The following is a 408,281-nucleotide window of genomic DNA, read 5'->3' on the forward strand; positions in this document are numbered from 1 at the left end:
CCTGGCGGGGCCGACCTTGGGCGCGGCCACGCGCCAGAACCGCCACATCATCGCCACGCCGGCAAAGCCCAATCCGACCGCAAGCCCGAGCCATATGCCCACACCGCCATATCCGAAGGTAAAGCCGAGCAGGTAACTGACCGGCACGCCGATGATCCAATAGCTCACCGCAGCGATCACCATCGGCACGCGGGTGTCGTGCAATCCACGCAGCAACCCGATCCCCATGACCTGTGCCGCATCGACCAGTTGAAAGACTGCCGCCGCGATCAAAAGCAATCCGCCCACGGCGACAACGCTGGCGCGATCCGGATCATCCGCCGACAAAAACATCCCGACGAACGTCTCACCGAAAATGACAAACAGCGCTGCGGTGATCAACGCCACGCAAATCGACATCACAATCACCACCCGCGCACCGCGTTTGAGCCCCGCGCCATCACCGCGCCCCATCGCCCGCCCCGCCCGCACCGTCGCGGCATTGGACAGCCCCAGATGCACCATAAAGGTCAGCGAGGTGATTTGCAGGGCAATCCCATGCCCCGCCAGCACGATTGTACCAAGCCAGCCAGCCATCATAGAGGTGGCTGCAAACAGCCCAACCTCGGCCAGATTGGAAACCCCGATGGGCCAGCCGAGCTTGAAAACCGCTGCAAAAGCCTCCCAATCGGGGCGCCATATCCGAGAAAAAATTTCATGCTGCGGCACATAGATCCAGATATATGCGCCCAGCGCCAGCATCGAAAACGTGGTCGCCAGAAGGCTGCCGATCGCCGCGCCCAGAACGCCCATTTCCGGCACGCCCCAGGCGCCGAAAATCAGCGGATAATTCAGCAAGGCATTCAGCGGCAAAGCAATCAGGGTGATCCACAAAACCACCTGGGTTTTCTCCAGCGCCGCAAGGTAGTTTTTAAGTACCATCACCATCAAAGCGGGTAGAATCGAAATCCCAAGAACCGACAAATATTCTCCTGCAAGCCGAGAGATTTCCGCCTCTTGCCCGATGGCGATGAAGATAGGTTCGGACAGCAAAAACAGCGGCAGGGTCAAAACCCCGAAGGCCAGCGAAATCCAAAGCCCCATGCGCGTAGCGCGGCGCACCTCGGCCTCTGCGCCGCGGCCCATGGCTTCGGCCACCATCGGCATCACGCCAAAGGCAAACCCGGAGCCCATGATGAACAACACGAAAAACAACGTGCCACCCAAAACTTCAGCGGCCAAAGCCTCGACGTCATAGCGACCGAGCATCACCGCATCGATCAGGTGGATCGCATGTTGCGCCACATGGCTGCCGATCAACGGCACCCCCAACACGCTGACCGCACGAATGTGACCGCCGACGCTCAGTTCGGGCGTCGCAGATCCGGCCATATCAGGGGGAGGCGCTTTGCGGTTCATGAGAATGACTTACAGAAGCGCCAAACCTGCCACAAGCCGGAGGTTTACGGGGGGCGTCACCCATTTTCGATGCGCGGCCCCCAAGGGGCGCACACCGGATGAGGGTAAGCCGCAATCAGATCCCGCGACAGCCGGTAGAACTAGCGCTGATGATAAACGGCTACCGCGCGCATTGCCCGACATCAGGATGTTTACCCGCCGCTCTACATCAGCCGCATCACCATTTGCAGCGCGACAGCGGCGATGAGCCCCCCTGCCAGAACCTCGGCCAGAGCCATCGCCCGCGCGACCGCGCCGCTGGCCAATGGCGCCAACGCACCTTCGCGCATCATGCCTGCGGCCACGGCAACCAATCCCGTGATGCTCGCGGTGCCCAACCCCATGATAAACGCCCCGGCAATGCCTGCGGCCAAAAGGTCCATTTTCCAGGTCAGGATCAACAAAAACACGGCGCCGGTGCAAGGCCGGATCGCCACCGCGCCGATCAACATCGCCGCATCGCGCAGGCTGCGCACCGATTGCGCCTCTTCCAATGTCGGGCCATGTTTATGCCCGCATCCGCAGACGCCCTCATCCGCATGTAGGTGATGATCATCATCGGCGCTTGCGCCATAACGGTCGTTAAACGCCTTATCCGCAGGCGCATCGCTATGATGAAGGCCGTGAAGATCGGCGTAATGCCTTTGATCTTGCGCTTGGACAGGAGCACGCCGCGCGCGCAGTTGACGCCAGATTTTGCGCGCTCCGCGTAACAACAGCCACAAACCAATCAGCGCGATCGCGCCATAGCTGACCGGTTCCAAAAACCGGTCTGCCGTCTGGGTCAATTGCGCCCGGCCCCAACCAAGGATCGCGATGCCGCCAGTGACCAAAATCACCGCCGTGGCCGCTTGGGCCAAAGATGAGGCCAGAGCCAAGGCCAGCAGACGCCGCACCGGCACCCGTTGCGCCATACCATATCCGCCGATGACCAACTTGCCGTGTCCCGGCCCTGCGGCGTGGAAAAACCCGTAGGCAAAGCACAGCGACCATAGCCCCACAAGCGCCCCGGCCTCGCCGGATTTAAGCGCGCGCAGGGCATGCGCCATCGTAGTTTGCACCTGTCGTTGCCACTCTGACGCCCAGCGCGCAATGCCGGAAAAGCCCCCCATACCCCAAAGCCAATAGCCAAGCCCGAGCGCAAAAATCAGCACCAAACCCGCCCAGAACCCGCCGCCCTTCAAGAGGCCGGATCGCATGAAATGACCAAAGTTTCTGCAAAAAAGGCTCCGACCTCGGGATAATCATCGACCTCGGCAGAGCGCCCGCCCAAGCGGCGTTCGACCTCGGCATAGGCGCGCTCGAGGTCGGGCTTGTTGACCAACCCGCGACATGGCGCCGGGGCATCGACCCGGCCTGACACTTCATAGGCGGTGTAGAAGGTCGGATCATAGGCGCGCAGCCGCAGGCCTTCGGCCGCCTGCGCGGGAACAGCGCGATAATGCACGGTCGTGATCTTGCCTTCAGAAAAGCGCGCACCGCGATTCTCGGGCGCGCCGAGCGCCAAGGCCCCGGTCTCGTCCTCGGGGGATATGTCGGCGCCCGCCGCAGGGAAAAGATAGAGATCCCCGGCAAATTCTGCGGCCCAATTGAGATCAAAACCGCTGAGCTTTTCGATCTCGTCAGGGCGCAGTGCCCCGTCGTAATCATCATCCAATTCAAGATCTTCGAGCACCAAAAGCGAATATAGCTCATCATAGGTCCAGGTGACTTCAATACCGACCACATGACCCGCGCCATCCATTTCGAGCCGCAATCCGGTTTCGACGAAAATATGCGGATGTGCCAGAGCCGGGCTGACGGCACTGCAGAGCCACACCGCCACAGCGGGTATCACAGCGCGCCGCACAGAGGGGCACAAACGAAACGGAAGCGACAAAACCATATGCAATCTCTAACGCACCGCCGTCCCATCGCAAGCGTCAATTGGGGCGCCCGATCACGGGCGGCGAGGATTCGCGCAATCTTCGGCGGCGACGGCGGCCCGCGTTGCATCTGCACATACCCGCGCATGACGCGCCCCTTTTTACCGTGATTGACCGGCCAAGGGAGTATTTTCAGCAGGGGCCAGCGCCCCCTCCACGCGCCCATGCCGGTCAGCATGGGCCAACCGCCCGAACCGATGGCCCTGCCCTGTGCTCTTCTCATCGCGCTGCTCGTCGCGCTTCAAATGCCGCCCTGCGCCCTACGCCCGGCGGATCGCCCAATCGCGCCTTTAGTGGCCGACCCTGCCTTGCATCTCCGCGCTGTTGATCGGGGACAAGAGCTCCGGTGCGGTGACCAGCGGGCGCACGCCGTGGCTGCGATATTCGTGAAAGACATTGCCGCTATCGGCCCAATCGTGGACCGACTGGATGTCGACCTTGGCGCAATTGGGGCGGACCGACCATGTGACTTGATAGGGTGAACAGGATGAGGCCGAATATTCCGTCCCCGCAGACGATCCGGCAAACACCACCGGAGCACCGGTGCCCCCCGGAATTTCCTTGGGTTGGTGAAACCCGTTCACTCGATTACCGCCGTAGGCAAAGTATTCGAAATCGAGGGCGTTGGGATCATTCACCACCAAAAAGACCTGACTTTCGACACGCAATTCAGGATTGGCACACCGCGGTGACAGGCAAGAACCGGGCGCCGGCCCTGGCGCCACATCACAAGAGGAAAACACCCAATGCACCTCAATTGTATCCCCCGGATTGACCCCCATCATACCCCGGTTTCGGCCGGGTCGTTTTTTAACCGGCGCGCGCTCGGCACGGGTGAGCGTATGGCTGTTGTTGCACAGGAAACCGCCATCTGTGTCCGCCGCTGCCGGTACCGAAAATCCCGGGCCGCGATGTTCGGCATTGGAGTGCATATGGATGTTGCACAGGTTCATGTCGCGCGCCGGCGGCGCAAGGGCAAAGACGCGGCGGCTTGCTCCCGCGTGCTGTGAGATGTCGCGCGGCGTTTGTGGGCCGTAACCTTGGCACAGCGCGCCGCTGCTGCCTTGCCCGTTGCTGCCATACCCGTTGGCGCTCCCGTGGCCCGCGCCTGCCCACCCCGGCGCCACGCTTGCCACCACCATGATCGCCGCGCAAAGCCCGCGCAGAGCATTTCTGCGGCGCGCACCGGCAGATGCAATGCCCCGCAGCGCGGCAACGGTATCAGAACAAAAAGCGCGGAAAATCGTCATCGGATGGCTCCTGTTATGGGCGGCGCAGGGCCGGTTATGCGACACGGCATTGAGGTCAAAAACGCCGTTCTTGGGCGGGGCGCGCCGCGACACCGAAATTTTGGCACAATCGACAACACGGCCATGCGCCGCCGGAATTCCTGCAACAGCTATGTTTCTTGCGTTAATAGTCGCCTAAATCCGGTTGCGCAGGCACGGTCTATTGCCTCAAACAGTCCTTAAAAGCGGCTAAAACTCGTGGCAAATGCCTTTCCACCGAAGGGCCAAGATGCCATAGTGTTTGCCAATCAAGCATAATGAGCAGCGCCCATGTCAGACGACCTTCTCGCCTCTACCGAGACCACAACCTATGACGCCTCTTCGATCGAGATTCTCGAAGGATTGGAACCGGTGCGTAAACGGCCGGGCATGTATATCGGCGGCACCGATGAACGCGCATTGCACCATTTGGTGGCCGAGGTTCTCGACAATTCGATGGATGAGGCCGTGGCCGGCCATGCCAGCCGTATCGAAGTCGAGCTGCACGCCGATTATGCCGTGACGATCCGCGACAACGGGCGCGGCATTCCGATTGATCCGCACCCGAAGTTTCCCGAGAAATCCGCGCTTGAGGTGATCCTGTGCACCCTGCACGCGGGTGGCAAATTCGGCGGCGATGCCTATCAAACCTCGGGCGGTTTGCACGGCGTCGGCGCATCGGTCGTCAATGCCCTGTCCGACAGTATGGTCGTACAGGTCGCGCGCAACAAAGAGCTCTACGAACAACGATTCTCGCGCGGCATTCCGCTTGGGCCTGTGGAGAAAATAGGTGCGGCCCCGAACCGGCGCGGCACCACGGTCACCTTTCACGCCGACGAAGAGATTTTCGGCGCGCACCGGTTCAAACCTGCGCGGATGTTCAAATCCATCCGGTCCAAGGCCTATCTGTTTTCCGGTGTCGAAATCCGTTGGAAATCCGCGATTGACGATGGCGAGACCCCGACCGAAGCGACATTTCACTTCCCCGGCGGTCTGGCCGATTACCTCAACGAGACGCTCGGTAAATCCTCGACCTACGCCGATGCGCCCTTTGCCGGCACCGTCGATTTCAACGAACGCTTCAACACGCCTGGCAAGGTCGAATGGGCAATCAATTGGACCCCGGCGCGCGACGGGTTCATCCAATCCTATTGCAATACCGTGCCCACCCCCGAAGGCGGCACCCATGTGGCCGGTTTTTGGGCCGCGATTCTCAAAGGCATCCGTGCCTATGGCGAATTGGCCAACAACAAAAAAGCCACCCAGATCACCCGCGAGGATTTGATGGCGGGGGGCTGCGCGCTTGTCTCGTGCTTTATCCGCGAGCCGGAATTCGTCGGCCAAACCAAAGACCGCCTTGCCACTGTCGAGGCGCAGCGCCTTGTCGAGAACGCCGTGCGCGATCATTTCGACAACTGGCTGGCCGCAGACACCAAAGCGGCAGGCGCGATTTTGGATTACCTTGTGCTGCGCGCCGAGGAACGTCTGCGCCGCCGTCAGGAAAAAGAGACCCAGCGTAAAACCGCAACCAAGAAGCTGCGCCTGCCCGGCAAGCTGACCGATTGTTCGACCAACGCGCGCGAGGGCACAGAGCTTTTCATCGTTGAGGGCGACAGTGCCGGCGGCAGCGCCAAGATGGCCCGCGACCGCAAAACACAGGCATTGCTGCCGCTGCGCGGTAAGATCCTCAATGTGCTCGGCGCCGCCAGTTCCAAAATCAGCACCAACCAAGAGATCGACGATCTATGCCAAGCCATCGGCGCCGGCCTTGGCACGCGGTTCAATCTGGATGATTTGCGCTATGACAAAATCATCATCATGACCGATGCCGATGTCGACGGGGCCCATATTGCGTCGCTGTTGATGACATTCTTCTTCACACAAATGCGCCCGATGATCGACGCGGGGCATCTGTATTTGGCCTGCCCGCCGCTGTTCCGGCTGACCCAAGGGGCGAAACGCGCCTATTGCATTGACGAGGCAGAGCGCGACGCGTGGTTGGCCAAGGGGTTGGGCGGCAAAGGCAAAATCGACGTGTCGCGGTTTAAAGGTCTGGGCGAAATGGATGCAAAAGACCTCAAAGAAACCACCATGAACCCCGCCACCCGCAAATTGATCCGTGTGACCATCGACGAGGATGAACCCGGAGAAACCGGCGATCTGGTTGAACGGTTGATGGGCAAGAAACCGGAATTGCGGTTCGAGTATATCCAGCAAAATGCGAAATTTGTTGAGGAGTTGGACGTTTAGGGTGCGAACCTAAACCATGTCCAAGGGCCGGCCATCCCGCCGGTGAATTTCTATCCGGTCGCGTCGCATCGTGTTTTGGAGGCCCCTCGGATCGCCTCTGGGGAAACATGCCTTTCTACAAACTCTCTGCATCCATTGAGTTGTTCGGATTGCTTCATCATGGCCGGATACGCGGCGAACCTATCTCCGCCAAAGCGCTGCCTTGGCGCAACGGGCATACGAGCTGGCGTCATTAACGCGCGCCCATCGCGCCATGCGCGGGTTTTGGGTATCGTTACGGCCACCGACCCGATACCGACAAAATACCGGCGTATTCCAAACAGAGGCTTTCGCGCCGCAAACGCTAGTCCTGCAAGGCTTCCAGATAGGCCAGAAGCGCCGCCAAGGGGCGCGGTGTAGGGGTTAAAACGCCGTCGCCGACGTCCACCGGAACGGTATCGCCGGTCAGAAGTAAACCGAACTCCGGCATGTCTTTTCCGGGCAATCCGGTACGGTCATATCCATCGATAACCGAGAGCACCCGCGCGCGCGGGAATTGTCCTTTGACCGATAGCGCCGTCAAATCCGCCACCGGCGGCGACATCCCCTCGGCCCATGGCCCGTCGCCGCGCCCCAAGGCCCCGTGACACACCGCACAGTTTTCATCGAACAATGCCTTGCCCTCAAGCGCATCGGGCATATCAAGCGTTGCGCAGGCGGCCACTATCGCACAGAGCCCCGCGCCAAAACCCCATTTCATCTGCATCCTTGCTCTCCCTCAACCATGTTGATCATGGCCTATCAAATCCCTTGGAGACTATCCAGATAGGCGATGAGATCGGCAATCGGGCGACTGGTGATCATCGGTTGCCCGCTCTGGGTTTTGAAACTTACATCCTCGCCCTCGAAGAAATCCCCGTAGACCGGCATCGTGCTGCCGTGACTGACCAAAGGGTCGCGCCCGTCGATTCGCGCGGCAATGCGCGCCACAGGCAAGACACCGCCATTGCCTGCCGCCAACTCCGTCAGGTCCGCAGGCTGCACCAACATCACCGGTGCCATCGGCCCTGCGCCGGTCCCCTCGATGCCGTGACAGACCGCACAATGATGGGAGAAAAGCTCCTGTCCCACGGCAGCGTCGCCTTGGTTTTGATCGGCCCAAACCGGCGTCGCCATCGCGGCAAAAATGATGCAAAGAACGCGGCGGCGGATCGCTTTCGATGTCTGGATCATGGGTCTTCTCCTCCAAAATATACTGACAAAATAAGCGCGGACGTGGCCAATGCGCGACGGCGCTGTTATTGATGCCATTCTAACGGCGTGCCGTTGGTGCGACATTGATCGACATCATACCGCTGCGACCGGCGCGCCGCCGCTCCTACCCCTGCTGAAGACTTTCCAGATAGCGCGCCAGTTCAAGCAAGGCCAAGGGCGTCTTCACAGATGCGCCACTTGCATCGACGTAATCCGTCACTGGCCCGTCCAAGAGCGTGCCGAATTGCGGCATGACTTCGGCGTGGAAATGATCAGGATATCCATGGATTTTCGCCATAACCTGCTCCATCGGGAACTGCCCTGCGTTGGCCGCCGCAAGCCGGGTCAGATCGGCGGGCGGTGTCGGCAACTGCGATGCAATCGGCCCGTCGCCGGTGGCCGAGCTGCCATGGCAGGTGACGCAATACTGTGCATAGATTTGGGCACCGTGCACCGTTTGTGCATCTTGGCGCCCTAGGTCCGCCGTGGCCATGCCGTCTTGCGGTGCTTGGCAGGCGACGAGGGCCAGCCCCCCGACGACGGCCGTAAGGCACGCAAACACATTGATCTTTTGGATTATCATTTGGTTTCCTGTCATCGGGGCGCGTCAATCTCAACGATAAGGCTAACACCCCCCGCAGAGGAAACCATGACATAGATCAGCCCGCCCTTAGAGGATGGCCAACCACGGACCGCGATCATCCGGCATCGGTCAAACAGGTACCAACCGCCCGCCCTCCAGGCGCAACACCCGATCCATTTTCGCAGCCAGTTCAAGGTTATGCGTGGCGATCAACGCCGACATCCCCGTGCCACGCACCAGATCAAGCAACGTGCCGAACACTTGATCAGAGGTCGCCGGATCAAGATTGCCGGTCGGCTCGTCCGCCAGCAACAATTTCGGCGCGTTGGCCAATGCCCGACAAAAAGCCACGCGCTGTTGCTCGCCGCCTGACATCGCCGATGGCCGGTGATCGGCGCGCCCCTCAACCCCCACGCGGGTCATCAAATCATAGGCGCGCAATTCGGCCTCACTGCGCGGAGTGCCATTGGCAAGCTGCGGCAAGGTGATGTTTTCAAGCGCGGTAAACTCCGGCAACAGGTGATGGAATTGATAAACGAACCCGACCGCCTCACGGCGCATTGCCGTGCGTTTGCGATCCGACCGCGCGGTCATATCCTCGCCTTCGATCTCGACCGTGCCGCTGTCCGCCGTGTCAAGCAGGCCCGCAATATGCAAAAGCGTCGATTTGCCCGCGCCCGAAGGGGCGACTAATGCGACGATTTCACCAGCGTTCAGCGCCACATCGACACCGGACAAAACCCGCACCTCATTGGGTTTGCCCGCGTTATAGGACTTTTCAATCGCGCTCAGGCGCAACACCGGATCACTCATAACGCAGCGCCTCCACCGGGTTCATCCGCGCCGCGCGACGGGCGGGAAAATAGGTCACGACAAAACTCAAGCCCAGCGACAGGCACACCGCCGACAAGACATCCGCGAGCTGTAGTTTCGCGGGCAATTGGTAAATCCCGCGCACCGCCGGATCCCATACACCGCCCCCCGACAGGTAGTTCACCGCCGAAAAGATCGGATCGATATAGAGCGCAAACAGGCACCCGAGGATCACGCCCAGCGCCGTTCCAATAAGGCCCGTAAACGCCCCGCAAATGAAAAACACCCGCAAGACAGAGGCTTCGGTCAAGCCCATCGTGCGCAAAATACCGATGTCGCGGCCTTTGTTTTTGACCAACATAATCAGGCCCGACACGATGTTCATTGCCGCGATGAGCACGAGGATCGACAAAATCACGAACATCACGTTGTCTTCGATATCAAGCGCACGCAAAAACCCGCCCGAGGCATCGCGCCATGTCCAGACCTGCGCCCGCGCGCCGCCTGCGGCCAAAAGCGCAAGCGCCATGCGGTCCGCCTCTTCGGGCTGTTCCAACATGACTTCGATCTCGTCGGCGGCCTCTTCGCGATTGAAATAGGATTGCGCCTCGGCAAAAGGCATGTAGACGCGAGTGCGGTCAATGTCATACCGCCCCGCCGTAAAAACATAGACCACCTCATAGGCCTTGACCCGCGGCGAGGTGCCAAAGGCGGTTTTGACACCATTGGGCGAAATCAACTTGATCTTTTCGCCGACCGTCACGCCCAATTCGCGCGCCACCCCCGATCCGATCGCCACCCCTTCGGCCAGACGATCAATATCACCGTAAGCCGCATCTGATGCGGCGATGCGCGGCACGGATTTCAAATCCTCCAATGCGATACCAAAGACCTCGACCCCCGCATTACGGCTGCGGGAATTGGCCATGACCTGCCCTTTCACCAGCGGCGCGGCGCGGGTGACGCCGGGCACGGCGCGCAGGGCAGCCGCCATCGCCTTGTAATCGGTGATGCTTTGGTCAATCTGCCCGGCGGCATTGACCTGCCCCGATTGGTAGACTGTCACATGGGCATTGGCGCCAAGGATCGTATCGACAAATTCGGCCCGAAACCCGGAGCGCACCGCCAATGTGGCGATCAAGGCAAAAACCGCCAATGTGATCCCGATGAGTGAAATCCATGTCATCACCGAAACGCCACCTTCGGCGCGTTTGGCGCGCAAATAGCGCCATGCGATCATCCATTCAAACGGGGCGAAAGGGGGCGGCGAGCCTGCCATATAATCTGTTCCTGTGCGGCCCTGTTTCGGGCGTGGTGATCTGTCTAAAACGGCTGCGCGCGAACCTGCGGGTTTCAAGCTATAAGGTCAAGCGCCGGCGGCATCCTTGCTCGGTTTACCGCCCAACCTGCGCTGCAAGGTAATCCGCCGGATCATTGCCATGATTGCCCGCAACCCGCCCCATCCGGCGACAAAGCCCAGCGCCGCGAAAATCGCGCCGGCCAAGGTCAAGGGCACGGCGGGGGCAAAATCATCCCATGTGCGGGCCACAATATCGCGGTCCGACAGGCGCCCCACACGATAGGCCCGCATAAAGGGACCGTGACCGCGCAGCATTTGCAAATCGCTTTGCAGCCGCTCCAACCGGAGGAAGCTGCGCTCCATATCGGCGCGGCGACGGGCGACGAATTCAGTGCCCTGCATCTGTTCCAGGGCCTGCGTGCGGGTCAACCCTTCGGCGTGGGCAGAGGCATCGAAATCATCCGCCACGCGGGATAATTCATCGACCGCGCCACCGAGGCGCTGCACATACTGTTGCGAAAACTCGGGAAATTGCGACAAGGCCGCCGCGCCGCCGATCCCTGCGGCCAATGCCAGTGTTCTGACAATCATTCTACTGCCTCGTGCCACCTGCCTCGCGCCGGCTCTGTTCCGGCCGGTTCGTGTCATTATATCACGAAGCGGCGCAGCTGCGAAGAGGGCGGGCCGTATATCCGTCGCATGCCGCCAAACCCGAAGGCCACCGATCACCATCGACCAAACACCGAAAAAGGCCGCCCCGACGTGAGGAGCGGCCTGTGCCGTGGATCATTTGCTATGTTTTTTTTGCGGCCATCGCCGTTTACAAGCGGCCTGTTACAGATGGCCAGCGTAAATCTGCACCAGCTTCTCGATCGCGGCTTCGGGCGGCATCTCTTCGCTTTCGCCGCTGCGGCGCGAGGTGAGTTCCACCACGCCGTTTTTAAGGCCGCGCGGGCCGACGGTGATCCGCCATGGCAGGCCGATCAGATCCATCGAGGCAAATTTGCCGCCTGCCCGCTCGTTGCGGTCATCATATAGCGGCTCCATCCCGTGCGCTTCCATCGCCTTATAAAGCGCCTCGCAGGCCGCATCGGCTTCGGCGTCGCCCTGTTTAAGGTTGACGATACCGGCATGGAAGGGCGTGACACCTTCGGGCCAGATGATGCCTTTGTCGTCATGGCTGGCCTCGATGATCGCGCCCAAAAGCCGGCTCACGCCGATGCCGTGGCTGCCCATATGCAGCGGCACCCGCGCGCCGTCTTCGTTTTGCACAACCGCGCCCATTTTCTCGGAATACTCGGTGCCGAAATAGAAAATCTGCCCGACTTCGATACCGCGCGCGGTGCGGCGGCGTTCTTCGGGCAGCGCATTGAAGGCGGCGGCGTCGTGGGTTTCGTCCGTGCGGGCATAGCGCGAGGTAAACTCCTCCAGAACCGCAGCGCATTGCGCCTTGTCGTCGAAATCGATCTCGCGGTCACCAAAGGTCAGATCCGTCACTTCGCTGTCATAGAACACTTCGCTTTCGCCGGTGTCCGCCAGCACAAGGAATTCATGGGTGTAATCGCCGCCAATCGGGCCACTGTCGGCGCGCATCGGGATGGCTCGCAGGCCCATGCGTTCGTAGGTGCGCAGGTAGCTGACCAGATGACGGTTATAGGCGTGCAGGGCATCCTCTTTCGTCAGGTCGAAATTATAACCATCCTTCATCAGGAATTCGCGCCCCCGCATCACGCCGAAACGGGGGCGGACCTCGTCGCGGAACTTCCATTGCACATGATAAAGCGTCAGCGGCAGCGTCTTATAGGAGGTCACGTAATTGGCGACGATATCGGTGATCATCTCCTCATTCGTGGGCCCATAAAGCATCTCGCGGTCATGCCGGTCACTGACACGCAACATCTCGGGGCCGTAAGCGTCATAGCGCCCCGATTTACGCCACAAATCCGCCGGTTGCAGCGTCGGCATCAACATCGGAATATGCCCCGCGCGGGCCTGTTCCTCATGCACGATATTTTCGATCTTGCGCAGGACTTTGAACCCCAAAGGCAACCACGAGTAAATCCCCGCAGAGGCCTGTTTGATCATACCGGCGCGCAGCATGAGACGGTGGCTGACGATCTGCGCCTCGGCAGGGGTTTCTTTCAAGACGGGCAGGAAATAGCGGGACAGGCGCATGGGCGCTCCTTGACGTGAAGTTGGGTTATCAAAGGGTTTAGGCGAGTGCGCCCGCGCGGGCAAGAGCGTGCGGGCGGCATATGGGCCGGCGCATATGGATGAGAACGCGGCGAAGCGGGCGCGCACGCGCATCCAGGCCGAGTGTACGCGACAAACAGACGGCTACCCGAGCGAGAGCATCGACGTTCGCGGCAGACCCTTCAGGAGAGACCAGTCGTCAACCGTGGGTCTTTGACCGCGGCCTGACAGGCTTACGTTTCTTGAAAACGCTTTTCGGTGTTCGACCCAGATCGCCCTGACTTTCTTAGACGATGCGAACAGGCCATCGCCTTCGGTGATCCAATTCGTAGGATCGAACTGGCCGGAGTTTCTATGTGAAAGACGACCTTGATCAGACATTTAGGTGACCTCTTAACGTGTTACATTCGCGGCACCTCGCCGACGGCAATGATGCAAAACAAACGCGCCGAACAGACTGTTCGGCAGCCAACCGTCTCAAACCGCGTCAGACCCATGGCGCGTATGCTGAGCACGGATCGATCCTCAAGACAGATGCCACGAAAAGCGTCCTCGTCGCACCGCCCCCCGAAGCCAATCCCACAGCCCCTTGAAATCCCATGCTGCACGCGCAACATTACGTAGAACCGCGTGAGAGGATGAGTGTATGGCTTTGCCCGTAAAAGATCAGATGAAATATTGGGGCATCGCGGCAGCGGTGTTTTTTGTGTTGATGTGGTTTCTGGGCGATGTGATCTTGCCTTTCGTTCTGGGCGGGGCGGTGGCCTATTTCCTCGACCCGATCGCGGACCGGTTGGAGCGCGCGGGATTATCGCGGGCGATGGCCACGGCGGTAATCACCATAGTTGCAGTGTTGATTTTCACGCTCGTGGCGCTGTTGGTGGTGCCGACGCTGATCGAACAAACCCTGTCGCTCATCGACACCGCACCCCAACTTTTCAATGACTTGCGCTCGTTTTTGACCGCGCGCTTCCCTGACATTCTGGACCAGGGATCGACGCTGCATCAATCGCTTGAGGCGATCGGCAATACCATCCAATCCAAGGGCGGTGAGGTGTTCAACACGGTGCTGACCTCGGCACTGTCGATCATCAATGTGATCATGCTGTTGGTGATCGTGCCGGTCGTGGCATTTTATTTGCTCTATGACTGGGACAATATGATGGCCAAGATCGACGAACTCTTGCCGCGCGATCACGCCCCTGTGGTGCGCAGATTGGCCCGCGATATCGACAAGACCCTGGCCGGTTTCATCCGCGGGATGGGCACGGTTTGCGTGATTTTGGGGACATATTATGCCGTAACCTTGATGCTGGTCGGGTTGCAATTCGGGCTTGTGGTCGGATCTATCGCAGGCCTCATCACCTTTATTCCCTACGTGGGCGCAGTGATCGGCGGGGCGCTGGCGATTGGTCTTGGCCTGTTCCAATTTTGGGGCGACTGGGTATCGTTGGGGTTGGTCGCGGGGATTTTCGTGCTTGGTCAGGTGATCGAGGGCAATATCCTGACACCGAAGCTGGTCGGAGATTCGGTCGGCTTGCATCCGGTCTGGCTGATTTTCGCGCTCTCGGTCTTTGGCACGCTGTTTGGCTTTGTCGGGATGTTGGTCGCGGTTCCCGTGGCTGCCGCGTTGGGCGTGATCGCGCGTTTTGCCGCTGATCAATACCGCGACAGCCTCCTCTATCAAGGCACCTCCGCGAGCACCGGCCCAAGCGCCTCTCAACGGCTGGTCGAACAGGACGCAGCCAAGAAATGACCCGCCAACTCAGCTTTGACCTGCCCAGCGTGGCCGCGCTTGGGCGGGAGGATTTTTTCGTCTCTCCGGCCAATGCCGTAGCGGTGGCAATGATTGACGCGTGGCAAACATGGGCCGGACGTAAATTGGCGCTGATCGGGCCGGAAGGGTCGGGCAAAACCCATTTGGTTCATGTCTGGGCCGAGGCGGCAGGCGCGCAGATCACCGCCGCCAGCGATTTGGCCGGGGCCGATATCCCCGCCCTCGCCCACGGCCATATTGCGATCGAAGACATCCATGAGATCGCCGGAAATGCCGGTGCCGAAGAAGCCTTGTTCCATTTGCACAATCTGGTGCTGGCCGAGGGGCACAGCCTTTTGGTCACGGCCGACCGGCCGGCCCAGCAATGGGGGTTGTCCCTGCCGGATCTGGCCAGCCGGATGCAGGGCACGCCGGCCGCAATTCTCGAACGTCCCGACGACCGGCTTTTGGCGGCTTTGGTGATGAAACTGTTCGCCGACCGGCAATTGTCGCCCTCGCCAAAAACCATTTCCTATCTGGCGACCCATATGGACCGCAGCTTTGCGGCAGCGCGCCAGATCGTGGCGGAAATCGACGCTGCCGCTCTGGCGGAAAATCGCCCGATCACGCGCGGGTTGGCCGCGCGCATATTGAGCGAGACGGGATTGTCCAGCCCGCCCGCCTCCTCGCCCGATGCGGGCACCGCCTCCGACAGCCGCCCGGATACAGACCTCGACGAGGCCGATTAGTCAAGCGCGCCGGATCGGCCCAAAGGTGGGATGCCGGGGCCGGATCGCGGATCTGCCCCCGCAGCAAGCGCGCCAAGCCTTCTCTGGACATCCCAATCAATCAAGCGCAAAATCAACGTGTTGCCGCCTCCTGTCCCCGCCGGGAACCGGCGCGCAACCGCGCCCAAAACCGTCATAAAACCGTCACCCAGCCAAGCCATAAGGCCCCTATGATACAAGCTGATTTCTTGAATGCGCCCTTCCCGGACGCGACTGCCCTTCCCGATCTTGACCCGACATCGCCGGGCCGGTTTTATAACCGCGAGCTCAGCTGGCTGGGCTTCAACTGGCGGGTTTTGGAAGAGGCCGAAAACCCCCGCGTGCCCTTGTTGGAGCGGTTGCGGTTTCTGTCGATTTCCGCGACCAATCTGGACGAATTCTATACGGTGCGCGTGGCGGGGCTGCGCGAATTGGCGCGGGCGGGCAATATGACGCCCGCCTCTGACGGATTGTCGCCTGCCGAACAATTGGTCTTGATCGACGAGGACGCCCGCGCGCTGATGGAAGCGCAGCAACGCATTTTCACCAACCTTCGTGCCGAAATGGAAGAGGCCGGTATTTCGATCCTGACCCAAGAGGATATCAGCGAGGAAGACCAAGCCTATCTGACCGAATTTTTCTTGGGCAAGGTTTTCCCGGTTCTGTCGCCTTTGGCGATTGATCCGGCGCATCCCTTCCCGTTCATTCCCAACACCGGCTATTCCTTGGCGTTGCAACTCGAGCGCGCCAGCGACAAACGCCCGCTGCAAGCATTGCTGCCGATCCCGCAGCAAATTGCGCGTTTCGTACCCATGCCATCGAACGAAGGTCAGGCCCGCTTCCTACCGCTGGAAGAACTGCTCTTGCTGCATCTGAGCAGCCTGTTCCCCGGATATAAAACCAAAGGCCATTGCACCTTTCGCGTGCTGCGTGACAGTGATCTCGAAGTCGAGGACGAGGCCGAAGATCTGGTGCGTGAATTCGAAGTCGCCCTCAAACGGCGCCGGCGCGGCGAAGTGGTGCGGATGAAAATCTCTGCCAATGCGCCCAAAGCGCTCAGCCGGGTGATCAAGGAAGAGCTGCATGTCAGCGAAGACGAGGTGGTCGATGTCGACGGGATGATCGGAATTTCCGATTTGGGCGAATTGGTGCTCGACAGCCGGCCCGATCTGTTATGGCCCAATTTCACACCGCGGGTGCCCGAACGGGTGCAAGATCACGATGGCGACATGTTCTCGGCGATCCGGCAAAAGGACATGCTGCTGCATCACCCATACGAGACATTCGATATGGTGGTGCGGTTCTTGCAACAGGCGGCGCGCGACCCGGACGTGGTGGCGATCAAGCAAACGCTTTACCGGACATCAAAACATTCGCCGATTGTCGATGCCCTGTGCGAGGCGGCCGAGGATGGCAAATCCGTCACCGCATTGGTCGAGCTGAAGGCACGCTTTGACGAGGCGGCAAATATTCGGCAATCGCGGCGGTTGGAGCGGTCCGGCGCCCATGTGGTTTACGGGTTTCTCGATCTCAAAACCCATGCGAAAATTTCCACTGTGGTCCGGCGCGAAGGCGACAACCTTGTGACCTATACCCATTATGGCACCGGCAATTACCACCCGATCACCGCGCGGATTTACACCGACCTGTCGCTGTTTACATGCAACGCCGAACTGGGCCGTGATGCGACCAAAATGTTCAATTACCTGTCCGGCTATGTGCAACCCGAGGGATTGGAAAATCTGGCGTTTTCCCCGATCACGTTGAAACCCCGGCTTTTGGAAATGATTGCCGCCGAGGCCAAATACGCCCGCAATGGCAAACCCGCAGAGATTTGGGCCAAGATGAATTCTTTGGTCGATCCCGAAGTGATTGATGCGCTTTACGCCGCCTCGCAAGCGGGGGTAAAGATCAGCCTCGTGATCCGCGGGATTTGCGGGCTGCGCCCCGGGATCAAAGGATTGTCCGAAAACATCCGCGTGAAATCCATCATCGGCCGATATCTGGAACATTCGCGCATCGTCTGTTTTGGCAATGGCCACGGATTGCCGCATAAAAAGGCCCGGGTGTTTATTTCATCTGCCGATTGGATGGGACGCAACTTGAACCGCCGCGTCGAGACATTGGTAGAGATCAAAAATGACACGGTCAAAGCCCAGATCACCGAACAGGTCATGGCGGCAAATCTTGCCGATGTGGCGCAAAGCTGGGTGATGCGGCCCGACGGGCATTTCGACCGCGCCGAAATGGTCGAGGGAACATTCGCCTTCAACTGCCACCGCTTCTTTATGGAGAACCCGTCGCTTTCCGGGCGCGGGTCGGCGGGGGCCGCAGATGTGCCAAAACTCACCCACGCGATTGATTGATCTGTCGGCGGCGGCTTTGCCCTTGGCCTTGCAGCCCCGACAAAACCCCGGTGCCCTTGCGATTGACGCCCCCGCAGAGGAGCGACATAAAGGGACCGAGGCGATCCAGAGCCAAACCGATGAGGTGTGTCATTGACCGCAAATTCCATCCCTGCTGCGGAGCAATCAGAAGCACGGTTCGGGAGACCGATATTTGATGACCCTTCGGCCCGCGCCCTACGCCGTGTCGGGGTTCTGGATGTGGGGTCAAACTCGGTGCGCTTGGTGGTTTTTGACGGCGCGGCGCGCTCGCCTGCGTATTTTTACAACGAAAAAATCATGTGCGGTCTGGGGCGCGGCTTGTCCGAAACCGGGCGCTTGAACCCCGAAGGCCGCGCCCGCGCCCTCAAGGCCATCGCACGGTTTCAGCTTCTGGCGCAAAGTATGGGCACCGGCCCCCTCACCACCGCCGCCACCGCCGCCGTGCGCGAAGCCGAGGACGGGCTCGAATTTCGCGATGAGGTTGCGCGCGAAACCGGCGTCAAAATCTGGATTATCGACGGCGAAGAAGAGGCACGATTGTCCGCGCAAGGGGTATTGCTGGGCTGGCCCGGCTCCTATGGGCTTGTCTGCGACATTGGCGGCTCCTCGATGGAATTGGCCGAAATCGCGGGCGGACGCGTCGGGAAACGCGTGACCTCGCCGCTTGGACCGTTGAAGTTATCCGATGTAAAAGGCGGCAAAAAAGGCCGCAAGGCCCATATAAAAAACGTTCTGGAGGGGCTCGCCAATCGGCTTGGTCCGCAAGAGGACCGGCTTTTTCTGGTCGGGGGATCATGGCGGGCAATTGCGCGCATTGACATGGAGCGACGTGGCTATGCGCTGCATGTGCTGCATGAATACCGGATGACGGCACGGTCGGTGCGCGCCACAGCCGAATATATTGCCCAAAGTGATCTGGACGAGTTGCGCGGGCGCTGCGGCGTATCTTCGGCGCGGATGGCCTTGGTGCCCTTGGCCATCGAAGTGCTCAAGGAGGTGGTGAAAACCTTCCGGCCCCGCGACATAGCGATTTCTTCCTACGGCATCCGCGAGGGGATGCTTTACGAACAAATGCCGCAAAAGCTGCGCGACCGGGATCCTTTGATCGAAGCCTGCCGGTTTGCCGAGGTCAAGGACGCCCGATTGCCCGGCTTTGGCAAAACCCTCTACCAATTCCTTTATCCGCTTTTCAAAGGCGCAAGTGCAGACCGCAAACGGCTGATCAAGGCGGCCTGTCTTTTGCATGATGTCAGTTGGCGCGCCCATCCCGATTACCGCGCCGAAACCTGTTTCGATTTGGCCACGCGGGCCAACCTTGGCGGCATCAGCCATCAAGAACGGGTGTTCCTTGGCCTCGCATTGCTGCACCGGTATCGTAACAGCCGTCAGGGCACACGGTTCGAGGAAATGTATGATTTGCTTCCTGAAAAGGCGCAGAACGAGGCCGAAGTGGTCGGTAAGGCGCTGCGGTTCGCGGCGATGCTCTGGTTGGAAAAGGACCACGAAATCGGAGAAATCCGCTATTTCCCGAAGAAAAAGCACCTTGAGCTGTTTTTGACGAAAGAGGCTCTGCCGTTGTTTGGCGAGGTGGCCGAAGCGCGGTTGAATTCGCTGGCATCGGCACTTGGGGCGCAAGCGCAAGTGCGGATCAAGAAAACACCGAAACCCTGATCCGCGCTCACAGATCAATATCAAGCGTGACAGGAAAATGATCCGATGCCGTGATCAGCGCATCGCGCAATTCCGGCACCGCCCAACATTTAGGGTCATCGAACGGGTGCCAAATCCGCCATTCCGGCGCGCGCGCCGCCAAATCCGGCGATACCATGATATAATCAAGCAATGCCTGCAGGTAAGATTTGGTCGTATCTATATAAAACCGCGCACTGGTTGGCGCCGCGCCCAACCGGCGCCGCAAGGCCATCCGCGCATGCGGGTCATAAAGGCAGGCGCTCTCGCCTGCTCCTGCGCTGTCTCCCATGACAATCTCGATTGAGGAACGCCCGAAGAGGTCTTCGTATTCGTCCAACCCCGGACCGTCATTGAGATCCCCAAGCAAGATAAGCGGTTCGCCGGCCTCCAGATGCCCGTTGATCCGGCGGCGCAGCCAGATCGCTTGCGCCAATTGCTTGCGCCGGTTTGCAATCGAAATCTGCATAACCTCATTGTCATTACGTGCGCCATGCGGGGCCTTGGATTTCAAATGCGCACCGATCATGCGAAAGGCAAATCCGTCTTTGGTTTGCATCGCCAATTCCAGTGGAGGTTTGGAAAACCGTACCACATCTTCGTCCGCGTCGATATCCAGATCGATATGGAACGCCCCATCAAAGCGCGGCGCGATATCCGGCACATCGCCGCCGCGCACGCCGGTTGGCGCGCTGATCGGATCATGGCGCGCCGTCAACTTATCGGGATCATAGAGCAACGCGATCTCTTGCTGTGTATCGTTTTCAAACCCCATAACCGCCTGACGGGCGCGCAGATCAAAGCGCGCGGCAAAGTTTTCAAGCGCGGACACTGTGGAACGTTTGCCGTTTTGATCCGGTGCCTCAATCACCATCACCGCATCCGCGTCCAAAGCGGTAAAGACAATGCCAAGCGCGGTGATCTGGTCGATGCGGCGCACGTTATAGCGGCTTGACCATTTGTGATCTTCGATCAGGTTACCGGCGTCATCAAACAGCGCATTGAACCATTCGATATTATAGGTGGCAATCCGCATCACCCCTCCACAAGGCTGCCCTGGGCGGCGGAAATCTCGGCCCATGCCTGATTGATGTCCACCAAACGCCGCTCGGCCATTTTAACCGCTTCGGGCGGCACGCCGCGGGCTTGCAACCGGTCGGGATGGCTTTCGCGCACCGCGCGTCGCCATGCGGCGCGGACCTGTGGCATCGGCGCATCGACCGCAACCCCCAACACCGCATAGGGATCGGGAGGAGCGTCCTTGACAAATCGCGCGCGCAGGCTGCGAAAGCTGGGATCGGGAATGCCGAAAATCTCGGCCACGCGGGCCAAAAATGCATCCTCTCCGGGGTGGTAATTGCCGTCAGCCATAGCGATGTGAAACAGCCCTTCCATCAAATCGCACAGGGTGCCGTCTTCTTGGGCAAACATGGTTTTGATCCGGCGGGCGTAGTCCTCAAACCCGGCCACGTCCTGCCGCGCAAGGTTGAAAACGCGGGCGGCGCCGGCTTCATCTTCGGCGGTGATCTGGAAGACCTCGCGAAAGGCGGTCACCTCGTCACGGGTCACCTGCCCGTCGGCCTTGGCCATTTTGGCGCCCAAGGCGACGACCGCAATGGTGAAGCCGATCGAACGCTCCGGCGGGGTGCGCAGCCGGTCAAAGACGGCAGACAGGCCTTCCCCGCCCCGCAGGGCAGCCAATGCATCACTTATACGGGTCCAAATCGACATGAGGGGATGATACAGTGCCCCCGCCGGGAAGTCAGCCGATGATCTTCTGCATCAGCACCAAATCGAGCCAACGATCGAATTTTCGTCCTGACTGCGGCAACCGCCCCACATGTTCAAAGCCGACCGCCGCATGGAAGGCCTGCGCGGCAACATTATCGCCGTCAATCGCCGCGACCATCGTATGCGCCCCCGCCGCCGAAGCATGATCATTCACCGCCGCCATAAGCGCGCGCCCTGCCCCGCCGCCGCGGCCCTCGGGGGCGAGAATAATCGTATGCTCCATCGCATGAAGATAGCCATTTCCGCTGCGAAATTGGTCATAACTGGCAAAGCCAATCACCGGAGATGCGGTTTCTGTCTCGCGTTCGGCGACGAAAAACTCCCGCCCCGCCGCACGGCGCTTTTCGATCAGATCCGCAACCATTTGCACGCTGCGCAACTCTGACGAGAAGGTGATTGTCGTGTCGCGGATCACCGGCCCCCAAATATCAACAATGCGCGGCAAATCGGCGGAAATGGCAGGGCGTATCAGCATGAAGAGGTCTTTCAAACGGGCGCGATATGTCGCGACAAGAGAGTACATGAGAAAACACTTCAATAACTGGTCCTTGCGGTATTGAAGCGCGGGCCATTGACCCCATCTTGAGTAGAATAAATTTCAAAAACAGGGAATGACAATGCTGATACGCGCGATTGATCGCTTTTTTCGCCACGACGCTGCAGGTGGCGTGCTTTTGATGCTCTCGGCAGCTGCGGCTTTGATTGTCGCGAACTCGACTTTGCGCGGCACCTATGAGGGGGCGTTGGGCAGTTACCTCGCCCTGACCCTCAACGGGGAAGGCATTGAAAAACCACTTATTTTGTGGATCAATGACGGATTGATGGCGATTTTCTTCTTCCTGATCGGGTTGGAATTAAAACGCGAAATTCTCGAAGGAAAGCTGAAGAACCCTGCGGATGTGGTTCTGCCCGGCATGGCCGCCGTCGGCGGGATGCTGGTGCCTGCGGGGATCTATGTGGTGATCAACTGGGGCAATGTGGCGACGATGGACGGATGGGCGATTCCGGCCGCGACCGATATTGCCTTTGCTTTGGGCATTCTGGCTTTGGTCGGTAAAGGCGTGCCAAGCTCTCTAAAGGTCTTCTTGTTGACGCTTGCGATTTTGGACGATCTGGGTGCGATCGTGATTATCGCGCTGTTCTACACTGCCGAATTGAAAATTGATTACCTCTATCTCGCGCTCTTCCCTCTTGCAGGATTGATCTGGCTGAACTTCAAGGGCGCACACCGCGTTGCCCCTGCGATTATCTTGGGCATGATCATGTGGGCTTTTGTTCTCAAATCCGGCGTGCATGCGACATTGGCCGGGGTGGTCACGGCCTTTCTCATTCCGCTCAAAGACAAGTGGGGCAAATCGCCATTGCACGCGCTGGAGCATGCTTTGGAACCCTACGTGCTCTACCTCATCGTGCCGATTTTTGCCTTCGCCAATGCCGGCGTGGTTTTGGCCGGGCTGTCGTTTACCGATCTGCTCGCGCCCTTGCCGCTTGGCATCGCATTGGGGTTGATTGTGGGCAAGCAATTGGGGGTTTTCGGTGTGACCTTTGCCATGGTGAAACTTGGATTGGCACGAATGCCAAGCGGTGCGACCTGGCTGCATATTTATGGCATCGCCTGTCTTGCCGGGATCGGGTTCACCATGTCGCTGTTCATCGGCTCGCTCAGCTTTGAATCGGCCGAATTGATGAACGATGTGCGTTTGGGTGTTTTGGCAGGTTCGATCGTGTCGGGGCTCTTGGGCTTTGCGGTGTTGAAATACGCCGCCCGCCTGGACGAGCCTGAAGAACTGGCCGCCCCTGCGGTAAAGACCTAAACAAAGATCAGCGTCTGCGCCCTGAAAAATCGGGGGCAGACGCTGATTTATCTGCCCATGAGAATGCACCGTCCAAGGTAACGATCCGCCGATATCAGTGGCGCGTTTCGCGGTTCGCACACCAACATCGGGGACGCGCCTTACGTCCCCGTATTGCTCTTCGTCCTGTAGGCATATCGGATATGCCAGAAATCGCTAGGACCACCCAGGCATTGGCACGCGCGTTCGATTGCAACGCCGCACGCCAGACATGTACTCAATACGAGAGCGAGCGCGCGCTCCCCTTGCGGCGGGGATCGGTCTGTTCCCCCTATCAGTGGTCGATGGTCGCCACCCCGAAAAACACATCGAGAAAACCTCCAAGGCCAATCAGAATGTTGGCCGGTTCCGTCAAAGACGGAGGTCCGAAACATTTCTCATACTTGCTGTTGCGTAGGGTAAAACGCCCGTGCATCGCCACATTGGCTTAAAACATACATTCATAAAAGCAGACGGCTACCGAGATTTCTCTCGATAGCCGTCGCAGTATCAACCCAACATCCGGAGCGCGCCGCGCTATTTCATCGGGCCTTTTCCAATTTCTTGCAGCACCGAGGTTAACCGCGCGCCGCGCGGATCAACCGCAAGATATCTTGCGCCGCTTCGGGAATATTGGTGCCGGGACCGAAGATCGCCTTCACGCCGACCTTTTTGAGGAAATCATAATCCTGCTGCGGGATCACGCCGCCACAGATCACCAAAATGTCACCTGCATCTTTGGCCTTCAACGCCTCGATCAATTGCGGTGCCAATGTCTTGTGCCCCGCCGCTTGGCTAGAGATGCCGATGACATGCACGTCGTTGTCCACCGCATCTTGCGCGGCCTCGTCCGGGGTTTGGAACAGGGGACCAACGTCAACGTCAAAGCCAATATCGGCAAAGGCCGTGGCGATCACCTTGGCGCCGCGGTCGTGACCGTCTTGGCCCATTTTCACCACCAGCATCCGCGGGCGGCGACCTTCGTCCTCGGCAAATTCCTCAACCGATTTCTGGATCGCGGCAAACCCTTCGTCGCCCTCATAGGCGGCGCCATAAACGCCCGCCAATGTTTTAACCTCGGCGCGGTGCCGGCCGAATGTTTTCTCCATTGCCATGCTGATTTCCCCCACGGATGCACGTGCGCGCGCGGCTTCCACCGCCGCTTCGAGAAGATTACCGCCCTCAACAGTGCGGCGGGTAAGCTCGTCCAAGGCTGCGGTGCAGGCCGCCTCGTCACGGGTGCTGCGCATGTTTTCCAGACGCGCCACCTGACTGACCCGCACGGCGGCATTGTCGATATCGAGAATGTCGATCGGGTCTTCTTTGTCGAGACGGTATTTGTTGACCCCGACGATCACCTCGTCGCCACGGTCAATCATCGCCTGACGCATGGCCGCGCTTTCCTCGATGCGCAATTTCGGCATGCCCGAGGCGACGGCTTTGGTCATGCCGCCCATTTCCTCGACCTCTTCGATCAAGGCCCATGCTTTTTCCGCCAATTCCGCCGTGAGGCTTTCGACATAGTAGGACCCCGCCAGCGGGTCGACCACATTGGTCACGCCGGTTTCCTCTTGCAAGATCAGCTGCGTGTTGCGGGCGATACGTGCCGAAAACTCGGTCGGCAAGGCAATCGCCTCGTCCAATGCGTTGGTGTGCAGGGATTGCGTGCCGCCCAAAGCCGCCGACATCGCCTCATAGGCGGTGCGCACGACGTTGTTATAGGGGTCTTGCTCTTGCAAGGAAACGCCCGAGGTCTGGCAGTGGGTGCGCAGCATTTTGCTGCGGTCGGATTTTGCGCCAAACTCGGTCATGATCCGGTGCCACAACATCCGCGCCGCGCGCAGTTTTGCCGACTCCATGAAGAAATTCATGCCAATCGCAAAGAAGAACGACAGACGGCCCGCGAATTTATCGACGTCCATGCCGGCATCAATGGCCGCGCGCACATATTCGCGCCCGTCTGCCAGCGTATAGGCCAATTCCTGCACGAGGTTCGCACCGGCCTCTTGCATGTGGTAGCCAGAGATCGAAATCGAATTGAATTTCGGCATCTCGTTCGACGTATATTCGATAATATCCGAAATGATCCGCATCGACGGTTCAGGCGGATAAATATAGGTGTTGCGCACCATGAATTCCTTCAGAATGTCATTCTGAATGGTGCCCGCCAGCAGGGATTTATCATGGCCCTGCTCCTCGCCCGCGACGATGAAACTCGCCAAAATGGGCACCACGGCACCGTTCATGGTCATTGAAACCGACACTTTGTCCAACGGGATACCGTCGAACAGCACCTTCATATCCTCGACCGAGTCAATCGCCACACCGGCCTTCCCGACATCGCCGACCACGCGGGGGTGGTCGCTGTCATATCCACGGTGGGTGGCCAGATCGAAGGCCACCGAGACCCCCTGCTGACCGGCGGCGAGATTGCGGCGATAGAACGCGTTGGACTCTTCGGCAGTGGAAAACCCGGCGTATTGACGGATCGTCCAGGGGCGGCCGGCATACATCGTCGCCTTGACCCCGCGCGTAAACGGCGCGGCGCCGGGGATCGTGCCCAAATGCGGCAGATCCTTGATGTCCTCGTCGGTATAGAGCGGCTTGACCTCGATCCCCTCAAGGGTCTTCCAAGTCAGGTCCTCTACGCTTTTTCCGCGCAGTTCCTTTTCAGCGATTTCCCGCCATGCGTCGTTCTTCGATACCATAGGTTTGTCCTCTTATCGGCAGACCGTCTGGCGGTGTTATCCCCGCCATGTCCGGTCCGGTTTCCTCGGTCAATGTTGCCAGACCATCCGCACCGGCACGCAGCCAGTACAGATCGTCCGCATAGGTTTCACGCAAAGCCGCCGTTTGGTTTGCGTCAAAAGGGGTCCAACGGCCATTGCCCTCGGGCAAAAGCGCCGGATCATCGCCGCGCTCGGCCAATGCGGCGCGCAGCGTGGGCAAATCGGGGCGGCGGTTCACCCATTCGCGCGAATGCAATAGCGGCGGCGTGATCTCGTGGTGGAGCATGTGGCCCAGTTTACGTTCCGGGCGACCCCCAAAGCTTTCATATGGCATCACGAGGATTTCGACACCCGGTGCCGCATCGCGCAGATCGGTGATCACATCGCGCCAGCTGCGCGGTTGTGTCACCAGACGATCAAGCGCATCGACATCCGGCACATCATATCCACGTTCTACCGAAAATGCGATTTGAGAGGCCCAAAAACTTTCCCCGCTGCGGATCGACAGAGCAATGCGGTTCACCTGCCCGCCAAAGGCCTCGAGATAGCGCGCCATGCGGTCCCCGACATCAGGATAGAGTTTGGATTTTTGCAAGTTGCGACGGGGCGAGCCCAGAATATTCTCATCCGAGACAACCAAAGACGCGCATCCTGCCTTGGCACAGATCGACGTCTGGGTTTGGATGCGGCCACGGGCAAGGCGAAACTGCCGTGCGGGCGGCACCGAGCTTGGCACCGGCATGATCCCGGAAAAGACCCCGCTGTTGCGGGTCCGGCGCGGACCCCAGAACCCAATTCCATCGCGGATCAAACGATGCGCGTTCTCGCGCATATAAATCTGAAAACTGGTCGACGCCGTTCTGTGCGCCCCGATATGCAAAATCACGTCCATAGCCATTCGCGCCTTTATCATGAGGGCCGCGACGGGCGACCAAGAGAGAACATTGGCTGTCATCATCCCCGTCACCTCCTATGAAGCGCTTAATGTTAAAATTTTCGGATCTTGCCCCGCAAAGGCCTTATGCTTGAGCGATCCACGCCCTATATGTAGCGGGTGAGGAGAGCCTATGAAACCACTCTTAGCCTTTGTACTTATGGTGCTTTGCGCCCCTGCCGTTGCAGCGCAAGACACCCCCGAACCGGCGGTGACACCGGTGATCGACGCCGGTGACGTGGACAATTTGAGTGAATTCAAATGGATAAAACGACCACTTGTGATCTTCTCGGACAGCCCGTTCAATCCTGATTTCATGCGCCAGATGACGTTATTGGCCGAGGGCGTGGCCGAATTGGCGGCGCGCGATGTGGTGGTGATCACCGACACCGACCCGGCCGCCGCCACGTCGTTGCGCGAAGAATTGCGGCCGCGCGGCTTTGCCTTGGTTTTGATTGGCAAGGATGGCGGCGTCAAGCTGCGCAAACCTGTGCCATGGGACGTGCGCGAATTGAGCCGTAGCATCGACAAGATGCCATTGCGGCAGCAGGAACTGAAACGGTAGCGGCGCATCCTCATGCCCCCCCGCTGGCAAAGATCACCAACCGCGTGCGCGGATCGAGCATAATCAAGGCCCCGAGGTCTTTGTCGAACACAATCACGCCTTCGGGATTGGACAGCGCATAGTGAAAGGCGCTGGTGATGGTTTCATCCATGCAGTTCTTACCCTCAAGCCCCGCCGCCTGAATGAGCACGCCAAGTGGGCGGTCGGCATTCATCGCGTCTAAAAAGGCTTGATCGGGGGTGATGCCCGCACGTTGCAACGCAAATGTACCGCTTTGTTTATAGCCGTAAATCGCCGCCTCGACGCTGTTTTCTGTGCGCAGGGAGGATTTCACATCAAAGCTTTGCGCCTTATACATCGCCGCCGTGCATGTGCTGTTGGATGCGAAATAGGTCGCATCACCGAGATAGAACCAACGCTCCAGCGCGGCGCGCACTTCGTCTTCGCCGTGCCGGTCGCAACCGGTTAAAACCGCGCCCCCCACACCCAACAGCCCAAGCGCAGCAAAGCGCCGGAACCATGGGCCGATATGAGGGACGCGCAGGTTCATCGGATCATTCGAATTCCATGATCACTTCGTCCACCGCGAGGCTGTCGCCGGCCACCGCGTTGATTTTGGTGACAACGGATTTCTTTTCAGCCCGCAGGATGTTTTCCATCTTCATCGCCTCGATGGTGCAGAGCGCCTGGCCCTCCTGGACCTCATCGCCGACTTCGACATCGACCTTCACCACCAAGCCCGGCATCGGGCAAAGCAAAAGTTTCGAGGTATCCGGTGCGACCTTCTCCGGCATCAACGCCGCCAATTCCGCCTGGCGCGGGCTGCGCACATGCACTTTGAGATCGGCGCCGCGGCTGCGGATGCGGAAACCACCGGAGACTTTGCCAACCTTCAACACAAGGCCCTCGCCATCCACGGTGATCGTCGCCAATTGATCCCCCGGGGTCCATGTCGAAGCGACCCGCAATGCGGTTCCGTCCTCAAAGGTCACGGTCGATCCATCGTGATCGGCCGCCACGGTCACCGGATAGCTTTGCCCTTGCACGCTCACCACCCAGTTTTCACCAACATGGCGTTCGTGGTTGTCCATCCGCCCCGATACGCGGGTGCGGCGGATTTCGGCGACGCGGTGCATGGCAGCGCATGATGCGGCGATCTTGCGCAGCGCCTCATCGGGCAACTCCACCCCTTCGAAACCTTCAGGATATTCCTCTTCGATAAAGGCGGTGGTCATTTCGCCTTTGATGAAGATCGGGTGATCCATCACAGCCGACAGGAACGGCAGGTTGTGGCCAATGCCTTCGACTTCAAACCCGTCAAGCGCATTGCGCATGGCCTCGATGGCCGCTTCGCGGGTCGGGGCCCATGTGCACAGTTTGGCGATCATCGGATCGTAATACATGCTGATCTCGCCGCCCTCGAAGACGCCGGTATCATTGCGCACGGCCACGGTCCCCGCAGGGGCATCACCTTGCCATTTGTCATTCTCCAAAAGCGGGCCGGAGGCTTGCTCCGCCGGCGGACGATAGCGCGACAAACGACCAATGGAGGGCAAGAACCCGCGATAGGGATCTTCGGCATAAAGCCGGTTTTCAATCGCCCAACCGGTGAGCTTCACATCATCCTGCGTCATGGTCAGCTTTTCGCCGTATGCAACGCGGATCATCTGCTCCACAAGGTCCACACCGGTGATCAATTCGGTGACGGGATGTTCCACCTGCAAACGGGTGTTCATTTCGAGGAAGTAGAAATTGCGCGCGCCGTCGACGATGAATTCCACCGTGCCTGCCGATGCGTAATCCACCGCTTGCGCCAAGGCCACGGCTTGCTCGCCCATGGCTTTGCGGGTGGCCTCGTCCAAGAAGGGGCTTGGCGCCTCTTCGACGACCTTCTGGTTACGGCGCTGGATCGAGCATTCGCGCTCGCCCAGATAGATGCCGTTGCCGTGGCTGTCACATAGCACCTGAATTTCGATGTGGCGGGGTTGGGTGACGAATTTTTCGATGAAAATCCGGTCATCGCCAAAGGAATTCGCCGCCTCGTTTTTCGACGATTGGAACCCTTCGCGGGCCTCGTCATCATTCCACGCGATGCGCATGCCCTTGCCGCCGCCGCCGGCAGAGGCCTTGATCATCACCGGATAACCAACCTCGTTCGAGATTTTCACCGCATGTTCGGCGTCGTCGATCAATCCCATAAAGCCCGGAACCGTGCTGACGTTGGCCTCCTGGGCCAATTTTTTCGAGGTGATTTTATCACCCATCGCCTCGATCGCGCCAACGGGTGGCCCGATAAAGGCCACGCCAGCGGCGGACAGCGCTTCGGCAAATTTGCTGTTTTCCGACAGGAAACCGTAGCCGGGGTGGACGGCTTCGGCACCGGTGGCCTTGATGGCTTCCATGATCTTGTCGATCACGATGTAGGATTGGTTCGCAGGGGGCGGGCCAATGTGATAGGCCTCGTCCGCCATCGACACATGCAGCGCGTTTTTATCCGCATCGGAATAGACCGCCACGGTCTGGATGCCCATTTTGCGCGCGGTCTTAATGACGCGGCAGGCGATCTCGCCCCGGTTAGCAATCAGGATCTTTTTGAACATCTGTCGTCCCTTCAGGTTCTTGGCCGGCGCGAGCCGCCGGCATTATTGGCAACAAAAAGACCACCGGCGCAGAAAGCACCGATGGTCATAGACGTATCGCGCGGCAAGATGCCGTGCGTATGAGTATTTATCGCGCGATCAGCAGCGCGACGGGTATTGGCGGCAATAGGCCACGTTGGCCGCAGCCCCGAGAACCGCACCCGTAGTGATGTCACCGCCCGTGGCAACGGCCGTACCGGCCCCTGCACCTGCGCCGAGAACCGCTTGCTCCCCAAAGGTGTCGCCACACGCGGTGAGCGATGCGGCGGCCAAACCGGCGAGAATCCATTTGTGTAATTGCATGTGCCTGCTCCTTCATAATTGGCTCCCGTCATGGTGTGGGATCTTGCCAACTCAACCAATGAGCACGGTTTGGGTTCCGTAAAGACTTTGTTTTCGGCGTAGTTTTTTTCGGCAAGGCTCTGCCCATGGCGGGCCGCACGGGCGGAAACGCGCCGAGGAAAAACCCGAACCGCGCCAAATATATCCGCAGAAAAAAGACGGGGCGGTTGGCATGGGGACATACCAAACCGCCCCCAAAGGGAAGGGTAACGGTTTTGACGAACGGTCAATGCACCCAATACGGGCGCAACAGTCACGCCTGTCATGGTGGCAACGACAACCCCGCCCGACAAGGGCATGCGCACACAGCCGACCACAGCGGCGTCAGGCCGCCGATGCGCGGCGATATGAGGCGATATTTCGCGCATCACTTGTCCATCACTTCGGGAAAAGAAATCGCAACAACCGCCGGATCAATCCGCAGCAAAGCCTCATAGCTTTCGGGATCGAACGGGTCTTCGGCGGGGATCACCTCACGGCCAAAAAGCCAACTGAGCCGCCCCGCATCCAGATTGCCGCGTTCGAAGGGTTCGGCCCCAAAATGATCCCACAGCGCTTGGATAAATCCGGCATCGGCGCGGCGGTCGGCCGGGCGCCGGTCCGGACGGCGTTCGAGCCGCTTGAGGGGCGTCACCCCGCGCGGATTGCCGCGACGGATCACAAATTGGAAATCAGTGCCCGGAAGGCGTCCGGGGAAGCCGCGATGCTTGATCATGCCACGCCCTTCAAGATGGGGCGCACCTGGCGCGGTTGCGGCGTTGCAGGGGCATGGTGGCCCGCCGCGGGTGTCAGGACCGGCGCAACGGCCGATCCTGATAATGCGCAGGCAAGCTTACTTGAGTTTGCCGGTGTAGGTCGGTTCCATGGAGATCGGCTCGGGATCGACCACGATATATTCTTCTTCAGCTTGCTGCGCGCAGGCTGCCGTGAAGGCAACGAGGCTGATGGCAAGCAAGGCTCTGACGCTCTTGGACATGTGAAACTCCTGTATGTGTTTACTGCTCCGCGCGCGCGTTTGCCGCGCGGCATTTTCCCCATTTCGGGTTTGGACCCCACCACGGGGCCTGCCGCAACCATAGCCGAATTTTCGTCATGTAGATATGCGAGCGCAGCAAAGCCCGCGCGCTGTGATGCGAAAGCCGCATCCGGCCCCGCACTGCCGGAGACAGCCGCAAGATGTTGTATCTGCATCAGTAGACCTCCCAGATACAGCCACCGTTTTCGACGCGGTAGGCTTCGAAAAATTGCACGGCGTCGCTGTCCAAGACGCCGAAATCCACCGCCCGGTCGGACAATGATATGATGATTTGCCGTGGCTGCGGGCCGATTTCAGCAAGCCGAGGCAAAGCGTATTCGCGGCACAGAAACTCCATATCCGCCGCCGCCGAATCAAAGCCGACCTTTTGGCCAATCTGCGGCGCGAGGAAGCGGAAACGATAGACAAGCCCACCGCCCGGTTGATCCCATATCATTTCGACGAAGGACACCGGTTGCCCCGAAGGCACAGCGAGAGGGCCCTCTTCGCCCGTCGCCGTGGCCGCCGCGCCCGGTTGGGCGTTCAAGATGGCGGCAAATGCGATGGCTTTGACCAAGGGGCTAACCATGGGCGGCGCGCCTCGCGGCGTGAGCAAGCCAGCGGGCCTGCATCTCCGGGCGTTCCAGCAGCGCAGTGATCTTTGTCTCTGCATCCCCTGCCCCGGCCTTGGTCGCCAACCGTCCGCCTGCGGTCACCCGCAATATCGCGCCGTCTTGCAGCACCCGCACAACGGGAGAAAACCCGCGCAGATTTTGCAAGGCGCGCCACATGTCTTGACGAATTTGCTGCGCCACACGGGTGCGTGACACGGGCCTGGACGCGGGCAATGGCAAACATCCCTCGACGGCCAGATCAAGCCGCACCGGCAAATGCCGTGCCACCGTCACCGACGCCCCGTCGCGCAGGATATGCCATCTGTGCCGCGCCATGCGCTATGCCCCTTATTGATCCGAAACCACGTCGACACCCCGCCTTAAAGCGGGATATTATCGTGTTTTTTCCAAGGGTTTTCCAACTTTTTGCCGCGCAGGGAGGCAAAAGCACGGCTGACCCGTTTGCGGGTGCTGTGAGGTTGGATCACCTCGTCAATGAAGCCTTTTTCCGCCGCCACAAAGGGATTGGCAAAACGGTCTTCATAATCCTTGGTGTGTGCCGCGATTTTCTCTGCATCACCAAGGTCGCCGCGATGGATGATTTCGGTGGCGCCTTTGGCGCCCATCACGGCAATCTCTGCCGTTGGCCATGCATAGTTGAAATCGCCGCGCAGGTGCTTGGAGGCCATCACATCATAAGCACCACCGTAAGCCTTGCGGGTGATGACGGTGACTTTCGGCACGGTCGCTTCGCCGTAAGCAAAGAGCAATTTCGCACCATGTTTGATAACTCCGCCATATTCTTGGCTGGTGCCGGGCAAGAATCCAGGCACATCAACAAAGGTCAGGATCGGGATTTCAAAGGCATCGCAGAACCGCACAAACCGCGCGGCTTTGCGCGAGCTGTCGATATCAAGGCAACCGGCGAGAACCATCGGTTGGTTGGCGACAACGCCGACGGTTTGACCTTCGAGACGCATGAAACCGGTGATGATGTTCTTGGCAAAATCCTCTTGGATCTCGTAGAAATCCGCCTCATCCGCGACCTTGAGGATCAATTCCTTCATGTCGTAGGGCGCATTGGCATTTTCGGGGATCAATGTATCGAGGCTTTGCTCCACACGGCCCGGCTCGTCGAAGAACGGGCGCACGGGGGGCTTTTCGCGATTGTTGAGCGGCAGAAAATCGACCAAGCGGCGCACTTCGGCGAGCGCCTCGACATCGTTTTCAAAAGCGCCATCCGCGACCGAGGATTTTTTGGTATGGGTCGACGCCCCGCCCAATTCTTCGGCCGTCACCTGTTCGTTGGTCACGGTTTTGACCACGTCAGGGCCGGTGACGAACATGTAAGAGCTGTCTTTGACCATAAAGATAAAGTCGGTCATCGCAGGGGAGTACACCGCGCCGCCCGCACATGGCCCCATGATCACGGAAATCTGCGGCACCACGCCCGAAGCCATGATATTGCGTTGGAACACTTCGGCATAACCGGCCAAGGAGGCAACCCCTTCTTGGATACGCGCGCCGCCGGAATCGTTCAAACCAATCACCGGGGCGCCATTTTGGATCGCCATGTCCTGAATTTTACAGATTTTCTGCGCGTGGGTTTCCGAGAGCGACCCGCCGAAGACAGTGAAATCCTGCGAGAAGACATAAACGAGGCGACCGTTGATCGTGCCCCATCCGGTGACCACGCCGTCTCCGGCAGGTCTTTGCTCTTCCATGCCGAAATCGGTGCAACGGTGGGCGACAAACATGTCAAATTCTTCAAAGCTGTCTTCATCGAGCAGCAGATCAATGCGTTCGCGAGCGGTCAGCTTGCCTCTGGAGTGCTGGGCATCAATACGTTTCTGGCCACCGCCCAAACGGGCGACATCGCGGCGATCTTGCAGCTCTTGCAGGATATCTTTCATGGAATTCCCCTCTTGTTTGCGCGGAGCATACACATAGCCCGCGCGGCACAAAAGCGGAATTCGGCAAATTTGCAAATTACATACGGCACTCTATTTGCAAATTGCAAATCTGCAAACACACCCCTGCGCATCCAAAGGTGGCGACGGGGCTTTTCCGACCCTCTGCGCCCGCAGATACCCCATACGATGGCACGCAACGCGGCGGCATCACATCTTTGCGATATTACGCCCTATATACAGTCCATCACTGCCGTAAAAACCGCACAGCAATGGACAATGCCGCCGCACAGGACATAATCACTGCAAATGGACAAATCGTTATCCCCGGCGCATTTCTTGCGCCGCAAGACCCCGCCCCATATCGTGACGCTTGTTCTTCTGGCCAGCCTCTCCGCCCTCGCGATCAACGTGTATCTGCCATCGCTGCCGTCGATGGCGGCGCATTTCGGCACGAGCACGGGTGTGATGGGCCTGTCGGTGGGGATTTATCTTGGGTTTTCTGCGGTCTTACAAATTTTGATCGGCCCGATTGGCGATATGATCGGGCGCAGGCCGGTGATCCTTTGCGGCACGGTGATTTTTTGTCTGGCCACAGTCGGATGCATCTATGCGCCGACGACCGGATGGTTTTTGATCTTCCGGATGCTTCAGGCCACCACGGCCGCCGCGATGGTGCTGTCGCGGGCCGTGGTGCGCGATATGGTGGACGACCCCGAAGAGGCCGGCGCGAAGATCGCCTATGTCACCATGGGCATGGCCGTGGTGCCGATGGCCGCGCCTGCGATTGGCGGTTTTTTGGACGGCATATTGGGATGGCAGGCAAACTTCTGGCTTTTACTGTTTGCCGGGCTTTTGGTGCTTGGATTGAGCTATTTGGACCTCGGCGAAACGGGCCGGCGTTCGGGCAACACCTTGGGGCAACAATTCGCCCAATACCCCGAGCTTTTGACCTCCCGGCGATTTTGGGGCTATTGCCTCGCCTCGGCCCTCGGCTCCGGCACGTTTTTCGCCTATCTCGGTGGCGCGCCCTTTGTGGGCAGCATCGTCTATGACCTCAACCCGCAGATGCTCGGCCTGTTTTTCGGCGCGCCGTCGCTGGGATATTTCGTTGGCAACTATCTGACGGCCCGCTATTCGGCGCGCTACGGGATCAACAATCTGGTCGTCCTTGGGTTGCTGTTCACGATCTCCGGCGTGGGCATGTCGTTGATCATCGACAGCACCGGCCACGATACGGTCTATACCTTCTTCGGGTTCATGTGTTTTGTCGGACTTGGCAACGGGCTCACCATCCCCAATGCCACTGCGGGGATGTTATCGGTGCGGCCGCATCTGGCAGGCACAGCCTCAGGTCTGGGCGCATCCTTCATGATCGGGGGCGGCGCGGCGCTTTCGGCAACTTCCGGCATGTTGCTTGGTCCGGGCACAGGAGCGACGCCCCTGCTGATCCTCATGGAGCTTTCTGCTGTGATAGGGCTTTGTTCGATCCTCTACGTGATCCGGCGCGAAAAGCAAATTTATCCCGGCTGAACGCCTAAACAGGACAGAGTTAGCAGCTTGTTAACCCTGCTTTGCAAAGTTAACCTTGATGAAGGTTTTCCAAAAGCAAAACAGGCGTTATCGCAGCATGACCACGCAAAAACTCTACGCAGGCACCAAACTGCGCGAAACGCGCACCCGGCTCGGATTGACCCAAAAGGCCTTTGCAGGAAAACTGGGTGTCTCCCTGCCCTATCTGAACCAGATGGAAAACAACAACCGCCCGCTGTCGACCACAGTGGTCTTGTCGTTGGCGCAAGAATTCGGCTTCGATGTCACCGAGTTGTCGACCGGCGACGCCGAGCGGCTTGTCTCGGACATGCGCGAAGCCTTGGCCGACCCTGTCTTTGCCGAAATTGCGCCGCCCTTGGCCGATCTGCGGTTAACCGCATCAAACGCCCCGGCGCTTGCCCGCGCATTTTTGGAATTGCACCGCGCGTATCGTCAAACCCATGAGCGGCTCGCCTCTCTGGACGAAGCTTTGGGCCGTGAAGACGCCCGTATCCAACCCAGCCCTTGGGACGAGGTGCGTGATTTCTTTCATTACTGCGACAATTACATTGATGCGGTGGATATCGCCGCAGAGCATTTCGCCGCCCCCGGAGGTGCCCCCACCAACATCCGCCTCGCTGCGATCAAGGCCTTGGGTCATTCCGGCGTGCGGGTTGCATTCACCGATATGGACAAGTTGCGTCAATTCGATCCCGAGGAAAACATGCTGCGCATTTCCTCCAGCGCCGCCCCACAAACCCAAACCTTTCAACTGCTATTACAAGTGGCCCTGCTGCAACAAGAGAAGCTTATCGAGGCGACGCTTGATCTGGCACGGTTTCAATCCAGCGAAGCCCGCGACATCGCCAAAATCGGACTGGCCAATTATTTTGCCGGTGCGGCGCTGATGCCTTACACGACATTTTTGACCGCAGCCAATGACATGCGACACGATCTTGAACGTCTCGCCAACCGTTTCGGCGCCTCGATCGAACAGGTCGCACATCGCCTGTCCACCCTGCAACGCCCGGGAAACAAAGGTATTCCGTTTTTCTTCGTACGCGTGGACCAAGCGGGCACCATCACCAAACGCCACTCCGCCACGCGGCTGCAATTTGCCAGGTTTGGCGGGGCATGTCCGTTATGGAACGTCCATCGCGCCTTTGAAACGCCGGGACGGTTCTTGCGGCAATTGGCCGAAACACCGGATGGGGTGCGCTATATCAGCCTTGCCCGAGACGTGTCGAAGTCAGGCGGCTCCTTCGGGGCGCCGGTGCGGCGCTATGCGATTGCTCTGGGATGCGAGGTGCGCCACGCCGACGCGCTGATCTATGCTGACGGGTTGAACATGCAGGTGCCGCAAGCCTATGAACCTATTGGTATATCTTGCAGAATTTGCGAACGCACCAATTGTCATCAACGGTCGATCCCGCCGCTTGAACGCCGCCTCAAGGTCGAAGCAGGCACGCGCGGCATCCTACCCTATGAGGTGGCCTAACGCCCAACGACATATCGCCCAAAAAGTTAAAAGGGCGCCCAACCAAAGGCGCCCCTTATCTGTCCCGCCAGTCTGATCAGGCAGACAACAGTTGGTAAATTTCGTCTTTCAAAGCCGCGCGTTTTTTGCGCAATTCCGTCTCGGCCTCGTCGGCCACCGGTTCAATTTTGGCTTCGGCACGATGAACCATACGGTTAACCTCGTGATATTCGTCCGCCAATTTGTTGAAATGTGCGTCCGAGGTTTTCAGCGCGGTCATTTTCTCGGCGTATTCGGGGAATTCTTCGTGCAATTCATGTGGGGTATGGCTCATCGCGGTATCTCCTTCTGTCGCGTTGACCCAAAGCGTATCCGCCCGCGACGCGCACCACTTTGATCCCGATCAAGCGTTCAGTCGATCTCTTCGCCATATTCCAAAACAATTGGCACGATGACCTCTTCTTCGTCGCATAGGTGGCGATTGAGGAACCGTTCGAATCCGCCCTGCACATCGCGCAGACGTGCCGCCGCCGTAATCACATCGCCATCCGATTGCGCCGCCCCGATGACTGCATTGGATGCCTCGGTCAGTGCCGTCATTTGCCCGTCAAGCGCGTGGTGATCCGCGTCCAACAATTCAAATGCCGTCTCGACCCGCGCATCAAAGGGTTTGAATTTCGGGAAAAAATGGTGGTCTTCAATGTTATGATGTTCGTGCAGTTGTTCCAAAAAGAACCCAGTATATCGTGCCATTTCCGGCACATAGCGGGGGGCGCGCCCGTCCAGAAATTCGGCGCTGCCGTCTTGCAATTTGCCCAAAATTTGCCGGAACATCAGATGCCGTTCGAGCCAGAAGGACGTCAACTCATTAAAATTCGGATGCCCCCGCCACATGTCACGCGGATATTTATCCGCCAAAACGCGCAGATGGTCGGGCAATCCCGTGCGGGTCGCGATATTTTTGTCTTCATTCATAGGGGCAGTCTACGCGGGATATCGTTTGACCCCAAGCGGCGAAAACATGCCAAAATGCACAGAGCCTGTGCGGAGGTTCTCTGCGATCGCCCGCGTATTATCTTTGCGCCGCCCGCCAATGCTCCGGCATCACCGGCGGCAGGTTCTCTGGCGGCAGGCGCCGGCCCAAAATCGCATCGGCGATCTTTTCTCCGACCATGATGCTGGGCCCGTTGAGATTGCCATTGGTGATGCGCGGGAAAATGCTGCTGTCGGCAACGCGCAATCCGTCGACGCCCACAACCCGCCCTTCGGGATCGACGACCGTATCGGGCGCATCCGCCGCGCCCATCTTGCAGGTGCCGCAGGGATGATAGGCGCTTTCGGCGTGTTCGCGGATAAAATCATCGATCTCCGCGTCGCTTTGCGCCGCCTCCCCCGGTTGGATTTCATGTTTGACAAAGGGTTTGAGCGCCTCTTGCGCGAAAATTTCGCGGGTCAGCCGGATCGCGGCGCGAAAATCGCGCCAATCGCTGTCTTCGGACATATAGTTGAAAAAGATATCCGGCGCGTCCTTGGGATCATTGGACGCCAATGTCACCGCCCCGCGCGAGGCGCTGCGCATCGGGCCGACATGGGCTTGGAACCCGTGACCTTCGGCGGCGGCCCTGCCGTCATACCGCACCGCCATCGGCAGGAAATGAAATTGGATATCGGGATAGTCCACCCCTGCCGCCGAGCGGATAAAACCCGCGGTTTCAAATTGGTTCGACGCCCCAAGGCCGCGGCGCGTGAACAGCCATTGCGCCCCGATCACCCCCTTCCACATCAGCTTCCAATATTTGAACAACGTCACCGGTTGGCTCGCCGCCATTTGCAAATAGACCTCGAGGTGGTCTTGCAGGTTTTTCCCAACGCCGGCCCGATCGGCGATCACCGCGATGCCATGCGCGCGCAGATGCGCAGCAGGACCAATCCCCGACAGCATCAACAATTTGGGCGAATTGATCGAAGACGCCGCCAAGATCACCTCCTGACGGGCGCGCAGCACCTCGCGGCGCCCTTTACGGTCCACCTCGACGCCGACGGCGCGGGTGCCGTCAAACACCACGCGGCAGGCCAACGCACGGATCACGTCGACATTGCCGGTCTTTTGCGCAGGCCGCAGATAGGCATTGGCCGCCGACCATCTCTGTCCCTTGTAAATCGTTTGCTCCATCGGGCCGAACCCCTCTTGCGCCGCGCCGTTATAATCCGGCGTTTGGGCATATCCGGCCTGCGCCGCCGAGGTGGCAAAAGCGTCGTGCAACGGATTGTCACGCGGACCGCGCGCAATATGCAGCGGGCCGGTGGTGCCGCGATAGGCCGCATCTTGGCCGTGATGGGTGCTTTCCATGCGTTTGAAATAGGGCAGCACATCGGCGTAAGACCACCCCGCCGCGCCGCTCTCGGCCCAATGGTCGAAATCCTTGGCGTGGCCGCGCACATAGACCATGCCATTGATCGAGGAAGATCCGCCGATCACTTTGCCACGCGGACACGCAAGGCGGCGGTTGCCCAAATGCGGTTCCGGCGCGGATTGGAAACCCCAATCATAAACCCCCATATTCATTGGATAAGACAGGGCCGCAGGCATTTGTATGAACGGGCCTGCGTCGCTGCCGCCGTGTTCGATCACCATGACTTTTTTGCCCGCTTCGGCCAAACGGTAAGCCACGGCGCATCCGGCGCTGCCGGCGCCAACGATAATGTAATCTGGCTGCATGGCTTATCTCTCCGCTGCGGGGCTAAAACGGGGCATCGACGGGGCCCATGGCCACGTAAACCGATTTCATCTGGCTATAATGCTCAATCGCCGCCTTGGAGTTTTCACGGCCAACGCCGGAGGCTTTGACCCCGCCAAAAGGCGCCTCGACGGGGGCGAGGTTATAGGTATTGATGAAACACGAACCGGCCTGCAATTGCCCGATCACCCGATGCGCGCGGGTCAGGTCCGCAGTAAACACCCCCGCCGAAAGGCCATAATCGGTGGCATTGGCGCGGGCGATGACCTCTGCCTCATCCTCGAAGGACAGCACGCACATGACGGGGCCGAAAATCTCTTCGCGGGCGATGGTCATGTCGTCGGTGACATCCGAAAACACCGTGGGTTCGATATAGAAACCTTGGCCCTCAATGGCCTTGCCGCCGTGGAAAAGCGTTGCGCCCCCGGCCTTGCCCTGCGCGACATAGTCCAATGTGATGGCGCGCTGCGCCTCCGACACCATCGGGCCGAAGTTCACCGCCTCGTCCAGCGGATCCCCAATCACCACACTGCCGAGGCGTTCCTTCAGCCGTGCGAGAAAGGCGTCCTTGATCGACGCATGCACGAACACCCGCGTGCCGTTGGAACACACCTGCCCCGAGGAATAGAAGTTGCCCAAAATCGCGCCGCCCACGGCATCGTCGATATTGGCATCCTCAAACACCACCATCGGGCTTTTGCCGCCGAGTTCCATCGTCACATGTTTCATCTGCGCGGCGGCGGCGGCATAGACTTTTTTGCCCGTCGGCACGGATCCCGTCAGCGACACCTTATCAACGCGCGGATCGGTCACCAAAGGCGCGCCAACCTCGCCCGCGCCTTGCAGCACTTGAAAAATCCCGTCGGGCAAACCCGCCTCGGTCAGGATTTCCGCAACCTTCAACGCACAAAGAGGCGTCACCTCGGAGGGTTTGAAAATCATCGCATTGCCGCAAGCCAAAGCCGGCGCCGCCTTCCAGCACGCGATTTGCGTCGGATAATTCCACGCGCCGATACCCACACAAAGGCCGAGCGCCTCGCGGATCGTATAGACCCAATCGCCGCCCAAAGGGATATGTTCACCGGTGAGGCTGCCCGCGAGACCACCGAAATATTCAAGCGCATCCGCGCCCGATGTGGCATCCGCGACAAGCGTTTCCTGCATCGGTTTGCCGGTGTCGTAGGTTTCCAAAACCGACAATTCATGATTGCGGGCGCGGATGATATCGGCGGCGCGGCGCAAAATGCGGCCGCGTTCGGTGCCGCTCATCGCCGCCCATGCCGGTTGCGCGGTGCGGGCGGCCTCAATCGCTTGTTCGATGAGCGCGGGCGTCGCGGCATGCACCCGCGCCACCGCCGCGCCGGTCGCCGGATAGATCACAGGGATCGCGGTGCCGGAAGTGTCTTCGACGTAAGCGCCATTAATGTAGTGGCTGGCTTCGGGTTGGATATCGATCATCAGGGCAGCTTTCGGGTTTGGAGCAGGATCAGAGCGCGCTATTCGCCGCGCGGGAAACGTTTGTTTTCTTCAAGCACGTTGAGGTCCATGTGGTTGCGCATGTAACGCTCGGACGCCTTTTGCAAAGGTTGGTAATCCCAAGGGAAATAGCCCCCCTGCCGCAAAGCTTCATAGACCACCCACCGGCGGGCTTGGCTTTGGCGCACGTCGGCATCAAAACGCGGCAAATCCCAACGCTGACCGGCGATGGATTTCAATCGCGCAAATGCCTTGGCATAGGCCGGATCACCCGCCAGATTGGTCAACTCATGCGGGTCGGCGTCGAGATCGAACAATTGCTCGGGATCAATCGCACAGGCGGTGTATTTCATCCGGCCCTGCACCAAAGCGATCATCGGCGCATAAGAGGCCTCGGCAGCATATTCCATCGCCACGGGGGTGGATCGCACGCCGCCTTGGCCAAGCGGTTTAAGGCTCTCGCCCGCCGTCCACGGCATGACCTCGTCCATGCGCACACCCGCCAGATCGCAAAGCGTCGGGCAGATGTCGATGTTGGAGACCGGATCAGCCACCAAACCTGCCGCCATATCGGGGGCGGAAATCATCAAGGGCACGCGGGAAGAGCCTTCATAAAAGCACATTTTGAACCAGAGCCCACGTTCACCAAGCATATCACCGTGATCCGAGACAAAGAGGATAATCGCTTCCTGGCGCGTGGCCTCCAATGCCTCCATCACCTCGCCTATTTTGTCATCGAGATAAGAAATATTGGCGAAATAGGCGCGGCGCGCGCGGCGGATATCCTCCTCGCCAATGTCGAAATTGCGCCAATCATTGGCGTCGAAAATCCGTTGCGCATGGGGGTCGTGATCGTCATAGGCCATGGCCGGGATTTCGGGCAAAAGATGGTCGCAGTCCTCGTAAAGGTCCCAATATTTGCGCCGCGCCACATAGGGGTCATGCGGATGGGTGAAGCTGACGGTCAAACACCATGGCCGCGCATCCAGACCACGCGCCAGATCGTAAACCTTGCGCGTGGCGTGATAGGCGACCTCATCGTCATATTCCATTTGGTTGGTGATCTCGGCAACGCCCGATCCGGTGACGCTGCTCATGTTGTGATACCACCAATCAATACGCTCACCCGGTTTGCGATAATCCGGCGTCCACCCGAAATCGGGCGGATAAATATCCGTGGTCAGGCGCTCTTCGAAGCCGTGCAATTGATCGGGGCCGACGAAATGCATCTTGCCCGACAGGCAGGTTTGATAACCCGCACGGCGCAGATGATGCGCGTATGTGGGGATCGAAGAGGCAAATTCGGCGGCATTATCGTAAACACCGGTCTGGCTGGGCAATTGGCCGGACATGAAAGACGCGCGCCCCGGAGCGCAAAGCGGGCTGGCGGTATAGGCGTTGCGAAACCGCGTCGAACGGGCGCTGAGTTTTTTGATGTTCGGCGCATGTAACCAATCGGCAGGCCCATCGGGAAACAGCGTGCCGTTCAATTGATCCACCATAAAAATCAGGATATTCGGCCGGCTCATGTCATTGCTCCATCCACCATTTCGGCGGTTTTCCTTTGATCCGCGCCCGGCAACATGTGATCGACCGTGCGGCGCAACATTGCGAGCGCGTCATCCCCGCCCATCGCCCCGGCGCGTAAAGATTGACGGATATAAACCCCATCAATCAACGCGCCGATGACTTCGGCTTTGTCTGCGGCGGCGGCGCCCACCATAGGGCGCAGCGCATAGGTCAAATTCGATTGAAGCCGGCGGCGATACACCGTCAAAAGGCGCAAGGCCTCGGGGTTGGCTTGCGCCAGAACGTAGAAATTGAGCCATGCCGCGATGACTTCGGCGGTGAAATTCGGTGAGGCGAAAGAAGCGCGCAAAATGGCGTCGAGCCGTTCGGCGGGGGTCCGCGCCGATGCAATCTGGCTACGCACCTCATCGGCGAAAAGCACAAGGATATGGCGCATCGCCGCCAGCAGGATTTGCTCCTTGCCGCCAAAATAGTGATGCGCCAGAGCGCTCGACATGCCCGCCCTGCGCGCGATTTTGCTCACCGTCACGTCCAGAGAGCCAGCCGCACCAATCTCTGTGATCGTCGCCTTTACAAGCGCTTGCCGCCTGATAGGTTCCACCCCAAGCTTAGGCATCGTTTTCACCCTTAATAACCTTGCTTTTGCTTCGATATTGCTGATTGATTGACTCGTCAATCAATAAAAATCGCCAACTTCAAGGAGCGACCCATGACATTGAAATCCACTTTATCCGCGCTGGCCCTCATCGCGGCCAGCCCCGCGCTTGCAGATTGCGGCTCGGTTACGTTTTCGGATGTCGGATGGACCGATATCACCACAACCACATCGGCAACCAAACATGTGTTGACGGCCCTTGGGTATGACGTCGAGGTGAAAATCCTGTCGGTTCCGGTGACCTTTGCGGCGCTTGAATCCGATGACGTCGATGTCTTCTTGGGCAATTGGATGCCCGCACAAGCCGGTGCGATCGGTCCCTATATCGAAAGCGGTGAAATTGAATCCGTTGGCGTCAACCTGACAGGCACGAAATACACCCTCGCGGTGCCGGCCTACACCTATGACAAAGGTTTGAAATCCTACGCCGATATCGCCAAATTCCGCGACAGCCTCGACGGCAAAATCTACGGCATCGAACCGGGCAATGAAGGCAACGGTTATCTCGTATCTCTGACAGAAGAGAACACGCACGGGCTTGAGGGGTTCGAGATTATTGAAAGTTCCGAGCAAGGCATGCTGGCGCAAGTCAAACGCGCCGTGAAGAAAAACGAAGACGTGGTTTTCCTTGGCTGGGAGCCGCATCCGATGAACGCCAATTTCGAATTGAAATACTTGCCCGGCGGCGAGGATTTCTTTGGCGGTGAAGGCGTGGTCGAAACCGTGACGCGCAAAGGCTATGCCGCCGAATGCCCGAATGTCGGCACCTTCTTGAGCAATCTGAAGTTTTCCCTGCCGATGGAAAACGCCATCATGGGCCAGATTCTGGATGACGGTATGGACCCCGACGAGGCCACGATGGCCTGGCTCAAGGCCAATGGCGATGTGCTGGACACATGGCTTGCCGGGGTGACAACCAAAGACGGCGACGAAGGGTTGCCGGCGGTCAAGGCGGCCCTCGGCCTCTAATCCACCCGATCAGGGCGCCCTTCACAACGTCGGGCGCCCTTTTCATATCACGGTATCGCGCTCGCGGTATTCAGGCCGCATAAGACGGCGTACAACGATAAGAATGACAATAGGGACGCGCGTTCATGGATTCCATTCTCGACTGGATCACCTCCAGCAAAATACCGGTCGGCAAATGGGCCGAGGGGTTTTTCGACATTTTGCAAGACAACGGCGCAGTGGTGTTTGACGGTTTGGCGGCCGGTCTGGAGGCGATGATTGATGCCTTCTTATGGGTACTGCAAACACCGCATCCTTTGATCATCATCGCGGTATTTGTCGGGCTGACCTACCTGTTGCAACGGTCATGGAAAACCGCGCTATTTGTCCTTTTGGGGTTCTTGTTCATCCTGAACCAAGGCTATTGGAAAGAAACCACGCAAAGCCTGACATTGGTGTTGTCGGGCTGCGTTGTCTGCATGGGCGTTGGCGTGCCGATCGGGATTGCAGCGGCCCATCGCCCGCGCCTTTATCGCACGCTGCGGCCCATTCTGGATTTGATGCAAACCCTGCCGACCTTCGTCTATCTTATTCCTGCCATTGTGTTTTTCGGCATCGGCATGGTGCCCGGATTGATCGCATCGGTGATCTTTGTTTTGCCCGCGCCCATCCGTTTGACCCAACTTGGCATCTCTTCAACCCCGACGCCGCTGTTGGAAGCTGCCGAAGCCTTTGGCGCAACGCCGCGGCAAAAGCTGTGGAAGGTGGAATTGCCCTATGCCTTGCCGCAAATCATGGCCGGTTTGAACCAGACGATCATGTTGTCATTGTCGATGGTGGTGATCGCCGCATTGGTCGGCGCGAACGGATTGGGCGTGCCGGTGATGCGCGCGCTGGGTCAGGTCAATACCGCGCTTGGATTTGAAAGCGGGCTGATCATTGTGGTGGTGGCAATTATGCTCGACCGGATGTTGCGGGTGGAGCGTTGATCATGGGCACAGCCGTAGAATTCGACAACGTCTCCATCGTCTTTGGCGACGCGCCGCAAAGCGCCCTGCCCTTGATGGATCTAATGCAAACCCGCGCCGAGGTCCAAGAGGCCACGGGACAGGTGTTGGGCGTGCATGATTGCTCGCTCACAGTGGAAGAAGGCGAGATCCTGGTGCTAATGGGCTTGTCTGGCTCTGGCAAATCGACGCTACTGCGGGCGGTCAACGGGCTGAACCCCGTGGCGCGCGGCGCGGTGCGGGTCAACAATGGCGACGGCATGACAGAGGTCGGCAGTTGCGATGCCAGCACCCTGCGCCACTTGCGCCAAACCCGTGTGGCGATGGTGTTCCAACAATTCGGACTGCTGCCGTGGCGCACCGTGTCCGAGAATGTCGGGCTGGGATTGGAACTCTCCGGCATGGGCAAATCCGAGCGCGCCAAAACCGTCGCCAAGCAACTTGAGCTTGTCTCTTTGTCCGATTGGGCGGACCACAAAGTCAGCGCGTTATCGGGCGGGATGCAGCAACGCGTCGGCCTGGCCCGCGCCTTCGCCACCGAGGCGCCGATCCTGTTGATGGACGAGCCGTTCTCGGCGCTTGATCCGCTCATCCGCACGCATTTGCAGGACGAATTGCTGATGCTGCAAAAGCAGCTGCAGCGCACGATCATCTTCGTCAGCCATGATCTTGATGAAGCCTTCAAAATCGGCAATCGCATCGCCATTTTGGAAGGCGGGCGGATCATCCAATGCGGCACCCCGCAAGAGATTTTCACCGCCCCTGCCAATGATTACGTTGCTGAATTTGTCGCGCATATGAACCCTCTGGGCGTGCTACGGGCGCGCGATGTGATGGTGCCCGCCGGCGCGGCAGTACCCGAGCTCACCGTCGAGGCGGATCTTGCTATTCGCGATGTCATGGCGGTAACGGATGAAGCGGAGGAACATGTCGGTGTGATGGAAAACGGCGTGCTCATTGGTGTGATCACGCGGGCGCAAATTCTGGCCAAACTGCTCGACCCGCGCGGGTAATCACGGGCGCGGGCGGCGTCATCGGCATCCGCTATGCTCCGGCGCAAGGTCGCCGTTTCCAAGACGGGTCTTGCTGGCGGGACGCCGCGATTGCGACCCGATCCGCAAACGCACCAGATGCAGCGCGGCAAATTTTTCTATGTGATAAAAGGGCTTAGGACGCCTTTTGCCTCACGCGCCCAAGGCCAGCTTGGCAGCAATTGCCCACATGACCAGACCAATCACCACCTCGAACACCCGCCATGTGCCGGCTTTGGCAAAAAGCGGCGCGAGAAGGCGCGCGCCGTATCCCAGTGCAAAAAAGAACACGAAACTCGCGGTCATCGCCCCCACGGCAAAAGCGATGCGCGGGGAATATTGCGCCGACACCGCGCCAAGCAACACCACCGTATCAAGGTAGACATGCGGATTGGCCCACGTCAGCAACAAACACGTGGACAGCGTCGCAGCCAGAGAAGACACGCCGCCCGCCCCTGCTTCAAGTCCGCCCGCATCGCCGCGCCATGCGCTGCGAAAGGCACGCAGCCCGTAAACAAAGAGGAAAACCGCACCGCCATAGCGCATCATCGGTTCAATCCACGGGGCCGCCGTGGTCAGGACGCCAAATCCCGCGACACCGGCCGCAATCAACAAAGCATCCGACAAGGCGCAGGTCAGGCACACCGCAAACACATGGGTGCGCATCAATCCTTGACGCAGGACAAAGGCGTTTTGCGCCCCGATGGCGAGGATCAACGACAGACCAAGCCAGAACCCCGCAACGCCCGAGGGAAGTAAACCAATGGTCATGCGCACCCCCCAAATGCCAAAGGCGCCCCATGCCGGTGCGCCTTTGAAATTACCATATCGGATCCGCAGATCACAACTGTGCCATGACCTCGTCGGAGGCTTCGAAATTGGCGGTGACACGTTGCACATCGTCGTCATCTTCGAGCGCATCGATCAGCTTCATCAGCTTTTCCATCCCCTCAAGGTCGAGCTCGGTGGAAATATTCGGCACCCATACCAATTTGGTCGAAGCGCTTTCGCCCAACTCGGCCTCCAAAGCCGTCGCAACCTCATTCAGGTCGGTATCGGCGCAATAAATCACATGGCCGTCTTCAGAGCTTTGCACATCTTCGGCGCCGGCCTCGATCGCGGCCATCATCACAGTGTCGGCATCGCCGGCCTCTACCGGATAGGTCACCTCGCCCTTGCGGTCGAACATGAACCCGACAGATCCGGTTTCGCCCAGATTTCCGCCGCTTTTGGTAAAGGTCGAGCGCACAGAGGACGCAGTGCGGTTGCGGTTGTCGGTCATCGCCTCGACAATCACGGCCACGCCGCCGGGGCCATAGCCTTCATAGCGGATTTCTTCGTAATCCTCGCCCTCGCCAGCCATGGATTTTTTGATCGCACGTTCGATCACATCCTTCGGCACCGAGGAGGATTTGGCCTCTTTCACTGCAAGGCGCAGGCGCGGGTTTTTCTCGGGATCAGGGTCGCCCATTTTCGCGGCGACGGTGATTTCTTTGGAAAGTTTCGAGAAAAGTTTAGCGCGCAGTTTGTCCTGACGCCCTTTACGGTGCTGGATATTTGCCCATTTGGAATGGCCGGCCATGAGGGACCCCTTAGAGATGCTGAGTTTGGCTTTCCCTATATGCTATGGGGCGCGCATCGTGCAACCCCGCGTCCGGTCTCGCGCCTGCCTGTGTCCGGCGGGTGCCCGGCGATCTTGCAGGTTTCGACCGTGTTGAGTCGATGTTTCTTGATCGCGGCCGGCGCCGCGTTCCCCCCGCGTGCGGATGAAATGCGCCGCGTGTCTTTCGCGCGCTACTATGAGGATCTACCCACCCCCGGTCCTGTGACGGCGGCCTTGGCACCGGCTTTCGGTGTCTTGCACCGAAGGTAACGGCGGTTTGACCGGCTATTGCGGCACCAATTCGATCTCGAAACGGGATTCAGGCGGGGCGCCCTCCTCCCATGCGCGGGTCAAATCCAAACGTAAATGCAGCGGCGCGCCGCCTTTAAGGCGGAACAAGAAGACCCGCTCTGAAGCGGCCCCGACACCGGCAATCACTCCGGCGCCGTCCACTGGCGCCGCGTTGCGATCTTCGATCATCTCGGTGCAGCTGTCCGGCGGTAACGTCCACCGATAGCCCGTTGTCGGGTTTTCCGGCAAACGCAATTCGACCACCCCGCCCGCAGGGACGCGGACAGATCCGCCCGCGTCCCCCATCGAGAGTAAGATATCACCGGACATGGTGTGCCTTTCTCTGTTTCACAATCCGCACCGGATCGTATCCGGCACACCCCTACCAGACATAGATCTCGGTGATCTCGTTGCTGGTGCTGATCTTCAGATTGACGGTAGAGTTCATCTGCTCGGCATGGGCGGCCATCATCACCATCGACAAAAACGCGCTGTCGTTTGCGTTGGTCAACCGGCGCCAACCCAACCCCTGCACCGAGGCAAAAGCGTTGCGATTGGACGAGTTGCACCATGTTGCGGTGATCTTTTTGCCATTGTGCCATGCGGTCACCCCATCGGCACCCGCCGCTTCGGCGGTCTCATCCCCCGGAGGGGTCATGGCAGGCGCCATCGCGCCTTCGAGTTTGGCCTCGGAGATCATCGACCCGATATCAAGGCTGGGTGCGCCGCTACCGCCTCCGGTCTGCGCGCGCAGGGTTTCAGCAGTGTCGCTCGGGGCGGCTTTATCTTTTACATTAGGCATTTGAATATTCCTTGTTCAACAATTGAGTTTGATGCGGCGCGCCACGTATCGGGCGCGCCCGCGATAAATTTTCCAGCTCAGATCACATAAATCTCTTTGACCTGCGCCCCGTCGATGAGTGCGCGCACCGTGCGATTGCCGCCTTTGGCACCGATCAGATCGGCCAACATCGCATGCTGCTGCACCGCGCTGCTGGTGGTCAGGCGTTTCCACCCGAGACCGGTAAAATGCACATAGGCATTGCGGTCTGCCTCATTGGTCCACAGACCGTTAACCTTCAGATTGTTGTTCCAGGTTTTGACCGTTACCCCATTGGTACCATATGGGCCAAGCCATGTTTCGATCTGCGCCTGACCATAGGCGATTTTGAAATATCCGCCCTCGCCCCAATTGGTGCCCCAACTGTTCTTGCAAATCCAGCAGCCAAGCGCATCATCATAGCCGATGATTTCAACGCAATGCCCACCGGCCGCATCACCCGACACATGCCGGTAGACGCCGGACCGGTAGGAAAAGAAGTCCTGATACACGATGAAACAGCCGGTGACAGAGCCGCGCGTGGCGATCCATTCCTTGATCTTGGTGCGGTTGGTCAATTTGGTTTTGCCCAAGGATTTGGCGACATTGGCCTCCCATCCCGACGGCACGGCGCAGGCTTGCTGGGATCCGGTATAGGGATAGACGCTTTCGAGCGTGACGCCTTTTGTCTTGCATTTATCAAGCGCTTGATCGGGGAACCAACCATTGGCACAGGTGCGCCCCTCTTCGCCGCCGTGGCAGTAGAACAGATGCGCCTCGGATAGGTCGAGGTTGTAGCTGTCCGAGGCGATCGAGCGACGATAGGTCGTCTCCATCACCGACACCACGCCATGCGCCACGCAAGAGCCGCAGCCGCCTTGGTTTTTCGGCGGGGTGGTGTAATTTTTGCCGCCCACATCGCGATGATCGAATTTGCTCGGCAATCCGGCGGCGGTTTCCGAGGCGATGATATCGGCCGTCACCATCGGCGCGGATTTGTCTGCGGCGACCGCTTGTTCAAAACTCATGGCGCCGGCGGGGGGGATCACGCCGAGGCGCATGCGCCGCTCGTCCTCAGTCAAAAGCGCCATTTCGGTGGATTCATCCATCTCCCATGGCGCACCGGACGCTTTGAGCTCCTTGGCGAGGGCCTTTAGGTTAAGTGCTTCAGTCATTGGAAATCTCCTGTTCGGTTAAATGCATTGATCGGCCGGGCCCGCAGGCCGCCCAAGACGGCAGCGCACGCACCTCTCCCGCTCCGGTCTGCGCGTCACAGTCCGGTTCAAAAGTGATTGCGCCATGATCGCAGGGCATGCGCCCCCCGATACCGGATGCAATCAAAAGTCGGGTCTTGGTCGTTTCATCGTCAAAGTGGTGGATGACCTTTCGGGCGCAAATGGCCCCCGCAAGATCATCGGATCAAAATAGTGCCTTCAAAATGCGGTTCGTTTTCAAAATCTCCCCGCCGCTGTCCGATTTCATCGGGTTTGGCGAAGATGACTTAAGGGTAACATGAATGCCAAATCCCGCCAACACAGGTAATTTCCTTGCAGCACAACAACTTGCCACAGGGTTAACAAAATTGCGGCAAGAATCGGCTCGAATCACCTGTAAAATAAGGAAAAACTGGGTTTCACAGGGCTGACAGGCCGGCTTCACAGGCGCCTCACAGTCCCCTCACAGAGCGTTCACACCCGGCCAATTTCCGGCTATGCTGCATTGCGCATTTGCCGCGCGCAGAGGGCCAAGCTATGTCTGCTCTATGACATATGAACAAATCACGCTTTTTGCGCTCTTCGCTGCTGTTTTCGCCCTGCTGCTCTGGGGGCGCTACCGCTATGACATTGTGGCCTTTACCGCGCTGATGGCGGGTGTTGTGCTTGGCGTGGTGCCCAAAGAAGACGCCTTCAGCGGCTTTGGCCATCCGGCGACCTTGATTGTGGCGCTGGTTTTGGTGGTGTCCGCCGGTTTGGTCCGGTCGGGCGCAGTGTTCCTGATCACCCGCACCCTTGTCGATAGCTCGCGCAGCCTTGGCGGGCATATCACCTTGATGGGTGGGATCGGTGCGGTCTTGTCCGCCTTTATGAACAATGTCGCGGCCTTGGCCCTTTTGATGCCTGTCGATATTCAGACCGCGCGCAAAGCGGGGCGCGCGCCGGCGCTGTCTTTGATGCCGCTCAGCTTTGCAACGATCCTTGGCGGCATGGCCACCTTGATCGGCACGCCGCCCAATATCATTATTGCCGCCTTCCGCGAAGAAGCCATGGGCGAGCCGTATGGTATGTTCGATTTTGCCCCCGTCGGCGGGATCACCGCGATTGCCGGGCTGATTTTTGTTGCGTTGATCGGCTGGCGGTTGATCCCGCGCCGTGATGACGCCGGATTGGCCGCCAAGGATTTCTCGCCCTATGTGGCCGAACTGAGCGTGCCCGAAGACAGCAAATTGATCGGCAAACGCCTGTCCGAACTGGACGCGGATGCCGAGAAAGCCGATGTCGCCGTGATCGGCGTGATCCGCGATGGCAAACGCCGCTATGGCCCGGCGCGCAGCACCCTTTTGCGTGCCGGTGACGCGTTGGTGATCGAGGCCAGCCCCAATGCTTTGGACGAATTCCGCGCGGCGGCCGGCCTCGCCTTTTCCGATCAGACCCGCGAAGATCTGGTCCGTGCCGAGGGCGAGGGATTGGATTTGATCGAAGTGGTCGTGCAACCGGATGCGCGCATCGAAGGGCGCACCGCCCAAGGTATCGGTCTTGCGTGGCGCCGCCGCGCGGTGCTTTTGGGTATTGCCCGCCAAGGCCGGCGGATCAGCAGCCAAGTGCGCAAAACCGAAGTGCGCGCCGGTGATATCCTGCTTATTCTCGTACCCAAAGGTCACGCTGCCGAGATCAGCGATTGGCTTGGCTGTCTGGCTCTGGCTGAACGCGGATTGACCGTCACCGATGACAGCAAAACATGGCTGGCCATTGGGCTTTTTGCCGGGGCGGTTGCGGCGGCAAGCTTTGGCTTGATCTATTTGCCGGTGGCGTTGGGATTGGTGGTTGTGGCCTATGTTCTGACCAAAATCGTCCCGATTCAGGAATTATACACGCATATTGAATGGCCTGTGGTCGTATTGCTCGGCTCAATGATCCCGCTCGGCGCGGCGCTCGAGACCTCCGGTGGCACCGAACTTTTGGCCGGATCGCTGGTCGGGATCACTGCCGGCCTGCCCTCATGGGCAATTTTGACGGTGCTGATGGTGGTGACAATGACGCTTTCGGATGTGCTCAACAATACCGCCACGACCATCGTCGCCGCCCCCGTCGCGATCCAGATGGCCAGCGCCTTGAACGTCTCGGCCGACCCGTTCCTGATGGCGGTGGCGGTGGCGGCGTCTTCAGCCTATCTGACCCCTATCGGGCATAAGAACAACACGCTGATCCTTGGCCCGGGTGGCTATCAGTTTGGCGACTACTGGCGTATGGGCCTGCCGTTGGAAGTGTTGGTCGTCTGCGTCTCGATCCCGACAATCCTTGTGTTCTGGCCAATGTAGCGCCGCCGCCGGCCACGCGGGCGAGATTGACACGCCGATCCAGAGCATCAGCGGCGGCGATCCCCATCCTGCGGGGGGACCCTATCCTGTTGGCGGCTTGTCGCGGCAAATGCGCGGGCGAGCGGCGCAGCATGATAGCAGATGTTCGCGCGGCGGCGCCTCCGCGCGGGTTGGATGGGGCACAGCCCCCCCACATCGGGCCCGATCACAGCACGGTGCACCATTTGGCGCGGCGCGCTTTGCCAAAGGTCACAATGGCCAGATCAGCGGAATGATCGCAGCGGACAAAATCCCGATGCTCAGGTTCAGCGGAATACCGACCCGCATGAAATCCGTGAACTTGTAACCACCGGGGCCATAGACCAACATATTGGTTTGATAGCCAATGGGGGTGGCGAAGCTGGCCGAAGCGGCGACCATAACCGCGACCACAAGCGGGCGCGCATCAAACCCCAAAGCATCGGCCAAACCGATGGCGATCGGCGTAAGAACCACGGCCACGGCATTGTTCGATACCAGTTCGGTAAGCACCGAGGTCAGCAGATAGATCGCCCAGATGATCACCGGTCCCGGCAAGCCGCCCAGCAAAGGCGCGACCCCTTCGACGATCAAGCTGACCGCACCCGTATGCTCCAAGGCCGCCCCGACGGCCAACATCGAAAAGATCAACGCCAACAAACGCCCGTCAACAAAAGAAAACGCTTCGTCGGCATCGATGCAGCGGGTCAGGAGCACCGCCGCCACCGCCAAGACCGTCAGCAGAAAAATCGGCGCGACCCCCATGCCCGCCATCGCAACAATCGCCACCAAAGACAGGATCGCAATCGGCGCATGACCGCGCCGGAAGGCCCGTGCCGTGGGCGTGGTCACATCGACCATATCCATTTCCGAAGCAAGGCGTTTGATATCTTCGGGCGCGCCTTCAAGCAAAAGCGTATCACCCACACGCACCACCAGATCTTCGAGTTGGCGGCCGATGTTCTGGTTCCGGCGGTGCACCGCCAAAGGATAGACCCCGAACCGGCGACGCAAGCGCATCGAGCCAAGCGAGCGGCCCACCATTTTGCACCCCGGGGTGATCAGAACCTCGACCGTATGGGTTTCCACGGCGGACACCTGATCGACGCGGCGCAAACTTTTGTTGCGTTGCAGGCTCAAAAGCTCGGTCATCTGGGTGCGCAAGACAACGCGGTCGCCAACTTGCAGCGTCACGTCCTTGAGGCTCCGGCGCAGCGAGTCGTCGCCGCGCACCACATCGATCAATCGCACGCCTTCGCGTTTGAACAATTGCACGCCGCTGACCTCGCGGCCAACAAGGTTGCTTTCCGGCGGAATCACCGCTTCGGTAAAAAACTTCATCCGGCTGCGGTCAGACAACATCGACGCCATGCTGTCACGATCGGGCAAAAGCCGCGGCGCAATAAAGCGCAGATAAATCATCCCCCAGGTGACCAGAACAATCCCCAACGGGGTGACCTCGAAAATCGTAAAGGCCTGCATCCCTTGGGCACGGGCAACACCGTCAACAAGCAGGTTGGTCGAGGTCCCGATCAAGGTCAGCGTGCCGCCAAGGATCGCCGCATAACTCAGCGGGATCAAGAATTTGCTCGCCGATTTGCCAAGGGTGCGCGAGAGCTGCACAAACACCGGGATCATCACCACCACCACCGGCGTGTTGGACACAAACGCCGATGCGATGATCACAAAGGCCAATAGCATCGCAATCGCCAGTTTCGGGTTCACCTGCGCTTGTTTGTCGGCAAGGGAGGTAAACGCATCCAGCGCGCCAGTGCGCACCAAGGCCCCCATCACGATGAACATCGCCGCAATGGTCCAAGGCGCAGGGTTGGAAAGCACGTCCAATGCCGCATCATAAGGCAACAGCCCAAGGCCGAGCATCAACGCCGCGCCGGTGATCGCCACCACTTCGGTCGGGTAATATTCCTTGACGAAGAGAATGAACATAATCACCACGACGAGCAGCGTCATAACCGCCTGACCCGTTTGGGAAAATTCCAAAAACTGCATGAATGCAAATGCCCTTTTATCGCCTGCGCGCTACTGTGCCATTATCAGGCGGGCAGGAGCAAGAGAATGTCGCACGGCGCGCAAGAATGGCCCGGATTGCGCCCAGATATTCCAATCTGTGCAAGCACATGAGGCGCGCCACTAAAGGGAGAGCATGCGGACAAAGCGCCAGATCGCTGCAAGCATACCAATGGCCGCGATGCGGGTGCCCTCGACAAACGGTCATCTTGGGGCGCTTGCGGAGATACGTGCTTGCCAACCCGCCATTGATGCCGCCTATTTTTTAAAAACAACGCCCTGTTCCAGGGAACCGGTTCAGGTTAAATCATCATCATGTCTGATTTATCTATAAAACCCGCAGCCATTGCCGACATCCTCGCAGAAGAAATCATCAGGGGTGACATCGCCCAGGGGGCTCGACTTGCGCAGGATCACATCGCCGCGCGTTTCAAGTGCAGCCACGTCCCGGCCCGAGAGGCCCTTCAACGCCTTGTGCAGATGGAACTCGCCACCTTCATTCCCAAGCGCGGCGTCCGAGCGTTTTCTTTGACGGACGCAGATCAGGACGACATTCTGGAAATGAGGCTTGCCTTGGAGCCATTGGCATTGGCGAAAGCGGTTGCCAACGTTACGCCTGCGGCCCTGCAGGAGATGGAGCGTTTTCGGCTTGCTTGCGATCACGCCAAGGATCCGATTTCTTGGGAAAAAGCCAACCGGCAGTTTCACTTGGAAATCCTGAAGCCCTGCGCACGGCCCCTTCTGCTGGGACGCATCGAACAACTTCAGCGGCTTTCTGCACAGAGGTTTCACGCCAGATGGCGCACAACATGGCAGAGCACCTCGGACAAGGATCACGTGGCGATCCTTCAGGCTATGGAGCGGCGCGAAGAAAAAACCGCGTCAGCGATCTTACGGCGACACCTCTCGCGCGGTTGATTTTAGCGACACTTGCAAACTATCTATAATTAAAATATCTCTCGATTCTCGCATGATGTTTAATAGATACTTTAAGGAAGCGCCTAAATGACCTCATCTACACCTGCAGCTGCCTACACCACTCACAAAGCATTCGATGTGCAGAACTTTACACTGCCGTGGAAAATCGCTGCCGTGTTTTTCGGCACCCTTTTCCTCGCAGTGTCGTCCTACATCGAAGTTCCGATGATTCCGGTTCCGATCACCATGCAAACCTATGCGGTCATGCTTGTCGGTGCCTTATACGGATGGCGTTTGGGCGGGGTCACAATTGTGGCTTGGCTGATGGAGGGTGCCCTTGGATTGCCGGTTCTGGCCGGTGGCGCGTCCGGACCTCAACATTTCATGGGCGCAACCGGCGGCTATCTCTTTGCCTTCCCGGTCGCGGGCATGGCTGTCGGATGGTTAACCGCACGCGGTTGGAACGGTCAGCGCGTTTGGTTTTCGTTTCTGGCGATGCTCATTGGCAACGCAATCTGCCTGACCTTGGGGGCCACATGGCTTGCAATGCTGATCGGCGCAGAACGGGCGATTATGGCTGGCGTGGTTCCCTTTATCATCGGTGCGGTCCTAAAGTCCGGTCTCGGCGCGATGACGCTTAAGCTGCTGACACGTGACGCCCGACATACCGCCGAATGACTATCCATCTGCGCGCTCACCATCTTCTTTGTATCCTTACCTATATCGGGCGAGGATACACCCCCGCCTTCACAGACAACATGACTGTGATCGCGGGGCGGATTTCAGCCGGAGAGAGCATCGAAATCGTCGAGGGGCCGGATGAAATCTGTGCTCCGCGTCTGGCGGAAGCGAATGCACACTGTTTCAACGACAGTGTGCACAATCGGGATCTTCAAGCTGCGAAAGATGTGGGCGAGGTGTTGCAAATGCCGGTGCATACCGGCGCAAAACTGTCTTTGGACAAAGATACGTTAAAACGACTTCGGACAGCGTTCGCACAAGATCAGGTTCGTTCCGCTTGTCACAATTGCCAGTGGGGAGAGCTGTGCACCAGTATTTCTAAAAACGGCTATGAAGGGGCAATCGCTTAATCACACTTGCGCTGGCAATGTTTGAATGGCGGGTGCTAGAAAGGCGGGCGAACGAGCATTCTTAAAGACATTCCGGTTTTGGACAGATGCAAATCCCCGCCATCGACGCGGCCACCAAAGCCAAGCTGGTGTTGATCGGGAGGGGGCCGCATCCGTGAGGGGGGCATCGCTGCACCGCAGCCCCCGAATTGAAAGGATACCAAAGGCACCCCTCACCTAATGGTTCACGGCCAGACGCCGTAGAGACGCCCCTATCGTTGCCGCCGCTTTGAGCCCCCGTTAGAGAGTGATCGCGAACGAATGGTCGGTCAGGCCATCACCGGTCCGGATGGCTGCAATTTACCGCCCTGGCGCACGGGGATGATCTCTTTGGGCAATCCGGTGCGGTCGTCCGTTTCGATGAACACGCCCGATAGGGTTGCCTCGCCGGTGGCGGGGGTAAACCGCGATTTGACCATGCCGGTGATGAAACGGCGCATCGGTTCGGACTTTTCCATGCCAATAACCGAATTGTAATCGCCGCACATGCCCGCATCGGTCAGATATCCGCTCCCCGAAGAAAGCAGCATCGCGTCGCCGGTGGGCACATGGGTATGGGTGCCCACGACAAGCGAGGCGCGCCCGTCGCAATAATGCCCCATGGCCATTTTTTCCGAGGTGGCTTCGCAATGCATATCAACGATGATCGCCTGCGCCTGCCCCCCCAAAGGATGCGCCTTGAGGATCGGTTCAACGGCGGAAAACGGATCATCAAAGGCGCGCTTCATGAAGACTTGGCCCAGAACCTGCACCACCAGAACCTTGCGCCCGCGCGCATCGGTAAACATCCGGTGCCCGCGCCCCGGCGCACCTTTGGCGAAATTCACAGGGCGGACAATCCGGCTTTCGCCTTCAATGAATTGCAACATGTCCTTTTGGTCAAAGGCATGATCGCCAAGGGTCAAGCAATCGACCCCGGCATCGAGCAGCCCTTTGGCATGAGCCCCAGACAGGCCCATGCCGTTCGAGGCATTCTCGCCATTGACCACGACAAAATCCAGCCGCCATTCCTTGCGCAGGCGCGGCAGATGCTCGGCAACGGCACCGCGCCCCGCGCGGCCCATCACATCCCCTAAAAACAGAATTCTCATGGGCTATGGGGTTACGCGCCGAATGGACCAAGCGCAAGACAATGCACGGCGGAAATTGTCAAAACGCCCGCGCCGGCGCAGATATGTCCGCGAGACGGGCCTAGGGCTGCGGATCCATCACGCCCGCTTCGGTGACGATCAAATCGAGCGGTTGATCGGTTGGCTCTTGGGGCACCTCGGGCAATTTTTGCGCCGCATAGGCAAACCCGATCGCCAACACCGCGCCATTTGTGCGCAACGCCTCAAGCGTGCGGTCGTAAAAACCACCGCCATATCCCAACCGGCGCCCGCACGCATCAAAGGCAACCAAAGGCACGATGACGATCTCCGGCGTGATCCATTCTTTGACCGCAGGGATCATTGCGCCAAATGGACCCTTTTCCATGGCCATGCCTTCGTCCCATCGTGCAAATTGCAACGGCAATCCGGCCCCCTTGATCACCGGAACGCAAACGGGGCCATGTGCGGCCGCCTCTGCCATGGCGGGGCGCGGGTCTATTTCGGAATGGATTGGCATATATCCGGCCACTGCCGCACCGCGATATCCGGCCAGAACCTGAGACAGAACGCCAGCGCGCCCTGCCCCGCCGATGCGATGTGCTTCGCTGCGCGCCGCCAATGCGGATTTGCGGGCGGCCGCTTTACGGGCCAGCAGATCATCAACCATCAGCGCAACTCACAGCAACATCACGCTGGCCAATCCGAGGAAGGCGAAAAAGCCCACCACATCGGTCACCGTCGTCACGAAAGCCCCCGAGGCCAGCGCCGGATCAACGCCCATTTTTTCAAGCATCACAGGGATCACCGTGCCCGCCAATCCTGCCACCACCATGTTGATCACCATAGCAATGGCGATCACCACGCCAAGCATCCCCGACCCGAACCAAACCAGCCCGACCAATCCCATCGCCACGGCAAAGATCGCGCCGTTCACGAGGCCGACCAAGACCTCGCGCCGGATCACCCGCCAGACGTTCGCGCCGGTCAAATCCTTCGTGGCAATTGAACGCACAGCAACGGTGAGCGATTGCGTGCCCGCATTGCCGCCCATTGAGGCCACGATTGGCATCAGCACCGCCAAAGCCACCATTTGCGCAATTGTCGCTTCGAATTGCGCAATCACCAACGAAGCACAGATCGCCGTCAACAGGTTCACCGCAAGCCATGGAAAGCGGCCCTTGGTGGTTTCGATCACACGGTCGGTCAAAGAGGTTTCGCCCACACCGGCGAGGCGCAAGATGTCCTCCTCGTGTTCCTCATCCAAAACCGCCATGGCGTCATCGATGGTGATCACCCCGACAAGCCGGTCATCTTCGTCCACAACGGGGGCGGAAATCAGGTGGTATTGGTTGAACGCATAGGCCACATCGCCTTCGGCCTGCATCACCGGAATGGTGCGAAAGCTGCCTTCGGTGATCTCGGCCAGAGGCATATTGCGCGGGCTCGACATCAGTTTACCCAAAGTGACATTGCCGACCGGATGCATGCGCGGATCGACCAGAATTACATGGTAAAATTGATCCGGAAGCGATTCAGTTCCGCGCAGAAAATCAATCGCTTGCCCAACATTCCAATGCTCTGGCGCGGCGACGACTTCGCGTTGCATCAACCGGCCAGCGGAATATTCCGGATAGGTCATCGCCTGTTCTACGGCGGCGCGATCTACGTCTTCGAGCGCGTCGAGAATGACCTCTTGTTGCGTGTCATCAAGATCCTCGATCAGATCGACAACATCGTCGCTGTCCAGCTCACGCACCGCATCCGCCAGCACCTGCGGGTTGAGCAGCGCAATGACCTCTTCGCGCACAGAATCGTCCAGTTCCGACAGAATTTCGCCGTCGAATTCCTGACCGTAAAGCTGGATAAACCGGCGGCGGTCAAACGCATTGATCTGCTCTAAAAGGTCAGCAATATCCGCTGCGTGCAGCGGCTCCATCGCCTCGATCAAGGCGGCGCGATCCTGAGTATCTACAGCGAAAAAAATCTCCGCCATGGTCCGTTTGCCCAAGCGGTAATTATCTTCGCCATCGCCCCGGGGTTCGGTACCTTCGGGCGCTTCGATGATCTCGTCTTTGGTCTCGAAGTCGCTCATCGCATGCCCCTCTTGCTTTGATCAAACTCTAGTCAGATCAGGCGCAAGGCACAATGGGGCCACGCGCAATTTACCTCTCGCACCGGGCCGTTTAGACTGGCTATATTTACAGCCACGCCCCGCCCGCCACACGCCGTTACCGCGCGGGCAATATGATCCCCAAAATGTCCGGCCAACCGGGCCAGTCAGGACTTTGATGAGCACGCCCACGCCGCCCCCTCCCCCCCTTTCGGCCCGCCCCTCTGCGGCGCCCCAGAGCGCTGTCACGGCCCCCAAAGCACAAAACACCGGCACCGACCCGACGTCGCGGCTGTTGCTGGGCCGGACGCTGCGGTTTGAGCACCATCCGTTTCACGATGCGCCGGAAACGGCGGCGCAGATCAATACTGCAGGCGGCGTCTTGATCCAAAGCGGGCGGATTGCGGCGGTGGGCGACGGTGCGGCGTTGCGTGCCGCGCATCCGCAGGCCGAGTTGATCGACTATGGCCAAGGCGTCATCATGGCAGGGTTTGTTGATGCGCACGTGCATTTTCCCCAAACCGCGATGATCGCCAGTTGGGGTAAACGGCTGATTGACTGGCTCAACACCTATACCTTTCCCGAGGAAATGCGGTTTGCCGATCCGGCCTATGCCAATGAGATTGCCGCGCGATACCTTGACCTGACTGCCGCGCATGGCACGACCACGGTGGCAAGCTTTTGCACCTCGCATCCGGCCTCTGCCGAGGCGCTGTTTGCACAGGCCGGCGCGCGCGGACAGGCGGTGGTTGCGGGCAAAACCGCCATGGACCGCAACGCCCCCGAAGACCTGCGCGACACGCCGCAACGCGCCTATGACGAAAGCAAGGCCTTGATCGGGAAATGGCACGGACGGGGCCGCGCGGTCTATGCCATTACCCCACGGTTTTCCCCGACCTCAACCCCCGCGCAATTGGAGGCGATGGGCGCGCTTTGGGCCGAACATCCGACATGTTTGATGCAAACCCATTTGAGCGAACAATTGGACGAAATCGCATGGGTGCGAGAGCTATACCCCTCTGCCCGCGATTATCTGGATACCTACGAAACCCATGGATTGCTTGGCGCGCGCGGGCTGTATGGACATGCGATTCATCTGGAGCCGCGTGAGCGGGCGCGATTGCGCGAAGCCGGCGGCGCATTGGTACATTGCCCGACCTCAAACACTTTTATCGGATCGGGCCTGTTCGATATGGCCGGCTTGATGGCCGAAGGACAACGCATCGGATTGGCTACGGACACCGGCGGCGGATCGTCATTTTCGATGCTGCGCACCATGGCGGCGGCCTATGAAATCGGGCAATTGCGCGGAACGCCGCTGCATGCGGCGCAATTGATGTGGCTGGCGACTTGCGGGTCGGCAGAGGTGCTGCATCTGGGCGGCGAGATCGGCAACCTCGCCGCAGGCATGGCCGCCGATCTGGTGGTGCTTGATCTGGCCTCCACCCCCGCGATTGCACAGCGGGCGGCCCAAGCCGATGAAATATGGGAAGAGATATTTGCCACGATCATGATGGGCGATGACCGCGCCGTGACGGACACATGGATCAACGGGCAACGCGTGAACGGCAACGCGGTGTGAGGCATTGCCGTTCCGGGGGTGTGGCGCGTGATCGCGAAATGCTTCAAAGCCCCACGCGGGTTAGCAACCGGGACGGCCAAGCATCATGACCCAAGTGTTATCTGCGGCACGGGCCAACGCGAATTGCGTCGCCTTTTCCGAGGACATATTGCGCGCATGCGGCGGAGAATTGGCCCAACCATCCATGACCTGCGCCAAGGTTTTTTGCCCTTTGGCGATGTTCTCGGCGATGAAGCAATAGCGATATCCGGCACGTTTCGCCCGTTTGGCCGGACCGCTGCCGGACGGGCTTTTGTGCGCGAAATAGCCGCGTTTGACCATATCCGCGCCGTGATGTTCGGCGGCAGCTTGCAATCGGGCCGATTGGGTCACCGGTGGCACTCCGCGCGCAGCGCGGTAGCGATTGAGCGCCTCTGCCGCGCCCTGAACCGGATCGGCCATGGCGGGAAACGGAAATGCCAGAAGCGCGGCAAGCATCAGCGATTTCATATCAAAGACTTTCAGCCAAACGGCGTGCGAGACGGTTTTGCGCGGCGAGGAGCGCAGGCAAGTCATAAGTTGCAAGATGACCGCCGCGCACCACAACGCGGCCTTCGACATAAAGGTCACGCACGCGGGTTGGCCCCGCAAGCAAAAGCGCGGCAGGGTCCCAGCTTCCGGCACTCTCGATGCCCTGACTGTCCCAAATCGCAATATCCGCGCGTTTGCCCACGGCAAGGCGTCCACAGTCAGGGCGGCCCAACACATCGGCACCGCCGCGCGTGGCGATCTCCAACGCTTCGCGCGCACTCATTGCATCGGCACCTTTGGAAACCCGTTGCAGCAGCATCGACTGACGCGCTTCGAGGATCAAATTACCCATGTCATTAGAGGCCGATCCATCTACCCCCAATCCGACCTTAACACCCGCATCGCGCATCGCCCGCACCGGCGCGATCCCCGATCCGAGACGGCAGTTCGAACAAGGGCAGTGGGCGACGCCCGTGCGGGATTTTGCAAAAAGATCAATCTCCTGCCCGTCGAGTTTCACGCAATGCGCATGCCAGACATCCTCACCGGTCCAGCCAAGTTCTTCGGCATATTGGCCGGGACGGCATCCGAATTTTTCCATTGAATACACAATGTCTTCGTCGTTTTCGGCCAAATGGGTGTGCATCATCACACCTTTGTCACGGGCCAGACTGGCGGCGTCGCGCATCAGCTCGCGGCTGACGGAAAATGGCGAACAGGGGGCAACACCCACGCGGCACATCGAGCCGTCCGAGGCGTCGTGAAACGCGTCGATCACCCGGATACAGTCATTCAGTATGTCGTCCTCTCGTTCAACCAACCCATCAGGCGGCAACCCGCCAAGGCTCTCCCCGATGCTCATCGCACCGCGCGTTGGATGAAACCGCAATCCGATGATGCGGGCGGCCTCGATCGTGTCCTCAAGCCGTGCCCCATTGGGGTAAAGATACAGGTGATCCGAGCTGAGGCTACACCCCGACAGCGCCAATTCGGCCAGGCCCGTCATGGCAGAGATACGCATCTCTTCCGGGCCGAACCGCGACCAAATCGGATAAAGGGTTTTGAGCCAACCAAAGAGCAGCGCATCCTGCCCGCCCGGCACCGCCCGGGTCAGCGATTGATACAAATGATGGTGGGTGTTCACCAGCCCCGGTGTCACCACACATCCGCCCGCAAGGTGGGTCTCGCCGGTGGTTTCAAGCCCGTGCCCGATCGCAACGATCACACCGTCGCGGATCAAAATATCAGCACCGCCGAGTTCGCGGCGCGCGTCATCCATGGTCAGGATGGTGTCAGCGCCTTTGATCAGGGTCTCGGTCATCGCGGGGTCCGGTTTGGGGCGCTAGGGCGCGCGGGATAAGATGGCCAAGGCTTCGGTGTGGATTTCGGCGTTGGCCGCAGCAATGGCACGGCCGCCATGATGCGCGGGGCCGCCTTTCCAATCGGTGACGATACCGCCTGCGGCCTCGATCACCGCGATCGGGGCGCAGATGTCGTAGGGGTTGAGACAAGATTCGATCACGAGATCAATCTGCCCCGCAGCCAACAGGGCATAGGCATAGCAATCCATGCCATAGCGGGTGAGTTGCGCCTTGGCGGAAACTTGGGCGAAAGCGGCGCCGTCATCCGGCGTGCCGACCTCGGGGAAGGTGGTGAACAGGATCGCTTCGGACAGGGCGCGCGGGGCGCGGGTTTTCAAAACCCCCGTCCCATGTGGACCAACCATCCGAGCACGATCAAACCCGCCTTCGAATCTTTCGCCAATATAGGGTTGATCGATGATGCCATACTGCGGACCATTGGTGTCCGAGAGCGCAATCAGCACACCCCATGTCGGCGTACCGGACAGGAATCCGCGCGTGCCGTCGATGGGGTCAAGCACCCACGTCAGCCCGCTGCGGCCCTCTTGGGTGCCGTATTCCTCGCCCAAAATTCCGTCATCAGGACGACGGGCCGCCAAAATATCGCGCATGGCACGTTCTGCGGCGCGGTCGGCTTCGGTCACCGGATCGAAACCGGCGTCGAGTTTGTTATCGGCGCTTAGACCGATGCTGCGGAAATAGGGCAGAATCGCAACACGCGCGGCATTCGCCAGCGCGTGTGCAGTATTCATAATGTCGCTCTTGTCGTCTTCGGTCACGGTCAAACTCCCCTACGCTATTGCAGGAGTAGCGCGGCCAGACCTCAGGCTCAAGCGCTTCGCTTAGGCAACGTCGCTCAATACGCGGGCCAATTCAAAGAGACGACGACGCTGATTCTCCGGGATCGCGTAATACGAGCGCACCAGATCCAGCGCTTCCTTGTCGCCCATCAGATCGGCAGGTACCGAAGAGGGCACTGCGGCCTCTGCGGTGTCCACATCGGCGGTTTCAGCCTCTGCTTCCATGCCTTCAAAGAAAAAGCTGACCGGAACATCGAGCGCATCGGAAATATCCCAAAGACGGGAGGCCGAAATGCGGTTTGCACCGGTTTCATACTTTTGAATCTGTTGGAATTTAATTCCAACCTGCTCGGCAAGCTGCTGCTGCGTCATACCAACCAACCAACGGCGGTGACGAACGCGTTTCCCGACATGCACATCTACATGGTGTGTCATAGTCTTGCTCCTTCACTAACATTTCTAAGTTTGCGCTCACACGGGTGATCTAGGACCAGCCAGCCCAAGAATCCATCCACCTCACAAACCACTACTGTCTTGCACATTACTCCCGGCGGACGGGAAAGAACACCCTAAAAACGTGTTCCTATACCTTTGAGATGCAATCTATACGGTATTGACGCAAAGAAAACACGCCTCCGTGAGTCTTGCTCCGGACTGGATTTTAAGACAAATACCTGAATGTAAACATAAACGAGGATGACATGCGCGCATATCAAGTCCACTCGCCCGGAACTCAGGCTATCTTGGCAGAGCTTCGCCCACCAAGGCCGCAAGCAGGTCAACTCGGGGTGCGAATCGGTGCCTGTGGTCTCAACTTTGCCGATCTTCTGATGCAACGCGGAGAATATCAAGACACTCCCGAGGCGCCGTTCACATTAGGTATGGAAATCGCCGGTCGGGTCGAAGATATCGGCGCGGGGGTCAGCGGGGTCTCCGTCGGGGACCGTGTGGCGGTGTTTGGTGGCAGCGGCGGTTTGGCCGAATATGGCGTGTTTGACGCCGCCCGCGCCGTACCGGTGCCCGATGCCATGTCCGATATCGACGCCGCCGCGATGCAAATCGCCTATGGCACCTCCCATGTAGCGCTGGAGCATAAGGCGCGGCTACAACCGGGAGAAACGCTTTTGGTGCTTGGCGCAGCAGGGGGCGTGGGCCTGACGGCGGTGGAGATCGGCAAATTGATGGGCGCGACAGTCATCGCCTGCGCGCGCGGACCCGAGAAGTTACAGGCGGCCAAGGCCGCCGGTGCGGATCATTTGATCGACGCGAAAACCGAAGACATCCGCGAAGCGGTCAAGGCGCTTGGCGGGGCAGATGTGGTATATGATCCGGTGGGCGGCGACCAATTCGAAGCGGCCTTTCGGGCCTGCAACCCCGAAGCGCGCATTTTGATCATCGGCTTCGCCTCCGGCGATGTCCCCCGTATCAAAGCCAATCATATGTTGGTGAAAAACATCGACGTTTTGGGGTTCTATTGGGGCGGCTACCTGAAATTCCGCCCCGAAGTGGTGACCGACAGTTTGGCCCAGATTTTTGCTTGGTATGAGGCCGGAAAGATCAAACCCCATGTCAGCAACGTCCTGCCTTTGGAGCGCGTGGAAGAGGGGCTCGAATTGCTGCGCAGCCGCGCCTCTACAGGCAAGGTGGTGATCACGCCAACCCCGTGACCGCCGCCCTCACACCGCTGCAGCGGCCAAATGCGCGGCCCCTGCAGACACCAAAGCCGGACCGTTGCGGTAAACCTGCCGGATCATATCGGCAAGCGCATCGCGCATTTTATTAGCCCCGCTCGCGGCATAGATATTGATTTGCTGCACGCCGAGATCGGGTAAGGCATTGCCACCCGCAATGGCCTCTTGGTGCGGCGGGATCGACGTTTCGAGCAAGGCACCCACCGCCAGATCCGCAGAGATCAGCGCCTCGACCGCGCGGTCATCTTCGGATTCGACCGCCATTTCCCAATCGATCCCCGCCTCATCCAATTTATCCAAAACGATAGGCCGGAAAATACAGCAAGAGCAGAACGCAAGCCGCAACGGCCGCCAACGCCACGCCTGTCCGTGCAGGGCGCCGGTCCAGCGCAGCGCCAGTTCGGTGAGCATTTCACCGCCCTCTCGTGCGCGGCTTTCCGTGGTCAGAATGATATCCGCCTCGCCCCGCGCCATGGCGTCATGCAGGCGCATGGTCGACGAGGATTTCAAATGCACCTTGACCCGTGGATAGGCCGCGTTGAAGCGTTTGAGCACCTGCGGAATTTGCGGGTAGACGATGTCATGCGGCACCCCAAGGACCAGTTCGCCCTCATATGTGGTTTCGGTCAATCGCCCGACCACTTCGTCGTTCATCGCCACCATGCGCCGCGCATAGGTCAACAACAGCTCGCCCTCACCGGTCAGCGCCACCTTGCGCCCGCTGCGGTCGAGCAGCGCCGCACCAAGGTTTTCCTCAAGACGCTTCAATTGCATGGAGACCGCCGATTGGGTCAGATTGAGCGCCCCGGCCGCGCGAGTGACACCGCCCTGATCCGCGACGGCCATAAAGCTGCGCAGGGTCGTGATATCGAGATTTCGCATTCATCACCATCCTTGATGCTAATTCGCACATTTATTCGTTTTCAATATTACTCACAGATCCGTAGACACATCAACAGAACAAATCAATCACCGCCCATTCATCACAATCACGAAAGGATGAGACAATGGCCTTCTCCCTGCCCCTCCCCCGCCGCGCGCAATTGGCGTCGACCGGACCGAAATCCGCCTTCGTGGCCCGTTTGCGCAATGCGATGGCGCTGTCTCGTCAACGCCGCAAATTGGCTGCTCTGGACAACGCTGCGCTGGACGATATGGGATTGACCCGCACCGATGTCGCGCTCGAAATCCGTCGCTCGGCTTGGAGCGCACCGGACAGCTGGCGCGGATAAGGCCCGTAGAGAAATCCTGTTTATCCAATAGGATAAGCCTCCCGACCTGCGCCCGCATCCCCGACGTCAGCTTTGCCGCCTGACGATCCCAGCGGGCGCAAGTGGCGCGGGCGGGACGCAATGCAAAATTTGCAACATCTGTTTGCCAAATTCCCTTGAAATGAAGCCGCCCTACCCCGATATTGAACACGAACGGCGCATTCTGCGTCACGGTTTTAACTTTTCGGAGGCTTTGATGGCTGAACTCAACACGATCCGGACAGCGGCAGGCACACGCGCCGCAGCGATCGACGAAGGGCTTCGCGCCCACATGAACAAGGTCTACGGGACCATGTCCGTAGGTCTGCTGCTCACCGCACTGGCATCTTGGGCCGTTGGCACCAACGAAGCGATGATGCAGACGCTCTTCACCGGCTTTACGCGCTACATCATCATGTTCGCTCCGCTGATCATGGTGTTTGCCTTTGGCGCGATGATCAACAAACTCTCGGCTGCGGGCGCACAACTGTTCTTCTACGCCTTCTCGGCGCTGATGGGCGTCTCGATCAGCTACATCTTCGTGGTCTATACCGACTTCTCGATTGTGCAGACCTTTCTCGTGACCTCGATCGCCTTCGCGGGCCTGTCGCTTTGGGGCTATACCACCAAAAAAGACATCTCCGGTTGGGGTAGCTTTTTGATCATGGGTCTGATCGGCATCATTGTGGCGTCGATTGTGAACATGTTCCTTGGCTCCGGCGCGATTGCCTTTGCAATCTCGGTGATCGGCGTTTTGATTTTTGCCGGCCTGACCGCCTATGACACGCAGAACATCAAAAACACATATCTTGCACACGCCCAACATGGCGACAGCGAATGGCTCGGCAAATCCGCGATCATGGGCGCGTTGAGCCTCTACCTGAACTTTATCAACATGTTCATGATGCTCTTGTCCCTGCTCGGCAATCGCGAGTAAACCGACATCAGATCATACACCTGAAGGGCCGGGGCAGAGATGCCACCGGCCCTTTCTCATTATGAGGTTGGAGGCCGTAGGGGCTGTCTGCCGGACCTTCATCACCTTAGGTCCACATATCCATTACAAACACCGCCCAACCTTGAGAACGCGACCCTATGGATCACCGCCAACATACCGTCCTAACGGAATCGGATGGCAGCAGTAGGAATGCGAGGCACGGCATGGCTCTTTCGCAGGCGATGCGCCCCTTGGGCCGATCCCGCTCCGGCGGAAGCGCCAGTCCCCCGCATGTTAGGGCCGTCCCCGCCCGGAACGCATCGCGCTGACAACCGCCCGTGCCGACGCGCGCCCGCCTGAACAACGCACATGTGATCGGGGATTTAGGACGCGTCCTGCTCGTTTTGCATCACCACCATCAGGTCTTTGTCGCCCTCACGGCCTTCCTGCTCGACCCATGTGGTGATCACTGCGCGGGCCATGGCCTCGTCCCGGGCCTCGATGGCGCGGCGCAACCGGGCCAGCGCCGTGGCAATGCCAAGTTGGCTCGGGCATTGCTCTTGTGCGCGTAGGATCTTTGGATGCGGCGTGGTCAACATATCCGAACCGATAAGCAGTTCTTCACGCATTTTCTCGCCGGGTCGCAGGCCGGTAATCACCAATTCAATATCGCCATCCGGCGTGTCAGCATCGCGCACGCGGTGCCCTGTGGCCTCGATCATCTGCCGTGCGATTTTCAAAATCGACACCTGTTCGCCCATATCGAGCACAAAGACATCGCCACCTCGGGCAAAGGCACCGGTGAGCAGAACCAGACGCACGGCCTCTGCGATGGTCATAAAGTAGCGTGTCACATCCTCATGGGTAACAGTGACGGGGCCGCCACGGGCGATCTGTTCCTCGAACAGCGGGATCACCGACCCCGAAGAGCCAAGTACATTGCCGAAACGAACGATAGAAAACCGCGTGGTTTCGGCACGGGAGGCCAAATCCTGCACAAGCATTTCCGCCAACCGTTTTGAAGAGCCCATGATTGACGTGGGACGCACGGCTTTATCGGTAGACACAAGAATGAATTGCTCGGCTCCGGTATCGCGCGCCGCCTCGGCAACAACCCGCGTGCCCATGACATTATTGCGCAGACCTTCGACCGGGTTATGCTCCACCATTGGAACATGTTTATAGGCGGCGGCATGAAGCACGATATCGATGTCATGCGCCCGCATCACGCTAAGGATCAACACCGCATCGGTCACCGATCCAAGCACCGGTACAAGGCGCGGACCATCGGGCATCTGTGTCATCAACTCGCGCAATTCCCGCTCGATGGTATAGAGCGCCAATTCGCTATGATCGAGGATCACCACGCATTGCGGCGCGCTGCTGAGCAATTGCCGACACAGCTCCGATCCGATCGACCCCCCCGCCCCGGTCACAAGGATCGATTTGCCGCAATAGGTTTCCGTAACAGCAGGCAAATCCAACGACAAAGAGGCGCGGCCCAAAAGCGCGGCGGAATTCACCGGCACGGTGCGGCGGCGCAATTCCGTGTCTTCCATCATGTCAGCAAAGGCCGGAACGGCATATACTTCGCATCCGATATCGCGCAATTCGCGGGCCAGTTTCGCCTGTACGGGCGCGCTGACCGAGGGCATGGCCAACACTACACGATCAAAGGCATCCGCATGGTAGAGATCGCGGATACGCGCGGGCGCATAAACCCGCAAACCGTTGAAAACGAGGCTTTGCAAGGTCGGGTTGGCATCGACAAAGCCGATCGGCAAGATGGCGTCATCGGTGCTGAGTGCGGCGGCAAGCTGGCGGCCGGTTTGCCCCGCGCCGTAAATCAGCACCCGCTTGCGATTGCCGCCATTGCGGTAAATCGCCAACACCACTTCGCGCATCACCACCCGCGAGGTGGCCAGCAAGAGCATAAGCACCATAAAGAAGACCGCCAACACTTCTTCGGGCAGCCCGCCGGACCATGCCATGCTCACCCCAACACCGCACAGCGCCGTCACGCTGGCCACAATGGCAGAGAGTTTCGCCGCGCGCATCTCATAGGCGTTGAGCTTAATCCGGTCGAGCCCCATCAAAACCGTCAAACTGACCCCGACAGGGACCAACACCGACAGATAGATCAGCGTCCCGCCAAGCCCAAAGCCCGCAGGTGCGCGCCCCACCAATTTCAGCGCGATGAAAAATGCCGAAATGACCCAAAGCATATCCAGCCCAAGGAAAATCAACCGTTTGTGCGATGGCTTCAAAGCAAGAAGTTTTTGGTACACCCAAAGCATAGAGAAAAGACCGGCATCGATCGTATTGCGATTTTGATCCAAAGTAACACCTTTTTGGCCGATCGATATCCGGCACCTTTGCCCGCCTCGGCGTCGCCGAAAACAGGCCCAAATTGATCAAGGTTCACTTCAAAGTCGCCGCGCGGCCACGAATGGCAGGCGGCACTCTGCGTATTCCCACTTGATCCATCCAGCAGGGCACAAAGTTAAAAGAGTATTAATAGCACTCGGACACAAGCGGGTTTCCGCCCGATTGGCGAAAAATGCCGCGTTGCGGCAAAAAAAGACGGTGAGGTGTATAAAATTAAGCCGAACTAACGCGATGCGCGCCTGAGCCGTGTTGGTCCGCGAAGAGGAAACCGCCGAAAAACAGTCGCAAGAATCAGCCAATGGTCCCAACAAATCGACCGGTTGCGTTGATAAATAAGATCCAGATGCGCCTTGGCGGGGATGCAGCGGCGAATATAGACTGCTTCGGTTTCATCCGCGTCGGCACAGGGCGCGAGCAAAGCTTCCTCGCGCGCATGAAACGCCAATGTCGCCAAACCGGTCACGCCAGGGCGGCTGCGCAAAACCGCCGCATACAGGTCAGGAAAAGCCTCAACATAGTGGCGCAGAGGCGGGCGCGGTCCGACAAAGCTGATGTCGCCCCGCAGGATGTTCCACAATTGCGGCAACTCGTCGAGCCGGTAGCGCCGCAAGAACACGCCGCTGCGGGTGATCCGATGGCGTTTGTCGCCACCTGACACGCCACGATCGGCCCCATCGGGGCGCATCGTACGGAATTTCCACAGATCAAAACCCTCTGTCGGGCTGCGCATGCGTTCGGATTTATAAAACACCGGTCGCCCATCAAGCAGTAGCACCCAGGCCGCCACCGCCATGATCAAGGGCCAGAGCAACAAGATCAGCAGCAGCGCCCAAATCACATCCATCACCCGTTTGCTGCGCGCGATCGGCCGCGCCGGATCGGACGTGGCAGCAATCCCACGCGGCGGGACCGCCGCTTGCGGCATCGGTGTTTGCCTTGATGCCGGCACCTGTGAGCCCGGCGAAGGCCGCGCCGCCGCATGTGCCGAAGCCCCTGCAACCTGCGCGACCAGATCCGCGCCGCTGCGCGGCTGTGCCACGTCGGGCGCAAGCCGGGCCAATCGGGTCAGGTCAAGCGCGACACAGGGCACCGCGCCCTTGGGTGCAGGGCGCCATTGCACCTGCGCACCGGCCGCGCGGGCGATATCCTCCATGGCGATGGCGCCGCCTGCGGCGCAATTGATCACCGCAGGCAAGCTGTCACCCGAAGCATTCAACAGCGCCTCCATCACATGGGCCAGATCAACCGGCGCAATATAGCTACGCAGTGGCCCCCGACCATTTTCGAATTGATCAAGGGTCATTTGCGGCACGGCAGCGGCGGCCGCGCGGCGGTTGAGAGCGGCAAAAAGACTGTCACCGCCCGCCAGATTGGCAAAGCGCAAGATGATTTGCTGCGGTACAGGATCCTGTCGCGCCGAGGTGGCAATCGCCGCCTCCATCGCATATTTCGCCGCGCCATACCCGCCCGCCGGTGCGGTATCCGGCAATCCGGCGCGGGCCTCGCCCTGTTGATGCACCCCCTGTACTCGACCTTCGGGAAAACCCACGCGCACGGCCTCTTCGGGCAGGGGAGCAGAAGATGCCACCGCAGAATAAATCGCCGAGGACGAGGCATGAAACAACCGGGCAGCGCCAACCGCACGGGCAATATCCACCGCCCGCAGGGCAAGTGCGGTGTTGCCCGCCAATGCCGCCGCATCGCCCGAGGTCACCCCCCAGAGCGCCAAAACCGCTTCGAACTGCGGCGGCCGGCCTTGGGCAATCTGCGCCTCCAGATCTTCCAAGGAAAGGACATCGCCCGATCGCTGGGCCTGCGGGTCGGGCGCCGCCGAGGACGAAGCCGCGCAAGACGGTGCGGTTGGTGGTGACATCGACGCAGATGCTGCGGAGGATCTGGTGGGCGGGAGGGGGGCAGATCCGCGCACCGCAAACGTCGGGCGCCATCCCTCCGGCGGGGCAGTGTCCCAGACCCGCGCCAACACGCGGCCCATTTTTCCAGTACCGCCCAACACCAGTACGCGCCGTCTCCCAGGTTGAATTGCCTCACTGTCTGTCACGTCATTGGCGCTCCTCATCTGTCACCATACATACCATAGGCCCGGCAGGTTACCACAGTCCCTGCCAAGCCGTGCTGGTTCATATACAATATGCTGCGTTTTATGCTATCTATCGGCAAGGCAGGTCGGTAGACAGGGCGCACCCAACCCTGCCCGACCTCTGCGCTCTGCGCGCTTGCCCCGAAGAGGATGACCGATTGACCACCCGCGCCCTTTTGACTGCCGCCCTTCTTGGGATCACGACCCTCAGCGGGTGCGATTTACCGCGCGGCGCGGCGATCAACACCCAAGTTTTGCGCGAACAAAATGCCGAAAATCCAAGCTTTGCGGTGGTGCCGGTCAGCCGCGCCAATACCACAGAGTTGGCGGAATGGCCGAGCACAGGCCGCCAGTCGCAGACCGGTTGGATTGGCGCCACGCGCGGGCCTGCCTCGCCGGTGATTCGAACCGGGGACAGCATCGAGATTGCGATTTGGGACAGTCAGGAAAATTCGCTTTTGACTGCGCCCGAGCAAAAAACCGCCCAAATGCCGCGCACGACCGTGTCGGCCAATGGCAGCGTGTTTTTGCCCTATGCGGGCGAGGTGGTGATCCGCGGATTAACGCCGGAGCGGGCCCGCGAAGCCGTACAACAGGCGTTAGGGCAGGTTTTGGCAGATGCGCAGGTGCAATTGTCCCACACCCCCGGCCGCCAGAATGCCGCTGACCTCGTCTCGGGCGTGCGTAATCCGGGCAGCATACCTCTGGCGGATCGCAACACCTCGATTCTCAGCCTGATTGCCCAAGGGGGCGGCATTGCTCCGGACCTGACGAACCCCGTGGTGCGATTGATCCGAAATGGCAAAACCTATCAGATTTCCGCCGAAAAACTCTTTGCCAATGGCGACTACAACACCTTGCTGCGTGGCGGCGACAAAGTGGTAATCGAATCGGATCGACGCCGGTTTACCGCGCTTGGCGCAACCGGCAGCGAAGAATTGGTCGCCTTTCCGCAAGAGGACCTGACCGCGATTGAAGCCTTGGCGTTGATCGGAGGGCTGCAAGACACCCGCGCCAACCCCAAGGGTGTGTTGGTCTTGCGCGAATATGCGGCCGAAGCGCTCCGCGCTGACGGATCGGGTCCGGCAATGGAAGATGTGGTGTTTACCTTTGACCTGACCACGGCGGACGGGCTTTTTGCGGCGCGCAATTTTCACATCAATCCCGATGACACGGTTTTGGCAACCGAAAGCCCCGTCACCTCGGCGCGCACGATCCTTGGCTTGCTTGGCACATCGGTTGGCGTGGCAAATACTCTCTCTCAATAGGGCGCAAATCGAAGATCCGCGCAACACAACGAAAGGCGATGGCTGGCACCGCCGCCCGAGATTCGGCGCGCATTCGCGACGGTAAAGATACCCCCCCCCCGGTCCGTTTGCGATGGCCGCGGCGCATCAAGCAGATCATCGCGGCCAAACAGGCGTTGTCCGCGCGCTATTCTACGGCCAGCACAAACGGCGCGCGCTCAATACTCCAACACCCGCGTTTGCCTCATGGCTGCGGCGACCTACGGCTTTACTTTTAACGGGCGACACGGTTCGTTCACTGTGGCAGCGTGGCAGATGCCACCTCAATTCAGTGCCGTCGCCTTACTGGTATCTACGCGTTTTGTTATTAGCCCCGCGCGATCAAAGGTCCGCCTACGCATCCTAATGCTACCGATGCCAGTCCATGTGCTGGCGCAGCTGTTGCACAGATCTCCATTTGGTCCATCCCCTTGAGGATGGGCGCGTCTAATGCGGGTGTTTCTGACAACCGGCGATGTCACCCGCCCGGTGCCCCATTCCAAATCCGCACCCGTTGGACGGCTGGCGCTTTATGTGGAGCGAGCTCCAAAGCGGGCCGGATGTCATCACCTCGGCCGCGATTACCTGTCGGCGGTGCGGGTAGGTTTCAACGTATACACCGCTCAAACTCCCGCCAGATCCATGTGCATCTCTTCGGCCGGCAACCGGATTTCGGGCGTAATCCGCATGGCAACCTCTCCCATGGCCTGCATCCCTTGAGCGCGGAAAAATCCGGCGGCGGTGCGGGTGACAAGCGCATGCAACCGAGTAATCCCCGCCAACCGCGCAGAGAGTTCGACCTGCCCAAAAATCGCGGCGCCGATGCCGCTGCCGATATGGTCGGGGTCGGTGACGATGTGGTGGACATGGCCCAGACCCGCGAAAGAGCGGGCACGAAAGGGACTAAATTCGGACCAGCCGCCACACCCCAAGATTCGCCCGCAGGGGCCCTCGGCGATGAAACACGTCGGGCTGGCCAAAAATGCAGGATAGGCGGCGCTCAACCCAGGCAAAGCGGCCGCCAGCTCGGCGCCACCATAGTCTGGCACCAAAAGCCGGCCGTAGGCTTTGCGTAGCAGGTCTTCGATCTCTGCGGCGTCCTGCGGGGCCGCGACACGCAGCGAATAAGGCAACCCATATGCAGAGGTCTCCTGCGGGGGTCTTGTGGGATCCGCGAGTGCGGGGGGCGTGCCCCCCACCAACCGCGCTCCTGCACGCCCCTGCGCCTCGGCCGGCGACTGGGAGGCACTAAGGGGCAAAGATGGATGCGGTGGACAGTGTGGGTCTATCGGGGCGGGCGGATCGCCCATATCATTCAAAGGGGGCATGTGCAGAACTCCTTGCATGCGGTGCCATTTCGGGGTCGAAACTGGCGGCGTGCGGGGCAAGGGGCGGGTTTGGTCTGCTGGTCTTAGAGCAAAGAAAAAGCCGCGTCCTTGCGGCGCGGCTTTTGATGTCTGGTCATATATAGGGCGATCTTATTTGATCTTGCCTTCCTTATACTCGACATGCTTGCGCACCACCGGGTCATACTTACGTACGACCATCTTTTCGGTCATTGTTCGTGCATTTTTCTTGGTCACATAGAAGTGGCCCGTGCCTGCGGTCGAGTTCAGGCGGATTTTGATTGTGGTCGGCTTCGCCATGATCGTTCTCCTACGGCGGGCGCTTGTGCGTCCCGTGAAATCTCTTGAAGCCTGCCTTTTAAGGAACACACTGGCAGTGTCAACATAGATTGTGAAGATAATACGCGCGGAGGGCCTATAAGCCGGATTTTGTCCCGAAGGTTGCCCTTCATGGATGATCATTCATCTTGGCCCCATGTTGCCATGACGCCTCTAGCTGCCAACCCGGACCACCGGGGCAAAACATCCCTGCGGGCGGTATCGGCTTACGCCGACGCGATCCCCGCGCGCGGTCCCTATTTGGCATTGCTCCTGGTGGGGCTTGCCGTGCCGGTCCTGTTGCCAGTCCCGCGGTGGGCTCTTACTCCACCGTTTCACCCTTACCGTTGCGTTGATCCCATACGGGCGCAACGGCGGTCTGTTCTCTGTGGCGCTTTCCCTTGGGTTGCCCCAGCCGGGCGTTACCCGGCACCATCGTTTTGTGGAGTCCGGACTTTCCTCGAACGGATCAGGCCCGCCCGCGACCATCCAGCCCTCCGCGCGACATGGCACCTAGGCGCTCGGGCCGCTTTGGTCAATGGGGAAACGCGTGGCCAGATCGTGCATCGCGGCGCAATCGGCGGGGGAAATCGGCGCGCCCTGCCCCGCCGCCCAAGGGCGAAAGCGCTGACGAAAGGCATCCAGAAGCAGGCCCTCCGGGCCGGCATCATGATCGCCGCTGACCACGGGCAAGACATAACCAAACCGCGCCGCATCGCGCAAAAACGCGTCCCAATCGGCCTTCGGCGCGCCCTGCGGATCAGGCCAGACCGACAGGCCCTGGCGCGCCAGACGGCGCCAATCGAACCGCGCGCCGGGATCAAATTTGCGCGCGGGGGCCATGTCGGAATGGCCGATGATCCGATGCGGTGCAATAGTCCAACGGGCCATGATCGCGCCAAGCAACGCTTCGAGCGCCGCCATCTGTGGCGCGGCAAAAGGTTGATCGCCGGTATTGGCCAACTCAATCCCGATCGAGCGCGAATTGACATCCGTCACATCGCCCCATGCCCCCGCCCCTGCATGCCATGCACGCATCTGTTCGGGGACCATGCGCCAGATACGTCCCTTGGGGCAGATCAGGTAATGCGCCGAAACCTCGCAAACCGGATCACACAGGCGCGTCAAAGCGGCCTCGGCGCTTTGCATCGCGGTGTAATGAAGCACGACCATATCGGGCCGCACGCCGCCACGGCGCGCGCCGAAATTCGGCGACGGATCGTGCAATATCGTCAGCGGTTCATCACCCTTAACCACATGGGTCATATCATGCCCCATCGCCCTAAACGGTCCGCCGACAGATCAACCACCGGTGGCCAATTGGAACGGGCGCGGATCCCATTGGCAGGCGAATCCATCGCCGTCCGGATCCAATCCCATGCGGTCGCGCGCAGGGCCGCCCGCCGCAAGGAAGTCTTCCTGCGCCAAATCCGGCGAAGGGTATTTCGCACAATTGCGCACGAATTTGCTTTGTCCGTTCAATGGCGAACGGGTAAAGAGTTTTTGGCCAATCGGGTGGCGGCTTTTGAGCGCGTATTCAACGATATTCGGACCGGTGCCGACGCGGCCCGGCAATGCGGTGGGCTGCACCTGTTCGTATTGCGCGCGGTTGGCGGCGATGCGGTTGGCATCATCTTGGATGCTGCGCACCTCGCCCACGGCCTCGAAGTTATTCTCGTTCGAAATGCCCGCCGCATTGACCACGGGCGGCGCAGGGTTCGATGGCGAGGCATTCACCGGCGCCACACCGGAATTGGCCTCGGCAGCAGATAAGGCGGCGCGGGTTTCGGCCGCGATCTCTTCGGCGCTGCCGCTGGACGCAGCAACCTGACCGGCGGGCGGCAGGGTCGCATTGGTCATCACCGGAGCCGCAGGCAAGCCGGTGGTTTCATCCGACACTACACCAGTGGGCACGAGGCCCGCATTTTGGGCCTGACGCTGCTGATATTCTGTATAGCTGCTGAAACCAACGCCTGAGCCACTGTCGGGCACCTGCGGATCACACCCAGCCAATGCAGTGACCGCGCCCAGCGCCACCATCGTGGCAATCGCGCGTTTACCAAATGAAATCTGCATTTTTCGTCCTGCCATATAAGCTGGCGGCGGGGCTTATCGTGCCCCGACCGCATTATGTATCGCCGATGTTTACCACCATTTCGCAGGCTTGGAAACGAAACCGGCGGCTTGTTCCAGCGCATAGGCGGTGTTCAGCAAATCGCCCTCTTCCCACGGACGCCCAATCAGTTGCAGCCCCAAAGGCAGCCCCGCCTTGTCCAGCCCGGTGGGCACCGAAATGCCGGGAAGCCCCGCGAGGTTCACCGTCACGGTAAACACATCATTGAGATACATTTGCACCGGATCGGCGTTTTTCATCTCGCCCAGACCAAAGGCCGAAGACGGCGTGGCCGGTGTCAGGATCGCATCGATTCCCGCGGCAAAGGCGTCATCGAAGTCTTTCTTGATCAACGCGCGCACGCGGCGTGCCCGGTTGTAATAGGCGTCATAGAAACCGGCCGAAAGCACATATGTCCCGATCATCACGCGGCGCTGCACCTCGTGGCCAAAACCTTCGGCGCGGGTCTTTTCATACATCTCGGTGATGCCATCCCCACCGTCCAGCTTGGCGCGGTGGCCGTAGCGCACCCCGTCATAGCGCGCCAAATTCGAAGACGCCTCGGCCGGCGCAATCACGTAATAGGCCGGCAAAGCATATTTGGTATGCGGCAATGTGATATCGACCATCACCGCGCCTGCATCCTCAAGCATCTTGCGCCCGTCGGCCCAAAGCGCCTCGATCTCGGCAGGCATCCCATCCATATGATATTCTTTGGGAATGCCGATCTTCTTGCCGCGAATATCGCCGGTGAGCATGGCCTCGAAATCGGGCACGGGCAGATCGGCGCTGGTGCTGTCCTTGGGATCGAACCCCGACATCGCCTCCAACATGATCGCGGCATCGCGCACGGTTTTGGTCATCGGTCCGGCTTGATCAAGCGAAGAGGCAAACGCCACCACGCCCCAACGCGAACACCGCCCATAGGTCGGTTTGATGCCGACAGTGCCGGTAAAGGCCGCCGGTTGGCGGATCGAGCCGCCCGTATCGGTGCCCGTCGCCGCCAAACACAGATCCGCCGCAACCGCCGCCGCCGAGCCGCCCGAAGAGCCGCCCGGTGTCAATTGGCGATCGTCGACTTTCCACGGGTTCACGGCATTGCCATACACCGAGGTTTCGTTCGACGAGCCCATGGCAAATTCATCCATGTTCAACTTGCCCAACATCACCGTGCCCGCATCAAACAGCTTGGCGGTAATGGTGCTCTCATATTCGGGCAAGAACCCTTCGAGGATACGGCTGCCCGCCTGACCCGGAACATGTTTGGTGCAAAACAGGTCCTTCACGCCAATCGGCAATCCGCACATCGACGGCGCGTCGCCGCCCGCGATCCGCGCATCAGCGGCTTTGGCCTGCGCCATCGCGACATCGGGGGTGTGATGCACAAAGGCGTTGAGCGCGCCGGAGGCTTCGGCAGCCTTCAGGCAGGCACCGGTCAATTCCTCGGAGGAGATATCTTTAGCACGCAATTTGTCGCGTGCATCGGCCAAAGTCAGCGTATTGAGATCGGTCATTATTCCACCACCTTCGGCACGGCAAAAAAGCCTTCGCGCGCATCAGGCGCAGTCTTGAGAATCTTGTCTTGCTGGTCGCCATCGGTGACCACATCGTCGCGGCGGCGCAATGCCATAGGCGTGACGGATGTCATCGGCTCGACGCCCTCGACATCAACCTCCTCAAGTTGCTCGATAAATCCAAGAATGGTATTAAATTCAGCGGCCAGCGCCGGCAGCGCCTCCTCTTCGACGCGGATGCGGGCCAATTTGGCAACGCGCGCGGCAGTCTCAAGATCGATCGACATCGTCAGGAATTCCTCGGGCTATCGGGTGGCAAACTATGTTGCCCCTGCATTTAACGCCCCCGCGCCGCGCCCGCAAGCCTCGCCGCCGCCGTTGCTGCACCTTCACAATCGCATCGACCGTGCTACTCTAACGTGTAAACGCCATAGAGGAGAACACTATGAACATCATCTGGCTTGGCCACGGCAGCTGGCGCATCGAAATCGAAGATCAAATCCTGTTGATTGACCCATGGGTAACGGACAATCCGATGATGCCCGACGACAAGGTCGATGCCGCGCTGGACGGCGCGACACATATCATCGTCACCCATGGCCATTTCGACCACAGCCATGACATCGTGGATATCTCCAAATCCCGTGACCTACCGGTCTCTGCGATCTTTGAACTTGCGGCCTATCTGCATAGCCAAGGCGCCAAAGAGGGCCACGGCTGGAACAAAGGCGGCACCATCCCATTGGGCAAGGCCACCGCCACGCTGGTGCCCGCCTCGCATAGCTCCTCGTTGGTGATCGACGGGCGCGGCGCCTATATGGGCGCGGAATGCGGCGTCATTCTCAAAGGCGAGGGTCATACGATCTACCTGTCGGGCGACACCACGATCATGGCCGATATGGAATGGATCGGCGATTATTATAAACCCGACATCGGCATCCTTTCGGCCGGTGGCTATTACACCATGGATATGGAGGCCACAGCCTATGCGGCCAAGCGTTACTTCAATTTCGACACGCTGATCCCCGGCCACTACCGCACCTTCCCCGCGCTGGAGCAATCGGCCGAAAAACTCGCTGCCGCCCTGCCCGATGTGAATGTGATCGAACCCGAGGTTCTCACCCCCATCACCTTTTAAAATCCGGCGCGGCGCGCCTTAAGGCCGGGTGCGCCGCCCGCTTGCCCCTTCCCAGCGACACCCGCACCGCAGACCCAAGCTTGCCGCACGGGGGCCGCTGCTGCCTCTTTCTGCTTTCCCTTAAATATCCCCGCCGGAGGCTCCCCAAACCCGCAACAGGCCCAGCCGCCTATGGGCGGCGCTTGGCTGCGAAAAAGGCCTTGAGCAACGCCTCGGACGCCGCCGCATCAATGCCCTCGAACACCTGCGGCACATGATGGCATTGCGCATGCGAAAACACCCGCGCGCCGGCTTCGATGCCGCCGCTTTTGGGGTCCGACGCGCCGTAATACAGCCGCGCAATACGGGCGGCAGAAATTGCCTGCGCGCACATCGCGCAGGGCTCCAACGTCACATACAGCGCGTGATTGGTCAGCCGCTCCGCCCCCAAAGCCGCGCATCCGGCGCGGATCGCCAATATCTCGGCATGGGCGGTGGGATCGTGTAATTCGCGCGTCCGGTTGCCCGCCCGCGCCACGACCGCACCCGCAGGCGATACCAACACCGCACCCACGGGAACTTCGCCGCGTTTTGCCGCCGCGCGCGCCTCGTCCAACGCCATCTGCATATGCGAATTCATCTTCATATCTCTTCTTGGCAAGGCATCACCGCTTTCGCAATGACGGATTTTCCGGTAACCGGAGGCCAACATCCGCACTCCAGCCCCCTGAAAGCTGTCCAAAATGGTCGAAAAACCCGATACATCCGACATGCCTGCGCCCCCCAAAGACGACCGCATTGCCAAGGTCATCGCCCGCGCCGGCGTCGCCTCGCGCCGCGAAGCCGAGCGGCTGATCGCCATCGGGCAGGTGCGCGTCAACGGAACCACCATCGACAGCCCCGCCCTCAACGTCACTCCCGATGACCGGATCGAAGTCAACGGCACGCCGCTTTCGCCGCCCGAACCGGCGCGGCTTTGGCTCTATCACAAACCCACCGGCCTTGTGACCACGGACAGCGACGAATTGGACCGGCCGACGATCTATCAATCCCTACCCGAGGACATGCCCCGCGTGATGAGCGTCGGGCGGCTTGACCTCAATTCGGAAGGGCTTTTGTTATTGACCAACGATGGCGGCATCAAACGGCAACTGGAATTGCCGTCAACCGGATGGCTGCGCCGTTACCGGGTGCGCGTCAATGGCCGCCCGACCGAGGACACCTTCCGCCCGCTGCGCGCGGGCATCACCGCCGATGGCGAGCATTTCCAACCGATGACCGTATCTCTTGACCGGCAACAAGGCGCGAATGCGTGGCTGACCATCGGATTGCGCGAAGGCAAAAACCGTGAAATCCGCCGCGCAATGGAGGCCATTGGCCTCAGCGTGAACCGCTTGATCCGCATTGCTTACGGCCCGTTCCAATTGGGCGATCTGAAACCCGGGGCGGTCGAAGAGGTCCGCCGCAAGACCATGCGCGACCAACTGGGGCTGTCGGTTGAAGAGATCGACCCAACCGCCACGCCGCCGGCGCGCGGCCTGCGCCGCACCAGCGGCAAGGCAAACAAACCCGCAGGCGCACGGCGCAACAGCGGTAAACCCGCCGGACCCTTAGGGAAAACCGCCCGGTCCCAAAAGACCGCCAGCGAAAAACCATGGGAGATAGGCACCGGCCGTCCCTCTGGCAAGGGCACGGATCAAGGCAAGCCGCGCGGCGCCGGTAAAGGGGGAACGCGCAAAGCAGGCGCCGGCAAGTCCGGCAAGCCGGGCGACGCGCGTGGCAGGCCGCAAGGCACACCTTCGGGGAAACCTCACCGCGGCGGAGGCGGCAAAGGCGGACCCAGAGGCCGCAGCTGACCGGCAGCGCCCACGCCCACCCGCCTTTTCTTTGACTTGGCGCTGGGCTGCGCTATCCATAACCTTGACACCAAATATATGATTAACTCCACACACGGATGACGGGAGACCTGCTAGTGTTCGATCTTTTAACCGCCGAAAATCTGGGCAATCTGGTGATGCTTTGCTTTTTGCAAGCTGTGCTCGGGTTCGACAACCTGCTCTATATTTCCATCGAATCGCAACGCGCGCCAGTGGCCCATCAACGCGCCGTACGCTATTGGGGCATCATCATTGCGGTGACCCTGCGGGTGGTGTTGCTCTTTGTGATGATCCGGCTGATCGACTCCATGGCCGAACCGTTTTTCATTATGAATTGGACCGGCGTACTTGAAGGCGGGGTGAATTTCGCCACCTGTGTCTTTGTTCTGGGGGGGGTCTTCATCATCTATACGGCAGTGAAGGAAATCTCGCATATGCTGTCCATCGAGCATCTGGGAACGGACGTGAACAGCAAGAGCGGCAAATCCGCCGCAAAGGTCGTGGCCTTGATCGTAATGATGAACCTGATCTTTTCGTTTGATTCCGTATTGTCGGCTTTGGCCATCACCGATGTCTTCCCGATCTTGGCCATTGCGATCATCCTGTCGGGTCTGGCGATGCTGCTTTTGGCCGACAGCGTGACGACATTTTTGCAAAAAAACCGGATGTATGAGGTGCTTGGCCTGTTCATCTTGCTGATTGTCGGCGTGGTGCTTTTGGGGGAATCCGGTCAGGCGGCCGCCCATGCCATGCATGACGAGACTTTGGCACTTCGGTTCTTCGGCCACGAGGTTGTGCCCATGTCGAAGACCACCTTCTATTTCTCGGTTGTGGTCCTCTTCGCAGTCGAAATCATTCAATCGGTCTATTCGCGCAAGCTCGGCCTAGAGCGACGCGCCAAGTCGCAAAGCGGCGGACATTGAACGCCGTGTATGCTTGATAGAACAACCGGATGCGGCTTGCAGGATTTGCAGGCCGCGCCCGGTCCGGCGGTGGTTCTGCATCAGCGGCGCGCCGCATTTTTATGGGCAAAACTTCGCTCATCTTCCCCCTAGCAAACCGCCCTCGCATCGCTTACCTTTTACAAGGAATTCAACGGGTCGGGGGATCCTATGTCCGGAACGGGCCTGCAAAAAATCAGCTACATCCTGCTTATCGTCATGATCTTTTTCATTGCGATCACCGGGGGCGTTTGAGATGGCGCAACGCTACGGCGGGAAATATAGCCCCGATGACGCGGCCCGAACCGCGCCGGACGATGTGCCAGAGGGTGCGCCCGTGCGAGACAGCTATCGCGGCGCCAAGCGCAGCCGCATCGGCGCGCGGGTGCGAATGTTGTTCATTGCCCCCCTGCCCTTGATGGCCTCGGCCTTCGGAGACGGCCCGCAGACCTTGGCGCTGACGCTCAGCGCGCTTGGACTTTTGTTGCTGGCGGCCTGGATGACCCGCGAAGGATTGGCCGCACAAGAAGCCTATGAGGCGCGCCGCATCGCCCGCCGCCCCACGTTTCCGCGCAAAATGGCCGGATCGGTTTTGACCGGCCTCGGGCTTGGTCTGGCCGGATATGCCGCCGGTGAAGGCGTGGCAGGGCCGCTGATCTATGTGGCCATTGGCGCGGTTCTGCATTTCCTCGCCTTTGGCCCCGACCCGATGAAAAACAAGGGTATCGATGGCATTGATGCCTTTCAATCCGACCGCGTCGCCCGCGCCGTGAGCGAGGCCGAAGCGCATTTGAGCGCCATGCAAAACGCGATCCTGCGCGCCGGAGATCGTGCGTTGGAGGCCCGCGTCGCCGGTTTTGCCACCACCGCCCGCACGATGTTTCGCACGCTGGAAGACGATCCGCGTGATTTGACCCAAGCGCGCAAATATCTGTCGGTCTACCTGCGCGGGGCGCGCGACGCGACGGTGAAATTTGCCGATCTATATAGCCACCGCCGCGACGCCAGCGCGCGCGCCGATTATGAAACCCTGCTCGGGGATCTACAGAGCAATTTCACCGCCCGCATCGCAAAAATGCGCCAAGGCGACCGTGCGGATTTAACCGTCGAAATCGAAGTCCTGCGCGACCGTTTGGCGCGCGAGGGGCTGACTGTGCCGACCGCCGAGGCGGAGCCGCAAGGCTAACCGAACTGTAATTTGTAACATGGGCGCTGCCGCCCGCAGCCAATTTGAATTGGGGACTGTCATGACCGAGAGCACACGCGCCAAAGCCGAGGCCACATTGAAACAAGTCGAAGAAATCACAGCCGTGGTCCTGCCCGAACCGGTGGATGCAAATGCGGTTGTGCCGCTAGAGCAAGCCGATGCACCGACGACCGGCGAAATCACCCGCCGCATCGCCGAATTGGATATGAGCGACACCAACTCCATCGTCTCTTTCGGGTCCGGCGCGCAGGCCGAGTTGCAAGAGATCAGCCAAGCCATGTTGGCCGATGTGCGCAACAAGGATGTTGGCCCCGCCGGCGATAGCCTGCGCAACATCGTCAGCACCATTCGCGGGTTTTCAATCTCTGAGCTGGACGTGCGCCGCGAACGTTCGTGGTGGGAAAAACTCTTGGGCCGCGCCGCGCCCTTTGCCAAATTCACCGCGAAGTTCGAAGAGGTGCAAAGCCAGATCGACCGGGTGACCGATGATCTGTTGGGACATGAGCATACGCTTCTCAAGGATATCAAATCACTTGATATGCTTTATGAGAAAACCCTCAATTTCTACGATGAACTGGCGCTCTATATCGCGGCGGGCGAGGCCAAATTGCGCAGCTTGGATGAAACCGACATCCCCGCCAAGGAGGCCGCCGCCAATGCCGCCCCCGAAGCCGAACAAGTCATGGCCGCGCAGGAATTGCGCGACCTGCGCGCCGCGCGTGATGATCTCGAACGCCGTGTGCATGATCTCAAACTTACGCGGCAAGTGACGATGCAATCGCTTCCCTCGATCCGTTTGGTGCAGGAAAACGACAAATCGCTGGTCACCAAGATCAATTCGACCCTGGTCAATACCGTGCCGCTTTGGGAAACCCAATTGGCCCAAGCCGTCACCATCCAGCGCAGCGCAGAAGCCGCCGCCGCCGTGCGCGGTGCCAATGATTTGACCAATGAATTGCTGACCTCCAATGCCAAGAACCTGCGCGATAGCAACCGCATTGTGCGCGAGGAGATGGAGCGCGGCGTCTTCGATATCGAAGCCGTCAAAACCGCCAATGCCGATTTGGTCGCCACCATCGAAGAAAGCCTCGCCATCGCGGACGAAGGCAAAGCCCGCCGCGCGGCTGCCGAGGTCGAGTTGAAGACCATGGAGGCCGAATTGCGCGATACATTGGCGTCAGCCAAGGCCCGCAAGAGCGGCACCGGCGAGACCATCGCCACCGCCGTTCCCAAAACCTGATCACGTGGCAGGGCACAGGTGATACGCAAAACACTCTTGAACAGCCCTTGCCGGCGCGCTCTTTTGGGCGCGGCGGCTCTGGCGTTTTCGGCGCTTGCCGGATGTGATCTATTGGCGAGCAAGCCCTCGGATATGGCGCCGAAATCGCGCCCAGCCGGATTGATCCAACCGCGCCCCGCCCCCCCTGCGCCAAGCGCCGCCTCGCGCAATCTGGCGCAATATTACGCGCGAGTGCAGGCCGATTTGCTGGCCCAAGGGTTGTTGCGGATGGATGGCGGCGGGCCAGACACGCCCTATACCTCCGATATGTTGATCCGGAATTTCGAACGGATTGCCTTTTACGACGAATATGCACCCGAGGCGGGATTGACCGCCTCGACCGGCGCGGTGAAATCCTTGCGACGGTGGAACGGGCCGGTGCGGATCGCCACCGAATTCGGGGCCTCGGTCGATGCCGAAACTCGCGCGACGGCCAATGGTGAAGTGCGGGATTACGCGGCACGGCTGGCGCGTCTGACCGGCCATCCCATCGATATGAATGCACGCAAGCCGAATTTCCATGTGTTCTTTTTGGGCGAAGATGACCGCGCCGCAGCCTTGCCGAAAATTCGCGCGTTGGTGCCGTCGATCTCGCCCGCCTCGATGCAGGTTCTGCGCGATCTGGAGCGGCCGATCCATTGCCTTGTCATCGCCTTTTCCGACAATGACGCCTCGGACAGCTATAACCACGCGATTGCCTTGATCCGCGCCGAACATCCTGACATTTTGCGCCGCGCATGCATCCATGAGGAGTTGGCGCAAGGGCTTGGCCTTGGCAATGACAGCCCTGCCGCGCGCCCGTCCATTTTTAATGATGACGATGAGTTCGCCTATCTGACCACCCATGACGAGATGCTGCTCAAACTGCTTTATGATCCGCGTCTCAAAACCGGTATGAGCGCCGAAGAGGCCCGCCCGATCCTGCGTATATTGGGCCGCGAAGCCATGGGCGATACGCTATGACTGCGCCTGCCGAAACGCCCTTGGCGAGCGAACCCGCCGCAACGCTTGCGCAGCCGGTCACATTGCCCTGTGGTGCCACGGTGATAAACCGGATCGTCAAATCCGCGACCTCCGAAGGACTGGCCGCCGGATCCAACCACGCCAATGCCTATCACGCGACGCTTTACGGGCTTTGGGGCCGCAGCGGCGCGGGAATGATCGTGACCGGCAATGTCATGGTCGACCGGATGCATTTGGAACATGGCGGCAATATCGCCATTGACGGCCCGCAATCCGAGGCGGCCTGCGCCGCCTTGACCGAGATGGCAACCGCCGCGCGGGCACAGGGCGCTTTGGTCGTGATGCAGCTCAACCATGCGGGCCGCCAAACCCCCGCCGCGATCAACCCCCACCCCAAAAGCGCCTCTCCGGTGGCTCTGGCGATGGGTGGCAAACGTTTTGGCCGGCCCGAAGCAATGAGCATCGAAGAGATCGAAGACACCATCGAGGCCTTTGTGCATGCGGCTTTGGTGGCGCGCGGCGCGGGTTTCGACGGCGTGCAGATCCACGCCGCACATGGCTATTTGGTGTCGCAATTCCTCTCGCCCTTGTCGAACCGGCGCTCGGATGCCTGGGGCGGCGGGTTGATGGGCCGCGCACGTTTGTTGATGGAACTCGTCCGACGGGTGCGGTCGGCTTGCGGGGTGCGGTTCATCGTCGGGGTGAAACTCAACTCCGCTGATTTCCAACGTGGCGGGTTTTCCGAGGATGACAGCGCCCAGGTCGGTGCTTGGCTTGAAGGCGCGGGGGCGGATTTCATCGAACTGTCAGGGGGCAATTACGAACAGCCCCGGATGATGGATGTCGATCGACTTGACCCGCTTGCCGCCCAACCGAAACGCGAAAGCACCAAAGCCCGCGAGGCCTATTTTCTCGATTTTGTGCCACGCCTTCGCAAGGTGACACAGCTTCCGGTGATGGTCACCGGCGGGTTCGAAAGCGCCGCCGCAATGCAGGCGGCGGTTCTTGAGGAAGGTATCGATTTCATCGGCCTTGCCCGCCCGATCATCCTCGACAGTCAAACGCCCAAGGCGCTGTTGACCGGTGCGGCGATGGTGGCCGCACGGCCGCATTTGCAGATTGGACCGGGGATTTTTGGCCCCGCCTCGCGCATCAGCGCACTGCGTGATGCCAATGCCGGCGCGGCAATGGCATGGTATAGTGAACAGATCTATACGCTTGCTGCCGGCGGCGAGATCAATCGCGACCTCAAACCACTGCGGGCGCTCTTGGCCTATCTGAAGACCGAAAAAAATGCGGCGCAGGCGCTGACGCGCGCGCCCGTTGAATTGTAACCGAAAGGAGCCTTGATCATGGGTATTCTCGATTTTCTCACTGGCGAATTTATCGACGTCATCCATTGGACCGATGACACCCGCGACACCATGGTTTGGCGGTTCGAACGCGAGGACCACGAGATCAAATACGGCGCCAAGCTGACCGTGCGCGAAGGTCAAGCCGCGGTTTTCATCCATGAAGGCCAATTGGCCGATGTCTTCACCCCCGGCCTTTATATGCTCGAAACCAACAACATGCCGGTTTTGACGACTCTGAACCATTGGGATCACGGGTTCAAATCGCCCTTCAAATCCGAGATCTATTACGTCAACACCACGCGGTTCAATGATCTCAAATGGGGCACGAAAAACCCGATCATCTGCCGCGACCCGGAATTCGGCCCTGTGCGTCTGCGCGCTTATGGGACCTATTCGATTCGCATCACCGATCCGGCGCGCTTCCTGACCGAAATCGTCGGCACGGACGGCGAATTCACCATGGACGAAATCTCGTTCCAGATCCGCAATATCATCGTGCAAGAGTTCAGCCGCGTGGTTGCCTCATCCGGTATTCCGGTTCTGGATATGGCGGCCAATACGGCGGATTTAGGCAAATTGGTCGCGGCACAGATTTCCGAAACGATCGCCGCCTATGGCCTGTCGATGCCGGAGCTTTACATCGAAAACATCTCGCTGCCCGAAGCGGTCGAGGCCGCCCTCGATAAACGCACCTCGATGGGGTTGGCCGGTGATTTGGGCCGGTTCACCCAATATAGCGCCGCCGAGGCGATGACCGCAGCGGCCGCCAATCCGAACGGTGGCGGCGGTATGGGCGCAGGGCTTGGCGCCGGAATGGGGATGGGCATGGGCATGGCGATGGCCAACGCCGGACCGTGGGGACCCCGCCCGGCACAGGCGTCAACCCCACAAGCCGCCGCGCCGGTTCCCCCGCCCCCGCCGGCCGAACATGTGTGGTACATCGCCGAAGGTGGTGAAACCAAGGGCCCGTTCTCCAAAGCTTCGATGGGCCGGATGGCCGCCGATGGCAGCCTGACCCGCTCCAGCTATGTTTGGACCGCAGGACAAGACGGGTGGAAACACGCCGAGGATGTCACCGAGTTGGCGCAATTGTTCACCGTCCTGCCGCCACCGCCGCCCGCCGAATAATCCACCCTCCCTGCGAAAGCATGCCCTCTTGGACCCGCTTGTGATGCCCACCCCCCTTCCCCTTCAGCGCGGAGCCGATATGCCTGACCGGCCTGTAGAGGCACGCGCCGAAGGCATCGCCTTGGCCTTGATGGGCATAGGTGCCATACAAGCCGAATGGATTGCGCCGGATGCCACGTGGCAACGTAGCGATGCCCCGGTCATCATCGGCCGCGCGGCGATTTTGGACGCCACCACCACCGCACCGGTTTTACACAAAATCACCGTCGAGCAGGTGACTGCGCAAGGCAAAGCCGCCACCGTATCGGGCCGTTCCATCGACACCGATGGCCGGGCACGGCTCTATTGCCATGTGATCCGCTACACGTCATCCAATGCGCAGCAAATCGCGCAGATTGTCAGCTTTGAGCACAATGTGAAGGCAGGTTAACCCATGACAGACCACGCCGCCGCCCCCGAGGAACACCGCTTTCCCTGCCCGCAATGCGGTGCGGACTACCGGTTCGATCCGGCTGCGGCGCAATTGATTTGTGACCATTGCGGCCATGCAGAACCGATGGAGATCGCACATGCGCCTGCGCGCGCCACGAAGCAGACCGGTCACATTGCCGAATTGGATTTTCGCGCCGCTTTGGACGGTGCATTGCCCGAAGCCGAAACCCAAGACATCCGCGCGCTGCATTGCCCCAATTGCGCCGCCGAAATCGAACTCGGGCCAGATGAGCACGCCGCCGAATGCCCGTTTTGCGCCACGCCCGTGGTCACCGACACCGGCGCGCACCGGCAAATCAAACCGCGTGCGGTGCTGCCCTTTGCCTTGGACGAGCCCGCCGCGCGCGATGCAATGAGCCATTGGTTGGGGCAGCTGTGGTTCGCGCCAAACGGGGTCAAGGATTATGCGCGTAAGGGGCGGAAGATGCAGGGCATATATGTCCCCTACTGGACCTTCGATGCCGACACCGCATCGCGATACAGCGGTGAGCGCGGCACGGTTTATCATGAAACCCGCACCGTGATGCGCGACGGGAAACGCCAAAAAGTGCAGGTTGCCAAAGTCCGCTGGATGCCAAAATCAGGCCGCGTCAAACGTTTCTTTGATGATGTTCTGGTGCTGGCCGCGACGGCCCTGCCGAAACGCTATACCGATGCTTTGGAGCCGTGGGATTTGAGCGCGCTTGTGCCATACGCCCCCGAATATCTTGCCGGTTTTCGCGCCCAAGCCTATTCCGTCCCCATCGAGGACGGCTATGCCGAAGCGCGGCACATCATGGACCGCACCATCGAACGCGACGTGCGTTTTGACATAGGCGGCGACCGCCAACGCATCCACGGCATCGACACAGATGTACGCGATGTGACCTTCAAACATATCCTGCTGCCGGTGTGGATGGCGGCCTATAAGTATCGCGGCAAAAGCTATCGCTTTGTGGTCAATGGCCGCACTGGCAAAGTTCAAGGCGCGCGGCCCTACAGCGCGTGGAAAATTGCCACTGCGGTGGTCCTTGGGCTGCTGATTGCCGCTGCAATCGGATTTGTCGCCGCAACACAACAATAACCCATTGGAGGTTCCCCCATGTCTACCCCTATCCAGCCGGATGATTTCGACGCGCTCTCGCGCATTTTGGATACACGCTACAGCTGCCGCGCCTATCGCCCCGATCCGGTGCCGCGCGAGGTGATCCAAACGATCACCGCCGCCGCCGGTCGCGCGCCCTCGTGGTGCAATGCACAGCCGTGGCAATTGATCGTCACGGCGGGGGATGAAACCGAAGCCTTTCGCGCACGGTTGATGCAAGCGGCGCAGGAAGAAGATGGCAAAGCCGATTTCGACTTCCCAGCGAGCTATTCCGGTGCCCTGCAAGAACGGCGGCGCACCTGCGGTTGGCAGCTTTACGAAGCGGTTGGCGTCGAGAAGGGCGACCGCGCCGGATCGGCCAAACAAACGATGGAAAACTTCCGCTTGTTCGGGGCGCCGCATGTGGCGATCTTGACCACTGCGCGCGAACTTGGCCCCTATGGCGCGATGGATTGCGGCGGCTTTGTCACGGCCTTTACGCTGGCGGCGACAGCGGCGGGTGTGGCCACCATCGCCCAAGCGGCCGTGGCCGGATATTCCGATCAGGTGCGCGCGCATTTCGACATCCCCGAGGACCGCATGATCGCCTGTGCAATTTCGTTTGGATATGCCGATACCGACCATCCGGCCAACAGCTTCCGCACCGCCCGCGCCCCGCTTGGTGAGGTGCTCGACCTGCGAGGGGCATAAAAGATGCGCGCGCTGGTGCAACGGGTCAGCCGCGCCTCGGTCCGCTCGGATGGAGCGGTGTTGGGCGAAATCGGCGGCGGCCTGTTGATCCTCGTCTGCGCTATGGAAGGCGACGGGCCGCAAGCGCCCGAGAAGATGGCGGCAAAAATCGCCAAGATGCGGATCTTCAAGGATGAGGCCGGTAAGATGAACCATGCGCTGCTTGATACCGGCGGCAGCGCCTTGGTGGTGTCGCAATTCACATTGGCAGGCGACACATCACGCGGCAACCGTCCGGGGTTTTCATCCGCCGCAAGGCCCGAGATCAGCGCGCCCGCCTATGAGGCGTTTTGCAGCGCCCTGCGCGCGCAAGGCGTGCCGGTCGAAACGGGACGTTTTGGCGCGGATATGCAAGTCGAATTGATCAATGACGGGCCGGTGACCTTATGGGTCGATCTTTGACCCGAAGCCGGCCCCTCACCACACCGGAAGAGATCTTGCGCCCCGCCGCACACAGTTGGACATAGACAGACACCAACGCCCCTCAATGACGATGGACCTCAGCTTTTCTTCACAAACTCGGTCAGGATCACGATGCGCTGCCCTTCGACGCGGCCCTCGATATGGCCCGCGTTATCGGCGACCAAGGAAATGCCGCGCACCGATGTGCCGCGTTTGGCGGTGAAGCCCGCGCCTTTGACGGGCAAGTCTTTGATCAAGACGACCGTATCGCCTGCCGACAGGACCGCGCCATTGGTATCGCGGTGGATGATCTCCGGCTCGTCCGAACCGGCGGTGATACCTGCCTCGGCCCAGTCCAGATTTTCAGGCTCCAGATAGGCAATGTCGAGCAAATCGCGCGCCCATGGCGATTGTGGCAACGCCTTGAGCAAGCGGTAGGCCAGAACCTGCACCGGAGCCTCTGTGCTCCAGATCGCGTCATGTAAACATTGCCAATGTGGCCCGTCCGAGATCGTGCCCTGCGCCGCCTCAAGGCACATCGCACATAGCGCGATCACGTCCTCCTTGGGGGCAACGGTGTATTCTGTGGTGCCTTCGGCGTTGCAAATTTGGCAATTGGGCATCGGATTCTTCCTTCACATATGCCGCCCTTATGCGGCGCAGCACCCCACATATTCAAGGACAATTGCCCGCAGGTCTTTGATGCAAAATACGCACCCCGCAAAAGAGGGATGCGCATGATGAGGCCATCGGTACGAGGGACAGACCGGCCGGCCCTTAGGGTTCGCGGAACGCTTCTTTGGATTTATAAAGCGGCTTCAACAGATATTGTAAAATCGTCTTTTCGCCGGTGTGCAGTTCGACCGTGGCCTGCATGCCGGGGCGGATTTCGACCTCTGCCTGACGGTCGGTCAGCGCATCCATATCAACCTTGAGCGTGACTTTATAATGCGCGTCTTTATCTGCCTCGCGGGCGCGATCGTTTTTGAACGTATCGGCCGAAATCACATCGACCTTGCCCTTCAAAGTGCCAAAAATCGTGTAATCATAAGCCGAAAGCTTGATCGTCGCCTCTTGCCCATGACGGACGTTGGCGATGTCTTCGGGGGCGACGCGTGCCTCGACAAACAACTCCTCGCCCATCGGGATGATCTGTAAAATCTCCTCACCGGGGCGCACCACCCCGCCGATGGTTGTCACTGACAGGCCGTTCACAATCCCGCGCATCGGGCTGCGCAACACCGTACGCGACAATTGGTCTTGCGATCCTTTGAGGTTTTGGTTGAGCGTCGCCAGCTCCTTGAGCGTTTCGGAATATTCCTGCGCACGGTCGAGTTCGGTTTGCGTGACGATCTCGTCATAGCGGATTTTCGCATCGGCATAGGTTTTGCGCGCGCGCGTCACTTCGATCAACGACACGATTTTTCGCGCCAACATGTTTTCCATCAACGCCTTTTCCTTGGCGGCTTGATCAAGCACCCGCTGCGCGCCCTGACGGCGGCTGTCGTAATCCGATTGCCGCGCTTGCAGCAACGCGCGCTCCGAGGCAACAATATCGGGCGAGCGCGCGCTCAGGCTTTGCGGCACCGCAAAATCAAACTGTCCCGCCAATTCCGCCTCAAGCCGCAACCGGCGAATGTCATCTGCGTTGATTTGATCTTGCAAATCATCAACCGACGAGCGGAATTGCATCCCGTGCAGCCGTGCCAACACATCACCGCGTTCAACCACATCGCCCTCTTTGACCAGAAGTTCGGCCAAAATACCGCCCTCAAGGTTTTGAATAATCTGCGGGCGCGACGATGAAATGATCTCTCCATCCGAACGTACAATTTCGTCTACCCACGCAAAGGCCGCCCATCCGATAAACAGCAACACTGTCAGGATAGAGAGCCAGATCACCGCGCTCGGGCCGCGCAATTCGCGGTCCATTTGTGCGCCCAAATTGGTCGTCGCTGTCGCCATGATCCTAGGCTCCCTTTGCTTTGGGCTTGCGCCCCAGATGCGCCAAGACATCATCGCGTGGGCCGTCGACCGTCAATCGGCCGCCCTGCATGATCAAGGTGCGTTCGGTCAATTTCAGGATCGGCACACGATGGGTGGCGATGATCGCCGTGCGCCCTTCGAGCCAATCTTCCAAACGGCTGACCAATGTATTTTCCAAGGTTTGATCCAAGGCCGCCGTCGGTTCATCCAACAAGCATACTTTCGGATCTTGCAACCACAGGCGCGCCCAACCGATCGATTGGCGTTGCCCGACCGACAAACCTTCGCCGCCATCGCGGATCACCAAATCGAGCCCCTTGTGGTGCGCCTTCACAAACGGGCCAAGACCGGCGAAATCAAGCGCCTCCATCAAGCGATCATCGTCGCGTTCCATCATCGTCAGGTTCAGGTTCTCGCGCAGCGTGCCGGAAAACAACCGCACGTCTTGGCCCAGATACCCAATGCCGCGGCGCAAATCGCGCGGGGCGATCTGATTCATGCCCGTACCATCCAAAAGAATGCGACCCTCGGAGGGCTCATAAAGCCCGCTCATCAATTTGAGCAGCGTCGATTTACCCGACCCATTGGCGCCTAATATCGCCAGATGCTCGCCCGAAGAAATCTTGAGTTGCGGCACATCCAGATCGATGCCGCCGTCCTCATCATAACGAAACATCACCTTGCGCAATTCATACTGCCCGCGCAGAGCCTCGCGGCGCAGATAGCGGCGCGCCTCTTCCTCATCCTGTTCGGAATGGGCAATCGCATCCAGCCCGTCGAGCGCCGCTTTGACATTGCCCCAACGCGCCATCGTGCCCGACAATTGTGTGAGCGGCCCCAATGTGCGACCGGTCAAAATCCCGACGGCGATGATCGAGCCAACGGTGAATTGTCCGGCAAACACAAGGTAGGTACCGAAAATCACGGCGCTGACATAGGTGGCTTGTTGAACGCCCTGGCTCCAGAAGCTCAACGCCGCCGCGATTTTGCGTTGGTCCGAGGACTTTACTGCCGAGAGCGTTGTCAGTTCGGCCCAAAGACGGCGGAAACGGTCTTCGCCGCGCTGGGTCTTTACCGTGTCCAATTCGAAAATCGCCTCGTGAAGCAACCGCGAAGACTTCGCGCTGGCGCCTTGGGTCTCATGGGTCAGGCGGATCATTTTCTTTTGCAAGAAGAACCCCGGCAGCACCATCAAAATCCCCCCTGCGATCAAGACCCAAACCACCGGTCCGGCGATCGAGGCGACCAGCGCAAGGAACACAAAGATGAATGGAATATCGGCCAATGTGCCGATGGTGGAGGCGGTGAAAAACTCGCGCACGGATCCAAATTCACGCATCGAAGAGAACAGCGAGGCAGGCGACTTGCCCGCCGCCGCCGACCGCATGCCAAGGATGCGGTCCATAAGAATGCTTTGCACCGACAATTCAATTTGACGCCCCGCCCCATCCATCAGGCGCGCGCGGGCGATTTTCATGCAGGCTTCCAAAAGCAAGGCAATCCCCGCCCCCGCCGCCAAGACCCAAAGCGTCGCTTCGGATTGATGGGGGATGACGCGGTCGTAAACCTGCAACGAGAACAATGCGACCGCCACGGCGAGCATATTGGCAATAAGCGATCCAAGCGCGATCTCAACAAAATAACGGCGGAAGCGGCCGAATTGGCTCCAAAACCAATGGCCGGAGTTTTCCTTGGGGCTGTGGGCGCGCGACAGATGTTCGAGCGTCGCTTCGGCATGCAGTAAGGTGCCGGAAAAGAACTCTTTGAATTCAGAAAGATCCACATGGGCGCGTTTGTCGGTGCAGGTTGCATCATACACGATCAATTCGCCGCCGCGCTGGCGCAGCACCAGCACGATTTGGCCATTGGTCATCGCCGCCATGGCCGGCCACAAATCGGGGGTGATGGTGGCAGTCGAGGCGATCTCGGCCACCAAACCTGCGCTTTGCAAACTGCGGGCCAAGGCGCGCAGCGGATCATTTTCGTGCGCGGTGGTCAACACGTCGCGCAGATCGACGGCTGGGGTATCGGCCCCCAACAGCCCGGCATAAACCGACGCCATTTCGGCACGGGTGCGGATTTGCTCGGGCGTCATACGCGGTGCATCAACGGGGTGCGATGCGTCTTCCAAGGCGGCGACAGGGGTCTTTGCGGGAGATTTCCCAACGCCCGGCACAAAGCGGGCGACCATATCGGGTAAGGCATTCGCGGCGCGCACCGCGTCAACGGCGGCCCCCAGATGCACAATCGCGGCCGAGGGTTTGGCGACCGGCGGCGCGGGGGGCCTTGCAGGCGAAACCGCTTTCGGCGCAGCGCCTTGCGGTTTGGGCGAGGCGATTTTTAGAACCGGTCTTTTTGCTGCAGATGTCATCGGCGTGGCAATCGACACCGGAGCGGATTGCGCACGCGGCTCTTGGGGGTGAGCTGCAATCTGCGGCGTGGCCTCGGGCGCAGCGGATCGCGCCGGAGTCACAGATTTACGGGCGCGGTGCAACACCCGCGACGCGCCGGATTTTGCATCCGGCATTACGGCCTGTGCGCGTTGCGCAGCGTGGCGCAGCGCCGCACGCATTTGAGCGGCGCGGCTACGGTTTTGCGCGCGATTGGCCGCCGGCGCCTCTTGCAATTGCGGCGCCTGTGGCTGCGGCTTGGGCGTCAGCACCCGCACCGATTTGACAGGGGCCGCCACAGATTTTGCCCTTGGCGTGGCAAAGGGTTCGGGCTTGCGATCGGCAAAAATATCCGGCGCCGGCAAATGCGACATCGGCCCTTTGGCAGGTTCGGGTTTCACTGCTGGATCGGCAGTGGGGGCGGTGGCTTCGGCCATGCTTTTGACGGTCTTGCCGCCTGCGGTGACTGAAAAGGCAATAGGCGTCTTGTTCAAATCTCTTCCCCATTCGCCAATAGTCCCAGTTCTTTGGCGATCTCAAGCCGCGTCAGGGCGGCCTTATATTTCAACACAACCTCGGATCGTTGTTGGGCCGCGAAGGTTTCAAACACGCCGACCACATCCATGACCTGCCGTTGGCCGGCTTCGTATTGTTCTTGGAAAATGTCGAGATTGGCCTTGGCTTGCGCGGTCATCGTGGCGGCTTCGGCTGCTTGGCGATCCTGGGCTGCCAGACGTTGTTCGAGCGCACGCAGGCGGCGGTTGGCATCTTCTTGGGCCTGCGCGACCCGGCGCGCGGCGGCTTCTTTTTCTGCGGCGATGGCTTTGAGAGACGCGCCAGTGCCAAGACCGAGCAAATTGTCCGATCCGACGGAGATATTGGGTTTTACGGAACTGCCACCGGTGCCTGCCGTCGCGGTCAACTTCGCGCCGGGCAAATGGCCCGCGCGGGAAATCTTGGCCTCCGCGATGGCGCGCGCGCGCTCGGCTTCGGCTTTGAGAACCGAAAGGGGTTTGGCGTCTTTGGCGGTCACCGCGACCTCGGAAAGGCCGGTCAACCCGCCCAAGGGACGCGCCGACATGGCGTTGAGTTCCGCCAATGCGGCACTGACGCTTTCGGCGGCAGCGCTGTGTTCGCTTTTGATGTGCGACAATTTCTGGCGCAGGATCTGTAAGTCAGACATATCCGACACGCCGCCGGTAACGCGCTCGTTCATGATCCATTCGAAATGCTTCATATCGTCGTAAATGCGCGAGGAGAGCGTGGCTTTGGCCCGCCCCTCTTCGGCAGAAATATAGAGCGAGAGCGCCTCATAAACGCGATCATTGGTGTCAATCGACAAGGTTGCGGCGGCAACTTCGACATCAGCTTTGGCAAAATCGCGTTCGGCCTTCTTGCGGCCATTGTCAAAGAGGACCTGCTCGACCAGCAATCCGGCGACCACTGCGCCGAGCGAAGACAGCGAGATGCTTGGGCCGATCGAGGGCAGCCAGTTTTTCGATTGGGCTTCGGCGCGCAAACGGGCCGAGCGCAATTCTGCTTCAGCACTGCGCGACGACGCGGCAAGAACATTCGCCGCGACCTGATCATAGCTGCTGCCCGAGGGCAAAGCCGAGCGGCGGGCCTGCAGCGCGGCAATCACCGCGCTTTCGGCGCTTTCTTTCGCGCGCGCGCTCTTTTCAGGTTTGTGAGTGTCGGGTTTGTGCATGGCCATCATCGTGGCCGTCCCGTTTGCCCCGCCGTCCTGCATCACACAGCCGGAAAGTAACAATGCGTAAAGCGCACCGCTAACGGTGCTTTTAACTGCCCTGTGCCTCATCAATCGCCCCTGTTCCGGTGCTTGTATTGATTATTTAAAGAGACGCGGTCGTTGCCGCGCCCCTGCTACTCGTCACTTTAGATAACGACGGTAATGTCGTCGTCGATAATGAGAACCCCGGTGTCACCGAGGGTGTAAACCGTGTGGCTTTCGCCATCGACATCCCGGGTTTGGCCGGTATTGACCGCGCCAGAGATAGATACTGTATCATCGGCGCCGCCTTTGATCAGCACCGCATCGGAATTCGACGACAGCGCCAAAAGCTGCGTTTCGGAAAGCGTCACTTGGCTATCTTCGGCGAATTGCAGATCGATGGTTTCGATCTGGTAATTGCCAAGGTTGCCGGAGCCGAGATCAACGATCGAGGTGCTCGGATCATCGACAGCAAGGAATGTGCCGGTGGCGTTGCCTGCCTCGTCCTCGGTGGTCAATACAAGATGCGAGCCATCGGGCACCGTAGTATCGAAGGCATATGTTGTCTCATTTAGCACGGGGATGTCGTAAGAAGACGAAGCGACATCGCTGATGTTTCCGGCATCATCGATATGCGCGATGGACACGCTGTCGTCGGTGCTTTCGATCGAGATGGCGCGCAATCCGGTATGGTCGCGGGTGTAGCTGGCCACATCTGCGGCACCGGGAAGCTCGGTGTCGATGTGGATGTTTTCAACCAATTCCGAAGTATTGCCCGCTGCATCGGTGGCGCGGATGGTGAAGGCGCTATCATAGGTGCCCGCCGGAATATCCGTGGCCGGAATGGCCAAGGTCCATGCACCCGAAGCGGCCACTTGCGCGTCGTAGGTTTTACCCTCGAAGGCGATCTCGACGGTCGATCCCGCTTCGACCTGCCCGCCCAGAGAGAAGCCACCCCGCGCCTCGGCGGCGTTGACCGATCCGTCGCCGGATGTAACGTCTTGGGTGCTCGACAGGGCGTTGACCAATGTGTCGACCTCAACCGTATCGGTCGCGGTGGCAGTGTTGCCCGCGCGATCCGTGACATTGACGGTGATATCCGCAGTATATTCACCAGCCGAAATATCCCCCGAAAGGAAATGCGCGGTCCAATTGCCGTTTGCATCCACGGTGGCGGGGCGGGTGACCGTGCCAATCGTGACATTAACCGTCGAGCCGGCCTCGACCGTGCCTTCAACATCAAAACCTGCGGCCGCTTCGGCCTCGTTGATCACACCCTCGCCCGCGATCGGGGCCAGAGAGATGGTCAGATTGTCGACTGCGGTATCAATATGAACGGTGTCGGTGACGGTGCGGCTGTTGCCTGCGGCATCGGTGGTCGATGCCGTGATACTCGCATCATAGGTGCCTTGGGGGATTTCGCTATTTGCGAAGACCGAGGACCATGTGCCATTTGACGCTGTGACAACCGAATGGGTGACACCGCCAAGGCTAACCTGCACAACATTGCCCGCATCCGAGGTGCCGTTGATGGTCACGCCGTCGGAGGCTTCGACAAAATTGATCACATCATCGGCTTCGATCGGAACCGTGCTCAAGGCCAGCGATCCGGCATCGGTATCGACGCGTACCATGTCCGATGTCGTGGCAACGTTGCCTGCCGCATCGGTGGCCGTGGCGGTCATGGTGGTGGTGTATTCGCCCGACCCCAATTGTGCCGCGGTAAAATGCGCCTCCCATGTGCCATTTGCGGCGACCGTGGCATGAACGCTATGGGCGCCCAGTTGCACAACAACCGAGGACCCTTCTTCGGTCACACCGGTCAGCACGAGACCCTGCGCCGCTTCTTCCGCGTTGAGCACACCGTCGCTGCCGCCGGGCGTTGAGGTGACCTGAAAATCGCGCACCAATGTGTCGATCTCGATGGTGTTGGCGGCGGTCGATACATTGCCGGACGCATCGACCGCTGTGGCGGTGATGGTGGTTGTATGTTCGCCGGCCGGAATATCGGTGGCGGCGAATTGCACCGTCCAGTTGCCGGCGCCATCGACCGTGGCCGTGCGCGTCACCGTACCCAGCATGATGGTCACGCTCGACCCCGGTTCGGTGGTGCCCGAAAGGACCACACCATCGGAGGCTTCGACATGGTTGATCACATCGTCGCCTTCAACCGGCGCATCGGCAAAGGCCACGAAACCGGTGGTATCCACTGTCAACGAGGATGTATCCGTTGCCGTGTTCCCCGCCGGATCTGTCGCGGTTGCGGTGACTGTCGCAACATAAGCCCCTTCGGGAATTTCGGCGGCGGTAAAGGTACTGCTCCATGTGCCGCCATCGCCCGCGACAACGGTATGCGACACCGTGCCTAGAGTGACGACAACCGATGCGCCCGGTTGCGCCGCACCGGAGAGGGTCACACCGTTGGGCGCTTCGACAGCGTTGAGCAAATCATCGCCGCCCGCGAGACCGCCATCAATCGAAACCGCCGTTTCAGTATCTATGGTGATGGTGCGCGTTGCCGACGCGGTATTGCCCGCCAGATCGGTGGCGGTCACGGTCATATCAACATCGTATTCGCCCGCAACAAAGGTGCCCGCAGGAATGGAGAGCGTCCAGCTGCCGTCCGGGGCCACCTGCGCGGGGAAGGATGTGCCACCAAAAGACACAGCCACGGTCGCGCCGGATTGCGCGGTGCCGGAGACAGACACGCTGCCCGCAGCTTCGCTTTGATTGACGACATCATCGCCCGCAATCGGGGTGCCATCAAAGGCCACGGAGGTCGCGGTATCCACATGCACCCTGCCGGTGGTGGTGGTGCTATTGCCCGCCGCATCGGTGGTGGTCGCGGTGACGGTGGCGTCATATTCGCCCTCCGGCAAGGTGGCGGCATCAAAGGTCGCCTCCCAAGTGCCGTCGTCGCCGGTCACAACCTGCTGTTCGGCACCGCCAAGCGCCACAGTGACCGTTACACCGGGGGTCGACGTGCCGGTGACCTGAATGCCGTCATCCATTTCCGCAAGATTCAGCGTGCCGTCGCCTTCGAAGCCATCTGTGTTGATGGTCACCGGATCGGCAACCGTATCGACGGTCAACGTATCGGTGTATGTGGCGGAATTGCCGAGGCTATCCGTTGCCACAACGCTAACGTCGACCACATATTCGCCGGTTGCAATCTCGTCGGCACCAAAAGTCACCGACCATGTGCCATCGTCGCCCACAGTGACGGTATGGGTGACATTCTCCACCGTCACGTCAAGGCTCGACCCGGCCTCGCCATTGCCGCCAATGACTGTACCTGCTTGATGCTCTTCAGCATTGATCACTTCACCGGTCGAGGTGGTGCCAATGGTAAATTCCAGATCCGGCGGGGTCATATCGATGACGACCACCGGACCACCCAAATCGGTTTCCGTCCCGTCAGGTTCGATCACCACCACACCAACGTCATAGGTGCCATCATCAGGGAATGTGTCATCCTCGAAGACGACGCCCCATGTGCCGTCAGAGCCGGAGGCCGTGGTGACCTCTTCCTCGCCAATGGTGACAATCACTTCCGAACCGGGTTCTGCCGTGCCGGTAATTTCAATGGACGGGTCTTCAACACCATCGCCGCCAATCGCGGGCAGCTCGCCCTGCTGGTCTACGGTGGGTTCGATCCGTGCCGGGGTATCCGTCCCGTCGCTGCCGCCGCCGATGACCGCCGCACCAACACCGGCCGCCGCCGCAGCCGCCGCCCCGCCCCAAAGACCCGGCGCGGCCAGAAGGCCCGCCCCAAGCATGGAGACATCATTGCCCTCGGGCGCGATCACTTCGCCCTCATTGCCCGACAGGAAAATCAGATCGTCAGAGGGGCTCCATTTGCCCCACATTTCAGTCGGGCCATATTGCGCATAGAAAACATCATCGGCCCCCTCGACGAGGTTGACCTCGTTCAGGTAGCCGTCAGCACTGATAAAGAGGCGCGCAGTGGGGGCGCCGTCTGTGCCGAAATAATTGTCGAGAACGATCGTCCGACCGTCTGCCAGCGTGATATGAAGATTTGACCCTTCGCGCACATACCCTTGCAGATCCATCTGCCTGACATTGAGCGATATTTCTTTATCAAGCCCCGCATCTATTCGGGTAACCGAACCGCCCTCTTGAATTTCACCACGCTGAACTGCGCCCATACTATTACGGACGACGAAATCGATCGCCTTCATATTACCACCGCTACCTCTGTGACAACGTCATATGCCGCGTTGTCTTGTTTCCCTAAGGTAGATCTACCTTATTCCTGCCACAATCGCTAGTGTCCTTTTTCCGATTCGCCGCAAAATCATGGAAACATGGGCACATTTAGAAGCCGACTGTTTGGCCCGGAATGCCCCCGGCGCAAGCTTACCTTTGGGAAAACGTTAACTTTCCTACCTTTTCTTGCCGATTGCCAAGGCGCGCCACGCCGGATCGAGCGGAGTTGCGCCGAGAGACTGCGACAAACCGCCGCTCCCCTTAAGGGCGAGCATTTACCGCCTCACTCCGCCTGTGGACACCGATCAAAGCACCGTAGTGCTGCGGACTTGCGCATTCGAGGGGCGGCGTGCACTCTGCGCGCTGGGAGCTAGGGATTTGCATCCGCAGCAGGGCAATCATATCGGCGCCTTCAACGCCGAAGAGGCCATGCCGCAGCCGCAGATCATGGCGGGAGCATAACGGAGGATCACCATGACAGATTTCACACGCCGCCACGCGCTTGGCTTGATGGCCGCTGCGGGGGCCGGATTGGCCGCGCCGGCTCTGGCGTCAAATCGCAAAATTACCATCGGGGCGTTGCGCTTTACCAGCCACGCCGCCAGCTTTGTCGCGCTCGAGCGCGGATATTTCAAAGACGCCGGTTTGGACGTCGAATTGAAATTCTTCCAAGCCGCGCAGCCAATGGCCGTGGCGATTGCCTCGGGGGATGTGGATTACGCCGTCACTGCCGTATCGGGCGGCCTTGTGTCGCTGGCCGATAAAGGCGCGGTCAAAGTGATCGGCGGGGCCCTCAGCGAAGAGGCCGGCATCGACGGGCAGAAAATCCTTGTATCCGACGCGGCCTTCCAATCGGGCATCACCAGCCCCGCGATGCTGGACGGGAAGAGTTTCGGCATGAGCACCGCCGGATCGTCGTTCCATTACATGGGGTCGAAAATCGCCGCCAAGGAAGGCATCACCCTGCGCTTCAAGCCGCTGCAAAAGGTCGGCGCGATCATCGGCGCTTTGAAATCGGGGCAAATCGACGCTTGGTCCATTGTGCCGCATATTGCCAAACCACTCGCCGGATCGGGCGCGGTGCATATCATCGGCAATGTCTCCGATTATATTCCCGATTATCAGGTCACGACGACATTCACCTCGGCCAAAAACGCCAAGGACGAACGCGACATGACTGCGGCTTTCCTTGCCGGATTTGCCAAGGGCGGCGCAGATTTCAATGCCGCCCTCGTGGATAAAACCAGCGGCGAGAGCGATGCGATGATCGACCTGATCCACAAATATGTCTATGCCGACAAACCCCGCGAAGCCGCCGCGAAATCCATCGCCAATGGCGCGATGCGCGTCAATGAAGGCGCGGCTTTGAATGTCGCCTCGATCCAGGATCAACTCGAGTGGTTTAAATCCGAGAACCTCGTGCCGGATGTGGCGCTCGAGACATTGATCGACACCAGCTACGTCAAAACCATCTGATCCCTCGAACGGATCTCTTGCGCGCGCCGGCCTTATACCGGCGCGCGTTTCTTGTTCACGTTTCACGCAAAGGCAGGCCGCAACATGGACCTCCGCCTCGACGGCATTCACCATTCATACGGATCGACCGAGGTGCTTTCGGGCATCTCATTGGACATTCCGGCCGGACAGATCGTTTGTCTTGTCGGGCCGTCGGGGTGCGGAAAATCCACGCTCCTGCGCTTTGTCGGCGGGTTGGAGCAACCCACGGGCGGCGCAGTTCTACAGGTCGGCACCCCGCCCGCAGGGTGCCTTAATCCGCTGACCTATGTGTTTCAGGATTTCGCCTTGCTGCCGTGGCGCTCGGTGCGCGGCAATATCGCCTTTGCGCTTGCGCCGCACCGCCTGCCCCGCGCCGAGGAAGAGGCGATCATCACCGATGTTCTGGCCCGCACCAAGTTGAGCGATTTTGCCGATGCCTTGCCCAAACAGATTTCCGGCGGAATGAAACAAAGGGTCGCCATCGCCCGCGCCCTCGCGGTGCGCCCTGCGGTGATGTTGATGGACGAGCCGCTTTCTGCCCTCGACAGCCAGACCCGTGAATTGCTGATGGATGATCTTGTCACCCTATGGACGCGGGCGCCGTTCACCGCCGTTTACGTCACCCATAACCTGTCGGAGGCGGTGCGCTTGGGCCATAAAATCGTCGTGCTCTCTCGCCGTCCCGGCAAAATCCGCGAGGTGGTCGACATCGACACGCCCCTGTCCGAACGTCGTCACGGCGATCCGGCGCTAGAAGCGGCCGAGGCCCGTCTGTGGGGCCTCATGCGCGACGAAGCCGCCGCCGCCGATGCGGAGCTTTTGCATGTCTGATCCCGAAAAAAATGATCCCCCCATCAACCGGCAGATCACCCCACAGAGTGCGGCGAACACCCCCTCTTCCCCCGCCATGACCCCCGTACGGTTTCGCGGTGGCGGTTTCGCCCCCGCGCCGGTACGCGGCGTTGGTATTTTGGTATTTGTGCTGCTGATCGGCGGTGCGGAATGGGGGACACGCGCGGGGTTCATCACCGCGCTCACCCTGCCGCGCCCCTCGGATGTCTTTGCCACGCTGGTCGAGCTTTACCGCTCGGGCCTCTTGGCCGAACATATGATCCCATCGCTCACGCGGCTGATTGTCGGATCACTCATGGGCATTTCCATCGGCGTCAGCGTCGGCGTGCTCATCGGCCTGTCTTCATGGTTTCGCGCCGGATTGGTGCCCTTGGTCGCGGCGTTGTTCCCGATCCCGAAAATCGCTTTGCTGCCGCTGTTTGTGATCTGGTTCGGCATTGACGAGGGGTCGAAATATGCGCTGATCGCCTTTGGCACGTTTACGCCCACGGTGGTGGCGACCTATGGGGCGGTGGATAACGTCGATCGCACATGGGTGCGCATGGCGCAAAGTTTCGATCATCGCTGGTGGTCGATTGTGCGCGGCGTGATTTTACCCGCCGCCCTGCCCGGCATCCTGTCGGGGCTGCGCATTTCCTTGGCCATCGGGATTATCCTCTTGGTCGCCGCCGAAATGCTCGGCGCAGAATATGGCATCGGCGCCTATATCCTCGAGGCCGGTTCGCTCTATGATCTGGAGCGACTGTTCGCCGGTGTGGTGATCCTTTCCGCGCTTGGCGTCACGGTCAGCTTCGCCATCGGCCTGATCGAACGGCGGGTGCTACGGTGGCGCAGCTAGCGCCGTCCAGCCTTACTTGGCGCGGCGCTCTGCGCCCGCATCCACAGATGCATCCCCCGCCGCACCCGAAGCGCGGCGCAGGAAAATGATCGCCGGATTGGGCAGGTCGGCCTCACGGATCGTGCGCGCCAAATCCTGCGCGGCGCAGGTGACAGCGCGTTGTTCGGCATAGCCGGCTTTGCTGACGATCTGCGCTTCAACCTCATCGGCAAACCCACAGGTATCAAGCGCGGCTTGTATCCGCTGCGCCGCCCCTACACCCATGTAAATGCCGATCTGCGTTCCGGCGGTCAAATGCGCTATCCAATCGGGCAACTCCGCCCCATCGCGCATCGCGCCGGTGCTCAAGACCAATGTATCCGTCTTGCCGCGTTCAGTCAGGAATGTGCCGGTGCAAGCCGCTGCGGCGCTGGCTGCGGTCACGCCGGGGACGATTTCAAAGGCAATGCCCGCCGCGCTGAGCGCTTGCGCCTCTTCGGCGCCGCGCGCAAACACACCCGGATCGCCACATTTAAGGCGCACCACGCGTTTGCCCTGTTTGGCCGCCGCGACCAACACGCCGTTGATCCGGTCCTGTGGCCAACTGTGCGCACCGGGGGCCTTGCCGACAAACACCCGTTCGGCATCGCGGCGCGCCAACTCCAACAACTCGGGGTCAACCAACCGATCATAAAAGATAATATCGGCCTCTTGCAGGCGCTGCACCCCGCGCAGCGTGATCAAATCGCGGCTGCCCGGCCCGGCGCCCACCAATGACACGGGCGCGGCTTGCGGCGCGGCAAATTCGCCGGTGTTGATCGCCGCTTTGATCAATTCCGCCGCCTCGCGTTCGGCCCCGCGCGCATGGGCATCGCGCGGTGCGCCGGAAAACACCCAACGCCACAAATCGCGCCGTTGACGCGGGCCAAGCCGCTGCGCCGCAGCGCCGCGCAAACGCCCCACCAAGGCCGCCAAATCCCCAAGGCGCGGCTCAAGCATTTCTTCCATACGCGTCTTGATCTGACGCGCCAGAACCGGCGCGGTGCCCTCGGTGCCAATGGCAACGACAACCGGATCACGGTCCACAATCGAGGGGGTGATCGCATCGCACAGGTCCGGCCTGTCCACCACATTGGTCAGCGCGCCCGCCTCTTGCGACAGGGCGTGCAATGCCGCGTCCATGCCGGGGCAACCGGTGGCGATGAACACCAATGCTGCGCCGCGAAAATGATCCGGCGTGACCGGCGTGCGGTCCAAACGGATGCGGCCCCCGTCAATCAAACCCCGCAATTCCTCGTCGATCTCACCCTGCGCGAGCAAGACGATCTCGGCCTCGGTCTTGAGGATCAAACGGCTTTTTTGTGCGGCCTGTTCGCCGCCGCCTGCGATCACCACGCGGCGCCCCGCCATTTGCAAAAACATAGGAAAGGTCTTCATGCGTCTTCTCCTGCCGAAACCGGCGTCTTGCTGCGAGTGGCCCAAAGATCTGCGGCCATTTTATCCCCTGCGGCCACATCCGGCACAGCGCCCAGCGTATAAAGCGCAAGCCCCGCCGTGCCAATCACCGTGGCGGTGGCAAAATCATCCTCTGCCGTCCCGTTCCACAGCGCGGCGCAGGTAATGCCCGCGCCGTCCGCCTCGTGCAAACGGCGGGTTTCATCCAAGAGCGGCGGCGCGGAGACTTCGGATTTCACCCCGCCGCGCAGCCCATAAGCCAACACGGATTTTGATGGGTGCCGTTCAAATTCGCCGCCACCGCCTTTGATCACACTGAGCGTTTCGCGGCCCAGCAACAGCGCCGCATCCGATTGCAAATCGCGATACGACGGGTGAAACACGCCTTGAACAGCGGCAGGAGCCGCCGACGGGTTGAGCATCCGCGCGACCGTGTTGATACAGGATCGAAGATTGAATTTTGATCGCAATTTCAAAAGGTTGAAGACATCCGGCGAGAGGGCCTCAAGCGGGGTATAAGCGATATTGTCCGCAACCAGCGCCGATGTCGCCGCCTCCGGCGTTTCGCAAATTTTGATCCCCAAGGGACCCAGCGCATCGCGCACCGAGGCATTGGTGCCTTGATGGGAATTGTAGCCATGCAGATGCACGCGGTATCCGGCCTGCGCGACCAAAAGGGCCGACAACACAAACAATGGCGCGCCGCGCGTGCGTCCAGCGGCGAAGCTGGGCCAATCGAGCGCCGCGCCAATGCCGCGCCACCCCTGCCCGGCCGAAGTTTCGCCAATGGCTTCGACAAAACCGGCAATCTCGCCGGCGCTCTCGCCGCGATAGCGCATCAACATCAGCAGCGCGCCAAGGGATTCAGGATCGGCCTGTCCTGCCATGATGATGCGCATGGCCTCGGCGGCCTCCGCGCGGTCCAGCGGGCGGGCACGGCCCGGACCGCGACCCAGAATTCGTACATATGGCGCAAGGCTCATTCAGCGGCGACTTTCGGCAAATGGTTGGTCAAAAGCGCGGCCAGTTCCGGTTTGCAAGATCCGCAATTGGTACCCGCGCAGGTTTTCGCGCCCAAAGCATCGACCGTATCGGCACCCTCGGCTATGGCTGATTTTAGCGTATTCACGCCGACATTGAAACACGAACATACCACCGCACCAGGATCGGGGCGATCCGCGCCGGGGCGACCTGCAAGCGCTTCGAAGGCCGGTGTTTGCGTGCCGATCAAAGACACCGCAAAGGCACGGGCCACGGCGACCGGATCAGGCGCGGCAAAGAACAGGGCCACAATCTCCCCCGCCACGTCGGTCAAGGCCACGCGGACGATACCGCTGGCGGCATCCTCGATCACCGTGGCCGATGCGGCGTCCAAACCGGTGATGTCGCGCAGATCTTGCTCCCAATCCTCGGGCGGTTTGAAACCGGCGATTTCGGCCTGCCAACCCGTGGTGGTGCGGGCCTTTGCAACATAGGGGCGCTTGCACTCTATTGCGGCGCTGGTGGCGAGGAAAGCATACCATCGGGCGCCGAAGGCTTCGGCCTTGACCGCGCCGCCTTTGGTGGCGGGTTGGCCGGATACGGGATCGACGGCCGGTGCCATAAGCGTATTGATCCGCCCCGAAGGCGCAAATTGCGCGGTCCAATGCATCGGCACAAAGATCTCGCCGCGCGCCACCTTGGACGAGATCAGCGCCCGCAACGTGGCGGTGCCATATCGCGATGACAGCTTGACCAATCCGGCGTCGCGCAGACCAAGTGCAAAGGCATCCTCGGGGTGAATTTCGGCAAAAGGTTCGGCCAAATGCTGACTGAGCCGCGCGGATTTTCCGGTGCGGGTCATGGTGTGCCAATGGTCGCGCACACGGCCAGAGTTGAGCACAAAGGTATTCTCGGCCTCGGGGGAAACACATTGCGGCGCGGTGATCGCAAGCATCTTTGCGCGCCCGTCCGCGTGGTAAAACCCGCCTTCGGCAAAGAAACGCCCGCCGGGGGTCTCGCCCTTGCGGACTGGCCATTGCACGGGAGCCAATGCGTCATATTCTGCCTCCGTCAGGTCACCCAAACCGGAAATATCAAAGTCGCGGCCAAACCGTGTGCCAAGGTTGGAAAGCGCAGCGTATTCGCGGAACACATCGGCGGCGCTTTGATAATCGAAGGCATCCGCCCAGCCCATCCGCGCCGCTACATCACATAGGATTTTCCAATCAGGCCGTGCCGCGCCGGGCGCCTCAAGGAAAGGGCGCTGGCGCGATATGCGCCGCTCGGAGTTGGTGACTGTACCGGATTTTTCGCCCCACCCCGTCGCCGGCAACAAGACATCAACCAAATCACCGGTATCGGTGCGGGCCATGATATCGGTGACCACGGTGAAGGGCACATTTGCGATAGCCTCGGCGACATTTCCCGCGTCGGGCAGGGACACGGCAGGGTTGGTCGATATAATCCACAGCGCCTTGATCTTGCCCGAGGCACAGGCCTCGAACAGGTCCACGGCCTTGAGACCGGCATGGGTGCAGATTGTCGGGCTATCCCAAGCTTCTTGCACCGCCGCGCGGTGATCGGCATTCTCGATATCAAGATGCCAGCCAAGCATATTGGCCAACCCCCCCACCTCGCGCCCGCCCATGGCATTGGGTTGGCCAGTGACAGAAAACGGCCCCATCCCGGCGCGACCAATCCGGCCGGTGGCAAGGTGGCAATTGATGATCGCATTGACCTTATCGGTGCCGCAAATCGATTGATTGACGCCCTGACTATAGACGGTAACCACCTTGGGTGTGCCGATCCACATGTCGCAAAAGGCATTAATTTGCTCGGCGTTCAAACCGCTGAGCGCGGGATCGCAGGCCTGCGCGGCCTCTATTGCGGCATCAAATCCGTTTACATGGGCGCTGATATAGTCCTTGTCCACTGCGCCGCGTCGGGAGATCTCGGCCAAGAGCGCATTAAACAATGCCGCATCCCCATCGGGGGCGATGGGCAGATGCAGATCGGCAATATCGCATGTCGCGGTGCGCCGCGGGTCGATATTGACAACGCGCATATCAGGGCGGGCCTGCTTCGCCGCGACGAGGCGTTGATATAAAACCGGATGGCACCATGCGAGGTTCGAGCCCACCAGCACAACCAAATCCGCCTCATCCAGATCTTCGTAGGTGCCGGGCACGGTGTCGGTGCCAAAAGCGCGTTTGTGCCCCGCCACTGACGACGCCATGCAAAGCCGCGAATTGGTGTCGATATTGGCCGAACCCATGTAGCCTTTCATCAACTTGTTAGCGACATAATAGTCTTCGGTCAGGAGCTGACCCGAGACATAAAACGCAACGCTGTCAGGGCCATGATCGCGGATCGCCCGCGAAAACTGACCTGCGATCAAATCAAGGGTGCTGTCCCAATCGGCTTGTTTGCCATGCACCATCGGGTGCAACAAACGCCCCTCAAGGTCGATGGTCTCGCCCAAGGCCGAACCTTTGGAGCAGAGCCGCCCGAAGTTCGCCGGATGGTCGGGATCGCCCTTGATCGTGCCATCCTGCCCGGCCAATACACCGCAACCCACGCCGCAATAGGGACATGTGGTGCAGGTGATCTCTGCGCGGTTTTGCGATGTCTTGCCCGCCATGTTGCTGCCTCTTGTGACTTGGGGTTGCTGGGGTTTGGGGTGGGGTGCGCGGCCAGATTACCCGGTCAGGCTGCACCGCCCGCCATAGGGTTCAAGGGGGATTGCCCCCTCATGTGAAGGGCCAAAAAGCAATTGCTCGCGCATGTTGCTAACATCGGCGCCGCTGCGGATCAGACCATAAAACCAACTGCTATCAGCCGTATCGCCATACATCACCGCACCGACAAGGCGGCTGTTTTCGAGGACCAGGCGTTTGTAATTGCCGCCTTCAGGGTCGCGCAGCGTGATGTCCTCGCGCCCCTCGCCTCCGGCAAAATCACCAGCAGAGAACAGATCGCATCCGGTAACTTTAAGCTTTGTTGAAACCTCTTTTGGGGCAAACGCCGCCTGCCCGCCCGTCAGATGCGTCGCCAGAACTTCGGCCTGATCATACAGCGGCGCAACGAGACCAAAGAGAGCGCCGTTGTGCTCAACGCATTCGCCAAGGGCATAGACATCCGGCGTGGCGGTTTGCATCTGGTCATTCACCGGAATGCCGCGCGCGACCGCAATGCCGGCGTCTTTTGCCACACCGGTATTGGGGCGAATGCCCACGGCCATCACCAACAGATCACAGGGCAATTTACGCCCATCCTCAAGCACAAGGGCGCACACGCGGCCATCGTGGCCCAGAATTTCATGCGAATTGGCGCCGCAGATCACCTTGATACCGCGATCAATGAGCGCCTTACGGAGCAAAAATCCCGCTGCTTCGTCCAATTGCCGTTCCATCAGGTGGCCCATGAGGTGCACCACCGTGACCTCCATACCGCGCGCCGCAAGGCCGGCGGCGGCCTCAAGGCCCAAGAGACCGCCGCCAATAACAACCGCGCGAGCACCGGGGTTGGCGGCGGCTTGGATCATCATGTCGGTGTCTTCAAGATCGCGATAGGCAATCACACCGCTCAAATCACTGCCCGGCAAGGGGATGATAAAGGGCGCAGATCCTGTCGCGATCACCAAGCGATCATAGGCAACCGTGCCGTTTTCGCCGGTGACGGTTTTCGCGTCCGTATCAATGCCGGTCACCTTTTCGCCAAACCGGCAGGTCACGCCATGAGCAGCATACCATGCGTCATCATGGGTCACGATTTCGGCATAGGTTTTTTCGCCCGACAGAACCGGCGAAAGCATGATCCGGTTATAGGTGCCGCGCGGCTCGGCGTTGAAAAGCGTGATCTCATAGGCGCCGGCATGATCCACGCACAGCCGTTCAACCAACCGCCCGGCCGCCATACCGGCCCCGATGATGACCAATCGTTCGGCCATTACGCCGCGTCCTCATTCGCAGCGGCCTGCTTTGGCGCGGGTTTCGCACCGTGCTCGTATTCCTCAAGGAAATCAAGAACCTCTTGGCGATAGTTGTAGTAATCCGGATGCTCCAGAAGGGCCTTACGGGTGCGCGGGCGCGGCAGGTCCACGTCGACGATTTTGCCGATCGTGGCTTGCGGGCCGTTGGTCATCATCACCACGCGGTCCGCCAAAAGGATCGCTTCGTCCACGTCATGGGTGACGCAAACGGCGGTGACCTTGGTGCGGCTCCAGACCTCCATCAAAACCTCTTGAAGCTCCCAACGGGTGAGACTGTCGAGCATGCCGAACGGCTCATCCAAAAGCAGTAGTTTCGGCGACAAGGCAAAGGCGCGGGCGATACCGACCCGTTGCTTCATGCCGTTGGACATATCAGAGGCAGGACGGTCCATCGCATCCGCCAATCCGACGCGCTCAAGGTAGTATTCGACCACATCTTGACGCTCGGCGCGGCTGGCGGTCGGATAAACACGGTCCACCCCGATCGAGCAGTTCTCGCGCGCCGTCAGCCACGGAAACAAGGAAGGCGATTGGAACACCACCGCGCGTTCGGGGTCGGCACCCATCACGGCACGGCCATCCAAGCGGATCACCCCTTTTGAGATCGAATTGAGCCCCGCCGCCATGGTCAAAACCGTGGATTTACCGCAACCGGAATGGCCAATCAGCGAGACAAACTCGCCGCGGTTGAGTTTAAGGTTGAAATCCTCGACCACCGTCAACGGACCTTTGGGCGTCGGATAGATTTTGTGCAACTGCGAAAAATCGAGGAAATTGCTATCGATCATCCCCTCTTGGGCCTTGGCCACCGCTGCCGGCACCCCATGAATTGGCGTGACATTGGGCAAGGCGCGACTTTCTTCGGCTTTGGCATCGATCCCCACATCCATCAGATGGGTCGTTACCTGCGCGCGCAGTTTTTTGAACCCTTCGTCGTGGTTCATCGCCATGCGGTCACGCGGGCGTGGAATATCCACCTTGAACGCCTCGCCCAAAGTGCCATCGGGATTGAGCGGAATGATCCGATCGGCCAAAATAATGGCTTCATCTACGTCATTGGTGATGAGAATGACGGTCTTTTTATCGGTTTCCCAGATTTGCAAAATCTCATCGGCAAGGTTTGCGCGGGTCAGAGCATCCAGCGCCGAAAGCGGCTCGTCGAGCAGCAATAATTCCGGCGACAAGGCCAATGCACGCGCCACGGCGACCCGTTGGCGCATACCGCCCGACAGCTCCGCAGGGCGGCGGTGCGCAGCATGGGTCAAGCCCACCATCTTGATGTAATGGTCGATCTTGGCCTGCTTTTCCTTTTTGGAAATTTTTGGCGCAACCGCATCCACGGCAAGACCAATATTGCCCGACACCGTCAGCCACGGCATCAGCGAGTAGCTTTGAAACACCAACCCGCGTTCGGGGCCGGGCCCGTCGATCTCTTTGCCTTTGAACGTCACGGTGCCTTTGGTGGGTTTTTCCAAACCCGCCACCATGTTCATCAGCGTCGACTTGCCGGTTCCGGAGAACCCGAGGATGGCAAGAAATTCGCCCTCCGGCACTTCGAGGTTAATGTTCGACAGCACCTGTTTATATTGCGTGCCTTCGCCGAAGCCTTTGGAGACGTTGTCAAATTTAAGAAAGCTCATGTCAGGCCTCACCGGTTTGCGCTAAAGGTAAACAGCTGTTGCAAGGCGAACATCACACGGTCCAACAAGAAGCCAATGATGCCGATGGTGAAGACCGCGACCATGATTTTGGCCAGCGATTGCGACGACCCGTTTTGGAATTCATCCCAAACAAATTTGCCCAAACCGGGGTTCTGAGCGAGCATTTCAGCCGCAATCAAAACCATCCATCCAACACCCAGTGACAGGCGCAGACCGGTAAAGATCAACGGCAGAGCCGAAGGCAAAACCAATTTGGTGATCTTGGTCCAGGTGCCCATTTTGAGGACCTTGGACACGCTCACAAGATCTTTGTCGATCGAGGCCACGCCGAGCGATGTGTTGATCAAAGTTGGCCAAAGCGAGCAGAGCGTCACAGTGATCGCCGAGACGAGGAAGGATTTCGAGAACATCCCGTCATTGGTGGCATAAACCGCCGATACGACCATGGTCACGATGGGCAGCCAAGCCAGCGGCGAGACCGGTTTGAAAATTTGCACAATCGGGTTGATCGCAGCATTGGCAGTCTTTGACAGACCGGCGGCGATGCCGAGCGGCACGGCGACGATCGTCGCAATCAAAAAGCCGAAGAAAACGGTTTTGATCGAGGTCCAGATTTGCTGGTAATAGGTCGGCTTGCCAGTGTAGCTGCGGAATTTGACTTTGTCTTCCTTGCCGGCGGCGATCAATTTGTCGTTGCGCACGTCCTGGCGCTCGTAAAACTGCGCCTCTTTGTCTTTCTCACGCAGGTGATCGGCATGCAAATTGCCGACCTGCTCCCATACCGCCATCGGGCCGGGGATCGCACCAAGCGAGGTTTGCACCCTCGGCGCAAGGCTCGACCACATAAACAAGAACACGAGAATGGCGAGCAAAGGCACGCCAAGCTGCTGCCATATTTCCTTGGCCTGCGTGCGCGGGTTGTCGCCGGCAATGGCTTTGAGGATCGGTGTCACCCACGGCAAGCCCACAACCTTAAGCCATCCATCGGCCTTGTTGATGCGGGTAAATGTCCGCGCGCGGCGCGCGTCTTTCGCGGCGCTGGCTGCGAGGGTATCGGGGTCAATGACGGTCATAAAGCTGGTCCTTGGACGGGCGTGGTATGGAATTGGGGCGGAGCGAAAGTGCCGTGATAAAGCATGTCCGCCGCCCTGCCCCATGCGAGGCGGGCGGCGGGCAAAGGGATCATCCCTTGACTTGATTGCCTTCGACGGTCTGGCTGGATTTCAAACCGATCGGCAGGCTGTCGATGTAGGCGTTGGGGGTTTTGCCATCATAACCGATGCCATCAATGATATCGCCCGACGGGGTCGGCGCTTTGTAACCGTCGCTGTCCCATGGGAAATCACCTTCATTGGCAAGGCCTTCGTCAACCAGATGACGCGCCGCTTCGAGGTAAATCTCGGGCTTGTAGACCGATTTGGCGATCTCGTCATACCAGCTGTCAGGTTTGGTTTCGGCGATTTGGCCCCAACGGCGCATTTGGGTCAGGTACCAAATCGCATCCGAATAATAGGGGTATGTGGCATTGTGGCGGAAGAAGGTATTGAAGTCAGGCACATCGCGTTTGTCGCCTTTTTCATATTCAAATGTGCCGGTCATCGAATTGGCAATGACCTCTGCATCGGCGCCAACGTATTCAGACCGCGACAGGATCTCGACCGCCTCTTCACGGTTGGCGTTGTCATTTTCATCCAGCCAAATCGCCGCACGGATCAAGGCTTTGGTCACGGCAATCGCGGTTTGCGGATTTTCCTGCTGGAAGGAGGCAGACATGCCGAAGACTTTCTCGGGATTATTTTTCCACAATTCGTAATCGGTGATCACCGGAACGCCGATACCTTTGAAAACAGCGGCTTGGTTCCACGGCTCGCCGACGCAATAGCCATAGATCGTGCCGGCTTCCATTGTGGCGGGCATCTGCGGTGGCGGCGTCACAGAAAGCAGGACATCGGCGCCGATTTGCCCTGACACATCCTCGGGGGAATAATACCCCGGCTGCAAACCACCGGCGGCAAGCCAGTAGCGCAATTCATAGTTATGCGTCGAAACGGGGAAGACCATCCCCATGTTGAAAGCCTTGCCGTCGTCTTTGTATTTCTCGACGACCGGCTTCAAAGAAGAGGCCGAAATCGGGTGCACGGGCTTGCCGTTCTCCTCGGGCACAAACTCTTTCATCTGCTCCCATATTTCGTTCGAGACGGTGATCGCATTGCCGTTCAAGTCCATCGAAAATGGCGTGATGATATGGGCTTCGGTGCCGTAACCGATCGTGGCGGCCAAAGGTTGACCGGCGAGCATATGCGCCCCGTCCAAGGTGCCAGAAATCACACCATCGAGCAGCACTTTCCAATTGGCTTGCGCTTCCAGCGTAACGAACAGGCCCTCATCCTCGAAATAACCTTTTTCATAGGCGACGGCGAGCGGCGCCATATCGGTCAGTTTGATAAAGCCGAATTTCAGCTCATCTTTTTCAACATCGAGCAGTTCGGCCATGGCGGGCGAAGCGATGAGAGCAGTGGTGGTCAAAGCCCATTTCAAAACGGTTTTCATACGTTGGCAATCCTTGTGCTACGTGGCCCAAAGGGGCGGGTCCAATGACGCCCAAGCGGGCCAGTCAACGGAATTGGGAAATTAAAAAAGCCGCGCGATAGGATCAGCTCGAAGCAGGAGCGGAGATCGTATCGAGCGGCATTGCTCTTCGTGGCAAACCCCGGCGGCGGGGATCTCGGGGGCGGCGATGCTACGTTGCATCCGCCCTATGGGTTCGAAGTTACAGGAGCCCCTTGGCGCTTGGCGAGAGAGAGTCTTTGCATTTGCAGAAAGATTGTGGCGAGGTTGCTGCATCTGCACAAAAAATCATCACGAAACCGCAGATGGGTCGAAAATTTGACCGTCAAAAAACGCATCCGGGCCAAGAATCATCTCGCCACGCGTCGAGGATACGGCTTCGGGGGACTGCATTGCGCCTTCCAATTTTTCGGACGCCCCCGGCATATCCGCACCGATCGGCGAGAGGTTTGCACGATACAGATCCGCGCGAAAACAAGCCTTGGCCCTACGGATCGCCGCAGCGGGGTCAAGCCCGTGACGGCGTGCAATACCGTTGGCAATCCAAGCGGCCTGACTGCGCCATGGGAAATTCGTGGCACCGCGATGCAGGCAGAGAAATTGCGGCACATGCACCCCCAAAGCGCGAGGACGGGTGATGATTTGTCCTGCAAGGGCGCGGTCAATCACTGTCGCCGGCAAATCCAGATGTTCAGAACGCGCCAGCACCTCGGAAGCCAGGGGCAGGTTGCCCTCTTGGCCAAGCCAATGCGAGGCGCGATACACCGCGCGCATCAAGGCTGCGGTCAACTCCGGGTTGGCTTCGGCCCATTCATGGCGCACGCCAAGCACTTTTTCCGGCGCGAAGGACCAGATAGACGCCCCCGGCAGGATCAATTCACCTGCCTGCGCCTCGACCGCCATCGACCCCCACGGCTCCCCGACACAAAAAGCGTCGATCTCGCCATCGGCCAGAGTTTCGGCCATCAAGGGCGGCGGCACGATCCGCACATCAAGGCAGCGGTCTGTGTCCACGCCCAGCGCACCCAACCAATAGTGGAGCAATTCCACGTGCATCGAAAAGGGAAAGGGCACGCCGACGCGCAAAGGCGATCCTGCCGCTTCGATCAGGGCGCGGCCGGTCTCTTCGGGTGCCGTGAACCGCCCGCTCCAGCCTGCCGCGCGCATCTTATCCGCCAATTCCGTTGAAACCCCAATGGCATTGCCATTGACCGACAGCACCATCAATGCATCGACCTGCGCCGGCAACCCGCCAAGACCCAATGACATTGCAATTGGCAAAGGCGACAGGATATGCGCCGCGTCCAGATGGCCAAGGGCCAAAAGATCCCGCAGCGCCGACCACGAGGGTTGGCGCAAAAGTTGAAGGTTGATCCCCTCCTCGGCGGCGAAATTCATCTCGCGCGCCAGAACCAAAGGCGCGCTGTCGACCAAGGGTACATAACCGCAATTCAGGGTGGTGAGGTTTTTCATTGAAGCAGTTCCGTCGCAGTAATGAGAGCTTGGGCCACATCGGTAAGCTTGCGATTCTGGTCCATCGCGGTGCGGCGCAGCAAGGAATAGGCCTCATCTTCGCCAATGCCCTTGGCTTGCATCAGCAACCCTTTGGCACGGTCGATGGTTTTGCGTTCGGCGAGGGCCAACTTTGCAGCGTCGAGTTCAGAACGCATCTGCGAGATCATCCGGAACCGCGCAATGGCGGTTTCCAAGACCGGTTTGATCCGGTCTTTCTTGAGGCCATCCACCACATAAGCGGACAGGCCCGCCTTGATCGCAGCCCCGGTCATACCGTCATCGGAGCGATCGACAAACATCGCCACGGGGCGGGTGCTGGCCCCGGATGCTGCCGACAGGTTTTCCAAAAGGTCGCGCGACGGGTTGGCCAGATCGATCAACACCAAATCGGGATCAATCTCGGACAAGCGCCGCGCGAGGGCGCGGGTCTCGCTCAAAACCACAACATCGGTCCAACCGCCATCGGCCAGACCTTGAAGGATTTCGGCGGAGCGTCCAGCGTCAGCTTCGACCACCGCAATTTTCAGATCATAACTCATAAAGCGAGCAGTGCCGCGCCCGCCGCACGCCGCCAAGATCACAGCGCAGCCAGTGCCACGAGGGGCGGGTCTCTTATAACTTACGGTGCAATTATGGGCGGTTAGCCCAAAAAAAGGGCAGCGTGAAAACCCTCTTACTTCACGGGAATAGACACGCGAAGCTGGATCGTTTCGAGGCCTGGATTGTGGCTGGCGATCTCGGCATTGGAGCGGTGGTCGTAAACCAAGCCCACACGCACCCCGGATTGGGCGCGATAGCCAAGTTCAATTCCCGACCGGAATTCGATTTCATGGCCCAAATCCGGGCCATCGCCGCGTGCATAGACCCCGGGCATCAGGGACAATGAGACGTAGCCGCGATCATTCCAGAAATTGCTTTCGTGCGTTGCGCCAAACCCGACCCACGCATCGCCGCTCTCGGTTACCGACACCCCGACAGCAGGTTGAAACGGGCCAAAGCTGTGACCAAAGGAATAGCGCAGATAGGCCTCGCGATCGATATGCGACTCTTGAAAAATCACGTCACCCGCCGACAGGCTGAAGGACGCCTGCGCGGGGGCTCGGGCCAGGCAACCGTCAGGACAATGATTGAACCCCATATCCGTCAGTCCAACCAACAAAAACAATCCCGCCAATGTGCCATCCATGTTCGCGTCCTTTCGATTCCACCCTCCCCTGATAGGGGGCGGCGCAGCTGCTGTCACCTGCAGATTTTTTGCAAGCCCGCGCGACGGAGTTCCCTGCCCCGCACGTATCACCTGCAGGACGCGCCAAACACCACGCCGTTTTGCGCCGCGCCTTTTCAACCGCTCGTGTCTTGCACCCTCGGGATATGCCGCAATGCGGTGCCGCGTTCAATTATGCGCAGCGCCTTTGGCCTGCCTCCTCTGGTGTGGGCCGCATTTCGGCCCTGACCCGTTTTCGTGGGTTTGGGGATCTGGCGGTGAACAGGAACGGACGCAGAGCGACAGGCCATCAAGGAGCCTTACAGATGTCTACCCTTCGCCGTTATGCCACACCGATCACCATCGGCAGCTTTACCCTTATGGCGGTCACCGGCCTGTTGATGTTTTTCCACCTCAACAGCGGTTTGAACAAGTTGGCCCATGAATGGATCGGCTTGGTAATGATTGCCGCTGTGATCTTGCATGTGGCGCTCAACAGGCGCGCGTTCACACTCTACTTCAAGCGACCTCTGGCTGTCACGGTCATGGCGGTTTTCGTCGCCGCGCTGTCGTTGTCCTTCGTTCCGCTGGGCGGGGGGAAAGGCGGCGGACGCCCCGACATTACCTCTATCCAGTTGTTGGCGCAGGCCCCGATCGAGGTTCTGGCACCGGTGTTGGGCACCGATGCTGCGGGTTTGATCGCTGCGCTCGGCGGGCATGGCTACGATGCGTTTGCCGGGCAATCTCTGGCTGATCTAACCGGCACAGAATTGCGAAACCAAGCAGAGTTGATCGCCACGTTAAGCCGTGATTTCGGCGCGGGCGCGCCTGATGCAGCAAATCCGAGCGCAGCGGGCACAAGACAATAGCGCCGCCGCGCGGGGGGCATGAAGGGCGGCAGCAAGAGCTGTGCGGCATCATATGTAGGACCGGTGGAACCGGCATGGCACCCCTGTTGAGGGGGGCTGCCCTCGATGGCGCGGCTTGCGCGCGACGCCTCATCGCCCCGCAATCGGTATCTGCCGATCACATCGTTTGGGTGTGGCGGACATCCTGACTTGCATCGCCCGTCTGGCGGACCTGCGCGACGTGTCCGGCGGGCGCTCGTCGCCGGTCATCCGTTTAGCGGACGGTCCTGCTCGGGTGGCTGTGCGGGATCAGCGGGCTGTGTCGGAAGGGGGTGTGCCGGCAGGAGGTATGTCATCGGGGGCACCGCCCTGCTTCAGCCTATTATAAATCTCGCTGTTGGGGCAAAAATCCGGCGCAGAGGTCGGCGGCACCGGCTGCGCCCCGAGCCAACGTTCGCATGTATCTACCTGCAAACAGCGGCGGCAACGGGTGACCATACCGCAATAAGACTGTTCGCTCAGCCGCCCGTCAAGAACGGCTTGCCCGAGAGACAGCCCCATCACCCGCCCCACCGAACGGGTCAGCCAGAAATGCCGGTTCGGATCGCCCAATCGGGCCAAAGTCGGAACGCTCATATCGGGCTCTTTTCGCGCAGGGCATTTTGCGGGTGCGCATGGACGGCCTGAAAGGCGGGCGGTGACCGGCGGTCTATGGCGCGCGGCAATGGCAATGGGGATTGGATCCGGTATTGGAACTGAGGCTGAGGTTCTGGCAGGCATCCGGCCAATTGCAACGCCTTGAGATTGGCAAATAGACCCCGGTTCAAACACGCATCGGGTGCGGTATCGGCCACGTTTTCTGCCCCCCCCGCGCGGGCCGCTGCGTCGGCCTGAGCAAGCCATCGTGCGCATCCATTCACCCATGCGCAGCCTCGGCAGGTATCAACGACCTGTGCCCAGCGCCGCGCGTCCAGATCGCCAGCTTCGAACGCAGCGATCAAATCCGTCCCGGTTGCCCTTGCCATACGTTTAACCCGCCAATAATGGCGGATAGAGGGACCAAGAGCACGGACAGGCTTGGGCGGCATCACAGAGTTTTGGGTCATCGAAGGGCTCCGAATGAAGAGGCGCGTCGAAGCTCAGACATAAAGCACGCGGGGCTATCGCACCTTGATCCGGATCAAAACGGCAACAGGTGCAACTTGCGCCATCTGGCGCGCGGGTCATAGCACGCCACATTAGGTTCGACCGGCAAACCCATTCTTGGCGCGCGTGGCACTGTGCATACAAAAAGTTGTCAGAACGCACTAAGCACATGTTATAAAACCTAATAGACGGACGTCATGCCATGCCACCCTGACACAACACCCTTGACCCAATGGCTGCTATCGGAGAGTTTTGTCTGTACCTCTGCAATGCTCTCTTGCGGCCCGCGCGCCCGGATTCTTATCGCGGCTGTGCAAAACCTCACTGCAATCGCCTGCGCTCTATCGCGAAGTTGATCGAGCAGCGCGGCAAATCTCCCCCGCTGCGACGATGCTGCTACGCGTGACATCAAAACTCTCGTCGAGCACCCCGTGCTGGGGGGGGGAAGGCAGAGGGGCCAAGGGTTTCCGCCGCCGATGCAAAGCCGCCCCCGCAGACAAACTGCGGCCACTCCGACGGCGCAACAGCTTACAGCTTTGCCGCCTCGCGCCGTACGGTTTCAATCCGCGCGGCATTGGGCGGATGGGTGCCGAGGAACCGGTTGCCCGGATCAGGAATACGGGTGAAAAATGCCGCCCCGCGCACGGGGTCATATCCGGCCCGCGCAGTGATACGTGTGCCCAGCGCATCGGCTTCCAATTCGAAATCCTTCGAATAGCTGCGCGCGCCAACCGTGGCCCCAATGTCCTGCGCCGCACGCACCTCGTTTTCGCCAGCACCGGTCAGAGCCGCCAATCCGGCAAAAATCAACGCACCGGTGGCTGCATTGGCCTGCGTGCGGGCGATGTGGCCGTTGATATGGTGCGCCGCCTCGTGACCAAGAACAAAGGCCAGTTCATCGGCGTTATGCGCCATGGCAATCAACCCGAGATTAAAGGCAATTACAGGGCGGCCGGTATCATCAAGCGTTTGAAATGCATTGGGCGGTTGGTTCGGACGGTCGTCGATCACGATGAGGAAATCGCAATTGCTGCGCGGGGCGCGGCGGCGGCATTCGGCTTCGGCGATCGGCTCGATGGTCTGCACCACGCGCACAAATTCCCGGTTGGCCTGCGAGGGGGTAAGATGCGCCGCGTTGGACGACGTTGCAGCGGGCGCGGTGGTGGAGCCACCGGGGCGCGGCGTCGTGGTCGGTTCAACACAAGCCACCAGAAGCGGTAAAGCGAGAAGAGCGAAAGCGCGCATGAATATCCTCATTCACGAAATGTCTGCTTGTTGTAGCAGGTTGTGCGCCGCGTTCCAGTCATAGGAAAGGCTTTCGCGCTCACTTCTTTGCGCGTGGGTGGCCGCGCGCCTGCCCAAACCGGTGGTGATCAAATCCATGCGGCGGCGGCGCGACCATGGCCGCCCGTCACCTGCCCCGCCGCAACGCTCCCTTGCCAAGCTCTACCGGCCGCGTCATCATGGCCATATGTTTACCATCGAGCATGAGTTCGACGCCACGGTGATCACCCTGGTTGACGACGGCCCCGCCCCACTCAAAGAAGATGTCACGGTCAATGCGTTTTCCGAATGTATCACCGTCGAGCAATATGATCCGCGCACCGATACCGTGGTGATGATCACCCTATCGATCGCACAACTGCGCGATCTTGGTGCGGCGCTCGATTTGCCTGAAGGCGCCTATTTGCTCAACGAAACCACGCGCAAATAACACTTCGGGTCAGGTGATCTCGAAAACCTTGTCGCGGCTGGTCTCACCGCGTTTGAGCCGGAGCCGCGATTTGGCCACCCCTAAGGATTTGGCCAAAAGCTTTTGCACGGCAGCGTTGGCTTTGCCGCCTTCGGGCACGGTGGTGACATAAATACGGATTGCGCCCTCCTCGACCGTGATCCGGTTGCGCGCGGCCTTGGGGGTCACACGCACCGCGATCTGCGCGCCGGTGGTGGCCAGATCCGCAAGCAGGGGCGTTTTGGACATTGGCGGTGCTCTCAAATTGGTATTATTGCAGCCTGCGCGAAACCTTATCGGGTTTGCAACGCCGGGACCAGCCGCCGCGCGGCCCGCGCGGTGCAACACGCCGCACCCTTCGATCGTCGCCTCACCAAGACCTTGACGATCGCCGCGCAAGGTCCGACATAGAGGCAGATGATTTCGTAGCTGACGCCAACATTTCAAATCCCATGGGGCCACCTTCAGGCCCATAAAGGATCCTCATGCCCCTCCCGAACCCTGCCGCTCTTGAATTTCTACTCACTCGGCGCTCGCGCCCGCAAAAGACGCTTGGTTTGCCAGTGCCGAACCGCGACGAGTTGACCCCGCTTTTGACTGCCGCCGCCCGCACCCCTGATCATGGCAAATTGGAGCCCTGGCGGTTTATCGTGTTGGAGCAACCGGCGATGCCCCGCCTTGCCGGCTTGGCGCAGGCGCGCGGCGAAGCGCTTGGCCTCGCCTCCGAACAAATCACCAAAGGCGTCGCACAATTTGCCAGCGGCAAACTCGCGGTCGTCGTCGTCGAAGTGCAAACACCGTCGGAAAAAATTCCCGCCATTGAACAAACCTATAGCGCCGGAGCGGTGTGCCTTGCCCTGCTCAACGCCGCTTTGGCCGCCGGATGGGGGGCCAATTGGCTTTCGGGTTGGCCCAGCCATGACCGGAGTTTCATCGAAGACGGCTTTGGCCTTGCGGCGCATGAACGTGTGGCCGGGATCATCCATATCGGCACCGAAGGCGCGGTGCCGCCCGACCGGCCCCGCCCGGATCTGGACACGATCACCACATGGATGGATACATGATCCTCACCGCATTTTTCCGCGCCCTCGGGCAAATCGACGATCCGCGATTTCGCAAGGTTTTGATGCTTGGCATCGGGTTGACCATCGCGCTGTTGGTGGCGGCCTGTGCCGGTGTGTTTGCCTTGGTCACCTGGGCCACCGGCGATAGCCTGACCCTGCCTTTGGTGGGCGAGGTCACTTGGGTTGGTGATTTTCTCGGCATTGGCAGCATTGTCATGATGTTGGTTCTATCGGTCTTCTTGATGGTTCCGGTGGCCTCGGCCATCACGTCGATGTTCCTGGATGAGGTCGCCGATGCCGTCGAGGCCCGCCATTACCCCGATTTGCCGCCTGCCCCGCATACGCCGTTTTTCGATGCGCTGCGCGATACGATCAACTATCTGGGCGTTTTGATCGTGGCGAATATTCTGGCGCTTTTACTCTATCTGATCCTGCCTTTCGGGGCCATTTTGATCTTTTGGGGGCTGAACGGATATCTTTTGGGGCGTGAATATTTCCAATTGGCCGCGATGCGCCGGATCGGGCCAGAGGGGGCAAATGCCCTGCGCAAGAAACACGGGATGACGATTTGGGGCGCGGGAGTTTTGATGGCGATCCCGCTCACGGTGCCTTTGGTCAATCTTTTGGTGCCGATCATCGGGGCGGCCACCTTCACCCATATTTTCCATGCTCTGCACCGGCGTAGCAATGACGGGTAGCGCCCTACAAAGCGCCCGCTATGCGCCCACCAGCGCCGGCGCATAACGGGACCGCGCAGAGACACAGTGCCGCTGCGGGCATGGCGCGGGTCTCGACTTCGACGGTTAACAATACCTTAATCCTGCCCAGATCACGCCGCATTCCATCGGTATCTTGACCAGATCACGCTCCTTCTGCCGGAGCTTTCTGCCACCGTAAAGCCCCTGTCGAAAGGAGCTTGTCATGATACGTAAATTCACCGCCACGCTGGTGCTCTCACTTGGCCTATCGACGTGTGTCCCCGCCGCATGGGCTTTGACCTATGACCCTGTCGGTGTTCAAACCAATGTCAATGAGGCCACTGTATTCGGCAGCTGGCAAACCATTTACTCCGGTCTTTATTCCGACAGCGGCATCGCCCTCGCCGATATTTATTCCGATGCCAATGATCAGGTGATGTTTGCCGCACGGCAAGTCGGATCAACCAGTTTTTCGTTGCTGGCGACGATTGACACGGCCACACTGACCACCCTGCACACCGCCCACAACGTCACGGTCGAGGCCAATGGAGCCCAATGGTATGCCAACGGGCTGTCGATGGGTTTTGCCGGTCTGGGCAGTTCGATTTTCCAGATCGACGCCGATGTGTTGTTCAGCAACGGGGCGCAGCGGTTGAGCTGGCATACCAATTCCGGTGCCAATATTGACGCCGACGCAGCCGCCACCGAAATCGGGGCGGGATGGCGCGCGGGGACTGCCTATTTCGCCTATGGTGGATGGGAGCGGTTTATCCTGACCGAAATTCCTGCGGTGCCAGTGCCGGCGGGATTGCCCTTGCTTCTGGGCGGGATGGGCTCATTTGCCTTGATGAGGCGCCGCCGCAATTAATCGCACGCGGCCTCACGACATATGCAAAACGGCGAAGGAACTCCTTCGCCGTTTTTATGTTGCGCAGCCTGCGGCCTATTGCTCTGCCGGAACGGACTGCTCCAACGTGGGGCGCGGGCCGAGACGATCAAAGAAATCAAAATCTCGCACCGTCAATATCCCTGAAAAGATCACAAAGGCGCAGATCACCCAAAGCACCGAAGCAATCGCCGTGGTGATCCAAGCTTTCTTTTTGAGATGATGATGCTCTGGCGCGCCGGCCTGCGTTCCCGGCACGATTTCTCCCAAATCGCCTTGGGTCTGGATGCGGAAGGGAATCACGACCAGAAAGGTCATGAACCATAAAACCGCAAACAGAACGATGGCTGAGGTGATCCCCATCAGACTTGCTCCAGTTCCACCAGGCAGCCGTTGAAGTCTTTGGGATGCAGGAACAGAACCGGTTTACCGTGGGCCCCGATTTTCGGCTCGCCGTTGCCAAGAACCCGCGCGCCAGTGGATTTCAAATGATCGCGAGCGGCAATGATGTCATCGACTTCGTAACATACGTGGTGCATGCCGCCCGAGGGGTTCTTTTCCAAGAAGGCGGCAATCGGGCTGTTGTCGCCCAAGGGGTAAAGCAGCTCGATCTTGGTGTTTGGCAGTTCGATAAAGACCACGGTGACGCCGTGATCCGGTTCGTCTTGCGGCGCACCGACATTTGCCCCCAAGGCATTGCGGTATTGGTCGGCTGCGGCCTCCAGATCGGGCACGGCAATGGCAACATGGTTCAATCGGCCAATCATTTCTCTCTCCTTGGCTTTCGCATCTTTGTATCACGATATGTTGGGTGCTGTTATGGGCTGCGCATCGCTGCTGTGCAAGGGGACCATTGGCGGATCTGCGCCCCACATCATAGCAAGGTTCGGGCCCGCGACGGGCACCAAAAAACACCTGCCGCCTAGGCCCGTTCCCCGTCGCGCCCCATCGGCGGCGCGCAGACATTCTGCAGATCATGGTAAATTAATTGCCCGCAGCGCCGCCTCATTAACGGCGCATTCACCATAGTTGCGTTAGCGTCTTCCAATCCTGAAGCCCAAACCCTCATATTTGCCCCTCAAGGAACCAACCCCATGGACGATCAAGACGCCTTCCTCCCCTATAGCTCTCCCACTTCCACCCGCCCTTTGTTGGGCTTGACGGTTTTGGTGGTCGAAGACAGCCGTTTTGCATGTGAAGCGCTGCGTCTTTTGTGTCTGCGGTCGGGGGCACGTATTCGCCGTGCCGATTGCCTGCGCTCGGCGCGGCGGCATTTGCAAGTTTACCGGCCCTCTGTCGTGATGATTGATCTGGGTTTGCCAGACGGATCCGGCGCCGAATTGATCGACGAACTGGCCCGCACGACACCGCGCGTCGGGGTGATCCTCGGGATGAGCGGCGATGACAATACCGAACGTATGGCCATGGCGGCGGGCGCCGACGGTTTCCTTGCCAAACCGGTCCATAGCGTTGCCAGTTTCCAAGAAATGATCCTGTCTCATCTTCCTGCCGATCGCCGCCCCAGCGGCCCGCGGATGGTCAACGACGAAGTGATCCAACCCGACCCCATCGCCTACCGCGACGATATGGCTCATGTGGCGGATCTTTTGGGCGAAGGCACTGATGAGCGCATGTTGGATTATGTCGCGCAATTTGTCGCCGGCGTGGCGCGCAGCGCCGATGATATGGCTTTGGCGATGGTGGCAGATGCCTTATCCGATGTCAGATCCGAAGGCCTTGCCTCCAATACGGTGGTCGCCCAACTGGCTGGTTTGGTGCAAGACCGTTTGAGCGAAAAAATCGCGATCTGACCGTCAGCAGCATCAACACACCGACGGAAAAACCGGCATACCACGCCGGTTTTTTTGCGCGGTACATACCGGATTTTGGCGTCCATTATTTGCCGGGCAGCAACCGCCTATAGCGCCGGATCGGACCCGGCCCGCACCAGCCGCGTCAAATCACTCAGGCGTTCTTTTTGCCGCCCTTGCGCATCGAAATTCGACGGCGCGAGCCAAAAATCAAAAGCCTCGGATAGGGCGGGCCACTCTTTATCAATCACTGCAAACCATGCGGTATCGCGGTTGCGCCCCTTGGCCACAGACGCCTGACGGAACACCCCTTCATAGGTGAAGCCGAGCCGCTGCGCCGCACGTCGCGACGCGATGTTGAGCGCATTGCATTTCCACTCATAGCGCCGATAACCCGCCTCGAATGCCCATTTCATCATCAAATACATGGTTTCGGTGGCCGCACGGGTGTTTTGCAACCTAAGGCCAAAGCAAATATTGCCGACCTCGATCGATCCTGCCTCTGGCGCAATGCGCAGGTATGATGCCACCCCGCCAAAACGCCCGGTCTCAACATCCTTGATCGCAAAAAACTGCATGTCGCTTTTGGCGGTGCTTTCGCGCACCCAGCGGTGATATTGTGCCGCAGATGCGAAAGGCCCGTCATACATATACCGGAACAACGCATCCTGTCCCTCAACCGCCTGAAACAACAACGCCGCGTGAGCATCGGCGTCCAATGGCTCGACCCGGCAATACCGCCCCTGCATCACTGCCGATTCGGGGCGGGTGGGCGCGCGCCAGTTTTTCACTTCCTCGCCAATGGATTGCTGCTCACTCATGCCGGGCTCCTATCGCTTTGGGGTACGATAGGCGGGTGCCGATGAGGGCGAAAGTCCAAAACGATGGCCTGAAAAAAATGGGAAACCCCGCGTGGCGTTTCACAGCGACAAGTGCCAGAATGTTGTCCCGGATCGCATCGCACCTCTCTATTCCTTAGATCCCGCAGCGGATCAGGAAACAGGCCCCGCGCGTTCAGCCGTATCGCGCCAGTGGGATGGGCGGCACGCACACCACCGCACCGGCGACGACACTCACCGCAACAACCGGAGGTCGCGCCCCATATCAAGCCCCGGAAAAACAGCGGTTTCCAACAGGCTGCGGTCCACCCCGAACAGCCCCCGCATCGCCCAGGCCGCAATCGCACGCACATCGCGTGTCGGCATCAAATCGCGCCGCGCATAAAGATCGCTATCCTCCAGCCCCGGCCAATCGGCCCAAACCTGTCCGCCGCGCAGCGCACCGCCCGCCAGAACCATCGCACCGCCGGTGCCATGATCGGTGCCACCCGATCCGTTGAGACGCACGGTGCGGCCAAATTCCGTCATCGCCAGAACGCAGGTTTTGCCCCACACCGGCCCCAACCCGTCCTTCAACGTGGCGATACAATCGGCCAATCGCGTCATCGGTGCCGCGATCCGGCGGGCTTGATGCGCATGGGTGTCCCAACCGCCCAATGAAAACGCCGCGATCCGGCTGGCGCCGGTCAAACGCGAGGCCGCAAAAGCGGCCAGTTCCACATGTCCCGTGCCCGCGCGCGCGCCGCGCATCTGCTCTTGCATCTGCGATAACATCGCACCCGCATCCGTTCCGCCAAATCCGGCGCCCTCATCCGCTGCGGGGCCGCCTTCCATCAACATCGTTAAATCATTGCCGGACAACTCCGCCGCCTCATAAAGCGCGTCGCGAAACAGCGGATCGTCATGCATAATCCGCTCGGCCAGATCAAAGCTCTGTGGATCCATGGTCAGGGCCGTATCCGGCGCCCAGTTGGCAACCGGCGCCGCCCCGGCAAGAACACGCAAATCCCCACGACCGATGGCAAATCCGGTCTGTGCTTCGGTGCCCGGCACGGATTGCAAAAGCCGGTTAAGCCAGCCATCGCGCACACGACCGAAGGCGTCCATATCAGTGCCCGCTTCCAGAACATCCTGCCCATCGAAATGGCTGCGCTTATCGCGGTAGGGGGTCGAAACGGCATGGGCAAATCCCAATTCTCCTGCGCTCCACAACGGCGCCAGCGGTGCCAATGCCGGATGCATCGCAAAAAAGCCGTTGCCAAGCCGCGCATCGTCTTGGCCCGCTGCGCCGCGCAGGGCCGCAAAATGCCGATCGCCCACAGGCCGCAGCACATCCACGCCGTCCATTGCACCGCGCAAGATGATCACCACCAACCGGTTTTCCCAAGGCGCCGAAGCAAATGTCACCGGCGTGACCAAAGGGCTGGCCGCCAAGGAACAGCCGATGAGACCGGCCGCGCCAAACCGCAGCAGATCACGGCGCGACATCGACTTGCCTGTTTTCGTCATAAAATCCGCAGTCATGATTTACATCCTTTGAAAGGCAGGCGAGAGCAGGACAAGCCCGACCCCGATAGCGCGGGTTTCGGCCCCCCGCGCGGCAAAGGCCAAGTCCGGCGTGACCCGGTTGCCCAACGCCATATGCATAAAGTCCTCGGGATCGGGGAGCAGTTTCATCAAGGCAAAGGGCACCGTCATCGCCCATTGCATCCGCGCCACCAAACGTTGCGGCATGATCCATGCGGCATCCTCTTCGGGCCATCCATCCGGTCCCGGCGGACGGTGCCAATTCTGCCCCATCTGCGCCAAGGGCGTGTGAAGATACCGCCGCATGCGTTGCCGGTGCTTGACCGGTATATGGCGCGGGCCTGCCCCGAGGGCGCGCAAGGCCGAGGTCACAAAATCAAAGGGTTGCTTGACCTTTCCATGATCCGGCCCCCATGCCGCCGGATGACGCAGCAGCGCTTCGGTCACCGTGGCCAGATTGCCGCCGCTGTCAACAAAGGCCGTCTCCAACGCCGCCACAAGCCCCGCATCAGGCAGGTCCGACACGAAATGCCGCGCCAGTTTTTCCGCAATATGGCGGGCCGTGGCCGGATGGGCGGAAAGATCGTCAAAGGCGGCATAAATGTCTTCGATCACGGGTTTGCCGCCGCCATATCGCTTGCCCATAACCGTCTCATACCCCGGTTCAGCATGACCCTTGCGAAAAACGAACCCTTTGGCCGGTGCGTAGGACAGGCCGGTGAGCAATTCGGCCAACTGCCGCACATCGCTTTGTTGATAGGGGCCGTCTACGCCCAGCGTGTGTAGTTCCAGCATTTCACGCGCAAGGTTTTCGTTCATCCCGCCGCGCTTGGACCCGGTTTTGGCGCTGCGGCTGTTGGGCCCGATTGATCCGGCTTGATCGAGATACAACAGCATCACCGGATGGGTCGCCGCCGCACGCAACATATCGGCAAACCGCCCCGCCACATGCGGACGGATCGCCTCCTCGACATAGGCGGCATCGGCGGGACGCAGTTGCTGGTTTTTTGAATGGGCCGTGAAATGATCCGCCCAAAACGCCGTAAGCCGTTCCCGCAGCCCGTCGCGGGTGGTTATGCGGCGTTGAATTTCATGGCCAAAGTCGCGCATTTCTCTGCGCCGCCCTTTGCGGATATGCTCGGTAATACGCAGGTGCAGCGCCTCTAGATCACGCGTCATCGCGCCGCGTGCAGGATCCTCGGCATCCAAATCGGCCAAGTCGCGCGAGAGGCCACGCTCTTGGCTGCGCATTTGCCGAAAAACGGTGTTGCGCGCAATCAAACTGTCAAATCGGCCAATGGGATAGGCGCGGGCCGCCTCGTCCGAGCCGCGCAATCGCGTCATCATCTGCTCCACAGATTGCGGCGCTTCGATCTGCGGCGCGCGCCCACAGCCAAAACGGATCTCAGCCAAGACCGGGTCAAAGACATTTGGGGTTTCGAACGACCTATCAGACACGGGAAGCAACGCCTCACACTGCGCACGGGGGGCAATGCCGCGCAACCTATTGGTCAAGCTAGGCAATGCCACCTCAAGGTTCCAGCCTTTTCGCCGGATCCGGGCCGCAGATGGGCAAGACATCGCCCAAACTATGGAACCGCTCCTCACCTGTCTGCGTTGTGACGCCATAACTTCACTGCGCCTTCAGGGCGGAAAAAGGAAAGGATATCCCATGGTTTCGATCTATGACGCCATCCGCGATGACCACAATCGCCATCGGGAGTTGCTCGAAAAAATTGCCGACACAGAAGGCGCCAGCACCGCGCGCAAAGAAGCGTGGCAAGCATTTTATCGCGAGGTGAAATCCCATTCAGCGGCGGAAGAAGAAGAGTTTTACGCCACATTGATGAACGAGACATGGGGGCAAGATGCCGCCCGGCATTCGGTGCATGAGCATGCGCAAATCGACGAAATCATGGAAGAATTAGATGAGATGGATATGACGTCCTCCGGGTGGCTGACACGTTTCAAGACGCTCAAACACGACTATGAGCATCATATAGACGAGGAAGAAGATGAGGTTTTCGCCCGCGCACGCAAGGTCGTGGGAGAAGAACAAAATGACGCCTTCGGCGCGCGCTTCACAGAGCGCAAGCAAAAGGAGCTGGAGCTTATCGAGAAGAAAAAGGCCGATCATCTGGAGGATTAAGTGCCCTCGCGCGATGGGGCGCCCGACCAACAGTCGGTAAACGCAAAACCGCCGCGCATGTGATCTGCGCGGCGGTCCTCTTTGGGCTAGAAACGGGTTTTAGTCCTGCTCGATCACGCGCAGGCTCAGTTCCATCAACTGATCACTTTGCGCCTCCGACGGTGCGTTCATCATCAGGTCTTCGGCACGTTGGTTCATCGGGAACATGATGACCTCGCGGATGTTGGCTTCATCCGCCAAAAGCATCACGATCCGGTCGATCCCTGCGGCGCAACCGCCGTGGGGCGGGGCGCCATATTGGAAGGCGTTGACCATACCACCAAAGCGTTTCTCGACCTCATCCTTGCCATATCCGGCGATCTCGAACGCCTTGAACATGATCTCGGGCCGGTGGTTCCGGATCGCGCCGGACACCAATTCATACCCGTTGCAGGCAAGGTCATATTGATATCCGAGCACCTCAAGAGGATTACCCTCCAGCGCGTCCATACCGCCTTGCGGCATCGAAAACGGATTATGTTCGAAGTCGATTTTTCCGGTCTCTTCGTCCTGCTCGTAAATCGGGAAATCCACGATCCATGCAAAGGCAAAGCGGTCCTTATCGGTCAGGCCCAATTCCTCGCCAATCACATTGCGCGCGCGTCCGGCGACGCCCTCGAACGCCTTGGGCTTGCCGCCCAAGAAGAACGCCGCATCGCCCATGCCAAGGCCCAATTGCTGGCGAATGGCCTCGGTGCGCTCTGGCCCGATGTTTTTGGCCAAAGGACCGGCCGCTTCCATACCGCCCGCCACTTCGCCGGATTTCAATTTGGCCTGCGCCTCTTTGACGGTGATGCCCAACTCCTGCGCCACCGCATCGGCGGTTTTCTCGCGCCAGAAAATATAGCCCATGCCGGGCAGACCTTCTTTCTGCGCAAAGGCATTCATCCGGTCACAGAATTTGCGGCTGCCGCCCTTGGGGGCGGGAATGGCACGCACTTCGGTGCCGTCTTGCTCCAAGAGTTTGGCAAAGATGGCGAAACCACTGTCGCGGAAATGCTCGCTCACGACCTGCATCTTGATCGGGTTGCGCAGATCAGGTTTGTCCGACCCATACCAAAGTGCCGCGTCTTTGTAAGAAATCTGCTCCCACGTCTGATCGACTTTGCGCCCGCCGCCAAATTCCTCAAAGACGCCTGTGATCACCGGTTGGATCGTGTCGAACACGTCCTGCTGCGTGACAAAGGACATCTCAAGGTCGAGCTGGTAGAAATCCGTGGGCGAGCGGTCGGCGCGCGGGTCTTCATCGCGGAAACAGGGCGCGATTTGGAAATATTTGTCATAACCCGACACCATAATCAGCTGTTTGAACTGCTGCGGGGCCTGCGGCAGGGCGTAGAATTTGCCCGGATGCAAACGCGATGGCACGAGAAAATCGCGCGCGCCTTCGGGCGACGATGCGGTGATGATCGGCGTTTGAAATTCGCGAAAGCCCTTGTCCCACATGCGGCGGCGCATCGAGGCCACAACATCCGAGCGCATCTTCATATTGTTTTGCAACTTCTCGCGGCGCAGGTCGAGATAGCGGTATTTAAGGCGTGTCTCTTCGGGATATTCCTGATCACCAAAGACCATAAGCGGCAATTCATTCGAGGGCCCCAACACCTCGATATCGCGGATGAACACTTCAATTTCGCCCGTCGGGATCTTGGAGTTCACAAGGCTCTCGTCGCGCGCCATGACATTGCCGTCAATGCGGATGCACCATTCCGAGCGCACCTTCTCGATTTGCGAGAAGACGGGGCTGTCAGGATCGGCCATGACCTGCGTGATGCCGTAATGGTCGCGCAGATCGATAAACAGCAAACCGCCATGATCACGGACACGGTGCACCCAACCGGACAAACGCACGGTCTCGCCGACGTTGGATTTGTTGAGCTCGGCGCAGGTATGGCTGCGATATGCGTGCATTTTGGCGTTCCTTCGGATCTGGCTGATGGGCACCGCCACTTACCCCGTGCGCGCCCGTTTGCGCCGATACACATGTGCGAGGGCCAAAAGTCAACCCAAACCCCGCGAAGGAAGGCCATTGCGCGCAAAAACCGCGCCCCGCTGCGATCCACAACTGAACCGCAACAGGGCGCTTTCTACTTTCACGGCCATCGGCGTCCCCGCCTGTACCGCAAACCAAGCAAAGCGCATCATGGGTACTAAATCATAAATCCGCGCGCTTTCTATTTTCAGTAAATATCCCCGCCGGAGGCTCCCGAACGCAGATCCAGCGCAACAGAGTTTTTTGCCTCCGGCGGGGATATTTGGAGAAAGCAGAAAGGCGTGGCGAAAATCGAACCCGGATTGCATGTGGATGGGGCTTGCGTCCAAGCGCCCCATGTCTATAACCCACGACAATTTGCGGGCAGGGGCGACTCTGCGGCGTGAATTTTGCTGCACCGAAACATTCGCACACTTACGAGGTCTGCCATGCCCAAAAGAACCGATATCTCCTCGATCATGATCATTGGGGCGGGACCGATTGTGATCGGGCAGGCTTGCGAGTTTGACTATTCCGGCGCGCAGGCGTGTAAGGCACTGCGAGAGGAAGGCTACCGCGTCATTTTGGTAAACTCCAACCCCGCGACGATCATGACCGACCCGGGTATGGCCGATGCGACCTATATCGAGCCGATCACCCCTGAGATTGTCGCCAAGATCATCGAAAAAGAGCGCCCCGATGCGTTGCTGCCGACCATGGGGGGGCAAACGGGCCTCAACACGTCATTGGCGCTTGAAGAAATGGGTGTTTTGGAAAAATTCGGCGTCGAAATGATTGGCGCGACGCGCGACGCGATTGAAATGGCCGAGGACCGTAAATTGTTCCGCGAAGCCATGGACCGTTTGGGGATCGAAAACCCCAAGGCGACCATCGTCACCGCACCGAAATTGCCCAATGGCCACGCGGATTTGAAAGAGGGCGTGCGCATCGCATTGGAGGCCTTGGACGAGATCGGCCTGCCCGCGATTATCCGCCCGGCCTTTACCATGGGCGGCACCGGCGGCGGCGTCGCCTATAACCGCGAGGATTACGAACATTTCTGCCGCACCGGCATGGATGCATCACCGGTGAACCAGATCCTCGTCGATGAGAGCCTTTTGGGGTGGAAAGAGTTCGAGATGGAAGTTGTCCGCGACAAGGCGGACAATGCCATCATCGTTTGTGCGATTGAGAACATCGACCCTATGGGCGTGCACACCGGCGACAGTATCACCGTGGCCCCTGCCCTGACGCTGACCGACAAAGAATACCAGATCATGCGCAACCAATCGATTGCGGTTCTGCGCGAGATTGGCGTCGAAACCGGCGGATCGAACGTGCAATGGGCGGTGAACCCCGCCGATGGCCGCATGGTTGTGATCGAGATGAACCCGCGAGTGTCACGCTCGTCCGCTTTGGCCTCCAAAGCCACCGGTTTCCCGATTGCCAAGATCGCGGCAAAATTGGCCGTGGGCTATACGCTGGACGAATTGGACAATGACATCACCAAAGTCACACCGGCATCGTTCGAGCCGACGATTGACTATGTCGTGACCAAGATCCCGAAATTTGCCTTTGAAAAGTTCCCCGGCTCCGAACCTTACCTGACCACGGCGATGAAATCTGTCGGCGAGACCATGGCGATTGGCCGCACGATCCACGAGAGCATGCAAAAAGCATTGGCATCGATGGAATCCGGCCTGACCGGATTTGACGAGGTGGTGATCGAGGGCGCACCGGATAAATCCGCCGTGATCCGCGCGATCAGCAAGCAAACCCCCGACCGGATGCGCACCATCGCCCAAGCCATGCGCCACGGGCTTAGCGATGATGAGATCCACGGCGTCACAATGTTTGACCCGTGGTTTTTGGCCCGTATCCGCGAAATCGTCGACAGCGAAGACGAGATCCGCAAAAACGGCCTGCCTGTCACCGAACAGGGCCTGCGCCATCTCAAAATGATGGGGTTCACCGACGCACGTTTGGGGACTCTGACAGGCCGCGACGAGGACAACATTCGCCGGGCGCGCCGCAACCTTGGCGTCAACGCCGTGTTCAAACGTATTGATACCTGCGCGGCCGAGTTTGAGGCGCAAACGCCCTATATGTATTCCACCTATGAGACGCCTGTCATGGGCGATGTGGAGTGCGAAAGCCGTCCGACCGACCGCAAGAAGGTCGTCATTCTGGGCGGCGGTCCGAACCGCATCGGGCAAGGGATCGAGTTTGATTACTGCTGCTGCCACGCGTGTTATGCGCTGACGGCGCAGGGCTATGAGACGATTATGATCAACTGTAACCCCGAGACGGTTTCGACCGATTACGACACCTCGGACCGGCTCTATTTTGAGCCGCTGACCTTTGAACATGTGATGGAGATCCTGCGGGTCGAGCAAGAGAACGGCGCCTTGCATGGCGTGATTGTGCAGTTCGGCGGTCAAACGCCGCTGAAGCTGGCGAATGCATTGCAGGACGAAGGCATCCCGATCCTCGGCACCTCGCCGGACGCGATTGATTTGGCCGAAGACCGCGAGCGTTTCCAAGAGCTTGTGAATAAACTGGGCCTCAAGCAACCGAACAATGGCATCGCCCATTCGGACGCCGAAGCCATGGCGATTGCCGATGACATCGGTTACCCGCTGGTTATTCGCCCCTCTTATGTTTTGGGTGGGCGCGCGATGGAAATCGTCCGCGACACGCCGCAGTTGGAGCGCTATATCTCCGAAGCCGTGGTGGTGTCCGGTGACAGCCCCGTTTTGCTCGACAGCTACCTCGCGGGCGCGATCGAAATCGATGTTGATGCCCTATGTGATGGCACGGATGTGCATGTTGCAGGCATCATGCAACATATCGAAGAGGCCGGCGTGCATTCGGGCGACAGCGCCTGTTCTTTGCCGCCTTACTCGTTGACCCAAAACATGATTGACCGCCTCAAAGAGCAAACGCATGCGCTTGCGTTGGCGCTCAATGTGGTGGGTTTGATGAACATCCAATTCGCGATCAAGGGCGATGATATTTACCTCATTGAGGTCAATCCGCGCGCCTCGCGCACCGTGCCGTTTGTGGCCAAAGCGGTGGCCTCGCCGATTGCCGCCATTGCAGCGCGGATCATGGCCGGCGAGAAGCTCGGCGCATTTGATTTGGTCGATCCACAGATCAAAACATTCGCCGTCAAAGAAGCGGTCTTGCCCTTTGCGCGGTTCCCCGGGGTCGATACGATTTTGGGGCCGGAAATGCGGTCGACCGGCGAGGTTATGGGGTCGGACAAGACCTTTGCCCGCGCCTTCCTCAAGGCACAAATGGGCGCAGGCACCGAATTGCCCGCAGGCGGCAAAGTCTTCATGTCGATCAAGGATGCGGATAAAACCGGGGCGATGATGGAGGCCGCACGCGATTTGGCCGAGATGGGGTTCACCATCGTCGCCACCCGCGGCACGGCCGCCTGGATCAAGGAAAACGGCGTCGATTGCACCATCGTCAACAAGGTCTACGAGGGCCGCCCGAACATTGTGGATATGTTGAAGAATGAGGAAATCTCGCTCGTCCTCAATACCACCGAGGGTGCGCAATCCGTGGAAGACAGCCGCGAAATTCGCTCGGTCGCGCTTTATGACAAGATCGCCTATTTCACCACCGCCGCCGGGGCGCAGGCCGCAGTGCAGGCCATCCGCGCGCGCACCGAAGGCGCCTTGAACGTGACCAGCCTGCAAGACGCATAGAGCCGGACAACACCGCAAAGAACAAGAAAACCCGCGCGGGGCATGGCCGGCGCGGGTTTTCTTTGATCACGAATGCGCCCTACGGGGGCCGGTCCCTATGGGGCAGTTGTTCAGCTGGTTTCGTCTTCCAGATGCAACTTCATTTCGATCAAAACCGTTTGCAGCGCCACGGTTTCTTTAAGCAAGCGTTTGGCTTCATTGACGGTGATTATCCCGTCCTGAATGGATTGCTGATATTCGCCCATCAACATCGCAAACCGATGGCTTAGCGCGATCACATCGGAATTAACACCGCCTTTGTCATCGCTGTTACGGCGACTTTCGTCATAGGACAGCCGCCCGCCGCCAAGCTCGGCCAGGGCGCCGGTGACATGCGGATAGGCGGATTTTGCCTCGAGGGCAGCAACACTATCAACCGGCATGAAGCGATCCGCGTGTTCGGGGCTGTCGGAATAATACCGCCCAAGGGTCGCCTTGGATTTGCCGGTCAGACTGCAGGCCACTTCAATGCCGACATCCTTAACCAAAGCTTCTGTGTGTTTTTTCAGATAGCTGCCAGTACCGTTCATATCTTGCCCTTTGAAGCCTTTGAAAACAGGCCGTTTATCGTCCTGTTTCCCTTTTAAGCCCTAACAGGGCATTTGTCATTATAATGTATGGCGACGCTGTGTCACCAACCGGAATGTGGCACATATTTTTGTCATCATCGCTCTCTTGCAACTGTCGCGCGGGCAGGCGAAAACGGCGGTATGGCCAAACTATACTTCAATTACTCCACGATGAACGCGGGCAAATCTACGGTGCTTTTGCAGGCGGCGCACAACTATGTCGAACGCGGCATGACCCCCTATTTGATCACTGCGCAACTCGACAAACGCGCAGGAGAAGGCCGCATTGCGTCGCGCATCGGGATCGGACAAGAGGCGGATACGTTCGCCGAAGAAGACGACCTTTTTGCCAAGATCAAATCGCGGCTGGCGGCCGGTAAGGTGCATTGCGTCTTTATCGACGAAGCGCAGTTTTTGAGCCCGGCACAGGTCTGGCAATTGGCGCAGGTGGTGGATGATCTGGACGTGCCGGTGATGTGCTACGGGTTGCGCGTGGACTTCATGGGGGCGCTGTTTCCCGGCTCGGCGGCGTTGCTGGCGCTGGCGGATGAAATGCGCGAAGTGCGCACGATTTGCCATTGCGGAAAGAAGGCCACGATGGTGGTACGCCTCGACGCAGATGGCCGCGCGGTCACGTCCGGGGCACAGGTCGAGGTCGGCGGCAATGAACGCTATGTCTCGCTGTGTCGGCGTCATTGGCGCGAGGCCACAGATGACCGGATCGCAGGCGGTGCCTGCGGGTAGCGGCGCGATTTTTGATTTAACTATTCACGCTATTCGGCGCGGTTTTTCCACCGAAAAACTCTGTCAGATTGTCCAAAGCCATCCGGCCCATTGCTTCGCGCACTTCCAAGGTCGCCGTGCCCATATGCGGCAGAAGCGTGGCGTTCTCCAGCCGCCGCAAAGCTTCGGGCACCTCGGGTTCGAATTCGTAAACATCCAAACCTGCGCCGCCGATCACACCGTTTTCCAAAGCAGTGATCAATGCCGCCTCCTCCACCACTTCGCCGCGCGCGATATTAATCAAATGCGCGTGCGGCGGCATCGCCGCCAATATTTCTGAGTTGATCAAATGACGCGTTTCTTGGCCACCCGGGGTGGCAACCACCAAAATATCCACCTGCGCGGCCAAAGCCTCGAGGCTTTGCACCTGCCGGGCGGGGAAATCCACAGTTTTGGCCGAACGGTTAAAATAGCGCACCTGCATGCCAAACCCGAAATGGCAGCGCCGCGCGATGGCTTGTCCAATGCGTCCCATGCCGACGATGCCGACGGTTTTTCCCGAGACATGCAAGCCAAGCATTTGCACCGGATGCCAGCCGTCCCATTGCCCGGCGCGCAGCATCCTCTCGCCCGCACCGGCGCGACGCGCACTCATTAAAATGAGCGTCATGGCGGTATCCGCCGTGGCCTCTGTCACCGCGCCGGGGGTATTGGACACGGTGATGCCGTGGGATTTTGCGGCCTCAACGTCGATGTGGTTATACCCGACACCGAAGTTGGCGATGATCTTACAGCGGATCTTTCCCTCCGCAGCTTTGGCAAAAACATCCGCAGAGAACCCGTCTCCGAGCGTGGCAAGGATACCGTCATACTGCGCCAGAGCCTGTAGCATTTCGGCGTGGGAAAGCGGCGTCGTTTCCGCCCGCACGGTGACGTCAAACGCTGCTTCAGCGGCCCTTATCACCATTTCCGGCAGTGCCCGCGTGATCAGTATTTTTGTTGCAGTCATCAGAACAACCTTCCGCCCAAAGGCACGTCCTTGTCAGGGGTGATCAACACCACATCCCCAGCCGCATCCGGAACGCCCAACACCAAAACTTCGGACATGAATTTTCCAATCTGGCGCGGCGGAAAATTCACCACGCCCATCACGGTTTTGCCGATCAAAGTCTCGGGCACGTAATGCGCGGTGACTTGCGCGGATGTTTTGCGCTCCCCGATCTCTTCGCCAAAATCCACCCATATCTTGATCGCCGGTTTGCGCGCCTCTGGAAAAGTTTCGGCACGGATCACACGGCCCACACGGATATCGAGTTTAAGAAAATCATCAAAGGTTGCCTCATCCATTGGACAGCTCCCGAGAGCGATCTGCCGCAGCCTGAACCGCGCGCTTCAACAGGGGCGCAAACCCATCCGCCGCATCCATCAACACCTCTAGCGCCGCCTGTGTCGTGCCATTGGGCGAGGTCACATTGACCCGCAGCTGCGCCGGGCTTTCATCAGATGTATCCGCCAACTCCCCCGCGCCGGCGACCGTCGCCCGTGCGAGATGCAGCGCCAATTCCGGCGGCAGGCCTTCGGCCTCGCCCGCTGCGGCCAGCGTTTCAATCAGGTGGAACACATAGGCGGGGCCAGAGCCGGACACTGCAGTCACAGCATCCATCTGGCTTTCATCCTCAAGGCGCACCACCTGCCCCACGGCGGACAGCAACCCTTCGGCCATGTCCAGATCTGCGGCACTGGCGTGGGGGTTGCCGATGATCGCGGTGATGCCGCGCGCGATGGCGGCGGGCGTGTTGGGCATGGCGCGGATGATCGGGCTTTGCGCGCCGAGCGCCTCTTCAAAGGCGGCAATTGGCGTGCCGGCGGCGACCGACACGAACAATGTGCTGCCATCGCCCAAATTTTTGAGCGCGGGTAAAGCATCGCCCATCATTTGCGGTTTTACCGCGATCAGGACGATCGCCGGATCTTGGGGCAGATCGCCATTGATCACAACGCCGGTGTCTTGCACCCATTGCGACGGGTGCGGATCCAGAACCGTCACCGAAGCGGCCGGCAATCCACCGCGCAGCCAACCGGCCAACATCGCCGACCCCATCTTACCGCAGCCCAAAAGCACCAGCCCGCGTGTGGCAATTTCGTCAAAATCCATCGTCTGTCCCCGCCGTTCAATCCGTCAGGGAGAAAGTATTAGGCGCGCCCGTAGGCCTCTGCAATGGCGATTTGAAGCGCCTCTTTCGGGCTACGCTTGCCCCAAACCGCCAATTGGAAGGCGGGATAATAGCGTTCGGCGCTCATCACGGCGGCTTTGATCATTGTATCGATCTGCTCGGCGCTGGCGATCCCGCCGCCCGCCAAGACCAGACCATAGCGGTAGACCATCATTTTTTGCTCGGCCCAAAAGGTAAAAGCGCCCGCCCAACATTGGTCGTTCACCCCGTTGAGCATTTCATAAAGCACCGGAAGACGGTCCTCGGGCGGCTCCATCTCAAAGGTACACACCATACGCAGGGTCTCGTCATAATCGGACCAGGCCAAGGTAATTGAATAGGTCCGCCATTGGCCCTCGACAGCCATAGCGATTTGATCATCGGCGATGCGGTCAAAATCCCAATCGTGATGGGCCGCGATATGTTCGACGATGTCGATGGGATGAATATCGTCCTGCATGAAGTCTTCGGACAGTGCCATTGCGCCACCTCATTTTTGTGTAGCGTCGGGACGTGGCAGCGCCCCAAGCGCTAGGTGCCTGCTCTATAGAGCGGGGCAGATTGCCCTCACCCTTACTAGATATGGTGGTGTGTCGGGAAGAACCTGTAAAGCAATAAATTGGGGATAACCCCAATAACTTGTGGAGGACGTGAAAACTTCATCAAAATACAGAAAAACTTCGCTGTCGGTGCATTTTTCTCTTGGTGCCGAATCAGTGTTGTGATTCACTGTCGTCACAACAACAGATCGGAACAACCGATCGTGCGCGCATCGACGCGAAACCGGATATGGCGGGACATACAGGCACGGGCGCTTCGAGACATCGAGGCGCCCTCGCCCGTTCCGGTCTTTGGCCTGATCCTAACCGCGCTTGTCCGTGCGGGGCGTGTCGGGGTGGGGTGTCTTCAAATGACGCTTATCCAAATGATAGCAAAGCGCCGACATCACCAGAAATCGCAATTTTTCCAAATCCGGTGCTTGCGGCGCATCGAACAAAACCGCGCGATTTCCATCATAGGAAAACGCATCTGAAAACATGTCGCGGAATTGGGGCACCACCGTGGTTTGACTATGCACATAAATCGCATAACCACCGGTTTTAGGCACGCCCAAGCGCAGGGTCGTGCCCGCGCAGCTTACTTCCGCCGAATAGGCTGGCTGCCCCCATTTGAGCGTCTCGGTGATTGCCCCGATTTCGGGCCGCTCTGCCGCGCATTCAAAAATCAGCCGCCGCAGCGCCAGAAGCCCCGCCCGCGACTCCGCCGGAAATCCGTCAAAGACCGCAGCCACAGTGCTATTTGGAAATGCTGGGTCCACATCGCCCCCAAACAATAAGAACGCGATCAGCCTATGCCAAATCGCGCTCTTTTGCATCATTTCATAGCGATCACCGCGAAGGCACCGGCGAGCGGGCGCGGCGTTGACGGAAATGGCCGGTTTACTTTGCGGCCGCCTCCAGCGCGTCAAGCCGCGCTTTGAGTGTTTCATTCTCTTCGCGGGCCTTTTGCGCCATGGCGCGCACCGCGTCGAATTCCTCACGGGTGACCAGATTGCGGTCGGCCAACCACCGGTCCATCAAGGATTTCATCGCGGTATCGGCCTCGGACTTGGCCCCTTGGGCCACGCCCATGGCATTGGTCATCAATTGGGAAATATCGTCCATGATCTTGTTGCGCGTTTGCATGATCTGTCTCCGCATCTATGCCTGTGGTTGCGTTCTATATGGGGGCTGAACCGGCGAGAGGCAAGACGGCAGGCCATCGCGCGCCTGTCCTGCCCTTGTGGCAAAGCCGGTTGCGGCAAAATCCGGTTGACGCCCCTGCCCGCTTGGCTCCAGATGTGCCCATGTTTGCAGCCATCCCCTTCCCCGACATCTCGCCCGAGATTTTCACCCTGCCGCTCGGCGGATACAGCTTTTCACTGCGCTGGTATGCGCTGGCCTATATCGTCGGCATTTTGCTTGGCTGGCGCATCGTGATCGCGGCGGTCAGCCGCGCCGATCTATGGCGCAGCGGGCATGCGCCGATGACCAAAGCCGATGTCGAGGAATTGCTCACGTGGGTGATTTTCGGGGTGATCCTTGGCGGACGGCTTGGATTTGTGCTGTTTTACAAACCCGCCTATTATCTGACACATCCGGTTGAAATCCCGATGGTCTGGCAAGGGGGCATGTCCTTTCATGGCGGTTTTCTCGGCGTCGCTATCGCCGCCGCGCTGTTTGCGCGCCGCCATAAAATTTCGGTGCTTTCGCTTGGGGATACGCTTGCGCTGGCTGCGCCTGCGGGGCTTTTACTGGGCCGGATCGCCAATTTCATCAATGCCGAACTCTGGGGCCGCCCGACCGACCTGCCGTGGGGGGTGATCTTTCCCGGCGCCTCGGCGCAAGAATGCGGCGACCTTGTCGGCCTGTGCGCGCGCCATCCCTCACAGATATACGAAGCGCTGCTCGAAGGGCTGATCCTTGGCGCGGCTGTGCTCTATCTCGCGTTCCGGCGCGGGGCGTTGAAAATTCCGGGGCAGAGCATCGGGACCTTTGTCGCCGGTTATGGGATCGCCCGGTTTATCGTCGAGTTTTTCCGCCAAGCCGATGATCAATTCATCTCGCTGGACAATCCGATGGGTCATGTGATCCGGATGACCGACACGATCGGGTTTTCGATGGGACAGCTGCTATCGCTGCCGATGATTGTCGCCGGACTGTTGTTAATCGGCTATGCGCGGCGCCGCGCGGCGGGGACGCCGGCATCATGAGCACAGCGCTGGCCGACTTGATCAAAGCCCGGATCGAAGCCGACGGCCCGATCAGCCTTGCCGATTACATGGCCGATTGCCTGATGCATCCGGTGCATGGGTATTACGCCACCCGCGACCCGTTTGGCGCGACCGGTGACTTCATTACCGCGCCGGAAATCAGCCAGATGTTTGGCGAAATGATCGGGCTTTGTCTGGCGCAAGCATGGCTTGACCAAGGCGCGCCCGCGCGCATCATTTTGGCCGAAGCCGGGCCGGGGCGCGGCACCTTGATGGCTGATATCTTGCGCGCCGCCCGCGCTGTGCCGGAGTTTGGCAAGGCCGCAGAAGTGCATTTGATCGAAACCTCCGCCGCCCTGCGCGCGGTGCAAGGCGAGACCCTGACCCAAGCGGGATACCGCGCGGAACAGGTGACATGGCACGCGCAAATCCAAGAGCTGCCCGAAAATGCGCCGCTGTACTTTGTCGCCAACGAGTTTTTCGACGCCCTGCCCATCCGTCAATTCGAGCGTGACCCGAACGGATGGTCCGAACGCCGCGTCGGGTTGCACGGCAACACCCTGACGCTGGGCCGCACGGCCCCCGCTACGCAGGAGGCTCTGGCGCCGCGCATGGCCGACACGTCCGCCGGCGACATCGTCGAGATTTGCCCCGCAGCCGCCCCCATCGCCGCCCGCATCGGCGCACAGATTGAAACCCATGGCGGCGTGGCTCTGATCGTCGATTATGGCGATTGGCGCAGCCTTGGCGACACGTTCCAAGCGGTCGAAGATCACGCGCCCACCGATCCTTTTGCGGCTCCGGGCGCTGCGGATCTGACCGCGCATGTGGATTTCGAAACCCTCGCCTCTTCCACGCCCAGCGCCCATAGCCTACTGACCCCGCAGGGGGTCTTTTTGGAACGGCTGGGCATCACCGCGCGGGCGCAGGCTTTGGCGGCCAAGCTCGGCGGCGCGGCACTGGAGGCGCATATCGCGGCACATCGGCGCTTGACCCATCCCGAGGAAATGGGGACTCTGTTCAAAGTGATTGCCTTCGCCCCCCATGGCGCGCCGATGCCCGCAGGGCTTGAACCAGCGCTGGCGCCTGACGGGTTAACAGAAAATGGACCGGCCGCATGAGCCTCGAGATTCTTACCGCTGACAGCCTCGCGCCGCTGCGCCACGGGTTTTTCACCCGTCGGGGCGGTGCCTCGTCGGGGATCTTCGAAGGGCTGAATTGCGGCAACGGTTCCACGGATCAAGCCGAAATCGTCGCTATCAACCGCGCCCGCGTGGCCGAGGCAATGCAGGTCGCACCGGATCTGTTGACCGGTGTGCATCAAGTGCATTCCGCCGATGTCGTCGTCGTTGACGGGCCGGACACCGCGCATACCAAAGCCGACGCTCTGGTGACCGATAGGCCCGGAATTGCCTTGTCGATCCTGACGGCCGATTGCCAACCGGTGTTGTTCGCCGATCCTGACGCAGGGGTGATTGGCGCGGCCCATGCCGGATGGCGCGGTGCGATGGAGGGGGTCTTGGAGGCCACTCTCGATGCTATGACCGGCCTTGGCGCGACCCGTGAAAACATTACCGCCGTGATTGGGCCAACGATTTCGCAACGCGCCTATGAGGTTGGACCGGAGTTCTTTGAAGATTTTATCGCCGACGATCCCGACAACAGTCGTTTTTTTGCCGGAGGTACCGGTGACCGGATGCAATTTGATCTGCCCGCCTTCGGGCTGCACCGGCTGCGTGCCGCAGGGGTCGGGCATGCGGAATGGATTCGTCATTGCACCTATCATGACCCTGCGCGATTCTATTCCTATCGCCGCACCACCCATGCAGGCGAGGCCGATTATGGCCGCCTGATCTCTGCAATCCGGCTATAGCTGCGAGTGAAAATGCGTCTGGAGTGCACCACATCGCGCACAGGTAGGCCGATCGACATCTACGCTTTAGCTCCGGCAAACAGATCGACCAAGGCAGAGCGACAGCAAGAGGTTCGCCCTACCTTCAAGATTGCGCAGCTTTTGAGTCCGCCTCCAGCAGCGGCCCGAAGCCTGCGGTGGACCGCCGCCGCATCGAAATCTGGCAAAATTCAGGCTTTGATATGCGCCTGATTACGCCCGCATTTGTGAACAATCAGGCCAAAGCGCCGCGATTGCCGCCCATCCGGGGCAAAAACCCTCGATTTCCTTAACCACAACGCCCGCCCCTTGGGTGGTTGGCAGGCGGACATGAATTGTGGCGCACCGCGTTGCCCTGAAATTCAAAAAACACCCTTTGCGCCCAACTGGGGCCGCATTGAAAGGCGAGAATAGAGGCATAGCGCATACAACTTTGCACATGAAATGATGCAAAGCCCACATCGCGCCGCAATAGGCGCTTAGGAGAGCAGAGATGAAGAAGCAAAGCCGGTTTATCAAATCCGTGGTCGAGACCTCCAAATCGGAGATGCCTGCCCTACCATGGGCGCGCGGTAAGGCCCGCGCGGCAATGATCGCGCGCCGCAGCGCGACACCCGATAAGGTCAAGCGCGCCTGATAGCACCCCAGATTGCAGGCGGCCCCACGAGATCCAGCAGGATCCGATGCGGGCCGATCTGCAGGGCGCGCGCCCTCTTCCCCGCCAAGGGTCCATCTTGACCTGAGGACGCCGTTTGTCCGCCGCTTCACCAAATTGGCCGCCCCGCCGGCAACGCGATTCGGCGACAAATGCGGCAATTTCGTGCGCCCCACGGAAACAAACCCCATCCGATCGACAAGATTGATAGCGCTTTCGCATCAAATTTGCGAAAGTTTTGACAGCCCCCTTTCCCCAAGGGAAGTTAGTCATGCACAACCGGCTTGTGCTGTGAATAACCAGTCCTTCTTTTGTTGTCGGTGGGGGCCGACATAGATGTGACAAACCTGTAGAAAGGTATGACACATGACCGCCCCTATACTTGCTCATTTGCGAGGGCAAAATGCGACGCTTGCCGATACGAACGCGGGCCGCGCCACATCTACGAGCCCCCGACAATCCGGCCGCCCCGACCTGCGCCCCGCGCGCAAAGTGCCCTTGATGCGCAAATACAACGTGCTCTCGATGGACGAAGGCGGCGACCTTCAGACCTCCTTTCATATGGCTCCGGCCGATGCCTTTTTCGAGGCGGCTTTCTCGGCCTTTGCCCGCGGCACCGCGCTGGACACCGCGCAAGGTCCGCGCGCGATAGAGGATCTATGCCCCGGTGATATGATCGACACCATCGAACAAGGGCCGCAGCCCGTGCAATGGATCGGCTCGATGCAGATCGTTCCCGGCGCACCGATCAGCGATCCGGCGCTGGCCCGCCTGACGCGGATCATGGCGGGCAGCTTCGGTGTGCATCGCCCGATGACCGACGTCGTTGCAGGCCCCGGCGCGCGGATTTTGCAACGCCCCACGCATTTGCGTGATCTGGCCTCGGCCGGTCCTGTCTTTGCCCCGATCCGCAATGCGGTCGACGGGATGAGCGTCTTTGAGGTGACCCCGCCCGCGCCGGTCACGGTCTATCACCTGTGTTTGCCGCAGCATGCGACGATCAAAGCCTCGGGATTGGAGTTCGAAAGCTTTCACCCCGGACAAGGCATTGAACGGATCATGGGGCAACATATGCTGACCTTGTTCCTGTCGTTATTCCCTCATATCGATGCGCCGTCCGATTTCGGGCCGCTGTGCCGCGCGCGCGTGGCAACTGACGATCCGGGTGCCGCCCGCAGCCACGTCGCCTGACACTCTCGTTTCGCCGCCCTCCAAGGCAAAACGCGCCGGTCCAAATGGCCGGCGCGTTTTTCATATCTGGCGATCAAGAAAGGGACCGGCGCGCCGAAGCAGCAGCAATTTGGCCATCCCGCCCTGTGGAGCGTGGGGTTCAGGCCTGTTGCCTGAGCCGGTTTTCAAGCACATCAAACGGAACACCCGGTTCGTCCTTGGTGCCGCGAATAACCAAAGAGGTTTTCACAGAGCCGACATTCGGAGAGGTCAACAGTTCCGCAGTCAGGAAGGTTTGGAAGGACGATAAATCCGGCGCCACGCATTTGAGGATAAAATCCACCTCGCCGTTCAGCATATGGCACTCGCGCACCAAGGGCCATTCACGGCAGCGCGCCTCAAAAGCGGACAGATCGCTTTCGGCCTGGCTTTGCAAACCGACCATGGCGAAGACCTGCACTTCGAAACCCAATTCACGCGCATCTACTTCGGCGTGATACCCGCGAATATATCCCGCCTCTTCCAAGGTGCGCACACGGCGCAGGCAAGGCGGCGCAGAGATGCCAACCCGTTTGGCCAATTCTACGTTGGTCATACGTCCATCGGCCTGTAGCTCTGCCAAAATCTTGCGGTCGATGGGATCAAGGCGCGTTGCGGACATCAAAAACCTCATTACGAATTTGCGTTTGTTATAGCACTGCCGCAGGCGCGCGCAATAATCTTTCGCACAAGCGCAATATCGTTGCCATGTTGTCTGCCGCGACGACATAGAGCCGGTTGCGATGATAATCTTAGCCACTTGGGGTTTCCGGCCCCCATCTGTGTGTCTATATCACATGGCTCAGACGCATGGGGATTCCGCTCCCTGGCTGACTGCGTCTGAAATTGCCCGCGTTATTTGCCGCCAAGGAGACTCATCATGGCCGAGACACGTCACACCAAGGTTCTCATCATTGGCTCCGGCCCTGCGGGATATACCGCCGGGGTCTATGCCAGCCGCGCCATGTTGTCGCCGCTTTTGGTCCAAGGCATCGAGCCGGGCGGTCAATTGACCACCACCACCGAGGTTGAAAACTGGCCCGGTGACACCGAAGTGCAAGGCCCCGATTTGATGGTGCGAATGGAAAGCCATGCCCGCGAAATGGGATGCGAAATCATCGGCGATATCATTTCCGATCTCGATCTTTCCAAACGCCCCTTCACCGCCAAGGGCGACAGCGGTGCCACCTATACCGCCGATGCGGTGATTTTGGCGACCGGCGCGCGGGCCAAATGGCTTGGCCTGCCCTCGGAAGAGGCCTTCAAAGGATTTGGCGTATCGGCCTGCGCGACCTGTGACGGGTTCTTCTATCGCGGGCAGGAAATCGTGGTCATCGGCGGCGGCAACACCGCCGTGGAAGAGGCGCTGTTCTTGACCAATTTCGCGTCGAAAGTCACGTTGATCCACCGCCGCGACGCATTGCGCAGCGAGAAGATCCTCGAAGAGCGTCTTTTGAAAAACCCCAAGATCGAACCGCTTTGGTTTCATGAGCTTGAAGAAGTCGTCGGCACCGATAACCCCAAGGGCGTCGAGGCCGTGCGCGTCAAACATGTGAAAACCGGCGAGATCACGGAAATCCCGTGCAAGGGCGTCTTTGTCGCCATCGGCCATGCCCCCGCCAGCGAATTGGTCAAAGATGTGCTTGAATTGCACAACGGCGGCTATGTGAAGGTCAACCCTGGCACCACCGAAACCTCGATTCCGGGCGTTTTCGCGGCGGGCGACTTGACCGATCATAAATACCGTCAGGCCGTGACCTCGGCCGGCATGGGGTGCATGGCCGCTCTGGATGCCGAACGGTTTTTGGCCGAACAAGACGGCTGATCCGCTCGAAATTTGCCGCGATCCGGCACATCCGAACTCAAAAAGCCGCCCGGCAGATATTGCGGGCGGCTTTACGATTTGCAGGCCTCGCATTTGCGCGATCACTGCGGAATGGCCTCCGTCAAAACCGGTGCCCCTAAGCGCCCGGTGCCGGTGCGGTGAGGCCGCCCTTTCAGGCGCTTTCTTCACCGTCTCCCGGCCGTGTTGTTTTGCTTGCGCCGCGCGATGCCCCGGTTTCAACCCGGCGGCGTCTAAAGAACCGGTGCCTCGCCCACCCGACCGATTCTGTCCGGCAGCCGTTTTGGCGACAATCATTCCATTGCGGCGCGATTATTCAGGAAATCCTCCACCGCCAACGCCGCACCGCGGCATTTTCGCACCTAATATGGCCGTTCCTTGCTGCGCGACTTGAATTTGACGTCAAAACCCTGCAAAGCGGCGCATATCCGCGGCGCCGCCTACCCGCCGCATTCCGAAGCTTTGCCACGCGAGTCGATTACATGCAAAATGCCCCTTTGAACCCGGTCCCCGAGCTTTATGTTTCTTATGAGAGCGCCCAAAAACTCAAGGTCGAAGCGGCCGATTTGGTCAGTTGGGATCTGACACCCCGTCAGATTTGCGACCTAGAGCTGTTGATGAATGGCGGCTTCAACCCGCTCAAAGGCTTTCTCAGCGAAGAAGACTATGACGGCGTTGTCGAAAATATGCGCCTCGCAGATGGCGGCCTGTGGCCGATGCCGATCAATCTCGACGTCAGCGAAGATTTTGCCGCCTCGATTGAAGCGGGCCAAGATATTGCCCTGCGCGACCAAGAGGGCGTAATCCTCGCAACCATGACCGTCACCGATAATTGGGTGCCGAACAAAGCGCGCGAAGCCGAAAAAGTTTTTGGCGCCGACGACGATGCGCACCCTGCTGTGAACTACCTGCACAACCACGCGGGCAAAGTGTATCTTGGCGGACCCGTCACCGGCATTCAGCAACCGGTGCATTACGATTTCCGCGCCCGTCGCGACACGCCCAATGAATTGCGTGCCTATTTCCGCAAACTCGGTTGGCGCCGCATTGTGGCCTTCCAGACCCGCAACCCGCTGCACCGCGCGCATCAGGAGTTGACCTTCCGCGCCGCCAAAGAAGCGCAGGCCAACCTGCTCATTCACCCGGTTGTCGGCATGACAAAACCGGGCGATGTGGACCACTTCACCCGCGTTCGGTGCTATGAGGCAGTTTTGGATAAGTATCCGGCCTCGACCACGACCATGTCGTTGTTGCCTCTGGCGATGCGCATGGCCGGTCCGCGCGAAGCCGTTTGGCACGGGCTGATCCGCGCCAACTATGGCTGCACCCATTTCATCGTGGGCCGCGACCACGCCGGCCCCGGCAAAAACTCCGCCGGTGAAGATTTCTATGGCCCCTATGATGCGCAGGACCTGTTCCGCGAGCATCAAGAGGAAATGGGCATCGAAATGGTCGACTTCAAACATATGGTTTGGGTCGAAGACCGCGCACAATACGAGCCCGCCGACGAAATCGAAGAAGGCACCAAGGTTCTCAATATCTCCGGTACCGAACTGCGCCGCCGTTTGGCCGAAGGCCTCGACATCCCCGAATGGTTCTCATTCCCCGAGGTGGTCAAGGAATTGCGCCGCACCAAACCGCCGCGGTCCAAGCAAGGCTTCACGGTTTTCTTCACCGGTTTCTCCGGTTCGGGAAAATCCACCATTGCCAATGCTTTGATGGTCAAACTGATGGAAATGGGCGGCCGTCCGGTCACGCTTTTGGATGGTGACATCGTGCGGAAAAACCTGTCGTCGGAATTGGGGTTCTCGAAAGAACACCGCGATCTCAACATTCGCCGCATCGGCTATGTCGCCTCGGAAATCACCAAAAACGGCGGCATCGCCATTTGCGCGCCAATCGCGCCCTATGCCACAACCCGCCGCGCCGTGCGTGAGGATATCGAAGAGTTCGGCGCCTTTATCGAAGTCCATGTCGCCACCTCGATCGAAGAATGCGAAAAGCGCGACCGCAAGGGGCTTTATAAACTCGCGCGTGAGGGAAAAATCAAGGAATTCACCGGAATCTCGGACCCCTATGATGTCCCCGCCAACCCGGAAATCCGCGTCGAAACCGAGAACGTAGATGTGGACAATTGCGCTCATCAGGTGATTTTGAAGCTCGAACAAATGGGCCTGATCGCAGGCGAGTAACGCCTTTAGGACAATGACAAAAAGACGCCCCTCGCTGCTCTCGCGGGGGGCGTTTTCGTTTGAGAGGCCATCTGCCAGCGCTGTCGGAACGGCGGCAACTTTGGATGATATTTGCCCCTAAGCTGACCGAGGCAATCAAGAGGCGGCACATCGTCAGGCACACCCGCCGCAAAGAGACCAAACCCTCACTGCCATGGTGTGCACCCTACGCGCGCCTGCGTCAGGTGCAGCCGCACGACTCCCCTTTGCCGGGGTGCATCCGTGCCATCAAATTGTCTTTTAGGACAAACTGGTGATAGAGCGCGGCGGCAATATGGCCAAGAATGAGCACAACAGCCACCTTCACAAAGACTTCATGCACCTCGGCGGCGGGCTTCACCCCGCCAAACCACGCAACCAAACCGGCGATCGGTAGCAAAAACAGCACAAAATATATCGCGCGGTGTCCCCATTTCGCTGCTGGTTCAAGAAAGGCAGGGCCGCTTTTCACTGGCGTCGGTGCGCCGGATCGCAGGCGCAAGATCACGCGCAGCACCATTAATACCAACACCGTGATGCCGCCAATGATATGCAGCTTGGCGGTAAGACTGTCGTTGGTGCCGGTTTGAGTAAAATTGCGCAGGGCGCGGCCCATGCCGTCAGAGACAAAATAATTGAAAGCGAACAGCAGCGCGATGGCCCAATGCAGTGCGATTTGCTGCCGCGAATAGCGGCTGGCGGCCTGTGTGGGGGTGATGGAAACGGACATGTCGCAACCCTTTGTTGGTGAACATATGTCCCTTAAACGCGTGGCCAACAAAATTCCGTCGGAAATAAAACAGGCGCGCGATAAATTTCGCGCGCCTCACTTGGCGAATGCCCCGCGCCCTTGCCGCAAGGCCGCCCCCCCCCGCAACATCAGATGCGCGCAGGGGAACCTGACATCAATGCACCATCACTGGCGCAAGGTCATGTTGGCGGGCCAAAACAAAGGCCAATTTGCGGTCCGCCACCAAGGCCAAGCGTTCACCGCTAACCTTGTGGACGGCATATAGTTGATCTAGGCCTTCGACCTGTTGGCGCACGTCATCGGGCAAATCGGCGGTTCTCACCGAGCGCACATAAACGATCTCGGCGTCAGAACCGCCCTGCATCAGTTTATCAAAATCAAAATTCGCATCCATCACGTCTCTCCTTCGCGTTTTTCTATAGCGGGCGCGGGTTTAACCGCCCTTGCGGATATTGATCACCTGCACCATGGTTTCCGGCTCGGCACGGCTTAAATCGACATGCAGTAACCCGTTTTCCATCACGGCTTCGCCAACTTCGACCCCATCGGCCAAAACAAAGCTACGTTGGAATTGCCGCGCGGCAATGCCCCGATGCAAGAAGACGCGCTCATCGCCATCGTCGGTTTGGCGTCCGCGTATGACCAGCTGACGGTCCTCGACGGTGATCGACAAATCACCTTCACCAAAACCGGCCACGGCCAGGGTGATGCGGTAAGAGTTTTGCGATGTTTGTTCAATGTTGAACGGCGGATAGCCTTCATTGCCGATCTTGGCATTGCGCTCCAAAAGCCGTTCCAATTGTTCGAACCCCAAAAGATAGGGGTGCGTTCCCAAAGTCAGTTTCGTCATCGACACGTCCTCAAATCAAGCGACAGTCCACAGTTTACGGTCCCGATCATCGGCAACCGCTACATCCCTAATATGGGAAGCCTGTGCGGACTGTGCAAGAGGGCGCATGCAACCCCGGCATGACGCAAAACCTTTGCGAAACGCGGGATTTTCAGTATGTTAGAGTTCATGTCAGAATAATGGAATCATGCCAATGAACGCGCAGAGCGACATTTCGATGAAAACCGACGAGGTTTTGCGAGTGGAGCTGGAAGTCTTCAAGCGCGAACACCGCGATTTGGACGAGGCGATCCAGGCGCTGGCCGATCGCGGCACGGCAGATGCTTTGACGATACAACGTTTAAAAAAACGCAAATTGCGGCTCAAGGATTTGATTGCACAGATCGAAGACCGGTTGACCCCCGATATCATCGCCTGACTCGTGCGCACGATGTTGCGCCTGCTGGGCGCACAGCTATAGTGCGCGCTTCAAATTCCGCCCCACCCGCAACGCCACCCGCAAAGGATGCGATCATGACTGAGATCAACGTCGGCATTATCATGGGCAGCCAATCCGATTGGCCCACGATGAAAGAGGCCGCCGATATTTTGGATGACCTTGGCATCGCTTATGAGACGAAAATCGTTTCGGCGCATCGCACGCCGGACCGGTTGTGGCGCTATGGCAAAGAGGCCGCAGGCCGCGGATTAAAGGTCATCATTGCCGGTGCCGGCGGTGCGGCGCATTTGCCTGGCATGATGGCATCGAAAACCCGCGTGCCGGTGGTTGGCGTACCCGTGCAAACGCGGGCGCTTTCCGGTGTCGACAGCCTTTATTCCATTGTTCAAATGCCAAAAGGGTTCCCCGTGGCGACCATGGCGATCGGGGCTGCGGGCGCGGCCAATGCGGGCCTCATGGCGGCGGGTATTTTGGCCACCTCCGATCCGGATTTGGCCGAACGGCTCGATGCATGGCGCGCGGCGCTTTCGGCATCGATCCCCGACGAACCCGTTGATCAATAAGACATAAAGGCAGCGAGATATGGCTCCGACTTTAAACGCTCCGCTGGAAACTGGCGCGGTGATTGGCATTTTGGGTGGCGGGCAACTGGGCCGGATGCTCTCTGTGGCGGCGTCGCGTTTGGGCTTCAAAACCTACGTGTTCGATCCCGGCACGGATTGCCCCGCATCTCACGTCGCCGACCAGCATATACAGGCCAACTACGACGATGCCGATGCATTGAAACGCTTTGCCGATGCGGTCGATGTGATCACCTATGAGTTTGAAAACATTCCGACATCGGCGCTCGACATGCTCGAAGGATTGCGGGTGATCCGCCCAAGCCGCGAGGCCTTGCGAATTTCGCAGGACCGGATCACCGAAAAGGATTTTCTGACTTCACTGGGCCTCAAGGTTGCACCCTACGCCAATGTGGAAAACGCCGACGATCTGGAGGCCGCCCTTCAAGTCACCGGCACACCGTCGATCCTCAAAACCCGCCGCTTTGGATATGATGGCAAGGGGCAAGCGCGACTTCAATCCCCCGAAGACGCAGCACAGGCCTGGGCGGATATGGCTGGCGCGCCTTCGGTTTTGGAAGGGTTTGTCGATTTTTCCCACGAGGTGTCCGTCATCGGCGCGCGCAGCGCGGACGGGGAAGTCGCCTGTTTCGATCCCGGCGAAAACGTCCATCTTGACGGTATATTGCACACCACTACGGTGCCCGCGACATTGACCGCCTCGCATCGGATGGATGCGGTATTGCTCACCGCCAATATCCTCAATGCGCTCGATTATGTCGGAGTTATGGGGGTGGAACTCTTCGTCACGCCGCAGGGGTTGATCGTCAACGAAATTGCGCCGCGCGTGCACAACTCCGGCCATTGGACGCAAAACGGATGCACCGTGGATCAGTTCGAACAGCACATCCGCGCCGTGGCCGGATGGCCTTTGGGCGACGGGGTGCGCCATTCGGATGTGGTGATGGAAAACCTGATCGGAGACGATATGAACCGCGTCGAAGCGATTGCGCGTGAGAGCAATGCGGCCTTGCATCTTTATGGGAAGGCCGAGGTGAAAGCCGGCCGCAAGATGGGTCATGTGAACCGCGTTGTGCCGCCACAACCCACTAAAATCAAGAGATAAATCGCGCCGCGACCTCGCCGCTCATATAGGTGGCGCGGCCCTGCGCAAAGGTCGCTCCCAATCGGCCGGTTTCGGGATCAATCACCACGAAGTCGGCGCGCAATCCTGCGGCGATGCGCCCGCGATCCGTGAGCCCCAAAAGCCGCGCAGGGCCAGCCGAGACCAAATCCCACGCTTTGGCCAATCCGATCTCTTCGGCCAGTTGCAGCGCCGCGACCCGCGCAGCAGGATAATGATAATCCGAAGCCAGCGCATCGCACAGCCCGTCGCGGATCAAATCAACCGCACTGACATTGCCGGAATGCGAACCGCCGCGCATCACATTAGGCGCGCCCAACACCACGCCGTCCCCCCCTGCCCGCGCGGCCTCTGCGGCCTCAAAAGTTTCGGGAAATTCGGCGATGCGCACGCCCATATCGCGCCATGTGGTACGGGCTTCGGCGGTGCGCTCGTCGTGGCTGCCAAGACGATATCCCTTGGCCGCGAGCCGCGCAGCGAGGCCCGCGATTGCGGCAGGCACCTCATCGCGGCGGGCATGCAGGTCTTGCATCAATTTCAAATGCACCTCGGGATTTCGTCCCGATTTCAACGCCGTGCCGACAAGTCGTGGCGGGCGTTTCCCAGCGGCGAGTTTGTCATGCGGCAGATGGTCATTGAACACGACGTAATCGCACCCCACCTGATCCGCAAAGGTTTCAAAAGCGGCGTAGTGATCCAAAAGATTCACTTCGAAGCGCAGCTGCAACCGAAGATCCGTGTCGCATGTCCCGCGTGTGGCCGCCAAAGCCGTACAGAAGCGGTCCGCCGCCTCCGGCCCGCGCATGCCACCTTCCCAAGAATAAAACTGCGCCAGAACTGCGGTGGTAAATCCGTTGGCGGCCAATTCCGCCTCGGTCGACAAAACCCCCACCCGCATGTCGCGCATGGCCCCGCGGCGCGGCGCAATATGGCGTTCGAACCCGTCGCCATGCATGTCGATCATCCCCGGCAGGATGCGAAAACCGCGCAAATCAACGGTTTTCCCACCGCTGGCGTCGGTGAATTTTCCGGCATCAACGCCGATCCGACCTTGAGCCAAGACGCCATCTTGCAATATTTCCGCACCGGTCAGATGTAGCCGCATATCGCCCCTCGCTTGGCCCTGTGCACCCGTTGGTCGAGCGCAGATAACGCGCGTCATCTACGGCATTTGCACGCGGCGGCAAAGCCCCATTGCAAGCGATCCGGCGATTGCGTGCTAAAAGCTGGTATAGGCTGCCGGAAAGGTCAAAGTGCCGCGATAGCCGGAGGTGCCCGTAGCAAAAGGATAGATCATTGTCATATCCGCCCCATGTGACACCCGCAGATTACGCGCCGCGTGGGATGAAAACCCGAAGCGTTCGTAGTAGCCCTTGTCACCCTGTACGGTGACCGCAGGTGCACCCGACTTGCGGGCTTCATCAAGCCCGTTCCGGATCAATCTCCCGCCCAAACCTGCGCTTTGGTACGCCGACGAGACCGCCACCAAGGACAACCCCCACCACCCCGACGGCCGTGGATGGCGCGTGAAGGCGATATAACCGTAAACCTTGCCGTCCTGCTGACCGAGCATCTCAAGCGCGACTTCCTGATTTTCGCGCAGCTTGGAAATCATGCGTGCCGGGTCAGGACTGTCGAACACCGTACCGAGAAGTATCGACACGGCGAGTTGGTCGTCGGCCTCGACGGGGCGCAAATTGACGCGATTGATGGTGTGCAATCCCATTACCTATACCTTTTTAAATACATCTTCAGCATACGCCCCAGAGGCGAGTTCTGGCAAGCCGTCACACGTCCCCAATTGGTATTTATACGGTATCATGGCAATTACATCCCTATGATGCGCCGCGCGGCGTATCCGGAGCCTGCGAGAAAATCCAGCGGCCACCCCCTAAGGATCGCCTAAGGAACAGAAAAAGGGCGGCCCAATCAAGAGCCGCCCTTCTTATAAATGTGCCAAGATGGCAGTGGCTTACATCATGCCGCCCATGCCGCCCATGCCGCCCATATCGGGCATGCCGCCGGCTGCGCCTGCGCCATCTTTGACGGGCAGATCCGCAATCATGGCTTCGGTGGTGATCAAGAGGCCAGCAATCGACGCCGCGTCTTCAAGTGCGGTGCGGGTCACTTTGGCCGGATCGATCACGCCGAAGGAGAACATGTCGCCATACTCTTCGGTTTGAGCGTTGAAACCGAAGGTCAGGTCGGTGCTCTCGCGGACTTTGCCCGCAACAACCGCACCGTCAACACCAGCGTTTTCCGCGATCTGGCGCAGAGGCGCTTCGAGCGCCTTGCGCACGATGGAGATGCCTGCGTCTTGATCGGAGTTCTCGCCGGTCACGCCTTCGAGCGCCTTGCCAGCCTGAACCAGAGCAACGCCGCCACCGACGATCACGCCTTCTTGCACGGCCGCGCGGGTCGCGTTCAAAGCATCATCAACGCGGTCTTTGCGTTCTTTGACTTCGGTTTCGGTCATGCCGCCGACCTTGATCACGGCAACACCGCCAGCGAGTTTCGCCAGACGTTCTTGCAGTTTCTCACGGTCGTAATCGGATGTGGTTTCGCCGATTTGGGTGTTGATCTGAGCCACGCGTGCTTCGATCTCTGCCTTTTCGCCAGCGCCGTCAACGATGGTGGTCTCGTCTTTGGTGATGGTGATTTTCTTGGCCGAACCCAGCATGTCCATGGTCACCGACTCGAGCTTCATGCCGAGATCTTCGGAGATCACCTGACCACCGGTCAAAATCGCGATGTCTTGCAACATGGCTTTGCGGCGATCGCCGAAACCGGGTGCTTTGACCGCTGCGATTTTCAGGCCGCCGCGCAGTTTGTTGACCACGAGGGTCGCCAGCGCTTCGCCTTCGACGTCTTCTGCAATGATGAGAAGCGGTTTTTGCGACTGGATGACTTGCTCCAACAGCGGAACCATTGGCTGCAGCGACGAGAGTTTTTTCTCGTGCAGCAGAACCATGCAATCTTCGAGGTCTGCGATCATTTTGTCAGGGTTGGTGACAAAGTAAGGCGACAGGTAGCCGCGATCAAACTGCATGCCTTCGACAACTGTGGTCTCGGTTTCGAGGCCTTTGTTCTCTTCGACGGTGATCACGCCTTCGTTGCCGACTTTTTGCATCGCATCGGCGATTTGACGGCCGATGGACGCTTCGCCGTTGGCCGAGATCGTGCCGACTTGGGCGACTTCGTCGCTGTCGCTTACCGGACGGGCCGCTGCTTTGATCGCGTCGACGACTTTCAGTGTCGCCAGATCGATACCGCGCTTGAGGTCCATCGGGTTCATGCCAGCGGCAACCGATTTCATGCCTTCTTTGACGATGGCTTGGGCCAGAACTGTGGCGGTGGTGGTACCATCGCCGGCTTCGTCATTGGTGCGCGAAGCCACTTCTTTGACCATCTGCGCGCCCATGTTTTCGAACTTGTCTTCAAGCTCGATCTCTTTGGCAACCGAAACACCGTCTTTGGTGATGCGCGGTGCGCCGAAGGATTTGTCCAGAACCACGTTACGCCCTTTGGGGCCGAGGGTTACTTTGACCGCATCCGCGAGAATGTTGACACCTTTGAGCATGCGGTTGCGTGCATCTGTGCCGAATTTGACGTCCTTGGCAGACATGTGTGTCTCTCCTTGACTAGAATTACTATTGTGAGGCGCGACTTAGGCGATAATGCCCATGATGTCGGATTCTTTCATGATCAGCAGCTCTTCGCCGTCGATCGTAACTTCGGTGCCGGACCATTTGCCAAACAGGATTTTGTCCCCTTCTTTGACATCCATGGCGATGCGATCTCCGTCGTCATCTTTGGCGCCTGCGCCAACCGAAACAACCAAGCCTTCGGCTGGTTTTTCTTTGGCGCTATCGGGGATGATCAATCCGCCGGCGGTTTTCTCTTCGCTTTCAACGCGACGGACAAGCACGCGGTCGTGCAGCGGTGTAAAGGCCATCTTCGAGGCTCCCTTGAACTCAAAGTTTCAATTTCGGCCCTCCCCGTGGGAAGGGTCTTATCACTCACCCATCGCGAGTGATAACGGCGTATAGCTAGGCAGGTGACGAAGACGAGTCAACAACCAAGCGTGAATAAATTTGTCCGCCGTTTTGTACCGTATGCGGCAGGACCTGATCTTGGCTCAAACTGACTTTGATCTCGCGCAGGGACGCGGCCATGCGGCGCGCCTATAATGGCCCATGCGGATCGCGACCGCAGCCTCCTCTGCCCTGCATTGCAAGCGCGGGTAGGGCAGCCTTCCGTTTCTCACGCCCCCGATTTCTCACATCCTGATTTCTCACACCAAGGAGCCTTTCGATGACACCCGCCAAACTTGCCTACACCAGTTTCTTCGCCCTGCTATGCGCCGCCCCCGCGCAAGCCATCACATTGCATTTCGATCGCGATCAAATCACCCTGACCGAAGATGAAATCCATAACGATGTGGTCAGCACGGGGCGCATCGCGCTCAATGGCGGCTCGGATTATGTGATCGACGGCATCGATGGTCTATATGTCGACGTATTCTTCGACGATTTCGCCCTCACCGCCGAAGGGGCGGGGCTTGGATCACTGCATGTGACATTGGAAAGCCGCCAAAATCTGCGCATTCAGTTTCAATATACTCTGGCGCTGCGCGGCAATGGGGACCTGTTTTCCACAGAGGTCAGCGATGACTACGAAGACCTTTGGAGCAATCAGAACTATATCGACGACGATCTGGATTTTGGCGCGGGACGCGGCGCGCTGACGGGGTTCCGGTTGCATATCGATCCGTTGCTAATGACCTCGTATGGCCCTGTCGACGGCGAAGGCTATCCCGAATTTACCGCCACCCACATCACTGTCGGGGTGGACTATGATGATTTTGACCTGCCCGAGGTGCCCCTGCCTGCGGCGGGGGGATTATTGCTTTTTGCACTTGCGGGTTTTGGTGCGCTGCGGCGCCGGTAAACGGGCAAACTATCAACACATCAAAGTGTGGCAACACGGTATGGTAACACTGTGCGGTAACGCCCGGATCTGTATCATGACCGTGGCAATGTCGGCGGAAGATGAACCAAATCGCGCCCCGCGCGTTTCGACTACATGATGATGACCCTGCTCATGATTTTCGTGGTCACCGGAGCCTTGCTGATCGGCGCGCTCTGGGGATTATATTTGCCTCTTTCCAAATCTTGGGAGGGGTTCTTGATTGCGCTCGCCGGCGGGGCATTGATTGTTTCGGTGATGTTGGAAATGGTGGAACCGGCAGGACAGGTTTTGAGCTTCGCCGCTCTCGCGGCAAGCCTCGCTGCTGGGGCGCTCTGTTTTACTCTGGCGGATTGGTTCCTTTCCGAAAAAATGCGCGCCGCCGGCGGCATCGGGCTGTTGCTGGCGATCACTCTGGACGGCGTGCCGGAAAACCTCGCTCTAGGGGTGAGCTTGATCGGGGCCGACCCCTTGTCCGTCGCGGCGCTGGCGGGATCTATCTTGCTCTCGAACCTGCCCGAAGCGGCGGGCGGCGCCAAACAAATGCATAAATCGGGCCGCAGCAAACCCGCAGTACTTGCGCTCTGGACCGGAGCGGCGGTGCTGCTCGCGGCGGCGGCACTTGCGGGCAATTTACTATTGGCCGATGCGGGCGCACCCCCGTTGGCGTATATGCGCAGCTTTGCCGCCGGCGCGGTCACCGCCTCGCTGGCCACCGAGATTTTCCCCAAAGCGTTCAAACAAGAGCATTTTGGCACCGGCATCGCCATCGCGTTGGGATTGATTGTCGCCTATGGTCTCACACAGCTTTCTGGCGGGTGACAACGGCGATTTCCCACCCTATAAGGCGGCGAAATCAATTAAAAGCCTTTGTCAAATAACCTCCGAGGATCCGACATGACCACACTCGTTTTTGGCCACAAATCCCCCGACACCGATTCCACCGGCTCGCCGCTCATCTGGGCATGGTATCTGAGCGAGGTGCGTGGCACCCCCGCCGAGGCGCGCCTTTTGGGCGAGCCAAATACAGAAGCGGCGTTCATGCTGGAAAAATGGGGTTTTGAGAAACCTGCGATCATCACAGATGTCACCGCCGAAGATGACGTTGTGATCGTCGACACCAACAATCCGGCGGAATTGCCCGCCTCGATCAATGACGCCAATGTGGTGCAAATCATCGACCACCACAAATTGGTCGGCGGCCTGGAAACCAAAGGCCCGATCGACATCACGATCAAACCTTTGGCCTGCACCGCGACGATCATGCACAACCTGATGGGCGAAAATGCAGCGAAAATGCCCGACAATATCAAAGGCGCGATGCTGTCGTGCATCTTGTCGGACACATTGGAATTCCGCAGCCCGACCACCACGGATCAGGACAAAGAACTGGCCGTGGCTCTGGCCGCCGAATTGAACATCGACCTGTCCACCTATGCGGCGGAAATGTTCGAAGCCAAATCCGACGTCTCGGCCTTTTCCGACGCCGAACTCATCCGCATGGACAGCAAGGAATTCGCCGTGGACGGCATGAAATTCCGTGTCTCTGTGTTGGAAACCACCGCGCCGAAAATCGTTCTGGACCGCAAGGCAAGCCTGCTGACCTCCATGGTCGATGTGGCCAAGGAAGACGGCGTCGATCATGTGCTGTTGTTCGTCGTGGATATCCTCAACGAAGAAGCAACATTGTTCGTGCAAAACGATGTGGTCAAAACCGTCGCAGAGAAAAGCTTTGATGCTAAGGTCACCGGCGACGCCGTTGTCTTGCCCGGTATCATGAGCCGCAAAAAGCAGATTATTCCGAACCTCAAGGTTTGATCGCACCGCATGACGACACCCAATAACGACAAAGGCCCGCCCCATCCGGCGGGCCTTTTTGTTTGAAAGGCACAGTAAGGCACCGTGATGATACGTCCTGATTTCTTGCGCGACATGCGCCGCGGCGAAGAGCCCGAAGTGGCGGCCCTGCTGGCCCAAGCCTTTGGCGGCAAGGACGAGGCGCGCTTGGTCGAGGCTTTGCGCAAATCCCGCGCCATTGCGGGGGAAATGGTGCTGCCGTCCAAAGACGGGGTTGTCGGATATCTCGCGCTCGCGGCGATGACGGCGCCCAAAGGTTGGCTTTGCCTCGCGCCTGTGGCGATCCGCCCCGATCTGCAAGGGCTTGGACACGGGCGGCGCATGGTGGGCATGATCACCGAATGGGGGCGATTGTCCGGCAATACGCTCGTGGTTCTGGGCGATCCGGCCTTTTACACCCGCTGCGGTTTCACGCCGATATCCGATGGGTTCACCTCGCCCTACCCGATTGATCATACCCTCACCGCAGGCCCCGCCAAAGCCGCGCCAAGCGCCTTGATCTACCCCAAGGCCTTCGGGGGCTGACGCGCCCCTTCGGGCTTTCCCTCTTCGGCGGGCTTTCCCTTCGGCGCGCAATGGCCTACCTCTTTGGCAAAACCAGCCCAACCCCAAAGGCCCGCCATGACCCAGATCATCCAATCACTGTCCGATATTTCCGCGCCCTATGATGCGCTTTTCGTCGATCTATGGGGCTGTGTGCATGATGGGGTGCGGGCGATTCCATCGGCTGTGGCGGCCTTGCAGGCCTATCGCAAAAGCGGAGGCACAGTGGTTTTGGTTACCAATTCGCCCAAGCCGCGCAAAGGCGTCGCAGTGCAGTTGGGCAAATTCGGCGTGGCCGAAGACGCGTGGGACGTCATCGCCACCTCTGGCGACAGCGCCCGCGCCGCGATGTTTCGCGGGGCCGTGGGATCAAAAGTGCATTTCATGGGCGAATGGGCGCGCGATGCGGAATTTTTCGAGCCGATGAGCGTGATCAAGGACCCCGTAGAGATCAAGATCGTCCCGCTGGACGAGGCCGAAGGCATTGTCTGCTGCGGCCCGGATGACCCGATGGCCGATCCCGACGTCAACCGCGCCGCCTTCCTCTATGCCAAGCAAAAGGGGCTAAAACTGCTCTGCGCCAACCCCGATATCGTTGTGGATCGCGGCGACACCCGCGAATGGTGCGCGGGCGCTTTGGCGCGGCTTTACACCGAGATGGGCGGCGAAAGCCTTTATTTCGGCAAGCCGCATCCGCCGATCTATGACCTTGCGCGCCGCCGTTTGGCGAGCCTTGGCCGCGACGTGCCAGCGGACCGCATTTTGGCCATCGGAGACGGGGCCCAAACCGATATCGCGGGGGCGATGGGCGAGGACATTGATTCTCTGTTTATCTCAGGCGGGCTTGCCGCCTCCGACACCCACACGGGTAACACAGCGGCGTCCCAGCCCGACGAAACCGCCCTAACCGCCTATCTAGATAAAGAAAAAGCATCCCCGACCTTTGCTATGGGGCAATTACGGTAGACCAAATAGGGGGTTGATTTTCTGCGCCTGCAAAGTAATAAAGTTTCACAAGATACCGCTGATGCGGTGGTTTATTACGCGCGGACCAGATGGAGGGCCCTAATGTTGGACAATATGCCCCGCGGCACGATCTGTATCGAAGACATCGAAATGGGGATGACACGTCATCTGCGCAAAGAGGTCACTGACCGCGATATCGAAATGTTTGCCGAGGTTTCCACCGACCACAACCCTGTGCATCTCGATGACGACTACGCCCGCGATACGATTTTTGAAGGCCGCATCGCCCATGGCATGTTGACCGCCGGTTTGATTTCCGCCGTCATTGGCGAACAATTGCCCGGCCATGGCACGATCTACATGGGTCAGACGTTGAAATTCCTTGGCCCGGTGCGCCCCGGCGATGTGGTTCTGGCCGAGGTCAAAGTCATCGGCGTTGATTACGCCAAACGCCGTGTGCAACTGGATTGCGTTTGCAGGGTCGATGGCAAAAAAGTGCTGGCGGGCGAAGCCACGGTTTTGGCCCCCTCGCGTAAGTTTGACTGAAACAACCGGCTGCCCCCGCGCCCTTATGGTGCGGGTTTCCACCGACAATCAAACGCATGGTCTTGCGCGCGCCGTTTCGGAGCGGTAACCCTGCCTCATGCGCATCATCCGAGATTACATATTCGTCACGGACACTGATCGCGGCGCCTCTGCCGCGATTGGTAATTTTGATGGCGTCCACTTGGGCCATCAATCCGTCATCGACATCGCCCGCCGAGAAGGCGCCAAAATCGGCGCGCCGTTGGGGGTCATGACGTTTGAACCCCACCCGCGCCAGTATTTTGCCCCTAAAGCGCCCGCCTTTCGGCTGATGGGCCGCAAGGCGCGCGCGCACCGTCTAGAAAAATTAGGGGTGGAGCGCCTCTATGAATTGAACTTCAATGCGGCGCTGTCCGCACTGAGCCCGGAAGATTTCGCGCGCAGGGTGATCCATGAGGGGCTTGGATTGCGCCATGTGGTTGTCGGTGCCGATTTTTGCTTCGGCCAGGGCCGCGCTGGCACGGTCAAAGAGCTCAAACACTTTGGCGACGCGTTGGGATTTGGCGTCAGCGTGGCGGAATTGCTTGAGGGCGACACCGGCGAAGTGTCGTCTACCGCGATCCGCAATGCTTTGACCGACGGTCGCCCGCGCGATGCGGCGGCGATGCTGGGCCATTGGCACCGTATCGAAGGCAACGTGGTTGGCGGCGAACAACGCGGCCGTGAATTGGGCTATCCCACGGCGAACATGAGCATCGATGGGCTGCATCCGCCAAAATTCGGGGTTTATGCGGTTTTGGTCGATGTCCTCGAAGGCCCGCATAAGGGCACCTATCACGGCGCGGCCTCGATTGGCGTGCGCCCGATGTTCAACGGCGAAGTGCCGAACCTTGAAACCTTTCTCTTTGATTTCAAGGGCGACCTCTACGGCGCGCCTTTGTCCATCGGTCTCGTTGATTACCTGCGCCCCGAGTTGAAATTTGACGGGTTGGATGCATTGATCGTGCAAATGGACGCCGATTGCGACAAGGCGCGGCAAATCCTGATGGCACTATGACCGATCCCATCGACCGCAGCGGATTGCGCGAACGGTATTGGGAAACCCAACGCCCCGACCGCATGACGCAAAAGGAATGGGAAGCGCTGTGCGATGGCTGCGGCAAATGCTGTCTCAACAAACTCGAAGACGAAGACAGCGGCGAGGTTGCCCTGACCCGCGTGGCCTGCCGTCTTTTGGATGACGAAAGCTGCAAATGCAGCCAATATCCGATCCGGCATCAATTCGTGCCTGAATGTATCGTGCTCAGCCCCAAGAACCTTGATCAACACGCCTATTGGATGCCGCAAACCTGCGCGTACCGGCTGATTTGGGAGGGCAAGCCTTTATATGAATGGCACCCTTTGATCACCGGTGATCCCGAAAGCGTGCACCGCGCGGGCGTATCGATGCGCGGGCGCACCGTGCCAGAATTCGAAGTCCACGAAGACGAATGGGAAAACCATATCATTGAGGAGCCTATTTGATGTTTTTTGCCTCTGACAATGCCGGCCCGGTGCATCCTTCGGTGATGGACGCCTTGGCGCGTGGCAACACCGGTTATGCCGTATCCTACGGTGCCGACACGGTTATAGATGATGTACGCACCCGTCTGCGCGACGTGTTTGAGGCGCCCGATGCGGCGGTCTATTTGGTGCCCACGGGGACGGCGGCGAACTCATTGGCCTTGGCGACATTGGCCGAGCCGTGGCAGACGGTGTTTTGTTCCTCTGTGGCGCATATCCACGAAGATGAATGCAACGCACCGGAATTTTACATGGGCGGCGCGAAGCTGACCCTTGTCGGGCAATCCGACAAGATGAGCGCCAATGAATTGCGCGCGGCGGTCGCCACGGAAGAGACCCGCGGCGTGCATGGGCCGCAACGCGGGCCGGTGTCGATCACTCAGGTCACCGAACGCGGCACGCTCTATTCACTCGACGAAATCCGCGCGCTTTGCGATGTGGCCAAAGACTATGCTTTGCCTGTGCATCTGGACGGCGCGCGCTTTGCCAATGCTCTGGTGGCTTTGGGGTGTACCCCGGCGGAGATGACATGGAAAGCCGGCGTCGATGCCGTGTCCTTTGGCGGCACCAAAAACGGGTTGATGGGCGTCGAAGCGGTGATTTTCTTCGATCCAGCAAAGGCATGGGAATTCGAGTTGCGCCGCAAACGCGGGGCACATCTGTTCTCCAAGCACCGTTATTTATCGTTGCAGATGCAGGCCTATCTGACCGATGATCTGTGGCTGACCTCGGCGCGCCAGACCAACGAAAATGCCGCCTATCTGGTGGCGGGTCTGCGCGATATCGACGGCGTCACCTTTGTGCACGAGCCACAGGCCAATATGGTCTTCTGCGCGTTTTCACGCGCCGCGCACCAGCGGCTGCATGATGCAGGGGCGGCATATTATGTCTGGTCCGGCAGTCTCGAGGGCGAGGATCCCGACGAGGCGCTCGAGGCGCGTCTGGTGTGCGATTGGGCCCTCGAACGCAGCCAGATCGACGCGTTTCTGGACATCCTGCGCACCTGCTGATCGAAGGGTGATCAAATTTTCTCAAACACGGGGGGGCAACCGCGCCTGCCCGTGCCTTTTTTATAGGGCGGGCCGCAGGAACAATTAGTCCGCGTCCATCCCCCAAAATTCCTTGAGCACTGCAATCACCCCCTCCGGATCGGTGACCGGAGCCATATGGCCGCCGGGAACGGTTTTGTTTTGCGCGCCCTTGATCCGCCGCGCGATGCCCGCATTGATCACCGCAATATGCGGCGGGCTGTCGGCACCGGCAACCAACAGCGTCGGCACGTCCAACCGTTCCAGCGCACCCGCCGCCAACATGCCGGTATTGTCTTCGTTGATCGCAGGGGACGATGCCGCGATGGTCTTGATCTGGCGGGTCATCTTGGCGCGGGCTTCTTCGGTCAGGCTGTCCCAAGGGCGCCCATCACCCCAGCGCCCGACAAAGGCCTTTGCTGCGCCCTCGTCATCGCCGCGCGCGACCGCATCCAAATAGGCTTGATCGTGTCCCTCGTTGGGATCGGCGCCGCCCGGCGTGTCGGCGCGGTAAACCGCAAAATATACCGGATCGATCATCGTCAAGCTGCGCACCAGATCGGGCCGTTCCACCGCCAGCCGCAAAGCCACTGTCCCGCCAAAGCTATGCCCGACAAGATCGACAGGTCCGGTCAGCACCGCCTCGCGTCCCGCGCCGGTGGTCCAAAAATCTGCCGCCATCGCAGTGACCAACGTTTGGTAGTCATACTGAGGCTCCCAAGGCGCACTTTTGCCGTGGCTGGGTAGGTCAAAGGCGGTGATGGTCATCGCCTGCTCAAACGGTTTGGCCACCGGCGTCCATGCGCCGGAACTGGCAAGGCTGCAATGAATGAACAACGCCTCGCGCGGCCCCTGACCGAACTGTCGCCAATAGGTTTCAATGCCGCCGCGTATATCCTTTGGCATCAGAGTTCTCCCGCCAGATGTAGATCAAGATCATCGAGGCGGTCCTGCCCCCAAAATTTCTGCCCCGTGTCGACAATATAGAACGGCGAACCAAAGACACCGTCACCCACCGCATCCTCAAGGTTGCGCGCATAGGTCTCCGCGCCGGTCAAAAGGCCACTATCGGCCAATCCGGCGTCGAAACCGGCGCTTTGCAACGCATCGCGGATCACTGCATCATCGGAAATATCCTTTTCCTCGGCCCATGTGGCGCGCAACAGGTTTTGGGTCAAAGCGCCCACATCCCCGCCGCCGGCATTCTGCGCCGCAATGATCGCATAGGAAGCGGGTGCGGCATTCACCGGCCAATAGGCCGGACGCAGGTTAAACGGGATTCCGGCTTTCTTGGCCTGACGCGGCAATTCTTGCGCCCGATACTCCATGCGCGAGGGGTGACGGTCCGCCGGCTTGGTCCCGCCGGTGCGGGCAAATCCCGTCATCAGGTCGAAAGGTTTATAGGTGATCCCTGCCCCGTGACGAGCCGCGATATCCTCAAGACGCGCGCCGGCCAGATAGGCATATGGCGAAAGCACCGAGAAATAATAGGTGATATGGGGCATTTGTCGGTCGTCCTCTGTCCGGATAGCTTTGCCACAGGTTAAGGCCGTGCTAAGCGGTGTCAACGGCGCGATTCTGCCACGGCGCCGAATTCTGAAATGCGCTTGGGACACCGTAGACATGCAAAGAACCACCGAACCAAAAATGATCTCGGGCACAGCGAATCTGCCGCTGGCCAATGCCATTACCCGTCGTATGTCAATGCACCGTGGGCGCAGCGTCGGATTGGTGGATGCGCGGGTCGAACGCTTCAATGATCAAGAAATTTTCGTCGAAGTTTATGAAAACGTGCGCAGCGAGGATATGTTTATTATCCAATCGACCTCGCGCCCGGCGAATGACAACTTGATGGAATTGCTGATTATTTCCGATGCTCTGCGCCGGTCGTCGGCGAGTCGGATCACCGCCGTGATCCCCTATTTCGGCTATGCCCGTCAGGATCGCCGAACCAAGGCACGCACGCCCATTTCTGCCAAATTGGTCGCCAATATGTTGGTTGAAGCGGGGATTGAACGGGTTTTGACGCTGGATCTACATGCCGCGCAGATCCAAGGCTTCTTCGACATTCCGGTGGACAACCTTTACGCGTCGCCGATCTTTGCACTTGATATCAAAGAGCAGTTCAAAGGCGAATTGGATGACGTGATGGTGGTGTCGCCCGATGTCGGCGGCGTGGCACGGGCCCGCGAATTGGCCAAGCGGATCAATGCCCCGCTCAGCATCGTTGACAAGCGTCGCGAAAAACCCGGCGAGATCGCGGAGATGACCGTGATCGGGAATGTGACGGGCAAGAAATGTATCATCGTGGACGACATGTGCGACACCGCCGGAACGCTGTGCAAGGCGGCCGAAGTTCTGTTGGAGAATGGAGCCAGCGAAGTGCATGCCTATATCACCCACGGCGTGATGTCCGGCCCCGCGGTTGAGCGGGTGAGTAATTCGGTGATGAAATCTTTGGTCATCACCGATTCCATCGAGCCGACCGAAGCCGTAAAGAACGCGCCGAACATTCGCATCCTGCCGACCGCACCGATGTTTGCCCAAGCGATTTTGAACATCTGGAGCGGCACCTCGGTGTCGTCCTTGTTCGAGACCGAAACGCTTGAACCCATTTACGAAGGCCTGTTCAAAGGCTGAGACCCGTGAAACACAAAACCACGCTTTCGGGGCTGCCTTCGGGCGGCCCTTATGCGTTATAGCCCGCTGATATGGGCCCGCTGAACGGCGGGCAAGCGGGATCGATTATGGAGAGCTGCGCCTCCGGCGGGGATATTTGAAGAAAGCAGAACGGGCGGCGCAAGACGCAGGCGAAGGGCGACACGCCGGGTTCTTAGCCGCGCAAGTTCAACGTATGCTCGCGCAGCCAGGCCATAAAGCCGCGCGGATCGCTGTGCAGGCGCTCCATCTGCGCATCGGTCAGCGGCGCACCGACGATGGGCGATTGCGGTTTGTTCAGCGAATGCACGATTTCATGGAGCAGCAAACCTTGGCGCAGGGTCGAGGAGATGCGGTTTGCAACCTGATACCACCGCGAGTTTGCACCGGTGAAATAGACCGGCACAACGCGCGCGCCAGAGCGGCGGATCATTTGCGCGGTGAACACGTTCCAATCGGCTTCGATCGCGGGACCGAACATGGTTTTCGACGCGGCAACAACTCCCGAAGGAAACAGGCTGATCAAGCCGCCCTCTTTGAGGTGGGCCATGGCTTTGGCGCGCATCTCGACAGATTTGCGTTGCGCATCATCCTCATGTGGGAACGGCACAGGGATCATATAGGACGAGGCCACCTCGTCGATACCGGTGAGGAGTGCGCGGGTTAGAATTTTGTAGTCGGGGCGTACCCGCCCAATCAAATCGGCCAAAATCATCCCATCGACCATGCCATGCGGGTGGTTTGCAACCACGACCACGGGCCCGTCTTTGGGAATATGCGCCAATTGTTCGGCAGGGGTGAGCAAATCAATCCCCATCGTGCCAAGTGCAGCCCGCCAGAAGGCCTGACCGGTGGGGGCCCCGTCGCGTTCGAATTGCTTGACCAAACGCAGGATCGTCAATTTCCCGGTCATCCATTCCATCGTGCGGATGGCGGTGGATTTCAGCGGGCTGTCAAAGGAATTGGCATAGGTCAGAGAACGGCGGTCGTAGGTGGTAAAGCTAACCGCTTCGGCCGCCCCATCTGTTTGCGCTGCGCTGCTCTGTTGAGAACTCTCTACCACGGTGCCCCGATTTGTTTTCACATGTCTTCGCCGAAACGGTCCGCGACAAGTGACTCCAGCGCATCGGCCAGAGCAACGGCGTCGGGGCCGGTCGTTTGGACGTCAATAGTGGTTCCCTTGGCGGCTGCCAACATCAAAAGTCCCATGATGCTATCGCCCGAGGCGCTGTCGCCATGTTGGGACACTTCGGCAGTGGCATCGAAAGCTTCGACCACTTCGACGAATTTCGCCGAGGCGCGCGCATGCAGGCCTTTGACATTCACAATCTTCATAGGGCGGGAAACGGTATCGGACATGAATATCTACTCTGTGCTTACGTTCTGGCTGTCAATATATTTACGACCCGCTTCCATTGCTGCGCGCACGGCATCGCCAACAGAAAGCTGGCGTGATTTCGCCAGTTTAATCAGCATCGGCAGATTGGCACCATAGAGAATCCGGCGTCCTTCGGGGGCACAGGCCAGAAGCGACAGATTCGAAGGCGAGCCGCCAAACATATCCGTCACGACAACCACGCCATCGCCGGTGTCGACCGCATCCGCAGCAATGCAAATTTCGGATTGCTTGTTGTCGCGGTCATGGTCGGCCTCGATGGCGATCGCCTGAATCCCCAACTGAGAGCCAACGACATGCTCAACAGCGGCCAGGTATTCCCGAGCCAACCCTCCATGCGCGACGATAACGATGCCGATCAAGCCTATTGTTCCTCAGTTGACTGCACGCGGGGCGCGCTCTGTTGCGATGCGGTGGGAGATCCCAAGCGCCGCTCTAATTCGCGGTGCCTAATTGACACTTGCCAGCCGCTGTCTGCAAGAGCCTTTGCCACGGTTTCTGTTAGGGCAACAGAGCGATGTTGACCACCCGTGCACCCAAAGCCGATAGAGAAATGTGCCTTGCCCTCTTCGATGTAGGCCGGCAAGAGCATTTGGGTAATATCCAACACTTTGGTGAAGAAATCCTCAAACCGCTTGTCGGTTTGCACATACTCCGCCACCGCCGGATCGCGCCCGTCAAGACCACGCAATTCCGCCCGCCAATAGGGATTTTGCAAGAAGCGGCAGTCAAACACCATATCCATACCGCGCGGCAGCCCGCGTTTGTAAGAGAAGGAGTTGATCGATACGGCAAGCGTTTGGCCCTTGGTGGTGGCAAAACCGCGCTCGATCTCTGCGCGCAAATCATGCGGGGTGAGGTCCGAGCTGTCGATCAATACGTCGGCGCGGGCGCGGATCGGGCCGAGCAGATCCAATTCGCGTTCGACCCCCTGAGCGGCACTTTCAGCCGGAGCCAGTGGATGGCGACGACGGGTTTCGGAAAACCGCCGGATCAACACATCGGACCGGCAGTCCAGATACAGCACTTCAAGCGGCACAGCGCCACCGCGCTCGGCAAATCCATCAATGAAAGAGATCAGCGCATTGGTCGAAAAATCGCGGTTACGCACATCAATGCCAATGGCCAAGGGCCGCCCCACCGGACCATCCAGAAGCCGCGGCATCAACGACAATGGCAAGTTGTCAATCGCCTCGTAGCCAAGGTCTTCAAGCGCACGAATGGCTGTGGTGCGACCGGCCCCGGACGGCCCCGTCACCAGCACCAATCGCTGCGCCGGATTTCCATCCGTATGTGTGTCATCGCTCTGGGCCATAGCACCGTTCTTCGCCTCAAGTTTAATCACTGCGTCCGGCTTTAAGATATTGCAGAATCGCAGCGGGAAAATGGCTTGTGTCACTATTGTGAAGCAAGGGGAGCGCAATGCCCATGAGGTTTTTGCTGCGTTGCGGCGGCAGACGGTCAATTTCGGTTTGATCCAGATCGACAATCAACCGCAGGGGGCTGGCGCCCGCTGGGCGTCCATTGAGGATCCCGACAAAGCGCGCTTCGATTCGGCCACGAATATTGGGCGGGGCATCGGCCATCACCCGCATGTCTTGGCGGGTCAACACGGTGCGATCATCCGCCACCAGCTGCGCGCCGAGTGCCATGAGCTTTAACGCCAGCGCCGATTTTCCCCGCCCCGATGCGCCAAGGATCAAAACCGCGCGCCCGTCATAGGCGACGCAGCTGGCATGGCAGGTCTGCGGTGCGGGCGCGGGGGTCACACCCCCTCCGGTGCCGTCAGACAACATGAGTGAAAAGGATCGCACCACGTGGACATATGATCACACCGGCAGGCCAACAACGAAACGTGCCCCAAGCGGATCGGAGGTCACATCCGCATCGGTCGGGCGAATGTTTTCGGCCCAAATCACGCCGCCATGGGCTTCGACAATCTGTTTGGAAATCGCAAGGCCAAGGCCGGAGTTGTTGCCGAAATCATTCTCGGGGCGGTGCGAATAAAACCGTTTGAAAATTTTTGTAAGCGCTTGTTCGGGGATGCCCGGGCCGGTGTCTTCAACCACCACAAGCACACGGTTTTCACGTTGACGGGCCCAAACGCGGATCGCATCGCCTTCATCGCAAAAGCTGGTGGCGTTGGTGATCAAGTTGACAAAGACCTGCGCCAAACGCGCCTCCAGCCCATTGATGACAATCGGTTCCTTGGGAAGATCAGAAATGAAATCAATGCCTTTGCTCTTGGCATCCTCGCCCAAAAATTGGCAAAGGTTGGTGAGCATATGCAAAAGGTCAAAGCTCTCTTCCTCTTCCTTGACCAATTCACTGTCGAGCCGCGAGGCATTTGATATGTCCGACACCAAACGGTCGAGACGGCGCACATCATGGTCAATCACATCCAGAAGTTTCTCGCGCTGGTCATCGCGTTTAGCGACCCGCAATGTCCCCACGGCAGAGCGCAGGCTGGCGAGCGGGTTCTTGATCTCGTGGCTGACATCGGCTGCAAATTGTTCATTGCCGTCGATCCGGTCATAAAGCGCCGACACCATCCCGCGCAAAGCGCCGGACAGGCGGCCAATCTCGTCGGGACGCGCAGTTAGATCCGGTATGCGAATGCGCCCGGATTGGCCACGCCCACGCTTGTCCGAACCACCGATTTCAGCGGCTGCCGCGAGATCGGAAATCGGATTGGCAATGGTCGAAGCCAGAACAAGGCTCAGCCCGACAGAGACCAGCGTGGCGATGATGAACATTTGCAACACGCGCTCGCGCTCTGCAGCAACAAGGTTATCAATCTCGCCCGACGCGCTGGCCAATGCGACGACACCCACGGGTTTGCCCGCCTGCATGATCGGGGTGGTGACGGCGAAAAACGTGCCGTCCGGTCCCTGCCCCATTTCGACATAGCTGCTGCCTTCGAGGGTAACTGGAACCAATGCGCTGATCTGATCGGCGACGCTGACGGTGCGGACCTCGGCATGTTGCGCGGCGAATGCGGAACTCACACCGGCCCACAGCTTTGCCAGAAAATCCGTGATAATCGTCGGATTGTCGGGGCCACGCGTCTCTCCCGAAACGGGGCCGCGACCGGTGCCTTTGGAGGACCCGATCAGACCCTGCGACGCGTCATACACAAACACCTCGACCGAGGAACGCATATCGAGCCCCGCAAGCGTGGCGGCGACGTCAACGCCATCACCGCTGGCAAAGGAAACCGGCGCGCCGGAGGGCAATTGCGCCTCGAACACATCGGCGACCAACTCCGCCTCAGAGACGAGACCGCTGGCGCGTTGCTGCGCAAGGCTGTCGCGCGACGAGTTGAGGTATAGTATCCCCGCCACCAAAACGTTCAACGCGATCAGGTTGAACGTGATGATCTTGCGGGTCAGCGGCGAGCTTTTCAGCGACAGAAGTCCACGCCGTTCGCGGCGCACGCGAACTTCGTCTTCCACAGTGCCGTTCGGGGCGACGAAATCATCGCCCAAAACCACATCACCGTCCCGTTTGGAAGGGGCCATGTCGCGCACGCCAATCCTTTCGGCTAGAGCCATCGTTAAAACCGGTTGTTAGTCTTCGTTATACCGATACCCGATCCCGTAAAGCGTCTCAATCGCAGAGAATTCGCTGTCGGCCGTGCGCATTTTCTTACGCAGGCGTTTGATATGGCTGTCGATGGTGCGGTCGTCAACATAGACCTGATCGTCATAAGCGACGTCCATCAATTGATCGCGCGATTTCACAAAACCGGGACGTTGAGCCAGCGCCTGCAAGAGCAAGAATTCGGTGACCGTCAGGGAAACATCATTGCCCTTCCACGACACCGCGTGGCGCAAAGGGTCCATCCGCAATTCGCCGCGTTCCATCACTTTGGTTTCTTCGGTTTCGGCAACAACTTCACCGGCGACCGCGTCTTGACGGCGCAACAGCGCGCGGATGCGTTCGACCAGAAGGCGTTGAGAAAACGGCTTTTTCACGTAATCGTCGGCGCCCATACGCAGGCCAAGCACTTCGTCGATCTCGTCATCTTTCGAGGTCAGGAAGATCACCGGCATCGCGGTTTTCTGGCGCAGACGCTGGAGAAGATCCATCCCGTCCATCCGCGGCATCTTGATGTCCAACACGGCCATATCGGGAAGCTTTTTGTTAAAAGCGTCGAGTGCCTGTTGTCCGTCATGATATGTTTCGACTTCAAAACCCTCTGCTTCGAGGGTCATCGCGACCGACGTCAGAATATTTCTGTCATCGTCCACAAGGGCGATTTTTGACATGGTAGTATTCCTTGTACTGCTCTAATTGCCTGTTTTTTTCCATCTTTATGCGCCTTTTTGCTTCGCACAGGCAATCCCAAATGCGAATCAGTCCAAGCCCGCAGCCCTATTTGGGACAAAAAGTTCTTAGGAATGGCTAAATTGCCTCACATTTCTACTGTGACCCCGGTTTGATGGGCGCGCGCAACAAACTGATTGCGCTAAACTGCAAATGTTTGCGCAAACTGCGCAAAAGCATCCTGTTCCTTTACAGAAACGTCATGTTAAGACGCTGGTTATCGGGCCATCATCGGCCCGTTCGACGTTTTGGGTGATCCGACGCCGGTAGAGGAGACCGCCGCACTCACGCGGCTACAGGAGCTTGGCAATATGACATTTGGACGGGTAAACCCGAAATTCCGGCTGGAAGATCAAGGGATCAAGGGTCTGGGCAATGTCTCTTACAATCTTATGGAGCCTGCGCTGATCGAAGCCGCGCTCAAGAACGGCGAAGGCACGCTGGGCAACGGCGGGGCATTTCTTTGCAGCACCGGCAAATTCACCGGCCGTTCGCCAAAAGACAAACATGTGGTCAAAACCGACAGCGTGGTCGACAGCATCTGGTGGGAAAACAATGCCGCCATGTCGCCCGAAGGCTTCGACGCGCTCTATGCGGATATGCTCGCGCATATGGAGGGCAAAGATTACCACGTTCAGGATTTGGTTGGTGGTGCCGATCCGGCGCATTCGATCAATGTCCGTATGGTGACCGAACTGGCATGGCATGGCCTCTTTATACGCCACATGCTGCGCCGCCCCGAACGTGCCGCACTCGACAACTTCGTCGCGGATTTTACTGTCATCAACTGCCCCAGCTTCCAAGCGGACCCTGCCAAGCATGATTGCCGCTCCGAAACCGTGATCGCGATGAACTTCGACAAGAAGATGATCTTGATCGGCGGCACTGAATATGCCGGTGAGAACAAGAAATCGGTGTTCACCCTGCTGAACTACCTGTTGCCCGAAAAAGGCATCATGCCGATGCATTGCTCGGCGAACCACGCTGTTGGCAACCCGGTTGATACGGCAATCTTCTTTGGCCTGTCGGGCACGGGTAAAACCACGCTGTCTGCCGACCCGTCGCGCACATTGATCGGCGATGACGAACATGGTTGGTCGGACCGTGGCACCTTTAACTTTGAAGGCGGCTGCTACGCCAAGACGATCAACCTCTCGCCCGAAGCCGAGCCGGAAATCTATGCCACGACCAGCAAATTCGGCACCGTGATCGAAAACATGGTCTACGATGAAGAGACCTTCGAATTGGATTTCGAAGACAGCTCTTTGACCGAAAACATGCGCTGCGCCTACCCGCTCGAATACATCTCGAACGCGTCGGAAAATGCGATGGGCGGTCATCCCAAAAATGTGATTTTGCTGACCTGCGATGCCTATGGCGTTTTGCCTCCCATCTCGCGCCTGACACCGGCGCAGGCCATGTATCACTTCTTGTCGGGCTTTACCTCGAAAACACCGGGCACCGAGCGCGGCGTTGTTGAACCGACCCCGACCTTCTCGACCTGCTTTGGTGCGCCTTTCATGCCGCGCCGTCCCGAAGCCTACGGCGATCTGTTGCGCGAAAAAATCGCGAAACACGGGGCGACCTGCTGGCTCGTTAATACCGGTTGGACCGGTGGCGCCTTTGGCACAGGATCGCGCATGCCGATCAAAGCGACCCGCGCCCTTTTGACTGCGGCTTTGGAAGGCACGCTCAACACCGCCGAATTCCGCAAGGATGAGAATTTTGGCTTTGACGTGCCTGTGGCGGTTGCCGGTGTCGATGACAAATTGCTCGACCCGCGTCAAACATGGGCCGACGGGGCCGCATATGACGCGCAGGCTGCGAAGCTGGTGCAAATGTTCGCCGATAACTTCGAGCAATATGTGCCCTTCATCGACGACGACGTGAAGGCCGCCGCGATCGGCTAAGCACCTGCAAACGATTGCACAGAGAGATACCCCGTCGCGCATTGCGGCGGGGTTTTTTAATGCGCTTCGGGCTGTCATGTGCTTATGGTTCCGTCCGCGTCGGTGACCGATGCCCCCACATGCATATTTCTGCACAACGACAACAAAACTACCCGGTTTGACAGCCCTGAGAGTGGGCAACATCGCCCTGCTGGGGTGGATATCATCAACCAGAGATCACCAAAGAATACGGCCCATTGGCCGGCGACCGCAGCAGCGGGTTTACCCAATAAGCGCCCTCACTCCATTCCGCTTTTGATTACAGCTTGAGACCCGTCCGGTACGGAGGGGCTCTGCCGTCCAAGTCAGGAAAACACAGCGCGCCGGATCAAATTGAGCCCGGCCAACAGCAGCACAATCATCGTTGCCCGGCGAAACTGCGCTTGGTCAATCCGGTCCTGAAGTCGCAGCCCGATTCCCATGCCAATCAACGCGGGCGCGACCAACATCAGTGAAAACGGCAAGGTTGTGCGGCTGATCACACCGGAGGTGATATGCGCGGCCAATAATACCACCGCCCCCAAACCGTAAATCACCCCCTGCACACGCATCTGCTCTTGCTTGGGCGTCTCCATGGCAGTCAAAAGCGCCACCGTCGGCGGCCCCCAGACACCGGAAAATCCGCCGATAAACCCCGCAAACCCGCCAATGCTGAACTCGACCCGCGCGGAGGGGTGCGCGGCGAGACGCAGCTGTCTGCCCATCATCTGCGTCACGGCGAATATGGTGATGGGAATGCCGATCGCAGCCAGCATCACCGGCACGGGCAGCACCCGCACCAATTGCGCCGACAACATGAGCATCACCGCACCCGCAACGAGAAACCGCCAAAACCGTTTGACCGACTTTCCCGCCGCGCGCGGCCCCTGACGCAACGCCTGCCAGCCATTGGTCAACAAGGTCGGCACGATCAATCCGGCCAAGGCCAGTTCCGGCGCAACCCATGCGCCCAATCCCGAAATCATCATCATCGGCATGGCAAAACCAACAAGGCCTTTGACCACCCCGGCGCCGAGCGCGACAATAAGACAAAGGAGCGCCACCTGCGGTGATAAATCCAATGCGGCGAAAGATGCGTATATGTTCATGACCACTCTTTATCAGCTTTCGCAGGCGCAGCATCTGCAAAATTCAATGCGCAATTTTCGATCAAAACAAACAACAAAGTCGCATAAATGTTGCGCTGCAACTGCTAAGTGATTAAACCGACCCGAGACAAATATGGACGTGATTCATGGCTCATGACGGACAAGGAAACGCGATGACAAATAACATCATTCTCCCCAATCTTCTGGCAGTGACCGGGGCCGCTGTGCCCCCTGTTGAGACGGTGTTGGAGCAGGCCAAAAAGATCGTGCGTTCCCGCGTTGAAGTCGACGGGCGCGTGTCTGCCCGCGAAGTCGAAAAAGAGCAAACCGCGACACATGGTCTGGCATGGCTCGCCACTTATGTGGAATCCCTGCGCCAGATGCAAAAATGGGCCGAGAAGCTTCACGCCGACGGCAAATTCGGCGAGATCGAACAATTGATCCACCAAATCGCCTTTGGGGAATACCTCATGCAGATCGGCGGCGGTATCCAGATGAGCCAAAACGAGACTGTCCGTCTGCATGACCTCGGCCTTGACGGCGAGGCGCTGGCGGCGTTGCAGACGGCCGAGATCGACGCATTGATGACCTCGGGCAACAGCCAGGCCGCGCGGATGCGTTTGGCCGAATTGATGGTCGATCAACAAGCCAACGGCATGTTCGGCGCATCTGGCCTGGATGAAGAATTGGAAATGATCCGCGATCAATTCCGCCGCTACGCCAGCGAAAAAGTTGAACCCTTCGCCCATGAATGGCACCTCAAGGACGAATTGATCCCGATGTCGGTGATCGAAGAGCTGTCCGAAATGGGCGTCTTCGGCTTGACCATCCCCGAAGAATTCGGGGGTTTTGGCCTGTCCAAGGCATCAATGGTTGTGGTGTCCGAAGAGCTGTCGCGCGGTTATATCGGCGTTGGCTCGTTGGCGACCCGCTCCGAGATTGCTGCCGAATTGATCCTTTGCGGCGGCACCGACGCACAAAAGGAAAAATGGCTGCCCGGTTTGGCCTCGGGCGAGATCCTGCCAACGGCGGTGTTCACCGAACCGAACACCGGATCGGACCTTGCCTCCCTGCGCACCCGCGCGGTGAAGGACGAGAGCGGCGATTACAAAATCACCGGCAACAAAACATGGATCACCCACGCCGCGCGCACCCATGTGATGACGGTTCTGGCACGCACCGATCCGTCAAACGATGACCACCGCGGATTGTCGATGTTCCTTGCGGAAAAGACCCCCGGCGATGATGCCAATCCTTTCCCGACCGAGGGCATGACCGGCGGCGAGATCGAAGTGCTCGGCTATCGCGGCATGAAGGAATACGAGTTGGGGTTCGACAACTTCCATGTGAAGGGCGAGAACCTTTTGGGCGGCGAAGAGGGCAAGGGGTTCAAGCAATTGATGCAGACCTTTGAAGCCGCGCGCATCCAGACTGCCGCGCGCGCCATCGGCGTGGCTCAGGCGGCGCTTGATGTGGGCTTGCAATATGCGCTCGACCGCAAGGCCTTTGACAGCCAGTTGGTCAATTTCCCGCGTGTGGCGGGCAAATTGGCGATGATGGCGGTCGAGATCACCATCGCGCGCCAGTTGACCTATTTCTCGGCCTTCCAAAAGGACCAAGACCGCCGCTGCGATGTGGAAGCGGGCATGGCGAAACTGCTCGGCGCACGGGTCGCATGGGCTTGCGCCGACAATGCGTTGCAAATCCACGGCGGCAACGGTTTTGCCCTCGAATACACCATCAGCCGGATCCTGTGCGATGCGCGCATCCTCAATATCTTCGAGGGCGCAGCAGAGATCCAAGCACAGGTGATCGCGCGCCGCTTGCTGGGCTGAACCGGTCACATAGCACGACAATCTGGACCGCCCTCTGCCCGTTGCGCAGGGGGCGGTTTTCTTTTGCTTAATGACGCAGATAGCGCGCAAATAACATGAACAACTCCTCGCTTCGGCGGCGAGATTTGCGGTGCTTGGCAGCGGCCCGCGCTACCGCTTCATTTCAAGGAGAGCGCCTTGCTGGCCCGCACTTGTGCCATCTGGCCCGCGCTCAGCTGAGCGGCCCGGCCACGTATTCGCGCCGCCACGCCCATGGTCACTGCGCCGCCATTCCGATCACCGCCGCGCCAACAATCGAATGTCCCCGATCCATCCGATGTGACAGGCGCATCATACCCCCCCCGTTGCGCAACGCTTTACCGACGATCGCGCTTTGGCTGATTGCATGCGGATGTCTATTCAGGCACACAAACTTCTCCGGCGCGCATCGCCCGCAGGGTGCGCAAAACCAAGGCCGCGATCACCACACAGAGCGCCCCTAACAACACCAGCCCGAAAAACAGGTGCGCCGCGCTTCCCGTCCCATCCGCAAAGACGAAACTGGCGATAGAGATCCCGGCGATCGGGAAGCTCAACGCCCAAAACGACATGGCAAAGGGCAGCTTTACGATGCGCGGCAATTGCACCGCGACAATCAGCGTGAAGAAATAAGCGATGTTCAGCAAAAGGCGGGCGAAAGCGTCGATCTCACCGGTCAAACGCAACCACGCGACAAAAGCCACCGCAGGCGGCGCGATCAGGATCACCAATGTCGGTTGCAATTTTCCAGGCAAAGGATCGTGGAAAATCAACCGGTTGATCACCAAGGTCAACAGCACGACATAAAATATCAAACCCACGGCCATGAAATACCAGCTCAGCTCGACATAGCCCAAGGGCGCACCTGCTATGGGCACGATGACATTGCCCACGGCTGGAATGAACCATGCAGGGGACAGGGCGCCGGTTTGAAAACTGCGGGTGCCGATCCATCCGGTAACCACCGCGATCGTCAACACCGCCTGCGCCGCCACGCCGACCAACCAAACAGCTTCTGCGAAGCTGCGGCTTTGCTCTATCGCGGCCACAGAAATCAACAGGAGCGAAATAGAACTGGCCGGAAAAAAGGCCAATCGCACCGGATGGTTCCATTCGGCACGCACCATCGCGGGATAGCGCAGAGCCTTGAGCGCATAGCACGCCGCTATGGCGATAAATGCCGCACAGGTGACATAAAACATCACCTGTGCGGGCAAATCGCTTAGCCCCAATGCGGTGCTGGCTCCGCGCAGCGCGAGGGTCAGCCCCGCCAGCCCCATCACCACAGCAAAGAAGGTCACGGGATAATGCGCCAATGCGCTGTCTGGTGCGGCGTCGGTTTGAGTTTGGGCCATATGTTATTCTCCTTGACGCGGGCGCGGGCAACGGGGCACGCCAACATATATTATAATTCGCATGTAATTTTTGACTGCGCTTTGCGCCAAGTCAATATCACGCGAAATACGAGAGGGCTCCGGTGCAGCCCAAGGGCGGGTATGGGCGCGGATTTAACCGGCAGCCCCAAAATCAAAACACGAAATAGGCAGCATCCGAACACCTCGCCCGAACGCCCAAGAGGCGGCGACCGAGATCTATGCCATCACCCGCAAGAAAAACAACGTAATGCCCGGAAACGCGACCAACAAAACCACCCGCACCATATCGGAGGCGACGAAATATACCACCGCGCGATAGGTGTCAGCGATGGGGGTTTTGCGATCCATCGAGTTGATGACAAAGAGATTCATCCCGACCGGCGGTGTGATCAACCCGACCTCCACCACAATCAACACAATGATGCCGAACCAGATCGCCAGTTCTTCGGTCGAATTCAACCCGAAATCCAATGTCGAGATGATCGGCCAGAATATCGGGATGGTCAGCAAGATCATCGACAGGCTGTCCATAATGCAACCAAAGACCAGATAAAGCACAAGGATGATGGTCAAAATCAACCATGGGCTAAACCCGGAATTGCCAATGTAATCGGACAAAGCCTGCGGCGCGCCAGAGCGGGCGAGAAAGGCATTATAGAAGGACGCGCCGAAGATGATAAAGAAAATCATCGCGGTGTTGCGCCCCGTGGCCAAAAAGCTGTTGCCCAATGTGCCCCATGACAAACCGCCGCTAAAAAGCGCAATCAACCCTGTGCCCGCCGCGCCGACCGCCGCGCCTTCGGTGGGGGAAAATACGCCGAAATTGATCCCGCCGATCACGGTCAGGAACACCATCAAAACCGGCCAAACGGCGGATAAGGCTTTGAACCGCGCGCGCATCGGGACAGGGGGGCGCACGCCTGCCGCCTTGGGGTGTAGGTGGACATAGATCGAGATGGTGATCATATATCCAATCGCGGCAAGAATGCCGGGAATGAAAGCCGCGAGGAAGAGCTTGGCGATGTTTTGCTCGGTCAGCGTGGCATAGATCACAAGGATCACCGAAGGCGGAATAAGGATCCCCAATGTGCCGCCGGCTGCCAAAGTGGCCGTCGAAAATCCGCCCGAATACCCGTAGCGCCGCAGTTCGGGCAAAGCCACCTGCCCCATCGTCGCCGCCGTGGCCAAGGACGATCCACAAATCGCGCCAAAGCCGGCACAGGCGCCGACCGCCGACATCGCAACCCCGCCGCGGCGATGGCCCAGAAATGCCTCTGCCGCTTTGAAAAGCGCCGTGGACATGCCGCCAAGGGTGGCGAAATGCCCCATCAGCAAGAACATCGGCACGATCGACAAAGAATAGCTCGAAAACTCGGAATAGGTGTGGGATTTCAATATGCTAAACGAAAGTTTCATCCCGCCCGTGAGGTAGTAATACCCTGCCAGACCGACCAGAAACATTGCCAATCCGATTGGAACCCGCAGAAATATCAGCAGCAGCAGCACCGGAAAAGACGCGACGCCCAATGCAATATCGGTCAATAGTCTGCTCCTTCGTTGCGCAGCATCACGCGGCCTGTGGCACTTTCCACGAGACGGACGGCCACGATATAGGTGCTGACCACACAGGTCACGGCAGCCGCGACAAGCGCGGCGGCATAGGCTTTCCAGATTGGAATTTGCATAAGGGTCGTGCTCTCATTGTAGCGCATTTTTGCGGCCATCCCCTCATACATCCGCCATGTGATCAGCACGAAGCAAACCGCAAAGAGCACCGCAACAATAAGGTCGATGGCGCGGTTCACCCGCGCAGGCATGCGCAGCGTGAAAAGATCGACAGAGGCATGCCCGCCGGTCAGCGCACACAGCGGCATAAAGGCCATGATGGCAAAGGGCATCGAGGTTTCGACAACCTCGTATTCGCCCAAAATCGGCCCAAGACCCCAATCCAGAAGGCTTTTGGCTAAAACAGGAAAGCTGTTCTCGATAACCGTCATATGCAGGATCGTATTCATCGTCCGCCCGGCAACAGAGATGCAGATCAACACAATCAAGCCGGTCAACACGATGCCGCCGAGAATGGCCATCAGTTGCGACAGGCGCAGCACAGCGCGATAGAGCGCATGATGCTTGCCGTTGGCATATCCTGTCATGGAAACCCTCTTCTCGACCCCATTGGCGCAAACGCTCTGGGGGACCGATGGTGGTCCGCCCCGCACAGGCGTTAAAAAAGGGCCGCAGCCTATGCCACGGCCCTATGTCAGGGGGTTTTACGGCCTATTTGCTATGCTTGGCAATCAAAGCCTTGGCTTCTTCCAGCAATGCCTTCCCGTCGAAGTCATCGGTGGAGACCTCTTCGACCCAGTCTTTCTCAACAGATGCGGCGACAGTTTTCCATTCGGCCACTTGCTCAGGCGTCAGGTTGATGATGTTGTTGCCACGGTCCACGGCGATTTTGCGCGCCGGGGCATCCGCCTCTTGCATGATTTTTCCAGCCCATGCCGACATGTCTGCGCCGGAGTTGGCGTCAATCACCGCCTTCAACTCGTCCGACATGCTGTCGTATGTGTCCTTGTTCATCGCAAAAAGGAACGTGGTGGAGTAAAGCGCATCCTCGCCAAATTCGGTATGGTTTCCGACCAATTCCGCCACTTTCAACGCCGAGGTCACTTCCCACGGAATCACAGCCGCATCGATCACGCCCTTGGACAGGGATTCAGGCACAGCAGGGACCGGCATACCAATGGGTGTTGCGCCCAATTTGCTGAACAGTTTGTTGGTCACACGCGATGGCGCACGCAGTTTGACACCGTTCAGATCCTCCACCGATGTGATCGGTTCCTTGGAATGGATCACGCCGGGGCCATGCACCCAAACCCCGATCATTTTCATATCCGCAAAGTCGGTGTCGAGCATGTTTTTCTCGGCATATTCCCAATAGGCCCGCGAGGTATCCTCGGCATTGGTCATGATAAAGGGCATCTCGAAGGCTTCGGAACGCGGGAAACGGCCGGGAGTATATCCGGTCACGGTCCAGATAATGTCGGCAATGCCATCCACCACCTGACTGGCCAATTCCGGCGGCTTGCCCCCCAATTGCATCGAAGGGTAGCGTTCGATCTTGATTTTGCCCCCGCTCTGCTGTTCGACCTTATCGGCCCAGACATCCAAAATCAGCTTTGGCGCAGCAGCCTGTGCTGGCAAAAACTGGTGCATTTTCAATGTCACCTCTTGGGCAAAAGATGCCGTCGACATCGCGGCCAGCATTGCGCCAGCGGCGACACCGCGCCGTGCGATTTTCACAAAGCTCATGTTGATTTTCTCCCTAATCGTACAACACGCACCGCCCTTTGACGGCAACTTGATAAGAACATGGGCTGTTCCGTGGTGCGCCCGATCCGCATTTCTCCTCCATGCGGTTCAATCGGGCGCGCCAAACCGTAGCCCTGTTCAGATGGTGCCATTCATCCGCCTTGCCCGAAAAAGATCAAGCCCGAATCGAGGCCCCTGAAAAATAGGGACTTTTACAGATGAAGCCATCTCAAGCTCCGGCGCAAAAAGAGCGTTGCGAAATATACCTTTATTCGCAACGCTGGCTTTCTGCTGCCCTGCTCGCCTCTGCGCGGGACATAGCATCAGGGGGCGACACAACCAGCCAAGCCGGTGGCCATGGCAAGAATCAGCGCCGGATACTGGTCCGCACCCAGAGGCAAATCGGCCCCCAGCGGATCAACGTGGACGCGGCGCACGGACGTGCCTTCAAGCACCAGATCAAGCCGCCGCATTGAAAATTGCGGCTCAGTGATGGCGCATGCCACGCCGTGCTCGGCGACCAGATCGCGCAGCGCCGCCAACCGCGCCGGGCCGGGATCGCTGGCATCCGACAGCGACACCGCTGCGGCAACCGTCAAATCAAACGCCTTTTCGAAATACTGATAGGCATCGTGAAATGCGAGCAGGGGGAGATCACGAACCGGCTCCAGCCGACGACGCGCCTCTTGCACGGCAGCAGCGATCTCGGCCTTGCCCTGTGCAGCGTTGCGCAGATAGTCGGCGGCATGCTCCGGATCGGCATCGCCCATCGCGGCGGCAATAGCATCGAGCCATATTATCGCATTCTCAGGGTCAAGCCAGACGTGCGGATCGATACCGCCCGCGTGGCTGTGGTCATGGTGGCCGTGATCATCGTGGCTCTCGTCAGCGTGGTTGTCGCCCTCGTGGTTGTCGTCATGGGTCTCGTGATTATCATGCGCTTCGGCGTCGTGATCGTGATCCGAATGGGCGCCGTCCTCATGCTCCCCGTGATCAGCCTGATCATGATCGGCGTGCTCTGCCGACTCGTGATCGTCTTTTCCATGGTCCGAATGTTCCGCATCGTGCTGCGTATCCTCGTCATGACCCGCGTGGTCCTCGTGAGCGTGCTCCGCCCCGTCCTGTTCGTGGTCATGAGCCTCGTCTTCCGTGTCCGCCGCTTCCGCAAAAATCACTTCTTCACGTCCAGGCAAAACATGTGTCCCCGGTAGCGCCGTTAACACCAAAGATTGCCCCTGTGGTGCCAGAGAGGTCAGGCTGTCGTCCAACCACGGCTCCAATTCCGGACCAACCCAAATCACGAAATCGGCTTGCTGCAGGGCCCGCGCTTGTGAGGGGCGCAATGACATCCCATGCGCCGAAGCTCCCGATTCCACCAAAACCTGCGGCGTGCCGAGATCACCCAGAACCATCGCGGCCAATGACCCGACGGGGGCAATATCCGTGACCACGCTTGGCACATCCGCCGCCGCGCGGCTGGTCGCGCCCGTGAACATTACGGCGGATATCAAGGCAATGCGCGAGACATTGCGGAACAAAGAAGACAGCATGGTAGACCTCCGGAAAGTGTGATGATATAACATTTGAGCTTCTCATAGCCGCAATGTTATATTATCACAACTCAAAAAATGCGCCTAGGTTGAATGCCTTGCATCCCTGCTCCCAAAAGGAAACGCCCATGCCCGCCCTCGGATTTGCCCCGCATGATCACGGTGCCTGCATCAACAAGGCCATGGAAGCGGCCGAAGCGCACTGTGCAGCGAATCGGTTGCAGTTCACCCCCGCCCGCCGCCGCGTTTTAGAAATTTTGCTCAAAGAACACAAAGCCATGGGCGCCTATGACATCTTACCCCATCTGGCCGAAGACGGTATGAGCGCCCAGCCCCCCGTCGCCTATCGCGCCTTGGATTTTCTGGTGTCGAACGGTTTGGCGCATAAGATAGAACGCCTCAACGCCTATGTCGCCTGCGCCCATCCCGATGCCCATCGAGGCGGTAGCCATTCCCCCGCCTTTCTAATTTGCCGTGAATGCAGTGCGGTGGAGGAAGCGCAGGCCGACGTGGACGCCACATTGGTCGATACCGCCGCGCGTGCGGCCGGATTTTCCATCGAACGCATGGTCATCGAGGCCGAAGGCCTATGCCCGCAATGCAATAAGGTCGATGCCACATGAGCCTGCTCGAAATTAAGGGGCTTGGTGTGACGCTTGGCGAACACCGTGCACTAAATCATGTCGATCTGTCGATTGATCGCGGCGAGATCGTCACCATTGTTGGCCCCAACGGGTCGGGCAAATCGACCCTGCTCAAGGCCATCATCGGTGCGGTGCCAACAGATGCGGGCACGATCACCCGCGCCAAGGGTCTACGCATCGGCTACGTGCCGCAAAAACTGCATATAGATCCGGCTCTGCCGATGACCGTGCGGCGCTTCCTGTCGCTTCCCAAACGGCGCGGGACCAATGAGGTGCGCGCGGCCTTGGCCGAAGCAGGCGCGCCCGATCTGGCCGACCGGCAAATGGCCGACCTTTCGGGCGGGCAATTCCAACGCGTGCTCTTGGCGCGCGCAGTGCTGGAGCGGCCTGACCTGCTGTTGCTTGACGAGGCCACGCAGGGATTGGATCAAATCGGGTCAGCCAATTTCTACCGTCAGATTGAAACACTCAGCGCCCAAACGGGATGCGCGGTATTGATGGTCAGCCATGAGCTGCATGTGGTGATGAGCGCCTCGGATCGGGTGGTTTGCCTGAACGGTCATGTGTGTTGCCATGGCACGCCGGAGATCGTCGCCTCGGCGCCGGAATACCGCGCGTTGTTTGGCTCTGGCACACAGGGGGCGTTGGCGCTCTACCGGCACCAACATGATCACGGGCACGATGATGGCAATGACCCGGCGCGCGCGCCGGAACTGCCACGGGGGCACGCCCATACCCCCGACTGCAATCACGCGGCTAAACACGACGACAGCATACCGGAGGCAAACCAATGACGTTGCTAGATGATTTCGCCCTGCGCGCCGCATTGGCGGGACTTGGCGTGGCTCTGGCGGCCGCGCCGTTGGGCTGCTTCGTGGTTTGGCGGCGCATGGCCTATTTCGGCGATGCCACGGCCCATGCGGCAATATTGGGGGTGGCCATATCGCTGGCCTTCTCGCTGCCGGTCTTTCCCGCCGTCTTGGCGGTGGCGTTGATCATGGCGCTGACGGTTTCGGCACTGACCGATCGTGGCCACGGGCTTGATACGATCTTGGGTGTTCTGGCGCATTCGGCGCTGGCCTTGGGGCTTGTCGCGGTGAGTTTCTTGCAAGGGGTGCGAATTGATTTGATGGCCTATCTTTTTGGCGACATTCTTGCGGTGACGCGGGGCGACCTGGCGGTGATCTGGGGCGGGGCGGCGGCGATTTGGGCGTTGCTCTATGCCCGTTGGGGCGCGCTACTGACCGCCACGATCAGCCCCGATCTCGCCTATGCCAGCGGCATCAACCCCAAGCGCGAGGCGCGCATCTTGACCCTTGCTCTGGCCTTGGTGGTCGCGGTCGCCATCAAAGTCGTCGGCGTGTTGCTGATTTCGGCCCTGCTGCTGATCCCGGCGGCCACCGCGCGCCGTTTTGCCCATACCCCCGAAGCGATGGCGGGCATCGCCGCAGGCATTGGAGCGATCTCGGCCTTTGGCGGGCTGGCGTTTTCCTTTATCTATGACACGCCGAGCGGGCCAAGCATCGTTTGCATCGCTGCCGGGCTGTTTTGCGTCGCGTCGATCTTCGGAGTTATACGCCGATCAACATGACCAAACCGGCTCGGCCCGCGCGGGTGCCACGGCATACCGGCTTCTCAACAGTTAATGCGGCAGCGCAGAAAAATCATGCTGCAACTGCATAATAATCTGGTGATTTGCCGCAAACTGACGTAAGATAGACCCTATGAAACGTAGCACACGCCTTTCAAAAGACGACTGGATGCTGGCCGGCCTCAAGGCTTTGGGTCAACATGGCCCTTCTGCGCTCAAAGCCGAACCTTTGGCGCGCGAACTGGGCACGACAAAGGGCAGCTTTTATTGGCATTTCAAAGATGTGCCGGATTTTCATAAATCCATGCTGACCTATTGGGAAGATCGCCATTCGGCGCTTCCCGAGGGGCCTGCGGATCGCATAGAAGCCACCAAAACCCTGCGCGGGTTGGCACAAAACGGTTTTGCCAAGGATGCCACCGAAGCGCGGGCGGAAAAAGCACTGCGCGGCTGGGCGCAAGTGGATACGGCGGCGGCGGAAATCCTCGCCAAGACGGATAAAATCCGGCTCGATTACCTCTCCGGCGTGCTGAACACCATTGGCGTCACCAATCCACAGATTGCGCGATTGATCCTCGCAGCGCAGGTCGGCATGTCCGGTCTTCCCGATGCGACGGATGCGGACCAAGAAACTCTTGGCACTTTGGTCGATCTGGTTCTGGCGCTGCGCTAAGCGGCGTCAATCTGCGACCAGCCCGCGTTCAAATCGCTGAATAAACCGCGCCCGCGCCTCTGGCAGCGGTTTTTGCGCAATTTGCGGCGCCAGGTTTTGCATCAAGAAATGCCCCGTCACCCGCAACCCGGCGGCAATCTCGGCATCCGGCGCGCGCCCCTGTCCCAGCATAATGGGGGGCAAGGGTAACAACCGGGCCGCCCAGTCCCCCGCCCCGGCCGCCGACACAGCGCGCCCCGTGCGCGGCGAGACATAGGCCAAATCCTCCACCGCGCCCGTCACGGCGCAGCAGCTCAAATCCAACCCGAACCCCATCTCGTCAAGCAGGGCCATTTCCCATTGCAGATAGGCCAAGGGCCATAAGGCGATCTCGGGGAGCAGATCAAGCAAGGTCTCTGTGCGGGCATAGAGCGCGGGGTAGGCTTGGCGTTCAGGCAGGCAAAACCGCAAAAGCGCGGTGACGGTATTAAGCCCCGCCAGAGACAACCGCGACGCCATGGCCGAAGCCGTGCGGGATCGCATCGGCTCGGCTTTGAACGTGCCAAGATGATCCTCCAACCGCGCCGACCAATGTAAATCGAGCTGCGCGCCGGCTTGCAAAATCGGGGCCATTTTGCGCGAGGCACCGCCGCGCATAACGCCCGCATGGCGACCATGTTCGGGGGTAAACATCTCTAGGATCGCGCCGGTTTCACCGTACGGGCGGGCAGACAAAAGGATGCCCTGATCACGCCACTCCATGAGGTTTTCCTTGCGATTTCATGAGCGGATTATGACCGCGCGCAGTGGGTTATTGCAACCCGTCCTCATCCAGCAAATGCCGCCCATCACGGTCTTCGACTTCGATCACCCAAAGGTCGGGATCAAAGTCGCGTTGCCGCGCGATGGCGGCATCCACCTCGGGCTCTGCCCCGGCGGCCAATTGCGCCCACTTGCGATCGCCGGACATGAGGTCAAAGCCGCGCGTAAAGGCCTGCGCACGCCCATCCAGCGTGGCAAGTTTGACCAAAACCGCCCCCGCAGTGTCGTCCCCATGGGCCACCACAAAAGCCGGAATATCATAAACGCGCAGCCGCGCCAAATAGGCCGAAACCCAAATCCCGCTCGCCAGACGCGCCATGAGATCAGACGTTGCCGTCTTTAAAATCGAGGCCCATTTCCGAATAGCGTTCTTTTTCCTCAAGCCAGTTCGGTCGTACTTTGACTTGCAAGAACAAATGCACGCGGCGGCCGAGGAATTCTTCGAGCTCCTCGCGCGCGGCCTTGCCAAGCGCTTTGATCGTCTCGCCCTTGTTGCCTAAAACGATGCCTTTATGACCATCGCGGACCACATAAATGATCTGATCAATCTTGCACGACCCGTCTTTGCGCTCTTCCCAATTTTCGGTCTCCACCGTCATTTGGTAAGGCAATTCTTGATGCAAGCGCAGGGTGATTTTCTCGCGGGTGATCTCTGCGGCGATATTGCGCATCGGCAGATCGGCAATTTGGTCCTCGGGGTAGAGCCACGGGCCTTCGGGCACCTCGCCCGCCAACCAATCGCGCAAAGCTTCCACACCGTGGCCCCGTTCGGCAGAAATCAAAAACGTCTCGGCGAAATCATAGCGTGCGTTAAGGTCTTGCGTCAGCGCCAACAGGGTTTCGGCCTTCACCTTGTCGATCTTGTTGATCGCCAGAGCAATTTTCCGGCCCTTGCCGATGTCGCCCAACCCTTCGAGAATCGCCTCAACGCCCTCGGTAATGCCGCGGTGCGCTTCGACCATAAGCACCACAACATCGGCATCTGCCGCACCGCTCCATGCGGCGGCCACCATGGCGCGGTCCAACCGGCGACGCGGCTTGAACAGGCCCGGCGTATCAACGAACACGATCTGCGCCTCGCCGGCCATGGCGACGCCGCGAATGCGCGCGCGGGTGGTTTGGACCTTGTGGGTGACGATCGACACTTTCGCGCCGACCATGCGGTTGAGCAATGTGGATTTGCCCGCATTGGGCTCTCCGATCAGGGCGACAAATCCGGCGCGGGTCATTTAACGTTCCAATCTTTGCAAAAGCGCCTTTGCGGCGGCTTGTTCGGCGGCGCGTTTCGAGGCCGCAGTGGCCGCTTCGCTCTCGCCGGTTTTGAGTTCGGCAGAAATAGTAAAAACAGGCGCGTGATCCGGCCCTTTGCGGGTGACCTCGCGGTAGACGGGAGGCGGTAATTTGCGCGCCTGCGCCCATTCTTGCAGGGCGGTTTTGGCGTCGCGTGCATCCTCTTCAACCTCATGGATGCGGTTACCCCAAAGGCGCAAAACCAAATCCTTGGCCGCCGCGAACCCGCCGTCGCGGTACACGGCGGCGATCACCGCCTCCATCGCGTCGCCCAAAAGCGCATTCTTGCGCCGCCCACCGGAAATCATCTCGGAGCGGCCCAGTTTCAAAACCGCACCAAGGTCAATCTGCCGCGCCACATCCGCGCAAGCTTCCTTGCGCACCAATGCATTAAACCGTGGCGCAAGTTGTCCTTCAGAGGCCTGCTTGTCCGCTTCCAAAAGCGCCTCGCACATCACAAGGCCCAGAACGCGATCGCCCAAAAATTCAAGCCGCTGATTGTCATCCCGGTTCGGCGTCGACATCGAACTGTGGGTCACGGCGCGCACCAAAAGCGCGGGTTCTTTGAAAGAATACCCGATGCGGCCCTCAAAGGCCTTCAACTCTGCCGAGATCTTCAATTGATCCCCTTGAAGAAACGGTCGCTGCGCCATGTCCAGAAAAAGAGCATCGACCGGCCCGCAGAGGAGAACATGATCCGGTCCGCACGCCCGATCAAATCTTCAAACGGCACAAATCCCACCCCGCCGACGCTTTGCGAGAACCGGCTATCGGTGGAATTGTCGCGGTTGTCACCCATGAAGAAGAAATGCCCTTCGGGGACGGTATAAACCCCGGTGTTATCGGCGCGCTGATTGCCAATATTGAGGACCGAATGCGACACGCCATTGGGCAGAGTTTCGGTGAATTTCTCTTTCTCACAGGTTCCGCCTTCGCCGACCGCGCCGTTGGCACAACGTGGCAACATCCGCTGCGGGCCTTGGGCTGCGAACTCTTCAGTAAAGGTGCCTGCGGCTTCGACTTTTACCGCTTCGCCGTTGATAATCACCACGCCCTCTTTGATCTGCACTCGATCTCCGGGCAGACCGATCAGACGTTTGATGTAATCGCTGCCGGTGACCGGATGGCGAAACACCACAACATCGCCGCGCTCTGGCTCGGACCCGAACAGACGCTTGTTGCCGCCCTTCGACCAGCCACAGAAATCCTCGGCATCCACATCCAAACCGACCGCCGGGATACGGATCGACGGGCAAGAGGCATAAGAATACCCGTAAGACATTTTATTCACAAAGAGGAAATCGCCAATGAGCAGCGTGTCTTTCATCGACCCCGACGGGATCCAAAACGGTTGAAACAACAGCGTGCGAAACAGCCCCGCAATCAACAACGCATAGACCACCGTTTTGATGGTCTCGACGATGGCATTGCCTTTTTTCTCTGCGGGTTCGGCCATTGGGGCGCTCCGGTCACTTGGGTCTATGTTTCACAGGCTTCATGAGCGCGCAGCCGCAGCCTGTCAACCCGATGCGCCCATTCCGCGCGCCTTCGCAGCTCAATTTTGCCGCGCCTTTCCACTTTCCGTAAATATCCCCGCCGGAGGCGCCTACAAGAGCCAAGCACGACATGCATCCGTTCACGCGGGCCGGGGGGCATCCCCAAACGCAACAGGCCGCGCTTCGATCACCACGAACGCCTGCGCCCAAGGATGATCATCCGTCAACGTCACATGGATGACCGCCTCATACCCCGCCGGCGTCATATCTGCCAATCGCTCTGCCGCCCATCCGGTCAGCGCCATCACCGGCTGCCCCGTGCGCAGATTGCTAACCGCCATATCCTTCCATGCAATCCCCATACGCAATCCGGTGCCAAGCGCCTTGGAGCAGGCTTCTTTCGCCGCCCAGCGTTTGGCATAGGTGCCTGCCACATCGCGGCGGCGTTCTGCTTTGGCCTGTTCGACATCGGTGAAAACGCGGTTGCGGAACCGATCGCCATGGCGCTCCAACACCCCGGCAATCCTGTCGATATTGGCCAAATCGGTGCCGATGCCAAGGATCATTGCGCCGCCTCCAATGTGGCGGAGATTTCGCCGGTCGCCTGGTTGACGATAACCTGCAATTGCCCCGCCACAGGCGCATCACCTTGCCCGTCAAAGCTTTCGACCGGCAGACGCAGACCGAGGCCTTTGAGTGGATCATAGGTGGATTGCAGGTCCTCAAAGCGCAGGCGCGCAAACCCCATCGTGGCACGATAGCTCACCACGCGGCATTGCCGTGCGCCAAGCGCGTCAAAAGGTGGCGACAGGATCATCAGGTGAAACGCACCCAACGCCGGTTCAATCCGGTCCAAAACCGCGATCCGCGTCCGCCCGCCGGAAAACGTCCGGCTGGTTTCCTCCCACGGCTCCATCAGATTGTCGGCGCGGGCAATCCCCCCCTCGCAATCCGACACCTGCTGCGCGGTCAGCGCCGTCGGCAAAACAACCGCCGCAGGTCCGGCCAAAATGCCGGACAGGCAGAGCAGAAACGCGCCTGCACGCGGTGCTATGACAGGCAGGTTCAGGATTTTCCACCTTTGGACATCTGCGCCGCGCGCTTGGTCTTTGCGGCATCGGCATTCAACGCATTGCGCGCGCCCATCGGGAAGAAAAACCGATGCGCCAAGAAATACGCGCCGAAATAGATCGCCAAAAGCCCACCGGAGAACAGATAGGCCACCGGCATGGCACCCACGGCTTGCCCGATCCCGGGGATCAAGGCAAACAATGCTCCCGCGAGCAGCGCCTCGACAAAAACCGCCAAAACCGCCGCAAGAACCGCAAACCGCCAGCAAAGCGCGCCCGAAGGTTTCACCCCGTTGGCCCGCGCGAAATACTGCCCCTCGATCATCGCGGCCAGCATCGGCGCGACGACAAAGGTGCTGGTCGTTTTTAGGTTCACGCCTGCGAACGTCAGGAGATAGAAGATCACGATCAGCGCAATTTTGATCGCAACCAAAAGTCCCAGGTAACGGATGTAATTCGGCGGGGTCAGCGGCGCGGAGGTCGGTACGTCGTTGGAAGAATCGGTCAAGTCGAATACCTTTATATTGTTCAAAAACCCATAGACCGCCGCGCCGCCTTTGTCACCTCTATGTAGGGAAACGGCGCATGTATGTGGGGCAGCGGCGCATGGCCCCGCCCCGCCGGTCACACCGAAAGGCGCGCGGTTTCCATTAACCGCCGCATCTTGGCAATCACCGGGTCCAACCCCATGAAAATTGCCTCTGCGATGATGAAATGACCGATGTTCAATTCAATCACTTCGGGCAGGGCTGCAATCGGCGCAACGGTTTCAAAGGTCAATCCATGTCCCGCATGGACCTCCAGCCCGAGGCTGTCGGCGTAGCGTGCCATTTCTGTCAACCGCGCCAATTCCGCATCGCGTGCGGTAAAACGCCCCTCGGCATGGGCATCGCAATAGGCACCGGTGTGTAATTCAATCACCTGCGCACCGATGCGAGCGGCGGCTTCGATTTGCGGCGCATCGGCAGCGATAAAAATCGACACACGGCACCCTGCCTCGCGCAATGGCGCGATGAAATGCGCCAGTTGGTTTTCCTCGCGCGCCACTTCGAGCCCGCCTTCGGTGGTGCGTTCCTCGCGCTTTTCCGGCACGAGGCAGACCGCATGGGGTTTATGGCGCAAAGCAATGGCTTGCATTTCGGAGGTTGCAGCCATCTCGAAATTCAACGGCACGCTGAGATTCTCCGCCAAAGCTTCAATATCCGCATCAGAGATGTGGCGGCGGTCTTCGCGCAAATGTGCGGTGATGCCGTCGGCGCCGGCCGCTTCGGCCAATTTCGCCGCCCGCAATGGATCGGGATACAGGCCGCCGCGCGCGTTGCGCACGGTTGCCACATGGTCAATGTTGACGCCAAGACGCAATTTGCCTTCGGGAGAGATGGTGCTCATCAGCGCGGTCCTTTTGCGCGGATTGCCCATGATGCAATGCGCGGGCGAATCCTTTGAATTTCCCGCAGATTAATCGGCTTTTTTGCGCGCGTCAGCCTTTGCGGCCGCTTTTTGTTTGATCGAGGCCAACTTGGCCTTGAGCGCCCCGAGGCGACGGTTTTGATAGGCTTGGATCAAGGGCAACGACACATAATATCCGATGATCCCGGCAATCACGCCAATGATGACACCGCCGACCAAATAGGGAAAGAACACCTCATGGTAGAAGATCGACAAGCCGGTCCAATCGGGCACCGCGTCGGTGAACATCGCAAAAAAATTGCTTTGCAGATCGCTCGCCGCATCGAGGAATTTCCCCCCCAAAGACCGATGCATATCATTGGCCTGCGGATCCATCCCGAGTAGAAAGTAGCCGGTTTTCATCGATGCGACACCAATCGGCACATAGGTCAGCGGATTGCCGAAGAACGTGGCCAGAAGCGCCGCAAGAATATTCCCCCGCAGGACAAAGGCAATCAGCGACGCGATCACAAAATGCACCCCGTAAAACGGCGTGAAAGTGGTAAATATCCCGGCCAGAATACCCCGCGCAATGCGGTGTGGCGGATCGGGCAACCGGCGCAATCGGTGCCTGATATAAAGCGCCGCGCGATACCATCCGCCACGCGGGTAGAAAAACTCTACCGCGATCTTCCAGATCGGTCTTCTGTCGCGGCGTTTAAAGACCACTCGGGGGTATCACTCTCCGTTGTGCGTGCCGTCCGGACGGCACGGTTCTGCTCGGGGCGGGGCGGCAACCATAGGCGCGGTGCCCCTGATGTGCCTGTCTGGCCCATCTCTATTTAGGCGCACTCGATGGCCGTGGTAGGGCCATATCACGCCGATCAGGCGACATCGGGTGCCAATGTGTTTGGCGCATCCAGTCCGGCAAGTCCGGCCATCTTGCGCGCCGGATCGCGCAACCGCTGCACGGCGGCCACATCGCTTTCGGCCTCAAGCGCCGATGTCACGCGGTGCAGATGTTCTGCATCGCGCAATTCCACATCCATCACCAGACGATAAAAATCAGGCTTGCGGTCGGCAAAGTTCAAATCGGAGATATTGGCCTTTTGCTCGCCAATCAACGTGCAAATCCGGCCCAATACACCGGCGTCATTGCCAATCGTCAAATCAAGCGACACATCATAGACGGACGGGTGTTTGCCCGAATGCCAATGCAGATCCATCCAGCGATCCACTTGATCCTCAAAACTCGAAAGCGTTTCACAATCGATGGCATGCACCACAACGCCATGACCGCGATAGGTGATGCCAACGATCCGCTCGCCCGGAAGCGGTTGGCAACATTTGGCGCGGGTGAAGCTTTGCCCGTCCGAGAGGCCGATCACCGCACGTTCCTCACTGATCTCGTCGGTGTCATCGTGTTGCAATTCGGGATAAACGGCGCGCACCACCTCACGGGCGGTAAGTTCGGCGCTGCCCAAACGAGCCAGAATTTCGCGGCGGCTCTCGATACGCAGGGTGCGCGCAGCCGCCTCAAGCGCCTTGTCCGTGGCCCGTTTTCCCACATGCTCAAAAGCCGAGCGCGCCAATTCACGGCCCAATTTGATAAAGCGCTCGCGGTCAAGCTCGCGCAGGGCGCGGCGAATATGGCTGCGGGCCTTGCCGGTGGTGGCAATTTCGAGCCATGTGGCCTGTGGCACCTGGCCTTCGGCGGTGATGACCTCGACCGATTGGCCGTTTTTGATCCGGGTCCAAAGCGGCACACGCATGCCGTCGATCTTTGCCCCGACACAGGCATTCCCGATCCGGGTATGGATCGAATATGCGAAATCAATCGGTGTCGCGCCTTTGGGCAATTTGACCACCTCCCCCTTGGGGGTAAAGCAGAACACCTTATCCGAATACATCTCGAGCTTCACCGCTTCGAGGAATTCGTCATGATCCTCTTCGCTGCCCATTTGTTCCGTCAGGCGCGCAATCCATTTCGCCGGATCGACCGCAAAAGGGTTCTGCGTGCGCACGCCGTCCCGATACGACCAATGCGCCGCAACACCGGTTTCGGCCACGTCATGCATTTGCCGCGTGCGGATTTGCGCCTCAACCCGTTTGCCATCGCGGCCCGACACGGTGGTGTGGATCGAACGATAGCCATTGGTTTTCGGTTGGCTGATGTAGTCTTTGAACCGCCCCGGCACCGCGCGCCAACGTTGATGGATTGCGCCCAGCACGCGGTAACAATCTTCTTCGGATCGGGTGATGATGCGAAATCCGTAGATGTCGGACAAACGCGAAAACCCCTGGTTCTTTTCCTGCATCTTGCGCCAGATCGAATATGGTTTTTTGGCCCGTCCGAACACATCGGCCTCGATCCCTTTCGCGTCCAGCTCTTTGCGCATATCGGCGGTGATCCGTTCGATCACATCGCCGCTTTCACGTTGCAAGGTCACGAACCGGCGCATAATCGACAGCCGGCCTTCGGGATTCAGAACCTTAAAGCTGAGGTCTTCAAGCTCTTCGCGCATCCATTGCATGCCCATGCGGCCGGCCAGTGGCGCGAAAATTTCCATCGTCTCGCGGGCTTTTTGTGCCTGTTTTTCGGGGCGCATGAAATCAATCGTGCGCATATTGTGCAAACGGTCCGCGAGTTTGACGAGAATGACCCGTAGGTCTTTGCTCATCGCCATGAAAAGCTTGCGAAAGTTTTCGGCCTGTTTGGTTTCCGACGAGCTGAGCTGTAGATTGGTCAACTTGGTCACGCCATCGACCAATTCGGCGACCTCGGTGCCGAAACGCGCTTCGACCTCGGCGTAGCTGGCTTTGGTGTCTTCGATCGTGTCGTGCAGCAATGCAGTGATGATCGTCGCATCATCCAAACGTTGCTGGGTCAGGATCGCGGCAACGGCAACAGGATGGATAAAATACGGATCGCCCGAATGCCGCGTTTGGCCCTCGTGCATTTCGGCGCCGTAATCATAGGCCTCGCGGATCAAGGCCTCGTTGGTTTTGGGATTATAATTGCGAACCAGCGCGATCAGGTCATCTGCGGCAATCATAGGGTCCGCGTCCTTGAGAGGTTAAAGCAGCGAGGATCAGCGCGGCGGATGTCACCGCACCAGTGGTGGGGCCGCGCCAACGCGGCCCGTCGAAAATCACCCCTGCCCTTGCGCTTCCATCAAGGCGCGCAACAATTTCTCTTCGCTCATGTCGTCTTCGGCCGGCTTGTCGGCTTCGGCCCCCATCAGAAGAGCCATCGAATCATCTTCGGGTTCATCGACTTCGATCTGGTTCTGGTTGCTTTCGATCAGGCGCTCGCGCAGCTCATCGGCAGATTGCGTTTCCTCGGCGATCTCACGCAGAGCAACAACAGGGTTTTTATCGTTGTCACGGTCCACTGTAAGCGCCCCGCCGGCGGCGATTTCGCGCGCACGGTGAGAGGCCAACATGACCAGTTCAAACCGGTTGGGAACTTTATCGACGCAATCTTCGACGGTAACGCGGGCCATGGAGCACTCCGGAGCAATAGGGCTAGAAAGCGGTTATTTAGGCGCGAACGCCCATAAAGACAAGCGCAAAATGCCCGAGCAGCCCCCAGTGCACGTGGGCGTGAACCGCCGCGCAGCTCTGCCGGCGGATAATTGCCTAAAGAGTTTGCCCAATCCGCGGGTTCTGTCAGGGCGTATCAGGATCGGGATATCATGGCCGAACCCTCCGGCCTGCACGACGACTGGGCCTAGATGAATACGGGAACTATGCGGATCACAACTAAACTATACGGATCACCACTAAGGGGTCACCATTGCTTCTGCGCCGGACGCACCTCGGCGCGCTGCGCCTCCGGCAGAGCTGCGCAAAGTTCTGCGGCTGTCTTGCCAAACACCGGGTGGCGCCATTGCGGAGCGATCTCATTCAACGGCACCAAGACAAACCCACGCTCGGTCATCCGTGGATGCGGCAAAATCAGCTGCTCTGGAGCAATCCGCATTTGCGCCTCCAACGGCAGCTCATACCACGCCTGAAATTCATCCATATTCGGGTAAATCGAGTCACCCATGGCCAACAAATCAAGATCCAACGTGCGCCCGGACCAACGTTTTGACGCCGTCCTGCGCACTCTTCCAAGAGCTGCCTCGACGTCATGTAGGACCAAAAGAAGGTCCTTTGCGCTCAATCTTGTGGCGACTAGGACAACAGCATTGACGTAATCTGGGCCGGCCCCGGCAGGGAAGCAAGGTGTGTCATAGAGGGGGCTCTTGGCGCGAATTTCTATATTGTTTTGAACTAATTGGTTTAGTGCCGCCGAAAGCGTTGCTCCGGGATCCCCTACAACCGAAGGCAGATTTCCGCCAAGTGCCACGAGAAATTCTTGCACAGTTCACGTTCCCCTCTATCGTAAAGGATATTCATGCACCCCTTGCGAGAGGGGGGCAATGCAACTAATTTCCCACTTCCGTTTTGCTTGCCACCACTCACACCCACTCACGACAACCTGAGCAAAGCGACATTTTGGAAGGATTTTTGATGTTTTACAAGGACGAACGGCTGGCGCTGTTCATTGATGGCGCGAACCTTTACGCGGCTGCCAAATCCCTCGGCTTCGACATCGACTACAAATTGCTGCGTTCGGAATTTATGCGTCGCGGCAAGCTGTTACGCGCGTTCTACTACACGGCTCTTTTGGAGAACGATGAATATTCTCCGATCCGCCCGCTTGTGGACTGGCTCAACTATAACGGTTTCACCATGGTTACCAAACCAGCCAAAGAGTATACTGACTCGATGGGGCGCCGCAAAGTCAAAGGCAATATGGATATCGAGCTGGCCGTAAATGCGATGGAACTTGCGCCACATGTCGATCATATCGTGCTGTTTTCCGGCGATGGGGATTTCCGTCCGCTGGTCGAAAGCCTGCAACGGCAGGGCGTGCGCGTATCGGTGGTCTCGACCATCCGCAGCCAACCACCGATGATCGCCGATGAATTGCGCCGTCAGGCTGACAATTTTATCGAACTTGAAGATCTCAAGGACGTGATTGGCCGCCCGCCGCGCGAACCGATGGCCGACGCGCCCGCGCGGGACTATGAGCAGAGCGACAGCTAAGCTCGCAGCATTGACGAAAAACCAGCCGGCGCGGGAAACTGCGCCGGTTTTGCTTATCTCTTCCTGAAAACCCACGCCGTCGCCCCTCCCCATCTGGACGGCACCGGCTATGTGGCCTAGGTCTGGTGCATATCTCGCACCCCTCGGAGAGCCATGATGCCGAAGCCCGCCCTAACCCTTTATCTAGCCGCGCCACGCGGATTTTGCGCCGGTGTGGACCGCGCGATTAAAATCGTCGAGATGGCGTTGCAAAAATGGGGCGCGCCGGTCTATGTGCGCCACGAAATCGTGCATAATAAATTTGTGGTCGATAGCCTGCGTGATCTGGGCGCGGTCTTCGTCGAAGAATTGGACGAATGCCCCGATGACCGGCCGGTGATTTTCTCAGCCCATGGCGTGCCCAAAGCCGTCCCTGCCGAGGCCGCGCGGCGCGAAATGGTCTATGTCGATGCCACCTGCCCCCTTGTGAGCAAGGTCCATATCGAAGCGGAACGCCACCACGCCGCCGGATTGCAAATGGTCATGATCGGCCATGAGGGCCACCCCGAAACCATCGGCACCATGGGGCAATTGCCCGATGGCGAAGTCTTGCTGGTCGAAACCCCGGACGATGTCGCGCACTTGACCGTGCGCGACCCCGAACGCCTTGCGTTCATTACGCAAACCACGCTTTCGGTGGATGACACGGTGGATATCATTGCCGCGCTCAAATCACGGTTCCCCACCATAATTGGCCCGCATAAAGAAGACATCTGCTACGCCACCACCAACCGCCAGGCCGCCGTCAAAGCCATCGCGGCGGATATCGACGCGCTTTTGGTGATCGGCGCACCGAATTCGTCCAATTCCAAACGGCTTGTCGAGGTTGGCCGCGCCAATGGATGCGCCTATGCACAATTGGTGCAACGGGCAGAGAACATTGATTGGCGCGCCCTGGGAGCGATCACATCGGTGGGCATCACGGCAGGAGCCTCCGCGCCGGAGCTATTGGTCGATGAGGTTCTCGATGCGTTCAAAGACCGGTTTGACGTGCGCATAGAACTGGTTGAAACGGCACAAGAAAACGTCGAATTCAAAGTGCCTCGCGTGCTGCGCGTGCCCGCGTAATCCCTCATCGTTTCCCCTTAGAAAGACCCGACATGACCAAGCTTTACGCCTATACCGATGGTGCCTGTTCCGGCAATCCCGGCCCCGGAGGATGGGGCGCATTGCTTCAGGCCAAGGATGGTGAGCTGGTCGTCAAGGAACGCGAACTCAAGGGCGGTGAGGCCAACACCACCAACAACCGGATGGAGCTTTTGGCCGCGATCCACGCGCTTGAAGCCTTGGAAAAGCCCAGCGTCATCACCGTGGTCACCGACAGCGCCTATGTCAAAAACGGGGTCACCGGATGGATCCACGGATGGAAGCGCAACGGGTGGAAAACCGCAAACCGCAAGCCGGTCAAAAATGTCGAACTGTGGCAACGGATCGACGAGGCGCAAGCGCGCCATACGGTGACATGGGAATGGGTCAAAGGCCATGCGGGACATCCCGAGAACGAGCGCGCCGATGAATTGGCACGCGCGGGGATGGCGCCGTTTAAATCCTGAAACACTGGCGTGTTAACGGCGCTTCCCATAGGTTTTCCATAGCCAGATCAGGGCGACCGATCCCAAGATTGCCCCTACAAGGCCGGCCAACATTCCCATCACTGTGATCAAAGCCCGCAAGACCAACCCGCCAATCAAAGCGCCTGCCATGCCGATGACGATCGTGGTGACGATATCGGTTTCCATGCGCATGATCCGCGTGGCAATGAACCCTGCGGCCGCCCCGATGATCAGGAGTAGTATTGCTCCACCCATAAGTCGTCTCCTTTAAATTCCCGGCAAACCCCGGTCACTTCCGGCCCCTGAAATGTGTTGGAACGATGATCAGCGCCCCGATGGAGGACAAGATCGCATCGACCCCCGCCGTTCCGAACGACAGGCCGAACATCAGCCGCACAAAATAGAACAAGAACGCCCCACCAATGCAGATAATGATCGATTGCAAAATACCGTTGCGGGTAAATCCGGACCGTTCGGATAGATATCCGACGATGCCCGCAATCACCACCGTGCCGATCATCGAGAGGAACATCGCCGTCTCCTTCAGGTTGGGATTGATGTCAAAGCCGTTGCCCCTTGGTCCAGGCCGTGCCGCGTAAAAACTCATCTGCATCCTGCGCGGCCTTGCCGGCCCGTTGCAAGCGCAAAACCTCGACCGCGCCACGGCCACAGGCCACAATCAGCCGCCCTTCGGTGGCGCCTTCCAACACGTCGCCCGGCGCGCTCTGCCCGGTATCAAGCCCCTCGGCAAGGCGGGACGCCAACAATTTAAACCGCGCGCCATTCACCTCACAGTAGGCACCGGGAAAAGGCGAAAGCCCGCGAATTTTTGCATCAATATCCAGCGCATCATCAGACCAATCCAGGCGTGCCTCGGATTTGTCGATCTTGGCGGCATAGGTAACACCCGCCGCCGCTTGCGGTGTGGGGGACAGACTGTCCAATGTTTTCAACGCCTCAACGATCGCCTGCGCCCCGAGTTCCGACAGCCGGTCATGCAATTGCGCGGTGGTTTCTTGGGCGCCGATCGGAGTTTCGCGGCGCAGCAGAACCGGACCCGTGTCCAATCCCGCCTCCATCTGCATGATGCACACACCGGTGGCCTCATCACGGGCCATGATCGCGCGGTGAATGGGGGCCGCGCCGCGCCACCGCGGCAAAAGCGAAGCATGGATATTCAGACACCCGCGCGCTGGCGCGTCGAGCAAGGCTTGCGGTAAAATCAACCCGTAGGCGACGACCACCGCGATATCGGCGTTCAAATCGGCAAAGGCCTCGACCTCGGCCGGATCTTTGAAATTCAACGGATGGCGCACTTCGATCCCGATTTCGGCGGCGCGGGCATGCACCGGCGTCGGGCGGTCTTTCTTGCCGCGCCCAGCGGGGCGGGGTGGCTGGCAATAAACTGCGGCGATCTGATGCTCCTCGGCGACAAGCGCGTCCAGAACCGGCACCGAAAACTCCGGTGTGCCCATGAAGATGATCCGCATATCCGCCCCCTACCCGCGCAATTTCCTGGCCCGGCGCAAAAGCATGTCACGGCGGGTTTTGGTCAACCGATCAAAATACATCTTGCCTGCCAGATGATCGATTTGATGTTGCACCGAGGTGGCCCAAAGCCCGACAAAATCGCGCTCTTCCATCTCGCCCTCGGCGTTGAGGTATTCCACCGTCACCGCGCGGGGCCGTGCGACCAAGGCAGAAACACCTTTGAGGTTCGGGCTGGCCTCTTCATGGGGACGCAATTGCACCGAAGCATGCAACACTTTGGGGTTGGCCATGCGGATCGCCTCGCCGCGCGCGTCGGATGCGTCCACAACCGCGAGCGCCAATAAATACCCGATTTGCGGCGCCGCCAAACCGACCCCCGGCATCGCCTCCATCGTGTCGATCATGTCGGTCCATATGGCGCGGATCTCGTCGGTCACACGATCAACGGGCACAGCCGGTGTACGCAGAATTTTGTTCGGATAGGGCAAGCAGGTCCGCGGCGCCATGTGGATTACTCCTCGGCTTTGGGCAGGAATGTAGGGGTCGGTGCAGCCAAAAGAGGCGCATTCGAAACCGTGTAAACCGCTTCGATCTTCTCGCGGCGGGCCGCGTCCAGCCGATCAAATGTGACCAACCCATCAAGGTGGTCCAATTCATGTTGGGCGCAGCGGGCTTCAAAGCCGGTCAACCGGCGCACCACATGCACACCATCCAGATCGGTATAGGCAAGCGTGATCTCGTCAGGACGGCTAACAGGGGCCGAAACGCCGGGGATCGACAGGCATCCTTCCTCCATCACCGACACCGCGCGGGAGGCGTCGAGCACTTCGGGATTGAGGCAAACGACGGGAGAATAAGCCCCCTCTTTCCATGTGCAATCCATCACAAAGATCCGTGTCAGCACACCGACCTGCGGCGCAGCCAATCCGCGCCCTTCGGCGGCATACATGGTATGCAGCATGCCAAGCGCCAAGGCGACAACACCGTCGGGCGCGCGTTCGCCGGCTGTCAATTCCGCCGCCTCGCAACGCTTTGACAACCTTGCATCGGGCCATTTCAACACCGGCAGCGGCGCGGTGCCGCCCTGTTTGCGCAGCCCGTCCAGCATCCGCATCACATCGGCCAGAACATGCGGGCGGGCGGCCTCGGCTTTGGCGCTTTCGGCCTCGGTGTTGTTGTCCTCGCGCATTGCTCAGGCCCGCGTGCGTTCGCGTTTGAGCTTGACCATTTTTCGGGTGATCATCTGACGCTTGAGCGGTTTGAGGTAGTCGATGAACAATTTCCCGTCGAGGTGGTCGATCTCGTGCTGGACACAGGTCGCCCATAAGCCGTCAAAATCGCGCTCTTGCGGGTTGCCATCCATGTCGATCCACCTCACGCGCACCTCTTTGGGACGGGTGACTTCGGCATATTGTTCGGGAATCGACAGGCAGCCTTCCTCGTAGACATTCGTCTCCTCCGATGCGCTGAGCACTTCGGGATTGAACATCACCATAGGTTCGGGCGCTTCGCCTTGCGCTTTGACGCAATCGAGCGTGATGAGCCGCTCCATCACGCCGACCTGCGGTGCAGCAAGGCCAATGCCCGGCGCGTCATACATGGTTTCGAGCATATCTTTGGCCAGCTTGCGCCGTGCATCGGACAAATCGTCGACGGGGGCGCAATGCTTTTTCAAGCGCGGATCGGGGTGTATCAAAATTGGCCGTATCATGCGCTTCATTTAGGCGATGCGAGCGGCGCATGCAACGGGCGCGGTATCTGCAAGACACCGGGGAAACGGCACAGATGCCGATGATACCAGGGTTTGCGCGCATAACGCGCCTGCTCAAGCCTGCGGCAAGGCGCATGCACGGCAGCAGAAAGTGCGCGCGCCGTAGTCTCCGGCCTTGCGCCTCTGTCCGGTTGCGGTAGGTTTTCGAAAGACGGCATTGGCCGCACGGCATCGAAAGGACAGATCATGAGCGCACAGATCACACCCAATGCGGCCTTTGACGAGGTAATCAATCGCTTTGGAACCCATTCCGCCAAATGGGACATGATGGAGCGGATCTATGGCGTGCCGGCCAAGGACGGGATTTCGATGTGGGTGGCAGATATGGATTTTCGCCCACCGGCCTGCGTGCAAGAGGCTCTGCAGGGGATGCTTGATCACGGGGTATACGGGTATTACGGTGACGATGCACAGTACCGCGCGGCAATCTGTTGGTGGATGCAAAACCGCCATGGGTGGCGCGTTGATCCAGAGGCCATTTTCACCACACATGGATTGGTGAATGGCACGGCGCTTTGTGTCGATACCTATACCGAGGCGGGCGATGGGGTGGTGTTGATGACGCCAGTCTATCATGCCTTTGCCAAAGTGATCCGGGCGGCCGGCCGTGACGTCATCGAATGCGAATTGTCGGTCGAGGGTGGGCGGTATGAAATGAACCTTGAGGCGTGGGATGCACAATTGGCAGCGCTCGGCGATCATGCGAAAATGATCATCCTGTGTTCGCCGCATAACCCGGGGGGCCGTGTTTGGAGCCGGGCCGAATTGGCGGGCGTGGCCGAACTGGCCCGCAAACATGATCTAATTTTGGTCTCGGATGAAATCCATCACGATATCGTTTTTGCCGGGCATACGCATACCCCGATGGCCCTGATTGACGGCATAGAGGAGCGATTGGTGATGATGACCGCGACCACCAAGACGTTCAATATCGCCGGCAGCCATTCAGGAAATGTGATCATTCCAGACGCGCACTTGCGCGCGAAATTCGCAAGCCGGATGGCCGCGCTTGGTCTTTCGGCCAATAGTTTTGGATTGGTCATGACCGAGGCGGCCTATAGCCCCGCCGGTGCGGCATGGGTCGACGAAATGGTCGCCTATATCGACGGCAACCGCGCGATCTTTGACGCAGGGATTGCCGATATTCCGGGGTTGGCGTCAATGCCGTTGGAGGCGACCTATCTGGCGTGGGTGGATTTCTCCGGCACGGGAATGCCATCAGAAGAATACACACGCCGCGTCGAGCAAGAGGCGCGGATTGCGGCAAACCACGGCCCGACATTCGGAACGGGCGGCGACGGCCACATGCGGTTCAACCTTGCGACACCGCGTGTCTTGGTTGAACAAGCGGTGGACCGTCTGGCGCAGGCCTTCAAGGATTTGCAATAAATCGCAGGGCGCAACCGGATCGGGATGGAAAAACCGCGCCGGTCCGGCGCGGATTTTACACCGGACCGCTGATCAATCCGCTGGGCGCATCGCGGTCACGTTCGAAATCCACCGGCGCAGTTTGGCGCGCCGCTGTGGCACGTTTATATTCAAACCGCATCTCGCCGCCCTCTTGTTCAGAGGCGATGATCAAGCATTGATAGATATGACGCGGGCCATCATAGAGATCAACATTGCCGCGTAAATGCGGCGCGGTATCGGCATCCAAGGCAAACCCGTTGTCCCACCGGCGCAACACCCTGTGGGTTTGCCCGTCCGCCTCCACATGCAGGCGGGTTTTGGACGCGGCGGCCAATTTACGCGCGCGTTGCACGCCTTGGCGCATTTCGTCGGTCAAATAGGTCGTCATAGCGGGTCTCCTCCGGGGACCAAGAATGCCACCTCCTCTGCCCCCGTCAAGTAAACCTTTGATGAAATACCCGAAATGACCGCGCTTAGGGCTTTTTGGCAGCCTTGGGCCGCAACACATGGGGCATCGCAGGATCATAGAGTGCCGAATCCTTGAAATCTCCGACCTCGCCCAAGACCGGACCGACGAGAATCAGCGCGGTGCGCGTGATCTTCTCGCTGCGCACCTTGGCCTGAATATCGCTCAAGGTGCCGCGAATGAACATCTGATCCGGCCAGCCGACACGGTAGGCGACAACCACGGGGCAATCGGAACCATAATGCGGGGCCAGCTGGCGCTCAATCTCGCGCAGATTGCGAATGCCAAGATGGATGGCAAGCGTCGCGCCAGTGCGGGCGAAATTTTCAAGCGTCTCCTTCGGCGGCATCGATGTGGACTTCATCGACACACGGGTCAAAACAATGGACTGCGCGATCTCCGGCACGGTCAATTCCTGCCCCAAAGCGGCGGCAGCGGCGGCATAGGCGGGCACGCCGGGGATCACCTCATAAGGGATATCATCGGCGCGCAGGCGGCGAATTTGTTCGGCAATCGCGCCATAAAGCGATGGATCGCCCGAATGCACCCGCGCCACATCTTCGCCGCGCGCATGCGCCGATTTGATTTCAGCGTGAGTGTCATTAAGCGTCATCGGCGCGGTGTCCATGACCCGCGCGCTGCCCGGTGCGCCCGCGACAACCTCTTCGGGGACCAAAGAGCCCGCATAAAGGCAAACGGGGCATGCGGCGATCAAACGCTGTGCCTTGAGGGTCAAAAGTTCGGGGTCACCGGGTCCGGCGCCAATGAAGTAAACGGTCATGTCTTTATCCTTTCGGGGCCATACGCGCCCGTATCTATCGCTGTGCCAGATCGCCGTCGATCTTGCGGGCATAGCCGCGCGGGGTGAACATACGCGGGCCTTCGCCCAATTGCGCAAGGCGGCTGTTGGAGGAACCGATCAGCACCACGGTCAGCATATCGACCTCGTCCACCTCCAGTTCGCTGAGCTTGCGGTAGCGCACATGCTCTTCGGGGCGGCCCAGCGACGAAGCCAGCATAACCGGCGTATCGGCGGGGCGATGTTTGAGCAAAATATCGCGAGCTTCGGCCAAAAGCGTGCGGCGGGTTTTCGACACCGGATTATAGAATGCGATGACGAAATCGCCCTCGGCGGCGGCTTTGAGACGGCGAATGATATCGTCGCGCGGCGTCAACAGATCGCTCAATGAGATGGCACAAAAGTCATGCCCCAAAGGCGCGCCGGCGCGCGCAGCCGCCCCTTGCAACGCCGAAACACCGGGCGAGCATTGCACCTCGACGCGGCGCGCCGCATCCGAAACGCCCATTTGATCGGGGCCGCGATCCAACAATTCGAACACCAAGGCCCCCATCGCGTAAATCCCCGCATCGCCCGAGCAAACCAACGCCACGTTATGGCCTTTGCCCGCCTGTTCAAGCGCATAGCGGCAGCGGTCCTCTTCGCCGCCCAGTGGAAAATCAGAGCGCATTTTGCCCGACGCGAGCGGGCCAAGCAGATCGATATAAAGCCCGTAACCGACCAACTCATCGGCCTGCGCCACCAATTGGCTCACCTCCGGCGTGCGCCACGCGGCTTGACCCGGCCCGATGCCAACGATGGACAGATGCCCGCGCGCCCGGCCGCGCATTTCAGTGACGGGCGCGCGCGCCTCGGCCAAAGCGCAGGTGGTGTTGGCGGTTTTGACCTTGGGCGCGCGCAATGTGGCATCCGCTCCGGCGGCGGCCAATGCCGCGCCTTCGCTGACCCCGTGGCAACCGACCTCGGCAAAGACCACGTCCGAAGGGTTTTGCAAACGCGGCGCTTCCGCCTCCAACTCGGCGGCGGTGAAAATCCGCAGCGGCACATTCAAGCGGCGCGCCAGATCATTCATCGCGGGTTCATCCGCCTTGAGATCCAATGTCGCAACGCAGGCCACCGCGCCTGCGGCAACGCCCGCCGCATCCAATGTCTCTTGCACCGATTCCCAAAGCTCTTGCGCTGCGGCGCCGCGCGCGCACCCTACGCCCAACACGTATTTTTGCGGATGGTAAACCAAAGCGGCCTCGCCGCCCTGAATCGGCCCATCGGTAACGTGCAAACATACGGAGCCGTCTTCTTCTACCCCGCTTTCAAGATCAAAGATATTGTCACCAACCGGCACCACCGGCGCCCCCGACAACATCGCCGCCATCGCACCTTTGGCATCTTCGGGGTTGGCCAAACGATACCCCGTCGGCGGCACATCCAATGCCGCACCAATGGCCAGATCACCCGCCGTCGTCACCGCCGCCAAGGCGCCCAGAACCTCGGCAATCTCGTGCGCCAACCGGTTCGCACCGCGATGCCCGCCCAACAACGGGATCACTGCCGCGCCATCATCCGACACCGACAGGACCGGCGGTTCAACGCGTTTGTCATGGAGCAAAGGCGCCACCGCGCGGATCAAAATACCCGAGGCACAAACGCCAATGATCGGCACGCCGGCTGCAAACAAATCGCGCACATGATCGAGCGCATTGTCAAAAAACGCATCGGCCTTGGCGACGCGGCCTTTGCGGCCATGCACCGGCAGGCCCAGCGCCTCGGCAAGGCGGTGCGCGACGGCTTCGCCGCTGGCGTTGAGGGCGAGAATGACGGGCGATTGCGGGGGGGTCAAAGCCATGGATCGGCTCCCTTCGTAAGCAAGATCATCGAAAAATATGGTGCGTTTTCAGGGGCCTCCGCCAAGGGGCAGACCACCTCTTCGGGCAGGCTGGCCCGTTCAACATAAACCGCGCGCCCCATCAGGCCGAGGCCCTCAATCACGCCGCGAATTTTGGCCAAATGCCGCCCGACCTTCATGATCGCGACGCTTTCTGCGCCTTCGATCCGCGCGCGCAGCTCGGCTTCGGGCAAGGGCCCCGGCAAAACCGTCAAGCGTTCATTGCGCGCCGCCAAAGGCATCCGAGCGGCCGCAGCGCAGGTCGTGATCGAGGTCACCCCCGGCACGATTTGCGTCTCGAACCGGCCCGACAGGCGGGCAAAAAGATACATGAAGGAGCCGTAGAAAAACGGATCTCCCTCGCATAAGCAGACCACATCATCGCCGCGCTCCAACGCCTCAGAAATCTGCGCGGCGCCGAGGTCATAGGCCGCTTGCGCAGGCGCGCGCTCGACGGTCATCGGCACGTCCATCACGATCTCGGTCGCGCCTTTTGCAATCACATCCGCCGCGATGGAGCGGGCAAAACTCGCGCCCCCTGCCAATGCCGGATACGCCACGACCTTTGCCGCCGCAATCAAGCGATGGGCGCGCAGGGTCATCAATTCAGGATCCCCCGGGCCAAGGCCCACACCATAAAGAATTCCGCTCATCGTTTGATCAAACTCCATTGCGTCACCGCCATGCTGGGCCGCCAACCGGAGGGGCCCGAGGCACCGCCCAATTGGCCGGCACGGCTGACCGCGATTTTCACCAATTCGCCGCCGTATGTTTTTTGCATCTGCACCAACAAGGATTCGCTCTCGATCGTGACAGCATTGGCGACCAGACGGCCAAAAGGTTTGAGCGCACCAAGCGATGCCTCAACGGTTTCGCGGCTCAACCCGCCGCCGATAAACACCGCATCCGGCACCGGCAGGTCGGCCAATGCCTCGGGGACTTTACCTGCACGCAGCTCCAATTTTGGTGCGCCCAAAACAATCGCATTGCGCGCCGCCAGATCCCGGCGATCCGCCCGCGGCTCTATGCCAATCGCCAATGCATCGCGCGCCCCGCGCATCCACTCCACCGCGACAGAGCCGCAACCGCATCCGACGTCCCACAACAATGCACCGCGCATCGGCATCAATTTTGCCATCGTCGCCGCGCGCACCTCTTGTTTGGTCATCGTCCCGTCGGAAACAAAACAATCGTCAGGCAATCCGGTCAAAGGTAGTATCGCCGCGCCCGCCGTTGGAATGCAGGCGACCGCCATGGTGTTAAAGGCCGGCACCTCATGCGCCCATGCCTCTGCCGTGCCGTCGAACCGCGCCTCATGCGCGCCGCCCATCGCCGCCAGAACCGTCACCTTCGATGCGCCATACCCGCGATCCACCAAAATATCCGCCACTTGCGCCGGCGTCTCGCTGCCCGTCGTCAGGATCAACAAGCGCGCATCGGGAGCAATGAATGGGATCACTTGTTCAACCGCGCGGCCATGGACGGTCAATTGAGCGCTATCGGCCATCGACCATCCCATGCGCGCGGCGGCATGTTGAAACGCCGACACCTGCGGATGAAAAGTAATCTCCGCTGGGTCCATCGCCCGCGCGATGCGCGCACCGACCGAATACCAAAGCGGATCTCCGGTGGCCAAAACCACCACACGCCGCCCGCGCAGCGCGCGCAATTGGTCGATCAAGGCATCAAACGGCGAAGGCCATGCGATACGCTCGGCGGTCAAATCCGGTGCCAAACTGTGATGGCGATCGCCGCCAATCACCACCTCTGCCGCCTCAAGAACCGCGCGGCTGGCGGGGGTCAATCCCGCCATGCCTTCTTCGCCGATCCCGATGATGTGAAGCCAGGGCGTAGTCATGGGCGGGCTCTTTCTGCTTTCGCAAAATATCCCCGCCGGAGGCATCCGCCCTGCCCTCCCGCGCCACGCGCGCGGCTCATCGGGCTTCCTCCGGCAGACCCGCAGCCAATGCGTTCACAGAGGCCGAGGCCATCGCCGATCCGCCGCGCCGTCCGCGCAGGGCGACAAATGCGCAACCGCGCGGATCGGCGGCCAGTTCGGCTTTGCTCTCGGCCGCGCCGACAAACCCAACCGGAAACCCGAGGATCACCGCCGGTTTTGGAAAACCGGCGTCGATCAATTCAAGCAGATGAAACAGCGCCGTCGGCGCATTTCCGATGCACACCACCGCGCCCTCGATATGGTCGCGCCAAAGCTCCACCGCAGCAGCAGAGCGGGTGTTGCCGATGTCTTGCGCCAGAGCTGGAACACGCGGATCGTTGAGGGTGACGATCACCTCGTTGTCGCCCGGAAGGTAGCGGCGGATGATACCTGCGCCTGCCATCTCGCAATCACAAAGCACAGGTTTGCCCGCCTCAAGCGCAGCGCGCCCCGCCGCGTATGCATCCGGAGAATAGGCAATCCGGTCGGCCACTTCGACCATACCGCAGGCGTGGATGAGCCGGATCGCCATCCGCTGCATCCCGGCATCGAAACGGTCCAAACGCGCTTCGCGCCGCACGGTGGCGAAGCTCTCGGCGTAGATGGCGGCGGGATCGGTGATGTAGGGGCGCACGGGCGGACCTTCGCGATTGTGGCCGGTGGCGGGGGCCTCCGGCGGGGATATTTATCAAAAAGCAGAAAGCGGCGGCGCGGTCAGACCGCAGATTTGCGGGCACTTTCGGGGCCGTGAGGATGTTTGGCGTGGGGATATTCTGCATGGACGTGATCATGGGAATGGTCGTGGCTGTGACCATGACTATGTCCATGGGAGTGCCCATCCGTGTGACTGTGGTCATGCCCGTGGTCGCCGTGGTGGTGGTGATGATGGTGCGCATGATCATGCCCAGCGCCCGTTTCCAGCCGGCACATGCCAGTGCAGAAGCGATCACAGAGTGTGCAATCTTCGACGTTCGAGCCGGGCGCAGAGGCGCCTTGGCCTTCAACATGGTGGTGGTGGCTTTCTTGCACCGCGCCGACCTCGGCTTCAAAGCCCAAGACCTGTGTGCGGTATTTACATAGAACGCAGGTGGGGGGGGGCACATCGCCAAAAGCCGGGTGGTCTTTGCCCGCCTCGGCCAATTTGACGGCGTGGGCGGCGGGGGTGATTTCTTGCGCCCCCAAGCCTTCGATTTCAAGCACTTGAGTGCGGTATCCGCAGATCCCACAATTTGGCACGGGCGTCGCGCCGGTTTGCTCCATCACCCGTTCGGCAAAGGTGGCAAGAACCTGAGGATGGTCATTCAGGTATCCGGCTTTGACGAATTGAATATCGGGATGCGCGGCGGCGACCTGATCGGTGAAGCCGTAGATGCGGTCGATCAAAATGCCGGTAAACAGGAAATAGGGGAAGACGATGATGCGTTTGTAACCCAGCTTCGCCGCATGGGTCAGGCAGGGTTCGACCAATGGGAAAGTCACGCCGGAATAGCCGACCTCGCACCAGCCAAACCCGATGCCTTCGTGCAGCATGCGCGCGATTTTGGCGACATTGCCGTTGGCGTCGGGGTCCGATGCCCCGCGCCCGATCACCACGAGGCAGGTGTCGTGCAAGGCAACCTCGCCGTGCGCGGCATTGGCCTTGGCCACGGCTTCGGTAATGCGGGCGCCGGCGGCCGCGATCATTTTCGGATCGACGCCCAATTCGCGGCCATAAGACACATCAATCCCGTGTTTTTCGGCGTAGGTATTAAGCACCGTGGGGATATCGTTTTTGGAATGCATCGCGGCAAAAAGCATACCGGGCACCGCGAGGATACGGGTGCAGCCCGCTTCGCGCAGGCGGTCAAGCCCATCGCGGATCACCGGATTGGCAAATTCCAGATAGCCGTATTCCATCATCCAGTCATCGGGCAAATAGGCGGGCAATTTATCCGCCAGCACCGAAAATTCATCCACGGCAGATTGGCTGCGCGAGCCGTGACCGCAGATCATAACACCGGTTTTGGGTGGGGTGGCTGTCTGGCTGCCCATGGCTTATGCCTCCTGCAATTCTTCGTCTGTGTTTTCCGCCTCGGCCTTTTCGTTGTCGCGGGATTTTCCGCGCAGGCCCTGGGCCAAACCGATGGCAATCGCTGTGCCGATCGCCACCCCCGCAAGCCAATGCCCGTGCCCTGCGACTTCGGCAAGATGCCCGACATGGGCCAGGGCGGCAGCAGGGGTCAACGCGGCGGCGCCGACACTGGCCAGCCCCACGAGGGCCTTGCCGGTAATGGTGTTGAATGTGTTGGTGCGCATGGCACTTTCCCCTTCTCTGTCCATTTCATCAGACCGCCAATGGGAAGGAGCGCGAAACCGGCCAAAGCCCCGTTTCGACAATGTGACGCTGCACACCATAGCCCCCTGTTTGGGTCGGCCTGCGCGTGCACTCCTCTCCGGCCCATGGCGGGCTTCGTCTCATGGCGGGGGTATATACTGCTATGCCCACGCCATGCAATCGCCCAAACCGGCATAACCGGATCAAATTGCGCCCGCATCGAAGACGCGCGCCTGTCACGCCCACGGCGCGCGGAACTTTGCCCGATTGCGCCGCGCCGCGATCCCGGCTGTGCGGTGACGCAGGGAAGATGCGCTCAAAGCCATATTGGTGCGCAGGCCAGAATGGATTAGATGTCCGGCAACAGCGTGGAAAGGAAAATGCAATGGGCCTGCTGCAAGATGGCGTCTGGAAAGACCAATGGTATGACACCAAAGACACCGGCGGATCGTTCGAACGCTCTGCCGCGTCCTTTCGCAATTGGATCACCGCAGATGGCAGCGCAGGCCCCTCGGGTGCGGGCGGGTTCGCCGGAGCAAGCGGGCGCTATCATCTTTATGTCTCGCTCGCCTGCCCTTGGGCGCACCGCACCTTGATTTTCCGCACTCTCAAAAATCTGGAAGACCATATTAGCATCTCGGTGGTGCATCCCGATATGTTGGCGGATGGCTGGACCTTTGACCAAAATTTCGATGGCGCAACCGGTGATACATTGTTCGGCCTGCAATTCCTGCGCGAGATCTACCTCAAGACCGATCCCAAACTGTCGGGCCGTGTCACCGTGCCGGTGTTATGGGACAAAGAGCGCAACACCATTGTATCGAATGAGAGTTCGGAAATCATCCGCATGTTCAATTCCGCCTTTGACGGGATCACCGGCAATACCGATGATTATTGGCCCAAAGAATTGCGAGACGAGATCGAAACCATCAACGCCCGCATCTATGACACCGTCAACAACGGCGTCTACAAAGCCGGATTCGCGACCAGCCAGGAGGCCTATGATGCCGCCATTGGACCACTATTCGACAGCCTCGATTGGATTGACGGTCTGCTCGGCGCGCGCCGTTATCTGACCGGGGATCGCATCACCGAAGCCGATTGGCGGCTGTTCACCACCTTGGTGCGCTTCGATCAGGTCTATCACACACATTTCAAATGCAATCTGCGCCAAATCACGGATTACCCGCATCTATGGCCCTATCTGCGCGCGCTTTATCAATGGGAGGGCGTGGCCAAAACCGTGGCGGCGGATCATTTCATCCGGCACTATTACTACAGCCACGATATGATCAATCCGAACCGGATCATACCGATTAGCCCCAATCCCGATTTCATGGCGCCACACGGACGCGGGTAAGGGTGCCGCCGCCCAGCGCGTGCGCGAATTTCAAATCCAGCTCTTGCCCGATGCGGGTTCCGGTCAACACCCAAGGCGCGCGGCATGGGGGCGTCTCGGGCAATCTGTGCGCCAACCGCCCTGTTTCGCGTCCTAGCCCACGCGGGCGTAATGCTCGACCATCGCCGCAAGATCTTCAGGCGGCGCATCCGATTGCACCATCGCACAGGCGTTTTGCGCGTGATGAAAGATTGATCCGTCTGAAAAAAAGCTGGTGTTGGTGACAAAAATCACCCGCGTGTCCGGATATCGGTATGATGCGAAATCGGCCACGGCAAAGGCGCTGCCTTCGGTGAGAACCAGATCCAGAACGATGATATCAAAGGCTTCTCTTTGCAGGGCGGCGATGGCCTCGGCTTGTCCGCGCACGAGACGGACGGACGAGCCGAGGCGCTCGACATGGCGTTGCCAAAGCCTGCCGAGGTCCGGTTGGCTTTCCACAATCAGAACCTTCGTGCCTAGGGCGCTATCTATCACGGCTGTCTCCCTCAAAACATCCTGCGACATGCCGCCCCGCATTGCTATGAGGCTCCCTTCCTCATTAACATTGGTTAACCATGTCTTACTCCCATTCATCGTTCGGGAATGCTAACAAATGGTTAATATGCGCGTTTACCACATAAAGAACACGTTCTGCCGCTTGCACCTTTTACGAAAATCCGTTTGAAGCGAAGCCGAACAAAGGGAGCGAAAGGCGATGACCAGCTGGATTACGATCTGTGACACCTGTAAACGTGACGATTGGGATGCAGAAAGCGGGATCACCGATGGCGAAGCGTTGGCCGCATTGATCGAAGCCGAAGTCGCCGCCCAAATCCCGACACAGGGAGCAGATGCGCCGGTCAAAACGCGCCGGGTGTCGTGTTTGATGGGCTGTTCGCATGGGTGCAACATCGCGGTGCAAAGTGCGGGAAAATTGGCCTATACATTGGGCCGGTTCGAAGCAAGCGCCGAGGATGCCAGCGCCATCGTCTCTTATGCTGTCAAACATGCCGCCACTGAAAATGGACAAGTGCCGTATCGGGAATGGCCGCAAGGGGTGAAGGGACATTTTGTCACCCGCCACCCGCCGTTGCCCGCCACCTCCGAATGAGGCCGACATGAAAGCGCCCGCCCCGCACACCACCGCACCGCCGCATCAGGACGCACAGCCCAACCGCGCGTTGCCGCGACGTGACCATGGCGGCGGGCTTGATGCGGCCGTGGCGCGGTATGGCGGGATACGGAGCGATTGGATTGATCTGTCAACGGGGATCAACCCCCTGCCCTATCCGGTGCCGCCGCTTTCGGCGCAAGATTGGACAGCCCTACCTGACGCCGCCGCGCAAGATGCGCTCGAAGCCGCCGCGCGGGCATTTTGGAAGATACCGGATGGAGTCGGCATTGTTGCCGCACCGGGGGCCAGTGCATTGATCGCGCGCCTGCCCGCGCTCTTGCCGCGCGGGCGCGCGCATATTCCCGCACCAACCTATAACGAACATGCGGCCGCCTTTATCAGCGCCGGTTGGCAAGTGGTCGGCAGCGCCGAAACCCAAGAGACATGCGCCGCAAAGGTTGTGGTGCACCCCAACAACCCGACCGGAAATTTCCACCACCTACAGACGCCCCCTGAACCGCATCCCGCCGCACTCACCGTGATCGACGAAAGCTTTTGCGACGTCGCCCCCGAGCGGAGCCTCATCGCACAGGGCTCCGCTGACGGGCGGATCATATTGAAAAGTTTCGGAAAATTCTGGGGGCTTGCAGGGCTTAGATTGGGCTTTGCAATCGGAGATCCGAAATGGATTGCAGATCTGGCGATGATGTTGGGCCCCTGGCCGGTGAGCGGCCCGGCGCTGCGCATCGGCGCGGCCGCCCTTGGCGATCCGCTTTGGGCACAACAAACCCGCAGGCGGTTGAACGAGGACGCCGCGCAGCTTGATGCGCTGATGCTGCGCGCCGGCGCGCGGCTATATGATCGCGACGGCGCGGTGGCGGGCACCTCTTTGTTCCGTCTTTATGATGTGCATAACGCCAGCGCATGGCAAGACCGTCTGGCGCGGCACCATATCTGGAGCCGGATTTTCCCCTATAGCGGCCATATGTTGCGCCTTGGCCTGCCGCATCCGGATCAATTCGGCCGGATCGAGGCGGCGCTCAACGCCGCACCGGATCAAGAAACATGAGCCACGCGGGCGTGATGTGTCTGGCGCTCCTGCTTGACGCGCTGTTTGGCGAACCACGCTGGATCTGGTCGCGGCTGCCGCATCCGGCGGTGTTGATCGGGCGGGTCATCGGACATCTGGACCGCACCCTCAACCGCGCCGCCGACAGCGCCGCGCGGCGGCGCGCCATGGGGGTATTGACCGTGGTTTCGCTCTGCATTGGCGCGGTGATCATTGGGGGGATCCTGGCGGAGCTTGGCGGGATGATCGAAGCCTTATGCGCCGCGATCCTTCTGGCACAGAAATCATTGGTGCAGCATCTGCGCGACGTGGCGCGGGGATTGCGGTTGTCCACCGGCGAAGGCCGGCACATGGTCGCCCGCATCGTCGGCCGCGACACCCGCGATATGGACGATGCCGCCGTGGCCCGCGCCGCGATTGAATCTGGCGCAGAGAATTTCTCCGATGGGGTGATTGCCCCGCTGTTTTGGGGGCTGATCGGCGGATTGCCTTTGATGTTGCTGTATAAAGCCGTGAACACGGCGGACAGTATGATCGGCTATCGCACCCCGCGGCATAGTGATTTTGGATGGGCGGCCGCGCGGCTTGATGATCTGCTCAATCTCATCCCCGCGCGACTGTCGGCCGTGATGATCGCGGCGCTGCATGGGCAAATGCACCAATGGGGTGACATCGCCCGCGAGGCGCGTCAACACCGATCGCCCAATGCCGGATGGCCCGAAGCCGCGATGGCGCGGGGGTTGGATGTGGCTTTGTCGGGGCCGCGCGCCTATCATGGAACGATGCAAGATTTTCCCTATGTCCACGCCAGCGGCGCACAGGACATCGGCCCCCGCGAGATCGAAGCCGCGATTGCAGGACTATGGCGTGTCTGGCGGCTGGCTCTTGTTGCAACGCTGGCGCTGATGGTGATCGGCGCGGCCCTCTGATGCCCCTCGCCGCCGGGCGCGTGGGATCGACCGGAGATTGATCCTCGCGCTTGTAGGACAGACCTTGCTCCGCCGCATCTGCCGGTTATGCTGCAAGAAACTGCCTTTTAATTTGGAAATTCCTATGCTTCTTCGTGACGTCTTTCGCCCGCTTAAACGCCTCTCGCTCGCGGCGGCTCTGGCCTTGCCGGCTTTAAGCCTGCCAGCGCTGGCCTCCGCCCAATGCGGCGGCAGTTTTTCTAGTTTTGTCAACGGCGTGGCCGCAGAAGCGCGGCAAATGGGATATGACCAAAACACCGTCGCCAACTTCCTCTCGGGCGTGCGCCAAGATGGGGCCGTGCTTAAGGCCGATCGCGCCCAAGGCGTGTTTCAAATGGATTTCACCAGCTTTGCGCGGCGCTTGATTTCAAACAACCGTCTGCAAACCGGCCTATCGAAAGCGCGCCAACACGAGGCGATTTTCGCCAAGATGCAACGTGACTACGGAATACCGCCCGGGGTGCTTTTGGCCTTTTGGGCGTTTGAAACCGACTACGGCGCGTTCCAGGGCGATTTCAACACCCTGAACGCCTTGGTCACGCTGGCGCATGATTGCCGCAGGCCAGAGCTGTTCCGGCCGCAAATCTTTGCTGCGCTGAAGCTTTACACCATGGGCGATTTCAACCCACGCACCACCACCGGCGCATGGGCTGGCGAAATCGGCATGGTGCAAATGCTACCGCAAGATATCTTGGACAATGGCGTCGATGGCGATGGAGACGGCCATGTGCGGCTCAAAACCTCGCCGGCCGATGCGTTGTTATCGGGGGCAAAAATGTTGCGCCATATGGGATGGCAGGCCGGACAACCTTGGTTGCAAGAAGTCCGCGTGCCTGCCGAAATGGATTGGTCCAAGGCCGGTTTGCAAACCCGATTGTCCCCTGCGGAATGGCAACGTATGGGGGTGCAGCCGCGCAGCGGCGCGTGGCAAGCCAATCTGCCGGCCAGCCTGATCCTGCCGCAGGGGCGCAAAGGGCCGGCCTTTGTCGGCTATCCAAATTTCAACGTTTATTTCGAATGGAACCAAAGCTTCACCTATGTGCTGACTGCGGCCTATTTTGCCAACCGGCTCGGCGGCGCGCCGGTGTTTGACGCGGGCAATCCCGAACCCGGCCTCAACGGCGGACAGATGAAATCCTTGCAAAAGAAGCTGCGCAGCCGCGGACATGACGTCGGAAAAATCGACGGGATCCTAGGCGCCGGCACCCGCACCGCCGTGCGCGCCGAGCAACAGCGCCTTGGTTTCCCCGCCGACGGATGGCCAACCGCAGCCTTATTGGGGAATCTATAAATTATATTATTATCAGCATCTTACCGATATCTTCAGCAACTCTTCGCACCATTTTCCTCAGTCAGCGCGGCGTAAAATTGCCAATAGATCAGAAAAAATATGGAACGCCATGGCGGGGGTAGCGGTTGTGTGAGTGACGCAAGGCGGAGGACTGCGGGACACGCCCGCCCCCTCACGACGCCCTTGCTTAACACTCAGGAGGATACACTCATGAAGACGCTTTTGACATCGACAGCTTTGGCCCTGATTACCCTCACCCCTGCTTACGGCGACAGCCAAACCGCCGCCGATCCGGCAACCAACGCCGCCCCTGAAATGGCAACAGAACGTGCCGCAAACGGCACGCCGATGCACAGCCCATTCATCGACAGCAAGACCGCAAATGCACAGGCAGCGATCATCGACCTGCGCGCCTCTGACTTGATCGGCAAACGGATCTACACCTCGGAAGAGGAATGGAGCGAACAATCCGTTGATGACGTCTCCGGCAATTGGAATGATATCGGCGAAGTAAGCGATATTGTTCTGGCCAAAGACGGCAGCAGCGAAGCCGTGCTTCTCGACATCGGCGGGTTCCTCGGCATTGGTGAACGCACTGTCGCGGTGAAAATCGACGCTCTGGAATTTGTGCGTGATGGTGATGACGCGGGCGACTACTTTGTAGTGCTGACCGCCGACCGCGCGACATTGGAAACCGCGCCGGAATTTGACGAAAGCAAAATAGGCGCTTGGACCTCCGCCGCGTTCACTGAAACCAAAGATGCGGCCAATCGCACCAAAGACAAATTGGCGGCAACTGCATCTGACGCCAAAGACAAATTGCACAACATGACCGCAAATTCGTCGGCGCCGATGGAGGGCTTTGTAATGGTCGATGCGGATAAGATCACCGCAGAGCAGCTTGACGGGCAATGGGTCTATGACGCCACCGGTGAACATATTGGCGAAGTGTCGGAAATTAATTTGAACGCCGACGGTAAAGTGAGCGATGTGATCATCGATGTGGGCGGCTTTTTGGGCATGGGCGAAAAACCTGTCGCCTTGGCCTATGACGAAATCAAATTGCAACGTGCCAAGGACGGCGATGAATTGCGCGTCAATGTCAACGCCACCAAGGAAGAGCTGGAAGCGATGCCCGAATACGGCAGCTAACCCGCCTCTCGCCTAGAACATGCGCCCCGCGCCGGACCCTTCCGGCGCGGGGTGTTTTTTTGAATCAATCGCTTAGGCCACCATCTGCGCCGCAGCGCGCAAATCAACCGAGACCAGCTGACTGACGCCTTGCTCTTGCATCGTCACACCAAACAAACGGTCCATCCGCGCCATGGTCACCGCGTGGTGGGTGATGATCAAGAACCGCGTTTCCGTGCGGCGGCACATCTCGTCCAGAAGGTCACAAAACCGCGTGACGTTGGCATCATCCAACGGCGCATCGACCTCGTCGAGCACGCAGATCGGCGCGGGATTTGCCAAGAAGACAGCAAAGATCAGCGCCAGCGCGGTCAGGGTTTGCTCCCCCCCGGACAGAAGTGACAGGGTCGACAGTTTTTTGCCCGGCGGCTGGCACATGATCTCAAGGCCCGCCTCCAAGGGATCGTCGCTTTCGATCAACTCCAACTTCGCCTCGCCGCCGCCAAAGAGGTGTTGGAACAATAGGGTAAAGTTGCTGTTCACCTGCTCAAAGGCCGTGAGCAAACGTTCGCGCCCCTCGCGGTTGAGACTGGCAATGCCATTGCGTAGGGTGCGGATCGCCTCTTCGAGGTCGGCCTTTTCCTTGACCAAAGAGCTGTGCTCTTCCTCGACCTCTTTGCTGTCTTCTTCGGCCCGCAGGTTCACGGCGCCAAGCGCATCGCGTTGGCGCTTAAGCCGGTTCACATCTGCCTCGATGGTGGGGGATGCGGGCATGTCTTCGGGCAGCATATCGAGACGTTCAAGCAGCCCCTCCGGCGCGCATTCCATTTCTTCGCGGATGCGCGCGGCGGCGGCATCGACCGTTTCGCGCGCGGCGTCGTTGCGCGCCTCGGATCGCGCGCGGGATTCGCGGGCCTCGGAGGCGGCGCGTTCGGCATCGCGTTCGGCATTGATTGCGCTGCGGGCGGTGCTTTCGCCCTCGGACAAGGCATTTTGTGCCTCGGCGCGCCGGTTTTCGGCGGTGGCAATCGCCGCGCCCAATTCGCCGCGTTTTGCGGCGATTTCATCCGGTGCGGCGGCAGCTTCGGCCAATTCCGTCAAGGATGCTTCACGGCGTTCGGTCAATTCTGCAGTGCGTTTTTCGGCCGTCTCCAACCGGTGACGCCAGCCGCTGGTTTCCTTTATAACCTCTTGGGCGCGGCGGGTGCGGGCCTCGCCTTCGCGGCGCAACTCGTCATGCACGGACCGGCGCGCCATCATTGTCATGCGCGCCGCCTCAACTGTCATTTTCACATCTTCGACCTCGGCGCGTGCCAGATCAAGATTGCCCAAATCAGCGAGCCCCTTTTCCGCCTCCGCGACCTGTTTGCGCGCGACCAACGCTTCTTCCTCGTGGCGGCGCACGGCCATGTCGAGGCTTTCCAATTTGCTCTGGGCGATAGAACGCTCGGATTCGGCGCGGTTCACGGCGCGGCTGGCTTCGGCTTGCATCCGGTCAGCGTTGCTGCGGGCGGCGCGGGCGGCTTGGTCCGCACGGCTGGCCTCAACAAGCTGCGCAGTCAGGCGCTCATGCGCCGCGCGGGCACCTTCGGCGCGCTGACCGGCATGTTCATGTTCCTGCTTAAGCACCTCAAGCCGGTTCAGTTGTTGCAACCGCAGGGCCGCCGCCGAAGGCGCATCCTCGGCCCATGCGCGAAATCCGTCCCAGCGCCACAAATCACCTTCGACCGACACCAATCGTTGTCCCGGTTTCAACGCCGCTTGCAATGCCGGGCCTTCATCTGCATCGACCAATCCGATCTGATCCATCCGGCGGGCCAGAACGTCGGGCACAGAAACATGCGCGCTTAAGGCGGTGACGCCATCGGGCAAGGGTTGCGTTTGCGCGTAATTGGGCAAGACAGACCATCCCGACGGCCCCTCGGCCTCGACTTCGGGGGCGCGCAGATCGTCGGCCAATGCTGCTCCGAGCGCCTTTTCAAACCCCTGTTCGACCTGCAAACGATCCAAAATCTGCCCGCCCTCGGCGGTGTCACGTTCCAAAAGTTTCGCCAGAGCCGTGACTTCTGCGCGCAGGGCGTTCATCTCGCCTTCCGCCTCTGAGCGTTCCCCGCGGGCATCGGCTTCGCGCGCCTGCGTTTCGGCGCGCGCCGCTTCGGCGGCGAGCAGGGCCGCGTCAGCGGCGTCGGCGGCTTGGGCGGCCTCCGCGGCGGCCGCTTTGGCCGCGTCCAGATCCGCAGAAGATTGTGCCAAAGTGGCCTTCGACGTTTCGACCGCCGCGCGGACCCGAGCGGCCTCTGCTTGGGACCGGGATTGGGTTTTGCGGCTATCCTCCAGTAAACGCGTGGCCGATTGATGACGCGCGGCCAAACGGGCGACATCTTCGGTCAATTGCGACATAGCGTTTTCACGGTCCTGCAAGACCTGCGCCGCTTCGCGTGCGGCTTCGGCAGCGGCCTCGAGCTTCGCGTCATGCCCTTCGCCGGCCTTGGCCAATTCGCGGGCTTCCCATTCGAGCCGCCCGATCGTCTCGCCGGCGTCACGGTTCAATCCGCCTTCGCGTTCGATATCTTTGGCCAATTGTTCGATCCGCCGTTCCAGCGTCTCGATTGTCTGGCGTGCTTGGGCCTCCTGATCGCTCAAGGCGTCGCGCTGCACGGTGAGCCGCTGCAAGAGCGCGGCGGCCACGGCCTCCTCTTCGCGCAGTGCCGGCAAAGCGTCATCGGCGGCGGCGCGGGCCTTTGCGGCTTCGCGCGCGGCGCTTTCGGCCTTTGATGCGGCGGTCGTGCGCGCGCGCAACTCATCTGCGGCATTCGCACGGGCCTCATCGGCCTCTTTCCAGCGACGGTATAGCCACATGCCTTCGGCGCGGCGGAGTTCTTCGCCAATGGCGCGGTAACGCGCGGCTTGGCGGGCTTGGCGCGCCAATTGGCCCAATTGCGCCGCCAGTTGTTCAATCACATCATCAACGCGCAAAAGATTGCTCTCCGCGCCCTTAAGCTTCAATTCCGCCTCGTGCCGCCGTTGATACAGGCCGGAAATCCCCGCCGCCTCCTCCAAAATCCGGCGGCGGTTTTTCGGCTTGGCGTTGATCAATTCGGAAATCTGCCCCTGACGCACCAAGGCAGGAGAATGCGCACCCGTGGAAGCATCGGCAAACAACATCTGCACATCGCGCGCCCGCACATCTTTGCCGCCAACCTTATAGGCGCTGCCGACATCGCGGGTGATCCGGCGGGTGATTTCCACCGTGTCGCTGTCGTTGAAGCCCGCCGGCGCAAGGCGTTCGGAATTGTCCATTTGCAAAACAACTTCGGCAAAATTGCGCGCCGGGCGCGTGCTTGCCCCCGCGAAAATCACGTCATCCATGCCAGAGCCGCGCATCGCCTTGGCGCGGGTTTCGCCCATGACCCAGCGCAAGGCCTCCAACAGATTGGATTTGCCACAGCCGTTTGGCCCGACGACCCCCGTCAGCCCCTCGGCGATAATCAGGTCGGTCGGGTCTACAAAGCTCTTGAAGCCGGTGAGTTTGAGCCTGTTAAAGCGCAAGGGCGGAGAATCTCCACAAGGAATGGGTCTAGGGTTGAAATCTGAAGCTTAGGCGGGCCCTCTGTCAATGACACACCCCATCATCTGGAGATTTGCGCGGAGTTATCCACAAAATATTGCGAATTACCCCCCACCACCGCGTCAATTCACAGTGATCCGGCCCCGACAAAGGGGAATCGCCTTGACCACACCGCCCTGCGCCGCGCAAATGTGGCTTCGACCCGCGGCTTTTCTAGCGACCCACACGCCCGGCGCAGCAGACCCTCACCGATGGAGACCCCAATGGCCCAAAAAATTCCCGCAACCGTTGTCACCGGCTTTCTTGGCGCGGGCAAAACCACATTGATCCGCCATATGTTGCAAAATGCAGGCGGGCGGCGCATTGCGTTGATCATCAACGAGTTTGGCGATCTGGGCGTCGATGGCGACATCCTCAAGGGCTGCGGTGATGAGACCTGCACCGAAGACGACGTGATGGAATTGTCGAACGGTTGCATTTGCTGCACCGTGGCCGAGGACTTCATCCCGACCATGCAAAAGCTGCTCGCGCGCCCTGACAAACCCGACCATATCGTGATTGAAACCTCTGGGCTTGCCCTGCCGCAACCCTTGGTGCGCGCATTCAATTGGCCCGAGATCTCGACACAAGTGACGGTCGACGGCGTTGTGACCGTGGTCGACGCAAAGGCCGTGACCGAGGGCCGTTTCGCCCATAACGTCGCCGCCGTCGATGCGCAACGTAAACTGGACGAGAACCTCGATCACGAGACGCCTTTGTCGGAATTGTTCGACGACCAAATCGCCTGTGCCGATATGATCGTGGTGAACAAATCCGACCTGTTGGGCGCAGCAGAGGCCGACACCTTGGTTTCCAAACTTAAATCGACAAGCCGCGATGGCGTGCAGGTGGTCAAATCGACCATGGGCGCTTTGCCGGTCGATGTGTTGCTCGGCCAAGGCATCGGTGCCGAAGCCGATTTGGACGCCCGCGGCGAGGTACACCATCACCACCACGATGATCATGATGACGATCACGGCGAGGAAGATCACCACCACCACCATGATCACGACCACGATGATTTCGAGAGCTTCGTTGTGACGCTGGGCGAAATCGACGACCCCGCCGCCTTTTCCGAACAAATTGCCGATGTGATCCGCGCTCATGACATTTTGCGGCTCAAAGGCTTCGCCGCCGTGACAGGCAAACCGATGCGCCTGACATTACAAGCCGTCGGGCCACGTATCGACACCTATTTCGATGCGCCATTTGGCGCGATGCCCCGCCAAACCCGCCTTGTTGTGATCGGGCAAGCGGGGCTTGACCAAGCCGCCATCGAAGCCGCGCTCAAAACCTAAGCCACAGGAGCGCCCATGCCGCTTATTGTCGAAGAAACCGACCCGCGCGAGCCACAAGCAACCGCCTTGCTCAAAGCCAGCCATGCTTTGATGCAGGCGCTGTTTAGCCCCGAGGAAAACCATTTTCTGTCGATTGACGCACTTCGCGGCAATGATGTGCATTTCTACACCGCCAGCGCCGGCGACACGCTGATTGCCACCGGAGCACTGGCCCTGCGCGGAACGGATGCGGCACCTTATGGCGAGGTCAAATCGATGTTCACCGCAGAAAATGCGCGCGGAAAAGGTGCCGCCGCCGCCATATTGCGCGCCATAGAGGATCAGGCCCGCGCCTTGAACTTGCCGGTGCTGAATCTGGAAACCGGCGATAAGCTCAATGCCGCGCATCGTCTTTATGGACGCCAAGGATTTAAAATCTGTGGCCCCTTCGGCGATTACGATGCAATGCCAACCTCGATCTTCATGACCAAGTGCCTCATGGACACGCCCGCCGCTGTTTGACATCTGTGCACCCGCACGATTTGTCTATGGTCAGGGGGCCAGCCCCGTCAAACCCGTTCTTTACCCGTTCCCTGTCTCGTGTCTGTCCCCGTCCTGTGTCTGTCCATTGTGCGCCGTGGCGCGCCCCGCCCGAAAGGCCCCTCATGCATTTACTCGCCGCCACCCCCGGATCAATTGATGACGGTAAGGAACCCGTCGATCTGGGGCAAACCCCTGCCGATCTAGTGGTGATTTCGGCGGCAGATACCGAGCTTGCGGCGCTGTCTGCAGCCCGCGCCGAAATGGAGGGTGCGCCAAGCCTGCGCCTCGCCTCGATGATGCATTTGATGCATCCGCTGTCGGTCGATCTGCATATCGAAAATTGCGCCGCCAAATCGCGCATGGTTGTCGCGCGCATCTTGGGCGGGGCGGGGTATTGGAAATACGGGTTCGAACAATATGCCGCCGCACTGCACAGCGCAGGCGTGCCGTTTTGCGCGCTGCCTGGCGACGACAAGCCCGATGAAGAACTGCGCCGCCTCTCAACGGTTTCGGATGCCGATTACGATGCGCTTTGGGCCTATCTGGTCGAGGGCGGTCCGGAAAATGCCGCCGGTTTTCTCGGCTATACCAAGGCGATGCTTGATGGCGGTGACACCCCGCCACCGCCGCGCCCGCTCTTGCGCGCAGGCGTTTATTGGCCCGGATCAGGGCAAGCCGATTTAAGCACGGCGCAAGACGCATGGACGAAGGGCGCGCCAGTTGTGCCATTGGTGTTTTACCGCGCATTGGTGCAGGGCGCGGGCTTGCACCCGATCAACCGCATGGTCAAAGCGCTGCTGAAGGCGGGGCTGAACCCGCTGCCCATTTTTGTCGCCTCATTGAAAGACCCCGTTTCGGTCGCGACATTGGAGCAATTGTTCACTCAGGCCCCGCCCGATGTGATCCTCAATTGCACCGCCTTTGCCACGGGGTCTGCCGCCGAAGGCGATCACGCCTCGGGCGCCTCAAACCCGCTGATCATGCCCGCCGCACAGGGCGCGCCGGTGTTCCAAACCGTATTGGCCGGTTCCTCGGCAGAGGTCTGGGCCGAGGGGCTGACCGGCCTGTCGGGGCGCGACATTGCGATGAATGTCGCCCTGCCGGAAGTCGACGGGCGCATATTATCCCGCGCGATCTCTTTTAAGGATGAGGCCTATTTCGACGCGGCCACCGAATGCCCGATCGCGACCTATCGCGCCGTGGGGGACCGGATCGATTTTGTCGCCGCCTTGGCCGCCAACTGGGCGCGGCTGCGCCGCACCCCTGCGGGGGATCGCAAGGCCGCGTTGATCCTCGCCAATTACCCCAACAAAGACGGTCGATTGGCCAATGGCGTTGGCCTCGACACACCCGCCGCGACGGTTTTGACATTGAAAGCCTTGGCGGGCGCAGGATACCGGATCGACGGTGCCCCAGAGGAGAGCGCCGCCTTAATGGAGATGATCATGGCGGGGCCGACCAATTGGCTCACCGACCGCGCCAACCGCGCAGGCGGGGCGACGCTGCCGCTTGAGACTTACCGACAATATTTCGATGCCCTGCCCTTCGAAGTCCGCACGCAGGTCGAAGACCGCTGGGGCCCGCCCGACGCCGATCCTTTCTACGACCCCGATGCGGGGTTCAAATTGTCGATCTTCGAGATGGGTCATGCCGCCATCGCGGTGCAACCTGCGCGCGGCTATAACATCGATCCCGAAGAGACCTACCATTCGCCGGACCTTGTGCCGCCGCATAATTATTTCGCTTTTTACGTCTACCTGCGCCATGTTTTCGGCGCACAGGCCTTGGTGCATATGGGCAAACACGGCAATCTGGAATGGCTGCCCGGTAAGGCGCTGACCCTGTCACAGGAGTGCATGCCCGAAGCCGTCATGGGGCCGATGCCGCATATTTATCCCTTTATCGTCAATGATCCGGGGGAAGGCACGCAGGCCAAGCGCCGCGCCCAAGCGGTAATCATCGACCATTTGACACCGCCGCTGACACGGGCCGAAAGTTACGGGCCCCTCAAGGATCTAGAGGCCTTGGTCGATGAATATTACGAAGCGGCGGGTGTCGATCCACGCCGGATTTCCTACCTTCGCGACGAGATCTTGAGCCTGACCGCCGCAACCGGATTGGATAAAGACGCAGGCCTTAGCGGCGATGCCGAAACCGATCTGGCCAAACTCGATGCCTATTTGTGCGAGTTGAAAGAGGCGCAGATCCGCGACGGGCTGCATATCTTTGGCATGGCGCCCTCGGGGCGCCAAGCGCGCGATTTATCCATCGCGTTGGCGCGGGTGCCGCGCGGCCAAGGCCAAGGCGGCGATGCATCGATCATCCGTGCTTTAGCAGATGATCTGGACCTTGGGTTTGATCCCTTGGACGTGGATATGGCCGCGCCTTGGGATGGCCCCTGCCCCGATGCTTTGGCAGCTCTGGATGCCGCGACATGGCGCAGTGCCGGCGACACAATCGAGCGGTTGGAATTGCTGGCGATCGCGATGATGGAGGGCGCGGCCGTGCCCGCAGGCCCCGCGAGCGCGGCGGTGATGGAGGAAATCACCGGCACCATCGCGCCGATGGTGGCCCGATGCGGCCCCGCCGAGATGGAGGGGCTTCTCACCGCCCTCAGCGGACAGTTCGTCGCCCCTGCGCCCTCGGGCGCGCCGACCCGCGGACGGTTGGATGTCTTGCCCACGGGGCGGAATTTCTATTCGGTCGACAGCCGCGCCGTGCCGACACCGACCGCATGGGCCTTGGGGTGGAAATCCGCCAATCTGCTGATTGAGAAGCACCTGCAAACCCACGGAGATTGGCCGCGCACGATGCTGCTCACCGCATGGGGCACCGCCAACATGCGCACCGGCGGCGACGATATTGCGCAGGCATTGGCCTTGATGGGGGTGAAGCCCACATGGGACGCAGCCAACCGTAGAGTGACCGGATTTGAGGTGTTGCCGCAGAGGGTCTTGGGGCGGCCACGGGTCGATGTGACCCTGCGCATTTCGGGGTTTTTCCGCGATGCCTTCCCGCAACTGATCTCTCTGGTCGATAGCGCGGCAAAGGCCGTCATGGCGATGGATGAGCCCGATGACGTGAACCCGGCCGCAGCGCGGGCCCGTGTCGAGGGCGAAACCGCGCGTGTCTTTGGCGCGAAACCCGGGGCCTATGGCGCGGGGTTGCAAGCGATGATCGACGAACGGCTTTGGGACGACAAAGCCGATTTGGCCGAAGCCTACCTTGAATGGGGCAGCTATGCTTATGGCGCGGGCGAAGAGGGCCGCAAGGCGCGCGGCGCCTTCGAGACGCGGCTGCGCCAAACCGAGGCTATCGTGCAAAACCAAGACAACCGCGAACATGATATCCTCGACAGCGATGATTACTATCAATTCGAGGGCGGCGCGGCAGCGGCCGTCAGCACATTGCAGGGCGCGGATCGCCCGATCTATCACAATGACCACTCGCGCCCCGAACGGCCCGTCATTCGCACGCTGGACGAGGAAATCGGCCGCGTCGTGCGGTCGCGCGCAGTCAATCCGAAATGGATCGAAGGGGTAAAACGCCACGGCTATAAGGGCGCGTTCGAGATTGCGGCGACGGTCGATTACCTGTTTGCCTTTGCGGCGACCACGGGGGCGGTACAAAACCACCACTTTGATCTGGTGCATGCGGCCTATCTTGAAGACGATGACACGCGCGAATTCATCGGTGACGTGAATGCCCCCGCCCTGCGCGAGATTGCGCAGCGGTTGGGCGAGGCGATTGAACGCGGACTATGGATGCCCCGGTCGAACTCGGCGCGGGCCTTGATCGAGAGCCTCTCATCAGAGCCGTGACCGCCGCGCTCTTGGATAGGGGCGGATTTGGATATTTATCGAAAGCAGAAAACAGGCGGCGCGCAGGATGGCCCGCCGGCTTAGTCGACATCGCAGATCATGGTTTTAGAATGCCGGCCCAACATCAACCCGCCATAGGTGTCACCGGCGCGGCAGCGATAGGGCGCAGGATCAAGCGGGCCGTCTTTTGAACATTTGAGGCGCGCATGTATAAGCGCCTGATCTCCGGACAAGGCGGTGACATGGCACCCGCTGACGCGTTCAATGGCCCAGACGGCGCGCGGTGCGACCCCGGCGAGACGTGGCGCATATTCCGAGTTGATCCGTATGGCTTCGGCGGCGCGGCCCCGCACACGCACGTCAAACACGCTGTCTTCCACTTCAATGCGGGTGGCGGGAACATCCCGAAAGGCAGGGGTCGGCGTATCGCATCCCGCAAGGAACAGCGCAAGAGCCACAGCCGTGCCTCCGATGCGGGGTGAAGCGAACCGAAACCGGATGAGACGAGAAGCAAGATATGTCATTCGGCGAGCCTGCGGCCGGCGTGGTTAACAAAGTATTACCGTAATCCCGACAGCAGACTGACGTGTCCAGCGCGCGACACCTGAAGCGCCCACACATTCCTCGATCCCGCCCGGGCTCATGGCCTCGCCTGCTTCGATGCGGAAGGCTTTTGCGCCAGATCTGGTGCCCGCGACAGCATTGCCGCCCGCTTTGCGGCGACAGAGGGACGGTCCGAGCATTGCCGTATGCGCGGTGATATCACCGCTGAGGAACAGCGCCGCGACGAACGCTCCAAGGCATCTCTCGGGGCATGCCTGTGGTCTGTTTCTGCCTAAACCCCGCCTCGCAAAGCGGCATATTTATCTTGCAAAAACGATTGGCTGTCGTCGATCAAAATCTCGGCGACGATGGGGAAGTGATCCGATATCTGGTTTTTACGCCACGGATGTTTGTAATACCCCAAAAGCGTCGCATCATCCCCCGCCAGGTCACGCGCGCCGGTATAGTCCGCCAGCATGTCATCACGATAGATCGCCACATCCACGTCGCGGTAAACATGATCAAAAGGATTGAACACCGCGCCGCTGTCCCCCGCCGCCGCCGTCTGTGCCATGCGGAAATAGTCGCCGGTGCGAAAGAACATCCGGTCATAGGCCTCGGTTTGCGAGGCATTGGTATCGTGCCCCTCAAGCCCGGCATTCTCACGGTATCCTGCCGCTTTGATCCGCGCCACCGTGGGATCATCATGGCGGCTGTAAAGGTTCATATCCCCCACCAGCACGAGGTTGTCCGACCACAGACCTTTGCGTTTTTCCTCTAATGCACGCAGCAAAAGCCGCATTTCTTCAGCCCGCAATGCGACATTGTCCGCCCCTTGGCCCGGATGCAAATGCAGGTTCACCATGGCAAAACGTTTCCACCCCGCGATGAACCCCGTCATATAGGGCGCGCGTTTAAGCTGCTTGAGGCCAAGCGGGCTGTCATGCGTGATCTCATCCCACATTCCGACCTCGCCCGCCAACCCCGATGGGCGCAATCGCCGCGTGTTATAAATATACCCAGAGCGCTCGGAGTTTCCTGCGGCGCCTTCGGTGATGTCATTGATCAAATAGCGCCAGTTCGGCCCCAGCAGGCGCATCAACACATCAAGATCATAAAGCCCCGATTTGATTTCCTGCACCGCAATCAAATCAAAGTGAGCGAGGATTTCCGCGATGTAGAAATAGGCTTCGGGCAGGCGTTGCTTGGTATGGCCGAACTCCTTGAGATTCCAGCTGGCGATCAGTAAATTCGTCTCGCTGCGCCGCTGCGGGATTTGCGCCGACAGCGCCGGTTTGAGCCGAAGCAGCCCTTCTATGCAACGCGCGCGCGCCGCATCGGACAGGGTGGGAAACACACGGGCATAATCGCGCTTGGCAAAATCAGCCTCGGGGCGCAGGTCGTTGTAAAACGGCATGGGATGTCCTTTGGTTCGGAAATGATTTTAAATGCAATACCCTTTTCTACCACATCCTGCGGGCTATGGCGAAATGCGCATATTGCCCTGTTTCCCCCTTGCCCCCCGCGACAGAGAAAGGCACTCTGACGCTCCAGAATGCCTCGACCCCAAGGAGCGCCACGATGAGCGAAGACACCGAACGCCACGCGATGAAAATGGCAAAGAAAAAGGCCGCGCGCGATAAAATCATGGCCACCAAGACCGACGAACAAGGTCTGATCATCGTGCATACCGGCAAGGGTAAGGGCAAAAGCTCTGCCGCCTTTGGCATGATCTTTCGCTGCATCGCCCATGATATGAAATGCGCCGTGGTGCAATTCATCAAAGGCGGCATGTCCACCGGCGAACGCGACCTGATCATGCGCAATTTTTCGGACAAATGCGCCTTTCACACCATGGGCGAAGGCTTCACTTGGGAAACCCAGGACCGCGAACGCGACATTCAAATGGCACAGGCCGCATGGGAAAAGGCCAAGGAGTTGATCCGCGATCCGGCCAATAAAATGGTGCTCTTGGACGAAATCAACATCGCCCTGCGCTACGATTATATCGACATCAACGATGTGGTCAGCTTCCTCGCCGAAGAAAAGCCCCATATGACCCATGTGGTCCTGACGGGCCGCAACGCCAAAGAAGAGCTGATCGAGATTGCCGATCTGGTCACCGAAATGGAATTGGTCAAACACCCGTTCCGGTCCGGCATCAAAGCGCAGATCGGCGTCGAATTCTAAAATATTGACCGGCCATCTTCGGCCGCATAGCGGACCCTTGCGCGCCGCCTCGCCCGGCGGTCCGTGGCTGTTGGCTTGGCGCGGGGATGGCCCTTTGATCACCCGGCACACACTCTGGTGATCGTTCCTGCCGCCCGATATTGGCCCCTCAGAGTCTGAACCATTGGGCTTTTGCCGTCGACATTGCGATCTCTTCGCTTGCGTTAACCACGTGAAAACCCGCTGTAACTCGCGCCGCAAACCCCGCCGCCCCATATGCCACGCGATGTTGCCGGCACGCGCCGCTCCTTTCTGCTTTCCCTAAATATCCCCGCCGGAGGCTTCCCCATCTGCCCCGCGCACCGCCGGTTGCGGCCCAAACCCGCGCGCCTTGCGCCGCGCGCCTTGCGGTCATATATTTTTACCACTTCGCATAAGGACGCCCCATGCCCTTCCAAAAGGTCCACCCCGAAAAACTCTCCGGCGCGGTAACACGGCAGATCGAATTGCTGATCCTGCGCGGCATCCTGCGTCCGGGCGAACGTTTGCCTGCCGAACGCGAGCTGTCCGAACGCTTCGGCGTCTCCCGGCCCTCCTTGCGTGAGGCGGTGGCCGATCTTCACGAGCGCGGGCTCCTGGACACACGGGCGGGAGCGGGTATCTATGTCGCGGATGTCTTGGGCAGCGCCTTTTCTCCTGCGCTCACCAAGCTTTTCGCCAGCCACGACGAAGCCGTATTTGATTACATCTCGTTTCGCCGCGATTTGGAAGGTTTGGCCGCCGAACGCGCCGCGCGGCTTGGCTCTGACACCGATCTGCAGGTCATCAACGCGGTGTTCGAGAAAATGGAATCCGCACATTCCAAACCCGATCCCTCGGACGAGGCCGATTTGGACGCGGCTTTTCATCTGGCAATTGTCGAAGCCTCCCATAACGTGGTGATGCTCCATATGATGCGCTCGATGTATCAATTGCTGCGCGAGGGTGTGTTTTACAACCGCTCGGTGATGTTCAAACAGCGCACCACCCGTGACGACCTTCTGAACCAACACCGCACGATCAACACTGCATTGCAAGACCGTGACCCACACCGCGCCCGCGCCGCGATTGAGGCGCATCTAGACTATGTTTCCAAGGCTTTGCGCGACCAAAAAACATCTGACGCGAATGAGGCGATCGCGCGCCAAAGGCTCGAGCACGAATCGAAACGTCAAATTTGAAAAGCATTCATCAGACAGATCAACACCTTAGTAACCTTAACCAATGCGAAACCAGTTTCGGCCTAGGCTACCCTTAGGGCAACCGAGGATCCGAAATGAACGAAACATGTCCCCATCTCGACAGTTTTTCCAATCATCTGCAGTCTCTGCCGATTGATCTTCAGCAGTCAGATTTCTTTTGCACCATTGTGACCGAGCTTGCCTCGCTGATCGAAGACACCGTCGGTTTAAAACAAGCGGAAGGTTTCATAACCACAGTGGGATTGCGGATGGGTAAAACCATCGCAAAAAAATACTCCGGCCACGCCCCCGGTCCGGGCGCAGACCTCGAGGCCCTTGCCGCCGTGCTCATTGATCTTAAACGGCGCATCCACGGTGATTTCTATGTCATTGATATCGCACAGTGTCACATCCTACTTGGCAACAGCCGATGCCCCTTTGGGGAGGGCGTCACAGGGCGCACATCGCTGTGTATGATGACCACCAACGTCTTCGGGCGGATCGCGGCCGATGCCAGCGGATACGCCCGGGTGAGCGTGATGGAATCCATCGCCGCCGGAGCCGAACACTGCCGTGTCCTTATCGATCTATCGATGGACACACCCCCAGAATTCACCACCGAAGTATCCCTCCATTCCGGAGAATTCTTCGCAACCTGACAGGAGCCGTTATGACCCGCGTGGACCTCACCACCGTAGATCTCACTACCTACGTGAATGCGACCTCTGATCCGATGATTGTAGTGGCACGGGATGGCCGTCTCGTTGCTGCCAACCTGCCGGCCCGCGAAACGTTGGGCATGCATGTCGGATCGCAGCTCGGATCCTATTGCAAATCTTGTAATGATGCGGCGCTGTTGAGCACAGAGTTTCGCGGCTCGACCGCCGAATGCCTCCGCAAGCTGAGACTTGCAAATGGTCAATCGGTGATGATCACCGGGCGGCGGCTTGGCAAAACCTTGCGCGACGGTAATTTCGTGTCCCTTCGGTTTGACGCACACACGCAGCTCTCGACGGCGTTCACGTCTCTCACGCTGCGGCTCAAAGAGAACCGCCGTCGTTTGCATGCACTTGAGGAAGAGCGCAGACAGCTCAAAGCCGAAAACGAGATGCTGAGCCATCAGGCGCTACATGACAAATTGACCGGCCTCTACAACCGATCCGGATTGGAAGAAAAGCTTGAGGCACTGGAGCAGAGCAGCACGGCAGCGCGGCCGGTGCCCTTTGCTATCTTATATTTGGATATGGACCGCCTCAAAGAAGTGAATGACGCCTATGGTCATGCGGCGGGTGACCAATTGATCCAAAGGTTCGGCCGTATTCTCACCCGATCCATTCGCGGAACCGATATAGCCGCGCGGTTGGGCGGGGATGAATTTGCCATCATTTTACGGGGGGCCGCCACCGCAACGAACGTCCAGCACGTAAGCGACCGGATCACCGCACAGCTTCGGGTGCCATATAATTTGGTTCCTGACGGTGAGGACGCCGCCAAGCCGATCGTGCAAAGCGTCAGCATTGGCGCGGCGCTCTGGCCCTATATCGACGCCTCCCCGCAAGAGTTGCTTCAATATGCGGATCGCGCGATGTACCGCGTCAAGGCACGCGGCGGCGGGCTGTGCTTTCACGAACCGGAACCTCCGGTGCCGCTGCGCCTCGCCAATTAGGCCTCTATGCACGGGGTCTTATCCCGACTTGCCGCGCCCGACCGCACCATGCCTACGAGCGCGGGCTGCTCTACGGGTAAAGGGTGCCGCACAAACAAAAACCCCGACACGCAATCGCGGTCGGGGTTTTTTAATAGATATCAAACCGATGTGTTAGTGCAGTTTGGTTTCGACCTCGGCAATCGCATCCGCGATCAGATCATTGCCAGATTTGGCCGTCATCTGAGCGGTGATCACGTCACGCGCGGCAGCGACAGCAACCGCGATTGCTTGGTCACGCACCTCTTTGATCGCGGCCGCTTCGGCCGACGCAATCTGATCCTCGGCGGCGGCCAAACGGCGCGCGATCGAGGCTTTCAGATCTTCTTTTGCTTGGTCCGCCGCAGCAGAGGCATCTTTCTTTGCGGTGGCGACGATGCGGTCGGCCTGCGCCTGCACTTCTTTTTGCTTGCGCTCGTAATCGGCAAGCAAGGATTGTGCTTCCTCGCGCAGGGCGCGGGCTTCGTCGATTTCCGATTTGATGTCATCGGCGCGCTTATCCAGCATACCGCCAATCAATCCGGGCACTTTGAAGTAAAACAGCACCAGAATGAACAGAAGGAAGGCAAGCGTCACAACAAAGTTGGTGTTGCCAAGCGAGAAGAACGGGCCGGACGCCGCAAAGGCGGGCGAGGCGGCCGTTACGGCGATGAGCGTGGTCAAAATACGCATTGACGTTATCCCTTCATGCGGGCGGTCACAGCCGCCGTCACAGTTTTGGCGTCAGCCGTCGCACCCATCGAAGTGATGAGCTCTTTGGCCACGTCCTTGGACACGGTTTTCACCGCTGCCGTTGCCGTGGCACGAATTTCTGCGATGGCTTTTTCACCCTCGGCAGATTTGGCCGCGATCTCGGTGTCAGCCTTTGCAATGGCTTGGTCAAGTTCGGCTTGAATGTCGGCCTTTGCAGCAGCAACGATATTGCTGGCTTCGACGCGGGCATCGGCGAGCGCTTGGTTATACGCGGCCTCGGCCTCAACGGCCTTCGCCTTCAGATCTTCAGCGGCGGCAATGTCATTTGTAATAGTGCCCTGACGTTCGGCCAAAACCGCCGCAATGCGGGGCAGCGCGAAACGCGACAGGATGATGTAGATCACGACAAGCGTGACCAGCAGCCAGAAGATTTGGTTGCCGAATGTGGAAAAATCCAGCTGGGGCATGCCCGGGCCGGCATCTGCGGCACCGTGTGCTGCATCCGCAGCAGCGTGTCCCGCATCATGGGTGGTAGCAGCAGCGGCCCCGTCCGTGGCGGCACTGTGGGTCGTGGCTTCGTGCGTTTCAGTCGCCATGTGGTCGTCCTCTCACAATGAGAAATCAGAAGGGGAAAGCTTGCTTACAACGGGCAGGCCCAAAGGCCTACCCGTGCGTAAGGATGTATTCCGCGTATCTTAGACGGCGAACATCAAGAGCAGAGCGACGAGGAACGAGAAGATCCCCAGAGCTTCTGCAAAGGCGATGCCGATGAAGAGTGTTGCAGTCTGCGAAGCAGCTGCCGAAGGGTTGCGCAGAGCGCCGGCCAGGTAGTTACCAGCAACATTGCCCACACCGACAGCCGCGCCGCCCATGCCCATGCATGCCAGACCTGCGCCGATGTATGCGCCCATTTGTACGATATCGCCTTCCATGAGATGTCTCCTTACGTTGGAATTGGCTTGAAATTTCTGACCCTGATTAAGTGCGCAGGATTAGTGTGCGGGATGCAACGCGTCCTTCAGATACACACAGGTCAGGATGGTGAACACGTAGGCTTGGATAAAGGACACCAGAACCTCAAGTCCGTACATCGCAGTGATTGCGACGATCGACAGCGGGGCAATGGCCGTGATGGCCGCGAAACCCGCGAAAACTTTGATAACGGCGTGGCCGGCCATCATGTTACCCGCAAGACGGATAGAGTGGCTGACGGGACGCACGAAGTAAGAGATGATTTCAATCAGCGCCAGAATGGGACGCAGGGCCAAGGGTGCGCTCGACACCCAGAAGAGGCCAAGGAAACCAGCGCCGTTTTTGACAAATCCAAGGATCGTCACAGCGAGGAAAACCGCCATCGCCATAACCGCCGTCACCGCGATGTGCGACGTGGTGGTGAAGGACATTGGCAACAGGCCGACGAAGTTGGCAAAAACGATGAACATGAACAAGGTCATGATATAGGGGAAATATTTCACCCCGTCCTTGCCGGTTACGTCTTCAACCATTTTGTAGATGAAGCCATAGGCCAATTCGCCGATCGACTGGGTGCGGGTCGGGATGACCGCGCGGCGGCGTGTGCCAAGCACCAGCAAAGCAAAGATGCCCAGAATGGTGATGCCCATCCACAGCGTCACATTGGTGATGGTGAACATGCCCACGGGACCGTCGCCAAACAGCGGCTTAACGATAAACTGGTCCATCGGGTGAAAGACCAATCCGGCCTCTTCTGTATGTGCTTCGCTTGCCATTTCAAGCTCCCTCATCATCGCCCGATTGGGCCGTGTCATCATGCGCAGTGGCCTCGGCCAACTGCTTTTCTTGGATCTCCTTCGCACTGCGCATCATGGTTTTGATGCCCGCAATGAAACCCAGCAATATAAACAGCACCAGAAAGAGTGGCATGGTCCCGAACAGGCTATCCAACCCGTATCCGATGCCGAAGCCGATCCCAAGACCGCTTACCAACTCGATCACCATCCGCCATGCGTGTTGCGCGCCGGAATAATGCTCGTCCGCAGGGGGCTTGGGGGTTTGTGCCCCCTTCGCAGCGTCGATCTTGGCCTCCAGCGCCGCCAGTCGTGCAGCTTTGTCGGGATCGGTCACGGCGTTTTGCCCCCTTTGGACAGTTGCGGCATTGCTAGTTGCGGCGGGGGTCAGAGTCAAGGCAGGCCATGCGGGTTCTCGAAATTATATCAAGCCATTGATTTAGAAAGGCATATGGCGACTCTGAAACCGCGATAGACGGGCGCGGGCGGGCTTTGGATCGGCGCCCTGCCCCGCATCTGCACCCCCGCCGCATATTCAACCGACTGGTTGACGATTGCTTGACGGCCCTTCGCGCGGCGGGCTATGGCGTGGCTATGCCAACCGCTTTTACCCCCACGCTCGACACGGTGTTTTCCGCCCTCGCCGATCCGACACGGCGGGCGATCCTGTCGATGCTGCTTGAGGACGACATGGCGGTGACCGATGTGGCCGAACCCTTCGACATATCTCTGGCGGCGATTTCAAAGCATTTGGTGATCCTGACGCGGGCTGGCCTGATTACCCAAGAAAAGCGCGGGCGGGTAAAATGGTGCAAGCTGGAACCGGATGCTCTGCGCGCCGCGAGTGTGTGGATGCAGGGCTTCGGGCAATTCGAGGCGGTAAACCTCGACGCTTTCGAGCGGTTCCTGGCGGTGGAGCTCGACCCGCCAAAGGCAGAATAGCGGCGGCGGCCCTTGCCGCCTGCCCCGCCGCTGCATCCCGCCCCCAAAAGAAAACGGCGGGCGCGCTGCGTGACTTGGCAGATGTGGCCTCACTCTTCTTTCAACAACATCGCCAAGGCCGCCACCGTCATCACCACCCCGACCACGACAATCGCCGGCGGAACGCCGTGGCCCAATGCCGCCTCAAGCAAGATAACCCATGACGGCGTCAAATAGGTATAGGCCATCACCTTGGAACTGGGCAAACGCAGCGCCGCATATTGCAACAGCGTGAAGGTCGTCGCACTGGCAATCACCGCGATATAGGCCAAGGTGAACCAGACAATCCCTGGAAGGTTTCCCCAATCGGTCGCCGCAATCGCCGTGCGCCCGTAAAATGCGATCAAAACCGCCCCCGCCGCCAATGTGCCAAAGGTGAACACCACGGGCCGCTCGCCGCGATTCAGCAGACGCACGAGCGGGGTATAGATCGCATGGGCGACGCACCCGACAAAGTAGACCGCCTCGCCGCGCCCGACCTCAAGACGCAAGAGCGCGCCAAGATCGCCGCGAAAAATCACCCAAATCGCCCCCGCCGCGCCAATGAGCAAGGCCAACAGGATGCGCCGCGTCATATATTGGCGCAGCATCACCGCGCCAAACCCCGCCGCCATCAATGGGGTCAGGGTAAACACCGCCGCCGCAGACACCGGCGCGGCGGTTTTCAGCCCCTCGAACATCAACACAAAATAGCTGCCGAAAATGCCGCCCAGCACCGCGTATCTCCACGGCGCGCGCAGGGCGCTGCGCGGGATGCCGCCCGTGGCCATGGCTGCGGCGCCAACAATCACTGCGGCGATGGCGAAACGGGCGGCATTCATCGCGGTGGGGGCGATATGCGGGGCCGCCATGACGCCAAAAGAAAAACTGCCCGCGACCAGAGCCGAAAACAGCAGCATCGCCAAATGCCCGCGCAGCGCGTCGCGCGACATCGCCGGTTTGGGCGCGGAGGAATCGGATCGGGTCATGCGAGCCGCGTCACACGTCCCATGTTTTGGCGGCGGAGCGCAGCACTTCAAGGAATGCCTGCACCTTGGCGGTGCGATGCAAATCCATATGGGTCACGATCCAGATTGGCGCGCTCCATTCATCCAAAACCGCACCAACCGGAACCAGAGTGTCGTCGTTTTGCGCATCCGTCACCGCCACAAAGCCGATCCCGACACCATGGCGGATCGCCTCACGCTGCGCGTGCATATCCGTAGCGCGAAATGCAATTTGCGCCTCGGGCACATGGGTGCGCAACCAACGGCCAAAGGGCGCGCGGTTATCCGTATCATCGTAACCGACAAACATATGGCCCGCATGATCCATCTCGTCCTTGGGCATACCATGGGCGGCGATATAGTCGTGCGAGGCAAAAAGACCGAAGCGGTGCCGGAACAGGGGGCGCACCACATTGTCAGGCTGATCGGGCGCATTGCCAGCGCGGATCGCCACATGCGCTTCGCCATATTCAAGCCGGAACAGCCGCGTCGAAGTCAGGTAGCGCACAATCAATCCGGGGTGGTCGGCTTGGAATTTGGCCAAAACCGGTACGATCAAATGGCCCATCCCGCCCAAAGACGTCACCACCAATTCGCCCGAGACGCCGCTGCCTTGCCCTTTGAGGCGGCCTTGCAATTGCGCGAATTGGTCATCGGTGGTCTGCGCCACGCGCAGCAAATCCTGCCCCGCTTCGGTCGTCGTATAGCCGCGTGCGTGACGCTGGAACAACCGAACGCCCAAGCGTTTTTCGAGCGCATCAATATGGCGGATCACAGTCGCATGATGCACCCCCAACACTTCGGCCGCGCCGGAGACCGTGCCCATTCGTGCCACTTGATACGCCGTGCGAATTTCGTCCCAATTGTCCATCTCGACCTCAATTGTTTTCCACCGCGCTGGTGCGATCGCTTGCCACCTGCAACACGGCGGGAAGTATGTGCGCAAATACACATTTGGACGTATTTGCGCCCAAATGGTTCGGATACGCAAGGCACGATGCGCTCCGCGCGCCAGATTGGCCACAGGTTCCGGGCAATCCGCGCAACGCCCTAAGGTGGCTTGCCCCGCCAAAATCGCAAGGGTAAGGCTCTGCCAACGCTGACATCCCGGGCCATCCGCCCTGTTCCTGTTGCAGATTGTTTGAAAGATGCCATGAAAATCACCCGCCACACTCCCACACAATTGATCTTGGAACATCGCCCGATCGCAGCGGCGGTGATTGTGGCGCTGTTTGCTTTGATGATCGCTCTGTTCGGCTTGGCCGTGCCCCGCACGGCGGGGGCCTTGAAGTTGACGCTCTATCTGATGGCAGGCGGTTTTGGGCTTGTCGCCGTGATGACCGTCGTGCGGGTGCAATTGGTAATGGACGCCCAGACCCAAACCGCACGGATGAGCCGCAAGACATGGCGCGGCCTCGAGGCGGCGGATTTCCCGCTTGGCGCGGTCAATACCTTTCGCATTGACCCTTTTGTGAATTCCAAAACCCCGCGTTACACGCATTTCGACGTCACCGGCGGCGAGACGGCGGGCAGCTATGTGTTTTGCATCTGGAACCCGCGCAGCGAGAAACAGGCGACCGCGCGGATCAACAAGATCAACGCATGGCTCGGGCAGCATGCCTTGGCGCAGACTGCGGCGGGCGTAGAGGATACACCGCAGGGCGAGATGGGCGCAGACGCCGCAGCCAGCAATCAAACCGCAGGCGATGGTGGTGAGGCACCAATGATTGCGGATGACCGCATCGCTTTTGACGTGGATGACGCGCGCGCCGAAACCGGCGCGGATACGGAAACGCATACGGGCGTTGAAACAGGGGGCGGCGGCGATGCGCATATCGGCGCCGACACCGGCACAGATGATACCGCCTCCGGTGATGCCGCTTCGGGCAGCGACGCGCGGGACACAGCGTCAGGCGCGGTATTGGCAGAAGCCATTCCACCGCAGGCCAATCCAAAAGAGACCTAGACCAAAGCCAAAGCTGCCGCAGGGAAATCGGCCAAGCCGCACCGCCCGCGCCACACCTTCCACCTGCACCGCGTGGCTTGCCTCTGTATGGCTTGACTCTGCACCACTACGCGCGTAATTGGGCCGTAATACTCCGGAAGTTTAGCCTTCCGGTCCCTTGGGCATGGCCCGGGATCGCCACCAGTCAGCGCGTTGCGCCCACTGGTGCTGTTTTGCTTTGTGCGCCGGTTTGGTGCAAGGAGCGATATGCGCAGATTTGGCGCAAACAGAAATCCACGCCGGTTTGGCGCGGGCGGCGATCTTTTGGAACCGGCAGGATGACGACCGCCCCCGCAAGAGCGGCGCGCCTAAAACAGGCCTATGCGCCCTCTCGCGGTTTGAACTTGAACCGCGCGGCCCCATATCGGCCCTGCAACGTGATGAAATAGACCGGCTCGGGAGGCCGACAGGCATGTTTGAAAATCTCTCCGAACGTCTTGGCGGCGTGTTTGACCGGCTCACGAAACAGGGGGCGCTGTCTGACGAAGACGTCAAAACCGCGCTGCGCGAAGTCCGCGTGGCGCTGTTGGAGGCCGACGTTTCCCTGCCCGTGGCGCGCGAATTTGTCAAAGCCGTCCAAGACAAGGCCACCGGCCAATCGGTCACCAAATCGGTCACACCCGGCCAACAGGTCGTCAAGATCGTCCATGACGAATTGGTCCATGTGCTAACCGGCGCCGAAGATCCCGGCAGCCTCAAAATCGACAACCCGCCCGCGCCGATCCTGATGGTCGGCTTGCAGGGCGGCGGTAAAACCACCACCACAGGTAAGCTCGCCAAGCGGTTGAAAGACCGCGAAGGCAAAAAGGTTCTGATGGCCTCGCTCGACGTCTATCGCCCTGCGGCGATGGAGCAATTGGCGATCCTCGGCACGCAAATCGGCGTTGACACCTTGCCGATCGTGGCGGGGCAAAAACCCGTCGACATCGCCAAACGCGCCAAGCAACAGGCGATGATGGGCGGCTATGACGTCTATATGCTCGATACCGCTGGCCGGTTGCAGATCGACGAAGTGCTCATGCAAGAGGTCGAAGACGTCCGCGATGCGGTCAACCCGCGCGAGACGCTTTTGGTCGTCGATGGTTTGACCGGTCAGGTTGCCGTCGAGGTTGCCGAAGAATTTGACGCCAAAATCGGCATCTCCGGCGTCGTTTTGACCCGTATGGATGGCGACGGGCGCGGCGGCGCGGCCCTGTCGATGCGTGCGGTCACCGGCAAACCCATCCGTTTCGTCGGGTTGGGCGAAAAAATGGACGCTCTGGAAACCTTTGAGCCAGAGCGCGTCGCGGGCCGTATCCTTGGCATGGGCGATATCGTCGCCCTCGTTGAAAAGGCACAAGACACGCTGGAGGCCGAACAGGCCGAGCGCATGATGAAGCGCTTCCAGAAGGGTCAGTTCAACATGAACGACCTGAAAATGCAGCTTGAGCAGATGATCAAGATGGGCGGCATGGAAGGCGTGATGGGCATGATGCCCGGCATGGGCAAAATGGCGAAACAGGTGCAAGAATCCGGTTTCGACGACAAGGTGTTGAAGCGCCAGATCGCGCTCATCCAATCCATGACCAAGAAAGAGCGCGCCAATCCGCAGGTCCTGCAGGCCAGCCGTAAAAAACGGATCGCCAAGGGCGCCGGTTTGGAAGTTTCCGAATTGAACAAGCTTCTCAAGATGCAGCGCCAGATGGGCGACATGATGAAGAAGATGGGCAAAATGGGCAAAGGCGGGATGCTCAAACAGGCGATGAAGGGCATGTTCGGCAAAGGCGGCGGCATGCCAGACATGGGCGGCATGGATCCGGCATCGATGGACCCAAAGGCGCTTGAAGCGGCGGCCAAGGCCATGGGCGGCAAATTGCCCGGCGGTCTGGGCGGCATGGGCGGCGGCATGGGATTGCCCGGCGGCCTGTCCGGTTTCGGGAAAAAGAAATAATGCACGCCATGCCGACATATATGCGCGCGGCCAAGGTCTGAACCATGACGCCCGCGCCCCTCACCCCCGCACCCACACTGGAAAGCCAACGGCTTGTCTTGCGCGGACCCAAACGGTCCGACGCGGAGCCGCTGATTGCATTCCTGTGCGATCTGGAGCGGTCGGCGGGCTTTGGCGGCTATGACAACCGCCATGACGCGTGGCGTTGGTTTGGCCTCAATGTCGGGCATTGGCATATTCACGGCTACGGCTACTTCACCGTAGAGGACAAAGAGACCGGCACACCCGCCGGTATCTGTGGCATCTGGAACCCCGATGGATGGCCCGAACCCGAATTGGGTTGGGTGGTGTTTGACGGCTTCGAAGGCAAAGGCGTGGCCTATGAGGCTGCCTTGCGCGCCCGCGAATGGGCCTATGCGGAGCTTGGCTTTACCACGCTGACCTCGAATATCGTGCCGGGGAATGCCCGCTCGATCGCATTGGCCGAACGCCTCGGCGCGACCTATGAGCGGACCTATCAGAATGTGAACATGGGCGAAGACATGCTTTACCGGCACCCGGCGCCCGATGCTTTGGATCGCGACGGATCGGTGGAGGCCTACGCATGACCACCTTTGCCGTGACCATCCCCGAAATCGAAACCGAGCGCCTGATCCTGCGCCCTTTGAGCTTGGATGACTTTGACGCTTTGGCCACGTTTTACGCGTCAGAGCGGTCCAAATTCGTTGGTGGCCCCGCGTCAAAAGCAGAAGCATGGCGCAAGTTGGCCTTTATAAACGGGCATTGGATGCTGCGCGGATATGGCTATTGGGCCATCCAAGCCAAAGAGGATGCCAAAGATAACGGCACCTGCCTCGGGCTATGCGGTTTCATTTTTCGCGAAGGATGGTCCGAGCCAGAGCTCGGCTGGCAACTTTTTGAAGCCGCCGAAGGCAAAGGCATCGCCCTTGAAGCGGCCACAGCGGCGCGCGCCTATGGGGCCGCGCATTTTGGTCTCGATGGGGTGATTTCGCATATCGTGCCCGATAATGCCCGCTCTGCCGCGCTTGCCACCCGCCTTGGCGCGCATGTTGAACGCCGCGGTGAACTCTTGGGTGAGATTTGTGATATATACCGCCACCCCATGATCGGCGCGGATGTTCCCGCCGAAGTGGAGGCGTAAGATGGCCCAGAACCGACGTGCAACCGATATTCCCGAGATCGAAACCCAGCGCCTTGTCCTGCGCGGACCAAAGGCCGAGGATTACCCGAACTTCAAAGCCACCTTCACCTCGTATCGCTCGCGGTTCATGGGCGGTCCGCTCAATGCCTATGAAACGTGGATGCTTTATGCGGCTGAAATCGGCCATTGGGACATTCGCGGATACGGCATGTGGATGATCCACGACAAGATCACCGATGAGCCGCTCGGCATGGCGGGGGGGTGGTTTCCCGCCGCATGGCCGGAACGCGAATTGGCTTGGATCATCTGGCCCGACAAAGCGGGCAAGGGATTCGCCTTGGAGGCGTCCAATGCGGCGCGCAATTTCCTTTATACCCAAATGGGATGGGACGGCGCGGTCAGCTATCTGGACCCGAAAAACCTCGACAGCATCAAGCTCGCCGAACGGCTTGGCGCGACGAAAGACCGCGAGGCCCGCACCATTGACGGCAATGACGCGGTCTATCGCCACCCCTCGCCTGCCGCGCTGAAATCAAGCCAGATCACCGATGGGATCAATTTGGAAATCGCGAATTTCATCAATCCGATTTTCGCCAAAACCACCGGAGGCAGTCTTGGCCTTTGATCCCGTCACAAAACCGCAAAACGGAGCAACAGACATGAGCGACACCGCCGCGCGCGCTGCCGAGATCCTCAGGGACCACCGCAAGAGCATTGACCGGCTCGACGCGATCCTTGTCTATACGCTTGGCGAGCGGTTCAAACACACGCAGGCCGTGGGCGTTTTGAAGGCAGAGCATGATTTGCCGCCCTCCGACCCCGACCGCGAAGCGCGCCAGATTGCGCGTCTAGAAGATCTTGCAAAACGGGCCGATCTCGACCCCGAATTTGCCAAGAATTTCCTGAACTTCATCATTCAGGAAGTCATCCAGCACCACAAGAAACACCAAGAATAACAGGCACCTGCCTGTCCACAGCCAACCTTTAGGAGATACACACCATGGCTATGAAAATTCGTCTCGCCCGCGGCGGTTCCAAAAAGCGCCCTTTCTACCGCATCGTTGCCGCAGATTCGCGTATGCCCCGTGATGGCCGCTTCATCGAGAAGCTGGGCACATACAACCCGCTGCTCGCCAAAGACAACGAAGAGCGCGTGAAAATGAACGTTGAGCGCATCCAATACTGGCTCGACCAAGGCGCCCAGGCCACAGACCGCGTTGCGCGTATGCTCGAAGCGGCTGGCGTCGTTGCCAAAACCGAACGTGCGAACCCGAAAAAAGGCACGCCGGGCAAAAAAGCCGTTGAGCGCGCCGAAGAAAAGGCCGCCAAAGTCGCAGCCGCAGCAGAAGCGGCGGCAGCCCCCGCCGAAGAAGCGCCTGCGGAAGAAACCGCAGAGTAAGCATCTTTGAAACCGGTCATTTCCACTTTTCCGGACTCGTTCCGGCAACAGTTTGACCAATTGATGTGGTTGCGGCGCGATGTGCGCCGCTTCCGCAGCGATCCCATTGACGAGGCGGCCTTGGCGCGCGCATTGCGCGGTTTTGCGGCCGCCCCGTCGGTCGGGTTATCGCAACCCTGGCGCATCATTCGGCTGGAGACAGCTGATGCGCGCGCCAAGTCACTGGCCAATTTCGAGGCTGCGAATGCGCAGGCGCTCGCCGGATATAGTGGCGAAAAATCAAAAATTTACGCCGGGTTGAAATTGTCGGGAATGCGTGATGCCCCCGTGCAATTCGCCGTGTTTTGCGATGATAGCACCCCTAAGGGCGCCGGGTTGGGCGCGGCGACAATGCCGGAAATGCGCCGCTATTCCGTCGTGACCGCCGTTACGCAATTCTGGCTGGCGGCGCGAGCCGAAGGCTTGGGCGTGGGATGGGTGTCGATCCTCGATCCTGCGCAGCTTTGCGCCGATTTGGACGTGCCCGAGGATTATACCCTGGTCGCATATCTGTGCGTGGGCACCCCCGAAGAGTTCACCGACAGCCCCGAATTGGAGCGCGCCGGCTGGGAAACCCGTTGCACTGACGTGCCGGTTGAGTCACGCTAGACCCGTGTTTCGCCCGATCCGCACATTGATCCTGTTGATGGTTGCCTTTATGGCAGGGCTTCTGTTTGAACGGTCAGAGCAAAGCGAAAAATGCGCGGCGATTGGCGGAACCTTCACCGCAGGCCTGTGCAGAGGAGACGCACAATGACAGATGTTTCGCGTACCGATCTGGTCTGTGTGGGCACGATTTCCGGCTCATACGGGGTCAAAGGCGAGGTGCGGTTCAAAAGCTTCACCGCCCAACCCGAAGATATCGTTCTGTATAACCCGCTAACCGACGAAAACGGCGCGCGGCAGTTTATCGTCGGCATAACGCGCGGCGTGAAAAACGGGTTTTCCGGACGCATCGAGGGCATTCAAACCAAAGAACAGGCCGACGATCTGCGCGGCACGAAACTTTATGCGCGGCGTGATCAATTGCCGTCCTTACCGGACGATGAGTTTTATCATGCCGATTTGATTGATCTTGAGGTGCTGGACACCGGCGGTGCGGTCTTGGGCCGGGTCAAACAAGTGATGAACCACGGCGCGGGCGACTTGCTCGAAATCCACGGGCCGGGGATGAGCGCGACCGTGCTGATCCCTTTCACCCGCGAAGCGGTGCCGACGGTCGATTTAACCGCAGGGCGCATCATCGTCGATCCGCCCGAGGGATCGCTTTAACCGATGCGCATGGTGCTGCATTGCGGGTTCCACAAAACCGGCACCACCAGCGTGCAAAAGATGCTCGACCGCGACCGCGCGCTTTTGGCGCCGCAGATGCAGATCGCACTCAAGGCCGAAATCCGCGCCGCCGCCCTCGCCGCGCGCGATTGGTCCGCCACCCGCAATCCGGCAAAGATGAGCGCCTATATTTACGATCTGGCTCTGTTTTTCGAAAGCCTCGACCCCGATGATCCGCGCCCGCTGTGCCTCTCATGTGAGGATTTATGCGGGTTCATGCCGGGGCGCAGGCATCTGACCGATTATCGGGCAGCCGCAGAATTGTTGCCCGCGCTTTGTGAGGTGATCCAAGAGGTGTTGCCCGCTTCGGATATCACCTTTTACTTCTCGACCCGCGCGCCGGAGCCTTGGGTCAAAAGTTGCTATGCGCAGCATTTGCGCGCCTCTGGCCTGCGCGACGATTTCCCCACCTATCGGGCGCAATATTTACCCCATGCAGATCTAGACGCCGATATCGCACGCATTGCCAAAGCCGTCGCACCGCATCGCGTTGCCTGGAGTGCCTTGGAGGATATGACCGGCAGATTGGGGCCGCTCGATCCTTTGCTCGACCTGGTCGCGATCAGCACCGAATTGCGCGCAAAAATTGCCCCCTTGCCGCCTGCCAACACCGCGTTGGATGAGGATGTGAAGGCTGCGTTGCTTGAGATCAACCGCACGCAGCCCCCTGGACAAAAGCGCAATAAGATCAAGCTCGATCTGGTGCGTGCAGCGCGCAAACGTGAACAATCCACGCGCCGCTAGAGCATGAAAAAATCGGGCACAATTTCCTGTATCCGGTCCCACACATAGGCCCGCCGTGGGCTTCTATCCGCAGGTTCATTTGGCTGTGCGGCCCATAGAGACAGCAACCTCACGCCTGCGTAAAAGCGCAAAACGGCGATGTCGATCTGCGCCTGATAGGCATCAATCCCCGGCGCGGAGACCTCCACCGGGCCCTCTGCCCCCTGCCCGAACCAGATCGCGTCGTCGACCAGAAGTCTGGCCAAATCCCGCATCGCAGGTGCAGGCGCGATGTTCTCGAAATCAATGCCGGTCACGGTATCCCCCTCCACAAGCAGGTTGCTCAACGTCATGTCGCCATGGATCACGGCAGCGGGGGTTCTCTGCCCCTCGATCGCGGCGGCCCAGTGTGACAGGGCGGCAAGGCAGCGCGCATATTGTCCGGCCTGTGGAATATCCCTTTGGCGGGCCAAACGGCGCAGACGCCGCAATGGCGGTGCGGTTTGCACCGGTTGGTCCGACTGCGGCGCAGACCGTTTCGCCCCGCCGCCTGTCAAAGCGCCGCCGGCCAAATGGAATGCCCCGAGCCATGCACCCGATGCGCGTAACACGCGGATCCGTTCCGCAGAATCTTCAGTCTGTGACAGGATTTCCCAAGCAGTCCGGCCCGGCACATGCGACAGCAAAAGCGCGCCGTGATCCGGCGCGGCGGCCAAGAGCCGCACTGTGCCACCGGGAAGGTTATGCGCCGCCAAGGCATGCGCCGCGCGGGCGGCCTCGCTCCTCGCAGCATCCACCGGCTGGCGCAGTTTTACAATCAACGGTGCAAATCCATCCCGATCAAACCGCAAAACGCCGCGCGCGCCGGTGCCTTCACGCCGCGCGCTGAGCACAACGGCCTGCCACCCTTCTGACGGAAAACCGGCGCGGGGCGCCAACGCCGAAAACGCCGCGCGGCCGGCGCTCGACACCTGTGCTTTGGGTTCTGTCATTGCCCGCCTTTGCTCTACTGCGCCTGCCATGTTTCCCCGTGCTCCGATATTCACGCCACAGGCGCGTGTAAATCGACCATACACTTCCCCGTCACCAGATATTTATGCGTCCTACATTTCTCGCAGCCCTGCAGATGACGATGATGGGCGCGACGGTGAGCCTAGGACGCGCGGAAAGGATTTTCAATCGGGCGCGGATCGCTTATCAGACGTGATATGAGCAATCCCTCCGATACACCTGCGCCGCAGCCTGCTGCACCGGCCGCCCGCTCGCACGGGCGCAAATCCATTTCTGCCACCTTGCGCCCGCGTGTTTTGATGGGCGAGGCCCCGCGTCTGGCGCGAGTCTGGACCGCGCGAATTATCACGCTCTTTCCCGAAGCTTTCCCTGGTGTGTTAGGCGAAAGCCTGACCGGCAAGGCGCTCAAGGAAGAGGCTTGGGCGCTTGAGACGATTGATCTGCGGCCCTACGGCATTGGCAAACACAAGAATGTTGATGACACGCCCGCGGGCGGCGGTGCGGGTATGGTGATCCGCGCGGATGTGCTTGGCCCCGCGATTGACGAGGCATTGGCACGCGCCAAGGGGCGGACGCGACTGATCTATCTCTCGCCGCGCGGACGCCGGTTCGATCAAGCCATGGCACGCGATTGGGCGGCGGGCGGCGGCGTCACGTTGATCTGCGGGCGCTTCGAGGGGATCGACGAGCGGGTGATCGAAGAATACCGCATCGAGGAAGTATCTTTAGGGGATTTTGTCCTCACCGGCGGCGAAATCGCGGCGCAGGCGATGTTGGATGCGACGGTGCGATTGTTGCCGGGGGTATTAGGCAACGCCGAGAGCATCGAAGACGAAAGCCATTCTGCGGGCCTGTTGGAGCATCCGCAATACACCCGCCCCGCCGAATGGAAGGGCCGCGCCATCCCGCCGGTTTTAATGTCCGGCCACCACGGCAAAATCGCGCAGTGGCGGTTGGCCACCGCCGAAGACATCACCCGCCAGCGCCGTCCCGACATGTGGGCGGACTATCAAAACCGCGAAGACTGACACGAATACCGGACAATGCGCGCGCATCGCCTGTAGAAAAAGGGCTGCGGGCACCAACAAGGCTTGATTTCGCCCCCCATCCACCGTATCAGCAGCCCGTTCGGGGCCGGAATCGGTCTACGGACCTGTTTGACGTTCCAATGCCGCATCTTCTTCGGTGCACCGCAGGGGCAAAAACAGACCTGATAAGATAACGATGACCTGATCTCTTGCGGGCGCCTTTCGGGGCGGACCCGGTGAAGACGAAGAGCTCTGAGGACACGCAAACTTCGTGGAATAAACCGCGAGCATATTTAGGAGACTGGCGATGAACCTGATCGCTCAACTCGAAGCGGAACAAGTGTCCGCTCTGGGGAAAGACATCCCCGATTTTAAGGCCGGCGACACCATTCGCGTTGGCTACAAAGTGACCGAAGGCACCCGTTCGCGCGTGCAGAACTACGAAGGCGTTTGCATCAGCCGTAAGAACGGCAAAGGCATCGCAGGCTCGTTCACGGTCCGTAAGATTTCCTTTGGTGAAGGCGTCGAACGTGTGTTCCCGCTGCACTCGACCAACATCGACCACATCGAAGTTGTGCGTCGTGGCCGTGTGCGCCGTGCGAAACTCTACTATCTGCGCTCGCGTCGCGGCAAATCCGCCCGTATCGCCGAAGTCACCAACTACAAGCCGCTCTCGGGCGCCAAAGCATAAGGATCGGCGAGATGAAAAAAGATATTCACCCCGATTACCACTTCATCAACGTCAAAATGACCGATGGAACTGTCCTGCAAATGCGCTCCACATGGGGCAAAGAGGGCGACACCATGTCCCTCGACATCGACCCGACCGTGCACCCTGCATGGACCGGCGGTGGCACACGTTTGATGGATGCCGGCGGCCGCGTGTCGAAGTTCAAAAACAAATATGCAGGTCTTGGCTTCTAAAAGCCCCGCCCTTTGCGATATACGAAACGCCGCCCTTCGGGGCGGCGTTTTTGGTTTGCAGATCGCCCTATGTGCGACTGCAAATCACATAATGGATGAGACGGCGCAGCCGCCTCATGCCGCCGGATTGCTCTTCGAATAGATCACTCATCAAACCCAACAAAGCGCGCGGTGTCCTCGACGCTACGGCGGGTGGACACCACGCCATTGGCTTCGAATGTCTCGTCCGGCCATCCCATTGCAACACAGGTCATGATGACCTGATCCTCCGGAATTTGCGCGTGTTCGCGCACCACCGGCGATTGCATGATGCCTTGACCGTTGATCACCGTGCCCAATCCGCGATCCCATGCGGCCAAAACCAAACCGTAGGTGACCGCGCCCAAATCGAAATGCCCAATGGTGCCCTGATTTTCTACAGATTTATCGAAGGTGACGACAACCGACACCGGCGCGTCGAACTGCCGAAATCCGCGCATCACCCAATCCTGACGGCGCTCTTTATCGTCGCGCGCGATCCCCATAGCCGCGAACAATTGTTTGGCGATGCCCACTTGGCGGTCGCGGTGCACGCCTTCATAGGCGCCGTGATCGGGGATCTCGCGCTGTGGCGGCACTCCGGCGAGCATCCGTTCGGAATTGCCCTTGCGCACGGCCTCTAATGGCGCGCCCGTCAGCACATGAAAATGCCACGGCTGTGTGTTCATCGATGACGGCGCGCGGCTGGCCAAGGCGATGATGTCTTCGAGCAATGCGCGCGGCACCGGATCAGGTTTATAGCCGCGAATGCTGCGCCGCCCTTGCATTGCCTGAGTCAATTCCATCTGTGGCTCTCCTTTTCCTGTGAGTTGTCAGGATCGTTAACCACAGGCCGTGAAGGGTCAAGGACGCCCCCGCATTTGGCAAAACTGCGTTGCGTCACTTTCACCCGCGCGCGAGGCGCAAGCGATGCAGAATTGCCGCCCTCGCACACGCAATCATGCTTGGCCTGCCTCAAAACTTCCCATATGAGGCGAGCATACATATAGTAGCCTTCAACAAGCTGTCCGCTATGTGTCGCATCGCATGCGGCATAGCGGACAACAGCAGGCGATCGGCAGAGGACAGAACATGGCGCATATCATTGTTGTCGGCAACGAAAAGGGCGGTGCGGGGAAATCCACCGTTTCGATCCATGTGGCGACCGCCTTGGCCCGCATGGGGCATCGCGTGGCGGTTCTGGATCTCGACCTGCGGCAAAAGACCTTTGCCCGCTATACCGAGAACCGCAAACGGTTTATGGCCGAGGCCGGGCTCGACCTGCCCTTCCCTGCCTATCACGATCTACCAGAGGTCGATCCAGCCAGCTTGCAACCCGGCGAGAACATCTATGACCATCGCCTGTCCGCAGCGGTTGCGGCGCTTGAACCGGACAATGATTTCATTTTGATCGACTGCCCGGGATCGCACACGCGGCTCAGTCAGGTTGCACATTCGCTGGCCGACACTCTGGTGACGCCGCTGAACGACAGTTTCATTGATTTTGACCTATTGGCCCGCATCGACGGCGATGGTGAAAAAATCCTCGGCCCGTCGGTCTATTCCGAAATGGTGTGGAATGCGCGGCAACTTCGGGCGCAGGCGGGATTGAAACCCATCGATTGGGTGGTGCTGCGCAACCGCCTTGGCGCCCAGAATATGGTCAACAAGGCCAAGATGGAAAAAGCGATCGAACGGCTTGCCAAGCGCATCGGCTTCCGCGTCGCTCCGGGATTTAATGAACGGGTGATCTTCCGCGAATTGTTCCCGCGTGGATTGACGCTTCTGGACCTTAAAGACATCGGCGTGAAGGGGCTCAACATCTCCAACATCGCCGCGCGACAAGAATTGCGCGACCTGATGAAATCGCTGAAACTGCCCGGCGTCGACGTCAACTTTTAGGTCCGGCATTGTGCCAGATGAGCCATGTTACAGCGCGGCCATCTAAAACCGCTGTGGGGCGCGTCCCCGGTGATACGTCGGCTTGGCTAAACGACAAAATGGTTTGGATGTGCCGACCAGAGCAGCGGCCAGCTTTTGACCGCCTCGCTTGAGCAGACCGCACCCGCGCTTCGCAGACGGGTCAATGAGCACGCCGAAGACAGCGCCGATGCGGCGGATGAAACCGGGCCGGATGCGGATTAGGTCCTGCAAAACGCCTTGCGTGTGTGCCTGCGCGCTGCCACCTTTGGCCTTTCCCACCGTGGCAAGGAGATCCCTCATGCCCGCCCCAAAAAATGAATTTAAAGCGGCGCTTGCGCGCGGCGAGGTGCAAATCGGTGCCTGGTGCGGCATGGCCAATGCCTATGCCGCCGAGATCATGGCGACAGCAGGGTTTAACTGGCTGGTGCTCGACAATGAACATGCCCCCAATGATCTGCGTTCGACCTTGGCGCAGATGCAGGCGATGCAGGGATCGGCAACCCATCCCGTGGTGCGCATTCCGGTGGGCGAGACCTGGATGGTCAAACAAATGCTCGACGCCGGCGCGCAAACCATCCTTGTGCCGATGATCGAAAGCGGCACAGAGGCCGCCGAAATGGCGCGCGCGATGCGCTATCCGCCGCATGGGGTGCGCGGTGTGGGCGCGAACATGGCACGGGCGTCGAAATTCGGCGCAATTGCCGATTACCTGCACACCGCCAATGACGAGGTATGCCTGTTGGTGCAGGTCGAAAGCCGCGCGGCGATGGCTGCGTTGGACGATATTTTGGCTGTGGAGGGGGTCGATGGTGTGTTCATCGGGCCGGCGGATCTTTCTGCCGATATGGGGCATTTGGGGAACACCACCGCGCCCGAAGTCTCTGCGGAGATCAGGGACGCCATCGCGCGGATCAATGCCGCAGGCAAATTTTCCGGTATCCTCGGGACCGATGACACCATGCCGGGGCAGTATCTGGAATGGGGCGCGACATTCGTTGCCGTGGGCGTGGATGTCACGCTTTTGGCGCGGGCTGCACGTGCCAAAGCCGCGCAATGGCGCCCATAGCACCCCCCTCGCAAATCATTACAGCAGACCAAAGGCCAGATTGGCCATACGGACACGGATCACCGCCTCAATTGACGTAGCGCGCCACGACTTTGACAAAGGCTTCGGGCACGTCGTCGATGGTATACCCGCCGGGCTTTTGCGACATCGCCCATGCGGACAGCGCCCCACCCGCGATCAAAGCAAAGGCCGCCACACGCGGCGCACGCCCATCGGAAAAGGCCGAAATCACTGCCGGAATGGAAAAAACAACAATCATCAAGCCGACAACCAAGGCCAGATCCGAATCCATATACTCATCCTCACGCTAATCTGTCGTTAACCATGGCGTCAGCTTACTCTGGATCAGAGGCGTAAATCAATCTTTCCTCACAAGGCGCAACACGCAGGATGTTGGTGGTGCCCGGCACGTTGAAGGGCACGCCGGCCATGACGACGATTTGATCGTCCTTGGTGGCAAAACCTTGGCTACGGGCGGCGCGCGCGGCATTGATCACCGCCTGTTTGAACCGGCCAAGTTCAGAGGTCATCACGCAATTGATCCCCCAAGACAACGCCAAACGCCGCGCGGTGCTGCGTTCACTGGTCATGGCGATGATGGGCACGCGGGGTTTTTCACGCGCGGTCAAAAGCGCGGTGGTGCCGCTTTGAGTAAAGCAGCAGATCACTTTGATATGGGCGGCTTCGGCGATCTCGCGCGCGGCGGCAACGATGCCGTCGGCCACGGTGACCCGCACGGGACGGCGCGAGGCTTCGATCACTTCTCGGTAGGTCTCGTCGTTCTCCACCTCGGACGCGACATTGGTCATCGTGGTCACCGCTTCGACCGGATAGGAGCCCGCTGCGGATTCTGCCGACAGCATAATCGCATCAGTGCCCTCATAGATCGCGGTGGCGACATCGGACACCTCGGCCCGGGTCGGCATCGGGCTGTCGATCATCGATTCGAGCATCTGCGTCGCCACAATCACCGGTTTGGCCGCCGCGCGACATTTGCGGATGATACGTTTTTGGATCGGCGGAACATTTTGCACCGGCAATTCAACGCCCAAATCACCGCGTGCCACCATGATGCCATCGGAAACCGCGAGGATGTCATCGATGCATTTGACCGCCGAAGGTTTTTCGATTTTCGACAAAATCGCGGCGCGGCCACCGGCCAAGGCCCGCGCTTCGGTCACGTCTTCGGGCCGCTGCACAAAGCTCAGCGCCAACCAATCAACCCCCAATTGGCAGACAAACTCCAAATCGGCGCGGTCCTTTCCGGACAGGGCTGCGAGGGGCAAGACCACATCGGGCACATTGACGCCCTTGCGATTGGAAATCGTGCCACCGTTAAGCACTTCGCAATCGGCGAAATCGGCGCCGCAAGCGGTGACTTTCAGGCTGATTTTTCCGTCATTGACCAACAAGCGTGCGCCAACCTCGAGCGCGGCAAAAATTTCCGGATGCGGCAAGCGCACACGGCTCAACGTGCCTTCGGCCTCGTCCAGATCAAGCCGGAAGGCCGCGCCTTCGATCAACTCTTCGGAGCCGTTGGCAAAGGTGCCGACCCGCAATTTCGGGCCCTGCAAATCGGCCAAAATCCCGATCGGCGTGTCGAGGTCTTTTTCGATCTGTCGGATGATCCGGTGTTTTTCACGGATTTCATCATGCTGCCCGTGGCTCATATTGAGGCGAAACACATCTGCCCCCGCTTCATGCAGGGCGCGGATCATCTCGTAGGTTTCCGAGGCTGGGCCAAGTGTGGCAACGATTTTGGTATTGCGGTGACGCCTCATCGGATGATCCTTCTTTTGTGGCCCTTCGGCCTTTTGGCCGCGCCTACTGCCACCATATCAAGGGCACAGCGGGACGCAATCGGTGCATGTGGCGGCTATTGGTCTCATATCACAGCGCCATGCGAGAGGGGCCGTGAAAACGCATGGGTGGACGCCGATAGGTTCTCACGATTAACATCAAAATCCAACCGGAGATGATAACGCTAACGCCGCTGCATCTTCTATTGCTCAATTCCAATTGCGAGACAACTCCCCTATGTCTAACAGAGCACAAATGACGCGAGGATGACATGACATACGCGCCTTACCACATTCTCGGGCCAGACCGGTCAAGCCGCTGGTTGCTGGCCTGTGACCACGCGGCGCATACGGTGCCGGAGTTTATTGCCGGCGGCAATTTGGGCCTCCCCCCCGAGGATATGGCACGTCACATCGCTTATGATCCCGGCGCGGCAGGATTAAGCCGCGCCTTGGCCGATATTCTTGATGCGCCCGCCATTTTGTCAAATTTTTCGCGCTTGGTGATCGACCCAAATCGCGGCGAAGACGATCCAACGTTGCTGATGAAACTATATGATGGCACGATCATTCCCGCCAACCGCCATGCCGGTACTGCGGAGCGCGATCTGAGGTTGAACCGCTGTTACCGCCCCTATCACACCGCCCTGTCTGAGTTGGCCGCGCGGCGGACGGATACGGCGATCATATCGGTGCACAGCTTTACGCGGCAGTTGCGCGGACGGCCGCCGCGCCCTTGGCATATCGGCGTGCTCTATGCCTCTGACCAACGGATCGCCAAACCGCTGCTGCGCATGCTCCGGGCCGAGCCGGATCTTTGCGTCGGCGCCAATGAACCTTACGCCGGACACATTCCCGGCGATACGCTTGCGCGCCATGCGATTGCCTATGAGCGACCAAACGTCCTTTTGGAATTGTGCAATGATTTGATCGAAACCGACGCACAGCAACGGGCATGGGCGGCGCGGATCGCGCCGATGCTCAACGCCGCATTGGCAGAGGCGGGATGTTAAACCGCCGCATATAACTTGCACACCTCTGCCACCGACACCCAAGCGGCACAGGCAGCCATCCCTCCAAGCGATTATTAGGACGCCCCGACGTTCGGGCCACAAGAAGGCACATATGGCGCGCCAAACACGCCGCATCTGTCGCCCTGTGTGCGCAAAACGGCCCCGGCGCGACAAATCCCCACGCGAGTGCCGATGCATGCCGGACCTGTGTGCGAAGCGCGGCGCGGCCCGCATCCCTGTCCCTTTCACGATCACCAAGCGCACCTACGACTTTTCGCCCGCTCTGGCCCGCCGCACGCCAACGCTATAACATCGGTCAAACCGCCTGTTTTGGAGACACGCCTATGGATATCGACGACCAAACCCGCATCGAAATCGAAGCCGCCGCCTTTCGCACCCTGCGCGCGCATTTGATGGAAAAACGCCCCGATGTGCAGAACATCGACCTGATGAACATGGCCGGATTTTGCCGCAACTGTCTGAGCCGCTGGTATCAGGAGGCCGCCAATGAGCGCGGCCTGGAAATGAGCAAAGAGACGGCCCGCGAAATCTATTACGGCATGCCCTATGACGATTGGAAAGCCCAAAGCCAGACCGAGGCCAGCGCCGAAAAGCAGGCGGCGTTCAAAGACGCCTTTGCCAAGAATGTCGGCGACGCAGGTTAACCGGCCGCTGTTTTAACGCATCCGCCCGCGCCGCATTAATCCCCCGCGCGCCCATCCGATTGGGCGCGCGGTAGATTATCCTTATCAGATATGCGACCGCCCCAGAGGGATCAGAGCGCCGTTTTCAAGCTCTCTTCAATGTAAATTTCGCGCAGGCGGCTGGCGACAGACCCGACCTCGCCAGATCCGATCGCCTTGCCGTCAATCTCCACCACCGGAAACACAAAGGTCGTGGCCGAAGTGACAAACGCCTCATCCGCCTCTTGCGCCTCTTCGATGCTGAAACTGCGTTCCTCGACAACCATCTGTGCTTCCTTGGCAAGGCGCAGAACAGCCGCACGGGTGATGCCCGCAAGGATATCATTGCTCAGTTTGCGCGTGATAATCTTGCCGCCCTTGACGATATAGGCGTTGTTCGAGGTGCCTTCGGTGACCTTACCATCCTCAACCATCCACGCATCATCGGCGCCTGCTTTGGCCGCCATCATCTTGCCCATCGACGGGTAGAGAAGCTGCACGGTTTTGATGTCGCGGCGGGTCCAACGCAGGTCATCGATCGAAATCACCTTGATGCCTTTTTGTGCCGCAAGCGCATTCACGAGGTTCTTCACCTGTGTGAACAACACCAAGCTCGACGGGGTTTCATCGGGATCGGGAAAGGCGAAATCGCGGTCTGCGGGGGCGCCGCGCGTGATTTGCAAATAGATGCCCCCCTCATCCAATTGGTTTTTCTCGATCAACGCGCGGTGGATCGCCAAGAGTTCGTCCATCGTCACCGGATTGGCCATATCCAATTCATTGAGCGAACGTTGCAGGCGCGCCGAATGGCCTTCGAAATCCACCAATTTACCGCCGATCACCGACGTGACCTCATAAACCCCATCCGCCATCAAAAATCCGCGATCAAAAATCGAGATCTTGGCCTCTGTTTCGGGCAAATACTCTCCGTTGACATAAACGGTACGGGTCATGGTCTTCTCCTCAAAATCCGCGTCACCCCCAAAGGCCACGCTTGGGCGGGTGCACTCCGGAAACGTCATATTGCAATGCTTCGGGTCGGTCTTCGGCCAATAACAGCGGCCCGTCAAGGTCCGTCACCAGCGCGCCTTGGGCCAAAAGTGTTGCGGGCGCCATGGCCAAGGACGATCCAACCATACATCCCACCATGATTTTGTATCCTGCGGCGACCGCCGCTTCGCGCAAGGCCAAGCCTTCGGTCAAACCGCCGGTTTTATCCAGCTTGATGTTCACCACATCATATTTTCCGGTCAACCCGGCGAGGCTGGCACGATCATGACAACTTTCATCCGCACACACAGGCACCGGTCGCGCCATGCCCAACAAGGCGTCATCCTCCCCTGCGGGCAGGGGCTGCTCGACCAATGTCACGCCCAAGCGCAGCAAATGCGGCGCAAGATCAGCATAGACCTCGGCGCTCCACCCTTCATTGGCATCGACGATAATATCCGATTTCGGCGCGCCCGCCCGCACCGCCTCCAAGCGCGGCATATCATCGGGCGTGCCGAGCTTGATTTTCAAAAGCGGGCGAAACGCATGTTTATGTGCCTGCGCGCGCATCGCCTCCGGCGCGGCCAAGGACAAAGTAAATGCGGTGATCTCCGGTTTCGGTCTGGGCAATCCCGCCAATTCCCACACCCGCTTTCCGGCGTGCTTGGCCTCCAGATCCCACAAGGCGCAATCCACCGCATTGCGCGCCGCCCCTGCCGGCAAAAGCCCCTGCAATGCGGCACGATCGAAAACTGAAGGCAGCGCCGCAATCTCTGCCTCGACGCCTTCAAGCGTCTCGCCGTAGCGCGCATAGGGCACGCATTCGCCGCGCCCGGCATGGCCGCCATCAGTCACCGTTACGGTCAAAACCTGCGCTTCTGTCCGGCTGCCACGGCTGATGGTAAACACCTCGGCCAATTGAAACACATCACGCGTCACGCTCACATCCATCGCTACACCTGCCGCACGTTCCGCGCCGCCCTTTCTGCTTTCTTTAAATATCCCCGCCGGAGGCTCCCCCATGCACGGCCCAAGCGCAAGACCCGTTCCGGCGTGGCCGGTCGGCCGGTTGCTTAATCCAGCGCATCCACCAATCGCGTCGCCCCATGGCGGAACGGATCTACCGCAGGCAATCCCATCTGGTGCTCGACCCGCGCCAGATAGGCCTCCGCCTCGGCATCGCTCATATGCTGGGTATTGACCGAAATTCCGACAGCTTTGCAATCAGGGTTTCCAACCTGCGCCAAAGGCAGCGCCACATCGCGCAGCCGCTCCAACGTCGGCACATCATAGCTGGGCAAGCCGCGCATATGCGTGCGCGTCGGCTCATGGCACAAGATCAAAGCATCGGGTTGTCCGCCATGTATTAGGGCCAAAGTCACACCGGAATAGGACACGTGAAACAGGCTGCCCTGCCCCTCGATCAAATCCCAATGATCCTCGTCATTGTCCGGCGTCAGCCATTCGATGGATCCGGCCATGAAATCCGCAACCACCGCATCCACGGGCACGCCGCCGCCGGTGATCAAAATCCCCGTCTGCCCCGTGGCGCGAAAATCGCAATTCATCCCGCGTTTGCGCATCTCGGCATCCATCGCAAGGCACGTATACATCTTGCCAACAGAGCAATCGGTCCCGACAGCCAAAAGGCGCTTACCGCTGCGCTTCACACCATTGGCAATCGGATAGGCCACGGACGGCACCCGAACGTCATGCAACAGGCGCCCCAAACCGCCCGCCGTTTGGGCCAATTCAGGGTCATCGCGCAATAGATTGTGCAAGCCAGAGGCCAAATCGAACCCGACCTCCAGCGCCGCGCGCAGCACCGCGCGCCAGCTTTCGGAGATATATCCGCCGCGGTTCGCCACCCCGATCACCAAAGTCCGCGCGCCGGCATCATAGGCCTCTTGCAACCCCATATCGGGCAAGCCCATATCGGCCTTGCACCCCTCCAGCCGGAACTGCCCCAGCGCAAATTCGGGGCGCCAGTCGCGAATACCCTGTGCCACTTTGGCAGCCAACGGATCGACGGCATCACCGAGGAACAAAAGATAAGGGGTCTGGATCATGGCAGGGCTCCGGTCTATTTCGCGCCACAGCGCGGTACATCACATTGCGCTCAGTTTCATCCGGCAAGCGGGGTATTTCCTCCGAAATTCAGCGCAAGATTGATGATTTTGAGCAAGATTCGTTCAAATATTTGATCCAAATCGGGAGAATTCACCTCCACAGGCGCCGCCCCCGCCGCAGTGCAGCACCCATGCCGCAAGCGCAGAATCGTCTTGCGCGGCAGCGCGCAATTTAATAACCCATGATGCGACATATGCGAAACTTCCTTACTCGAAAGGCCTGCCCATGAGCTTCCGTCTTCAGCCCACCGCCCCTGCCCGTCCGAACCGCTGCCAGCTGTTTGGCCCGGGATCGAACACCAAGCTTTTTGCCAAAATGGCGGCCTCTGCGGCAGATGTGATCAACCTCGATCTTGAGGATTCCGTCTCCCCTTCGGACAAAGACAGCGCCCGCGCCAACGTCATCGCCGCGATCAGCGACTATGATTGGGGCAACAAGACGCTTTCGGTCCGTATCAACGGTCTCGACACGCCCTATTGGTATCGTGATGTGGTGGATTTGATGGAACAGGCAGGCGAGCGCCTTGACCAGATCATGATCCCGAAAGTCGGCTGCGCCGCCGATATCTATGCCGTGGATGCTTTGGTCACCGCGATTGAAACCGCCAAAGGCCGCAGCAAAAAAATCAATTTCGAAGTCATCATCGAGAGCGCCGCAGGCATCGCACATGTCGAAGAAATTGCCGCTTCTTCGCCGCGCCTTGTCGCAATGAGCCTCGGCGCCGCAGATTTCGCCGCCTCAATGGGCATGCAAACCACCGGCATCGGCGGAACGCAGGAAAACTATTACATGCTGCGCGAAGGCGCAAAATACTGGTCCGATCCATGGCATTGGGCACAGACCGCGATTGTTGCGGCCTGCCGCACCCATGGCGTTTTGCCGGTCGATGGCCCGTTTGGCGATTTCTCCGATGATGAGGGCTTCCGTGCACAGGCTTTGCGTTCTGCCACGCTTGGCATGGTCGGCAAATGGGCAATCCACCCCAAGCAAATCGCATTGGCCAACGAGGTTTTCACCCCCTCCGAGGACGCTGTTGCCGAGGCGCGCGAAATTCTCGCCGCGATGGAAACCGCCAAAGCCAACGGCGAAGGCGCAACCGTCTACAAAGGCCGCCTCGTGGATATTGCCTCGATCAAACAGGCCGAAGTCATCGTGCGCCAATCCGAGATGATCGCCGCCAGCGCCTAAACCACGCGGTCCCAACACACCATCAAAGCCCGTGCGCCACAGCGTGCGGGCTTTTTCAATGTTTGATGCCCCCTATCGAAGCCCGGTTTCCTCAAGCATGCCGCGCCGCTTGGCCTCGTAATAATACCCTTGCGAATACCACTTCACCGCCGTGTCATAACTGCCGTCCGACAAAAGCCACGCCCCGCGCAGGTATTTCACCGCGTAGGTCAGGTTGGTTTCAGCGTCGAGCAATCCCTCGGCGCTGCCCTCATATCCCATGCCCCGCGCGGTGGCGGGCAGGATTTGCATCAACCCGTAATATGGCCCGTTGCGTGCCCAAGGGCGGTGCGTGCTTTCGCGCACGATCACCCGTTGCACCAAACCCACCGGAACGTCATATCGCGCGGCGGCCGCTTTGATTTGCTTGCGCAACTCGGGCGTTTCGTTGGGGTAGAGCGGCACCTCTTTGGCCGCACGGGATGCGGCCCGCGCGTCCGGCGCCTTGCCGCAACCGGCCATTGGTGCCATCGCGGCCATAAGGATCACCGCGCAAAACGACCGGGAAATCAGGGACAAATCAAAGGCTCCATCTATGATACAGCCCCTTGCTACCCGCGCGGCGCGGCCCATGACCAGCCGCAATCGGGCATATGCACCTGCCATGCGCGACCTCTTGCCGATTTTCAGGCCGATCTTTGGGGCGATCTTTGGATCGGTAGGGCGCAACTTTGCCTAGGCGCGCTCGTCTTTCGGCGACCCCATGACCACATAGGAGGTGATTGATTGCACCTGTGGCAGGGTGCCCAAAACATCGGTGTGAAACCGTTTATAGGCCGCCAAATCCGCCGCCTCGATGCGCAGCAGATATTCCCATGCGCCCGTGATATTGTGACATTCGCGCACCTCGACCGCGCGCGCGACCCCCTGCTCAAACGCCAATTGCGAGGCTTTGGTATGCGCGTTCAGCCCCACCGTGACATAGGCCGTGAACCCCACCCCCATCGCCTTAGGGGCCAGCACCGCGCGGTAGCCTTTGATCACGCCGATGCGTTCCAATTCCTGCACCCGGCGCAGACAGGCCGAGGGCGACAAACCCACCCGCTCGGCCAGCTCCAGATTGCTGATCCGGCCTTCACCGCCAAGCGTGCGCAATATATTTCGGTCAATTTGGTCTATTTTGCTCATATATTGCAAATATACCCATGAATACGGTTACATCACAATCAAATTGCGTCGATCCTTGGATAAGGTTGCGCAATGACATTTCAAGTTCTCTATGCCCTCGCGGGCTTTGCCTTTGTTTCCTCGATCACACCGGGGCCGAATAACTTGATGCTTATGGCATCGGGGGCGAATTTTGGTTTCACCCGCAGCCTGCGGCATATGTTCGGCATCAGCATCGGCTTCACGGTGATGGTGGCTTTGGTCGGCATCGGGTTGATGCAAGCCTTTGATCTTTGGCCGGCAAGCTATCAGATATTGAAAGTGTTTTCCGTGGGGTATCTGGTTTGGCTGGCGACGAAGATCTCCCGCGCCGCTGCGCCGGACACCGCCAGCCAAAGCGGCAAACCCTTCGGGTTTTTCCAAGCCGCAGCATTTCAATGGGTCAATCCCAAAGCATGGTCGATGGCGCTTTCGGCGATCACGCTTTATGCGCCGGAGCGCGATATATGGACGATTTTGATGGTGGCCGTGATCTTTGGCCTCGTCAATCTGCCCTCGGTCAGCGTCTGGACCATGATGGGCTTGCAGGTGCGGCGATTGCTCCAAAATCCGGCGCGGCTGCGCGCGTTCAATTACACGATGGCGATCCTGCTGCTGGCCACATTATACCCCGTGCTTTATCCGGCGACAGGATGAGACGCAGCCACTCCCGCCAAACCCGTGGTGCGGCGACATTGCCCTGCGCCGCCGCCCACATGTCACCCGCGCCGCGCCATCAGCCCAAGGGCAAATAGATATCTGTCGACAGATCATCCGGTGCCGTATCCGCCGGCGAATTGTGATAAACCTCGAAACACGGCTCCTCGCGTAGGGTCGCGCCAATTGCCTCAAGCCATGCTCCGAAGAGATAATCATAGGCCGCCTGAAGGCCCACATAGGGGCCTTTGAAGTGCAGCACGGCATATGCGCCGCCCGCCAGCTCCATCGGCTCCAGCGGCGCGGTGATGGCGAACCCCTCGGGCACCTCGGCTCCGGCAAAGCTGCGCAAGTCCTCGACCGGCGTGTTGCGGGTGTCATGTAGAAAAATCCCCACCATTGCCGCAGTCGGCGCGCCGCGCGCCGCCATGGTCATAGCCATGGTTTCAAACGCAGCAGAGATTTTCATATAGTCGCCTTTATGGGGCACCACGGCCAAATGGCGCGGGGCGGCGTGTTCTGTGGTCACATCATACATTTTGTTCGATCCTGTTTTCCCGATCACATAGGGAGTTAAGGCGCGCCCTGCTTGGCGGTAGGCGGCGGGCGTGCTGCCCGTGACCGCTTTGAACGCGCGCGAAAAGCTGGCCTTGCTGGGATAGCCATGCAAGGCGGCGATCTCCTCAAGGCTGGCGGGGCTTTGCACCAAAGCAATCGACGCACGGTAAATCCGGATACGCCGCACAGTTTGCGCAAGGGATTCGCCCGTGACCGCCGTATAAACGCGGTGCCAATGAAACCGGCTCATCGCCGCAACATCCGCCAACCGGTCCAAGGATAAATCCCCATCCAGATGATCATGAATATAGGCGATCACCCGCAGGACACGTTTCTCATAGGACTGGCGCATGATGCCTCACTTGCTGCTTGATACAAAACCTAGATGTCACAAGAGGGGATCGCAAATCTTGCTGACCTGCATGAATCGACCGGCCCGACGATCGGCCCCGACAAACGCAATGCAATCGGGCCATCTGCCTGCGCGGCCGGCTTGCGCATCCCTGCGCCTTTGGAGAGTTGCAAATCCCCCCTGCAAGCACCTATATCAGAGGAAACAGGCGGAGCGCGTGACATGACCAATTATCTCGATTTCGAAAAACCATTGGCCGAAATTGAAGGCAAAGCCGAAGAATTGCGTGCTTTGGCCCGTGCCAATGATGAGATGGACATCGAGGCCGAGGCCGCCGCGCTGGACAAAAAAGCCGCCGATATGTTGGTCGATCTTTATAAATCCCTGACCCCGTGGCGCAAATGCCAAGTGGCGCGCCACCCTGCTCGCCCCCATTGCAAGGATTACATCGAAGCCCTTTTCACCGAATACACGCCCTTGGCGGGCGACCGGAATTTTGCCGATGATCATGCGGTGATGGGCGGATTGGCGCGGCTGGGCGACCGGCCGGTGATGGTGATCGGCCATGAAAAAGGCCATGATACCAAATCGCGGATCGAGCGTAATTTCGGCATGGCCCGCCCCGAGGGATACCGCAAGGCCGTGCGCTTGATGGAACTGGCGCATAAATTCGGCCTGCCGGTGGTGACCTTGGTCGACACGGCCGGCGCCTATCCGGGCAAAGGTGCCGAAGAACGCGGGCAATCCGAAGCCATCGCGCGCGCCACGGAAAAATGTCTGCAGATCGGTGTGCCGCTGGTGTCAGTGATCATTGGCGAAGGCGGTTCCGGCGGAGCCGTGGCCTTTGCCACCGCCAACCGCGTGGCGATGCTGGAACACTCGATTTATTCTGTGATCTCGCCGGAAGGCTGTGCTTCGATCCTGTGGAAAGATGGTGGCAAAATGCGCGAAGCTGCCGAGGCGCTACGCCTGACCGCGCAAGACCTGCAAAAACTCGGCGTCGCAGACCGTGTCATCACCGAACCCTTGGGCGGCGCACATCGCGACCGCGAGGCCGCAATGGCTTCTGTCGCAACAACCATCGAATCCCTCTTGTCCGAACTGGACGGCAAATCGCCGCAAAAGCTGATCGAAGACCGCCGCCGCAAATTCCTCGACATCGGTGCCAAAGGCCTCGCCGCCTAAAAACCGCCGCCGCTTTCTGCTTTCTCTAAATATCCCCGCCGGAGGCCTGAACCCCTCTGGCACTACGCTGGGGCCATAGATGCCTCCGGCGGGGATATTTGCAGGAAAATAGAAAGCAGCGCTTCAAGCCACCAGCATTTTCAACCCCTGGGTCACGTCTGAGCGCACAGCAAGGCGCAATCCTGGCTCATCGCCGGCTTTGAGCGCAGCAAGGATGAGGCGGTGGAAATGCGGAGGCTCTTTGCGTTGCAGCCGCCCGTAAAGCGCCCGCATCGTCGGGCCGAGTTGCAGCCAGACCGTTTCAGCCATGGCCAGCATAGCTGGCGCTTGGGCGCGCAAATATAGCGTACGGTGAAAGTCGAGGTTGCTGCGGATATATCCGACAGCGTCCTGACGATCGATGGCTTCAGGAATACCGGCATTGATCGCCTGTAGCCGCTCGATCAAGGCCATATGCGCCCGCGGCATGGCCCGCGAAGCCAGTTCAACCTCGATCAAAGAGCGCAGGGCCGACAGCTCTTCAATACGGTCATTGCTGAGTTCCGGCGTGGCGACGCGGCCCGACGACGATAATGACAGCGCACCCTCGGCCACCAGCCGCCGGATGGCTTCGCGGGCGGGGGTCATCGAGACGCCAAAATCCGCGCCGATGCCGCGCAATGTCATGGCTTGGCCCGGAGCAATTTCTCCGTGCATGATGCGGGTGCGCAACCCGCGATACACACGGTCATGGGCAGAAGGGGACGGATCGGGCCGCGAATGAATAAGCATGAGCATGTTGTGATCACAAAGTGCCGCGCCGTCAAGTTGCACAACCAACAAAGCGTGCCTGCGCTGCGAATTTCACATCACGGCCGGGGTCCGGGCGGCATATCTAGGCTTTGAACCGATACCGGTGCAGATCGCCGCCCTCTTCGCGCAACCAACGGCGCGGGGCGCGGGTGTCCCCATAGAGCTGTTCCACCGTCTCCCAGAAGGCCTGTGAGTGGTTCATTTCCGCCAGATGCGCGACCTCATGGGCGGCGACATAATCCATCACCGCGCGGGGTGCCATCACCAATCGCCATGAATACATCAAGCCGCCTGCCGAAGAACACGACCCCCAACGCGAGCGGGTATCCCGCAGGGTAAGGCTGCTGTAGGAACGCCCCAAGGCTGCGGCATACCGATCCGAAGCGGCGGCCAATTCGGCCCGCGCTCGTTCCTTAATATACCCGCCAAGGCGCGCAGGCACGCGGTCCGGCGCGCCCGGCACGAGAAGCTGTTGTCCCTCGACGCGCGGGCTGCGACCAGTGGCGGCGGGCGCAACGCGGTGAAGCCGGCCAAGCAGCGGAATATCGGCGCCATGAGTGGCCAGAACCTCGGCCTTGCGGTCTGCCAGCTGCGCGCGCAGCCAATCGGCTTTCTCACGGGCGAAATCAAGCCCCTCGCGGTCGCGCACGCCTTTCGGCAAGGTCAGCGTCACGCGCCCATCAAGCCGCGACACCCGCAAGGAAATCCGCCGCGCCCGCGCCGAACGACGCAGGGAAATCTCCACCCTTGGGTTGCCCTCGAGAATATGCTGCGCCATATCGCCTCCTGATTGCGCCAAAAGGACGGGAAAGCCTTTGACACCTGCCCTCTCTTATGGCAGTTGGCGCAGACCGTCGACAAGACTCATGTATTTTTGAAAGGGATGACCGATGCCCAACGAAGAATGGGGCACGAAACGCGTTTGCCCGACCACCGGTAAACGGTTTTATGACCTGAACAAGAACCCGATCGTAAGCCCCTATACGGGCGAGGTCGTCGAGATTGATCTCGGCAAGAGCCGGATGATCGCCGCAGACGCCGAAGATGCCTCATCCAAAAAGGCCAAAGAGGCCGAAACCGAAGAGGATGCCGTTGTTCTGGATGACGACGAAGATGTTGATCTGGACCTTGGTGATGACGTTCTCGAAGATGACGACGACGATGATGATGTCTCGCTCGACGAGATCGCCGATGTCGCGGCAGATGACGACGACAGCTAAGCTGTAAAATAATATGCGGCAGGCGGAATTTTCCACTTGATCCTGTCTGCTGCATTGCCTACTTAGCCGCTCACGAGATCCATTCTCGCATGGCGGCAACGCTTGGATTTGGGGCCTTAGCTCAGTTGGTAGAGCGCTTGCATGGCATGCAAGAGGTCAGGGGTTCGACTCCCCTAGGCTCCACCAAATCCACCCTTCATGCCCAATAGCCCACTGCACGCGTGATATTTTGGCGTGCAATTATGATCATTCGGATTGATGCAAACGGCCGCCCGGCGGGACGCAACGGCCATGCCTCTGTCAGAATGACTGCCGATCGTCCGCGTTGGGCCACAGCCGCCAACAGTGCGCCATGCGCATCGGCTCATGACCTGTCGCTCACGGCACCATTTGCCCAATGAGCGCAGGTTAGAACGATATCCAGCACCCATGCCCCAAAACCGCCCCGAGACCAAAACAGCGGCGCGCAGCACCCCGACTTTATAGGCGGGTGAGGCGTTTGAAGATGTTTAAACGCGTGCCCGCAACCTGCGCGGCGCGTTACTCCGCCTGCGTCACCCTCAACGAAACAGGAGACAGCCCGTCGATGCCGCCGGTGATCACATCGCCGGCCACCACGGGACCGACCCCTTCCGGCGTGCCGGTCATGATCACATCGCCGGCGTCCAAATGGTAAAACCCCGAGAGATAGGCCATCACATCGGGCACCGCGTGGATCATCAGATCCAGTGTCGATGATTGTTTGCGCTGGCCATTCACGTCGAGAAAAATCCGTTGATCGCCTATCGCACCAAAATCCGCTGCCTTGGTCAGCGGGGCAAACACCGCAGAGTTTTCAACGTCCTTTCCAAAGGTCCAAGGGCGCTTGATCTCGCGCGATTTGATTTGTAGATCGCGCCGCGTCATATCCAAACCGCAACCGTAGCCATAGATGGCCTGCGCAGCTTGCGCCGGCGTTGCGCGAAACAGCGGCGCGCCAATCGCAACGGTCAATTCCATCTCGTATTGAAAATCCTCGGTGCCGGGCGGATAGGGGATCGTGCTGCCGCTGGCACAGGTCATATGCGCCGATTTGGTGAAGAAAAACGGCGCGTCGCGGTCGGCCTCATACCCCATCTCGGCCGCGTGTTTGGCATAATTGCGCCCCACGCAAAAAATCCGTCGCACCGCATATCGGGCGGTTTCCCCGATCACGGGAATCGCAGGTTGGGTGGCGACAGGAAAAATGAAATCGCTCATGATGTGCTCCGGTGGGTTTGGCGCACATAAGGAAAGGCGGCGCGCCTGACAACTTCAGAAAATCAGTAATCTTTTTCGAAGTAAATCCCGATGCCGGTGTTGCCGTCAGACGAAAGCCCGCCTTTGACGGTCAGGTTGGAGCTGACATCGAGGTTGAGGTTGATTTCGCTGGTGCCTGACGACCCGACCGTCACGTCAGTATAGATATTGTCTGAAATATAGCGCCCCGCGCGCAGACTGGCTTCGCCGTCATCCGATGTGGTCACATCCAGATCATCCAATCCGAAATTGTCGCGCAATGTGCCGATCACCCCTGCACCGCCCTGACCGGCCAAGGTGGCCACCGCTGCAGCCAGTTGCGCGGCTTGCAGCGCAGATATTTCGCTGATTGCGCGCCCAAACAGCAGCCGCGCCAAAACCTCGTCTTGCGGCAACTCGGGGCTGGAGAGAAAAGAAATCTCCGGATGCGCGGCATCCCCCTCGATGATGATACTGATTGCCGTGTCGCTGGCTTCGGTGCTGGCGCTCAGACGGATATAGGGGGTGAAATCCCCAATAAGCTGCGCATAGCCTTCGTCCAATGTGAACCGTTTGCCCAAGATATCAAGACGCCCACGCACCAGATCAAACCGCCCCGAGGGCTCGATCGCATCCGTGGTGCCACGCAAACGCAAAGAGCCGCCCAATTCCGCATCAATGCCACGCCCGCGCACGAACACCCGCCGCAGCGCCGCAATCCGCACGTCCAGAGCATAGGGCCTGCTGCCCGCGCCGCTGCCATCCGAGGCGCCACTGCTCGGTTCGGCAATCAATCCGGCACGGCTGCGCGAGGCGCGCGCGTCCGCAGGTTCACCCACATGAATCACATCGGGCAAATCACCGGTGCTGCCGAACCCGCTATCAGGAACCCGCAGATTGGTTTCGCCCATCTCCAATGCCCCCGTGATCGACGCACCGCCTGTCAGTGGTCCTGTCATCTTGATGGTCCCGCCCACCGAGGTGGTATAAAGTTGCGGGTCTTCGAGCCCGATGCTCTCAAGCGTGGCCGTCAGATCGGCACGAAACGGCGGGTTCAAATCCACCGGCCCAGACAGGCGCATTCGCCCGCCCGAACCGACCGCGCTGCTCATATCGATGCGTGCCTGACCGCCGTCCAAGGTCGCGGTGATATCCATCTGCGTCAGCGAATTGCGCAACGTAGGCGCCGACAAAGTGGCGTCGCGCGTGGTCACGCGCCCCGACAGACTCGACAGCGTGAACGGGCCATTCAACGACAGATCGAACGCGCCGGTGCCATTGATCGATCGCGGCCGCAAAAACGGGTTGGCCAAAGCCAAAGGCCCGCCGCCAGTGACATCTATGTTGGCGGTATCAAAACTTGCACCGACTGCGCCGCGCGCCGAAGCGCGTGTGCCGGAGGGCCCGTCGGCCTCAACTGACACCTGCCATGCGCCCGTGCCTGTGCGGCCCAGATCGCCGGTGACAGTCAAAGGCCCGCTTAACCCGTCAACGTAGGCGCTGACATCGGTGAGACGCGCAACGCCGGTGAGCGCGGTTTGCGTACTGTTCATGTCGCCATTGGCCGTGATCGACACGGCGGAGGTTTTCGCGTCGAGTTGGCTTAAATGCAGGCCCGTGGTGTCGCGTTTGGCCGCCACAGCAACGGTGCCGCGTCCCCGCAGCAGCTGATCGGCGGCGTCTTGCCCGATGGCGAGGTTGTCGGTCTGCCCCTGTGCGGTCAAATCAAAGGCGCCGGACAGGGGTTCGATTGTGCCCTTGATCGCCATTTGCGCCGCACCGCGCAGCTTTTGCCCCGCCATCCCCGCAAATCGCGACAGGTCATCGGCGCGTAGGGTCGTGTCCAGATTGACGTCGATTGCGCTCATATCTCCGATCACGCTGACGTCACCGCTCAGCCCGTAATTCGCACCGCTCAGGGTCAGATCCTCGATCCGCAGCGGTTCGCGTTTGACAAAGGTGATGCGCGCGCCGCCCATAATCTCTTCGCCCAAGGCGCTGGCCAAGGCTGCATCGCGCGGGGCGAGCCCCTCCGCCGCATAATTGAGCACCGCAAAGGCGCTGCCAAGATTGCCCGGTTTGCGTTCGCGAATATACCCCGACGCCGACAATGCCATCCGCCGCGCTGCAAGCGTCGGTTGGTCCAATCCGTCGACCACAAGGCTGCCTTGCCATTCCTCGCCCGTGGCACGGTCGAATTGCAAGGCAAGCTGCGCCGCATCAACCCGGGTTTCGCCCCCGCTGACCGGCAAGAGCACCGGCATGCCGCCGGCATCCTTTATCTCTGCAGTGAGCGCGAATTGTTCCGGCCAGCGATCCGCATCCAAAGCCCCGCTGCCGGAGAGGGTCATCGCCTGTGAAATCAACGTCAGCTGATCCAGCCTCAGCCCACCATCAGCGCGCTCCCCACCTGTCAGGGTCAAGGCAATATTATCGCCAAAAAACGGTCGGTATTCGGGCATGAACAGCGTCGCGATATCCCCGCCAAGCTGTGCCTCGAGGCGGCGCAGCGGCACCGGGCTCGCCCCCTGGCGGTCTGCCTCGGTGCTGCCATTTGCCGCCTCGGCGGGCACGGTCGATAGCACAACTTGCCCCGCAAGACGGGGCGTGCCATCGCTGGACAATTCGATCTGCGTGGTGAAATCATCGAGCGGGCCTTCGCCCGCCACGGCCAATTTCAATTCCGGCGCTCCGGGCAACCCCGCAAGAGTGGCGGCCAATCCGCCCGCCTCTTCCTCGGCCAGAAGGTCCAGCCCAAGGCGCTTGGTCTCATTGTCGTAACTGGCTTCAAGCCGGAATTGCCCCGCAGGACCATCGTCCAACCGTTTGAGTGCCAGATTGATGTCGCCCGCGCCGCCGGCCAGCGCTGTGCTGCCCTTGAGCGAGAAGCTAACCGGTTGGCCAAGCAGCGGCGCCCCCAAGGCAATCCGTTTGGCTTCAATCTCGTCGATTTTCACCGAAACCGGCAAATCGGGCAAGGAAAACGGCGCGGCCTCCGGTGCCGGGGATGCGGGCGACGCGGTCTCCGGCGCACGGGCGACCTCGATCAATTCGGCCTTGAGCGCCGCAATTTCCACCTGTCCGCGCAAAATCGCGGAGCGGTTCCAATCCAGCGTGACGGACTTGAGCGTGAGCCAGACGCCGCTGTCATCAGCGATGGTCAACGTGTCCAATGAGGCGCGGGCACTGAGCGAGCCTTGAAATCCGGTGATGCGGACTTGGCGGCCGGCGCCGGAAAGGTTGTCCTCAAGAAAAGCGGTCAGAAATCCGCGATCCTCTTCGGGCGTATTGTCCGCGCTCAAGGTCGGGGCCGTTTGCGCCCATACCGGCGCAGGCGCCTGAGCCAAAGGCAGCGCCAGAATTGCGGCCAGCGCCGCCGCGGGTATGTCGATCCGGCGCATCAAAAGGCTTGCCCGATACCGATGTACAGATGCATGCCGTCGCCGCCGCCCGAAGTTGGTGCCGCCACGTCCAAACGGATCGGCCCGATGCCGGTGTCATAGCGCAAACCAATGCCTGCCCCGGAATGCCATGTGCCCGAACCGTCAAAAAACGCCTCTTCGCCAACATAACCCGCATCGGCAAATCCCACGACGCTCAGCTTTTTTCCGGTGGCGACGCGCAATTCGCCCGAAAGGCCGACAAAGCTGCGGCCACCACGGCGACGCCCGTCGGGCAAATCAATGCCCAGCGCTTCGTAATCCTGACCACGCACGGTGCCGCCCCCCCCGGAATAAAACAGATAATCCGGCGGTGCCGATCCCACGTCCGGCCCGAACAGCGAACCAAATTGCAACCGGGCGGCAGCGACGGTTTTCCCCTCGGCGCCCAAGGGTTTGTAGTAGCGACCGTCTAGGGCAATGCGCCCGCCAGAGCGAACGCTGCCTTGCGCATAAAACGGGCGCAGGTTGGCCTCGACAAAAGAGCCCTCACGGGTGTTGAGCACATTATCACGCCTGTCCCATGTCAGCTTCAACGGCAAGCTAAGCAAATCATATTCGCGCTGCCCGAGGCTGTCCTCGATGCGCGACCGGCGCCATTCGAACGCCAATTCGCCGGTCAGATCTTCATTGAGGATCCGGCGCATCCCGATCGAAAGGCTCAATTGATCAGAGATGTAATCCGGTTCGTCCAGATGTTCGGCCAAAACCCCGAGCACGAGCGCCGTATCCGTGCCAAACGAGGCGGGACGTTCAAAATCAGCCGAGAGGCTGTAATCCACGCCGCCGGTCTCGCCTGTGACGCCGCTGACCTCAGCTTCGAGGCGCAGACGCTCGGCACCGCCCAACAAATTGCGGTGCATCCAATATCCCGAAACCGCCGCGCCCTCTTGGGTGGAATATTCAGCGCCGATCCCAAAGCGACGGGGTTTGGCATCGACCACCCGCGCATTCAGATCAAGCGTGTTGCCAGGGCCGATCTCTTCGGCCTCGTTGATCGCCACCGAACGGAAGGCACCGGTGCGGCGCAGACGGGTGGCAATGGTCTCCAAAACCTCCGGATCAAAGGTTTCGCCCCCCGGCAGGCCAGCGATCTTTTGCAACCGCTCTTCGCGCACCGCGCTGTCCCCGACAAAGATCAGTTTGTTAAAGCTGAGCTTTGGCCCGGTGCGCAGCTTGACCGCCACATCCAGTTCGCTGGCACGGTGATCGGCTGTGATGCGTTGCTCGGCAAGCGCGGTTTTTGCATAGCCTTCGGCGCGCCATGCCCCGACGCCAGCGCTCACCGCATCTTTGACCACGGTGCTCCGGGCTGCCCGTCCGGTGGCAAAACGCGATGGCAATTCCGCCCCCTGCGGAAGCGGCGCGACCTCGGCCTTGCCGAAATTGAACTGCGGTCCGGTGTCCACCGAAATCACAACCCGTTTGATATCGCCCAATTGCGCCAAAGGCGGCACCGACGCCGCCTCGCGTCCGTCGATATAGACATGGACAATGCCGCCATAAAATCCTTGGGCATAGAGCACGCCGGTCATGCGGGCATAATCGGCCTGTGCGGCGGCAAGCACGTCTTGCGCGGTCGTGCGCCCGTCCACCTTGGCCGCCTGACTCAAGGAGGCAGCCCGCAGATCCTCGGCGAGATCCTCGGACGCGCCGGAGAATTTGAACTCCACCGCCTCCAAAGCGCGCGCAGGCCCTGCGTCCAATGACGTCAGGCCAAGCACCAAAGACAGGCCAAGGCCGAATGTCAGTCTGTGGGAGGGAAGGCGTTTTGCCATGTGTATATGTGCTCTGCTCGCTCTTGGTGCTCTATCGCGCATCGTCCTGCATGTGCGGCGGTGCTTTACTTAGAGATAGGGCGCATCATGGGCTTCGGCCAGCAAAAACCTGCGCGGCGAACCGAAAGTCGCGCGGGTTTTCGCCGAAGACCGCGATGGCGGCACAAGGGAGGCAAACTGTCGCGCGGCCTGCGCGTGGCTACCCCATACGTTCGGAGGCATAGCTGCCGGGGCTGGCGGGGAAAACCACGGTTTTATTGCCGTTGATAAACACCCGGCGATGGATATGGGCATGCACGGCGCGGGCCAGAACCTGACTTTCCACATCCCGCCCGAGCGAGACAAAATCACCGGCGCTTTGTCCATGGGTAACCCGGACCGTTTCTTGTTCGATGATCGGACCTTCATCCAGATCTGCGGTGACGTAGTGCGACGTCGCCCCGATCAACTTCACCCCGCGTTCATAGGCCTGTTTATAGGGGTTCGCGCCCTTGAACGACGGCAAAAATGAATGGTGGATATTGATGATCCGGCCCGACATTTTTTCGCACATCTCATTTGACAGCACCTGCATATAGCGTGCCAGCACGATCAAATCGGCACCCGCGTCCTCGACGATCTCCATCTGGCGCGCCTCGGCTTGGGGTTTGTTGTCCGGCGTCACCTTAACGTGGTGAAAGGGAATGTCGTGATTGACCACAACCTTCTGGTATTCGGTATGGTTCGAAATCACCCCCACAATATCGATCGGCAGCGCGCCAATGCGCCAGCGATACAACAGATCGTTGAGGCAATGCCCAAAGCGCGAGACCATGATGATGACTTTCATCTTCACCGCCTCGTCGTGGAATTCATAATCCATGTCGAACGCCGTGCCGATCTTTGCAAATCCGGTGGACAGATCCTCAAGGCTTGCCCCGGTTTCCGACCGGAAGGACACGCGCATGAAAAAATGCCCGGTTTCCAAATCATCGTATTGTGCAGAATCGGTGATATTACATCCCAGATCAGTCAAATAGGCGGAGATCGCCGCGACGATTCCGCGTGCGGAGGGGCATTTTACCGTGAGCGCATAGCCTTGCATCGGGGTGTCCTTTTCCCGTTGTCGTATCCTGTTGCTGCTCATTACCAGCCCTTTGCCCCCGAGGCCAAGGTCGATACGGCCATTGTGGACGATTTGCCGACATCTCACCGCAATCGGCCGGACACCGGCAGCCTTGGGTGCGCTCAAACGGCCCGCCGCCCGATCTGCCGCTGTTGCCATTGGCGGCACGCGGCCCCAGCGCCGTGTTTCGCGATCCCGCACGGGGGGGGCTTATCCCGACACGCCGCCCCCACGCGGCATGCCATCACATGAGTAAACGGCGCTCTAAAACGCAGAATTGCGGGCGTTGCTGTCGAGAAAAAAGCGGTTGAGCAACGGGATCGTCGTCGCCCCGATGGCGCGGGCATTGCCGCCCACTGCGCCCTCTTCGATACGCGGCCGGTGCATGCCGCGCATATCCAGATCCTCCAAATACCGCCGGGTGCGTGCGACCAAAGATGTGCGCACCTGCGCAGGAAACCCGCCGTCGATCAAGATCGCTTCGAAATCAATCACCGCGCAGGTCGAAAGCGCGGCGCGCGCCAATTCTTGTGCCGTGCGGCCAATCCAGGGCTCGACGTAGCGCACGTAGGGTTCCCAATCTTGCGGCATCTGCCAAAGTGACACAGGATCGAGATTGGCCTCGACGAGACGGGCTTCAAGCAGGTGAATCGATGCCGTATCAATCAACTGCAAACTCTCCCCCTGCGGCCCCGACGTGCGCAACGACCCCAAGGCGCCGGCGTTGCCATGGGCGCCCTCATAGACCGAGTTATTGAGGACGATGCCACCGCCGACAAAGACGCCAACAAAGAAATAGGCATAATCGGAGAATTCCTTGCCGCGCCCGTACATATGTTCGGCGCGGCAAGCAGCGGTTGCGTCGTTTCCGACAATCACCGGCAGATCAGAAAACCGTGCCACGACAGCGGGCACATCCACCCCTTTCCACGACAAGAAATCCTCGCCCTGCGTCTCTTCGCCCTGTGCGCTGCCCGCCTGTGCGCTGCCCGCGACATCCCACCTCCAAAGTTCAAAAGGCATCGCCACGCCCAGCCCGCAAATACGCGACCGCAGTTCCGGCGCCAATCCCGCCGTCATGTCGGCCATCGCAGTTTCGAGAAAGCCAAAAACCTGCTCTGGCAGAGGATAGGGGTAGGTCATGCTGCGCCTGTCGCGGATGCTGCCGGTGAAATCGGCGAGCACGACATCACAGCTGCGCCGCCCAATCTTGAGACCAAAGGAAAACACGCCGTCAGGATCGAGCATCATCGGAATCGAAGGTTTGCCAACCTTGCCGCGTTGCGGCGCGCCGCGCTTGAGCAATCCATCGGTTTCCATCTCGCGCAAGATAATCGAAACCGTCTGCGGTGACAGGCCGGATTGCCGCGCCAGTTCGCTGCCGGCGCAGGCCCCACCCCGTTGCAACAACGTCAATAACAGCCGCTCATTGTAGTCGCGCACACCGCTTTGATTCACGCCGCCACTCAGGCCGCGAGTTGGTCCCTCACTCATTCCACCCTCTCATTCATCCAATTCCCACAGCTTACGCCAGCCTCGTTCCCGCGAAAAGATGAACCACGTCAATTAATAAATCAACTTGATTTATTAATTGACGGATGAAAAACATCCTGCCATGCATGACGCCATATATGCACCGCGATTCGCGTGCGGATCATCCGCAACAATTCCTCGCCGCGCCCCGTACCGGAGTAACGATTATGGATAAACGTTTCGATCATATGCTCGCCGCCCCCAACAGGCGGCGCAGTCCTTGGCCCGGCCAGACGCTGCAACACACTCAAACATCGGAGGTGGCTCATCATGAAAATGGGCGGTGATTTCCACATTGATGTGCTTGCTTCAAAAATTATGAATAGCCCCAAAGCAGGCCCCCGCCGGCTCGTCGCCCTTGCTGGCCCCCCTGCCAGTGGAAAATCCACGCTGGCCAAAGCGCTTTGCGAGAACTTGAATGCTTCGGATCACCGCACCCAAGTGGTGTCAATGGACGGGTTTCACCTCGATAACTCGGTGTTGGAACGGCATGGTCTTTTGCCACGCAAAGGTGCGCCCGAAACATTTGACCTTGATTGGTTCACCGAGTTGGTCAGCGGTCTTGCTGCGGGAAAAACCCTGTATTATCCCATGTTTGACCGCGATCGCGACATTTCAATCGCCTCGGCGGGATTGATTGACGAGCGGACCGAAACCATCCTCATCGAAGGCAATTACCTTGCCTATGACGTGGCGGGATGGCGCGATTTGCTGCCCCATTGGGACCTGTCGATGTTTCTCGACGTGCCCGAGCCGCAGTTGCGCAACCGGCTTTTGGCGCGGTGGAAATCCTATGGATTGGACGACGCCGAAGCCGAGGCACGGGCCGAGATGAGCGATTTCCCCAATGCCGCCCGCGTGCGCAAGCACCGCCTGCCAACCACGATGATGATCTAATATCTGGCGCACTCTCTTCGCGGCACGGCATTTTCCTGTCCGCCTATTCACGAATGGACCCTTCCGATGATCCTCTGCTGCGGGGAAGCCCTCATTGATATGATCCCGACGCCAAGCGCGGCGGACACCACCGTCATGGGCTATGTGCCCCATGCGGGCGGTGCGATTTTCAATACCGCGATTGCTTTGGGCCGCTTGGGATGCGCAACCTCGATGATCACAGGCCTGTCCAGCGATATGTTCGGCGCGCAGCTTTTGCAGGCGTTAGAGACCTCGCAAGTGGCGACCAATCTTGCGGTGATCAGCGCGCGCCCCACGACATTGGCCTTTGTCACCTTAAGCGACGGTCAGGCGCGTTACACATTTTACGACGAAAACACCGCAGGACGTGAGGTCAAACCGGCGCAGATGCCTGCCCTGCCCGACGCCGCTCGCGTGGTCTATTTCGGCGGCATCAGCCTATGCAACCTGCCCGCCGCAGAGGCCTATGTGGGCTTCGCAGAAAGCGCACAAGCAGCAGGCCGCGTCGTCATGCTCGACCCGAACATTCGCGGCAGTTTTATCCGTGATCCACAGGCCTATCGCGCGCGGCTGAAACGGGCGATTGCAACCTCGGACATCATCAAAGTATCGGATGAGGATCTGGCGTGGATCTATCCCGATGCCCCAAGCATCGAATCCGCGCTTGATCGTCTGCTGGAAACCGGGCCGGTGGTGACCGTTCTGACCAAAGGCAGCGCCGGAGCGCTGGCCCGTTGGCGCGATGGCCGCAACATCGACGTGGCCGCACCGAGCGCCACGGTGGTTGATACCGTCGGCGCCGGAGATACGTTCAACGCCGGACTTCTCGCCGCTCTCAATCGGCACGGGGGCCTCAGCCGGGCGGAGCTTGAAACGATGGAAACCGCAGCCTTCGCCGCCGCGCTCGGCTTTGGCACCAAGATCGCGGCCGTCACCGTGTCCCGCGCCGGCGCCAATCCGCCCTGGCAGCATGAACTGACCTGAGACCTATTCGGCAGGGCCGAGGGCAAAGGCGGGCTTGGCAAGAGCCCGGCCTTCGGCGCCGCTGCTTTTGCGTCGCATGACCCCCACCGGATGCCTTGGAAATCCGCTCTGATCCGAAAATGCGCCGGCGACGCCCTTGCGCGGCGCAGGGCCTCACCGTTGTGAATGTGGAACTTTAATTCAGCGCCGCAGGCACCATGCCATGCCGCCGAAAATGCGTGCGCGTCCGAGCGTCAGGTTATGTCCACCCGCACCGCGAAAGCAGCTGCCTGCCCCTACCAAGGCACACCCGTGCCGGGCAACCGGCCCGATGCCGTAAGGCTTTCACACACCCGACCGCGCCCCGAATACCGCTTGACCGCTGCGCGGCGCCTGCCTAAAGACGCGGTTTTCGTAAACCTGTCAGGAGGCACCAAAGATGGCGGCGCAGGGGCCCGTATTGGGCATTGATTTTGGCACCTCCAACTCGGCGGCGGGATATTTACACGACGGCAAAGCGCATCTGATCGAAATGTCTCCCGGTCAAACCACTCTGCCGACGACGTTTTTCTTTGACTATGAAACGCGCAAAACCCTGATCGGCGCGCCCGCCAATCAGGCATTGCTTGATGGCGAGGACGGGCGGTTCATGCGGGCGCTCAAACGGGTTTTGGGCACGACATTGATGCATGAGAAACGCCAAATTCTCAACGAGCGCGTGACCTTTGTCGAGATCATCGCGCGGTTCTTACGCCACATAAAAACCCGCGCCGAGGCCGAAACCGCGATGACCTTTGATCGCGTCCTGTCGGGCCGCCCCGTGGTGTTCCACGGCACCGGCGATCCGCGCGAGACGCAGGCCGAAGAGGACCTGCGCGCCTGCTACCTTGCCGCCGGATTCAAGACGGTCGATTTTCTACCCGAACCCGAAGCCGCCGCAATTGCCAGCGGGGCGCTCGATCATACCGGCGAGATCGGTTTGATCGTCGACATCGGCGGCGGTACCTCGGATTTTTCGGTGTTTCGCAGCGGGGTGGAGGGGATCGACATTTTGGCCAACCACGGCGTGCGGATCGGCGGAACAGATTTCGACCGCGCGATCAACATCGACCGCGTGATGCCATTATTGGGCAAGGGCACGCAGTTGCGCAAAGTCATCGGCGGCGGCGAAACTCCGGTGCCAAACGCGATCTTCAACGACCTCGCGACATGGGAGAAAATTCCCTTTCTCTATACCGCGCAAAATCGGCGCATGGCCGACGATATGGCGCGATTGGCCTATGAGCCGGAGAAACTGAACCGGTTGGTGTCGGTCTTGACCGACGAGCTGGGGCATGAATTGGCCTTTGCGGTCGAGCGTGGGAAAATCGCCGCAAACAGCGGCGCGGCAGAGGCGGCCATTGCCTTGGGCCCGCTCGAACGCGGGCTCAACGCCGCGCTTTCCGCACAGATCTTGGCCCAAATTCTTGCCCCATACGCCCAAGCGCTACAGGCAGGCGCCCAAGACACATTGCGCGCGGCGCAGATCACAGCCGCGCAAGTGGACCGCGTGGTATATGTCGGCGGGTCGAGCCTGATGATGATGGTCTCGGAGGCCATGAAGGCCGAATTTCCACAGGCGCAGCACACATTTTCCGAAGTTTTCACAGCCGTCACCGATGGGTTGGTGATCGCGTCGGGACGAACATAAGCCCCGCCCTGGCAGCGCGCCCACACGATGGCCATGTCAGCCACTGCCTTTGACCAAAATCACCATTTATATGTTGCGACCAAATTCAAACTGCGCCCTGCGCCGGGGTTTTGATCATAGCCCTCATAGGCAATATCGAAAATATTGCCGACCTCGGCCGAAAGCCGCAGACCATTGGACAATTCGGCGGTCATGGCCGCATTAAACGTGGCATAGCCGTGCCCTCGGCTGGCCACCTCCATCACGCCACTGTCGTCGCGCAGCCCCGCAGCGCTTTCGCCGCGCACAAACAGATCCCAATCGCCAAACACCGTGCCGCGCTGCCAATCGCCGCGCAGCCCGATGCGCCCTGCGGCTGCGGGGGTGCCGCTGTCGTATGTGGAATAACCATTTGCATAGGTCATCTCGCGGCGCATCAAGGTCACAGTCGCATAGGGACGAAAGGCCAACTCGGCGGGTTGGTATTCGGCCTGAAGCTCGACGCCGAAACTGCGCGCACTGTCGACGTTTTGCCATGTGCCTGTGGTGCCCGTGGCGATTTTCGCAATGTAATCTTTGCTTTCGGTGTAAAATACCGTCGCATCGAGCAACAGATCCCCACGATCAAAACGCGCGCCCAATTCGAATGTATTGGCCTTTTCGGGGCGCAGATCGGGATTGCCCTCATAGGTGACCTGCCCGCCCTTGGTGGTCAAGAACATCTGGCTGAGCGTTGGGTAACTATAGCCAGAGCTTATGTTCGCACGCAGTGTCAGATCCTCGCCGCGTCGCCATACCAAACCCGCCGCACCAAGCACGCCCTGGTCGGAATTGGCGCTGAGGGCATTGGCCACGCCATCGGTGGTCGAAGCATGCAGTTTGGCCGTCACATCATACCACCGCAGACCCATGGTCGCGGTCACGTCGGGTGTCAGATCAACCTCGTGCTGCCCGTAAATCGCCAATGTCTGGATCGAAGCGCGATCATGGCTCGTGGTTTGTGTGATGGTCGGAAATGGCAAGAACGGATTGGTGACTGTGCGCGTCGAGGTTTTATCCGTCACCAGGGCATCATCGCTATAGTCCACACCGACCAAGCTGCGGCTGCGTGGACCAAATGACAATTCGGCTTGGGCGGAAAAACCGCGCGTGCTCTGCGCATCCTCGGAAGTGGCATGGCTATCGATTTGCATCGGTCCGGCGGCGACGCTGATATTGCTGTCGAACACGCGGTCGATACTTTGATCGAAAACGCTGAAGCTGAACTTATTGACCACCGGCGACAAATCCACCCCTTCGTAAGACAGGGCAAATTTACGCAGATCACGTTTCGGCAAGGCGATGGTGAAATCATCAATCTCGGTAAAACTATTGGCCGAGAGATCAAAGGCCATCGCATCCAATGCAAAATAGTGATTGTTTTGCCGATACCCCAAGTGCAGCGTCAGGCTTTTGTCTTCGCTGTCCGACGGGTCGAGCACGCCCGTCGACGTATGACGGTTACCCTGTTCAGAGCGGCCCAAACCGATCCGGTAATCCAACGCGCCCTGCCCCGCCGCTACGGTGCCCGCCATGGCATGGGAGACACGATACCCGCGCGTGGCAGAAAAATATCCCACCGTTGTGGTCATCTCGAACGGCACCTGTGCGCCCTTTTTGAGGATGATATTGATCACGCCGCCCACCGCCGACGAGCCGGCCACAACAGAGGTCGGGCCGCGCACAACTTCGATACGCTCGATACTGGCCGGATCAATCAGGATCGGTTGGCCATAATTGGAATGATCGGTCAACATTTGCCCGTTGATCAATACGGCCGTGCGCGATGCGGTCTGGCTGCGGATCGAAATCCGCTCGATCCCGTCTTCGGAAATCTGCACCCCCGGCACGTCGCGCAACAGGCGCGCCACAGAGGTCGGCACGGCGCGTTCGATCTGATCTTCGCCCAGAACCGTGATCGAGCTTGCATTGTCCATCACCCCCACCGCAAGACCGGAGCCGGTGACGGTGATCGCATCCATCTCAAAGATTTCCTCGGCACGCCCTGCCACTGGCGCGCTCAAAACAAGGGTGGAGGCCAGTCCCATCAAGACCGCCTGCTGGCTCAATTGCTGCACAAAGATCATCTCATCCGTCCTATTGCTGAAGACCTGTCCGGCCCTGTCAACAACCTGCGCCCGATGGCCCAAGGCGGTATTGATAAATATCAATAGATTGGACCGTCACCTCATAATAATTGCAGCGCAGATGTGCATATTGTCACCGCGCCTCATGACCTATAGTTTCGCGGCAGGATTCAGACCCCTCCCCTGCGCCCGACATCGGGGCGCCCCCTGCATTCCCATTGCGAAGGCCCATCATGCGCGAAGAAATCAATCAGATCGCCCGCCGTTCTCTATTGCTGGCCAATGCGCCGCCGACTTTGGCCGATGCACTGCTGGAACGCGCGCAGGTGTCGCGCCACAAACGCGGCGAGACGATTTTTCTGCAAGACGATCCGGCAGAGGCGATTTACATCGTGGCGGACGGGTGGATCAAATTGTACCGCATCGCGGCCAACGGCGCCGAAGCGGTCGTCGGCGCCTTCACCCGCGGGCACAGTTTTGGCGAAGCTGTGGCTCTGCGTTCGGATGTCTATCCGGTTTCTGCCGAAGCGGTGACCGATTGCGAATTGATCCGTATCGATGCCGCCACCTTCTTGCAGCACCTGCAAAGCAATCCGGAAATTGCCGTCTCGATGTTGACCGCCACCTATGCGCATTTGCACAGTCTCGTGGCGCAGGTGGAGCAACTTAAATCCCGCACGGGCCCGCAACGCGTGGCTGAATTCCTGTTGGATCTCGCCAATTGCGAAACCGGCCCCTGTGAGGTCACGTTGCCCTATGATAAAGTATTGATCGCGGGCCGTTTGGGGATGAAACCCGAAAGCCTGTCACGGGCATTTTCCAAGTTGAAAGATCAGGGCGTAACAATCCGCCAGAACGCGGCGGATATCCGCGATCTAGAAGACCTGCGCGCCTTTGCAGAGGATGATCCCGCGAGCGCTTGGAGCAAATAGCCGACTCAGCCAGCCGCAAGCAACGCACAGAGCACCAATGCCCAGATCACAAAGCCCAACATGATGCCCGCCCGCACCCGCGGCGCTCGGTACAGGTCAAGATAATCGGATAGGATCACACGGGCTTTGAGTAATGCCAGCCCGATCAGCGCCGCGCCGAGCCATATGGCCGAGGGCACCCCCATCGCCAAAAACACGCTGGCGGCCGATGCCGCAACCAAAATCATCCAGGCGCGCAAAATCCGGATCATGCCGACACCAGATAGATCACCGGAAACAGCAGCACCCAGACCAGATCAACCATGTGCCAAAAGGCAACGCCCGCGTCGACTTCGGCGGGGCGGCGGCGTGCAGCAACCACGGCCAAAATCACCATCCCCGCGACCACATGCGCGGCGTGAAACCCGGTGAGCAGGTAGTAAAATGTAAAAAACGGATGGGTTTCGGTGCTGATCTGCGCGGCGGCCAAATCGCGCCATTCGTAAAATTTGACCATCAAAAACCCCGCGCCGACCAGCGCCGCACCGAGCAAATACCGGCGTTGCATGCGCAGCGCCCCGACCGCAGCCAATGCCCCGGAGCTCACCAAAATCATCGTGCCCAATCCGGCGCGCAGCGGGTGCAGATACGCCGCTGCATCGGCAAAACCCGCCCGATCGGAAATCCGCACGGCAGAAAACCCCCAAAGCCCGGCGCAAAACACCAACAACTCGGAAACGATCAACACCCAGATCATTAAATCGTGGGGCAATTGCACGTCAGCACCGACGGCCGGAGCGGTTCGATCCTGCGGCATGGTTACGCCCCGGTGATCTGCGCGTAGATGCGCGGCAAGGCCTGCGCCAAACGTTCGGGATCTGAGACCAGGGCGAAACCGCCCTGCCCGAAAATCCGCCCGAACCACGATTTGCCGTCGCGGTCCACGGTGACGCCGAACACCGCATGACCGGCGCGGCGCGCTTCGATCACGGCGCGGCGCGAATCCTCGATGCCATGGCGCCCCTCATAATGGTCCAGATCATTGGGTTTGCCGTCAGTAATCACCAATAAAAGCCGACGTTTATGCCCCTGCTCGCTGAGACCCGCGCTGGCATGACGGATCGCCGCGCCAAGGCGGGTGTAAAACCCGGGCTTGAGTGCCGCGATCCGCGCTTCAACGCTGTGGTTCATCGGCTCATCAAACCGCTTCACATCGGCCATGAACACCCGGTCCCGTTTGAGCGACGAAAACCCGTGGATCGCCACGTCATCACCGCAACTATCCAGCCCCCACGCCAAGGCGGTCAGCGCCTCGCGTTCGATTTCGATCACTTGACGCGACGGACCTTGCGCACGGTTGACCGTGCCTTCGGTCGAGCGCGATATATCGAGCAAAATCGACACGGCCAAATCACGCCGCAGCGGCCGGTTTTGCCGCCACACCCGCCCGTCGTTTTCGCCGGTGGCAAGAAAATCACCGCGCGCGCGCACCACCCGTTCACAATCCAATTCGTCACCATCCAAATGGCCGGTGGTCGAAACCAACGCCGGGCGCAGCGCCTCGAATTGTCGTTTCACATCACGTATGCGGGCTTCGGCGCGGGCATCAAAAGGCGATTTCACTTGTCCGTCCCCATCGGGCCTATAAGTCAGAACCGAACAATGATCGGGCAAGTACATCCCGCGCCGCACGTCCCATTCGGGATAAGTGCACCGCGCCGAAATCCGTTCGATATCGGCATCTTCAGGCGCCAGATCGAGGTGCAACCTGAGCCGCGTCGCAGGTGATTTCGAGATCTGCCCAAGGCCGATTTCCTCACTGTCATCGGCGGCTTTCTTGGCGCTGTCCTCCTCATCATCCTCGACACGGCGGTTGAGGTTCACAAATTGCGCGTAACTCAAGATCGCCTCGAATTTATGCAAGATGAAGCTGTCAGAGCGTTCGATCTCGTCAGATTTATAGCGCCGCGCACGCCGGGCGGCGGCGGTATCATCATCGCCTTCGCTGGCCTCCGGTGCCTCATCGGCCTCGCGGGTCTCGACCCCGCCACCCGCAGAAAGATCAATGCCGCGCGGCATCACCCAAAGTGGCACGGGACGGAACGGGCGATACCGGCGCGGGGATCGCCACGCCGACAGATCGCCGGCCTCCACGGCCGCCAGCATCCGCGCGGCTTTGGCCGGCAGGGGCGCGGGATCGCCCAATACATGCCGGATCAGAGTTTCGACCATCCGTTCGGCTTCGGGAAGATGGGCGCGCGGACGCAATTCCAGATGCGCAGCGCACAGCTCCGCATAAAGCGCCCGCAATCCGGGCGCATCGGCGCATAACCGCGCCGCACAGCTGCGCGCGGCGTGCAGATGCAGCAGATCGGCGCGCAGCAAATCCGTCTCCCTTGGCAGCTCTTGCGTATAGGCGCCCATCGCGGCCAGCCACAGATAGAGCGCGCCATTGGCCTCGGCGGCGGGAAACACTGCAAGGCTGGCCGGCAATCGCAGCGCCGCGCCGTCGAAACTGGCGCGCGGGGCGGTGTCGGCAAAGCTGCCCAACCGGCGCAGAGCCGACAGGCGGTGGTGACTCATTTCATCCGCCGCCGGTTTGATCTCGACCGAGGCGCCGCCGCCGATCCCGCGATAAAAAACGGCCAGCCGCCCGCCGATCTGGGACAGATCGACACGGGCTCCCTCATACGCCTCGGGCGCATCAAAACGGCTGGCCCATTTGTGCCATATCTTCCCGATGGTTTCTTCGGGCTCCCATGGCTCAAATTCGATCTTGCCCATCACCGGTCTCACCCGAATACAGCGGTGACAAGATCGAGGAGCCCGCGTTTCGTGTCCGCATCGTCGGTGAGCGGTTCAATCATCGCGGCCTGAATCGCACGGTCCACTTGCATACCTCCGGCAATCAGGCTGGCTGCATAGATGATCAAACGGGTGGAAACACCTTCTTCGAGATCCTGACCTTTCATATCGCGCAATTTCCCCGCCAGCCGCACAAGCGGTTGCACGCGGTCGGGCGCAAGGCCGCTTTCGCGCGCCACCACGTCGATTTCCAATGCCTGCGGCGGGAAATCGAATTCCACCGCCAAAAACCGTTGGCGGGTGGAGGGTTTGAGCGTTTTCAAAATATTCTGATAGCCCGGATTATAAGAGGCCACGAGCATGAACCCCGGCGCGGCGGCGATCTCTTCACCGGTGCGATCCAGCGGAAGCATACGGCGATCATCGGTCAAAGGGTGCAACACCACGGTGACGTCTTTGCGCGCTTCGACCACTTCGTCGAGATAGCAAATCGCCCCCTCGCGCACCGCGCGGGTCAAGGGCCCATCGACCCAAACCGTCTCGCCGCCCTTCAGCAGATACCGCCCGATAAGGTCAGCAGCCGAAAGATCGTCATGACAGGCCACCGTATAAAGCGGCCGCCCGAGCCGCGCGGCCATATGGGCCACGAACCGGGTTTTACCGCACCCTGTCGGACCTTTGAGCAAGACCGGCAGATCGTGGCTGGCGGCGGCCTCGAACACGGCAACTTCGTCGCCTTGCGGCAGGTAGAAGGGGGCTTTTGCCGCCCCCCCCGTTTGCATTGTGATCGCATCTTTCATTTGCATCACTCCGCCGCATCCTGGACGACCGGTCCGGGATTGATCACTTCACGGCGCGGCACCATAACCGCATAGATGAAGAGGATCGCCCCCAAGACCACCGCGACCCCAGAGCCGAAGCGCATGACAAAGAAGATCCACAATTGATCCTGCACATCCATGAAACCTTCGCCGTTCACCCGTTGCAGGTGGGTTTGCACCGTGCCCGCGAATGTCAGCGTGAAGGTCATGAACAGCATCCCGCCCGACATCAGCCAGAAGGACGCCATGTTCAGCACCTGGTTATAGGGATCGCGCCCGCGCAACACCGGCATGGCGTAGGTGATGATCGCAAGGTTCAGCGCCACATAAGCCCCATAGAAGGCAAGGTGCCCGTGCGCGGCAGTAATTTGCGTGCCATGGGTGTAGTAGTTGATGCCATGCAGGGTGTGCAGGAAGCCCCATACGCCCGCCCCGAAAAAGGCCAGTGTCGCACAGCCCAAAGACCACAACAGCGCCGCCTTGTTGGCGTGATCGCGCCGCCCTTTCCACACCATGACAAAGGCAAAAGCCATCATGCCAAAGAACGGAACCACCTCAAGCGCCGAGAAGATCGAACCGATCCACTGCCAATAGCCCGGCGTGCCGATCCAGTAATAGTGGTGTCCCGTGCCGAGGATGCCCGAAAACAACGCGGTGGCCACGATCACATAGAGCCATTTTTCCACCACTTCGCGGTCCACACCGGTCAGCTTCAGCATCAAGAAGCCCAAAATACCAGCCATGACCAATTCCCATGTGCCCTCGACCCAAAGGTGCACGACATACCACCAATATTGTTTGTCCAACGCCAGGTTCGACGGGTTGTAAAAGGCAAAGAGGAACAAGAGCGCAATGCCCCACAGGCCCAACAGCATGATGTTGGTGATCGCGGTTTTACGCCCCTTCAGCACCGTCATCGAGATGTTGTAGAGGAAGATCAACGCGGCGACGACGATACCGGCTTTGACCCATTTGGGTTGCTCCAGAAATTCACGCCCTTCTTTCCCCAGCAAGAAGTTGCCTTCAAACAGGTTGAAGAAATAGGTCAACACCACACCAACCGTGCCAACAACCAAAATCGCCAATTGCAGATAGGCCAGTTTGGTCGAGTGGATTTCGCGTTCGGATTCCTCGGGAATGAGGTAATAGGCCGCGCCGAAAAAGCCCACCAAAAGCCAGACGATCAGGCTGTTGGTATGTAGCATCCGTGCGATATTGAACGGCAGGATCTCGGTCAGGAAATTCCCATCCACATAGATCCATCCCATCACAAGGCCCAGCGTCACCTGAACCGCGAACAGCGCCATAGCGACCACAAAATAGGCCAGCGCAATCTTTTGAGTTTGATATTTCATGATCAGATCTCCTTAGCCCGCATCATTCGGCGGCCAGTCCTGATTGCGGATCGTATCGGTCCAGCGCAGGAAGTCGGCCAAGGCACGATATTCGTCGTCCGTAAGGTTGAAGTTTGGCATCTGGCGGCGCCCCTCGACGCCCGAAGGCATGGCGTCCATCCAGCCTTTGAGCGCGTCATAAGCACCCTCGGGATCATCCTCGACACCCCAACGGGTCATCACATTGCCAAGCTCCGGCGCGAAATACGCGCCCTCGCCCAAAATGGTATGACAGTTGACGCAGCCGTGACGCTCCCACAGATGCTTGCCCTCTTTTACCGAAGCGGTCAGCGTCTCCGGGTCGGTCGACGTGGTTACGATGTATCTGTGGCTGTGAATCGACAGCCCCAGAAAGATTAAAATGAAGAACAGTGACCCACCATAAAAGATATTGCGGGCCATGCTCTTGGTCATGACTTCGCGCATGGCGCGGTCTCCTTGACTGAGCAGTTTCGTATAGGGTGTTGATGCGCTTTGCGGCCTGCGCGGGCCTTAACCAAAGTCAATTTGTCGGATTTTGTCTTCCCTGACGGGCAGCCTGAACATGGGATTACGCCGGCGGGGCGCGCCCGACCGGAGCACGCGGCAGACGCGGGTGCCAGAACGCCGGCCATAGGCAAGCAAGAAACCCCGCATAAGCGGCGCACCACAGCGCCCCCGCACCATAGAGGCCAAGCATCGACAGATCGCCAGTCACCTGCACCGCACCCCAGCGCAACAAGGCCGCCAAGGGCAAGGCCCAATAGGCCAGAACCACGCCGCGCGGCGCTTCAAGCGGGCGTCCGGTATGGCCCAAGGTGGCCCGCGACATCACCGCCACGGTCATGCCGCCCACCCCGCCGATGGCAAGAAAATGTAACGCGGCGATCTCGGCCAGCAGATCGATTCGCGCCGCGCCAGTCAGGATCAGCCCGAAGCCAACGCTGCCATAACTCAGGTGCAGCGCCCAAAGGATCGGCTGCCCCCATTGGAACCATGTCGCCCAAAGCACCACCCGCAGCAACATCACCGCCCCTGCACAAAGCGCAATTGCGGCGGCAAACACAGTGCCCGGCAGGACAAGCGCACTCGCCGCCAGCAGGGCCGCCAAAACGATGATCAGCGGCGTGAAAAATTTCGGATCGCGTGGCCGGATGCTTTCGATCCCCGCGCGGTGCAAGGCATTGCGGGTAAAGGCCGGCGTCACCCGCCCCCCCAATATCGCGATCATCCCCGCCAGTGCCATCAAACCTGCGCGCAGCCCATCGCCCGCATCCCCCCACGCCATGCCCATCCAGTCCAGATGCACCCGCAGATTGGCAAGCCAGAACAAGATCAAAAACAACAAGAACACCATGTTTTGCGGCTTCGGACGGCGCAAAAGCTGGGTTGCGATCTTGGCTGCTAAAATCGGCGCGAAAGCCAGATCAACCAAACCCACCATCACCGGCGGCACCACCCCGGAGGCAAGAATCATCAGCCGCCCCAAAAGCCAAACGCCGGCCACCATTGCAATAAACCGGTGCGGCGCGGCTTTGGCTCCGGTCCAATTCGGCACAGCGGTCAAGAAAAATCCGCCCAATGCCGCACCGCCATAGCCGAATATCAACTCGTGCCCGTGCCAATGCTGCACCGGCATGGGCAACGCATCCAAGGCCGGAAACAGCCCGCCCAGATAGGCCAGCCACAGCGCCATAGACACCAAGGCAACCACGCCTGCACCCAAGAAGAACACGCGAAATCCTTCGCTGACCAACTGACGCCACATATCGAGTTTCCTTTGTCTAAAATCCTGTTTCGCCCGCCGTTGCCTCCCATCTCCCAAGGCCGCCGCGACAGACCGGTGGCAGGGCCGGGCAACGGCTTGCCTGCCGATCTAAGCTGTAAAACAGATGCGCCTTTCGACCGGAGTTCTCCTTAACATAAATCAAGGTGGTGCCTGCGGCGCAGCGTCATGGTCACGCTGTCTCACCAGCCAATGGAGAATTATAATGTTCACCCGAGCCACCAAAATTCGGCAAACCCTGCTTGGAACGGTTGCCCTTGTTGTCGCAGGCGGATTGACCCCCGCTCTTGCCGAGGACAACGCCCACGGGAGTGGCCCCGCGGCGGCCTATTCGCCGTCGATGACCACGCTTGGTCAGTTGCAGGTCGAAGTCCCCGGCATGCGCCCCGACGATCCGGTCATGACCGCCGAAGAATTTCAGGAAGGCACCCAGATCTATTTCGAACGTTGCGCCGGTTGCCATGGTGTGCTGCGCAAAGGGGCGACGGGCAAACCGTTGACCACAGACATCACCCGCGACTACGGGTTTGATTATCTCGAAAGCATCCTGACCTACGGCTCACCTGCGGGCATGCCCAATTGGGGCACCTCGGGGGAATTGACCGAAGACCAGATCAATTTGATGGCGCGCTACCTTTTGCTCGAACCACCCGCCCCGCCCGAATGGGGTATGCCCGACATGAAGGAAAGCTGGCAGGTCATCGTTGCGCCCAAAGATCGCCCGACCGAAAAAATGAACGACATCGACATTGAGAACCTGATGTCTGTCACCCTGCGCGATGCCGGTCAAATCGCATTGATCGACGGCGGCACCTATGAAATCCGCTCGATCATCACCACCGGATATGCCGTGCACATCAGCCGCATTTCCGCATCGGGTCGTTACCTGATGGTGATCGGCCGCGACGGGTTGGTCAATATGATCGACCTTTGGATGGAAGAACCCGACACTGTTGCCAAGATCAAGATCGGCATGGAGGCGCGTTCGGTCGAGACCTCCAAATTCGAAGGATACGAAGACAAATATGCCGTCGCCGGCGCCTATTGGCCGCCGCAATATGTCATCATGGATGGGGACACTCTGGAACCGCTGAAAATCGTGTCCACCCGTGGCAATGTCTATGACGATCAAACCTACCACCCCGAACCGCGTGTGGCCTCGATCCTCGGATCGCACTACAAGCCCGAATTCATCATCAACGTCAAGGAAACCGGCAAGATTTTGATGGTCGATTATTCCGATCTGAAGAACCTGAAAACGGTGGAAATCGAAGCCGAACGCTTCTTGCATGATGGGGGATTGGACAGCACGCACCGCTATTTCATGGTGGCCGCGAACGCGCGCAACAAAATCGCCGTGGTGGATACCAAGGACGGCAAGCTGACCGCCTTGATCGAAACCGAAGGCCAGACGCCGCATCCCGGCCGCGGGGCCAATTTCGTGCACCCGGTCTTTGGGCCGGTTTGGGCAACCTCGCACCTTGGAGATGAAAGCGTTGCCTTGATCGGCACCGATCCCGAAGGGCACCCCGATCAGGCGTGGAAACTTCTGGATAGCTTCTACGGACTTGGCGGCGGTTCTTTGTTCATCAAAACCCACCCGAATTCGGAGCACCTTTATGTTGATGCGACATTGAACCCCGATGCTGAAACATCGGCTTCGGTGGCGGTATTTAAAATCGCCGATTTTGATGACGACCGTGACACCGAAGAGGAATACACCACGCTTCCGATCGGTGAATGGGCCGGCATCACCGATGGGCAACCGCGCGTCGTGCAGCCGGAGTTCAACAAACACGGGACCGAGGTTTGGTTCTCTGTCTGGAACTCTAAAGACAAGGAAAGCGCCATCGTCGTGGTGGATGACAAGACCCTTGAGTTAAAATACGTCATCAAGGATCCGCGTTTGATCACACCGACCGGCAAATTCAACGTGCTCAACACCCAAAAGGATGTCTATTGATCGCATCTAGAATTTAACCGGTCGCGTCCCAGCTCCGGTTATGACGGCCGGCCGCAAGCCCACTGTGCTTGCGGCCGGTTTTCTTTTGTGCGGGCCGGGGCCGAGCCGATCGACATGATTTTAATCAAGGCAGCGACGTGATCTTTGCGGCAAATAGCGCGCATGAGATGTTTTGCCGCTTCTGTCTACGGTTTCTGTCTGCGCGCCGTGGGCGGCATCCCCGATACGGGATCGATGTGCCCTGCGCGCATCGGCGACCCCGTCTTTTCATTCAAATAATCGCCAAATGAGACATTGGCCCCAACCCGCATAGGAGCGCCCCGATGAGTGACGATCTTTTCCCCCATGCCAGGTGGTCGCGGCGCAAAATCGCGGTTCTGCTCTATCCATTCGCGGCCGCAGCCGTGGCGATCAATCTCTTCATGCTATCGTTGATGACGCAGGTTTTGGGCCTGACCGCGTTGCCGCCGGTTTGGGCGCTGGCACTCTCTGCACCTCTGGGCATCCCCGCCACATGGTTGTTTGCGCGCTGGGTTGACGGGCTTTTGGACGAAGCCGCGCCGCCGCCGAAACCCACAGGCACCAAGCAAAACCAACCTCTGCAGAAGCAAAGCACCCCGCGCGACCCGAAGTAAGCCCCCAAAGGCACAGGGCCGCATCGTTCTGGGCCCATGGGGCAAACGGCCGGCGTTAAACCCGCACGCCCGCCCTATCCGCCGCTTGCGCGCTTTGCTTTGGAGGCACTCTCTCGTGCGCTTATGATGTCGGTGGGGTATCCCGGAGCCGATATTCCGACCCGCCACCTGCGTCCGTAAGCGCCAGCCAATCCCCTTAAAGGCCCAAGCATCGCAGCAGGGTCATTTTGCCGCTACACACCCCCGCCCGCGCCGCTTCTGCGACAGGCTCACAATGCAAAAAGGGCCCTGTTTCCAGCGCCCCTTTCTTCGTCATTTTCGCCGTTTTATTCGGTTAACGTCGCCAGATAGGCGGCCATATCCTCGGCGCCTTTCTTATGTTTGAAAGTCATTTTCGATTTTGCTTTCTCGGCGCCGGTCGCCTCTTTGAGGAAACGATTGGGATCCGCGATAAAGGCGGCGAGGCGCTCCTCATCCCAAACCAATCCACCCTCACCCGCCTGTGCAAGCGACGCGCTGTATTTAAAGCCCTCGCTTGATCCTGCCGCACGCCCAATCACGCCATAAAGATCGGGACCTGTTCTGCCCCCCTTGACGATTTTGGTGCCGTCAGCCGCCGTGATCGCATGGCAGGCTTTGCATTTCTTGAAATCACCCTCGCCCACAGCCGCATCCCCCGCCAAAACCGCGCCGGATGACATCGGCAATACCATCACCGCCAAAACTGCAAGTTTCATCTTCATATCCATGTGTTTTCTCGCTCGAACTTTCTAGGGTCAGTGTCAGCCTTGCACCCTAAAACTCTCGAGACGCGCCTCCTTGACTTTGCTCAAGAGCGCCGCCGCCTCGCCCGCCTCCTGTGTCAGGCAAAGCGCCGTCGACAGCGCATCGGCCAAGGCCGCGCTCGGCGCGCTGACGCTGACCTGCGCCACGCGGGTGGGGGCAAACGTCCCGCTGCGCGGATCAAGGATATGGCCGACCTGCCCGGCCCCGCCAAATGCCGGCGCGTCAAATACCGTGCCAAGCGGCGCAGAGGTCGCCAAAGCGCGGCCTGCGGTCAATCTATGCGCCTGCATCTCGCCGTCGATCCGCACCGGCCATCCATCGCCCGCCGCGCCGCGCGGTGCATCCCCGATGGCGCAGATCTCGCCGGTGTCGATCAACACATCCCGCACGCCTGCGCGCCGCATCACATCCGCCACGCGGTCAGCGATATAGCCCTGTGCAATGCCGTTGAGTGTCAATGCCTGCCCCGCGCCGAGCCGCAAAACGGCGGCGTCGATCTCCACCCGGTCGAACCCGATCGCAGCCCGCGCTTGCGCCATTTGCGCGTCGCTCTGCGCCTTCGGTCCGGTGGCGCGATACTGCGCCGCCATCGCCGTCCATAGGGGCTGCACAGTGGGATCGAACCGGCCTTCGGTAATCCGGTGCACCCGCCGCGCCAAGGACAGGCAATCGAGCAATTCAAACGCGGGGACTTGCAAGACCCCCGCCGCGTTCAGTCGGCTGATCTCGGACGTCGGGCGATACAAGCTGAACACCTCTTCGAGCCGCGCAATCTCGGACAGCGCACGGGCTGTGATCGCTTCGGCCTTCGGGTGATCGAGAATGATCTGCGCCTTGGCGCCCAGCGCTTGTCCATGCCATTGATAGGCTGTTGCAGCGCGGGCGGGGCTGGTCAGGCAAGCCGCGCTTGCGAGGGTCAAAAATCGGCGTCTGGTCAGTGGCATTTCAATTGCTCCTGCGCGGGCCAGAGAGGGCTTTGAGCCGTCCGGCAATATCGTCTTTGTCGTGACCAGCCCCGGCCGCATCCGGCGGCACGGCGCCAGAGGGGGCCAAAGCATCGGCACGGCTGATCTGGGAAAAGCTACGCACCTCGCCGCCGTGAGTTCGGGCAAAGGCGCGAGCATCGTCTTGAATGGCAAAGGGCACGAATTCCGCCGCCTCCATACCGCCCGAGGCATCGCTGCCGATCACGTAATAGGCCTGCTCTGCGGGCACCCATGCCCCCGGCGCGGACCACGTCGCGGTGCCGCTCATATCTTGCACATAGCTGGCGCGCACCGCATGGCTTTGCTCGGGCATATGCAGGTAAGCGATCGCATCTTTGACCTGCGCAAAAAATAACGGCGCAGACAGGCCATCGAGATGGATTTGCCCTTTGGGCCCAATATGATCAAGCAAGGTCATCTGGCAATAATATCCTGCCGCATCGGCAGTCAGCTCAACCGGCGCGGGGGCGACGCCGCCTGGTTCCTCACGGCACCCTGCAAGCGCCATGAGGGCACAAAGGACTACGGTCAGATTGCGCCGGCAGCGCCGCGGCAAGGGAGGTTTCATGCGCCCCATCAAGGTTGCACCCGCCCGAACGCCGCGCGGGCCAAAAGCGCCGCCAAGGCGGGCCAAACCAACAGCGATGCAAGCGGTTTCCAGAGCGCGATCGCGCTCGCCGCGCCGGCCAGTCCCGCCGCCGCTCCGACCGCCTCGGAGGCGGCAAGGTTGAAGATGCGGAAAGCATCTGCGGGGTTTAAAACCAACAACCAGGGAAAGGCAGATGCGGTGAAACGGCCGCCATTGTCCGCCACCACGGCGGCCAAAAGCCCCAAATCATAAAGAACGATCGCCACCAGCCATAGACCAATGGCCATCCCCGCCGCCCCCGAAGGCCGCCGCGCAAGGCAGGACATCATATGGCCCAGAGAGACGAAAACCGCGCCCAGCAAGACCGAGGTCCAGACCAGCCGCCAAAGCGCGCCAAGCCCCGCCACAGCCGCAACACCATCCCCGACAAAGCCGACCACAGCCGCAACGCCATAGCCCAACGACACCGCCAGCGCCAAAACAGCGACCTGCGCGCCCAGCTTGCCGAGCAACAACTCACCCCGGCCAAGCGGATAGGTCAGATGCAGCGGCAAGGTACCGCGTTCGACCTCGCCCGCGATCGCATCGAAAGAAATCAACAGCGCAATCAGCGGCACCAGATAGACCGCCAAAGACGTGAGGCTCGCCACGGTCACCGACAAGCGATCCGCTGCCATGGCGCCCGAAGGTGCCGCCCCCGCCAGTGACAGAACCAAGGCAAAGAGGATCATCATCGCTGCGGCAATCCCGACCCAGCGATTGCGCAGGGCGATCAGGAATTCGAGCCGCGCAGTTGAAAATATCCGGCGTAGCATCATGCGGCCCTCCGGCTGATATGGGCATAAATGTCATCAAGACTGGGCGGATGGATGTCGAAATCCGCGACTTGATCCGCTGCGCCGCGAATGCGGTCCATCACGGCGAATTTCTCCACCTGCGGGCAATTCAACGTCAGGTGATCGCCGCCAGCATCGACACGCCGCACCCCTTCAGGGAAAGCCGCCACCAAGGCCTGCGCCTGACCGGCGGCGGCACGCAAATGCACCGTCATCGGAAGATCCGCCGCAGCGCGCAGCGCGGCCAAAGAGCCGTCGGCAACCAATTTGCCTTGCGACAAAATCGCGATGCGGTCGGTGCGCGCCTCAACCTCGGTGAGCGCATGCGACGACAGCAACACCGCCGTACCAGAGGCGGCCAGATCGGCAAGCAGCGCATAAAATTCGCGGCGCGACACCGGATCGAGACCCGAGGTCGGCTCGTCCAGAACCATCAATTTGGGAGCACCGATCAAAGCCTGTGCCAAACCCACCCTTTGCCGCATGCCTTTGGAGTAGGTGCCAATGCGGCGACGCGCAGCCTCTTTTAAACCGACCTTTGCCAAAAGCGCACCCGCCCCGCGCGGATCAAGCCCGCGCAACCGCAGGAAATGTGCGATTTGCTCGGTGCCGGTGAGGGCCGGATGAAAGGCGGCATTTTCAGGCAGATATGCAATTTGCGCCCGTGCGCCTGCCGATCCGGGGCCGTGACCGGCAATGGACACGCTGCCGGCATCTGCTTGGATCAAACCAAGCACCAGCTTCATCAGGGTCGATTTTCCCGCACCATTATGACCCAAAAGCGCCACGGTCTCGCCCGCCGCGACAGTCAGATCGACGGCGTCCAACACCGTGTGCCCATCGTAACATTTAGTCAGCTGTGAGAGGGTCAGTAAGCGCATCGCTATTGTCCTGGTGAAGTGAATCTGATGGGCCTGAATTTGGACCCCGCGACCATGCCGGGGCGGCCTGTGCCAACAGCAGAAAGTTTTGCGGCACCTCGTGGGCGGGCGGGGTTACCAACGGGTGGCTGTCCACCACCCCGCCGGTCAATGTCGCGGGGAATTGCGCCTGTGACCAACGGACCAATTGCACCGCAGGCGCGCCCAACAATAATTTCGCCGCCGGTTGCGACCACAAGATATGATCCATCACATCATTGGGCCGATAGCGGCTATCGGCACGGGCATCGCCGTTGAGATCAAAGGCCGGGTGATCGGACCAATAATTGCCGGTGCCATCATAGCTCCATTCGACATCGCGGGTGCCAACGTATTTGACCTGTGTGCGGTTGCCGATAAAGGCATTGCCGGTGATGGTATTGCGTTCCGATCCGGCGGTGAAATGCACACCGATGGCGCATCCGTCGAACCGGTTATTGGCCAAAAGGTTTTGGTGGGCGTTATACACAAAGGCACATTTTTCTGCCCCGCCGGTGACCAAATTGCCAAACACATCGGATTTGTTGGTGTAGTTCAGCATCACGCCATAATCGCGGTCATTGATCGACAGGTTATCGCGCGCCACCAGACGGTCGGAATACATCATCGCAAACCCGAGGTGATTGCCGATCGAGACATTGCCCGACACTTCGCTGTCGTTGGTGTACATGTAATGCACGGCAAAGCGCAGGTCCCGCATCAGGTTGCCGCGATAGATATTGTCGCGCGAGACATTGGAAAAAATTCCGTCACGGCCATAGCGGATCTCGTTGTTTTCAACCACCGCACCGGGGGCGTTCCATACGTAAATCCCGTTGCCGCGGGCATTCATCCGCGTCAATTGCAGCCCCTCGATCCGGTTCTCGGCCACCCGCGCATCGCGGGCCCCGTGAATGTCGATCCCGACCAGATTGCCGCGCAAATCATTGCTAACCACCTGCGCACGGCGGGCGCTTTTGGTCAGCGTGACACCGGCTTCAATCGGATCATGTCGGCGACCCGATCCGATGATCATCACATTGCGCAGGGACACATCAGGGGCATCGATGGTGACAACCGACCCCTGCCCGCCGCCGTCGATCACCGCGCCGGTTGCGCCGGTTAAGACCAACGGTTTGTCAATATACACCGGGCCGGCGTGCCGCCCCGCTGCAAGATATATCGTGTCGCCCGCCTTGGCGCGGGCAATGGCATCGGCCAAGTCTGCGCCCCCTGCGGCCACGTTGATCCGTTCGGCCACCGCAGGGACGGCCGTCAAGATTATCATGGCAACAAGGGTGCGCAGCAGGCTCATCAGGCTTTGGGCTCCACCAACATACGGCCGCGCATTTCCATGTGCAGCGCGTGGCAGAACCATTGGCAATAATACCAATAGACGCCGGGTTTCGCCGCGACAAAGGTGATAGAGGCGGTGGCTTGCGGGCCGACTTCCATCGCTGCGCCGTGGTTGCCCATGGTGAACCCGTGGGTCAGGTCATCAATGTCATCCAGATTGGTGACAATAACCGTGACCTCGTCGCCCTGTTGCACGGTGAAGCTTTCAAGCGAGAACTGCGGCGCTTGGCTGGTCATATAGACACGGACCTTGTTGCCGTCGCGGATCACGCTGTCCTGCCAATCGTCGAGATCGATCCCGTCGGCTTCGGCCTGTTTGCGGGTTTCGGCCCACATCGGGTCTTGGCGATCCCATACCGACACGGGGTTCACCACCGAATGATGGACAATGATGCTGTCGTGCGGTTCGGCGAAGGTCGGGCTATCGTGAACCAGTTCCAGATCGGTGCCATTCATCGCGAAAAGCTGCTCGTTCTCGGGTTTGAGCGGGCCGACGTTGAGATACCGGTCTTTGGAAAATTTGTTCATCGAAATGAACCATTTGCCATCCGCATCAAGCGTCTCACCCATCGAGGTGGAGTTGTGTCCCGGTTGGTAATGCACGTCCGCTTTGGACCGGATCGGATCGACGTCCGCGCCGCCATAGGCTTTGATCGCGTCTTCGATATTCCATACGACGACCTGACTGTCGAGGAACAGCGTGGTGATCGCGTTGCCCTTACCGTCAAAGGCGGTGTGGAGCGGCCCAAGTCCCAATTCGGGTTCGGCAACGATGACCGAACGCGGGTCAACATCGCTTTCGAACAGGGAATCCAGTTTGGTCACATCAATGACCGACACCGTGGGGGACAATTTGCCGGCAATGCAAAGGTGTTTGCGATCCGGTGCCATGTTACACCCGTGCGGTGAATTCGGGATCGGCACGTAGCGGGTGTAGTTTTTGTTCTGCCCCTTGCGCCCGTCAATCACCTTCACACCATTGAGTTCAATGAAATCCCCCGCCGCGATACCGGCTTCGATTTCCTTGAGGTTGAAGATCACGACATGGTCCATTTCGGCTTCCATCATCTCGGCAAGGTTCATCCCCATTTCCGAGTTGTAGGAGGTCGAGAAGGCATATTTGCCGTCATAATCGCAATCGGTGTTGTCGAGGTTGCCCGAGACCATCACCTGCCATGCGACTTGCATTTTGTCGGCATCGACGGCGGTGTAGAAGTTCACATATTTGCTTGGATCATCTAAAACCGATCCGTCATTGACCATCGGTGTTTCATCCTCGCCATTGGCAAACACATAATTGGTGCGCGGCCATTTTTGCGGGCGCAGACCGTGAATCGCCTTTGCGTTCGGGATCTCGAGGATGCTGTCACATTTCATCACATCACAGCGCACACGTGCCACGCGGGTGTTGGCCTTGTCGTTCATGAACAAAAAGCGGCCATCGTATTTGCCCTCGGTAAAGGACATGTGGACGTGGTGCAAATCGCCTTGGTCATGGATTTCCTTGCCGTTGGCGGCAAGCAATTCCTTGGTGGCGGGCAACATGCCGTCTTTGTGGATCTTGATGCTTTCGTTGGTTTGGCCCCATCCGGTGGCCGAGCACCGGTTGAACACCGGGATCCGCATGAATTCGCGCATCGAGGGCACCCCGAGAATACGCACTTCGCCGGTTTGGCCCGAGGACCAGAACCCGTAATATTCATCCAACTCGCCCGGCCCGGGGATCGCATGGGCGCCGCTGGCCGCATTGGCTTTGCCGGCGGTGCCCGCCGCAGCAACGGCCGCCGTGCCGCCCAAAAGCCCGAGCCGTCCGCCCGCACCGCCCAAAAGCGCCGCACCGGTGGCCGTGGCCCCCATAAATCCGCGCCGACTGATTGTGTTGTTACTGTCAGACATGATGTGTCCTCTCTTTCAGGTTTTCCGAATATTCGGATGGTTTTCGAGCCCCTTGAGATCGCGGTTGGACAGATCCGGCGCGCTCACGGCGGCACGGCGCTTGTCCTTGCGGATCACGACGGGGCACTTCGAATGGGATTGGTAGAGCACCTGACAATGCATACAGTTCAGGCACTCGTTGGGATTGATTTCCCCTGTTGGGTGAATGGCCTGCACCATGCATTCATTGGCACAGGTCTGGCAGGGGCTGCCGCATTCCTTGTAGCGTTTGAGCCAATCAAACATCCGCAGCCGCGCCGGGATCGCCAAAGCCGCGCCAAGCGGGCAAAGGTAACGGCAATAGAACCGTTCAACAAAAAGCCCCGCGATGAGCAACGCCGCAGCATAGGCGACAAACGGCCAGGCGCGGATGAATTTGAGGATGATCGCGGTTTTGAAAGGCTCCACTTCGGCCAGGTGTTCGGCCTGTTCGATGGAATAGAGCGAGACGCCGAACAGTCCGAGAAAGATCATATATTTGACCGCCCAGAGCCGTTCATGCAGCCCCCACGGCAGGGTCCATTGCGGGATGCCGATGCGGCGCGCCACACGGTTGGTCAATTCTTGCAATGCACCAAACGGGCAGAGCCATCCGCAATAGGCACCGCGCCCCCAGAACAGCAGCGCCGCCGCCACAGAGAACCACAAAATGAACGTCAGCGGATCAAGCAAGAATGCCTGCCAGCTAAAGCCCGACATCAGCGCACCAAACAAGGCCAACAGGTTCACCACCGACAATTGCGCATTGGCATACCACCCCAAAAACACCAGTGTCAGCAGCAAGAACCCGACCCGGAACACCCGCGTGGCCTTTTCAGAGCGGGTAAGGACCTGTTGGAAGAAGAACGCAGCGGTAAGCACAAAGAGCATCGCCCCAAGCGCAATGACTTGCAGCTGTTTTTCTTGCCAGATGCGGCGCCATAAAGCGTTCTGCGCCGCGACCTCGGATTGGTCCGCCGCACGCGGCGCGGCAGCGGCAGACGCCGCTACTTCGGTCAGGTAGGCCTGTGGCAGTTGGTAGGCCAGATCAAAGGTGGTGAAGACTTTTTCAATCGCCGCCACTTCGCGCTGCACCAAAAGCTGCAAGCGGAAAGGTTTGGCCGGATCAAATCCCACATCGGCGGGGATTTTGAACAGGTCGCGTTCGGTATATTCAGGCGCGCCTGCGGCTTCGATCAACCCCATGCGGTGATGCCCCCGGTCGCGGAACCGGACCGAAATATCGTCCTGGATCAACACGATCCGGTCAAAAATCCCGCCGCGCACGTAACCGGATCCCTTAAAGGAATACAGCCCGCGCCCCACCACCATGATCGCGTGTTCGCCCGGTTCCATCCACTCCTGCAGGTTTTGGTTTTCCGCCGCTCCGAGCAAGCTTTCACCAACGGAAGGCACGCTGACCAAAGCCACCTGCATGTCGATGAATGTGGTTTCCGGTGGACGTTTGATCGCGCGTTTTTGCGCACGCGGGTCGTCCATTTCGGCAAAGGCCGCGTTGATTTGCCCCACGTCCAAAGACAGGCGGCGCAGGGTGCCGTCCCCTTCCATCGTTGCCCAATCGGCGGGGGCGGTGGCGGCGGGATTGATCTCATAACGCGGCCCTGTGGCAACATCGGCGCGCAGCCCGCCCAATCCCAACGCCCGCGCCACTTTGAGCCCGGCGCGGATGATGCTGTCGTCGATCACCATCACGGTGACGGTGGCACCGGAGATAATATTAAGCTCATGCGAGGCGCCGCCAGATGCGGCCTCTTGCACCAGATCCAGCCCCTTATAAGCTGCAACCATTGCTTTGATTTTGCTATCGGGAATGCCAATCAAAACAATCGGTTCGGAGTGTTTGACCAGATCAACACCCAACACTCGCGCGTCCTGATCAACCGCAACCATCGTATGAATGGGCTTGCCGGAATATCCGGTTGTGCCGACAAAATCCGAGGTGACAAAAACATACCCGATCTCTTCCCCGCCGCGCAAAAGCGGCGCAACCGGCAAATCGGCGCGCAATGGACCATAGGCCTCTGCCCCCTCAACCAGATCGGCGGGAGAGACTTTGGCCAGATAGGTGGCGAGAACGGGGGGGGTGTTTGCCGCAGTTTGGGCTGTGGCGCTCTGCGCAGAGACGGTGATCAACGCCAGACCGGCAACAAAACTGATCAACGCCCAGAAAATAGCGCGGCTGGTAAAGACCTCATATAAATGCGCGCGGCATGTGCGGCGCAGGGCACGCAGTTCGCGCGCAATGAGGGCTGTGGTGGAGAGGGACACGTGCATCATAGAATCGTTTCTGTTGGCTGCACCACTGGGGGTGCGCGGGCATGCGCCAAGCGCAGGTTTTGAGCGATATAAAGCTGCTCTGGTGCGCAGGCTGCCTCCGCGCTGCGCCAGACAGGTGAGGTCAAGGCGACCCGACCAACCGGCACCGCGAAAGCAATCAACTGGCAATCCGCACAATGGTCACACCCCAGGTCGCGGGGAGACACGGGCTGGCCCTGCACATTGATGGTGATGCTTTGCGGCCCGTCGGTCCCACAGATCACTATGTCGGTGGTGCCGGTTTGGGCCAGAGCATGAGACAGGCGCACAATCGATCCTGCATAGGCCGAGGCGCTCATGCTCATGGCCAGAATCAGGCACAGGATTGGTGTGATCAAAGGTCTCATGCCCGAAGCCATAGCGCCGCCGGATATCTGCGGTCCTTGACACCGATCAATTCAATTTTCGGAATGTAACATTTCGGGCGACTTAGGGGTAGACGCCTCGCCCCCCGACTTTCGGGCGTTGCGGTGTTGGGTTTGTAGGTGACGGCGCTGTCCGGCCTGTCACGCACCGCGACAAGCCGGTTTTATGCCGCGCGACAAACGCCCTGCAAAGCGCCACACTTCAAGGCGCAAGCGTGTCCGAGGTCAATTAAAAACAACCGGCAAAGTGAAACTATAGCTGGATTTGGGCAGCCCTTTTGGGGCACGCGGCAGGCGGCCCGCGCGCTTCACCGCACCGACTGCGGCCTGATCCAGCGCACTGTGCCCAGATGAGCGCGCCACGGACACGCGGCTGAGCGCACCGCTGGACTGCACGGTCAGGCGCAACACCACCCGCCCACGCAACCGCCCCGGCGGGGAGCGTTTGGCGCGGTCAATACGGGCGCGTATCCGGCTGCCCCAAACCGAAATCATACGGGCTTCCTGCCCCTGACTCAAAGTGGCAGAGGACTGCTTGCCGCCCTGCCCCGCCTGAGCGCCGCCGCCCGCACCGGCGGCTTTTTGCGCCGCGCGCCCCGCTGATGCGCCTTGCGCCTTTGGGGCGGGGGCGGCTTTCGGGTTCGGTTTATTTTTGGCCAGCGGTTTGGCCCGCTCCTGTTTCGGCTTCGGTGTGACCGCAAGCGATTTTGGCCGCTGCACCGGACGCTTTGAGGTTGTCACCGCCGAGGCATTGACATCCTCGGGCGGCGGCGCGGACAGGGTATCGACTTGCGGCGCTTCCGGCACGACCGGAGCCGAGGGCAACGCAATCATATCCGGACGTGGCAGGATCGGCGCGCCTTCGATCATTGCAGGTGGGGGATCCGGCGGCGCGGCGGCATCCGGCCGGGCGATTTCAGGCGGCGCGATCTCTTGCGCTGTTTCGGGCGGACGCTCCCATGCCTCGACCATGGTTTCGATCTGTGGCGGGGCGGCCACCAATGTGATGACCGCCTCCCCCCCGGACCCGGCAGAATTTTCCCCCTCAGGGCGCGAGAAGGACAACGCGAATGCCAGATGAAGCAGCAACGCGAAGACCGTAAATCCGGCAATCTCCAGCACACGGATCATGATCCCTCTACAACCAAGTCGACCGAGGCCAGCCCTGCTTCGGCCAGTGTTTTGAGCAATCGTGCCACCGTCGCGGCCGGCGTTTGTTTGTCGGCGCGCAATTGCGGGGCTGGGCCGCCCTGCTGCTGCGCCGCGATGAAAGCTTTGATCGCAGCAGCTCCGCGCGTCTCCGCAAAGGCCATCTCGCCCTCTGCAGAAAGCAAGAGCGCGGGGACGGGGTCGGCGGGGCTGTCTTGGGCGGCAGCCGGTGGCGCGATCTCGAAGGGGTCCGGCCGCGCGATCTGCGAGGTCATCAGGAAAAAAATCAGCAGCAAAAACACCACGTTGATCATCGGCACGATGGATTCGGGACGTTGCTTGCGCTGCGCAGGACGGAAATCGAGGCTCATTCAAGCACCACCAATCGCGCGTATCCGGCGCGGCGCAAAATCTCGGCAACAGTGACAACACGTTGCAACACCGTGCCCTCGCCGCCGCGCAGAATAATCACATCCTCCTGCGATGCGGTCAGCGCCTTGATCTGCGCCGCCAGAGTATCTTCCGCGACCGCCTGACCGTTCAAACGCACACCCTCCGGCAGGATATCGATCAACCGTGGCGGGCCGGAATATCCGCCGCCTCCGGTTGCCAAGGGCATCGGCAACGTCACATCCATACCAAAGCGCGATGCCAGCATGAAAAACACCAATAGCAAAAACACCACGTCGATCATTGGCGTCAGGCTGGGCCGCCTGCGCTTGCGCCGGCGCCCCGGCACAGTAAAATCATACTCCGCTTCGACGCTTTGGGTCATTGGGCGACGAGGGCCGCCTGCCCTTTAGTGGCGGTGCGCCCCCCGGCCTCAGAGGCCTCTGAGCCAGAGGCGATCATCCCCGCCTCATGCACAAATATCCGCGCGGCAAAACTTTCCATATCCTCGCGCACACGGTCGATCACGGCTTCGAACCATGTCAGCGCAACAGAGGCGGGAATCGCCACCGCCATGCCTGCCGCCGTGGTCAGGAGCGCCTCCCAGATGCCGCCAGCCAAAAGCGCCGGATCGGCACGGCTGCCGGCTTCCTGCAGGGCTTGGAACGCCGCAATCATACCCAAAACCGTGCCCAACAACCCAAGCAGTGGTGCGATCGTGGCGATCAGATCCAATGCCCGAAGGCCGCCCGATGCACCGGACAGAATTTCGCGGGCAACGCGGGTGGCGTCTTCGCGGGCGGCGCCGGCGGGGCGGTTGCGCACGCCTTGCATCATCGCGGTGCAAAAGCGGCTGCGCAATCCACGGCGCGGCGTGACAAGCGCCAATGCCCCCTCTGCGTCGCCGGCCTCCCATTGGGCCACCGCCTGCGCAGAGATGCGCCGCGACCAAGCCCCCATGAGGACCAACCGCCATGTTTTCCACAAGATCAAGGCAACGGTCACAACAGACAGCATCGCAATGGCCCAAATCGCCGGGCCGCCAGTTTCAAGGGCGCCTTGCGCGCGCGACAGCGCACCGCGCAGCGGCGCGACAGGGTCCGGCGCGGGCACTATGTCTTGCGCCGCCGCATCTGCCTGTATTTCATCCTCCTGAAGACCGGACGCGCCGCCAGCGGCGGGTTCTGCCACGATATTCTCCCGCGCGCTAACCTCGGCCAATTCGTCGCTCTGTGTCCGCAGAGATTTTGACGGGGCGAGCTGCGGCGCGGCGGGCGTCTGCGGCAAGGGCGCGACCAAAGAAGCCGCAGGTGCGTCTTGCGCCGCCCCGGTTTGTGCCGCCTCTGGCACGGTCCCTGTCGCCGGTGCCTCCGGTGGGACCGGCACGTTTTGCGCCGCAACCGGCGCCGCTGTCAGAAGAAGCCCCGCCATTGCAACCCCGCTCAGTGCGAGGCAGAGTATTTTACTCAGGCCGTGTCGGGTTGTCATATCATCATCCTCTATCGTCAAATACCGCCGTCCCGGCCCCGAACGCCTCACAGGTGCGGTGCGCGATGCCGAACAACCGCCTGTCAACACGCACCCACACCATTGCAGCGCCGATCTAGAACCGCAGGTTCGTGGTCAAGGCGATGGTGCGCCCTGGTTCGGTCACCGGCACGATCGACGACGGCAAGCCAATGCCGTCACTGGTGCGGCTCGAGTATTGCTCATCGAATAGATTGCGCACATCGAGCCGAACCTCAAGGCCGCTGATCTTGCGCGGCGTATAAGAGGCATAGACATTCACCACCTCATATCCGGGCAAGGCCTCCATTCCGCCGACGCCCGCCGTGTCCTCATTCTCGAGCGCGATCTCTGCCGATCCGCCCAAAGTCCATTGTTCATTGGCCTGCCATGCGCCCGAAAGGCCGATCATATGCCCAACCGGACGCCCTGCATAATATTCTGTGGTGGTGACGGTGGCACCACCGGTTTCCACCTCGGCGTAGGTCCAATTGAGTTCGGCATGCCCCTGCCCACCAGTATACCGGATCGACACATCAATGCCCTTCGAGGTCAAATCCAAGGCGCGACGGGCCGCGCCAAGCACCTCGTCGATATCGTTGATTTCAGTATAAAACAGCGCCGCGCTGGTTTTCCACGGTCCGCCACAAATGCTCGCCGATGCCGTCGGCTTGATGTTCACCATCTCCGCGCAGGATGACAAAGACCTGCAAACGGCACGGGCTATGATTGAGGACCACCTCAAACGGTTTGCCTTCCGCGAGAATTTTACCGCGCTCGACTGGAACTGAACGCCGCACCCGCCGGACCGCCTGTTTGCGCCGCACCCGTGCGTGGGCAACGGCGTGCCGCTAACAGCGGGGCATAACGGTGCGGACCTTATTCGTTCGGAGTTCATCCCAAAGCGAGGGCATCACGACAAGTGCCATGGCCTCGCGGTTCGGCAAAGCAGGCTAAAACAGCGCGATCCATATGCCCGCAAACATGAACATCGCGCCAATATGGACCCAACTGTGCCAAATCGCATAGCGAAACGGCATGGATTTGCGGGCGTAGAATGTTGTGCCGACCACATAACACATAGACCCGCCAAGGATGCACCAAAGGGTCGCGACCGGCACATTCGTCAGGTCTGGCAAGGCACATAGCCCGATCGCCCCCAACCCAAGGTAAGAGGCCGTCGACCAGCGCGATTTGACGTTTTCATCCGTGATTTTCTTCCAAATCGCCAAACCCGTCAGCCCCCAGCACAGCCAAAGAAGCGTCAACGTCCATGTGGTATCCGCCAAGATGAAAAACGGCGTGAAGGTTCCGGAAATGCTGGGATAAATCGCCGCATGATCGATGCGCCGCAACAGCAAACGCCGCCCGTGCCATGGCGCGAAATGATAGGCCCAAGAGGCCAAGCTGGAGATCAGCGCGCACAGCACATAGACCACCACCGAAACGATTCCCTTGCCGTCCAATCCTGCCGATGCTTTGATCAGCAACACCCCCCCTGCGCTCAAAACCAAAGCGAGGCCAATGATATGAACGATCATATCCGCACGGCGATGGGACGGGTTTTGGCTTGGGTAGGTCGTGAGTGTCATTGGGTGCCCCATAAACGGATGGCAACGCCTTACGGTTGTTGCAGCGTTAAGTCCAGAACGACCCGCCCGCGAAACCCAGCGTCACCCGCCATTGAAATCCCCAGCGGGCCGGTCGAATTCCCCGCCCCTGCTGCGATTGTCTCCGGCGACGCGCGCCCATACGGTCGCGTTCCCGCTCTGCCCAAACAGACAAAACCATATCCCGCGCGCGCAAGACCATCCCCACCAACACATCGTAAAATCGGGGACAAAACCAAGCTGCCACACCCACCCGCGCGCGCCGCAGCACCGCCACCGAGGGTGCGGCATTTTCTGCGCGGGCCTATGCGCCCCCTTGGCCAGTTTAGACAATGCGCATGATGCAAGGCACCTACGTTCCCAGGATCGTAGCTGCGCGCTCATAGGGGCTTTGACGCCATATATTTTCCAATTTTTCTTGAGAACGGAGGAAGATTCTGGTCTAAGACGTGGAAACGGCGGGCTGGAACATACGATGAACACAACCACGATATCGGTATCAAAGCGCAGGTCTGTCGAACTGTTTGCTGGCGCTGGTGGCTTGGGCATCGGTCTGGCCAAATCCGGCTTTGAGCCCCAGCTTGTGGTCGAGCACAACAAATGGTGTTGCGATACGCTGCGCGACAATCATGACATTCTCACAGACAAAGACGTCACATCGCAACCATGGCACGTCCGTGAAGGCGATATCCGCCGTGTCAACTTCAGCCGTTTTGACGGCACGCTTGATTTGATATCGGGCGGCCCTCCTTGCCAACCTTTTAGCTTGGGCGGTCGCCACCGCGCCTATGATGATGCCCGCGACATGTTTCCCCAAGCGGTGCGCGCGGTGCGCGAAGCCCGCCCAAAGGCCTTTGTGTTCGAGAATGTCAAAGGTTTGATGCGCGCCTCATTTCAGAACTATTTCGAATATATCCAGTATCAAATGGAACATCCCGAGATGGTCGCCCGGCCGGACGAACATTGGGAAGACCATCTGGCCCGTCTCGAACGCCATCATACCCGCTCGAAGCGTCCGGGCCTACATTATCGCGTGGTCACGCGGCTTTTGAATGCGGCCAATTACGGCGTCCCACAGAAACGCGAACGTGTCCTGTTTGTCGGATTTCGGGACGACATCGACGCACGTTGGTCATTTGACACCGGCGATCACAGCCTTGAGGCGCTGGTTTGGGATCAAACCTACGGGACATATTGGGACCGTCACAAGATCGCCAAAAGGGACCGGCGGCTTGAGGGCCGCTCCTTGCAACTGTCTCGCAAACTTTCTGCCGACGATCGCCCGCCCTCAAAACCATGGGCAACAACACGCGATGCGATTGCCGATTTGCCAGACCCCCGCAAGGCCAAGCAATCGGCCTCTGTGTTCAATCACAAGTTTCAAGACGGCGCGCGCCCCTATCCGGGCCATACCGGATCCTATCTTGAGGAACCCGCCAAGACCCTCAAGGCCGGCGTTCACGGTGTTCCGGGCGGCGAGAACATGTTGCGGCGTGCCGACGGGACGGTCCGGTATTTCTCTACGCGCGAAGCGGCAAGATTGCAGACCTTCCCGGACAGTTACAGATTTCACGGCGCCTGGAGCGAATGCATGCGCCAACTGGGCAATGCGGTGCCTGTCAAGCTTGCGCAGGTCGTCGGGGATAGCGTCGCCAAGCAGCTTGCTGCATCCGAGAGCCGCTAATGGCGCGCCGCCCGGAATTGATCAAGGTCGAGGAAACCCGCGCCGCCATCGACGACCTTACCCATCTGGCCACCTCTACCGCCCTGACGGGGCCCTCCCGAAAATCGGTTTTGGGGGCCATTGCGGAGATGCAAGAGGCTCTCGATCGACTGACCCGCGATCTCGATCCCGTGGCGTTACCGGAAGCGTTTTTTGACCCAACGGAGCCGCGCCTGATCGGGCATTTCGTCGCCCTGGCACTTATTGCGCAGGACCGGCGGCCGCTCGCAAATGTGTCCAAGTCCTACGGGTCGGGCGTTTATGCCATCTACTACACCGGCGATGCCGACATTTACGCACCGATTTCAGGCACAGAAACCCCGATCTATGTGGGCAAGGCCGATCCACCCGCACATGCGAAATCGGTCACCGAACAATTGACAAAACTAACCGATAGATTGGCCGAACACCGCAAAAACATCGACAAGGTTGCCGGCATTGAATTGGCGGATTTCGAATGCCGCGCGCTTGCGGTGCAAAGCGGGTATCAAGCATCGGCCGAAATCCACCTCATTCGGCTTTTCGAACCCATCTGGAACAATGAAAGCCGTATCCTTTTTGGCCTTGGAAAACATGGCGACGCCTCGACGACGCGCGCCAACAACAAAAGCCCATGGGATACGATTCATCCGGGACGGGCCTGGGCGCAGCGCAGCCCAGAGGCCAAAACCATAGCCGAGATCTCTGCCGAGGTCGCAGCGCATTTCGAACGGGCCAAAATTTTCATGACGCCCGAAGATGTGTTCGAAGCCTTCGCACGCGGCATACGGCAGCAGGACCGATTGGACGCGCGTCCCTAACACTCTGCCAGATGTCGCTTCGGGCGGGGTTTGCCATTGCCGGCGCCCCATGACGCCCTCGCAACGATCTTTGCAGCGCCAGACGGGCAACCCCACCTAGACGTGTCGCGCATGTTTTATCGCGTGCAGAGGCTGCGGAACCCAGCCCGCAACGCGGCGTCTTGGGTGAAATTCGGTCGCGGACGGGGAAACCATGCGCCACGCGGCTGTTGCGTCGGGCGATGATCCTGCCGCCGACCGGGCCGTTACCCGTCCGATCAATACCGCATGTATCGGCGTACTCCTCGGGGTGATGTTCCTCACGCCGAAGCACGAAGATCGAGCCTGACACTTCGCACAGTCCGAAATCTTGCAAAAGGACCTTACCCAGCTGGCGTAGCGCGTGCTTCTGTTCCTCGCGAGACATCAGTGCCCTCGGCGACCCGTTGCTTCACGCCTTGGTCGGATGCCGTGCGGAACTTGCTCTGCGCCCTGCCTGTGATGCAGGGATGTGCCATCTTGCCACTCAACTTGTTCAATCATGAGCTCTTGCTGCGTATTGCGGCGACGCTAGTAAGCCAGTCTTCTTTCCAGCTTGCGTTCGATTGCGCGCGCCTCGCGTGTTAGAAGTTCTGCCAGCATGGGCTGACGGTCGGGTTGCATCCGGCTATCGAGCGCGGCGATGGAAACCGCCCCGATGACATCGCCCGTGGGCGCCCGAAGCGCGACACCGATCCCCCAGGAATTCGCCATAAGCTGCCCCGGATTCAAGGCCCAGCCTTGCGCCTCGGCAATGGCGACGCTTTTGTCGATCACGCCAACAGTATAGCCTGCATAGTGTCGGCGTATTTCCTGCGCCACGTCATCGCGCACGATACGACGCTCGGCTTCGGGCAGTGCAGCAAGGATCGCCATGGACCCTGCTCCAACTCCGAGAGGATGACGATCGCCGGCTTGCAATGCCTGCGTTCGGATCGGATAGGACCCCTCCTCGCGGTGCAGACAAACCGCGTAGGAGCCGCGCCGAACCGAGAGAAAGCTTGAATCACCGCTCTCGGCGGAGAGCGCGAGCAGATTGCCCATCGCCAGGCCGAGCAGATCGAACCGCCGCACCGCCATCTGCCCGACAATGTAACTCTCGGGACCGAGGTGGTAAGCGCGCGTCTGCGCATCTTGTTCGACAAAACCTGCCCTGATCAGGGCAATCATCATCCGGCGCACGGTTGGGCGGCTCAACCCGGACGCATCGGTGAGGAATGTTATCGGCACACCACGACCGTCGCCACTCGCCACCAATGACAGAAGGCCAAGCGCCCGGTCAATGCTCTGAGCGCCTCCAGAAGTGGATTTTTCTCCGGCTTGAATTTCCATATAATGGATACCTCAAATTCTGTACTAGTTACACCAACAGCCCTGCTTCCTTCTGATATCGAGTATATCGCACCAAATCAAGAATACACACTCCACTATCCGAAGTTTTGGCGCCTGCGTCATTGGTATGAATTATCCATATTGTAGATGTTATATCTCTGAAAAGGAAACTGTGCTCTGCCCATCCGACCTCATCGATCCAACGTCAGAACCGATATTTGAGAACCCAACTTGGTTTGCGTCCACTTAGCTGGTGGGGATCCCGGTGGAGGCGGGGCCGTCCAACGGCTGCGCGGCTGAGGGGGGAGTATATCGACTTTTATCCTGGTCACACCGAAAGGCCAAGACGCTCGCTGCGCCTCAGTGCAGCGACCCCCTAAGAAAGATCCATGGGATTAATCTTGCATTGAACCTTCGCAGCTTTCTCGCCACGGCCCGCTCGACTTGGTATGATGCCCCGTGAAACTCTCCCACTTCGGTTCCTGCTATGAGGAGCTGCCTGCCTCCCCCATAAACAAGATGACCTGCTGCGCCGACCGTTGATCGCCGAAAAGGTGTTCGAACGGGAATGGCCGCCCTTTTCGGTATAACGCGAGTTTGAGTGCAAACGACCCGACACCATCGTCAGTATCGGGCCGTCATAATATCCTGAAGGTGTTGTTCAGGGGGAACGTGGCATGATGTCCTTCTTCTGGAACTTCAGCATGCCACGCGTCGTGGCGCAGATAGCGGCCTCACATCGCCAGCGGCGGGCGGTTGGGCCAGGTGAAGTCGTCTTGATAAGCCTTGCCCGCGCGTAGCAACAAGCCCTCTTCGACGTGCCGTCCGACGAGTTGGCAGCCAACCGGCCGACCGTTCGCATCAAGCCCGCCGGGCAGTGTGATCGTTGGGCTGCCGGTCAGATTTTGCATGCTGCTGAAGAATGCCAGTTCAGTCAGGCCGGTCGGCTGTTCGCAAAGCTCGTTAAAGTCCTTGAGCGAAGGCGCGGCGGTGGCCATGACCGGGGCGACAAACAGATCCACGCTTTGGAAGAGTGCGGCGATCTGGCCACAGAATTCACGGCGCGTGATGGTCGCCTTGGCAAGATCGAGCGTGGTCACCGTTTTCGCGGTCTCGAGGAACTCCTTCAAGGCTTCACTATAGGCCGAGGGGCGCGCGGCGTACATGTCGGTGTGCGCCAGCAGAGCCTCGGCGTTGATGATTGCCCCCCAAGCCTGAATTGCGTCCTCGGTGGCGGGCATGGTGACGGGAACGATCTCTGCGCCGCGCTCCTTCAAAATGTCTATCATGCGCTGTGTTGCGGCTTGCACCGACGGTTCCACCCCATTGGTGCAGTACTGCTCATCGTAGCCAATGCGGATGCCCTTCACGCCTTGCCCCAGACCGCTCAGGTAGTCCGGAACCGTGTCCGAGAGGCTGGTCGGATCATTCTCGTCCCTACCTGCAATGGCCCCCAGCATTGCCGCCGCATCCTCGACCTTGCGGGTCAGGGGTCCGACATGATCCAAGGTTTCAGCGAGCGGGACAACGCCGTAGCGGCTGACGCGTCCCCATGTCGGCTTAAGCCCGACAACGCCGTTGCAATAGGCGGGGAACCGGATCGAGCCGCCGGTATCGCTTCCCAAAGAGCCAAAACACAGGCCGGCGGCGGTCGCAACGCCCGAACCGCTGGACGAGCAGCCGCACCAAGTATCCTCTCTCCAGGGATCAATTGGCGGCGCGATACCGGGGTCATAGGTGATCAGCGCAGCTTCGGTCATCTCCAATTTGCCCAGTATCACCGCGCCCGCATCGCGCAGCTTGCTGACCACGGTGGCATCGCGTTCGGGGATGCGATCCTGAAAGCCCGCAACGCCGAACGCCGTGACGACGCCTTTGGTATCGCAAAGATCCTTGACGGCAACCGGCACGCCGTGCAGCGGGCCGCGGCGCTTGCCGGCCTTCAGTTCGGTCTCGGCGCGCTTGGCATCTTCCATCGCCTGATCGGTCATGACCCGTGCGTAGCTTTTGATTGTCGGGTCGACTTGTTCAATCCGCGCCAGCATCGCTTCCGTCAGTTCGACCGGCGAAAGCGCGCCGCTCGCCATGCTCTCGCCAACTTCGACAAGCCCGGAAAAGCCCAGTTCTTCATGTTTCATTTCATTTCCCTTCTCAGTTTTATTAGAGTGTCGATTTTATTAGAGTGTCGATCGTAATCGCCCCTGCGGGACGTGTTCGGGGTGCATCCACCCAGTACAAAAACCTGCCGCGCCTTTCCGCGTGATAGGGCGCCATTCGGGCGCCAAGTCGTTTTGATCCAAAATCAACGTGCTCGCATTTTGAGCCTAGTGATTGCCATCAACTCCCAGAGCACTTTGTGATAGTGATTCCAGCGCATTGACGTCCGTCGCGTCGATTTCGCTTGCGATCCGGCCTGAGCGCACAAGATAAAGCCTGTCGGCGACCTTTCGTGACATGGCGATGTTCTGCTCGATCAGCAGGATGGTCATGTCGAATTGCGCGCGCAATTTCTCCAGCGTCGCGTAAACCTCGTTGACCACCAGAGGCGCCAATCCGAGCGAGGGTTCGTCGAGAATCAACAGGCGCGGCCGACGCACGATGGCACGCGCCAGCGCGACCATTTGCTGTTCCCCTCCAGAAAGGTTCGACACGCGCTCGCTGTGGCGCGCGCGCAAGACCGGGAAGAGCTCCAGCACTTCATCGAGCCGATCCTTATGGCGTCCATCAAGGCCAAGGATGATGTTCTCGATGACGGTCAGCTCGGGCAACATACCTCGTCCCTCAAGGACCACCGCAATGTCGCCTTGACGAAAACGCTGATAGGCCGGCGTCGCAGTGATGTCGCGCCCATCGAGGCGAATTTGACCGCTGGATCGAACCAAGCCGCTGATCACCCGCACGATGGTCGTCTTTCCGGCACCATTCACCCCGACCAGCGCCACCAACTCGCCCGGATTCACCCTGAAGGTGACGCCAAACAACGCTTGGGACGCGCCGTACCACGCCTCTACATTTTCAAGTTCAATCATGATCAACTCCGAAATAAGCTTGCTGAACCTGCTGAAGGCCGAGGACCTCATCGGTTGCTCCGTGGGCAATCAGGCGGCCCGCATCTAGGACGTGGCTGACTGGGCAGAGCCGCCTGACAAGATCCACGTCGTGCTCCACCAGCACGGCCGTGATCTTGCCTGCGGATTGGATCTCAGCCAGGATTGACACGAGTTCGTGGCGCAGGTCCGGGTCCATGCCTGCCGCCGGCTCATCAAAGAGCGCGATCTTCGGCTCCGCAGCAAGCAGTCGGGCGATCTCCACCAGCCGGCGGGTCCCGAACGTCAAGTTGGAGATCGGTTCTTCCAAAACGTCGCCCAGCAGCAACCGCTCGGCGATTTCCATGCAGGCGTCGCGGTCTCTTTTTTCATCTGCCATATACTGCGGCAGTCTCAGGATTTGCGCACCCAGGCCCGAGGACAGGAAACGGTGACGGCCCAGCATGATATTGACGAAAACTGTTTCGCCCTCCAGCAGACGCGGCATTTGAAAGCCGCGTAATATGCCCCGCTCCACCCAATTTTGAGTGGACTGACCTGTCATATTTTCGTCGCCCAGATGGATGCTGCCGCCAGTCGGCACAAGGAAGCCGGAGAGGACATTGAGAAGGGTCGTCTTGCCCGCACCATTTGGTCCGATCAGCCCGTTCCAGACATTGGGCTTCAAAGACATCGTGACGTCGTTGAGCGCCATGAGGCCGCCGAAAGAAACCGACAGGTTTTCGAGGTTCAGTGTCACATCGCCTTTGAGAGGCATCTCGAGCGTCTTCATTGCTTATCCCCTCGTGATGTCCCCAGATGTCGCAAGGCCTGTTGTAATGCTGGAACAATGCCGACAGGCAAAACCAGAACGATCAGCACCAACAGAGCACCGCTCAAAATGGGATAAAGGTTCGAGACGCCGGCCATGCCGAATAGTTCGGGAACGAAGACCAGATAGGCGGCCCCCACCCAAGCCCCCAGCGGCGTTTTCACGCCACCAATGATCACCGCGACCAGCATGTTCAACGAGGCGAACATATCAAAGAAATTGGGAGAGATTGCACCAACATGTCCGGAAAACAGCCACCCCGCGACCCCGCTAAACAGAGCACCGATAACGAAGGCGATGTATCTTGTACGCGCCACCGAGACACCGCTGGATCTTGCTGCCAGCTCTGAATCGCGCGTCGCCGCCATTGCGCGGCCAAAGCTGGAATCGCGCAGCCTGAAGCAAAGCGCCGTAGCGAGGAGGCCAAGCGCGGCAAACAGAAAATAGGCGTTTATGGGGTCGCCAAAATCAATGCCCATGACCGACAAGGGTTCGGCATAAAGACCCTGCTCGCCACCGGTAACATCGGACCACCGCACGCTGGCCCAGTAGAACAGTTCTCCGAACGAAAGCGTGATCAAGGCGAAGCGAAGCCCCGAAATACGCAGTGCGAAAATGCCGACAAATGCGCCGGCCCCAAGGCAGATGGCAAATGCGATCGGCAGGGTCACAATACCCGGTAAGCCGTAATGGACGCCGCCGATCGCGGACACATAAGCGCCAATGCCGAAGAACGAGGCGTGCGCCAGCGACAATTGTCCGGTGAAGCCAAAGAGAATGACAAGACCCAGGCCGGCGATGGCGTAAACAGCGGTAACGCCAACAAGGTAGAGCCAGTAGGTCTCTAGGATGAACGGCAGGGCGAACACCAGAAGGCAGCCGCCCGTTACCCATGCCATGTGCCGTAGATTTTCTGGTCCGCCTCTGCCGTCCGAGCGCGCAACCGATTGCATATTAAACATTTTAGGGCCTCTGCTCCAAATCTTGTAGGTACTTGCTCGGCAAGACGCCAAGCACGACGATGATGAGAAGGAATACCGCCGGAATGCGCGCGTCTGCGCCAAGCCAGTAAACGACCCAACTTTCCAAGAGGCCGAGCCCCACAGCGATCGCCATTGGCCGCACAAAGCGGTCCAGTCCGCCGACTATTCCGGCAACGAATGCCTTCACCAGGAACGGTGTCATGTAAAAGGCATTGAGAGTGACCTTGCTGGCGATGAGGATGGCCGCGACACCCGCGATGGCGCCACCCGCCGCCCACACCAGCGCACGCACAGCCTGAACGTTGACGCCTGTCGTGCGGGCGATCTCGGGGCTGATGGCGACGGCACGGATACTCAACCCCAGACCTGTCTTATTCAGGACAAGGGCAAGCAGGCCCAGAACGACGGCCAACGTCAAGATGACGGTGAGGTCGTTGGCGTTGAAGTAGACGCCAAGGAAGGTGAACTCGATCTGGGCACCCAAACTGAAGAATTTGAAACTCTTCGGGCTCGCCACCAGCTCGACGATCGCGGTCAGGAACATCATCACGCCCAAAGTGGCGATAAGATCAAAACCGGACCCGATCTTGGTCACTCGACTGATGACAAGGATGTCGACGAGATAGCTGACCAACGCGGCGACGGCCAGGCCCAGCCCTAACGCCACTGCAATCGGCAAACCGAAGTGGGGAACCAGAAAGAAGGCGCACATGGCCGCCACCATGCCGATCTGCCCGTGGGCAAAGTTTACCACACGAGACACCCGATAGATCAGGAGTATGCCGATCAACACGAGACCATAAAGAGATCCGCTGACGAGACCCCCGATGGTCAATTGAAGCGCTGTATCCAAGGTCATAATTTATCCCATCCCAAGCCTGAGTTAACGTCAGTCATTGGACAGGTACGGGGGCTGAAACCTGAATAACCACGCCGTCGTCGATACGCGCAATCCCGACGGCATTGGTGCCTTGCCGATTGTCCGGACTGAAGGTTACGGGCGGAAGAACTCCGGTTTCGAAGCCTTGCATATGTTGCAGCGCCAACTCCAGACAGTCATGCGTAAGCGCCGGAGCGCCTTGCAGTGCTTCGATTGTCACCATGGCTTGCGCAAAGCCTACAGTATTCCACATCGACGGTGCTTTGCCGGTCACCGCCGTGAAGTCCTCGACGAAAGCGCGCACTTTGGGGTCATCGCTTGTCAAGGCCGCGACCTTGGTGGGAGTTGATATCCCCTCTGCTTCCTCGGGAAACGCACTGATAAAGGTCTCGTCTGTCGCGTCGGACTGGGTGGCGACCTTTGGGTTATAACCGATCTTCGCCATAGAGCCGATTGCCTGGCCGATGCCAGTGGGCTGGACGACCATAAAGACCCAATCCGCGCCGATCTCTTTCAACTCTTGAGCGATGGGCAGGTAGTCGGTTGTGGTGGCTTCGGTACGCAGCACATTGTCGATCTTCCTCCCGTGCCGTTCGAGAGCCGTCTCCATCCCTTTTAAGGCATCGTTGCCAATGTCGCCGGACTGCATGAGCAGCGCTATACTGGCATCAGAATCCGTGCGGGCCACGTAATCCGCAATCACGTTGAATTCGGAGACGAAGTTCGGCCAGATCATATAGACGTGCGGGTTTTTCATTGTGCCGACCTTGTCGGCCGCCGGCGCATACATCCCGATCGCCGGAATCTGATTTTTTTCGATGTAGGGCAGGACCGCAACAAAATTGGGCGTGCCGATCCCGCCGGAGATCGCGAAAATTTTCTCCCGTTCGACAAGACGCCGGACCTGTTGCTGTGCGTAGGCCGCGCTGTATTGGTCGTCCAGCGCCGAAAACTTAATCTTGCGGCCATTCACGCCACCGGCGGCGTTCACTTTGTCGAAAACATATTCTTGACCCTCGACTGCGCCAATCCCGGGCCCTGCGACCGGACCAGTCAAGGGCGTAAACGCACCCAATTTGATCGTATCGTCAGACACACCCGCCGCATCGGCGTCCATGTCGCATGTGGCGTTCGAGGGGATCGTAACGCTGGTGCCGTCAGGGATCTGCACGGAGGATTGCGCATTCGCTGCCGTAGCCCCAAGCGTGAAGCTGACACCGAGGGCGCCAGCCACTGCGGCGCTTTGAAGTAACATTGAACGGATTTTCATTTTTATGTCCCTAGTTTGGTTTCCATCAACGACCACCTATCCAACAAGTGGATAGGGTTCGCGCCATCCACATGATGAACGCGTTAGATCACATTTTTGATTGAGTGCGATTTCTTGCTTTAAGCTAGGTGCTTGCAGCGCGAAGAATCAAACAAAATTCAGGCTGACGACGTAAAATATGAAGAGCGCCGTACAAATTGGCGCATTTTCAGGCTCAATATATCCATATCATGGATATCAAAGCCGCTAGAGCACGGCTAGGTTGTTTTGATGGTATGGGGTAACATTTGAGGTTGATGCGACCACTTGAGATGTTCGGAACAATTCGAGGCCGTTAGGAAAGTACGGAGTGAACCGATGCGGTCGATGCTCCCACCCGGCGGTGTCAATGAGTGTTTAAAGTTGACCCGGTTCCCGCGTTTAACTGCCTAACTCAACCGCGTAGTTGCACATGCGAACGACAATTGTCTCGGTGATGTGATTAGAGGTATGCCTCCCCACCGTTACCTGGAACGTCTTGATCGTGCACTTTTCCGTCGGAATTGAGCCAAACCATGGCGAACTCCAAATAGCCCCACTGGGCAATACTCTGTTGCGTAATGTGTCGAAGTTCGTGCGCAAGTGTATTGTAATTTCCTGCGGCAATCTCGGAAACTGCATCTCTGGACAAGCTGATCCCACCTAGTGCAATAGCGAGCGAATTATCCGTCATCGTCAGAATGCCGCCCCTGCGGATTGTGACATCGTTGATGTCGGGCATGCCAGACTTGTTTGTCGCGGCGCTCCGAGGGCCATTCGTATCTCCCAGACTCTGAGCACCCCAACTTTTTTAGTTCCGGGCAGCACACCGTCCCGCACGTTTGTCGGATCATACCGAACCCAAAAACATGATGCGAGCAGAAGACATCATGGCCCCCGCCACTAAGGCGCTTTCGAACGCATTTCCAAAGCGCGCGCCCATCAAGCGATGAAGTAGTGCCCGCCGAGAGGCCGTCGGCCACGACCTCAAGGAAGTAGTTCCCGATCGCGCTGACCACCGCATCACCTGGGATCATGGGGAGCCACCTGCCAACTGCGCCGCCCATCGCGCCGAACGCGTCGCCGACAGGGCGCCTGTCCAAACATTATCGTCACCAGAGGGCAAAGCCCCAATCCAGCGCCCATAGCCCATGGCCCATGGCCCATGGCCCATGGCGGGCCTGCAGCACCGCTTGTGGCACCGCAAGCGCAAGCCAAGCTAGACGGCGTTTGGCTTTCAGGAGCCCGCGATTTCCGACCCAATGAGGGGCTTTCCGGCCTGTCAGGTGGTGTGTCTGCGCCAAACGGCTGTTGCTGCGGGCGTTCACGCCGAGGCTGACCGCTTGATTGCGGGCATCCCCCAAGCCTGTTTCTAACGATCTTCTGAAGGGCCAATTTGGAAGCACACCGCCGTCCCTTCGGGGGCGGCCTTTTTCATTGCCCCTGATCACAAGTCCTTGATTGTTTCTTGGTTTGTTCTCACAATATATTGAGTGTTTCGAGTTAAGGAAAACGATATGCAAGGATTCTACGCCCTTTACTACACAGGGGTTTCCGGCTTCGGCCACGCCGTATTAATAATTAATGACGGTATCGTAACAGGCGCAGACGCCACGGGCGGCGTATATGATGGAAGGTACACTGTCGGAGACGGTGGCGAATTTGAAATAGAAGTAACTTTGACAGTTCCGGCAGGGGCAACGCTCGTAACGGGTCAAACGCTTACGGATGAATTTTCTAAGACAATTTCGGCAAAACTTCGCGCTGGATTCGCAGATGGTCAACCCGTCCCAGTTCAAACCCCTATGGGGCCAGTGAACGCGATCTTTAAAAAAGTGCGGGGTATGGCATGATTGACGGAGTAACCATCTTAGGCGTCGCGACGGCTGGTGCGGCAATTATCGGTCCAGCCGTCGCAGTTTGGATTACAAGAATGTCTGATGATAGGAAAGAAGTCCGCGCGCGTCGGATGGATATTTTTCGGACTCTGATGCGGACAAGAAAGATGCCGATTCATTTCGATCACGTTGGCGCTCTAAACTTGATCGAAATTGAATTTGCCAAAGACGCAAATGTCATAGCAGCATGGAAAAACTATCTGAAAAACCTTGGCAAACGACTGCCCCCCGACGCAAGCAAAGACGACGAAACTATATTCAGCAAGGCTAGAGAGACCTTGCTTACTAAGTTGATTCACGAAATCTCAAAGGTCTTGAAGTTCAAGGTCGAACAACTTGATATTCTTGAAGGTAACTACATTCCTCAGGGCTGGAATGACGACGATTGGGAGCAAAAGCTTGTTCGCAAGGCACTTATTGATGTTCTAGGAGGGCATCGTCCGCTTCTCATCAAACCTCATGCACCAAACCAAAACAACGGCCCATATCCGCCGGCACCCGAAGTCCCTAAGGCTAACGAGTAAAGCAATTTTTCCGCACGGCTAACACATAGAACATTATGGGCACCCTGAAACCATCGTGTGAAATCCGTCACCAGATCGGCAATAGAAACCCCCAATGGGAAGTTTTTCAACAATTTCAATACCATATGGCGGAGAGACAGGGATTCGAACCCTGGGAACGCTCACACGCTCAACGGTTTTCAAGACCGCCGCATTCGACCACTCTGCCACCTCTCCGATGGGGGCTTTGCTACTAAGGAACGCGGGGCGGGTAAAGATGAAATTGCACCGACCTTCAAACAGCAACCTCTGCCGCGCCTGTGGCGCGATTGCCGCGTATCAACGGTTTTACGGCAAAATCCGCCGAGGCTGCGGCGCGGACTTTTCATGTGCCTTTCAAACCGCTAAACTGCGCGCGACAGCGGTGTTGCATAGGCATCACCGAACAAAAATAACGCGCCGCAAAATCAATGGCGCAAGAGCAGGCAGGCGCGCCAAGGACATGATCCGAACCGCGCGGAAAAGTGGTAGGCGAGGGGCAGACCTATGAAATCGCAAAGAAAATCCATGTCGCGTGCGCGGCGATTGACAGGCATATCTATATTGGCTGGCAGCATGATGTTGCTCTCGGCCTGTGACGAAAATGGCCAGTTTTCGTTGAAAAATCCCGCTTCCGGCACGGGCGAGGCAGGGCAGGCAAACGCCCCCTCAAAGTCGGTAAAGCTGATCGAGCGTGATATCGAGGCGCCCGATGTCTTCCAGGTCACCGAAGCCGGGCTTTGGGACGGGCGTCCGTCGCTGGGCGGCGTTTGGGTCGCGCACCCCGATGTCAAAGACCCCGAACGGGTGATCATCCGCAACACCGCCAATGGCAAATTCGTCATCGGGGCCTTGTTCCGCCGCGAACGTGCAAACCCCGGGCCACGTCTGCAGGTCTCGTCTGATGCGGCTGCCGCCTTGGGCATGTTGGCCGGGGCGCCGAACCAATTGAACGTCACCGCATTGCGCCGCGAGGAAGTCCCAAGCACGCCCGAAACCACAGAGGCCGAACCGCTCAACGATCCTGCCACCGTCGAGGCAAGCACTCTGGACCCCGTGACCGCCAGCGCAGGCGCGGCAATTGCCAAGGCCGAAGCGACGCCTGCCGTCACGTCCAGTGGCGCGATCAAACCGCCCGTAAAACCTGCGGCCGCACCGGCGCCGAAACCCGTGACCAAAACCGCCGGATCGGCGCTTGCCAAACCCTATTTACAGATCGGGATTTTCTCGGTCGAGCAGAATGCCAAAAACACCGCCACCGCCATGCGCCAAGCCGGCATGGTCCCCACGGTGAAAAAGCAAAGCACATCCGGCAAGACATTCTGGCGCGTGCTGGTCGGGCCTGCAACCTCCAAGGGAGAGCGCGCCGCCTTGCTCAAGAAGATTAAAGCCAACGGGTTTGCCGATGCCTATGCGGTGACCAACTGATCCCTCTTCGTGGCTCTCTGCCTCTGCGATCCTGATCTGCTTATGGCAAAGACAGGCGCGCGGCGGCAGGGTTCCGCGCGCCGCACGTCATGGCGGTTTGCCCTCTTGCAGCGGGGCGCAGAAGATTGCACTTTTGGCACAGGGTCTGGCCAATAGGGCCGCCTCCCCTGCTGATCCATTGACCAAAGAGCACCAACCACCATGCACCGCCTTTCGTTTCGCCCCACCCTGTCCATGATCCGCCTCCAGATTGCGGGCCTTGCGGCGCTGCTGCTTCTGGCGCTACCGGCAAGCGGGTTTGAAACCCGCGCCAGTTCGGCCTTTATTCTCGATCAGACCACGGGCACAGTCTTGCTGGCGAAAAACGCAGATGAACCTTTGCCGCCGGCGTCGATGTCCAAACTGATGACCCTTTTGATGGCCTTTGAGGCGATCCGCGACGGGCGTTTGGATTTGACCGAACGTTTGCCGGTGTCGGAACATGCGATGAGCTATGGCGGTTCAACGATGTTTTTGGACACCACCGATCGCGTGACGGTCGAAGATCTGTTGCGCGGCATTATCGTTTTGTCGGGCAATGACGCCTGCGCCGTGATTGCCGAAGCGCTATCGCCGGATGGCACCGAGGCCGGGTTTGCCCGCGCCATGACCAAACGCGCCACGGCGCTCGGCATGACCAATTCGACCTTTGTCAATTCCAACGGTTGGCCCGCCGCCGGGCACCGCATGTCGATGCGCGATCTGGCGTTGCTGGCCAATCACCTGATCACTGATTTCCCGCAATTCTATCCGCTGTTTGCCGAAACACGGTTTGAATTCGACGGGCGCGCGCCACAAAATGTGCGCAACCGCAACCCGCTTTTGGCGCTTGGGATCGGGGCGGATGGCCTCAAAACCGGCCACACCAGCGAGGCCGGATATGGTTTGGTCGGCTCAGCAAAACAAGGTGACCGGCGAGTGATTTTCGTGGTATCGGGGCTTAGCTCCGAGCGCGCCCGCGCCGAAGAGGCCGAAGCCATTGTCAATTGGGCCTTTCGCCAGTTTTCAGAGCGCGACATCATCGCATCTGGCACGGTGATCGCGCGCGCTGATGTGTTTATGGGGGCCGCCGGCGATGTCGGATTGACCCCCGCAACCGATGTCCGCGCCTTGATGCCGGTGTTGGCCGCAGGCGCGCTACAGGGTGAAGTGGTGTTCCAAAGCCCCGTCGTTGCCCCGATCAAACAAGGCACCCCCTTGGGCGAATTGATCGTCACCCGTGACACATTGCCGGAAATCCGCATCCCTCTGGTCGCAGATGCCGATGTCGCCAAGGGCGGGTTCGCCGAGCGGCTCAAAACTGCGGCACAGCATGTCCTGAGCCGGTTGAATGACGGCCCTGCCCCGGCGCCGGCACCCGCTGCGGCCCCTGCGGAGGCCGCCTCTTGAGCGACATACAAACGGCGGCGACGACCGGCCGGTTTATTTCCTTTGAGGGGATCGACGGATCGGGCAAGTCCACGCAGGCGCGAATGCTGGCCGAAACCCTGCGCAGCGAAGGTCATGAGGTGGTTTTGACCCGAGAGCCGGGCGGATCCCCGGGGGCCGAGGACATTCGCAAATTGGTGCTCGAAGGCGATCCCGACCGCTGGTCTGCCCATAGCGAGATATTGCTGTTCACCGCCGCGCGCCGCGACCATTTGGAACGCACCATCCTGCCTGCGCTCGCCGAAGGGAAAGTGGTGATCTGCGACCGGTTCGCCGATAGCACACGGATGTATCAAGGGCTGTCGCGCGGCGACCTGCGCGCTTTGGTGGATGAATTGCACCGGTTGATGATCGGGCGCGAACCGGATCTGACGATCCTGATCGACATGGACCCCGCCAAGGGGCTGAGCCGGGCCTTGGGGCGCGGCGGCAGCGAAGAGCGGTTCGAGGAGTTTGGCGAGGCGCTCCAAGTAAAGATGCGGGCCGGGTTTTTGGCCTTGGCCGATGAATACGCGGACCGTTTCACCACAATAAACGGCGCGCGCAGCATCGATGCTGTAGCGCAAGACGTGCGCGCCATCGCCTTGGCACATCTGACCGGGGTAAAGGCCTCATGAGCGAAGACACACCTCCAGAGCCGGACCGGCTCGACGGTGCTCCGCACCCGCGCGAAACGGCGCGCCTGATTGGGCAAAGCCGCGCCGAAGCCGAGTTTCTGGACGCATATAACGCGGGCCGTTTGCACCACGCCTGGTTGATCACTGGCCCGCGCGGCACTGGCAAAGCCACGCTGGCATGGCAATTGGCGCGTTTTTTGCTGGCCACCCCGCCTACCGATGGCGGCCCTTCTCTATTTGGCGATGCCCCTACCCCGCCCGATACGCTCACGATTGATCCCGATCATCCCGTGGCGCGCCGCATCACAGCGAAATCCGAACCGGGTCTGTTTCACATCACCCGATCGCCGCACCCGCAAACCGGCAAGATGCGTGATCAAATCACCGTGGATGACGTGCGCGCTTTGGGGCATTTCTTGCAACTCTCTGCGCCTGACGGCGGGCGCCGCGTGGTGATCGTCGATGCGGTGGACGAGATGAACGTGCAAGCCTCGAACGCGCTGCTGAAAATGCTCGAAGAGCCGCCCGCGCGCACGACGCTTTTGCTGATCGCGCATCAACCCGCGCGGCTTTTACCGACCATTCGCTCGCGCTGCCGCGAATTGCGACTGACCGCGCTCTCCCCGACCGACATGGCCGAGGCGCTCGTCCTTGCCGGAGTGGATATTGAGGGCGACACCGCCGCCTTGGCCGAACTTGCGGGCGGATCGGTGGGCGAGGCGATCCGCCTGTCTCAAGGCGGGGGATTGTCGCTTTACGCTGATTTGGTCGGAATGTTTGCGACCTTCCCCGCCGGCGACCGCGGGCGGATGCTGCGGCTGGCCGATGGCGTTTCCGCCCGGACCGCAGTGCCGCGACTGGATCTGATGCTTTGGCAGGTGGATCTGATCATGGCGCGTTTGGCGCGCACCGGCGCATTGGGCGCACCACCCTCCGTCGAGGGATCCAGCGGCGAGGCCACGATGCTACTGCGGCTTTCGCCAGACCCGCAGCGCGCGCGCCATTGGGCGCAGGCCGCCGAAGAAATCGGTGCACGGGTCCGGCACGGGCGGGCGGTCAACCTTGACCCCGCCGCGCTCATCCTAGATATGTTTATCAAGATCCAGCAGACCGCTGCCACCTGATCCTTGGCGCATTTATTCCGGCCCGATCCGGCCGCTCTGCGCCGCAACCTGACCATGCCGCTCCCGCGCGCGAAAGACATTCATGACCACTGCCATTGCCATCACCGACAGCCATTGCCACCTTGATTTCTCCGATTTCGACGGCGAACGCGATGCGCTCATCGCCCGCGCCCGCGCGGCCGGTGTGACCCGAATGGTGACGATCTGCACCAAGCTGGACAATCTGCGGCAAGTGCAAGAGATCGCCGAAACCTATCCAGAGGTATTTTTTGCCGCCGGCACCCATCCGATGAGCGCCGCCGAGGTGCCCTTGGTCAGCGTTGCGGAGCTGGTGGCGCTGGCCGAGCACCCGAAATTCGTCGGCATCGGCGAAACCGGTTTGGATTACCATTACACCGCCGAAAGCGCCGATATCCAAAAGCAAAGCCTGCGCATCCATATCGAGGCCGCGCAGATCACCGGATTGCCCTTGATTATTCACGCGCGCAGTGCCGACGATGATATGGCGCGCATTTTGCGCGAAGCCTATGAAGCCGCGCCCTATTCTTGCGTCATGCATTGCTTTTCCTCCAGCCCCGAACTGGCGAAAGCGGCGCTTGATCTGGGCTTTTACCTCTCGATGTCCGGCATCGCGACATTCCCCAAAAGCCAAGAGGTCCGCGATATTTTCGCATCCGCGCCGATTGACCGGATATTGGTCGAAACCGATGCGCCCTACCTTGCGCCGCCGCCCCACCGCGGGCGCCGCAACGAACCCTCCTATGTCGCTCTGACCGCACAAAAAGGCGCCGAGGTCTTCGGCATGGATTACGCCGATTTTGCCGCCGCAACGCAGGCCAATTTCGACCGGCTGTTTGCCAAGGCGGCTGCATATGAGGGGCGTGATTGATGGCAGAGTTACGGTTTACCATATTAGGCTGCGGCTCGTCGGGGGGGGTGCCGCGTCTGGGCGGGCATTGGGGCGAGTGTGATCCCGAGAACCCTAAAAACCGCCGGCGGCGCTGCGCCTTACTGATCGAACGCGACGGGCCCGAGGGCACGACATCGGTGCTCATCGACACCGGTCCCGACCTGCGCGACCAACTTTTAAATGCCGGGGTCGGGCGCCTTGATGCCGTGGTCTATACCCATGGCCATGCCGATCATGTGCACGGCATTGATGATCTGCGTATGATCGTGTTCAACATGCGCAAACGGCTTAGGGTCTGGGCCGATGGCGATACGCAAAACGATCTCTTCTCGCGCTTTGGTTATGCGTTCATTCAACCGGACGACAGCCCCTACCCGCCGATTTTGGACATGCACACGATCAAGGGCGACATCACCGTCGAGGGACGCGGCGGTCCGGTGATCCTGACCCCGTTCAAAGTCGGTCACGGGGCGATTGATGCCTTGGGTTTCCGGATTGGCGATCTCGCCTATTTGCCTGATGTGGCCGAGATCTATGACGATGCCTGGCCGGTATTGCAGGGGTTGGACTGTTGGATCGTCGACGCGCTGCGCCGCACGCCGCATCCGACGCATTCGCATCTCGCACAAAGCCTTGAGTGGATTGAAAAAATCGCCCCAAAACGCGCAGTGCTGACCAATATGCACATTGATCTGGATTATGCGGCCGTCGAAGCAGAGACCCCCGATCACATCACCCCAGCCTATGACGGGATGGTCATCCGATACGACATTCCCGATTGACGGGGTAGGCGCATGCAAGAGCTTCTCAATGTCATCCTGCCGGTTTTCTTGGTCATTGGCTTTGGCTATGTCGCTGTATACAAAAAATATTTCACCGACGCCCATGTCCAAGGCTTGATGAAATACACTCAGAACTTCGCCATTCCCTGCCTGCTTTTTTCGGCCATTTCGACGCTGGATCTGGGGCAGAGTTTTCACTGGCGACTTTTGCTGAGCTTTTATTCTGGCGCGAGTTTAGGATTTTTCACCGGCCTGTTGGGCGCGCATTATATCTTTGGCCGTGATTGGGAAGAAAGCGTTGCGGTGGGGTTCGTCGGTCTGTTTTCCAACTCGCTGATGTTGGGTTTGCCGATCACGGAACGGGCATTCGGCAGCGATGCGCTCACTGCAAATTACGCGATTATCTCGGTGCATTCGCCTTTTTGCTATGCGCTCGGCATCACCGCGATGGAGATCGCCCGCGCCCATGCCAATGGCACGCCCGCGCGGGCTTTGGTCCCGAATGTGCTCAAGGCGATGTTCCGCAATGCATTGATATTGGGAATTTTGATGGGGTTTGCTGTGAACCTGTCGGGCGTGACACTACCGGTGCCGGTCACGGATGCGGTTGGGCTCATGGTCCAATCCGCCTTGCCCGCCGCGCTCTTCGGTCTTGGCGGGGTATTGGTGCAATACCGCCCCGAGGGCGATATAAAGGTCATTGCCTATGCCGTTTGCATCTCGTTGATGGTGCATCCGGCGGTCGTCTGGGGGATGAGCCATTGGCTCGCGTTAGAGCGGTCCGAGCTGCGCTCGGCGGTATTGACCTCTGCAGTCGCGCCGGGGATCAATTCCTATGTCTTTGCGAATATGTACGGCAAAGGGCGGCGTGTCGCGGCCTCGGCGGTGTTGATCGGTACGGTGGTCTGCCTCATAACGGTTTGGCTGTGGTTGATGGTTTTGCCCTAACGCGCGGCGCCGGCGGTTTCACAGCGTTCAGGCCGGCGGCGTGACGGCCTCCAAACCGTCTTTGTACAACGCCGATCCGCCCCATCACGGCAAACACACGCAAGGTGCGACCAACGAGATGCGCCGGCACCTGCGGGACAGCCAATTCACAGATAGCGATCACATCAACGCGGCCGTCCACCTTCACGGGGTCGCCCGCACCGCTTCATAAAATCCTATTGCGCGCCGTGGTGCATTCTTCGCCCCGATCGCCGATGCATGCGGTGCCTTCGCCATTACAAACCGGATCATGATCCCGAATACTCCAAGCGACGGCCGGACCATCATCGCGATAGAGAGTGTCGCCCGCACCGCCGTAGGGGTAGTCGCCCCCTTCACAGCCCTGCAGAACGTCATCGCGAGTGCCAACCAAAAGCACATCATTGCCGAGCCCGCCGTGCGCATCCTCATTGCACGCAAGACCGAAAACCGGATCGGCATCCCCCTCCCCGCACAGAAGATCATAGGGCGCGCCACCACAGGTGCCGTCATCGACGCCACCGGTCCAAACGGCCCCATTGCCCATGTTTTCGTACAGCGGATCATCGTGAATCTCGGGGATGCTCCCGACATCATCAATCATATTATCGCCGGCCTTGGCGCTGATATCGCCGTCGGGGCCTTGTATTGTGCCACCGGCGCCAAAAAGGATCGTGTCATTACACGGCGCGCCGTCGACGCCCTTCTGTCTGGCGAAGGCCGCAAAAGAACCGTCGTCATATCCTTGAAGAACATAGATTGTCATACTGCACCCCGCCGTCCACTGATTGCGGCGCCACCCTGCCGCAACGGGGAGTGTGCTTCCAAACGTTCAAGGCATGATTAAATCGCGCCTGCGAGCACCAGTATTCTAGATCAGGTTTTAAGCAAAAGGCGGGTTCAGGCGCGGTTTACCCGCAAAGCAACGATCCCATTCGCCGCATCGCAAGCCCGTATCCTTCGATGCCGAACCCCGCAATCACCCCATCGGCGCGCAGCGATACATAGGAATGATGGCGAAAGGCTTCGCGTTTATGAACATTAGAGATATGCACCTCCAACACCGGGCCCTCGAATGCGTTGAGCGCATCGAAGATGGCCACTGAGGTATGGGTATAGGCCGCCGGATTGATGATAATCCCAACCGCCGCCTCCCGCGCCTCATGGATCCAATCGATCAATTGCCCCTCATGGTTGGATTGCAGCAACGTACAATCAAGCCCGAAGGTTGCGGCAATCTCGTGACAGCTCGATTGCACATCGCCCAAAGTGTCGTAGCCGTAAATTTCCGGCTGGCGCTGTCCCAGAAGGTTAAGATTCGGCCCATTGAGAATGTAGATATTTCGGGGGGCGGTCTGGCTCATCGGGGTGATCTTTCACTGGACTTGGGCGGCATGCCGCACGGGTGTTGGAGTGATAATGCACTGCGGCACGCGCAAATCGCAAGCACCGCGTGCGCCGCGCCCACGTCCAGCCCGCCTTCGCGGTGCAATGTGTCCGCAAGACCACGTTAACCGGACCGGCGGCGCGCAAGGGCCGTGCGAATCCCGACGTGGCGCCTGCCACACCCTGCGCCCCCGGCTGCCGGTTTTCCATATGGCACGAAACAATCGGTCGCGCTTCATCGCACTGTCCACAATGCTTTGGTTAATCAACACTTTACGCGCCATATTTCCGCCCGATTTCTACGATACGAGTTGATCATACGAATACATGGGCGGGGGCCGCATGGAACACGAGGAGCATTCAGATGCTGCGTAAATTTATGGCACTCTCCACCGTTGCTGCTGTTGCAATGGCGACTCCGGCCTTGGCCAATGATGAAAAAGATTACGACCCGAGCGAAGAGACCGTCACTCAAACGGTTCTGATGACCGGCGAGGGATTCTTCCCAGAAGTCACCTATGCCAAACCCGGATATTCGTTGGTCTTCCACAATGACAGCGAGGGATCAATTGTCATCAAGGCGGCTGACGGATCGTGGGAAACCGATGACATCCCCGCGTCGGGAAGCGCAACGGTAAAGCTGGCGTCGGACATGAACCAGCAATTCGTCGTTGACGGAAGCGAAACCGTTGCCGGTGCATTCAGCTTCTTGCCAGCGCCTACCCGCGACTGATCAGGTTTTCCAGCCCCTTCCGGCGTCCCGGTAACAAATACCCCGTGTGTCCCCCCTCGCCCTTTGCGGCGAGGGGAAGCGCGTGTTCGCGGGCTTCGGGCTATTCCGCTTTCATGAAGCACGATATGGAGCCCATCAGCATCGCACGCGCCCCATCTCTCTCGGCATGTCACCGCCGCAAATCACCGCCGCAAAAACGCCGCCCCGATCCGGAGCGGCGTTTTGCATTTCAGATGAGCCGATCAATACGCTGTAGCAGTGCAGCTTATTTTGCGCTGATCCGTCCGTCGAGATAGGGCGTGAATGGACCCTTGGCGGCAAGAAACTCCGCCGTGACATCGGCCAGGTCAGGACCGAAATCATAGACGTTCATCGCATCCGTGGCGAACATCTTATATCCATCACCACCACCGCGCACATAATTGTTGGTCACAACGCCGTAAACCTTGGCCGGATCAAGCGGCACCATGGCACCGTCTTCCATGACCATCACGTCGCTGATCCGGCTGCCGGCTGCGGCCGTCACATCATATTTGAAGCTCAGGCCCGCAACCTGCGGAAAGCGGCCTGCACCATCTTCGTATTGGCTGACCCCGTTTTCCAAGGCGGCCAGAATGGTTTCGCCGTGGGTCTGGAAGGTCGACAGCGTGTTCTGGAATGGCAAAACCGTCAGAACCTCGCCCATGGTCACCGGACCCGCGTCGATTGAGGCGCGCAAACCGCCGCCGTTCTGGATCGCGATCGAGATACCTTGCTCTTTCACGCGATCAAGCATCGCATCGGCAACAAGGTTGCCCATGGCGCATTCGCCGGCGCGGCAATTTCCCTTGTCCCCGTCGATGGCTTCGACGGTTTCTGCCACGATCTTATTCCGGATCTCATCAAGAGGTTTGGCCAACTCCGCGATCCGTGCTTTGGCCGCCGCATCTTCGGCAACACCGGCGTCCATGATCAACGGTTCACCGTTGGCCTCGACAATCTCGCCAGCGTCATTAAACGTGACATTCAGTTCGCCCAAAAATTTTCCGTAGGCATAGGCCGAAACAATGGCCGTGCTGCCCACCATGGTCGGATATGGCCCTTCGGCGCGATCCGAAGTGTTCGACAAAAACGTGTTGGTATGCCCGCCTACGATGACGTCCACACCGGTGGTTTCGGCGGCAACGCGTTTATCAACGCCATATCCGGAGTGCGACAGAACGATGATCTTGTTCACGCCCTCGGCGGTCATTTTATCAACCTCGCTTTGCACCGCGCCCACCGGGTCGGTGAAGATAATATTGTCGCCAGGGCTGGCCAATTCGTCGGTGTCATGTGGCGTCAAACCGATAAAGCCAAGCTTTTCGCCGCCGCGTTCCAAAATCGTGGATTTCGCCAACTTGCCCGCAAGTGCTGGCTCGCCCGACACATCCGCGTTAGACATCAAAACCGGAAATTCGACCGCATCCATGAAACCGGCCAAGACTTCGGGGCCATCGTCGAATTCATGATTGCCCACGGTCATCGCGTCATAGCCCAGCTTATTCATAAACTCGGCGGCCATTTTACCTTTGTAATAGGTGTAAAACAGCGTGCCCTGGAATTGGTCGCCGCCATCCACCAGAACCGTGTTGTTTGACCGCGCGCGCGCGTCGGCCACGGCGGAAATCAACCGCGCGGTGCCGCCAAAGCATTTGCCCTCGCCATTGTCTTCGGACGAACACGCGGAATCATATTTGCTGATCGGCTCAAAACGTGCGTGAAAATCATTGGTGTGCAAAATCGTCAGCGTGTAATCGGCCGCCGCCGCACCTGCCGTGATCGCCAAAGCGCCCGCGCCGCCCAGAAGCCGCAATTTCAAACGAGACATATCCATGGAAAATCCCCCATATTGGATTGTTATGCACAGATGCTGCACGCACCTGAAGCCGCTGTCAAAGGGCAATGCCAGGGGGCGCGGGCTTTCGCCCACTTGACCGCCGGTCATGTGCAAGGCATTTGAGCAGTATGCAGATTTACAAGATATTCCGCGCCGACGAATGGGCGCAGCTTCAGGCCAAGGGCGAAACCTTTGGCGCGCCGATCGACGTGGCCGACGGCTATGTGCATTTTTCCACTGCCGCGCAGGCGGCCGAAACGGCAGCGAAACATTTCGCCGGCGAAGAGGGTTTGATGCTATTGGCGCTCGACAGCGACGAATTGGCAGCAGACCTCAAATGGGAGATCTCGCGCGGCGGGGCCAAATTCCCGCATCTTTACCGAATGCTGCGGATGGCGGATATACTTTGGGCGCGGCCCCTGCCTTTGATCGACGGGGCACATGAATTTCCGGAAGATATGCAATGAAGATGATTGAACGCGCCGGCCTCGCGGCCCTTATGCGAATTGACCCAGAGCGCGCCCACGGGCTTGCGCTGCAAGCCTTGCGAATGGGGCTTGCCCCGCTCGCGGGCGAAGTCACATCGTCGCGGTTGCAAACCACAGTGGCGGGGTTGGATCTGCCCAATCCGGTCGGGCTGGCTGCCGGGTTCGATAAAAATGCCGAAGCGCTCGGCCCGCTGACGCGTGCAGGGTTCGGGTTCATCGAGGTGGGGGCCGCCACCCCGCGCCCGCAAGGCGGCAACCCCAAACCGCGCCTCTTTCGCCTCAAGGACGACCGCGCGGTGATCAACCGGTTCGGGTTTAACAATGACGGGATGGAGGTCATCGCCCGCCGTTTGGGGGCCCGCCCGAAACGCGGCGTCATTGGCCTCAACCTTGGCGCCAACAAAGACAGCAGCGACCGCGCCGAGGACTTCGCGCGTGTTCTGTCGCGCTGCGGCGCGCATCTGGATTTCGCCACGGTCAATGTCTCGTCGCCCAACACCGAAAAGCTGCGCGATTTGCAAGGTGCGGCGGCGCTTTCGGCGCTTTTGGACGGGGTGATGGAGGCGCGGCAATGGCTGCCCAAACCGATCCCCGTGTTCCTCAAAATTGCGCCGGATTTGAACATTGATGAATTGGCTGAAATTGCCGAGGTGGCTTTGGCGTCCGGCCTGTCGGGGATCATCGCGACCAATACGACGCTATCGCGCGACGGGCTGACCTCGGCGCATAAAGACGAAAAGGGCGGCTTGTCTGGCGCACCCCTGTTTGAGAAATCCACCCGCGTTTTGGCACAATTGTCGAAACTGACCGAAGGCAAAATCCCCCTCATTGGCGTCGGCGGCATCAGCAACGCCAATGAGGCCTACGCAAAACTCCGCGCCGGCGCGAGCGCGGTGCAGCTCTACTCCGCATTGGTCTACGGCGGGTTGAGTTTGGCCGCAGAGATCGCGCGCGGTTTGGATGGGTTGCTTGAAAAAGACGGGTTTTCGTCGGTCGCAGAGGCCGTGGGCACCGACCGCGAGGCTTGGCTATGAGCGTTATTTACTGGCACAATCCGCGCTGTTCGAAATCCCGCGCGGGGTTGGCGTTTTTCACTGAACGCGGCGTGACGGTGACCGAGCGGCGCTATCTGGACGATGCGCCCAGCGCGGCAGAACTGCGTGCAGTATTGGCGATGCTCGACCTGCCTGCAATCGATATGATGCGGCGCGGCGAGACCCTGTTCAAAAAACTGGGCCTGAACCGCGAGAGCGATGAGGCGACATTGATCGCCGCCATGGCCGCGCATCCGATCTTGATCGAACGCCCCATTGCGATCAAAGGAAATGCGGCTGTGATCGGCCGCCCGACCGAAGCCTTTGAAACGCTGCTCTAAGCGTCAGCTTCGGCCTCCAGAGCCGGATATTTCAAACCCAAGGTAATCCCGCGGGCAATGAACGAGATCAGCAAACTGATCCAAAGGCCATGATTGCCGAGCGTCGGCACCAAGACCAAGACCGAAATCACGTAGATGACAAAGCTGATCGCCATCATGTTGCGCATGTCGCGGCTGCGGGTGGCCCCGATGAAAATCCCGTCCAAAATCCAACTTGCCGCGCCCACCAACGGCGCGAGGATCATATAGATCAGGTAGATGCGCGCCTCTGCGCGCACCGGTTCGGATGTGGTCATCACATCAATCAACGCCCCGCCGAAGATCAAAAACACCAAGGCCAGGACCGCCCCCGTCGCCCATCCCCACAGGCCGCAAAGCCAAGCGCTGCGCCGCAATCGGCCACGGTCACCCGCGCCCAAGGCTTGGCCGACCAGAGCCTCAACCGCAAACGCGAACCCATCAAGGCCATATGCCGTGATCATTAAAAACTGCATCAATACTTGGTTTGCGGCCAAGGGCACGTCGCCAAAATCCGCGCCGAGAAAGATGAAGGAAGTAAAAATCGCCTGAAGCAACAGCGAGCGCATCATAATATCGGCATTCACCACCGCCATATTGCGCAGCTTCACGCGGTCGAACACCCGCGCCCAATCGCGCCATGCCGGCACGCGGAACGCCGCACGGCACAGGTAAATCCCCATGGCCAGCCCGCTCCATTCGGCCAAAAATGTCGCAAAAGCCACGCCCTGAACGCCCCACCCAAGGCCGAGCACAAACAGCAAATCCAACCCGATGTTCAGCCCGTTCATCCACAGTTGGATCACCAAGACCCCGCGCGTGCGCTCTTGGGCGATCATCCATCCGGTCACGCCATATAGTGCAATCGCGGCAGGCGCTGACAGCACACGGATGCGCATGTAAGCGCGGGCAAGGGTTTCGACCTCGGGGGTGGCAGGGGACAACCCGAAGGCAGCGTAGAACAACAAAACCTGTAGCGCGATAATGACCGCGCCGGCCAACGCCGCAATCATCAATGCGCGGGTGAGCAAGGCGGCGACCTCGCCGCCGTCCCCCGCCCCCAACGCCCGCGCGGTCAATCCCGTGGTGCCCATGCGCAAGAACCCGAACAGCCAATAGAGCGACGTCAGGATGATCGCGCCCAACCCCACGGCACCGATCGGCGCCGCCAATCCCATTTGCCCGACAACGCCGGTATCGACCGCGCCAAGGATCGGCACCGTGGCGTTGGACAAAACGATCGGAATTGCAATGTGCAGGATGCGGCGATGCGTGACCTTTTGCGGTGCGGACGCCACGTTGCCGTTTTGTGCGGTCATATCGGGCGCGTGTTTTGGCATATGGCTGGACATGGGGAAGGCCACCGGCGCAGGCACTGAAAAATGCGCCCCGTCTTTCGAGCCGCGCCCCGCACCGCATAAACCGGAACTGCGGCCATCATTGCGGCCCCCAGTGCAGTTCCTGCGGCATCACTCACACCTCGCGGTCGGGCATCAGGAAATGCCCGGTGGCCTGGGCGTATTTGCGGTCGCGGTTGTCCTGCCACGCTTCAACATGAACCGAGGCATAGCGGCGGCCCGAGCGATTGATCACCGCGCGGGCATAGGCATCGCGCGGTAGCCCAGAACGCAGGTAATCAACGGTGAAATCAATGGTTTTCGGCAGCCGCGGCAACTGTCCCTCGACCAAGGACTGCGCATCAAAACGCCCATCCTCGATCTCGTCCCAAAACATGACCCAACTGAAGCTGATGATCGCGGTGACCTCAAGAAACGCCGCCGTCACCCCGCCATGAAGGGCGGGCAAAAACGGGTTTCCGATAAGTTTGTCATCATAACCCAGAACGGCGGTCAACTCATCGCCGCGCCGTTCGAATTCAATACCCAGCCACTTGATGTAGGGCACACCTTGCACCAGAGCGGTGAGCGCGGCATCGCGCCGCTGCTTGACGATTTGGACGGGCTCGGGGGGCGTTCCGGTCATACTCCGCGTCTCCCTTCAACTGTAAAGGCTCCGGTGGCCGTGGCCACGGGAAGGGTCGTATCCTCATCCGTGGTGATGGCCCGCACAAAAGCGACGGAGCGGGTGATGTGATAACAATGTGCTGTCGTGGTGAGCGTTTGCCCCGGCGTCGCGGCGCGCATGTAGTCAATGCGCAAATCAATCGTCGCCGTGCCGCCCGGGCTGGAGGGATGGCACATCACCGCCGCGCCGCAACAGGTGTCCATCAATGCCGAAACTGCGCCACCATGAATGACGCCGGTTTGCGGATCGCCGATAAAATCGGAATTATAGGGCAATGCCATCACCGCCTTACCCTCGCCGATTTCGGACACGGTCATACCAAGCGCGTTCGCGTGTGGAATATTGGCCACAAATTGTGCCGCCATTTTCGTGTGCTTGTCTGTCATCGCGGCGTTTGCCCTGCTTTAGATGAAATTGCCAACCAATAAGAACGGCATTTGCGCCCTGTGGCAAGAGGAGCATTTGCCTCTGCTACAAGAGGAGCGGTTGCACCCCCCGAAACTTCCACATAACTTTGACGCGAGGGAGATACGACATGTCTGAGATACGGCTTTCGTTCAAAGAAATGTGTGCGAAGTTCGACGTAACGCCGCGCACGCTTCGCTATTACGAGTATATCGAGCTTTTGCAGCCAGAGCGCGACGGCCGCTCACGGTATTACGGGCCCCGCGAATGTGCCCGCATGGTGTTAATCCTGCGGGGCCGCAAGTTCGGGTTTTCGCTGGAGGGCATCCGTCAATGGCTCCAGATCTATGACCAAGAAGGCACCGAGGCGCAAATGCGCCAATGGGTCGAAAACGCGACGCGGCAACTCGGCGAGTTGGAGGACCAGCGGGCGCAACTCGACGAGGCGATCAGTGAATTGCGCAAATCGCGCGACGACACCGCCGCTGCGCTTGAAAAACCCGAAACCCATTCTGCCTAGCCTGCGCGCGATCAATGTGACGCGAGATGCCGCAGGCGGCACGAATCACTTCTATGGTGCCCTCAAAACGCGGGTGTCTGCCCTACACTATGGGATAGGGAGACATCATCTTCAGGGTCTGGAATACCTTACCCTGTCTCTGCGTGCGGTTTTTTCCCCGCGAAACGTTGTTACCCGTGACCTAGGGTTACCTTGGCTGTTCTTACGTCACCCTCAAAGTGACGTGGCGTATAACTTACGTCAACCTCATGAAACGTTGTATCGACGGTTCAGGAAGTTCATTTGACCAGCCTAGCCCGGCAATCACGCCATGTGAGGATAAAATGAACGATCAAACGATGACCATCCGCGAGATGTGCGATGCCTTTGAGGTGACCCCGCGCACCTTGCGGTTTTACGAAGCGAAGGAGCTTCTGTTCCCCATTCGTGAGGGGCAAAAGCGCCTGTTCACCCGCCGCGACCGCGCGCGGCTCAAGTTGATCTTAAAGGGCAAACGCTTTGGCTTTAGCCTCGAAGAGATCCGTCAGCTTCTCGACCTATATGAGGTCGGAGATCAGCAGTTAACGCAGCTGACGAAAACCTATGAGGTGGCACAAACCCGCCTCGCCGACCTGATGAAGCAACGCGATGAGCTCAACACCGCCATCGACGAGCTTCAGGAACAAATGAAATGGGGTGAGAACATGCTCACCTCGCTGCGCCAGCCGAAGAGGGCGGCGGAGTAATACCCTAGGGAGAGAGATCGAAATGCCCAGCTATACCGCCCCGATCAAAGACATGCAGTTCATTTTGCATGATGTGCTCAAAGCCTCAGAGGCAAATATCCCCGGATATAACGAGCTTGAGCCGGATTTCACCGGCGCGGTATTGGAGGAAGCAGGCAAGATCTCTTCCGAAGTTCTGACCCCGTTGAATGTGGTGGGCGACAAAGAGGGCTGCCGTTTTGAAAATGGTGAGGTCTATACGCCCACCGGTTTCAAAGCCGCCTTTGAGAAACTCAAGGAAGGCGGTTGGACCGGCCTTGACTGCGCCCCCGAATATGGCGGTCAGGGCATGGCCTATGTGCTGGCCCTCGCGGTTGGCGAAATGATGCAATCGGCGAACCAAGCCTTCATGATGTATCCGGGCCTGACCCACGGGGCATATTCCGCGATCCACGCCCACGGGTCGGACGACCAGAAGGCTAAATTCCTGCCCAAAATGGTGTCCTGCGAATGGACCGGCACGATGAACCTGACCGAACCGCATTGCGGCACGGATCTGGGCCTGATGCGCACCAAGGCCGAACCGCAAGATGGCGGATCTTATGCGATCACCGGCCAGAAGATTTTCATCTCGGCGGGCGATCACGACATGTCCGAGAACATCATCCACCTTGTGTTGGCGAAAATCCCGGGCGGCCCCGATGGTATCAAAGGCGTGTCCCTCTTTATCGTGCCGAAATTTATCGTCGAGGACGACGGCAGCCTTGGCGCGCGCAACGGCGTGTCGGTCGGATCGATCGAAGAGAAAATGGGCATCCACGGCAACGCGACCTGCGTGCTCAATTATGACGGCGCCACCGGATATCTGGTTGGTGAAGCACATAAAGGCATGCGCGCGATGTTCACCATGATGAACGAGGCCCGCATCGGTGTCGGCATGCAAGGGTTGAGCCAAGCCGAAGCCGCCTACCAAAACGCGGTGACCTATGCCAAGGACCGTTTGCAAGGCCGCGCGGTCACCGGCGCAGAATTCCCTGACAAACCCGCCGATCCGTTGATCGTGCATCCCGACATTCGTCGTTCCTTGATGGATCAGAAAAGCTTTTGCGAGGGCGCGCGGATGCTGTGCCTTTGGGGTGCAAACCTGATCGACCGGTCGCACCGCACCGAAGACAATGCGGCGCTGGGTCTGATTTCGCTGCTGACACCGGTGATCAAAGGCTTCCTCACCGATGAGGGCTACGACATGACCGTGCAGGCGCAACAAATCTATGGCGGCCATGGTTATATCGAAGAATGGGGCATGTCCCAGTTCACCCGCGATGCCCGTATCGCAATGATCTACGAAGGCGCCAACGGCGTGCAGGCGCTTGACCTTGTGGGTCGTAAATTGGCGGCGGATGGTGGCAAACCGATGATGGCCTTCATCGAATTGGTCAAAACCTTCTGCAAGGACAACGCCGACGACGAGGCAATGGCACCGTTCATCGGGCCACTCAAAGAAGCATCCAAAGCGCTTCAGGCCGCCGTGATGTATTTCATGCAAAACGGCATGAAAAACCCCAATCACGCGCTCGCCGGCTCGTCGGATTTCATGCATCTGTTTGGACATGTCACGCTGGGTCTGATGTGGGGCTACATGGGCAAAGCCGCCAATGATGCGCTCAAGGGCGATCCGGCCGACAAAGCATTCTACGAGACCAAACTGGCGACGGGCCGCTACTATATGGCGCGCCGTTTGCCCGCCGTGGCCACGCATTTGGCGCGCATCCAGTCGGGTGCAGATACGGTCATGGCACTGGACGCAGAAAGCTTCTGAGCGCGCAAACGATTGCGCCGCAAGGCCGCATCAGGGGAGCCGGAAGGGGCGACGGCGGCGATGCCGTCTCCCCCCGCAAGGCGAAACAACCCACCCGTGATGCACCCTGCCGAGAATCGTGCTAAGCGAGCTTATCAGCCTCAACAGACCGGAGCGCCCCATGCCCAAACGCTTTCGCCTCTCCCGTCGCTTCAACGCCGCGATGACCGAAGACGGCTATCGCCGTTTAAAGAAATTCGCCGCCGAAGCCGGTTTGGACGAAGGCGAGGCATTGTCTTTCGTTTTTGAAAATTTTGACAGCATTTTGAACGAAGACACCTTTGGCCACAGGCTGCGGATATTTAACTCTGATTTAGAGGCGCGCAAAAAATAACCATGGGCCCAACGCTGCGGAATTCTGGACGCCGCAGAGCAGGCCGCGCACCATGGCGCATGAACAACACCGTCGCTCTGGAGGGAGCGGCATAAGGGGAGAGAAAGATGGCGATTGAACTGCATTGTTTTGGCGAAAGCGGTCATTCCTATAAGGCTGCGCTGACGCTGGAATTGTCCGGCCTTGAATGGAAACCGGTTTTCTTGGATTTCTTTCATGGTGCCAACCGCTCGGATGAATACCGCGCGATGAATGTCATGGCCGAAGCACCGGTGATGGTCGACGGTGATGTGACACTGAGCCAATCGGGGGTCATCCAACATTATATCGTCGAGAAAACCGGCAAAATGGGTGGCAAGACCAAGGAAGAGGAACGCGAGATCCTGCGCTGGATTTTGTGGGACAATCACAAATTGTCGTCGCAAGCCGGCATGCAGCGGTTCTTGATGAACTTCCTGCCAGAAGAAAAGCGCCCCGCAGAGGTGATCGCCTTCAACGCGGGTCGTCTCAAGGCCGCGCTTCAAACTCTGAACACGGCTTTGGAGGGCCGCGCGTGGCTCGTGGGCGATGATGTGACCATCGCGGATCTGACGTGCTGCGGCTATCTGTATTACCCCGAACCTTTCGGATTTGACCGCGCCGATTACCCGAACATCGATGCATGGCTCACCCGCATGAGCGACTTGCCCAATTGGCAACACCCCTATGATCTTATGCCCCGAAAGGCCGGTTAACAGCCGCCGGAACGGGCTCCGACATCCTCAGTTTCAAGGAGACCTGACGAATGACCGAAGCCTATATTTATGACGCCGTGCGCACCCCGCGCGGCAAAGGCCGCAAAGATGGATCGCTGCATGAGGTGACTGCTGTCGCCCTCAGCTCCAATGTCCTCAACGCGCTCAAAGAGCGCAACAACCTCGAAGGCCACGCGGTCGAAGACGTGATTTGGGGCAATGTCACCCAAGTGATGGAGCAAGGCGCCTGCCTTGCCCGCACCGCCGTTTTGGCCTCTGATCTTGATGAGCGCATTCCCGGCCTTTCGATCAACCGTTTTTGTGCCTCGGGCATGGAGGCGGTGAACCTTGCTGCCAACCAAGTCAAAGGCGGGGCCGGCATGGCCTATATCGCGGGCGGCGTGGAAATGATGAGCCGCGTGCCAATGGGATCGGACGGGGCCGCGATGGCCATCGATCCGACCGTGGCGATGGAACAGTATTTCGTCCCGCAAGGCATTTCCGCCGACATCATCGCCACCGAATATGGCTTCACCCGTGATCAAGTCGATGCATTGAGCGTTGAATCGCAGCGCCGCGCCGCAGCCGCATGGGCCGACAACCGGTTTGCCAAATCGATCGTCACCGTGCGCGATGTGAATGGCCTGCCGATCCTTGACCATGATGAATACATGCGTCCGGGCACCGATATGCAATCGCTTGGTGCGCTCAAGCCCGCGTTTAAAGACATGGGCGAAGTCATGCCCGGTTTCGACAAAGTGGCCTTGATGAAATACCCGCATCTGGAAGCGATCAACCACATCCACCACGCGGGCAACTCGTCCGGCATCGTCGATGGTTCGGCCGGCGTATTGATCGGCAACAAAGAGTTCGGCGAAAAATACGGTCTCAAGCCGCGTGCGCGCATCCGCGCCACCGCAAAGATCGGCACCGATCCGACCATCATGCTCACCGGCCCCGTGCCCGCGACGCAAAAGATTTTGGCCGACAGCGGCATGTCGATTTCCGACATCGACCTGTTTGAAGTCAACGAGGCCTTTGCTTCGGTGGTCTTGCGCTTCCAACAAGCATTTGACGTCGACCCCGCATTGGTCAACGTCAATGGCGGCTCGATCGCCATGGGCCACCCTCTTGGTGCGACCGGGGCAATCATCATCGGCACGCTTTTGGACGAGCTGGAGCGCTCGGGCAAAGAGGTCGGCCTTGCCACGCTGTGCATCGCGTCGGGCATGGGCGCCGCCACGATCATCGAGCGAGTGTAATCCCCATGCGCGCGCTTACATATCCGCCCAGAGCCTCACGGACCTGCGCAGCCATGCGGGGGCGCGCATGAAGACTTTATCCGATTTTCAAACCTGGCTCGATGAGATCACCCGCGCCTATACAACGGGGGACCGGGATGTGATCCGCCCCTACCTCGTTTTGCCGCTCACCATCGTGTCCACCAAGGGCACCGTGGTTCACAAGGACGAGGCCGGCATCAATCTCTATCTCGATTACTATCTCGAGAGCAGCAAGTTGCACGGCGTCACCGATGTCATTCGCTTGGCAAAAGAGCTTGGCCCTATGGGCGAGGGCCGTCTTTTGGGTGGCTACGAGAACCACTACCTGCGCGGGGCGAACTATATCACGCGGCCCTATATGTCCACGGTAGAGCTGCTGTTGGACGACGGGCGCTGGAAGATCGCGAAAATCAACTCGGAGGTGGAGCCGGTGCAATGGCGCTCCATCGCATCATTGCGGCAGCAAACCTAGCCGCCCTGTTATCAACCCACCCTTTGGGAGAGAGTTACATGACTGACTTTACAATGAAAAAAGAAAGCGACGGCGTCGCGATCATCACTTGGGATTGCCCAAATAAATCGATGAATGTGATGTCCACCGAAGCTTTGATGCATCTGGACGGATTGATCGACGATGCATTGGCCGACGAGGCCGTCAAAGGCATTGTCATCACCTCGGGCAAGAAAGATTTCGCCGGCGGCATGGATTTGAACGCCTTGGCCGATATGAAAAACGCGGCGGGTGACAACCCTGCCGAGGGCCTGTTCGAGGGCATTATGCAAATGCACGGCGCGCTGCGCAAAATCGAACGTGCGGGCATGGATGCCAAAACCAACAAAGGCGGCAAACCGATCGCTGCGGCCCTGCCCGGCACGGCGGCGGGCATCGGGCTTGAGCTGCCGCTCGCCACGCACCGGATTTTTGCCGCGGACAACCCCAAGGCCAAACTCGGCCTGCCGGAAATCCTTGTCGGGATTTTCCCCGGCGCGGGCGGCACCACGCGGTTGGTGCGCAAATTGGGCGTCATGGGCGCCTCGCAATATCTCTTGCAGGGCCAAATGGTCGCCCCGGCCAAGGCCAAAGCCGCAGGCATCATCGACGAGGTGGTGGCCGATCCGGTTGCCGCCGCGCGCGCATGGGTTTTGTCGGCCACCGATGCCGATATCCTCAAGCCGTGGGATGCGAAGGGCTATAAAATGCCCGGCGGCGCGCCCTATCACCCTGCCGGTTTCCAAACCATGGTCGGCGCAAACGCGATGGTCAACGGCCAGACCCAAGGCGCATTTCCTGCGGCCAAGGCGCTCTTGTCTGCGGTCTATGAAGGCGCAATGGTCCCCTTCGATACGGCCCTCAAAATCGAGGCACGCTGGTTCACCCATGTGTTGATGAACCCCTCGTCCGCCGCGATGATCCGTTCGCTTTTCCTCAACAAGGAAGCCTTGGAAAAAGGCGCGAACCGCCCCGAGGCCCCCGATCAACGGGTCAAAAAAGTGGGCGTCATGGGCGCCGGCATGATGGGTGCAGGCATTGCTCTGGTCTCGGCTTTGGCGGGTATTGAGGTCGTCCTGATCGACCAAAAACAAGAGGCCGCCGACAAGGGCAAAGCCTATTCCGAGGCCTATCTCGACAAAGGCATCGCGCGCAAGAAAGTCACCGCCGAAAAGAAAGAGGCGGTTTTGGGCCTGATCACGGCAACGACCGATTATGACGCGCTCAAAGACGCGGATTTGATCATCGAGGCGGTGTTCGAAGACCCTGCAATCAAAGCCGAAGTCACCAAGAACGTCGAAGCGGTGATCCCCGAAGATTGCATCTATGCCTCGAACACCTCGACCTTGCCGATCACCTCGCTGGCTGAAGCCTCAAAGCGCCCCGACCAATTCATCGGTATCCACTTTTTCTCGCCGGTCGAGAAAATGGCTTTGGTCGAGATCATCAAAGGCAAAGAAACCGGGCCGCGCGCCGTGGCCAAAGCGCTCGATTACGTGCGCCAGATCCGCAAAACGCCGATTGTCGTCAATGACGAGCGGTTCTTCTACGCCAACCGCTGCATCATCCCTTATCTCAACGAAGGTGTGCGGATGGTGACCGAAGGGGTCGCGCCAGCATTGGTCGACAATGCCGCGCGTCTTTTGGGCATGCCGGTCGGGCCGCTGCAATTGATGGATGAAACCTCGATCGATTTGGGCGTGAACATCGCCAAAGCAACCAAAGCCGCCTTGGGCGACGCCTATCCGGCCGATGCCAAACCGGTCGATGATTTGATGTTCGCCATGGTGGACGCGGGCCGGTCGGGCCGCAAAACCAAAGCCGGTTTCTTCAACTATGATGAAAAAGGCAAACGGTTGAACTATTGGGAAGGTCTTGCGGAACATTGCCCGCGTTTGGACGAACAACCCGATTTGATCGACGTGCAGCACCGTTTGATGTTCGCACAGGTTCTGGAGGCCGTGCGCGCCCTCGAAGAAGGTGTTCTCGAAGACATCCGCGAAGGCGATGTCGGTGCGATCCTCGGTTGGGGCTTTGCGCCTTGGTCCGGCGGTCCGTTCTCTTGGCTCGACATCATCGGCACGCCCTATGCCGCCGAACGTTGCGACCAATTGGCCGAGACATTCGGCCCGCGTTTTGCCTGCCCCGACCTGCTGCGTGAAATGGCCGATAAGGCGCAAAGCTTCTACGGACGCTTTGGCTCGAATGCCGCTGCGGCGTAACACCCCGCCACCCCCAAAACCAATAGGCGCATCCTTCGGGGTGCGCCTTTTTCGTCCTCGTTCAGAGGATATGATCGCCAGAGCACATCGCCCCCCGGGGATCCACCACCGATTGGGTGAATTCGCCGCCCGATCGCGCCTGCCGTGAGCAAACAGGCATCACCTGTGTAAAGGCACAGGCGCAAGCAAAAGGCGCGCCTCTTGCCAGACGCGCCAGATACTCGTTAACACGGCAAAACCCGATGGCCTGCCTCTATGCAGGACGCCTGATATCAAGCGGCGTGTTAGCCGACAGGCTGTGCGCGAGGCGCGCGTGCTTCGACGGCCGCGATTTCTGCCTCAATGTAACTCGCCAGCGCCAGCGCCTCTTGCATCGGCAACACATCATAAGCGGTTTTTTTCGGGGCCTCGAAGGCGTCGCGCAACAGGTCAGCCTCGGTAGGGCAAAAGAACAGCGCCCCGGAATTGGCAAAAACGATTTGATCTTCTTCAAAATGCAGGCTGATGATTTCCATTTCACGGTGGGGGAAAACCGGCGCGATATCGCGCAAGCCGACCAAGGCTTTGGCAGGGATCAACGCGAAGGGATCGCCCAACATTTCTTCGGCGGCATCGCTTTCGACCATCACGCCCTGGTTTGGCAAAAGATATGTCACCTCAACATTGCCAAGCGCATGTGCCGGCACTTCGAGCGGCCAAAACCGTTGCGGGCAGTCCATTTCACCATTCCACAATTTGCGGCGGGTGATGCCGGTCACGACCTGAAGCCCGCCATCAAAGGTCAAGACTTTGTCACCAACGGCAATGGCGTCGACACCGCGCCATCCGGATGATGTGGCGACTTTGGTTTCCGCCACGATGCCCGATTGCACGCCGACCGCGCCGCCATCATAGGCGCCGGTGGTCTCAGTCATACGTTTGCGGGTTCCCTCAAGAACCGATGACTTCCATCTAAACATTCTGTTCATCCCTTGTCCTGCCGATCTTCGCCGGCGATTTGAAAGCACGGGCCAGTGACAGCCACCCCGTCGTACGCAACATGTTTATTTGCGGTGATTCCAAAGGCTGGGCTTGGTCAATAAAATGGCGGGATTGGGGCATTTCTCCGAAATCTGGGATAAATAGCCGTATTTTTTGGGGATTGGGTCGCAAATGGACACAAAAATATGGTTAACCCGCCTTTTAGGTAAACGAGTAGTTAAACCGTGCGATGTCGGTCGCGCAGATCTCCGACAGGGTTTGCGCATCTGAGTCGGAGTAATAGCTACGGTAATCGGCGCGGCGGTCCGACGCATTGGCCTGTGGCAGCCTGAGCGCAAAACCAAGATGCGCTTCAAGGCGCGCCGCATCCTGGGCGACATGCTCCAACCGGATATAGGCATCACAGTGTTCGCTCCCGTCCGCCCCGCACATATACGAGGCGTAATGAGAGGCGCGCAGGTTGGCGGCGGTTTGCGGATGGTTCAAAAACCCGGTGAAACTCGACGCCTTGGCCAGATGCACCGCCGGATGATCAAAGTGCTGCCCTTGCAGCCAGTGGTAATAGCTGACCATCCGGTCCCACGGGTTGCGCACGAGGGTAAAGGTGAAAAACTCTGCCACCTCGGCAGGGGTGATCAACCCGTCCAAATCTGCCAAAGTCGAATGTTTCCAAATCCGCCCTGCGGCCCGTGCGTCCCGCAATTTGCCGCGCCGTTTGACGGCCTTGGGCGTATCACCTGCCATCACATCATCCTTCATCGCCCGCGCCTCAAGCGCCAAGGCCATCGCCGTGCCACCGGTTTTCGGGATGTGGATAAAAATGTAACGGCGTCCGCGCGAGATGATCATCCACCCAGAGTAGCGACAGAATACGCCGGCGCAATATCAGAGCCGCACGCCGGCGCACAACCTGCACCAAGCGGCGCATTGTGACAACATGCCGTTTTGTGATCTCATAAAATCGCGCTCCGACCCTATTACGAAGCCCCCGCGTCCGGGTGTGGCCTGCGCTCGTCCGTCGGTCTCGCCAAGGGGGTGGTTTATGGTGGCGTTGGACCAACAGCCGATCCACCCCGATCACCGTGGTTTCGGCCCCTTTTCAATCCCGGCATTCCGGCGCATTCTGCGCAGCGAAATTAGCGGAAGGAGAACGCCGATGGGCTGGCTGAAAGATGAAACCGGACTTGAAAAAACCCGCGCCAATTACACGGCGCTCACACCGCTGTCGTTTTTGCAGCGGGCAAAATTGGTCCACCCAACCCGCGAAGCAGTGGTTTACGGCAGCTTTCGCAAGACCTACGCCGAATATCATGACCGTGTGACACGGCTGGCCTCGGCGCTTGTCAAACTCGGGGTGAACCCCGGGGACGTGGTGGCCACGGTTCTGCCGAACCTGCCTGCACAGGCCGAAGCGCATTTTGCGGTGCCCGCTTGCGGCGCGGTTCTCAACGCCATCAACACGCGGCTCGAGCAAGACACCCTCACCTATATCCTGTCGCATGGTGAAGCCAAGGTGGTGCTGTGCGATCCGCAGTTCCTGCCCGTGGTTGCGGCAGCGATTGACGCGCTTGAGGGCAACAAACCCACCGTCATCGAAGTCGCCGATGATCAGGCCGGTGTTCATGCCCATGGGCATTACATGGAATATGAAGAATTGATCGCCACCGGCGACCCCGATTTTGAATGGATCATGCCAGAAGATGAATGGGAGAGCATCGCGCTCAATTATACCTCTGGCACCACGGGGCGGCCCAAAGGCGTGGTGTACCATCACCGCGGCGCATATCTAAACGCGATGGGGCAAATCCTCAGCTGGCGCATGGTGCTTTACCCGCGCTACTTGACCATCGTGCCGTTGTTCCATTGCAACGGTTGGTGTCACACATGGATGATGCCCGCACTGGGCGGCACGGTGATTTGTTGCCGCGACATCACGGCGCCGGCGATTTTCTCGGCCATTGCCGATGAGGGGGCCACGCATTTCGGCGGCGCGCCGATTGTTCTCAATATGTTGGTCAACGCGCCCGAAGATCAACGCCGCGCCTTTGATCACACGGTCGAGGTTTTCACCGCCGGCGCGCCCCCCGCCCCGGCCACGCTTGGCGCGATTGAAACCATGGGATTCAACGTCACACATGTGTATGGGTTGACCGAAACCTATGGGCCTGCCACCGAATGCACTTGGGACGAGGACCGCATGGGCCATTTGCAAGGCACGGCGCGCGCCGAGGCCAAATCACGCCAAGGCGTGCCGATGCCCGTGCATGAGGCGATCACGGTTCTCGATGAAAACCTTGAACAAACCCCGATGGATGGCAAAACCCAAGGGCAGATTTCCTTTCGCGGCAACGGTGTGATGAAAGGCTACTTCAAAAGCCCCGAGGCCACCGCCGAAGCGTTCAAAGGCGGGTGGTTCCATTCGGGCGACATCGCGGTGCAACACCCTGACAGCTACATGCAAATCTCCGACCGCGCCAAGGACATCATCATTTCCGGCGGTGAGAATATTTCATCGGTCGAAGTCGAAGCGGCGCTGATGAACCATCCTGCCGTATTGCTCTGTGCCGTGGTGGCCAAACCGGATGAAAAATGGGGCGAAGTGCCCTGTGCCTTTATCGAATTGAAGGATGGGACAACGGCAGAAGAAGCCGAAATGATCGGCTTTGCCCGCGAGCGGCTGGCCGGTTTCAAATGCCCCAAACGTGTGGTGTTTCAGGAGTTGCCGAAAACCTCGACCGGCAAGATTCAGAAATTTGAACTGCGCAGCATTGCCAAAACCTTATGAACCTGCGCGGGCGGCAGCACTTGTGTTTGCTGCCGCCCGCCACGGCGTGCTAGATTGGCGCAAACACGGCCACGACATGATGATAAGGCCAGAGCAGAAATATACATGACCGCACTGAAGAAATTTGACCGGATCGAGGCCGCTGGCCTTTGGCGCGAAAATCCGCAAGCCCAGCGCACCGAGGTGATCGTCTCGATCGGGGATGCGACCTTGGTGCTGACGGATCTGCGCGATGTGGCTCTGGCGCATTGGTCGTTGCCTGCTGTGATGCGCGCCAACCCCGGACAGGTGCCGGCGATTTTCCACCCCGATGGCGCCCCCGAAGAAACGCTTGAACTGGGCGACGACGCGATCGAAATGATCGAGGCGATCGAGATCCTGCGCAGCGCCATCGCCCGCCGCCGTCCGCGCCCAGGGCGGCTGCGGCTTATGGCAACGGTTTCGCTTTTTGCCGCAATTGGGGCACTTGGGGTATTTTGGTTGCCCGAAGCGAGCCTGCAACATGCGCTGAAGGTTGTACCGCAAGTGAAGCGCGCCGAAATTGGCGCGGCCCTGCTCAGCAATATCCGCCGTGTCGCCGGTGCGCCCTGCGCTGCGCCGCAAAGCGTCGACGCTCTCGCGCGTTTGGCGGCCCGCCTGCCCAGTCCCAACGGCAGCGGCAAACTGGTGGTTGTGCGCTCCGGCATCGAGATCAGCACCCATCTGCCGGGCGGCACGGTGATTTTGGGTCGTGGATTGGTCGAAGATTATGACCAACCGGATGTGGTCGCAGGCTATATCATCGCGGAACGCCTGCGCGGCGAAATGACCGATCCGCTGGAGCCGCTGCTTCGCGACGCGGGGCTTGTATCAACTTTCCGGCTGCTGCTGACGGGGGCGCTCAGCGATGCGGCGCTTAGTGACTATGCAGAAACGCTGCTCCGAAGCCCGCCTGTGGCTCTGCCCGATGCGACATTATTGGCAGGTTTCAAAGCGTGGTCGGTGCGCGCAACACCCTATGCGATGGCCGTTGATATCACCGGCGAGACAACGGCAGGATTGATCGAAAACGATCCCTACCGCATCGAAGCGCCTGCGCCGGTGATTACCGATGGCGATTGGCTGCGGGTGCAGGTGATCTGCGGCGGTTGAGCCGGCGGCGCCGGAAGTGGCCCGCTGCGCCCCCCTTGGGCGGGGCGCATAAGGCCCACGCCGGCTGCACGGCTCAGGCACAACGCGCGGCGCTCAGGCGTTGTTCGAGACCAATCCCCCGAACGCAGGAACCATCATCACCCAGTGTGCCATGGGTGGCACGGCCCCGGCCAATATGCGCCACCCTGTGTGTGCCGCCCCAACCGGAGTGCCCTAGCGTGAGAAGGCATCCTTGAACCCGGCTTTGCGCACGGCGAGAAGAGCCCCCTGCACATGGGAAGTGCTATCAAACGGCCCCGCCAAGACCACGGTCAACGCGTTAGATTTCCCCATCCGCACCGGAAGCCCCATCGCCGTGATTTTCGCCGCTGTGCGTGTGGCGTTGCCCCCATCACCAAAGCTGCCGACCTGCACATAGCTGTGGCCCGCAGATGCGGCGGATCGCCGTGTCGAAACCCGAGACACGGCGCTCTCACTGCGCCCCACGATGGTCGCCGAGGATTTCTTTTGTTGCGCCATTGAGGTGTAGGGATAGCGCAGAGCGGGGAATAATTTATTCACCACACGGCCATCACGCGCGTCATAAAGTTTGCGCGGCACGGTCTTGGTCCACCGCAGATCCATCGCCTGAACCCCGGCGACGGTTTGCTCGGCGCGGCGTGGGTTCAAACGATCATCGGTCCATGCGGCGCGGTATCCTTTGGGCGCCTTAATCTGCTCATGCCCCGCAGCACGGCGCATTTCATAAACATGACGCGGAATGATGCGGGTGTTGGGGTTAACGCTGTTCAACGGGATGGCGGCGGCCTCCGGTGCGGTCCGAACGGTCGCCACCCGGGATTTGGTATGCCCCGCCGTCGCGCCTGAAGCGCGCGCGACAATGCCCCGTTTTTGCGGGCCGCAGCGCACAGGCAGACCGGCACGCGAGGTGCCGACATATTGGGCGCTGATCGCCGAGGCCCCTTTGCAGGAGGGGGCGGCATTGGCGATCACAACGGGACGCGGCGCAGATTGCGGCGCAGCCAAGGCGCGCGGCGCGGGACGGACCACCTGCGGCGCGGGCGCGACAGGGCGCGGCATCGTCGAAATGGACGCCACGGTGCGCATCGGTTGCATCACCTTTTTGGTGGCGGTTTTTTGGGTTGCGGATTGCCTCACCCCCCGCTGCGCCGCAGGCTTGGGCTTGGCTGCAAACAAGGGGCGCGGCTTGGGGCGGGGCGTATCGGCCCCGCGGACGGAGGACGCCGCTTTCACCGCGCCTTCAGATGTGGATTTCACCTTGGCGGCATCCGCAGGCACGATTTGCACTGGCGCAGTGGCAGGCGCGGTGGCAATGGCGCGCCCCTGCCCGGCCGGCAAGGTGGGTTTAAATCCACATATCACCGTTCGGCTGCGCGACACGCGGGGCACCCAGGTGATATTGCCGTCCACGCCCGCGCGCATGAACACACAGCCACGGCTGTCGACATATTGATTGCCTTTGAAACTTTCTGGCGGAAACTCCGCCGGCAAAACTTCGTCTTTCAACGACAGTGATTTAGCAAATGCGCCACCCGTGCCTGCCATCATTGCGGCCACTAGGGCGGCGGTCACATATTTAGAAATCATAAGAGTGCCCCCACACATATGGAGGGCAGTCTGACGCAAAATGTGGACACAGTAAAGCGTGGATGTAGCCTATTTTGTGCCGAACATACGATCTCCGGCATCCCCAAGCCCCGGCACGATATAACCTTGATCGTCCAATTTTTCATCCACAGCAGCGGTGACAATCGGCACATCGGGGTGGGCCTCTTTCATCCGCGCCACGCCTTCGGGCGCGGCCAAAAGACACAAGAACAAGATATTCGTCGCGCCGGCCTCTTTCAATTTGTCGATCGCGGCCGCAGACGAATTGCCTGTCGCCAACATCGGATCGACTGCAATCACCAGACGCTCATCCAGATGGTCAGGGACTTTGAAGTAATATTCCACCGGTTGCAGGGTCTCTTCATCACGATACAGCCCGATAAACCCGATCCGTGCCGATGGGATCAATTCAAGCATCCCGTCGAGCAACCCGTTGCCTGCCCGCAGGATCGAAATCAACGCCAGTTTGCGCCCCGCTAAAACCGGCGCATCCATCGACTTGACCGGGGTTTCAATCGGTTTTGTCGTCATGGCCAGATCGCCGGTGACCTCATAGGCCAAAAGCTGGCTGATCTCGCGCAGCAACTGCCGGAAGACCGCCGTTGATGTCTGTTTTTCCCGCATCAAGGTCAGCTTATGTTGCACCAATGGGTGTTTGACGATTGTTAGATGGTCCATCTAATTGGTCTCCATTTGTTTTTTCAGGCGCGCACGCAACGGTTCGCTGCAAAATGCGGCTGCGATGGCGCTATGACCAAGGGCGCAGAACTCGGGAATTCCCCAACCAAAGCTTTTATTCAACTGCACGAATTCACCGGTCATGTCGGTATGGAAAAACGGCGGGTCATCGGTGCTGACCGTCACATTGACGCCGGCCTCTTGCAGGCGCTTGATCGGATGCGCCGCGATGTCGGGATAGAGGCCCAGCGCCACATTCGATCCGGGGCACACCTCGAGAACAATACCGCGTGCAGCGATTTCTTCGACCAAAGCCATATCCTCTATCGCGCGCACGCCATGACCGATGCGCACAACACGCAGGTCGCGGATGGCCTCGCGGATACTCTCTGGCCCGCCAAATTCGCCGGCATGGGTCGTCAATTTGAGATGCGCCTCGCGGGCCATGTCAAACGCATAGGCAAAATCTCCTTGATGGCCCATGGTTTCGTCGCCGCCCATGCCGAAACCGGTGATAAACTCACCCGCAGTTTCGGCGGCGCACAGCGCGCTGCGTTTGGCGGTCTCGGGGCCGAAATGGCGCACGGCGGTAACGATGCCGCGCAGGGTGATACCATGGGCCCGCTCTGCAATGCCTGCCGCATCCTCGATCGCCGCCAGATATTCGCGCCACGCCGAAACATCGCCGCCACCGCAAAAATCCGGCGACAAGAAGCTTTCACAGTAAATCACACCATGTTCCGCCGACTGCTCCAACACCGCAAGCGTCAGACGGTGGTAATCCTCCGGTGTTTTCAGAACCTGTGTGGCGGCCTCGTAAACCCGCAGAAAATCAGGGAAATCAGCATAAGCATAGCCGCCATCACGATCGAAAATGCCACTCAGGTTGACAGATTTCTCGCTGGCCAATTGCCGGATGAAATCCGGCGGTGCCGCGCCTTCATGATGCAGGTGCAGCTCACATTTCGGCATCCGGCGCACCGCATCCTCAAACAGATACTGCGCCTCTTCATCCAGTGGTGCCGCAGGATCACGCCCTGCCAAAGGATCGAATGGTTTTGGATCGCTCATAGAAAAGAGACTCCTTTGGCCTGACGCGACGGCGGGACGCCCAGATGCGCGGCAACGGTGACAGCAACATCTTCAAAGGCAATGTTACCGATAGGATGCGCGCCGCTTTCCCCAATGACCCGCGCCAGAACCGGAACGCGTTCACGGGTATGGTCCGTGCCCGACCAGGTCGGATCATTGCCATGATCGGCAGTAAAGATAAACAGGTCACCCTCGCGCGCCCCCGCAAAAATGCGCGGCAAATGCGCATCGAACCATTCCAGAGCATCCGCGTAGCCGGCCACATCACGGCGATGGCCGAAACGGCTGTCGAACTCGACGAAATTGGCAAAGGTGAGGCTGCCCTCTTCGGCCTCATGCGTCAGATCGACCAAATGTTCCATCAATTCGGCATCGGTGCCTTTTCGATTTTCGTCGATCCCTTGCATCGAGAAAATATCGCCAATTTTCCCAACCGCATAGACATGTTTTCCCGCCCCCTGCACCCAATCGCACAGGGTCGGGGCGGGCGGCGCTATGGCGTAATCATGACGGTTCTTGGTGCGGGTAAATCCGTTCTCGGGATCGCCCACAAAAGGACGCGCAATGACACGGCCCACGCGCATGTCGTGCACGATTGGCGCCATATGAGCACATAGATCGTAGAGGCGCGCCAAACCAAAGCTTTGCTCATGCGCGGCAATTTGGAGCACGCTGTCGGCCGAAGTGTAAAGGATCGGCCATCCGGTTTCCATATGCCGCGCGCCCTCGGCGGCGATGACATCGGTGCCCGAACCGTGGCGGTTATAAAGCGTGCCACCCGCCCCCGCCGCATGGGCCGCCTCGGCCATTACTGAATCCGGAAATGCGGGGTCTTTATCGGGGAAATAATGCCATTCCCATGGCACCGGAACACCGGCCAGCTCCCAATGGCCCGACGGCGTATCCTTGCCGCGCGACACCTCGGTGGCCGCGCCGAAATATCCCTGCGCCTCTGCGTTGGTCAAATCCGTGATCTTTGCGCCGCTGGCGACCTCTATCGCCTGCCCCAATCCCAATGCGGCGAGGCTCGGCAGCGTCATCGCGCCCCGCCCTGCCGTGCCATCCGCGCAGGCCCGTGCGATATGCGCCAAAGTATTCGCGCCGGTGTCGGGCAAGTCACCGTTAAAAAATTGATCCGCATCAGGCGCGCCGCCACATCCAACACTGTCCATTACGATGAAAAAGGCGCGCGGCATCTATCCGATCCTTTCATGGATCAGCGGCGGCAGATCCGGCGCCTCATCAGACAGGCAGACGGCTTTGTGCAGGGCCGCTTCGGCGGCCTGCGCCGCACCGGTACGGGCGGCATGAATACGCATGATGACCTGCCCCGCCTCGACGCGCGTGCCAAGCGGCACGATATCAGACACCCCCACGGCGGGATCAACCAGATCCGTTTCGACCTGCCGCCCACCGCCCAAAGCCACAACGGTCAACCCCATCGCCTCGCCGTCCATCGCCGCAACATATCCGGCGCGGGCGGCTTTGACCTCACGGATCACCGGAGCTTCGGGCAGGAAACGCCGCCATTGATCGGTAAACCCGCGCGGCCCGCCCATAACGGCAATCATCCGGCCCCAATGTTCGGCGGCCCGCCCCGACGACAGCGCGCGCGCCATCGCCTCGGTCCCCGCTTCGACATCTGCCGAAACACCGCAGGAGGCCAAGGCCACCCCGCCCAGCACGCAGGTGAGTTCGTGCAACGGCCCACCCGCCCCATCGCACAGCACCTCCATGCAAGCCGCGACCTCAAGCGCATTGCCGCAGGCGGGTGCCAAGGGTTGGCTCATGTCGGAAATCAACGCCGAGGTTTTGCAACCCGCAGCATTGGCGGTCTCAACCAAAGCGCACGCCAATGCGCGCGCATCCTCAGCGGTCTTCATAAACGCGCCTGATCCGGTTTTCACATCTAAAACAAGACCTTCGAGGCCCGCAGCCAGCTTTTTCGACAGGATCGAAGCGGTGATGAGATCAAGGCTTTCGACAGTGCCGGTGACATCGCGCACCGCATAAAGCCGCTTGTCAGCCGGCGCGATATCGCCACTGGCCGAGACGATGGCGCATCCGGCCTCGCCCACGACACGGCGAAACTGCGCTTCGGTCAGATCGGTGCGCACGCCGGGGATGGATTCGATTTTGTCGAGCGTGCCGCCGGTATGGCCAAGACCACGCCCGGAAATCATCGGCACATACACGCCGCAGGCCGCCAATGCCGGCGCGAGGATCAGGCTCACGCAATCGCCGACGCCGCCAGTGGAATGTTTGTCGACCACCGGCGCATCCATATCCCATGTCAACACATCACCGCTGTCACGCATCGCCAACGTCAGGCCGGTGCGCCCCGCATCGCCAAGCCCCTTGATCAAGGCCGCCATAGCAAAGGCGCCGGCTTGCGCGTCACTGACGGCGCCATCGGCAAGCCCCCGCGCGAACCAGCGCAGCGCGTCTTGGTCTAGGGGATCACCGTTGCGCAGGCGAACAAGAATCGTGCGGGCATCCATCGTGACTTAGGTCCGGTCCATATGGGTCGTGCTGAACGCACCGGGGAGCAATTCAGCCATGGTCATAACCAATTCGCGGCCCTCAAGAGTGCTCATGGTGATTTTGGCATCGCCTGTGGCAAATTCCGCCAGTTTTTGCCGGCACCCACCGCAAGGGGTCACCGGATGGGACGCATCGGCCACCACGAACATTTCGGTAAATTGCTGCGCGCCACTGGCGACCATGGCGGCGATTGCCCCGGCCTCGGCGCAGGTGCCTTCGGGATAGGCGACATTCTCGACGTTGCATCCGATGAACACTTCACCCGTAGGCGTGCGCAGGGCCGCGCCGACAGGAAAATTCGAATAAGGCGCATAGGCATGCTCACGCACCGCGAGGGCGGCTTTTTTCAGATCTTGTGTGTCGATCATGGGACTCTCCATACTTGGTCGTCGAGGTCGTGCCGAACTATCACCGGAGCCTGTCGCCTCGCGCGCAGATTTGCAAGCACCAGCCACAAGATTGCCCGCCGCACCGCCAAGATCTGCCCAATAGCAGCAGGCAGAGCGCATAATGGCAGATCCCGCCCCCATGCGCAGCACAGGGAAAACCACATTGTTTAACACTAAACTACATATGTGCAGGGCGTGACATCCGGTGTATAGACTCACCATGAATGACGGGCGGCGCGCGCGGATGCAACATCGCGTGAAACGGATGCGATTGCCCAAGGGAGAAAGACCATGACGCCATCAAACAACGACGGGCTGCGGCAGGCTGCGCTGGATTACCACGAATTCCCCAAGCCCGGAAAATTGGAGGTTCGCGCCACCAAACCCTTGGCCAACGGCCGCGATCTGGCCCGTGCCTATTCTCCCGGCGTGGCCGAAGCCTGCCTTGAAATCAAGGACGATGCGTCTCACGCCAGCCGGTTCACCGCGCGCGGCAACCTTGTGGCGGTGGTGACCAATGGCACGGCGGTTCTGGGCCTTGGCAATATTGGCGCATTGGCGTCGAAACCGGTGATGGAGGGCAAAGCGGTCCTGTTCAAAAAATTCGCCAACATCGATTGTTTCGATATTGAACTCGATGAACCGGACCCCGAAAAATTGGCCGATATCGTTTGCGCCATGGGGCCGACGTTTGGCGCGATCAATCTCGAAGACATCAAGGCGCCCGATTGTTTCGTGGTCGAAAAAATCTGCCGCGAGCGGATGAATATTCCGGTGTTTCATGACGACCAGCACGGCACCGCAATCGTCGTTGGCGCGGCCGCAACCAATGCCCTTCATGTCGCAGGAAAAACGTTTGAAGACATCAAAATCGTCTCGACCGGGGGCGGCGCGGCGGGGATTGCCTGTCTTAACATGCTGCTCAAACTGGGGGTGAAGCGCGAAAACATCTGGCTCTGTGATATTCATGGATTGGTCTATGAGGGCCGCGAGGTCGATATGAATCCACAAAAAGCCGCCTTTGCCCAAAACAGCGACCTGCGGACGTTGGACGATGTGATCGGCGGCGCGGATATGTTCCTTGGCTTGTCGGGACCGGGTGTTTTGACGCAAGAGATGGCGGCAAAGATGACCCCGCGCCCGATCATTTTTGCGCTTGCCAACCCAACGCCGGAGATTTTGCCGGACCTTGCCCGCGAAGTGCATCCAGATGCGATCATCGCCACGGGCCGCAGCGATTTCCCAAATCAGGTCAACAATGTGCTGTGTTTTCCGTTCATTTTCCGCGGCGCGCTCGACGTGGGAGCGACCGAAATCAATGACGAGATGCAAATCGCTTGCATCAATGGCATTGCCGCATTGGCCCGCGCCACCACCTCTGCCGAAGCCGCCGCCGCCTATCACGGCGAACAACTGACCTTTGGTGCCGATTACCTGATCCCGAAACCTTTTGATCCGCGCCTTGTGGGCATTGTCTCCTCTGCGGTAGCCCAAGCAGCAATGGACAGCGGCGTTGCCACCCGCCCGATCGAGGATATGAGCGCCTATAAGGCCAAGCTGAACCAATCGGTATTCAAATCCGCGCTGCTGATGCGGCCTGTGTTCGAGGCTGCCGCGACCGCCTCGCGCCGGATCGTTTTTGCCGAAGGAGAGGACGAACGCGTGCTGCGCACCGCACAGGCGGTTTTGGAAGAAACCACCGAGCAACCGATCCTGATCGGCCGCCCCGAGGTGATCCAACACCGCTGTGAACAGGCGGGGCTTTCGATCCGTCCTGGGCGGGATTTTTCCATCGTGAACCCCGAAAAAGACGAACGCTACCGCGATTATTGGGGAACCTATCATTCGATCATGGCGCGGCGCGGGGTGACGCCGGACCTGGCCAAGGCGATCATGCGCACCAATTCGACCGCGATTGCCGCCGTGATGGTCCACCGCGACGAAGCCGACAGCATGATCTGCGGCACATTCGGACAATATCTGTGGCATATGAACTATGTGACGCAGGTTTTGGGCACATCGGCGCTGCGGCCTGTCGGCGCATTGTCGTTGATGATCTTGGAAGATGGTCCGCTGTTTATTGCCGACACACATGTGCATGCCGAACCCACACCGGCGCAAATTGCCGATACGGTGATCGGTGCGGCGCGCCATGTCTTGCGCTTTGGCCGCACGCCGCGCATCGCGCTTTGCTCGCATAGCCAATTCGGCAATCTCGATTGCGATACCGGACGGCGGATGCGCGGTGCACTCGACATTCTCGACAGCGCACCGCGTGATTTCGCCTATGAAGGCGAGATGCATATCGATGCGGCACTGGACACCGACATACGGGCGCGGATTTTCCCCGACGACCGTTTGGGCGGCCCGGCGAATGTATTGGTGTTTGCCAATACCGACGCCGCCTCTGGCGTGCGCAACATCCTGAAAATGAAGGGGGGCGGGCTTGAAGTCGGGCCGATCCTGATGGGGATGGGAAACCGCGCCCATGTTGTCACCCAATCGATCACACCGCGCGGGTTGCTGAACATGGCAGCCATTGCCGGCACGCCCGTAGACCATTATGGGTAGGTAGACGCGGATTCTTAGGGGCTTTTTTATGGCCAATCTTGATGCCACGACGCCGCAGGGGCCAGCCCCCCTGCCGGTGATTGCCTGCTTCAAATGGGGCAAAGGCTACCCGACGATCTATACCAACGTGCTGTATCGGGCGCTTCGGGACATGTTGAAAACGCCGTTCCGCTTTGTCTGCATCACTGATTTCCCCGTAGGGCTCGACGATGGAATAGAAACCATCGACCTGCCGGAGTTCGCGATGGAGCGCGATAAGTGGAACCATGGCATGTGGCCCAAGCTGTGCATCTTTAAACCCGACCTGTTCGCGGCCGGCACGCCGGTTCTCATGATGGATGTAGATATTGTTGTGCTGCGGGATCTGACCCCGATCCTCGTCAAACTGCGCAACGAGGGCGGTGTGCATCTCATCGCGGATTGGCCCGATACGTTAGAGCGGTGGTTTCCCAAGATGTTTTACAAAGAGCGGCGGTCAAATTCGTCCTTTGTCGGGTTCATCGCCGGCGAGCAAACCCATATTTGGACGGCGTTTAAAGACGCCAAATCCGAGTATCTGTTTGCCCAAGCCCGCAATGATCAGGACTTCATCCATTTTCGCGCCAAAAACCGCGTGGCATGGCCGCTCGGTTGGGCTCTGAGTTTCAAGAAATCGCTGGCGTATCACGTGCCGATGAATTTCTGTCGTAAAATCCGCCGCCCCGATGACGCCTACGTTGTGGCGTTTCACGGTAAGCCCGACCCTAAAGATTTGGCGCAAGCTCCATTCAAGCGATGGGGCAGCCCCGAGAAATTCGGCTACTTTCCGGTCAAATGGGTTGAGACCTATTGGAATAAATACGCGGGCGACGATCACGCGGGTTAAACTTGCCGCCGGCGCCGCAAAGATATTTGCCGCAGACAGCATAGTGACAGCGCCTCCAAATGCGCGCAAAGTGTTAGCGCTGATTGTGTCAATCAGGCGCAGGGCGGGCGCTTGCTCTGCGCCCGGAACCGCGCATAAGAAAGGCATATGTATGCAAGTGAATACCGTGACGGAGGAGACACGCGAGATGAGCTACGCAGAGGTTTATGAAGGTTGGAAGAAAGACCCCGAAGGGTTCTGGATGCAGGCCGCCGAGGCAATTGATTGGGTCAAAAAGCCGAGCAAAGCGTTGTTTGACGAGAACGCACCGCTTTATGAATGGTTCTGCGATGGTGAGGTGAACACCTGCTACAACGCCGTTGACCGTCATGTAGAGGCTGGCAACGGCGCGCGCACCGCAATCATCTATGACAGCCCCGTCACCCATACCAAACAGGATATTTCCTACGCCGAACTGCAGACCCGCGTGGCCTCTCTGGCCGGTGCTTTGCGCGCCAAAGGCGTGGAAAAAGGCGACCGCGTCATCATTTACATGCCGATGGTCCCCGAAGCGTTGGAGGCGATGTTGGCCTGCGCGCGGATCGGCGCGGTGCATTCAGTGGTCTTTGGCGGCTTTGCCGCCTCGGAATTGGCGGTGCGGATCGATGATTGCACACCCAAAGCCATCATCGCAGCCTCCTGCGGGATCGAACCGGGGCGGGTCGTACATTACAAACCGCTGCTTGATGGGGCCATCGAGATTGCCGAGCACAAACCCGATTTTTGCGTTATTTTTCAACGTGAACAAGAGGTTGCAAAACTGGTCGACGGGCGGGATGTCGATTGGAACGCCTTTCAATATGGCGTGGAACCTGCCGAATGTGTGGCGCTCAAGGGCAATGATCCGGCCTATGTTCTTTACACCTCCGGCACCACCGGCGCGCCCAAAGGCGTGCTGCGCCCCACGGCGGGACATCTCGTGGCCCTCAATTGGTCGATGAAGAATATCTATAACGTCGATCCGGGCGACGTATTTTGGGCCGCCTCTGATGTGGGGTGGGTCGTCGGCCACAGCTATATCACCTATGGCCCTCTGGTCCATGGCAACACCACGATCATGTTCGAAGGGAAGCCCGTCGGCACCCCCGATGCTGGCACCTTCTGGCGGGTGATTTCCGAACACAAGGTGAAGAGTTTCTTCACCGCGCCGACGGCCTTCCGTGCGGTGAAACGCGAAGACCCCAAGGGCGAATTCGTCAAGAAATACGATCTCTCCTGCCTCGAAACCGTCTATTTGGCAGGCGAGCGCGCCGACCCCGATACGATCATATGGGCGCAAGACCAATTGAAGGTGCCTGTCATCGACCATTGGTGGCAAACCGAAACCGGTTGGCCAATTGCCGCAAACCCGATGGGGATCGAAGCGCTTCCGGTCAAGCTCGGCTCGCCCGCTGTGCCGATGCCCGGATATGATGTGCAGATTGTTGACGATGCAGGGCAACCATTGCCTGCGGGCGCGCTTGGCGCGATTGTGGTGAAATTGCCGCTGCCGCCGGGCACTTTGCCAAGTTTGTGGAATGCCGAAGAGCGGTTCAAGAAAAGCTACCTCGACACCTTTCCGGGATATTATGAGACCGGCGATGCAGGGATGATCGACGAAGACGGCTACCTCTATATTATGGCGCGCACCGATGACGTCATCAACGTCGCGGGGCATCGCCTGTCCACGGGCGCGATGGAAGAGGTTTTGGCCGCGCACCCTGATGTGGCCGAATGCGCGGTCATCGGGGTGGCTGATGATCTTAAGGGCCAGATGCCGGTCGGGTTCTTATGCCTGACCAACGGCGTCAACCGCCCGCACGCCGAGATCAACGCCGAGGTGGTGAAATTGGTGCGCGAGAAAATCGGCCCGGTGGCGGCGTTCAAATTATCGGTCATCGTCGACCGGTTGCCGAAAACCCGGTCGGGCAAAATTCTACGCGCCACCATGGCATCCATTGCCGATGGCAAGGAGTACAAGATGCCCGCGACGATTGATGATCCGGCGATTTTGGATGAAATCAAAACCGCATTGCAGGGCATCGGCTACGCCAAATAGCCGTCACCGCAGGTCATGATGATAGAACATGAAAAAGGGCAGCGGAATGATCCGCTGCCCTTTTTTGCCTTCGGAGTTGGAAACCGCCTTGCGCGACGAGGTCTTACACGCGCGGCATGTTCTAAACCCGCTGGCGACGTTGATCAGTGTTTCGCAGCGAAATCATCCACTTGCTTTTCGGCCTCGTCTTTAGCGATGCCGTATTTTTCCTGGATTTTGCCGACAAGCTGCTCGCGGTTGCCCTCGGCTTGGTCCAGATCATCGTCGGTCAGTTTGCCCCAGTTTTCGCGGGCTTTACCTTTGATCTGCTTCCAATTTCCTTCAATGATATTCCAGTCCATATCGAGCCTCCATTGATTGCACGGCATAAGCGCGCCGCTTCATCAAACCAACCAGACAGCCGCGAAAAGGTTCCAAGGATTAAACAAATTGTTCGCGCAAGAGCCGTTCGTCCAACCCGTGACCGGGGTCAAATAGAATGCGGTGGGTGATTTGCGGGGCAGATTGGATTTCGACCGAAACCACATCGGGCACCGAACGGCTGTCGGCATCTGCCATCACCGGACGTTTCTCCGGATCGGTCACGTCAAAGCGCACTACAGCATCCTTGGGCAAGAGCGCGCCGCGCCACCGGCGGGGTCGGAACGGCGCAATCGCGGTCAGGGCCAATACATCCGCCCCGATGGGCAGAATCGGACCATGCGCCGAGTAGTTATAGGCCGTCGATCCGGCAGGTGTTGCGACCAAAGCCCCGTCGCAGACCAGTTCTTCCATGCGCAGCCGGCCGTCAATGGTGATGCGTAGGCGGGCCGCCTGTGGACCGGCCCGCAACAGTGAGACCTCGTTGATCGCAAGCGCTTCGTGCATGGTGCCGTCCAGTGTGGTGGCCTTCATCGACAGCGGGTTGATTTCGGCCTCTTCGGCATTGGCCAATCGTTGTTGCAGATCGCTTTCACGATAGGCGTTCATCAAAAAACCGACCGTGCCGCGATTCATGCCGTAAACCGGTGCGGGCAGGTCTTGGGTGCGGTGCAGCGTGTGCAACATGAACCCGTCCCCCCCCAAAGCAACAATCACATCAGCCTCTGCTTCGGGCGTGTCGCCATAACGTGTTATTAAGACCGCCCGCGCGGTTTGCGCCGTGGCGGCATCGGATGCCACGAATGCAATCTTCATCGGCGTGCTGTGCTCTGCCATGGCGGGCCTCATAGGTTCAGGGCGGTGAAACCCGCCGTCTTTCACGCGGTTTACCATCCCGGCTCCGCGATTTCACCCGACTTTCGCCGGTTTTGGTGATTTCATAATGATTATGTCGCAAAGCACACTTTTGTATCCAAGGGCAATTGGATAAACAGCGGGCAACATTTCTGCGCTCCTTCGAATTTGGCGCGCCACTTGGGAGAGACCTGATGACTGCCACAACCCGCGATGCTGGATTTTTCACCGAAAGCCTGTCGACCCGTGACCCCGAGCTTTTTGCTTCGATCACCGATGAATTGGGCCGTCAGCGCCACGAGATCGAATTGATCGCCTCGGAAAACATCGTCTCTGCCGCCGTGATGGAAGCGCAGGGTTCGGTATTGACCAACAAATACGCCGAAGGCTATCCGGGGCGCCGGTATTATGGGGGCTGCCAATATGTGGATGTGGCCGAAAACCTTGCCATTGATCGGGCCAAGCAATTGTTTGGATGCGATTTTGCCAACGTCCAACCCAATTCAGGCAGCCAAGCCAACCAAGGCGTATTCACCGCGCTCTTGCAACCGGGCGATACAATTTTGGGCATGTCCTTGGACGCGGGGGGCCATTTGACCCACGGCGCGAAGCCGAACCAATCGGGCAAATGGTTCAATGCCGTGCAATACGGTGTGCGCAAGCAAGACAGCCTGATCGACTATGACCAGATCCAAGAATTGGCCACCGAGCATAAGCCAAAGATGCTCATCGCCGGCGGCTCGGCCATTCCGCGTCAGGTGGATTTCAAGAAGATGCGCGAGATTGCCGATTCTGTCGGCGCCTATTTGATGGTGGATATGGCGCATTTCGCCGGTCTGGTGGCCGCGGGCGAACATCCCTCGCCCTTCCCCTACGCCGATGTGGCGACCACAACGACGCATAAAACCCTGCGCGGCCCGCGCGGCGGCATGATCCTCACCAATGACGAGGCCATCGCCAAGAAAATCAATTCGGCAATTTTCCCCGGCATCCAAGGCGGCCCTTTGATGCATGTGATCGCAGCCAAAGCCGTCGCCTTTGCCGAGGCGCTGCGCCCCGAATTCAAGACCTACCAAAAGCAGGTGCGCCTCAATGCCGTGGCTTTGGCGGATCAACTGATGAAAGGCGGCCTCGACATCGTCACCGGCGGCACCGACACGCATGTGATGTTGGTCGATCTGCGCCCCAAAGGGGTCAAGGGCAACGCCACCGAAAAAGCCTTGGGCCGCGCGCATATCACGTGCAACAAGAACGGCATTCCCTTTGATCCGGAAAAACCGATGGTCACTTCGGGCGTGCGCCTTGGCACCCCTGCGGGCACGACGCGCGGGTTTGGCGAGGATGAATTCCGTTTGATCGGCGATTGGATTGTCGAGGTTGTTGACGGTTTGGCCGCCAATGGCGAAGAAGGCAACGCCGAGATTGAGGCGGCTGTGAAGGCCAAAGTCGAAGCGCTGTGCGAAAAGTTCCCGATGTATCCGAACCTGTGATGTGATCGCGCTGCGGCGCGCATGTCCTCACCACGATGGGGAAGTCCGGCATGTCGGGCTTCCCTTTTTCATTTGCAACGGGGACTTATAACACCCCGCGCCAGCGCAAAAGTGCAATCAAAATGGCAAACATCACGAAGAGGTTGACCATATTCGCCGTGGCCCAGCCGAGCAAAGCATGGATGCGCCGCGCGCGCCGGTCATAGCCTTCGAGCGCCCGGAGCAGCACGGCCATATCCTTTTGAGCGCGCGCGGTATCAATTTGCCGCCGGAGCTTAGGATGAGCGCACAAAGGCTCGATCGCGGCAAGACGCTGCCCCGCTTTGCGCGCGGGCCCCGGCAACCGTCGCCCGGCTTTGGTGATGGCACGGTCCAATGGTTGGGCGCGGATGTTCATCTGTGCCTCCATAGCGGTGTAAATCCGCCCGAATCCGTCCTCTAACTGCATGTCATCCATTGCATGCCACCTCGCATCATCACCCTACTTCGCGCCGGTGCAGCCCTCAATAGCGCTGGCCTCACGCAGAGGCAGACGGTATCACGGGCGCATGTTGAACATGATCGAACACGCGTCCCGCGCCGCCGCGCCGGATACCACGCCAGAGCTTCTTATCGTCCATGGCCTTTACGGGTCGGCGCGCAACTGGGGCGTCATCGCCAAACGTCTGTCGGACGCGCGCACCGTCGTCGCCGTGGATCAGCGCAACCATGGCGACAGCCCGTGGTGTGACACCCATTCCTACGAGGATATGGCCGACGATTTGGCCGAAGTGATCCGTACCCGCGGCGCGCCAATGGATGTTTTAGGCCACTCGATGGGCGGTAAGGCCGCAATGGTTTTGGCGCTCAAATATCCCGCATTGGTGCGGCGTTTGATCGTCGCAGACATCGCGCCGGTCGCCTACACCCACAGCCAGATCCAGTATATCGAAGCGATGCGGGGGCTGGACTTGAGCGCAATCGAAAAGCGGTCGGATGCCAAAGCGCCGCTGGAGGCATTGGTCGACGATCCGGCTTTGGTGCCGTTCTTTTTGCAATCCTTGGACGTGGCCGGAAAATCCTGGCGGCTCAATCTCGATGTTTTGGCGGACGAGATGCCGAAAATCCTGTCGTTCCCCGAGATTGACGGGCAATTCAAAGGGCCGGTATTGTTCCTGTCCGGTGCCAATTCGGACTATGTCGCCCGTGAATACCGCCCGAAGATCAAAGGATTTTTCCCCGAAGCGCGCTTTGCCAAAATCCCCGGCGCGGGGCATTGGCTACATGCTGAAAAGCCGCGCGAGTTTGAAGCGGCAGTGCGCGCCTATCTCGATCTGGCGGCCTAGTGCTGCCTTGAATAACTGGCGGCAGCGATCCCAACAGGACCCCTCCCTTGCGTCGCTGCCGCCCTCTCCCGCCGAGGCGGAAACCGGAAGATTACGCGTTGTTGATGATCGCTTTGGCGACAAAATAAGTCGCCGGAAGAGCGGCCACAAACCCGACGGCAGCCGCCACCACGATCGGTTGCAACGTGTCGTAGCCCATCGTCAACGAAGCCACCATCAGCGTGCCCGCAAGCGTGGTGCCGATCAATGAATACAGGATAGTTGCCAATCGCAGCATAGCGCGCCTCATCTGTCTCGTATGTGTTCCAAGGCAGATATTATCAGATTCGAATGTATGGCGCTTTGATCTGGGTCAGGTCGCAGAATAATCCGCGATCATTATACCCCGCCCCGACCCGTGACAGTGGTTCGGGCACTGCCGATGCCGAACTTTGGCATTCAATCGATTGTTCAGCCCGCTCATCAGACTTGAGTCATCTTCGCGAAACGGAAAAATTTCGAAAGCCGTTTTTGCTCATGAGGGTAGAGACCTCTGCCTCAGAGAGCCTACACTCTCTGCCAAGCTGAACGCTCTCAATCGCACCTGATGGATCATAGCTTCCGCTCTTGTAAACCCCGAACGGTTTTTCAACGTAATCTTTGCCAGTGATTTCAATAATTTTCTTGGGCACGCGCTTTTGCATCTTGCCTGGGTTTAGAAAAGAGGGGGCATCTGGGCGCCGAGGGTCGGAAAACTGAATGTATGAGAATCGGATTTCATCTTCGTATGACCACTTTACGGTCTTCACCGATATTATGATCAGGCAAGCAAGTCTCGCAGCCAATTGAAAAAGCGCTATCGGGTGTTGAGTGCCACTTGCCACTATTTTTGCTGAGAACCGGTCTATAACTTCGTCAACGATTTGCCGTCCCTGATACTCGTTTTTCTCGTTCAAATAAGATATTTTGGTCATTCTACCGCCATCATCGGCACTCAATTGGTTCATCGCTTTGGCTCTGAAACCTATCGAAACACCTGTGTCATTGGCGGCGTATTCCTTCCACATTTTTTCATTTTCTCGATTAGGCGTAAAACAGGTCGCATAAAATGTGTCGTGTCCGGCATAAAGACTGTTAATCTTCGCCCTCGCACTACAAGTTAATAACTTTGCCGTTTCAGTAGAAAAGTCTCTAGAGAAGGCTTCGGACATCGCGTCATAAAAAACCTCGGGCCCAATCAGTAATTCGCGGTCGTCATTGGATTTGGTGATATTGCACAGCCATAATTTCTTTGAGGCCACTATACCCAGAAACCCCGCTTCACTCGTGAAGTGATAAAGCGGAGCAGTAAATTCCAAATCAACCACTTACCATTCCTCAATGACCTATCTTGGTGACCTAATTGTCCAATTTGAGAGCGGAAATAAACGCCTCTTGCGGAATGTCGACTTTGCCGAACTGGCGCATTTTTTTCTTACCGGCTTTTTGTTTTTCCAAAAGCTTCTTCTTGCGCGTCATGTCCCCGCCGTAACATTTGGCGGTCACGTCCTTGCGCATCGCAGACAGTGTTTCGCGGGCAATGACCTTGCCGCCAATGGCGGCTTGGATCGGAATTTTGAACATATGACGCGGGATCAGATCTTTGAGCTTTTCAACCATTGCCCGTCCACGCATTTCGGCGCGGTCGCGGTGCACCATGGTGGACAAGGCGTCAACCGGTTCGTCATTCACAAGGATCGACATTTTCACAAGGTAATCCTGACGATAGCCGATCATTTGATAATCAAACGACGCATAGCCTTTGGTCACCGATTTCAAACGGTCGTAGAAATCGAACACCACCTCGTTGAGCGGCAAATCATAGACCACCATCGCGCGGCTACCGGCATAGGTCAGGTCTTCCTGTATACCACGGCGGTCTTGGCAAAGTTTCAGCACATCTCCGAGGTATTCGTCGGGCACTAGAATGGTCGCCTTGATCCGCGGCTCTTCCAGGTGATCCACATGGGTCAGATCGGGCATATCAGCCGGGTTATGCAGTTCGATCATCGACCCGTCACGCATATAGATATGGTAGATTACCGAAGGTGCCGTGGTGATCAATTCGATGTTATATTCGCGCTCGATCCGGTCGCGGATCACCTCAAGGTGCAGCAGCCCGAGGAAGCCGCAGCGAAAGCCAAAGCCCAGCGCCGCAGAGGTTTCCATCTCGTGGCTGAAAGAGGCATCATTGAGCGCCAGTTTCTCAATCGCATCGCGCAGATCTTCGAATTCGGCGCTATCGACGGGGAACAGCCCACAGAACACCACCGGTTGCGAAGGTTTGAACCCCTCCAGAGGTGTCTCGCAGGGCTTCTTTTCATGGGTGATCGTGTCGCCAACGCGGGTGTCGCGCACCTGCTTGATCGAAGCGGTCAGAAATCCGATTTCGCCCGGACCCAATTCGGTGATCATTTCCATTTGCGGACGGAAAACGCCGATGCGGTCCACATGGTGAATCGATCCGTTTTGCATCATCCGGATGCGGTCACCCTTTTTCAAAACGCCATCCATGATCCGCACCAAAACGATCACGCCAAGATAGCTGTCATACCAGCTATCGACCAACATCGCCTTGAGCGGCGCATCGAGTGTGCCGGTCGGGGCAGGCAGATGGGTCACGATCGCCTCAAGCGTCTCGTGAATGCCCTGTCCGGTTTTGGCCGACACCTGGATCGCATCGGTGGCGTCGATTCCGATCACATCTTCGATCTGTTCGGCGACGCGATCACAATCCGAGGCCGGCAGGTCGATCTTGTTGAGCACCGGCACGATCTCGTGATCCGCATCAATCGCGTGATAAACGTTGGCCAATGTCTGCGCCTCGACGCCTTGGGTGCTGTCCACCACCAAAAGCGAACCTTCGACCGCGCGCATAGAGCGTGAAACCTCATAGGCGAAATCGACGTGGCCGGGGGTGTCGATGAGGTTGAGAACATATTTCTCGCCATCATCGGCTTGATAGTCGATACGCACGGTGTTGGCCTTGATGGTGATGCCGCGCTCGCGCTCGATATCCATACTGTCGAGCAATTGCTCTTTCATATCGCGCCCTGCGACCGTGCCCGTCTCTTGGATAAGGCGGTCGGCAAGGGTGGATTTACCGTGGTCAATATGCGCCACGATGGAGAAATTGCGGATTTTGTTCAGATCGGTCATGGGCTGGATATGATCGGGATTCGAGGACCGGTCAAGATGGCATCGCCTATGCCCGCACAGCGCAGATAAAAAAGGGGCGTTTGCCCTGCTGCTCCGTCGTATATGCGGTGACTTTTATCGCGGAATGCCCCGGTTTTCCCGCGCCAAGGCGCAGGGACGCAAATCGGTCAAAACAGCGGGTGTGGTAAAACCGGATGTAAACTTAATGTGAGGCAAAGCCGGCACTTGTATGGCGCGTCGATTCTTCAACCATTTCGGGCTTCTACCAAGGGGATCGCCATGACAGCGCCCCGCGCAGACGATTGAAACGTGGCGCATTCTGGGTCATACTGAAGTTTGAGGATGCTCCATGCTGGCGAGACAAAAGGCACAAAGCCATAGCCCCGGCAAAATCAAGCGGTGTGATATGATCAAACGAACTCTTCAAGTGGCTTTGTTGGCGGTGTTTTTAACGCCTGCGCTGGCCGAGATCGCCGATGCCGGTCCGGTGGGCCGCGCCTGCCTGACCAGTCCGCGCAAAGCCAAATCGGTGCGGCTTTGCTCCTGTATCGACAGCGTGGCAAAGCGAAGCCTGAGCCGCGGCGACCAACGGCTCGCCGCCAAATTCTTCCGCAAGCCGCAGCGGGCACAGGACATCCGCCAATCGGATTCGCGCCATCACGAGAGATTTTGGCAAAAATACAAAGCCTTCGGCACCCGCGTCGAAGCCACCTGCGGTTAAGCTTGCACACCGTCCAGTGCGACCGCCGAAATCAACCCCTGCACCGCCTCTTCAATGAGGTCGAGCGCCCCGTTGAAATCACGGGTATAATAGGGATCAGGCACATGCTCGATGCCCAGATCCGGCGCAAAATCCATCAACAACCGGATGGGCGTGTCATTGCCGGCGGGGCGAAGCCGTTCCATATCCGCACGGTTTTTATCATCCATTGCAATGAGATGGCCAAATCTATCAAAATCTGCTGCCGTGAACTGACGCGCGCGCATCGATGCCAAATCATACCCCCGTGCCGCAGCGGCCGCCTGCATCGGCGCATAGGGCGGCTCACCCGCGTGCCATCCGCCGGTGCCTGCGCTGTCGATCCGCATTCCGGCGGGCGCACGCTCACGAAACACCGCTTCGGCGGCGGGCGAGCGGCAAATATTGCCAAGACAAACGAATAAAATATCGCGTTGCATAGAGGACATCCTTCGGGTGGTATTGCGGGTATGATTAAACGCGATCTGCCCAACCGCAAAGCGACAAAGGAGCCACCTATGCGAAAGATCACGATCCTCACCGGTGCAGGCATCTCGGCCGAAAGCGGTCTTGGCACCTTTCGGGATGAGGGTGGGATATGGACGCAGCACCGCATCGAAGACGTTGCCACCCCCGAAGGCTTCGTCCGCGATCCGGATTTGGTGCACGGGTTTTACAACGCGCGGCGGGCACAAGTAAAAACCGCAACCCCAAATGCCGCGCATCGTGCCTTGGCGGCGCTTGAAGCGGACTTCGACGGCGAGGTTGTGGTGGTGACGCAAAATGTTGACGAGCTGCATGAGGCCGCAGGAAGCCGGAATGTGTTGCATATGCACGGCATTCTGACCGGCGCGCTCTGCGCCGCTTGCGGTCATCGTTGGCCTGCGCCGACCGTCATGGAAACAGGCGCATGCTGCCCGGTCTGTGTCGCGCCTACCGCGCGGCCCGATGTGGTATGGTTTGGCGAAATGCCCTATTTCATGGATGAGATATGGGCGCATCTGGAAACGACGGATCTTTTCGTGTCGATTGGCACGTCGGGCAATGTCTACCCCGCCGCCGCCTTTGCGCAACACGCGCAGCGCGCAGGCGCGGATACGCTCGAACTGAACCTCGACCCTTCGGTCAATGCCCGCGATTTTGCCGCCGCGCGTCATGGCAACGCCAGCGTTATCGTGCCTCAATGGGTGTCCGAGGTCTTGAAGGCACAAGCATCGGGTTAGACGTCCCTGCGTCGGGAATTTGCTCTGCTGCGGACGTCGCCTCCACGATGAAAAAAGGGCGCAGGAATACAAGCAGAGCGGGCTCCGCGCGCCAGACAGAGCAGCGCGCGGAGCAAGGTTCACCGCAGGGCCAATAGCGCCCCGCGCCTAATGCTTATGGCTTCATTTTCGAATGGTCCATCTTGCCATGGCTCATTCCGTGCATCGGCTTACGTTCCAGATCGACAGGCACCTCCACGGTGACTTCTCCGGCGTTTTCAAACACCAACGTGACGGGGATAATTTCGCCCTGCACCATCGGCTGTTTCAGACCAAGGAACATCACATGATGACCGCCGCGCTGCATTTTCAAGGTCTCGCCCGCCGGAACGGCAAAGCCCGCCTCCACATGCAGCATCCGCATTACGCCGTTCTCATCCTCTTCATGGGTGTGCAATTCGGTGCGCTCTGCGGCCTCCGACCGCACGTCGGTCAGTTGGTCATCAGCGCCGGTCACATTTTCGATCATCATGAAGGCTGCACCCGAGGTCGACATGCTCGCCGAGGCGCGCGCATAGGGGTCTTTGACCATGATGCCATCGGCCCAGGCCGGCAGGGCAAAAACCGACAGGGACAAGGCGACAGCGCCCGCGAAAACGGAAGGTTTGAAAGACATCACGTCTCTCCTTTTTTATCAAGTATAGATCATCAGTTTATTGAGAGGTCTGCCCCCCGAAAGGGCATGTCGCCGCCTGCCCCGTCCCAGAGACGTCAAAAGACAGAGCAGGCCGGCGGATCAGCCCCGCACCGGCGGGCCGCGCGCCTGCGCCTCGGGGATGTGTGATTGCGGAACGTCAATGCGCGCCCGCATTGGTTCCGCCATTATCACGGCCTGAGGCGGCACAGGCAAAAGGTTGGGTTCGGCCAATCCGGCAAACACCGTCATCGCACAATCAGGACAAATATGTGGATGCGGGACCGGTAGGCCATCTGCATCGGTCAGAACCGTGATCGGCCCTGTTCCGGTGCAAAGTGTGATCTGACCTGCGGGGCCCGTTGCCGCACGCGCCACGGCCATGCTTTGCCCCGTCAGGGACAGCATCAAGGCCAGCAGCACGGCCAGAATCGAGCGCATCACAGATCGTCTCATACGGGTCTTATAGGCTGCGACAAAAGAAAATGTAATCGCGGCAAAACGCATCAGCGGCAAACCACCGCCGTGCCCTGCCCTTGGCAAGCCATAGCCCGCGCCCTTTCGATTCTGCTTTCTTCAAATATCCCCGCCGGAGGCATCTGGCCTCTTAACCGGTCGCGCACCCCATATTGCACCGCATGACAGTCCCGCCCGGAAAACCACCTGCCCATACGAAAAACCCCGCGACAGCACAGCTGCACGGGGCTTTTACATATCCTTCCGGCATAGCGCGCCGGATGCCGCATCAATCAGGCGCTTGCGGCCTGTGCTTTGGCGATCTCTTTTTTGACCTTCAAAGCCGTAGAGGACAATTCAACGTCCTTGGCTTTTGCGAGGAAGGCATCCAAGCCGCCGCGGTGATCCACGGTGCGCAGAGCGGCCGCCGAGATGCGCAGCTTGACGCCACGACCCAGTGTTTCCGATTGCAAGGTCACGTCGTTCAGGTTCGGCAAGAACCGGCGACGGGTTTTGTTGTTGGCGTGGCTGACATTGTTGCCAGTCATCGGGCCTTTTCCGGTCAATTCGCAGCGGCGCGACATGTCATTATCCTCGTCATTTCAGCCGGGCGCATCACGCCCCGATAAATATAAACGGGCACAGCCAGCAGCCGCGCCCCGAATTCCATTGGGGGCTAATAGGCACTTATCCCCCTGCCGTCAAGCGCCGAGCATCACTGATCGCGCGAAAAAACATCCCAAGACCGCCACCCGCTTGGCTCCCCTCATTGCGGCGGCGCCCACGCGCGCCCTCCCGATCATCGCGGCTCGTCCGGTATCGGGCCAACCGCCCAAGCAGCCCGCCGCCGCGCTGTCTTCTCCACGCTGGACAAAGACCACAGGTCTCCTCTAACCTTCTTTTTCATAAGGCTTTGCGGTCCTGCCAGCAAGATTTTCAAACAGAAATCCTAACCGGCTTTCAGGGGCCGAAATGTAACCCATCAACCGCCTGCCCCATCCATGCCACCGGAGATTCGCCGCACCATGTCCCATGACCCGACCGATCACGGCCCCGATTATCTTGCATCCCACGGCCATGACAAGGCCGCGCCGCCCCATAGCCATCTGCCCTCCGATCCGGCGTTGCGAGTCAAAACACTTGAAACGATTCTCGTCCAAAAAGGGTTGATTGACCCGGCGGCGATTGACGCGCTGATTGAAACCTATTCCACCCGCGTTGGTCCGCAAAACGGCGCAAAGGTGGTGGCGCGGGCCTGGAATGATCCGGATTTTCGCGCCGCACTGCTCTCGGACCCCACGCCGCTCTTGGCCGAGATGGGACTGATCGGGCGGCAGGGCGAACATGTGGTGGTGGTCGAAAACACGCCCGCGCAACACAATATGGTCGTGTGCACCCTGTGCAGTTGCTATCCGTGGACGCTGCTGGGCATTCCGCCGACATGGTATAAATCCGATGCTTATCGCGCCCGCGCCGTGCGCGACCCGCGCGGGGTTCTGGCTGAATTTGGCGTCACCTTACCCGACGGGCAATCGGTGCGCGTCTGGGACAGCACCGCCGAAGTGCGCTATCTGGTGTTGCCGATGCGGCCTGCAGGCACCGAGGATCTCGGCGAAGCGCAACTGGCCGCATGGGTGACGCGCAACGCCATGATCGGCACCGGACTGCCACAATCCCCCGCTCAGGGTGAGGCCGCGCCATGAGCCACATCCACGACATGGGAGGCCGGCTTGGCACGGGCGCCGTCGCGCCGGTGGCCAATGAACCGGTGTTCAAAACCGATTGGCACGCCCGCGCCATGGCGGTGACAGTTTTGGCCGCACGCCCCGGCGGATGGACCATCGATGCATCGCGCCATGCCCGCGAGCTGCTCCCCCCTGCCGATTACATGCGCTTGAGTTATTATGAAAAATGGATTGCGGCGCTGGCCAATCTATTGGCGGCACGCGGGTTGGTGACGACGGCGGAGATCGACGCGGGTCAATCTTTGGCGCCCGCACCGACCGCAGAAATCGCCAAACGGATTGCGCCCGCCGAGGTCGCACAGATGCCTGCCGGATCGCCCTATGTGCGCGGCGCGGGCCCCGCGCCGCTCTTTGCCGCCGCAGATCGCGTGCGCAGCTTGCGCCCTGCGATGAACCGCTGCGGCGTGGCGGGTGGGCATACGCGATTGCCGGCCTATGCCGCCGGGCATGTGGGGCGGGTGGTGGCGCAGCGCGGCAATCACGTCTTTCCCGACACCAATGCGCATGGATTGGGCGAAGCACCCGAGCCGCTCTACACCGTGGCGTTTGCGGCCCGCGATCTTTGGGGAACTGAGGCGCAGGCGGGTGATGAGGTCATGATCGACCTATGGCAAAGCTATCTGGAGGCGGCAGATGACTGACAGCAACGAAGAAATACCATCAACCGACCCGGCCTTTTCGGAACCATGGCACGCGCAGTTGTTCGCGATGACACTCGGGCTCAGCGCGGCGGGGTTTTTTACATGGACGCAATGGACCGAAGCCTTTGGCGCGCGGCTCAAACGCGATGGGGCCAAACGGCCGCTTGATGGCGGTGCGGATTACTACGGCGTCTGGCTGGACACGTTGGAAGATATATTGGCCTCCAGCGGCAAGATCAGCGCCGAAGAACGCGCGCAAATCAAAGCCGCCTGGGAGGCCGCCTATTTGTCGACCCCGCATGGAAAACCGGTCAAATTGCAAAGGTAATCCGCCCCTGCGACATCCCCTAAGGCCCCTGCGGGGATATCTATGCAGCACACAGCTATGCAAAACACACACGCGCGCAGAGATTAAGCAGGGATTAATCTGCGTCTGATTTGCGGGGCGAAGTTCTACCCTGCTACGCCCTAATTACGACCCAATGCGCCGCACTCAGGCTTTGTGCAACTGCGCCAAGACCTCTTTGGCGGCGAGGCTGGGGGTGATGTCTCCGGCTGCGACGCGGGCGCCGATCAGGGCCATGGTGCCCTTGAGCGGTTCGCGGTCCAGCGCCGCAAGCAGACCTTGGCGCACCTCTTGATCGAACCAATATTGCGCTTGCGCGGCGCGGCGCGTATCGAAATGCCCATGCTCCCGACGCCACGCGGTGAGGCTCTGCATGTCTTCCCATGCTTTTGCCAGCCCCTCTTCGGCGAGTGCCGAAACCGCCACGGCCTTGGGAAAACCATCAGGGTCTTGGGGACGTTTGCGCAGCAGGCGCAGCGCCCCCGAATAATCCGAACAGGTCCGCATGGCGGCGGCTTTTAAATCCCCATCGGCCTTGTTGACGAGAATCATATCGGCCATTTCCATGATGCCGCGTTTGACGCCTTGCAATTCGTCGCCGCCTGCGGGGGCAAGCAGCAGAATAAACAGATCAGAAATTTCCGCGACGACGGTTTCCGATTGTCCGACGCCCACGGTTTCAATCAGCACTACGTCAAACCCCGCCGCCTCACACAATGCCACGGCCTCGCGGGTGCGGCGCGCCACACCGCCAAGATGGGTTTGACTGGGCGAGGGCCGGATAAAGGCGCGCGGCTCGCGGCTCAGCCGGTCCATGCGGGTTTTATCGCCCAAAATCGACCCGCCGGAGCGCGCCGAGGACGGATCGACCGCCAAAACCGCGACGCGCAAGCCATGTTCGGAACTGGTTTGCAGATCCTGCATCGCCATTTTTCCGCCGGTCAGCATCATGCCAAAGCTTTCGATAAAGGTCGATTTGCCCACTCCCGGCGTGCCCGACAGGCCGATTCGAATGGCTTGGTGATCGGTGCGGTCACGTAGCAGATCAACCAATTCTGTGGCCTGTTCGCGGTGGTCGGCGCGCCCGCTTTCAACCAAAGTAATGGCACGGGCCAAAGCACGGCGATCCTGCGCGATGATTTTGTTGGCCAGATCGTTGATATCCATATCCTGCGTCCCCTTTTGCGGTCGATACCGCCCGTTGCCGGTCTTTTTGCCCTTGGCGGCGGGGAAATGTCCAGTGCCAGGTGCGGCGCGGGCGCCCCGGCGCTAGACCTTGGCGCGGGGATCGCGGATAAAGGGGCATGCACGCGCGCGCCCTACCCGAGATACAGTTGCCGGATCTGCCGATTGCCGAGGCTTTGCCATCGCTGATTGAGGCGCTGCGCCTCCGTGGCCGCGCGGTCCTGCAAGCGCCGCCGGGCGCAGGGAAAACCACGGTCGTGCCTTTGGCTTTGCTGCAATCGGGAATCGTGACGGGCCGCATATTGATGTTGGAACCACGCCGGTTGGCGGCGCGCGCGGCGGCCGAACGGATGGCGCACAGCCTTGGCGAATCTGCGGGTGAAACCGTCGGATACCGTGTGCGCGGCGCGGCGAAAGTCGGACCCAAGACGCGGATCGAAGTGGTCACCGAAGGGATTTTGACGCGGATGATCCAATCGGACGCGGAGCTGACCGGTATCGGTGCAGTCTTGTTCGACGAATTCCACGAGCGGTCCTTGAATGCAGATCTGGGGTTGGCGCTTTGTCTCGAAATTGCCGGGGCGCTGCGCGAAGATCTCGCGATTGTGGCGATGTCCGCGACGCTTGATGCCGCCCCTGTCGCCGAATTAATGGCCCAAGGCGGCGACCCGGTGCCTATGGTGACCTCGCAAGGGCGCAGTTTTCCGGTCGAAACGCGGTGGCTTGACCGGCCTGTTGGCAAACATACGCGGTTCGAAACGGCGATGGCCGATTTGATCGTGCATGCCGCCACCGAAGCGGAGGGGAGCCTTTTGGCCTTCTTGCCCGGCGAGGGTGAAATCCGGCGCGTCGAGGCGTTGCTCAAAGGCCGGCTGCCCAAGGACGTCGCGGTGCGCCCTTTGTTTGGCGCGATGGAATTTGCCGCACAGCGGGCCGCGATTGCGCCTTGTGACACGGGGCGTAAATTGGTGCTCGCCACCTCGATTGCCGAGACATCCCTAACCATCGAGGACATCCGCGTGGTCGTGGATGGCGGGCGGGCGCGGCGGGCGCGTTTCGATCCCTCATCGGGCATGTCGCGGTTGGTGACCGAACGGGTGACCCGCGCCGAAGCGACGCAAAGGACGGGCCGCGCGGGGCGGGTCAGCGCCGGCATCTGTTACCGGCTTTGGACACGCGGCGAAGAAGGCGCATTAACCGCCTTCCCGCCGGCGGAAATCGAGGCGGCAGATGTGACCGGATTGGCACTGGAATTGGCGCTTTGGGGGGCACGGCCCGAAGAACTGGCGTTTCTGACGCCGCCCAGTGAGGGCGCATACGGCGAGGCCTGCGCGCTTTTGGCGATGCTCGGGGCGCTCGACAGCAAAGGGCATATTACGGCACATGGGCGGGCTTTGGCGCGGTTGCCGCTGCATCCGCGTCTGGCGCATATGTTGGTCACGGCGGGACCACAGGCAGCACAGATAGCGGCGTTATTGGCCGAGCGCGATCCATTGGGGCGCGGCGCGCCGGTGGATATCACGCTGCGGCTGGAGGCGCTGCGCGATCCGAAACGCTTTGCCGCCGAACGCCCTTATGTGGCGCACCGTGCCGCAATTGAGCGCATCCGCAGCGAGGCCAAACGATTGGCCCGCATGGTGCAAACGCCAAAAGATGGCGCGGCTCTATCGCCCGCCGAAATGGCCGCGCTCGCCTATCCCGACCGGATCGGGCAACGGCGCAAGGGTGATGCGCCGCGCTATGTCTTGTCCGGCGGCAAGGGGGCGGTGTTGGAGGATGGCGATGCGATGGGCACCGCGCGGTTGATCGTCGCTACCGATCTGGACGGCAACCCGCGCGAGGCCCGCATCCGCCAAGCCATTGCCATCAGCGAAAGCGCGCTGCGGGGGCTATTTGACGATCAGATCACATGGCAAAACACCTGCACATGGTCGCGGCGCGAGCGGCGCGTTGTGGCCCGGCAACAAGAGCGATTGGGCGCCGCCGTATTGAATGACCGCATCTGGAAAGACGTGCCCGCCGAAGATGTGGCGCGGGCAATGTTGTATGGGGTGCGTGAATTGGGGCTATTGCCCTCTGCGGCCGCCGCGCGGTTTTTGGCCCGCGTGCGGATCGCCCGCGAAAGTGGTGCGCAACTGCCCGATATGAGCGAGGCAGGTTTGATGGAGCGGCTTGAAGACTGGCTTTTGCCGTATCTCACAGGCATAAAAACCGCCGATCACTGGAAGAAATTCGACATTCTGGAGCCGCTCAGGCAAAGCCTCGATTACGCCCAGATGCAGAGCGTCGACCGCGCGGCACCGGCCAGTTTCACCACCCCCTTGGGCCGCAAAATTCCGATTGATTATGATGCTGAGCCGCCGGAAATAGCGCTGCGCTTGCAAGAGATGTTCGGACAAACCACCCATCCCACCGTGGGCGGCACCCCCTTGCGCGTCACGCTTTTGTCGCCTGCGGGGCGGCCGGTTCAAACCACCACCGATATCCCCGGATTTTGGGACAGCTCATATGCCGACGTACGCCGCGACATGCGCGGACGCTATCCGCGCCATCCTTGGCCGGACAATCCGCGCGACGCAGCCCCGACCGTGCGCGTAAAGCCCCGCGGAACCTGACCGGCGCAGCCTTCGTGCAGCCGGCTGCGGCCAGCGGTGGCGGAAAATACATTTGCCCCCACGGCAAGATAAGATAGGTTGAGGGACCACGTTGCTTTTCCCGTTTGACGCCGAAGCAGATATGATGGCCTGCTCAAACCGAGGTTGTTATGTCTGTGTATCTAGTCTTGTCTTACGATGTGTTCGATCAAAAACGCTTTGCTCAATATCGGACCGCTGCTGCTCTCGTGGTTCCACAATTTAACGGTAAGATACTATCATCACAGCAAAATCCCGGCATTACCACCGGCGCTTCGACACCATCGCATATGTCGTTGGTCAAGTTCGACACGATTGAAGACCTGCGATCCCTACGCAACAGCAAAAGGAGCCGGTCGCTTCTGGCGCTTCGTGTTGAATCCGCCGAAACCAGTGTTCATGTGCTCTACGGAGACGATGAAAAATTGAGCTGATCCGGTGCAGGGTCCTGAAATCATGGCATGATTCTTGAAAATTAATTCGAAATACACTATATCAAGGCACATAGAGGGTGAAACCCCGCAAACGGGACGGTATTTTGTGGCCCGTTTTGAGAGCAGGATCTAGGTAAGACTCATGACAAACACATTCCGCAAGGCGTGGCGCGAGGTTGTCTCGCCCATTTGGAAGCGCCCCAAAGACGAACAAGTGGCGGCTTTGTGCTACCGCGAGGATGAAGCAGGCGACACCAAAGTTCTTTTGGTTACCAGCCGCACCAACAAACGTTGGATTTTGCCAAAGGGCTGGCCGATCGACGGGCTTGAGTATTCTCAGGCCGCGATGCAAGAAGCTTGGGAAGAAGCGGGCGTCAAAAAGGCCACCGCCGAATCCGAAGTCTTTGCGACGTTCAAGACCAAGAAAGTGCTTGCCGGTGGCCTGCCCACGCCCATCCAGATGAAAGTTTACAAGGTCGCCGTGGCCAAAACCAAATCCGACTATCCGGAAGCCGCCGAACGCGAACGCAAATGGGTCAGCCCCGAAACGGCGGCTGAAATGGTCGATGACCCTCGGCTCAGCTCGATTTTGCGCACTCTCTAGCGACGCAGTAGGCCAGAGCACGCCTGAAAGCTGCCTATGTTATCCCCTGCCACCCGGTAAGGCGACCAATCGGCATTCGCCGCGTTTAATATCGCTCCGATCGTGACACGTCCCACCACCTAAAACCGCAAAGGCGGGGTTCAGGAGGGGGGGCGTCGCAACATTCGCCAATGGCGCGTTTGCACGTCCCGTCCGTGCAGGCTTTGCTTAATCGCGCAATGCCCCTCTGACCCACATCCCCCACACCTAAACCACATGTGCCGCCGATGACGATGGATTGGGCACGATCGAAGACGGCAGAGCGGCAGCCCCCCTGTGGGCCTTCGGCGAGGACAGCCGCACGATCCGGCCAAGAGCGACACCCATCCCAAACATCCCGATGCCGCCGTTTTACATGTAACCCTATCGCCCGCTTTACCGCCCCCTTTTCACGCGCGCAGGCCGATGATGGCTTCCCCTCACTCCAGACGCACCACTCTTTCCGATACGATATCGCGACCTTGGGTCGGGCAGGCGCGTGCGCGACACAGATGACGCAAAATGACAAGAACCTGAGCACGCCCCTTGATTGCTCCGCAACGGCAGCTTAGGCGGTAACACAGTTTTTGATCTCGGAGACACGGATGACCAAGACCACTGGCCAGCAATGGAAAACGCTCGACAAGGATCTCGGGCGGATCAATCGTCTCGAAATGGCAACAATCTATGTCGCACGCCCGCTGGTCGGGACCGGCATTGCCTTGGCCTTCATCGTTTTGGCCGCCTTAAGCGCGGCAGTGATCTTTGGTGGCACAGCGGGTGATTTGATCGTTGTCGCAGCCGCAGGATTTGGCGCCTATATGGCGATCAATATCGGGGCCAATGATGTCGCCAATAACATGGGTCCCGCCGTCGGGGCCAATGCGTTGACAATGGGCGGGGCGATTGCCATTGCCGCCCTGTTTGAAAGCGCGGGCGCCCTCTTGGCGGGGGGCGATGTTGTCTCGACCATTTCCAAGGGCATCATCGATCCATCCGGTATCGCCAGCCCTGATTTGTTCATCTGGGCGATGATGGCGGCACTGATTTCTTCGGCTCTGTGGGTCAATCTGGCGACCTGGGTCGGCGCGCCGGTCTCGACCACCCACTCCGTCGTTGGCGGGGTCATGGGCGCCGGCATCGCCGCAGCGGGGATTTCGGCGGTGGATTGGCCAACAATGGGGATGATCGCCGCCTCTTGGGTGATCTCGCCGGTCTTGGGCGGCGCGATTGCCGCTGCGTGTCTGGCCTTCATCAAGGCCAACATCATCTATCAGGACGACAAGATCGCGGCGGCACGGCGGTGGGTTCCGGTATTGATTGGCCTCATGGCAGGCACATTTTCCGCCTATCTGGCGCTCAAGGGATTGAAGAGAATTATCGCCATCGACATGCAAACCGCATTGTTGATCGGCGTCGGTGTAGGCGTGTTGAGCTATGCCATCTCGGCACCGTTGATCCGCAAGCAATCCGAGGGCATGGAGAACCGCAACAAATCGCTCAAGACGCTGTTTGGCTTGCCGTTGGTGTTTTCGGCCGCTTTGCTCAGCTTTGCCCATGGGGCCAATGATGTGGCCAATGCGGTCGGCCCATTGGCCGCCATTGTTCACGTCAGCGAATTTGGCGATTTTGCCGCCAAAGTTACCATTCCCACATGGGTGATGATTATCGGCGCGTTTGGTATTTCCTTCGGTTTGTTCCTGTTTGGACCCAAGTTGATCCGCATGGTTGGCAGCCAGATCACCAAATTGAACCCGATGCGGGCCTATTGCGTGGCCCTCTCGGCGGCGGTCACCGTGATTGTCGCGAGCTGGCTTGGCCTGCCGGTCAGCTCGACCCATATCGCCGTGGGCGGGGTGTTCGGGGTTGGTTTCTTCCGTGAATGGCATGCGGAACGGCGGTTGCGGCGCAAGGCCGGTTCGGCGAATGCGCCGGCAACCATCCGCCTTGCCCCCGAAGAGCGCCGCCGCCGCAAGCTGGTGCGCCGCAGCCATTTCATGACCATCATCGCCGCATGGGTCATCACGGTTCCGGCCGCTGCGGTGATGTCGGGGGTGATATTCTTGCTACTCAATACGGTTGTCGGCGCCGGTTGATCGGGCAAGGGCAAGACCTTTTTGACAGCCCCTACTCTTTTGGATAGGCTTGCATCATCCTCATGCGGAGATCCCAAAACCCATGCCCGCACTTATGATCACGCGACTGCAAGTTCACGACCGCAGACGATTTCGCCATTTTCAAACGGCGTTCATTGCGATCAAGCCCGCCAATGCGGTGGTGCTTGCCGGGGATGGTGCGCCCAGCGTGATAGAAGGTGAAGACATCTGCAACCATGTCGGTGTGCTGTATTTCCCTGAAACCAAGGCTGCAGAAGATTTTCTCGAAAGCCCTGATTTCCAAAGCTATTCGGTCATGCGCACTGCCTGCGCCGAAGCGCAAACAATCCTCGTTGATGCGGCGGGCATTGATCTCGACGCTGTGGCAACGGCTGCAAAAATTTAAGATCCGCGCGCCATGGCCTGCTGCAAAGTTTACAGGCCCAAACACCACCGCATCACGGCTTTTTGCGCATGCAGACGATTTTCCGCCTCGTCAAAGACCACGGAATGCGGCCCGTCCATGACGTTGTTGGTGACTTCCTCGCCGCGGTGCGCGGGCAGGCAATGCATGAACAACGCATCCTCTTTGGCAAGGCCCATCAATTTGCGATCCACGCGATAGGGGCGCAAAAGATTGTGCCGCCGCTCGCGCGCGCTTTGGGCGTCATGCATCGACACCCATGTGTCCGCGACCACCAAATCCGCCCCTGCGACGGCTTTTTCTGCATCCCGTTCAATGGTGATCTCGACACCTTGGGAGCGCGCAAAATTGACGAATTCCGCTTCGGGATCCAATTTTTCCGGCCCCGTAAAGGTCAGGTCAAAGCCGAATTGCCCCGCCGCGTGCAAAAAGCTGGCACAGACGTTATTGCCGTCACCGGTCCAGACAACTTTTTTGCCTTTGATCGGGCCGCGATGTTCCTCGTAGGTGAGGATATCGGCCATGATTTGGCATGGATGCGTGCGATCGGTCAGCCCGTTGATCACCGGCACCGAGGCGTATTCCGCCATCTCATGCAGGACGCTTTCATCAAAGGTCCGGATCATGATCATATCAACGTAACGCGACAACACCCGCGCCGTGTCGGCAATGGTTTCGCCGTGCCCGAGCTGCATGTCCGAGCCGGACAGAACCATCGTTTGCCCGCCCATCTGGCGCACGCCCACATCAAAGGACACGCGGGTGCGGGTCGAAGGTTTTTCAAAGATCAACGCAACCATATGGCCCGCCAACGGTTGTTCGTCGTCCATGGCACCCTTGGGGCGCCCCGCGCGGGCGTCTTTCATGGCTTTCGCATGATCGATCATGCCGCGCAGCGCATCGGCATCGGTGGTATGGATATCAAGGAAGTGGTTCATAATATATCGCTCTTCTCGTCTTTTCGCGCGTTCATGCGGGCGTGTGTCTTACAAGGCCTCTTCCACCGCACTTGCGGCGGCATCAAGGCGGTTGACCGCCTCGGCGATCTCTTCATCGGTTAGGGTCAGCGGCGGCAAAAGCCGCAGCACATTGTCGGCGGCCGGCACGGTCAGCAATTCAACGTCATAGCCCGCTTGTACCACATCCATATTGGGTGCCACACATTTCAAGCCAAGCATCAAACCCATTCCCCGCACGCCCTCAAACACCTGCGGGTGCGAGGCCACCAGGGCTTCGAGTTTCTGGCGCAACAAACCTGCGCGGCGGTTCACATCCGCGAGAAAATCAGGATCGGCAACAATATCCATCACCGCGCACCCCACCGCACATCCCAAGGGGTTGCCGCCATAGGTCGACCCATGCGTTCCGGCGGTCATGCCGGACGCGGCCTCTTCGGTGGCCAAAACCGCCCCCAAGGGAAAACCGCCGCCGATGCCTTTGGCGACCATCATGATGTCCGGCGTGATCCCCGCCCATTCATGGGCAAAGAGTTTTCCGGTCCGTCCGACACCGCATTGCACTTCGTCGAGGATCAGCAAAATGCCCTTCTCGTCGCACAGGCTGCGCAGCTCTTTAAGATAGGCGTCCGCGACGGGGCGAATGCCGCCCTCGCCCTGCACCGGTTCGATCAGGATCGCACCAGTGGTTTCGGTAATCGCAGCAAGCAAAGCCTCGGGATCGTCCCACGGCAGGTGGACAAACCCGGGCAAAAGCGTGCCGAACCCTTTGACCATCTTTTCACTACCCGCTGCGGCGATGCCCGCCGAGGACCGGCCATGGAAGGAACCGGCGAAGGTGATGATATCGGTCTTTTCGGGATGACCTTTGTCATACCAATATTTGCGCGCCATTTTGACCGCCAATTCGCAGGCCTCGGTGCCGGAATTGGTGAAAAACACCGTATCGGCAAAGGAAGCCTCGGTCAGCTTATCGGCCAGCGCCTGTTGCTGTGGGATCTCGTAAAGGTTCGACACATGCCACAGGTTTTGCGCCTGATCGGTCAGAGCCTTGACCAATGCCGGATGCGCATGGCCCAGCGCGTTCACCGCGATCCCCGCGCCCAGATCTAAAAATCGGCGGCCGTCTTCCTCAATCAGCCATGCGCCTTCACCCTTCGTGAAATGAAGCGGTGCGCGGTTATAGGTCGGCAGAATAGAGGGGATCATTGGGATCATCCTTATCACATGAAGACTGAGAAGTGCCTCAGCAGCTTCGGTTGGTCAATAATTTTCGGATATTTTCGGGGGCGCGTGCGGATTTAGCACGCAAGAACAACAGGCGGCGTCAGGCGCGTCGGCGCGAACGTCGGTCTTTGGCCGTGGCGGCAAAAGGGGTATGCGTGTTGTTCATAGGCAAGGCGAATAGCAGGTGGCGCAAGATTTGCAAAGCCCATTTTCACAGCCGCCGGTCCCAAGCGGAGAGCGTCAAACCTCCCGCGCCGAACCGGCGGCGCAGGAGGTTCAGGACACGGTACCGCCCCCGCCCCAGCCGGCGAGGACGGGCGCGATCGTGGCTTTCACAGGGGGAACCGTCACTGCGAACGATTTACGCCTTGAGCCGATACCCCGTGCGGAACATCGCCCATGCCGTCCCCGCGATCACAAATGTCGCCGTGGCGCACACGATCAAGCCAAGCACCGGATTGCTGTCCGAGACGCCCAAAACCCCATAGCGCACCCCGTCGATCAGATAGAAAATCGGATTGAAATGGGTGATCTTCTGCATCAGCTCCGGCATCGCCTCGACCGAATAAAACGTGCCGGAAAGAAAAGCCAAGGGCGTGACAATGAAATTGGTGATCGCTGCCATTTGGTCGAATTTATTGGCAAACACCCCCGCGATCATCCCCACCGCGCTCATGAAAGCCGAACCGAGAAGCACAAAAACCAATGCCCAAAGCGGATGCGCGATCTCGACCCCGAGGAAGACCAGAACGCCCAACCCGATGGCCACTGCGACAATCACCCCGCGCGCCACACCGCCCGCCATATATCCCAAGATCAATTCAAACGCCGACAGCGGCGGCATCAATGTATCGACGATGTTGCCCTGCACCTTGGAGATCACAATCGAGGAGGACACATTGGCAAAAGCGTTCTGGATCACCGTCATCATCAAGATCCCCGGCGCGATGAAATGCACAAAAGGCCGCCCCATAATTTCGCCGCGCGACGGGCCGATGGCCAGATTGAAAATCAGCAAGAACAGCGCCGCAGTCACCAAGGGCGCAAGCAAGGTTTGCGTCCAGACCACGACAAATCGCATGACCTCGCGACGCGCCAATGTATAGAGGCCAAGCCAGTTGACCCGCCCGAACCGGCGTTCACTCATCGCGCTTGTGCCCAATTTCACCTGATTGCTCATGCCAAAACCCCTGCCATTTGATTCGATGCCTTGTAACTCGGATGCGAGTGTTTAAAATAGGGGACTATTAGGAATTTCTAGAGCGGCCCGCGCCACCTGCGCATTGGGGGCCGCTTTTCAGGTAAGGAAGACAGATGTCTTGGACCGACGATCGCGTTGAGCTTTTGAAAAAGATGTGGGGCGAGGGCCAATCGGCCAGCCAGATCGCCAAGGAATTGGGCGGTGTTACGCGCAACGCGGTGATCGGCAAAGTCCACCGGCTGGGCCTGTCCAACCGCTCGGGCGGTGGCACCTCGGCGAAAACCGAAGCGGCCAAACCGGCACCAGAAACCAAGGCGGCCAAACCCGCCGCCAAGGCCAAACCGGTCAAGCCCTCTGCGCCCAAGGCCGAACCGGAGCCCGAAAAGCCCGTTGCCGTGCATGTGCCGCACACCCGCAAGGCCATCATTCCGGCGGGGCAACCTTTGCCGCCGCAACCGTCAGCCAATGAAATCAGCCCTGAAGCCTTGGCCAAAGTCTCCGCCATCGAAAAGAAAGCCAAGCGGCTGACCTTGATGGAATTGACTGAACGCACGTGCAAATGGCCCGTGGGCGATCCGGCGACGCCCGATTTTTGGTTCTGCGGTCTGCCGGTGCAAGCGGGCAAACCTTACTGCGAGGCCCATGTCGGCGTGGCCTTCCAACCGATGTCCTCGCGCCGCGACCGCAAAAGGTAACGCGCGCCGCAGACAAATTCATGAAAAGGCCGGACCCCGCGTCCGGCCTTTTGCATTTTGCGATGCCGTTTTGCGATTGCCGTAGTCTCCCCCCTTGCCAAGTCTCCGCCAGCACCCAAATTAGAGGTCAACACCACAAAGGACGGCCCATGATCCCCTTCTCCCTGCTCGACCTCTCTCCCGTGCCTGCGGGCCATACCCCCGCCGATGCTTTGGCCAATACCGTGGATCTGGCCCGCCACGCCGAAGACCTTGGCTACACCCGCTACTGGTTGGCCGAGCATCACAACATGCGCGGCATTGCCAGCGCGGCAACCGCGGTTTTGATCGGCCAAGTGGCTGCACATACAAAGAAAATCCGCGTCGGGGCCGGCGGGATCATGTTGCCGAACCATGCGCCCTTGATGGTCGCCGAAGCCTTTGGCACGCTGGCGACGATGTATCCCGACCGGATTGACCTTGGCCTTGGGCGCGCGCCGGGGACCGATATGCTCACCGCGCGGGCGCTGCGCCATGCCCAAGACGACGCCTCCGGCTTTCCGCGTGATGTCGCCGAATTGATCAGCTATCTGGGCGATCCCGATGAGGCCGCCAAAGTGCGCGCCGTGCCGGGCGAGGGCACCCATGTGCCGGTCTGGATTCTTGGCTCGTCGCTCTTTGGGGCGCAACTGGCGGCGGCGCTTGGCCTGCCCTACGCATTCGCCTCGCATTTCGCGCCTGCAGCCTTGGAGGAGGCCTTTTATATATATCGCCGTGATTTCAGACCCTCGGCACAATTGGACAAACCCCATGCCATGATGGCGCTGAATGTCTTTGGGGCACAAACCGAGGCCGAGGCGCAATTGCTGCGCACCTCGATGCAGCAAGCCTTTCTCCACCTGCGCACCGGCCAACCCGGCCCCCTGCCCCGCCCCGATGCGAATTTTGCCAAAGGCATCGACCCGCGCATCATCGCGGGCGTCGATCAGGCATTGGCCTGCACCGCCTGCGGTACGCCGGATATGGTGCGCGACCAGCTTGGCCAGTTGATCGATACATTCCGCCCCGACGAGGTGATCATCACCGGCCAAATCCACGACCACGCGGCGCGCAAGGCCTCCTTCGCCATCGCGGCAGAGGCGATGCGCGCATAACCCCGCGCGCGGTTCAGCCCAATAATCGGTGATCTTCGCCCCGCCGAAGCCTCGCCGGACGCGCGCAGGCCCGTCGTCCGGCGCAGGATTGCCGCACGCGGCCTCTTCCCCCGCGCCGCGCCCTTGCGTATATGGATATGATGATCACCAACCCGCCCAACCTCCGCCCCGACCTTGCGCCGCGCGCCAAGATTTCCGATGCCCCGCGCAGCGGCCAACCAACCATTGGCATGGTTTCGCTCGGTTGCCCCAAAGCCTTGGTCGACAGCGAGCGGATTTTGACGCGGCTGCGCGCCGAGGGCTACGGGATCAGCGCGCAATACACCGGCGCCGATGCGGTGATCGTCAACACCTGTGGCTTTCTCGACAGCGCCAAGGCCGAAAGCCTTGAAGCAATTGGCGAGGCCTTGAATGAAAACGGTAAGGTCATTGTCACCGGATGCCTTGGCGCCGAGGAAGATTATATTCGCGGCACCCATCCACGGGTGTTGGCCGTCACCGGCCCGCATCAATACGAGCAGGTTTTGGATGCCGTGCACAGCGCGGTGCCGCCCGATCCCGATCCCTTCATTGATCTGATGCCCGCCAGCGGTGTCAAATTGACGCCCCGGCATTTCAGCTATTTGAAAATCTCCGAGGGCTGCAATCATAAGTGCAAATTCTGCATCATTCCCGATATGCGCGGCAAATTGGCCTCGCGCCCCGTGCATGCGGTTTTGCGCGAGGCCGATAAATTGGTGCAAAGCGGTGTGAAAGAATTGCTGGTGATCTCGCAAGACACCTCGGCCTACGGGTTGGATCGCAAATATTCGGCGCATGAATGGCAAGGCCGCGAGGTGCGCAGCCATATCACCGATTTAACCCGCGAGCTGGGGCAACTTGGCAATGAGAGCGATCTTTGGGTGCGGTTGCATTACGTCTATCCCTACCCGCATGTGCGCGAATTGATCCCGCTGATGGCTGATCCGGCGAATGCGGTTTTGCCCTACCTCGATATCCCGTTCCAACATAGCCACCCTGACGTTCTCAAACGCATGGCGCGGCCTGCGGCGGGGTCGAAAACCTTGACCGAGATCGCCGCATGGCGCGAGATTTGCCCTGATATCACCCTGCGCTCGACTTTTATCGTCGGATATCCGGGGGAAACAGAGGCGGAATTCCAACATCTTCTCGACTGGATGGACGAGGCGCAACTCGACCGCGTGGGGTGCTTCAAATACGAAAACGTCGATGGGGCACGATCAAACGCGTTGCCCGATCATGTGGCCGAAGCCGTCAAACAAGAGCGTTGGGACCGCTTTATGGAAAAGGCGCAGGCGATTTCCGAAGCCAAGCTGGCCGCTAAAGTCGGACGTGTGATAGATGTGATCGTCGATGATATTGACGAGGACGGCATCGCCACCTGCCGCACCAAGGCCGATGCGCCGGAAATCGACGGGAATCTGTTTATCGACGAAGACACCGAAGGATTGACCGTGGGCGCGATCGTCACCGTCGAAGTGGACGAGGCGGGCGAATATGATCTTTGGGGGCGGCGGATATAAACCACGCGCCTTTGCGCCGATCCGTTTTCGAACCGCAGTTTGCACCAAAAGCCTCTTGAAGCGCGCCGTCACAGCGTGTAATTCAGGCGCAGCACATGCGGGCGCGGCCCGATTTGCCCCGAGCGGGCGTTGTGTAATGGTAAGACCTTAGCCTTCCAAGCTAATGACGCGGGTTCGATTCCCGCCGCCCGCTCCAAAAACTTTCCTGCTTTCAAAATATTTTTTCATCTGCGGGTGCTTCCCCATGCGGCAAACGGACCGTGAGCGGCTCAATGCCCCCAGTTCGGCCAAGGCCATAAGCGGTAGCGCGGTTCTCAACGGCCGGCCGTTCCCGCTCTTTGCCCCCTACGGTTCCTGCGCTTTTCCCGTGCCTTTGTGCGCCCCATGCCGCAGCGCCCCCTCAACAAAAGAGGCCGCCGAAGCGACCTCTGATCTGTGTGGTTTCTTATTTGCTACGGCGCGGAACCGCATTGCCGCCCTTGGCAGGCGGCTTGCCCTTACCGCTTGGTTTGCCGCCGGCCTTGCCAGCGAATTTCGATCCTGCACGCGGTTTGGCAGTTTTGCCGTCAGGGCTGAAACGTTTTGACGCATCGCTGGCATCGGCGCGGGGGCGGCCCGCCGGTTTGCCACCCTCGGGCTTACCGCCAAATTTCCCCGCAGGCTTGGCGCCATATTTCGCCGGAGCCTTGCCCGCACGCGCCGGTTTTCCGTCCGGCTTGCCGCCTTTGTAATCACCTTTGGGTTTGCCGTCGCTCTTCGGTTTGGCGTCCGCCTTGGGTTTGGGATAGGGCGCGGCCTCTGTATCGTTCCACACGCGCTTGGTTTTGCCCGGTGTATTGCCTGACGCGTCCTTTGTGTGGCGCGGTTTGCGCTCGGGGGCGCCGCCATCCAGCGGATCGTAAGGTTTCGCAGCTTTGTCGCCATATGGCTTTTTATCGCCGTAGGATTTTTTATCGCCGTAAGGTTTCTTATCCCCGCGTGGCTTATCGCCGTAGGGCTTCTTGTCGCCGCGCGGTTTGTCAAAACGTTTGCCGCCCGCAGGCTTATCGCCGAACCGCTTAGGTCCGCGCTCTTGCGGCGCAAAGGTCGGGGTGCCTTGGAGACGCGTGACCTTGCCGCCCTCTTCCAATTCCATCGGATCGCCAAGCGAGGCGACAAAGCCGTCCGCGCTGGTTTCCAGTATCTCGAAATAGGTTTCGGTCGGCTGGATGCGAATCGCGCCGATGTCATCCTTGGTCAATCCGCCCATGCGGCAGATCAGCGGCAAAAGCCAGCGCGGTTCGGCATTTTTGTTGCGACCGATAGAGACCGAGAACCACACGCCGGGGCCAAATTGCGTGGCCGGACGCCGTTCGGGGCGGCTGTCGGGATCGGCCAATTCTTCGGGCGCCGATTGGCGTGTGCGATACAAACGCAAATAGGCCGCCGCGATTTCTTGCGGCTCGTGCATGGCCAAAAGCTTATCGGCAAAAGCGCTTTCTTCGGGGGTCACGGCTTCGGTCCAAACCGGATCGGACAACAGGCGCGCTTCGTCCTTTTCGGCCACTTCGGTGGCCGAGGGCGGCGAGGCCCAAGAGGCTTCGAGCTTGGCGAAATGCAACAGGCGCTCGGCCTTTTTGCGCACTTTTGGCGGCACGATCAACGCCGAAACCCCTTTGCGCCCCGCGCGGCCCGTCCGGCCAGAGCGGTGCAGCAATGTTTCGTGGTTCGACGGCAATTCGGCATGCACAACCAATTCAAGGTTGGGCAAATCAATGCCGCGCGCGGCCACATCGGTGGCCACACAAACGCGGGCGCGGCCGTCGCGCATTGCTTGCAAGGCGTTACTGCGCTCGGTCTGGGTCAATTCGCCGGACAGCGCCACAACGGAAAAGCCGCGATTCGACAGGCGCGAGGTCATCCGCGCCACCATGGCACGGGTGTTGCAAAACACGATCGCATTGGGCGCCTCATAGAAACGCAGCACATTGATAATGGCGTTTTCGGCATCCTGCGGCGCGACCTGCAAGGCGCGGTATTCAATATCAGAGTGTTGACGCGCCTCGCCTGCGGTGGTGATGCGTTGCGCGTCTTTTTGGTAGGATTTGGCCAATTGCGCGATGGTTTTCGGCACCGTGGCCGAGAACATCAACGTGCGGCGGGAGTCGGGTGATTGCGACAGGATGAATTCAAGATCCTCGCGAAAGCCCAGATCAAGCATCTCGTCGGCTTCGTCCAGAATCACCGCACGAATATCATCAAGGTCGATGCTGCCGCGTTTGACGTGGTCGACCAAACGGCCCGGCGTGGCGACAACAATATGCGCACCGCGATCCAGGGCGCGGCGCTCGTCGCGCATGTCCATACCGCCAACACAAGAGGCGACAACTGCGCCCGCTTGGGCATAGAGCCAGAGCAGCTCGCGTTTCACCTGCATCGCCAATTCGCGGGTCGGCGCGATCACCAAAGCCAAAGGCGAGGCAGCGCGGCCGAACCGGCCATCTTCTTCAAGAATCGTCGGAGCGATCGCAAGGCCAAAACCCACGGTTTTGCCTGATCCGGTCTGCGCCGACACCAAAAGGTCCGCCTCGACAAGTGCGGGGTCGATCACCGCCTCTTGCACCGGCGTCAGGCTCTCGTAGCCTTGGGCGGCCAGTGCGGCGGCAAGGGTCGGGATCACGGCAGCTTCGATCACGGGCAGGTCTCTCTTTCAAAGAAGGGTGGGTCAGGATGGGGCGGCACATCAGGCGCGCGCGGGCAAGGATGATGCCACATATGACACCAAGCGCCCGCTCATACGCGCCCCGTTGCGACTTGTATAGCTTTATTTACGCAAAAAACCACCCTATGGGGTCTCTTCATCGGGCCTTTGCGCCAAGATCCTGCATCGGCGTATGAATAGGCGCATCGCCCGCCTGCCCGCCCCATGCACCGGCGCGCACATGGGGCGCACCACGCCCATTCCGATAAAATCCCGCCCGGACAAGACAACGCCCGCCCACTCCCGGAACCGGCGCAAAACCGGCAAAACGCGCGCCTGACACCGGCGCAGCATAGAGATGATATGGGCTGCAACACAGCCCTGCACGTCCTTTGCATGCCCCAAGGTAACCGGTCAGAATACGGGTTTTGGTTGATCTTGGCGCCCTGCTGTGTTGTCATATAGGCGTGCTTTGGAGGCGCGAACCGCTCTGCTGTTTTTGCGCCATCCGAAGAAATCGCCCGTGAGGGGTGGTGACCGAAGGTGCCAAAGTGAGCGCACCAACGGCTAAGCTCACGAGAGACGAGAGATCACATGACAATCAAACACACATTCGCAGTTTCCGCGCTTGGGCTTTTTGCATCTATGGGTGCGGCGGCTGCGGCGGACTGCGGCAAAGTCACCATGGCCGAAATGAACTGGGCTTCGGCCGAAATGATGGCCAACGTCGACAAAATCATCCTCGAAGAAGGATATGGTTGCGATGTCGAATTGGTGCCCGGCGCCACCACCACAACTTTTGCCTCGATGAACGAAAAGGGCGAACCTGATGTCGCGGGTGAGCTTTGGATCAACGCCGTGCGCGATCCGCTCATGGCGGCAATTGGCGAAGGCCGCCTGCACGCGGCGAATGCCGGCCCGATCACCGATCTGGGTGAAGGCTGGTGGGTCACCCCGAAATTTGCCGCCGATCACCCCGAGCTTGACACCGTCGAGAAGCTCTTGGAGCATCCCGAATTGTTCCCCTATGTCGAAGACGAAACCAAAGGTGCCTTTGTCGGATGTCCGGCCGGTTGGGGATGCCAGTTGATCAATGCCAATCTCTACCGTGCATTCGACATGGAAGAAAAAGGGTGGGTTCTGGTTGATCCCGGTTCGGCCGCTGGCCTCGACGGGTCGATGGCAAAAGCCGTGGACCGCGACGAAAACTGGTTCGGCTACTATTGGTCGCCCACCGCAATCATCGGTAAATATGGCATGGTCATGTTGCCATTTGAGGCCGAATTTGCGGGCCGCGAAAATTGGGACGGTTGCATCGCGTTGTCCGAACAGGATTGCGCAGATCCGAAACCGACCGCATGGACGGTTTCCGAGGTCAACTCGGTGGTCACTGACCGCTTTATGAAAGCCGGTGGCCCCGCCGCAGATTACATCAAAACCCGCGTTTTCCCGGGTTCGGTCATGAACGAAATGCTGGTGTATATGACCGACAACCAAGCTGCGGGCGAAGATGCGGCCTATGAATTCCTTGAAACACATCAGGACATCTGGACCCCTTGGGTGCCTGCGGATGTTGCCGAGAAAATCAAATCGGCGCTGTAAGCTGACCGTTTAAAAAACAAGGCCCGCGTCGAAGACCTCTTCGGCGCGGGTTTTTTGCAAGAAAAACAACAATAGAACGGGGGGGCAGTGATGGACTGGACCGAATTTCCCGAAATGGGACGCGAAGAATTACGCGACCTGAAAAAGGGTATCGACGCGAGTTTTCGCGAATTTTCACGGGCCTATGGCGAAAGCCTGGAGGCCTTCTTTAATCCGCTTTTGCAATTCATGATCTGGTTCGAACGGTTGCTTTTGGCAACGCCTTGGCCGATCATTCTCGCCGTCGTCGCGGCGTTTTCCTACCTCGGATCGCGTAGCTGGAAGATCAGCATTGGCGCGGTTCTTGCCTTTCTGGCGATTGGCTATTTGGGCATGTGGGAGGACACGATGGCGACGCTTGCCATTGTCTTGGTCGCCACGATGGTCTGTATCGCGGTTGGTATTCCAATCGGGATTTTGATGGCGCGCTATAACCGCGCGCAATCCTTGATCACACCGGTCCTCGATATCATGCAAACGATCCCGTCGTTCGTGTATCTGATCCCTGTTGTGATGCTCTTGGGTATTGGCAAGGTGCCGGGTCTTTTGGCTGTCTGCATTTACGCGGTACCGCCGATTGTGCGCCTGACCAACCTTGGTATTCGCCTTGTCGATCGCGAGGTTCTGGAGGCCGCCGATGCCTTTGGCGCCAACTATCGCCAGAAACTCTTCGGCGTGCAAATTCCCCTCGCCTTGCCCAATATTTTCGCCGGTGTGAACCAGACGATCATGATGGCATTGTCGATGGTTGTGATTGCCTCGATGATTGGCGTCAAAGGTTTGGGCGTGCCGGTCTTGCGCGCAATCTCGAACCAATACCTTGCGCTTGGTCTGATGAACGGCCTTGCGATTGTGGTCCTTGCGATCATCATTGACCGGGTCACGCAAAGTTATGGCCGCCGTCTACAGGCCCATCGGAACGGAGGCGATCATGGCTGATCACGACAACATCAAGGTCAAAATCAAGAGCCTCTACAAGGTGTTTGGTGACAACCCCCAAAGCGTCATTGGCGAAGTGCAACAAGGCATGGGAAAGCCGGAGCTTTTGGAAAAGCACGGGCATGTTTTGGGGCTCAACAACATCTCTCTCGAAATCCCCGAGCGGAAAATTCAGGTGATCATGGGCCTGTCCGGTTCGGGCAAATCGACATTGATCCGACATATCAACCGTTTGATCGAACCCACGGCGGGCGAAATCTGGATTGATGGAGAGGACGTGTTGTCAATGGACGAGGCGGCGCTGCGTGATTTGCGGCGCTTCAAAACTTCGATGGTGTTCCAGAAATTCGGCCTGTTGCCGCACCGCACGGTGCAACAAAACGTCGAATATGGCCTCAAAATCCAAGGTGTCGCAGATGCCGAAGCGCATGAGCGATCGGCCCGTTGGATCGCACGTGTGGGTTTGGCCGGTTTCGAGGATCACTATCCGGGGCAGCTTTCTGGCGGCATGCAACAACGTGTCGGCCTTGCCCGCGCTTTGGCGACCGATGCGGAAATTCTGCTGATGGACGAAGCCTTTTCGGCGCTTGATCCTCTGATCCGCACGGATATGCAAAACATCCTTTTGGACCTGCAAGAAGAGCTGCATAAAACCATCATCTTCATCACCCACGATTTGGATGAAGCTTTGCGTATTGGCGATAATATCGCCATTTTGCGCGATGGGGCGGTGATACAGGAAGGCGACCCGCAAGAAATCATCATGACGCCCGCAGATGATTACATCACGGATTTCATTCGCGACATCAATCGCTCAAAGGTGATCAAAGTGCGCTCGATCATGTCGCCCGGCGGCGTGTCCGGCCAAGGCGCACAAATCCCCGCCGACACCTCGCTCGAAGCTGCGCTGGCGCCGCTGAGCAAGGCCGAGAACCAGACCTGCACCGTGGTCGACAAATCCGGCGCGCCGGTGGGGACGGTGTCATTGAACGGTGCGATTGCCGCCCTGACCCCGCCCGAAAGCGACGAACCGGTGGCGATGCAATATTGATTTGACCCGCTGGACAGGAACGATTTGAGGGCCGCCCTGCGTTGGAGCGGCCCTTTTCTGTGCCCGCTCATTGCGCTCGGACCCCATGTGCACCCAGGCGACTTTATCCGATTTTTGCGCGCCGCCCGGCAGGCGCAACAGATCGCCCCCCCAGCGCGCCAAACGCGCTCGTTTTTTTCTTGGCCCCTCTTTCTATCACGCTATGTTACGGGTCAGGGCCACCGGCATGACCAGAAAATCAGGGCCGCGCAATCAGGATCACACAATGACAAAACTGGCCTTTTTGGCACGTGTATTCAAAAACGTCTGGCTTCAAATCGACGAGCGTAACCTGAGCCTGATTGCAGCCGGCGTCGGGTTCTTTGCCATGCTTGCCGTGTTTCCGGGGTTGGCGGCGGTGATTGCGCTTTGGGGGTTGGTGTCGGACCCTGCCGTGGTCTCGGGGCAAATGGAATTGATGCGTCCGCTGTTGCCCCCCGATGTGTTCGAACTGATCAAAGAACAGGTGGACGGGTTGATCGGCCAAGGGCGCAGCACATTGGGTTGGGCCACTGTGGTGTCGGTCGGCTTTGCGCTCTGGTCGGCGCGGGCCGGTATCAGCGCGATGATGCGCGGCATGAACGAGATTTACCGCATCCGCAACCGCTCCAGCTTGCACCATTATACGGCGGCCCTGGTGATGACGGCCGGCTTGGTGGGCGTGTCCTTGGTCGCCTTGGCCGCCATCGTCGTGGTGCCGGTGGTCTTAAATTTCATCTATCTGGATGTAACCACGGCCAGCTATATCAATACCCTGCGATGGGTCGCTGCGATGGGCGCCCTCTTGGCGGGGCTCGGGATAATCTATCGGTTCGGACCGAACCGCCGCGGCGAGAGACCCACGATGATTGTGCCCGGCGCGGTGTTGTCTGTGACAATTTGGGGCGCGGTCTCGGCGGCGTTTTCTGCATATCTGACGAACTTCGGCAACTACAACGAGGTTTATGGCTCGATCGGGGCGATGATTGCCTTATTGGTCTGGCTCTATCTTAGCGCTTTTCTGATCCTGCTTGGCGCGGCATTGAATGCCGAGATCGAACGGCAAAATTGCGGCGGCGATGGAGAAAGACAAAAACCTTAGCTGTCGCCGCCGCCCGCCCTACAAGGGGTTTGCAAAGCGGCCTTCGAGGAGCTTTTGAAACGCAACGCACGGCGGCGGGGCATCACGCCCCGTGATATTCCCGATACCATGCAACAAACCGCGCCACGCCCTCGCGTACCGGGGTTTTCGGAGCATAGCCGGTCAGTGTCTTGATCAGATCGGCATTGGCCCATGTCGCAGGCACATCACCGGCCTGCATCGGCATCATGTTCTTGATCGCCTCGCGCCCGGTGGCGTCCTCGATGGCTTCGATAAAGTCCATCAAAGGCACGGCGTCGGAATTGCCGATATTGACCACACGGAACGGCGCAACCGGCGACAGGCTATCGCCCTGCGGCACATCGCCCTCGGGCCGCAGGGGCGCGGCATCGATGAGCAGACGGATGCCTTCAACCAGATCGGTGACATAGGTGAAATCACGTTTCATTTGTCCATGGTTATAGACATCGATCGGCTCTCCCGCCAAAATGGCGCGGGTGAATTTGAACAGCGCCATATCGGGCCGCCCCCATGGGCCATAGACGGTAAAAAACCGGAACATAGTGGTCGGCAATCCGTAAAGATGCGCGTAGCTGTGGGCCATGGCCTCGCCGGATTTTTTGGTCGCGGCATAAAAAGACATCTGCGTGTCGGCCTTATCGGTCTCGGCATAGGGCATTTGGGTGTTGGCACCGTAAGCCGATGAGGTCGACGCCAGAAGCATATGCTGCGGCGGATAGGCGCGGGCAGCTTCCAACACTTCGAAGGTTCCAATCAGGTTCGCTTCGAGATAGGCGCGCGGATTGTCGATGGAATAGCGCACGCCGGCTTGGGCCGCGAGATGCACCACAACGTCGGGGCGGTGGGTTTCAAACAGCCCCATGAGCAAATCGGGCGTTTCGACCTTCCCCTTGATAAATTCAAATTTCGCCTGCCCGGAAAGCCGGTCAAGACGCGCCTCTTTCAGGGCAACATCGTAGTAATCATTCATGCTATCAAGGCCGATCACCCGCATGCCACGCGCCAAGAGAGCCTCTGCAAGGTGATAGCCGATGAAGCCTGCGGCTCCGGTGATCAAAACGGTTTTGTCGGGCGCGGCGGCGGGATCGGAATGGGGCATAGGGCGGCCTTTGACTTTCGGACTGGGTTCGAACTGGGATGGTTTGGTTTTGCGGGCACGCGGCCGACTTGGCAAGCCTTGGCCGATATGCCGGTGCGAAATCCCGGCGCCTGCGGCAAATGCGCGGCAATCGCGCGCTTGACCCCATAGCCCAGCATTGCGATGAAGCGGGACCAATTGGCAAGGAACCCCGACATGGCACGCACCCCCACCCCCGCAGGCACAGACGCCGAGCGCGAGAAATCCAAACGCGTCGGCGCTTTGGGTGAACTGCGGCCGTTTCTTGTGCCTTATAAATGGATGGCGGTTCTGGCGGGTTTGGCGCTGGTGCTAACGGCAGGCGTTTCATTGACGTTGCCGCTTGCGGTCAGGCGGGTGATCGACAGCTTTGGATCGGACAGCGTTGCGATCTTGGATCAATATTTCGGCGCGGCGCTTGGTTTGGCAGCGCTTTTGGCGGTCGGAACGGGGCTGCGTTACGCATTGGTGACGCGGCTTGGCGAACGGGTCGTCGCGGACATCCGCAAGGCGGTGTTCGACCGGATCATCAGCATGAGCCCCGCCTTTTTCGAACGCATCATGACCGGAGAGGTGTTGAGCCGGATCACCACCGACACGACATTGATCTTGTCGGTGATCGGTTCTTCGATCTCTGTGGCGCTGCGCAATGTGTTGATTTTGTTCGGCGGCATGATTTTCATGCTGTTCACATCGGCAAAATTGACCGGATTGGTTTTGTTGATCGTGCCGGCGGTGATTATCCCGATCCTGACGCTTGGACGGCGTTTGCGCGCGCAAAGCCGCGAGAACCAGGATTGGATCGCGGCCTCCTCGGGGTCCGCCTCGGAAGCCTTGCTCAGCGTGCAAACCGTGCAGGCGTTTACCCATGAGAGCCAGACCCGCGCGGAGTTTTCCGACGTGACCGAGAAAAGCTATGACGTAGCGCGCCGCCGGATCACCACCCGCGCCGCCATGACGGTCATCGTGATTTTTCTCGTCTTCGCCGGCGTGGTCGGCGTTTTGTGGGTTGGCGCGCGGGATGTGCGCGGCGGCATCATGAGCCCCGGCGCATTGGTGCAATTCGTGTTCTACGCTGTGATGGTCGCCGGATCTGTCGCCGCCTTGTCGGAAATCTGGGGCGAATTGCAACGCGCGGCGGGCGCGACCGAGCGGTTGATCGAATTGCTGCGCGCCGAGGATGCGGTGCAAGATCCTGCCGATCCCGTTCCCCTGCCCGAGACGGTCAAAGGCGAGATCCGCTTTGAGGGTGTAGGCTTTTCCTATCCCTCGCGTCCGGACATCTCCGCGCTTGAACATGTGGATTTGGTGATCAACCCCGGTGAAACCGTGGCCTTGGTTGGCCCCTCCGGTGCGGGCAAAACCACCATCATTCAGATGATCCAACGGTTTTATGATCCGCAAACAGGGCGCGTTTGCCTTGATGGGGTGGATCTGCGCGATATGCGCCGCGACGCATTTCGCCGGGTGATGGCCCTGGTGCCGCAAGATCCGGTGATTTTTGCCGCTTCGGCGCGCGAGAATATCCGCTTTGGCTGGCCCGAAGCGTCGGACGCCGAAGTAGAATCGGCCGCCCGCGCCGCCAACGCGCATGAGTTCATCACCGGTTTGCCCGCAGGCTATGACAGCTATGTGGGCGAGCGCGGCGTGATGCTGTCGGGCGGGCAAAAGCAACGCATCGCCATTGCGCGGGCAATCTTGCGCGATGCGCCGGTGCTTTTGCTGGATGAAGCGACAAGCGCCCTGGACGCCGAAAGCGAACGCGCGGTGCAATTGGCCGTCGATGAGCTGGCCCAAAACCGCACCACCGTGATTGTCGCGCACCGTCTGGCCACCGTCAAAAAGGCCGACCGCATTGTGGTCATGGAAGGCGGGCGTATCGTTGCCACCGGCACCCATGATGCATTGGTCGCCGAAGGCGGGCTATATGCGCGGTTGGCGAAATTGCAATTCACCGACGGGTCGGGCGCGGCCTAAATTCCCCGCTAAATCGGTTATAATTGTCTTGCGCCAGTTACAGGCGGGGGCGAAGATACACCATCTAGTAAAGGAGATATCCATGGGACTGTTCAGTTTTTTCAAGCGTTCCGGCAAGAAAATCAAAAGCGCCGACGAGACGCCCAGCGCCGAAGACCTGAAAAAGGAAGTCGCCGATTTGGGGCTGGATGCCGAGGGTCTGGACATCACGGTTGAAGGCGACAAGGTCAAGGTCAGCGGCAGTGCCGTGAGCCAGGAAGCCAAAGAGAAAATCATTCTTGCCGTGGGCAACGTCGAAGGCGTGGCCGAAGTCGAGGATGAAGCCGGCGGCGAAGAGCCGAAATTCCATACGGTTGAAAAGGGCGATACGCTTTGGGCGATTGCCGAAAAAACCATGGGCAACGGCGCGAAATACGAAGCGATTTTTGAGGCCAACAAACCGATGTTGACGCATCCGGACAAAATCTACCCCGGTCAGGTGTTGCGTATTCCCGCGTAATCACGCCTTGGCATGAAAATCCGGAGGGCTGCCCCCAGCGGGCAGCCTTTTTTCGTTTCCCCTGATGCCCGCGTCTAAACCCCGACCTTACGTCCTGCGCCGCTTAACGTAGGGTCCTGACGCGGCCACAGGCTTGCGTAAACCTCCCTTCCCCACCATGCTGCTTATCAAGGTCTCAGCCGTCAGGTGCAAAAGGCCGGACGTCAAGCGCGTGGGGACGCGTTATTCAGGGGAGGATACCATGACCAAAACATTTGCAAATTTCGAGGATGGGCGACGCATCCAGAATGAGATGCCTTATGAAGAGAGGGATTTGCCGCGCTCGATCTATGAAATGCTGACCCGCACCCGCGACAAGTTTCCGGGGCACAATGCGATTTCGTTCCAATTGGAATCCGGTCCGACGGACAAGGCCGAAACCCTCACCTATACGCAGTTGCATGAACAGGTCTGTCAGGCGGCAAACCTGTTTCGTAAATTGGGCGTCGGAGAAACCGATGTTGTCGCGCTGATCCTGCCCAATTCCAACGAGACGGTGATCAGCACACTTGCGGGCTGCGTTGCCGGCATCGTCAACCCGATCAATCCGATGTTGGAGCCGGAACAAATCGCCGCGATCTTGCGTGAAACCAAGGCCAAGGTCGTGGTGACGCTCAAATCTTTTCCGAAAACCGATCTGGCACAGAAAGCCGCCGAAGCGGTGCGCCACGCCCCCGGCGTGCATACGGTTCTGGAGGTTGATCTGAACCGCTATCTGAGCCCGCCGAAAAGCTGGATCGTGCCGCTCATTCGCCCGAAAAATCCGGGCGGCCACCACGCGGACGTCAAAAGCTTCAATAGTGAAATCCGCAAACAGCCCAAGACATTAGCCTTTGCCGACATCTCCGCAGACCGTGTTTCTGCCTATTTCCACACCGGCGGCACCACCGGCATGCCCAAAGTCGCCCAGCATAAGAACTCCGGCATCATCTATAACGGTTGGGTTGGCAGCACCTTGCTCTATACCGAAGATGACAACGTCATCTGCCCCTTGCCGATGTTCCATGTTTTTGCCTGTCATGTGATTTTGATGTCGGCGATGTCTGCTGGATCGCATGTGGTGTTCCCGACCCCCGCCGGTTATCGCGGCGATGGGGTGTTCGACAATTTCTGGAAACTGTGCGAACGGTGGAAAATCACCTTTGCCATCACCGTGCCAACCGCGATTTCGGCATTGATGCAGCGGCCCGTTGACGCGGATGTCTCGGCATTGAAAACCGCGTTTTCCGGCTCCGCCCCCTTGCCACAGGAATTGTTCAACCGCTTTGAAAAAGCCACCGGCGTCGGCATTGTCGAAGGGTATGGATTGACCGAGGCGACCTGTCTTGTGTCGTGCAACCCTGTAGATGGTGAAAAGCGCATTGGTTCGGTTGGGCATCCCTTCCCCTATACGGATGTGAAGATCATTCGCGATACGCCCGAGGGCCCGGTGGAATGTGCCACCGATGAGGTCGGCGAAATTTGTGTCAGCAATCCGGGTATTTGGCCCGGCAACACCTATACAGAAGCAGCCAAGAACAAAGACCTCTATCACTATGAGAAATTCCTGCGCACCGGCGATTTGGGCCGGATGGATGCGGATATGTATTTGTGGATCACTGGCCGTGCCAAGGATTTGATCATTCGCGGCGGCCACAACATCGACCCGGCCGAAATCGAAGAGGCCCTGCTGGCCCATGAGGCAGTCGGGTTTGCAGGTGCCATCGGTCAGCCCGACCAGCACGCGGGCGAAGTGCCCTGCGCCTATGTCGAATTGGTCGCGGGCGCGCAAGTGACGCCCGAAGAACTGATGAAACACTGCAAAGTGCATATCCACGAACGCGCGGCGATGCCGAAACACGTCGAGATCCTGCCGGAATTGCCAAAAACCGCCGTGGGCAAAGTGTTTAAACCCGACCTGCGTAAATCCGCGATCAAGCGTGTCTTTGACGCGGCCCTCAAAAAGGCCGGCCATAGCGCCGAAGTCACTTCGGTGGTTGAAGATAAAAAGCGCGGCCTCGTGGCGCAGATCAAAACCACCGGCAATGCCGATCGCGAGGCCATCGGGCATCTGTTGGGCGAATTTGTCTATGCCTATGATTGGGCGGAGTGAGCAGTTTCACCCGCGAAGGTGATCCCGCAGGCGGCGCAGACACGCGCCGCCTGCTGACGTGGGGCGTCCATCCAACAGGACAAACTGCAATTCGCCCTATCCGAAATTATGTCTCATAGCACAAAAGCCAAAACGATATTTTGCCCGGACACAGCCAATACCCACGGCCGCACGTAAATATTATCTCAAAACCAACTTATCGTTCATCGATGAGCTTGGGTACGGCCTTAGCGGTGCCCGTCGGTGGTAATGCCGGTGCGCCGTTTGAACGTCTAAGAATATCTGCTGCTCGAATACCACCCGAGCTATGCCTACGTGATGGTGAAGAATAGATCAGGTTATTATAATCTGGTCAGGACAGAATTTATGAGGCGCCCCTAGATTTGCAGACGGTTTGCTTGGTAATTTTGGAACCATGGAGAGACGGATATGAACAAGGGAATACGGTTTACAGACGAGTTTAAGCAGGACGCTGTGGCGCAGGTTGTTGAGCGTGGTTACGCGGTCAGCGAGGTGGCCGAGCGGCTGGGGATCAGCACCAAGTCCCTGTACACTTGGAAGGCGCAGTTTTCGAAGTCGCCACGTGTCAGATCAGAGGTTGCGGATCAGGCTGCTGAGATAAGACGGCTGAAGCGCCAGCTAGCCCGCGTAACCGAGGAACGCATAATCCCGAAAAAGGCGACCGCATACTTCGCGCGCGAGTCTCAGTGAGGTATGCGTTTATTGAGGCCCATCGGGCGGAGCTTTCGGTGCGATCGATGTGCCGGGTACTGATGGTACATTTCAGTGGGTTTTACGCATGGCTTAAATGACCATTAAGCCAACGTGCGCTAGAAGATGCACGGCAAACAGAACTGATCCATCAAGCTTGGGCGGATAGCGGCAAGGTGTACGGATACCGCAAGATGCACGATGATCTACTGGATCAAGGTGAGATATGTTCTGAGAAACGTGTAGCGCGTTTGGCCAGCATACGGCGCAGATCGGCTACAAACGCCGCCCTGCTCGTTATGGTGGGAAGTCTGCGGTCGTCGCCGACAACACATTAGATAGGCAGCTTGAAGTCGATGCTGCCGATCGGATTTGGGTGACCGACATCACCTATATCAGAACACATGAGGGTTGGTCGTACCTGTCTGTCGTGATCTATCTGTTCTCGAGGCGCATCGTCGGTTGGTCGATGCAGTCACGCATGACAACAGATCTTGCACTACAAGCATTGTTGGCTGCTGTTTGGCGGCGCAAACCAAAACAGAAAGTGATGATCCACTCAGATCAGGGTTCTCAGTTCACCAGCACAGAGTGGCAATCATTCCTTGATAAACACAATCTGGATGCCAGCATGAGTAGACGTGGGAATTGCCATGACAATGCCGTCGCAGAGAGCTTCTTCCAGCTATTGAAACGGGAACGGATCAGACGACGGACATACCTGACACGCGACGCTGCAAGGCAGCACGTGTTCGACTACATCGAGATGTTTTACAACACTTAGCGCAAGCACACCAACAATGGCATGCTGTCACCGGTTGACTATGAAATGAAACAGCTGAAAATGAAGGAGGCAAGCGTATAGGAAACTAGGGGCACCTCATTCATCCACGATTTCACGAGAAACAGAGCCTCCGTATTATGCCACCAAAGATAAACAAAATCGTGCTCGAAGGTGCAGCTTATCTTTCAATCAATGCGTTTTTACCATTTTTTTCAAGATGCTATCCCAATTGATGCCTGACATCTTTAGAAACAGTGTTGCAGCCATTTTTATCGCCATTGTCATAATGGCCCTAAATTCTTTACGCCTGCGTAACGGACGATGGGAGCTTGCAATATACTCCATTACGATCTTGTGTAATTTGAGCGTATTCGTACTCTTTAGAATGCTAACTTATGTCAGTTTTCTGCTGGTACTGCTGAGATAGGCTTTCAAGGGCTGTATGGTTCAGCGGTGCACCTGCATCCATAGTCGTCATCCGGGTGACCCGTGGCGGGTGGGTCATTCCATTCGTGAACGCGGCCGTCGTTTTCCGCATGACTGGGTCTGACGCGGCTATCGCGTCGCGTGCGCCAAAAGAGGTGGTCCGAATTTCCGCGACCACCTCTCTACCTCGAAGTCGGTCCATGAAAGCGTTAGCGAGAAGAGGGCCGCTTGATCGACTTAACAGTTTTGTGATCGATCATAGTTGATGCTGGCTTGCAAAGACGTCCAATCTACTAGTAGGTAGTCCCCAACATAATATGGAGTGTTACTATGAAAATCTACGATATCGAAGGCTTCCCCAACCCGGTACGAGTGCGCATTGCTCTTGCTGAAAAAGGGGCGACTGACAAAGTTGAGTTTGTTCCTGTTGATGTGATGGGTGGGGAACATCGCACCGAGGCCTTTAAAGCCAAGAACCCAGACGCGGTTGTCCCATGCCTTGAATTGGCTGACGGCACGTACATTTCGCAGTGTAACGCGATTACAGAATATATCGACGGCCACTTTGAGGGCCCGTTACTGACCGGCAACACACCGAAAGAACGCGCGCAAATCTCTATGATGAACCTGCGTGCCGAAAACGGCTTGCTAAACGCGGTCGCTGCATATTTCCACTACGCAACACCCGGCCTTGGCCCAGATCTTGAAACATACCAGTGCGCTGAATGGGGCAACAAACAAAAAGAAGTTGCCGGACAAACGATGGCCTATCTTGACAGTGTTCTGGCTGACAATGACTTTCTTGCGGGCTCTGAATTCTCAGTCGCGGACATTACAGCCTTTGCCGGTTTAGCATTTGCCGATTTTGCAAAGGTAGAAATCCCGGACTCGTTTGCCAATCTCAACGCTTGGCGCGCGAGAGTTGCAGCACGACCAAGCATCGCTGGATAATAACAGGCCACTCAAGCCGGAAGGATAAGACTATGGAATTAAACGCAGACTTTAACAAACGCGTGGTGGTCCACTCAGATCAGCTTGAGTGGTTGGCCTCGCCGATGCCAGGTGTGGACCGGCGTATGCTGGACCGCATCGGCGGTGAAGTGGCGCGGGCCACAACAATCGTACGTTATGCAGCCGGTAGCAAATTTTCTGAGCACACCCATACGGGCGGTGAGGAATTCATTGTCCTGGATGGCGTGTTCCAAGACGAACACGGTGACTTTCCCGAAGGCACCTATGTGCGCAACCCGCCGACAACGGCCCACACACCGGGCTCCGAACCGGGCTGCACGATCTTCGTGAAACTGTGGCAATTCGATATGGATGACCGTAACCAATTCCGCAAAAATATGGCTGATGAACTTGGCGCGCCAGTGAACGGCGTAGCGACGGCTGAATTGCATCGCGATCTGCGTGAAACCGTCACGTACAGCCATCTGGACGCAGGTGCGACATTGGAAACCGAACACGCAGGCGGATTTGAGGTGTTGGTTATCTCAGGCTCTGTGACTGAAGGCGGCGATACGCTGGGCAAAGGCGCATGGCTCAGGTTGCCGGATGGAGCCAAACTAAGCGCAACAGCGGGCGATGACGGGGCAAAGCTCTGGGTTAAGGCCGGCCACTTGCCACACGCCCAGCCGCCGGCTGTCTGATGGGTGTTCAAAAACCTATGGTCCTTGTGGCCGGTGCGGGGGCTGGCCTAGGCCAGTCCCTTTTGTCGCGGTTTGCGGATGGGGGCTTTGAACCTGTCGGTCTGGGGCGGTCTGCACCGGATGCGCCGGTGGGTCAATTCCATACGGTCGACCTTTCCGACGAAACCAGTGCGCCCGATATCTTGGCCAAGATCATCGCGGAAAACGGCCCGCCAAGGGTTGTGATCCACAACACCGCAGAATTGGTTATCGCACCATTCATGCAAACAGACTTGGATGACTACAGGCGAACATGGGACAGCATGGTGCAATCGGCAGTCTTGCTTGCGCAAGCAACCATTCAGCCAATGATCGATGCGGGCGGTGGCTCATTTATCGTATCGGGTGCCACGGCATCCTTGCGCGGTGGTGCCAAGTTTTCGGCCTTCGCCAGCGCCAAGTTCGCATTGCGTGGATTAACCCAATCGCTCGCGCGGGAATTTCAGCCCGCTGGTGTGCATGTGTGCCACGCTATTTTAGACGGTATCATCGACACGGCACGTGCACGCGCACTGCACAGCTTGGACCCTACAAAGATGATGACGCCCGCTGATATCGCGGAAACCTATTGGCAAATTGCGCATCAACCAAAATCAACGTGGACGCATGAGCTTGACCTGCGTCCAGCCTCTGAAGGGTTTTAAGACATGACCACTTTGATCGTTGGTGGCGGGCTTTCGGGACTTGCTCTTGCCGAAGCGCTTGAAACGCAAGGACGTGATTACTTGCTGATTGAGGCACGTCCGCGGTTTGGCGGACGGATCAAGACAGAGCGCGTGGTGGGCAGCGGTTTTGACATGGGACCTGCGTGGTTTTGGCCGGGCCAGCCCCGGATCGCGGCGTTGATCGCACGATTGAACTTGCAGAAATTCGACCAGTTTTCTGACGGCGTTCTTAGCTATGAGGATGAGAGCGGGCGGGTGCAGCGCGGCCAAGGCATATCGTCAATGGAAGGATCATGGCGTCTTGTCGGCGGTCTTGGCCAAATGATTGATGCGCTGGCCACACGGCTGCCCGGCCATCGTAAGCGTTTGAATGCTCCTGTAGTTGACCTTACGAAATCAAAGGATGGGATCAGCGCCACACTCGCGAGTGGTGAAATACTCGATGCCAACCACGTCGTATTGGCCCTCCCTCCGCGGGTTGCAGCACAATTTACATTTGCGCCAGCCTTACCAGCCAACACCCTGCGTACCATGCAAGGGATTGCCACGTGGATGGCCGGACAGGCCAAGGCCGTCGCAGTTTACGATACCCCGTTCTGGCGTGAAGACGGCCTGTCAGGCGACGCCATGAGCCGTGTCGGCCCCATGGTTGAAATCCACGATGCGTCCCCAGCACAAGGCGGCCCCTATGCGTTGTTTGGATTTATTGGTGTGCCACCACAGGCGCGCACGCATGAACATCAGTTGCGTGAACAGCTGCAAGCCCAGCTGATACGGCTGTTCGGACCTAAAGCCGCAGAGCCAATACAGTTGTATATCAAGGACTGGGCCTATGACCCTTACACCGCAACACAAGCAGACCAAGCGCCGCTTTACGAACATCCGGCGTATGGGCTGCCCCATGCCATGACACACCTTTGGGATGATACACTGCATTTTGCAGGTACAGAAGTCGCACCCACATTCGGGGGCTATATTGAAGGGGCTTTGGAAGCCGCAGAAAATGTTCTAAACACGCTCAACACTTTAAAATAGACGCAAATGATGGCAACGGATACCAAGATAAACCTTCTCAATTCAGCAGAACGGGTGGCGCGCACGCGGGGCTTTGACGGCTTTAGCTATGCTGACTTGGCCAAAGATGTCGGGATCACAAAAGCCAGTATCCACCACCATTTTGCAAGCAAGGCGAAGTTGGCCGTCGCCTTGATGAAACGCTACTACGATGACTTAGAAACCGCCTGCGCAGAGATCGATGCACAAAATGAAACCGGTGCTGCGCGGCTGAATGCACTGATATCGCGATACCATGGTGCATTGGAAGACGGTCAAAGCCTCTGCCTTTGCGTTTCGTTTTCGACCAGCACACAAAGCCTTTCGGATGACACGGTCGCGGAAATGAACCGGTTTCGAAAAATGATAACTGACTGGCTGTCCAAGGCGTTTGCGCTTGGTCAACAAGACGGGACAATCAAGGGGGTGGCTGACCCTGTGCAAGAAGCCACCGCCGCACTTCCGTTGCTAGAGGGTGCTCAGCTGGCTGCCCGGGTCGCGAAAGATCCTGATCGATTTAGCGCGGCGTTGCGCATATTAACTTCGCGTTTGTCTAACTGCGTCAATTAAACCGGGCCTCGCTCGTAATCCCCCCCTTTTTAATGGGGTCCAGCCGTAGAATTCACGCGGCTGTTCTCAGTTTCATAGCGGGGGTCATCCCACCGATGGCCATGTTGGGTCGCTCGTTGTTGTAAGTCCAGAGCCATTCGGTTACCTGGTCCTGTGCCTCCTCGATGGTTTCAAAGATGTATTGCCCCAGCCATTCATCCCGCTGCGCAGCAGTCGAAACGCAGTTTCGATGAGAGGGGCGAACGTTGCGGTTATAGCGCTCGATGTAAGCGTTCTGCTGCGGCTTGCCGGGCTGGATGTATTCCAGCCGAACGTTGCGTTTTTCGGCCCACTCCA

Annotated in this window: 398 protein-coding genes, 3 tRNA genes, 1 other RNA gene and 4 pseudogenes (1 of these 406 cut by a window edge); 176 read left to right on the plus strand and 230 right to left on the minus strand. The window is 59.4% G+C overall.

The window, feature by feature from the left end; all coding sequences use genetic code 11:
- The 4 genes from DI396_RS01875 to DI396_RS01890 form a co-directional block, all read right to left on the minus strand.
- Positions 1-1,398: the 5' portion of an MATE family efflux transporter gene (locus DI396_RS01875; protein ID WP_235851701.1), read on the minus strand. 6 nt of this gene lie to the left of the window's left edge; only the first 1,398 of its 1,404 coding nucleotides appear in the window; the start codon lies at positions 1,396-1,398; its stop codon lies off the left edge, out of view.
- Between the two features lie 203 nt (positions 1,399-1,601).
- Positions 1,602-2,636, minus strand: coding sequence for a nickel/cobalt transporter (locus DI396_RS01880; RefSeq protein WP_110794442.1), 1,035 nt, complete (start codon positions 2,634-2,636; stop codon positions 1,602-1,604).
- The gene (locus tag DI396_RS01885; RefSeq protein ID WP_110794833.1) at positions 2,618-3,322 is read right to left on the minus strand and encodes a DUF1007 family protein; all 705 of its coding nucleotides are present in this window, start codon (positions 3,320-3,322) and stop codon (positions 2,618-2,620) included. Before DI396_RS01885 ends, DI396_RS01880 begins: the two co-directional genes overlap by 19 nt.
- Before the next feature lie 330 nt (positions 3,323-3,652).
- Entirely contained in the window at positions 3,653-4,612 is a 960-nt protein-coding gene (locus DI396_RS01890) for a delta-class carbonic anhydrase (protein WP_235851702.1), read from the minus strand.
- A 309-nt stretch (positions 4,613-4,921) separates the two neighbouring features.
- On the opposite strand from DI396_RS01890, the gene parE reads away from it, so the two are divergent.
- A complete protein-coding gene (parE, locus tag DI396_RS01895; RefSeq protein ID WP_110794443.1) occupies positions 4,922-6,880 on the plus strand; it encodes a DNA topoisomerase IV subunit B in 1,959 nt (652 codons plus the stop codon).
- A gap of 343 nt (positions 6,881-7,223) precedes the next feature.
- Here the strand turns inward: parE and DI396_RS01900 are convergent, their stop codons facing one another.
- The 7 genes from DI396_RS01900 to proS form a co-directional block, all read right to left on the minus strand.
- On the minus strand, positions 7,224-7,625 hold the full coding sequence (locus DI396_RS01900; protein ID WP_235851703.1) for a c-type cytochrome: 402 nt from the start codon (positions 7,623-7,625) through the stop codon (positions 7,224-7,226).
- Between the two features lie 35 nt (positions 7,626-7,660).
- Positions 7,661-8,092 (minus strand): c-type cytochrome, encoded by a 432-nt coding sequence (locus tag DI396_RS01905; RefSeq protein ID WP_407936288.1) that lies wholly within the window; start codon positions 8,090-8,092, stop codon positions 7,661-7,663.
- Between the two features lie 145 nt (positions 8,093-8,237).
- The gene (locus DI396_RS01910; protein ID WP_162617123.1) at positions 8,238-8,696 is read right to left on the minus strand and encodes a c-type cytochrome; all 459 of its coding nucleotides are present in this window, start codon (positions 8,694-8,696) and stop codon (positions 8,238-8,240) included.
- A gap of 129 nt (positions 8,697-8,825) precedes the next feature.
- The gene (locus tag DI396_RS01915; protein ID WP_110794445.1) at positions 8,826-9,509 is read right to left on the minus strand and encodes an ABC transporter ATP-binding protein; all 684 of its coding nucleotides are present in this window, start codon (positions 9,507-9,509) and stop codon (positions 8,826-8,828) included.
- The gene (locus DI396_RS01920; protein WP_110794446.1) at positions 9,502-10,788 is read right to left on the minus strand and encodes a lipoprotein-releasing ABC transporter permease subunit; all 1,287 of its coding nucleotides are present in this window, start codon (positions 10,786-10,788) and stop codon (positions 9,502-9,504) included. Before DI396_RS01920 ends, DI396_RS01915 begins: the two co-directional genes overlap by 8 nt.
- Before the next feature lie 87 nt (positions 10,789-10,875).
- Complete coding sequence (locus tag DI396_RS01925) at positions 10,876-11,400, minus strand: DUF2937 family protein (protein WP_110794447.1); 525 nt, start codon at positions 11,398-11,400, stop codon at positions 10,876-10,878.
- Positions 11,401-11,643: 243 nt separating this feature from the next.
- Positions 11,644-12,984, minus strand: coding sequence for a proline--tRNA ligase (gene proS, locus DI396_RS01930; protein ID WP_110794448.1), 1,341 nt, complete (start codon positions 12,982-12,984; stop codon positions 11,644-11,646).
- Between the two features lie 664 nt (positions 12,985-13,648).
- Here proS and DI396_RS01935 point away from each other — a divergent pair.
- On the plus strand, positions 13,649-14,758 hold the full coding sequence (locus DI396_RS01935) for an AI-2E family transporter (protein ID WP_110794449.1): 1,110 nt from the start codon (positions 13,649-13,651) through the stop codon (positions 14,756-14,758).
- A complete protein-coding gene (locus tag DI396_RS01940; RefSeq protein ID WP_110794450.1) occupies positions 14,755-15,507 on the plus strand; it encodes a DnaA/Hda family protein in 753 nt (250 codons plus the stop codon). Before DI396_RS01935 ends, DI396_RS01940 begins: the two co-directional genes overlap by 4 nt.
- Here DI396_RS01940 and DI396_RS01945 read toward each other — a convergent pair.
- On the minus strand, positions 15,504-15,707 hold the full coding sequence (locus DI396_RS01945) for a hypothetical protein (RefSeq protein WP_110794451.1): 204 nt from the start codon (positions 15,705-15,707) through the stop codon (positions 15,504-15,506). The two genes, DI396_RS01940 and DI396_RS01945, sit on opposite strands and share 4 nt — an antisense overlap.
- A gap of 9 nt (positions 15,708-15,716) precedes the next feature.
- Here DI396_RS01945 and DI396_RS01950 point away from each other — a divergent pair, with 9 nt between their 5' ends.
- Together DI396_RS01950 and DI396_RS01955 are read left to right on the plus strand one after the other, a co-directional pair.
- Positions 15,717-17,891: an RNA degradosome polyphosphate kinase gene (locus tag DI396_RS01950; protein WP_110794452.1), complete on the plus strand. Its 2,175-nt coding sequence runs from the start codon at positions 15,717-15,719 to the stop codon at positions 17,889-17,891.
- A 132-nt stretch (positions 17,892-18,023) separates the two neighbouring features.
- A complete protein-coding gene (locus tag DI396_RS01955) occupies positions 18,024-19,583 on the plus strand; it encodes a Ppx/GppA family phosphatase (RefSeq protein WP_235851704.1) in 1,560 nt (519 codons plus the stop codon).
- A 7-nt stretch (positions 19,584-19,590) separates the two neighbouring features.
- Here the strand turns inward: DI396_RS01955 and DI396_RS01960 are convergent, their stop codons facing one another.
- Genes DI396_RS01960 through DI396_RS01970 form a run of 3 tightly spaced genes read right to left on the minus strand, consistent with a single transcriptional unit; the run spans position 19,591 to position 21,867 of the window.
- Positions 19,591-20,637 (minus strand): endonuclease/exonuclease/phosphatase family protein, encoded by a 1,047-nt coding sequence (locus DI396_RS01960; RefSeq protein ID WP_110794454.1) that lies wholly within the window; start codon positions 20,635-20,637, stop codon positions 19,591-19,593.
- Positions 20,637-21,332 carry a molecular chaperone DjiA gene (locus DI396_RS01965; RefSeq protein ID WP_110794455.1) on the minus strand — a complete coding sequence of 232 codons (696 nt, stop codon included), beginning with the start codon at positions 21,330-21,332 and terminating at the stop codon, positions 20,637-20,639. Before DI396_RS01965 ends, DI396_RS01960 begins: the two co-directional genes overlap by 1 nt.
- A 31-nt stretch (positions 21,333-21,363) precedes the next feature.
- Complete coding sequence (locus DI396_RS01970; protein ID WP_110794837.1) at positions 21,364-21,867, minus strand: GNAT family N-acetyltransferase; 504 nt, start codon at positions 21,865-21,867, stop codon at positions 21,364-21,366.
- 142 nt (positions 21,868-22,009) lie between these two features.
- Between DI396_RS01970 and nhaA the strand changes: the two genes are divergently transcribed.
- Positions 22,010-23,206 (plus strand): Na+/H+ antiporter NhaA, encoded by a 1,197-nt coding sequence (nhaA, locus tag DI396_RS01975; protein WP_110794838.1) that lies wholly within the window; start codon positions 22,010-22,012, stop codon positions 23,204-23,206.
- 596 nt (positions 23,207-23,802) lie between these two features.
- On the opposite strand, the gene scpA is transcribed toward nhaA, so the two are convergent.
- Complete coding sequence (gene scpA, locus DI396_RS01980) at positions 23,803-25,932, minus strand: methylmalonyl-CoA mutase (RefSeq protein WP_110794456.1); 2,130 nt, start codon at positions 25,930-25,932, stop codon at positions 23,803-23,805.
- Complete coding sequence (locus DI396_RS01985) at positions 25,895-26,845, minus strand: hypothetical protein (protein ID WP_110794839.1); 951 nt, start codon at positions 26,843-26,845, stop codon at positions 25,895-25,897. The genes scpA and DI396_RS01985 overlap by 38 nt, the downstream gene beginning before the upstream one ends.
- A 175-nt stretch (positions 26,846-27,020) precedes the next feature.
- On the opposite strand from DI396_RS01985, the gene DI396_RS01990 reads away from it, so the two are divergent.
- A complete protein-coding gene (locus DI396_RS01990) occupies positions 27,021-27,452 on the plus strand; it encodes a DUF4174 domain-containing protein (protein ID WP_110794457.1) in 432 nt (143 codons plus the stop codon).
- A 10-nt stretch (positions 27,453-27,462) separates the two neighbouring features.
- Here DI396_RS01990 and DI396_RS01995 read toward each other — a convergent pair whose 3' ends face one another.
- From DI396_RS01995 to DI396_RS02025, 8 genes are all read right to left on the minus strand, one after another.
- Positions 27,463-28,002: a hypothetical protein gene (locus DI396_RS01995; protein ID WP_110794458.1), complete on the minus strand. Its 540-nt coding sequence runs from the start codon at positions 28,000-28,002 to the stop codon at positions 27,463-27,465.
- A gap of 4 nt (positions 28,003-28,006) precedes the next feature.
- The gene (locus tag DI396_RS02000) at positions 28,007-30,052 is read right to left on the minus strand and encodes an acetyl-CoA carboxylase biotin carboxylase subunit (protein ID WP_110794459.1); all 2,046 of its coding nucleotides are present in this window, start codon (positions 30,050-30,052) and stop codon (positions 28,007-28,009) included.
- Positions 30,053-30,190: 138 nt separating this feature from the next.
- On the minus strand, positions 30,191-30,394 hold the full coding sequence (locus DI396_RS02005; protein ID WP_110794460.1) for a hypothetical protein: 204 nt from the start codon (positions 30,392-30,394) through the stop codon (positions 30,191-30,193).
- 406 nt (positions 30,395-30,800) lie between these two features.
- The gene (locus tag DI396_RS02010; RefSeq protein ID WP_110794461.1) at positions 30,801-31,148 is read right to left on the minus strand and encodes a hypothetical protein; all 348 of its coding nucleotides are present in this window, start codon (positions 31,146-31,148) and stop codon (positions 30,801-30,803) included.
- A gap of 117 nt (positions 31,149-31,265) precedes the next feature.
- Positions 31,266-31,409 (minus strand): hypothetical protein, encoded by a 144-nt coding sequence (locus DI396_RS16545; RefSeq protein ID WP_204362775.1) that lies wholly within the window; start codon positions 31,407-31,409, stop codon positions 31,266-31,268.
- Between the two features lie 214 nt (positions 31,410-31,623).
- Positions 31,624-32,037, minus strand: a complete 414-nt coding sequence (locus DI396_RS02015; RefSeq protein WP_235851705.1) for a DUF6497 family protein — start codon at positions 32,035-32,037, stop codon at positions 31,624-31,626.
- Positions 32,030-32,398 carry a hypothetical protein gene (locus DI396_RS02020; protein ID WP_110794462.1) on the minus strand — a complete coding sequence of 123 codons (369 nt, stop codon included), beginning with the start codon at positions 32,396-32,398 and terminating at the stop codon, positions 32,030-32,032. The genes DI396_RS02015 and DI396_RS02020 overlap by 8 nt, the downstream gene beginning before the upstream one ends.
- 44 nt (positions 32,399-32,442) lie before the next feature.
- Complete coding sequence (locus tag DI396_RS02025) at positions 32,443-33,975, minus strand: acyl-CoA carboxylase subunit beta (protein ID WP_110794841.1); 1,533 nt, start codon at positions 33,973-33,975, stop codon at positions 32,443-32,445.
- 306 nt (positions 33,976-34,281) lie between these two features.
- Here DI396_RS02025 and DI396_RS02030 point away from each other — a divergent pair, with 306 nt between their 5' ends.
- Together DI396_RS02030 and DI396_RS02035 are read left to right on the plus strand one after the other, a co-directional pair.
- A complete protein-coding gene (locus DI396_RS02030) occupies positions 34,282-35,505 on the plus strand; it encodes a multidrug effflux MFS transporter (RefSeq protein WP_110794463.1) in 1,224 nt (407 codons plus the stop codon).
- 97 nt (positions 35,506-35,602) lie between these two features.
- On the plus strand, positions 35,603-37,003 hold the full coding sequence (locus tag DI396_RS02035) for a helix-turn-helix domain-containing protein (RefSeq protein WP_110794842.1): 1,401 nt from the start codon (positions 35,603-35,605) through the stop codon (positions 37,001-37,003).
- 76 nt (positions 37,004-37,079) lie between these two features.
- Here the strand turns inward: DI396_RS02035 and DI396_RS02040 are convergent, their stop codons facing one another.
- From DI396_RS02040 to betI, 6 genes are all read right to left on the minus strand, one after another.
- Positions 37,080-37,316 (minus strand): HP1242/YdcH family protein, encoded by a 237-nt coding sequence (locus DI396_RS02040; protein ID WP_110794464.1) that lies wholly within the window; start codon positions 37,314-37,316, stop codon positions 37,080-37,082.
- A gap of 77 nt (positions 37,317-37,393) precedes the next feature.
- Positions 37,394-37,957 carry a hemerythrin domain-containing protein gene (locus DI396_RS02045; protein ID WP_110794465.1) on the minus strand — a complete coding sequence of 188 codons (564 nt, stop codon included), beginning with the start codon at positions 37,955-37,957 and terminating at the stop codon, positions 37,394-37,396.
- A 97-nt stretch (positions 37,958-38,054) separates the two neighbouring features.
- A complete protein-coding gene (gene betA, locus DI396_RS02050; RefSeq protein ID WP_110794466.1) occupies positions 38,055-39,701 on the minus strand; it encodes a choline dehydrogenase in 1,647 nt (548 codons plus the stop codon).
- Between the two features lie 22 nt (positions 39,702-39,723).
- Complete coding sequence (gene betB / locus DI396_RS02055; protein ID WP_110794467.1) at positions 39,724-41,178, minus strand: betaine-aldehyde dehydrogenase; 1,455 nt, start codon at positions 41,176-41,178, stop codon at positions 39,724-39,726.
- A 38-nt stretch (positions 41,179-41,216) separates the two neighbouring features.
- Positions 41,217-42,725, minus strand: coding sequence for a choline-sulfatase (gene betC / locus DI396_RS02060; protein ID WP_110794468.1), 1,509 nt, complete (start codon positions 42,723-42,725; stop codon positions 41,217-41,219).
- Positions 42,722-43,342, minus strand: a complete 621-nt coding sequence (betI, locus tag DI396_RS02065; RefSeq protein ID WP_110794469.1) for a choline-binding transcriptional repressor BetI — start codon at positions 43,340-43,342, stop codon at positions 42,722-42,724. The genes betC and betI overlap by 4 nt, the downstream gene beginning before the upstream one ends.
- A gap of 93 nt (positions 43,343-43,435) precedes the next feature.
- Here betI and choX point away from each other — a divergent pair, with 93 nt between their 5' ends.
- The 3 genes from choX to choV all read left to right on the plus strand — a co-directional run bounded on the left by choX (position 43,436) and on the right by choV (position 46,349).
- Positions 43,436-44,350 (plus strand): choline ABC transporter substrate-binding protein, encoded by a 915-nt coding sequence (gene choX / locus DI396_RS02070; protein WP_110794470.1) that lies wholly within the window; start codon positions 43,436-43,438, stop codon positions 44,348-44,350.
- Positions 44,351-44,475: 125 nt separating this feature from the next.
- On the plus strand, positions 44,476-45,318 hold the full coding sequence (choW, locus tag DI396_RS02075; RefSeq protein WP_110794471.1) for a choline ABC transporter permease subunit: 843 nt from the start codon (positions 44,476-44,478) through the stop codon (positions 45,316-45,318).
- Between the two features lie 2 nt (positions 45,319-45,320).
- On the plus strand, positions 45,321-46,349 hold the full coding sequence (choV, locus tag DI396_RS02080; protein WP_204362776.1) for a choline ABC transporter ATP-binding protein: 1,029 nt from the start codon (positions 45,321-45,323) through the stop codon (positions 46,347-46,349).
- Positions 46,350-46,520: 171 nt separating this feature from the next.
- Here the strand turns inward: choV and DI396_RS02085 are convergent, their stop codons facing one another.
- The 5 genes from DI396_RS02085 to DI396_RS02110 form a co-directional block, all read right to left on the minus strand.
- Complete coding sequence (locus DI396_RS02085; protein WP_110794472.1) at positions 46,521-47,138, minus strand: LysE/ArgO family amino acid transporter; 618 nt, start codon at positions 47,136-47,138, stop codon at positions 46,521-46,523.
- A 70-nt stretch (positions 47,139-47,208) separates the two neighbouring features.
- Positions 47,209-47,949: a YebC/PmpR family DNA-binding transcriptional regulator gene (locus DI396_RS02090; RefSeq protein ID WP_110794473.1), complete on the minus strand. Its 741-nt coding sequence runs from the start codon at positions 47,947-47,949 to the stop codon at positions 47,209-47,211.
- 306 nt (positions 47,950-48,255) lie between these two features.
- Positions 48,256-48,591 carry a protease inhibitor I42 family protein gene (locus tag DI396_RS02100; RefSeq protein ID WP_110794475.1) on the minus strand — a complete coding sequence of 112 codons (336 nt, stop codon included), beginning with the start codon at positions 48,589-48,591 and terminating at the stop codon, positions 48,256-48,258.
- A 52-nt stretch (positions 48,592-48,643) separates the two neighbouring features.
- The gene (locus DI396_RS02105) at positions 48,644-49,063 is read right to left on the minus strand and encodes a hypothetical protein (protein ID WP_110794476.1); all 420 of its coding nucleotides are present in this window, start codon (positions 49,061-49,063) and stop codon (positions 48,644-48,646) included.
- 77 nt (positions 49,064-49,140) lie between these two features.
- Positions 49,141-50,256 (minus strand): C1 family peptidase, encoded by a 1,116-nt coding sequence (locus DI396_RS02110; protein ID WP_110794477.1) that lies wholly within the window; start codon positions 50,254-50,256, stop codon positions 49,141-49,143.
- 124 nt (positions 50,257-50,380) lie between these two features.
- On the opposite strand from DI396_RS02110, the gene DI396_RS16830 reads away from it, so the two are divergent.
- Positions 50,381-50,509, plus strand: a complete 129-nt coding sequence (locus DI396_RS16830; protein ID WP_268876823.1) for a hypothetical protein — start codon at positions 50,381-50,383, stop codon at positions 50,507-50,509.
- 334 nt (positions 50,510-50,843) lie between these two features.
- On the plus strand, positions 50,844-52,616 hold the full coding sequence (locus tag DI396_RS02115; protein ID WP_110794478.1) for an SLC13 family permease: 1,773 nt from the start codon (positions 50,844-50,846) through the stop codon (positions 52,614-52,616).
- A gap of 249 nt (positions 52,617-52,865) precedes the next feature.
- On the opposite strand, the gene DI396_RS02120 is transcribed toward DI396_RS02115, so the two are convergent.
- The gene (locus tag DI396_RS02120; protein ID WP_110794479.1) at positions 52,866-54,644 is read right to left on the minus strand and encodes an SLC13 family permease; all 1,779 of its coding nucleotides are present in this window, start codon (positions 54,642-54,644) and stop codon (positions 52,866-52,868) included.
- A gap of 333 nt (positions 54,645-54,977) precedes the next feature.
- Here DI396_RS02120 and DI396_RS02125 point away from each other — a divergent pair, with 333 nt between their 5' ends.
- From DI396_RS02125 to DI396_RS02135, 3 genes are all read left to right on the plus strand, one after another.
- A complete protein-coding gene (locus DI396_RS02125; RefSeq protein ID WP_110794480.1) occupies positions 54,978-55,580 on the plus strand; it encodes a GntR family transcriptional regulator in 603 nt (200 codons plus the stop codon).
- An 87-nt stretch (positions 55,581-55,667) separates the two neighbouring features.
- On the plus strand, positions 55,668-56,258 hold the full coding sequence (locus DI396_RS02130) for a biotin transporter BioY (RefSeq protein WP_110794481.1): 591 nt from the start codon (positions 55,668-55,670) through the stop codon (positions 56,256-56,258).
- Positions 56,255-56,671 (plus strand): DUF1284 domain-containing protein, encoded by a 417-nt coding sequence (locus DI396_RS02135; RefSeq protein ID WP_110794482.1) that lies wholly within the window; start codon positions 56,255-56,257, stop codon positions 56,669-56,671. The genes DI396_RS02130 and DI396_RS02135 overlap by 4 nt, the downstream gene beginning before the upstream one ends.
- A 308-nt stretch (positions 56,672-56,979) precedes the next feature.
- Here DI396_RS02135 and DI396_RS02140 read toward each other — a convergent pair whose 3' ends face one another.
- The 3 genes from DI396_RS02140 to mgtE all read right to left on the minus strand — a co-directional run bounded on the left by DI396_RS02140 (position 56,980) and on the right by mgtE (position 59,893).
- Positions 56,980-57,801, minus strand: coding sequence for a TIGR00282 family metallophosphoesterase (locus DI396_RS02140; RefSeq protein WP_110794483.1), 822 nt, complete (start codon positions 57,799-57,801; stop codon positions 56,980-56,982).
- Positions 57,802-57,901: 100 nt separating this feature from the next.
- Positions 57,902-58,468 carry a 5-formyltetrahydrofolate cyclo-ligase gene (locus DI396_RS02145; protein ID WP_110794484.1) on the minus strand — a complete coding sequence of 189 codons (567 nt, stop codon included), beginning with the start codon at positions 58,466-58,468 and terminating at the stop codon, positions 57,902-57,904.
- A gap of 9 nt (positions 58,469-58,477) precedes the next feature.
- Positions 58,478-59,893, minus strand: coding sequence for a magnesium transporter (mgtE, locus tag DI396_RS02150; protein WP_110794485.1), 1,416 nt, complete (start codon positions 59,891-59,893; stop codon positions 58,478-58,480).
- Between the two features lie 196 nt (positions 59,894-60,089).
- Between mgtE and guaD the strand changes: the two genes are divergently transcribed.
- Positions 60,090-61,493, plus strand: coding sequence for a guanine deaminase (gene guaD, locus DI396_RS02155; protein ID WP_110794486.1), 1,404 nt, complete (start codon positions 60,090-60,092; stop codon positions 61,491-61,493).
- A 60-nt stretch (positions 61,494-61,553) separates the two neighbouring features.
- Here the strand turns inward: guaD and DI396_RS02160 are convergent, their stop codons facing one another.
- The 4 genes from DI396_RS02160 to DI396_RS02175 form a co-directional block, all read right to left on the minus strand.
- Complete coding sequence (locus DI396_RS02160) at positions 61,554-61,982, minus strand: CAP domain-containing protein (protein ID WP_162617124.1); 429 nt, start codon at positions 61,980-61,982, stop codon at positions 61,554-61,556.
- A 1-nt stretch (position 61,983) separates the two neighbouring features.
- Positions 61,984-63,324 carry an 8-oxoguanine deaminase gene (locus DI396_RS02165; protein WP_110794488.1) on the minus strand — a complete coding sequence of 447 codons (1,341 nt, stop codon included), beginning with the start codon at positions 63,322-63,324 and terminating at the stop codon, positions 61,984-61,986.
- A gap of 21 nt (positions 63,325-63,345) precedes the next feature.
- On the minus strand, positions 63,346-64,116 hold the full coding sequence (gene hisN / locus DI396_RS02170) for a histidinol-phosphatase (protein WP_110794844.1): 771 nt from the start codon (positions 64,114-64,116) through the stop codon (positions 63,346-63,348).
- Positions 64,117-64,206: 90 nt separating this feature from the next.
- Positions 64,207-64,599 (minus strand): helix-turn-helix domain-containing protein, encoded by a 393-nt coding sequence (locus DI396_RS02175; protein ID WP_110794489.1) that lies wholly within the window; start codon positions 64,597-64,599, stop codon positions 64,207-64,209.
- A gap of 266 nt (positions 64,600-64,865) precedes the next feature.
- Between DI396_RS02175 and DI396_RS02180 the strand changes: the two genes are divergently transcribed.
- Positions 64,866-65,831: an NADPH:quinone oxidoreductase family protein gene (locus tag DI396_RS02180; RefSeq protein WP_110794490.1), complete on the plus strand. Its 966-nt coding sequence runs from the start codon at positions 64,866-64,868 to the stop codon at positions 65,829-65,831.
- 9 nt (positions 65,832-65,840) lie between these two features.
- Here the strand turns inward: DI396_RS02180 and DI396_RS02185 are convergent, their stop codons facing one another.
- The gene (locus DI396_RS02185) at positions 65,841-66,737 is read right to left on the minus strand and encodes a LysR family transcriptional regulator (protein WP_110794491.1); all 897 of its coding nucleotides are present in this window, start codon (positions 66,735-66,737) and stop codon (positions 65,841-65,843) included.
- 125 nt (positions 66,738-66,862) lie between these two features.
- Between DI396_RS02185 and DI396_RS02190 the strand changes: the two genes are divergently transcribed.
- Both DI396_RS02190 and DI396_RS02195 read left to right on the plus strand, forming a co-directional pair.
- Positions 66,863-67,087 (plus strand): DUF1127 domain-containing protein, encoded by a 225-nt coding sequence (locus DI396_RS02190; protein ID WP_110794492.1) that lies wholly within the window; start codon positions 66,863-66,865, stop codon positions 67,085-67,087.
- Positions 67,088-67,322: 235 nt separating this feature from the next.
- Positions 67,323-68,042 (plus strand): Bax inhibitor-1/YccA family protein, encoded by a 720-nt coding sequence (locus tag DI396_RS02195; RefSeq protein WP_110794845.1) that lies wholly within the window; start codon positions 67,323-67,325, stop codon positions 68,040-68,042.
- Between the two features lie 383 nt (positions 68,043-68,425).
- Here the strand turns inward: DI396_RS02195 and DI396_RS02200 are convergent, their stop codons facing one another.
- The 3 genes and pseudogenes from DI396_RS02200 to DI396_RS16680 form a co-directional block, all read right to left on the minus strand.
- Complete coding sequence (locus DI396_RS02200) at positions 68,426-70,339, minus strand: polysaccharide biosynthesis protein (RefSeq protein WP_110794846.1); 1,914 nt, start codon at positions 70,337-70,339, stop codon at positions 68,426-68,428.
- A gap of 314 nt (positions 70,340-70,653) precedes the next feature.
- Positions 70,654-71,295 (minus strand): sugar transferase, encoded by a 642-nt coding sequence (locus tag DI396_RS16675; protein ID WP_235851733.1) that lies wholly within the window; start codon positions 71,293-71,295, stop codon positions 70,654-70,656.
- Between the two features lie 351 nt (positions 71,296-71,646).
- Positions 71,647-72,507: pseudogene (locus DI396_RS16680) on the minus strand (NAD-dependent epimerase/dehydratase family protein); the annotation flags it as partial.
- 179 nt (positions 72,508-72,686) lie between these two features.
- On the opposite strand from DI396_RS16680, the gene DI396_RS02210 reads away from it, so the two are divergent.
- On the plus strand, positions 72,687-73,796 hold the full coding sequence (locus DI396_RS02210; RefSeq protein WP_235851706.1) for a polysaccharide biosynthesis/export family protein: 1,110 nt from the start codon (positions 72,687-72,689) through the stop codon (positions 73,794-73,796).
- A gap of 641 nt (positions 73,797-74,437) precedes the next feature.
- Here DI396_RS02210 and DI396_RS02220 read toward each other — a convergent pair.
- The 7 genes from DI396_RS02220 to gatC all read right to left on the minus strand — a co-directional run bounded on the left by DI396_RS02220 (position 74,438) and on the right by gatC (position 79,392).
- Positions 74,438-74,947 carry a GNAT family N-acetyltransferase gene (locus DI396_RS02220; protein WP_110794495.1) on the minus strand — a complete coding sequence of 170 codons (510 nt, stop codon included), beginning with the start codon at positions 74,945-74,947 and terminating at the stop codon, positions 74,438-74,440.
- Between the two features lie 345 nt (positions 74,948-75,292).
- On the minus strand, positions 75,293-75,460 hold the full coding sequence (rpmG, locus tag DI396_RS02225) for a 50S ribosomal protein L33 (RefSeq protein WP_007814563.1): 168 nt from the start codon (positions 75,458-75,460) through the stop codon (positions 75,293-75,295).
- 102 nt (positions 75,461-75,562) lie between these two features.
- Positions 75,563-75,979, minus strand: an RNA gene (gene rnpB / locus DI396_RS02230) — RNase P RNA component class A.
- Positions 75,980-75,991: 12 nt separating this feature from the next.
- Positions 75,992-76,744 carry an N-acetylmuramoyl-L-alanine amidase gene (locus DI396_RS02235; RefSeq protein ID WP_235851707.1) on the minus strand — a complete coding sequence of 251 codons (753 nt, stop codon included), beginning with the start codon at positions 76,742-76,744 and terminating at the stop codon, positions 75,992-75,994.
- A gap of 36 nt (positions 76,745-76,780) precedes the next feature.
- Positions 76,781-77,554: a hypothetical protein gene (locus DI396_RS02240; RefSeq protein ID WP_110794496.1), complete on the minus strand. Its 774-nt coding sequence runs from the start codon at positions 77,552-77,554 to the stop codon at positions 76,781-76,783.
- Positions 77,555-77,623: 69 nt separating this feature from the next.
- Complete coding sequence (gene gatA / locus DI396_RS02245) at positions 77,624-79,105, minus strand: Asp-tRNA(Asn)/Glu-tRNA(Gln) amidotransferase subunit GatA (protein WP_110794497.1); 1,482 nt, start codon at positions 79,103-79,105, stop codon at positions 77,624-77,626.
- The gene (gene gatC / locus DI396_RS02250; protein ID WP_110794498.1) at positions 79,105-79,392 is read right to left on the minus strand and encodes an Asp-tRNA(Asn)/Glu-tRNA(Gln) amidotransferase subunit GatC; all 288 of its coding nucleotides are present in this window, start codon (positions 79,390-79,392) and stop codon (positions 79,105-79,107) included. Before gatC ends, gatA begins: the two co-directional genes overlap by 1 nt.
- Positions 79,393-79,550: 158 nt before the next feature.
- Between gatC and DI396_RS02255 the strand changes: the two genes are divergently transcribed.
- A complete protein-coding gene (locus DI396_RS02255; RefSeq protein ID WP_110794499.1) occupies positions 79,551-80,243 on the plus strand; it encodes a metal-dependent hydrolase in 693 nt (230 codons plus the stop codon).
- 169 nt (positions 80,244-80,412) lie between these two features.
- Here the strand turns inward: DI396_RS02255 and DI396_RS02260 are convergent, their stop codons facing one another.
- A complete protein-coding gene (locus DI396_RS02260) occupies positions 80,413-80,868 on the minus strand; it encodes a nucleoside deaminase (RefSeq protein WP_110794849.1) in 456 nt (151 codons plus the stop codon).
- 97 nt (positions 80,869-80,965) lie between these two features.
- On the opposite strand from DI396_RS02260, the gene DI396_RS02265 reads away from it, so the two are divergent.
- The 11 genes from DI396_RS02265 (at position 80,966) to dtd (ending at position 91,679) form a co-directional block, all read left to right on the plus strand.
- The gene (locus DI396_RS02265) at positions 80,966-82,078 is read left to right on the plus strand and encodes a pseudouridine synthase (protein WP_110794500.1); all 1,113 of its coding nucleotides are present in this window, start codon (positions 80,966-80,968) and stop codon (positions 82,076-82,078) included.
- A 116-nt stretch (positions 82,079-82,194) separates the two neighbouring features.
- Entirely contained in the window at positions 82,195-83,022 is an 828-nt protein-coding gene (locus DI396_RS02270; RefSeq protein ID WP_110794850.1) for a TerC family protein, read from the plus strand.
- Between the two features lie 274 nt (positions 83,023-83,296).
- A complete protein-coding gene (locus DI396_RS02275) occupies positions 83,297-84,226 on the plus strand; it encodes a 5-bromo-4-chloroindolyl phosphate hydrolysis family protein (protein ID WP_110794501.1) in 930 nt (309 codons plus the stop codon).
- Between the two features lie 61 nt (positions 84,227-84,287).
- Complete coding sequence (locus DI396_RS02280) at positions 84,288-85,487, plus strand: toxic anion resistance protein (RefSeq protein ID WP_110794851.1); 1,200 nt, start codon at positions 84,288-84,290, stop codon at positions 85,485-85,487.
- Between the two features lie 18 nt (positions 85,488-85,505).
- Positions 85,506-86,489, plus strand: a complete 984-nt coding sequence (locus DI396_RS02285) for a DUF2927 domain-containing protein (RefSeq protein ID WP_407936289.1) — start codon at positions 85,506-85,508, stop codon at positions 86,487-86,489.
- Entirely contained in the window at positions 86,486-87,823 is a 1,338-nt protein-coding gene (locus DI396_RS02290) for an NADH:flavin oxidoreductase/NADH oxidase family protein (protein WP_110794502.1), read from the plus strand. The genes DI396_RS02285 and DI396_RS02290 overlap by 4 nt, the downstream gene beginning before the upstream one ends.
- Before the next feature lie 18 nt (positions 87,824-87,841).
- Complete coding sequence (locus DI396_RS02295; RefSeq protein WP_110794503.1) at positions 87,842-88,972, plus strand: SPFH domain-containing protein; 1,131 nt, start codon at positions 87,842-87,844, stop codon at positions 88,970-88,972.
- 79 nt (positions 88,973-89,051) lie between these two features.
- Positions 89,052-89,402 (plus strand): hypothetical protein, encoded by a 351-nt coding sequence (locus DI396_RS02300; protein ID WP_110794504.1) that lies wholly within the window; start codon positions 89,052-89,054, stop codon positions 89,400-89,402.
- Between the two features lie 3 nt (positions 89,403-89,405).
- A complete protein-coding gene (locus DI396_RS02305) occupies positions 89,406-90,527 on the plus strand; it encodes a TFIIB-type zinc finger domain-containing protein (protein WP_110794505.1) in 1,122 nt (373 codons plus the stop codon).
- Between the two features lie 18 nt (positions 90,528-90,545).
- Positions 90,546-91,238: a nitroreductase gene (locus tag DI396_RS02310; protein ID WP_110794506.1), complete on the plus strand. Its 693-nt coding sequence runs from the start codon at positions 90,546-90,548 to the stop codon at positions 91,236-91,238.
- Positions 91,239-91,241: 3 nt separating this feature from the next.
- Complete coding sequence (dtd, locus tag DI396_RS02315; protein ID WP_110794507.1) at positions 91,242-91,679, plus strand: D-aminoacyl-tRNA deacylase; 438 nt, start codon at positions 91,242-91,244, stop codon at positions 91,677-91,679.
- A gap of 98 nt (positions 91,680-91,777) precedes the next feature.
- Here the strand turns inward: dtd and DI396_RS02320 are convergent, their stop codons facing one another.
- The 5 genes from DI396_RS02320 to DI396_RS02340 all read right to left on the minus strand — a co-directional run bounded on the left by DI396_RS02320 (position 91,778) and on the right by DI396_RS02340 (position 101,989).
- A complete protein-coding gene (locus DI396_RS02320) occupies positions 91,778-92,302 on the minus strand; it encodes an alkylphosphonate utilization protein (protein WP_110794508.1) in 525 nt (174 codons plus the stop codon).
- 154 nt (positions 92,303-92,456) lie between these two features.
- Positions 92,457-93,644, minus strand: coding sequence for an HlyD family type I secretion periplasmic adaptor subunit (locus DI396_RS02325; protein ID WP_204362777.1), 1,188 nt, complete (start codon positions 93,642-93,644; stop codon positions 92,457-92,459).
- A 4-nt stretch (positions 93,645-93,648) separates the two neighbouring features.
- A complete protein-coding gene (locus tag DI396_RS02330) occupies positions 93,649-95,760 on the minus strand; it encodes an ATP-binding cassette domain-containing protein (RefSeq protein ID WP_235851734.1) in 2,112 nt (703 codons plus the stop codon).
- 785 nt (positions 95,761-96,545) lie between these two features.
- Entirely contained in the window at positions 96,546-97,874 is a 1,329-nt protein-coding gene (locus tag DI396_RS02335) for a TolC family protein (RefSeq protein ID WP_110794509.1), read from the minus strand.
- Between the two features lie 77 nt (positions 97,875-97,951).
- On the minus strand, positions 97,952-101,989 hold the full coding sequence (locus tag DI396_RS02340; RefSeq protein ID WP_110794510.1) for an Ig-like domain-containing protein: 4,038 nt from the start codon (positions 101,987-101,989) through the stop codon (positions 97,952-97,954).
- Positions 101,990-102,491: 502 nt separating this feature from the next.
- Between DI396_RS02340 and DI396_RS02345 the strand changes: the two genes are divergently transcribed.
- The 3 genes from DI396_RS02345 to DI396_RS02355 all read left to right on the plus strand — a co-directional run bounded on the left by DI396_RS02345 (position 102,492) and on the right by DI396_RS02355 (position 105,204).
- The gene (locus DI396_RS02345) at positions 102,492-103,493 is read left to right on the plus strand and encodes an ABC transporter substrate-binding protein (protein ID WP_110794511.1); all 1,002 of its coding nucleotides are present in this window, start codon (positions 102,492-102,494) and stop codon (positions 103,491-103,493) included.
- Between the two features lie 84 nt (positions 103,494-103,577).
- Positions 103,578-104,345, plus strand: coding sequence for an ABC transporter ATP-binding protein (locus tag DI396_RS02350; protein WP_110794512.1), 768 nt, complete (start codon positions 103,578-103,580; stop codon positions 104,343-104,345).
- A gap of 76 nt (positions 104,346-104,421) precedes the next feature.
- Complete coding sequence (locus tag DI396_RS02355; protein WP_204362786.1) at positions 104,422-105,204, plus strand: ABC transporter permease; 783 nt, start codon at positions 104,422-104,424, stop codon at positions 105,202-105,204.
- Between the two features lie 12 nt (positions 105,205-105,216).
- Here the strand turns inward: DI396_RS02355 and cysG are convergent, their stop codons facing one another.
- The 10 genes and pseudogenes from cysG to DI396_RS02405 all read right to left on the minus strand — a co-directional run bounded on the left by cysG (position 105,217) and on the right by DI396_RS02405 (position 118,540).
- The gene (gene cysG / locus DI396_RS02360) at positions 105,217-106,620 is read right to left on the minus strand and encodes a siroheme synthase CysG (RefSeq protein ID WP_110794514.1); all 1,404 of its coding nucleotides are present in this window, start codon (positions 106,618-106,620) and stop codon (positions 105,217-105,219) included.
- A complete protein-coding gene (locus DI396_RS02365) occupies positions 106,617-107,621 on the minus strand; it encodes a glycosyl transferase family protein (RefSeq protein WP_110794515.1) in 1,005 nt (334 codons plus the stop codon). The genes cysG and DI396_RS02365 overlap by 4 nt, the downstream gene beginning before the upstream one ends.
- Entirely contained in the window at positions 107,618-110,260 is a 2,643-nt protein-coding gene (locus DI396_RS02370; RefSeq protein WP_110794516.1) for a nitrate reductase, read from the minus strand. Before DI396_RS02370 ends, DI396_RS02365 begins: the two co-directional genes overlap by 4 nt.
- A 66-nt stretch (positions 110,261-110,326) precedes the next feature.
- Positions 110,327-111,568, minus strand: a pseudogene (locus DI396_RS02375) (NAD(P)/FAD-dependent oxidoreductase); the annotation flags it as partial.
- Positions 111,568-113,250 (minus strand): ABC transporter ATP-binding protein, encoded by a 1,683-nt coding sequence (locus DI396_RS02380; protein ID WP_110794518.1) that lies wholly within the window; start codon positions 113,248-113,250, stop codon positions 111,568-111,570. The pseudogene DI396_RS02375 and the gene DI396_RS02380, both read right to left, overlap by 1 nt.
- 8 nt (positions 113,251-113,258) lie before the next feature.
- On the minus strand, positions 113,259-114,344 hold the full coding sequence (locus DI396_RS02385; RefSeq protein WP_110794519.1) for an ABC transporter permease: 1,086 nt from the start codon (positions 114,342-114,344) through the stop codon (positions 113,259-113,261).
- 109 nt (positions 114,345-114,453) lie between these two features.
- Entirely contained in the window at positions 114,454-115,821 is a 1,368-nt protein-coding gene (locus DI396_RS02390) for a CmpA/NrtA family ABC transporter substrate-binding protein (RefSeq protein WP_110794520.1), read from the minus strand.
- Positions 115,822-116,130: 309 nt separating this feature from the next.
- On the minus strand, positions 116,131-117,312 hold the full coding sequence (locus DI396_RS02395; RefSeq protein ID WP_110794521.1) for a CmpA/NrtA family ABC transporter substrate-binding protein: 1,182 nt from the start codon (positions 117,310-117,312) through the stop codon (positions 116,131-116,133).
- Positions 117,309-117,893, minus strand: a complete 585-nt coding sequence (locus DI396_RS02400; RefSeq protein WP_110794522.1) for an ANTAR domain-containing response regulator — start codon at positions 117,891-117,893, stop codon at positions 117,309-117,311. Before DI396_RS02400 ends, DI396_RS02395 begins: the two co-directional genes overlap by 4 nt.
- Positions 117,894-118,027: 134 nt before the next feature.
- Positions 118,028-118,540, minus strand: a complete 513-nt coding sequence (locus tag DI396_RS02405) for an acyloxyacyl hydrolase (RefSeq protein WP_110794523.1) — start codon at positions 118,538-118,540, stop codon at positions 118,028-118,030.
- A gap of 344 nt (positions 118,541-118,884) precedes the next feature.
- Here DI396_RS02405 and DI396_RS02410 point away from each other — a divergent pair, with 344 nt between their 5' ends.
- Positions 118,885-119,427 carry a DUF4405 domain-containing protein gene (locus DI396_RS02410; protein ID WP_162617126.1) on the plus strand — a complete coding sequence of 181 codons (543 nt, stop codon included), beginning with the start codon at positions 118,885-118,887 and terminating at the stop codon, positions 119,425-119,427.
- Between the two features lie 288 nt (positions 119,428-119,715).
- Here the strand turns inward: DI396_RS02410 and DI396_RS02415 are convergent, their stop codons facing one another.
- The 3 genes from DI396_RS02415 to DI396_RS02425 form a co-directional block, all read right to left on the minus strand.
- Positions 119,716-120,042, minus strand: a complete 327-nt coding sequence (locus DI396_RS02415) for a DUF6455 family protein (protein ID WP_110794525.1) — start codon at positions 120,040-120,042, stop codon at positions 119,716-119,718.
- Positions 120,039-120,512: a DUF6455 family protein gene (locus DI396_RS16550; RefSeq protein ID WP_204362778.1), complete on the minus strand. Its 474-nt coding sequence runs from the start codon at positions 120,510-120,512 to the stop codon at positions 120,039-120,041. Before DI396_RS16550 ends, DI396_RS02415 begins: the two co-directional genes overlap by 4 nt.
- Positions 120,513-121,080: 568 nt before the next feature.
- Positions 121,081-121,797, minus strand: a complete 717-nt coding sequence (locus DI396_RS02425) for a M48 family metallopeptidase (protein WP_110794526.1) — start codon at positions 121,795-121,797, stop codon at positions 121,081-121,083.
- Between the two features lie 226 nt (positions 121,798-122,023).
- Between DI396_RS02425 and DI396_RS02430 the strand changes: the two genes are divergently transcribed.
- The gene (locus DI396_RS02430) at positions 122,024-122,266 is read left to right on the plus strand and encodes a hypothetical protein (RefSeq protein WP_110794855.1); all 243 of its coding nucleotides are present in this window, start codon (positions 122,024-122,026) and stop codon (positions 122,264-122,266) included.
- 9 nt (positions 122,267-122,275) lie between these two features.
- Here the strand turns inward: DI396_RS02430 and DI396_RS02435 are convergent, their stop codons facing one another.
- A complete protein-coding gene (locus DI396_RS02435; RefSeq protein WP_110794527.1) occupies positions 122,276-122,533 on the minus strand; it encodes a DUF167 domain-containing protein in 258 nt (85 codons plus the stop codon).
- A gap of 236 nt (positions 122,534-122,769) precedes the next feature.
- Between DI396_RS02435 and DI396_RS02440 the strand changes: the two genes are divergently transcribed.
- The 3 genes from DI396_RS02440 to DI396_RS02450 all read left to right on the plus strand — a co-directional run bounded on the left by DI396_RS02440 (position 122,770) and on the right by DI396_RS02450 (position 124,914).
- Positions 122,770-123,348, plus strand: a complete 579-nt coding sequence (locus DI396_RS02440) for a nitroreductase family protein (RefSeq protein ID WP_110794528.1) — start codon at positions 122,770-122,772, stop codon at positions 123,346-123,348.
- On the plus strand, positions 123,345-124,046 hold the full coding sequence (locus DI396_RS02445) for an EI24 domain-containing protein (protein WP_110794529.1): 702 nt from the start codon (positions 123,345-123,347) through the stop codon (positions 124,044-124,046). The genes DI396_RS02440 and DI396_RS02445 overlap by 4 nt, the downstream gene beginning before the upstream one ends.
- A 223-nt stretch (positions 124,047-124,269) precedes the next feature.
- Positions 124,270-124,914 carry a VPLPA-CTERM sorting domain-containing protein gene (locus DI396_RS02450; RefSeq protein WP_110794530.1) on the plus strand — a complete coding sequence of 215 codons (645 nt, stop codon included), beginning with the start codon at positions 124,270-124,272 and terminating at the stop codon, positions 124,912-124,914.
- A 75-nt stretch (positions 124,915-124,989) separates the two neighbouring features.
- Here DI396_RS02450 and DI396_RS02455 read toward each other — a convergent pair whose 3' ends face one another.
- Positions 124,990-125,295, minus strand: coding sequence for a DUF1467 family protein (locus DI396_RS02455; protein WP_110794531.1), 306 nt, complete (start codon positions 125,293-125,295; stop codon positions 124,990-124,992).
- Complete coding sequence (gene mce / locus DI396_RS02460) at positions 125,295-125,699, minus strand: methylmalonyl-CoA epimerase (protein WP_110794532.1); 405 nt, start codon at positions 125,697-125,699, stop codon at positions 125,295-125,297. The genes DI396_RS02455 and mce overlap by 1 nt, the downstream gene beginning before the upstream one ends.
- Positions 125,700-126,026: 327 nt before the next feature.
- Here mce and DI396_RS02465 point away from each other — a divergent pair, with 327 nt between their 5' ends.
- Complete coding sequence (locus DI396_RS02465) at positions 126,027-126,743, plus strand: response regulator (RefSeq protein WP_110794533.1); 717 nt, start codon at positions 126,027-126,029, stop codon at positions 126,741-126,743.
- Between the two features lie 107 nt (positions 126,744-126,850).
- Here DI396_RS02465 and DI396_RS02470 read toward each other — a convergent pair whose 3' ends face one another.
- The 3 genes from DI396_RS02470 to DI396_RS02480 form a co-directional block, all read right to left on the minus strand.
- A complete protein-coding gene (locus DI396_RS02470) occupies positions 126,851-127,564 on the minus strand; it encodes a GNAT family N-acetyltransferase (protein ID WP_110794534.1) in 714 nt (237 codons plus the stop codon).
- Positions 127,565-127,816: 252 nt separating this feature from the next.
- The gene (locus DI396_RS02475) at positions 127,817-129,106 is read right to left on the minus strand and encodes a DUF1501 domain-containing protein (RefSeq protein WP_235851708.1); all 1,290 of its coding nucleotides are present in this window, start codon (positions 129,104-129,106) and stop codon (positions 127,817-127,819) included.
- A gap of 3 nt (positions 129,107-129,109) precedes the next feature.
- A complete protein-coding gene (locus DI396_RS02480; RefSeq protein ID WP_235851709.1) occupies positions 129,110-130,522 on the minus strand; it encodes a DUF1800 domain-containing protein in 1,413 nt (470 codons plus the stop codon).
- Positions 130,523-130,781: 259 nt separating this feature from the next.
- Between DI396_RS02480 and DI396_RS02485 the strand changes: the two genes are divergently transcribed.
- On the plus strand, positions 130,782-131,258 hold the full coding sequence (locus DI396_RS02485; RefSeq protein ID WP_110794536.1) for a hemerythrin domain-containing protein: 477 nt from the start codon (positions 130,782-130,784) through the stop codon (positions 131,256-131,258).
- A gap of 99 nt (positions 131,259-131,357) precedes the next feature.
- Here the strand turns inward: DI396_RS02485 and aspS are convergent, their stop codons facing one another.
- A complete protein-coding gene (gene aspS, locus DI396_RS02490) occupies positions 131,358-133,208 on the minus strand; it encodes an aspartate--tRNA ligase (protein ID WP_110794537.1) in 1,851 nt (616 codons plus the stop codon).
- Positions 133,209-133,718: 510 nt separating this feature from the next.
- Here aspS and carB point away from each other — a divergent pair.
- Complete coding sequence (gene carB / locus DI396_RS02500) at positions 133,719-136,988, plus strand: carbamoyl-phosphate synthase large subunit (RefSeq protein ID WP_110794539.1); 3,270 nt, start codon at positions 133,719-133,721, stop codon at positions 136,986-136,988.
- 110 nt (positions 136,989-137,098) lie between these two features.
- Here the strand turns inward: carB and DI396_RS02505 are convergent, their stop codons facing one another.
- Positions 137,099-137,557 (minus strand): hypothetical protein, encoded by a 459-nt coding sequence (locus tag DI396_RS02505; protein ID WP_110794540.1) that lies wholly within the window; start codon positions 137,555-137,557, stop codon positions 137,099-137,101.
- 180 nt (positions 137,558-137,737) lie between these two features.
- Here DI396_RS02505 and DI396_RS02510 point away from each other — a divergent pair, with 180 nt between their 5' ends.
- Complete coding sequence (locus DI396_RS02510; RefSeq protein WP_110794857.1) at positions 137,738-138,340, plus strand: thymidine kinase; 603 nt, start codon at positions 137,738-137,740, stop codon at positions 138,338-138,340.
- Positions 138,341-138,356: 16 nt separating this feature from the next.
- Here DI396_RS02510 and DI396_RS02515 read toward each other — a convergent pair whose 3' ends face one another.
- The 6 genes from DI396_RS02515 to DI396_RS02540 form a co-directional block, all read right to left on the minus strand.
- Positions 138,357-139,328 carry a 2-hydroxyacid dehydrogenase gene (locus tag DI396_RS02515; protein WP_110794541.1) on the minus strand — a complete coding sequence of 324 codons (972 nt, stop codon included), beginning with the start codon at positions 139,326-139,328 and terminating at the stop codon, positions 138,357-138,359.
- On the minus strand, positions 139,328-139,666 hold the full coding sequence (locus tag DI396_RS02520; protein WP_110794542.1) for a tRNA-binding protein: 339 nt from the start codon (positions 139,664-139,666) through the stop codon (positions 139,328-139,330). Before DI396_RS02520 ends, DI396_RS02515 begins: the two co-directional genes overlap by 1 nt.
- Positions 139,659-140,474 (minus strand): pyrroline-5-carboxylate reductase, encoded by an 816-nt coding sequence (proC, locus tag DI396_RS02525; protein ID WP_110794543.1) that lies wholly within the window; start codon positions 140,472-140,474, stop codon positions 139,659-139,661. The genes DI396_RS02520 and proC overlap by 8 nt, the downstream gene beginning before the upstream one ends.
- 38 nt (positions 140,475-140,512) lie before the next feature.
- A complete protein-coding gene (locus DI396_RS02530; protein ID WP_110794544.1) occupies positions 140,513-141,013 on the minus strand; it encodes a type III secretion system chaperone family protein in 501 nt (166 codons plus the stop codon).
- Between the two features lie 381 nt (positions 141,014-141,394).
- The gene (locus DI396_RS02535) at positions 141,395-141,850 is read right to left on the minus strand and encodes a DUF1801 domain-containing protein (protein ID WP_235851710.1); all 456 of its coding nucleotides are present in this window, start codon (positions 141,848-141,850) and stop codon (positions 141,395-141,397) included.
- Positions 141,851-141,971: 121 nt separating this feature from the next.
- The gene (locus tag DI396_RS02540) at positions 141,972-142,217 is read right to left on the minus strand and encodes an accessory factor UbiK family protein (protein ID WP_110794859.1); all 246 of its coding nucleotides are present in this window, start codon (positions 142,215-142,217) and stop codon (positions 141,972-141,974) included.
- 161 nt (positions 142,218-142,378) lie between these two features.
- Here DI396_RS02540 and lgt point away from each other — a divergent pair, with 161 nt between their 5' ends.
- From lgt to DI396_RS02560, 5 genes are all read left to right on the plus strand, one after another.
- Entirely contained in the window at positions 142,379-143,284 is a 906-nt protein-coding gene (lgt, locus tag DI396_RS02545) for a prolipoprotein diacylglyceryl transferase (RefSeq protein ID WP_110794860.1), read from the plus strand.
- Entirely contained in the window at positions 143,281-144,405 is a 1,125-nt protein-coding gene (locus DI396_RS02550) for a class I SAM-dependent methyltransferase (RefSeq protein WP_110794545.1), read from the plus strand. Before lgt ends, DI396_RS02550 begins: the two co-directional genes overlap by 4 nt.
- Positions 144,402-145,157, plus strand: a complete 756-nt coding sequence (pgeF, locus tag DI396_RS02555) for a peptidoglycan editing factor PgeF (protein WP_110794546.1) — start codon at positions 144,402-144,404, stop codon at positions 145,155-145,157. The genes DI396_RS02550 and pgeF overlap by 4 nt, the downstream gene beginning before the upstream one ends.
- A gap of 511 nt (positions 145,158-145,668) precedes the next feature.
- Positions 145,669-145,812 carry a hypothetical protein gene (locus tag DI396_RS16555; RefSeq protein WP_204362779.1) on the plus strand — a complete coding sequence of 48 codons (144 nt, stop codon included), beginning with the start codon at positions 145,669-145,671 and terminating at the stop codon, positions 145,810-145,812.
- Positions 145,813-146,196: 384 nt separating this feature from the next.
- Entirely contained in the window at positions 146,197-147,021 is an 825-nt protein-coding gene (locus tag DI396_RS02560; RefSeq protein ID WP_110794547.1) for a Hint domain-containing protein, read from the plus strand.
- 139 nt (positions 147,022-147,160) lie between these two features.
- Here DI396_RS02560 and DI396_RS02565 read toward each other — a convergent pair whose 3' ends face one another.
- Complete coding sequence (locus DI396_RS02565) at positions 147,161-147,661, minus strand: Lrp/AsnC family transcriptional regulator (RefSeq protein WP_110794861.1); 501 nt, start codon at positions 147,659-147,661, stop codon at positions 147,161-147,163.
- A gap of 258 nt (positions 147,662-147,919) precedes the next feature.
- On the opposite strand from DI396_RS02565, the gene trxB reads away from it, so the two are divergent.
- On the plus strand, positions 147,920-148,864 hold the full coding sequence (gene trxB, locus DI396_RS02570) for a thioredoxin-disulfide reductase (protein WP_110794548.1): 945 nt from the start codon (positions 147,920-147,922) through the stop codon (positions 148,862-148,864).
- 500 nt (positions 148,865-149,364) lie between these two features.
- Entirely contained in the window at positions 149,365-151,074 is a 1,710-nt protein-coding gene (locus tag DI396_RS02575) for a bifunctional sulfate adenylyltransferase/adenylylsulfate kinase (RefSeq protein ID WP_110794862.1), read from the plus strand.
- 220 nt (positions 151,075-151,294) lie between these two features.
- Here DI396_RS02575 and DI396_RS02580 read toward each other — a convergent pair whose 3' ends face one another.
- The 3 genes from DI396_RS02580 to DI396_RS02590 all read right to left on the minus strand — a co-directional run bounded on the left by DI396_RS02580 (position 151,295) and on the right by DI396_RS02590 (position 152,693).
- Positions 151,295-151,822, minus strand: coding sequence for a cytochrome b (locus DI396_RS02580; protein ID WP_110794549.1), 528 nt, complete (start codon positions 151,820-151,822; stop codon positions 151,295-151,297).
- A 175-nt stretch (positions 151,823-151,997) separates the two neighbouring features.
- The gene (locus tag DI396_RS02585; protein WP_110794550.1) at positions 151,998-152,237 is read right to left on the minus strand and encodes a DUF1150 family protein; all 240 of its coding nucleotides are present in this window, start codon (positions 152,235-152,237) and stop codon (positions 151,998-152,000) included.
- 39 nt (positions 152,238-152,276) lie between these two features.
- Entirely contained in the window at positions 152,277-152,693 is a 417-nt protein-coding gene (locus tag DI396_RS02590; protein WP_110794551.1) for an Hsp20 family protein, read from the minus strand.
- A 193-nt stretch (positions 152,694-152,886) separates the two neighbouring features.
- Here DI396_RS02590 and DI396_RS02595 point away from each other — a divergent pair, with 193 nt between their 5' ends.
- The 3 genes from DI396_RS02595 (at position 152,887) to DI396_RS02605 (ending at position 154,818) form a co-directional block, all read left to right on the plus strand.
- Entirely contained in the window at positions 152,887-153,111 is a 225-nt protein-coding gene (locus DI396_RS02595; RefSeq protein WP_110794552.1) for a YdcH family protein, read from the plus strand.
- 95 nt (positions 153,112-153,206) lie between these two features.
- Positions 153,207-153,695, plus strand: a complete 489-nt coding sequence (gene purE, locus DI396_RS02600; RefSeq protein ID WP_110794553.1) for a 5-(carboxyamino)imidazole ribonucleotide mutase — start codon at positions 153,207-153,209, stop codon at positions 153,693-153,695.
- Between the two features lie 19 nt (positions 153,696-153,714).
- Positions 153,715-154,818, plus strand: a complete 1,104-nt coding sequence (locus tag DI396_RS02605; protein ID WP_110794554.1) for a 5-(carboxyamino)imidazole ribonucleotide synthase — start codon at positions 153,715-153,717, stop codon at positions 154,816-154,818.
- Here the strand turns inward: DI396_RS02605 and DI396_RS02610 are convergent.
- The 4 genes from DI396_RS02610 to DI396_RS02625 all read right to left on the minus strand — a co-directional run bounded on the left by DI396_RS02610 (position 154,808) and on the right by DI396_RS02625 (position 158,791).
- The gene (locus DI396_RS02610) at positions 154,808-155,941 is read right to left on the minus strand and encodes an alpha-D-ribose 1-methylphosphonate 5-triphosphate diphosphatase (protein WP_110794555.1); all 1,134 of its coding nucleotides are present in this window, start codon (positions 155,939-155,941) and stop codon (positions 154,808-154,810) included. The genes DI396_RS02605 and DI396_RS02610 overlap by 11 nt on opposite strands.
- A gap of 114 nt (positions 155,942-156,055) precedes the next feature.
- On the minus strand, positions 156,056-156,562 hold the full coding sequence (locus DI396_RS02615) for a GNAT family N-acetyltransferase (protein WP_110794556.1): 507 nt from the start codon (positions 156,560-156,562) through the stop codon (positions 156,056-156,058).
- Positions 156,563-156,808: 246 nt separating this feature from the next.
- Complete coding sequence (gene groL, locus DI396_RS02620) at positions 156,809-158,461, minus strand: chaperonin GroEL (protein ID WP_110794557.1); 1,653 nt, start codon at positions 158,459-158,461, stop codon at positions 156,809-156,811.
- Between the two features lie 42 nt (positions 158,462-158,503).
- Positions 158,504-158,791 carry a co-chaperone GroES gene (locus DI396_RS02625; protein ID WP_110794558.1) on the minus strand — a complete coding sequence of 96 codons (288 nt, stop codon included), beginning with the start codon at positions 158,789-158,791 and terminating at the stop codon, positions 158,504-158,506.
- 359 nt (positions 158,792-159,150) lie between these two features.
- Here DI396_RS02625 and DI396_RS02630 point away from each other — a divergent pair, with 359 nt between their 5' ends.
- From DI396_RS02630 to DI396_RS02670, 9 genes are all read left to right on the plus strand, one after another.
- On the plus strand, positions 159,151-159,786 hold the full coding sequence (locus DI396_RS02630) for a VPLPA-CTERM sorting domain-containing protein (RefSeq protein WP_110794559.1): 636 nt from the start codon (positions 159,151-159,153) through the stop codon (positions 159,784-159,786).
- Between the two features lie 153 nt (positions 159,787-159,939).
- A complete protein-coding gene (locus DI396_RS02635) occupies positions 159,940-160,626 on the plus strand; it encodes a ZIP family metal transporter (RefSeq protein WP_235851711.1) in 687 nt (228 codons plus the stop codon).
- Between the two features lie 75 nt (positions 160,627-160,701).
- Entirely contained in the window at positions 160,702-161,622 is a 921-nt protein-coding gene (locus tag DI396_RS02640; RefSeq protein ID WP_110794561.1) for a manganese-dependent inorganic pyrophosphatase, read from the plus strand.
- A gap of 87 nt (positions 161,623-161,709) precedes the next feature.
- Positions 161,710-162,186: a GNAT family N-acetyltransferase gene (locus tag DI396_RS02645; RefSeq protein ID WP_235851712.1), complete on the plus strand. Its 477-nt coding sequence runs from the start codon at positions 161,710-161,712 to the stop codon at positions 162,184-162,186.
- A gap of 96 nt (positions 162,187-162,282) precedes the next feature.
- The gene (locus DI396_RS02650; RefSeq protein ID WP_110794563.1) at positions 162,283-163,170 is read left to right on the plus strand and encodes a TIGR01459 family HAD-type hydrolase; all 888 of its coding nucleotides are present in this window, start codon (positions 162,283-162,285) and stop codon (positions 163,168-163,170) included.
- Between the two features lie 102 nt (positions 163,171-163,272).
- Positions 163,273-163,716, plus strand: a complete 444-nt coding sequence (locus DI396_RS02655) for a MaoC family dehydratase (RefSeq protein ID WP_110794564.1) — start codon at positions 163,273-163,275, stop codon at positions 163,714-163,716.
- Positions 163,717-163,813: 97 nt separating this feature from the next.
- A complete protein-coding gene (locus DI396_RS02660; RefSeq protein WP_110794565.1) occupies positions 163,814-164,752 on the plus strand; it encodes a bifunctional riboflavin kinase/FAD synthetase in 939 nt (312 codons plus the stop codon).
- Positions 164,749-165,219, plus strand: a complete 471-nt coding sequence (locus tag DI396_RS02665; protein ID WP_110794566.1) for a YcgN family cysteine cluster protein — start codon at positions 164,749-164,751, stop codon at positions 165,217-165,219. Before DI396_RS02660 ends, DI396_RS02665 begins: the two co-directional genes overlap by 4 nt.
- Positions 165,219-166,268 carry a threonine aldolase family protein gene (locus DI396_RS02670; protein WP_110794567.1) on the plus strand — a complete coding sequence of 350 codons (1,050 nt, stop codon included), beginning with the start codon at positions 165,219-165,221 and terminating at the stop codon, positions 166,266-166,268. Before DI396_RS02665 ends, DI396_RS02670 begins: the two co-directional genes overlap by 1 nt.
- Before the next feature lie 84 nt (positions 166,269-166,352).
- Here the strand turns inward: DI396_RS02670 and DI396_RS02675 are convergent, their stop codons facing one another.
- Both DI396_RS02675 and DI396_RS02680 read right to left on the minus strand, forming a co-directional pair.
- The gene (locus DI396_RS02675) at positions 166,353-167,192 is read right to left on the minus strand and encodes an alpha/beta fold hydrolase (protein WP_110794568.1); all 840 of its coding nucleotides are present in this window, start codon (positions 167,190-167,192) and stop codon (positions 166,353-166,355) included.
- Positions 167,192-167,791, minus strand: coding sequence for a 2-hydroxychromene-2-carboxylate isomerase (locus DI396_RS02680; protein WP_110794569.1), 600 nt, complete (start codon positions 167,789-167,791; stop codon positions 167,192-167,194). The genes DI396_RS02675 and DI396_RS02680 overlap by 1 nt, the downstream gene beginning before the upstream one ends.
- A gap of 118 nt (positions 167,792-167,909) precedes the next feature.
- Here DI396_RS02680 and DI396_RS02685 point away from each other — a divergent pair, with 118 nt between their 5' ends.
- Positions 167,910-168,926: a ribose-phosphate pyrophosphokinase gene (locus DI396_RS02685; protein WP_110794570.1), complete on the plus strand. Its 1,017-nt coding sequence runs from the start codon at positions 167,910-167,912 to the stop codon at positions 168,924-168,926.
- A gap of 193 nt (positions 168,927-169,119) precedes the next feature.
- Here DI396_RS02685 and DI396_RS02690 read toward each other — a convergent pair whose 3' ends face one another.
- The 7 genes from DI396_RS02690 to DI396_RS02720 are packed head-to-tail and all read right to left on the minus strand — an operon-like array spanning position 169,120 to position 174,611.
- Positions 169,120-170,007 (minus strand): lysophospholipid acyltransferase family protein, encoded by an 888-nt coding sequence (locus tag DI396_RS02690; RefSeq protein WP_110794863.1) that lies wholly within the window; start codon positions 170,005-170,007, stop codon positions 169,120-169,122.
- A gap of 17 nt (positions 170,008-170,024) precedes the next feature.
- On the minus strand, positions 170,025-170,303 hold the full coding sequence (locus DI396_RS02695) for an HPr family phosphocarrier protein (RefSeq protein ID WP_110794571.1): 279 nt from the start codon (positions 170,301-170,303) through the stop codon (positions 170,025-170,027).
- A 6-nt stretch (positions 170,304-170,309) separates the two neighbouring features.
- A complete protein-coding gene (locus tag DI396_RS02700) occupies positions 170,310-170,702 on the minus strand; it encodes a PTS sugar transporter subunit IIA (RefSeq protein WP_110794572.1) in 393 nt (130 codons plus the stop codon).
- 2 nt (positions 170,703-170,704) lie between these two features.
- Positions 170,705-171,655: an RNase adapter RapZ gene (gene rapZ / locus DI396_RS02705; protein ID WP_110794573.1), complete on the minus strand. Its 951-nt coding sequence runs from the start codon at positions 171,653-171,655 to the stop codon at positions 170,705-170,707.
- Positions 171,656-171,677: 22 nt separating this feature from the next.
- On the minus strand, positions 171,678-172,109 hold the full coding sequence (locus tag DI396_RS02710; RefSeq protein ID WP_235851713.1) for an HPr kinase/phosphorylase: 432 nt from the start codon (positions 172,107-172,109) through the stop codon (positions 171,678-171,680).
- Between the two features lie 60 nt (positions 172,110-172,169).
- A complete protein-coding gene (locus DI396_RS02715; protein ID WP_110794575.1) occupies positions 172,170-173,894 on the minus strand; it encodes a sensor histidine kinase in 1,725 nt (574 codons plus the stop codon).
- Between the two features lie 15 nt (positions 173,895-173,909).
- Positions 173,910-174,611, minus strand: coding sequence for a response regulator transcription factor (locus tag DI396_RS02720; protein ID WP_110794576.1), 702 nt, complete (start codon positions 174,609-174,611; stop codon positions 173,910-173,912).
- 369 nt (positions 174,612-174,980) lie between these two features.
- Between DI396_RS02720 and DI396_RS02725 the strand changes: the two genes are divergently transcribed.
- Entirely contained in the window at positions 174,981-176,579 is a 1,599-nt protein-coding gene (locus DI396_RS02725) for a phosphoenolpyruvate carboxykinase (protein WP_110794864.1), read from the plus strand.
- Between the two features lie 344 nt (positions 176,580-176,923).
- Here the strand turns inward: DI396_RS02725 and DI396_RS02730 are convergent, their stop codons facing one another.
- Complete coding sequence (locus tag DI396_RS02730) at positions 176,924-177,706, minus strand: sulfite exporter TauE/SafE family protein (RefSeq protein WP_110794577.1); 783 nt, start codon at positions 177,704-177,706, stop codon at positions 176,924-176,926.
- A gap of 146 nt (positions 177,707-177,852) precedes the next feature.
- On the opposite strand from DI396_RS02730, the gene DI396_RS02735 reads away from it, so the two are divergent.
- Positions 177,853-179,541, plus strand: coding sequence for an acyl-CoA dehydrogenase family protein (locus DI396_RS02735; protein WP_110794578.1), 1,689 nt, complete (start codon positions 177,853-177,855; stop codon positions 179,539-179,541).
- Positions 179,542-179,936: 395 nt separating this feature from the next.
- Here DI396_RS02735 and DI396_RS02740 read toward each other — a convergent pair whose 3' ends face one another.
- The 5 genes from DI396_RS02740 to DI396_RS02760 all read right to left on the minus strand — a co-directional run bounded on the left by DI396_RS02740 (position 179,937) and on the right by DI396_RS02760 (position 185,797).
- A complete protein-coding gene (locus tag DI396_RS02740) occupies positions 179,937-180,914 on the minus strand; it encodes an SLAC1 anion channel family protein (RefSeq protein WP_110794579.1) in 978 nt (325 codons plus the stop codon).
- A gap of 237 nt (positions 180,915-181,151) precedes the next feature.
- Complete coding sequence (locus tag DI396_RS02745) at positions 181,152-182,477, minus strand: TRAP transporter large permease (protein ID WP_110794580.1); 1,326 nt, start codon at positions 182,475-182,477, stop codon at positions 181,152-181,154.
- The gene (locus DI396_RS02750; protein WP_110794581.1) at positions 182,474-183,088 is read right to left on the minus strand and encodes a TRAP transporter small permease; all 615 of its coding nucleotides are present in this window, start codon (positions 183,086-183,088) and stop codon (positions 182,474-182,476) included. Before DI396_RS02750 ends, DI396_RS02745 begins: the two co-directional genes overlap by 4 nt.
- A gap of 124 nt (positions 183,089-183,212) precedes the next feature.
- Positions 183,213-184,247 (minus strand): TRAP transporter substrate-binding protein, encoded by a 1,035-nt coding sequence (locus DI396_RS02755; protein WP_110794582.1) that lies wholly within the window; start codon positions 184,245-184,247, stop codon positions 183,213-183,215.
- 323 nt (positions 184,248-184,570) lie between these two features.
- Complete coding sequence (locus DI396_RS02760) at positions 184,571-185,797, minus strand: zinc ABC transporter substrate-binding protein (protein WP_235851714.1); 1,227 nt, start codon at positions 185,795-185,797, stop codon at positions 184,571-184,573.
- Positions 185,798-185,925: 128 nt separating this feature from the next.
- On the opposite strand from DI396_RS02760, the gene DI396_RS02765 reads away from it, so the two are divergent.
- From DI396_RS02765 to DI396_RS02780, 4 genes are all read left to right on the plus strand, one after another.
- Positions 185,926-186,420, plus strand: coding sequence for a transcriptional repressor (locus tag DI396_RS02765; protein ID WP_110794866.1), 495 nt, complete (start codon positions 185,926-185,928; stop codon positions 186,418-186,420).
- Positions 186,417-187,235 carry a metal ABC transporter ATP-binding protein gene (locus DI396_RS02770; protein ID WP_110794583.1) on the plus strand — a complete coding sequence of 273 codons (819 nt, stop codon included), beginning with the start codon at positions 186,417-186,419 and terminating at the stop codon, positions 187,233-187,235. The genes DI396_RS02765 and DI396_RS02770 overlap by 4 nt, the downstream gene beginning before the upstream one ends.
- Complete coding sequence (locus DI396_RS02775; protein ID WP_110794584.1) at positions 187,232-188,032, plus strand: metal ABC transporter permease; 801 nt, start codon at positions 187,232-187,234, stop codon at positions 188,030-188,032. The genes DI396_RS02770 and DI396_RS02775 overlap by 4 nt, the downstream gene beginning before the upstream one ends.
- A 133-nt stretch (positions 188,033-188,165) precedes the next feature.
- Positions 188,166-188,705: a TetR/AcrR family transcriptional regulator gene (locus DI396_RS02780; protein ID WP_110794585.1), complete on the plus strand. Its 540-nt coding sequence runs from the start codon at positions 188,166-188,168 to the stop codon at positions 188,703-188,705.
- Between the two features lie 6 nt (positions 188,706-188,711).
- Here the strand turns inward: DI396_RS02780 and recO are convergent, their stop codons facing one another.
- From recO to folK, 13 genes are all read right to left on the minus strand, one after another.
- Positions 188,712-189,446: a DNA repair protein RecO gene (recO, locus tag DI396_RS02785; protein ID WP_110794586.1), complete on the minus strand. Its 735-nt coding sequence runs from the start codon at positions 189,444-189,446 to the stop codon at positions 188,712-188,714.
- Positions 189,447-189,495: 49 nt separating this feature from the next.
- Positions 189,496-189,825: a DUF1491 family protein gene (locus DI396_RS02790; RefSeq protein ID WP_110794587.1), complete on the minus strand. Its 330-nt coding sequence runs from the start codon at positions 189,823-189,825 to the stop codon at positions 189,496-189,498.
- Positions 189,826-189,829: 4 nt separating this feature from the next.
- Positions 189,830-190,735: a GTPase Era gene (gene era, locus DI396_RS02795; protein WP_110794588.1), complete on the minus strand. Its 906-nt coding sequence runs from the start codon at positions 190,733-190,735 to the stop codon at positions 189,830-189,832.
- The gene (gene rnc, locus DI396_RS02800; RefSeq protein WP_110794867.1) at positions 190,736-191,416 is read right to left on the minus strand and encodes a ribonuclease III; all 681 of its coding nucleotides are present in this window, start codon (positions 191,414-191,416) and stop codon (positions 190,736-190,738) included.
- On the minus strand, positions 191,413-192,252 hold the full coding sequence (gene lepB, locus DI396_RS02805) for a signal peptidase I (protein ID WP_110794589.1): 840 nt from the start codon (positions 192,250-192,252) through the stop codon (positions 191,413-191,415). Before lepB ends, rnc begins: the two co-directional genes overlap by 4 nt.
- A gap of 180 nt (positions 192,253-192,432) precedes the next feature.
- A complete protein-coding gene (gene acpS, locus DI396_RS02810; RefSeq protein WP_110794590.1) occupies positions 192,433-192,858 on the minus strand; it encodes a holo-ACP synthase in 426 nt (141 codons plus the stop codon).
- Positions 192,855-193,277, minus strand: a complete 423-nt coding sequence (locus tag DI396_RS02815; RefSeq protein WP_162617127.1) for a hypothetical protein — start codon at positions 193,275-193,277, stop codon at positions 192,855-192,857. The genes acpS and DI396_RS02815 overlap by 4 nt, the downstream gene beginning before the upstream one ends.
- 80 nt (positions 193,278-193,357) lie before the next feature.
- A complete protein-coding gene (locus DI396_RS02820; RefSeq protein ID WP_162617128.1) occupies positions 193,358-193,870 on the minus strand; it encodes an ABZJ_00895 family protein in 513 nt (170 codons plus the stop codon).
- 116 nt (positions 193,871-193,986) lie between these two features.
- On the minus strand, positions 193,987-194,751 hold the full coding sequence (locus tag DI396_RS02825; protein ID WP_110794868.1) for a pyridoxine 5'-phosphate synthase: 765 nt from the start codon (positions 194,749-194,751) through the stop codon (positions 193,987-193,989).
- 69 nt (positions 194,752-194,820) lie between these two features.
- Positions 194,821-195,480, minus strand: a complete 660-nt coding sequence (locus tag DI396_RS02830; protein WP_110794593.1) for a DUF2062 domain-containing protein — start codon at positions 195,478-195,480, stop codon at positions 194,821-194,823.
- A 155-nt stretch (positions 195,481-195,635) separates the two neighbouring features.
- Complete coding sequence (locus DI396_RS02835; protein ID WP_110794594.1) at positions 195,636-197,807, minus strand: RelA/SpoT family protein; 2,172 nt, start codon at positions 197,805-197,807, stop codon at positions 195,636-195,638.
- A gap of 96 nt (positions 197,808-197,903) precedes the next feature.
- Positions 197,904-198,257 (minus strand): DNA-directed RNA polymerase subunit omega, encoded by a 354-nt coding sequence (gene rpoZ, locus DI396_RS02840; protein WP_110794595.1) that lies wholly within the window; start codon positions 198,255-198,257, stop codon positions 197,904-197,906.
- A gap of 287 nt (positions 198,258-198,544) precedes the next feature.
- Positions 198,545-199,123 (minus strand): 2-amino-4-hydroxy-6-hydroxymethyldihydropteridine diphosphokinase, encoded by a 579-nt coding sequence (gene folK, locus DI396_RS02845; protein ID WP_110794596.1) that lies wholly within the window; start codon positions 199,121-199,123, stop codon positions 198,545-198,547.
- Positions 199,124-199,272: 149 nt separating this feature from the next.
- Here folK and DI396_RS02850 point away from each other — a divergent pair, with 149 nt between their 5' ends.
- From DI396_RS02850 to rnhA, 3 genes are all read left to right on the plus strand, one after another.
- The gene (locus DI396_RS02850; RefSeq protein ID WP_110794869.1) at positions 199,273-199,851 is read left to right on the plus strand and encodes a LabA-like NYN domain-containing protein; all 579 of its coding nucleotides are present in this window, start codon (positions 199,273-199,275) and stop codon (positions 199,849-199,851) included.
- A 156-nt stretch (positions 199,852-200,007) separates the two neighbouring features.
- On the plus strand, positions 200,008-200,958 hold the full coding sequence (gene ispH, locus DI396_RS02855; protein WP_110794870.1) for a 4-hydroxy-3-methylbut-2-enyl diphosphate reductase: 951 nt from the start codon (positions 200,008-200,010) through the stop codon (positions 200,956-200,958).
- A 32-nt stretch (positions 200,959-200,990) separates the two neighbouring features.
- Entirely contained in the window at positions 200,991-201,443 is a 453-nt protein-coding gene (rnhA, locus tag DI396_RS02860) for a ribonuclease HI (protein WP_110794597.1), read from the plus strand.
- Between the two features lie 12 nt (positions 201,444-201,455).
- Here rnhA and DI396_RS02865 read toward each other — a convergent pair whose 3' ends face one another.
- Genes DI396_RS02865 through def (DI396_RS02890) form a run of 6 tightly spaced genes read right to left on the minus strand, consistent with a single transcriptional unit; the run spans position 201,456 to position 204,645 of the window.
- Positions 201,456-201,698 carry a GlsB/YeaQ/YmgE family stress response membrane protein gene (locus DI396_RS02865; RefSeq protein ID WP_110794598.1) on the minus strand — a complete coding sequence of 81 codons (243 nt, stop codon included), beginning with the start codon at positions 201,696-201,698 and terminating at the stop codon, positions 201,456-201,458.
- 34 nt (positions 201,699-201,732) lie between these two features.
- Entirely contained in the window at positions 201,733-201,975 is a 243-nt protein-coding gene (locus DI396_RS02870) for a hypothetical protein (RefSeq protein WP_110794599.1), read from the minus strand.
- A gap of 28 nt (positions 201,976-202,003) precedes the next feature.
- Positions 202,004-202,933 carry a methionyl-tRNA formyltransferase gene (gene fmt / locus DI396_RS02875; protein ID WP_110794600.1) on the minus strand — a complete coding sequence of 310 codons (930 nt, stop codon included), beginning with the start codon at positions 202,931-202,933 and terminating at the stop codon, positions 202,004-202,006.
- Positions 202,934-202,942: 9 nt separating this feature from the next.
- Positions 202,943-203,440, minus strand: coding sequence for a peptide deformylase (gene def / locus DI396_RS02880; protein WP_110794601.1), 498 nt, complete (start codon positions 203,438-203,440; stop codon positions 202,943-202,945).
- A 5-nt stretch (positions 203,441-203,445) separates the two neighbouring features.
- On the minus strand, positions 203,446-204,123 hold the full coding sequence (def, locus tag DI396_RS02885) for a peptide deformylase (RefSeq protein WP_328588321.1): 678 nt from the start codon (positions 204,121-204,123) through the stop codon (positions 203,446-203,448).
- A gap of 3 nt (positions 204,124-204,126) precedes the next feature.
- Positions 204,127-204,645, minus strand: coding sequence for a peptide deformylase (gene def / locus DI396_RS02890; RefSeq protein WP_110794602.1), 519 nt, complete (start codon positions 204,643-204,645; stop codon positions 204,127-204,129).
- Between the two features lie 246 nt (positions 204,646-204,891).
- Here def (DI396_RS02890) and DI396_RS02895 point away from each other — a divergent pair, with 246 nt between their 5' ends.
- Positions 204,892-206,094: a MalY/PatB family protein gene (locus tag DI396_RS02895; protein WP_110794603.1), complete on the plus strand. Its 1,203-nt coding sequence runs from the start codon at positions 204,892-204,894 to the stop codon at positions 206,092-206,094.
- A 55-nt stretch (positions 206,095-206,149) separates the two neighbouring features.
- Here the strand turns inward: DI396_RS02895 and DI396_RS02900 are convergent, their stop codons facing one another.
- The 8 genes from DI396_RS02900 to DI396_RS02935 all read right to left on the minus strand — a co-directional run bounded on the left by DI396_RS02900 (position 206,150) and on the right by DI396_RS02935 (position 213,496).
- The gene (locus DI396_RS02900) at positions 206,150-206,503 is read right to left on the minus strand and encodes a hypothetical protein (protein ID WP_110794604.1); all 354 of its coding nucleotides are present in this window, start codon (positions 206,501-206,503) and stop codon (positions 206,150-206,152) included.
- Between the two features lie 85 nt (positions 206,504-206,588).
- Positions 206,589-207,362, minus strand: a complete 774-nt coding sequence (gene cobM / locus DI396_RS02905) for a precorrin-4 C(11)-methyltransferase (protein WP_110794605.1) — start codon at positions 207,360-207,362, stop codon at positions 206,589-206,591.
- 34 nt (positions 207,363-207,396) lie between these two features.
- The gene (gene cobJ, locus DI396_RS02910) at positions 207,397-209,223 is read right to left on the minus strand and encodes a precorrin-3B C(17)-methyltransferase (protein WP_110794606.1); all 1,827 of its coding nucleotides are present in this window, start codon (positions 209,221-209,223) and stop codon (positions 207,397-207,399) included.
- The gene (gene cobI, locus DI396_RS02915) at positions 209,214-209,915 is read right to left on the minus strand and encodes a precorrin-2 C(20)-methyltransferase (RefSeq protein ID WP_110794607.1); all 702 of its coding nucleotides are present in this window, start codon (positions 209,913-209,915) and stop codon (positions 209,214-209,216) included. Before cobI ends, cobJ begins: the two co-directional genes overlap by 10 nt.
- Positions 209,912-211,120, minus strand: coding sequence for a precorrin-6y C5,15-methyltransferase (decarboxylating) subunit CbiE (gene cbiE, locus DI396_RS02920; protein ID WP_110794608.1), 1,209 nt, complete (start codon positions 211,118-211,120; stop codon positions 209,912-209,914). Before cbiE ends, cobI begins: the two co-directional genes overlap by 4 nt.
- 76 nt (positions 211,121-211,196) lie before the next feature.
- Positions 211,197-211,835: a precorrin-8X methylmutase gene (locus DI396_RS02925; protein ID WP_110794609.1), complete on the minus strand. Its 639-nt coding sequence runs from the start codon at positions 211,833-211,835 to the stop codon at positions 211,197-211,199.
- A gap of 80 nt (positions 211,836-211,915) precedes the next feature.
- Entirely contained in the window at positions 211,916-213,232 is a 1,317-nt protein-coding gene (locus DI396_RS02930; RefSeq protein WP_110794610.1) for a sirohydrochlorin chelatase, read from the minus strand.
- A 3-nt stretch (positions 213,233-213,235) separates the two neighbouring features.
- Complete coding sequence (locus tag DI396_RS02935; protein WP_235851715.1) at positions 213,236-213,496, minus strand: DUF6732 family protein; 261 nt, start codon at positions 213,494-213,496, stop codon at positions 213,236-213,238.
- A gap of 404 nt (positions 213,497-213,900) precedes the next feature.
- On the opposite strand from DI396_RS02935, the gene DI396_RS02940 reads away from it, so the two are divergent.
- Entirely contained in the window at positions 213,901-214,875 is a 975-nt protein-coding gene (locus tag DI396_RS02940) for a glutathione S-transferase family protein (RefSeq protein WP_110794611.1), read from the plus strand.
- A gap of 132 nt (positions 214,876-215,007) precedes the next feature.
- Here DI396_RS02940 and DI396_RS02945 read toward each other — a convergent pair whose 3' ends face one another.
- A complete protein-coding gene (locus tag DI396_RS02945; protein ID WP_235851716.1) occupies positions 215,008-215,391 on the minus strand; it encodes a response regulator transcription factor in 384 nt (127 codons plus the stop codon).
- A 220-nt stretch (positions 215,392-215,611) separates the two neighbouring features.
- Here DI396_RS02945 and DI396_RS02950 point away from each other — a divergent pair, with 220 nt between their 5' ends.
- From DI396_RS02950 to DI396_RS02970, 5 genes are all read left to right on the plus strand, one after another.
- A complete protein-coding gene (locus DI396_RS02950; protein ID WP_110794612.1) occupies positions 215,612-216,007 on the plus strand; it encodes a DUF1636 family protein in 396 nt (131 codons plus the stop codon).
- A gap of 7 nt (positions 216,008-216,014) precedes the next feature.
- The gene (locus DI396_RS02955) at positions 216,015-217,079 is read left to right on the plus strand and encodes a threonine-phosphate decarboxylase (RefSeq protein WP_110794613.1); all 1,065 of its coding nucleotides are present in this window, start codon (positions 216,015-216,017) and stop codon (positions 217,077-217,079) included.
- Positions 217,076-218,008, plus strand: a complete 933-nt coding sequence (cbiB, locus tag DI396_RS02960; protein ID WP_110794614.1) for an adenosylcobinamide-phosphate synthase CbiB — start codon at positions 217,076-217,078, stop codon at positions 218,006-218,008. The genes DI396_RS02955 and cbiB overlap by 4 nt, the downstream gene beginning before the upstream one ends.
- Before the next feature lie 124 nt (positions 218,009-218,132).
- Entirely contained in the window at positions 218,133-219,338 is a 1,206-nt protein-coding gene (locus tag DI396_RS02965; protein ID WP_110794615.1) for a lytic murein transglycosylase, read from the plus strand.
- 210 nt (positions 219,339-219,548) lie between these two features.
- The gene (locus DI396_RS02970) at positions 219,549-220,490 is read left to right on the plus strand and encodes a PRC-barrel domain-containing protein (RefSeq protein ID WP_162617129.1); all 942 of its coding nucleotides are present in this window, start codon (positions 219,549-219,551) and stop codon (positions 220,488-220,490) included.
- 72 nt (positions 220,491-220,562) lie between these two features.
- Here the strand turns inward: DI396_RS02970 and smc are convergent, their stop codons facing one another.
- A complete protein-coding gene (smc, locus tag DI396_RS02975; protein WP_110794617.1) occupies positions 220,563-224,018 on the minus strand; it encodes a chromosome segregation protein SMC in 3,456 nt (1,151 codons plus the stop codon).
- A 282-nt stretch (positions 224,019-224,300) separates the two neighbouring features.
- On the opposite strand from smc, the gene cobW reads away from it, so the two are divergent.
- The 3 genes from cobW to cobN all read left to right on the plus strand — a co-directional run bounded on the left by cobW (position 224,301) and on the right by cobN (position 229,717).
- Positions 224,301-225,374, plus strand: coding sequence for a cobalamin biosynthesis protein CobW (gene cobW / locus DI396_RS02980; protein ID WP_110794618.1), 1,074 nt, complete (start codon positions 224,301-224,303; stop codon positions 225,372-225,374).
- 15 nt (positions 225,375-225,389) lie between these two features.
- Positions 225,390-225,875 carry a GNAT family N-acetyltransferase gene (locus DI396_RS02985; protein WP_110794619.1) on the plus strand — a complete coding sequence of 162 codons (486 nt, stop codon included), beginning with the start codon at positions 225,390-225,392 and terminating at the stop codon, positions 225,873-225,875.
- Positions 225,876-226,018: 143 nt separating this feature from the next.
- Positions 226,019-229,717, plus strand: coding sequence for a cobaltochelatase subunit CobN (gene cobN / locus DI396_RS02990; protein WP_110794620.1), 3,699 nt, complete (start codon positions 226,019-226,021; stop codon positions 229,715-229,717).
- Between the two features lie 80 nt (positions 229,718-229,797).
- On the opposite strand, the gene DI396_RS16560 is transcribed toward cobN, so the two are convergent.
- Both DI396_RS16560 and DI396_RS03000 read right to left on the minus strand, forming a co-directional pair.
- Entirely contained in the window at positions 229,798-230,241 is a 444-nt protein-coding gene (locus DI396_RS16560; protein WP_204362781.1) for a hypothetical protein, read from the minus strand.
- Positions 230,242-230,552: 311 nt separating this feature from the next.
- Positions 230,553-231,677 (minus strand): endonuclease/exonuclease/phosphatase family protein, encoded by a 1,125-nt coding sequence (locus DI396_RS03000; protein WP_110794621.1) that lies wholly within the window; start codon positions 231,675-231,677, stop codon positions 230,553-230,555.
- Between the two features lie 164 nt (positions 231,678-231,841).
- Between DI396_RS03000 and cobO the strand changes: the two genes are divergently transcribed.
- From cobO to DI396_RS03015, 4 genes are all read left to right on the plus strand, one after another.
- Positions 231,842-232,450, plus strand: a complete 609-nt coding sequence (gene cobO, locus DI396_RS03005) for a cob(I)yrinic acid a,c-diamide adenosyltransferase (protein ID WP_110794622.1) — start codon at positions 231,842-231,844, stop codon at positions 232,448-232,450.
- Between the two features lie 425 nt (positions 232,451-232,875).
- Positions 232,876-233,649 (plus strand): FadR/GntR family transcriptional regulator, encoded by a 774-nt coding sequence (locus tag DI396_RS16980; protein WP_110794623.1) that lies wholly within the window; start codon positions 232,876-232,878, stop codon positions 233,647-233,649.
- A 95-nt stretch (positions 233,650-233,744) separates the two neighbouring features.
- Positions 233,745-234,308 (plus strand): methanogen output domain 1-containing protein, encoded by a 564-nt coding sequence (locus DI396_RS16380; protein ID WP_162617130.1) that lies wholly within the window; start codon positions 233,745-233,747, stop codon positions 234,306-234,308.
- Positions 234,309-234,319: 11 nt separating this feature from the next.
- Positions 234,320-235,315 carry a diguanylate cyclase domain-containing protein gene (locus tag DI396_RS03015; protein WP_162617131.1) on the plus strand — a complete coding sequence of 332 codons (996 nt, stop codon included), beginning with the start codon at positions 234,320-234,322 and terminating at the stop codon, positions 235,313-235,315.
- 153 nt (positions 235,316-235,468) lie between these two features.
- Here DI396_RS03015 and DI396_RS03020 read toward each other — a convergent pair whose 3' ends face one another.
- The 5 genes from DI396_RS03020 to DI396_RS03040 form a co-directional block, all read right to left on the minus strand.
- A complete protein-coding gene (locus DI396_RS03020; protein ID WP_110794625.1) occupies positions 235,469-236,026 on the minus strand; it encodes a F0F1 ATP synthase subunit B in 558 nt (185 codons plus the stop codon).
- Between the two features lie 5 nt (positions 236,027-236,031).
- Entirely contained in the window at positions 236,032-236,643 is a 612-nt protein-coding gene (locus DI396_RS03025) for a F0F1 ATP synthase subunit B' (RefSeq protein WP_110794626.1), read from the minus strand.
- Between the two features lie 99 nt (positions 236,644-236,742).
- The gene (locus DI396_RS03030; RefSeq protein ID WP_090269251.1) at positions 236,743-236,979 is read right to left on the minus strand and encodes a F0F1 ATP synthase subunit C; all 237 of its coding nucleotides are present in this window, start codon (positions 236,977-236,979) and stop codon (positions 236,743-236,745) included.
- A gap of 60 nt (positions 236,980-237,039) precedes the next feature.
- Complete coding sequence (locus tag DI396_RS03035; protein WP_110794627.1) at positions 237,040-237,795, minus strand: F0F1 ATP synthase subunit A; 756 nt, start codon at positions 237,793-237,795, stop codon at positions 237,040-237,042.
- Between the two features lies 1 nt (position 237,796).
- Positions 237,797-238,150, minus strand: a complete 354-nt coding sequence (locus tag DI396_RS03040) for an AtpZ/AtpI family protein (RefSeq protein ID WP_110794628.1) — start codon at positions 238,148-238,150, stop codon at positions 237,797-237,799.
- Positions 238,151-238,407: 257 nt separating this feature from the next.
- Here DI396_RS03040 and DI396_RS03045 point away from each other — a divergent pair, with 257 nt between their 5' ends.
- Positions 238,408-238,755, plus strand: a complete 348-nt coding sequence (locus tag DI396_RS03045; protein WP_110794629.1) for an ArsR/SmtB family transcription factor — start codon at positions 238,408-238,410, stop codon at positions 238,753-238,755.
- Positions 238,756-238,844: 89 nt separating this feature from the next.
- Here the strand turns inward: DI396_RS03045 and DI396_RS03050 are convergent, their stop codons facing one another.
- A complete protein-coding gene (locus DI396_RS03050; protein WP_235851717.1) occupies positions 238,845-239,762 on the minus strand; it encodes a DMT family transporter in 918 nt (305 codons plus the stop codon).
- A gap of 10 nt (positions 239,763-239,772) precedes the next feature.
- A complete protein-coding gene (locus DI396_RS03055) occupies positions 239,773-240,651 on the minus strand; it encodes a LysR family transcriptional regulator (RefSeq protein WP_110794630.1) in 879 nt (292 codons plus the stop codon).
- A 282-nt stretch (positions 240,652-240,933) separates the two neighbouring features.
- Between DI396_RS03055 and DI396_RS03060 the strand changes: the two genes are divergently transcribed.
- The 10 genes from DI396_RS03060 (at position 240,934) to DI396_RS03105 (ending at position 248,391) form a co-directional block, all read left to right on the plus strand.
- On the plus strand, positions 240,934-241,746 hold the full coding sequence (locus tag DI396_RS03060; RefSeq protein ID WP_110794631.1) for a hypothetical protein: 813 nt from the start codon (positions 240,934-240,936) through the stop codon (positions 241,744-241,746).
- Positions 241,747-242,197: 451 nt separating this feature from the next.
- Positions 242,198-243,715, plus strand: coding sequence for a signal recognition particle protein (ffh, locus tag DI396_RS03065; protein ID WP_110794875.1), 1,518 nt, complete (start codon positions 242,198-242,200; stop codon positions 243,713-243,715).
- 44 nt (positions 243,716-243,759) lie between these two features.
- Positions 243,760-244,323 carry a GNAT family N-acetyltransferase gene (locus DI396_RS03070; protein WP_110794632.1) on the plus strand — a complete coding sequence of 188 codons (564 nt, stop codon included), beginning with the start codon at positions 243,760-243,762 and terminating at the stop codon, positions 244,321-244,323.
- Positions 244,320-244,877: a GNAT family N-acetyltransferase gene (locus DI396_RS03075; RefSeq protein ID WP_110794633.1), complete on the plus strand. Its 558-nt coding sequence runs from the start codon at positions 244,320-244,322 to the stop codon at positions 244,875-244,877. Before DI396_RS03070 ends, DI396_RS03075 begins: the two co-directional genes overlap by 4 nt.
- 1 nt (position 244,878) lies before the next feature.
- A complete protein-coding gene (locus DI396_RS03080; RefSeq protein ID WP_110794634.1) occupies positions 244,879-245,502 on the plus strand; it encodes a GNAT family N-acetyltransferase in 624 nt (207 codons plus the stop codon).
- Positions 245,503-245,536: 34 nt separating this feature from the next.
- Entirely contained in the window at positions 245,537-245,833 is a 297-nt protein-coding gene (locus DI396_RS03085) for a chorismate mutase (RefSeq protein WP_110794635.1), read from the plus strand.
- Positions 245,834-245,877: 44 nt separating this feature from the next.
- Positions 245,878-246,276: a 30S ribosomal protein S16 gene (gene rpsP / locus DI396_RS03090; RefSeq protein ID WP_110794636.1), complete on the plus strand. Its 399-nt coding sequence runs from the start codon at positions 245,878-245,880 to the stop codon at positions 246,274-246,276.
- A 6-nt stretch (positions 246,277-246,282) separates the two neighbouring features.
- Positions 246,283-246,924 (plus strand): 5,6-dimethylbenzimidazole synthase, encoded by a 642-nt coding sequence (gene bluB, locus DI396_RS03095; RefSeq protein WP_268876826.1) that lies wholly within the window; start codon positions 246,283-246,285, stop codon positions 246,922-246,924.
- 144 nt (positions 246,925-247,068) lie between these two features.
- Positions 247,069-247,587 (plus strand): ribosome maturation factor RimM, encoded by a 519-nt coding sequence (rimM, locus tag DI396_RS03100; protein ID WP_110794638.1) that lies wholly within the window; start codon positions 247,069-247,071, stop codon positions 247,585-247,587.
- Positions 247,588-247,590: 3 nt separating this feature from the next.
- Positions 247,591-248,391 carry a hypothetical protein gene (locus tag DI396_RS03105; protein ID WP_110794639.1) on the plus strand — a complete coding sequence of 267 codons (801 nt, stop codon included), beginning with the start codon at positions 247,591-247,593 and terminating at the stop codon, positions 248,389-248,391.
- Here the strand turns inward: DI396_RS03105 and DI396_RS03110 are convergent.
- On the minus strand, positions 248,388-249,362 hold the full coding sequence (locus DI396_RS03110; protein WP_162617132.1) for a phosphotransferase: 975 nt from the start codon (positions 249,360-249,362) through the stop codon (positions 248,388-248,390). The two genes, DI396_RS03105 and DI396_RS03110, sit on opposite strands and share 4 nt — an antisense overlap.
- A 216-nt stretch (positions 249,363-249,578) precedes the next feature.
- On the opposite strand from DI396_RS03110, the gene trmD reads away from it, so the two are divergent.
- From trmD to rpmE, 3 genes are all read left to right on the plus strand, one after another.
- Positions 249,579-250,409, plus strand: a complete 831-nt coding sequence (gene trmD, locus DI396_RS03115; RefSeq protein ID WP_110794641.1) for a tRNA (guanosine(37)-N1)-methyltransferase TrmD — start codon at positions 249,579-249,581, stop codon at positions 250,407-250,409.
- Positions 250,410-250,716: 307 nt separating this feature from the next.
- Positions 250,717-251,100, plus strand: coding sequence for a 50S ribosomal protein L19 (rplS, locus tag DI396_RS03120; RefSeq protein ID WP_110794642.1), 384 nt, complete (start codon positions 250,717-250,719; stop codon positions 251,098-251,100).
- 11 nt (positions 251,101-251,111) lie between these two features.
- Positions 251,112-251,333 carry a 50S ribosomal protein L31 gene (rpmE, locus tag DI396_RS03125; RefSeq protein WP_110794643.1) on the plus strand — a complete coding sequence of 74 codons (222 nt, stop codon included), beginning with the start codon at positions 251,112-251,114 and terminating at the stop codon, positions 251,331-251,333.
- Between the two features lie 143 nt (positions 251,334-251,476).
- Here rpmE and DI396_RS03130 read toward each other — a convergent pair whose 3' ends face one another.
- The gene (locus DI396_RS03130; RefSeq protein WP_110794644.1) at positions 251,477-252,157 is read right to left on the minus strand and encodes a nitroreductase; all 681 of its coding nucleotides are present in this window, start codon (positions 252,155-252,157) and stop codon (positions 251,477-251,479) included.
- A gap of 286 nt (positions 252,158-252,443) precedes the next feature.
- Here DI396_RS03130 and DI396_RS03135 point away from each other — a divergent pair, with 286 nt between their 5' ends.
- Together DI396_RS03135 and DI396_RS03145 are read left to right on the plus strand one after the other, a co-directional pair.
- A complete protein-coding gene (locus DI396_RS03135) occupies positions 252,444-253,253 on the plus strand; it encodes a division plane positioning ATPase MipZ (RefSeq protein ID WP_110794876.1) in 810 nt (269 codons plus the stop codon).
- Positions 253,254-253,572: 319 nt separating this feature from the next.
- Positions 253,573-254,340, plus strand: coding sequence for an aldolase/citrate lyase family protein (locus DI396_RS03145; protein WP_110794646.1), 768 nt, complete (start codon positions 253,573-253,575; stop codon positions 254,338-254,340).
- Positions 254,341-254,407: 67 nt separating this feature from the next.
- Here the strand turns inward: DI396_RS03145 and DI396_RS03150 are convergent, their stop codons facing one another.
- On the minus strand, positions 254,408-254,632 hold the full coding sequence (locus tag DI396_RS03150) for a hypothetical protein (RefSeq protein WP_110794647.1): 225 nt from the start codon (positions 254,630-254,632) through the stop codon (positions 254,408-254,410).
- 43 nt (positions 254,633-254,675) lie between these two features.
- The gene (gene pyk / locus DI396_RS03155; protein WP_110794648.1) at positions 254,676-256,121 is read right to left on the minus strand and encodes a pyruvate kinase; all 1,446 of its coding nucleotides are present in this window, start codon (positions 256,119-256,121) and stop codon (positions 254,676-254,678) included.
- 290 nt (positions 256,122-256,411) lie between these two features.
- Between pyk and DI396_RS03160 the strand changes: the two genes are divergently transcribed.
- Positions 256,412-257,152: an N-formylglutamate amidohydrolase gene (locus DI396_RS03160; RefSeq protein ID WP_110794649.1), complete on the plus strand. Its 741-nt coding sequence runs from the start codon at positions 256,412-256,414 to the stop codon at positions 257,150-257,152.
- 350 nt (positions 257,153-257,502) lie between these two features.
- Positions 257,503-257,817, plus strand: a complete 315-nt coding sequence (locus DI396_RS03165) for a DUF1244 domain-containing protein (protein WP_110794877.1) — start codon at positions 257,503-257,505, stop codon at positions 257,815-257,817.
- Between the two features lie 110 nt (positions 257,818-257,927).
- Here the strand turns inward: DI396_RS03165 and DI396_RS03170 are convergent, their stop codons facing one another.
- The 3 genes from DI396_RS03170 to dgcN form a co-directional block, all read right to left on the minus strand.
- Positions 257,928-258,788 carry a D-amino-acid transaminase gene (locus tag DI396_RS03170; RefSeq protein WP_110794878.1) on the minus strand — a complete coding sequence of 287 codons (861 nt, stop codon included), beginning with the start codon at positions 258,786-258,788 and terminating at the stop codon, positions 257,928-257,930.
- A 22-nt stretch (positions 258,789-258,810) separates the two neighbouring features.
- Positions 258,811-259,776: an N-acetyl-D-Glu racemase DgcA gene (gene dgcA / locus DI396_RS03175; protein ID WP_110794650.1), complete on the minus strand. Its 966-nt coding sequence runs from the start codon at positions 259,774-259,776 to the stop codon at positions 258,811-258,813.
- Positions 259,777-259,898: 122 nt separating this feature from the next.
- Entirely contained in the window at positions 259,899-260,894 is a 996-nt protein-coding gene (gene dgcN / locus DI396_RS03180) for an N-acetyltransferase DgcN (protein ID WP_110794651.1), read from the minus strand.
- 286 nt (positions 260,895-261,180) lie between these two features.
- Between dgcN and DI396_RS03190 the strand changes: the two genes are divergently transcribed.
- The gene (locus DI396_RS03190; RefSeq protein WP_110794653.1) at positions 261,181-262,143 is read left to right on the plus strand and encodes an L-malyl-CoA/beta-methylmalyl-CoA lyase; all 963 of its coding nucleotides are present in this window, start codon (positions 261,181-261,183) and stop codon (positions 262,141-262,143) included.
- 72 nt (positions 262,144-262,215) lie between these two features.
- Here the strand turns inward: DI396_RS03190 and DI396_RS03195 are convergent, their stop codons facing one another.
- Together DI396_RS03195 and DI396_RS03200 are read right to left on the minus strand one after the other, a co-directional pair.
- On the minus strand, positions 262,216-262,644 hold the full coding sequence (locus tag DI396_RS03195; protein WP_235851736.1) for a lytic transglycosylase domain-containing protein: 429 nt from the start codon (positions 262,642-262,644) through the stop codon (positions 262,216-262,218).
- Positions 262,645-262,857: 213 nt separating this feature from the next.
- On the minus strand, positions 262,858-263,310 hold the full coding sequence (locus tag DI396_RS03200; RefSeq protein ID WP_110794655.1) for an Lrp/AsnC family transcriptional regulator: 453 nt from the start codon (positions 263,308-263,310) through the stop codon (positions 262,858-262,860).
- Positions 263,311-263,382: 72 nt separating this feature from the next.
- Here DI396_RS03200 and DI396_RS03205 point away from each other — a divergent pair, with 72 nt between their 5' ends.
- Positions 263,383-263,985 (plus strand): LysE family translocator, encoded by a 603-nt coding sequence (locus DI396_RS03205; protein ID WP_110794656.1) that lies wholly within the window; start codon positions 263,383-263,385, stop codon positions 263,983-263,985.
- 79 nt (positions 263,986-264,064) lie between these two features.
- Here the strand turns inward: DI396_RS03205 and DI396_RS03210 are convergent, their stop codons facing one another.
- Complete coding sequence (locus DI396_RS03210; protein WP_110794657.1) at positions 264,065-264,895, minus strand: AraC family transcriptional regulator; 831 nt, start codon at positions 264,893-264,895, stop codon at positions 264,065-264,067.
- 222 nt (positions 264,896-265,117) lie between these two features.
- Between DI396_RS03210 and DI396_RS03215 the strand changes: the two genes are divergently transcribed.
- Positions 265,118-266,080, plus strand: a complete 963-nt coding sequence (locus DI396_RS03215) for an acetyl-CoA carboxylase carboxyltransferase subunit alpha (RefSeq protein ID WP_110794879.1) — start codon at positions 265,118-265,120, stop codon at positions 266,078-266,080.
- Between the two features lie 123 nt (positions 266,081-266,203).
- Here DI396_RS03215 and DI396_RS03220 read toward each other — a convergent pair whose 3' ends face one another.
- On the minus strand, positions 266,204-266,851 hold the full coding sequence (locus DI396_RS03220) for a GntR family transcriptional regulator (RefSeq protein ID WP_110794880.1): 648 nt from the start codon (positions 266,849-266,851) through the stop codon (positions 266,204-266,206).
- Between the two features lie 103 nt (positions 266,852-266,954).
- A complete protein-coding gene (locus tag DI396_RS03225; protein ID WP_110794658.1) occupies positions 266,955-267,650 on the minus strand; it encodes a M48 family metallopeptidase in 696 nt (231 codons plus the stop codon).
- Between the two features lie 112 nt (positions 267,651-267,762).
- On the opposite strand from DI396_RS03225, the gene DI396_RS03230 reads away from it, so the two are divergent.
- Both DI396_RS03230 and DI396_RS03235 read left to right on the plus strand, forming a co-directional pair.
- Complete coding sequence (locus DI396_RS03230; RefSeq protein ID WP_110794659.1) at positions 267,763-268,092, plus strand: TIGR02300 family protein; 330 nt, start codon at positions 267,763-267,765, stop codon at positions 268,090-268,092.
- Positions 268,093-268,202: 110 nt separating this feature from the next.
- Positions 268,203-268,278, plus strand: a tRNA-Ala gene (locus DI396_RS03235).
- 354 nt (positions 268,279-268,632) lie between these two features.
- Here the strand turns inward: DI396_RS03235 and DI396_RS03240 are convergent.
- From DI396_RS03240 to DI396_RS03260, 5 genes are all read right to left on the minus strand, one after another.
- Positions 268,633-269,331, minus strand: coding sequence for a fumarylacetoacetate hydrolase family protein (locus tag DI396_RS03240; RefSeq protein ID WP_110794660.1), 699 nt, complete (start codon positions 269,329-269,331; stop codon positions 268,633-268,635).
- A gap of 62 nt (positions 269,332-269,393) precedes the next feature.
- Positions 269,394-272,750, minus strand: coding sequence for a translocation/assembly module TamB domain-containing protein (locus tag DI396_RS03245; RefSeq protein WP_110794661.1), 3,357 nt, complete (start codon positions 272,748-272,750; stop codon positions 269,394-269,396).
- Entirely contained in the window at positions 272,750-274,567 is a 1,818-nt protein-coding gene (locus DI396_RS03250; protein WP_110794662.1) for an autotransporter assembly complex protein TamA, read from the minus strand. Before DI396_RS03250 ends, DI396_RS03245 begins: the two co-directional genes overlap by 1 nt.
- A 199-nt stretch (positions 274,568-274,766) precedes the next feature.
- Positions 274,767-275,651: a formyltetrahydrofolate deformylase gene (gene purU, locus DI396_RS03255; protein ID WP_110794663.1), complete on the minus strand. Its 885-nt coding sequence runs from the start codon at positions 275,649-275,651 to the stop codon at positions 274,767-274,769.
- Between the two features lie 285 nt (positions 275,652-275,936).
- On the minus strand, positions 275,937-277,166 hold the full coding sequence (locus DI396_RS03260) for an ROK family transcriptional regulator (protein ID WP_110794664.1): 1,230 nt from the start codon (positions 277,164-277,166) through the stop codon (positions 275,937-275,939).
- Positions 277,167-277,475: 309 nt separating this feature from the next.
- Between DI396_RS03260 and DI396_RS03270 the strand changes: the two genes are divergently transcribed.
- The 3 genes from DI396_RS03270 to DI396_RS03280 all read left to right on the plus strand — a co-directional run bounded on the left by DI396_RS03270 (position 277,476) and on the right by DI396_RS03280 (position 280,776).
- Positions 277,476-278,102 carry a nucleoside/nucleotide kinase family protein gene (locus DI396_RS03270; protein ID WP_235851718.1) on the plus strand — a complete coding sequence of 209 codons (627 nt, stop codon included), beginning with the start codon at positions 277,476-277,478 and terminating at the stop codon, positions 278,100-278,102.
- A gap of 66 nt (positions 278,103-278,168) precedes the next feature.
- The gene (locus DI396_RS03275) at positions 278,169-279,107 is read left to right on the plus strand and encodes a carbohydrate kinase family protein (RefSeq protein WP_110794667.1); all 939 of its coding nucleotides are present in this window, start codon (positions 278,169-278,171) and stop codon (positions 279,105-279,107) included.
- Between the two features lie 418 nt (positions 279,108-279,525).
- Complete coding sequence (locus DI396_RS03280) at positions 279,526-280,776, plus strand: Hsp70 family protein (protein ID WP_110794668.1); 1,251 nt, start codon at positions 279,526-279,528, stop codon at positions 280,774-280,776.
- Between the two features lie 59 nt (positions 280,777-280,835).
- Here the strand turns inward: DI396_RS03280 and DI396_RS03285 are convergent, their stop codons facing one another.
- Positions 280,836-282,881 (minus strand): TonB-dependent receptor, encoded by a 2,046-nt coding sequence (locus tag DI396_RS03285; RefSeq protein ID WP_162617133.1) that lies wholly within the window; start codon positions 282,879-282,881, stop codon positions 280,836-280,838.
- Between the two features lie 233 nt (positions 282,882-283,114).
- Here DI396_RS03285 and DI396_RS03290 point away from each other — a divergent pair, with 233 nt between their 5' ends.
- Positions 283,115-283,813: a Crp/Fnr family transcriptional regulator gene (locus tag DI396_RS03290; RefSeq protein ID WP_110794670.1), complete on the plus strand. Its 699-nt coding sequence runs from the start codon at positions 283,115-283,117 to the stop codon at positions 283,811-283,813.
- Between the two features lie 5 nt (positions 283,814-283,818).
- On the opposite strand, the gene DI396_RS03295 is transcribed toward DI396_RS03290, so the two are convergent.
- The 7 genes from DI396_RS03295 to DI396_RS03325 form a co-directional block, all read right to left on the minus strand.
- Entirely contained in the window at positions 283,819-284,064 is a 246-nt protein-coding gene (locus DI396_RS03295; RefSeq protein WP_110794671.1) for a cytochrome C oxidase subunit IV family protein, read from the minus strand.
- Positions 284,061-284,609: a cytochrome c oxidase subunit 3 gene (locus DI396_RS03300; RefSeq protein ID WP_110794672.1), complete on the minus strand. Its 549-nt coding sequence runs from the start codon at positions 284,607-284,609 to the stop codon at positions 284,061-284,063. The genes DI396_RS03295 and DI396_RS03300 overlap by 4 nt, the downstream gene beginning before the upstream one ends.
- Positions 284,610-284,611: 2 nt before the next feature.
- The gene (locus DI396_RS03305; RefSeq protein WP_110794673.1) at positions 284,612-286,576 is read right to left on the minus strand and encodes a nitric oxide reductase activation protein NorD; all 1,965 of its coding nucleotides are present in this window, start codon (positions 286,574-286,576) and stop codon (positions 284,612-284,614) included.
- An 8-nt stretch (positions 286,577-286,584) separates the two neighbouring features.
- Positions 286,585-287,397, minus strand: a complete 813-nt coding sequence (locus DI396_RS03310) for a CbbQ/NirQ/NorQ/GpvN family protein (RefSeq protein WP_407936290.1) — start codon at positions 287,395-287,397, stop codon at positions 286,585-286,587.
- A gap of 5 nt (positions 287,398-287,402) precedes the next feature.
- The gene (locus DI396_RS03315; protein ID WP_110794675.1) at positions 287,403-288,773 is read right to left on the minus strand and encodes a cbb3-type cytochrome c oxidase subunit I; all 1,371 of its coding nucleotides are present in this window, start codon (positions 288,771-288,773) and stop codon (positions 287,403-287,405) included.
- 12 nt (positions 288,774-288,785) lie between these two features.
- The gene (locus DI396_RS03320; protein WP_110794676.1) at positions 288,786-289,238 is read right to left on the minus strand and encodes a c-type cytochrome; all 453 of its coding nucleotides are present in this window, start codon (positions 289,236-289,238) and stop codon (positions 288,786-288,788) included.
- A gap of 124 nt (positions 289,239-289,362) precedes the next feature.
- The gene (locus tag DI396_RS03325; protein ID WP_110794677.1) at positions 289,363-290,559 is read right to left on the minus strand and encodes an NnrS family protein; all 1,197 of its coding nucleotides are present in this window, start codon (positions 290,557-290,559) and stop codon (positions 289,363-289,365) included.
- A 223-nt stretch (positions 290,560-290,782) separates the two neighbouring features.
- Here DI396_RS03325 and DI396_RS03330 point away from each other — a divergent pair, with 223 nt between their 5' ends.
- A complete protein-coding gene (locus DI396_RS03330) occupies positions 290,783-292,540 on the plus strand; it encodes a nitrite reductase (protein WP_110794678.1) in 1,758 nt (585 codons plus the stop codon).
- Positions 292,541-292,863: 323 nt separating this feature from the next.
- Positions 292,864-293,175: a GtrA domain-containing protein gene (locus tag DI396_RS03335; protein ID WP_235851719.1), complete on the plus strand. Its 312-nt coding sequence runs from the start codon at positions 292,864-292,866 to the stop codon at positions 293,173-293,175.
- Between the two features lie 326 nt (positions 293,176-293,501).
- On the opposite strand, the gene DI396_RS03340 is transcribed toward DI396_RS03335, so the two are convergent.
- The 14 genes from DI396_RS03340 to DI396_RS03405 all read right to left on the minus strand — a co-directional run bounded on the left by DI396_RS03340 (position 293,502) and on the right by DI396_RS03405 (position 306,973).
- Complete coding sequence (locus DI396_RS03340; protein WP_328588323.1) at positions 293,502-293,912, minus strand: c-type cytochrome; 411 nt, start codon at positions 293,910-293,912, stop codon at positions 293,502-293,504.
- A 45-nt stretch (positions 293,913-293,957) separates the two neighbouring features.
- A complete protein-coding gene (locus DI396_RS03345) occupies positions 293,958-294,905 on the minus strand; it encodes an FAD:protein FMN transferase (protein ID WP_328588324.1) in 948 nt (315 codons plus the stop codon).
- A 1-nt stretch (position 294,906) separates the two neighbouring features.
- Positions 294,907-295,524: a nitrous oxide reductase accessory protein NosL gene (locus tag DI396_RS03350; protein ID WP_407936291.1), complete on the minus strand. Its 618-nt coding sequence runs from the start codon at positions 295,522-295,524 to the stop codon at positions 294,907-294,909.
- Positions 295,524-296,351, minus strand: coding sequence for an ABC transporter permease (locus tag DI396_RS03355; protein WP_110794884.1), 828 nt, complete (start codon positions 296,349-296,351; stop codon positions 295,524-295,526). The genes DI396_RS03350 and DI396_RS03355 overlap by 1 nt, the downstream gene beginning before the upstream one ends.
- Complete coding sequence (locus DI396_RS03360; protein ID WP_110794679.1) at positions 296,351-297,253, minus strand: ABC transporter ATP-binding protein; 903 nt, start codon at positions 297,251-297,253, stop codon at positions 296,351-296,353. Before DI396_RS03360 ends, DI396_RS03355 begins: the two co-directional genes overlap by 1 nt.
- The gene (locus DI396_RS03365; protein ID WP_110794680.1) at positions 297,222-298,586 is read right to left on the minus strand and encodes a nitrous oxide reductase family maturation protein NosD; all 1,365 of its coding nucleotides are present in this window, start codon (positions 298,584-298,586) and stop codon (positions 297,222-297,224) included. The genes DI396_RS03360 and DI396_RS03365 overlap by 32 nt, the downstream gene beginning before the upstream one ends.
- Positions 298,586-300,523 carry a TAT-dependent nitrous-oxide reductase gene (gene nosZ, locus DI396_RS03370; RefSeq protein WP_110794681.1) on the minus strand — a complete coding sequence of 646 codons (1,938 nt, stop codon included), beginning with the start codon at positions 300,521-300,523 and terminating at the stop codon, positions 298,586-298,588. The genes DI396_RS03365 and nosZ overlap by 1 nt, the downstream gene beginning before the upstream one ends.
- Positions 300,524-300,538: 15 nt before the next feature.
- On the minus strand, positions 300,539-302,839 hold the full coding sequence (locus DI396_RS03375) for a NosR/NirI family protein (RefSeq protein ID WP_235851721.1): 2,301 nt from the start codon (positions 302,837-302,839) through the stop codon (positions 300,539-300,541).
- Entirely contained in the window at positions 302,836-303,225 is a 390-nt protein-coding gene (locus DI396_RS03380; RefSeq protein WP_162617134.1) for a hypothetical protein, read from the minus strand. Before DI396_RS03380 ends, DI396_RS03375 begins: the two co-directional genes overlap by 4 nt.
- 243 nt (positions 303,226-303,468) lie before the next feature.
- Complete coding sequence (locus tag DI396_RS03385; protein ID WP_110794683.1) at positions 303,469-304,374, minus strand: energy transducer TonB; 906 nt, start codon at positions 304,372-304,374, stop codon at positions 303,469-303,471.
- Positions 304,371-304,763, minus strand: a complete 393-nt coding sequence (locus DI396_RS03390; protein ID WP_235851722.1) for an ExbD/TolR family protein — start codon at positions 304,761-304,763, stop codon at positions 304,371-304,373. The genes DI396_RS03385 and DI396_RS03390 overlap by 4 nt, the downstream gene beginning before the upstream one ends.
- Positions 304,760-305,167, minus strand: coding sequence for an ExbD/TolR family protein (locus DI396_RS03395; protein WP_110794684.1), 408 nt, complete (start codon positions 305,165-305,167; stop codon positions 304,760-304,762). The genes DI396_RS03390 and DI396_RS03395 overlap by 4 nt, the downstream gene beginning before the upstream one ends.
- Entirely contained in the window at positions 305,164-306,270 is a 1,107-nt protein-coding gene (locus DI396_RS03400; RefSeq protein ID WP_110794685.1) for a MotA/TolQ/ExbB proton channel family protein, read from the minus strand. Before DI396_RS03400 ends, DI396_RS03395 begins: the two co-directional genes overlap by 4 nt.
- Positions 306,271-306,385: 115 nt before the next feature.
- The gene (locus tag DI396_RS03405) at positions 306,386-306,973 is read right to left on the minus strand and encodes a TonB-dependent receptor domain-containing protein (RefSeq protein ID WP_110794686.1); all 588 of its coding nucleotides are present in this window, start codon (positions 306,971-306,973) and stop codon (positions 306,386-306,388) included.
- Here DI396_RS03405 and DI396_RS03410 point away from each other — a divergent pair.
- Positions 306,963-307,079, plus strand: coding sequence for a DUF2218 domain-containing protein (locus tag DI396_RS03410; RefSeq protein ID WP_235851723.1), 117 nt, complete (start codon positions 306,963-306,965; stop codon positions 307,077-307,079). The two genes, DI396_RS03405 and DI396_RS03410, sit on opposite strands and share 11 nt — an antisense overlap.
- A gap of 162 nt (positions 307,080-307,241) precedes the next feature.
- Here the strand turns inward: DI396_RS03410 and trhA are convergent, their stop codons facing one another.
- Positions 307,242-307,880: a PAQR family membrane homeostasis protein TrhA gene (trhA, locus tag DI396_RS03415; protein WP_110794687.1), complete on the minus strand. Its 639-nt coding sequence runs from the start codon at positions 307,878-307,880 to the stop codon at positions 307,242-307,244.
- 493 nt (positions 307,881-308,373) lie between these two features.
- Here trhA and DI396_RS03425 point away from each other — a divergent pair, with 493 nt between their 5' ends.
- Positions 308,374-309,582 carry a DNA cytosine methyltransferase gene (locus tag DI396_RS03425; protein ID WP_110794689.1) on the plus strand — a complete coding sequence of 403 codons (1,209 nt, stop codon included), beginning with the start codon at positions 308,374-308,376 and terminating at the stop codon, positions 309,580-309,582.
- A complete protein-coding gene (locus tag DI396_RS03430; protein WP_110794690.1) occupies positions 309,582-310,421 on the plus strand; it encodes an Eco29kI family restriction endonuclease in 840 nt (279 codons plus the stop codon). The genes DI396_RS03425 and DI396_RS03430 overlap by 1 nt, the downstream gene beginning before the upstream one ends.
- A 549-nt stretch (positions 310,422-310,970) precedes the next feature.
- On the opposite strand, the gene DI396_RS03440 is transcribed toward DI396_RS03430, so the two are convergent.
- From DI396_RS03440 to DI396_RS03475, 8 genes are all read right to left on the minus strand, one after another.
- Positions 310,971-311,771 carry an IclR family transcriptional regulator gene (locus DI396_RS03440; RefSeq protein ID WP_235851724.1) on the minus strand — a complete coding sequence of 267 codons (801 nt, stop codon included), beginning with the start codon at positions 311,769-311,771 and terminating at the stop codon, positions 310,971-310,973.
- 734 nt (positions 311,772-312,505) lie between these two features.
- On the minus strand, positions 312,506-313,909 hold the full coding sequence (locus tag DI396_RS03445) for an amidase (RefSeq protein ID WP_110794692.1): 1,404 nt from the start codon (positions 313,907-313,909) through the stop codon (positions 312,506-312,508).
- A gap of 186 nt (positions 313,910-314,095) precedes the next feature.
- Entirely contained in the window at positions 314,096-314,800 is a 705-nt protein-coding gene (locus DI396_RS03450; RefSeq protein ID WP_110794693.1) for an ABC transporter ATP-binding protein, read from the minus strand.
- On the minus strand, positions 314,793-315,590 hold the full coding sequence (locus tag DI396_RS03455; protein WP_110794694.1) for an ABC transporter ATP-binding protein: 798 nt from the start codon (positions 315,588-315,590) through the stop codon (positions 314,793-314,795). The genes DI396_RS03450 and DI396_RS03455 overlap by 8 nt, the downstream gene beginning before the upstream one ends.
- Positions 315,587-316,528 (minus strand): branched-chain amino acid ABC transporter permease, encoded by a 942-nt coding sequence (locus tag DI396_RS03460; RefSeq protein WP_162617135.1) that lies wholly within the window; start codon positions 316,526-316,528, stop codon positions 315,587-315,589. Before DI396_RS03460 ends, DI396_RS03455 begins: the two co-directional genes overlap by 4 nt.
- 64 nt (positions 316,529-316,592) lie before the next feature.
- Positions 316,593-317,471 carry a branched-chain amino acid ABC transporter permease gene (locus DI396_RS03465; RefSeq protein ID WP_110794696.1) on the minus strand — a complete coding sequence of 293 codons (879 nt, stop codon included), beginning with the start codon at positions 317,469-317,471 and terminating at the stop codon, positions 316,593-316,595.
- Positions 317,472-317,505: 34 nt separating this feature from the next.
- On the minus strand, positions 317,506-318,762 hold the full coding sequence (locus tag DI396_RS03470) for an ABC transporter substrate-binding protein (protein ID WP_110794697.1): 1,257 nt from the start codon (positions 318,760-318,762) through the stop codon (positions 317,506-317,508).
- A gap of 481 nt (positions 318,763-319,243) precedes the next feature.
- A complete protein-coding gene (locus DI396_RS03475; protein WP_110794698.1) occupies positions 319,244-319,522 on the minus strand; it encodes a hypothetical protein in 279 nt (92 codons plus the stop codon).
- 775 nt (positions 319,523-320,297) lie between these two features.
- Here DI396_RS03475 and DI396_RS03485 point away from each other — a divergent pair.
- Together DI396_RS03485 and DI396_RS03490 are read left to right on the plus strand one after the other, a co-directional pair.
- Complete coding sequence (locus tag DI396_RS03485) at positions 320,298-320,633, plus strand: hypothetical protein (RefSeq protein WP_110794700.1); 336 nt, start codon at positions 320,298-320,300, stop codon at positions 320,631-320,633.
- Positions 320,630-321,202 (plus strand): DUF6680 family protein, encoded by a 573-nt coding sequence (locus DI396_RS03490; RefSeq protein WP_110794701.1) that lies wholly within the window; start codon positions 320,630-320,632, stop codon positions 321,200-321,202. Before DI396_RS03485 ends, DI396_RS03490 begins: the two co-directional genes overlap by 4 nt.
- Before the next feature lie 126 nt (positions 321,203-321,328).
- Here DI396_RS03490 and DI396_RS03495 read toward each other — a convergent pair.
- Positions 321,329-321,418: transfer RNA gene (locus DI396_RS03495), tRNA-Ser, on the minus strand.
- A 309-nt stretch (positions 321,419-321,727) separates the two neighbouring features.
- Here DI396_RS03495 and DI396_RS03500 point away from each other — a divergent pair.
- The 7 genes from DI396_RS03500 to DI396_RS03530 all read left to right on the plus strand — a co-directional run bounded on the left by DI396_RS03500 (position 321,728) and on the right by DI396_RS03530 (position 328,496).
- The gene (locus DI396_RS03500; protein ID WP_235851725.1) at positions 321,728-322,648 is read left to right on the plus strand and encodes an SPOR domain-containing protein; all 921 of its coding nucleotides are present in this window, start codon (positions 321,728-321,730) and stop codon (positions 322,646-322,648) included.
- Between the two features lie 234 nt (positions 322,649-322,882).
- The gene (locus DI396_RS03505; RefSeq protein ID WP_110794889.1) at positions 322,883-324,076 is read left to right on the plus strand and encodes a D-alanyl-D-alanine carboxypeptidase family protein; all 1,194 of its coding nucleotides are present in this window, start codon (positions 322,883-322,885) and stop codon (positions 324,074-324,076) included.
- A gap of 5 nt (positions 324,077-324,081) precedes the next feature.
- A complete protein-coding gene (gene tmk / locus DI396_RS03510) occupies positions 324,082-324,732 on the plus strand; it encodes a dTMP kinase (protein ID WP_110794890.1) in 651 nt (216 codons plus the stop codon).
- Positions 324,729-325,856: a DNA polymerase III subunit delta' gene (locus DI396_RS03515; RefSeq protein WP_110794703.1), complete on the plus strand. Its 1,128-nt coding sequence runs from the start codon at positions 324,729-324,731 to the stop codon at positions 325,854-325,856. Before tmk ends, DI396_RS03515 begins: the two co-directional genes overlap by 4 nt.
- A gap of 82 nt (positions 325,857-325,938) precedes the next feature.
- Positions 325,939-326,745 carry a TatD family hydrolase gene (locus DI396_RS03520; protein ID WP_110794704.1) on the plus strand — a complete coding sequence of 269 codons (807 nt, stop codon included), beginning with the start codon at positions 325,939-325,941 and terminating at the stop codon, positions 326,743-326,745.
- Complete coding sequence (locus DI396_RS03525; protein WP_110794705.1) at positions 326,745-327,548, plus strand: MBL fold metallo-hydrolase; 804 nt, start codon at positions 326,745-326,747, stop codon at positions 327,546-327,548. The genes DI396_RS03520 and DI396_RS03525 overlap by 1 nt, the downstream gene beginning before the upstream one ends.
- A gap of 12 nt (positions 327,549-327,560) precedes the next feature.
- Positions 327,561-328,496 carry an AEC family transporter gene (locus DI396_RS03530; protein WP_110794706.1) on the plus strand — a complete coding sequence of 312 codons (936 nt, stop codon included), beginning with the start codon at positions 327,561-327,563 and terminating at the stop codon, positions 328,494-328,496.
- A gap of 205 nt (positions 328,497-328,701) precedes the next feature.
- Here the strand turns inward: DI396_RS03530 and DI396_RS03535 are convergent, their stop codons facing one another.
- Together DI396_RS03535 and aroQ are read right to left on the minus strand one after the other, a co-directional pair.
- On the minus strand, positions 328,702-329,280 hold the full coding sequence (locus tag DI396_RS03535; RefSeq protein ID WP_110794707.1) for a hypothetical protein: 579 nt from the start codon (positions 329,278-329,280) through the stop codon (positions 328,702-328,704).
- Between the two features lie 145 nt (positions 329,281-329,425).
- Entirely contained in the window at positions 329,426-329,878 is a 453-nt protein-coding gene (gene aroQ, locus DI396_RS03540) for a type II 3-dehydroquinate dehydratase (RefSeq protein ID WP_110794708.1), read from the minus strand.
- Between the two features lie 386 nt (positions 329,879-330,264).
- Here aroQ and DI396_RS03545 point away from each other — a divergent pair, with 386 nt between their 5' ends.
- Positions 330,265-330,633, plus strand: a complete 369-nt coding sequence (locus DI396_RS03545) for a hypothetical protein (RefSeq protein WP_110794709.1) — start codon at positions 330,265-330,267, stop codon at positions 330,631-330,633.
- A gap of 265 nt (positions 330,634-330,898) precedes the next feature.
- Here DI396_RS03545 and DI396_RS03550 read toward each other — a convergent pair whose 3' ends face one another.
- Positions 330,899-332,488 carry a bifunctional metallophosphatase/5'-nucleotidase gene (locus DI396_RS03550; RefSeq protein ID WP_235851726.1) on the minus strand — a complete coding sequence of 530 codons (1,590 nt, stop codon included), beginning with the start codon at positions 332,486-332,488 and terminating at the stop codon, positions 330,899-330,901.
- Positions 332,489-332,619: 131 nt separating this feature from the next.
- Here DI396_RS03550 and DI396_RS03555 point away from each other — a divergent pair, with 131 nt between their 5' ends.
- Genes DI396_RS03555 through arsC form a run of 3 tightly spaced genes read left to right on the plus strand, consistent with a single transcriptional unit; the run spans position 332,620 to position 334,354 of the window.
- The gene (locus DI396_RS03555; RefSeq protein ID WP_110794710.1) at positions 332,620-332,958 is read left to right on the plus strand and encodes a DUF952 domain-containing protein; all 339 of its coding nucleotides are present in this window, start codon (positions 332,620-332,622) and stop codon (positions 332,956-332,958) included.
- Positions 332,955-334,013, plus strand: coding sequence for a quinone-dependent dihydroorotate dehydrogenase (locus DI396_RS03560; RefSeq protein ID WP_110794711.1), 1,059 nt, complete (start codon positions 332,955-332,957; stop codon positions 334,011-334,013). Before DI396_RS03555 ends, DI396_RS03560 begins: the two co-directional genes overlap by 4 nt.
- Positions 334,010-334,354: an arsenate reductase (glutaredoxin) gene (gene arsC, locus DI396_RS03565; protein WP_110794712.1), complete on the plus strand. Its 345-nt coding sequence runs from the start codon at positions 334,010-334,012 to the stop codon at positions 334,352-334,354. The genes DI396_RS03560 and arsC overlap by 4 nt, the downstream gene beginning before the upstream one ends.
- Here arsC and DI396_RS03570 read toward each other — a convergent pair.
- From DI396_RS03570 to DI396_RS03580, 3 genes are all read right to left on the minus strand, one after another.
- A complete protein-coding gene (locus DI396_RS03570) occupies positions 334,351-335,724 on the minus strand; it encodes an MATE family efflux transporter (protein ID WP_407936292.1) in 1,374 nt (457 codons plus the stop codon). The genes arsC and DI396_RS03570 overlap by 4 nt on opposite strands.
- A gap of 121 nt (positions 335,725-335,845) precedes the next feature.
- Positions 335,846-336,355: a PaaI family thioesterase gene (locus tag DI396_RS03575; protein ID WP_110794713.1), complete on the minus strand. Its 510-nt coding sequence runs from the start codon at positions 336,353-336,355 to the stop codon at positions 335,846-335,848.
- Positions 336,352-336,783 carry a PaaI family thioesterase gene (locus DI396_RS03580; RefSeq protein ID WP_110794714.1) on the minus strand — a complete coding sequence of 144 codons (432 nt, stop codon included), beginning with the start codon at positions 336,781-336,783 and terminating at the stop codon, positions 336,352-336,354. The genes DI396_RS03575 and DI396_RS03580 overlap by 4 nt, the downstream gene beginning before the upstream one ends.
- Before the next feature lie 149 nt (positions 336,784-336,932).
- Between DI396_RS03580 and DI396_RS03585 the strand changes: the two genes are divergently transcribed.
- The 8 genes from DI396_RS03585 (at position 336,933) to DI396_RS03620 (ending at position 344,947) form a co-directional block, all read left to right on the plus strand.
- On the plus strand, positions 336,933-337,322 hold the full coding sequence (locus DI396_RS03585; protein ID WP_110794715.1) for a MerR family transcriptional regulator: 390 nt from the start codon (positions 336,933-336,935) through the stop codon (positions 337,320-337,322).
- 323 nt (positions 337,323-337,645) lie between these two features.
- Positions 337,646-338,047, plus strand: a complete 402-nt coding sequence (locus DI396_RS03590; protein ID WP_110794716.1) for a MerR family transcriptional regulator — start codon at positions 337,646-337,648, stop codon at positions 338,045-338,047.
- A gap of 22 nt (positions 338,048-338,069) precedes the next feature.
- Complete coding sequence (locus tag DI396_RS03595) at positions 338,070-339,845, plus strand: acyl-CoA dehydrogenase C-terminal domain-containing protein (RefSeq protein ID WP_110794717.1); 1,776 nt, start codon at positions 338,070-338,072, stop codon at positions 339,843-339,845.
- A 160-nt stretch (positions 339,846-340,005) separates the two neighbouring features.
- Entirely contained in the window at positions 340,006-340,218 is a 213-nt protein-coding gene (locus DI396_RS03600) for a hypothetical protein (RefSeq protein ID WP_110794718.1), read from the plus strand.
- A gap of 107 nt (positions 340,219-340,325) precedes the next feature.
- Positions 340,326-340,952, plus strand: a complete 627-nt coding sequence (locus DI396_RS03605) for a glutathione S-transferase family protein (RefSeq protein ID WP_110794719.1) — start codon at positions 340,326-340,328, stop codon at positions 340,950-340,952.
- 50 nt (positions 340,953-341,002) lie between these two features.
- Positions 341,003-342,214, plus strand: coding sequence for an acetyl-CoA C-acetyltransferase (locus tag DI396_RS03610; RefSeq protein WP_110794720.1), 1,212 nt, complete (start codon positions 341,003-341,005; stop codon positions 342,212-342,214).
- 67 nt (positions 342,215-342,281) lie between these two features.
- Positions 342,282-342,707 (plus strand): hypothetical protein, encoded by a 426-nt coding sequence (locus DI396_RS03615; RefSeq protein ID WP_110794721.1) that lies wholly within the window; start codon positions 342,282-342,284, stop codon positions 342,705-342,707.
- Positions 342,708-342,745: 38 nt separating this feature from the next.
- Positions 342,746-344,947 (plus strand): 3-hydroxyacyl-CoA dehydrogenase NAD-binding domain-containing protein, encoded by a 2,202-nt coding sequence (locus DI396_RS03620; protein WP_110794722.1) that lies wholly within the window; start codon positions 342,746-342,748, stop codon positions 344,945-344,947.
- Between the two features lie 284 nt (positions 344,948-345,231).
- Here the strand turns inward: DI396_RS03620 and DI396_RS03625 are convergent, their stop codons facing one another.
- Together DI396_RS03625 and DI396_RS03630 are read right to left on the minus strand one after the other, a co-directional pair.
- On the minus strand, positions 345,232-345,861 hold the full coding sequence (locus DI396_RS03625) for a Hint domain-containing protein (protein WP_162617136.1): 630 nt from the start codon (positions 345,859-345,861) through the stop codon (positions 345,232-345,234).
- Between the two features lie 268 nt (positions 345,862-346,129).
- Positions 346,130-346,777 (minus strand): sulfotransferase family 2 domain-containing protein, encoded by a 648-nt coding sequence (locus DI396_RS03630; RefSeq protein ID WP_110794724.1) that lies wholly within the window; start codon positions 346,775-346,777, stop codon positions 346,130-346,132.
- A gap of 307 nt (positions 346,778-347,084) precedes the next feature.
- Between DI396_RS03630 and DI396_RS03635 the strand changes: the two genes are divergently transcribed.
- Positions 347,085-348,713, plus strand: a complete 1,629-nt coding sequence (locus tag DI396_RS03635; protein WP_110794725.1) for an AMP-binding protein — start codon at positions 347,085-347,087, stop codon at positions 348,711-348,713.
- 105 nt (positions 348,714-348,818) lie between these two features.
- The gene (locus DI396_RS03640; protein WP_110794726.1) at positions 348,819-349,844 is read left to right on the plus strand and encodes a hypothetical protein; all 1,026 of its coding nucleotides are present in this window, start codon (positions 348,819-348,821) and stop codon (positions 349,842-349,844) included.
- A 213-nt stretch (positions 349,845-350,057) separates the two neighbouring features.
- Here the strand turns inward: DI396_RS03640 and DI396_RS03645 are convergent, their stop codons facing one another.
- From DI396_RS03645 to DI396_RS03665, 6 genes are all read right to left on the minus strand, one after another.
- Positions 350,058-351,452: an SPOR domain-containing protein gene (locus DI396_RS03645; RefSeq protein ID WP_162617137.1), complete on the minus strand. Its 1,395-nt coding sequence runs from the start codon at positions 351,450-351,452 to the stop codon at positions 350,058-350,060.
- Positions 351,453-351,521: 69 nt separating this feature from the next.
- Positions 351,522-352,151: a uracil phosphoribosyltransferase gene (gene upp, locus DI396_RS16565; protein ID WP_204362782.1), complete on the minus strand. Its 630-nt coding sequence runs from the start codon at positions 352,149-352,151 to the stop codon at positions 351,522-351,524.
- Positions 352,152-353,123, minus strand: coding sequence for an adenosine deaminase (locus DI396_RS16570; protein WP_204362790.1), 972 nt, complete (start codon positions 353,121-353,123; stop codon positions 352,152-352,154).
- 95 nt (positions 353,124-353,218) lie between these two features.
- On the minus strand, positions 353,219-354,439 hold the full coding sequence (locus DI396_RS03655) for a phosphopentomutase (RefSeq protein ID WP_110794728.1): 1,221 nt from the start codon (positions 354,437-354,439) through the stop codon (positions 353,219-353,221).
- Positions 354,440-355,744: a thymidine phosphorylase gene (locus DI396_RS03660; RefSeq protein WP_110794729.1), complete on the minus strand. Its 1,305-nt coding sequence runs from the start codon at positions 355,742-355,744 to the stop codon at positions 354,440-354,442.
- Positions 355,745-355,750: 6 nt separating this feature from the next.
- Complete coding sequence (locus DI396_RS03665; RefSeq protein WP_110794730.1) at positions 355,751-356,155, minus strand: cytidine deaminase; 405 nt, start codon at positions 356,153-356,155, stop codon at positions 355,751-355,753.
- 312 nt (positions 356,156-356,467) lie between these two features.
- On the opposite strand from DI396_RS03665, the gene DI396_RS03670 reads away from it, so the two are divergent.
- From DI396_RS03670 to prpE, 3 genes are all read left to right on the plus strand, one after another.
- Entirely contained in the window at positions 356,468-358,747 is a 2,280-nt protein-coding gene (locus DI396_RS03670) for an NADP-dependent malic enzyme (RefSeq protein ID WP_110794731.1), read from the plus strand.
- A 28-nt stretch (positions 358,748-358,775) separates the two neighbouring features.
- Positions 358,776-359,612, plus strand: a complete 837-nt coding sequence (locus DI396_RS03675; protein ID WP_110794732.1) for a hypothetical protein — start codon at positions 358,776-358,778, stop codon at positions 359,610-359,612.
- 187 nt (positions 359,613-359,799) lie between these two features.
- Positions 359,800-361,689: a propionate-CoA ligase PrpE gene (gene prpE, locus DI396_RS03680; protein ID WP_110794893.1), complete on the plus strand. Its 1,890-nt coding sequence runs from the start codon at positions 359,800-359,802 to the stop codon at positions 361,687-361,689.
- A 143-nt stretch (positions 361,690-361,832) separates the two neighbouring features.
- On the opposite strand, the gene DI396_RS03685 is transcribed toward prpE, so the two are convergent.
- Together DI396_RS03685 and DI396_RS03690 are read right to left on the minus strand one after the other, a co-directional pair.
- Positions 361,833-362,030, minus strand: coding sequence for a CsbD family protein (locus tag DI396_RS03685; protein ID WP_110794733.1), 198 nt, complete (start codon positions 362,028-362,030; stop codon positions 361,833-361,835).
- Positions 362,031-362,109: 79 nt separating this feature from the next.
- Positions 362,110-362,886: an NAD kinase gene (locus DI396_RS03690; protein ID WP_110794734.1), complete on the minus strand. Its 777-nt coding sequence runs from the start codon at positions 362,884-362,886 to the stop codon at positions 362,110-362,112.
- A gap of 212 nt (positions 362,887-363,098) precedes the next feature.
- On the opposite strand from DI396_RS03690, the gene glyA reads away from it, so the two are divergent.
- Positions 363,099-364,394, plus strand: coding sequence for a serine hydroxymethyltransferase (glyA, locus tag DI396_RS03695; protein WP_110794735.1), 1,296 nt, complete (start codon positions 363,099-363,101; stop codon positions 364,392-364,394).
- An 85-nt stretch (positions 364,395-364,479) separates the two neighbouring features.
- Here glyA and DI396_RS03700 read toward each other — a convergent pair whose 3' ends face one another.
- Positions 364,480-364,851 carry a hypothetical protein gene (locus DI396_RS03700; protein ID WP_110794736.1) on the minus strand — a complete coding sequence of 124 codons (372 nt, stop codon included), beginning with the start codon at positions 364,849-364,851 and terminating at the stop codon, positions 364,480-364,482.
- Positions 364,852-364,942: 91 nt separating this feature from the next.
- Here DI396_RS03700 and DI396_RS03705 point away from each other — a divergent pair, with 91 nt between their 5' ends.
- Positions 364,943-365,719: an alpha/beta fold hydrolase gene (locus DI396_RS03705; RefSeq protein ID WP_110794737.1), complete on the plus strand. Its 777-nt coding sequence runs from the start codon at positions 364,943-364,945 to the stop codon at positions 365,717-365,719.
- A gap of 91 nt (positions 365,720-365,810) precedes the next feature.
- On the opposite strand, the gene DI396_RS03710 is transcribed toward DI396_RS03705, so the two are convergent.
- The 3 genes from DI396_RS03710 to lepA all read right to left on the minus strand — a co-directional run bounded on the left by DI396_RS03710 (position 365,811) and on the right by lepA (position 368,896).
- Positions 365,811-365,996 carry a CTP synthetase gene (locus tag DI396_RS03710; RefSeq protein ID WP_110794738.1) on the minus strand — a complete coding sequence of 62 codons (186 nt, stop codon included), beginning with the start codon at positions 365,994-365,996 and terminating at the stop codon, positions 365,811-365,813.
- A gap of 196 nt (positions 365,997-366,192) precedes the next feature.
- Positions 366,193-367,065, minus strand: a complete 873-nt coding sequence (locus DI396_RS03715; protein ID WP_110794739.1) for a DUF2971 domain-containing protein — start codon at positions 367,063-367,065, stop codon at positions 366,193-366,195.
- Between the two features lie 31 nt (positions 367,066-367,096).
- Positions 367,097-368,896 (minus strand): translation elongation factor 4, encoded by a 1,800-nt coding sequence (lepA, locus tag DI396_RS03720; protein WP_110794740.1) that lies wholly within the window; start codon positions 368,894-368,896, stop codon positions 367,097-367,099.
- 406 nt (positions 368,897-369,302) lie between these two features.
- Here lepA and DI396_RS03725 point away from each other — a divergent pair, with 406 nt between their 5' ends.
- Positions 369,303-369,617, plus strand: a complete 315-nt coding sequence (locus tag DI396_RS03725; protein ID WP_110794894.1) for a hypothetical protein — start codon at positions 369,303-369,305, stop codon at positions 369,615-369,617.
- Here DI396_RS03725 and DI396_RS03730 read toward each other — a convergent pair.
- Positions 369,614-370,075 (minus strand): low molecular weight protein-tyrosine-phosphatase, encoded by a 462-nt coding sequence (locus DI396_RS03730; protein WP_110794741.1) that lies wholly within the window; start codon positions 370,073-370,075, stop codon positions 369,614-369,616. The genes DI396_RS03725 and DI396_RS03730 overlap by 4 nt on opposite strands.
- 78 nt (positions 370,076-370,153) lie before the next feature.
- Between DI396_RS03730 and DI396_RS03735 the strand changes: the two genes are divergently transcribed.
- Complete coding sequence (locus DI396_RS03735) at positions 370,154-370,858, plus strand: NAD-dependent deacylase (RefSeq protein ID WP_110794895.1); 705 nt, start codon at positions 370,154-370,156, stop codon at positions 370,856-370,858.
- 154 nt (positions 370,859-371,012) lie between these two features.
- On the opposite strand, the gene DI396_RS03740 is transcribed toward DI396_RS03735, so the two are convergent.
- The 3 genes from DI396_RS03740 to rpmB all read right to left on the minus strand — a co-directional run bounded on the left by DI396_RS03740 (position 371,013) and on the right by rpmB (position 372,571).
- On the minus strand, positions 371,013-371,513 hold the full coding sequence (locus DI396_RS03740) for a copper chaperone PCu(A)C (RefSeq protein ID WP_110794742.1): 501 nt from the start codon (positions 371,511-371,513) through the stop codon (positions 371,013-371,015).
- 120 nt (positions 371,514-371,633) lie between these two features.
- On the minus strand, positions 371,634-371,987 hold the full coding sequence (locus DI396_RS03745; RefSeq protein ID WP_162617138.1) for a hypothetical protein: 354 nt from the start codon (positions 371,985-371,987) through the stop codon (positions 371,634-371,636).
- A 293-nt stretch (positions 371,988-372,280) separates the two neighbouring features.
- Positions 372,281-372,571 (minus strand): 50S ribosomal protein L28, encoded by a 291-nt coding sequence (rpmB, locus tag DI396_RS03750; protein ID WP_110794744.1) that lies wholly within the window; start codon positions 372,569-372,571, stop codon positions 372,281-372,283.
- A 441-nt stretch (positions 372,572-373,012) separates the two neighbouring features.
- On the opposite strand from rpmB, the gene nthA reads away from it, so the two are divergent.
- From nthA to DI396_RS03765, 3 genes are read left to right on the plus strand one after another with little or no spacing between them, the layout of a single operon-like run.
- The gene (nthA, locus tag DI396_RS03755; protein WP_110794896.1) at positions 373,013-373,690 is read left to right on the plus strand and encodes a nitrile hydratase subunit alpha; all 678 of its coding nucleotides are present in this window, start codon (positions 373,013-373,015) and stop codon (positions 373,688-373,690) included.
- Positions 373,687-374,373, plus strand: coding sequence for a nitrile hydratase subunit beta (gene nthB, locus DI396_RS03760; protein WP_110794745.1), 687 nt, complete (start codon positions 373,687-373,689; stop codon positions 374,371-374,373). The genes nthA and nthB overlap by 4 nt, the downstream gene beginning before the upstream one ends.
- On the plus strand, positions 374,366-374,701 hold the full coding sequence (locus DI396_RS03765) for a nitrile hydratase accessory protein (RefSeq protein WP_110794746.1): 336 nt from the start codon (positions 374,366-374,368) through the stop codon (positions 374,699-374,701). The genes nthB and DI396_RS03765 overlap by 8 nt, the downstream gene beginning before the upstream one ends.
- Positions 374,702-374,866: 165 nt before the next feature.
- On the opposite strand, the gene meaB is transcribed toward DI396_RS03765, so the two are convergent.
- Positions 374,867-375,886 (minus strand): methylmalonyl Co-A mutase-associated GTPase MeaB, encoded by a 1,020-nt coding sequence (gene meaB / locus DI396_RS03770; RefSeq protein ID WP_110794747.1) that lies wholly within the window; start codon positions 375,884-375,886, stop codon positions 374,867-374,869.
- A 137-nt stretch (positions 375,887-376,023) separates the two neighbouring features.
- Between meaB and hrpB the strand changes: the two genes are divergently transcribed.
- From hrpB to DI396_RS03795, 5 genes are all read left to right on the plus strand, one after another.
- Positions 376,024-378,519: an ATP-dependent helicase HrpB gene (gene hrpB, locus DI396_RS03775; RefSeq protein WP_110794748.1), complete on the plus strand. Its 2,496-nt coding sequence runs from the start codon at positions 376,024-376,026 to the stop codon at positions 378,517-378,519.
- A gap of 149 nt (positions 378,520-378,668) precedes the next feature.
- Positions 378,669-378,971, plus strand: coding sequence for a DUF1330 domain-containing protein (locus tag DI396_RS03780; protein ID WP_110794749.1), 303 nt, complete (start codon positions 378,669-378,671; stop codon positions 378,969-378,971).
- Between the two features lie 142 nt (positions 378,972-379,113).
- The gene (locus DI396_RS03785) at positions 379,114-379,575 is read left to right on the plus strand and encodes an NUDIX hydrolase (RefSeq protein WP_110794750.1); all 462 of its coding nucleotides are present in this window, start codon (positions 379,114-379,116) and stop codon (positions 379,573-379,575) included.
- A gap of 623 nt (positions 379,576-380,198) precedes the next feature.
- On the plus strand, positions 380,199-381,689 hold the full coding sequence (locus DI396_RS03790) for an inorganic phosphate transporter (protein WP_110794751.1): 1,491 nt from the start codon (positions 380,199-380,201) through the stop codon (positions 381,687-381,689).
- A gap of 94 nt (positions 381,690-381,783) precedes the next feature.
- Positions 381,784-382,095 (plus strand): DUF1330 domain-containing protein, encoded by a 312-nt coding sequence (locus DI396_RS03795; protein WP_162617139.1) that lies wholly within the window; start codon positions 381,784-381,786, stop codon positions 382,093-382,095.
- A 29-nt stretch (positions 382,096-382,124) separates the two neighbouring features.
- Here DI396_RS03795 and argF read toward each other — a convergent pair whose 3' ends face one another.
- The 3 genes from argF to DI396_RS03810 all read right to left on the minus strand — a co-directional run bounded on the left by argF (position 382,125) and on the right by DI396_RS03810 (position 385,476).
- Positions 382,125-383,051, minus strand: coding sequence for an ornithine carbamoyltransferase (gene argF / locus DI396_RS03800; RefSeq protein WP_110794753.1), 927 nt, complete (start codon positions 383,049-383,051; stop codon positions 382,125-382,127).
- Positions 383,052-383,099: 48 nt separating this feature from the next.
- Positions 383,100-384,278, minus strand: a complete 1,179-nt coding sequence (locus DI396_RS03805) for an aspartate aminotransferase family protein (protein ID WP_110794897.1) — start codon at positions 384,276-384,278, stop codon at positions 383,100-383,102.
- A gap of 379 nt (positions 384,279-384,657) precedes the next feature.
- Positions 384,658-385,476, minus strand: a complete 819-nt coding sequence (locus DI396_RS03810) for an ABC transporter permease (protein ID WP_235851727.1) — start codon at positions 385,474-385,476, stop codon at positions 384,658-384,660.
- Positions 385,477-385,610: 134 nt separating this feature from the next.
- On the opposite strand from DI396_RS03810, the gene DI396_RS03815 reads away from it, so the two are divergent.
- From DI396_RS03815 to DI396_RS03830, 4 genes are all read left to right on the plus strand, one after another.
- Positions 385,611-386,192 (plus strand): GcrA family cell cycle regulator, encoded by a 582-nt coding sequence (locus DI396_RS03815; RefSeq protein WP_110794754.1) that lies wholly within the window; start codon positions 385,611-385,613, stop codon positions 386,190-386,192.
- Between the two features lie 149 nt (positions 386,193-386,341).
- Positions 386,342-387,325, plus strand: coding sequence for an LLM class flavin-dependent oxidoreductase (locus DI396_RS03820; RefSeq protein WP_110794755.1), 984 nt, complete (start codon positions 386,342-386,344; stop codon positions 387,323-387,325).
- A 140-nt stretch (positions 387,326-387,465) separates the two neighbouring features.
- On the plus strand, positions 387,466-388,869 hold the full coding sequence (gene rimO, locus DI396_RS03825; RefSeq protein WP_110794899.1) for a 30S ribosomal protein S12 methylthiotransferase RimO: 1,404 nt from the start codon (positions 387,466-387,468) through the stop codon (positions 388,867-388,869).
- Positions 388,870-388,991: 122 nt separating this feature from the next.
- Positions 388,992-389,065: transfer RNA gene (locus tag DI396_RS03830), tRNA-Gly, on the plus strand.
- 249 nt (positions 389,066-389,314) lie between these two features.
- Here the strand turns inward: DI396_RS03830 and DI396_RS03835 are convergent.
- On the minus strand, positions 389,315-391,528 hold the full coding sequence (locus tag DI396_RS03835) for a DEAD/DEAH box helicase (RefSeq protein ID WP_110794900.1): 2,214 nt from the start codon (positions 391,526-391,528) through the stop codon (positions 389,315-389,317).
- Between the two features lie 615 nt (positions 391,529-392,143).
- Here DI396_RS03835 and DI396_RS03845 point away from each other — a divergent pair.
- From DI396_RS03845 to DI396_RS03860, 4 genes are all read left to right on the plus strand, one after another.
- On the plus strand, positions 392,144-393,151 hold the full coding sequence (locus DI396_RS03845) for an ABC transporter substrate-binding protein (protein WP_110794757.1): 1,008 nt from the start codon (positions 392,144-392,146) through the stop codon (positions 393,149-393,151).
- Between the two features lie 90 nt (positions 393,152-393,241).
- Complete coding sequence (locus DI396_RS03850) at positions 393,242-394,129, plus strand: ABC transporter permease (RefSeq protein WP_110794758.1); 888 nt, start codon at positions 393,242-393,244, stop codon at positions 394,127-394,129.
- Positions 394,122-395,180 carry a quaternary amine ABC transporter ATP-binding protein gene (locus tag DI396_RS03855; RefSeq protein WP_110794901.1) on the plus strand — a complete coding sequence of 353 codons (1,059 nt, stop codon included), beginning with the start codon at positions 394,122-394,124 and terminating at the stop codon, positions 395,178-395,180. The genes DI396_RS03850 and DI396_RS03855 overlap by 8 nt, the downstream gene beginning before the upstream one ends.
- Positions 395,181-395,445: 265 nt before the next feature.
- Positions 395,446-396,300: a YihY/virulence factor BrkB family protein gene (locus tag DI396_RS03860; protein ID WP_110794759.1), complete on the plus strand. Its 855-nt coding sequence runs from the start codon at positions 395,446-395,448 to the stop codon at positions 396,298-396,300.
- Between the two features lie 82 nt (positions 396,301-396,382).
- Here DI396_RS03860 and DI396_RS03865 read toward each other — a convergent pair whose 3' ends face one another.
- Positions 396,383-397,420, minus strand: coding sequence for an NAD-dependent epimerase (locus tag DI396_RS03865; protein ID WP_110794760.1), 1,038 nt, complete (start codon positions 397,418-397,420; stop codon positions 396,383-396,385).
- Positions 397,421-397,615: 195 nt separating this feature from the next.
- Between DI396_RS03865 and DI396_RS03870 the strand changes: the two genes are divergently transcribed.
- The 4 genes and pseudogenes from DI396_RS03870 to DI396_RS03885 all read left to right on the plus strand — a co-directional run bounded on the left by DI396_RS03870 (position 397,616) and on the right by DI396_RS03885 (position 403,621).
- Positions 397,616-399,415: an ABC transporter transmembrane domain-containing protein gene (locus DI396_RS03870; RefSeq protein ID WP_110794761.1), complete on the plus strand. Its 1,800-nt coding sequence runs from the start codon at positions 397,616-397,618 to the stop codon at positions 399,413-399,415.
- An 82-nt stretch (positions 399,416-399,497) separates the two neighbouring features.
- Entirely contained in the window at positions 399,498-399,914 is a 417-nt protein-coding gene (lysM, locus tag DI396_RS03875; protein ID WP_110794762.1) for a peptidoglycan-binding protein LysM, read from the plus strand.
- A gap of 241 nt (positions 399,915-400,155) precedes the next feature.
- Entirely contained in the window at positions 400,156-402,045 is a 1,890-nt protein-coding gene (locus DI396_RS03880) for an acyl-CoA synthetase (protein WP_110794763.1), read from the plus strand.
- 429 nt (positions 402,046-402,474) lie between these two features.
- Positions 402,475-403,621: pseudogene (locus tag DI396_RS03885) on the plus strand (IS3 family transposase).
- A gap of 350 nt (positions 403,622-403,971) precedes the next feature.
- Here the strand turns inward: DI396_RS03885 and DI396_RS16910 are convergent.
- Positions 403,972-404,109 (minus strand): annotated as a pseudogene (locus tag DI396_RS16910) (phage minor head protein); the annotation flags it as partial.
- A 187-nt stretch (positions 404,110-404,296) separates the two neighbouring features.
- Between DI396_RS16910 and DI396_RS03895 the strand changes: the two are divergent.
- Genes DI396_RS03895 through DI396_RS03915 form a run of 5 tightly spaced genes read left to right on the plus strand, consistent with a single transcriptional unit; the run spans position 404,297 to position 407,945 of the window.
- Entirely contained in the window at positions 404,297-404,917 is a 621-nt protein-coding gene (locus DI396_RS03895) for a glutathione S-transferase family protein (protein ID WP_110794764.1), read from the plus strand.
- 32 nt (positions 404,918-404,949) lie between these two features.
- Entirely contained in the window at positions 404,950-405,618 is a 669-nt protein-coding gene (locus DI396_RS03900) for a cupin domain-containing protein (protein ID WP_110794765.1), read from the plus strand.
- Positions 405,618-406,301 carry an SDR family NAD(P)-dependent oxidoreductase gene (locus DI396_RS03905; protein WP_110794766.1) on the plus strand — a complete coding sequence of 228 codons (684 nt, stop codon included), beginning with the start codon at positions 405,618-405,620 and terminating at the stop codon, positions 406,299-406,301. The genes DI396_RS03900 and DI396_RS03905 overlap by 1 nt, the downstream gene beginning before the upstream one ends.
- Before the next feature lie 3 nt (positions 406,302-406,304).
- Entirely contained in the window at positions 406,305-407,357 is a 1,053-nt protein-coding gene (locus DI396_RS03910; RefSeq protein ID WP_110794767.1) for a flavin monoamine oxidase family protein, read from the plus strand.
- 9 nt (positions 407,358-407,366) lie between these two features.
- Entirely contained in the window at positions 407,367-407,945 is a 579-nt protein-coding gene (locus tag DI396_RS03915) for a TetR/AcrR family transcriptional regulator (protein ID WP_110794902.1), read from the plus strand.
- A gap of 52 nt (positions 407,946-407,997) precedes the next feature.
- Here DI396_RS03915 and DI396_RS03920 read toward each other — a convergent pair.
- Positions 407,998-408,281: integrase core domain-containing protein (locus tag DI396_RS03920; protein ID WP_162617140.1), on the minus strand; the 284-nt coding region annotated here is incomplete at its 5' end.

The organism is Litorivita pollutaquae, assembly GCF_003205515.1.
Taxonomy (GTDB): domain Bacteria; phylum Pseudomonadota; class Alphaproteobacteria; order Rhodobacterales; family Rhodobacteraceae; genus Litorivita; species Litorivita pollutaquae.

Coding starts and splice junctions, on each gene's coding strand:
- DI396_RS02625 (WP_110794558.1), bottom strand. CDS start 158,791: ATGGCCTTTACACCGCTGCACGACCGCGTGCTTGTCCGTCGCGTTGAA.
- lepB (WP_110794589.1), bottom strand. CDS start 192,252: ATGGCCGAACCCGCAGAGAAAAAAGGCAATGCCATCGTCGAGACCATC.
- argF (WP_110794753.1), bottom strand. CDS start 383,051: ATGAACCACTTCCTTGATATCCATACCACCGATGCCGATGCGCTGCGC.
- DI396_RS02950 (WP_110794612.1), top strand. CDS start 215,612: ATGACCAGCTGGATTACGATCTGTGACACCTGTAAACGTGACGATTGG.
- meaB (WP_110794747.1), bottom strand. CDS start 375,886: ATGGATATCAACGATCTGGCCAACAAAATCATCGCGCAGGATCGCCGT.
- DI396_RS03310 (WP_407936290.1), bottom strand. CDS start 287,397: ATGAAAGATGCGATCACAATGCAAACGGGGGGGGCGGCAAAAGCCCCC.
- DI396_RS02660 (WP_110794565.1), top strand. CDS start 163,814: ATGCGCATCATCCGAGATTACATATTCGTCACGGACACTGATCGCGGC.
- DI396_RS03025 (WP_110794626.1), bottom strand. CDS start 236,643: ATGGCGACTGAAACGCACGAAGCCACGACCCACAGTGCCGCCACGGAC.
- DI396_RS03700 (WP_110794736.1), bottom strand. CDS start 364,851: ATGGATGACATGCAGTTAGAGGACGGATTCGGGCGGATTTACACCGCT.
- DI396_RS03655 (WP_110794728.1), bottom strand. CDS start 354,439: ATGCCGCGCGCCTTTTTCATCGTAATGGACAGTGTTGGATGTGGCGGC.
- DI396_RS03080 (WP_110794634.1), top strand. CDS start 244,879: ATGGCCCAGAACCGACGTGCAACCGATATTCCCGAGATCGAAACCCAG.
- DI396_RS02000 (WP_110794459.1), bottom strand. CDS start 30,052: ATGTTCAAAAAGATCCTGATTGCTAACCGGGGCGAGATCGCCTGCCGC.
- DI396_RS03350 (WP_407936291.1), bottom strand. CDS start 295,524: ATGGGGCGCATGAAACCTCCCTTGCCGCGGCGCTGCCGGCGCAATCTG.
- DI396_RS03630 (WP_110794724.1), bottom strand. CDS start 346,777: ATGATCATCTCGCGCGGACGCCGTTACATTTTTATCCACATCCCGAAA.
- mgtE (WP_110794485.1), bottom strand. CDS start 59,893: ATGAGCGACTTCGAGACCAAAGACGAGATCATCGAAGCGCCCGAAGGT.
- DI396_RS02450 (WP_110794530.1), top strand. CDS start 124,270: ATGATACGTAAATTCACCGCCACGCTGGTGCTCTCACTTGGCCTATCG.
- DI396_RS03690 (WP_110794734.1), bottom strand. CDS start 362,886: ATGGCAGAGCACAGCACGCCGATGAAGATTGCATTCGTGGCATCCGAT.
- DI396_RS03410 (WP_235851723.1), top strand. CDS start 306,963: ATGTTCACCATCTCCGCGCAGGATGACAAAGACCTGCAAACGGCACGG.
- DI396_RS03250 (WP_110794662.1), bottom strand. CDS start 274,567: ATGGCAAAACGCCTTCCCTCCCACAGACTGACATTCGGCCTTGGCCTG.
- DI396_RS01910 (WP_162617123.1), bottom strand. CDS start 8,696: ATGATAATCCAAAAGATCAATGTGTTTGCGTGCCTTACGGCCGTCGTC.
- DI396_RS03675 (WP_110794732.1), top strand. CDS start 358,776: ATGGCCAATCTTGATGCCACGACGCCGCAGGGGCCAGCCCCCCTGCCG.
- DI396_RS02735 (WP_110794578.1), top strand. CDS start 177,853: ATGGCTCATGACGGACAAGGAAACGCGATGACAAATAACATCATTCTC.
- DI396_RS02350 (WP_110794512.1), top strand. CDS start 103,578: ATGGACCTCCGCCTCGACGGCATTCACCATTCATACGGATCGACCGAG.
- rplS (WP_110794642.1), top strand. CDS start 250,717: ATGAACCTGATCGCTCAACTCGAAGCGGAACAAGTGTCCGCTCTGGGG.
- betA (WP_110794466.1), bottom strand. CDS start 39,701: ATGCAGCCAGATTACATTATCGTTGGCGCCGGCAGCGCCGGATGCGCC.
- DI396_RS03145 (WP_110794646.1), top strand. CDS start 253,573: ATGCCCGCCCCAAAAAATGAATTTAAAGCGGCGCTTGCGCGCGGCGAG.
- DI396_RS03470 (WP_110794697.1), bottom strand. CDS start 318,762: ATGAAAATCCGTTCAATGTTACTTCAAAGCGCCGCAGTGGCTGGCGCC.
- DI396_RS02870 (WP_110794599.1), bottom strand. CDS start 201,975: ATGTTCCTCTCGATGATCGGCACGGTGGTGATTGCGGGCATCGTCGGA.
- DI396_RS01985 (WP_110794839.1), bottom strand. CDS start 26,845: ATGGACGTGATTTTGCATATCGGGGCGCACAGAACGGCGTCGACCAGT.
- DI396_RS03335 (WP_235851719.1), top strand. CDS start 292,864: ATGAGTGACGATCTTTTCCCCCATGCCAGGTGGTCGCGGCGCAAAATC.
- DI396_RS02540 (WP_110794859.1), bottom strand. CDS start 142,217: ATGCAAACGCGCAACAAGATCATGGACGATATTTCCCAATTGATGACC.
- DI396_RS03805 (WP_110794897.1), bottom strand. CDS start 384,278: ATGATCCCCTCTATTCTGCCGACCTATAACCGCGCACCGCTTCATTTC.
- DI396_RS02685 (WP_110794570.1), top strand. CDS start 167,910: ATGCAAAGAACCACCGAACCAAAAATGATCTCGGGCACAGCGAATCTG.
- rpmB (WP_110794744.1), bottom strand. CDS start 372,571: ATGTCGCGCCGCTGCGAATTGACCGGAAAAGGCCCGATGACTGGCAAC.
- DI396_RS03735 (WP_110794895.1), top strand. CDS start 370,154: ATGCGAAAGATCACGATCCTCACCGGTGCAGGCATCTCGGCCGAAAGC.
- DI396_RS03670 (WP_110794731.1), top strand. CDS start 356,468: ATGACGCCATCAAACAACGACGGGCTGCGGCAGGCTGCGCTGGATTAC.
- DI396_RS03610 (WP_110794720.1), top strand. CDS start 341,003: ATGACCGAAGCCTATATTTATGACGCCGTGCGCACCCCGCGCGGCAAA.
- DI396_RS02665 (WP_110794566.1), top strand. CDS start 164,749: ATGACCGATCCCATCGACCGCAGCGGATTGCGCGAACGGTATTGGGAA.
- DI396_RS03160 (WP_110794649.1), top strand. CDS start 256,412: ATGACATACGCGCCTTACCACATTCTCGGGCCAGACCGGTCAAGCCGC.
- DI396_RS02025 (WP_110794841.1), bottom strand. CDS start 33,975: ATGAAAGATATCCTGCAAGAGCTGCAAGATCGCCGCGATGTCGCCCGT.
- DI396_RS03430 (WP_110794690.1), top strand. CDS start 309,582: ATGGCGCGCCGCCCGGAATTGATCAAGGTCGAGGAAACCCGCGCCGCC.
- DI396_RS02370 (WP_110794516.1), bottom strand. CDS start 110,260: ATGGCGGGCAAGACATCGCAAAACCGCGCAGAGATCACCTGCACCACA.
- DI396_RS02985 (WP_110794619.1), top strand. CDS start 225,390: ATGCCGCTTATTGTCGAAGAAACCGACCCGCGCGAGCCACAAGCAACC.
- cobN (WP_110794620.1), top strand. CDS start 226,019: ATGCATTTACTCGCCGCCACCCCCGGATCAATTGATGACGGTAAGGAA.
- DI396_RS03315 (WP_110794675.1), bottom strand. CDS start 288,773: ATGAAATATCAAACTCAAAAGATTGCGCTGGCCTATTTTGTGGTCGCT.
- DI396_RS03905 (WP_110794766.1), top strand. CDS start 405,618: ATGGGTGTTCAAAAACCTATGGTCCTTGTGGCCGGTGCGGGGGCTGGC.
- rimO (WP_110794899.1), top strand. CDS start 387,466: ATGATCACCAACCCGCCCAACCTCCGCCCCGACCTTGCGCCGCGCGCC.
- DI396_RS03685 (WP_110794733.1), bottom strand. CDS start 362,030: ATGGACTGGAATATCATTGAAGGAAATTGGAAGCAGATCAAAGGTAAA.
- DI396_RS03820 (WP_110794755.1), top strand. CDS start 386,342: ATGATCCCCTTCTCCCTGCTCGACCTCTCTCCCGTGCCTGCGGGCCAT.
- DI396_RS02345 (WP_110794511.1), top strand. CDS start 102,492: ATGACAGATTTCACACGCCGCCACGCGCTTGGCTTGATGGCCGCTGCG.
- DI396_RS02030 (WP_110794463.1), top strand. CDS start 34,282: ATGGACAAATCGTTATCCCCGGCGCATTTCTTGCGCCGCAAGACCCCG.
- DI396_RS03340 (WP_328588323.1), bottom strand. CDS start 293,912: ATGAAACTTGCAGTTTTGGCGGTGATGGTATTGCCGATGTCATCCGGC.
- DI396_RS03105 (WP_110794639.1), top strand. CDS start 247,591: ATGCGCATGGTGCTGCATTGCGGGTTCCACAAAACCGGCACCACCAGC.
- DI396_RS02670 (WP_110794567.1), top strand. CDS start 165,219: ATGTTTTTTGCCTCTGACAATGCCGGCCCGGTGCATCCTTCGGTGATG.
- DI396_RS03285 (WP_162617133.1), bottom strand. CDS start 282,881: ATGATCTTTGTGCAGCAATTGAGCCAGCAGGCGGTCTTGATGGGACTG.
- DI396_RS02970 (WP_162617129.1), top strand. CDS start 219,549: ATGAAGACGCTTTTGACATCGACAGCTTTGGCCCTGATTACCCTCACC.
- mce (WP_110794532.1), bottom strand. CDS start 125,699: ATGATTGGCCGATTGAACCATGTTGCCATTGCCGTGCCCGATCTGGAG.
- DI396_RS03710 (WP_110794738.1), bottom strand. CDS start 365,996: ATGCTGCGATTGGCAACTATCCTGTATTCATTGATCGGCACCACGCTT.
- DI396_RS02580 (WP_110794549.1), bottom strand. CDS start 151,822: ATGTCCGTTTCCATCACCCCCACACAGGCCGCCAGCCGCTATTCGCGG.
- DI396_RS01915 (WP_110794445.1), bottom strand. CDS start 9,509: ATGAGTGATCCGGTGTTGCGCCTGAGCGCGATTGAAAAGTCCTATAAC.
- DI396_RS03475 (WP_110794698.1), bottom strand. CDS start 319,522: ATGCCCGACATCAACGATGTCACAATCCGCAGGGGCGGCATTCTGACG.
- DI396_RS02090 (WP_110794473.1), bottom strand. CDS start 47,949: ATGGCCGGCCATTCCAAATGGGCAAATATCCAGCACCGTAAAGGGCGT.
- DI396_RS03725 (WP_110794894.1), top strand. CDS start 369,303: ATGATCAAACGAACTCTTCAAGTGGCTTTGTTGGCGGTGTTTTTAACG.
- DI396_RS03030 (WP_090269251.1), bottom strand. CDS start 236,979: ATGGAAGGCGATATCGTACAAATGGGCGCATACATCGGCGCAGGTCTG.
- betC (WP_110794468.1), bottom strand. CDS start 42,725: ATGAGCCGGCCGAATATCCTGATTTTTATGGTGGATCAATTGAACGGC.
- DI396_RS02325 (WP_204362777.1), bottom strand. CDS start 93,644: ATGGCGACAGCGACGACCAATTTGGGCGCACAAATGGACCGCGAATTG.
- DI396_RS02900 (WP_110794604.1), bottom strand. CDS start 206,503: ATGACGACCTATTTGACCGACGAAATGCGCCAAGGCGTGCAACGCGCG.
- dgcA (WP_110794650.1), bottom strand. CDS start 259,776: ATGGATGTGAGCGTGACGCGTGATGTGTTTCAATTGGCCGAGGTGTTT.
- DI396_RS16555 (WP_204362779.1), top strand. CDS start 145,669: ATGAAGAAGCAAAGCCGGTTTATCAAATCCGTGGTCGAGACCTCCAAA.
- DI396_RS02035 (WP_110794842.1), top strand. CDS start 35,603: ATGACCACGCAAAAACTCTACGCAGGCACCAAACTGCGCGAAACGCGC.
- DI396_RS01970 (WP_110794837.1), bottom strand. CDS start 21,867: ATGCTGATACGCCCTGCCATTTCCGCCGATTTGCCGCGCATTGTTGAT.
- DI396_RS03620 (WP_110794722.1), top strand. CDS start 342,746: ATGACTGACTTTACAATGAAAAAAGAAAGCGACGGCGTCGCGATCATC.
- DI396_RS03295 (WP_110794671.1), bottom strand. CDS start 284,064: ATGATCCGGATTTTGCGCGCCTGGATGATTTTGGTTGCGGCATCGGCC.
- DI396_RS02005 (WP_110794460.1), bottom strand. CDS start 30,394: ATGCAATTACACAAATGGATTCTCGCCGGTTTGGCCGCCGCATCGCTC.
- DI396_RS03230 (WP_110794659.1), top strand. CDS start 267,763: ATGCCCAACGAAGAATGGGGCACGAAACGCGTTTGCCCGACCACCGGT.
- DI396_RS02405 (WP_110794523.1), bottom strand. CDS start 118,540: ATGGATGGCACATTGGCGGGATTGTTTTTGTTGGTTGGACTGACGGAT.
- DI396_RS02650 (WP_110794563.1), top strand. CDS start 162,283: ATGACCCAGATCATCCAATCACTGTCCGATATTTCCGCGCCCTATGAT.
- DI396_RS02040 (WP_110794464.1), bottom strand. CDS start 37,316: ATGAGCCATACCCCACATGAATTGCACGAAGAATTCCCCGAATACGCC.
- DI396_RS02410 (WP_162617126.1), top strand. CDS start 118,885: ATGTCTACCCTTCGCCGTTATGCCACACCGATCACCATCGGCAGCTTT.
- DI396_RS03300 (WP_110794672.1), bottom strand. CDS start 284,609: ATGCCGCAGGATCGAACCGCTCCGGCCGTCGGTGCTGACGTGCAATTG.
- DI396_RS02590 (WP_110794551.1), bottom strand. CDS start 152,693: ATGACGAAACTGACTTTGGGAACGCACCCCTATCTTTTGGGGTTCGAA.
- DI396_RS03485 (WP_110794700.1), top strand. CDS start 320,298: ATGCAAGGATTCTACGCCCTTTACTACACAGGGGTTTCCGGCTTCGGC.
- DI396_RS01925 (WP_110794447.1), bottom strand. CDS start 11,400: ATGATTGTCAGAACACTGGCATTGGCCGCAGGGATCGGCGGCGCGGCG.
- DI396_RS02505 (WP_110794540.1), bottom strand. CDS start 137,557: ATGAACGGTACTGGCAGCTATCTGAAAAAACACACAGAAGCTTTGGTT.
- DI396_RS16380 (WP_162617130.1), top strand. CDS start 233,745: ATGAACGAAACATGTCCCCATCTCGACAGTTTTTCCAATCATCTGCAG.
- def (WP_110794602.1), bottom strand. CDS start 204,645: ATGATACGGCCAATTTTGATACACCCCGATCCGCGCTTGAAAAAGCAT.
- DI396_RS03785 (WP_110794750.1), top strand. CDS start 379,114: ATGACAAACACATTCCGCAAGGCGTGGCGCGAGGTTGTCTCGCCCATT.
- DI396_RS02380 (WP_110794518.1), bottom strand. CDS start 113,250: ATGAGCTTTCTTAAATTTGACAACGTCTCCAAAGGCTTCGGCGAAGGC.
- parE (WP_110794443.1), top strand. CDS start 4,922: ATGTCAGACGACCTTCTCGCCTCTACCGAGACCACAACCTATGACGCC.
- DI396_RS03395 (WP_110794684.1), bottom strand. CDS start 305,167: ATGACCCAAAGCGTCGAAGCGGAGTATGATTTTACTGTGCCGGGGCGC.
- DI396_RS02175 (WP_110794489.1), bottom strand. CDS start 64,599: ATGACACACCATGTAGATGTGCATGTCGGGAAACGCGTTCGTCACCGC.
- DI396_RS02755 (WP_110794582.1), bottom strand. CDS start 184,247: ATGAGCTTTGTGAAAATCGCACGGCGCGGTGTCGCCGCTGGCGCAATG.
- nthB (WP_110794745.1), top strand. CDS start 373,687: ATGAGCCACATCCACGACATGGGAGGCCGGCTTGGCACGGGCGCCGTC.
- DI396_RS02415 (WP_110794525.1), bottom strand. CDS start 120,042: ATGAGCGTTCCGACTTTGGCCCGATTGGGCGATCCGAACCGGCATTTC.
- DI396_RS02290 (WP_110794502.1), top strand. CDS start 86,486: ATGACTGCGCCTGCCGAAACGCCCTTGGCGAGCGAACCCGCCGCAACG.
- cysG (WP_110794514.1), bottom strand. CDS start 106,620: ATGAAGACCTTTCCTATGTTTTTGCAAATGGCGGGGCGCCGCGTGGTG.
- DI396_RS02015 (WP_235851705.1), bottom strand. CDS start 32,037: ATGGTTAGCCCCTTGGTCAAAGCCATCGCATTTGCCGCCATCTTGAAC.
- hrpB (WP_110794748.1), top strand. CDS start 376,024: ATGCACGCGCGCGCCCTACCCGAGATACAGTTGCCGGATCTGCCGATT.
- DI396_RS02470 (WP_110794534.1), bottom strand. CDS start 127,564: ATGAGTGAGCAGCAATCCATTGGCGAGGAAGTGAAAAACTGGCGCGCG.
- DI396_RS02485 (WP_110794536.1), top strand. CDS start 130,782: ATGGTTTCGATCTATGACGCCATCCGCGATGACCACAATCGCCATCGG.
- DI396_RS01995 (WP_110794458.1), bottom strand. CDS start 28,002: ATGAACCTGCGCGTCCCTCATATCGGCCCATGGTTCCGGCGCTTTGCT.
- DI396_RS03570 (WP_407936292.1), bottom strand. CDS start 335,724: ATGTCCAGCCATATGCCAAAACACGCGCCCGATATGACCGCACAAAAC.
- DI396_RS01960 (WP_110794454.1), bottom strand. CDS start 20,637: ATGCGGATTGCCACCTATAATATCGAATGGTTCAATGCGCTGTTTGAT.
- DI396_RS01905 (WP_407936288.1), bottom strand. CDS start 8,092: ATGATCCAGACATCGAAAGCGATCCGCCGCCGCGTTCTTTGCATCATT.
- DI396_RS03740 (WP_110794742.1), bottom strand. CDS start 371,513: ATGTCTTTCAAACCTTCCGTTTTCGCGGGCGCTGTCGCCTTGTCCCTG.
- rapZ (WP_110794573.1), bottom strand. CDS start 171,655: ATGGCCCAGAGCGATGACACACATACGGATGGAAATCCGGCGCAGCGA.
- DI396_RS02715 (WP_110794575.1), bottom strand. CDS start 173,894: ATGGCTCTAGCCGAAAGGATTGGCGTGCGCGACATGGCCCCTTCCAAA.
- rpsP (WP_110794636.1), top strand. CDS start 245,878: ATGGCTATGAAAATTCGTCTCGCCCGCGGCGGTTCCAAAAAGCGCCCT.
- rnhA (WP_110794597.1), top strand. CDS start 200,991: ATGACCAAGCTTTACGCCTATACCGATGGTGCCTGTTCCGGCAATCCC.
- DI396_RS03200 (WP_110794655.1), bottom strand. CDS start 263,310: ATGAGCAAAATAGACCAAATTGACCGAAATATATTGCGCACGCTTGGC.
- DI396_RS02765 (WP_110794866.1), top strand. CDS start 185,926: ATGCCCGCCCTCGGATTTGCCCCGCATGATCACGGTGCCTGCATCAAC.
- DI396_RS03915 (WP_110794902.1), top strand. CDS start 407,367: ATGGCAACGGATACCAAGATAAACCTTCTCAATTCAGCAGAACGGGTG.
- DI396_RS01885 (WP_110794833.1), bottom strand. CDS start 3,322: ATGGTTTTGTCGCTTCCGTTTCGTTTGTGCCCCTCTGTGCGGCGCGCT.
- DI396_RS03400 (WP_110794685.1), bottom strand. CDS start 306,270: ATGACAACCCGACACGGCCTGAGTAAAATACTCTGCCTCGCACTGAGC.
- DI396_RS03895 (WP_110794764.1), top strand. CDS start 404,297: ATGAAAATCTACGATATCGAAGGCTTCCCCAACCCGGTACGAGTGCGC.
- DI396_RS01965 (WP_110794455.1), bottom strand. CDS start 21,332: ATGTCGATTTGGACCCGTATAAGTGATGCATTGGCTGCCCTGCGGGGC.
- DI396_RS02850 (WP_110794869.1), top strand. CDS start 199,273: ATGTTTTACAAGGACGAACGGCTGGCGCTGTTCATTGATGGCGCGAAC.
- DI396_RS03195 (WP_235851736.1), bottom strand. CDS start 262,644: ATGGCCGGTTGCGGCAAGGCGCCGGACGCGCGGGCCGCATCCCGTGCG.
- DI396_RS02740 (WP_110794579.1), bottom strand. CDS start 180,914: ATGGCCCAAACTCAAACCGACGCCGCACCAGACAGCGCATTGGCGCAT.
- DI396_RS02010 (WP_110794461.1), bottom strand. CDS start 31,148: ATGATCAAGCATCGCGGCTTCCCCGGACGCCTTCCGGGCACTGATTTC.
- DI396_RS03705 (WP_110794737.1), top strand. CDS start 364,943: ATGTTGAACATGATCGAACACGCGTCCCGCGCCGCCGCGCCGGATACC.
- DI396_RS02255 (WP_110794499.1), top strand. CDS start 79,551: ATGAACATCATCTGGCTTGGCCACGGCAGCTGGCGCATCGAAATCGAA.
- DI396_RS02180 (WP_110794490.1), top strand. CDS start 64,866: ATGCGCGCATATCAAGTCCACTCGCCCGGAACTCAGGCTATCTTGGCA.
- DI396_RS02865 (WP_110794598.1), bottom strand. CDS start 201,698: ATGGGTGGAGCAATACTACTCCTGATCATCGGGGCGGCCGCAGGGTTC.
- DI396_RS03745 (WP_162617138.1), bottom strand. CDS start 371,987: ATGAGACGATCTGTGATGCGCTCGATTCTGGCCGTGCTGCTGGCCTTG.
- DI396_RS02400 (WP_110794522.1), bottom strand. CDS start 117,893: ATGAGTTATGATCTGAAAATTGCGGTGGTCGAAGCTGACGCTGGACGC.
- DI396_RS03305 (WP_110794673.1), bottom strand. CDS start 286,576: ATGGGCAAGATCGAATTTGAGCCATGGGAGCCCGAAGAAACCATCGGG.
- gatC (WP_110794498.1), bottom strand. CDS start 79,392: ATGTCGATCGATCTTGAGACTGCCGCGCGCGTTGCCAAATTGGCCCGC.
- cobI (WP_110794607.1), bottom strand. CDS start 209,915: ATGAGCGGAATTCTTTATGGTGTGGGCCTTGGCCCGGGGGATCCTGAA.
- DI396_RS03505 (WP_110794889.1), top strand. CDS start 322,883: ATGATCCGCCTCCAGATTGCGGGCCTTGCGGCGCTGCTGCTTCTGGCG.
- DI396_RS02635 (WP_235851711.1), top strand. CDS start 159,940: ATGATTTTCGTGGTCACCGGAGCCTTGCTGATCGGCGCGCTCTGGGGA.
- DI396_RS02045 (WP_110794465.1), bottom strand. CDS start 37,957: ATGAATGAAGACAAAAATATCGCGACCCGCACGGGATTGCCCGACCAT.
- upp (WP_204362782.1), bottom strand. CDS start 352,151: ATGGACCATCTAACAATCGTCAAACACCCATTGGTGCAACATAAGCTG.
- DI396_RS02165 (WP_110794488.1), bottom strand. CDS start 63,324: ATGACCGAGACCCTGATCAAAGGCGCTGACACCATCCTGACCATGGAT.
- dgcN (WP_110794651.1), bottom strand. CDS start 260,894: ATGATCCAGACCCCTTATCTTTTGTTCCTCGGTGATGCCGTCGATCCG.
- DI396_RS03635 (WP_110794725.1), top strand. CDS start 347,085: ATGGGCTGGCTGAAAGATGAAACCGGACTTGAAAAAACCCGCGCCAAT.
- DI396_RS03110 (WP_162617132.1), bottom strand. CDS start 249,362: ATGACAGAACCCAAAGCACAGGTGTCGAGCGCCGGCCGCGCGGCGTTT.
- scpA (WP_110794456.1), bottom strand. CDS start 25,932: ATGGTATCGAAGAACGACGCATGGCGGGAAATCGCTGAAAAGGAACTG.
- DI396_RS03135 (WP_110794876.1), top strand. CDS start 252,444: ATGGCGCATATCATTGTTGTCGGCAACGAAAAGGGCGGTGCGGGGAAA.
- DI396_RS02135 (WP_110794482.1), top strand. CDS start 56,255: ATGACTATCCATCTGCGCGCTCACCATCTTCTTTGTATCCTTACCTAT.
- DI396_RS02790 (WP_110794587.1), bottom strand. CDS start 189,825: ATGGCGCGTCTGGCGAGCGGGATTTGGGTTTCGGCCTATTTGGCGCGG.
- DI396_RS03390 (WP_235851722.1), bottom strand. CDS start 304,763: ATGAGCCTCGATTTCCGTCCTGCGCAGCGCAAGCAACGTCCCGAATCC.
- DI396_RS03645 (WP_162617137.1), bottom strand. CDS start 351,452: ATGATTTCTAAATATGTGACCGCCGCCCTAGTGGCCGCAATGATGGCA.
- DI396_RS03070 (WP_110794632.1), top strand. CDS start 243,760: ATGACGCCCGCGCCCCTCACCCCCGCACCCACACTGGAAAGCCAACGG.
- rpoZ (WP_110794595.1), bottom strand. CDS start 198,257: ATGGCCCGCGTTACCGTCGAAGATTGCGTCGATAAAGTTCCCAACCGG.
- DI396_RS03815 (WP_110794754.1), top strand. CDS start 385,611: ATGTCTTGGACCGACGATCGCGTTGAGCTTTTGAAAAAGATGTGGGGC.
- DI396_RS01940 (WP_110794450.1), top strand. CDS start 14,755: ATGACCCGCCAACTCAGCTTTGACCTGCCCAGCGTGGCCGCGCTTGGG.
- DI396_RS03550 (WP_235851726.1), bottom strand. CDS start 332,488: ATGGATATGTCTCGTTTGAAATTGCGGCTTCTGGGCGGCGCGGGCGCT.
- DI396_RS02430 (WP_110794855.1), top strand. CDS start 122,024: ATGTTTACCATCGAGCATGAGTTCGACGCCACGGTGATCACCCTGGTT.
- hisN (WP_110794844.1), bottom strand. CDS start 64,116: ATGAATACTGCACACGCGCTGGCGAATGCCGCGCGTGTTGCGATTCTG.
- DI396_RS03365 (WP_110794680.1), bottom strand. CDS start 298,586: ATGAGCCTGCTGCGCACCCTTGTTGCCATGATAATCTTGACGGCCGTC.
- DI396_RS03870 (WP_110794761.1), top strand. CDS start 397,616: ATGGCACGCACCCCCACCCCCGCAGGCACAGACGCCGAGCGCGAGAAA.
- pyk (WP_110794648.1), bottom strand. CDS start 256,121: ATGAGGCGTCACCGCAATACCAAAATCGTTGCCACACTTGGCCCAGCC.
- DI396_RS02575 (WP_110794862.1), top strand. CDS start 149,365: ATGCAAAATGCCCCTTTGAACCCGGTCCCCGAGCTTTATGTTTCTTAT.
- DI396_RS02835 (WP_110794594.1), bottom strand. CDS start 197,807: ATGATTGCCGCAGATGACCTGATCGCGCTGGTTCGCAATTATAATCCC.
- DI396_RS03210 (WP_110794657.1), bottom strand. CDS start 264,895: ATGCGCCAGTCCTATGAGAAACGTGTCCTGCGGGTGATCGCCTATATT.
- DI396_RS03810 (WP_235851727.1), bottom strand. CDS start 385,476: ATGAGCAATCAGGTGAAATTGGGCACAAGCGCGATGAGTGAACGCCGG.
- lepA (WP_110794740.1), bottom strand. CDS start 368,896: ATGACCGATCTGAACAAAATCCGCAATTTCTCCATCGTGGCGCATATT.
- rpmG (WP_007814563.1), bottom strand. CDS start 75,460: ATGGCGAAGCCGACCACAATCAAAATCCGCCTGAACTCGACCGCAGGC.
- DI396_RS02940 (WP_110794611.1), top strand. CDS start 213,901: ATGGGCCTGCTGCAAGATGGCGTCTGGAAAGACCAATGGTATGACACC.
- DI396_RS02730 (WP_110794577.1), bottom strand. CDS start 177,706: ATGAACATATACGCATCTTTCGCCGCATTGGATTTATCACCGCAGGTG.
- DI396_RS02130 (WP_110794481.1), top strand. CDS start 55,668: ATGACCTCATCTACACCTGCAGCTGCCTACACCACTCACAAAGCATTC.
- DI396_RS03850 (WP_110794758.1), top strand. CDS start 393,242: ATGGACTGGACCGAATTTCCCGAAATGGGACGCGAAGAATTACGCGAC.
- DI396_RS02585 (WP_110794550.1), bottom strand. CDS start 152,237: ATGGATGCGAATTTTGATTTTGATAAACTGATGCAGGGCGGTTCTGAC.
- DI396_RS02280 (WP_110794851.1), top strand. CDS start 84,288: ATGACCGAGAGCACACGCGCCAAAGCCGAGGCCACATTGAAACAAGTC.
- DI396_RS01935 (WP_110794449.1), top strand. CDS start 13,649: ATGGCTTTGCCCGTAAAAGATCAGATGAAATATTGGGGCATCGCGGCA.
- DI396_RS02195 (WP_110794845.1), top strand. CDS start 67,323: ATGGCTGAACTCAACACGATCCGGACAGCGGCAGGCACACGCGCCGCA.
- def (WP_110794601.1), bottom strand. CDS start 203,440: ATGGCGCCGCGGACCTGCTTGCCCTATCCGAACAAAATTCTGCGTACA.
- DI396_RS02200 (WP_110794846.1), bottom strand. CDS start 70,339: ATGCTTTGGGTGTACCAAAAACTTCTTGCTTTGAAGCCATCGCACAAA.
- DI396_RS03585 (WP_110794715.1), top strand. CDS start 336,933: ATGTCTGAGATACGGCTTTCGTTCAAAGAAATGTGTGCGAAGTTCGAC.
- DI396_RS02455 (WP_110794531.1), bottom strand. CDS start 125,295: ATGGGGATCACCTCAGCCATCGTTCTGTTTGCGGTTTTATGGTTCATG.
- DI396_RS02275 (WP_110794501.1), top strand. CDS start 83,297: ATGGCGCAACGCTACGGCGGGAAATATAGCCCCGATGACGCGGCCCGA.
- DI396_RS03150 (WP_110794647.1), bottom strand. CDS start 254,632: ATGGATTCGGATCTGGCCTTGGTTGTCGGCTTGATGATTGTTGTTTTT.
- DI396_RS02475 (WP_235851708.1), bottom strand. CDS start 129,106: ATGACTGCGGATTTTATGACGAAAACAGGCAAGTCGATGTCGCGCCGT.
- DI396_RS02720 (WP_110794576.1), bottom strand. CDS start 174,611: ATGTCAAAAATCGCCCTTGTGGACGATGACAGAAATATTCTGACGTCG.
- nosZ (WP_110794681.1), bottom strand. CDS start 300,523: ATGTCTGACAGTAACAACACAATCAGTCGGCGCGGATTTATGGGGGCC.
- DI396_RS01880 (WP_110794442.1), bottom strand. CDS start 2,636: ATGCGATCCGGCCTCTTGAAGGGCGGCGGGTTCTGGGCGGGTTTGGTG.
- DI396_RS01990 (WP_110794457.1), top strand. CDS start 27,021: ATGAAACCACTCTTAGCCTTTGTACTTATGGTGCTTTGCGCCCCTGCC.
- trxB (WP_110794548.1), top strand. CDS start 147,920: ATGGCCGAGACACGTCACACCAAGGTTCTCATCATTGGCTCCGGCCCT.
- arsC (WP_110794712.1), top strand. CDS start 334,010: ATGAGCGTTATTTACTGGCACAATCCGCGCTGTTCGAAATCCCGCGCG.
- DI396_RS02125 (WP_110794480.1), top strand. CDS start 54,978: ATGTCTGATTTATCTATAAAACCCGCAGCCATTGCCGACATCCTCGCA.
- DI396_RS02105 (WP_110794476.1), bottom strand. CDS start 49,063: ATGCCTAATGTAAAAGATAAAGCCGCCCCGAGCGACACTGCTGAAACC.
- DI396_RS03530 (WP_110794706.1), top strand. CDS start 327,561: ATGCAAGAGCTTCTCAATGTCATCCTGCCGGTTTTCTTGGTCATTGGC.
- DI396_RS03900 (WP_110794765.1), top strand. CDS start 404,950: ATGGAATTAAACGCAGACTTTAACAAACGCGTGGTGGTCCACTCAGAT.
- DI396_RS03795 (WP_162617139.1), top strand. CDS start 381,784: ATGATCACGCGACTGCAAGTTCACGACCGCAGACGATTTCGCCATTTT.
- DI396_RS03345 (WP_328588324.1), bottom strand. CDS start 294,905: ATGCCACTGACCAGACGCCGATTTTTGACCCTCGCAAGCGCGGCTTGC.
- DI396_RS03270 (WP_235851718.1), top strand. CDS start 277,476: ATGAAAATGGGCGGTGATTTCCACATTGATGTGCTTGCTTCAAAAATT.
- DI396_RS03330 (WP_110794678.1), top strand. CDS start 290,783: ATGTTCACCCGAGCCACCAAAATTCGGCAAACCCTGCTTGGAACGGTT.
- purU (WP_110794663.1), bottom strand. CDS start 275,651: ATGCAAGGCTATGCGCTCACGGTAAAATGCCCCTCCGCACGCGGAATC.
- DI396_RS02445 (WP_110794529.1), top strand. CDS start 123,345: ATGATCCTCACCGCATTTTTCCGCGCCCTCGGGCAAATCGACGATCCG.
- DI396_RS02120 (WP_110794479.1), bottom strand. CDS start 54,644: ATGCAGTTTTTGGAATTTTCCCAAACGGGTCAGGCGGTTATGACGCTG.
- DI396_RS03660 (WP_110794729.1), bottom strand. CDS start 355,744: ATGGATGCCCGCACGATTCTTGTTCGCCTGCGCAACGGTGATCCCCTA.
- DI396_RS02695 (WP_110794571.1), bottom strand. CDS start 170,303: ATGTCCGATACCGTTTCCCGCCCTATGAAGATTGTGAATGTCAAAGGC.
- dtd (WP_110794507.1), top strand. CDS start 91,242: ATGCGCGCGCTGGTGCAACGGGTCAGCCGCGCCTCGGTCCGCTCGGAT.
- acpS (WP_110794590.1), bottom strand. CDS start 192,858: ATGATCCTTGGCATCGGCACCGATTTGGCCAATATCGACAGGATTGCC.
- lgt (WP_110794860.1), top strand. CDS start 142,379: ATGTTTGCAGCCATCCCCTTCCCCGACATCTCGCCCGAGATTTTCACC.
- DI396_RS02265 (WP_110794500.1), top strand. CDS start 80,966: ATGGTCGAAAAACCCGATACATCCGACATGCCTGCGCCCCCCAAAGAC.
- DI396_RS02295 (WP_110794503.1), top strand. CDS start 87,842: ATGGGTATTCTCGATTTTCTCACTGGCGAATTTATCGACGTCATCCAT.
- DI396_RS03580 (WP_110794714.1), bottom strand. CDS start 336,783: ATGACAGACAAGCACACGAAAATGGCGGCACAATTTGTGGCCAATATT.
- DI396_RS03500 (WP_235851725.1), top strand. CDS start 321,728: ATGAAATCGCAAAGAAAATCCATGTCGCGTGCGCGGCGATTGACAGGC.
- betI (WP_110794469.1), bottom strand. CDS start 43,342: ATGCCTAAGCTTGGGGTGGAACCTATCAGGCGGCAAGCGCTTGTAAAG.
- lysM (WP_110794762.1), top strand. CDS start 399,498: ATGGGACTGTTCAGTTTTTTCAAGCGTTCCGGCAAGAAAATCAAAAGC.
- DI396_RS02530 (WP_110794544.1), bottom strand. CDS start 141,013: ATGGCACTGTCCGAAGACTTCATGCAGGACGATATTCATCCCATCGAC.
- DI396_RS02655 (WP_110794564.1), top strand. CDS start 163,273: ATGTTGGACAATATGCCCCGCGGCACGATCTGTATCGAAGACATCGAA.
- gatA (WP_110794497.1), bottom strand. CDS start 79,105: ATGACCGATCTCAATACGCTGACTTTGGCCGATGCACGCGACAAATTG.
- DI396_RS03190 (WP_110794653.1), top strand. CDS start 261,181: ATGAGCTTCCGTCTTCAGCCCACCGCCCCTGCCCGTCCGAACCGCTGC.
- ffh (WP_110794875.1), top strand. CDS start 242,198: ATGTTTGAAAATCTCTCCGAACGTCTTGGCGGCGTGTTTGACCGGCTC.
- proC (WP_110794543.1), bottom strand. CDS start 140,474: ATGGATTTTGACGAAATTGCCACACGCGGGCTGGTGCTTTTGGGCTGC.
- DI396_RS02520 (WP_110794542.1), bottom strand. CDS start 139,666: ATGGATGAGGCAACCTTTGATGATTTTCTTAAACTCGATATCCGTGTG.
- DI396_RS02085 (WP_110794472.1), bottom strand. CDS start 47,138: ATGACCATTGGTTTACTTCCCTCGGGCGTTGCGGGGTTCTGGCTTGGT.
- DI396_RS03280 (WP_110794668.1), top strand. CDS start 279,526: ATGGCGGCGCAGGGGCCCGTATTGGGCATTGATTTTGGCACCTCCAAC.
- nhaA (WP_110794838.1), top strand. CDS start 22,010: ATGCTGATACGCGCGATTGATCGCTTTTTTCGCCACGACGCTGCAGGT.
- DI396_RS02365 (WP_110794515.1), bottom strand. CDS start 107,621: ATGAGCCTTGCGCCATATGTACGAATTCTGGGTCGCGGTCCGGGCCGT.
- DI396_RS03910 (WP_110794767.1), top strand. CDS start 406,305: ATGACCACTTTGATCGTTGGTGGCGGGCTTTCGGGACTTGCTCTTGCC.
- DI396_RS02955 (WP_110794613.1), top strand. CDS start 216,015: ATGAAAGCGCCCGCCCCGCACACCACCGCACCGCCGCATCAGGACGCA.
- DI396_RS03385 (WP_110794683.1), bottom strand. CDS start 304,374: ATGATCCGTGTGCTGGAGATTGCCGGATTTACGGTCTTCGCGTTGCTG.
- DI396_RS16545 (WP_204362775.1), bottom strand. CDS start 31,409: ATGTCCAAGAGCGTCAGAGCCTTGCTTGCCATCAGCCTCGTTGCCTTC.
- DI396_RS16980 (WP_110794623.1), top strand. CDS start 232,876: ATGCCCTTCCAAAAGGTCCACCCCGAAAAACTCTCCGGCGCGGTAACA.
- DI396_RS03560 (WP_110794711.1), top strand. CDS start 332,955: ATGAAGATGATTGAACGCGCCGGCCTCGCGGCCCTTATGCGAATTGAC.
- trmD (WP_110794641.1), top strand. CDS start 249,579: ATGAGCAATCCCTCCGATACACCTGCGCCGCAGCCTGCTGCACCGGCC.
- DI396_RS02760 (WP_235851714.1), bottom strand. CDS start 185,797: ATGCTGTCTTCTTTGTTCCGCAATGTCTCGCGCATTGCCTTGATATCC.
- recO (WP_110794586.1), bottom strand. CDS start 189,446: ATGGAGTGGCGTGATCAGGGCATCCTTTTGTCTGCCCGCCCGTACGGT.
- DI396_RS16550 (WP_204362778.1), bottom strand. CDS start 120,512: ATGACCCAAAACTCTGTGATGCCGCCCAAGCCTGTCCGTGCTCTTGGT.
- choW (WP_110794471.1), top strand. CDS start 44,476: ATGGATTCCATTCTCGACTGGATCACCTCCAGCAAAATACCGGTCGGC.
- DI396_RS02145 (WP_110794484.1), bottom strand. CDS start 58,468: ATGGTTGATGATCTGCTGGCCCGTAAAGCGGCCGCCCGCAAATCCGCA.
- DI396_RS02825 (WP_110794868.1), bottom strand. CDS start 194,751: ATGAGCACCATCTCTCCCGAAGGCAAATTGCGTCTTGGCGTCAACATT.
- DI396_RS02780 (WP_110794585.1), top strand. CDS start 188,166: ATGAAACGTAGCACACGCCTTTCAAAAGACGACTGGATGCTGGCCGGC.
- DI396_RS03275 (WP_110794667.1), top strand. CDS start 278,169: ATGATCCTCTGCTGCGGGGAAGCCCTCATTGATATGATCCCGACGCCA.
- DI396_RS02395 (WP_110794521.1), bottom strand. CDS start 117,312: ATGAAAAACCTCACCACCCTGAATTGCGGTTATGTACCCTTGGTCGAC.
- DI396_RS03465 (WP_110794696.1), bottom strand. CDS start 317,471: ATGACCTTGGATACAGCGCTTCAATTGACCATCGGGGGTCTCGTCAGC.
- DI396_RS02630 (WP_110794559.1), top strand. CDS start 159,151: ATGACACCCGCCAAACTTGCCTACACCAGTTTCTTCGCCCTGCTATGC.
- DI396_RS02725 (WP_110794864.1), top strand. CDS start 174,981: ATGACATTTGGACGGGTAAACCCGAAATTCCGGCTGGAAGATCAAGGG.
- rimM (WP_110794638.1), top strand. CDS start 247,069: ATGACAGATGTTTCGCGTACCGATCTGGTCTGTGTGGGCACGATTTCC.
- DI396_RS02680 (WP_110794569.1), bottom strand. CDS start 167,791: ATGCCCCATATCACCTATTATTTCTCGGTGCTTTCGCCATATGCCTAT.
- cobO (WP_110794622.1), top strand. CDS start 231,842: ATGAGCGAAGACACCGAACGCCACGCGATGAAAATGGCAAAGAAAAAG.
- DI396_RS02675 (WP_110794568.1), bottom strand. CDS start 167,192: ATGCCAAAGGATATACGCGGCGGCATTGAAACCTATTGGCGACAGTTC.
- DI396_RS02115 (WP_110794478.1), top strand. CDS start 50,844: ATGACATATGAACAAATCACGCTTTTTGCGCTCTTCGCTGCTGTTTTC.
- DI396_RS02355 (WP_204362786.1), top strand. CDS start 104,422: ATGACCCCCGTACGGTTTCGCGGTGGCGGTTTCGCCCCCGCGCCGGTA.
- DI396_RS02305 (WP_110794505.1), top strand. CDS start 89,406: ATGACAGACCACGCCGCCGCCCCCGAGGAACACCGCTTTCCCTGCCCG.
- aroQ (WP_110794708.1), bottom strand. CDS start 329,878: ATGAGCCAGACCGCCCCCCGAAATATCTACATTCTCAATGGGCCGAAT.
- DI396_RS02565 (WP_110794861.1), bottom strand. CDS start 147,661: ATGTCCGCAACGCGCCTTGATCCCATCGACCGCAAGATTTTGGCAGAG.
- DI396_RS03525 (WP_110794705.1), top strand. CDS start 326,745: ATGGCAGAGTTACGGTTTACCATATTAGGCTGCGGCTCGTCGGGGGGG.
- DI396_RS03325 (WP_110794677.1), bottom strand. CDS start 290,559: ATGTGGCGTCAGTTGGTCAGCGAAGGATTTCGCGTGTTCTTCTTGGGT.
- DI396_RS03290 (WP_110794670.1), top strand. CDS start 283,115: ATGCGCGAAGAAATCAATCAGATCGCCCGCCGTTCTCTATTGCTGGCC.
- DI396_RS03320 (WP_110794676.1), bottom strand. CDS start 289,238: ATGCGCGAAGTCATGACCAAGAGCATGGCCCGCAATATCTTTTATGGT.
- DI396_RS03545 (WP_110794709.1), top strand. CDS start 330,265: ATGCTGCGTAAATTTATGGCACTCTCCACCGTTGCTGCTGTTGCAATG.
- DI396_RS03625 (WP_162617136.1), bottom strand. CDS start 345,861: ATGACTGAGACCACCGGCGCCTATGATGGCGGCGCGGTCGGCGTGCAA.
- DI396_RS16830 (WP_268876823.1), top strand. CDS start 50,381: ATGATCGCAGGGCATGCGCCCCCCGATACCGGATGCAATCAAAAGTCG.
- DI396_RS03060 (WP_110794631.1), top strand. CDS start 240,934: ATGAAAATCACCCGCCACACTCCCACACAATTGATCTTGGAACATCGC.
- DI396_RS02560 (WP_110794547.1), top strand. CDS start 146,197: ATGACCGCCCCTATACTTGCTCATTTGCGAGGGCAAAATGCGACGCTT.
- DI396_RS02235 (WP_235851707.1), bottom strand. CDS start 76,744: ATGACCCATGTGGTTAAGGGTGATGAACCGCTGACGATATTGCACGAT.
- DI396_RS01900 (WP_235851703.1), bottom strand. CDS start 7,625: ATGCAGATGAAATGGGGTTTTGGCGCGGGGCTCTGTGCGATAGTGGCC.
- DI396_RS03000 (WP_110794621.1), bottom strand. CDS start 231,677: ATGCCGTTTTACAACGACCTGCGCCCCGAGGCTGATTTTGCCAAGCGC.
- DI396_RS02605 (WP_110794554.1), top strand. CDS start 153,715: ATGGCTCCGACTTTAAACGCTCCGCTGGAAACTGGCGCGGTGATTGGC.
- cobW (WP_110794618.1), top strand. CDS start 224,301: ATGGCCCAAAAAATTCCCGCAACCGTTGTCACCGGCTTTCTTGGCGCG.
- DI396_RS02435 (WP_110794527.1), bottom strand. CDS start 122,533: ATGTCCAAAACGCCCCTGCTTGCGGATCTGGCCACCACCGGCGCGCAG.
- groL (WP_110794557.1), bottom strand. CDS start 158,461: ATGTCTGCCAAGGACGTCAAATTCGGCACAGATGCACGCAACCGCATG.
- DI396_RS02110 (WP_110794477.1), bottom strand. CDS start 50,256: ATGACTGAAGCACTTAACCTAAAGGCCCTCGCCAAGGAGCTCAAAGCG.
- proS (WP_110794448.1), bottom strand. CDS start 12,984: ATGCGCCTGTCCCGCTATTTCCTGCCCGTCTTGAAAGAAACCCCTGCC.
- DI396_RS02640 (WP_110794561.1), top strand. CDS start 160,702: ATGACCACACTCGTTTTTGGCCACAAATCCCCCGACACCGATTCCACC.
- DI396_RS02775 (WP_110794584.1), top strand. CDS start 187,232: ATGACGTTGCTAGATGATTTCGCCCTGCGCGCCGCATTGGCGGGACTT.
- DI396_RS03085 (WP_110794635.1), top strand. CDS start 245,537: ATGAGCGACACCGCCGCGCGCGCTGCCGAGATCCTCAGGGACCACCGC.
- DI396_RS02385 (WP_110794519.1), bottom strand. CDS start 114,344: ATGACCGTCATTGACCCCGATACCCTCGCAGCCAGCGCCGCGAAAGAC.
- pgeF (WP_110794546.1), top strand. CDS start 144,402: ATGAGCCTCGAGATTCTTACCGCTGACAGCCTCGCGCCGCTGCGCCAC.
- guaD (WP_110794486.1), top strand. CDS start 60,090: ATGAGCACGCCCACGCCGCCCCCTCCCCCCCTTTCGGCCCGCCCCTCT.
- DI396_RS03360 (WP_110794679.1), bottom strand. CDS start 297,253: ATGCGCTTACTGACCCTCTCACAGCTGACTAAATGTTACGATGGGCAC.
- prpE (WP_110794893.1), top strand. CDS start 359,800: ATGAGCTACGCAGAGGTTTATGAAGGTTGGAAGAAAGACCCCGAAGGG.
- DI396_RS03375 (WP_235851721.1), bottom strand. CDS start 302,839: ATGATGCACGTGTCCCTCTCCACCACAGCCCTCATTGCGCGCGAACTG.
- DI396_RS02645 (WP_235851712.1), top strand. CDS start 161,710: ATGATACGTCCTGATTTCTTGCGCGACATGCGCCGCGGCGAAGAGCCC.
- DI396_RS03790 (WP_110794751.1), top strand. CDS start 380,199: ATGACCAAGACCACTGGCCAGCAATGGAAAACGCTCGACAAGGATCTC.
- DI396_RS03260 (WP_110794664.1), bottom strand. CDS start 277,166: ATGAGTGAGGGACCAACTCGCGGCCTGAGTGGCGGCGTGAATCAAAGC.
- DI396_RS03205 (WP_110794656.1), top strand. CDS start 263,383: ATGACATTTCAAGTTCTCTATGCCCTCGCGGGCTTTGCCTTTGTTTCC.
- DI396_RS16570 (WP_204362790.1), bottom strand. CDS start 353,123: ATGCCGAAATGTGAGCTGCACCTGCATCATGAAGGCGCGGCACCGCCG.
- aspS (WP_110794537.1), bottom strand. CDS start 133,208: ATGCACGCATATCGCAGCCATACCTGCGCCGAGCTCAACAAATCCAAC.
- DI396_RS02610 (WP_110794555.1), bottom strand. CDS start 155,941: ATGCGGCTACATCTGACCGGTGCGGAAATATTGCAAGATGGCGTCTTG.
- DI396_RS02140 (WP_110794483.1), bottom strand. CDS start 57,801: ATGAGAATTCTGTTTTTAGGGGATGTGATGGGCCGCGCGGGGCGCGGT.
- purE (WP_110794553.1), top strand. CDS start 153,207: ATGACTGAGATCAACGTCGGCATTATCATGGGCAGCCAATCCGATTGG.
- def (WP_328588321.1), bottom strand. CDS start 204,123: ATGCGCGAGGACAACAACACCGAGGCCGAAAGCGCCAAAGCCGAGGCC.
- DI396_RS02260 (WP_110794849.1), bottom strand. CDS start 80,868: ATGAAGATGAATTCGCATATGCAGATGGCGTTGGACGAGGCGCGCGCG.
- DI396_RS03730 (WP_110794741.1), bottom strand. CDS start 370,075: ATGCAACGCGATATTTTATTCGTTTGTCTTGGCAATATTTGCCGCTCG.
- DI396_RS16560 (WP_204362781.1), bottom strand. CDS start 230,241: ATGACATATCTTGCTTCTCGTCTCATCCGGTTTCGGTTCGCTTCACCC.
- rpmE (WP_110794643.1), top strand. CDS start 251,112: ATGAAAAAAGATATTCACCCCGATTACCACTTCATCAACGTCAAAATG.
- DI396_RS02190 (WP_110794492.1), top strand. CDS start 66,863: ATGGCCTTCTCCCTGCCCCTCCCCCGCCGCGCGCAATTGGCGTCGACC.
- DI396_RS02340 (WP_110794510.1), bottom strand. CDS start 101,989: ATGAAGGCGATCGATTTCGTCGTCCGTAATAGTATGGGCGCAGTTCAG.
- DI396_RS02615 (WP_110794556.1), bottom strand. CDS start 156,562: ATGGGATTGCACACCATCAATCGCGTCAATTTGCGCCCCGTCGAGGCC.
- fmt (WP_110794600.1), bottom strand. CDS start 202,933: ATGCGGATCATCTTCATGGGCACACCGGAGTTTTCGGTGCCGGTTCTG.
- glyA (WP_110794735.1), top strand. CDS start 363,099: ATGACTGCCACAACCCGCGATGCTGGATTTTTCACCGAAAGCCTGTCG.
- DI396_RS02930 (WP_110794610.1), bottom strand. CDS start 213,232: ATGGGCAGCCAGACAGCCACCCCACCCAAAACCGGTGTTATGATCTGC.
- nthA (WP_110794896.1), top strand. CDS start 373,013: ATGTCCCATGACCCGACCGATCACGGCCCCGATTATCTTGCATCCCAC.
- DI396_RS03780 (WP_110794749.1), top strand. CDS start 378,669: ATGTCTGTGTATCTAGTCTTGTCTTACGATGTGTTCGATCAAAAACGC.
- DI396_RS02510 (WP_110794857.1), top strand. CDS start 137,738: ATGGCCAAACTATACTTCAATTACTCCACGATGAACGCGGGCAAATCT.
- DI396_RS02310 (WP_110794506.1), top strand. CDS start 90,546: ATGTCTACCCCTATCCAGCCGGATGATTTCGACGCGCTCTCGCGCATT.
- DI396_RS03490 (WP_110794701.1), top strand. CDS start 320,630: ATGATTGACGGAGTAACCATCTTAGGCGTCGCGACGGCTGGTGCGGCA.
- DI396_RS03880 (WP_110794763.1), top strand. CDS start 400,156: ATGACCAAAACATTTGCAAATTTCGAGGATGGGCGACGCATCCAGAAT.
- DI396_RS03055 (WP_110794630.1), bottom strand. CDS start 240,651: ATGGACAATTGGGACGAAATTCGCACGGCGTATCAAGTGGCACGAATG.
- DI396_RS01890 (WP_235851702.1), bottom strand. CDS start 4,612: ATGACGATTTTCCGCGCTTTTTGTTCTGATACCGTTGCCGCGCTGCGG.
- cobM (WP_110794605.1), bottom strand. CDS start 207,362: ATGACCGTTTACTTCATTGGCGCCGGACCCGGTGACCCCGAACTTTTG.
- DI396_RS02550 (WP_110794545.1), top strand. CDS start 143,281: ATGAGCACAGCGCTGGCCGACTTGATCAAAGCCCGGATCGAAGCCGAC.
- DI396_RS02100 (WP_110794475.1), bottom strand. CDS start 48,591: ATGTCCGGTGATATCTTACTCTCGATGGGGGACGCGGGCGGATCTGTC.
- DI396_RS02240 (WP_110794496.1), bottom strand. CDS start 77,554: ATGCAGATTTCATTTGGTAAACGCGCGATTGCCACGATGGTGGCGCTG.
- DI396_RS03455 (WP_110794694.1), bottom strand. CDS start 315,590: ATGAAGACGCTCGAGATGCCTCTCAAAGGCGATGTGACACTGAACCTC.
- DI396_RS03215 (WP_110794879.1), top strand. CDS start 265,118: ATGACCAATTATCTCGATTTCGAAAAACCATTGGCCGAAATTGAAGGC.
- DI396_RS02935 (WP_235851715.1), bottom strand. CDS start 213,496: ATGCGCACCAACACATTCAACACCATTACCGGCAAGGCCCTCGTGGGG.
- DI396_RS03535 (WP_110794707.1), bottom strand. CDS start 329,280: ATGACAATCTATGTTCTTCAAGGATATGACGACGGTTCTTTTGCGGCC.
- DI396_RS03860 (WP_110794759.1), top strand. CDS start 395,446: ATGACAAAACTGGCCTTTTTGGCACGTGTATTCAAAAACGTCTGGCTT.
- DI396_RS03020 (WP_110794625.1), bottom strand. CDS start 236,026: ATGCGTATTTTGACCACGCTCATCGCCGTAACGGCCGCCTCGCCCGCC.
- DI396_RS03425 (WP_110794689.1), top strand. CDS start 308,374: ATGAACACAACCACGATATCGGTATCAAAGCGCAGGTCTGTCGAACTG.
- choX (WP_110794470.1), top strand. CDS start 43,436: ATGACATTGAAATCCACTTTATCCGCGCTGGCCCTCATCGCGGCCAGC.
- DI396_RS03575 (WP_110794713.1), bottom strand. CDS start 336,355: ATGACCGGAACGCCCCCCGAGCCCGTCCAAATCGTCAAGCAGCGGCGC.
- cbiE (WP_110794608.1), bottom strand. CDS start 211,120: ATGACTACGCCCTGGCTTCACATCATCGGGATCGGCGAAGAAGGCATG.
- ispH (WP_110794870.1), top strand. CDS start 200,008: ATGCCGAAGCCCGCCCTAACCCTTTATCTAGCCGCGCCACGCGGATTT.
- DI396_RS03615 (WP_110794721.1), top strand. CDS start 342,282: ATGAAGACTTTATCCGATTTTCAAACCTGGCTCGATGAGATCACCCGC.
- DI396_RS03240 (WP_110794660.1), bottom strand. CDS start 269,331: ATGAGCGATTTCATTTTTCCTGTCGCCACCCAACCTGCGATTCCCGTG.
- DI396_RS03075 (WP_110794633.1), top strand. CDS start 244,320: ATGACCACCTTTGCCGTGACCATCCCCGAAATCGAAACCGAGCGCCTG.
- DI396_RS03380 (WP_162617134.1), bottom strand. CDS start 303,225: ATGAGACCTTTGATCACACCAATCCTGTGCCTGATTCTGGCCATGAGC.
- DI396_RS03845 (WP_110794757.1), top strand. CDS start 392,144: ATGACAATCAAACACACATTCGCAGTTTCCGCGCTTGGGCTTTTTGCA.
- DI396_RS01950 (WP_110794452.1), top strand. CDS start 15,717: ATGATACAAGCTGATTTCTTGAATGCGCCCTTCCCGGACGCGACTGCC.
- DI396_RS02440 (WP_110794528.1), top strand. CDS start 122,770: ATGCCCCTCCCGAACCCTGCCGCTCTTGAATTTCTACTCACTCGGCGC.
- DI396_RS01920 (WP_110794446.1), bottom strand. CDS start 10,788: ATGGCAGGCTCGCCGCCCCCTTTCGCCCCGTTTGAATGGATGATCGCA.
- DI396_RS03225 (WP_110794658.1), bottom strand. CDS start 267,650: ATGGCGCAGCATATTCTCGAGGGCAACCCAAGGGTGGAGATTTCCCTG.
- DI396_RS03170 (WP_110794878.1), bottom strand. CDS start 258,788: ATGACCCGTACCGTTTATGTCAACGGAGAGTATTTGCCCGAAACAGAG.
- DI396_RS03050 (WP_235851717.1), bottom strand. CDS start 239,762: ATGACCCGATCCGATTCCTCCGCGCCCAAACCGGCGATGTCGCGCGAC.
- DI396_RS02750 (WP_110794581.1), bottom strand. CDS start 183,088: ATGACAGGATATGCCAACGGCAAGCATCATGCGCTCTATCGCGCTGTG.
- DI396_RS02770 (WP_110794583.1), top strand. CDS start 186,417: ATGAGCCTGCTCGAAATTAAGGGGCTTGGTGTGACGCTTGGCGAACAC.
- DI396_RS02335 (WP_110794509.1), bottom strand. CDS start 97,874: ATGAGGCACAGGGCAGTTAAAAGCACCGTTAGCGGTGCGCTTTACGCA.
- DI396_RS03640 (WP_110794726.1), top strand. CDS start 348,819: ATGACCGCACTGAAGAAATTTGACCGGATCGAGGCCGCTGGCCTTTGG.
- DI396_RS02330 (WP_235851734.1), bottom strand. CDS start 95,760: ATGACGCCCGAGCAAATCCGCACCCGTGCCGAAATGGCGTCGGTTTAT.
- DI396_RS03440 (WP_235851724.1), bottom strand. CDS start 311,771: ATGGAAATTCAAGCCGGAGAAAAATCCACTTCTGGAGGCGCTCAGAGC.
- DI396_RS03515 (WP_110794703.1), top strand. CDS start 324,729: ATGAGCGAAGACACACCTCCAGAGCCGGACCGGCTCGACGGTGCTCCG.
- DI396_RS03855 (WP_110794901.1), top strand. CDS start 394,122: ATGGCTGATCACGACAACATCAAGGTCAAAATCAAGAGCCTCTACAAG.
- DI396_RS03015 (WP_162617131.1), top strand. CDS start 234,320: ATGACCCGCGTGGACCTCACCACCGTAGATCTCACTACCTACGTGAAT.
- DI396_RS03865 (WP_110794760.1), bottom strand. CDS start 397,420: ATGCCCCATTCCGATCCCGCCGCCGCGCCCGACAAAACCGTTTTGATC.
- betB (WP_110794467.1), bottom strand. CDS start 41,178: ATGATCGATATCCAACCCGAAGCCAGCCACTACATTAATGGCGCTTAC.
- era (WP_110794588.1), bottom strand. CDS start 190,735: ATGACCCGCGCCGGATTTGTCGCCCTGATCGGAGAGCCCAATGCGGGC.
- DI396_RS02515 (WP_110794541.1), bottom strand. CDS start 139,328: ATGACTGCAACAAAAATACTGATCACGCGGGCACTGCCGGAAATGGTG.
- DI396_RS03600 (WP_110794718.1), top strand. CDS start 340,006: ATGCCCAAACGCTTTCGCCTCTCCCGTCGCTTCAACGCCGCGATGACC.
- DI396_RS03445 (WP_110794692.1), bottom strand. CDS start 313,909: ATGAAACATGAAGAACTGGGCTTTTCCGGGCTTGTCGAAGTTGGCGAG.
- DI396_RS03665 (WP_110794730.1), bottom strand. CDS start 356,155: ATGATCGACACACAAGATCTGAAAAAAGCCGCCCTCGCGGTGCGTGAG.
- DI396_RS03355 (WP_110794884.1), bottom strand. CDS start 296,351: ATGCTACGCCGGATATTTTCAACTGCGCGGCTCGAATTCCTGATCGCC.
- cbiB (WP_110794614.1), top strand. CDS start 217,076: ATGAGCCACGCGGGCGTGATGTGTCTGGCGCTCCTGCTTGACGCGCTG.
- DI396_RS02390 (WP_110794520.1), bottom strand. CDS start 115,821: ATGAAAACCGTTTTGAAATGGGCTTTGACCACCACTGCTCTCATCGCT.
- DI396_RS02965 (WP_110794615.1), top strand. CDS start 218,133: ATGCTTCTTCGTGACGTCTTTCGCCCGCTTAAACGCCTCTCGCTCGCG.
- DI396_RS02300 (WP_110794504.1), top strand. CDS start 89,052: ATGCCTGACCGGCCTGTAGAGGCACGCGCCGAAGGCATCGCCTTGGCC.
- DI396_RS03605 (WP_110794719.1), top strand. CDS start 340,326: ATGGCGATTGAACTGCATTGTTTTGGCGAAAGCGGTCATTCCTATAAG.
- DI396_RS02020 (WP_110794462.1), bottom strand. CDS start 32,398: ATGGCGCGGCACAGATGGCATATCCTGCGCGACGGGGCGTCGGTGACG.
- carB (WP_110794539.1), top strand. CDS start 133,719: ATGCCCAAAAGAACCGATATCTCCTCGATCATGATCATTGGGGCGGGA.
- DI396_RS03450 (WP_110794693.1), bottom strand. CDS start 314,800: ATGATTGAACTTGAAAATGTAGAGGCGTGGTACGGCGCGTCCCAAGCG.
- DI396_RS03555 (WP_110794710.1), top strand. CDS start 332,620: ATGCAGATTTACAAGATATTCCGCGCCGACGAATGGGCGCAGCTTCAG.
- DI396_RS03405 (WP_110794686.1), bottom strand. CDS start 306,973: ATGGTGAACATCAAGCCGACGGCATCGGCGAGCATTTGTGGCGGACCG.
- DI396_RS03245 (WP_110794661.1), bottom strand. CDS start 272,750: ATGCGCCGGATCGACATACCCGCGGCGGCGCTGGCCGCAATTCTGGCG.
- DI396_RS02160 (WP_162617124.1), bottom strand. CDS start 61,982: ATGAAATCGCTGATGCTTGCCGCGCTTCTGGCATTTCCGTTTCCCGCC.
- DI396_RS02465 (WP_110794533.1), top strand. CDS start 126,027: ATGGACGATCAAGACGCCTTCCTCCCCTATAGCTCTCCCACTTCCACC.
- DI396_RS03035 (WP_110794627.1), bottom strand. CDS start 237,795: ATGGCAAGCGAAGCACATACAGAAGAGGCCGGATTGGTCTTTCACCCG.
- DI396_RS03460 (WP_162617135.1), bottom strand. CDS start 316,528: ATGGCATGGGTAACGGGCGGCTGCCTTCTGGTGTTCGCCCTGCCGTTC.
- choV (WP_204362776.1), top strand. CDS start 45,321: ATGGGCACAGCCGTAGAATTCGACAACGTCTCCATCGTCTTTGGCGAC.
- DI396_RS03220 (WP_110794880.1), bottom strand. CDS start 266,851: ATGCTTATTCATTCGCGGCCCGATCCGTCCCCTTCTGCCCATGACCGT.
- DI396_RS03765 (WP_110794746.1), top strand. CDS start 374,366: ATGACTGACAGCAACGAAGAAATACCATCAACCGACCCGGCCTTTTCG.
- DI396_RS03520 (WP_110794704.1), top strand. CDS start 325,939: ATGACCACTGCCATTGCCATCACCGACAGCCATTGCCACCTTGATTTC.
- trhA (WP_110794687.1), bottom strand. CDS start 307,880: ATGACACTCACGACCTACCCAAGCCAAAACCCGTCCCATCGCCGTGCG.
- DI396_RS03595 (WP_110794717.1), top strand. CDS start 338,070: ATGCCCAGCTATACCGCCCCGATCAAAGACATGCAGTTCATTTTGCAT.
- DI396_RS03045 (WP_110794629.1), top strand. CDS start 238,408: ATGCCAACCGCTTTTACCCCCACGCTCGACACGGTGTTTTCCGCCCTC.
- DI396_RS03130 (WP_110794644.1), bottom strand. CDS start 252,157: ATGGAATTGACTCAGGCAATGCAAGGGCGGCGCAGCATTCGCGGCTAT.
- DI396_RS02895 (WP_110794603.1), top strand. CDS start 204,892: ATGAGCGCACAGATCACACCCAATGCGGCCTTTGACGAGGTAATCAAT.
- DI396_RS02595 (WP_110794552.1), top strand. CDS start 152,887: ATGAACGCGCAGAGCGACATTTCGATGAAAACCGACGAGGTTTTGCGA.
- DI396_RS02185 (WP_110794491.1), bottom strand. CDS start 66,737: ATGCGAAATCTCGATATCACGACCCTGCGCAGCTTTATGGCCGTCGCG.
- DI396_RS01945 (WP_110794451.1), bottom strand. CDS start 15,707: ATGGCTTGGCTGGGTGACGGTTTTATGACGGTTTTGGGCGCGGTTGCG.
- DI396_RS02425 (WP_110794526.1), bottom strand. CDS start 121,797: ATGCGCGCTTTCGCTCTTCTCGCTTTACCGCTTCTGGTGGCTTGTGTT.
- DI396_RS03590 (WP_110794716.1), top strand. CDS start 337,646: ATGAACGATCAAACGATGACCATCCGCGAGATGTGCGATGCCTTTGAG.
- cobJ (WP_110794606.1), bottom strand. CDS start 209,223: ATGGCTTTGACCCCCCCGCAATCGCCCGTCATTCTCGCCCTCAACGCC.
- DI396_RS02320 (WP_110794508.1), bottom strand. CDS start 92,302: ATGCCCAATTGCCAAATTTGCAACGCCGAAGGCACCACAGAATACACC.